We start from the raw sequence: 461,373 nt of genomic DNA on the forward strand, positions 1-461,373 counted from the left end.
ACCGAAGTATGAAGAATCCCCTTATCCGCTGGTGGATGACCTTGAACGCTTCTATCAGCATATGGAGCAGATGATGCTGAACAGCGGTTTTATCCGTGAAGCTAATCCGGGTCAGGTGATGAGTAAACTGCGTCGTTTATACACCCGCGCACGCCCGGAACGTGATGAACTCAACATCCTGCGTGGCATGCTTTCATCGTTTGAAAAGCGTAAAAACGAGAAAAAAGAAGCAGATAATAGTTGAGTAAATTACCAGGTTAAATACCTGACTAATTTACCAGGTTAAATAGTTGACCAAATTACTCGGGAATGGCAGACTTCAGCGCATCTGTTGCTAATCCTCCGATAACCGGACGCTATTGAGGTCACACGCTATGAGACTGACATCCAAAGGACGTTATGCCGTTACTGCAATGCTGGACGTTGCCCTTCACTCCCATGAAGGTCCGGTCCCGCTGGCGGATATTTCCGAGCGTCAGGGCATCTCGCTCTCCTATCTGGAGCAGTTATTCTCCCGACTGCGTAAAAATGGTCTGGTCTCGAGCGTGCGTGGTCCGGGTGGCGGTTATCTGTTAGGTAAAGAATCCAACACCATTTCCGTCGGTGAAGTGATTACCGCCGTGGATGAGTCTGTTGATGCGACCAAATGCCAGGGTAAAGAAGGTTGTCAGGGTGGCGAGCGCTGCCTGACTCACGTACTGTGGCGCGATCTGAGTGTGCGCATCAGTGAATTCCTGAACAATATTACGCTGGCTGAGCTGGTGAATAATCAGGAGATTCTGGATGTGGCCGATCGTCAGAATGCAATTGATAATCGTCGCTTCCAGAGCCCGCGTTCTCAGGGAATTAACGTTAACCAACGCGCCTCCTGATCCCCGCTGTTGCGGCCCTAACTGCTAACGCGGTCAGGGCCGAATCTGCTATAAAGACGTATGATTTTTTATACGGAGCTGTAGCGCAATGAAATTACCGATTTACCTGGATTATGCCGCCACCACGCCGGCCGATCCGCGTGTAGCCAGCAAAATGATGCAGTTTCTGACGCTGGATGGCACGTTCGGTAATCCGGCCTCGCGATCGCACCGATTTGGCTGGCAGTCTGAAGAAGCGGTTGATGTTGCCCGTAATCAGATCGCCGAACTGGTCAACGCCGATCCCCGCGAAATCGTCTTTACCTCTGGCGCCACCGAATCCGATAACCTCGCGATCAAAGGCGCTGCCCATGCCCACCAGGCACGCGGCAAACATATCATCACCAGCCAGACCGAACATAAAGCGGTGCTCGACAGCTGCCAGCAGCTGGAGCGTGAAGGCTTTGATGTCACGTATCTGACGCCAGCAACCAATGGCATTATCTCGCCTGACCAGTTACGTGCAGCGCTGCGCGACGACACGATTCTGGTCACTCTGATGCATGTAAACAATGAAACCGGGGTGATTCTGGATATTGCCGCCTTTGGTGAAATTTGCCGTGAGCGTGAGATTCTGTTCCATGTTGATGCCACCCAGAGCGTTGGCAAATTGCCCATCGATCTCAGCCTGTTACCGGTCGATTTGATGTCGTTTTCTGCCCACAAGCTTTATGGACCGAAAGGCATCGGCGCGCTCTATGTACGGCGTAAACCGCGCGTGCAGATCGTTGCGCAGATCCACGGCGGCGGACATGAACGCGGAATGCGCTCCGGGACCTTGCCGGTGCATCAGATTGTCGGCATGGGTGAAGCCTATCGTATTGCCGCCGAAGAGCGCGAAACTGAAATGGCGCGGATTCAGGCGCTGCGCGATCGCCTGTGGCAGGGCATCAGCGCGCTGCCGGACGTTACCCTTAATGGCGATCTGCAGCAGAGTGCACCGAACATTCTTAACCTCAGTTTCGCTGATGTTGAGGGTGAGTCACTGATCATGGCGCTGAAAGACCTGGCGCTCTCTTCCGGCTCGGCCTGTACCTCCGCCAGCCTGGAGCCTTCCTATGTCCTGCGCGCGCTGGGCCTGAGTGAAGAACTGGCGCACAGTTCGCTTCGCTTCTCGCTGGGACGCTTCACGACGGAAGAAGAGATCGACTACGCCATTGCACTGGTGCAGAAGTCAGTGACCCGTCTGCGGGCCTTAATGAAATCCTGATACCCGGCGATAGTCCGGAAACTGCGCCAATATGGGCACTTCGCTGGCAACGCCCGGCGGAATCTGTTATCAGGTCTCTCTGTGAATTACATTTAACATCTTATTAAAGCCGTTATAACAATCAGGCTGGATGAAACAGATAACGATTACGGAGCTTTTCGATGACCACACAACCGATGAACATTACGCTTAGCAGCCAGCCCGCCGATGCGCGCTGGGGCGAAAAAGCGATTCTCAGCAGCAACGACAGCGGTATGACACTGCACCTGACCGGCGCAGATGCGCTGAATACCATTCAGCGTGCGGCCCATAAAATCGATGGCCAGGGCATCCGCCATGTGGCGCTGACCGGCGAAGGCTGGCACCTTGAGCAGTGCTGGGCATTCTGGCAGGGCTTCCGTGGCCCGAAAGGCCAGCGTCAGGTTGACTGGCCTGAACTGGGCGAACATGAGCAGGCGGAGTTTGATCGCCGTCTGAAAATCATCGACTGGGTGCGCAACGTCATTAACCTGCCCGCAGAAGATCTGGGGCCGGAGCAGCTGGCGCACAATGCCGTCGATCTGATCAGTGAAGTGGGCGGTGACGCCGTCAGCTATCGTATTACCAAAGGCGATGAACTGCGGGTGCAGGGTTATATGGGCCTGCATACTGTGGGACGCGGTTCAAATCGTCCGCCGGTCTATCTGGCGCTCGACTACAACCCGACCGGCGACGAGAATGCGCCGGTTTACGCCTGCCTGGTCGGTAAAGGCATTACCTTTGATACCGGCGGCTACAGCCTGAAGCAGAGCAGCTTTATGGACTCGATGAAGTCTGACATGGGCGGCGCGGCGACGGTGACTGGCGCGCTGGCGATGGCGATTTCTCGCGGTCTTAACAAGCGCGTCAAACTCTACCTCTGCTGCGCCGATAATATGGTCAGCAGCAACGCCTTCAAGCTGGGCGACATTATTCGCTATCGCAACGGCAAATCGGTGGAAGTGATGAACACCGACGCGGAAGGCCGCCTGGTGCTGGCCGACGGTTTGATCGACGCCAGCGAGCAGAACCCGACGATGATCATTGACGCCGCAACGCTGACCGGCGCGGCTAAAACGGCGCTGGGCAACGATTACCATGCGCTGTTCACCTTTGATGAGGTGATGGCGCAGTCGCTGATGGGCAGCGCAGTGAGTGAGAACGAACCTTTCTGGCGTCTGCCGCTGGCCGAATTCCATCGCAGCCATCTGCCGTCTAACTTTGCCGATCTTAATAACATTGCCAGTCCGTCTCATGCGGCCGGTGCCAGCAGCGCGGCAGCGTTCCTGTCACACTTCGTCAGCAACTATCAGCAGGGCTGGCTGCACATCGACTGCTCTGCGACCTATCGCAAAGGCGCCGTTGATCAGTGGGCGGCAGGTGCAACAGGTCTGGGCGTGCGTACCCTCGCCAATCTGTTACTGAAATAAGCCGATCTCAGCGGTGGCTGATGCTGCCGCTGTTCAGAGGGAAACGTTCAGAGGGAAACTATGAACCGTCTTGAAGAGGTGCTGAAGCTGGCGGCGACTGAGCCTGCCCATCGGCCCGAGTTTTTCCAGTTGCTGCTGGAATCTGACGTCTTTGTTCCGGGCGAAAGTACCACGCAACAGTTTGATGCCAGCACGCCCGTTGATCTCCAGCACTGGGAAAAAGAGGATGGCAGCAGCATTATTCCTTTTTTCACGTCAGAAGAGGCGATGAGTGAAGCGGTAAACGGTGAGCAGTCATGGCTGCGTCTGCCGGTACGGACGTTGTTTGAGATGACGCGTGGCGAGACGCTGTTTCTCAATCCTAAACTGCCTTCCGGCAAAGAGTTCACTGCAGCGGAGATCACGCATCTGCTGGCGGAAGAGGGCAGTGCGCTAAGTCAGCAGACTGTGCTGGAAGGCGGGCAGTCACTGCTGCTCTCTGAGGTGGCTGAACCGCCTGCACAGATGATCGACTCGCTGACTCAGTTGTTCACGAAGCATAAGCAGGTGCGTCGGGCATTTATTGCCAGTATTCGTGAACGGTCAGACGAAGCACCTAATTTACTGATTGGCATTGAAGCGGACAGCAACATTGAAGCGATCATCCAGGCGGCGGGCAGTGTGGCAACGGATACGCTGCCAGACGATGCGCCAGTGGATATCTGTGAAGTGATGCCGAACGATCGCGGCATCAGCCACTTCTTTACCGCGCACATCACACCCTTCTATGAACGTCGCTGGGGCAGTTTCCTGCGTGACTTCAAGGGCAGTGAGCGGATTATCTGACGCACTCAATACAAACAGGCGGCTCATGAGCCGCTTGTTTTTTATTTCGCAATAGGCAGGTCGTCCCGGCTGCCCCATTCGCCCCAGGATCCGTCATACAGCGTGGCATCCCGTGCGCCCAGCGCGGTCAGCGCCAGAATCAACACCACCGCCGTTACGCCTGAGCCGCAGCTGGCGACCACTGGCTGGGAAATATCGACACCTGCGTCAGCAAAAATTCTGCGCAGTTCCGCTTCCGGCTTGAGTGTTCCCTGCTCAACCAGCATATTCCACGGCACGTTCAGGCTGTTGGGAATATGGCCGCGATGCAGGCCGGGACGCGGTTCGTCCACTTCAGCGTTAAAACGATTAGCAGCACGGGCATCAACAATCTGCGCGCCGCCTTCATGGCTGATCAGCAGCACATCCGTCAGGCGTTTCACCCGGCTTTCATCCGCGTGGGCTTCAAACTCACCTTCCGGCAGATTCACTTCGCCGCTTGCCAGCGCAAAACCGGCCGCTTTCCAGCCCTGCAATCCCCCGGCCAGAATCGACACCTGAGCCACACCAAAGGTCTTCAGCATCCACCAGGCGCGGGGTGCGGAAAAGAGATTGCCTTCGTCATAAACGACCAGATGTTTATCACTGCTGATGCCCAGCTCGCGCATCGCGACGGCAAAGGTCTCGGCACGCGGCAGCATATGTGGATAAGGGCTGGTGTGATCGGAAAGGGCTTCAATATCAAAGTAAGGGGCGTCAGGTAAATGACCCGCCAGATACTCAGCCTGGATATCGCGAACCGCTTCCATTCCGGGTGGCAACAAACGTGCATCCAGTACCTGAAGGCGTTCATCGTTGTAGTGCTCTTGTAACCAGTCGGCGGACACAAACAGTGGCGTCGTCATAACAACCTCATCTCAGCAATCTGTCATACCAGTGTCAGGGAATGTGCGCACCATCTCAAGAGAAGCGTTGATTAAATGCGAGCATTGATATGAAATTGCGCGGCGTAATCAAACGACACTCCCTGCGTCCCGGTGAAGGAACTACCATGAAGAAACGCAACACCCGGCTGCTGCTCAGCATGCTGATCGGTGGCTCGCTGCTGTCAGCAACTCTATTACCTGTTTTGCCTCTTCAGGCGGCAGAGGCACCCTCAACGGCTCAGGTCAGCAAACCGCTGACCATTATCGATCTCTCAGAACTGCAGATCGACGGTGCCGCTGCGCTGGTCTTAACCTTCAGTCAGCCGCTGGATGATAAACAGGATATCGCGCAAAAAGTCAGGCTGACTGACGATAAACAGGGCCGGGTGGATGGCGGCTGGGAGCTTTCCGCTAACCGCAAAACGTTGCGCTTCCGTCATCCTGAACCCTCACGTCACTTCACCGTCACGGTGGATGCAGGATTGCGCGCGGCCAGCGGTGAAACGCTTGCCGCCGATTACAGCCAGAAAATCGCCACCAGTGATATCCAGCCGATGGTGGGGTTTGCCAGTCGCGGTTCATTGCTGCCGCTGCGTATCACGCAGGGACTGCCGGTGCTGGCGCTAAATGTGAACCAGGTCGATGTCGATTTCTTCCGCATTAAGAATGCCGGCCTGGCAGAATTCCTCTCGCAGTGGAATTACGGCAATAACCTCTCCAGCTGGCAGTCACAGGATCTGCTGAAAAGCAGCCAGCTGGTCTACTCCGGTCGCTTCGAGCTTAATCCGGCGCGCAACACCCGTGAAAAATTGCAGTTGCCGATGAGTGACATTACCGCGCTTCAGCAGCCGGGCGTCTATCTGGCGGTGATGAAGCAGGCCGGAACGTATCGCTACAGCCAGCCCGCTACACTTTTCACCCTGAGCGACATTGGCCTCTCACTGCATCGCTTCCCGACTCAATTTGAACTGTTTGCCCAGAGCCTGGCAAACGGCCAGCCACTTTCCGGCGTCAGCGTCAGGTTGCTGGATGCCAAAGGGCAGGTGCTGCAAAGCGGCACCAGTGACAACACCGGCCATCTGCGCCTCAGGGCGGATGAAAAAGGCAAGATCCTGCTGGCCGTGCAGGGTGAACAGACCTCAATGATTGACCTGTCGCGTCCGGCGCTGGATCTCGCGGAGTTTCCGGTTGCCGGACCGCAGGGTTATGACAAACAGCTGTTTGTCTTTGGGCCGCGCGATATCTATCGCCCAGGCGAAATCGTCATCGTCAATGCGCTGCTGCGTGATGCCGACGGACATCCGTTGCCCGTTCAGCCGATAAAAGCAGAACTGGTGCAGCCCGATGGCCAGGTGATGCGAACCTTTGTCTGGCAGCCTGAGGCGGGCCTCTACCAGCAGCGCCTGGCACTGCCCGAATCTGCCATGACCGGCAACTGGATACTGCGACTCAATACCGGCGATAACCTCAAGCGTGAATGGACGTTCCACGTCGAGGATTTTCTGCCGGAGCGTATGGCGTTAACCCTGAAAAATGACCCTCAGCCGCAGCCTGCTGATGCCCCCGTTGAGTTTGGTATTGAGGGGCGTTATCTCTATGGCGCACCGGCGGCGGGTAACACGTTACAGGGACAACTCTATCTGCGACCGGCACGCGAAGCGGTGGCTGCACTGCCGGGCTACCAGTTTGGTGACATTACCGAAGAGGGGCTAAAGCGCACGCTGGATGAGGTCGATCTCAAACTCGACGCCAGCGGTAAAGCGCAGCTTTCGGTAGAGAGTCAGTGGGATCAGCTGCACTCTCCGCTCAACCTGATCCTGCAGGCCAGCCTGCTGGAGACCGGCGGCCGTCCGGTCACCCGACGCGCTACCCAGGCCATCTGGCCTGCAGAAGCTCTGCCGGGTATCCGGCCGCTGTTCGGTAACAAGGCCGTTTATGACTACCGCAGTGACAGCTATCACGATGAGCCTACCGTGCCGGAAGAGAGCCTGGCCGAATTCGATATTGTCTATGCCAACAGTCAGGGCAAGAAACTGGCGGCAGACAAGCTGGATGTGCGCCTGATTCGTGAACGCCGTGACTACTACTGGAGCTTCTCGGACAGCGAAGGCTGGCAGTCGCAGTATGGCGACAAAGACCTGCAGGAAGATGAACGCGCTATCTCAATCCCGGCTGACGGCAGCACCAAAGTCAGCTTCCCGGTTGAGTGGGGCCACTACCGGCTGGAAGTGCAGGCGGGCGAGAAGATCGTCAGCAGCGTGCGGTTCCAGGCCGGTTATGACTGGCAGGACAACACCAACGGCACGGGCGCACTGCGTCCGGATCAGGTCAGACTGAAGCTGGACAAAGCGGCTTACCAGCCGGGCGACACCGTGCATCTGCAGGTTGACTCCCCGGCAGCCGGTAAAGGTTACCTGATGGTGGAGTCGAGCAGCGGCACGCTCTGGTGGCAACCGCTGACTGTACCTGAGGGCGGCACAACAGTGGATGTCCCTGTTGCTGAGAGCTGGCGGCGTCACGATCTCTACTTCAGCGCTATCGTGGTGCGTGACGGTGATAAGGTCAGTGGCGCAACACCAAAACGCGCGGTGGGGCTATTACACCTGCCGATGGCGACAGAGGCGCGCCGCTTAAACCTGACGCTGGATGCGCCCGATAAAATTCGTCCTGAACAGCTCCTGACGGTCAGGGTTCACGCCAGTCGTGACGGCGGTCCGCTGCCTGAAAAAGTGAATGTATTGTTGTCAGCCGTGGACAGTGGCGTGCTGAGCGTCACAGATTTTAAAACGCCCGATCCGTGGCAGGCTTTCTTTGGCCGTAAACGCTACAACGTCGATCAGTACGACGTCTTTGGTCAGCTGATCGAAGGCGGTGGCCGACTGGCGGCGCTGCGTTTTGGTGGTGATGGTGAAGATGAATCGATGACGCGCGGCGGTAAAAAGCCGGTAACGCATGTGAATATCGTGGCGCAACAGTTGCAGGCGCTAACGCTGGATAAAGAGGGCAACGGGACGATTACGCTACCGATCCCGGCGTTTAACGGCGAACTGCGGCTGATGACTCAGGCCTGGAGCGACGACAGCTTCGGCGCGGCAGAGCGCAAACTGGTGGTCGCCGCGCCGCTGATCAGCGAACTGGCCACGCCGCGCTTCCTTGCCAGCGGCGACTCGGCATCACTGGCGCTCGATCTCACGAACCTGACCGATCTGCCGCAAACTCTGAAAGTGGATGTGGCCAGCAGTGGCTTAGTCGATCTGGCCGGTGCGGCCAGCCAGAGCGTGACGCTGGCCAAAGGCGCTCGTACCACACTGCAGATTCCGGTCACGGCGAAAACCGGCTTTGGTGATGGCGAGATTGCCGTACAGATTTCCGGTCTGAACCTGCCGGGTGAACAGGTTAAGGCCAGCAAACAGCAGTGGAAAATCGGCGTCCGGCCGCCTTATCCTGCCCTGACGCTGAACTTTGATGCCGTTATCAATCCCGATCAGCCCTGGCAGATCGCGGCAGCGGCGCTGACTGGCCTGGATGCACAGACCCTGAGTGGACAGCTGACGCTGAGCAATCGCCCGCCGCTGAACATCGCCAGCTATATCAGTGCGCTTTACGCCTATCCCTACGGCTGTCTGGAACAGACTACCAGCGGGCTCTGGCCTTCGCTCTACACCAGCCATGCTGAGCTGACCACGATGGGCATTAAAACCAGCAGCGATGAAGCGCGTCGGGCCGCCGTCGACACCGGCATTGCTCGTCTGGCGGGCATGCAGCGGGCCAACGGCAGTTTCGGGCTGTGGGATAAACAGAGTGAAGAGGAGTTCTGGCTGACGCCATATGTAACGGACTTCCTGCTGCGCGCCAGTGAGGCGGGCTATGCGCTGCCAGATAATGTGGTTGATCGCGCTAACGCACGGCTGCTGCGCTACTTGCAGGATCCCGCGCAGATCAGCGGCGGCAGCAGTGACGACAACGCCGCGCTGCAGTTCAGCGTGCAGGCTTACGCCGGATTGGTGCTGGCGCGTCAGCAGCGCGCGCCACTGGGGGCGCTGCGTGCATTGTATGAAAAGCGTGAGAAAGCCCGCTCCGGCCTGGCGCTGATGCAGCTGGGTGTCGCGCTGAAGCTGATGGGTGACGGGCAGCGCGCATCGCTTGCGATCATGCAGGGTGCCACGCTGACCCGCTCGGACAAAGCGTGGTACGGCGACTATGGCAGCACGGTGCGCGATGAGGGGATGATGATTGCCCTGTTAGCAGAGAATAAGCTGCAGCCTGATTTGCAGAATAGTCTGCTGCTGTCGCTCTCCAAAGAGGTCAATGGCAAACGCTGGTTCTCGACCCAGGAAAATAACGCACTTTATCTGGCTGCGCATACGTTACAGCAGGCGCAGGGCGGGAGCTGGCAGGCGCAGCTGTCCGGTAACCCAGCTCCGTTACAGGGCGATGCACCGCTGAATAAAGGGCTGGGCGCTGAGCAACTGCTGCAGGGGCTAGCCATCAGTAATCCGGGCAGTGCGCCGCTGTATGGTCGTCTGGACGTCACCGGTTATCCGCTGGCCGCGCCTCAGCCGGAGAGTAATGTGCTCGGGATAAAACGTGAATATTTCACCCTGGATGGCAAAGCTGCCGATCTCAGTAATCTGCGCAGCGGTGAATTGCTGGTGGTTCGTCTGACGGTCTCCTCGAAACGCAGCATCAGCGATGCGCTGGTGGTGGATCTGCTGCCTGCCGGTCTGGAGCTGGAAAACCAGAATCTGGCGGATAGCAGCGCCAGCCTCGGTGACAGTGCGGATACGCTGAAGGAGAGCATGGGTGACATGCAGCAGGCTGATATCAAACACATCGAGTTCCGAGACGATCGATTCGTCGCGGCCCTGGCGGTGGATACCTATCGTCCCGCCACGCTGGTCTATCTGGCCCGGGCGGTCACGCCGGGTCGCTATCTGATGCCACCGCCGCAGGTGGAGTCGATGTATGTGCCGGAGTGGCGCGCCACCGGCAGTACACCGCCGCAGCTGCATATCCAGTAAGTGATGCAGGGCGTGATTAACATCAGCGCCATTAAAAAGCGGTGGCTCGCGCTGCCGTTTTTTTTTCTGGCGTTATGGCTGGCGACGTGGGGACTGGATCGGCTGTTCCCGCTGCCGCTTAAAGAGGTGCAGCCTGCGCGGGTGATTGTGGCCAGCGACGGCACGCCGCTGTGGCGCTTTGCGGACAGCAAGGGCATCTGGCGCTATCCCGTCACACCAGAAGAGGTCGCTCCGGCTTATCTGCAGGCGCTGCTCACCTACGAAGATCGCTGGTTCTGGTATCACCCCGGCATCAATCCGCTGGCGCTGGTGCGTGCGGCCTGGCAGGATTTGCGCCATCAAAGCGTTATTTCCGGTGGCAGCACGCTGACCATGCAGGTAGCACGCCTTATCGACCCGCAACCCCGTACGCTGCGGGGCAAGCTAATCCAGGCGTGGGGGGCGCTGCAGCTTGAATGGCACCTTTCCAAACGTGACATCCTGACGCTCTACCTTAACCGTGCGCCTTTTGGCGGCACGCTGGAAGGGGTGGGCGCGGCAAGCTGGAGCTGGCTGGGGAAATCCCCGTCACAGCTGACACCGGGCGAGGCAGCGCTGCTGGCGGTTTTGCCGCAGGCACCCAGCCGACTTCGCCCCGATCGCTGGCCAGAGCGGGCAGAAGCGGCACGCAATAAAGTGCTGGATCGGCTGGCGGAATACCGCATCTGGTCCGCTGAGCAGGTGGCGGAAATCCGTCAGGAGCCGGTCTGGCTGCCGCCACGGCAGATGCCGCAGATGGCGCCGCTGCTGGCCCGGCGATTACTGTCGATCAGTTCCAGCGACAAGATTGTCTCCACGCTCGATCCTTCACTGCAGCGCGAACTGGAAAGCCTGGCGCTGAACGTTAAAAACCAGCTTCCGCCGCGTACCTCACTGGCGATGCTGGTGGTCGATCACACCACCATGGCGGTTCGGGGCTATGTCGGTTCGGCTGACTTTACCGATGACAGTCGGTTCGGGCATGTGGACATGATCGCCAGCGTGCGTTCGCCTGGCTCGGTGTTAAAACCCTTTGTTTACGGCATGGCGCTGGATGAGGGGCTGATTCATGCCGAATCGCTGCTGCAGGATGTGCCGCGTCGCTTTGGTGATTACCGGCCAGGCAATTTCGACACCGGTTTTCACGGGCCGGTCAGCGCCAGCGATGCGCTGGTACGCTCCCTGAATCTGCCGGCTGTACAGGTGCTGGAGGCGCTGGGACCGAAAAACGTTGCGGCGCGTCTGCGCAATGTGGGTCTGAATTTACGTTTCCCGCCAGGCGCGGAACCCAATCTTTCGTTGATTCTTGGCGGCACCGGCGCCCGTATGGATGAAATTGTGGCGGCTTATAGCGCCTTTGCCCGTCACGGCAATGCCGCTGCACTGCGCTGGACGCCCGATCAACCCTTGCAGCAGCGACCGCTGCTTTCACCCGCATCGGCGTGGATCATCCGGCGCATCCTGGCGGGTGAAGCGCAACCGGCCGGTAATGGCAGCGTACCTGATGTGGTGCCGCTGGCCTGGAAAACCGGCACCAGTTACGGCTATCGCGACGCCTGGTCGGTGGGCATCAATCCCCGTTATCTGATTGGCGTCTGGGTGGGGCGGCCGGATGCGACTCCGGTTGCCGGGCAGTTTGGTTTCGCCTCTGCCGTGCCAGTCATGAATCAGATTAACAGCGTGCTGATGAGCCGTCTCGGCAGGCGTGACGTGCCGGTCGACCCACGTCCGGCCTCGGTAACGGTCGCGACCATATGCTGGCCTGGTGGTCAGCCGTTGCCTGCCGGAGATGAAAACTGCCGCCAGCGTCGGCAAAGCTGGGTCGCTTCTGATACGTTGCCGCCAACACTGCTGGCGCCCGGTCAGGAGAGCCTCAGCGGATTACGCGCCGGCTACTGGCAAAATGTGCAGGGACTGCGCGTCGCAGCAGATTGCCCCGGCGCTACCCGCCACGAACGGCTGGTCTGGCCGCTGCCGCTGGAGGCCTGGCTGCCGCCTCAGGAGCGGCGGGCGCAGCGCTTACCGCCTGTCGATACCCATTGTCCGCCATTACAACAGGGCAGTAGCGCACCACTGATTGTCACCGGCGTTGTTGAGCGGCAAATCGTTAAACCGCTGCCGGGTAATAGCACGCTGACGATCCCGGTCGCGGTGCAGGGAGGGCAGGGCACGCAACGCTGGTGGTTCCTGAATGGTGAGCCATTGATGACGCAAAACGCGGCGAACAGCCTGTCGCTGCATCTTGATCATCCCGGCGAGTATCAGCTGGTGGTAATGGATGAAGAGGGACAACTTGTCTCGGTCACCTTCACTCGGGGCTGACGATTTTTTGCGCTAAATCATAACTATGGCGCGCCTGCCTCGACTCAGATCAAGAATTTTCAACAAATTGGGGATCTCTGATAGGCAATGCCGCACTCAGCCCCTATAATCGGCGCCGTTTCTTAACCGGGGCGGACGCCACCGGTTTCTTCAGAACGTCAAGACAGAGGTCATCATGGCAATCGAACGTACTTTTTCTATCATCAAGCCAAACGCCGTCGCTAAAAATGTGATTGGTGCTATCTATAACCGTTTTGAAAGCGCTGGCTTCAAAATCGTTGGCGCAAAAATGCTGCAGCTGAGCAAAGAGCAGGCTGAAGGCTTTTACGCTGAGCACCAGGGCAAGCCATTCTTCGATGGTCTGGTTGAATTCATGACCTCTGGCCCGGTTGTTGTATCCGTGCTGGAAGGTGAAAATGCGGTTCAGCGTCACCGTGACCTGATGGGTGCAACTAACCCGGCAAACGCACTGGCTGGCACACTGCGTGCTGACTACGCTGACAGCTTCACCGAAAACGCGACCCACGGTTCAGATTCTGCTGAATCCGCTGCCCGCGAAATCGCTTATTTCTTCGGCGAAAACGAAATCTGCCCACGTACCCGTTAATCGCCCGGCGATAAACGTTACAGCGGCTTTACAAAAATCTGCGTAGGGGAGGTCACTCCCGCCTGTTATCAGGCCGCAGATGTTGTACAATATTGCGCCTTCATTGACATCGCTTAATGAAGGCGCAATTTTTTCACCTATCCCTGAACAGCGCCATAACGTGTAACAACGAGGCCAGAGAATATTATGTCCGAACAGATTGAGACGTCCGCGTCCGCTTCCCCCATTGTCGTTTCTCCCAAAAGCCAGAAAATAAACCTGCTGGATCTCAACCGTCAGCAGATGCGGGAATTTTTCCTGTCGCTGGGCGAGAAGCCTTTCCGCGCCGATCAGGTCATGAAGTGGATTTATCACTACTGCTGCGATGACTTCGAGCAGATGACCGACATCAACAAAAAGCTGCGTAACCGGCTGATGGAGCTGACGGAAATCCGCGCGCCAGAAGTGGCGGAAGAGATGCGCTCCACCGACGGCACCATTAAATGGGCTATCCGCGTGGGCGACCAGCTGGTGGAAACGGTCTATATCCCGGAAGGCGATCGCGCCACGCTGTGTGTCTCTTCACAGGTGGGGTGTGCGCTGGAGTGTAAATTCTGTTCGACCGCACAGCAGGGTTTTAACCGTAACCTGCGGGTGTCAGAAATTATTGGTCAGGTGTGGCGTGCGGCGAAAATTGTCGGCGCAGCCAAAATCACCGGCCAGCGTCCTATCACCAACGTGGTGATGATGGGCATGGGCGAGCCACTGCTCAACCTCAATAACGTGGTTCCGGCGATGGAGATCATGCTGGATGACTTCGGTTTTGGTCTGTCGAAGCGTCGCGTAACCCTCTCAACGTCAGGCGTCGTGCCTGCGCTGGATAAACTGGGTGATATGATCGACGTGGCGCTGGCGATCTCGCTGCATGCAGCAAACGACAAGCTGCGTGATGACATCGTGCCGATCAACAAAAAGTACAATATCGAAACCTTCCTGGCCGCGGTGAAGCGTTACATCGCGAAATCCAACGCCAACCAGGGACGCGTGACCATTGAGTACGTCCTGCTGGATCACGTCAATGACAGCACTGATGATGCGCATGAACTTGCCGCATTGCTGAAAGAAACACCGTGTAAAATCAACCTGATTCCGTGGAACCCCTTCCCGGGCGCGCCGTATGGCCGTAGCTCTAACAGCCGTATCGATCGTTTCTCCAAAGTTTTGATGGACTATGGTTTTACCACCATCGTGCGTAAAACCCGTGGTGACGACATTGATGCCGCCTGCGGTCAGTTAGCCGGCGAAGTCATTGACCGTACCAAGCGGACGATGCGCATCAAAATGGCGGGTGAAGCCATATCTGTGAAGCCTCTCTAGAAGGTTGAAATCGCGCGTTTCCTGACGTGATGACCCGTGGCAGGCTGCAGCCTGTCAACGTCAAACGGAGGGAAACGATTATGCGTAATGGATTACCTGCAGTGTTGCTGGCGCTGTTTGTTGTAAGCGGGTGTGTCAGTCAGCCGCGTGAACCTGGCGCAGAAGAGGTGCGTCTGCAGTTAGGGATGCACTATCTGGCCAGTGGCGACGCTGCTGCGGCTGAGCGAAACTTTCTACGGGCACAGGCCGCTGCGCCACAGGATTACCGGGTCTCGCTTGCGCTGGCACGGCTGGCACTGAAGCAGGGTAATCAGACAGCGGCGCAGGCACGGTTTATACTGGCACAGCAGCAGGCGCCGGATAATGGTTTTGTTGCTAACAATTACGGTGCGTTTCTCTGCGCTTTAAGGCAGTATGACGAAGCGCATCAACAGTTTAGTCGGGCAAGCGCAGCACAGCAGTTTGATGCTCGCAATGACGCGCTTGAACTGGCAGGCTTTTGTTATCTGCAGGCTGGCGATGTTGCTGCTGCCCGCAGGGCGTTACGTCAGGCCATTGATGCTGACAGGCGTAAAGCTGACTCGCTGCTGTCGGAAGCTGAAAAGCAGCTGGCAGATAACCATCTGTCGAAGGCCCAGGTTTTGCTTAGTGTTTACCAGCAACAACTGCCTGAAACAGCACGAAGTCTGGCGTTACACTTACGTTTCGCCGCGCTACAGGGAAATGCCGCTGACGTTTCACGTTATGGCGACCGGTTAGCGCGACGTTTTCCGCAATCGATACAGTACCAGCGTTATTTAGCTAATGAATACTGAAGCCACTCAAGAAAACTCTGCATTACAATCAACAGGTGAACGCCTGCGTCTGGCCCGTGAGCAGATGGGGCTGACGCAGCAGAACGTCGCTGAACGCCTGTGCCTGAAACTTTCTACCGTGCGTGACATTGAGGAGGACAAATCACCTGCTGATTTAGCTTCCACGTTCCTGCGCGGCTACATTCGCTCTTACGCGCGTCTGGTGCATATTCCTGAAGAGGAACTGCTGCCGATGATGGCGAAGCAGACACCGATTCGGTCTTCAAAGATTGAGCCGATGCAAAGTTTTTCACTGGGCAAACGCCGCAAGAAACGCGACGGCTGGTTAATGATTTTTACCTGGCTGGTGGTGTTTGTGGTCGTGGGGCTGACGGGCGCCTGGTGGTGGCAGAACCATAAAGCGTCTCAGGACGATCTGGTGCCGATGACCGACCAGAGCAGTAGCAGCGGTGATAATGGTCAGTCGATTCCGCTGGGTGAAAGCAGCGGTGATAGCGCGGCACCTGCCGCAACTGACGAGAGCAACACCACCACGACCAGTAACAGCGGCGCAGCCAGTGCGCCGGCGAGTGCGGCTCCGGCCGCCACCGCCAGCAATAGCGCGACCACCACTCAGCCGGATAACACCAGCAATGCTGTGGTGTCGCCGAGCCAGGCGCCAGTGGACAACTCAGCGGCTGCACCAGCAGCCACGACGCCGACAACCAGCGCGGCACCTCCGATGCCCGTCGGTGCAGCTGCGGTCAATGAGCCGGCAGCTGACCCTAATGCGGTGGTCATGAACTTCAACGCCGACTGCTGGCTGGAAGTCAGTGACGCGACCGGCAAAAAACTGTTCAGCGGCATTCAGCGTAGTGGTGGTAAACTCAGCCTCGCAGGAACGCCTCCGTATCGTCTGAAAATTGGCGCGCCTCGTGCGGTTCAGGTGCAATATCAGAATCAGCCCGTTGATTTAAGTCGTTTTATCCGTAATAACCAGGTTGCTCGCCTGACGTTGGGTGCGCAATAACAGCGTATCGCGTACCGGGCAATTGTGGAGAAGAAATATGCATAACGAAGCACCCATTATCCGCCGTAAATCCAAACGCATTTACGTCGGCAAGGTGCCGGTCGGTGACGGCGCGCCAATCGCTGTTCAGTCGATGACCAACACCCGCACCACTGACGTGGAAGCGACGGTAAATCAGATCAAAGCCCTTGAGCGAGTCGGTGTCGACATCGTTCGTATCTCGGTGCCTACCATGGATGCCGCAGAAGCATTCAGACTGATCAAACAGCAGGTGAATGTACCGCTGGTTGCAGATATTCATTTTGACTACCGCATCGCCCTGAAAGTCGCCGAGTATGGCGTCGACTGCCTGCGCATCAATCCCGGTAATATCGGGAACAACGAGCGCATCCGTATGGTGGTTGACTGCGCACGCGACAACAATATTCCGATTCGAATTGGCGTGAACGCCGGTTCACTGGAAAAAGATCTGCAGGAAAAGTATGGCGAGCCGACGCCGCAGGCGTTGCTGGAATCAGCCATGCGTCATGTCGATCATCTTGACCGTCTTAACTTCGATCAATTCAAAGTCAGCGTAAAAGCCTCTGACGTCTTCCTCGCGGTTGAATCTTATCGCCTGCTGGCGAAACAGATCGAACAGCCTCTGCATCTCGGCATCACCGAAGCGGGTGGCGCACGCGCAGGCGCAGTAAAATCTGCGATTGGACTCGGCCTTTTACTGTCAGAAGGGATCGGCGATACGCTGCGTATCTCGCTGGCGGCCGACCCGGTTGAAGAAGTCAAAGTCGGTTTCGATATCCTGAAGTCACTGCGCATTCGCTCTCGCGGGATCAACTTCATCGCCTGTCCAACCTGTTCACGTCAGGAGTTTGACGTTATCGGCACGGTCAACGCGCTGGAGCAGCGTCTGGAAGATCTGATCACCCCGATGGATGTCTCCATTATCGGCTGTGTCGTCAACGGACCGGGTGAAGCGACCCTCTCTACGCTGGGCGTGACCGGCGGCAGCAAGAAGAGTGGTTTCTACGAAGATGGCGTGCGTCAGCGCGATCGTCTCGACAACAATGACATGATTGATCAGCTGGAAGCGCGCATTCGCGCCAAAGCGTCGATGCTGGATGCCAGCCGCCGTATTGATGTGCAGCATCTGGAAAAATAATGGCGCGCGCGGTCTGCGTGCGTGACTTTTTTGACTGAACCTGTGCGGTTTCATCCTCATAAGGTATGATGCCGGACAGGTTTTTTTGCATTAAGAGATTCTAACGTGGCGAAGAATATTCAGGCGATTCGCGGGATGAACGACTACCTGCCTGCGGATACTGCCCTCTGGCAACGGATTGAAGGCGTTCTCAAGCAGACGCTGGCGAGCTACGGTTACAGCGAAATTCGCTTACCGCTGGTAGAGCAAACCCCACTGTTTAAGCGCGCCATCGGTGAAGTCACCGACGTGGTTGAAAAAGAGATGTATACCTTTGACGATCGCAACGGCGAAAGCCTGACGCTGCGTCCGGAAGGCACGGCAGGCTGTGTGCGAGCCGGTATCGAACACGGTTTACTCTACAACCAGGAACAGCGTCTGTGGTACATGGGTCCCATGTTTCGCTATGAGCGTCCGCAGAAAGGCCGCTATCGTCAGTTCTATCAGATTGGCGTGGAAGTCTTTGGTCTGCAGGGACCAGACATCGATGCTGAACTGATCATGCTGAATGCCCGCTGGTGGAAAGCCCTGGGTATCTCTGAGCACGTTCGCCTTGAACTTAACTCTATCGGTTCGCTGGAAGCGCGTGCTCACTACCGTGATGCGCTGGTCGCCTTCCTTGAACAGCACAAAGACGTGCTGGACGAGGATTGCAAACGCCGCATGTACAGCAATCCGATGCGTGTTCTCGACAGTAAAAATCCCGACGTTCAGCACCTGCTGAATGATGCGCCACAGCTTGGCGACTATCTGGATGATGAATCACGTGAACATTTCAGCGGCCTGTGTGCCTTGCTGGATGATGCTGGGATCAGCTACACCGTCAATCAGCGTCTGGTGCGCGGTCTGGATTACTACAACCGCACCGTGATTGAGTGGGTGACGGATAGCCTGGGTTCACAGGGCACGGTATGCGGCGGCGGTCGCTATGATGGCCTGGTTGAGCAGCTCGGTGGCCGCGCGACACCTGCCGTTGGCTTTGCCATGGGTATGGAGCGTCTGGTATTGCTGGTTCAGGCAGTTAATCCTGAATTTGAACCGACGAGCAATGTGGATGTCTATGTTATCGCTTCAGGTCAGGGCGTGCAGTCTGCTGCGATGCAGCTGGCTGAGAAATTGCGTGATGAAGCGCCTGAACTGAGGCTGATGACCAACTTTGGCGGCGGCAACTTCAAGAAGCAATTTGCCCGTGCTGACAAGTGGGGCGCGCGCGTTGCCCTGGTGTTAGGCGAGGATGAAGTTAAAGCCGGTCAGGTCGTGATTAAAGATCTGCGCCGTGGCGAGCAGCAAACGCTGGATCAGGCAGAGGCTGCTGCTGTATTGCGTACGCTGCTACAGTAAGCGTGACACAGCACCAACCATAGAAAGGAGAAGGATTGCGTGGAAGTGTATAGCAATGAAAACGAGCAGACCGACGCGCTGCGCAACTTTTTTGCCAATAATGGCAAAGCGTTAGCCATTGGCGTAGTGATCGGCATTGCTGCGCTGGGTGGCTGGCGTTACTGGAGCAGTCATCAGGATGATACGGCGAAATCGGTATCCGCACAGTATCAGCAGCTGACCAGCGCCATGCAGGCAGGCAAGCCGGAAACGCTGGAAGCGGTAAACCGTTTTGCCAGTGAAAACAGCAACACTTACGGTGCTCTGGCCGCGATGGATCTGGCGAAGCAGTACGTTGACGCCGGTCAGCTTGATAAAGCGGCATCACTGCTGCAAAACGGTCTGAAAGATACCAAAGATGCCAATCTGCAGGCGGTGATTAACCTGCGCCTGGCACGCATTCAACTGCAACAGAATCAAGCGGATGCGGCGCTTAAAACCCTTGACGGTGTGAAGGGTGATGGCTGGACAGCCATTGTGGCCGATATTCGCGGCGAAGCGCTGCTGACCAAAGGCGACAAGCAGGGCGCGCGCGATGCATGGAGTAAAGGGGTTGAATCTGACGCCTCTCCGGCATTGAAGCAAATGATGCAGATGAAGATGAATAACTTAAGCTAAGCCAGTCAAGAGAGAGCGCATGGAATTACGTAAATACCTGCTGCCGGGACTGATTTCAGTCACTTTGCTCAGCGGTTGTTCGCTGTTTAGCGGCGAAGAAGATGTAGTAAAAATGGCCCCGTTGCCGAAGGTCGAAAATCAGTTCACGCCACAGAAAGTGTGGAGCACCTCGGTTGGTGACGGTGTGGGTGATTTCTACTCAAATCTGCATCCTGCCTGGCAGGATAATACGGTTTACGCTGCCGACCGCTTTGGTATCGTCAAAGCACTGGATGCCGCAGACGGTAAAGAAAAGTGGAAAGTCGATCTCTCTGAGAAAACCGGCTTCTTCTCGAAAAATATTTCAGCCCTGCTATCAGGTGGCCTGACGGCCGATGGCGACCGCATTTATGTTGGCAGCGAACGCGGCCAGGTTTTTGCCCTGAACAGCAGCGATGGTAGCGTGGCCTGGCAGACGAAAGTCGCCGGTGAAGCGCTGTCACGTCCGGTGGTCAGCGATGGTCTGGTGCTGATTCATACCAGCAACGGCATGTTGCAGGGACTGGATCAGAGCAGCGGTGTGGTGAAGTGGAGCGTCAACCTGGATATGCCAGCGCTGTCTCTGCGCGGTGAATCTGCGCCGGCTGTGGCCTTTGGCGGCGCAATTGTCGGTGGCGACAACGGCCGTGTCAGTGCCGTGGCAATGAACCAGGGACAGCTGATCTGGCAGCAGCGTATTTCTCAGGTCAGCGGTGCCACGGAGATTGACCGTCTTAATGACGTCGATACCACACCGGTTATCGTTAACGGCGTCGTTTATGCACTGGCCTACAATGGCAATCTGTCGGCGCTGGATCTGCGTTCAGGTCAGATTTTGTGGAAACGCGAAATCGGCGGTGTGAAGGATCTGATTGTTGATGCCGGCCGTATCTATCTGGTCGATCAGGACGATCGTGTGATCGCTCTTAACACTGACGGTGGTGTTGCCATCTGGCGTCAAAGCGATCTGCTGCATCGCAATCTGACTTCACCGGTGCTCTACAACGGTTATCTGATAGTCGGTGACAGCGAAGGCTATCTGCACTGGCTGAACACCACAGATGGACGTTTTGTGGCACAGCAGGAACTGGATAGCTCAGGCTTCCAGACCGAGCCGGTAGTTGCCAGCGACAAGCTGCTGATCCAGTCCAAAGACGGTGAGGTTTATGCGATTACCCGTTAACGGGTAAACGTCTGGCAGGTGAAATCCTCCGTTCCGACGGCTCCTGATTTAATCAGGGGCCGTTTCGTTTTTAGTCAGGCATGGTATTCTTTGCGCCTTAAGCCTGAACTTAACGGCCAGAGCCGTTATAATCTCGCCATTCGGGCGATTAATTTTTTATTGAGGCATTTTGTTATGGTACCTGTGGTCGCGCTGGTTGGGCGTCCCAATGTGGGAAAATCTACGCTATTCAACCGTTTAACACGCACACGTGATGCGCTGGTAGCGGATTTTCCTGGACTGACTCGCGATCGCAAATATGGTCGCGCCGAAGTGGAAGGGCGCGAATTTATTGTTATTGATACCGGTGGTATCGACGGCACCGAAGAGGGTGTTGAAACGCGGATGGCTGAACAGTCACTGCTGGCGATCGAAGAAGCCGATGTTGTGCTGTTTATGGTGGATGCGCGTGCGGGCATGATGGCCGCCGATCAGCAAATTGCGAAGCATCTCCGTTCCCGTCAGAAAGCGACCTTCCTGGTGGCAAATAAAACTGACGGGATGGATCCGGATCAGGCGATTGTCGACTTCTATTCACTGGGCCTGGGCGAAATCCACGCCATTGCGGCGTCGCATGGTCGTGGTGTGAGCAGCCTGATTGAAGAGGCGCTGCTGCCGTGGATGGAAAAAGTTGAGGCGGTCGAGCTCACTGAAGAAGAAGAGAACCAGGCTTACTGGGCTGCGTTAGAAGCTGACGAGATTGCTGAGCAGGAAGCCGCAGAGGAAGAAGAAAACTTCGACCCGACGGGCCTGCCGATCAAACTGGCTATCGTTGGTCGTCCAAACGTAGGTAAGTCAACGCTTACCAACCGCATTCTCGGTGAAGACCGCGTGGTGGTCTACGATATGCCGGGCACCACCCGCGACAGCATCTACATTCCGATGGAGCGCGATGGACGTGAATACGTTCTGATCGACACCGCCGGTGTCCGTAAGCGTGCCAAAATCTCTGACACTGTAGAGAAATTCTCGGTGATCAAGACGCTGCAGGCGATTGAAGATGCCAACGTGGTGATGCTTGTGATTGATGCGCATGCCGGCATTTCCGATCAGGATCTCTCACTGCTTGGCTTCATTCTCAACAGTGGTCGCTCGCTGGTGATTGTGGTCAACAAATGGGATGGCCTGTCGCAGGAAGTACGTGATGAAGTGAAAGAGACGCTGGACTTCCGTCTGGGCTTTATCGATTTCGCCCGTATCCACTTTATCTCTGCGCTGCACGGCAGCGGCGTGGGTAATCTGTTCGAGTCGATCACTGAAGCTTATGACTGCTCGACCCGACGCGTAAATACCTCGCTGCTGACGCGCATCATGAACATGGCTGCAGACGATCACCAGCCGCCGCTGGTACGCGGTCGCCGCGTTAAGCTGAAATACGCGCATGCCGGTGGTTATAACCCGCCTATCGTAGTGATCCACGGTAATCAGGTGAAGGATCTGCCCGATTCTTACAAACGCTATCTGATGAACTACTTCCGTAAATCACTGAACGTGATGGGAACGCCAATTCGTATTCAGTTCAAAGAGGGTGATAACCCTTATGAAGGCAAACGTAACCTGCTGACGCCAACGCAGCAGCGTAAACGTAAGCGTCTGATGGCGCATATGAAAAAGAATAAGCGTTAACAAAATGAGGGCCATCTGGCCCTCTTTTTTTTGCTCTGAACTCATCAGGCAGGGAGAAGAAAATGATGGTGATGTGTGAAAAATGTCAGCAACCGCTGTCGCTCAGCAACGGTGAAATTATCTGCAGTGCCTGTGGTGCGCATTATCCCGCGAAACCCTGTTGCCCTGAGTGTCACCAGCCGCTTGACGTACTCAAAGCCTGCGGTGCAGTGGACTATTTTTGCCGCAATGGACATGGTCTGATCTCCCGCAGGCGCGTACTGTTCCAGCCGCCAGGTCACTAACGCCGCTTTCAGCTACGCGTAATCTGTCTGAGAATCCACCGCGACGCCCGGCTATTTGTAGCAAAAATGCTATTGCGCCGTAACAAACCGGTTAGATATGTTCACTCTGTAACGTACCAGGTGGTACAATCCTGCCGCGTCGTGGGAGGGGTCAGCCACATCAGTGCTCTTCCGGCCCACAGATTCTCACGGACGCGGGTCTGTTTATATTCGATTTGAAACCGAGCGATGCTCCACGCGCACCTGTTAACGCGCCGGAGTCCGGATGGCCTCTGTCCGGGCGCTCTGTTTATTCAGGAGAGTAAGTGTTATGGCTGAAACATCCTCCCGCGCCGGAAAGGGGCTGGGAATCGCATCCATGCTGCTCGGACTGGTGCTGCTTGCCACCGGTCTGTTTTTTGCAATTGGCGGCGGTAAACTGGTTGCCCTGGGCGGCAGTTGGTACTTTTTAATTGCGGGTATTGTTACTGTCCTCTCCGCAATTCAGTTCTTCCGTCGCAAATCTTCGGCAGTGGTTCTGTTCCTGCTGGTCTTTGCTGGCACCCTGATCTGGTCGCTGTTTGACGCAGGTCTGGATTTCTGGCCACTGGTCTCGCGTTTGATGGTTCCAGCCGGACTGACGCTGCTGGCTTTCCTGATCTGGCCTTCACTGCGTAAGCACGAAGGTAAGCACTCACTGGCGAAACCTTCTTACGCGTTCGCGGCAGTGCTGGCGGCAGGCATGGTGGCAACACTGGTGCAGATGTTCCAGCCTCATCCTACCGTTGCGGCTACGGGCGAAGAGTTACCGTTGATCCCGGTAGACAAAGCGAAACAACAGAAAGACTGGGATAACTACGGCAACACGCCTCAGGGCAGCCGCTTTGTGGCACTCGATCAAATCACCCGCGACAACGTGAAAGATCTGCAGGTCGCGTGGACCTTCCGCACGGGTGATACCCCAGTCAGCCCGACCGGTAACGGCGCAGAAGATCAGCAGACGCCATTACAGATTGGCAATACCCTTTATCTCTGTACGCCGCATAACAACGTTATCGCCGTTGAAGCCAACACGGGTAAGCAGCTCTGGAAACGTGAAATCAACGCCCAGGCTGAAGTCTGGCCGCGCTGCCGTGGTCTGGCTTACTTTGATGCAACCAAACCGCTGCAACAGCCGGACAAGCCGGGTTCTGTACCGGTGACGGCGGCTGTGCTGCCAGCTGGTGACAGCTGTCAGCGCCGTATTCTGATGAATACCATTGATGCGCGTCTGATTGCGATCAACGCCGACAACGGTGAGTTCTGTGAAGATTTTGGTAATCACGGCATCGTAGATCTTAAAGCGGGCCTGGGTCAGGCACCGGACCCACAATATCAGCTGACCTCCGCGCCAACGCTGGCCGGTACCACGGTTGTGGTGGGTGGCCGTGTCGCAGATAACGTACAGACCGATATGCCTGGTGGTGTGTTACGTGGTTTTGACGTGATTACTGGCAAAATGCGCTGGGCGTTTGACCCGGGCAATGTTGACCCGAATGCGATACTGATGCCGGGCAAAGATTATACCCGCAGTACGCCAAACTCATGGGCGCCGATGTCTTATGACCCGGCAATGAACACCGTGTTCATCCCAATGGGGAGTTCGTCAGTTGACCTCTGGGGTGCGAACCGTACCGCGCTGGATCACAAATATGGCGCATCGGTGCTGGCGCTGGATGCCACCACCGGTAAAGAGAAGTGGGTCTATCAGACCGTACATAACGATCTGTGGGACTTCGACCTGCCGATGCAGCCAAGCCTGATCGACTTCCCGCAAAAAGATGGCAGCACCACGCCAGCGGTGGTGATTGGCGGCAAAACCGGCATGATCTTCGTGCTTGACCGTATGACCGGTAAGCCGCTGACCAAAGTCGAAGAACTGCCGATGCCGCAGGGTCATATCCCGAACGAGCAGTACACCAAAACACAGCCGCACTCGACCGGTATGCCGCAGATCGGCAACCAGACGCTGAAAGAGTCTGACATGTGGGGTGCCACACCGTTTGACCAGCTGGCTTGCCGTATTGGTTTCAAATCGATGCGCTATGACGGTCTGTTCACCGTACCAGACACTGACAAGTCTCTGAGCTTCCCGGGTTCACTGGGTGGGATGAACTGGGGCAGCATGTCGATCGATCCGAACAATCACCTGTTGTTCGTCAATGACATGCGTCTGGGCCTGTGGGTTCAGATGATCCCGGCGGATACCAATAAAACGGCGCGTGGCAGCAACGGTGGCGAAGCGATCAATACCGGTATGGGTGCGGTTCCGCTGAAAGGCACGCCTTATGCTGTGAATAAGAACCGCTTTATGTCACCGCTGGGCATCCCTTGTCAGAAACCGCCATTTGGTACGCTGTCGGCGATTGACCTGAAAACACAGAAAATCGTCTGGCAGGTGCCGGTCGGCACGGTGCAGGATACCGGTCCGTTTGGTATTAAAATGCGCGTGAAAATGCCGATTGGTATGCCAACGCTGGGCGGTACGCTGGCAACGCAGGGTGGCCTGGTATTCATCGCCGGTACACAGGATTACTACCTGCGCGCCTTTGATGCATCAACCGGTAAAGAAGTGTGGAAAGCACGTCTGCCGGTGGGCAGTCAGGGCGGCCCAATGAGCTACGTCTCACCGAAAGATGGTAAGCAGTACATCCTGATCTCGGCAGGTGGCGCACGTCAGTCTCCGGACCGTGGTGATTACGTGATTGCGTACGCGCTGCCAGACAGCAAGTAACAACGCTTAACGAGAAGGGCCGACATTGTCGGCCCTTTTTTTATTTGCCGTCGCGCCACAGCGCCTGCAACTCAGGTGGTGCCACCTGTTCCGGAATCAGCAGCACAATGGTGCCCACCTCGCGGCGGGTGGCATACTGAATCTGGATGCGAAAATAGCGCTGATCGCCACTGCCCACCTGCGCAGCTTTTTCCTCGGGTTCGCCCAGCGGCATTGCCTGCTCCAGCGCATGGCAGACGCGCTCTTTTTCCGGTGCCGGCAGCTCACCCAGCATAAAACGACGTTCGGCGCGGAGCCCCGGAATAAAGGCCATGCCGCCTTCACGCGCGACGATGATGGTGGCATCATCGGTGAGTTCGGGCAGGTCACTCATAGCACGCCAACCTCCTTCCACGCCTGTTCAATAGCATTGCTGACCGACGCGTCGAAGCGTTTTTTACCATGCTCAACGGTGAAGCGGGCAAAGGTCTTAAAGTCCGCATTCTGTGGCAGTTCGTCGTCACACACGGTGTCGTACCAGGCATATCCCGCCTGTTCCCATGCATAACCGCCCAGTGCTTTAGCCGCCAGATAAAAGGCCCGGTTAGGAATGCCGGAGTTAATATGAACCCCACCGTTATCTTCACGGGTCTTCACGAAGTGATCCATGTGGGCCGGTTGCGGATCTTTGCCCAGCATCGGATCATCGTAGGCGGTGCCAGGTTCAGACATCGATCGCAAACCACGCCCGTTAATTCCTTTTGCCAGCAGACCTTCACCGATGATCCAGTCGGCCTCGTCGGCGCGCTGTTTTTTACTGAACTGTTTCACCAGCGAGCCAAAGACATCCGACAGCGATTCATTCAGCGCGCCAGACTGCTCAAAGTAGATTAACCCGGCTTCGTTTTCAGTGACGCCATGCGCCAGCTCGTGCGCCACCACGTCAATCGCAATGGTGAAGCGATTGAAGATTTCGCCGTCACCATCACCAAATACCATCTGCTGGCCGTTCCAGAAAGCGTTCTGGTATTTCTCACCGTAGTGCACGGTACCCAGCAATTTCAGCCCCTGATTATCCAGCGAGTTACGCTGATAAGCCTGCCAGAAGAAGTCATAGGTTACGCCAAGATAGTCCCAGGCTTCTTCTGCAGCCACGTCGTCATTGCCGGGCTGACCTTCCTGACGAATCAGTTTACCCGGCAGCGTTTGCTGACTTTGCGCATCATAAATTTCACGATCCACATGACCACCCGCCGCGGTTTTTACGCCGGTCGGCTTTTGCCAGTGTTCCGCCATGAGGTGCTGAACGTGAGTCAGGGTGCGACGCGCCTGCTCCTGCTGGTGGCCGGAACCGTGTGCGATGATTTTGCGAAGGATATAGGGAGGAATAACGCTGTAAGCCATCTGGAACTCCTTGGCATCATGAATGTACCAAAAAGTATAGACCCGCCAGTCTGGTTAAACCTTATTCATCAGACCAGCGGTGAGGGAAAAGTGTGATTTGACAGCAAGCGTCAGCGTCAGGACGCGGTTTTGCGGCGGCGTTTTTTCTCAGGTAACAGCTGGGTCACCTGGCTTTCAACCCAGCCATCATCCAGACGGGTGCGCAGCAGATCGCCGCTCTGGAGCTGTGCCGTTTTCTTTACCACCTGTCCTGTGGTGTCTGTGGTCACACTAAACCCACGCGCCAGCGTCGCCAGCGGGCTGACGCCTTCCAGCTGCGCCACCAACTGACCAAAGTGCTGCCTGTTGCTGTTAAGCTGCTGAGTGATGCTCTGCTGCAGGCGATAGTGCCAGTTTTGAAGCTGCTTTTGCGCCTCGAACAGGCGCTGCTGCGGCTGTTGAGCATTGAGTCGCTGGGACAGGCGATCCTGCTGACGTGTTGCGTGACGCAGACGGGTTTCCATCGCTTCACCCAGACGCTGTTGCAGGCGGAACAGGGCGGTCTGCTGACGAGCCAGACGCAACTGCGGGTGCTGCTGCTGCAGACGATGCTCAAGGCGGGTATAAAGCCGCTGCTGGCGAGCCAGGTAATAATCCATCGCCATCTCCAGCCGCTGTTGCTGAGATTGCAACTGGCGCAGCAGCTCCAGCTGGTTACGGCTGACAATTTCAGCTGCGGCGGAAGGGGTAGGGGCGCGTAAATCGGCAACGAAGTCGGCTATGGTGACGTCGGTTTCATGCCCGACGGCGCTGACGATGGGAATGCGGCTGGCAAAAATAGCGCGCGCCACGCGTTCGTCGTTAAAACTCCACAGATCTTCCAGTGAACCGCCGCCGCGTCCGACGATTAACACGTCGCACTCATTGCGGAGGTTGGCGATTTCAATTGCGCGGACAATCGCCGCGGGCGCATCAACACCCTGAACCACGGTCGGGTAGATCACCACGGGCAGCGAAGGATCGCGGCGATGCAGCACGCGTAACACATCGTGCAGTGCCGCACCGGTGGAAGAGGTGATAACCCCGACCTGGCGTGCCGGTTCCGGCAGTGGTTGCTTATGCTGCGGATCGAACAATCCTTCGGTCGCCAGTTTTGCTTTCAGCAGTTCGAACTGCTGCTGCAACAAGCCTTCACCTGCCGGATGCATGCTCTCGGCAATCAGCTGATAGTCACCGCGGGGCTCATAGAGCGTGATGTTGGCACGCACCAGTACCTGCTGACCGTGCTGCGGACGGAAGGTGACGCGACGATTGCTGTTACGGAACATGGCACAGCGAACCTGAGCGCCATCATCTTTCAGAGTGAAGTACCAGTGACCGGATGCCGGTTGCGTGAAGTTGGAGATCTCGGCGCTGATCCAGACCAGACCCATCTCTTTCTCCAGCAGTTGACGCACTGTCGTATTGAGACGGCTGACGGTAAAAATATTGGCGATGGGTGGCAGCGACATGTGACGAAGATCAAATTCCAAATCAGCAGGTTAATTCATCGATACTACATTGCTGCCTGTGCGGATCAAGAGTTTTTCTTAAATAATGCTGGAGGCAATCGATTACGGCCTGTATAATGCCGCGGCAATATTTTATCTATTCTCAATCACCCGAGGTGGAGTATTGCCATGTTAAGAATCGCTAAAGAAGCACTCACTTTTGACGACGTTCTGCTCGTCCCTGCACACTCCACCGTCCTGCCTAATACGGCCGATCTCAGCACGCAGCTGACCAAAAATATCCGTTTAAACATTCCTATGCTCTCCGCTGCCATGGACACCGTGACCGAATCGGGTCTGGCGATTGCGCTGGCACAGGAAGGCGGCCTTGGCTTCATCCATAAAAATATGTCGATTGAACGCCAGGCGGACGAAGTGCGCAAGGTGAAGAAACATGAAAGCGGCGTGGTCACTGAACCACAGACCGTGCTGCCAACCACGCCTCTGGCTGATGTGAAAGTGCTGACCGAGCGCAACGGCTTTGCAGGCTACCCGGTAGTTAACCGCGACAACGAACTGGTGGGTATCATCACCGGTCGTGATGTGCGCTTTGTAACCGACCTCTCTCAGCCGGTCTCTGCGGTCATGACCCCGAAAGAGCGTCTGGTGACGGTGAAAGAGGGTGAAGCGCGTGATGTGGTCCTGCACAAGATGCACGAAAAGCGCGTTGAGAAAGCGCTGGTCGTGGATGACAGCTTCCATCTGCTGGGCATGATCACTGTTAAAGACTTCCAGAAAGCCGAACGTAAACCTAACGCCTGTAAAGATGCGCAGGGTCGACTGCGTGTCGGTGCAGCGGTGGGCGCGGGTGCCGGTAACGAAGAGCGTATTGATGCGCTGGTCGCAGCAGGCGTTGACGTGCTGCTGATTGACTCTTCACACGGCCACTCTGAAGGTGTGCTGTCACGCATCCGTGAAACCCGCGCTAAATACCCGGATCTGGAAATCGTCGGCGGTAACGTGGCCACTGGCGCAGGCGCTCTGGCGCTGGTCGCGGCAGGCGTCAGCGCCGTTAAAGTCGGTATCGGCCCGGGCTCAATCTGTACTACCCGTATCGTAACCGGCGTGGGCGTTCCGCAGATCACTGCCGTTTCTGACGCGGTTACAGCGCTGGAAGGCACCGGTATTCCGGTGATTGCTGACGGCGGTATCCGTTTCTCTGGTGATATCGCCAAAGCAATCGCGGCGGGTGCGTCCTGTGTGATGGTCGGTTCAATGCTGGCGGGGACCGAAGAGTCGCCGGGCGAGATCGAACTCTATCAGGGCCGTTCATTCAAATCCTATCGCGGTATGGGTTCACTGGGCGCGATGTCCAAAGGCTCGTCTGACCGTTACTTCCAGACTGATAACGCCGCTGACAAGCTGGTGCCGGAAGGTATCGAAGGTCGCGTGGCCTATAAAGGCCGTCTGAAAGAGATAGTGCATCAGCAGATGGGCGGACTGCGCTCGTGCATGGGCCTGACCGGTTGCCCGACCATTGACGACCTGCGCACCAAAGCGGAATTTGTTCGCATCAGCGGCGCGGGCATCAATGAGAGCCACGTGCATGACGTGACCATCACTAAAGAGTCACCGAACTACCGCATGGGTTCATAATCCCGATTTCACGCCCGGCTTCAGCCGGGCGCTTTTATTGATCAAGTCACCGTTCTGGAAACCCCTCAATGACGACGGAAAATATCCATAAGCACCGCATTCTGATTCTCGATTTCGGCTCACAATACACGCAGCTGGTGGCACGTCGCGTGCGCGAGCTCGGCGTTTATTGCGAACTCTGGGCATGGGATGTCACCGAAGAGCAGATTCGCCAGTTCAACCCTAGCGGCATCATCCTTTCTGGTGGCCCGGAAAGCACCACAGAACTGAACAGCCCGCGTGCACCTGAATATGTTTTCAACGCAGGCGTGCCGGTGCTGGGTGTCTGCTACGGTATGCAGACCATGGCAATGCAGCTGGGCGGCACAGTATCTGGCTCTAACGAGCGCGAGTTCGGCTATGCGCAGGTTGAAGTGACGACCCCAAGTGCACTGGTTCGCGACATTGAAGATGCAATCAGCGCCACCGGTAAACCGCTGCTGGATGTCTGGATGAGCCACGGCGACAAAGTCACGGCTATCCCGGCTGACTTCGTGACCGTTGCCAGCACAGAAACCTGTCCATTTGCCATTATGGCCAACGAAGAGAAGCGTTTCTACGGCGTGCAGTTCCACCCGGAAGTGACCCATACCCGTCAGGGCCTGCGGATGCTTGAGCGCTTCATTATCGACATCTGTGAATGTGAAGCACTGTGGACACCGGCCAAAATCATTGAAGATGCCGTTGAACGCCTGCGTGAGCAGGTTGGCAACGACAAGGTCATCCTTGGTCTGTCAGGCGGAGTAGACTCCTCTGTGACGGCAATGCTGCTGCATCGTGCCATCGGCGACCGTCTGACCTGTGTGTTCGTGGATAACGGCCTGCTGCGTCTGAACGAAGCACAACAGGTAATGGATATGTTTGGCGACCACTTCGGCCTGAACATCATCCATGTGCCGGCTGAGATGCGCTTCCTGGATGCGCTGGCGGGTATTGATGAGCCTGAAGCCAAGCGTAAGACCATTGGTCGCGTCTTTGTGGAAGTGTTCGACGAAGAAGCGCTGAAGCTGCAGGATGTGAAGTGGCTGGCACAGGGCACCATCTATCCGGACGTGATTGAGTCGGCGGCGTCAGCTACCGGTAAAGCGCACGTCATCAAGTCACACCACAACGTGGGTGGCCTGCCGAAAGAGATGAAGATGGGCCTGGTTGAGCCGCTGAAAGAGCTGTTCAAAGACGAAGTGCGCAAGATTGGTCTCGAGCTGGGGCTGCCGTACGACATGCTGTATCGCCATCCATTCCCGGGTCCGGGTCTGGGCGTGCGTGTGCTGGGCGAAGTGAAGAAAGAGTATTGCGACCTGCTGCGCCGTGCCGATGCCATCTTCATCGAAGAGCTGCATAAAGCGGATCTCTACAACAAAGTCAGCCAGGCGTTCACTGTCTTCCTGCCGGTTCGTTCGGTTGGTGTGATGGGTGATGGCCGTAAATATGACTGGGTTGTCTCGCTGCGTGCGGTGGAAACCATCGACTTTATGACCGCACACTGGGCGCACCTGCCGTATGATTTCCTGGGCCGCGTCTCAAACCGCATCATCAATGAAGTCGACGGCATCTCCCGCGTGGTGTACGACATCAGCGGCAAGCCACCGGCGACGATTGAGTGGGAATAAACCGGCCCATGCCGATTAAGCGCTGATGCAAAAAAGCCCGCTTCCAGCGGGCTTTTTATTGCCTGAACTCCACTTAGACGGGCCATTTTAACCTTTCAGCACATCTATCCCCATCGCTGGCGGTTTTCTGTTCACTTTACCGGAAATTGCGCTATTCTCCCTGCAGTAGAAGCCTGCACTTAACTTCCTTTGTGTCCTGCTTTTATTCGCCGCTTCGATAATCCGTATCCCAAAGCCGCCACTTACTGTAACCGCCTGCCACTCAGGCGTTTCGTGATTCTTACGTCATCAGGAATGTTGTCATGCTCTCACTGAAAGTGTTCAGCCTGTTTTTTGTTGCCGTACTGCTGCTGTCGCTGGGAGCCAGCATTGCGCAGGCGACGCGTCACGGCGAAACCGCACAGCCCGGTGGCTGGGCCACTGCCCGGCGGGATTCGGCCGGAATCGCGCCCGATCCGCGCGCGTTATATAACCTGGCTATCGTGCAGGTCTATGCGGCGCCGACCTATGGCTGGAAAGGGCGGGTGGCGGTGCATCCCTGGATCATCTTTAAGCGCGCAGGTGAAACGCGTTTCACCCGCTACGAAGTGATTAGCTGGGGCAGCGGCGACAAAATCCGGCGCAACACCAACCTGCCGGATGGTTACTGGTATGGCGCAAAACCCCGGCTGCTGGTGGAGCATCGCGGACCGGAAGCCGAGGCGATGATTCCGCAGATTGAAGCCGCCATTAAATCCTATCCGTGGCCGACAACTTATCGTGCCTGGCCCGGACCGAACAGCAATACCTTCCTGGCGCATATCGGCCGTGAAGTGCCGGCTTTAAAACTGGATCTGCCCGCCAATGCGCTGGGCAAAGATTACCGGTCACTGTGGCATCCCATCGGGCTGCCGCCATCCGGGCGCGGTTTGCAGGTGTCGATTCTGGGCGTGGCGGGCGTGACGCTGGGCGCGGAAGAGGGACTTGAAGTGAACCTGCTGGGGCTTAATATGGGACTCGATTTTACGCCGTTCCGGCTGCGGTTGCCGTTTATCGGTGGTCTGGGCAATGACAACCTTCAGCAGGACAAACCCTGACAGTCTGGCCCCGTCAGGGGCCATTTTGCGTCAGCACACGCCAAAGTCACCCTCTTCATGATAGAGATTGACGCTCTCTGCCTTCACTTCGATCTCTTTCTTTGCCGCATCATCAACGCGCGCACACAACAGGGTGTCGCCGTCGACGCGCAGTACCTGCATTTTAGGTCCGCCGGTTTTCGACTGAACAAAATCCTCTGCTTTAAACATTCCTGCCTCCGTTGTTGAACATGAGTCCGGCCGGATTCTCGCTGGCGCGGTTTATTTTTTGCGTGACGTTTTCCAGTTTATACCCTGACCGTTTTACTGCGAGAAAAAGTCTGCGCATGCTGAGGCGCATTAAGAAATATTCACCTGGTTGTCAGTTGACAACTCAATCATTCAGCGTCAGGATAGGGACACACATGGCAAGGAAGCGACATCCCAGTAAAGAGATTGAAACGGCGTTACGTTACGCCGAAACCCATGGCTGGCTGGTCGTGACGGGAGGTCATCACGCCTGGGGCAAAATGTACTGCCCGAAAAATCTGTTGATGTGCCGATGTGGGGAGTTTTGTCTGACCTGCATCTGGAGCACACCGAAAAATGCACATCAGCATGCCCAGGCGCTGCGGCGCGTGGTAGATAATTGTCACTATCTGAAGTCCTGAAGCAGCACAAGGAGAGGCATATGGAATATTGTTTTACACTGCGGTTTAGCCTGCCGGAAGGGCATGCGCCGGTGGATGAGTTGCTGGAAACACTGGCAGCAGCAGGCTGTGATGATGCACTGATCGGTCTGGGTATGCCAGGGCGCATTGCACTGGAGTTTACCCGGGAGTCTGACTCTGCCACGGAGGTATTGAGACAGGCAGAAGAGGATGTGCTGCGTGCTATACCGGGTGCCACGCTGGTAGAAGCGGCACCTGATTTTGTGGGATTGACGGATGTGGCCGAGATCATCGGCATGACGCGTCAGAATATGCGTAAGTTAATGCTCAGCCACCGCCCGCCGTTTCCACTGCCGGTGCACGACGGTAAAACCGCCATCTGGCACTTAGCGGACGTGCTGGAGTGGCTGAGCCAGCGCGGCAATTACACGTTGCCTGCGGCGACCCGTGAGCTGGCACAGGTGACGCGCCAGCGCAATCTCAACGGGTCGCTGCAACGTTACGGCCTGCACGCCTGATCAGTGGGGCAGCAGGAAGATCGTCGCCAGTCCCAGGAAGATAAAGAAGCCGCCGGTATCGGTCAGGGCGGTGATCAATACGCTGGAGCCTACGGCCGGATCGCGCTTCATTTTGGTCATTACCAGCGGAACCAGTACACCCATTAGCGCGGCCAGCAGCAGATTCAGCGCCATGGCCAGCATCATGACGCCGCCCAGCGCCATATTGTCATACATCAGCCAGGTAATGCCGCCCATAATGCCGCCCCAGAACAGGCCGTTGATCAGCGCTACGCCCAGTTCACGCACAATCAGAAACGAGAAGTTACCCGGTTCAACCTGATGTAAGGCCAGCGCCCGCACAATCATGGTGATGGTCTGGTTACCGGTGTTGCCGCCAATACCCGCAACAATTGGCATCAGGGTGGCAAGCGCCACGATTTGCGAAATCGTCCCTTCAAACAGCCCGATAACCCGCGAAGCAACAAAGGCGGTACAGAGATTAATGGCCAGCCAGGCCCAGCGTTTGCGTACTGATTTACGCACCGGGGCAAACACATCCTCTTCCTGACTGATGCCGCCCATTTTACGAATGTTACTTTCGTTTTCGGCATTCACCAGGTCGACAATGTCTTCGATGGTCACACGGCCAATCAGTTTGCCCTTCGCGTCGGTGACGGCAGCAGAAATCAGGTTATAACGCTCAAAGGCGCTGGCCGCATCTTCGGCCTTGTCGTTGAGCTGGAAGGTGGTCGGGCGCGCGTTCATAACGTCGCTGACCAGAGTTTTAGGTTTGTTAAGCAGGATATCCGTCAGCAGCAGTTCGCCCAGCAGCTGATTGTCTTTGTTAGTAATAAAGAGTTTATCGGTACCGCCTGGCATGCTTTTACGCTTGCGCAGAAAACGCTGCACCGTTGCCAGCGTGACATCGTCGCGCACCGTCAGGATATTAAAATCCATCACCCGGCCTACGCGGTCGCGGTCGAGCTGCACCATATCGAGCATGCGGGCGCGCAGGGCTGGCTCCACGGTCGCCAGCAGGCGCCCGGTCAGGTCACGCGGCAGATATTGTGCCAGCCAGACCTGATCGTCGATGTCCAGCGGCTGGATAGCGCGCAGGATATCACGGTCGCTCATCTCTTCGGTGAGGCTGGCCCAGACCGTTTCTGAGGCTTCAACCAGCACGTGACCACGCCGCTCATTTGGCACCAGCCGCCACAGCGCCTGACGTTCCTCTTCGGGCAGGGCTTCAAGAATGTCGGCGAGGTCAGCGGCATGAAGCTGCTGAATATCCTGTTCCAGCGCATCACGCTGGGCCGCATTTTCACGTTGCTGTTCAGGGTTGAGATCGCCGGATTTCTCCAGCAGGGAATCAACCAGATCGTGCTCATTGAGCAGCAGCGTCAGAATGCGATGACGTATTTCACTTAAACGTTGAGATTGAGAGGCAGACACATTGGATCCCTTAGTCTGTAAGCACCAGCACGCAGTGTAGCGTTTCGCCTGAAAAAGGGATGCAAAAAAGAGTCCAGTTATCTGGATTCCGTTCAGGTTTCAGTGCAATTCAGGCGAAATATCACTATTCGCTAGCGCGTATCATTTGATGTGACGGTGACAGGCTCAGGAATAGCTTTCTGTTGCTGATGATGCTCGAAGGCAGCAGGCAGGATAAAAATCAGGCGACTAAAGAGAATGATAAAACTGATCAGCAGCACAATGCGGGTCATGGTGCCGGTTTTTTGACGTCTTCGGGGAGAAATAGCGCTGTTCACGCGGGGTGGTTCCTGTAATGAGCCCATCAGAGGGCGACTGCAATATTTAGTCACAGTCGCCAGATGAAATCAATCGCTGTTGAAAAAAACAGCAGATAAAGATCAATAACTCGCTTTTTGCGCCAGTAACGTCGCAAAGCGGCAGGTGATGCGGTTACCGTTTTCATCTTTACGATGCAGCTGACCGGGGTGCTCGTTGTACTTCACGATGTGCCAGTTGCGATAATAGTGGCTGAGTTCGCCCGATTTAAACGCAAAAGAGAAATCTGCCGGGCAGGGCATATCGTCCGTGTTCATCGCCGCCACAATCAGGTTGAAACCATCCCTGACCGTACAAGCCTGCATGTCGGCAATCAGCTGCGGAATGGTCTGCGGCTGCAGAAACATCATTACCACGGTCGACAGCACAACGTTGAAGCCGCCATTAAAGCGTGTGTTGTTCAGATCGCGCTGCTCAGTGTGAATACCCTGAAGGTTTTCCTGCGCAATAATCTCCTGCAGGCGCGCCAGGCTCTGCGGATTGTGATCCCACGCTGTGACGTCAAAACCGTGCTGATTCAGAAACAGCGTATTGCGTCCCACGCCACAGCCAAGATCAAGCGCCTTGCCGACGTTAAGCTGGGGCAGAGCCGCAACCACTTCGGAGTGGGGCGGCGTTAAACCATAGGTGTCGGCAAAATAGTTTTCGCCTGAAAGCGGTGCGGTTGGTTGTGTCATAGTCATCAATTCAGTTAAACGGGCGCGGTGCGCCCGGGTTGTCAGATATCTTCTTCGAGGATCAGCTTCCATCCGGTGACGTCGTTCCAGTAAGCCTGCTCGCGTTCAAGATCGAGCTGAACCAGATTGTTCTGCGCAAAGTAGCCCGCCGGGAAAATCAGCGTCCAGTGGCCATCATCGCATTTCAGGGTTAACGCATCCGGACGCGTGGTGGCCTGGCGCTGATTATTCAGCAGGGTGCCCAGGCGCAGCAGAAAAATCAGCGGCACAAACTGCTTTTTCTTGAACAGCGTTACGCGTGGTAACTCATCAAGCTTCACCGCTTTACGATGGAATCTGACCAGTGCCGCCAGCAACATCTGCTGATCCTGATTGAACCCAGGCAGGTTGGTATTTTGCAGAATATAAGCTGAATGGCGTTGCAGGCCGCTGTGATTGATAGTCAGGCCCACTTCATGCAGCATCGCCGCCCATTTAAGCAGTGCAGCCAGTTGCGGATTCGCCAGCTTTGGGTTCTGATCGCGCCATTGCAGATAAAGCTGCTCGGTCGTCTCCAGCACACGTCGAGCCTGATCGCTGTCGATGGCGTAATGGTTAGCCAGACTTTGTGCTGTGCGGCTGCGAATATCCTGATGGCGGAAACGGCCCTCCATCTCATAGAGCACACCTTCACGCAGCGCACCGTCGGAGAGGCGCAGCTCGCGAATCGCCAGCGCATCGAAGACGCCACAGAGAATCGCCAGTCCGGGGACAAACACACCTTTGCGCTCTTCTGAAAGCCCCGGCAGGCTCAGTGCAGAGAAGGATTTATGTTTCATCACTTCGTCATAGAGCTTTTCGAGACGCTCAGGCGTAATCAGCTTCTCTTTTTCATCCATCGCCTGCAGCACTTCGCAGGCAGCTTTGATGGTACCGGATGCGCCCAGCGCATATTGCCAGCCATGCAGACGATATTGCCACGCCAGCGTTTCCAGCTTTTGTGCAGCCGCTAAGCGGGCACGACGGAAGTTTTCACGGCTGATTTCCCCTTTCGGGAAATAGAGCTGGGCGAAACTGACGCAACCCATGCGCCGGCTCTCAACCAGCTGAGGTTCGAAATCTTCACCAATCACCAGCTCAGTGGAGCCGCCGCCGATATCGATTACCAGCTTGCGGCCTTTTTCCGGCTGTGTGTGCTCCACACCCATAAAGATCAGACGCGCTTCTTCATGGCCTGAAATCACCTCGATTGGATAGGGGATCACCTCGGCAGCGCGCTGCAGGAAGGTTTCGGCATTGATCGCCTCGCGCAGCGTATGGGTGCCGACAATCGTCACGTTGCTGGGACTGAAACCCTGCAGGCGTTCGGCGAACAGGGCCAGGCAGGCTAAGCCACGCTCCATCGCCTCTTCGCTGAGGTTGTGTTGAGCATCCAGCCCGTCCGCCAGATGGACGCGCTGTTTAAGGCGGCCCAGTACCTGCATCGCACCATCGACAACCCGCGCAATTACCATATGGAAACTGTTCGAGCCCAGGTCAATCGCCGCAAACTCCTGGGGTTTTTGCGTACTTTTATGAGAAATTGGCATAGGATTTATTCAGGTTGTTCCAGTTTCTTGATGTAATCATAGATGGCCAGCTGCGAGCGCACTTTACGACGATTGCCGCGCTGGACGTAATGGTTACTCAACTCTTTATCGACGATGCGGGCTTTCACCGTATCACTCAACTGAATAGCAATAATGTCGAGTATACGCTGCCGGATGTGGGGATCGAGGATCGCCACAGCCACTTCAATGCGGTAATCGATGTTACGCGTCATCCAGTCAGCGGAGGAGAGGAACACCTTTTTATCGCCGCCATTTTCAAAAATATAGACGCGATCATGTTCCAGATAACGATCAACAATACTGATGACACGAATATTTTCACTGATCCCAGGCAAGTCAGGAATTAATGAGCACATTCCGCGCACCAGAAGATTGACCTTTACCCCTACGCTCGAGGCTGTATAAAGCCGATCAACCAGACCTTTGTCCACCAGATTGTTTATTTTCAGAGTAATGCCGCAGGGCTTATTTTGCTGAGCATTGGCAATTTCGGTGTCGATCAGTTCATACAGCATCCGGCGCGAGTTTTGTGGCGACACCATCAGGTGATCGAACGTCACAGGCCGATAGGGATTCTCAATAAAGTTGAACACCCGACGCACTTCATTGGTGATGCGCGCATCCGCGGTCAGCAATGAGTAATCGGTATAGAGTCGCGCGGTTTTCTCATTAAAGTTGCCGGTACCGATATGCGCGTAGCGCACAATCTCTTCGCCTTCGCGGCGTGAAATCAGGAACAGCTTGGCGTGAATCTTCAGGCCTGGTGCAGAGAAAATGACGTGCACACCCGCTTCAGTCAGGCGTTTCGCCCAGTAAATGTTAGCTTCTTCATCAAAGCGCGCCTGCAGTTCCACCACCACCGTGACTTTTTTACCGTTATAGGCGGCATGGATCATCGCATCCATAATGCGGGAGTGTTTGGCGACGCGGTAGATATTGATTTTGATTGCCAGCACGCTGGGGTCAAACGATGCCTGACGCAGCAGCTCCAGCACATGCTCAAAGGTATGGTATGGATAGTAGAGCAGCACGTCGCGATTACGAATCGCATCAAAGCCGTTGCGGAAGCCATCAAAGCCGATGTGGCGAATCTGCGGCAGCGGGCGGTTAACCAGGTTGTTTTTGCCGACGTTCGGGAAGCCGATAAAGTCTTTGAAGTTGTGGTAGCGGCCGCCCGGCAAAATGGAATCCAGGTTAGAGATGGAAAGCTTATGGCACAGCAGCGACACCATGGTGTCGGGCATATCGCGCTGGTAGACAAAACGTACCGGCTCCGCCGTCAGTCGCTGCTTCAGGCTGGAGGACATCAGCTCCAGCAGGCTCGACTCCATCTCCGTAACCAGGTCGTACTCGGCGTCACGCGTCATTTTCATTGAATAGGCGTTGAGCGCGTCGTAGTCGTAGAAGCCTTTGAAAATATCATCCAGGCAGTAACGCAAAATGTTATCCAGCAGGATCATCGGTTTACGGCGACGCGGTGGCTCTGCCGGTAAATTAATGAAACGCGGCACTTTGTCAGACGGAATTTCCAGCAGTGCATACTGAATATGGTCACCACGGATAATCTCTACTGCCAGATAGGTGTAGTCGTCTTTGAGGAATTCCGTCAGGTCGGTTTCGTGGGTGATCAGGATCGGCGAGATGTGCTGACGCAGTTCATGTTTGAAGTAGTGGCGCAGCCAGGCCTGCTGATTGGATGAGAGCTGACGTTCGTTGATCAGGAAGATCTGATTACGTGCCATCTCCAGCAGCAGATCGTTATAGAGCGCATCAAACTCCTGATCGGACTTCATCACCCGTTGCTGAATTTTCTTAAACAGATGGCGTGGCGTACTGGCGGAACCCTGCTCTTCACCAATCAGAATGCGGCGTTTGAGGTCGGCGAAACGCACTTTATAGAATTCGTCGAGATTATTGGAGTAGATGCCCAGAAAGCGCATCCGCTCAATCAGTGGATTGCTTTTGTCTGCGGCTTCCTGCAAAACCCGTTCATTAAAGGATAACCAGCTTAATTCTTTTTCAATATAAAGCTTTACCTGACCCATTCTCACTCCATTTAGCGGTTGCAGGACTGAAGATCCAGTATCCACCAACATTATGGCGAGAGTATGGCAGCGTTGTCCAACGCCAGGAGTTGTCTTATCAATCGGCTACGGGCAACATAGCGGCTTATTTCAGGCTGCCACCGGAACCGCATGAGCGCAAACCACATTCCTGTCCAATTCAGCGATCGTAAGCGTCGTGCCGTTGACCGTCTGACGCGGCGACTGGTCACCTGCTGTGGCGTAGCGATCCTATTGCTGATGCTGCTGCTATTCTGCTGGTTGATTGGCGTGGTATTACCGCTATTTAATGCGCCGGGCCTGCAAATTGCGGCCAGCCAGCAGCTCTGGGATCGTGCGCCCGCTTTAGCCATAGGCAATCAGGGCAGTGTCGGCTGGCGAATCAGTGCACGCGGTGCGGCCCGTTTTATTCCGCTGGATGGACAGCCTGCGGAACCGGCGCTGACCCTGACTCCCGCTCCCGATGACGCCGTGCAGAGTGCCGATGGGCAAACACTGTTGCTGAATATGCAGGGCGCGCTAACGCTGATGCAGCCGACAGCCGACCAGCAATGGCGTTTTCCACTGGGTGACAAACCGTTCCATCTGCCTGATGGCGCGGTGACGAAGATGGCGCTGGCGACGCGTCATGCGGGCCAGTGGCGCATTGCTGCTCTCACCGAGGCCGGACTCCGGGTGCTGACGCTGGGCACCGATCGTCAGGCATCCATTATCCCGCTTCCGCAACGTCAGCTGGATCTGCTGGCACTCTCGCCATCCGGCGATCTGCTCTACACCACTGAAGGCAATATGCTGCGGGTCTGGCAACTTGATGATGATCGGGCACTGTTGCGCGAAACCCACATGCTGCCGCAGCCTCCGCAAAGTTTGCATCTGCTGGTGGGGGGGAAAAGCCTGCTGATCCAGGATAATCGCGGTGTCACCCAGTGGTTTGCGATTGCCAGCGATCAGGGGCCACGGCTGCAGCAAATCCGGACCTTTGCCGACAGCGACGGCGAGACGATTCTGGTGACGGAATCTCAACGTCGCGTGTTTGCGACCCTCAGTAAGCAGGGGATGCTTCGGCTGTTCGCCAGTAAGCAGGATGGCCCGATACTGCAGCGTCAGCTGGCGCCGGGCATTGTGCAGGCGCAGTTCTCTCCCCACGGCGACAGCCTGCTGATTGAGCGGCCGGGCAGCTGGCAGACACTGCGGCTTGATAATCCGTGGCCGGATGTCACCTGGCGCAATTTCTGGCAAAAAATCTGGTATGAAAACTACCCTGGACCCGACTGGGTCTGGCAATCGACTGCGGCCGGCGATAACTATCAGGCCAAATTCAGCCTGATGCCGATGGTCTCGGGAACGCTGAAAGCGGCCAGTTTAGCACTGCTGTTTGCGACACCGCTGGCGCTGGCGGCGGCGATGTACACCGCATGGTTTATGGCGCCAGGCCTGCGGCGCTGGGTTAAACCGGCCATTGAGATGATGGGTGCGCTGCCGAGCGTGGTGGTGGGGCTGATTGCCGGGATTTGGCTCGCGCCGCATATCGGTCAGGCGCTGGTGGGTGTGCTGCTGCTGCCGCTAACGCTGGCAGGCGCGCTGCTGCTGTGCGGCGTATTCAGCGCGCGTTTACCACCACGCTGGCGTCAGCCGGGCCGTGAGGTCATGGTTCTGCTGCCGCTGTTGCTGCTGGTCACGCTGCTGACGCTGTGGCTGCCCACACTGTTTATACCGGATGCCGGTGACTGGCTCCCGCATTACGAGCAGCGCAATCTGCTGGTGGCTGCGCTGGCGATGGGCTTCGCGCTGGTGCCGCTGATTTTCACCCTCTCGGAAGATGCGCTGTTTAGCGTGCCTGCTGCACTGGGGCAGGGCTCGCTGGCACTGGGGGCGACGCCCTGGCAGACACTGACCCGCGTCGTGCTGCCGGGTGCCTCTGCCGGTATTTTTGCCGCCCTGATGATCGGTCTGGGACGCGCCGTAGGAGAAACCATGATTTTGCTGATGGCGACCGGCAATACGCCGCAAAGTGAAGGTGGCCTGTTCAGCGGGCTGCGCGCGCTCTCTGCAAACATCGCCATTGAGATGCCGGAAGCGGCAGCGGGCAGTGCCCACTATCGCGTGCTGTTTCTCAGCGCACTGATGCTGTTGCTGTTTACGCTGGTGATTAACACGGTTGCCGAGCTGATCCGTCAGCGACTGCGTCAGCGCTACAGCCAGCACGAGGAGCAGGCATGAAAGCGATGCGACAGAATGACCGCTGGCGCTGGTTAACCGCCGGTGCCGTCGCCGTCTGCCTGCTGGCTTTTACGCTGCTGATTGGGCTACTGGCGTGGCAGGGCGTTCGCGCTTTCTGGCCGCAGCGCGTTGACCTTTATACGTTCAGTCAGCCTGAGGGCGGCGAAACACGTCTGCTGGGCGAAACGCTGGAACATCAGCGACGTTTTCCGGCCCCGGCCGATGAGCAGGGTAACAGCGGCGGTCAGGTGAATCGCTATCTGATCAAAACCGGTAACCGTGACTGGGACGCACCCGATTTCCGCGTCGTCTACAGTCGCACGGCAGCGAAGGTCAGCCAGCCAGCAGATATCATGGTGCTGCAACGCCGCAGTCACGGCCAGGCTTATGGCTGGTTTGTTGGCCTGCGTGAAGATAATGAAGAGTTAACTGCGCAGGATCCCGATGCGCTGCTGAATCAGCGGCTCGGACAGGTGCAGATGCTGGTGCGGCAGGCTAACCAGATTCGCCGGGTCGGGATGGCGCGCATCAACAGCCAGCGTGAGGAGCTTGATGAGCAGGCGGCCACAAACCGTGCTGCCGGCCACTTTGATCTGCAGGCCGAATCGGAATATCAGGCCAATCAGGCTGCCTTACAGCGCCGCTTCAATCAACTGAGTGAGACACTGGTCTCTCTGCAACTGCAGAGTCAGCGCGATGTGTTAGTTCTGCGGGATGTGCAGGGTACCGAGCATGCGATCCCGCTGACCGAAATCGTCGACAGCTGGAAACCTAATGCGATGACGCTGACCGGCAAAACCGGACATTTTTTGCATCAGCTATGGCGTTTCGTCAGTGACACACCCGCCGAGGGTGAAAGTGAATCCGGGGCGTTTCCGGCGATATTTGGCACTGTGCTGATGGTGTTGCTGATGTCGGTGGTGGTGATGCCGCTGGGCGTCATCGCCGCCATCTGGCTGCACGAATATGCCGGACGCAATGCGCTGACCAGGCTGGTGCGTATCGCAGTGGTTAATCTGGCGGGCGTCCCTTCAATCGTTTATGGCGTATTTGGTCTGGGCTTCTTTGTCTGGCTGGTGGGCGGCACCCTTGACCAGCTCTTCTTCGCCAGCGCGCTGCCGAATCCCACTTTTGGCACGCCGGGTTTGCTGTGGGCCTCACTGACGCTCGCCTTGCTGACGCTGCCGGTGGTGATTGTGGCGACTGAAGAAGGCTTATCCCGTATTCCCAACAGCCTGCGTCAGGGTTCGCTGGCGCTGGGCGCGACCCAGGCGGAAACGCTGTGGAACGTAGTGTTACCGATGGCGGTGCCGGCCATGTTGACCGGCCTGATTCTGGCGGTAGCGCGTGCTGCTGGTGAAACCGCACCGCTGATGCTGGTGGGGGTAGTAAAAATGGTACCGGAACTGCCGGTCGACGCAGTGTTTCCTTATCTGCATCTGGATCGCAAGTTTATGCATCTGGGCTTCCAGATTTACGATCTGGCGTTTCAGAGTCCGAATATTGAAGCTGACCGGCCGCTGGTGTTTGCCACCGCGCTATTGCTGGTGCTGATTATTCTGTCGCTTAATCTGCTGGCGATGGGCCTGCGCCACCGTCTGCGTGAACGCTATCGTCTTATGACTCAATAACAGGCTATGACTATGACGTCCGACACGGATATCGCGCTGACCGTTAACCATCTGTCGCTGTGGTATGGCGAGCGCCAGGCGCTGCAGGATATTTCTCTGCAGGTGCCGAAAAACAGGATTACTGCGCTGATTGGCCCCTCAGGCTGTGGCAAGTCGACGCTGCTGCGCTGCTTTAATCGTATGAACGACGTGATTGATCACTGCCGGGTAGAGGGCGACGTGCTGCTGGATTCACTGCCGATCCTGCAACCCGGACAGGATCTCTCTGCGCTGCGCCGTCGGGTCGGTATGGTGTTTCAGCGGCCCAATCCTTTTCCAAAGTCGATCTATGAAAATGTGGTCTATGGGCTGCGTTTACAGGGTGTGCGCGATCGGCGGGTATTGAACGAAGCCTGTGAACGGGCACTGCGCGCGGCGGCGCTGTGGAGTGAGGTCAAAGATCAGCTGTCACAGAATGCGCTGACGCTTTCGACCGGACAGCAGCAGCGGCTGGTGATTGCCCGCGCCATTGCGATTGAGCCGGAAGTGCTGCTGCTGGATGAGCCGACCTCCGCGCTGGATCCGATCTCCACGCTGGTGATTGAAGAGTTGATGACCACACTGAAGCAGCATTTCACGCTGGTGCTGGTGACGCACAACATGCAGCAGGCGTCGCGCGTGTCAGATTACACTGCGTTTATGCATCAGGGCGCGTTAGTGGAGTTTGATGAGACCGACCGGATTTTCACCGCGCCGAAACAGCGACGGACTGAAGATTATATTACGGGGCGCTACGGCTGAAGAAGGGGAAAAGCAGGCTTTCGTGAGGTGGGAATGAAGCACCCGCCCCGTCGCTTTGATTTTTTCAGCCGTCTGTGAGAAACCCCTGACGGCTTCCAGTGCATCAGTCGTTAGCATAGCCCTGCGGCGGCAGCGGTTCGCCATCCAGCCAGGCTTTGCCGTCTCGCATTTCCAGCCGACCCTCAACAAACCAGCTGATCACCAGCGGATAGATAGCGTGTTCCTGGTGCTGCACCCGCTCCGTAATCTCCGCTTCACTGTCGCCAGGAAAGACCGGCACTTTGGCTTGCAGGATCACCGGACCACCATCCAGCTCGTCCGTCACGAAATGCACGGACGTGCCATGTTCGCTGTCGCCATTTTCCAGCGCCTGACGATGCGTATTCAGACCTGGATATTTCGGCAGCAGGGAAGGGTGGATATTCAGCAGGCGATTATGAAAATGCGCCACAAAAGCGCTGCTGAGAATGCGCATATATCCGGCCAGCACAATCAGGTCTGGACGGTATGCGTCGATTTCAGCGATGAGCTGACGATCAAAAGCTTCGCGGTCAGCGAAGTCACTGGCGGCAAGCGCATGGGCGGGAATGCCCGCCTCCTGCGCCCGCGTCAGGCCATAAGCGGCGGCACGGTTGCTGAACACGGCAGCGACGCTGCCGTGAATCTGCCCGCTTTCACAGGCGTCAAGGATGGACTGAAGGTTACTTCCGTTGCCGGAAATCAGTACAACCAGCTTTTTCATCCGTTAATAACCACACGCTCTTCAGCATCCGACGCTTTAATCACGCCGAGCTTCCAGGCTTTCTCGCCTGCGGCCTGCATCAGCGCAATCGCCTTGTCCGCCTCTGCCGGGCTCAGGGCAATGATCATGCCGACGCCGCAGTTAAAGGTGCGGTACATCTCGAAACGGCTGACGTTGCCCGCCTGCTGTAACCAGCTGAATACCGCCGGCCATTCCCAGCTCTTCTCGTCGATCACGGCCTGAGTATTGTCAGGCAGTACGCGCGGAATATTCTCCCAGAAGCCGCCGCCGGTCAGGTGCGCAATAGCGTGCACATCGACCTGCTCAATCAGGCTCAGGATATTTTTCACGTAGATGCGGGTCGGTTCCAGCAGATGATCAGCCAGCGGTTTGCCTTCCAGCTGTTCAGCCAGTGGATCCGTGTTGCTGACTTCCAGAATTTTGCGCACCAGCGAATAGCCGTTGGAGTGCGGGCCGCTTGAGCCGAGGGCGATCAGTACGTCACCATCCTGCACCTTGCTGCCATCAATGATTTCTGACTTTTCCACCACGCCGACACAAAAACCCGCCACGTCGTAATCTTCGCCGTGATACATGCCTGGCATCTCAGCGGTTTCACCGCCGACCAGCGCACAACCCGACTGCAGACACCCTTCGGCGATGCCGGTGATCACCGCAGAGGCGGTTTCCACATCCAGTTTGCCGGTGGCGTAGTAGTCGAGGAAGAAGAGCGGCTCAGCGCCCTGTACCACCAGGTCGTTAACGCACATCGCGACCAGGTCAACACCAATGGCATCGTGGCGTTTGAGATCCATCGCCAGGCGCAGCTTGGTGCCGACGCCATCGGTGCCGGAGACCAGCACCGGTTCACGGTATTTTTGCGGCAGCGCGCAAAGCGCACCAAAACCGCCCAGTCCACCCATCACTTCCGGGCGACGCGTCTTTTTCACTACGCCTTTAATACGGTCAACCAGAGCGTTACCAGCATCAATATCAACACCGGCGTCTTTGTAACTGAGAGAGGTTTTGTCGGTCACTGCGAGGTCCCCACGCGAATTGCGGTTGGTGGTTAAAATAAAGCGCGGCAATTCTATCAGTGCAGGCAAACGTTTGCGAGTCCGGGATTGCGCATCGGGCGATTTTCATTAATCCTCTATTTGTTCCGGTAAAAGCCGCGGCTTTGCGCAAGAGCAGGTGGCGCAGGGCGCAAAAGGCGGTATAATCCCGCGATTTTTTTTTAGCTCAACTCATTCCGGGAGAACACCAATGAAGATCGTGGAAGTCAGACACCCGCTGGTCAAACATAAACTGGGCCTGATGCGTGAGCATGATATCAGCACAAAGCGTTTTCGCGAGCTGGCCTCTGAAGTGGGCAGCCTGCTGACCTACGAAGCGACCGCCGATCTGGAAACAGAGCGCGTCACCATTGAGGGCTGGAATGGCCCGGTAGAGATCGACCAGATCAAAGGCAAAAAAATCACGGTGGTCCCGATTCTGCGTGCCGGCCTGGGCATGATGGAAGGGGTGCTGGAGCACGTTCCCAGCGCCCGTATCAGCGTGGTGGGTGTTTACCGTGATGAAGAAACCCTGGAGCCAGTTCCCTACTTCCAGAAGCTGGTCTCTAACATTGAAGAGCGCCTGGCGCTGGTGGTTGACCCGATGCTGGCGACCGGCGGTTCCATGATCGCCACCGTCGATCTGCTGAAGAAAGCGGGCTGCACCAGCATCAAAGTGCTGGTTCTGGTTGCTGCACCAGAAGGGATTGCCGCGCTGGAGAAAGCGCATCCTGACGTCGAGCTTTATACCGCGTCAGTGGACCAGGGACTGAATGAAAAGGGTTACATCATTCCCGGGCTCGGCGATGCCGGGGACAAAATTTTCGGAACCAAATAATACGCACAGCCGACCAGAGAGTCGGCTTTTTTTTGGCAAAAAACACCCCACGGATTCGGCCTGCCGCAAGGCGCACCGGCGTGCCTGCTGCTGTGCCTGAGGCCCGAATCGTCGGGGAAAAAATAAGGGGATAAATGATGACTCGTCGCGCCATTGGCGTCAGTGAACGACCGCCGTTACTGCAAACCATTCCACTCAGCCTGCAACACCTGTTTGCCATGTTTGGTGCCACGGTACTGGTACCCATTCTGTTTCACATCAACCCGGCGACAGTGCTGTTGTTTAACGGGGTCGGCACACTGATTTATCTCTTTATCTGTAAAGGCAAAATTCCCGCCTATCTGGGTTCGAGCTTTGCTTTTATCTCGCCGGTACTGCTATTGCTGCCGCTGGGTTATGAGGTCGCACTGGGCGGGTTTATTCTCTGCGGCGTGCTGTTTTGCATCGTGGCGCTGATTGTCAAACGCGCCGGAACCGGCTGGCTCGATGTGATGTTCCCTCCGGCGGCGATGGGTGCAATTGTCGCTGTCATCGGTCTGGAGCTGGCGGGTGTGGCCGCGAATATGGCGGGCCTGCTGCCAGCTGAAGGCAGTGCGCCCGACAGTAAAACTGTGCTGATCTCGCTGGTCACGCTGGCGGTAACCGTATTCGGTTCGGTGCTGTTCCGTGGCTTCCTGGCTATCATCCCAATTCTGGTCGGGGTCGTGGCGGGTTATCTGCTTTCCGCGTTTATGGGCATCGTGGACTGGAGCGGCGTGGTCAAAGCGCCCTGGTTTGCACTGCCGACCTTTTATACGCCGCGCTTTGAGTGGGTGGCGATGCTGACGATTCTGCCTGCGGCGCTGGTGGTCATTGCCGAGCATATCGGTCATCTGGTAGTCACCGCCAATATCGTGAAGAAAGATCTGATTCGCGACCCCGGCCTGCATCGTTCGATGTTCGCCAACGGTTTATCGACCGTCATCTCCGGCTTCTTTGGTTCCACACCCAACACCACCTACGGTGAAAACATCGGTGTGATGGCGATTACCCGCGTCTACAGCACGTGGGTGATTGGCGGCGCGGCGATTCTGGCGATTCTGCTCTCCTGCGTTGGCAAACTGGCGGCGGTGATCCAGGCGATCCCGGTTCCGGTTATGGGCGGTGTGTCGCTGCTGCTGTATGGGGTCATTGGCGCCTCCGGTATCCGGGTGTTGATCGAATCCAAAGTCGATTACAACAAAGCGCAGAACCTGATCCTCACCTCGGTGATCCTGATCATCGGGGTCAGCGGGGCGAAAGTGCATATCGGCGCAGCGGAGCTGAAAGGCATGGCGCTGGCGACGATAGTCGGTGTCGGACTGGCGTTGATCTTCCGGGTTATCTCGCTGCTCAGACCTGAAGAAGTGGTGCTGGAGGCTGAAGAAACACGCGAGCAGTGATCGCCGCGAGCCTGACAGGATCCGGGGCAGGGACGCCCCATTCATCTCTTTCTGAAAACTGTGTTAGACTTCCCCCGATTTTTTGCTTGTTCTCTTGCTGAGGTGCTTCTGAACACGCCGGCACAATTGTCATTGCCACTCTATTTACCTGACGATGAAACCTTCTCCAGCTTCTGGCCGGGGGAAAACCCGTCGCTGATTGCCGCCCTGAAAGGCGCGCTCAACCAACAACATGGCAGCTATCTCTACTTCTGGTCACGCGAAGGCGGTGGGCGGAGCCATTTGCTGCATGCCGCGTGTGCCGAAATGTCCGCGCGCAGTGAAGCCGTGGGCTATGTTCCGCTGGATAAACGCACCTGGTTTGTTCCGGACGTTCTGGAAGGGATGGAGCAGCTGTCACTGGTCTGTATCGATAACATCGAGTGCATTGCAGGCGAGCCGGAATGGGAAATGGCGATCTTCGATCTCTATAACCGCATTCTGGAAACCGGTAACACGCGTCTGTTTATCACCGGCGATCGTCCGCCACGCCAGCTTAATCTTCAGCTGCCCGATCTCGCCTCGCGGCTCGACTGGGGGCAAATCTATCGCCTGCAGCCGCTTTCTGATGAAGATAAATTACAGGCGTTGCAGTTGCGTGCCGGGTTACGCGGATTTGAGCTGCCGGAAGATGTGGGTCGCTTCCTGCTGAAGCGACTCGATCGTGAAATGCGCACGCTGTTTGATACGCTGGATCGTCTTGATCGCGCCTCGATCAGCGCCCAGCGCAAACTCACCATTCCCTTTGTTAAAGAGACCCTCGGCCTTTAAAGAATGTCGAGCACCGCATCTGGCGGGCGGCCAATCCGCGCCTTATCGCCATTGATCACTATCGGCCTTTCAATCAGCACCGGATTCTCTACCAGCGCATCCAGCAGCGCACTTTCACCTTTGTCGTCAAGCGCCAGCTCGCTGTAGATCGCCTCTTTAGTTCGCATTAACTCGCGTGCGCTCTGCATACCCAGTTTCTGTAACAGGATTTGCAGCGTCTCGCGGTCGGGCGGCGTCTGCAGATAGAGCACCACATCCGGCTCAATTCCGCGGGCAGTCAGCAGCGCCAGCGTCTCACGGCTCTTGCTGCAGCGCGGGTTGTGATAAATCGTCACCATCTCTGACTCTCCTTTCTTCTCTGTTCGCGACGTGCTGGCGGTGTGAGTGCTTAGCCTTTCTGATACTGCTTAAAGCGCTGTTGTAACTGGCGCAGCTGATCGATACGGGCATCGTAACGCGCCTGTTTCAGGCTGCCGAGCGGCACCTGTGCGCTGGCACTGCTCAGGGTGGTGATCGCCTGATCAAGCTGGCCATTCAGCGCAAGGCTCTCTGCCCGCGCCGATAACTCTTCATCATGCAGTCCCTGCTGTGCCGAGGCCTGTGCCAGTAAATCCCAGCCGTTGGGATCGTCTTTATTGGCCCAGGTGTAGCGGTTCAGAATACGGCTGGCATTGGCATACTGTTTCGCTTCAACGTAGGCATTGGCCAGATTGAGCTGCACGACCGGACTGTTTTTGGCACCGGTTGCGGCGGTGAGCAGGGCGATGGCCTGCTGTGGCTGATTCAGGCCGATATCAATGTCCGACATGATATCCAGGAACCAGACATTATTGGGCTGCTTCGCCAGCAACGGGGTGATAATCCGTTTCGCATCGGCGTAACTCTTCGCCTGCAGAAACTGAATGGCTTTGCCATATTGTGACGCCATCTGCTCACGGGAATTGCCGCTGGCGTACTGACTCAGCAGTTCATCGGTCAGCTGATTACGTCCGGTAGAGTACATCCCCAGCGAACGCACCTTTGCCATATAGAAATCTTCCGTGGATTGCACCACCACCGGCCGCATCTGATTAGCACGGTTGCGGGCATCCGCCAGACGACTGTCGGGCAGGGGATGCGTCAGCAGAATTTCAGGTGGCTTCGAAGAGAAGCGGCTCTGATCGGCCAGTTTTTGCAGAAAGTTCGGCATTGCCTGGGGATCGAAGCCAGCGCGCTGCAGCACCTGAATCCCGATGCGGTCTGCTTCCTGCTCATTGCCCTGCGTAAAGCTGATAATTCCCTGCTGCGTTCCCGCCAGAGTACCCGTCAGCGCGGCCATGCCCGCCTGCGGACTGGCCATCGCCAGCAGAATAGAGCCAAGCGCACCGACCCAGGTCAGTGGCGCGTTGCGCTTCTGATCTTCCATGGCACGCGCCAGATGGCGCTGGGTGACGTGCGAGATTTCATGTGCCATCACTGAGGCCAGCTGGCTTTCATTATCAGTGAAGCGGAACAGCGCCGAGTGCAGCACCACGTTGCCACCGAAAAAGGCAAAGGCGTTAAGCTCGTCGTTCTGAATCAGAAAGAAGTGGAACGGCGTTTTCACCGAGTCGGCGTGAGAAACGAGTCGTTGCCCCAGCTGATTAATGTACTGATTGAGCAGCGGATCGTTGATTAGCGGCGCACTGGCGCGCAGCTGGCGCACATAGAAGTCGCCCATCTGCAATTCCTGATTAATTGATAGCGTCGAACCCGCCGTAGTACCAATATCGGGAAGTGAGTCACTGACATCGGCGTTAGCGGGTGTCAGAGTGGAGAAAATGAGCGTCGGAAGGAGCGCGGCGATCAGCGTTTTCTTTAACGAGTTCAACATGCCTGAATCCTGTAGAGAGGCCCTGAGAATGGACAGGTGCGCAGCGGGAATGTTCCGTTTTTCGCAGATAACGACGGTTCGTGACTATCTTAACCAGGGCCTCAAAAGAAAGAAATGTTGTTTTCTGGCAAATCGCCCGCCTGATTTGAGCAAGATCGCCGATTATGAAGAAAAAAATTGAATATCCTGCCAGTTTAAACGGCAGTTAAACGAAAAAAAACTGGCGGGGTATTGCCGGGGTCGTCAGCGGTTATATTACGGCGTTGTTGTTTATTTACATTGCGCTTCGTTGAATCAGAGCAGAATCTGCTGCCAGACAACCGAAGCCAGTAAGCTTATTTTTATAAAGTTATGTAAATTCACTCAAAAAAACTGAACATGGCATGTGTTTTTCCAGGTCTACTCTGAAAAAATAACGCACTCTGCGCCGCTAAATGCCTTTCAACCATTGATAAATCAAATCGTCTGTCCCGCCTTATCCCACGTATTCCAGATTAGCCTGGTTGTTATTTTTATATAATAAATAGCATCGAAAAGGAAAAAGAAGAAATAGTCAGATCCACTTCAGATAAGACTTTTTATTTCTCATCATAAAACTTTTCGATTAATTCCGGCTGTGAATAATTTCAATAGTTATCAGCGCTGCGTTGACCTGAATTTACAGAGGCAAGAATTACACCTGCGCTGTGGTATAGATAGCCGACCTGATTCAATTCTGAATCTGCCAGACATAATATGCCGGAGAAAAGGGTTATGCGTTCAGTTGTTTCATACGCGTTAATCGCCATTATTGGCGGCGTCGTTGGCGCGGCTGTCACACAGAGTGGCGATATTTACGACAAAGTGACACGCCATTTTGCAACCGAGCCACAGGAAGCACCCGGATTCTGGAGCACGCCGGCGATTGAAGGTTACGGAAAAATTCATTACGAGCCTGACGCCGCGTTTAAACCGGTGCCGGGCCTGAGTAACAAAATTGTTTTCCAGATTACCCGAAGCGACGGGGCGATGACCGCGCCCAATCTGGGGCTGGAACGCGTAGCCAGGGTGGTCAATCTCTATATCGCCTCGGGTATTCCGGCTGACCAACTGAAGTTTGTGGTGTCAGTCACCGGAGATGCGACGCCCGCCATGCTGGACAATGCCCATTTCAAACAATTTTATGGCATCGAAAATCCAAACCTGAAGCTGATTAATGAGCTGAATCAGGCGGGAGTGAAAGTCTCGGTCTGCGATCAGTCCGTGGCATTCCATCACTATCCCAATAACTGGATTGATAAATCCGTGGTACATGCGCTTTCCAGTCCAACCACCGTATCAACCCTGCAAAATCAGGGATACGCGTGGCTGGCAATGTAATTCATATTTAAATAATTGGGAGAAACGTAAATGCGTCCAGCAGCTTTAGTGGTGATGGCAGCCGTTGCCGGATTTATTGGGGGCAATGTTTTACAGTTGCCGGAATTATACGATAAGGTCAGTGGGAAAATGGCAGATAATAAATCTGAGCCTGCTGATTTCTGGAGTACGCCAGCAATCGAGGGCTACGGAAAAATACATTATGTCGACACGCCCGCATTTAAACCCGGCACGACAGCGGGCCTGAGTAATAAAATTGTTTTCCAGATTAACCGTAATGAAGGCGATATTCGTAAGCCGAATCTGGGTCTGGAGCGCGTAGCGCGCGTCACCAACCTCTATTATGCGGCGGGTGTGCCACTCGACCAGCTGAAATTTGTGGTGTCGATTAACGGTGATGCAGTGTCATCAGCGCTGAATAATGATCAGTTCAGCAAAGCTTATGGCGTGGATAACCCGAACCTGAAGCTGATCAGCGAGCTGAAAAAAGCGGGCGTTCAGGTCACTATCTGTGATCAGTCTGTCGCGTTTCATCAGCTTGATCGCAACTGGATTGACCCGATGGTCACTCATACCATCTCCAGCGGCACCACCGTTGCCACCCTGGAAAACAGCGGTTACGCCTTCCTGATGCTTTAACTCTCCAGCAGCGGCGTCACTGCCGCTGTCATCTGTCAGTCAACTTCCTGAGATACGCCTGTCATATAACGCCACTAGTTTAGACCGCAATGAGATCGATCTCATTGACGATAAACGAGGCAGACATGACCGATTTAATCAGCGTAGCCAGACTGGCAGGGGTTTCCCGCGCAACCGCTGCGCGCGCCTTCTCTGATCCTCATCTGCTTAAACCGGGTACGCTGCAAAAGGTGCTTGCCGCTTCAGAACAGATAGGTTTTCGGCCGAATTACATTGCCCGTCAGCTCCGTACCCGCCACTCCACCACGCTCGGTGTACTGCTGCCTTCTCTGCTCAATCCGGTTTTTGCCATGCAATTGCAGGCGATGGAGCAGCAGGCGCAGCAGGCAGGCTATGCGTTGCTGGTGGCGACCAGTGATTATCAGGCTGAGCGGGAAGCAGCCATTGTCGAACATATGCTGCACCAGCGTGTTGCCGGTCTGGTACTGACGGTGGCAGACGCCGACCGCAGTGCGCTGCTGCCCACACTGGCGGCAGCGAAGATGCCATTTGTACTGACCCACAGCGTGCCGCAACAGCACGCATGGCCTGCTTTGCACGTCGACAACCGCAAAGCGATGGCCGAAGCGACCACCCATCTCATCTCTCTGGGTCACCGTCACATCGTGATGGCCGCAGGCCCAATGCAGCAATCCGATCGCGCACGTCTTCGCTTTCTTGGCTACTGCCAGGCCATGCAGCAGGCCGGCCTGACGCCGCAGGCGATGATTGAGATGCCCAGCCATATCCACTCCGATTTCAAGCCGCTGCTGCCGCTGATGAATGCACCTTCGCCGCTGACTGCAGTGATTTGCAGTAACGATCTGCTGGCTATCAGCCTGCTGGGGGCGGCTGCACGTGCAGGTGTCAGCGTGCCGCATCAATTGTCAGTGATCGGTTTCGACGGCATTGCGCTGGGCGAACAGCTTTCACCGTCACTGGCGAGCGTGGTTCAGCCGATTGCGCTGATGGGAACGCTCGCCATTGATCTGCTTCTGAATCCGGGCAGTGAAACCCACCTGCTGCCCCATCATTTACGGATCGGGGAGAGTATCGCCCCGGCATTTTATGGCTCTTCTTCAGGGAAACATCATGTCACTCACGTTTAATCTCAGATATATCGCCAGCGCGGCGCTGCTGGCTGGCTGCACGCTGACCAGTTCATGGGTCCAGGCGGCGGAAAATGCTATCTGCTACAACTGCCCGCCTGAGTGGGCCGACTGGGCCACGCAGCTTCAGGCGATTGAAAAAGCGACCGGGATTCATGTGCCACAGGACAATAAAAACTCGGGTCAGGCGCTGGCGCAGCTGGTGGCAGAGAAAAATAATCCGGTTGCCGACGTGGTCTATTACGGCGTCAGCTTCGGCATTCAGGCTGTCAGTGCTGATGTGGTCAGCGCGTATAAGCCGGCTCACTGGGATGAAATCCCGGCCGGTATGAAAGATCCGGCGGGCAAATGGGTAGCGCTGCACTCCGGTACCATGGGCTTTATGGTGAATGTTGATGCGCTGGGTGGCGCGCCGGTGCCGCGATCCTGGGATGATCTTCTGAAGCCGGAATATAAAGGCATGGTGGGTTATCTTGATCCGGCCAGTGCCTTTGTAGGCTATGTGGCCGCAGTCGCGGTGAATCAGGCCAAAGGCGGCAGCCTGCATGACTTCACTCCCGCCATCAACTGGTTCAAAGCGCTGCAGCGCAACCAGCCCATTGTGCCTAAGCAGACCGCCTATGCGCGGCTGATTTCAGGCGAAATACCGATTCTGATCGACTATGACTTCAACGCCTATCGCGCCCGCTACAAAGATCACGCCAATGTCGAGTTTGTGATCCCGAGTGAGGGAACGGTGACGGTGCCGTACGTTATCAGCCTCGTGAAGAACGCGCCGCATCCGGCCAACGGTAAGAAAGTGATCGATTTCGTGCTGTCCGATGCGGGCCAGGCAATCTGGGCCAATGCCTGGCTGCGTCCGGTACGGGCTGGCGCAATGTCACCTGAGGCGAAAAAATATTTTCTGCCTGACAGTGATTATGCGCGCGCCCACACGGTCGATTATCAGCAGATGGCCGATGCACAGAAGGGCTTCTCCGCACGCTATCTGAGTGAGATTCGCTGATGTCACTTTCAGACATTAATTCCTTAACCACGGGTGGGCCGCTTCGCCATCGGCTCCGCCCGCTGGGGGCAAACTGGCCGTGGATGCTGTTGCCTGCGCTGCTCTTCTTTGCCGCCTTCTGGGTGCTGCCGTTTGCCCGCCTGTTGCAGATCGGCATGACGGAGGATCGCACCACGCACCACAGTGGCTACTGGACGGTAATCAGCCAGCCACAATATCTGCAAAGCCTGCTGAATACCGTCCTGCTCTCGGCGGCGGTGACCCTGGTCACGCTGCTGATTGCGGCGGTGGTGGGCTGCTTTCTGGCGCGGCAGCGCTTTCCCGGGCGAGGAACGCTGCTGGCGCTGCTGACCTTTCCGCTGGCTTTTCCGGGCGTGGTGGTGGGATTTCTGATGGTCATGCTGGCGGGGCGTCAGGGTGTGCTGGCGCAACTCAGTCTCAGCCTGTTTCATGAACGCTGGGTCTTCGCCTATTCACTCAGCGGCTTATTTGTTGGCTATCTCTACTTTTCGCTGCCGCGTGCCATCGTAACGCTGGTGGCGGCCAGTGAGAAACTGGATAGATCGCTGGAAGAGGCGGCCCGTTCACTGGGTGCCAGCCAGTGGCGCATCATCATAGACGTCATCATACCCGGACTGAAACCGGCGCTGCTCTCCTGTGGCGCACTCTGTTTCGCCACCAGTATGGGCGCGTTTGGCACCGCCTTTACGCTGGGTACCGAACTCGCTGTGCTGCCGCTGACCATTTACGGTGAGTTCACCAATTACGCTAACTTTGCCACTGCGGCGGCACTCTCAGTCGTGATGGGCGCCGTGGCCTGGCTGGCGCTGATGCTGGCTAATGGCCTTACGCGCCGGAAGGAGCATGAATCTTGAAACGACGGGGTCTCTTCTGGCTGCAGGTTGCGATCACCAGCCTCACCGCACTGTTTATGATCGTGCCGGTCATGCTCTCGATGCTGGCGGGCGTTACACAGAACTACTTCGCGGGCCTGCGCAGTGGCCTGACACTGAAGTGGGTGGAGCAGGTGTGGCAGATGTATGCCGACACCTTCTGGCTGTCACTGCTGATTGCGCTGAGCTGTCTGGCGGTGACGGTCATTGCTGGCGTACCCGCCGCCTGGGGCTTACTCAAGTCACCGTCACGCTGGGCCTCGCGTATTGAGGAGTGTCTGATGCTGCCGGTGGCGTTGCCGGGCCTCGCCACCGCGCTGGGCATCATTCTGCTTTACGGTCAGTTCAGTGCGTTGCGCGACAGCTGGCTCTTTATCCTGATCGGCCATGTGCTGTTTACACTGCCCTTCATGATTCGCCCGGTGCTGTCGGTGATGCAGGCGATTGATCTTCCGCGCCTGGAAGAGGCCGCCGCCAGCCTGGGGGCGAGTTTCTGGCGTCGCTTTTTTACTGTGGTCGTTCCGAACTGCCGTAACGGCATTCTGGCGGGTGCGTTTATGGTCATCACCCTGTCGGTGGGGGAGTTCAACATTACCTGGATGCTCCACACACCGCTGACCAAAACGCTGCCGGTGGGGCTGGCCGACAGCTACACCTCCATGCGGCTGGAAGTCGGTTCTGCCTACACACTGATCTTTATCATGATGATTTTACCGCTGCTGCTGTTGCTTAACGCCTGTAATCACTGGCTGGAACGGCAAACGTCGCGGCAGCAGAGAGAGGAAACCGTATGAATGAGGCCATCAATGTGACGCTGCGCCACTGCTCGCGTCGCTTTAATCAGCAGGTCGCGCTGCATCCGCTCGATCTGCGCGTGCACGCCGGAGAAACGCTGGTTCTGCTGGGACCGTCGGGCTGTGGTAAAACCACGCTACTGCGCATTATCAGTGGCCTGGAAAGCAGCGATCCGCCGGGCGAGATCTGGTTTGATCAACGTAACGTTACCGCGCTGCCGATTGAGAAACGCAATGTCGGCATGGTGTTCCAGAACTACGCGCTGTTCCCGACACTTAACGTGGCGCAGAACGTCGCCTATGGCCTGAAGGTGCAGGGCGTGCCGCGTGCCGAGCGAGAGGCGCGGGTTGCAGAGATGCTGGCGCTGGTTGATCTGACGCCTCTGGCACATCGCGCGATTGATAAGTTGTCCGGCGGGCAGAAACAGCGTGTGGCGCTGGCACGTGCGCTGGCCGCCCGGCCTAAAGTGCTGCTGTTTGATGAGCCGCTGGCGGCGCTTGATGCCAGGCTGCGCGACCGACTGCGTCTGGAGATCGGTGCGCTGCTTAAGCGGCTGGCGATCACCGCCGTTTACGTCACGCATGATCAGCAGGAGGCGATGGCGCTGGGCGATCGCATCGCGGTGATGGAGCAGGGCCGTCTGGTGCAGCTTGATACCCCGCAGGGCATTTATCAGCGTCCTGCCTCCCGCTTTGTGGCCGATTTTGTGGGTGCGATTAACTGCGTTGCGCACGACCCGGAAGGCCATCCTGTGCGTTTTTGCCGCCCGGAAGATGTTCTGCTGGCCGATGATACGCGCTATGCCCAGCGCGGCGTGGTGGTGGGCAGTATGTTTCTCGGCGCTTCACAGCGCTTACTGATTGATATCGGACTGGATAATCCCATTCAGGTCGATCGTCATGCGCGCGAAATCTGGCAGGCGGGGCAGCGTATCAGCTGGTCGCTGACCAGCCACGCCGCGCTGGAATTCAGTTGCTAAGGAGTCTGTTGTGTCTCTTCAACCCACATTGATTGCTCAAATCAGCGATCTGCATATCAAGGCCCATGGCCGCCTCTCATACAAACAGGTCGATACCCATGCGGCGTTACTGCAGGTTATCGATACCCTCAACTCGCTGCAGCCGCGACCTGATGCAGTGGTAATTACCGGCGATCTGGTCGATTTTGGCAGGCCGGATGAGTATCAGACTTTGCGGGAAGCCCTGCAGCGCCTGCAACCGCCGTTTTATCTCATGGCGGGCAATCACGACGACCGCGAGGCGCTGCGGGCTGCCTTCCCTGATCACGGCTATCTGCAATCCGGACCCACACTGAACTGGCAGCTGAGTGTGGGCGGCGTCAGGTTGATTGCCCTGGATTCCAGCGTACCGCAACAGCCGTGGGGTGAGGTAGATGAGGAACAGTTAGAATGGCTGGACCAGGCGCTGGGCATGTCCGCGGATCAGCCCACCCTGGTCATGCTGCACCATCCGCCTTTTGCCTGCGGCATTGCGCATATGGATCGGCAACGGTTACGCCATCCGCAGGCTCTTGAGGCGATCATTGCCCGTCATCCGCAGGTAGAACGGGTCTTGTGTGGACATCTGCATCGCAGCCTGCAGACCCGCTTTGCTGGCACGCTCGCCTGTGTCGCGCCGGGCGTATCGCATCAGGTCGCGCTGGATCTGCATCCGGAGGGGCCCGCGCACTTTATCCTGGAGCCGCCCGGCTATTTACTGCATTGCTGGCAACCCGGAGAGGGAATGGTCACACATCAGTGCGCGATTGGCCATTTTTCAGGACCCTGGCCATTTTACGATAGTCAGGGATTAATCGATTAGTGCCAGCTAAATCTGTATTAAGCGGGGTAAAATTTGTCTTAGTGCTGCTCAAAAATGCCGACACAGTGTAGACTTAAGCCCGGATATCAGGGCCTCTGGCACACTTAAAAAAATAATCAGGCATTCACGACATGACACTCATCTTCGGCGCGGCGACGCCATGCTAAAGCACATCCGGCCCAAGGCCGATTTGCGCAATCTGATCGCCCTGCTGGTGATTGTCAGCATTGTTATCACACTCGCGAACGCGCTCTACGCTACCTGGCGGGTTCAGCGCCAGGTGCTTATTGACACCACGCTTGAGGCTAACCGGGCGTATGCCGCCAAGCTCGCCTCAACCAGTGAAATTTTCTTCCAGCTGGCGCAGTCTCAACTTCATTACAGCGCCAATCAGCTCAGCCGTGACTTTACTAATCAGGGGCTGCTGAACAATGAAGTCAATCGACTGCGTGAGCAGACCACCAGTTTCAACTCCGTCGCGATCGTGGATGCGCAGGGCGTGATCAAAGCAATTTCCCCCGAGTCACTGACGTTACAGGGTATGCACCTCACCAGTGACGCCTCGCGAGAGGCGCTGACCCTGCGACAGCCGATCATCAGTAAACCCTCCCTTTCTGCCGCCAATAATCTGCTGGTTTTTGTCTCATGGCCTGTCTGGAGTCCCGAGGGTGACTACCTGGGCTACATCGGCGGCACGATCTACCTGAAGAAGAAAAGCATACTCAATGCGCTGCTGGGTGAGCAGTTCTATCGCGATGGCACAACGGTTTATGTGCTCGATAGCAACAATGAGGTGTTGTATCACCAGAATCGTCAACTGATTGGCAAAACGCTGCCTGCCATCGTCAATCCGCGTGATGACCAGACCAATGGCTCGCTGATGCTTGCCGGTCCGGGTAATGCCACACAGCTGGCGGGCTTTTCCGTGGTGCCGACGACAGGCTGGACAGTGGTAGCGTTGAAGCCGATTAACGTCACACTGGATCCGCTGTCCGGTCTGTTGATGAAAGTGCTGAAAAATTCTGTGCCGTTCGCGCTGCTGACTCTGCTGGTGGCCTTAGTCATGGCACGTCTGATTGCCCGGCCACTCTTCCAGCTGGCGCGTAAAGCCAGCCGGATGGATGCGCAGGGCGTATCAAAAGAAATTGGCGGCATCACCGCCTGGTATTTTGAAGCGGCCCAGGTAAAGCGTGCGCTGCTCACCGGTATTGGGCTGGTGCAGGATAAAATTGGTCGGCTTAACTCAGAAGCGCAGACCGATCCGCTGACTCAGGTACTCAATCGCCGGGGTCTGAATGCGGTGCTGGAGTACTATCGGACCCTGCGTCAGCCTTTTTCGGTGCTGGCACTGGATATCGATCATTTCAAAAACGTTAATGACAGCTGGGGCCACGACGTGGGCGACCGGGTCATTCAGCAGGTGGCAAGTACGCTGCGTGCCAGCGCCCGTCAGTCTGATGTGGTCTGTCGCAATGGCGGAGAGGAGTTTCTGATGCTATTGCCAGGAACGGCCCTGGATGAGGCGCAGATCATCGCAGAACGCGTACGGGTGGGCATTGCTGAAGCCTGGCTGACTGACGTTGGGCGCATTACCTTGTCTATTGGCGTGGCGGCCTGGAATGGTTCGCAGGATGCGGGACTGGAAAACAGCCTGAAACAGGCGGATGCGGCGCTCTATGAGGCGAAGAGTGCCGGACGTAACTGTGTGATCGTTGCCGACTCCTAGTCGGGTGAAACCGGATGTTTCATTACGGCAGGGTTAACGTGCGGGAAAAAGAGAAGCAGGGGCGCGGCGGTCAGACTAACGCGCCCCTTAACATCAGGCTGATTTGACGTAATCCAGCACCATGTCGTGGTGATTCGACGTCTTAAAGTTATCAAACACTTTTTCGATCTTGCCCTCGGCATCAACCAAAAAGCTGATGCGATGAATACCGTCATAGGTTTTCCCCATAAACGTTTTTTCACCCCAGACGCCAAACGCCTGGCAGACTTCATGATTTTCATCTGACAGCAGCGTAAAGTTCAGCAGCTCTTTTTCGACAAACTTTGACAGTTTTTCCGGTTTGTCGGTGCTGATACCCAGCACTTCCACGCCCGCTTTTTTCAACTCATCCATGTTGTCACGCAGACCGCACGCCTGCACGGTGCAGCCTGGTGTCATCGCTTTCGGGTAGAAGTACACCAGAACGCGCTGTCCCTGGAAGTCGGTCAGATTCACGTGTTCGCCGTCCTGGTCAGGCAGGCTAAATGCGGGTGCAGTATCTCCGGCTTTCAGTGGATTCATCACATCTCTCCATTTTCTTATTCAGGCTGTGGGTAATACACCATCCGGCCAGAAACGGCCAGCAGCAACATTACCATCAGGGGGTATTTCACCACATAGCCGAGCATTCAGGCGTCAGTAATGTGGAGAAATAACTCCGGTTTAAGGACCAAAGCTTAGCGTATCGCGCTGACAGGTTCGCTGCTGTCGGCGTCTGAGACACTGTAGAGACGTAGCGTTCCCTGGGCATTCAGCTCCTGGCACAGGGTATTAAAAGCCTGCTCAAACGACGTGCCACGGGTTCGCGTTGGACTGTGGGCCGTCATTTGAATATAGAGTGTCGGTGGCAATTCGTGTTGCGCAGGTGTGATTCGCGACACCAGTTCGGCCACGTTCATCTGATGCTTATCAATAAGATCGGTGAAACGCTCAATAATATGCGGCGAATCGGCCACTTCAACCTGGATGAATGCGGTGTCGGGCATCGGCGGACGAAGCCGGGCATTGGTTCGCTTCATGACGATCAGCAGCTCCAGCTCTGCGCCTTTCAGCGGCAATGTCGATTCAATCAGTGTGATTGCGTTCCAGCTGCCCGACAGCAGCATAATAAACGTGAACTCATCCCCGAGCATGGCAAGACGGCTATCTTCAATATTACAACCGCAGCTGCTGACGTGTCGGGTAATGGTGTTGACGATACCCGGACGGTCAACACCAAGCGCGGTGATCACCAGATGATGGGGCTGAGATTGCGGCAAAATGGCTTTTCCTCTGCTTTCGCTAATAACCATAAGGTAAACATAAAAAAAACTGCTGACAAGCGCGGGAATGGCGTGGCTTGCTTGCTTTTCCCTAAGTGTAAAACGTACCATGAAGCACTTGTTTGTCGAGGGGATCGCCAATGTTTACGGGAAGTATTGTTGCACTCGTTACGCCAATGGATGACAACGGTAATGTCTGCCGGTCGAGTCTGAAAAAACTGATTGATTATCATGTCGCCAGCGGCACCGCGGCGATCGTTTCCGTCGGCACCACAGGCGAATCTGCAACCCTGAGCCATGAAGAACATGGTGATGTGGTGATGCTGACCCTGGAACTGGCTGATGGCCGTATCCCGGTGATAGCCGGAACCGGTGCAAACGCCACCGCTGAAGGCATCTCTCTGACGAAGCGTTTTGAAAATTCCGGCGTGGTGGGTTGCCTCACCGTGACGCCTTATTACAATCGTCCGACCCAGGAAGGGCTGTTCCAGCACTTCAAAGCGATTGCGAATAGCACCAGCCTGCCACAGATGCTGTATAACGTTCCCTCGCGCACCGGTTGTGACATGCTGCCGGAAACCGTTGCCCGCCTGGCCGAAATCAAAAATATTATCGGAATCAAAGAGGCAACCGGGAACTTATCGCGTGTTAGTCAGATCCAAGAGCTGGTAAATGAAGATTTCATTCTGGTGAGTGGCGATGACGCGACTGCGCTGGACTTTATGCAACTGGGCGGTAAAGGCGTCATTTCGGTGACCGCAAACGTCGCTGCACGCGAAATGGTTCAACTGTGTCAACTTGCACAGCAGGGCAATTTCGTTGAGGCACGCCGCCTGAATCAGCGTCTGATGCACCTGCACCAGACGCTTTTCTGTGAACCCAATCCTATCCCGGTGAAATGGGCTGCGAAACAGCTAGGATTAATCGCTAACGACACGCTGCGTCTGCCAATGACGCCACTGACTGCAGCTGGCCAGCCGAAAGTGGAGCAGGCGCTGGTGAAAGCGGGTTTGCGATAATTTAGGGAGTTTGAATGAATTACTCAGTAAAGCGGTCAACAGTAGCCACAGTGGTGGGGCTTTCTACCCTGATGCTGTTGTCGGCCTGTTCAAGTGATCAGCGTTATAAGCGCCAGGTCAGTGGTGACGAATCTTATCTTGAAGCCAGTCAGTTAAGTGAACTGAAAGCGCCGGCCGGCATGATCCTGCCGGTACAGCGTGGTGATTACGATGTACCGCGCACCAGCAGTCAGGCACCGACCGGCAAGCAGCTCGACATTCGTCCACCTGCCCAGCCGCTGGCCCTGATGAACGGCACCCGTGCGCAGTTCAGCAACAACACGGGCGCACTGATGATTGATAGTAGCCGTGGTTCAGTCTGGCCACGCGTCGTGAGCGTCGTGCAGTCAAACAATTTCGCGATTGCTTCACGTAATGACGCCGGCCAGCAGCTGACGACCGACTGGGTCCAGTGGAATCGTGCTGATGAAGATCAGCAGTATCGTGGTCGCTACCAGATCAGTGTGCAGTCGCAGAGCTATCAGCAGCAGCTCACCGTACGTCTGCTGGAGCTGCAGCAGGCGGGTAAAACCGTTACCTCACCTGTGCAGATCCAGCGCTATACCGCGCAGATGCTGAATGAAATCAGCACCGGTCTGGACAAGATTGATACCGCCAGTGAAAACGCGGCGGCAGGTCGGGTGAGTGGGGCTATTGATGTGCAGAGCGGCGCAGATGATACCGGCCTGCCAATGCTGATCCTGCGCACGCCATATAATGTGGCGTGGCAGCGTCTGCCTGAAGCGATGAAACGCGTTGGGATGGAGGTGACGGATACCACTCGCTCAACGGGTAGCATGAAAGTGACCTACAAGTCACTGAGCAGCAGCGACTGGGATTCCATTGGCGCAAAAAACCCGGAATTACCTGACGGTGATTACAAAGTGCAGGTCGGTGATTTGGACAACCGCACCAGTCTGCAATTTATCGACCCGAAAGGGCATGTGCTGACCCAGTCGCAGAACGATGCGCTGGTGGCCGTGTTCCAGGCGGCGCTGAACAAATAAAGTTGCCTCAGGCCGGAGATTCTCCGGCCTTTTTATTTTGTTTTTGGCATAATAGCGCGCGGCGAAGTAAACGATTGCGTCATGGCAATCGCCGCAGCGGCACTGGCCGCTGAACACCCGTTATTTCAAGTCTGGAGTGAATAAGATGCAAAAGCGAGCTGAGTTGTATCGCGGTAAAGCGAAAACCGTATACAGCACCGATAATCCGGATCTGCTGATACTCGAATTCCGCAACGATACGTCAGCAGGTGATGGCGCCCGAATTGAGCAATTTGATCGCAAAGGAATGGTTAACAACAAGTTTAACCACTTCATCATGACCAAATTGCAGGAAGCGGGTATTCCAACCCAGATGGAAGCGCTGCTGTCTGATACCGAAGCGCTGGTGAAGAAGCTGGAGATGGTGCCGGTAGAGTGCGTGGTCCGTAACCGCGCCGCAGGTTCGCTGGTAAAACGTCTGGGCGTGGAAGAGGGCATTGTGCTCAATCCCCCGCTGTTTGATCTTTTCCTCAAAGATGATGAAAAGCATGACCCGATGGTCAACGAATCCTACTGCGAAACTTTTGGCTGGGTCAGCAAGCAGAACCTGGCGCGGATGCAGGAACTGACCTTTAAAGCCAACGAAGTGCTGAGCAAGCTGTTCGACGATGCGGGTCTGATTCTGGTTGATTTCAAACTTGAGTTTGGTCTGTTTAACGGTGAAGTCACGCTGGGCGATGAGTTTTCGCCAGATGGTGCACGCCTGTGGGACAAAGAGACCCTGGATAAAATGGACAAAGACCGTTTTCGCCAGAGCCTGGGCGGCGTAGTCGAAGCTTATGAAGCAGTGGCACAGAGGCTGGGCGTAAAACTCGACTGAGTCAGCCTGCAGTGCAGTAAGTAAGCAGAATAAAACGGAGAGCCCAGGCTCTCCGTTTTCATTTCAGCCTAAAGCTGGTGATTGCCCGGTCACGCAACTAAAATCATGCCATCTGAAAAAAATGACTGAGGGAAGAGAGCATGCGCTGGCAAGGGCGTCGCGAAAGCGACAATGTAGAGGACCGTCGCGATCAATCGTCCGGTTTAGGTGGCGGAGGCCGTCAGATTCGTCTGCCGCGCGGCAAAGGCGGTATCATCCTGTTGGTGGTGGTGGCTATTGCAGGTTATTACGGTTATGACCTTACCGCGCTGCTGACGGGTGGGGACGTTGCACCAACCAGCCAGCAGCAACAGCGCAGCGTCAGCACCAATGATGACGAGGCTGCAAAATTCACTAAGGTGATTCTTGCGACCACGGAAGATACCTGGGGCAAGCTGTTCAAACAGATGAACAAACAGTATGTTGCACCAAAGCTGGTGATGTATCGCGGGGCAACCCGAACCGGCTGCGGCACAGGCCAATCCGTGATGGGACCCTTCTACTGTCCAGCCGATCAGACTGTCTACATCGATCTCTCTTTCTATGACGAGATGAAAAACAAACTCGGCGCTGACGGCGACTTCGCCCAGGGCTACGTTGTCGCGCATGAAGTGGGCCACCATGTTCAGAAACTGCTGGGTATTGAGCCTAAAGTACGTGAAATGCAGCAGGGCGCGAGCCAGACGCAGGTCAATCAGCTCTCTGTGAAAATGGAATTGCAGGCAGACTGTTTTGCCGGTGTCTGGGGACACTATATGCAGCAAGAGAACATCCTTGAAGCAGGGGATTTGCAGGAAGCGCTGAACGCCGCAGAGGCGATTGGCGATGACCGTCTGCAGCAGAAGGGTCAGGGCCGCGTAGTGCCGGACAGCTTTACCCATGGCACCTCTGAGCAACGCTACACCTGGTTTAAGCGCGGATTTGATGGTGGCAATCCAGGACAGTGCAACACCTTCGCCAGCAACTGATGATCGCAACACAGTCTATGCAGCAGGCCGGTGTGCGTCGCCTGGCCGTGATCAGCGGCGACCCGGACTGGTGCCTGGAGCGTGCTGCAGAGTGGCATGACGCGTTGCCAGGCGACTGGCTGGTGCTAAGCCCGGAGCCGCTCTTCTCTGCTTCCTCTGGTGAGTCACTTATGCACAAACAGCCAGGCGCGGTTCGCACGCTGCTTGGCCGTGAATTTCGTCATGGGATATTCGATGCCCGCCAGGGCTTTCATGCCGAGGCTTTCGCTGCGCTGGCTGGCACGCTCACCGCAGGTAGCTGGCTGTTACTGCTGGTCCCGCCCTGGGAAGGGTGGTCGCAGCAGCCTGACACCGACAGCCTGCGCTGGGCCGATGTCGCTCAGCCCATCCCAACACCCCATTTTGTTCACCATCTGCAACAGCTGATCCTGGCGGATGACCAGGTACTGCTGGAGCGGCAGCATCAGCCATGCCGTTTTCCGGTGCAGCCTGACTGGCCAGAATGGCACTGTCAGGCCCCGCAACAGCAGCAGGCGATACTCGATCAACTGATGAGACTGCCATCGGGGATCGCGGTGCTGACCGCCGCCCGTGGACGGGGTAAATCGGCGCTGGCGGGGATGCTGGCCCGCCAGAATCGCCATTGTCTGGTCACGGCACCCGCGAAAGCTTCAACGGAGGTGCTGGCCACCTTTGCCGCTGAGCATTTTCACTTTATGGCGCCGGATGCACTGCTGGCGCTGGCGCCGCCGCCCGAGGCGGATTGGCTGATTGTGGATGAAGCGGCGGCGATACCGGCCCCGCTACTGCAGGCGCTGGTCAGCCGGTATCCCCGTGTGCTGCTCACCACCACTGTACAGGGCTACGAAGGCAGCGGGCGCGGCTTTATCCTTAAGTTCTGCGCCGGGCTTAGCGGGGTGCACTATTTCACGCTGGACGAGCCGCTGCGCTGGTCGCGTTGTGATCCGCTGGAGCAGTGGCTGAATCAGGCGCTGCTGTTTGACGATGCCAGCGCGACGGCACCCGATTCTCCGGCCACACCGCATCCTGTTGAACGTCACGATTTCAGCACGCTGGAAGCCGCCTATCGCCTGCTCACCAGCGCGCACTATCGCACGTCGCCACTTGATCTGCGCCGCCTGCTGGATGCGCCGGGTATGACGTTGTGGCGGGCGGGCGAGACACCTGCATTACAGGGTGCACTCTGGCTGGTGGAGGAGGGCGGTCTTGAGCCAGCACTGGCGCAGGCGGTCTGGGCGGGCACCCGGCGACCACGCGGGAATCTGGTGGCGCAATCTCTGGCTGCCCACGCCGGTCTTGCCGAAGCGGCAATCCTGCGCTCGCAACGAATCAGCCGTGTTGCCGTGGCAACGGAGAGCCGTCGCCGCGGAATCGGTCAGCAGCTTGTGGCCGCCGCGGCCCGTGCGGCTGCAGAACACGACTACCTCTCTGTCAGCTTCGGCTACACTGAATCACTCTGGGCGTTCTGGCGCGCCTGTGGTTTTACTCTGGTGCGAATAGGCAGCCAGCGCGAAGCCAGCAGCGGCTGCTATGCGGCAATGGCTATTCTGCCCTGTTCTGCTGCGGGCAGGGCATTAGCGCGCCGGGCGGCAGAACAGCTGGCGCGTGACTGGCCACTGTTGCGACAACATATCGCGCTGGACCTGCAGTTTGATCAGATCCCAGATAATGGATTAACAGCCCAGGATATGCATCTGGCCATCGGTTTTGCCTGGGCGCAGCGGCCCCTGGAGGCGAGCCTGCCGGTATTGCAGCGTCTGGCAGAAGCCAGTGTCGCGCCCGCCCCGTTATTGGCCGCAGTCGTTGCCGCCCCCGATGCGCTAAGCGAGCTTGCCCGGCAGGCAGGCGTGAGTGGCCGTAAAGCGCTGGTCGCGGTGTTACGTCAGCAGGCAGCAACAGCGCTCCAGAGCCTGGGCGTTACTGCGGACTGACTGCACCGGCCGTTGAAATAATTCGACCAGCTGGTTCAAATTATCCCCATATCATTTTTTGCTACGCGGCGTAGAGTGAACACAGGAGGTCAACAACATGACACTGAAATATGTAATCGTTCAACAGCCTGCTACCACAGCACAGCTGTTTCTGCTCTACCATGGCGTTGGCGATAACCCGGATTCAATGGGTGAGATTGGTCACTGGTTTGCGAAAACCTTCCCCGACGCGCTGGTGGTGTCCGTTGGCTCGCCTGGCGCGGTTCGTCAGTGGTTTGGCGAAACTGACCTGCACGATCAGACTATCCAGCAGCGGGTTGATGCGGCGATGCCGCAGTTTGTCGAGTCGGTGCGTCACTGGCAAAAAAAGAGCGGCGTGCGGGCGGAAGCGACAGCCTTAGTCGGTTTTTCCCAGGGTGGCAGTATGGTGCTGGAAGGCGTCAAAGCGAATCCTGATCTGGCGGGCCGCGCGGTGGTGTTCAATGGCAGGTTTATCACGCTGCCGGAGAAAGCCAGTACCCGCACCACGATTCATCTGATCCACGGTGATTATGATGAGCAGATCCCGTTGCACCATGCACAGGAGGCGGAGCAGCGGCTGACCGCCCGCGGGGGCGACGTCACTCTGGACATCGTTGACGATCTGGCGCATGCCATCGATCATCGCAGTATGGAACTGGCGCTGAATCATCTGCGTTATACGGTGCCAAAACGCTACTTTGATGAGGCGTTAAGCGGCGCAAAACCCGGTGACGATGACGTTATCGCGTTGATGTAAAAATGCCCCTGCAGAGCAGATTGCTGACAATGCCGAACCGGGGGTAATCCCGCCGCTACGCATAAATTCAACACGCAGGGAGCTCGGTCAGAGGAGGAAAGCGTCCCGCGCCAGGGACGGTGCGGGCCGAGCGGCCATGGATTGGCTTTAGCGACTTTCCGATCTGACCGTGTACCCTGCGCAGGCTCGATCTTAACGCTGATGAGGGCTGACTTTATGAAGAACAATAAAAATGCCCCTGCAGAGCAGGGGCATTTTCGTTTACTTCTTCTTCGGCCAGTTATCGTCGTCATCCCATTTATCGTTGAAATCACGATGCGGCGGCAGGTCTGGTTTGTTATCCATAAACTTCTTGTGATCGATGCGTTTCAGATCTTTATAAACGTTCATCAGCACGCCAACCATCAGCAGGATCACCAGGATCCACCAGTAATCTTTAATAAATTCCATTTGCTGCTCCTTAACATCGCCATCAGGCGATCAGTTGTTCCATGATGCGTTGGTACATCCGGCTCAGCATCTGCAGATCTGAAGCTTTCACACACTCATTGATTTTATGAATGGTGGCATTTACCGGTCCCAGTTCAACCACCTGCGCCCCCATCCGGGCAATAAACCGGCCATCAGAGGTTCCACCCGTAGTCAGCAGCTGCGGCTTAATTTCATTATAGTGCGCGACAGCTTTTACGACGGCATCAACCAGCTTACCGCGCGTGGTCAGGAAGGGTTGACCCGAAAGTTTCCACTCAATGGTGTAACGCAGCTGGTGACGATCCAGCAATGCTTCGACGCGCTGACGAATCAGCTCATCAGTGAGTTCAGTGCTGAAGCGGAAGTTAAACTGCACAAACAGCTCGCCAGGAATCACGTTGTTGCTGCCGGTGCCCGCCTGGACATTGGCAATCTGCATGCTGGTTGCCGGGAAGAACTCATTCCCCTGATCCCACTCCGTGGCGACCAGCTCATTCAGTGCTGGCATTGCCCGGTGGACCGGATTATCCGCAAGGTGCGGATAGGCGACGTGCCCCTGCACACCATGCACCGTCAGGTTGGCAGTAATTGATCCACGACGGCCATTTTTCACCACGTCACCGACCACTTCCGTACTGGACGGCTCACCGACCAGGCAATAGTCGAGCCGTTCCCGGCGCGCCATCAGCCGTTCAACCACTTTAACCGTGCCGTTGGTCCCGCTGGCCTCCTCATCAGAGGTAATCATAAAGGCGAGTCGCCCTCTGTGATGGGGACGTGCTGCAACAAAACGTTCGGCAGCTACCACCATGGCGGCCAGTGAACCTTTCATGTCGGCCGCACCACGACCAAACAGCATGCCATCGCGTATGGTGGGCTCAAAAGGTGGGTTGATCCAGCGACTGGCATCGCCAGGCGGCACCACATCGGTGTGACCGGCAAACGCCAGTGTTTCACCTTCGCCACGGGTGGCCCAGAAATTCAGGGTGTCGTCGATGTTCATCGTTTCAATCTTAAAACCAATAGTTTCAAGACGGGCGATCAGCAGAGCCTGACATCCGGCATCATCGGGGCTGAGGGAAGGGCGACGAATAAGCTGCTGCGTCAGCTCAATGACCGGGCAAAACATATTATGACCTCTCCTGGATAGCATTCTGATAGGTGGCTTCGCTGAAACCGGCGAGCAAACTGCCATCCGGGGTGCGCAACAGCGGGCGCTTAATCATGGCGGGATGCGCCAGCATCAGCGCTTTGGCGCTGCTGGCATCGGTAACCCCTTCACGGTCGGTCTCTGGCAGTTTACGCCAGGTGGTGCCGCGGGTATTAAGCAGGGCTTCGTAGCCCAGCGCATCGATAAATTCCTGCAGCAGGACATCGCTCAGGCCATCGGCACGGTAATCGTGAAAGTGATACTCAACGCCTGCGTCTGTTAAAAAGCGCCGGGCTTTTTTTATGGTGTCGCAATTTTTAATCCCGAACATCACCCACTGCGTGCTCATTGCCCGATCCTTATTGTCCTGTGAGAAGTAAAAGCTAAAAAAGCAGCCAAAGCGCGAGTTTACCATAGTGTGATCCGTTGCGGCAGTTGCCGGGGCGCGGGAATCTGACCCGCGATCGTGTCGTGAAAGCCACCGTTTATCCTCGGGTAACCGCTGTCAATTTCTCAGGTAATCATTACCCTGCTTAGCATTATTTTATTCGGAATTTCGCCATGCAGATAAAATAGTCTACCGCTGGGCTTAAAATAAATTATTTTCAATCGGGTTAAGGAGTTGCTGAAATGTGCGTCAGCTTCCAGAACCGGCAGAATTCATGTTTTTATCAGGCTTGCCGATAAATAAAACAGGTGTAACCGTATTCACCTGATTAAAAAAAGAGCGTAACATCGCCAGCACAATAAGAGAGGGCATCATGATTGACACTGAAATGGGAACCTGGAAAGAATTTATCGAAGCAATGTTACGCAACAAGTAACAGGCTGAGGTAAAGGCGGGGTAAACCTGCTGACTGGAATTCTTACCACACACAGAAATAAGGCGGCCACTGACATCAGTGGCCGCTTTTTATTTGCCTCAGTGATCAGTCGAGTGGCTTCTCTTTAAGCGGGAAGCGACGGCGAACCAGCACAAAGAACAGCGGCACAAAAAAGATCGCCAGCAGCGTGGCGGAGATCATTCCACCCATCACACCGGTTCCTACCGCGTGCTGACTGCCGGAGCCTGCGCCGCTGCTGATTGCCATCGGCAGCACGCCAAAGATAAAGGCCAGCGAGGTCATCAGAATCGGTCGCAGACGCTGACGCGATGCCTCCAGCGTGGACTCCACCAGTTCGCGTCCTTTACTGTTAATCTCATTAGCAAATTCCACAATCAGGATGGCGTTTTTGGCGGATAACCCGACGACTGTCAGCAGGCCCACCTGGAAGTAGACATCATTCTCCAGTCCGCGCAGCCAGGTCGCAATCAACGCGCCGACGACACCCAGTGGGACCACCAGCATCACCGAGAACGGAATTGACCAGCTTTCATACAGTGCGGCCAGGCAGAGGAATACAACCAGCAACGATATCGCATACAGCGCCGGTGCCTGTGAGCCAGAGAGGCGCTCCTGATAAGAAGCACCTGTCCACTGGAACCCGACGCCCAGCGGCAGGGCATTCACCAGCTTTTCCATCTCGTCCATTGCCGTGCCGCTGCTGACGCCATTAGCCGCTTCCCCGACAATCTCCAGTGAAGAATAACCGTTATAGCGTTCAAGACGGGGTGAGCCGGTCTCCCAGCGGCTGGTGGCAAACGCGGAGAAGGGGACCATTTTGCCGCTGCTGTTGCGCACATACCACTTATTGACGTCGTCCGGCAGCATGCGGAATTCGGCGGCGGCCTGTACATAGACCTTTTTCACCCGGCCGCGATCAAGAAAGTCGTTCACATAGGTTGAGCCCCAGGCCGTGGTCATCGTGTCGTTGATGGTATCCAGCGACACGCCCAGCGCCTGCGCTTTACGGGCATCCACATCGATCTGCAGCTGCGGACTGTCATCCAGTCCATTGTGCCGTACCCGTGACAGCGACTTATCGTTGCCGGCCATCTCCAGCAGTTTGTCGCGCATCGCCATCAGTTGGGTATGGCCGATACCGGCGTGATCCTGCAGTTCCATGTCAAAACCAGAGCTGCTGCCCATGCCGGTGATAGCAGGTGGACTGCTGGCAATAACCCGGCCCTCTTTAATCTTCTGAAACGCTTTGGTCGCGCGATCGATAATCGCAAACGAAGTCCGATCGGCGCCGGGCCGCGCTTCCCAGTCTTTCAGACGGACAAACAGACGTGCGACGTTCTGTCCATTGCCGCCCGGCCCGGCACCGATAGTGGAGAAAACCGACAGTACGTTGGCCTTCTCCTCGGTGAGATAATAATTTTCGACTTTGGCAACGACGCTGGCCGTTTGCTCAAGCGTCGCACCTGCCGGAAGCTGAACCTGAGTCAGGAATACGCCGCGATCTTCCAGCGGCAGAAACGACGTCGGCAGACGCAGAAACAGAAACGCCATCAGGCCAATAATCGCGACATAGACCAGCAGCCAGCGACCACCTGTGCGCAGGATGCCCGCAACGCCGCGTTCATAGCGGTCAGCGTTACGATTAAAGTGGCGATTGAACCAGCCGAAGAAGCCGCGACGCTCGTGCACCTCGCCCTGCGTAGCGGGTTTGAGCAGTGTGGCACAGAGCGCTGGCGTCAGGATCATCGCCACCAGCACTGACAGCACCATCGCCGAGACAATGGTGATAGAGAACTGACGATAAATGGCGCCAACGGTACCGCCGAAAAACGCCATTGGCACAAACACCGCAGAGAGCACCAGCGCAATACCCACCAGTGCACCCTGAATCTGTCCCATCGATTTTCGTGTGGCAGCACGCGGCGAAAGTCCCTCTTCATGCATGATGCGTTCAACGTTTTCCACCACCACAATGGCATCATCCACCAGTAGTCCTATCGCCAGCACCATGGCAAACATGGTCAGGGTATTGATGCTGAATCCAAAGGCATAAAGGACGCTAAAGGTGCCAAACAGCACTACCGGCACCGCAATGGTGGGAATTAAGGTGGCGCGGAAGTTCTGCATAAACAGATACATCACGCCAAATACCAGCACGATTGCTTCAAGCAGCGTCTTCACCACATCGGTAATTGATGCTTTGACGAACGGCGAGGTTTCATAGGCAATTTTTGCTTCCAGGCCGTGAGGGAAATAGTGCGAGAGTTCCTCTATACGCGCCCGTACCAGCTTATCGGTGTTCATCTCATTAGCACCGGACGCGAGCTTCACGCCCAGGCCTGACGCAGGCTGGCCGTTATAGCGGCTCAGATAATCATACTTCTCTGCGCCCAGCGCCACGGTGGCAACATCGCCCAGCGTCACCACAGAACCGTCGGGATTGTTCTTCAGGGTAATGGCCCGGAACTGCTCGGGGGTCTGCAGCATCGACTGGGCGTTGACCGTGGCGTTAAGTGCCTGTTTCTCCACCGACGGCAGGCCACCGACCTGACCCACAGCCACCTGGGTATTCTGCGACTGGATTGCATTAACGACATCGTCGGTGGTGAGCGCGTAAGCGATCAGTTTGTTGGGATCGAGCCAGATGCGCATCGCATATTGCGAGCCATAAGCATCAACCTGGCCAACGCCATCAATACGGCTCAGCGGGTCCTGAATATTACTGGCGACATAGTCTGAAATATCCTGCTTATCCATACTGCCGTCGGTCGAGACGAAGGCCACCATCAGAATATTGCTGTCACCGGTTTTGTTGACCGTCACGCCCTGCGACTGCACCGCCTGCGGCAATTTGCGCAGGGCGGACTGCAACTGGTTCTGAACCTGCTGGCGGGCTTCGTCGGGATTGGTCCCGGCAGTAAAGGTGAGGGTGATTTGCGCCTGACCGGTGTTGCTGCTGTTCGAGGACATGTACATCAGATTATCGATGCCGGTCATGTTCTGCTCGATCACCTGAGTCACGGTGTTTTCCAGCGTCTCGGCGGATGCGCCGGGATAGTTAGCGGTGATACGCACATTAGGTGGAGCCAGATCGGGATACTGCTCAACAGGCAGCGAAATAATCGAAAGGGTGCCACACAGGCACAGCAGAATCGCCAGCACCCAGGCAAAAATGGGGCGGTCGATAAAGAAATTCGACATTAAATCGACACTCCTCAGGACTTATTATTATCGGTCAGGCCCACCGGCAACGGGCGCACAGGCAGAAAGGTCGCAGGGTCTTTGCCACGATTCTCCGCCGCCTTTCACTTTACGTGCGGCAGCGAGGGAAATCGTGGAGAAATTGAGGAGAAAATGTAAATTCGTTGGCTATTTGCGGCTTTCAAGCCACATCACCGTGGCGGCAACGCGTGAACGGACATCCAGCTTACGCAGAAGGTTACGGATATGCACTTTCACTGTCTCTTCAGAGATATGCAGAATGGCAGCGATCTCTTTGTTTGACAGGCCACGCGCCACCTCCTGGAGCACGTCGCACTCGCGGTCAGTGAGAAGACGCAGAGGGTCGGCGCTGTGCTGACGGTTATCCAGATAGCTGGCGACGCCCTCACTAAAGACTTTCTCGCCCCGCGATGCCTGCAGAATATGTCCCAGCAGAATCTCTGGCTCGCTGTCCTTGAGCAGATAGCCGTCGGCACCGGCATCCACCATGGCAAAAATATCACTGCGGGCATCGGAGACGGTCAGCACCAGGATGCGCGAGCTGATACCTTCGTGGCGCAGCGCCTTTAGGGTATCCAGCCCGGACATGCCTTTCATATTGAGGTCGAGCAGAATGATGTCAGGTTCCTGACGGCGGGCTTCCGCCAGCGCTTCGGTGCCATTGTTAGCCTCGGCGATCACGTCCAGCCGGGGATCCAGTGCCAGCAGCTGACGAACGCCGCGGCGCATCAGAGGGTGATCATCCACAATCATCAATGTTAATGCGGGCTGTTGCATAATTTCTCCGTTTTATCGTTTCAGACTGCGGCGGGGCAACACGTATCGCGCACCGGTATGCCTGTGTTCAGCCTTTAATAGCCTGCTATCTGTAGCCAGTAGCGTGTTTTAATTATTTGAAGGATAAATTACGTTAGCTGCCGTGCCGGTTGCGGTGGAAAGCGCAGTTCAACCCGTGTCCCTTGATCCTGTGCATGAAGGGTCAGATTACCATTAAGGCGCTGGGCACGTTCAGCCATAATCGTCAGACCGTAATGGCCTGGAGGTTCGTCAGTACTGCCGATGCCCACGCCGTCATCCGTTATCGTAAGTAAGTGCTCACCCTTATTGCTGTGCTGATAGTCCACGTTGATCACCTGCGCACTCGCATGATGGATCGCATTCAGCAACGCCTCCCGGGCGATCTGCAAGACATGCACCTGCTGCTGTGCCTCCAGATTCTGCAGGCCGGTCTGATAGTTGAAATGTATCTCTGCGCCGCTCTTTTCCTGCAACGAGGCGATCATTGCCCGCATCGCCGCCACCAGACCTGCCTGCTCAATGGTCAGGCGGAAGGTGGTCAGCAGTTCGCGCAACTGACGGTAGGCATCAGCCAGCGCCTGATCGAAGTCAGCGATAATCGCATGGGCGGCACTGTCATCCTTGTCCACGGTGCGGCGTAACAGGGTCAGCTGAATACGTAAAAAGGAGAGTGACTGCGCCAGTGAGTCATGTAATTCCCGGGCAATCGTCGTTCGCTCTTCAATCAGCAGCATTTGTTGATACTGCTGCTGTGCCTGCCAGATCCAGATTGCGCGTCCCAGCATCGCCGCAAGACTGCGCATCAGCTCATCCGGTGGGGAAGCGCCACATGTCTGCCAGCGTAATTCGCCAATCTGCTGCTCATCCTGCTGTAATGGCTGACGTTGCCACTCACCAGCAGCCTTTTCGTCACCGGCGCGGAACTGAAACTGGTCGCTCTCGAGCCAGATTGCCGTCAGTTTTTCACGCGTCAGCACCGTGGTCAGCACCGCTTCAAACAACGCCGGATGCAGTGGGCTGGCGGTCAGCATTTGTGAGCTGTCATAGAGTAGCGACAGCGTGCGATTCGCCTGAGTTAAGTCTTCCGTCTTTGCGCGAACCGTACTCTCCAGCAACTGGTAATGCGAATGCAGGCGTGCCGCCATACCGCTAAAGGCATGCGACAGAACCCGCAGCTCATTTTGTTGCTCAACGTGCAACGGCGGAAAAGCAAAGTTGCCATTCTCGACGTAGCGGCTGGCCTTGACCAGCGCATTCAGTGGCCGCACGACATGCAGTCGGGTAAAGCGAATCGTCATGAGCGCCAGCGCCACAATCGCAATAACACCGACCAGGCTGCTGGCGGCCACCAGATGCATTTTTAATTCGGTATAGCGTTGCAGACCCAGAACAAAGCGATCAATTTCCCCGACGTAAATGGGCACCTGCTGCTGCAAGGCCACGCTATCACCCCGTTGCAACGCCTGTTTCAGGAGAGGCCAGGCGGCGCGCAGTCGCTGGTAGCGAACGCCCACTTCGCGTGGTACCCAGGGCCGATCAAGATTGTGCAGCACTGGCGCATCCAGCGTTTGCTGATAGCGCGCGAAATGTTGCGGCAGGTTTTGCGGCTGACGGCTGGCATCCCAGGCCATGCGATAGCTCTGCATGCGCAGTGAACCCGCCAGATTAATCGCCTCGGCGTCGCGCTGACTGCTGAGTAGCGTGACTAAGGCCAGACTGGTGGTGAGCAGCGACAGCAGGACAATGGCGCTGAGGGCCCGAGCGATGCTTTGTGTAACTGAACGTTTAACGATCACATGAATGGCCCTCTTCTGAGTGGGGGAATTATATGAGCGAAGTCACGCAACGCAAATGATCCCTTCCCTGTTTATCGCACAGGACATTACAGGTCGCACATAAAATGACCTCGACTGACACTTCCCAGGATGCGTTACGATTTTACGGTTAAAAAGGGAACAGGTTTACATCGTGCCGATGTTGCTTTTCATTGCAGCGCTAATAATTCACTCAGTCATTAGCAACGCAATCCCGATCACAGATCAAGGAGCATCCAATGAAAAAACTGAGTGCTGTACTGGCGGGTGCTTTACTGGCTACCGCCTCATTTGCCACCTTCGCCGCCGCGCCAGTCGATCGGTCACAGGCGCTGGGTATGCAGAGCATCGGCAGTGTGTCTGTTTCCGGCGTACGCGGTTCACTGGATGATGCGAATCGCCAGTTATCGCAAAAAGCGCAAGAGATGGGCGCCAGCCATTACCGTGTTATCGGTGTCGATAATCCAGGCGATTCCAGCTTGTGGAGCGGCACCGCAGAGATTTATCGCTAACCCAACCCTCCTGTTTCCATCCCTGTAGCTTTTACCGGCCTGAAAATGGCCGGTTTTTTTGTTTTTGTGCATCATGATGGATTCTTACAAATCAGCCTGTGCATCTGCCCGGTATATTTTGCTTCGTTCTTGCAGAACGGGTAGGATTCATCGCCGTAAATTCCCGCGTTGCCCGGCACTCACTCACGGGCAAAGGCACAGAGGAAAATCCCCCATTTTGCAGGACGTTACGTCCGCATTGGGGAGACGACGACTGATAGTCCGGACAAACAGGAATGCTATGAAATCCAAAAAGAAAACCCCAGGTGAGATGCGCGCTGCGAAACGGCGCTGGCTGAATTCTCACGATGCTGGCTACCAGAAAGCGATGGGTAACCGTCACGTTCAGATGATTGCGATCGGCGGTGCTATCGGCACCGGTTTGTTCCTGGGTGCAGGTGGCCGCTTGCAGGCTGCAGGCCCCGCGTTAGCCCTCATCTATCTGGTGTGTGGCATCTTCTCCTTCTTCATTCTGCGTGCGCTGGGCGAACTGGTGTTACACCGCCCGAGCAGTGGCAGCTTTGTCTCTTATGCCCGTGAATTCCTGGGTGAGAAAGCCTCCTACGTTGCAGGCTGGATGTATTTCGTCAACTGGGCGATGACCGGTATCGTCGATATCACCGCCGTTGCGCTTTACATGCACTACTGGGGCGCGTTTGGTGATGTGCCACAATGGGTCTTTGCACTGGGCGCGCTGGCAATTGTCGGCACCATGAACATGATTGGCGTTAAGTGGTTTGCCGAGATGGAGTTCTGGTTTGCGCTGGTGAAAGTGCTGGCGATTGTGATTTTCCTGGTGGTGGGTGTGGTGTTTCTTGGCACCGGCAAGCCGCTGGATGGCAACAGCACCGGTTTCCATCTGATTACTGATAACGGCGGCCTGTTCCCGCACGGCCTGCTGCCCGCGCTGGTGCTGATTCAGGGCGTCGTATTCGCCTTTGCCTCAATTGAGCTGGTCGGTACGGCGGCCGGTGAATGTAAAGACCCGCAAACCATGCTGCCGAAAGCGATCAATAGTGTGATCTGGCGTATTGGTCTGTTCTATGTCGGTTCGGTTGTGTTGCTGGTGCTGCTGCTGCCATGGAATGCCTATCAGGCGGGCCAGAGTCCATTCGTGACATTCTTCTCGAAACTTGGCGTGCCTTACGTTGGCAGCATCATGAACATCGTGGTCCTGAGCGCAGCGCTCTCCAGCCTGAACTCCGGCCTCTATTCAACCGGGCGTATTCTGCGTTCCATGTCGATGGGTGGCTCTGCACCGAAATTCATGTCAAAGATGAACGGTCAGCAGGTCCCTTATGCCGGTATTCTCGTCACCATTGCCGTTTATGTCATTGGTGTAGTGCTTAACTACTATGTGCCTTCTCAGGTATTTGAGATCGTCCTGAACGTTGCCTCACTGGGCATTATCTCCTCCTGGGCCTTTATCGTGGTCTGCCAGCTGCGTCTGCGCAAAGCGATCAAAGAAGGCAAAGCAGATGATGTCAGCTTCAAGCTGCCAGGTGCGCCGTTCACCTCATGGCTGACGCTGCTGTTCCTGTTCAGCGTGCTGGTGCTGATGGCGTTTGACTACCCGAACGGGACGTACACCATTGCCTCTATTCCGCTGATTGCAGTGCTGCTGGTGCTGGGATGGTTTGGTGTGCGTAAGCGTGTTAACGCTATCGCGCAGACCGAACAGGATCATCATGAGGATGAGCCTCAGTCAACCCGACTGGCTGACGATACGTCACGCTGATCAGGTCTGCATCAATCAGGGCCAGCCTTCGGGCTGGCTTTTTTTTGGCCGCTAATCGCCTATCTGGCAATGCGAATTAGGATAGTTTTCCGGCAAGCCTGGCCCTATGATGAATAACTCCCTTTATGCGGTAGCGGAGTCTCCATGTCGTTTAAGATCAACATCATCAAAAATAAGCTCCTGTCTGAAAACTGGTTTGTGCTGCGCAACTACACCTATGACATCACCGATCGCCGTGGCGAGGTTATCCGTCATAAACGCGAAGTCTACGATCGCGGAAACGGGGCGACCATCCTGCTCTATAATCGCGAAAAGAACAGCGTCGTCCTGACGCGCCAGTTCCGCATCGCGACGTACGTCAACGGCAACGACGGCGGCATGTTAATTGAAGCCTGCGCGGGCTTGCTGGACGACGACTCCCCGGAAGATTGCATCCGCAAAGAGGCGATTGAAGAGACCGGATATGCAGTCGGTGAGGTGGAGAAAATTTTTACCTGCTATATGTCGCCGGGCGGCGTCACGGAATTGGTCCACTTTTTTGCGGCAGAATACAACGAATCACTGCGCGACAACCCAGGCGGTGGCGTTGAGGATGAGTCAATTGATGTGCTGGAACTGAGCTTCCCTGATGCGCTGGCGATGGTGGCCGATGGCCGTATTCGCGACGGTAAAACCATTATGCTGCTACAGCATGCGCAGATTGCGGGATGGCTGAGGCCTTAGGAAACCCATCTGTCATACCTGTTGCCGCGCAGCAGCGCTGAACGTGGAAGGATGCAGCTTTATCCACCTTATGTACGCTTTTTAAGCACTTAACTGCGCTTTTTGCACAGGTTCACAGAATGCGAACCCTGCCAGGCCCGTTGATGCGCTATCCTCTCCATTCTGGTTATTCGGGGATCGATTTTCTTAATGTCGTATTGGATGAAATCGCTGTGGCTGTTGCCGTCTTTGTGGGTTGCCTGTGTTCAGGCGGAACCGTTGCAAAAGTCATTCAACGACTGGCAAATTACCTGCAACAATGTCGCCTTTTGCGTGGCGCGCAATATTCCAGGCGACAAAGGGTTGGTGATGACGATTTCGCGTCATGCGGGCGTCAACGATCGCCCCTTGCTGCGTATTGACTATGGCAGCGCCTACAGTGGTGCGCTGCCTGGCGGTCCGCTTCAGGATAACCTGCTGCTCGATCAGCGCCGCCTTAAGCCCGACCTCAAACACTGGACGGTAGAACCTCATCATCTCGCCACCAGCAATACCATCGCGATAGATGAGTTCCTTGATCTGGTGATGGAGGCGAAAACCCTGCAGCTCACCTTTGATCCCAATGCGCTGATCTCGTTGCGCGGCATGAAAGCTGCACTGTTGCTGATGGATGACACCCAGGGTCGGGTAAACAGCCTGAGCGCGTGGATCAAACGTGGCGACCGTGCCAGCTGGGACGTTCCGCCGCCGCCTGCGCTGCCGCCATTGCCGCCTGCTGTCGAGCCGCCCGCAGCACTGACGCGCGATGAGACCAGCGGACTCATTGATTACGGCACCTGGCGGGTCAATACCGATTCCTGTTCACTCGATCCGCTACGCCGGGAAGTCAGCGTGGCTCCCCTTACTGACCAGCGCGCGCTGCTGCTGGTCAGTTGTGAAATGGGGGCCTATAACGTGATCGATTTGGCGTTTGAAGTGACGCGCAGCCAGCCTTACGTGGCGCGGGGTATTACCTTAACGTTGCCGTTTACACCGCCGGGTGCCAGCGATCGTCAGCTGGAGCTGATTAACGCCGAGTATGATGCGGCCAGCGGCCAGCTCTACACCTTTGGTAAAGGACGGGGACTGGGCGATTGTGGCAGTGCGACACGCTGGCAGTTTGATGGCACGCGTTTTGTGTTAGCGGAGTATGCGGAAGAGTCGACCTGTGACGCCTGGCACAGCAGTGATGACTGGCCAACCCTGTGGGTCAGCCAGTCTGACGGTAGCGTACAGCAGCGTTAAGGAATGGCCTGCACCATCATCGGTGAGCCCAGTTGGTTACCCACCAGTTCGGCCAGCATATTGTTCACGCCGTCGCTCATTGGCGTAAAGCGGGTCAGCGGCGAGCGCGTCACCACGACAAACACCCCAACGTTATGCTGCGGCACCATCGCCATATAGGTGATGAAACCGCCACCGCCGCCGGTTTTCTGAATAATGCCCGGGCGACCATTTTTTGGCCCCATATAGACCCAGCCCATACCCAGTGCATCCGCTTTACCTGGCACATCCATGCCTTCAACTTTGTGCAGCTGATCGCGACGGTAAATCAGCGTTTGCAGTCTATCGATCTGCGGCGTGCGATGGTTTACCGAAGAGTTAAGGAACTGCTGCATCCAGCGGCCCATATCATCCGGCGTGGAATAGACGCCGCCGCTGCCGATCGCCGCCAGCGTGTTATTACACGGGCTGGCACCTTTCTCCGCCACCATCAGGCGTCCGCACTGCTCAGGCGACGGCGTAAAGGTGGTGTCTTTCATGCCCAGCGGGCGGGTTATCAGTTGCTGAAACAGCGCCGGATAAGGGGTGCCGGCGGCGCGTGACAGCGCATCGCTCAACAGATCGTAGCCCAGGTTGGAGTAGGCGGCACTGCTGCCGGGTGCCGCTTTAAGGCTGGCGCGCGCCAGCCATGTCCAGCGCTCGCTTTTCGTCGGCCAGACAAACACCGGACGCTGCGCTTTGCCGCCTGGCTGTTCGCGCGGCAGTCCGCTGGTGTGGGTTGAGAGATTAATCAGGCGAATAGGCTGGCCGTTATACGTGGGCACGCGTGCACCTGGAGGCGCATATTTACTCAGGGGATCGTCAAGGCGAATCTGTCCGCGTTCAGCCATCTTCACCATCACTTCACTGGTCATCAGCTTACTCAGCGAGGCGATGCGAATCAGTGAATCTTTCTGTGGACGCACATTGTTGCCGGGACGGGTGTCACCGAAGCTGGCGAACACCCGCTGATTGCCATCTATCGCCACCAGCGCCATGCCGGTTGCACCGCTGCCATAAAAAATATGTTCCGCATAGCGATCAACAATCTGAGAAGCCAGCAGCGGATCGGGCGCGACCTGCGCCATGCTTTTTAAAGGAAGCAGTGAAACCATCAGGGCCAGTAAATAGGGTGTACGCATGTTCAACGGAAGTGGCTTCGCTATAGATATCGGAGAAAATCTGCCTTCACTCATCAGAATGCGGCAGGTCAGACCCGTTTTTATCCCGGCAGGAACAACAGCAGGAAAAGAGGGCCAGCCAGCGTACAGGCAGCATTGAATAGGACGGCTCTATAGTAATCAGTTTGCGCGGGGCGTGAAGAGGGGAATAGAGGTTTTTTTCTGTTTCAGTTTTTAAGATGAAATGGCCCTTCCCGGTGAGCCGGGAAGGGCGCAGGCCTTAAACGGGCTTGAGTAATGCTTCAGCATGGCTGACGATATTCTCAACCGTGAAGCCAAACTCTGCGAACAGCTGGCTGGCAGGGGCGGACTCACCAAAGGTGGTCATCCCGACAATTGCACCATCCAGACCGACATACTTGAACCAGTAGTCAGCAATACCTGCTTCGACTGCCACACGCGCTTTCACGCCGCTCGGCAGAACAGATTCGCGGTAAGCGGCATCCTGCGCATCAAACAGGTCAGTTGAAGGCAGTGAAACCACCCGCACCTTGTGACCGCCCGTGGTGAGCTTTTCTGCTGCACCCAGCGTGATCTCAATCTCAGAACCGGTGGCGATCAGAATCACGTCTGGCGTGCCGTCGCAATCCTTCAGCACGTAGCCGCCGCGTTTGATATTTTCGATCTGCTCCGGCGTACGTTCCGGCTGCAGCAGGTTCTGACGGGAGAGGATCAGCGCGGTTGGACCGTGATGGCGCTCAATAGCCGCTTTCCACGCCACCGCCGTTTCCACCTGGTCACAAGGACGCCATACGCTCATGTTTGGTGTCAGACGCAGGCTGGCGATCTGCTCAACCGGCTGGTGCGTCGGGCCATCTTCACCCAGACCGATGGAGTCATGGGTATAGACCAGAATCTGACGCGCCTTCATTAACGCCGCCATACGCGCGGCGTTTCGCGCATATTCAACAAACATCAGGAAGGTGGCAGTGTAAGGAACGAAACCGCCATGGTGCGCGATACCGTTACCAATCGCCGTCATACCAAATTCACGTACGCCGTAGTGAATGTAGTTACCGGCCGGATCCTCTTTGATCGATTTGGAGCCTGACCAGATAGTGAGGTTACTCGGTGCCAAATCAGCTGAGCCGCCAAGGAATTCCGGCAGCATTTTACCGTACGCTTCCAGCGAATTTTGTGACGCTTTGCGGCTGGCGATTTTCTGCGGATTAGCCTGCAGTTCCTGAATGAAACGGGCTGCTTCAGTTTCCCAGTTGGCCGGCATTTCGCCATTCATGCGGCGTTCATACTCTTTCGCCAGCTCAGGATAGGCCGCTTTGTAAGCGGCAAATTTCGCATCCCAGGCTTTTTCACGTTCAGCACCCGCCGCTTTGGCATCCCACTGCTGGTAGATTTCAGCCGGGATTTCAAACGCCGGGTAGTTCCAGCCCAGCTGCTTACGGGTCAGGGCAACTTCAGCCTCACCCAGCGCTGCGCCGTGCGACTCCTCTTTACCGGCTTTGTTCGGTGACCCGAAACCGATAATGGTGCGGCAGATAATCAGTGAAGGCTTATCGGTAACGCTCTGTGCTTCTTTAATGGCGTCACGAATAGCATCAGCGTCATGTCCGTCGATGTCGCCAATCACATGCCAGTTGTAGGACTCAAAGCGTTTGTGGGTGTCGTCGGTAAACCAGCCTTCGGTCTCACCATCGATTGAAATACCGTTATGGTCGTAGAAGCCGATCAGTTTACCCAGGCCCAGGGTGCCCGCCAGTGAACAGACTTCGTGCGAGATCCCTTCCATCAGACAGCCATCGCCCATAAACACATAGGTGTGGTGATCGACGATGTCATGGTCCGGACGGTTAAACTGCGCGGCCAGCGTGCGTTCTGCAATCGCCAGACCCACGGCATTAGCCAGTCCCTGACCCAGCGGGCCGGTGGTGGTTTCAACGCCTGGGGTGTAACCAATTTCCGGGTGACCTGGCGTTTTAGAGTGCAGCTGGCGGAAATTTTTCAGCTCTTCAATTGGCAGGTCATAGCCGCTGAGGTGCAGCAGGCTATAAAGCAGCATGGAGCCGTGGCCGTTGGAGAGGATAAAGCGGTCGCGATCAAGCCAGGCGGGATTGGTCGGATTGTGCTGGAGGAAGTCGCGCCACAACACTTCGGCGATATCGGCCATACCCATCGGCGCACCGGGGTGGCCTGAATTTGCCTTCTGAACGGCATCCATGCTCAGTGCACGGATCGCGTTTGCCAACTCTCTGCGTGAGGACATACAGTTCTCCCTTGTTATGCATCAGGGCGGGAATGTCCCGCCCGATTAAAATGAGGACTACAGACGTGCGGCGAGCACATCTTCCAGTTTCTGCTGGTCAACCGCGAACTGGCGGATGCCGTCAGAGAGTTTCTCAACGGCCATCGGGTCCTGGTTATGTTCCCAGCGGAACTCCGCTTCGGAGAGCGGCGATGGCTGATGGAAGCCTTCTGTGGAGGGCTCCAGTTTGCGCTCCAGCGGCGCATCACTGTTCTGCATCTCTTCCAGCAGGTTAGGGGAGATCGTCAGGCGATCGCAGCCCGCCAGCGCGATAATCTGCTCCACTTTACGGAAGCTGGCACCCATGATGATGGTGCTGTAACGGTGCTTTTTGTAGTAATCGTAAATGCGACGCACAGACTTCACGCCGGGATCTTCATCCGCCACATAGGGTTCCATCGGCTTGCGTGAGTTGTACCAGTCATAGATGCGGCCAACAAACGGGGAGATCAGGAACACGCCCGCTTCGGCACAGGCACGCGCCTGGGCAAAGGAGAAGAGCAGTGTCAGGTTGCACTTAATGCCGTTTTTCTCCAGCTCTTCTGCTGCACGGATACCTTCCCAGGTCGACGCCAGCTTAATCAGTACGCGAGAGCGGTCGATACCGTGCTCTTCATACATCCGAATCAGTTTTTCTGCTTTGGTGACACACATGCCACGATCGAAGGAGAGGCGCGCATCCACTTCGGTCGAAACACGGCCCGGTATGCTCTTCAGGATTTCCATACCGAGGTTGATCGCCACTTTGTCGCTGGCATTAATAATCTGGGTCTCTTTGCTGCCACCCTGTTTTTTGGCGTACTCAATCGCGTCATCCATCAGGTGTTTATACCCTTCGAGACCGGACGCTTTCAGAATGAGTGAGGGGTTGGTGGTAGCATCTTCCGGATGGTAATTACGAATCGATTCGATATCACCACTGTCCGCCACCACGGTGGTGAACTGTTTTAGGGCTTCTAACTGATTCATCTCTAAACTCCTTGAAAAGAAAAATGAAAGCGAACAGGGAGCACCTCAGGCCTCGCAGCCGGTCTGTGGCATGTTCTGCTACCGGTAACGCGAACCCATAACATTGCAACAGAGACTTTCTGATGGAAATGCGGTTTCTCTGATTGTTGCGCTGCGAGGCGGTGCGAAGGAGCCGTCATGCGGTTTTTACCGTGGGATGCGCCATATTCCATCTGTAAGCATAGCAGTCACGCGGAATGACGCAGGCTGCACTGTAGCAATCCGTGCCCTGTAAAAAAGAATAAACCGATCAGGAGAGAGGTAAGCGCAGCGCGGAGGCAGGCTCGCGCTGCAGCGGCAGAAGAAATCAGACGGGCAGGTTCAGCCAGTTTTTCACCGGCAGGAAATCGCGATAGAGAGCCGCTTCAGGAGAGCCGGCCTCGGGCTGGTAATCATATTCCCAGCGCACCAGCGGTGGCATCGACATCAGGATCGATTCTGTGCGGCCACCGGTCTGCAGGCCAAACAGCGTGCCACGGTCCCACACCAGATTAAACTCCACATAGCGACCACGGCGGTAGAGCTGGAACTGGCGCTCACGATCGCCCCAAGGATGATCTTTACGGCGCGCCACAATGGGCCGATAAGCATCGATAAAGCCGCGGCCTACCGACTGCATAAAGCTGAAGCTCTGCTCAAAGTCGGGCGTATTGAGATCGTCAAAAAACAGACCGCCAATGCCGCGCTGCTCATCACGATGCTTCAGATAAAAATAGTCGTCGCACCATTTTTTGTAGCGTGGATAAACATCTTCACCAAAAGGCTGACAAATATTTGCTGCAGTCTGATGCCAGTGCAGCGCATCTTCTTCGAAGCCATAAAAGGGGGTCAGGTCAAAGCCGCCGCCAAACCACCAGACTGGATCGGCACCCGGTTTCTCGGCGATAAAGAAGCGCACGTTGGCGTGACTGGTGGGCACATAGGGATTGTTCGGGTGGATCACCAGAGAGACCCCCATCGCTTCAAAGCTACGACCCGCCAGCTCTGGCCGGTGCGCGGTCGCTGATGCTGGCATCTGATCGCCATGCACATGCGAAAAGTTGACGCCTGCCTGCTCAAAGACCGCGCCATTGCGCAGGACGCGGCTCTGACCGCCGCCGCCGCCAGGACGCTGCCAGCTATCCTCGGCAAACTGTGCGCCGCCATCTTCAGCTGCCAGCTGGTTACAAATCTCATCCTGCAGTGCGAGCAGGAATGCTTTTACGCGTGAAATATCAGCCATCTTTTCGCTTATCGTTTGTCAAAGTCTGACGCGATTATACGCAAAACCGCGCCGCTTGCATGAGTACGGCGAGTGCCCGGACCTAAACCGGCTATCTGCATCAGGCGTTGCGGCGGTCAAACTCATCAAAGTAATTGACGATGCCGCTGGCAATTGCAGAGGCAATTTTCTGGCGAAACGCCGTCGTGCCGAGTAATTGCTCTTCGTGCGGATTGGTAATAAAGGAAGTCTCAACCAGCACCGAGGGGATCGACGGTGACTTGAGTACCGCAAAGGCCGCCTGCTCGGTGTGCTGGCTATGAAGATGATGCACCGGTCGGATCTGGTCCAGCACGTGCTTGCCCAGTGTCAGGCTGTTCTTGATGGTGTCAGTCTGCACCAGGTCGAACAGGATCTGCTGCAGATAGTGATCCTGCTGCTGCGCTTTCACGCCGCCCAGTTTGTCTGCATCGTTCTCCCGCTGTGACAGGTAACGCGCCATGGAGCTGCTGGCCCCACGATTAGAGAGCGCAAATACGGAGGCGCCACTGGCGTCGGGGCTGGTAAAGCCGTCGGCATGAATCGACATAAAGAGATCGGCGCCGTGCTGATGCGCGATCTCGACGCGCTGATAGAGCGGGATAAAATGGTCGCTGTCGCGGGTCAGGCGCACTTCAATGCGCGGATGGCTCTGGAGCTGGCGCTGCACGTTGCCAGCGATCTCCAGCACGATGTGTTTCTCTTCTGAACCCTCTTCGCCAACAGCACCGGAGTCGATGCCACCGTGGCCAGGATCGATCATGACGATGCGTTTGCCGTTTTTCGCTGGTGGAGCCGGGCGCGTATGAGGATTTGCTCCGGTCAGGGTTTTTTCTTTAGCCTGAACCGCACGCGGCGTTAAAATGGCTAGCGCCAGCCCGGAAAGCAGTAACTGACGACGATGAATCAAACGTTTAAGCAGGTGCATGTGGGGGTCCGGTAACAGGAATCTTGCCGGTGTTATAGCCTAAGCCTCTGCTGCCTGCGATCACAGAACCATTTCAGGGCATTACTTTGTATTGCAGGTCGCGAACAGGAAATTTGCGCTTTTTTATTTGTCCCTCGCCATGGAGGGTTGCGTGCAGCAGAGAATGCGTGATAATCAGCAAATTGTGCTTATTTGCAGGTAAAGAAGATGGAAATCCGCGCCTTCCGCCAGGAAGATTTTGAAGAAGTGATCACCTTATGGGAACGTTGCGATTTGTTACGGCCATGGAACGATCCGGAGCTGGATATCGAACGCAAAATGAATCACGACCCCGATCTCTTTCTGGTCGCTGAAGTGGGCGGTGTCGTCGTTGGCACGCTGATGGGCGGTTACGATGGTCACCGTGGCGCGGCGTATTACCTGGCGGTGCATCCTGACTATCAGGGACGCGGCTTCGCGAATGCGCTGATGAACCGTCTGGAGAAAAAGCTGATCGCGCGAGGCTGTCCGAAACTGCATCTGATGATTCGTGAAGAGAACGATCAGGTGGTGGCGTTTTATGAGAAGCTCGATTATGAGCCGGTTGATGCGCTGCTGTTTGGTAAGCGTCTGATTGAAGATCGTGAATACTAATCCGTTGCCTGGCTATCAGCCGGACGAATACGACGCGAAAGGGCAGCTACGGCTGCCGTTTCTTTTTTGGCTAATCCTGTTGCTTCAGGCCCGAACCTGGCTGCTGCTGGCGATGGCTGGCGCGTCACGTCAACAGGGCAACGGTCTGCTGGCGCTGTTCTATCCGGATCGTCAGGCGTTCTGGATCGGACTGGCACTGGGTTTACCCGCGCTGGCGGGCCTGCTGCTGACCGGTTATCGCACGCGCCTGCCGCGACTCTGGCAGCACTGGCGCAGCGTACTGGCGCTGTCGCTGTTGGTGAATCTCCTCTGGCAGGGCTGGCAGTTTGTGCAGGGTGATCTGCTCAGCTCACCGCTGCCCTTGTTGCTGACGCTGTTCGACCTGCTGGCGTTGATCTGGCTGCAGTTTAATCGCCGCTGCCGCGACTGCTTTCTGCCCGAACACCATCTCAACTAAACTTTTTGTCGCTTTGCGACTCCAATCATTTCCGCCTTTCCGGCATCGTATTTACAGGAGTTCTCATGAAAGCTGTTCGTTCCACGCTACTGATCGCCGCCGTTGCACTGAGCGGCTGTGCCAGTTCGGGTTCCGGCGCTGACAGCAGCCAGCAGGCAAGCTGGTGGAATCCGCTGACGTATCACTGGTCTTCTGCGCTGCCATGGAACTGGTTTGGTTCCACGCTGACCGCGACTGAACAGGGCGTGGGTGGGTTAACCGCCTCGACCGCCATGAAAGAGGACGCGATCAGTGCCGGACTGAACGGTGACTATTCGCTGCGACAGGGCATGCGTAGCGAGAATGGTCAGGTGATTTCATTCTGGCAGGCGCTGAATGATGGAAAAGTTAAGCTGGTGATTTACGGAGAGTCGCAGGTCGATCGTATCGAGGTCATGGACAGCGCGATCGCCAGCAGCGACGGCAGCAAAGTGGGTGATGCCTTCAGTAATAAGTTCAGCAAAGCCTTCGACAACTGCACCTTAGCCAGCGGCCCCGACGCGCGTGACGTGGCGTGCCGTGCGCCAGGCACTCAGCATCTGACTTATGTCTATCATGGCGACTGGCACGGGCCGGAAGGATTGATGCCTTCTGACGATACCCTGAAAAACTGGAAAATCAGCAAGATTGTCTGGCAGCGTTAAGCCTGCCTTATCAGCGCGCCGCCCCCTGGCGGCCGCTGAACAGCTCAGAACCCCTGCCAGCCCACGCTGCACGCGGTTCCCTCTCCCCATCGGCTTTTGCTGATTTGTGCATAAACTCTGCCGCCGTCTTATGCTTTTTTCGACTTTGAAATCATTAAACGATATATAAAACCGTTACTGGTTTTCACTGAGTTATAAATAAACTGATGCATCAGCGGGTGAGATCCGCATCAAACTTTTTCAGGGTGCCAAATGACATTACAAGCGATGAAAAAAATCGTGAGCGGTATCGCGTTGTCGCTGAGCCTTGCTGGCGCAGCCAACGCCACTGAACTTCTTAATAGCTCTTACGATGTGTCGCGGGAGCTGTTTGTTGCCCTGAATGCTCCGTTTGTTAAACAGTGGGATGCCACACATCCAGGCGATCCGCTCACTATCAAGATGTCACATGCCGGTTCATCAAAACAGGCGCTGGCTATCCTGCAGGGACTGCGCGCGGATGTGGTGACCTACAATCAGGTGACGGATGTGCAGGTGCTGCACGATAAAGGCAACCTGATTGCCGCAGACTGGAAAAGCCGTCTGCCGAACAACAGCTCACCTTTCTACTCCACCATGGCGTTTCTGGTGCGCAAAGGAAATCCAAAGCAGATTCACGACTGGTCAGATTTGACCCGCAGCGATGTAAAGCTGATTTTCCCGAATCCGAAAACGTCCGGTAATGGCCGCTACACCTATCTGGCCGCCTGGGGCGCAGCGGACAAAGCCGATGGCGGCGATCAGGCCAAAACGCAGGCCTTTATGACGCAGTTCCTGAAAAACGTGGAAGTGTTTGATACCGGTGGTCGTGGCGCGACGACGACTTTTGCTGAGCGCGGTCTGGGCGACGTCCTGATTAGCTTTGAGTCGGAAGTGAATAACATCCGTAACCAGTACGGCAAAGATGAATATGAAGTCGTGGTGCCGAAAACCAATATTCTGGCGGAGTTTCCGGTGGCGTGGGTGGATAAGAACGTCGCCACCAACAAAACCGCAGATGCGGCCAGCGCATACCTGAACTATCTCTACACCCCAGAAGCGCAGAATATTATTACGCACTACTACTATCGCGTGAATAATCCACAGCTGATGGCAGCGCAGAAAGATCGCTTCCCGCAGACCAGCCTGTTCCGGGTGGAAGATGCCTTTGGTGGCTGGGACAAAGTAATGAAGACGCACTTTGCCAGCGGTGGTGAGCTCGATAAATTGTTAGCGGCGGGGCGCGGATAATGTTTGCAGCCAGCCATAAACGCGTATTGCCCGGCTTTGGTCTCAGCCTTGGCACCAGCCTGCTCTTTACCTGCCTGATTCTGCTGCTGCCGATCAGCGCGGTGATCATGCAGCTGTCGCAGATGACGCTGCAGCAGTACTGGGATGTGGTGACTAACCCGCAGCTGATTGCCGCCTATAAAGTGACGCTGCTCTCTGCCGGTGTTGCGTCACTGTTTAATGCCGTGTTCGGCATGCTGATGGCGTGGATTCTGACCCGTTATCGCTTCCCGGGCCGTGCACTGCTGGACGGTCTGATGGATCTGCCCTTTGCACTGCCTACCGCCGTAGCGGGTCTCACCCTGGCCGGACTCTTTTCGGTCAACGGCTGGTACGGACAGTGGTTCGCCCATTTCGACATCAAAATTTCCTACACATGGATTGGTATCGCCATTGCCATGGCCTTTACCAGCATTCCGTTTGTGGTACGAACCGTACAGCCGGTGCTGGAAGAGTTAGGCCCGGAGTATGAAGAGGCCGCCGAAACCCTGGGTGCCACACCGTGGCAGAGCTTCCGCCGCGTGGTGCTGCCAGAGGTAGCCCCTGCGCTGCTGGCCGGTACGGCACTCTCCTTTACGCGCAGCCTGGGTGAGTTTGGTGCGGTGATTTTCATTGCCGGTAACATCGCCTGGAAAACCGAGGTGACCTCCCTGATGATTTTTGTCCGGCTGCAGGAGTTCGACTATCCGGCGGCCAGCGCCATCGCCTCGGTGATCCTGACGGCCTCGCTGATTCTGTTATTCGCCATTAACACATTACAGAGCCGCTTTGGCCGTCGTCTGGGAGGTCACTAATGGCTGAGGTTTCACAACTTAATCACGCGGCGCGTCAGCCGGTGAACTGGGGCAAGTGGCTGCTGATTGGTACTGGCGTACTGATTTCTGTTCTGCTGCTGGTGGTGCCGATGGCCTCCATCTTCTGGGAGGCGCTCAATCAGGGCCTGATCGTGGCGCTCAGCAATCTGGCCGACCCGGACATGCTGCACGCTATCTGGCTGACTGTCATGGTGGCACTGATTACCGTTCCGGTTAACCTGGTATTCGGCACGCTGCTTGCCTGGCTGGTCACGCGCTTTACCTTTCCGGGACGTCAGCTGCTGCTGACCCTGTTCGATATTCCTTTTGCCGTGTCGCCGGTTGTCGCCGGTCTGATGTACCTGCTGTTCTGGGGCGTGAATGGTCCGGCAGGCGGCTGGCTGGATGCGCATAACATCCAGATTATGTTTGCCTGGCCGGGTATGGTGCTGGCGACGGTGTTTGTGACCTGTCCGTTTGTGGTCCGCGAACTGGTTCCGGTGATGCTGAGTCAGGGCAGTCATGAAGATGAAGCGGCGGTGTTGTTAGGCGCCTCTGGCTGGCAGATGTTCCGTCGTGTGACGCTGCCGAACATACGCTGGGCGCTGCTGTACGGCATCGTGCTGACCAACGCCCGTGCGATTGGTGAATTTGGTGCGGTCTCGGTGGTCTCGGGATCGATTCGCGGTGAGACCTATACGTTACCGCTTCAGGTTGAATTATTGCATCAGGACTACAACACCGTTGGCGCGTTCACCGCAGCCGCACTGTTAACCCTGATGGCAATTGTGACGCTGTTTCTGAAAAGCATTGTGCAGTGGCGTTTAGAGCAACAGCACAAACGCCTGCAACAGGAGGGAAATCATGAGCATTGAGATTAACAAGATCAACAAGTCCTTTGGTCGCACCTCGGTGCTGAACGATATCTCTCTGGATATTGCCTCGGGTGAAATGGTGGCGCTGCTTGGCCCATCAGGCTCGGGTAAAACCACGCTGCTGCGTATTATCGCCGGGCTGGAGCATCAGAACAGCGGTCAGATCCGTTTTCATGGCAACGATGTCAGCCGCCTGCATGCGCGCGACCGTCAGGTCGGTTTTGTGTTTCAGCACTATGCGCTGTTCCGTCATATGACGGTGTTCGACAACATCGCCTTTGGCCTGACCGTCCTGCCGCGTCGTGAACGTCCTTCAACGGCGGAGATCAAACAACGTGTCACCCGTTTGCTGGAGATGGTGCAGCTGGCCCATCTGGCGAATCGCTTCCCGGCACAGCTGTCGGGCGGCCAGAAACAGCGTGTGGCCCTGGCGCGTGCATTAGCGGTTGAACCACAGATTCTGCTGCTGGATGAACCCTTTGGCGCGCTGGATGCTCAGGTACGTAAAGAGCTGCGCCGCTGGCTGCGTCAGCTGCATGAAGAGATTAAATTCACCAGTGTGTTTGTGACCCATGATCAGGAAGAGGCGATGGAAGTCGCCGATCGCGTGGTGGTGATGAGCCAGGGCAACATCGAACAGGTCGGCACGCCAGATGATGTGTGGCGCGATCCGGCAACCCGCTTTGTGCTGGAGTTCCTGGGTGAAGTGAATCGCTTTGATGGCGAAATTCAGGGATCGCAGTTCCACGTGGGCGCGCATCACTGGCCGCTGGGCTATACCTCGGCACATCAGGGCGCCGTGGAGCTGTTCCTGCGTCCGTGGGAAATCGACGTGTCACGCCGCAGCAGTCTGGAAACCCCGTTACCGGTGCAGGTGCTGGAAGTGAGCCCGCGTGGCCACTTCTGGCAGCTGGTGGTGCAGCCTGCTGGCTGGCAGAGCGAGCCGTTCTCGCTGGTGTTTGAAGGTGATCAGACGGCCCCGATTCGTGGCGAGCGTCTCTTCGTAGGCCTGCAGCAGGCGCGCCTCTATAAAGGTGACACACCGTTGCGCCCGGTTGCCTTCGCACAAAGCGCCTGATATTTTCTCATCAACAACGGGCGGGAGTGTGACTCCCGCCTTTTTTTCGCCTCTCGTTTGTAACAGGCCAGGAAGCAGACCGTGACGACTCTTGAAAATACCATCGGCAATACCCCGCTGATTAAGTTGCAGCGCCTGACGCCTGCCAACGGCAGTGAGGTCTGGCTCAAATTGGAAGGTAATAATCCGGCGGGTTCGGTAAAAGATCGCGCAGCCTGGTCGATGATCAATCAGGCAGAGCTGCGCGGTGACATTTCACCCGGCGATCAGCTGATTGAAGCCACCAGCGGCAATACCGGCATTGCACTGGCGATGATCGCAGCGATGAAAGGCTATCGTCTTCGCCTGCTGATGCCAGACAACATGAGTCAGGAGCGGCAGGATGCGATGCGTGCCTACGGCGCGGAGCTGATTCTGGTGCCGCGAGAGCAGGGCATGGAAGGCGCACGCGATCTGGCGCAGGCAATGGCCGCGCGTGGTGAAGGGCGGGTGCTGGATCAGTTCAATAATCCTGATAACCCGCTGGGCCATTATCAGACGACCGGGCCAGAGTTGTGGCAGCAGTCGAATCAGCGCATGACCCATTTTGTCTCCAGCATGGGCACGACCGGCACCATCACCGGCGTAGGGCGTTACCTGAAAGAGAACAACACGGGCGTGAAGGTGATCGGTTTACAGCCGAGTGAAGGCAGCAGCATTCCGGGCATTCGCCGCTGGCCACTGGCCTATCTGCCGGGCATCTACCGTCCCGATCTGGTGGATGATGTGATGGATATGGCGCAGAAAGAAGCGGAAGAAACGATGCGGGCGCTGGCACGCCGTGAAGGTATTTTTTGTGGCGTCAGTTCAGGCGGCGCGGTTGCGGGGGCGCTGCGCATTGCGCAGGCTAATCCGGGCAGCGTGGTGGTGGCGATCGCCTGCGATCGCGGCGATCGCTATCTCTCTACCGGACTCTATCATCAGTAATCTTTGCTGATGCGGGAACCCAGCCTGTGCGCAGCGTTTGCTGCCCACAGGCTTTTTTTTAACAGTATTTCACGCGCCAGATAGACTGAATCTGTAAGGATCGCGTAAATCAGGCTGCACGAACGCCCGGTACAGGACAAAATAGCGCCAATTCTGTCGAGAGATAAACATGAAAATTTTGCTTGTTGATGATGACGTTGAATTAGGCACGATGCTAAGCCAGTACCTGATCGCCGAGGGGTTCGATGCGCAGCTGGTTCTGACCGGCAGCGCCGGCATTCAGGGCGCGCTATCAGGTGAGTTCACCGCCATGATTCTGGACATTATGCTGCCCGACATGAGCGGTATTGATGTACTGCGGCAGGTACGCCAGAACAGCCGGATTCCGGTGATTATGCTGACCGCCAAAGGCGATAACATTGATCGGGTGATCGGTCTGGAGATGGGTGCAGATGACTATATGCCAAAGCCCTGCTATCCCCGGGAACTGGTGGCCCGCCTGCGCGCCGTATTGCGTCGTTTCGAAGAGCAGGTTCCGCAACCTGATGCCAGAGAGCCGCTGCGCTGGGGCGAGCTGACGCTGAATCCGGCTACCCGCATGAGTGAATGGCAGGGGCGAGCCTTCGATCTGACGGCATCGGAATTTAACCTGCTGGATTTACTGCTGCGCGCCCCGGATCGGGTGGTGTCGAAAGATGAGCTCTCTGAGAAGGGGCTGGGTCGTCCGCGTGAAGCCTATGACCGCAGTGTCGATGTGCATATCAGCAATATCCGTCAGAAGCTCAGTGCATTAACTGCTGACAGCATCAACATTGAAACCGTTCGCAGCATCGGTTACCGCATTCGATGAAACAGAGTTACCGTGGACGCATGTTCTGGAAGATTTTTATCGGCTTCTGGATTGTTTTTGTCATCATGAGTCAGCTTATCTGGCTGGGTTTTACGCTCTCCGGTAAACGTCACGAACCGCCTGAAATTGTGGCTATCCGGCGCATTGTCGATCTGCAGATGACTTCTGCTGCATCGGTGCTGGCGCGCAGCGGGCCCGACGCGCTGAATGCGATGCTGTCGGACTGGGATAACAGCGATCGACAGTTTTTCCATGTGACGCAGCAGGCAAAATCGCCACAATCACAAAACAGCGGCAATCTGGATTATGTGGGGCGTCTTCCTGAAGAGGTGGTGCGCTGGGTTCAGGGTGCTGATGGCAAAGAGTATCAGCTGCGTTACGACCTGGATGGCATGCGCAAAGACAGCATGCATAATCTGATGCCACGCAAATTTCTGAATATTCCTGAGCCGATTTTCATCTTTGCCGGTTCGGTGGGATTGCTGTTCAGCCTGTTGCTGGCCTGGAATCTGACGCGGCCTATGCGTCAGCTGTGTGAGGGATTTTCCCGCGTCGCCGAGGGTGATTTACGTGTGCGGCTATTCCCGATCATGCGAAAGCGCCACGACGAGATCTCAAACGTTGCAGAAGCCTTTGATGCCATGGTCGAGCGGCTGGACACCCTGGTGCGCGCCCGTGAAGAGCTACTGCACGATATCTCGCATGAGCTTCGTTCACCGCTGGCACGACTTCAGCTGGCTACCGGACTGGCCAGACAGACGCCAGAGAGCGTAAACAGTTCGCTTGATCGCATTGATGAAGAGGCGCGTCGGCTGGACAAGATGATTGGCGAACTGCTGACGCTGTCGCGGGCCGAGCATGAAAGCATTCCGGATGAGCAATATTTTGACCTGACTGGTTTACTGGAGGCAGTCCTTACTGATGTCCGTTATGAAGCGCAGATTCCCGGTGTGCAGGTTGAGCTGCATGTCGATGCCGAGGCTGATTACACCGTGCGAGGCAATGCCGAGCTGATACGGCGCGGCGTAGAGAACGTGTTACGTAACGCGCTGCGTTTCTCTCTGCCAGGACAGCGGATTGAGGTGCATTTGCGCGCAGAAGCGCAGTGGCTGGCGATTCAGGTGTGCGATCAGGGGCCGGGTGTCGACGAGGATAAACTCTCCAGCATCTTTGACCCGTTTGTGCGGGTAAATTCGCCGCTGATGGGTAAAGGGTATGGTCTGGGTCTGGCTATCGTGCGCAAGGTCGTACTGGCGCATCATGGTGAGGTTGATGCCCGGAACCGGCCAGAAGGTGGACTTGAACTGACGCTGCGTCTGCCACACTGGCAGCCCTGAACAGGTGTATTGCAGAAACGATAACGGCACCCGCAGGTGCCGTTATGATATCAACGCATACTTACTTTCTGATGCGAATCACCGGCGTTTCGCCGACGGTGACCTGGCCAGACAGCTTAATCAATTCCTTGATTTCATCCATGTTGGAGATAACAACCGGTGTCAGGGTTGATTTCGCTTTCTCTTCCAGCAACGGCAGATCGAACTCGATAACCACATCGCCTTTTTTGACCTTCTGGCCTTCTTCAGCGATGCGTTTGAAGCCTTCACCTTTCAGTTCTACCGTATCGATACCGAAGTGGACAAACAGCTCAATGCCGTTGTCTGATTCGATCGAAAAAGCGTGATTGGTTTCAAAAATCTTACCGATAGTGCCATCAACAGGCGCAACCATTTTGTTGCCGCTGGGTTTGATAGCAATACCGTCGCCCACGATTTTCTCTGCAAACACCACATCTGGTACGTCTTCAATATTCACGATTTCGCCTGACAGAGGCGCTACGATGTCAATTGTCCCAGCGCTATCCGTTTTTTCGCCAAAAAGTTTAGAAAACAAACCCATGATCTTCTCCTAAGCAGTAATTTGGGGCCAGCATCATGCAGATTAGCAGAGCGTTTTTTCCTTAATAAACTTGTTTACCAGGTTCATCAGGTCTTCCGCTGTCGGTTGAGCCAGTGCCTGCTCTGCCAATGCCTTCGCATCTTCAAAATTAGTATTACGAATGATTTTCTTGATGCCAGGGATAGAAATGGCACTCATGCTGAACTCGTCCAGCCCCATTCCCAGTAACAGTAGTGTAGCACGTTCATCACCTGCCAGCTCACCACACATGCCGGTCCATTTACCTTCAGCGTGAGATGCATCAATGACTTGCTTGATTAAGTTAAGCACAGACGGCGTCATTGGGTTGTACAGGTGCGAGATCAAATCATTACCACGATCGACCGCCAGAGTATACTGCGTCAGATCGTTTGTCCCAATACTGAAGAAGTCGACTTCTTTCGCCAGATGATGCGCAATCACGGCTGAAGCCGGGGTTTCCACCATGATGCCGACTTCGATGCTTTCATCAAAGGCTTTACCTTCTTCGCGCAACTGCGCTTTCAGCAGTTCCAGTTCCGCTTTCAGACTGCGAACTTCTTCAACCGAAATGATCATCGGGAACATGATGCGCAGTTTACCGAAGGAGGAGGCGCGCAGGATAGCACGCAGCTGCGCATGCAGAATCTCTTTGCGATCCATAGCGATGCGGATAGCACGCCAGCCGAGGAACGGGTTCTCCTCTTTCGGCAGGTTCATGTAAGGCAGATCTTTGTCACCGCCGATGTCCATGGTACGAACGATAACGGCTTGTGAACCCATCGCTTCAGCAACGGCTTTGTACGCCTGGAACTGCTCTTCTTCGCTTGGCAGAGAGTCACGGTCCATGAACAGGAATTCGGTACGATAAAGACCAACGCCTTCAGCGCCATTGCGCTCAGCACCGGCGATATCGCGCACGGTACCGATGTTGGCGCAGACTTCAACCTGGTGACCATCCAGCGTGACGGCTGGCAGATCTTTCAGCTTGGCTAATTCGTGTTTTTCCGACAGATACTGATTCTGTACGGCTTTCAGCTCTTCCTGAATCGCTTCAGAAGGATTGACGTGAATCGCATTGTTAACGCCATCCAGGATCAGGAAATCGCCGTTTTTAACCGTGACGGTCACATTGCCGGTGCCGACAATGGCTGGGATCTCCAGCGAGCGCGCCATGATTGAAGTGTGTGAGGTACGGCCACCCAGATCGGTGATAAAGCCCAGCACCTTTTTCAGGTTCAGCTGTGCGGTTTCTGACGGCGTTAAATCTTTTGCCACCAGAATGGATTCGTCCGGAATAGCGCTCAGGTCAACAATGTGCAGACCGAGGATGTTTTGCAGCAGACGTTTACCGATGTCACGTACGTCAGCCGCACGCTCTTTCAGGTATTCGTCATCTAACTCTTCCAGAGCTTTCGCCTGGCCATCAATAACAGAGTAGGCAGCAGCATCGGCAGAAGCGTGATCTTTTTTAATCAGATCGATGATTTCCTGCTCCAGCTCTTCATCTTCCAGCAACATGATGTGGCCTTCGAAGATGGCTGCTTTCTCTTCACCGAGGGTTTCACCCGCTTTGACGCGAATCGCTTCCAGTTGTAATGCCGCTTTGCTACGGCCATCAAGGAAGCGTTGTACTTCCTGCTCAACCTGATCATCAGAAATTTTCTTGCGGTTGATGACGATCTCGTCTTCTTTCAGCAGCAGTGCTTTGCCGAAAGCGATACCTGGTGATGCTAAAATGCCTGAAATCATAACGCTACCTTTTAATCACGATGGCTGATGGGACTCTATGCGGTGCCATTGTCGCGGGACACGTACTCTACGAAAGCAATAACGCGGACAGGTTGTCCGCGATCAAGATGTTTGCACTCAATGGCGCAGAGGAGTCGATTGGCTGGAGAGCTGAGCGGAGATTACTCCAGTTCAGCCATCAGTTTGACCAGATGCTCAACTGCTTTCTGCTCATCTTCGCCTTCTGCAGAAAGCGTCACAACCGTTCCCTGGGTTAAACCCAATGTCTGCAGCTTGAACAGGCTTTTCGCGCTTGCTGATTTACCGTTAGAGGTCACGGTAATTTCTGACTGGAAAGCTTTGGCTTCTTTTACAAATTGCGCAGCTGGGCGAGTATGCAGACCGTTTGGTGCAGTAATGGTAACTTCTTGCTGGAACATTCTATTTCCCCAACGTTATCAGGATGAGTGTTATGGATCTAAAGTCTAGCCTGGAGCCTTCACTTTAGCCTGTGTAGGTGCGCGGGTATAGCATCATGCTGACCAAAGACGCGCAGGCGTCAAATCTACATTCCGTTGCTTCTCAAAACCGATTCTACACGTCACCGGTTAATTATGCCGTGATTCGCCGTTTCACTGAATCCGTAAATCGATTCAGCTTGATCCACTTCAAAGGCGGATTAATTTCAGGCATCGAAATAATTGGCAGTCTGAATACCAGATCGGCGTCACTGAAATCAATCTGCCGGGTTATGAAAGTGAGATCTGCACCACAAAAAAGCACCCAGGCGGGTGCTTTTTTCTCCATTTTCAGACTATCTGCCGCTGCTACTGCAGCTCTTTTTCTGTGAAGAGATCGGCAAACAAAGCCGTACTCAGATAGCGTTCGCCGGAGGAGGGGAGAATGACCACAATATTTTTATTCGCGAAGGTTTCGTCTTCCTGCAGCTTCAGCGCGGCGGCGACGGCAGCACCGGATGAGATACCGGCCAGAATGCCTTCCTCTTCCATAAGCTTACGCGCTGTGCTGATCGCTTCATCATTGGTGATCGCCACTACGCGGTCCACCAGATTCAGCTCAAGGTTGCCCGGAATAAAGCCTGCGCCGATACCCTGAATTTTGTGTGGACCAGGCTTGATCTCTTCACCCGCCAGCGCCTGAGCAATTACCGGTGAATCCGTTGGCTCAACGGCGACGGTTATCAGGTCTTTCTTACCTTTGGTGTTTTTGATATAGCGGCTCACCCCGGTCAGCGTACCGCCGGTGCCGACACCTGCGATAAAGACATCCACTTCGCCATCCGTGTCTTCCCAGATTTCCGGGCCGGTGGTCTTCTCATGGATTTCCGGGTTAGCCGGGTTGCTGAACTGCTGCAACAGGACATATCGGTCCGGATCGCTGGCGACAATCTCTTCCGCTTTGCTGATGGCGCCTTTCATGCCTTTAGCACCTTCGGTCAGCACCAGCTTAGCACCCAGCGCTTTCAGCAATTTACGACGTTCCACTGACATGGTTTCTGGCATCGTCAGGGTTAATTTGTAGCCGCGCGCTGCGGCAACATAGGCCAGCGCAATACCGGTGTTACCGCTGGTCGGTTCAACCAGTTCAACACCGGGCTTCAGAATACCGCGTTTTTCTGCGTCCCAAATCATATTGGCACCGATACGGCATTTTACGCTGAAGCTCGGGTTACGGGATTCAACTTTCGCAAGGATGCGGCCGTTACCGATGCGGTTCAGTCGAACCAATGGCGTATGACCAATTGTCAAAGAGTTGTCTTCATAGATCTTACTCATAGCCTGTCCTTAACTGTATGAATTATTGGGAACGCTATGAGCATACCTGTTCTGCCTGGGGGCGGAAGGAAAGAAATCGTATATCTATATTTCGCCCGGCAATAAGCCCTGCTAAAAAGAGCATAAGGCGTGCGGGTGTGACTAGCGCACCTCACTGCGGGCCAGTTGCGGCCGGTAACGGTCAACCCACATGGCGGTGGCACCACAAACGGCAACCGGCATAATCACCAGATTAAGAATCGGAATCATGGTGAACAGGCTGGTTAGCGCGCCAAACTGCATGTTGGCCGTTTTGTGCCGGCGCAGGGCGTTTCGCATTTGCTGAAAAGGCACTTTGTGGTTGTCGAACGGGTAGTCGCAATACTGAATGGATAACATCCAGGCACTGAACAGGAACCACAGCACGGGCGCCACCGTCTGACCAAATCCTGGAATAAAGTAGAGCAGCAACAGTCCCAGCGCGCGGGGCAGGTAATAGCCCAGTTTTTGCATCTCGCGCTTCATAATGCGCGGCACATCTTTAATCATTCCCGCCCAGCCGCTGTCGGGCAGGGGCTTACCGGTCAGGCGGCCTTCGAGCTGTTCGGCCAGCAGGCCGCAGAATGGAGCAGCAATCAGGTTTGCCAGCGTTGAGAAGAAATAGCTGAACACCAGTACAATCGCAATCACCGACAGCGGCCACAACAGATAACTCAGCCACTGCAGCCAGTCGGGAATATGGGCCATCAGGCGTGGAATCCAGTCGCCGAGGCGATAGAACAGCCAGACGAATGCGCCGCCCAGCATCATGATGTTGATCAGCAGTGGCATCACCACAAAGCGGCGAATGCCAGGCAGACGGACCAGTTTCCAGCCCTGGCTAAAGTAGTGCATGCCGTTAAAATTTGAGACGGAATTCTCAAGGGCCATAAAGCCAATTCTCCTGAAGGTGTTAAGGCGCGCTCACTATAACCTGGCTTTTTCTCCAGGCCAGGTGCCGTTTGGGTAAAAAAACAGCGAAAAAGCGTGGGTTGCCTATCTTATTTGTCAGAAAATACTGCACAGACTTGCACTTGTGTAGCAGGGCAAATACAGTTAGAGGATAAAGTTTGCCGCGGTGGCAAGGTATTGGAACAACAGAGAATACAATGATGCAGGATTTGCGTCTGATATTAATCGTTGTTGGCGCGATCGCCATTATAGCGCTCCTTCTTCACGGGCTGTGGACCAGCCGTAAAGAGCGTTCGTCAGTGTTCCGTGATCGCCCGCACAAACGTCTAAAACAACGTGATGACCATGATGAGCAGGACCTGATTGACGACGAAGATGACGGCGTCGGCGAGGTTCGTGTTCGTTCTGAGCGCAACGTCCATCAGGAACCGCGTTTCGATGAGATCCGCGAACCACAGCCAGAAGCGCCGCGTAAGCAAGCGCCCGCTGAGCCTGTGCGTCAGCCTGCGCCACGACCCGCACCGCAACCCGAACCTGACAGCGATCCGCTGTTCACTACGGCACCGAAGCCTGCTCCACAGCCGCGCCCTGAACCGGTGCGTCAGCAGCCAGCGCAGACTTTCGTCGCGCCGCCTGTTCAGGCCGACCCGTTGCTGGATCTGGATCCGCTGGAGTCTGTGCAGCCTGCGCCGCAGTACCAGGCTGAACCTGAGCCACAACCGCAGCCTGAGGTGTCAGCGCCTCCTGCGCCTGAACAACCCGCGGCTAAAGCGCCAGCAGAAAAACCGAAAGAAGCCGTACTGGTGCTGCATGTTGCTGCCCATTCGGGCGGCGAACTGAACGGTGAAGCGTTGCTGCAGGGTATTCTGCAGGCGGGCTTCCAGTTTGGTGAAATGAATATTTTCCATCGTCATCTTAGTCCGGCAGGCAGTGGTCCGGTGCTGTTCAGTCTGGCTAACATGGTCAAGCCAGGTTCGTTCAATCCTGACATGATGACCGATTTCAGCACGCCTGGTATCTCCATCTTTATGATGGTGCCCTCTTATGGCGATGCGAATCAGAACTTCAAGCTGATGCTGCAGTCTGCACAGCGTATCGCTGATGATGTTGGTGGCGTTGTGCTCGACGATGAGCGTCGCATGATGACGCCACAGAAGCTGGAAACTTACAAAGCGCGTATCCGCGATGTGGTTGGCGTCTGACACCTGCGCTAAACGCTATCTGAATTGTTAAAACAAACCCCCGCCTGTCGGGGGTTTTTTATCTGATGGGGCTTTATGAAATCCGTCCAGGATCACATCACCGAACTGCGCACCACGCTGCGCCATCACGAATATCTCTACCACGTCATGGATGCGCCGGAAGTGCCGGATGCTGAATACGATCGCCTGATGCGTGAACTGCGTCAGCTGGAAGAGGAACATCCCGATCTCATTACACCGGATTCGCCCACCCAGCGTGTGGGTGCTGCGCCGCTGACGGTATTTGAGCAGGTTCGCCATGAAGTGCCGATGCTGTCGCTGGACAACGCGTTTGATGAAGCCACATTTATGGCTTTCAACAAGCGGGTACAGGATCGGCTGAAAAACAGTGAGGACATTACTTACTGCTGTGAACTCAAGCTCGATGGCGCTGCGGTCAGCCTGATGTATGAAAATGGCCTGCTGGTTCAGGCCGCGACGCGCGGTGACGGCACGACCGGTGAGAACATTACCGCCAACGTCCGGACCATTCGCGCTATCCCGCTGCGGCTGAAGGGCGACAACATCCCGGCCCGGCTGGAAGTGCGCGGCGAGGTGTTTATGACGCAGCGCGGCTTCGAGAAGCTTAATGAAGAAGCGCGTCGGACAGACGGCAAAGTTTTTGCTAACCCGCGTAATGCAGCAGCAGGTTCCCTGCGTCAGCTTGATCCACGCATTACCGCCAAACGTCCGCTGACATTTTTCTGCTACGGTTTTGGCCTGCTGGAAGGCGGTGAGATGCCACACAGCCACATGGCGCGCCTGCAACAGTTTAAAGCCTGGGGCCTGCCGGTCAGCGACCGCATTAAGCGGGTGCATAATGCGGAGGAAGCCCTGGCGTTCTATCGGGAAATTGAGCAACAACGTCCGAACCTGGGTTTTGATATCGATGGTGTCGTAATCAAAGTCGATTCACAGGCGCTGCAGGAGCAGCTGGGCTTTGTGGCGCGAGCGCCGCGCTGGGCGATTGCTTTTAAGTTCCCGGCACAGGAACAGCTGACCTGGGTGCGCGACGTCGAATTTCAGGTTGGCCGCACAGGCGCTATCACGCCAGTAGCTCGCCTGGAGCCGGTGCAGGTCGCAGGCGTTATCGTCAGCAATGCCACACTGCATAATGCAGACGAAATCGAACGGCTGGGTTTACGCATCGGTGATCGAGTTGTGATTCGCCGCGCCGGCGATGTGATTCCGCAGGTCGTCAACGTGGTTATCGCGGAGCGACCTGAAGAGACGCGTGAGGTGGTATTTCCTGCCCATTGTCCGGTCTGCGGTTCTGAGGTTGAACGGGTTGAAGGCGAATCAGTCACGCGCTGCACCGGCGGCTTGATCTGCGGCGCACAGCGCAAAGAGGCACTGAAGCATTTTGTCTCACGTCGGGCGCTGGATGTGGATGGCATGGGCGATAAGATTATCGACCAGCTGGTGGAGAAAGAGTACGTCAGTACGCCAGCCGATCTGTTCCGTCTCACGGCGGGCAAGCTGACCGGACTGGATCGCATGGGGCCGAAATCAGCGCAAAACGTTGTAGATGCGCTGGAGAAAGCGAAGTCGACCACGCTGGCACGCTTCCTCTATGCGCTGGGCATTCGTGAAGTGGGTGAAGCTACCGCCGCTAATCTGGCTAACCATTTTGGTGAGCTGCAGAAGGTGATGGATGCCGATCTTGAGGCGCTCATTGCGGTACCGGATGTGGGCAAAGTTGTTGCCACACACGTTCGCAACTTCATGGAAGAGGAGAGCAACCGTGAAGTTATCCGTCAGCTGACCGAAGAGATCGGCATTCACTGGCCGCAGGTGGTGGTAGTGAAAGCCGAAGAGATCGACAGTCCGTTCGCGGGGAAAACGGTGGTGCTGACCGGCTCGCTGTCGCAGATGAACCGTGATGATGCCAAAGCGCAGCTCGTCGCGCTCGGCGCAAAAGTCAGCGGCAGCGTATCGAAGAAAACCGATCTGCTGATTGCCGGAGAAGCTGCCGGTTCCAAACTGGCGAAAGCCCAGGAACTGGGCATAGAGGTGATTGATGAAGCGGAAATGATTCGCCTGCTGGGGGCCTGAGATGGATGAACACCAGCTGGTGGCGATAGCCAATACGCCGATGCCGTTTGGGAAATATAAAGGGCGGATGCTGATCGATCTGCCTGAGCCTTATCTGCTGTGGTTTGCCCGCAGTGGCGACTTCCCGTCGGGGCTGTTGGGGGATTTGATGCAGTTGACTCTGACAATAAAAATTGAAGGTCTGGAGGGATTAGTTAAACCGCTCCAGACCCGCAAGTAACTGTGCCCGCGCAGGCGGGCACCTGTTCTACTTCTGTGACTCCATCACCGAATCTTTAACCTTCAGCGTCTGCTGTTGCTGTTTCTCATTGGTCTTCTTGTAACGGCCGGCAATAAACGAGCAGACCATCAGCTGAACCTGATGGAAAATCATCAGCGGCAGCACGATAATCCCCACGGTGCTGGCCGGGAACAGAATATTCGCCATGGGCACCCCGTTCGCCAGACTCTTCTTCGAGCCACAAAACAGCACCACAATCTCGTCGGCACGTTTAAAGCGGAACAGGCGCGAGGCCAGCAGGTTGATAATCAGCACGGCGGTCAGCAGGATGATTGAACCTGCCACAATCCACAGCAGCGTAGTCAAGCCAACGCGATGCCAGATGCCATTCACCACGGCTTCACTGAAGGCGGAATAAACGACCAGCAAAATCGAGGTCTGGTCAGTTTTGCCAATCAGGCTACGGTGTTTCTCAACCCAGCCACCGATCCAGCGACGAGAGAGGTGGCCCAGAATGAATGGCACCATGAGTTGCAGCATAATTTTACCGATCTGCTCCAGACCGTCGCTGGGCGCGCTGCTGTGAATATCCATCACCAGGTTCACCAGCAACGGCGAAATAAATACACCCAGCAGGCTTGATGCCGAGGCGCTGCACACCGCTGCTGCAACGTTACCGCCTGCCATAGAGGTAAACGCGATAGCGGACTGAACGGTGGCTGGCAGGATACAGAGGTAGATAAAGCCGGTATAAATTTCCGGACCGACATCAACCGGATGCCACCAGACCAGCAGCAGACCCAGCGCGGGAAACAACACAAAGGTGCTGAACATAATCCACAGATGCAGCTGCCAGTGGCTGCTGCCTGCGATGATTTTTTCACGCGAAAGTTTGGCACCGTGCATAAAGAATAACAGTGCTATCGCTGCCGTCGCGAGGTAGCTGAAGACATCGACGTAGATCCCTTTCGCTGGCAGGAACGACGCCAGCAGCACGGTGATGATGAGTTTGACCATCATCGGATCGAGTTTTAAAAAGCCCATTGTTAAAATCCGGTAAATTTTTCAATAGCGCGATTGTGCGTGAATTGGTTTTAGAAATAAAATTGATTTATTGAATTAATCTATGAGCATAATCGATGAATTATACCCTGCGTCAGCTTCGGACTTTTATTGCAGTGGCACACTACGGTGGTTTCAGTCAGGCGGGGCAGGCGATAGGTCTGAGTCAGTCGGCAGTCAGCCACAGTATTAAAGAGCTGGAAGCGGAAACCGGCGTCCGGCTGCTGGATCGCACCACGCGTGAGGTGATGCTGACCGAGGCAGGCAAGCAGCTGGCGTCACGGATGGAGCGCCTGCTGGAGGAGATTCATACGACGCTGCTGGATATCCGCAGTTTTGGTGAGCAGCGCAGCGGCACCGTCAGAGTGGCAGCCAGCCAGACTATTTCTGCGCATCTGATGCCGCAATGTCTGGCTGCAAGTCAGCAGCACTTTCCCGATATCAAAGTGATACTGCACGATCGCGCTCAGCAGTGGGTGCTGCAAAGTGTGCGTAACGCCGAGGTCGACTTCGGGATTGTGATTGGGCCGCTCAGCGACAGTGATTTTGATAGCATCGCGATTCTGGATGAGCCTTTCCTGCTGTTGTGCCGCGATGATGATCCGCTGGCGCAGGTGGAAAGGGCTGAATGGTCGATGCTGGATGGTCGCACCATGGTGCTGCAGGATTACGCGTCCGGCAGTCGGGTACTGATTGATGCGGCGATGCAGCAGCAGAACATCAGGGCGCAAGTGGTGCAGGAGATAGGCCATCCCGCTACGCTGTTTCCGATGGTAGAAGTGGGGATCGGCATCAGTATTCTGCCCGCACTGGCCTTACCGTTACCGGCCGATCGTGACCTTAGGGTGCGTCGTCTTTATCCGGAAATTAATCGCAGCCTGACGCTGATCAAACGTAAAAACCGCTCGCTGACGCCTGCTGCCGAAGCGATCTGGCAGGAAGTGCGCCAGCAGGCAGCGCTGCTGGCGCAACAACGCGAAGCCAGCCCCGCGTTTTAGATATAGACGTCCACTTTATTGGCGTCGGTAGGGCGGTTAATGCCGTCTGCTTTGTTCTCACTGACAGGCGTGCTGTCACTTTTTGGCTGATCCTGCTCCGCCTGCTTCTGCTCCAGCTGCGCAATCTGTGCCTGCAGCATGGTGAGCTGCGACTGATACATCTGCTGCATTTCAGCTTTCTGTTCGTCAGTCAGCTCTTTGTTGTCGGCCAGCTCTTTGACCTGGGTTAAGACATTCTGAATCTGTTTATTCAGGGCTGCGACCTGAGAAGCAACACTGCCGCCGCTGTCACCGCTACTGACCGCACTGCTTAAAATTCCGGAAATTGAGGACATCATTTTCTCCCTGTAAGTCGTCACATACGTTATCGGCACGCAGTGAAACGACTTTAGCGCGGAGATTGTTAAGGTTTGGAAAAGAAGGGAGCTTATCTACAAGCCAATGTCTAAACAGCAGAAACGAAAAAAGCGCCTTACAGGCCTTCAGATTGTCGACAAAGTCTGGACTGATGGCAGTGAGAGCGAGCCAGCGCAGGAAACAGGGTCAGATCGGAAAGACGCTAAAACCGCCATCCATGGCTCGCTCGGCCCGCGCGATTACTTACCTCATCCCTGAGGTGCGCCCGTTGCCGGGCCAACGCTCTGCGTTGTTCAAAAACGCTCCCGGCGTTTTTGTCCATGGCGCGGGACGCTTTCCTCCTCTGACCCTGTTCCCTGCTAGTTGAGCTATTCATCGCTGCAAGATGCGCCCTGATTTGAGTTTGTCCGTAATCTGAATCGCCAGCGATTCAGTCGAACCTGCAGCAGGTTCTCATCCCGCACGGTCACGTCCATGCCCCGGAAACGAAAAAAGCGCCTAAAGGCGCTTTATTCTGAATTGGTGGGTCGTGCAGGATAGCCTCGGCCCATCGTGGGCCTCGCCCTCCGGGTGATGCTAACGCATCAGCCTGAATCGCCAGCGATTCAGTCGAACCTGCAGCAGGTTCTCATCCCGCACGGTCACGTTCGTGCCCCGGAAACGAAAAAAGCGCCCAAAAGGCGCTTTATTCTGAATTGGTGGGTCGTGCAGGATTCGAACCTGCGACCAATTGATTAAAAGTCAACTGCTCTACCAACTGAGCTAACGACCCGAAGTGGTGGGTGATGACGGGTTCGAACCGCCGACCCCCTCCTTGTAAGGGAGATGCTCTACCAACTGAGCTAATCACCCACTTCGTACTTCAGTACTGCTTTAACAGGTCAGATATGGTGGGTGATGACGGGTTCGAACCGCCGACCCCCTCCTTGTAAGGGAGATGCTCTACCAACTGAGCTAATCACCCATATCTTCATACCTGTTCACTGCGGGCCACGCTGTTAAGAGTGGTGGGTGATGACGGGTTCGAACCGCCGACCCCCTCCTTGTAAGGGAGATGCTCTACCAACTGAGCTAATCACCCCCGCTGTGTGGAGTCGCATTATAGGGATAGTTGATTTTGAGTCAACGCTTTTTAAAACATAAATGTGCGTTCGGTTTATTTTTAAACATCCTGTTGCGCTTTTAGCCAATGTGCTGGTTTTACTGGCAGAAAAGTCCCTTTTCCCGGGACGCAACCGGCGGGCATGCATTGAGGATTCACCGTCAGATGCTAGAATATGCCCACTGTTTTTCGCGTCTAACCTGTTTTTTGTCATCCAGACAAAGAACCCGCGCATCTAAGGCAATACTCAATGAAAATCAAAACACGCTTCGCGCCAAGCCCAACCGGCTATCTGCATGTCGGTGGCGCACGTACCGCACTTTACTCCTGGCTCTTTGCCCGTCACAACCAGGGCGAGTTCGTGCTGCGCATTGAAGATACCGATCTGGAGCGATCCACGCCGGAAGCTATCGAAGCCATCATGGATGGTATGAACTGGCTGAGCCTCGACTGGAATGAAGGCCCTTACTACCAGACTAAACGTTTTGATCGCTATAACGCGGTCATTGATGACATGCTGGAAGCCGGAACCGCTTATAAATGCTACTGCTCTAAAGAACGCCTGGAAGCGCTGCGCGAAGAACAGATGGCGAACAACGAAAAGCCGCGTTATGACGGCCGCTGCCGTGACAGCCATGAACATCATGCTGATGATGAGCCATGCGTGGTGCGTTTCCGCAATCCACAGGAAGGTTCGGTCATCTTTGACGATCAGATTCGTGGACCGATCGAGTTCAGTAACCAGGAACTGGATGATCTGATCATCCGCCGCACCGATGGGTCGCCAACCTATAACTTCTGCGTTGTTGTTGATGACTGGGATATGGGTATCACCCATGTTATTCGTGGTGAAGACCACATCAACAACACACCACGTCAGATCAACATCCTCAAAGCGATTGGCGCGCAGGTTCCGGTCTACGCTCACGTTTCCATGATTCTGGGCGATGATGGCAAAAAACTCTCCAAGCGTCATGGCGCAGTAGGGGTGATGCAGTATCGTGATGACGGCTACCTGCCGGAAGCGCTGCTCAACTACCTGGTTCGTCTGGGCTGGTCACATGGCGATCAGGAAATTTTCAGCGTGGCTGAAATGGCTGAGCTGTTTACGCTGGATGCCGTCAGTAAGTCTGCCAGTGCGTTCAACACTGAGAAACTGCAGTGGCTGAACCACCACTATATCAATACGCTGCCGCCAGAATATGTGGCGACACATCTGCAGTGGCATATTGAAGAGCAGAAAATTGATACCCGCACCGGACCGGAACTGGCGAAGCTGGTGGGTCTGCTGGGCGAGCGTTGCAAAACGCTGAAGGAAATGGCTGCATCCTGCCGCTACTTTTACGAAGACTTCGCAGAGTTCGATGCCGATGCGGCGAAGAAACATCTTCGTCCGGTCGCGCGTCAGCCGCTGGAAGTGGTGCGTGACAAGCTGGCCGCCATCACTGAATGGACGGCGGAAAACGTGCATCAGGCGATTCAGAGCACCGCAGATGAGCTGGAAGTGGGTATGGGTAAAGTCGGCATGCCGCTGCGTGTGGCCGTGACCGGTGCCGGTCAGTCACCGGGTCTGGATGTCACCGTGGAGGCGATTGGCCGCAGCCGCAGCGTGGCCCGTATTGAGCAGGCCCTGGCCTTTATCAGTGAGCGCGAAGCGCAGGCGTAATGAACACAGCCGGAGGCACTACGCTTCCGGTTTTCTTACTCTTCACCAATTCCCAGTCGCTCCAGCACGCCTTTAATCCCTTCACGTAAGATTAATGCAGTGAGTTGATCCTGTTCATCCTGACTCATTTGCTGGATGGAACTTAACAATAACGCAGGTAATGAATTCGTTACTGCGCCATAGGTGGCTGTGGGTTCATTAAGGTTGCGGGTGGATTGAATAAAACTTTTTACGCGTTCATCAATATGAATAAGACGTGCCTTGCCGCCCTGAACTCCGGGCTTCGGCGTGGTTGTCCAGTTCTCCCGCTTGATCCACTTATTCACCGTTTGCCGACTGTAACCCGTTTCTGCAGCCAGCTCTTCGGGGGTAAGCCATTCCTTTTTCACGACACTGTCCCTGTTAAATACATTAGCGGTACATATTACAGCAAAAAGTAACGGTGAAAAGTAACGTAGGCTGAAATTGCCTTTTGTCTGATGACAAAAGGCAAAAGAGAATTACTGAGGATTACTGGCTGGTTCGGCAGCAGGACGGAATGCCAGGAAATAGGCCAGACCAACGAAGACGGCTCCTCCTACGGCATTGCCCAGGAAGACGGCGACAAAGTTAGGGAAGTACTCTGCCCAGCTCATCTGACCGGCAAAAATAGCGGCCGGAATAATAAACATGTTAGCGACAACGTGCTGGAAGCCAATGGCAACAAACGCCATCACCGGGAACCACATGCCGAAGATTTTGCCAACCATATCTTTACTCGCAAATGCCAGCCACACCGCCAGACACACCAGCCAGTTACAGCCAATGCCTGAAATAAAGGAATGCAGGAAATCGGCATGAACTTTGGCAGAGGCGATAGCCACGGTCTTTTTCAGGTAGTCACCTTCGGTCATGCCCAGCATATGGCCAAAGAACCATGCAACAGCCACGCTGCCGATAAAGTTCGCCAGGGTCACCCAGAACCAGTTACGCGCTACGCTCATAAAGCTGATGCGGCGGGCGAACCAGGCCACGGGTAACGTCATCATATTGCCGGTCAGCAGCTCGCCACCCGCCAGCACGGTCATAATGATACCTACAGGGAAGACTGCGGCACCTAACAGGCCACCGAAAGAGCCCCATTCAGCGGGCAGGGAGTTAATGACGTGAAGATCTAACAGGAAGCCGGTCGCAATAAATGCACCCGCCATAAAGCCAAGAATCAGAAGGATGCTGACAGGCGCACGACTTTTAGCCACGCCAGACTGGATCGCCAGTTGTGCGATTTCTTTAGGTGTATGCAGCGACATAGTATCTCAATAGTTTTTTTATGATTAATGGGACGATAACGCCTGGTGGACGCGCGGCGCGCGGGAGAGGGTCCCGGTGGCCACTAAATTAGCGGGCTAAGTTTTGCATGCGAAAAAGACGAAGACAAGAAAATTCCTATAACATATTTAACCGTGAATTAACCTGATGGCAGCGGGTATAACAGTTAAAAAACGGTACTGCATGACCAGACATGATTTTTATCTGTAGCATGCTGCTGAAACTTCGCAGGTTGCCGCCTTTTTCAGCGATCAAACAGAGAATGTCATTTTGCCGTTGACACCCTGGAGGCGGTTTCATATTATGCCGTCCGTCGCTTAACGCGACAGTTTTTCGGTTCGGGGCTATAGCTCAGCTGGGAGAGCGCCTGCATGGCATGCAGGAGGTCAGCGGTTCGATCCCGCTTAGCTCCACCAAACTTTTTCCCAAAAGTTTGGCACTGAAAAACGATTCCAGATGTGGGGGTATAGCTCAGCTGGGAGAGCGCTTGCATGGCATGCAAGAGGTCAGCGGTTCGATCCCGCTTATCTCCACCATTTTCTGACAACGTCGATGTCATTGTTGTCAAAATCCTTTCTGATTTATCTTTCATTCGCCTTTCTGCGAATCTAACGCTATTGCTTTGCAAATCAGCTGCTGCGCACGCTTAACGCGTACATACCCGGCAAGCGCCGCCGCGTTCTGCACGGATAACGCTGTGCTGCGCCTCGTGCGCGCTTTACATGCAGAATCTGAGTGTATTGTATAAGGCAGACGTCGCCTGAAGAGGTATTCAGCGGGAAGAAAAGCAGGGATGGCGAAAAACGAAAAGGGCGAGACAGGCTCGCCCTTAAATGTTCAGCACTGCACTCAGAACGCCAGAACCAGACCGGCGATAGCGGCGGAGAGCACGCTGACCAGCGTAGAGCCGTACAGCAGCTTCAGGCCAAAGCGGGAAACCACGTTGCCCTGTTCTTCGTTCAGGCCTTTAATCGCACCGGCCACGATGCCGATGGAAGAGAAGTTGGCGAACGACACCAGGAACACGGAAAGAATACCTTCTGAAGTGGGTGACAACTGGCCTGCAATTTTCTGCAGATCCATCATGGCGACAAATTCATTCGATACCAGCTTGGTCGCCATAATACTGCCGACCTGCAACGCCTCACCCGACGGCACACCCATCACCCAGGCAAACGGATAGAAGACATAGCCAAGCACGCCCTGGAAACTGATGCCGAAGATCAAATCAAACAGGGCGTTCAGACCTGAAATCAGCGCGATAAAACCAATCAGCATCGCGGCAACGATAATCGCGACCTTAAAACCGGCCAGGATATATTCGCCCAGCATCTCGAAGAAGCTCTGACCTTTATGCAGATCCTGCAACTGCAGATCGTCTTCGTTCTCAACGCGGTAAGGGTTGATCAATGACAGCACGATAAAGGTGCTGAACATGTTGAGCACGAGTGCGGCGACCACATACTTTGGCTGCAGCATGGTCATGTAGGCACCGACAATAGACATCGAAACGGTCGACATCGCCGTCGCAGCCATGGTGTACATGCGGCGCTGTGACATCTTGCCCAGGATATCTTTATAGGCAATGAAGTTTTCTGACTGTCCCAGTATCAGAGAACTCACGGCGTTGAAAGATTCCAGTTTTCCCATGCCATTGACTTTCGACAGCACAGTACCGATACCGCGAATAACCCATGGCAGGATACGGAAATGCTGCAGAATACCGATCAGCGCAGAGATAAAGACGATTGGACACAATACGTTGAGGAAGAAGAACGCCAGGCCTTTGTCATTCATGTTACCGAAGACAAAGTTTGTGCCCTGGGCCGCATACTTCAGCAGATGATCAAAGAAGCCGGCGAAGCCTTTGACGAAACCCAGTCCCGCTTCTGAGTTCAGGAAGAACCAGGCGAGCACAATTTCAATCACCAGTAGCTGTATAATGTAGCGAATGCGAATGCTTTTACGATCGTGACTGACCAGCAAGGAGAGTATCCCGACCACCACCAGTGCTAAAAGAAATTGCAAAATATGGGACATAGTTGCTCCAAATTTGAGGAGGGTTGTATTTTGTTGCGTATTCTATGTAACGCGTTACTTAAAAACGAGATCTGAACCACATTATAAGTATTCGCTATCGCTATATTTTCCAGAAAAGTTCCAGAGATCACGCCCTGTTTAAAAATCGTTCAACCCAGATAACCACATAATTATTGTCTGAATTTTACACAGAGCGTAAAGTGACACCGTTGCTCACATTTTTAGCACTCACTTCCTTTACTGTAATGTATAGCAATGGCTATACTTTATAGCAGCATCTATTACACCGATAACAATAAACGAATTTCACTTGCACATGCTAACCCCTAAGCTGCCGGGGCAGGCAAATGTTCAGACAGGGTACCGGATATGCTTGAGAGTCGTACCGCCGAGCGCGCTGCTCGCGGAGTCAGAAAAGTCAAACTCGCACTGCTGGGGCCCGCCTTTATCGCCGCTATTGGCTATATCGATCCGGGCAACTTTGCGACCAACATTCAGGCAGGCGCTGCTTACGGCTACAAATTGCTGTGGGTGGTGGTGTGGGCCAATATCATGGCCATGCTGATTCAGCTCATGTCTGCCAAGCTGGGTATCGCCACCGGCAAAAATCTTGCCGAACACATCCGCGATCGCTTTCCCCGGCCTGCCGTCTGGTTTTACTGGGTGCAGGCGGAAATTATCGCGATGGCCACCGATCTGGCGGAGTTTATCGGTGCTGCACTGGGGTTCAAACTGCTGCTCGGCATTTCATTGATGCAGGGCGCGGTGCTGACGGGCATCGCCACCTTCCTGATACTGATGTTACAGAGTCGCGGGCAGAAGCCGCTGGAGCTGGTGATTGGTGGACTGCTGTTGTTTGTGGCGGCCGCCTATATTGTCGAACTTTTCTTCTCCCAGCCCAATATTAAAGAGCTGGTGGTCGGCATGGCGCTGCCCGCGTTACCGACGTCGGATGCCGTATTCCTGGCCGCCGGCGTGCTTGGGGCGACCATCATGCCGCACGTAATTTATCTGCACTCTGCGCTGACGCAGGGCAAAAGTGAGGACAGCAAAAGTCAGCGTTACTCCTCAACTAAACTGGATGTGGCGATTGCCATGACCATTGCCGGATTTGTAAACCTGGCGATGATGGCAACTGCGGCAGCGGCGTTTCATTTTAGTGGTCACAGCAAAATTGCAGAGCTCGATCAGGCCTATCTGACGCTGCAACCGCTGTTAGGTCAGGCTGCCGCAACCGTATTTGGTCTGAGCCTGGTGGCCGCGGGACTCTCCTCAACAGTGGTCGGTACGCTGGCGGGGCAGGTGGTAATGCAGGGCTTTATCCGTTTCCACATTCCACTTTGGGTGCGTCGAACTGTCACCATGCTGCCCTCGTTTATTGTCATCTGGGCAGGCTGGGATCCGACACGGGTTCTGGTGATGAGTCAGGTGCTGTTGAGCTTTGGTATCGCGCTGGCGCTGATTCCGCTGCTCTCCTTTACCGGCAACCGCGAGCTGATGGGCGATGATATGGTGAACTCGCGTCTGATGCAGAACACCGGGCGACTGATCGTGCTGCTGGTGATTGCGCTCAATCTTTACCTGCTGGTGGGTGAAGCGCTGGGACTGTAAGGGGTTCTGGAAATAAAAAACGCCCGGCTATGCCGGGCGTTTTTGTTAGTGACGATCGTGGCCATGCGGACCGGGTCCACCGGGTCCGTGGGGCCCAAAACCACGCGGGCCAGGACCTGGACCACGACGGTCATGATGATCCCAGTCGCGATCGCGGCGATACTGATGATCCCAGCGGCGCTCGCGGTCGCGCTCCTGCCAGCGGCGTTCACGCTCCCACTGCTGCTGACGACGCCACTCTTCGTGTCGCCACCAGCGGCGTTCGTTGTAGGTATAGCGGTCATTCCACCAGCGGGGTTCACGCCAGCGACCGCCATCCCAGTAATTACCACGATTATCGCGATCGCCCAGATTCAGGGTGACGCCAGGGGCCAGAGAAATAGAGGCACTGGAGGCCTCGGCTGTGTGATAGGCCAGCGGCGAAAACAGCGCCAGCAGGGCAGCAAAAATTAGAGCTCTTTTCATTATATTCTCCTCATCAACAGGCTGATGCTGTTGCGGCGCAGTGATTATGCCTGCGTATTACTGTTGTTACCGCATCATTGTGTCGGAAAATTGTGAGGAAATTGGGGAGAGAAGGGGGATTGAGACTATTCTGGTGAAAAAAACGCCCGACCTGCGCCGGGCGGTGAATGCTTACATCAGAGCCGCGTCAATAGCCGCTAATTCGGTGTCGCTGAACTGACGACGGGCGAGCATGGCCACCGCGTCATCAATCTGCGCCGTTTTACTGGCCCCAATCAGCACTGACGTGACGCGATCATCGCGCAATACCCACGCCAGCGCCATCTGCGCCAGTTTCTGCTCACGTTGCTGTGCGATGACATTCAGTCTGCGGACTTTTTCCATCTTCTCTTCGGTCAGCTGGCTTTCGCTCAGGAATTTGCTGCCGCTGGCCGCACGCGAATCTTCCGGAATGCCCTGCAGATAGCGATCGGTGAGCACACCGCCTGCCAGGGGAGAGAAAGCGATACAGCCAACGCCCGCATCGCCCAGCGTCTGAATCAATCCCTGCTCAGGGGTACGTTCAAACATCGAATAACGCGGCTGGTGAATCAGGCAGGGGGTGCCGAGATCGCGCAGGATAGCAATCGCCTGGGCAGCCCGTTCAGCCGGATAGTTAGAAAGAGCTACGTAAAGCGCTTTGCCCTGGCGTACCACATGATCGAGCGCGCGCATCGTCTCTTCCAGCGGGGTTTCCGGATCGGGACGGTGGTGATAGAAAATATCGACATATTCCAGCCCCATGCGTTTAAGGCTTTGATCCAGACTGGCAATCAGATATTTACGCGACCCCCAGTCTCCATAAGGCCCCTGCCACATGGTATAGCCCGCTTTGGTGGAGATTATCAGCTCATCACGATGGGCACGAAAATCTTCCCGCAGAATACGACCAAAATTCTCTTCCGCCGAGCCCGGAGGCGGGCCGTAGTTATTCGCTAAGTCGAAGTGGGTGATGCCGAGGTCAAATGCATGACGTAGCAACTCACGGCTGTTATCGACCCGCGTGCTGTCACCAAAGTTGTGCCAAAGTCCCAGCGAAACTGCAGGCAGTCTGATGCCGCTGCGGCCGCTGCGGCGATATTCCATCTGTTGATAGCGATCGGGATGGGGGAAAGAGGACATTTAGCGCTCCTGAGCAAAAACGGGAATATGTGCCAAAAGTCTATCAGTGTATACGGTTACACTTAGTGACAGCGCGCAGCAGTTCGCGATTTTACAGAATATTCCGCCAGCGTAACGTCGTCTTGCCAGGCATTGCGGCTGGTTAAAATAGCTACTCTCCTCGCTAATTTTATCCTCTGTCAGATACTTAACCCGACTCTTCCCTGAAAGGAACGCGCAATGTCCACATTCACTGTCGGAGATTACCTGCTGACCCGTCTGCAGGAGATTGGTATCAAGCATCTGTTTGGTGTGCCGGGCGACTACAACCTGCAATTCCTGGACCGCGTTATCGCCCATCCTGAAATCAGCTGGGTGGGCTGCGCTAATGAACTCAACGCAGCCTATGCGGCGGACGGTTATGCGCGCTGCAACGGCGCGGGGGCACTGTTAACGACGTTTGGTGTTGGCGAGCTCAGCGCGATTAATGGCACTGCGGGCAGTTATGCTGAGTATCTGCCGGTGATTCATATTGTGGGTGCGCCAGCCACGCAGGCGCAGTTGCAGGGTGACTGCGTGCATCACTCGCTGGGCGATGGTGATTTCCAGCATTTTATTCGCATGGCTGCCGAGGTCAGTGTGGCAACCGCACTGCTGACTGCCGACAATGCCACGGCTGAGATTGATCGGGTGATTATCAGTGCGCTGCAGGCCCGTCGTCCCGGCTATCTGTCGCTGGCAGTGGACGTGGCAGCCATGGCTGTACAGCCACCTGCACAGCCGCTGAACACCCATCAGCCCGCATCGGCTGACGCGCGTCGCGCTTTCAGGGCCGCGGCAGAACGTTTACTGGCACCGGCACAGCGTGTTTCACTGCTGGCAGATTTTCTGGCGCTGCGCTGGCAGCGGCAATCTGCGCTGGCCGCGCTGCGCGAACAGAGCGCGATTCCCTGCGCCAGTCTGCTGATGGGCAAAGGCGTACTGGATGAGCAGCAGCCAGGTTATGTCGGTACCTATGCCGGCGCGGCCAGTGCAGGGCAGGTGTGTGAACAGATTGAACAGGTGGATGCAGCAATTTGCGTCGGTGTCCGTTTTACCGACACCATTACGGCAGGTTTTACACAGCAGTTTGCCACCGAGCGACTGATCGATCTGCAGCCCTTCAGTGCCAGCGTGGGTAATGAACGTTTTGCGCCGTTGTCGATGGCGGATGCACTCAGTGAACTGCAACCGCTGTTTGAACGTTATGGTCAGCAGTGGCAGCCTGCCGCTGCAATCCCCGCCGCGCAGCCAGCAGAACCCACGGCGGTGATCAGTCAGCACGCCTTCTGGCAGGCCATGCAGGGATTTCTGCAACCCGGCGACCTGATTCTGGCCGAGCAGGGGACGGCGGCCTTTGGTACCGCCGCATTGCGACTGCCCTCGCGGGCACAGCTGGTGGTTCAGCCATTATGGGGATCAATCGGCTATACTCTTCCGGCAGCGTTTGGCGCGCAGACCGCTAACCCTGATCGACGGGTTATCCTGATCATCGGAGACGGTTCGGCGCAACTGACCATTCAGGAACTGAGTTCAATGTTGCGCGATGGGCAGCGACTGATAATCTTTTTGCTGAATAATGACGGCTATACCGTCGAACGGGCGATTCATGGCGCAACACAACGTTACAATGATATCGCCCCGTGGAACTGGACGGCTCTGCCACACGCCCTTAGCCTTCAGGGCCAGGCGCAGAGCTGGCGCATCAGTGAAACCGTGCAGTTAGACGAGGTGATGACGCGACTGGCCGCGCCTCAATGGCTGTCGCTGGTTGAGGTGGTGATGCAGAAAGAAGATTTGCCGCCACTGCTAAGAAAAGTCACTGCCTGCCTGAATCAACGCAACGGCGGCTAAGATTCAGATAGTTGCCGCTGTGCAGGCTGGACTAACGCGGTTAGGCTGTAGCACAACTGAGTAAGACGCTCACCAATCGCACCGGTGAGCGTTGTTGTTTTATGGGCAGAATTTTATAGTGTCCTCCAACTCTTAAGACCCCAAGCGGAGCAACAGAAGAATGACAACCTATGCCTTGGTCGGCGATGTCGGCGGTACTAACGCGCGCCTCGCCCTGTGTGAGGTGGAAAGCGGCAGCATCACCCAGGCCAAAACATTCTCAACATCAGAATACGACAGCCTCGAAGCCGTCATCCGCCACTATCTTGATGAACAACAGCAGGACGTTAAAGATGGCTGTATTGCTATCGCCTGCCCGATTACCGATGACTGGGTTGAAATGACCAACCATGACTGGGCGTTTTCTACGCGCAAGCTCAAAGAGAACATCGGTTTTGAACACCTGGAAATCATTAACGATTTTACTGCGGTATCCATGGCTATTCCTATGCTGACCGCCGAAAACGTAATTCAGTTTGGCGGCTCAGAGCCGGTCAAAGATAAACCTATCGCCATTTATGGTGCCGGTACCGGCTTAGGCGTCAGCCATCTGGTGCATGTGGACAAGCGCTGGGTGAGCCTGCCAGGTGAGGGTGGTCATGTCGATTTTGCGGCCAACAGCGAAGAAGAAGATCAGATCCTGGAAGTGCTGCGTGAAGAACTGGGCCATGTCTCAGCTGAACGTGTGTTGTCGGGTGCCGGTCTGGTTAATCTCTACCGTGCCATTGTGAAAGTTGACAACCGCGTGCCGGAAAATCTGAAGCCGAAAGATGTCAGTGAACGTGCGCTGGATGACAGCTGTACCGACTGCCGTCGCGCGCTCTCCATGTTCTGCGTCATTATGGGCCGTTTTGGCGGCAATCTGGCGCTGAACCTGGGCACTTTTGGTGGCGTCTACATTGCGGGAGGCATTGTGCCTCGCTTCCTGGAATTCTTTAAGGCGTCCGGTTTCCGTGCGGCTTTTGAAGATAAAGGACGCTTCCGCGACTATGTTGCCAGCATCCCGGTTTACATGATTACGCACGATCAGCCTGGCCTGCTGGGTGCGGGCGCGCATCTGCGTCAGACACTGGGCCGCGAAATCTGATTCTGCTTTACTCCGCGCGCACAGCCTTTGTGCGCGCGATCGCTTTCCCGATCTGGAGGCTTCAGCCGTTCAGGCCCGGGAAATCACCGCCTGGCTTCTCCTGCCTTTTCCTGCTGTTGTCCTGAAAGCCACTTCCCTGCCTGAATCGTTCCCTCACTCTCCTGCATTACAGACGCATCAGCTGTCTGAACTGCTTTACCTTACTGCGGCTGACCGGCACCTGAAATTCCAGATCGCGCAGCTTAAGCAGATAGGTGTTGTTAAACCACGGCTCGATTTCGCGGATCTTGCTCAGGCTGACGCAGTAAGAGCGGTGACAGCGGAAGAACTGCTGCTCCGGCAGGCGTGAACAGAACTCGGTGATGTTCATCGACATGACGTAGGACTCGCGCCGGGTATAGACAAACGTCAGCTTTTCATGCGCCTCAACGTAGTAAATGTCATTCACGTCAGTGACGATAATGCGTTCATCTTTAATCAGGTTAACGGTCTGCGGTGCAGGCGTGGCACTAAGATGACTCACAGCCTGCTGTGCCTGTGCGGTGGCTTCCAGCTTGTTCAGCATGGTGACAATCCGCGACTCCTGATAGGGCTTGAGAATGTAATCAAATGCCTCAAGCTCGAATGCTTTTACCGCATGCTCTTTCCAGGCGGTAATAAAGACGATCAGCGGCTTGTGGGCAAACTGATGGATATTCTGTGCCAGCAACATACCATCCAGCGAGGGGATATTAATGTCGAGGAAAATCACATCGACCCGATGCTGTTGCAGATACTTCAGTACATCAAGACCATCATCAAAACAGGCTTCAATTTCGATTTTGCTGTGATGCTGAATCATCCAGCTCAGCTCCTGCTGGGCCAGAAATTCATCTTCCACAATAATGGCTTTCATAACAGATTCTCCGCCAGGCGCTGGCCATTTTTACTCAGCGTAAAAGCGATCTCGGTGCCCGGTTGATGCCGCACGATGTTCAGTCCCTGACCTGACAGGAGTTTGACGCGATGGTGCACATTGAGCAGACCGATTTTATTGCCGGGCATCTCGTTGCGCGCCACCCGTTCCACGACTTCGTCACTGATGCCCTGACCGGTATCCCGCACGGAGATCCGCACCCGATCGCCCAGATCCCGGACGCTCAGCGTGACCACGCCTTTGCCTTTACAGGGCTGAATACCATGCACAATGGCGTTTTCTACCAGTGGCTGAATCAGCAGACTTGGCAGCAGAAAATGCAGATCTTCATCGACGTCATAAATCATCGTCAGTTTATCGCCGAATCGCGCCTGCTCAATGGCGATATAATCTTTCACCTGCCACAGCTCTTTACGGATGTCGATTAGCTCATCGTCGTTCAGTTCCAGGTTGTAGCGCAGATAGCGTGAAAGGTTAATGACCAGCTGGCGGGCAGTATCGGGATTGAGCCGGATAGAAGAGGAAATAGCATTCAGCGCATTGAACAGGAAATGGGGATTTATTTTACTTTGCAGCGCGCGCAGTTCCGCTTTATTGGCCATCTCACGCAGCTGCTCGGCGCGCGACACTTCAAGCTGGGTTGAGATAATTTGTGACAGGCCAATCGCCATCTCCTTCAGCGAGCCGGTAATACGGTGTGCGCGGCGATAATAGATTTTCAGCGTGCCGGTGACTTTGCCTTTTTCCCACAGCGGGATGACGATCATTGAGTGGATATCTTTAGTGCGGTGCGCTTCATCATTGTTCTTAATAATAATTTTACCGCTGTTGATCGCCTGCGCCGTCGTCGGGCTGATGCCATCATCGCCATGCTTATAATTATGTTCGCCATAGCCGACGTAGGCCAGAATCTGCTTTTTATCCGTCATCGCCACCGCATCGGCTTTGATCTCTCTTCGGATAATGTCACAGATATTGCGCAGCGAGTCGCTGTTCACCTGACGAAACAGCGGCAACGTTTTGTTGGCGATCTCCAGTGCCAGCTTGGCCTGGCGGGCAGCAATAGCCTCTTTCTCTCCCTCAACACTTTGCACCAGCAACACAATGATGCCGATGCTGGACGCGCCGAGGATCATCGGCAGGGCAATCTCCGACACAATCGCCAGCCCGAGTGAGGCAGGGCGCGCCCACAGGACGATCAGCAACATCGTCAGGGCTTCACACAGCATGCCGCCGACGATACCGGCGCGCCAGCGATGCTCTTTCAGTACCCGACGATTAATCCCGCCCGCGACGACACCGGCAATGATGCTGGTAATCAGGCAGGGCACGGAAGTGACGCCATGAATATCGATCAGAAAACGGTGAAGACCCGCAATCACACCGGTGGCGATGCCAACCCAGGGACCAAACAGAATCCCACCCGCCATCACGGCAATGACCCGCACATTCAGCAGCGAACCGTCGACATTGACGCCCGACCAGGTACTGAACAGCGCAAACAGGGAAAAGATGGCAGTGACCGCCACTTTTTCCGCGCGGGTGTGCTCATCTTTTTGCAGCAGCTGACGAAAAGGCCGGGTGCGCGTCAGGAAGAACAGGCAGATCAACATCAGGGCGGCGCGGTCAAAAACTGCCAGTAACATCGTGAAGTGGGAGGACACAGGCGACTCGTGAGCGATGGAAAGTGCCTCTATGATAAAAAATGTGATCGCGAACCGCTAGCACCCCGATCAATCCCGCCACAAGTTAATGTTTCAGATCAATTTTTACGGCAATCCAGTAAAAAGAGGAAAAGTTGAGTGGAATAAAGGGGAACAGTTTTTCACGCTGGTCGCTGTGAAGCCGTTTTGCTATGTTGCGCGGTGACGCGCGCCAGTAACCGCTGGAAAACCGCGCCCATCGGGAGCCACAGATGCAACTTGTCACCGACAGACTAACCCTGAGTAAATTACAACCCGAAGACTGGCAACTGTTTCGTGCCGTCCATGAAGATCCCGACACCATGAAATGGGTAAGCGAAATTCCTGATGAAGCGGATATTCGACAGCGTTTCACCCAGCGTCTGGCACCCTGGCAGCCGGGCAGTTTTCATATGCTCTGCCTGGTGGCAAGACGCCAGGACAGCGGTGAGCCCATTGGCCTGTTTGGCTGCAGCCCGGAATGGGAACCGTATCGTCAGGCGGAGGTGGGCTATATGCTGCTGCATCGCCACTGTGGTCAGGGCTATGGCAGCGAAGCGCTGGCGGCGCTGTGTCAGTTTCTGCTTGAAGCCGATTTTCACAAACTCAAGGCGATGGTGATTGAAGGAAACTGGGCGTCACGTCGTATTCTGGAGAAAAACGGTTTTCAGCTGGAAGGCACGCTGCGGGATAATTATCTGCTGGATGGCCACTGGGTGAACGATTGGCTGCTGGGACGGCTGAATCCGCAAAAATAAAAAAATTTTCCGCCACCCTCGACAAAATGATCCTCGCCACGTTATGTTCGTAACGGGTCACCGCAGTGACCCACGTCGCTCGGACGGTCCGGGCGCTTACGTAATCCAGAGGACATCATGGCTGATAACAGCACACCCCGTCGTTTCTCGCGTATTGAACGTTTACCCCCTTACGTTTTCAACATCACCGCTGAACTGAAGATGGCTGCGCGTCGGCGCGGCGAAGATATCATCGACTTTTCAATGGGCAACCCGGATGGTCCGACTCCGCCTCACATTGTCGAAAAGTTATGCCAGGTGGCGCAGCGTGACGATACCCACGGTTATTCCACCTCGCGCGGCATACCGCGTCTGCGCAGAGCGATTTCGCGCTGGTACGCTGAGCGCTATCAGGTGGAGATCGATCCCGAATCTGAGGCAATTGTCACCATCGGCTCCAAAGAGGGGCTGGCGCATCTGATGCTGGCGACGCTGGATCATGGTGATACCGTACTGGTGCCCAATCCCAGCTATCCGATTCATATCTACGGTGCAGTGATTGCCGGAGCGCAGGTGCGTTCGGTGCCGCTGGTGGCGGGTGTCGACTTCTTCAATGAGCTGGAACGCGCTATCCGTGAAAGCTACCCCAAGCCAAAAATGATGATCCTTGGATTCCCATCCAACCCGACCGCACAGTGTGTGGAACTCGACTTTTTCGAGCGGGTGATTGCGCTGGCGAAGCAGTACAACGTGCTGGTCATCCACGATCTGGCTTATGCCGACATTGTCTACGACGGCTGGAAAGCGCCGTCGATTATGCAAGTGCCGGGCGCGCGTGATGTCGCCGTTGAATTCTTTACCCTGTCGAAAAGCTACAACATGGCGGGCTGGCGTATCGGTTTCATGGTGGGTAATAAAGAGCTGGTCGCCGCGCTGGCGCGTATCAAGAGTTACCATGACTACGGCACCTTTACGCCGCTACAGGTGGCAGCCATTGCCGCGCTGGAAGGGGATCAGCAGTGCGTGCGTGACATTGCTGAGCAGTATAAACGCCGCCGTGATGTGCTGGTCAAAGGCTTGCATGAAGCGGGCTGGATGGTGGATAACCCCAAAGCCTCGATGTACGTCTGGGCAAAAATTCCCGACCATTATGCACATCTGGGTTCGCTGGAATTTGCTAAACATATGCTGCAGGAGGCGAAAGTCTGTGTTTCCCCTGGTATCGGTTTTGGTGACTATGGCGACACGCACGTGCGATTTGCGCTGATTGAAAACAGCGATCGTATTCGTCAGGCAGTGCGGGGAATTAAGGCGATGTTTCGTGCCGATGGCGTATTGCCGGGCAGCATGAAAACAGAAGAAGAGAGCTGACAGCCAGCAGGGGCGACACGATGGTCGCCCCATGGCGGCACTGTCACGCCATTACTTCAGCAGCAGAACAAAGGTTCCGAACCAAAGTAACGCGAAAAAAGATATTCCCATCAAGGCATATTTCACAAAGCAACTCCTCTGAGCGGTTACGATGATGGCGATCCCAAACCAGTGCAACGCGAACAGATGTGGAAAAGAGATCGCCATTTCAGTAATGGTCTGCTCTCTTCCGGGTCGATCTGAATAACTCTCAGAACAGGATCAGGCGCTAATTTACGCGTAATCCCACCCAAATGAAATAGGCCCGTTCTGAGATATTGCTCACAATATTAGGGCGCCTCGATTTCAGGGATCGCCGACATGCCGACACGTAACTGAACCAGATGCGGTTGGTCGCCATCCAGCACAATTTTCACCGGCAGACGTTGAACGACTTTAGTGTAGTTGCCTGTGGCGTTATCGGGAGCGATCGCTGAAAAAGTTGCACCAGTGGCCGGTGCGATGCTGTCCACATGACCGGTAAAGGTCTCGCCTGGCAGGGCATCAACCCGGATTCGGACCCGCTGTCCTGGGCGCACATCGCTTAACTGCGTCTCAAGGTAGTTAGCCGTAATGTAGGTTTGCTGCAGGGGGACCACGGCCAGCAGACGGGTTCCGGCTGAAACGTATGCGCCTGTCCGCACCGCACGCTGACCCACCATGCCGTCAACAGGAGCCGTAATGCGCGTGTAGGAGAGATTCAGCCTGGCCTGATCGACGCTGGCTTTGGCTGCGGCAACATCCGCTTCTGCTGAACGCACCGCCGCCTGTAATACGCCCACCTGTTTTATTGCCGATGCCAGTGCAGCCTGACTCTGATGGACAGCTGCCAGCGCCGAGCGCTGATTTGAGCTGGCCTTTTGCTGATCGTCAGCGGCGACGGTGCCGCTTTTATAGAGGCGGTTATAGCGATCGGCGCTTTGACCCGCATACTGCGCAGAAGCCTGACTTGCCGCGACGCTGGCTTTCTGCTGATCAATCATCGACTGCTGCTGTTCCAGTTGAGCCTGGCTGCTCAGCAGTTTCGCCTGACTCACCTGCAGGTCAGCTTCAGCACTCTCCAGCGCCACCCGATAGTCACGGTCATCCAGCGTTGCCAGCAACTGGCCCGCTTTGACCTGCTGATTATCCTGCACCTCAACATGGCTTATGTAGCCCGAGACTTTCGGTGCTACCAGGGTGTAATCCGCATTGACGTAAGCATCATTGGTGCGGTGATCGTTGCTGGTCATCATCGTCCAGACAACAAAGGCAATGGCCAGTAACACCAGCAGCAGCAGACTCAGCAGCAGGGTTCTTCTCATTTCAAAAGTACGCATATTCAGTTATTCCGGGGAGGGTGTTGAATCAAAGTTTGAGGCGGCCAGACCCGTTTTGGCAGGATGGCGGTAAGCAATAACAGGCAGGCGGCAAAGCCGGTCAGCATCAGCCAGCTGTCGCTCAGGCTCAGGATCGTGGCCTGATGCCGGACCAGGGTGGCGAATCCGCTGAGATTATCGCTGGCGCTGATGCTGCCATCCGGCAATAGCGGCAAACTGCGGCTGGCTTGATCGGCTGTCGGCGCGGTCATCAGCCAGCTGCGGCTGGCGGCCTGATTAATCAGGACACTGGAATGAAATTGCCCACGATGAGAAAGGAAAACCTCAACCAGCGTGGAGGCGGCAATACTGGAAAACCCGCGCACCGTGTTAAACATCGCGGAGGCAAAAGGGCCTTCAGGTGGGGCCACAACGCTGGTGGCACTCATCAATATCGGCAAAATGATCATCGGTTGTCCGAACGCCTGCAGGATTTGCAGCAGCCAGAAATTCTGTCGCGCCCAGTCACTGGTGATCTGCGAGCCCAGCAGACAGGCAGTCACCAGCAGGCCGACGCCCGCCGTCAGCATCCAGCGGCAATCAATCCAGCGGATATTGAGCAGTGCCGCAATCAGTGGCGCGATGAGCAATTGTGGCAGGCCTACGGTCAGTGCCAGCGGGGCAAACTCAAGGGTGCGAAAGCCGCTCACCTGAGCAAAGTAGGCCGAAGGCAGCGCGGAACCTGAAAGCCCCAGGATGAGCACGCAGGCCAGCCCCAGCAGGCCGTGCGCCAGGTTGGGCCGTCTGAGCATCTGTAATTTAAACAGCGGCAGCGGGTGAAACCACTCATTGATCAGGAAAACCAGCAGCAGCGGCAGCGCGGCGAGCAGCATACCGGCGATCAGTGGCGAGTTCAGCCAGTCAAGACGCTCCCCCTGGGTCAGCACCAGCACCAGCAGCGCGACAGCACTGCAACCGGTCACCATGCCGAACAGATCGATCTGCTGAAAACGTTCCGGACGCAGCGGGTCCTGCGGTATCCCCCAGCTAATCAGTACCATCGCAATCAGCATGCCAGGCACCACCTGCCAGAACACCATCATCCAACTGACATGGTCGGTCCATATTGAGGCCAGCGAGGCTGCCATATTGGGGCCAAACGTCGCGGTCAGGGCATAGCCCGCCAGGCCGAACAGCTTAAAAGGCGGTGGCAAAAAGCGCAGAGCAACAGTCATCAGCATCGGCGGCAGTGCGCCGCCAAACAACCCCTGCAGCACGCGCAGGCTGATAAACAGCGTGGGATCCGGCACCAGCGGCAGCAGAATGCCGGTCAGCATAAATCCCGCCGACACGCCGAGTGTAAAACGCCGCAGCGACAGGGTGACGGCAAACCAGGGGGCAATCATCATCGCCGCAACTTCTGCCGCCTGATAGCCGGAGATAATCCAGCTACCCTGATCGAAACCGATGCCGATTGCGGCACGGATATCAGCCAGCGCGATATCACTGACGCGGTCGTTCAGCCCGGAGGTCAGCGCAGCAATAAGCACGCCGATCAGGCCCAGGGCTAGTCGGAGTGTAAAAGGATGAGGAGCCGGCGGCGTGGCGGGCTTAGCGTTCATTACTGGCAATCTCGTTATTATGATGCAGTGTACTGCAATGTGGTACAGGGCGTAATATTACATCCCGGTATGCTGTATTGCAATGTGGTACAGGCTGTAAAAAGTGCGGCATTCGCGCTACAGTAAGGCAGCTCAAACAGGACGACGCTATGGCACATCAACCCTCCAGCCGCGAGGATGAAAAAACGGGCGGTATCCAGGTCATCGCCCGTGCGGCAAAAATTCTTAATGCGCTGGGCGAACAGCCGGGCGGCATGAGCCTTGGCGAGATCGCTCAGGCGGTGGAACTGCCCCGTTCAACGGTGCAGCGCATTGTCGCTGCGCTCGACAGCGCAGAGCTTGTGCGCAGCAGTGGGGCGGGCGGATTGCGTCTGGGACCTGCCCTGTTAAAACTGATCTCCAGCGTGCATACCGACGTGGTTGATCTGGTCAGTCCGCTACTGGAAAAACTCTCTTCCGATACTAATGAAACGGTCTCGCTGGCGCGCGCCAGCGGCAGCCAGCTGGCGATTATTCACCATGTCGTGGCGTCACGTGAACTTCGGGTTGTCCCGCATATGGGACTGAATCTGCCGCTCTTCAGTACCTCCGGCGGACGGGCGTTGCTGGCACTGGAGTGTGAAAAAGATGTCCGGACGATTGTTGGCGACGTCTGGCAGGAGCTGACCGATCAGACGGTGAAAACATTGCCACAATTGCTACAACTTATCAGGGAAGTCCGCGAAACCGGTATCGCCGTGGATCGCGGTGAAACCCTGGAAGGGATCTCTACCATGGCGTTTGCGCTGGATACGCTGTTTGGTCGCTTTTCTGTCTCTTTACTGGTGCCCTCTGCTCGTTTTCTGCGACATGAAGCGCGTTTTCGTGACGAGATGCTGAAGTGTAAAGAGGCGCTGGTGCGTGAAATCGGCAAAGTTGCCGCGATTTAAGGATAAGCATCTGATGAAAACCCTGCTGATGGCCATAGACCACTCTCCGGTTGCCGGGAAAGTGGTTGCCTTGACGATTGAAGAAGCGCTGGCACATAGCGCCGATGTGGTGGTGCTGTGCTGCGTCGATCCTGCCTACTCCTCCTGTAATCAGCCGATGGAAATCGATGCGGGTGAAGACCCGGCCGATTTTGTGGCAGCACAGGATGAGCAAAATACGGCGGAAATGGTGGTGCGTCATGCACTGGCACCGTTACTGCGCGCTGGCATTAATGCGCGTGGCGTGATCCTGGCGGGTGAGGCGGCAGATACCATTGTTGCCCAGTCACAACAGCTTAAGGCAAGCATGATTATCATGGGACGTCGCCACCTCTCTTCGTTTAACAGATTATTAAAAGGCTCGGTCAGCGCAGCGGTGATTGAGCGTGCTCACTGTCCTGTGCTAATCGATGTGCGTAAGGATTAACCCCGCAGCATGAATTCTCTGCTTTTTATTACGCTGGCTGCGTTTGCATTGCTGGCGTTGATCGTTATTGTGCTGATCAAAACCACCCGACTGCGTTTGTGGCAGGGGCTGCTCATTTTTCTGCTGCCCCTGATCATGGCTAATCTGCTCTGGTTCAGCTGGGTCGCGCCGCATCAGTTGCAGGCAAGCCAGCATGAGCAGGCAGTAAATCAACTGGCAAAGATGCCAGGCTATCGCGTGCTGCAAACGCAGGAACCCGCGCTCTGGTTATTGCTGACCCAGGAGCTGACCCGTCGAATCCGTGCAGGCGAGCCCGCTCTGCAGGCAACAGGTGAACTGCGTGGCTGGCTGATTGAGGTGGTCAACCAACGGCTGATGCGCGCAACGGATGCAGCGGTGGTTAACTATATCGGCGTCTCAGTAGAAGAGATGCGGGCGCTGAATCAAATCGATCCGGGTCTCTGCTTCCGTTTTCTCTATCCGCAGGTGAGTGGAGGAATTAATTTACAGACTACGCTACCGTCTTCGCTGAATCGCAAAGAAGCGGATGCCATGGAGCAGTTGCTGCTTAACAGCCCTCCGCCCGAAAAGCCCCTCGATAAGACGCAGGCGCAGGATGATCTGCAAAAGATCGTCGGACGCCTCTTTCTGAAATGGGGCGACAAACTGCAGCAGCTAAATATGCCAGCTGACACGGCAGTGGATCGCTCATCGCTGTGTGGCATGTCCATTGATCTCTACAGTGCCATTCTGGCATTACCTGACAAACGCGCCGCTAACCTGTTACGTAGAATGGTGGCAATGACGGGTCAGTAAGCGACCGCGGAATAGCGGGCAAAAAAAAGCCCGCTAAGCGCGGGCAGGGAAGAGAGAGGAACAGCTTTTTTATTTTTGGCATTTCCTGGTGTGGTGCAGTCTTCGTTTCGTCTTGTCTGAGTACATCCTGTCATTTATGGCACGATAGCGATAGCCGTTTAATCGTATTACATTAATCGGCAAAAGCTTCTAAATTTTTAATTTTCGCGCATAAATCCTATGGATGATCGACATGCTGCGTCATACACTGCGCGGCAACGTGAGGACAACAACTATGAAAAAACTAATTACCGGCGCAGTAGCGCTGATTTTGCTGAGTGGATGTACTGCCAGCAAACCCGGGGCATTCGAACGTGTTGATGAAGATCCGGATTCAAATACCGTTCAGTACCGTTTTGACCCGGCAAAGGTCAATCGTGACGCAATGGATATTGATCTGGCGAATTACTGCAGCAGTAAAGGATTTGATAAGGTCGAAGCGCTGCCTGCCGAGGAGAGTCATATTCCGGGACTGAAGAAAGCGTGGTTCCAGTGTAATTATGCTTTGAAAAGCTAAATAAAACGGGCGGGATAAATATCCCGCCCTTAAAATGTAATGCTTTTATTTTATGCTGTGTGACATCTTTGCCCGTCAGTGGCGATAGTAACCGCCATGATACCCTTCGTGATAACCTCCATAGTAGCCTCCATGATATCCGCCGCCACCACCGCGATGCCAGCCATTGTCGTGTCGTGGGCTGATGATACAACCACTTAATAACGTCATCAGTGCAACGACAGAAGCGACTTTAATTAATCTCTTCATCGGAAGCTTCTCCTCTTTTCCAATGACTACGACACTACGCCGGAAAAGTGGAGTGAAGATGCAGGCTTTGTAGAGTTATTTAAGAAGATATGACGGAATATTTCAAAATGCTGAATTATGCAGCAGAGGGAATTAAAAACATCGGAATGAACTGAATAATAAATACTATCAAAGAGAATAGTCTCAAAATCAAGCGAAAATAATTCTCATTTGAAAGTTTTTACCACTACATTATTAGCATGTCAGTTCAATGGGAGAGAAACATGCCGCATGACGTTAAAAATATTCTGGCTTTACAGGCAGAGCTGGGCGAATGCCCGCTCTGGTCAGTGGAGGAGCAGGTGCTCTACTGTGTCGATATCCTGGCACCGGCCATTCACCGTTTTAATCCAGTCAGCGGCGAGCTGCAAACCTTCCCGCAGGCGGAAGAGGTGGGATGTATTGGGCTGCGTGAGCAGGGCGGGATAATAGCGGCACTGCGCGGCGGTGTCTGGCTGCTGGATGCGCAGGGTAAGCCGGAGAAAAAGGTCGCAGAGAATCCCGGTATCGCTGCGCAAAGTCGCTTTAATGATGGCCGCGTTGATCCCTGGGGTAACTTCTGGTGCGGCAGCCTGTGGGAACCGCAGGACAAAAACGGCGGCCTGCTGTGCCGTGTGACGCCTGACCTGAAGCTGGAGGTGAAGGCGCGCGACATTAAAATTTCCAACGGGCTGGCATTTTCTCCTGACCGACGCTGGATGTATCACAGCGACACGCCAAATGAGGCGCTCTATCGCTATCCGCTGAATGAGCAGGGCGAACCGGGTGAGCGCACGCTGTTCCGCCGTTTCGACGCGAAGGGCGGGCTACCGGATGGCGCTGCTGTGGACAGTGAAGGATTTTACTGGTCTGCACAGTTTGATGGCGGACGCGTGGTACGTATCGATCCGCAGAGTAGCGAAATCGTCGATGAGATCCTGCTGCCGGTGAAGTGGCCAACCATGGTGGCCTTTGGCGGTGCCGATCTTAAAACGCTGTTCATTACCAGTTCACGTGAAGATCGCACGGAAGAGGAGCTGGCACGCTATCCGCAGTCCGGCGATATCTTTGCAGTAGACCTGGCGGTGGCGGGAATGGCAGAGCCGCGATTCCGCGGTTAAACGACTACGGGCCGCTTAATCGCGGCCCGTAATCATTGTCAGTAAGCGTTAATGGCGTTGCAACACCGGTTCTGCTGTGATGGAACTCTGAGGTAAGCGGATAGTGAGTGACAGGAACAGCGAGATGACCAGCAGCGTCATAATCAGGCTGAAGGTGACGGTGAAACCACCAAACAGTGAGGCGACCAGTGAACCCAGCACGCTACCGATACCAAAGCCGAGATAGAGCAGACCGTAATTTTTAGTCAGGTTGTTGAGCCCGAAGAAGTCACTCACCAGCGATGGGAACACTGTGATAGTGCCGCCAAAGCTGAAGGCGACACAGGCGAGTGACAGGAAGAAGGTCATCTCATTCATCCGGGTAAACAGCAGCACGCTCATTCCGATCAGAGACACAATTTGCGCCAGTGAAATGACTCTGATGCGCATCATTTTGTCAGAGAGCACACCCAGTACCAGACGACCGCTCAGGTTGGCAATCGCGATCACTGTTACTGCGCTGGCAGCTGTCTGCGTGGAAAGATGCACCATGCCTTCGCCGATATCCTTGGCAACGCCTATCACATAGAGGCCGCTCATACAGGCGGTCAGGAACATCAGCGCCAGCATCCAGTACTGCGGCAGACGTACCGACTGTGCCAGCGTGTAATCCCGCGTATGTTGCTGACCTTTAGTTGAGGTTCCGATCTGCTGCAGTGGTGCTTCACGCATCAGCAGCGCACCGAGAATAATCATCGACATCGCCAGCACGCCCCAGATCATGAAGGTCTGTTCCAGACCCACCGTCGCCAGCAGCGCCCCGCAAATAAATTTAAATCCCAGGCTGCCCAGACCGTATGCCCCAATCGCACAGGCAGAGATCATTCCTTTGCGCTCAGGGAACCACTTCACGCAGTTAGACAACGTCATCAGGTAACCTGCGCCATCGGCCAGACCGACCAGCAAGCCGGCACTGAAATAGAGCATCATCAGGTTATTTGCGTGAGCGGTGAGCCAGAAACCCAGTGCCATCAGTACACCTGCACCGATAGTGACGCGGCGTACACCAAAACGTTCCTGTAATTTACCGGCCAGCGAAGAGGCGATAGCCAGACCTAAACTCAGCAGGCCGAAAGAAAAAGCGACCTGACTGACGGGGGCATCCAGCTTCTGTGACAGCTGGCCATTAAACAAACTCCATGTGTAGACTGACCCCAGCGCGAACTGAGTGATGACCGTGCCGAACAATGTAAGCCAGCGGGAACGCTGGTAAGAAGCCTGTTGAGTCTGGTTCATGATTTTTCTCTCCCGTCCGGGAATCTGGAAACTGCGGTCAGAATAAAGCCGTGCTTCGCGTGCGTGTGTAATAAAGGCATGAATAGAACGGATCAGGGAATGAAATGCCCTTCAGAGGGTATGAACGGCATCGTCACAGGTGCAGCGACGGGACGTAACGGGAAAAGTAACCAATACGGCATCATGATGTGTAAGCGTAATTAGCCGTAAGATAATGTTTCATTTCGCTGTTTCTGTGAGCGGGTTTCCAGATTGTTTGCCAGACTTACAACTCACTTAACAGGAGGAAATATGAAAGACCGGACATATGAATCCAATAGCAGTGAGGATGACGTTTGCTGCATCATCGGTCAGGCGGTGATTGAACTCAGTACAGAACAGCAGCCTGTGACCAAATCGACCCTGGCATTGAAACTGCTCTCCATGGCCGATCGTGATAGTGACGATGAGCGTGTTCTGCTTTACTGGATTGCGCGTAAAGCGATCAATCAACCACAGAAACTTCTTCAGCAGCAGTCGGCGTAACGCCCATCCGGACGCGGGCCTTAGCCCGCATTCATGTCAGATAATGACCCAGCGACGGCTTGCCGGCCAGCGGGCAAACATCACAACATTGCCCAGCAAAATCATGACAATGCCAGGGATGGCGCTGGCATGCCATTCGTACCCTTCATATCGGGTGGAAAGTGCCAGTGCAACCAGCGGAAACAGGACAGTTGTATATGCAGCACGACTGGCTCCGATGCGACCGACCAGCGTAAAGTAGGCACCAAACCCTATCACCGACCCTACCAGAGCCAGATAAGTTAAGGCTCCCACCCACTGGGTATTCCATGCTGGCTGCAGCGAAATCCCCTGTGCCAGCGAGACAAGGGCCATCGCAACCGCACCGTATAACATGCCGTAACTGTTAGTTGTCAGTACGTCGCGTTTCAGACGCTGATGTCGCTGACTGATCATATTGCCGAATGAAAATCCCAGGGTGCCCAGTGCACTCAATCCAATGCCCCATATCAATTCTGCCGAGGCCTGCGTGCTGCGCAGATCGTGCCAGAACAGGGCAACAATGCCTGCCATCCCCAGCACTACCGCCGGAATCAGACGTGCAGAGGGGCGCTGACGGAAGAATACCCAGCTATTAATGGCGTTATACATCACAGCCATTGAGAAAATCACTGACTCCAGCCCGCTGCTGATATAGCCGGACGCGTAATAGAAACAGACAAAGTTGAAGCCAAAGACACAACAGCCCTGCAGCATACAAAAGAGATGATCCTGCAGTGTCAGTCTGTGCAGCCGTTTTATCAGCCTAAGCAGCAATAGCATGACCAGTGAAGCCAGCAAAAACCGCCAGAACACAGCGACGACCACGGCGTTATCGCCCGCAGACTGTTGCGCGTAAATCGCGATCCAGGTCGTGCCCCAGATAAGTACGACAGAAAGATACAAAAACAGGTTCATGCCAGATTCTCCGATCTAAAGCGTTGATTCTGCATCTGCACTACGTTCTGGTCTTGCAGGGCATTGCGCCGGATTTGCAAAATCTTGCGCATTTTTATCCTCCGTCCCAATGTGACCTGTTCTCTGTCCCTTACAATCCGTAAACTGACCTTCTGTTTTATCTGAACTGATACTTCGATGCGTACCTACCAGACCTTTGAAATGCTGCAACGTCACAAAGCGCAACTGCGTGACCATGTGCATCTTAATAGTGGCATTCAGCTGGCAGCCTGGTTCAACAGCGGCGATCGTGTGACTAATCTCAGCGATCATCACACGCTGAGCCTCTACGTGGCGGGTGGCTACGACACCTGGCATAAAACCCCACACGGCTGGCGTAACGGGGGCGCACCGGATCGCTTCTGTCTGATGCCGGCAGGCACGGAATCAACCTGGGATCTGCGAGCCGATCTCGCCTTTGTGCATCTCTATTGCAGCGAAAACCAGCTGCGGCAGCTGGCCGAACGGGTCTGGGACCGCAGCCCGGCGCAGTTAAATCTGCATGAAAAAATCTTTTCCACTGATGACCGCATTACCCAGCTTTATCGGCACTTTCTTCTGAGCAGTGACTGGCGACAGCCCGCAAACCAGCTGGTGCTGAGCAGCGCATCCACACTGCTTCTGACCCATCTGTTGCAGCACTACAGCGAAGTCAGGTGGCAACTGCCACAGGTGCGTGGCGGACTGGCGCCGGCGGTATTACGACGTGTTCTGGAATTTATTGAAACCCATCTCGACCAGCCTTTAACTCTGGCGGTGCTGGCGCAGGAAGCGGCACTGAGTGAGTTTCACTTTGCCCGTATGTTCCGTCACACCACGGGCGAAGCGCCGCATCAGTTTGTGATGCGCCGTCGTATGGAGCGTGCACGAACGTTGCTTGAGCGACCTGACCTGACGCTGACCGACATTGCTTTTCAGTGTGGATTCCACTCTTCAGCACACTTCAGTCATCGTTTTCGTCAGGTTTATGGCATGACGCCTTCGGCGTGCCGGCGGGGGAGTTGTTAAAATTTCTAAACTTGCCGCTATAGATACTGATTTCAAGCCACACTGAATAACCAGCCCTGGATTACCATTTAGCCAGTCGGCAATGATTCTTCAGAGCATTAAAACTTTTTTGAGTTCTGGCTTAACATATGAGTCTTAATTTTCATTAATGCTTCATGAATGTGTCAAGACTGTCTCATCGGATTAAGAGTTATACTTTAAGAAACATTCTTATGGGCAGATAAAATATGAAGGTGCCAATCTTGATGGACACCTTAAATAAAAAGCTTCGGAACGTGTTAAACCATCCAATGTTCTTGAGATATTACAGTTCTTTGTTACCTTTAATATCCCACCCTGACTGAGTTTCAGCGCCTTTGCCGCCACTCGCAGACTGTTCCCAATACTGTGTTCTGACTTTTGATGCCTGGAACTGATATGAGACTCCGATAAGGTCACGATTTGTAGTGCCATTGAAAACCACATTAGTGATAAGGACGTCTTCAAGCGTAATGCGACAGTACTCAATCTGGCTGCCTCCGGCTTTACATACTGAAAGCTCAACTTTGGCGACATGTTTGCCGTTGGATACGTAGCGCATTATCGCTGGCGTAGCTTTGTCAATAAGTGCCTGAACCGACAGGTCCCGGTACTGAACTTTTCCTGCGCCACCACCGCCTCCAGCAGACATGTTCCCTGGTTGGTTTGCACCCCAGGTGAAAGATTCAATAGCAATCCAGCCTTTATGGTTACTATCCAGTGATTCGCCTGTGATGCCATCGATTTTTAAGAAGATGTCTGTACTCATAGCTGGTCCTTTTGCTTTCCCTGCGCAAGGGAATCTGATTAAATAAACTTAACGATACGTATAATGACATAAAGGCACAGTCATGGACTACTGGAAACCAGACCGATTCAAGGATTACTTTCTGACTATGGCTAATGCTGAAGCTAATCAGCTGCTTAGTACGTCAAATCACTTATCTTTGATTCACTTGTCTGAGGGTTACAACAGGATTCAGTTTCAGGACGAAGTGAAGATTTTCGTTAATGCTCAGATTGATACGATTCGAACAGGTGCCAGCGATGATGAATGCCAGCAATGCATTCAAAACCTGAAAGAAGAACATCGTAATCTCATGAGACAAGATCAACTTCTTCGTACTGGTCAGGCGGCATTGCATGCTTCAGTAAAATTCGTTCAGCAAGGTGATATCTGGGGATATATTATCGATGGTGTGGGGGTAGTACTGAGTGGATTACAGGTGGTGGCTGGGTTTGGAGTTATGGCCGCTTCAGCTGCAACCGGAAATATAATAGGGGTTGGTTTTGGTGCGATGCTCACGCTTCATGGCGTGAATGGCGTTCAGGAAGGTGTAATGAATGTTATTACAGGAAAAAATGACGCCCAGGGATTCTTGAAAGATGGTTACATTGGAGCAGCCAGGTTCTTGGGTTTTGATCAAAAAACAGGTGAAATTGCCTACAGCAGTATGGATCTTGCTCTTTCGGCCTATGGCATGTTCAGGCTGATAAGAAAACCTCAAACATTTCGACTTTTTTACTACGTAAACTCCGACTTCGTTAGGGGTATCAAAGATATGAGCCGCTTTGAATTAGGCGTGGAAATATATAATGACTATTCGGCTCTGAAATCAATTTACGATAATAAAAAATAAATCACTTTTTTCTCGTGTACCGGAATGATTTGTAGCCTAACTTCATGGGTGTGAAAATGTAAAAAATAGGAGCTATGATTAGCATTGTGATTGAGTATGAGGTAACAGCGAGGCTATCCTTGTGCATAAGCGTGTATATCCAGACTATAGCAAGAATGGCTACAAGGACCATTGAAGCAATAAAACGTATGCTAAGCTCTTTAAGTAAAGCCGGATAAGTCGTTCCACTTTTTTCAGCTTGCATTCTTAAAGCAGCAATGTCTTTCGCATTGAAACCGTTTTCAGCAAGTTTTTCTTCAATTTCAAAAATGTTCATATCATCACCAAATTGTAGATTTATATTGATCATAACTCACATTGCTAATAATTTACCAGAAAAAATTATATTGTCATTTAAAAGGAAATGAAAGTGTTAGAGGACTCAAAATTAATTTATCCGCATTTTTCAATTATACACTATTCCCCAACGTGGATTGATGAGAGCAGGACTACTGAATTAGCTTTGGAATGGCAGAGTTCACTAGTGTCTTTTTTTATAACTCAACCTCACCGTAAACAAGAGGCCTTTTTGATCGGAAGCGGTTTTATATATCTATTAGGTGACCATATACCTTGTATTGTTACTGCTTCCCATGTAATTAAAGAGATGCAAAAAAGTGAATTGCCGTTCATATCGATTGACGGAAATAAATTTAAGTTCGAGCATCTGGAAGTATTTTTTAATGATGAACAAGATTACGCTATTATTCCTATGTCTGAAAAAATCATGAAGGCTATACCAAATAGCGTTCTTTTTGATACTAAAGTTAACAACGATTTTTTTGAGAAAACATCTTCATTTGTGATCATGGGATATCCATCAAAAGTTAATAAGTTACATAAAATGCACCCTGAGAAAGGCTTGTCGCCTTTTAATATTAATTTTCACAACTTTTTTTATGAAAGAAAAACCGAAGATATTTATTTCCATTTTATTGCTGGCGGAAAAGAAAAAAACATCTGTTTTGAGGATGCCAGTACTAATAAAACCGTTACTTCGCTTGCAGGTATGAGTGGAAGCGTGATTGCTCAGTTGATAATTAATAAATTGGACGGCGGAGTTTCTTTAAAAGCTATTGGTATATTCAAAGAACATCGACCTAAAAGAGGTAATTTTCTGGTAGGTTCTACCTTGATTGATTTTGCTGATAATCTTAATTCATACTTAAATGATGATGATGCTTAGATAGGGTTTGGGCAAATATAATTCTTATACCTTCTCGCACAGTTAAGTAGAGTTGCAAAAGCTCACTCATTAATTTGTGTAAATTAATAGTGAGTGTTTTTCATCCCTAAAAAAATCCTGATAATGGTGTGAATGATTTGTTTTTTTGATATATTTTCTGGCGCTGCAATTGAATAAAATAGCTTTCCTTCGGGATTTTTCTAAGAATTTCTATTGTAGATTGATGCGTTAGGTTACGGTGACACTTTCCAGTTACCATCGTTTTTAATGAATTTAAATTCAGCTACAGTTTGCTTCTCGCCCATCATGGGTAGTTTTATATCAGTATCCACTTTGCAAAGGTATTTCCCTTTTTCCTCTGACTCCTTACAGGAAACCTTATCAGCTTGGTTTAGAGTCGTGAGCATGTCTTTGCTATTCTCACCGAATCGCTGTCTGGTTTGTGCGCTCAATGTTGTCCTGCATAGCTTTCTGGATTTCGGAAGAGGAGGGTTTGCTGTCGCAGCCGGTAAGCAAAACTGCTAAAGACAGGGCTGCAACTGTTGAAAATCTATTCATTTTTAATTCCTTATATGATTTTGGTGCTCATTATTTTGCTATGGATTTGTTGAGGATCTGGTCGAAAATTTCACATCACTGCTTTAACTGCATTTCCTTATCGCGGATCCCGCGTTCATGGGGATGTCCTCATGTGGCTTATGAAGACATTACTAACATCGCGGCGTGTTTATCAACGGGGAGCAGGTCAAACCTCAGGATAAACACCGAGAGCAAGAATCTTTTGTTTGCTGCCAAAGCGATACTGAAAACGCCAGTATTTGGAACCGTGTGGGGGTAATAAAAAGATGCATACCATTACCGTCTGTCATTTTGACAGGCTTCGCAGCAGCCTTTGAATTCCTTACCTTTAACTCAGTGAGTGGCATAGTAAAAAATCTCCGGCTGATGGTATCTGCATTATCGAACCAAACATACTAACAATTATACCAACATAACACTGTGGATTTTGTGAGCCTGCTGGAGACGCAGGTAGACTATAGAATTGAATTAACTTACTGAACGGAATGGATAAAGTTGACGTTGAGAGACAGGCATATGGTGTCCCCTGCAGGAATCGAACCTGCAACTAGCCCTTAGGAGGGGCTCGTTATATCCATTTAACTAAGAGGACAGCGGCGTGCAGTATAGCGAAACAGTCCTGAAAATTCACCAGGTTGCCGCGCGTTTGCTCATTCCGCCAGCAATCCCGGTTTTCTGCACTGAACGCAGTTAAGCACGGACGCGTGCAGACTGTTCACGCTGAAAAGATTCTCCGCTTCAGCCTGACGGTTTGATCTCAATATCAAAGGTTCAGCCAGCATGCCTGAAAGGCAGACAAAACCGGTAAATCAGCCTTGTCTGCCCTTGCCATTTATTCCGCGTTTTCCTGCTCTTCACGCTGGCGGCGTTTTTCCTGCTTCCGCTTCTCAGCTTTTGCTTTGGCCACAGCGGCTTCACTCATGTCATTGCGAATCTGTGCATGGCTGATCAACGCAAAAATCAGGGTGCCGCCAGTGATGTTGCCGAGCAGCGTCGGCAGGGCAAACGGCCACAGGAATTCATGCCAGCTAATGCTGCCGTTAAACACCAGATAGAGCACTTCTACTGAGCCCACGACAATGTGCGCCAGGTCGCCCAGCGCAACCAGCCAGGTCATCATCACAATCACCAGCAGTTTCGCGCCGCCCGCAGAGGGGAACATCCAGACCATGGTGGCGATAATCCAGCCGGAAATGACCGCATTGGCAAACATCTCGCCTGGCGTGTTTTCCATGACCTTCATGCTGATGTCGGTAAACGCCTGGCGGGTGGCCTCGTCAAAAATCGGCATCTCATTGAAGGCCAGCGCACCCAGCGCTGTACCAATCAGGTTACCCAGCAACACAATGCTCCATAACCGTAACAGCAGGCCCGTGTTACCCCAGGTGGGTTTGTGCATCACCGGTAATACGGCGGTAACGGTATTTTCGGTAAACAGCTGCTGGCGCGCCATAATGACGATAACAAAACCAAAGGTATAACCGAGATTTTCCAGCAGGAAAGCGCCCGGTACGCCATCCAGATGTACCTTAAATATCCCCTTAGCCATCAGCGAGGCGCCCATGGACAAGCCCGCAGCAATAGCAGACCAGAGCAGCGCCATCCCGTCGCGCTCCAGCTCCTTTTCCCCATCCTGGCGAATCTCTTCATGAATCGCAGCCGCGCGGGAGGGTAAAGCCTCCTCATCAACTTCGATGTCAGTGCCCTTGTCCTTCTCTTCGCTCTCTACGTCGTTAGGACCCTGCTCATTACCTGATGAAGGCTTCATATTTTCTCCTGGTGATAGTGCTGTAACGTTATAAGCGTAGCCGTTTTTTATTTGCCGGAAATGTAACGTCCGATGCGAATAAGCGTAACAACGTTTTTCGGAACTGCATTTTTATTCAGACTGCTGATGAAAACGCACGAATAATCCCTTACCAGCGAAACTGAGCGCTGGCTCACACTTCGGCCCACAGCAACATTGTGGTAATATCCCGGCCACTTTTAGCTGGTGCGACTCCCCCTTCAATGCTGGAAATCATTACACTCACTTGTGCATACGACGAACGGTCGCTGTTCCGGCGGCTCTCATTTCGCGTATCCGCAGGTGACATTGTGCAGATTGAAGGCCCCAATGGTGCCGGTAAAACCTCGTTGCTGCGCCTGCTGGCCGGGCTGAGCCGTCCTGAAGAGGGTGAAATACGCTGGCAGCAGCAGTCAATCCTGCGTCAGCGTGAAAGCTGGCATCAGGCGATGCTCTATCTGGGTCATCAGCCCGGCGTCAAAGGCGTGCTCACGCCACTGGAAAATCTGCGCTTTTACCATCCCGATTGCAGTAATGCGCAGATTTTTGCTGCGCTGGAAAGTGTCGATCTCACGGGCGACGAAGAGGTGCCCGTCAGCCGGTTGTCGGCAGGACAGCAGCGTCGGGTAGCGCTGGCACGTCTGTGGCTCAGTCAGGCTCGCCTATGGATTCTTGACGAGCCGCTGACCGCCATCGACAAAGCGGGTATTGAAAAATTAATGGCGCAGTTCGCCCGGCATGCCGATAACGGCGGTGCAGTGATCCTGACCACCCATCAGGATTTGCCTGCAGAGGCAGCGCGGGTGCGTAAAATTCGCCTCGGCGATGTGGAGGCAGAGTGATGCTGTTTCGCCTCATCCAGCGTGAATTACGCATCGCCTTTCGTGGCGGCGCGGATGTCGTCAATCCACTCTGGTTTTTCCTGATCGTCATTACCCTGTTTCCTTTAGGTATCGGACCGGACCCGCAACAGCTGGCTCGCATTGCACCGGGCGTTGCCTGGGTTGCTGCGCTGCTGGCGTCGCTGCTGGCGCTGGAGCGTCTGTTCCGTGATGACTTCAGCGATGGCTCGCTGGAGCAACTGGTGTTGCTGCCGACGCCGCTGCCGGTAACGGTTATCGGCAAAGTGGTGGCGCACTGGCTGGTCACTGGCGTGCCACTGATTATCCTGTCGCCGCTGGCCGCGCTGCTGCTGTCACTGGATTTTAATGGCTGGCGGGCAATGGCCCTGACGCTGTTGCTGGGTACGCCAACCCTGAGTTTTCTCGGTGCGATTGGCGTGGGTCTGACGGTGGGTTTACGGCGCGGCGGCGTGCTGCTGAGCCTGCTGGTATTACCGCTGGCTATTCCGGTTTTAATCTTCGCCAGTGCGGCGATGGAGGCGGCCAGTCAGGGGTTGCCGATTGGCGGCTATCTGGCGATTCTTGGCGCTATGTTGATGGGCAGTGCGACACTCGCGCCGTTTGCTACGGCGGCGGCGCTACGCATCACGTTGCAATAGCCACTTTGCAATAACCGCGCGTACAAGACGCGGCAACACTCTTTTATCGTTAATGTGAGCATTTGATATGTGGAAAGCGTTACATCAGCTGGCCAGACCCGAACGGCTTTATCAGTTTTCGGGGCGACTGGTTCCGTGGTTCGCCATCGCCGGGCTGGCGGCGTTGCTGCTGGGCTGGGTCTGGGGATTTGGATACGCACCCGCTGACTATCAGCAGGGCGACAGCTTCCGCATCATGTACATTCATGTGCCCGCTGCGATGTGGTCGATGGGGGTTTATGCTTCAATGGCCATCGCCGCCTTTATCGGCCTGGTGTGGCAGATGAAAATGGCCGATCTGGTTTCCGCCGCCATGGCTCCGGTGGGTGCGGTTTTTACCTTTATTGCGCTGGTCACCGGCTCGGCATGGGGCAAACCGATGTGGGGCACCTGGTGGATCTGGGATGCCCGCCTCACATCAGAGCTGGTACTGCTGTTCCTCTATATGGGCGTGATTGCGCTGTATCACGCTTTTGATGACCGCCGCACCGCAGGCCGGGCCGCGGGTATTTTGATTCTGGTCGGCGTGGTCAATCTGCCGATCATTCACTTCTCAGTGCAGTGGTGGAATACCCTGCATCAGGGCTCGTCGGGCATTCTCCAGCAGGCGATTGCGCCGGTTATGCGCACGCCGCTGCGCTGGGCAATCCTCGGTTATCTGCTGGTCTTTATTACGCTGACGCTGATGCGACTGCGTAACCTGATTCTGTTAACCGAACGTCATCGTCCCTGGGCGATTGATGTGGCGAAGCGGGGGGAGCAGGCATGACTCCAGCCTTTTCCTCCTGGCACGCCTTCTTTGCGATGGGCGGTTACGCTTTCTACGTCTGGCTGGCAGTGGCCTGCACGTTGCTTTCACTGATCGGCCTGACGCTGCATACCCTGTTACTGCGCCGCCGTTTGCTGGCGGAGATTCGCCAGCGTGACGCACGTGAACGTCGCATCCGGGCAGCAAAATCGAAAAAAGCCGCGACTGAAGCGGCAGGAGAGAAGTTGTGAATATCCGTCGACGCAACCGCCTTTATGCGGCCCTGGCGATCCTGCTCGGTCTTGGCCTGGCCACCGCGCTGGTGATGTATGCGCTGCGCTCAAACATCGATCTCTTCTATACCCCAGGCGAAATCCTCTACGGCAAAGGGGAGGCGCACGAGAAGCCCGAAGCGGGACAGCGGCTGCGCGTCGGTGGCATGGTGATGCCCGGCAGCGTCCGGCGCGATCCGAAAACGCTGGCTGTGTCGTTCAAACTTTATGATGCGCGTGGTGTGGTCAGCGTCAGTTTTGAAGGGATCCTGCCGGACCTGTTCCGTGAAGGGCAGGGCGTTGTCGCGCAGGGCGTGCTGGCGGCGGGCAACCAGGTGATCGCCAAAGAGGTTCTGGCAAAACATGATGAGAAATATACGCCGCCGGAGATTGAAAACGCGATGAAGAGTGATCAAACCGGCCCGCAGTCGCGCTATCAGGTGGGAAATAAATCATCATGATGCCCGAAATCGGAACCTTTCTGCTCTGCCTGGCGCTGGGCCTCTCCCTGTTGCTGAGCAGCTATCCACTGTGGGGCGCGGTGCGCCAGGATGCCCGCCTGATGGCGATGGCGCGTCCGCTGGCCTCGGGTCTGTTTGTCTGTATCGCTGCGGCGTTTGCACTGCTGGTCTGGGCCTTTATCAGCAACGACTTTACCGTTGCCTATGTCGTCACCAACTCTAATAGCCTGCTGCCGGTTTACTATCGCATCGCCGCCACCTGGGGCGCACATGAAGGATCGCTGCTGTTGTGGGTGTTGCTGCTGAGCACCTGGACACTGGCGGTGGCGATATTCAGTCGCGGTATGCCGCAGGATGCGCTGGCACGCGTGCTGGCAGTGATGGGGATGATCAATCTTGGCTTCCTGCTGTTTATCCTGCTGACGTCGAATCCGTTTGGCCGCACGCTGCCGGACTTCCCGATAGACGGCCATGACCTGAATCCCATGCTGCAGGATATCGGCCTGATCTTCCATCCGCCGCTGCTCTATATGGGCTATGTCGGCTTTTCGGTGGCCTTTGCGTTTGCCATCGCCTCACTGATGGCTGGCCGGCTGGATACCGCCTGGGCGCGCTGGTCACGCCCGTGGACGACCGCGGCCTGGGTCTTTCTGACCATTGGCATTGTGCTGGGATCGGCGTGGGCCTATTACGAACTGGGCTGGGGCGGCTGGTGGTTCTGGGATCCGGTTGAAAATGCGTCGTTTATGCCGTGGCTGGCGGGCACCGCTCTGATGCACTCGCTGGCGGTCACTGAAAAGCGTGGCACCTTCAAAGCGTGGACTGTGCTGCTGGCGATTACGGCGTTTTCGCTGAGCCTGCTGGGGACGTTCCTGGTGCGATCCGGGGTGCTGGTGTCGGTGCATTCCTTCGCCTCCGATCCGGCGCGCGGGATGTTTATCCTCGCGTTTCTGGTGATTGTCATCGGCAGCTCGCTGCTGCTTTACGCCATTAAAGGCGGGCAGGTGCGTGGCCGGGTACAGAATGAAACCTGGTCGCGCGAATCATTTTTGCTGGGCAATAATGTGCTGCTGATTGCCGCAATGCTGGTGGTCCTGCTCGGCACGCTGTTGCCACTGGTACATAAGCAACTGGGGCTGGGCAGCATTTCGGTCGGCGAGCCGTTCTTCAACACCATGTTCAGCTGGCTGATGGCGCCGTTTGCGCTACTGATGGGAATCGGACCGCTGGTGCGCTGGCGTCGCGATGAACCGCAAAAGCTGGCAAAACGGCTGGCACTGGCGCTGATCGTGACTCTGGCCTGTTCCATGATCATTCCCTGGTGGTTGCAGGATCGCATTGAGGCGATGACCGTGGTTGGCCTGCTGATGTCGCTCTGGATTATTGTACTGACACTGCTGGAGCTGCACGAACGCGCCACCCATCGTCACCCGTTCTTTGCCGGATTACGTCATCTGTCACGCAGTCACTGGGGCATGGTGCTGGGCCATCTGGGCGTAGGGGTCACGGTGATTGGCATTGCATTCAGCACGCAGTACAGCGTGGAGCGCGATGTGCGGATGAAAGCAGGCGATAGTGTCGATATTCATCACTATCACTTTGTCTTCCGTGGTGTGCAGAATCTGCAGGGGCCGAACTACAGCGGCGGCATGGGTATTATTGATGTCACCCGCAACGGCAAACATGAAGCAACACTGCAGGCGGAAAAACGCTTTTACACCGCTGCCCGCACCATGATGACTGAAGCGGCGATCGATGGCGGTTTCAGCCGCGATCTCTATGCGGCGCTGGGCGAAGAGCTGGATGATGACAGCTGGGCCGTGCGCATTTACTACAAACCCTTTGTTCGCTGGATCTGGTTCGGTGGCGCACTGATGGCGCTGGGTGGCCTATTCTGCCTGTTCGATCCCCGCTACCGTTCGCGCAAAAAAGCGGAAACGGAGGCGCGGACATGAATAAGAAAATCCTGTTCATTCCCCTGATGCTGTTTCTGCTGCTGGCGGCGGCGCTGCTGTGGCAGCTGACCCGCAATGCCGAGGGTGACGATCCGACCCGACTCGAATCTGCGCTGATTGGCAAACCGGTGCCGCTGTTCCGGCTGGAAGCACTGGATCAGCCGGGCAAAATCTACGACCAGCATGTGCTGACGGATGGCAAGCCGATGTTGCTGAATGTCTGGGCGACCTGGTGTCCGACCTGCCGCGCAGAGCATCAGTATCTGAATACGCTGGCGGAGCAGGGCATCCGCGTGGTGGGGCTGAACTACAAAGACGATCGACGCAAGGCCGTTAACTGGCTGAACACGCTGGGCAATCCCTATGCGCTGAGTCTTTATGATGGCAACGGTATGCTGGGACTCGATCTCGGTGTCTATGGCGCGCCGGAAACCTTCCTGATCGACGGCAAAGGGATCATTCGTTATCGCCATGCGGGCGATCTGAATGCGCGTGTCTGGGAGCAGGAAGTGAAACCGTTGTGGATGAAATACAGCGCGGAGGCGGGATCATGAGAACGCTGTTACTGCTCTGCGGCCTGCTGTTCAGCATCAATCTCTGGGCGACCATCGACACGCTGCAATTTGACTCGGTAGCCCAGGAAGAGCAATACCGTGACCTGACTGCGTCGTTGCGTTGTCCGAAATGTCAGAACAACAGCATCGCCGACTCGAATGCCATGATTGCCGCCGACATGCGATTAAAGGTCTACGAGCTGATGAAGCAGGGCCAGAGTCGCCAGCAGATCATCGACTATATGGTGGCGCGTTACGGCAATTTCGTCAGCTATTCGCCACCGGTCACGCCCTCCACCCTGATTCTCTGGGCGGGCCCGGCGCTGTTTGCGCTACTGGGCGGCGCGGTGATCATCCTGCGCAGCCGTCAGCGTAAAACCCGCAGCGAGCTGGATGAAGATGAGCAACAGCGTCTTAATGCGCTACTGAAGTCAGACAGGAAGCCGTAATGAGTGCATTTTGGATCACCCTTTTTCTGTTACTGCTGGCAGCCTGCACGCTGTTTATGGCGGCGGGCTGGCGGCAACGTCAGGCCAGCACAGGCGATCGCGATCGTCTTAATCAGCGCTTCTACCATCAGCGCATAGATGAGCTGGCGCAGGATGAAGCGCAGGGCGTGGTCGCTGAACGTCCGCTGATGGAGCGGGAATTACAGCAGACACTACTGGCGGATATTCCGCCGTCACAGGCAATGCAATCACACACCAGCAGCCGCTGGATTTTGCTGCCAGGCCTGATTGTACTGATTGCGGTCTCGCTGGGCACTTATCTGAAAACCGGCGGCCTGGCACAATTCACTGGCTGGATGCAGGTGCAGCAGGCGTATCCTGAGCTGCGTGCCCGTCTGATGGACCCTGGCGCTAAACCGCTGAGCATGGAAGAGCTGGCGCGTTTAGAGCTCGGATTGCGTACCGCGTTGCAAACAGAACCGGATAATCTGGCCGACTGGACGATGCTGGGGCGGCTCGGCATGGTGCTGAATAATACAGAGATCGCCAGTCAGGCCTTTGAGCATGCTTTACAGCTGGCCCCCAACGATCTGGCGCTCAAACAGGATTATGCAGAGGTTCTGACGCGATCTTCTGACCCGCAGGATAACCGGCAGGCGTCACTGCTGCTGCAATCATTGCTGAAAGCAGATCCGCACAACCTGCGGACGCTGAGCCTGCTGGCGTTTAATGCTTACGGACAGCAGCAATACGATCAGGCTATCGACGCATGGCAGACGCTTTTAGCTCTGTTGCCTGCCGATGACAAGCGGCACGCGATGATCGCCCGCAGCATTGAAAAGGCCAGAAGTGAGGCAGGGCAGCAGAGTCGTCAGCTGGCGCTGACCGTGACGCTGACACCTGAGGCAGAAAAAATGTTACCGCCAGACGGAGTGTTGTATATTTCGGTTTCTGACGGGGATTCACCCGTGCCGGTGGCGGTTAAGCGGATGCCGCTGAGTCATTTCCCGCTGACGCTGACGCTGGATGACAGTAACGCCATGATGCCAGATCGCCTGCTTTCGGCGCAGCATCAGGTCGCAGTAAGGGTGCGCGTTTCACGCGATGGCAGCGCCAATCCGCAGCCGGGTGACTGGCTGGGGCTGAGCGCCGTAACGCCCTGGGATGGGCATCAGTCCATCGCGGTAGAGATCAATAAGCAGCTTCCCTGAACGTAAAAATTGATAATGTTAACAATGATGCGTGCCATTGCCTGCTGCCTCTGGCACAAAGTCAGCTATGCTCATCGGGTAAGCCGATTCGACTCCGGGCTGTGACCTGAACGATGGGTAGACCTTTTTCATCCGCACAGGGAGATTGGAATGAATTATCGCCTGACCAGCCTGGCTGTGGCCAGCGTCCTTCTGGTGGGTTGTGCCAGTTCAAAGCCCGCGAATAGCGATCCTGCCGGGCGCAGCGATCCATTCGAAGGCTTTAACCGCACGATGTTTAACTTTAACTACAATGTGCTGGATCCGTATGTGTTACGTCCGGTCGCTGTCGCCTGGCGCGATTATGTGCCGGTTCCGGCACGTACCGGCCTGAGCAATTTCCTTGGCAACCTGGAAGAACCTGCCAGCATGGTCAACGCCATCCTAGTGGGTGACGGGCGCGATGCGGGTATTCACTTTACCCGTTTCTTCCTGAACAGCGTGCTGGGCCTGGGCGGTTTCATTGACGTTGCCGGTAAAGCGAACCCGGAACTGGCGCGTGAAGAGCCGCACCGTTTCGGTACTACGCTGGGTCATTACGGCGTTGGCTATGGTCCTTACGTTGAACTGCCTGCCTATGGCAGCTTTACGGTTCGTCAGGATGGCGGCGACTACGTTGATACCCTCTATCCGATTCTTGGCTGGCTGACCTGGCCGATGTCGATCGGTAAATGGACGCTTGAAGGGATCGAGACCCGTGCGCAGCTGCTGGATTCCGATGCGATCCTGAAACAGCAGAGCGATCCTTACGCCTTTATTCGTAACGCTTACTTCCAGCGTCACGACTTCCTGGCGCGCGGTGGCAAGCTCAAGCCGGAAGACAACCCTAACGCAGCCGCGATTCAGGATGACCTGAAGGATATCGACGCGCAGTAAATGCAGGATCCCCTGCCTGCGTGTCGCTGTGTTTTTCTGCAGAGCGCACAGCAGCTGAAGTGATGGGAGCATACGCCCGGAACAAAGCATCGCGGGCCATGGATAAAAACGCCGGGAGCGTTTTTAAACAACGCAAAGCGTTGGCCCGGCAGCGGGCGCATCTCAGGGATGAGGTGCGTAATCGCCCACGCTGAGCAGTCAGGTATGGCGGGTTTTGCGTCTTTGCAAAGGGCGCATGCTCCCTGAGCCAGCCAGCGACCCGCCGCCACAAAAAAGGGCGACTCACCAGAGTCGCCCTTTTTGATCGTGCTATTTCATCAGAACTTGTAGTTAAAGTTCGCGCCGTAAAGCCAGGCCTTACCTTCAGAGGTAAAGGTATAAGGACCTTCTTTCACCGTCACTTTCTGTCCGTGCATATAAGAGATGCCTAAATCAACAGAGGCATTATCGTTAAAGGCATAAGAGGTACCGGCACTTAGCCACAAACGATCCTGGTCCGGAATAGAGATAGAACGCTTATCTGCTGGCACCGGGCTGTCATCAAACGCAATACCGGTACGGAAAGTCCAGTTCTTGTCGTAGGAATAGGTCGTGCCCAGCGCAATGCGGTACGCATCGTGGAAGCTTTCATCTTTATAGAACAGCGTCTGGCCGTTTGAACCGGTCGCTTTCAGCTCCTGGAACTGACTCCAGCTGGTGTACGCCAGGCTGTAGTGAACCGCCCACTGCGGTGCCACTTTATGCCAGCCCGACACTTCCCACATCTCCGGCAGATTCAGAGTTAATGCCCCCGGAACGGTCGTGCCGTTGGTGCCATCAGGAACACCGGTCACGGTCGGATCATTAAACGCATTCAGCCGTGATGAGAGGTTGCTCTTATAATCGCCATCGAAATCAATTTTAACTTCTGAACGGTAGGTAAAGCCGAAGCGGTTATTTTCATCCACTTCATACAGGACACCGGCATTCCAGCCGTAGCCCCACTTATCGCCTTTCAGATGGGCCACCTGGGTATCAGCCGGAATACCCAGCCTCGCGCCTGATTCACCTGCATAGCGTTCAATTTTGGCTTTGGCGTAAACCGCATCAAAACCCACACCCACACTAAAATGATCATTCAGACGATAGGCGGTGCTGAGATTGAAATTGCCGGTCATCAGGTCGGTTTTACCCCCGTAACCGCCTGCGGTGTAGCCATTATTAAACTCTGTGGCTAAGCCATAATTTGACGTTGCAGATGCGCCAATCCACCACTGATCGTTAATAGGCTGAACGTAATGAATATTGGGGATCCACTGATTCGGGGCAATATTATTGGCATCCAGGCTGCGTCCGCTGGGACTGCGACCACTGATGTTGACATCTGGCGCAATATAAACCGCACCGAGTGAAAATTCAGGACGATCCATTAATGCCATCGTCGCCGGGTTACGGCTGGCTGACGCCGCCGTATCGCCCATTGCCCCTTCGCCTGAATATGCGCGACCTAAACCAATCGTAGAGAATTCATTTAACTGAAATCCAGCTGCGTAAACGTGTGAAGAGACAAGCGCCACTGCAGCCGCCACGGCTGACTTTGCAAACAGGTTTTTATGGTTCATGACCACAACCTCATGTGAATTATTATTTAACGCTATAACGTCGCGTAACAAAGGACGGCGGATTGTAGGGACTGATGTAAAGCGCACATATCAGACCAGTGCGGAGAGTATAGGTCCGACCTGTGTGCATGTTGCAATATTGTTTTTCAAATATTTCAGAATTGATCGCTTAAAATTCGATCTGCTTAACAAAACAGCCCTAATTCTGCACAGCATACCGATTCCAGTTTGTTCTGGATCAATTTTTATTGTGATATTCGTCACTTAGGGCCATACGCGTGGCGCATTTTTGGGCAAGCAGGTAAAATTTCGGTCATAAAATCGCGCAAACCGCCAGAATGCTGGTCAGGAGAATGAAATGACTGATGCCATTAAAAAATGCAGTGCGACCGAAACCGCAGCCTGTTGCTGTGTTGATGTGGGCACAGTGATGGATAACACCGATTGCACTGCAAGCTGGTCAGAATGGTTTGCTCAGCGTGCCGATGCGGAAGCGAAATTAGCGCAACTTACCCAGCGCGCGCGTGAGGTTGAATCAGAACCCTGTGTGATTGAATCGCGCTTCAGCGAAGTAAATCAGGGCGTACAGCTCGATGTCGATTTCACCTTCAGCTGCCAGGCTGAAACCCTGATTTTTCAGCTCGGTTTGCGTTAAATCTCTAAGCGCCGCGTACATGCGGCGTTTTTCATTTTCGTGTTTCCCTTCGCACTTTTTCCTTTCCGATATTGGCGGCTCACCCGCTTGTGGTTAACACTGATCAGGTCAGACCTCTTCAGGCAATGATGCCACAGTCCCAGCCACAGGTGAGAATAATGAGCAAAGCGCAGCCGCTGCTGACGCGTGATGGTGAACGCATCGCAATAACCCATGGGTTACGCACCCCTTTCCTGCGCCAGGCGACCGGCTTTCATGGCATTCCCGCCATTGAACTGGGACGTATGGTGGTCAGCGAATTAATGGCGCGCAGTGAACTTCCCGCTGAAGTGATAGAGCAACTGGTCTTTGGGCAGGTCGTGCAGATGCCGGAAGCGCCGAACATTGCGCGGGAAATTGTTTTAAGCAGCGGGCTGAATGTACATACCGACGCTTACAGTGTCAGCCGTGCCTGCGCCAGCAGTTTTCAGGCGGTAGCGAATGTGGCAGAAAGTCTGATGGCGGGCACCATCTCTGCGGGCATCGCGGGTGGGGCTGACTCCTCTTCAGTGCTGCCAATCGGTGTCAGTAAAACGCTGGCGCGTGCGCTGGTGGATCTCAATAAAGCCCGCAGCGTCGGGCAGAAACTGCAGATCCTGCGACGTCTGCGCCCACGCGATCTGCTGCCGGTGCCACCCGCAGTGGCGGAGTATTCCACTGGCCTGCGCATGGGCGACACAGCCGAACAGATGGCGAAGAGTCACGGCATTACCCGTGAAGCACAGGATGCGCTGGCATTGCGATCCCATCAGCATGCCGCCCGAGCCTGGCAATCCGGGGTACTGAATCAGGAAGTGATGGCCGCTTTTGTGCCGCCGTGGAAAACCGCTATCGATCAGGACAATAACGTCCGTATGAATGCCAAAGCGGAGGATTACGCCCGACTGCGTCCGGCATTTGATCGCCAGCACGGTAGTGTTACTGCGGCGAACAGTACGCCACTCACCGACGGCGCGGCCGCGGTGATTCTGATGCGCGAGGGCCGCGCCCGCGAGCTAGGTATCAGACCGCTGGGTTATCTGCGCAGCTACGCTTTTTCCGCTATCGGGGTGCAGCAGGATATGCTGCTGGGTCCGGCGTACGCTTCACCACTGGCCCTGGATCGCGCTGGCGTGACCCTGGCCGATCTGACGCTGATCGATATGCATGAAGCGTTTGCCGCCCAGACGCTGAGCAACCTGCAGATGTTTCGCGATGAGCGCTTTGCCCGTGAGGTACTGAATCGTCCGCATGCGCTGGGCGAAGTGAATGAAGAGCGCTTTAACGTGCTGGGCGGTTCAATCGCCTATGGTCATCCTTTCGCCGCCACGGGCGCGCGCATGATTACCCAGACGCTGAACGAATTACGCCGCCGGGGTGGCGGGTTAGGACTGGTCACTGCCTGTGCAGCAGGTGGTCTAGGTGCGGCAATGGTTCTGGAGGCCGAATAATGGAGCAGAATGCGTTTCATCTGAAGATGCGACTGGATCACGTCGGCATCATCACGATTGATGTCCCTGATGAGAAAATGAACACCCTGAAAGCGGAATTTGCCGGTCAGATCATCGCGATTATTGCGGAGGCGCGGCGCGATCCAAAGCTGGCTGGCCTGGTGCTGATTTCCGGCAAGCCGGATAACTTCATTGCGGGTGCGGACATCAGCATGATCGACCGCTGCAAGAGCGCGCAGGAAGCTGAAGCGCTGGCAAAACAGGGCCAGGAAGTGATGGCTGCGCTCGACGCGCTGCCGTTCCCGGTGGTTGCAGCCATCCACGGTGCCTGCCTCGGCGGCGGACTGGAGCTGGCGCTGGCCTGCGATGCACGTATCTGCTCGCTGGATGATAAAACCCGCCTCGGATTACCGGAAGTACAGCTCGGCTTGCTGCCAGGCTCTGGTGGCACTCAGCGGCTGCCACGCTTAATCGGCGTGCAGCAGGCGCTGCCGCTGATTCTGACCGGCAAAACGCTGCGGGCTAAACAGGCACGTAAGCTGGGTGTGGTTGATGATGCGGTGCCGCAGGCGATTCTGCTGGAGACCGCCATCGCCCGGGTGAAAAAGGGCAAGGTCAGCGGACGAACGCTGCCGCTGCGCGACCGTCTGCTGCACGGTCCGATTGGCCGTCAGGCACTGTTTGCGCTGGCGAGCCGTCAGATAGCCGCCAAAACCCAGGGCAATTATCCGGCGGCAAACCGCATTATTGAGGTGGTGCGCATCGGGCTGGAACAGGGCAGCCGGGCAGGACATGATGCTGAAGCGCGTGCCTTTGGTGAACTGGCGATGACGCCAGAATCCGTTGCGCTGCGCGGCATCTTCTTCGCGACCACGGTCATGAAGAAAGAGCGGGGCGGAGACGCGGAGCCTGCCAGGGTGAAAAGCGTCGCTATTCTCGGCGGTGGCCTGATGGGCGGCGGCATCGCCAGCGTCACCGCCATCAACGCGGGCTTGCCGGTGCGCATCAAAGATATCAGCCTGGAAGGGGTAAACCATGCGCTGAAAACCAGCTGGGAGCTGCTGAGTAAAAAGGTTAAACGACGCCAGCTGACGCCGGCACAGCGTCAACAGCAGATGGCTCGTATCACGGGCGGCACCGATTATCAGGGCTTTTCACAGCGTGATGTGGTGATCGAAGCCGTATTCGAAGATTTAGCGCTGAAGCAGCAGATGGTGAGCGAAGTGGAAGCACACTGCCAGCCGCACACGCTGTTTGCCTCAAACACCTCTTCGTTGCCGATCGAAGAGATCGCCGCCAAAGCGCAGCGTCCGGAAAACGTCATCGGGCTGCACTATTTCAGTCCGGTCGAAAAAATGCCGCTGGTGGAAGTGATTCCCCATCTGAACACCTCAACCGCAACGCTGGTGACGATTGTGGCACTGGCACGCAGCCAGGGCAAAACCCCGATTGTGGTGGCGGACAAGCCGGGTTTCTATGTTAACCGCATCCTGACGCCTTATATAAATGAAGCGATGCGCTGCCTGCTGGAGGGCGAACCCATCGACCATATTGATCGGGCGCTGGTGAAGTTTGGTTTTCCGGTCGGCCCGATTCAGCTGCTGGATGAGGTGGGTATCGACGTCGGCAGTAAAATCAGTCCCATCCTGCATCAGGCCTATGGCGAACGCTTTGCCGCGCCGGCCGCGTTTGATGCGGTGTTGAAAGATGGCCGCAAGGGACGTAAAAACAGCAAAGGCTTTTATCGCTATGACCAGGCGCGCTGGCAGCGTAAAAAACCTGACGCCTCACTTTATACTTTGCTGAAGGTCACACCGAAAGCCAGGCAGAGTGAGGCACAGATTGCTGAACGCTGTGTCATGATGATGCTCAATGAGGCGGCCCGCTGTCTTGACGAGCAGGTGATCCGCTGCGCGCGCGATGGCGATATCGGTGCCGTGTTTGGCATCGGCTTTCCGCCATTTTTGGGTGGTCCGTTCCACTACATGGACAAACTGGGCGCGGCGGAAATGGTCAACAGATTAACCCGGCTTACGCAGCAACATGGGGAACGTTTTACACCCTGTGACGCGTTGATTGAGGCGGCTAAAAAATAGACGAAATTTTACATTTCTGCTGAAAATGGAATAACCAATCCGATTCAGCGGCTTAGAAAAACGCCGCCAGAGTGTGCGGCGCAGCATGATTCTGAGAAGTGCTTATTTAATAAACAACCGGTTGACTATACTGAAGCCATTAGGGTAAAACACAGCGTTCATTCGCAGAGTGAAGAGTCAGGCGCTACGCGTCGGGCGATGTCGACAAACAACAGCGGTGCTTTATGCAAGTTTTTATCATGCGTCACGGCGATGCGGCTCTGGAAGCAGCCAGTGATTCAGTCAGGCCATTGACCTTATGTGGCTGCAACGAATCACGTCAAATGGCCAACTGGCTTAACAGCCAGACGCCGGACATTGAGCGAGTAATGGTGAGTCCCTATTTACGCGCGCAGCAAACGCTCGCGACGGTGCGTGAAGCCTTTCCCCTGCCGGAAGGCCAGGACGTTCTGCCGGAGTTAACGCCGGGTGGCGATCCTGAGATGGTAGGGTGCTATCTGCAGGCGCTGGCGAATGAAGGCGTGAAATCGGCGCTGGTGATCTCACATTTACCGTTGGTAGGGTATTTAGTCTCTGAACTGTGCCCACAGGAAGCACCGCCCATGTTTGCCACTTCCGCCATTGCCTGCGTGGAGTTCGATCCCGCGGCAAGCGCAGGTAAATTGCTGTGGCAGGTCAGTCCCAAAAAACTGGCGAAAGCGATCTGACGTCTCTGGGCCGATCCCGTCGGCCCCCTTCATGGCAACTCAGGCGGTTGCCACTCCTCAATCTCAATCAAAACCAGCAGCGCGGCGTCACCGCCAAACATCTTCGGGGCCTGATGAAAAGCCATCACCCACGGATGCTGGGCCAGCCACAGCGGCGTCTGCTGCTTCAGAATATGCTTCCCATGACCGGTCATGACGCTGGCGCAGAACAGATGTTCACGGCGGCAGGCGGCGATGAGTGCCCCCAGCTCCTGCTTAGCCTGCTGCTGCGTTAATCCGTGCAGATCCAGGAAAATCTCCGGCGTATAGTCGCCGCGACGCAATTTTTTCAGCTCAAAGTGACTGACATCGGCGCGAACGTAACGGGTTGCCCCTTCCGTAGAAAGCAGCGGCTGAAACTCATCCGAAAAGTAGTGACTGTTGTCCGCCTGCTCTGAAAGCAGACGTTTCACCGGAATCTGGCGGGTTTTCACCGGCGCTTTGTGGACAAAGGTGTCCTGTTTTAACTGACGTGTTCCGGTCATTAACTGGCGAAACAGCGCTTGATCATCCGGGCTTAGTGGTGTTTTTTTACTCATGGCAGGTCAGTCATATCAGAAAAGGCTGTCACACAGCAGAGCCGCTACCTTACCGTTAAGTGTCATTAAATGTCAGCTTTTTCACCTCGCTGCGCTGAATTCTCCCCGGCTTCATGGCACACTACTGGCCGATTTAGCAAAAGGCCTGCGGAGGGCTACGTGGACAAAATTTTCGTCGATGAGGCAGTGAACGAACTGCACACCATTCAGGACATGCTGCGCTGGGCGGTCAGCCGCTTTTCCGCTGCCGGAATCTGGTACGGACATGGTACAGACAATCCCTGGGACGAAGCCGTTCAACTGGTCCTGCCGTCACTCTGGCTGCCGCTGGATATTCCGGAAGATATGCGTAACGCGCGTCTGACCGCCAGCGAACGTCTGCTGATCGTTGAGCGCGTTATCCGTCGCGTCAACGAGCGCATTCCGGTCGCCTATCTGACCAATAAAGCCTGGTTCTGCGGTCACGAATTCTTTGTGGATGAGCGCGTGCTGGTTCCCCGCTCACCCATTGGCGAACTGATTGAGAACCGCTTTGCCGGTCTGGTCAGCACGCCGCCGCGTCATATTCTGGATATGTGTACTGGCAGCGGCTGCATCGCGATTGCCTGCGCCTATGCCTTCCCGGAAGCGGAAGTGGACGCCGTGGATATCTCCACCGGTGCGCTGGCCGTCGCCGAGCAGAACATTGAAGAGCATGGGCTGATTCATCAGGTGACGCCAATTCGTGCTGACCTGTTCCGCGAGCTGCCACAGCTAAAATACGATCTGATCGTCACGAATCCGCCGTATGTGGATGCGGAAGACATGGATGATCTGCCAAACGAATATCGCCACGAACCTGAGCTGGGTCTGGCGGCAGGCAGCGATGGCCTGAAGCTGGTGCGCCGTATTCTGGCGTGTGCACCTGACTATCTCAGCGAGCAGGGCGTTCTGGTCTGCGAAGTGGGCAACAGCATGGTGCACATGATCGAGCAGTATCCCGATGTGCCTTTTACCTGGCTGGAATTCGACAACGGCGGTGACGGCGTCTTTACGCTGACGCGCCAGCAGATTGTCGACGCACAACACCATTTCTCTTTTTATAAAGACTAAAAGTGGGGCGAAGTATCGCCCGCCAAACCCTGAGAAGGAAACAGCATGGCCGGAAACAGCATCGGGCAATTTTTTCGAGTAACCACCTTCGGCGAGTCCCACGGTCTTGCGCTGGGCTGCATTGTTGACGGCGTGCCGCCAGGCATCCCGCTGACCGAAGCCGATATTCAGCACGATCTCGATCGCCGTCGTCCTGGCACATCGCGCTATACCACGCAGCGCCGCGAGCCGGATCAGGTGAAAATTTTGTCCGGTGTGTTTGAAGGCGTGACGACCGGCACCTCAATTGGCCTGCTGATTGAGAACACCGATCAGCGCTCGCAGGATTACGGCGCGATCAAAGATCTGTTCCGTCCGGGCCATGCGGATTACACCTACGAGCAGAAATATGGTCAGCGCGACTACCGTGGCGGCGGCCGCTCGTCGGCGCGCGAAACCGCGATGCGTGTGGCGGCGGGTGCCATCGCCAAGAAATACCTGCAGATGAAACACGGTGTGGTGGTGCGCGGCTATCTGTCACAGATTGGTGATATCGCCTGCGAGCTGAAAGACTGGAGCATCGTAGAAGAGAACCCGTTCTTCTGCCCGGATGCTGACAAGCTGGAAGCGCTGGACGAACTGATGCGCGGCCTGAAAAAAGAGGGCGACTCCATTGGCGCCAAAGTCACTGTCATGGCTGAGAACGTGCCACCAGGCCTGGGCGAGCCGGTCTTCGACCGACTGGACGCCGATCTGGCGCACGCGCTGATGAGTATCAATGCCGTCAAAGGCGTCGAAATTGGCGACGGCTTTGCGGTGGTAAACCAGCGCGGCAGTCAGCATCGCGACGAGATCCGTCACGATGGTTTCCAGAGCAATCACGCGGGCGGCATTCTGGGCGGCATCAGCAGCGGTCAGATCATCAGCGCCAATGTGGCGATGAAACCGACTTCCAGCATCACCGTGCCGGGTAAAACCATTACCCGTGATGGCGAAGAAGTGGAGATGATCACCAAAGGTCGTCACGATCCCTGCGTGGGGATCCGTGCCGTGCCGATCGCGGAAGCGATGATGGCGATCGTGCTGATGGATCATCTGCTGCGCCAGCGGGCGCAGAACGGTGATGTTAACAGCTCCGTGCCGCGCTGGTGATGGCATGAAAGCGCTCCTGCTTACCCTGAGTGCGCTGCTGATCAGCGCCTCAAGCCTGGCGGCGACGCCGTGGCAAAATATTCAGCATCCAATCAGCGGCGCACCGCAATCTATTGGCGGCTTTGCCAATGGCTGTATTGTTGGTGCGCAGTCGCTGCCGCTGAATTCACTCAACTATCAGGTGATGCGGCAGGATCAGCGGCGTTATTTTGGTCATCCCGATCTGATACAGTTTATTCAGCGGCTCAGCACCCAGGTGCATAACCTGCAACTGGGTAACGTGCTGATTGGCGACATGGGCATGGCAGCAGGCGGGCGCTTCAGCAGCGGTCACGCCAGTCATCAGACCGGACTGGATGTAGATATCTGGCTGCAGCTACCAAAAAGCCGCTGGAGCGCGCAGCAACTGCTGAAGCCGCAGCCGCTGGATCTGGTTGGGCCAGGCGATAAAAATGTCATTGCGCGCCACTGGCAGCCGGAAATCGACAGCCTGATTAAACTGGCGGCCAAAGATGATGATGTCACACGCATCTTCGTCAATCCGGCGATTAAAAAGCAGCTTTGTGCTGATGCCGGTAACGATCGTGACTGGCTGCGTAAAGTGCGTCCGTGGTTTGCTCATCGTGCCCATATGCATGTGCGGCTGCGCTGCCCGGCAGGCAGTATTGGCTGTGAAGATCAGCCTGCACCGCCGCCAGGCGATGGCTGTGGCGCAGAACTGCAGAGCTGGTTCCTGCCTAAGCAACCGGGTTCTGGTGCACCGGTGAAACGTGAGCCACCGCCGCTGCCGCCTGCCTGTCAGGCCCTGCTGGATAAACATTTACTGTAAGGGATTCCATGGATTGGTTTGTGGTCAGCCCGCTGCTGGTCGGGCTGCTGTTTTTAATCGCCATGCTGGCCGGTTTTATTGATTCAATCGCGGGTGGCGGGGGATTACTTACGGTACCTTCGTTGCTGGCGGCGGGCCTCTCTCCTGCCCAGGCGCTGGCGACCAATAAACTGCAATCGGTCGGCGGATCGTTTTCCGCCAGCCTCTACTTTGTCCGGCGCGGTGCAGTGAAGCTGAATGAGCAGTGGCTGAATATCGCCATGACGCTGATGGGGTCCGTGCTGGGTGCGATACTGATTCAGCGTCTGCAGGCGGATTTTCTGCGTCAGATGCTGCCGCTGTTTTTAATCGCCATCGGCCTGTGGTTCCTGCTGATGCCGCGCCTGGGGGAAGTGGATCAGGCGCGCCGCCTGCATGGCCTGGCTTATGCGCTGGTGGGCGGCGGAGCCGTGGGATTCTACGACGGATTTTTCGGACCGGGCGCAGGCTCCTTTTATGCACTGGCTTTCGTCACGCTCTGCGGCTACAACCTGGCCAAAGCGACCGCACACGCCAAGGTCCTTAACTTCACTTCAAACCTGGGCAGCCTGCTGTTCTTTATGTTCGGTGGCAAAGTGGTGTGGGGAACCGGCCTGGTTATGATGCTCGGCGCGTTCTGCGGCGCGCGTCTGGGCGCGCGGCTGGTGCTGAGCCGCGGACAGAAACTGATCCGCCCGATGGTGGTCATTGTCTCTGCCGTCATGAGCATTAAATTACTGTGGGACAGCCACGGCAGCGACGTTCTGGCCTGGCTGGCCACGCTGCATTCGTAACTTTTTACGTGATACCGTCATGAACCCGACTCATCATTATGAACAGCTGATCACGCTGTTTGATCGCTGTTTCAGCGATGAATTTCAGACCCGTCTAATTAAAGGCGACGATGAACCGATCTATCTTCCTGCGGATGCAGAGTCGCCGTGGAACCGCGTGGTCTTTGCCCACGGCTTCTACGCCAGCGCTCTTCACGAGATCTCACACTGGTGCATCGCCGGTGAAGCCCGCCGCAAACTGGTCGATTTTGGCTACTGGTACTGCCCGGATGGCCGCGACGCGCTGACCCAGAGTCAGTTTGAAGCCGTGGAAGTGAAGCCGCAGGCGCTGGAGTGGATGTTTTGTACGGCGGCAGGCTTTCCCTTCAACGTGAGTTGTGACAATCTCGACGGAGATTGTGAGCCGGATCGCATTGCGTTTCAGCGTAAAGTCCATGCTCAGGTCATGAGCTATCTGACGTCGGGCATTCCCGACCGTCCCGCGCGTTTTATTACCGCCCTGGCGGAATTTTATGGCAGGCCGTCATTAACAGCGTCGCAGTTTCCCTGGCCGGACGATCTGTGATGCAGAAAGGCATTATAAATAGAGGAATTGAGATGATCGCAGAATTTGAAGCGCGTATTCTGGCCCTGATTGACGACATGGTCGAGCATGCCAGTGACGATGAGCTGTTCGCCAGCGGTTATCTGCGCGGGCATCTGACACTGGCCGTGGCCGAGGTGGAGCAACTGGGCGAACATACGCCAGAAGCGCTGCAGATTCAGGTCTCCCGCAGCCTGCAAAATGCCATTGCGGCGGGTGAACTCTCGCCGCGCGATCAGGCATTAGTGGTGGGGATGTGGGACAACCTGTTTGTCCAGGCTCGTCAGCTCTCCGCCTGACAGTGCAGGGCGGCATGCCGCCCTTATCATCGCCAGTTAAACCGCTTTTCCCTTCAGTAATTTCCTTACCCAGTAACGATTAGGATTGAGGGCTGCCAGCGTACTGGCATCCAGCGGCTGTGGCTCGCCGGTCAGCTGGGCTGCCAGCACTTCGGCTGCCAGCGGTGCACTGCACAGGCCGCGCGACCCCAGCGCCCCAAACAGGTATAAGCCCGTAAACTCAGGTGCGTCAGCGATGTCATGACCTGCTGCAAGCTGGGTCGGTAAATCAGCATACTGCTTAAGCGTCGCATCATAATCCGGTACGCCGCCCACCATCGGCAGGTGGTCCCGCGTGGCACAACGCACGCCCATTCTTGCTTCACCGCCACTGACATCCACGTTTGTTGCCCAGCGGCTGTCAGGCAGGCAATGCAACAGGCGGCTGCGGTTCTCCTGCTGATCCTCTTCCCGGTAATCTGTGGCGGTTTCGCCACGGTGATAGCTGGCACCGATGCAGTGAGTACCAAACTGTGGGCTGACGGGCGTCAGATAGCCGTCGTAACAGAGCACGGTGTGGAGTGCATTAAGCCCCGGCGTGGAGGGAACATGGCTTACCTGACCGGCCACCGGATAGGCTGGCAGCGGGGCGCTCTGCGCAAAGTCGGCTATCGCATGACCGTTTGCCAGCACCACCGTGGCATGACGGACCGCCGGACGATCGCTGAACGTCAGCGTCCAGTGATCGTCCTCGCGTGAAAGTTCGCTGACGCGATGCAGCCAGTGAATGCGTAATCCCTGGGTTTCGCCATGCGCCAGCATCGCGCTGGTCAGCTCAGCCGGTGAAAGCCAGCCGCCCCGCGGGTAGAAAATACCGCCACAGCCATGGTCGACATTCGCCAGCGTCTCTGCCTCATCCACATTAACGCCACGGGCAATGGATTCAGGCAGGCCCATCGCCAGCATCTGATCGATCTTCTTACAGCTTTTCTCATCCCAGCCCAGTTGCAGCACACCGCTCCAGTGATGTTCATAGGCGACAGTTAACTGATCGTAGAGCCGCCGGGCAAAACTGAATGCTGCCGGGAAAAAGGTGGCAAGCGCCGGGTCGTGCTGGTTGAGCAGCGGATAGAGTGCTCCCTGACGATTGCCGGACGCGCCCAGCGCCGGCGCCTCATCGGCGCAGTAAAGCGTCACCCGCCAGCCGCGACGCAGCAGCGCCAGCGCCAGCGTGGCACTGGCAACGCCGCCGCCAATGAGCGCAACATCACGTTGCGCCGCTGATTGACGATGATACCAGGGCTGCCCGGCAGGCAGCGCAGGCGCGTCCTGTAACGGCCCGCATAGCATTTCGCGCTTGGGACCAAATCCTTTGCGGCGGATGACGTCAAAGCCGGCCTCCTGCAGACCGCGCCGGACAATGCCTGCGGCGGTAAAGGTCGCGAATGTCCCCTGCGGACGCGCCAGTTTTGCCATCATGCTGAACAGTGCTGGCGTCCACATATCCGGGTTCTTCGACGGCGCGAAACCATCCAGGAACCAGGCATCCACCTGACGATTCAGGCTCTCATCCAGCTCTCCCATCAGCTGGTTAATATCGCCCAGCCACAGGTCGAGCGTGATGCGTCCGCCGTCAAACAGCAGTCGCTGGCAGCCGGGCAGGGCGGCGGGCCATTGCGCCTGCAGCGCCGCCGCCCACGGGGCCAGTTCAGGCCAGTGCTGCTGCGCCACAGCCAGGTCATCACGGGTTAACGGAAATTTCTCAAAGCTGATGAAATGCAGACGTTTTAAAGTGGCATCAGGCTGGTCACGCTGAAACGCATCGAACGCCTGCCACAACGTCAGAAAATTGAGGCCGGTGCCAAAACCGCTTTCCGCCACGATCAGCAGATCCCGTGGATGCTCAGCAAAACGCTGGGGAAAACCGTTGCCGCCAAGGAAGACATAGCGTGTCTCTTCCAGACCATTGTCATTAGAGAAATAGACGTCGCCAAACGCTCGGGAAACAGGTGTACCCTGTTCATTCCAGTTTAGCTGCGCATGTTCGACCGGGGTTAATTTCACGGTAAAGACTCATTTTTCAGGCAGTGGCGCGATTTTAGCGACCCACGTGACATGACGCAAATTTACAAAAGGAAATAGCTGATCGGACTTGTTCGGCGTACAAGTGTACGCTAGAGTGCATGCCAATTAAGAAGAAGTGGATGAGGAAGATTGAATGAAACGTGCTGTGATTACTGGCTTAGGGATCGTTTCCAGTATTGGTAATAACCAGCAGGAGGTGCTGTCATCTCTGCGTGAAGGACGCTCTGGCATCACCTTTTCTGAAGAGATGAAAGATTCCGGCATGCGTAGTCACGTCTGGGGTAACGTTAAACTGGATACCACCGGCCTCATCGATCGCAAAGTTGTGCGTTTTATGAGTGATGCGTCAATCTATGCTTATCTTTCCATGGAAGAAGCGATTAAAGATTCCGGCCTCACCACTGAAATGTATCAGAGCAACCCACGTGTGGGTCTGATTGCAGGCTCAGGCGGCGGTTCTCCACGTTTCCAGGTATTTGGTGCTGATGCGATGCGCAGCCCACGTGGCCTGAAAGCGGTTGGCCCTTACGTGGTCACCAAAGCGATGGCTTCTGGCGTCTCTGCCTGCCTCGCCACGCCGTTCAAGATTCATGGCGTAAACTACTCAATCAGCTCCGCCTGTGCCACCTCGGCGCACTGTATCGGTAATGCTGTTGAGCAGATTCAGCTCGGCAAGCAGGATATCGTTTTTGCTGGCGGCGGCGAAGAGCTGTGCTGGGAAATGGCCTGTGAATTCGACGCGATGGGCGCGCTCTCTACCCGTTACAACGACACCCCGGAAAAAGCGTCACGTACCTATGACAACGAGCGCGACGGTTTTGTTATTGCGGGTGGCGGCGGCATGGTCGTTGTTGAAGAGCTGGAGCATGCGCTGGCTCGTGGTGCGCACATCTATGCCGAAATCGTCGGTTACGGTGCGACGTCAGACGGTGCAGACATGGTTGCGCCATCCGGCGAAGGCGCAGTACGCTGCATGAAGATGGCGATGCACGGTGTCGATACACCCATCGACTATCTGAACAGCCACGGAACCTCTACCCCGGTAGGTGATGTGAAAGAGCTGGGTGCGATTCGTGAAGTGTTTGGCGATAACACGCCATACATCTCTGCGACCAAAGCAATGACCGGCCACTCACTGGGTGCCGCTGGCGTGCAGGAAGCGATCTACTCGCTGCTGATGCTGGAGCATGGTTTTATCGCGCCAAGCATCAACATCACCTCGCTGGACGCGGCAGCAACCGGCATGAACATTGTGACTGAGCCAGTGGAAAAAGAGCTGACCACCGTGATGTCTAACAGCTTTGGTTTTGGCGGCACCAACGCCACATTGACCATGCGTAAATATCAGGCGTAATCAGTACTCTGAAGGGCCGGCTTGCCGGCCCTTTTTGTTTTTAAAGCCCATCTCCGTTACCTCATTTACCCCTCGGTATTAACCCTCCCGCTGCAGTAGCCGCAGCAACTTATCGCATCCTGCCACAATCTCGTCAGGCGTCAGCGCGGCAAAACCGAGCATCCAGCCTTGTTGAGATGCGTGTCCGGCATAAAGCGGACTCAGTCGCGGTAGCAGCAATCCCTGTTGTGTTGCCAGCGCGGTTAAGCGTGCTTCATCCTTTTGTACTGTTACCGTCAGCTGTAATCCACCGCCGCTGGCTATTGGCGTGATCCACGGCGAGAGCCGCTGCTCAATCTGCTCAAGCAACCGATCGCGACGGCTGTGATAGAGCTGACGCATCAGGCGCAGATGGCTGGCGAAATGTCCCTGTTGCAGAAAGGCGGCGGTGACAGCCTGCGGCAGCAGGGCGCTGTGCCCATCCAGCACGCTCCGTGCACGGCCTATGGGCGTAACCAGCGCCGGCGGCACGACCATCCAGGCCAGCCGCAGGGAAGGAAACAGCGACTTCGAAAAGGTGCCCAGCGTAATGACCCGCTGATGCCGGTCCAGACCCTGCAATGCAGGAATCGGACGTTCGTTGTAGTGAAACTCGCTGTCGTAATCGTCTTCTATCAGCCAGCTCTGGTTGCGCTGTGCCCAGTCCAGCCATGCCAGACGTCGCGGCAGGCTGAGCGTGACGCTGGTGGGATAGTGATGCGAGGGCGTCAGGTACATGAGCGTTGCACTGCCACTGGTGGGCAGGGCGCCTTCGGCATCAACAACAATCCCACGCACCTGTGCGCCTGCAGCCAGGAAGGCATTGCGGGCACCGGGATAGCCCGGCTCCTCCATCCACACCTCATCACCAGGATCGACCAGCATCATGCTCAGTAACTGCAGCGCCTGTTGGGAACTGGTCAGAATGATGACCTGCTCCGGCTGGCACGCGACGCCCCGGGAGAGTGTCAGATAATCAGCAAGTGCACTGCGTAACGGCAGATAGCCACAGGGATCGCCATATCCCATTGCGGTGCTGCCCAGAGAACGTTGTACGCTGCTGCTCAGGCGTCGCCAGGTGTCGTGAGGAAACGCACGTAACTCCGGTGAACCGGATGCGAACGCGTGAGGAAAAGGGGGATCCTGACAGCCACCGGTTGCCAGCACCTGCTGGCCGCGCGCCGAAAAACGGGCGGGCTGATGCCGTGTCGGCAAAGATGAGGGTGTGCCGGGGATGATGATGGCGACAAAAGTACCGCGACCGGTTTCACGTCGCAGATAGCCTTCACTCTCCAGTTGTCCGTAGGCCGCTTCCACCGTCACGCGTGAAAGGTGCAGATCCAGCGCCAGCTGTCTGCTGGAGGGTAACTGCTGACCCGCACGCAGATGGTGCCGGTTAATCGCCAGCCGAAGGGTCGCGCAGAGACGTTCACGCACGCCGCCACTGGTCTGATGCTGGAAAAGTTGTAACAGCGGTGAAGGCATATCGGTCTTATCCCTGATGAAGAATGGGTATCAGTAAGCAGTCCACTTTGCCGTAAACTGCGAATTCATCACAACAGGAGAATCGCTATGTCATCAGTTTTACGCATTCCGGCCGCCACGCCGCAGCAAAGCCTCGACTATCTGCAGTCAAAACTCGCGTATTACACCGACGCGTGGGATCTGGCGGAAGACCTGGAGCAGCAGCGTCAGGCTATCGTGGTGATTGATGCGCGTGCGCCGGAGGCTTATCGCGCCGGGCACATCTGCGGCGCCATCAACTTTCCGCATCGCGGGATGGATGCCAGCACGACGGCCCGGCTTGATCGCCGCAAAGTGTATGTCACTTATTGTGACGGCATTGGCTGTAACGGCTCGACGAAAGCGGCCCTGAAGCTGGCATCGCTGGGCTTTCAGGTAAAGGAGTTAATTGGCGGGCTGGATTTCTGGAAACGTGATGGTCATCCGCTGACCTGGGGTGATGCGGCGGGTGAATGGCCCGTTACCGCGACCAAAGCATCCTGTGGCTGTTAGCTCAGAGTACCAGCCAGAGTAAAAGGGTGATGACGACCAGTGCAATAAAGAAACCCAACAGCGGACGCCCTGCCAGTGACTGAATCGGCGGCGGCAGCGAGGCGACAAAGGGTGACCAGATCGGCTGCGGTTTAATCTCGCTGGCAGCCAGCGGCTGTTCGTGCAGTTTTTCTGCCCGGTCTGCGCGACGGCTGAACAGAAAATTCAGCAAATCCTGAGTCTGCGTCACCGTGAGCACCGTCTGTGGCGTGGCCTGAAAACGCTGCTGGCTGTAATCCTCCAGCTGCTGCCGCTCCTGCTGATCAAGCGGCTGTTTCAGGGAGGCTTCCAGCAAGTGCAGCGTAGGGGCGCTGTGCTGACTCAGCGTCTGGCGCACCTGGAGATATTGGGTCAGCAGCGGGAAGTGACGTGACGGGATCGGATCGCCGCTGGTCAGGTTCACCAGCTTCAGCGCAGCCGTCCACAGCTTACCGGTAGATTCGCCGGTGGCAGCGGCAAGGCGCACCACCTGCTGATTCAGCGTATGGTGCTCAGCAGGCAGCAGCGTACGGTCGCTGACGCGAATCTGCTGCGGCTGGGGAATCGTCATCTGCCCGTTCTGCAGCATCGTCAGCACCTGGCGCAACTGATCCTGGCTCAGCGCGCTAAGCACAGTCTGGCCAAATTGCTGACGGATAAAATCGCTGACAGCCTGGCGGTTATTGCCCTTGGGCAGCAAGTCGGTGAGCTGTGTCATCAGCAGGCGGGTGGCATGTCCATTTTGCGTCTGTGTTAGGCGGTTATTAAGATACTGCTCCGCTGCCGGAAAATGACGCGACTGCAACTCCGCTTCACTCTTGACGCCCACTTCATGACGGAGCCCCGCCCAGAGTTCAGGCGCTTTAAGATTGCTGAGCGAAGAGATACGCACGATCAGGCGTTCTAACGTCGTGCGCTGCGCAGGCGAAAGAGGCTGTTCACCGGCCACGGAACCGTGACGCGTTACGCCGGTTTGCGGATTGACAGATGAACGATCGACCGGCACACCGGGGCCGCTAAGAGGTTGCATGGCGGATTCCTTGGAAAAACAGAACAGCGTGGGGTGCGCCGGAAAAAGAATAGGCCATGATAGCAAAAGCCCCCGGGAAATCCCACGGGGGCATGCGCGTTTCGGCAGGAGAATTACGCTTCGGTGCGCTTCAGTTGGTGACGACGCCAGCGTTTCCAGATTGGCGGCACCAGCAGAACCGCAATTGCCAGAACCAGCAGGATTTTACAGATCAGACTTTCCCACAGAATGACCATGTTGCCGTTGCTGATCGACAGGGCGCGACGGAGGTTCTGCTCCAGCATCTCACCCAGCACAAATCCCAGAATCAACGGCGACATCGGAAAATCCATTTTACGCAGGATATAACCAAAGATACCCAATCCCACCATCAGCAACAGGTCAAAGGTGGTGCTGTGCACCGCGTAGACGCCCACGGCAGAAATAGCGGCAATGGCTGGCACCAGAAACCACAATGGAATGGTTAGCATGCGGGCGAAGACGTTGATCATCGGGATATTCATGATCAACAGCATTACGTTGCCAATCAGCAGGGCAGCAATCAAGCCCCAGACAATATCTGGCTGCTCAACAAACATCGCCGGTCCTGGTGTGATGTTGTAGAGCGTTAATGCGCCGACCATCACCGCTGTTGTCCCTGAGCCGGGAATACCCAGTGTCAGCATCGGAATAAAGGATCCACAGGCAGAAGCATTGTTTGCCGCTTCCGGTGCTGCCACACCACGAATATCGCCTTTACCGAACTGATCGCTGCCGCTGATCTTTTTCTCAGTCATGTAGGCAATAGCACTAGCGATGGTGGCGCCTGCGCCAGGTAACACACCCACAAAGAAACCGATAAACGAGGAGCGTAGCGTTGCGCCGGTTGCCATAGAGGCTTCTTTCATGTTGAACATCATGCGACCGCTGGCACGAACCGCTTTCTGCCCGGTACTGGTGGACTCCAGCATCAGCAGAATTTCGCTGACTGAGAACAGACCAATCACCACCACCACAAACTGAATGCCATCGGAAAGGTGAACGCTGTCAAAGGTAAAGCGGTACACGCCGGTATTGGCATCCACGCCCACCGTAGCCATGCTGAGCCCTATTAATGCCGCAAGGAACGACTTCAGGGGATTGTGACTCATCATGCTGCCAAGGCAGGCGATAGCGAACACCATCAGCGCAAAATATTCCGCCGGGCCAAATGCCAGCGACCAGCTGGCCAGCAGGGGCGCGAACAGAATAATGCCGAGGATAGCGATGGTTGAACCGATGAATGAACTGACAGCTGAGATGGACAGGGCAACGCCTGCTTTGCCCTGTTGCGCCATCGGATAACCATCCAGCGCGGTCATGATCGCGCCGGCATCACCGGGCACGTTCAGCAGGATGGAGGAGATGCGTCCGCCATATTCACAGCCGATATAGACCGTTGCCAGCAGGATCAGCGCCGATTCCGCCGGTAAGTGCAGGGCAAAGGCCAGCGGCATCAGGATCGCCACGCCGTTGATCGGCCCCAGACCCGGCAGCAGGCCGACGATGGTACCGATAAAACAGCCAATCAGGGCAATCAGCAGGTTCTCTGGCGTCATGGCGACGGCAAAGCCCTGCATTAAAAAGGACCAGGTATCCATGATACTCTCCTTAACTCAGCCAGCTGCCGACCGGAAGGGTCACTTCCAGCAGACGGTCAAAGGCATAAAAAAGTGTGGAGCCCATTACCACGCCGGACAGTGCGGCTGCCCACCAGCGCGCACCAAACAGCAAGCCGATGCCAAACGTCAGCAGCGTTGTGCTGATGGCAAAGCCCAGCATTTCAAACAGCCAGCCATAGAGCATCATCATTGCCGCCAGCGCCACCAGACGTTTCAGTGTGCTGTGGGCTGGCCAGTGAATGGTGTCCGGTTTACGAAACAGCATCAGCACGGCACAGATTGCCATCAGGCCAAGGATCGCCATTGGGAACGGTCGTGGTCCCACCGGTTCGTAGCTGTATTCACTCTGAATTTGCCAGGCTATTACCATGCCGCCGAGGCACAGGGCCAGCCAGAGGCCCGCAAAAATACGATCGCTCATGATTCGCTCCGCTTATTTGGCCAGACCAAATGATTTTGCCTTCTCACGATAATCCGCCACCTGCGTTTTCACGTAGCTATCGAGTTCCTGCCCGAACATGTTGAATTCAAACAGACCACGCATATCGCGTTGTTTTTTAAACTCCGGGGTATCCACCATCTTTTTAAATGCCTGCTCCCACCACTGATAATCAGCATCGCTGACTTTAGGGCCGAGGTAGTAGCCACGAATAACGGGCCAGACGATATTAAAACCCTGTTCTTTGGCGGTAGGGACCTCAGCCAGCTGGCCAGGAAGACGTTGATCGGACATCACCGCCAGTACCCGCATTTTGCCGCCCTGCAGATGTGGCACCATCTCACTCATGTCGCCGGAAACCACCTGAATATGATTGCCGAGCAGCGCCGTTACCGGCTCACCACCGCCTTCAAAGGCGACATAGCGCATTTTGCGGGGATCGATGCCCGCTTCGCGCGCCAGCAACGCCGTTTTCATCCAGTCCTGACTGCCGATTGATGCGCCGGCACCGACCACCACTTTGGTCGGGTCTTCTTTCATTGCCGCCATCAGTTCGCCCAGGGTTTTCCATGGCGCGTCTTCGCGGACGGCGACCATACCGTAGTCCGTTCCCACGGCGGCCAGCCACTTCACATCGTCAACCGAATAGCGACCAAATTTGCCCTGTGACAGGTTCAGCAGCGATCCGCCAGAAAAGGCGACCACCGTGCCCGCTTCAGCCGGACGCTGGGCAATAATGGCGTTATAGGCCACCGCACCCACGCCGCCAGGCATATAGGTCACGCGCATCGGGGTTTCAATTTGTTTGGTTTCCTGCAGCGAGACCTGCAACAGCTTGCAGGTAAGATCAAATCCGCCGCCCGGTTTGGCAGGTGCAATACATTCGGTGCGGCCAGGGCCGTCAGCGGCATTCGCAGCCGGCACCAGCAGAGCCAGCAGGGCAGAGGTAAGGGCGGTATGGATTATTTTTTTCATCGTGCGCTCCATTCATTCTTCCAGAGTGTGATTACAGCCGTAATATTGGCGTTACTGAATTGTTAAAACAGTTACCTTTCATTTACCTTTCAGTGCCCGGATTTAATGACAGGATGTGATATGCGTCTCTTACTGGTAGAAGATACCGTTGAACTGGCACGCTGGCTGCAGAAGGCGCTGACGCAAAAGGGCTTCGCCGTTGACTGGGTTGCAGATGGGGTTGCCGCCGATCACGCGTTGCAATGTGAAGCCTATGCGCTGGTCGTGCTGGATGTTTCTCTGCCGCGTATTGATGGTCTGGAGGTGCTGACGCGGTTACGGCGGCGTGGACAGGGTGTGCCGGTATTGCTGTTAACGGCGCGCAGTGCACTGGATGACCGGGTGCGCGGCCTGAATCTGGGGGCGGATGATTATCTGACCAAGCCGTTTGAACTGGATGAACTGGAAGCGCGATTGCGCGCGCTGTTGCGGCGCAGTCAAAGCCAGTCCGCGCAAAGTCAGTCACTGGGGCAACTGGTGCTGGATGGGGAGGGCTATTTTCTGCTGGCTGAAAAGCCGCTGGCATTAACGCCGCGCGAATCCAGTATTCTTACTACCCTGATGCAGCGCCATGGCCGGCCCGTTTCCCGTCAGCATCTCTATGAACAGACCTTTACTCTGGCTGATGAGGCCAGTCCGGAGAGCATTGAGCTGTATGTGCATCGGGTGCGTAAAAAACTGGCGGGCAGTGATGTAGCGATTGTGACGCTGCGCGGACTCGGCTACAGCCTGGAAACCTTGCCGTGCGGCTGATTCACTCTCTGCGCGGCGAGCTGCTGGCGTGGCTGGGCCTGCCACTGCTGTTGCTGTGGGCCCTGTCAGTCTATACCCATTATCAGAGTGGGCTGGCGGCAGCCAACCAGGCCTATGACCGCTCGCTACTGGCTTCGGCCCGAACCGTGGCAGAACGTCTGGTGGTACGACAGCAGCATCTGGAAGTCGATGTTCCCTGGGTAGTGCTCGACAGCTTTGAACGCAATATGAATGATCAGCTGTTTTATCAGGTCATTTCCCCGCAGGGGAAAACCCTCTCCGGTTACGACGATCTGCCGCCGATTCCGCCAGCCAGTAAAATGTCGACCGCTTATCCGGCGCTGGTGCATTTCTATGATGGTCGCTATCACCAGCATCGCATTCGCGTTGCGGCACTCTGGCAACCGGTCAGTGAGGCGGGTGTTGAAGGCATGGCACTGGTCCTGGTGGCTGAAACCATTAATTCTCGTCAGGAGTTCGCCAGCCGGTTGATGCGCACTGCGCTGATCAGTCAGAGCGGGCTGGTTCTGATGACGCTACTGCTGGCCAGTCTGATGCTGCGTCGGGTGCTGCGACCGCTACGCCGACTGTCACGCATTGTCCTGCAGCGGGATGGGGGAGAGTTAACGCCACTGCCGTCATTACCCTGGTCAGAGCTTCAGCCGCTGATCATCGCGTTTAACCGTTACCTGGAGCGCTTGCGCGGGCTGCTGGCGCGTCAGGATCGCTTCAGCGCCGACGCGGCTCACCAGCTTCGCACCCCGCTGACCATCCTCAAAACTCAGGTCAGCGTGGCACTCAACAGCGATCGTCCTGAGCAGTGGCAGGAGAGCCTGCTTGGGATGCGCCACACGCTGGATGAGACCATTTTACTTACCGACCGGCTGCTACAGCTGGCCCGCATTAAAGCGCGGCATGGTGAAGATAAGCCAATGGCACGTGTCGATCTGGCCGCCATTGTGCGTGAAGCCTGTTTTAGCCGTTATCCGGCGGCGCGAACCCGGCAGCTTGACCTCGGTTATGAGGGTGAAGAGTGTCATAAGGTGGTGGGGGATGGTGTTCTGCTGGGCGAGCTGTGCGCCAACCTGCTTGATAACGCTATTAAATACACCCCGCACAATGGCGTGGTGACGGCGCGCGTGACACCTGGAAAACTGGAAATTGAGGATAGTGGTCCGGGCATTGAGGATGCCAGTCAGGCCAAAGCACTGCAGCCTTTTCAGCGGCTGGATAATGTCGGCATGCAGCCCGGTGCGGGTATTGGTCTTGCGCTGGTCCAGGATATCTGTGCCTGGCATGGTGCCACAATGCAGCTGGACCGCAGCCCGCAGCTTGGCGGGCTGCGGGTAACCGTCTTGTTTACCTCGGTGGCAGGCTGACCGCTTTACGCCGGATTAACGGCGTACGCAGTCGCTGCGCCAGGATGACACCGCCCAGCGTCAGACCGCCGCCAATCCAGTGGTAACTGTGCAGCTGTTCATGCAGGAATATCACCGCAATCATCGCGGTAAATACCGGAATCAGATTCATAAAAATACTGGTGGTGCTGGCCCCCAGACGCTGCACGCCATGGATCCACAGAAACGGCGCGATGATCGACGCAAACAGACCGGCAAATGCCACCAGCGGCAGATTATGCCGGTTAAGCGCCACCTCAGGTGCCAGAAGAAAACCAGGCAACAGCAGCACGACACCACACAAAATCTGCACATACAGGCTTTGCCAGATCGGCAGCGGCAGCGCCCAGCGCCGTGTCAACACGCCATAGAGTGCATAGGCGGCGGAAGCGGCCAGCATCAGCAGTTCGCCTTTTCCCAGGCCATGATTCAGCAGTTGCATTACATTGCCTTCACTGACCAGCCATACCAGACCGATGAATGAGATGATACTGCCGAGCAGGATACCAAGCGTCGGCGCAATGCGGAGGATCACGACGCTCAGCAGCACGGTGAGCAGCGGAATGAGTGCGCCAATAATGCCCATAAAGAGTGCGCTGACACTGTGTGCCGCGTAGTACGCGAGGCTCTGATAGAGCACCATCCCGAGCAGTCCAAGCATAGCCAGCCGCCAGAGATGCGGCTTGATAGCCACACGCGCCCGCCACACGCCCGGCAGCACAAACGGCGTCAGCACCAGTAGCGCCAGCAGCCAGCGATAGAAAGAGATCGCCGCGGGATCGATCGCACTGGCTGAGAGCTTGCTGACAATGGAGTTGATTGACCAGATTATTACCGCAAAGAGCGGATAGAGGAAAAACATGCTGACTCTCTATATGTATAATTAATGAGGCGCATTGTACGCGTGTCCGGATTTATTCAGATCATTAATATCGGAAAAATAAGTGATTGATGGGACAGAGTGATCCTGAAAGTGACCAGTCACTCCCCGCGTCATATGACATCGGGCGGGTCACGACAGCGGCTGCGTTTTCTGCGCGCCATCGTGCTGCCGGAGCAGGGGAACGTGTGCAGCGTCTCGCCCTTGCGCTGGAATACCGTTCCGCCCCGGCGCTGATTGTCATTTTCAGGCAGCCGGCGGAAATCACGCCCGATCGCTATCGCGCACGGTTAGGCTAACGCGTCGCTTTGTGCCAGAATCACTCCCCTCTTGATGCAACTGACAGGAAAGCCGTAGTGAAAATTCTGGTCGATGAAAATATGCCCTACGCCCGTGAGTTATTCAGTCGTACCGGCGATGTTGTCGCGGTGCCGGGACGTCCGCTGCCGGTGGCAGAACTGGCCGATGCCGATGGTCTGATGGTGCGCTCAGTCACCCAGGTGAATGAGTCACTGCTGGCAGGAAAGCCGGTAAAGTTTGTCGGAACCGCCACGGCGGGCACCGATCATATCGACGAGAACTGGCTGCAGCAGGCGGGCATTGCGTTCTCTGCCGCTCCGGGTTGTAACGCCATTGCCGTGGTGGAATATGTTTTCTCTGCGCTGCTGCTGCTGGCGGAGCGTGACGGCTTTGAGCTGCGTGACCGCACGGTCGGCATCGTCGGTGTCGGTAACGTTGGCGGGCGTCTGCAAAAGCGTCTGGAGGCCTGGGGCATCAAAACCCTGCTGTGCGATCCACCACGCGCCGATCGGGGTGACGAGGGCGATTTCCTGTCGCTGGAAGCCGTCACCGCACAGGCTGATATTCTGACTTTCCACACCCCGCTGTTTAAAGACGGTCCCTATAAAAGCTGGCATCTGGCGGATGCGGCGCTGCTGATGGCGCTGAAGCCCAACACCATTCTGATCAATGCCTGTCGTGGTCCGGTGGTGGACAATGGCGCGCTGCTGGAAGTGCTGAAAATGCGGCCGGATCTCAGCGTTGTACTGGATGTCTGGGAGCCGGAGCCGGATCTCTCACTGGCGTTACTGGATAAAGTTGATATCGCCACGCCGCACATCGCGGGCTACACCCTGGAAGGTAAAGCACGCGGCACCACGCAGGTATTTGAAGCCTGGTGCGATTTTATTGGTCAGCCGCAGCAGGTGCCGCTCAGCACTTTACTGCCGGTGCCGGAGTTCAGTGAAATCACCCTGAATGGCCCGCTGGATCAGCCAACGCTGAAACGCCTGGCGCATCTGGTGTATGATGTGCGCCGCGATGATGCCCCCCTGCGTAAAGTGGCGGCCAAACCGGGCGAATTTGATCGCCTGCGCAAGCAGTATCTGGAGCGCCGCGAATGGTCGTCGCTGCAGGTGAACTGTGATGACGCCACAACGGCTGAGAAGCTAAACCAGCTGGGCTTTAACGCAATCATCACCCCGAAATAACGGGCGCTGCAGGTCAGTCGCCCCGGCGCGGTTTCCGCACTGAATCAGTCAGTGTACGGAAACGATGCGTACTGCTGGCATGGCTGCATGACGGTGGTTTCCGGGGGAGATACCCCATGGATTTCGGGTTGCATTGCGGCGGCAAGAGCACGAGTCCCGATGAGCTTACTCAGGTAAGTGATTCGGTTGAGTGAACGCAGCCAGCAAAGATGCAACGTGAAAGACGATGGGGATAAATCTGAATCCCTGGGCGGTGAATATCACCGCCTTCTGTTTTTATGTCATTGTCTGGAGTAAACCAACATGTCTGACGGCTGGAATATTGCGCTACTTGGCGCGACAGGCGCAGTAGGGAACGCTGTACTGGAACTGCTGGCGGAACGCCAGTTCCCGGTTGGTGAATTATATTTGCTGGCCAGCGAAAACAGCGCAGGCGAAATCAAGCGTTACGAGGGCCGCTCGGTGCGGGTCGACAATGCAGAGACATTCGACTGGTCACAGGCGCAGCTGGCCTTTTTCGTGGCGGGACGTGACGCTTCGGCGCGCTTTGCCGATGAAGCGGCTAACGCCGGTTGTCTGGTGATCGACAGCAGCGAGCTGTTTGCGCTGGAACCTGATGTGCCGCTGGTGGTGCCGGATGTGAACCCGCAGGTGCTGGCTGATTATCGTAATCGCAACATCATCAGCGTGGCAGATAATCTGGTGAGCCAGCTGCTGACCGCAATTAAACCGCTGGTGGATGCAGCCGGACTGAGCCGTTTACAGGTGACGAACCTGATCTCGGTCTCCAGTTACGGCAAAGTGGCGGTGGATGCGCTGGCCGGGGAAAGTGCCCGCTTGCTGAATGGTATTCCAGCCGATGAACACCATTTTGGTCGTCAGCTGGCGTTTAACCTGATGCCTCAACAGGCCGATGCAGAAGGCAGCGTGGAAAGTGAACGTCGCCTGATTGATCAGGTACGTAAGGTATTACAGGACGAAGGCTTACCGATTGCGGTCAGCAGCGTACAGGCACCGGTGTTCTACGGTAATGCGCAGATTGTGCATATCGAAAACCTGCGCCCGCTCTCTGCGGAAGAAGCGCGTGCCGAGCTGGCGCTGGCGTCAGATATTCGTCTGAGCGAAGAGGATGAAGTGCCAACGCCGGTTACGGATGCCTCAGGCAACGGCGAACTGAGCATCGGCGCGGTACGCAACGACTACGGTATTCCGGAGTTGCTGCAGTTCTGGTCAGTGGCGGACAATATTCGTTTTGGCGGCGCGCTGATGGCGGTGAAAACTGCCGAGAAACTGGTTCAGGAGTATCTGTAACCATGTCCGATGGTCAGACACAAAAACTGGCGCTCGGCATCGAGTATGACGGCAGTCGTTATTACGGCTGGCAACGTCAGAATGAAGTCCGCAGCGTGCAGGAGAAGGTAGAGCGCGCGCTGTCGAAGGTCGCGGATCACCCGGTCAGCATTTTTTGCGCGGGCCGCACCGATGCCGGCGTGCACGGAACGGGGCAGGTGGTCCATTTCGAGACGACATCACAACGACCTGATGGTGCCTGGACGCTGGGCGTCAACGCTAATCTGCCGCCGGATATTGCGGTGCGCTGGGTGAAAGCGGTGCCGGATGAGTTTCATGCCCGCTTCAGCGCTACGGCCCGACGCTATCGCTACCTGATCTACAATCAGCGTCTGCGTCCGGCGGTGCTGGCGCAGGGCGTCACGCACTTCTACCATCCTCTGGATGCGGAGAAGATGCAGCGCGCCGGGCAATGTTTGTTAGGCGAAAATGATTTCACCTCATTTCGCGCCGTGCAGTGCCAGTCGCGTACCCCGTGGCGCAACGTGATTCATCTTAACGTCACGCGTCAGGGCCCTTACGTGATTGTGGATATCAAAGCCAACGCTTTTGTCCATCACATGGTGCGCAATATCGTGGGCAGTCTGATGGAGATAGGCTGCGGCAATAAGCCTGAGTCATGGATGGCCACGCTGCTGGCAGCGAAAGATCGGACACTGGCGGCAGCCACAGCCCGGGCAGAGGGATTGTATCTGGTGGCGGTGGATTACCCATCCCTCTTTGCGTTACCACAACCGTCGATGGGACCGTTGTTCCTCGCGGATTAATTTACTTTCAGGACTTAAAAGGGCGCGCTATGGAGTTTATCCATTTTCTGGTCGATTTTATTCTGCACATCGATGTGCATCTTGCTGAACTGGTTGCACAGTACGGTATCTGGATTTACGCTATTTTGTTCCTGATTTTGTTCTGCGAAACCGGACTGGTGGTCACGCCATTCCTGCCGGGTGATTCGCTGCTGTTTGTGGCGGGCGCACTGGCCGCGCTGCCAGGTAACGATCTCAATGTGCACATTATGGTGGCATTGTTAGTGGTGGCGGCGGTTCTGGGCGATGCGGTGAACTACACCATTGGCCGCCTGTTTGGCGAACGGTTGTTCAGTAACCCGAACTCGAAGATTTTCCGTCGCAGCCATCTGGATAAAACCCATGCGTTTTATGCCCGTCATGGCGGAAAAACCATTATCCTTGCGCGCTTTGTGCCCATCGTCCGGACGTTCGCGCCGTTTGTTGCGGGTATGGGCCATATGTCCTATCGCCACTTCGCACTGTTCAACGTGACGGGTGCGCTGCTATGGGTGCTGCTGTTCTCCTACGCCGGCTACCTGTTTGGCGATCTGCCGGTGGTGCAGGAAAACCTGAAGCTGCTGATTGTCGGCATTATCCTGGTGTCGATTCTGCCGGGTGTGATTGAAGTCTGGCGTCATCGCCGTCAGGCTAAGCAGCAGAAGCTGCCATAAGGCTTCGCTCAGGGGTAAGACCAGATTTTTATCCACAGTCTGAACAGGTTGTGGTTTAATGAGCGACATTTACCGTCTGCTGAAGCGGTTTTCAGCAGTATCAAGACGACTGGACCAGGTCAGTTTTAAACAGAAAGGTCATCAATGAGCTGGATTGAACGCATTCTTAATAAAAGCACCGGAACGCCTGTGCGCAAAGCCAGTATCCCGGAAGGGGTCTGGACCAAGTGTGACAGCTGTGGTCAGGTTCTCTACCGCGCCGAGCTGGAGCGTAATCTTGAGGTCTGCCCGAAGTGTGACCATCACATGCGTATGCATGCCCGTGAGCGCCTCGGCAGTGTCCTCGATCAGGGCACTATGGTTGAGCTGGGCAGTGAACTTGAACCTAAAGATCTGCTCAAGTTCCGTGACTCCAAAAAGTATAAAGACCGTCTGGTAGCGGCCCAGAAAGACACCGGCGAGAAAGATGCGCTGGTTGTCATGAAAGGTCAGCTGCACAGCATGCCGGTTGTTGCGGCAGCCTTTGAATTTGCCTTTATGGGCGGTTCAATGGGTTCTGTGGTTGGTGCGCGCTTTGTGCGTGCGGTTGAGCAGGCGTTAGAAGATAACTGTCCGCTGATCTGCTTCTCCGCCAGTGGTGGTGCCCGTATGCAGGAAGCGCTGCAGTCGCTGATGCAGATGGCGAAAACCAGTGCGGCACTGGCCAAAATGCGCGAGCGCGGTCTGCCATATATTTCTGTGCTGACTGACCCGACGATGGGTGGCGTTTCGGCCAGTTTTGCGATGCTGGGTGACCTCAATATCGCGGAACCTAAAGCGCTGATCGGCTTTGCCGGTCCACGCGTGATCGAACAGACCGTGCGCGAAAAACTGCCGCCAGGCTTCCAGCGCAGTGAGTTCCTGATTGAGAAGGGCGCGATCGATATGATCATTCGTCGTCCGGAAATGCGTTACAAACTGGCAAGCCTGCTGGCAAAAATGATGAACCTGCCGGCACCGCTGCATGACGGTGAACAGTCCGCTCCTGCGACGACTGAATCGGAAAGCAACGAGGCCTGACAGGAGATAGAGAGGTGCGTCCAAAGCACCTCTTACCAATGCACCGTATACCGCAGCACCAGTCTGCCAGGTATAAATAAGCAAAACGGGACATATGGACAATCTTCACCTTCCTCAAGCCACGTCGCCTTTGGCCACGTGGCTTTATTATCTTGAGCACCTGCATACTCAGGCCATCGAACTGGGTCTGGACCGTATTCGTCAGGTAGCACTTCGTCTCGACCTGCTGAAACCCGCTCCCTTTGTCTTTACCGTAGCCGGCACTAATGGCAAAGGCACGACATGTCGGACCCTGGAAACGCTGCTGATTGCCGCGGGCTACCGCGTTGGCGTCTACAGCTCGCCACATCTGGTGCGCTACACCGAGCGTGTTCGGGTCCAGGGAGAGGAGCTGAGTGAAGCGCAGCACTGCGCCAGCTTTGCGGAGATTGAAGCCGGACGTGCGGATATCTCCCTGACCTATTTCGAATTTGGCACGCTCTCTGCGCTCAATCTGTTCCGCCAGGCGCAGCTGGATGTGGTGATTCTCGAAGTCGGCCTCGGCGGACGGCTGGATGCCACCAACATCGTGGATGCCGATGTCGCCGTAGTCACCAGCATTGCACTGGATCATACTGACTGGCTTGGGCCGGATCGCGAAAGTATCGGGCGTGAGAAAGCGGGTGTGTTCCGGGCGGGGAAACCGGCAGTCGTCGGTGAACCCGATATGCCACACAGCATCGCGGTGGTCGCGCAGGAAAAAGGTGCTGAGCTGTTACAGCGCAACCGTGACTGGTCATGGCAAGCCCAGGCCGAAAGCTGGTCGCTGCGTGATGCGCTGGGGGAGCTGAACGATCTGCCACTGCCCCAGGTGCCGTTACCTAACGCGGCGACGGCACTGGTGGCGCTGCGTGTCTCAGGGCTTGAGGTCAGTGAGGCGCAGATTCGCGCCAGCCTGCCGCTGGCGATGCTGCCAGGGCGTTTTCAGACGATTAGTGAATCACCGCGCGTGATTCTGGATGTCGCCCATAATCCGCATGCAGCGTCGTATCTGGCGTCACAGCTGGCGACGCTGCCGAAACGCGGCAAAGTGCATGCCGTCGTGGGCATGCTGCATGATAAAGATATTGCCGGTACGCTGACGGCGCTGGCACCCATGGTCGATGCCTGGTACTGCGCACCGCTTGACGGTCCGCGCGGCGCCAGTGCTGAGCAACTGCTGGATTGCCTCTCGCAGGGCGAAGCCTTTAGCTCGGTTGAGCTCGCCTGGCAGCAGGCACGCCAGCGGGCAGCGCCGCAGGACACTGTGCTGGTCTGTGGTTCATTCCACACCGTTGCGCAGGTCATGGAATCGATTGAAACGGAGAAAGGACGTGGCAAGTAAGTTTCAAAACCGTTTAGTCGGCACCGTTATTCTGGTCGCCGTTGGCGTGATTGTGCTGCCAGGGCTGCTGGATGGTCAGAAAAAGCATTACAAAGAAGAGTTCGCCGCCATTCCGCTGGTGCCGAAACCTGACGATCAGCAGGACAGTGAAATGGTGCCACCGGTTACCCAGTCGCTGCCATCCCAGCCACCTGAAGGCGCGGGCAATGCGGTCAACAGCAGTAATGGTAATAGCAAAAGCAGCGTCACGGCAGAGCAGGGGCGTGCCGAGCCGGATGATGATACCGAACCGACTGTGGTTTCGCCGCCGCCGGTTCATCAGTCTGTGCCTGCACAGACGGTGACCAAACCGAAAGTGGCAGAGCAGCAGAAAACTAAAGTCACTGAGCAGCCTAAGCAGAAACCGGTCGAACAGCAGAAGCCTAAAGCGGTGGAGCAGACGAAGCCGAAGCCGGAAGAACCGCCTAAAGCGGTCGAACAGCCGAAGCAGGAAGCGGCGCCAAAAGCAGCAGAGACGACCGCACCGGCAGGGCAGGCTTATGTGGTGCAGTTAGGTGCGCTGAAAAACGCCAGCAAAGTGAATGAGATTGTCGCGCAGTTGCGGCTGTCGGGCTATCGCGCCTTTACTGTGCCTTCAACGCCCGTTCAGGGTCAGATTACCCGCATTTACGTCGGGCCGGATGCCTCGAAAGCCAAAATGCAGAGTGCCGTTGGCGAGCTGAAAAGCATCTCAGGGTTGGGCGGTGTTGTGAAACCGTACAGCGCCCGCTAAACCGGCGATTGGCGCTGCCGATAGCAGTAACAGGCAGCGTCTTTTTCCCGGCGTACAGCGTGCTCAGGTCGCGCGGTACGCCTGAAATAGTGAATATTTTCAACGGCCTTTCCGGCTGAGAATCACCCAGGCGATTGCGTTTTTTTTCATCGCCTTTTTTATGGATGCAGAAAAAGAAAACCGCTACGCAAACGTTTTCTTTTTCTGTTAGAATGCGCCCCGAACTGGATGCAGGGGTGCAATTGCACTGGCGCTGGAAGAGTTCATGATCTGGATTGATTACGTCATTATTGCGGTAGTTGGTTTTTCGGCTCTGGTCAGCCTCGTCCGTGGGTTTGTCCGGGAAGCCTTATCTCTTGTTACCTGGGGATGCGCGTTTTTTGTCGCCAGTCATTACTACGCCTACCTTGCAGTCTGGTTTACAGGTTTTGACGACGAACTGGTTCGTAACGGTATCGCCATTGGTGTGCTGTTTGTGGCTACCCTGATTGTAGGGGCCATTGTGAACTATGTTATCGGCACGCTGGTGGAGAAAACCGGCCTGTCGGGAACCGACCGGGTGTTGGGCGTCTGTTTCGGGGCGTTGCGTGGTGTGCTGATCGTAGCCGCTTTGCTGTTCTTCCTTGATACATTCACTGGCTTTTCTAAAAGTCCAGACTGGCAACAGTCTCAACTCATTCCCGAGTTCAGTTATATCATCAGGTGGTTTTTTGATTACCTGAAAAGCACGTCGAGTTTTTTACCCCGGTGATGTGACCGGGAGTGCGGCTAAATGAGGAAATGACAACATGTGCGGTATTGTCGGTATCACCGGTTTCATGCCGGTCAACCAGTCGATCTATGACGCGTTAACGGTGCTCCAGCACCGCGGGCAGGATGCCGCAGGCATTTGTACGATTGATGCGCTGAAATGTTTTCGCCTGCGAAAGGCAAATGGCCTGGTCAGCGACGTTTTCGAAGCACGCCACATGCAGCGTCTGCAGGGCAATATGGGGATTGGCCACGCGCGTTATCCCACTGCGGGAAGCTCCAGTGCCTCTGAAGCGCAGCCATTCTATGTAAACTCCCCATACGGCATCACCCTGGCGCATAACGGTAACCTGACCAACGCCCATGTGCTGCGCAAGCACCTGTTTGAAAAGGGCCGCCGTCACGTTAATACCACCTCAGATTCTGAAATCCTGCTGAATATCTTTGCGCAGGAGTTAGATCGTTTTCAAAATGATCCGCTGGAAGCCGACAACATTTTTGCCGCGGTGGCTGCCGTACATCAGCAGGTGCGTGGCGCCTACGCGGTTGTCTCGATGATTATCGGCCACGGCATGGTTGCTTTCCGTGACCCTAATGGCATCCGTCCGCTGGTGCTGGGCAAGCGCGTTATCGCTGATGGTCGCACCGAATATATGGTCGCCTCCGAGAGCGTCGCGCTGGATACGCTGGGCTTTGAGTTCATCCGTGACGTCGCACCGGGTGAAGCCGTCTATGTCACTGAAGCGGGCCAGCTCTCTACCCGCCAGTGTGCTGAAAACCCGAAAAGCAATCCGTGCCTGTTCGAATATGTCTATTTTGCCCGTCCGGACTCTTTCCTGGATAAAATCTCCGTCTACAGCGCCCGTGTCCGCATGGGCACCAAGCTGGGCGAGAAAATTGCCCGCGAGTGGGAAGATCTGGATATCGACGTGGTGATTCCTATTCCGGAAACCTCTACCGATATTGCGCTGGAAATTGCCCGTATTCTCGACAAGCCTTATCGTCAGGGCTTCGTGAAAAACCGTTACGTTGGCCGTACTTTTATCATGCCGGGCCAGCAGTTACGTCGCAGCGCGGTTCGCCGCAAGCTCAACGCTAACCGTGCCGAATTCCGTGATAAAAATGTCCTGCTGGTGGATGACTCTATCGTGCGCGGCACCACCTCAGAGCAGATCATTGAGATGGCGCGTGAAGCCGGCGCCAGACGCGTTTATCTGGCGTCTGCTGCACCGGAAATTCGTTTCCCGAACGTCTACGGCATTGATATGCCGAGCGCCACGGAACTGATTGCGCATGGCCGCGAAGTGGAAGAGATTCGCCAGCTGATTAAAGCCGATGCGCTGATTTTCCAGGACCTGGACGATTTGATTGAAGCGGTGCGTGAAGAGAACCCGGACATCGCCCAGTTTGAATGCTCGGTGTTCAACGGTATCTACGTGACGAAAGATGTCGATCAGCAGTATCTGGAGTATCTGGAATCGCTGCGCAACGATGACGCCAAAGCGCTTCAACGCCAGAACGAAGTCGAAAACCTCGAGCTGCACAACGAGGGCTGATATGCTCAGCGGGTGGTCAACATAAAGCAGGGCGGGAGCAATCCCGCCCTGTTTGTTTTCAGAAACCTGCTGGCCGCGTATGATAGTGCATTGGCTGACATAAGGTTGGAATATGAAACGACTCATCATTGGCATCTCCGGCGCAAGCGGGGTGATCTATGGCGTGCGCATGCTGCAGGTGTTGCAGCAGGTGGAAGAAGTAGAAACGCATCTGGTCATGAGCCAGGCGGCGCGTCAGACGCTGGGGCTGGAGAGCGACTATTCGCTGCGTGACGTGCAGGCGCTGGCCGATGTGGTGCATGACGTGCGCGATATTGCAGCAAATATCTCGTCGGGGTCGTTTAAAACCCTGGGCATGGCGATTTTACCCTGCTCAATGAAAACGCTTTCAGGCATCGTCCACAGTTACACTGACTCCCTGCTGACCCGTGCGGCTGACGTCATATTAAAAGAGCAGCGTAAGCTGGTATTGTGCGTACGTGAAACGCCATTGCACGTTGGACACCTGCGCATGATGACCACCGCCGCCGAGCTGGGCGCCATAATAATGCCACCAGTGCCGGCTTTTTATCATCGGCCTGAAACCATCGATCAGCTGATTGACCAGACCGTCAACCGGGTTATTGATCAATTCGATATCGAATTACCGGAAGATCTCTTCGCGCGCTGGCAGGGTGCATAAAGTTCCGCTGGCGCACTTATTTAGTGCATAAGCGCGCCTCGGATCACTCTTCGTGCATTTGATGCACCAAAAGTTAACAACGTCGCTTTTTCTCTTTTACTTCACTGCTATATTCCCCCTACAAACACAGCGTTTTCGCCTGTCTGACATCACGCTAACTGCGTGGAAAACTTGCAGAACTGGCATGAAACATGCAAATTAATTTGCGCAAACACATCACAAACCACATAACAAAAAGCACTTCACTTGAGGGTAATCTATGAAAAAGCGTGTTCTGGCTCTTTCCCTGATGCTGGGCTTATCCAGTGCTGCCAGCGTATTCGCGGCAGTGCCGGGTTCAATCCGTATCGGCACAGATCCAACTTACCCACCGTTTGAGTCGAAAGACGCGCAAGGCAAGTTAGTGGGCTTCGATATCGACCTCGCTAACGAAATCTGTAAACGTATTCATACCCAATGCACCTACGTTGAAAGCGACTTCGATGCGCTGATCCCGTCGCTGAAAGCGAAAAAAATTGATGCCATCATCTCCTCACTTTCCATCACAGCAAAACGTCAGGAAGAGATCGCCTTCTCGGATAAGCTTTACGCTGCTAATGCGCGTTTAGTCGCACCGAAAGGATCGAAAATTCAACCGACCATTGAGTCGCTGAAAGGCAAAAATATCGGTCTGCTGCAGGGCACAACCCAGGAAACCTATGCCAATCAGAACTGGCGGCCTAAAGGGGTTAACGTCACCCCTTATGCTAATCAGGATCTGGTTTATCAGGATCTGAATGCCGGTCGTATTGATGCGGCCTTCCAGGATGAAGTGCAGGCCAGCGAAGGTTTTCTGAAGCAGCCAGTCGGTAAAAACTACGCGTTTGCCGGTCCGGCCGTCAAAGATGACAAGATCTTTGGCGTCGGCACCGGTATGGGACTGCGTAAAGATGACAGCGAACTGAAAGCCGCCATCGACAAAGCCTTTGCTGACATGCGTAAAGATGGCACCTACGACAAGATTGCGAAGAAATACTTCGATTTCAATGTGTACGGCGACTAACCATCCTGTCGCTTTACCTTCTGTTTCCGTTCTGCCGGGACTGAGCCGGTTCTGCCCGAGGCAGAAACCGGACCTGGCCCGGTGATGACGGAAAGCGTCTGAAACGGAGAGGTAAAGCTAAACTGCCCGTCTCGCTTGCGGGCAGCGTTTCGTTTACACCCCACGACAGGACCTTTCGATGCTGTATGGCTATTCTGATGTAATTCTTCGGGGCACGCTGGTGACGCTGGAGCTGGCACTCACCTCTGTCGTACTGGCCGTGCTGCTGGGCCTGATTGGCGCAGGCGCGAAACTGTCGCGCAGCCGGCCGCTGGCGATGATTTTTGAAGGCTACACCACGCTGATTCGTGGCGTGCCTGACCTCGTACTGATGCTGCTGATCTTCTACGGTCTGCAGATTGTCCTCAACCAGGTAACCGATGCGCTGGGTATGGCGCAGTTTGATATCGACCCGATGGTGGCCGGTATCATCACGCTCGGCTTTATCTATGGTGCCTACTTCACCGAAACCTTCCGGGGTGCTTTTATGACTGTGCCTCAGGGACAGATAGAGGCGGCTACTGCATTTGGTTTTACCAGCGCGCAGGTGTTCCGCCGCATTCTGTTTCCGGCCATGATGCGCTATGCGTTGCCGGGCATCGGCAACAACTGGCAGGTGATTCTGAAAGCCACCGCGCTGGTCTCGCTGCTGGGGCTGGAAGATGTCGTGAAGGCAACGCAACTGGCGGGGAAAAGTACCTGGCAGCCGTTCTACTTCGCTATTGTAGCGGGTGTGATTTATCTGGTGTTCACCACGCTGTCGAATGGCGTGCTGTGGTGGCTGAACCGTCGCTATACGGTCGGTGTGAAGAGGGCGAGTTATGATTGAGATTATTCAGGAATACTGGAAATCGCTGCTCTGGACCGACGGTTATCGTTTTACCGGTGTGGCTATCACCCTTTGGCTGCTGATCCTTTCGGTGACCGTTGGTGGCTGTCTGGCCATCCTGCTGGCGATAGCGCGGGTTTCGCCTAACCGGTTTATCAGTTTTCCGGTCTGGCTCTTTACCTACGTGTTTCGCGGCACGCCGCTCTATGTACAGCTGCTGGTATTCTACTCCGGCATGTACACGCTGGAGATTGTGAAAGGCACTGAACTGCTGAACGCATTTTTCCGCAGTGGCCTGAACTGTACGTTACTCGCCTTCACCCTGAATACCTGTGCTTACACCACAGAGATCTTTGCCGGTGCCATTCGCTCGGTGCCCCACGGCGAGATTGAGGCGGCGCGGGCGTATGGCTTCTCCACCTTTAAACTCTATCGCTGCATTATCCTGCCCTCGGCGCTGCGGACGGCACTGCCAGCCTACAGTAACGAAGTGATTCTGATGCTGCACTCCACGGCGCTGGCTTTCACCGCCACGGTGCCGGATCTGCTGAAAATCGCGCGGGATATTAACTCGGCGACCTATCAGCCGTTTACCGCCTTTGGCATTGCGGCTGTGTTATACCTGATTATCTCTTACGTGTTGATCAGCCTGTTCCGCCTGGCGGAACGCCGCTGGCTGGCCCACGTGAAACCCTCTTCATCGCATTGAGTAGAACTATGGCTGACAATAAATTAAGCGTCACCGAATTGCATAAGCGTTACGGTGAACATGAAGTGCTGAAAGGGGTCTCGTTAACTGCTAAAGCGGGCGATGTGATCAGCATCATTGGATCGTCCGGTTCAGGGAAAAGTACCTTTTTACGCTGCATCAACTTCCTCGAAAAACCGAGTGAAGGCAGCATCATGGTGAACAACCAGCAGATCACCTTAGTCCGCGACAAAGATGGTCAGCTTAAAGTGGCTGACAAAGAGCAACTGCGCGCGTTGCGCACCAGCCTCACCATGGTGTTCCAGCACTTTAATCTCTGGAGTCACATGACAGTGCTGGAAAACGTGATGGAAGCGCCGATTCAGGTGCTGGGGCTGAGTAAAGCGGAAGCGCGTGAGCGCGCCATCCGCTATCTCGATAAAGTCGGCATTGATGCGCGGGCGCAGGCGAAGTATCCGGTGCATCTCTCGGGTGGTCAGCAGCAGCGTGTGTCGATTGCGCGCGCGCTGGCGATGGAGCCGGAAGTGTTGCTGTTTGATGAGCCGACGTCGGCGCTGGATCCTGAACTGGTGGGCGAAGTGCTGCGCATTATGCAGAAGCTGGCGGAGGAGGGTAAAACCATGGTGGTCGTCACGCATGAGATGGAATTTGCCCGTCACGTCTCCAGCCATGTGATTTTCCTGCACCAGGGCAAAATTGAAGAGCAGGGGCCGCCTGCTGAGGTGTTTGGCAACCCGAAAAGTCCACGTTTACAGCAATTCCTCAAGGGATCGCTGAAGTAAGCCTGAGCCCGCGCCTGGCCGGGCGCGGGCTTCTGGTTAATGCTTCACCACATCCTGCAACGCCTCCTGCAGATCGTACCAGCGGAAGCCAAAACCTGATGCCTCCAGCCGCTTTGGCAGCACATGTTGTCCTCCCAGCACCAGAACCGACGATTCGCCCATCATCAGCTTAATGGCGCTGGCAGGCGTACGCATAAAGGCCGGACGATGCATAACCCGACCCAGCGTGGCGGCAAACTGCTCATTACGCACCGCATAAGGTGCGACCATGTTGAACGGCCCTCGCAGATCATCATGGTCCAGCAGCCAGATAATGGCGTTGAGCATGTCATCAATATGGATCCACGGCATGTACTGTTTACCACTGCCGATTGGCCCGCCGATGCCGAGCTTAAACGGCAGCTTCATTTTGCTGAGTGCGCCGCCCTCGGGCGCCAGTACCACGCCAGTTCGCAGCAGACAAACGCGGGTGCGTTCGCTTTCCGCCGTGAGCGCCAGCTGCTCCCAGCGGGCGCAGAGCTGATGCGTGAACTCATCCTGCCCCTGATCCTCTTCGGTCAGCACCAGATCGCCGGTATTGCCATAAAAGCCGGTTGCCGAACCTGAGATCAATACGGCGGGTGGTGTAGTGCTGGCGTTGATCAGTGAGGCGATCTGCTCGGTTATCTGCCAGCGACTTTCACAGAGCTGCTGCTTGTGTGGCTCCGTCCAGCGTTTGTCAGCGATCGGTTCGCCCGCCAGATTAATCACCGCATCGATGTCATCCAGTGTCGACTGTTGCGCCAGTCCTGACCAGAGTGCGACGTTCTCGCCCAGTTTTTCACGCGCGCTGACCACGTCGCGCGTTACCACGCTGATCTGATGGCCCAACTGCTGCAGACGTGGAATCAGGTGACGGCCAATCAGTCCCGTGCCACCGGTAATAAGAATGTGCATGTTGCGGCTCCCTTGATGTTTTTGTTATTTGCACCTTTCAGCATAGAAGAGTGGAGCCACTCTATAGTGAGTCGCGTCGCGGTTTCTTCTTCTGAAGGAAGAGATCGGATCAGCTCAGCGTTGCCTTCGCAAAAAAAAATCGGTAAACATGATGCAACCCTGACAGCCAATTGAGGTAACCGATGAATTATCCGCCCATCACCCTGTGGTCAGATTCATCATTTTTCAGTCCTTACGCCATGTCGGCCTACGTTGCCCTTAACGAAAAAGGGATTCCGTTCCACCTGAAACGCGTCGATTTGTCGCAGAATCAGCAATACGCAGCGGCATACCGTGAGTTGTCGCTGACCTGCCGGGTTCCGACTCTGCAGATTGATGACTTTCTGTTAAGCGAATCCTCGGCGATAACCGAATATCTTGAAGAGCGTTTTCCGGCACCCGAGTTTGAACGTCTCTATCCTCGCGACCGCGAAAAGCGCGCTCGCGCGCGAGAGATTCAGGCCTGGCTGCGCAGTGACTTCCTGTGGATTCGTCAGGAGCGTCCGACAGAGGTGCTGTTTGCCGGTGAACGCTTTGCGCCGCTGACCGCGTCAGCGCAGCAGGCGGTGGATAAACTCGTTACAGCTGTCGAACGTCTGCTGCCAGACGGACAGCAGAACCTGTTTGGCGAGTGGTCAATTGCAGATACCGATCTGGCGGTGATGCTTAACCGGCTGGTACTGCATGGCGATCCTCTGCCTGCACGCTTACAGCAATATGCTGAGTTTCAGTGGCAACGCGCCTCGGTACAGCTGTGGTTAGCAGAAAGTGGTAAAAATCGGTAACAGCCGGGGCTTGCTCATGCTGGCGTAAGTGATTACCTTACGCCACATAAAAATAACGACGTGGCAAACTGCGTACGCAACTGTACGCCAAACAGGAAAGGGTTACGGATGGTGGATCAAACTGCGGGTGACGGCATTGAGTGGGTCGATATCGTAAACGAAGAGAATGAAGTCGTTGCTCAGGCGACACGCGCGCAGATGCGTGCTCAGTGCCTGCGTCACCGCGCCACTTATATCGTGGTTCATGACGGTATGGGTAAGATTCTGGTACAGCGTCGCACCGAGATAAAAGATTTTATGCCGGGCAAACTGGACGCAACCGCAGGCGGCGTGGTGCAGAGCGGTGAAGATATGCTGGAATCTGCGCGACGTGAAGCGGAAGAGGAGTTAGGGATTGCCGCCGTGCCGTTTGCTGAGCATGGCAAATTCTACTTCGAAGATCAGCATTGCCGTGTCTGGGGCGGTCTGTTCAGTTGTGTGTCACATGGCCCTTTCGCCATGCAGGAATCGGAAGTCGATGAGATTATCTGGATGACGCCCGATGAGATCACCGCACGCTGTGATGAATTTACCGACGATTCGCTGAAAGCGCTCTCTCTGTGGATGAGCCGCAACGGTGATAACCGGGCCTGAAAACGGGCGCATTCATACCAGTGACCGACGCGCATTAACGCGGACTGCCCGGTTACCGGCGAAAAAAAAGGCATGCCTCGTGGCATGCCTTTTTCGTTGTTACCAGACGCTTAACCTTCAGCCTGCTGTGACTGAATAGCCGTCAGGGCGATGGTATAGACGATGTCGTCAACCAGCGCACCGCGCGACAGATCGTTGACCGGCTTACGCATACCCTGCAGCATCGGTCCGATTGAGATCAGATCGGCTGAACGCTGTACCGCTTTGTAGGTGGTGTTACCGGTGTTGAGATCCGGGAAGATAAACACGGTAGCGCGACCTGCAACCTGTGAATTTGGCGCTTTCGATTTCGCCACATCTTCCATGATCGCGGCGTCATACTGCAGCGGACCATCGATGACCAGATCAGGACGTTTCTCCTGCGCAATGCGCGTTGCTTCACGCACTTTCTCAACATCGCTACCTGCACCTGACGTGCCGGTAGAGTAGGAGATCATCGCCACACGCGGATCGATACCAAAGGCGCTGGCAGAATCCGCTGACTGGATAGCAATCTCAGCCAGCTGCTCAGCGGTGGGATCCGGGTTAATGGCGCAGTCACCGTAGACCAGCACCTGCTCAGGCAGCAGCATAAAGAACACGGATGAAACCAGCGAGCTGTTCGGCGCGGTTTTGATCAACTGCAGTGGCGGACGAATGGTGTTGGCGGTGGTGTGAACCGCGCCTGAAACCAGACCATCCACTTCACCGCTCTCCAGCATCATGGTGCCGAGAACCACGTTATCTTCCAGCTGCTCCTGAGCGACCACTTCGGTCATGCCTTTGCTCTTACGCAGCTCAACCAGACGTGGCACGTAGTTTTCACGTACCTGCTCCGGGTCAACAATTTCGACACCTTTGCCCAGTACGACACCCTGAGCCGCAGCGACACGCTGAATCTCATCCGGATTGCCTAACAGGACGCAGGTGGCGATACCGCGCTCAGCACAGATAGAGGCCGCTTTAACCGTACGCGGCTCATCACCCTCTGGCAGCACGACACGTTTACCCGCTTTACGCGCGAGCTCAGTCAGCTGGTAGCGGAAGGCTGGAGGTGACAGGCGACGGCTGCGCTCAGAGGTGGCGGTCAGTGACTCAATCCACTCGGCATTAATGTAGCTGGCCACATATTCCTGCACTTTCTCAATGCGCTGCGTATCGTCAGCAGGCACTTCAAGATTAAAGCTCTGCAGGCTCAGGGAGGTCTGCCAGGTGTTGGTTTTCACCATAAACACCGGCAGGCCGGTCTGGAAAGCCCGGTCGCAGAGACGGGCGATGCGATCGTCAATCTCATAGTTACCGGTCAGCAGAATTGCACCAATCTCAATGCCGTTCATCGCGGCCAGACAGGCGGCGACCAGCACATCAGGGCGGTCTGCGGAAGTCACCAGCAGTGAGCCAGGACGGAAATGCTCCAGCATGTGCGGGATACTGCGCGCACAGAAGGTGACGGATTTGACCCGGCGGGTCTGAATTTCACCTTCATTGATGATACGCGCATCCAGATGGCGGCACATATCGATCGCGCGGGTAGCAATCAGATCAAAGCTCCACGGCACGCAGCCCAGCACCGGCAGCGGGCTGTCTGAGAACAGCTGCTTTGGATCGATGTTGGCGATGCTCGCTTTTGAGGAGTCATCAAAGATCTCTGACAGGTCAGGACGGGTACGCCCCTGATCATCCACCGGCGCGTTGAGTTTGTTGATAATTACGCCCGTGATATTTTTGTTCTTCTGACCGCCGAAGCTGCTTTGAGTCAGTTCAATGCGCTCTTTCAACTGTGCCGGCGAGTCATTGCCCAGCGCCATCACGAAGACGATTTCTGCGTTCAGGGTTTTGGCGATTTCGTAGTTCAGTGCGTTGGCAAACTGATGCTTACGGGTCGGCACAAGCCCTTCAACCAGAACCACTTCCGCATCCTGCGTGTTGGCATGGTAACGGGAGATGATCTCTTCCATCAGCACATCCTGCTGGTTCGATCCCAGCAGAGATTCCACACGTGACATCTGCAGCGGTTCAGCGGCAGGAATCGAGGAGTTCTTACGGATAATCGTGGTGGTTTGATCCGGCGTATCGCCGCCGCTACGCGGCTGAGCAATTGGCTTGAAGACGCTGAGACGGACGCCTTTGCGCTCCATGGCGCGAATAACGCCGAGGCTGACGCTGGTCAGGCCGACGCTGGTGCCGGTCGGAATGAGCATAATTGTACGTGACACGTTTGAACCTCTCAGTAATGGCAGGGTGTCAAAAACAACTCCGTCAGCCTGAGCTGACGGAGAGAAGTGTTTTACGCAGTCAGCCGCGCGGCGTCCTGGGCGATGACCAGTTCTTCGTTGGTCGGAATCACCAGCGCCGGGCGAGTGCCTTCTTTATTGATGTAACCAGATTTGCCGAAACGGGCGGCCAGGTTGCGATCGTGGTCAACTTCAAAGCCCAGCAGCGCCAGTTTTTTCAGTGAGAGTTCACGCACCATCGCGGCGTTTTCGCCGATGCCGCCGGTAAACACGACGGCGTCAAGACGGCCATCCATCAGCGCGGTGTAACTGCCGATATATTTCGCCAGACGATGACAGAAGACATCCATTGCACGCTTCGCATCTTCTTTGGTGCTGTAGTTATCTTCAACGTAGCGGCAGTCGCTGGTGACTTCGGTCAGACCTAACAGGCCAGACTCTTTAGTCAGCAGTTTATTGATGGCATCAACGCTCATACCCAGCGTATCGTGGAGGAAGAAGACTATCGCCGGGTCGATGTCGCCACTGCGCGTACCCATCACCAGGCCTTCCAGCGGGGTCAGACCCATTGAGGTGTCCACGCACTCGCCGTTGCGAATCGCAGAGACCGAACCGCCGTTGCCGAGGTGACAGGTGATGATGTTCAGTGACGCCAGTGGCTTGTTAAGCATTTTGGCCGCTTCGTGAGTCACGTAGAAGTGGCTGGTACCATGTGCGCCATAGCGACGAACGCCATGCTCTTTGTACAATTTGTACGGCAGCGCATAGAGATAAGACTCTTCCGGCATTGTCTGATGGAAAGCAGTGTCAAATACCGCGACATTCTTGTCTGACAGGTGAGGGAAATTTTTCATCGCTTCATCAATACCGATCAGATGAGCCGGATTGTGCAGCGGTGCGAAAGAGGAGGCGTCTTTGATGCCCTGGACGACTTCTTCAGTAATGATGACTGACTGCGTCAGTTTTTCGCCGCCATGAACGATACGATGGCCGATTGCAGCAATTTGTGCCGAAAGCTCAGGTTTTTGTGCCAGAATGGATTTAACGATAAAGTTCAGCGCTTCGCTGTGCGCTGCGCCAGCACCCAGAGGCGCTTCCTGTTTTTCGCCTTCCAGCTTCCATTTGATACGGGCTTCAGGAAGATGGAAACATTCCGCCAGGCCTGACAGGAACTCTTCACCGCTGGCAGGGTTAAGAATGGCAAACTTAAGGGAAGAGCTGCCACAGTTCAGAACCAGAACTAACTTACTCGACATGGAAGTACCTATTTTTTGAGAGTGGCTAAATTAAACGCAATCAGACTATCAGCGTAGCCCATGAAAGCTGGTAGATTAATGACAAACATCATGCGGTAGACAGAAATCTGCGATTCCGCAAAAAATTTCGGTAATCTTACGCGAAAATTTTAAGATTGCCTTGTCGAAACTTGGCTCAGGCCTCTTCCCAAAGGCGCATTCCGCTTCCGGAGAGGTGTTAAAACGGCGTCAGAATAGCTGGAGTCATCTTTAAAGACAAAAATAATTGAAGGTTGTTACGTAAAGTTGTGTCTTTATAACTATTTTTTAATCTTTGCAGTATTAGTTGAGGTGAGCCATGGCGAATGAATCTGGCAGTACCAATTGGTTTCGGATGTTTCAGCGCGGCCAATACTATATGAAGACCTGGCCTGCTGATAAGCGCCTGGCCCCCGTGTTCCCGGAAAACCGGGTTTCATCGGCAACCCGTTTTGCCATTCGTTTTATGCCACCTCTGGCGATTTTTACGCTGACCTGGCAGATTGCGATGGGCGGTCAGTTAGGCCCGGCCGTGGCGACTGCGCTGTTTGCCTGCAGCCTGCCGATGCAGGGACTGTGGTGGCTGGGCAAGCGTTCAGTGACGCCACTGCCGCCAACGCTGCTTAACTGGTTTCATGAGGTGCGTACCCGACTGGAAGAAGCCGGGCAGGCGATAGCACCGGTTGAAGGCAAGCCGACTTATCAGGCACTGGCCGATCTGCTTAAGCGGGCGTTTAAACAGCTCGACCGCACCTTCCTCGACGATCTCTAGGCAAACCCAGGCTGGCGGTAAAATAATTACCGCTAACCTGCGGCCAAATCAAAAAAAGGCGAGACGGCGGTTTCCGTGTCGTTAACGCTGTGCAATCATTTCTCCATTGTCGATTAACTGAGCGGTCTCTGACCGGGAGTCAATGATGGAAATGACCCATGCACAGCGTTTGATTCTCACTAACCAGTATAAAATCATGGCGATGCTTGAGCCTGAAAATGCTGAACGCTTCCGCCGTTACCAGACCATCATCGAACGCGGCTATGCGCTGCAGATGCGTGAGCTGGACAAAGAGTTTGGCGAACTCAGCGAAGCGATCTGCCGGACGGTGATCGATATTATGGAGATGCATCATGCCCTCCATGTTTCCTGGTCGAACCTTAAAGATAAAGGTCAGCTTGAAGCGCGCCGTCTCGCCTTTTTGGGCTTTGATGCGGCAACTGAAGCGCGGCTGCTGGGCTACGTCCGTTTTATGGTGAATACAGAAGGGCGGTATACCCACTTCGATTCCGGTACTCACGGTTTCAATGCCCAGACCCCAATGTGGGAAAAGTATCAACGCATGTTAGCTTTGTGGCAGACTTGTCCGCGCCAGTACCATTTAAGTGCAAATGAAATCGCACAAGTGATCAATGCCTGAAGAGGAGGAGCGCGTGACCTACAGAGGTTTTCTATTTGATTTAGACGGCACGCTGGTGGATTCGCTGCCAGCGGTTGAACGAGCCTGGAGCCAGTGGGGTGCCCGTCATGGTATCGCCGCTGATGAGATCCTGGATTTTATCCATGGCAAACAGGCGATCACCTCTTTGCGTCATTTTATGGCAGGTCAGTCGGAAGAGGCTATACAGGCGGAGTTTACCGCGCTGGAGCAGGCTGAAGCGGCGGACACCGACGGTGTGCAGGCGCTGCCCGGTGCCGTCGCGTTGCTGAACCGGCTGAACGAACTGAATATTCCCTGGGCAATTGTTACCTCAGGCTCGGTGCCGGTCGCTCATGCCCGTCACAAAGCCGCGGGGTTACCAAAGCCTGCTGTGTTCATTACGGCTGAGCAGGTGGCGAAAGGTAAACCTGAACCCGATCCTTACCTGCTGGGTGCGGAGAAACTGGGGTTAGCGGCGACAGCGTGCGTAGTGGCAGAAGATGCTCCCGCCGGAATTTTATCCGGCCTGAATGCGGGCTGCACGGTGATTGCTATTAATCCTGCGGCGGAGACACCCCGGCTGGATGACGTGGCGCTTAAGCTCGAATCGCTGGCATCGCTGGTAGTTTCCCGCGAGTCTGATGGCAGTTTTACCTTTAGTCAGCAGGCTTAAGGGTTCGCCCGGCGGCCAGTTCGCCGGGCTTAAAGAGGCGTATCCTGCGAGATTTCATCCAGTGACAGGCTGAAGCTCGGAATGAACACGTCAACGAAGTAATCCATCTCCGGCGAACGACGCTGCGCCAGGGTCTTTTCCAGCCGTGCTTTCGCCAGTAAAAATTCATTATTCCCGGCAGACAACTCTTCAAGACACTTAACATAGGCACAGAGCGCATCCGCCTGTTTCACAACGGCCTGCTCCTCTTCGCTATGCAGATGCTCATCGATCAGCGGGCGATAGATTTCCTGAAACTCTTCCGGCAGCATCTCAATCAGCTTTTGCTGAGCAATCTTTTCGATTTTCTTATATTCGTGGGCGATCTGCGCGTTGTAATACTTCACCGGTGTCGGTAAATCGCCGGTAAGCACTTCACTGGCATCGTGATAAAGCGCCAGCATGGCAATACGATCGGCATTAAGCGACCCGCTGAACTTGAGATTTTTGATCACCGCCAGGGCGTGCGCCACCATAGCGACCTGCAGACTGTGTTCCGAGACATTTTCGGTGCGCACATTGCGCATCAGCGGCCAGCGATTAATCAGCTTAAGACGGGAGAGGTGAGCAAAGAAGTGGCTTTGTGTCATGCGCGTTCCTGTTGGCAGGCAGGGGAGAGACCGGCTCTCCCCAAATAACGTCAGTATACGCGGGCGTGATTACTGACGATAGCCTTGCAGGAAACGCCCAAATTTATTAATCGCCATCTCCAGATCATCGACGCGTGGCAGCGTAACGATGCGAAGATGATCGGGCCACGGCCAGTTGAACGCACTGCCCTGAACCAGCAACACTTTTTCCTGTAACAGAAAATCCAGCACCATCTTCTGATCGTCGAAGATATTGAATTTTTTGGCATCGATTTTCGGGAACATGTAGAGCGCGCCCTGCGGCTTCACACAGCTGACGCCAGGAATATCATTGATCAACTCCCATGCACGCTGGCGCTGCTCGTAGAGACGACCACCAGGCATGATAAATTCGCTGATGCTCTGATAGCCGCCCAGTGCCGTCTGAATCGCATGCTGCGCCGGTACGTTGGCACACAGACGCATTGAGGCGAGCATTTCCAGCCCTTCAATATAGCCTTTCGCATGTTTCTTCGGCCCGTTCAGTACCATCCAGCCCTGACGGAAACCGGCCACGCGATAGGTTTTGGAGAGGCCATTGAACGTCACGGTCAGCAGATCGGGCGCCAGGGCCGCAATGCAGTGATGCTGGGCGTCGTCGTAAAGGATCTTGTCGTAGATTTCGTCGGCGAAAATGATCAGATTATGCTGACGCGCAATTTCAACCACCTCTAACAGCAGTTCTTTACTGTAGACCGCGCCGGTAGGGTTATTCGGGTTGATGATCACGATGCCACGGGTACGAGGCGTTATCTTGCTACGGATATCATCCAGATCAGGGAACCAGCCGGCAGACTCATCACACAGATAGTGCACCGCTTTACCGCTGGAGAGAGAAACCGCGGCTGTCCATAAGGGATAGTCGGGCGCGGGCACCAGCATTTCGTCGCCGCTATTCAGTAACGCCTGCATCGCCTGCACGATGAGTTCTGATACCCCGTTACCGATATAAATATCTTCTACCGTGACATCGCGCATGTCGCGTGCCTGATAGTGCTGCATGATTGCTTTACGGGCGGAGTAGAGGCCCTTGGAGTCGCAATAACCCTGAGCGCTGGGAAGGTTACGAATGACATCAACCAGGATCTCATCCGGTGCTTCGAAACCAAACGGCGCCGGATTGCCAATGTTCAGCTTGAGAACTTTATTACCTTCTTCTTCAAGGCGCTTAGCCTCTTTCAGTACCGGTCCACGGATGTCATAGCAGACGTTATCGAGTTTTCCGGATTTATCAATTTGAAAAGTCATTGTTACCGCCTTGATGGGCAGAATCCTTGTGGCTGCCACAGAAATCGAACCAGCACAATGTACTCTCCTCACGGTCACAAAAGAAGGGTGCCGCCCCGTTTTGGCGGGTTCAACAACTTTTTGCAGAATGCGTAGCGTAAAAAGTAACAGCTCTCGCTGAGGGTAGTTAATAAAACTCTGTATAAAGAAATTTTTAGAATTTTAATCCACCCAAACCGTAGCGAGCCAACATCTGCCTCTGGAATTTAAAAAGGTTTGTGGACTCAATACGGAGAGATATTTTCTTTACCGCTGAAATATACACTTTGAGGAATAGTTAAAATTTATTTTATTAATGTTCGTTTTATGGCCAGTTTTATAACATGAGAACTATTTACGCCTTAACACTGCTTAAGAGTGTGCTGTTTAAGGCCTTGTGATCGCCGGAAAAGTACCAAAAAAGGCGTTTCATTCGGCACCTTAAATACAGGATAGTGAGCACTACTTAACACTTCCTCACTAACTTTCAGAACGTTGAAGGCTTAAAAAGTGATCAATAATGTGGCATAAGGGTCACGAAATGCCTTTGTCACAAAATTTACAGCGCTTTTCACAAAATCATTTCCATTTTGAAGTCAAAAATGATTAAGTATAATTTATTATTTAGTGCACTTAGCCGCTTCGCCTTGATAGTCCGCTAAGTGTGGTTTTTATCCCGCCCGATTCATTCCGGTGGGAATAAGACAACTACACAGCTTCCTGCATTTGCGCACCCCAGCGCCATCGGTACAGAAGAAGTTGTCTCTGTCTTAAAGCATCGTGCTCCCTTCGGGTGAGTCAACGGTGCAGGTTCCACATAAAATTTTTTCATGTCAGTCTTCACACAGGACTGTCATTAAGCACCATTACCGCTTATCACTTTGATAAGCTTGTAATAACACCAGGGTAGTAGTTCGTAAAAATCTTATAAGTGAAGAAAAAACATGACTAATGCAAATCGTCCGATACTGAATCTCGACCTCGATCTGCTGAGAACTTTCGTTGCCGTTGCGGATTTGAATACCTTTGCAGCCGCCGCTGCAGCGGTCTGCAGAACCCAGTCAGCAGTCAGTCAGCAGATGCAGCGTCTGGAGCAATTGGTAGGTAAAGAGCTGTTTGCCAGACATGGACGTAATAAGCTTTTAACAGAGCATGGGATCCAGCTTTTAGGCTATGCCAGAAAAATTCTTCGTTTTAACGACGAAGCCTGCACATCTCTGATGTACAGCAACATTCAGGGCGTACTGACTATTGGTGCCTCTGATGACACCTCTGACACTATTCTGCCGTTCCTGTTAAACCGGGTGACCTCGGTTTATCCGAAACTGGCCATTGATGTGCGGGTTAAACGTAATCCATTCATGATGGAAATGCTCAATCAGGGTGAAGTGGACCTGGTGGTGACAACGTCCAGCCCAGGCAACTTTACCTATCAGGTACTGCGTACTTCACCCACCTTGTGGTACTGCGCAGCGGACTATATCTTCCAGCGCGGCGAAGCGATTCCATTGGTGCTGCTGGATGAGCCAAGTCCTTACCGTGATATGGCCATTGATCATCTCAATGAAGCCGGTATCCCATGGCGTATCTCTTACGTCGCTTCTACTCTGGCTGCCGTACGAGCTGCAGTGAAAGCGGGTCTTGGCGTAACAGCGCGCCCGGTCGAGATGATGAGCCCGGAACTGCGTGTTATGGGTGCGGCTGAAGGTCTGCCGGTTCTCCCGGATACGCAGTATCTGCTGTGCCGTAATCCTGACAGTGATAATGAGCTGGCGCTGGCTATCTTTAATGCCATGCAGTCTACTAATGATCCGTACAATCTGAGCAACAATCCAGATGGTGCGTTGCTGTTGGATGACGAAGAGTAATAGCGCTAACGTGTTGTACTCAACATCAGCGCCATTGCCTTAACAAACGCTTATAAATAAGCCTCTCATTCTTTGAACAGAACGAGGGGCTTTTTTACTATCTGACCCTTGTCAGACTCGCCCCGACGACAACCTCCCTGATGTAAACCCCTCACTGTATTTCACTCCATTACAAACTGAAATCTGCAATCCATAAAAACGAACCTTTTGTTCCGTATCAAGGCTTCAGGTGGAGGAAATTAACGCAAAAAGGGCAAAAGTGTGTTCTGGATCAAGAAAATACCCCTGCTAAGGGGAAGGAAAAAAGAGTCATACCTGTCAAAATATGTTTGTTAAACGCACGATCCATGCGTGTGATTACCCGCTACACTAAAATTAACCCTACAGACTGAAGCGATTTAGCTGGAAAGCGGGGCATCATTTGTTAATAATATGATGCAGGTGTGAAATAATGTTTGGATACTTTTGTCAAAGTTGACAAAAGGTTATAGAAAGGAGTAAAAAACCCCATTAAATTGCTGTTTATTCCGTAATAACAGTGACATTTAAAAGGTTTTTACCCTTCCCTTGAATCGATGTGGTCAGTTTGCTGCGGGAAACGCGTGCAGGATGCCAGCGCCACTTTTGATGAGTAAGCAATGAGTATGTCAACTACCACCGAAATCATCGCTCAGCACTGGGCGTTTATCGTATTTATCGTTATTGCCTTTGGCTTGTGTGCTTTCATGCTGACCGGAGGATGGTTGCTTGGCGGCAGAGCGCGCGCCCGCTATAAAGACACGCCATTCGAATCGGGCATTGAATCCGTTGGTGACACCCATATCCGCCTGTCGGCGAAATTTTATCTGGTTGCGATGTTTTTCGTCATTTTTGACGTCGAAGCCCTCTTTTTATACGCATGGGCGACTTCAATCCGCGAAAGCGGTTGGGTCGGCTTTGTGGAAGCCGCAATTTTCATTTTGGTGCTCCTTGCGGGTCTGGTCTATCTGGTACGCATTGGCGCACTGGACTGGGCTCCAGCTCGCCGTCGCGTAGTGGTGAAAACTACTACGGTCAGCCACACCAATCCTCATAAGCAGTAAAAGAGAGGCAATAAGATGGACTATACGCTCACCCGCATAGACCCGAACGGTGGTGAGAACGACCGTTATCCTCTGCAAAAGCAGGAAATCGTCAGCGATCCGCTGGAGCAGCACGTTCATCGCAGCGTTTATATGGGCAAACTCGAAAATGCCCTGCATGACATGGTGAACTGGGGACGTAAAAACTCACTCTGGCCTTATAACTTTGGCCTGTCCTGTTGTTACGTTGAGATGACCACATCGTTTACCGCGGTCCATGACGTGGCACGTTTTGGTGCTGAAGTTATGCGCGCCTCGCCACGCCAGGCGGATTTCATGGTTATTGCCGGCACGCCGTTTACCAAAATGGCTCCGGTTATTCAGCGTTTATACGATCAGATGCTGGAGCCAAAATGGGTGATCTCAATGGGTGCCTGCGCAAATTCGGGCGGCATGTATGACATCTATTCGGTGGTGCAGGGCGTCGATAAATTCCTGCCAGTAGATGTCTATATTCCTGGCTGCCCGCCACGTCCTGAAGCCTACATGCAGGCACTGCTGCTGTTGCAGGAGTCGATCGGCAAAGAGCGCCGTCCGCTTTCATGGGTTGTCGGCGACCAGGGCGTTTACCGCGCTAACATGCCTTCAGAGCGTGAAAGAAAACGCGGCGAGCGCATCGCAGTCACAAACCTGCGCAGCCCGGACGAAGTTTAAAACCGTATGGATGGAAAAGAGCGCCTGCAGCAGAACATCACAATTTAATGCATGGCCCCATCCTGACGCCTTCATTTGAGTGCCTGAGACCAGGCCGGAATGGTGAGTAACGTATGACAGATTTGACCACGCAAGATCTCGCTCAGCCTTCATGGCAAACCCGTGATCACCTTGATGACCCGGTGATCGGCGAGTTGCGTAACCGTTTTGGGCCGGATGCCTTCACTGTACAGCCAACCCGCACCGGCATTCCGGTGGTCTGGGTTAAGCGTGAACAGATACTGGAAATTACCGAGTTCCTGCGTAAATTACCGAAGCCTTACGTCATGCTGTATGACCTGCATGGCGTGGATGAGCGTTTACGTACCCACCGTGCAGGCCTGCCTGCGGCGGATTTTTCCGTTTTCTACCACCTGCTGTCGATTGAACGCAACCGCGACATCATGCTCAAGGTGGCACTCTCTGAAAACGACATGCATCTGCCGACCATCACCCGTCTTTTCCCGAATGCCAACTGGTATGAGCGTGAAACCTGGGAGATGTTTGGTATTACCTTTGATGGTCACCCGCACCTGACGCGCATCATGATGCCGTCGACCTGGGAAGGCCATCCGCTGCGTAAAGATTACCCGGCGCGCGCCACCGAATTCGATCCTTTCACGCTGACTAAGCAGAAAGAAGATTTAGAGATGGAGGCGCTGACCTTTAAGCCTGAAGACTGGGGCATGAAGCGCAGCACCACCAACGAAGACTTCATGTTCCTGAACCTCGGGCCTAACCACCCGTCGGCGCACGGTGCGTTCCGCATCATCCTGCAGCTGGACGGTGAAGAGATTGTCGACTGCGTACCTGACATCGGTTATCACCATCGTGGTGCCGAAAAGATGGGTGAGCGTCAGTCCTGGCACAGCTACATTCCTTACACTGACCGTATCGAGTACCTCGGCGGCTGCGTGAACGAAATGCCTTACGTGCTGGCGGTAGAAAAACTGGCCGGTATCGTGGTGCCCGATCGCGTAAACGTGATCCGCGTGATGCTCTCTGAGCTGTTCCGCATTAACAGCCATCTGCTTTATATCTCGACCTTTATTCAGGACGTCGGCGCGATGACGCCGGTGTTCTTTGCCTTTACCGATCGCCAGAAAATCTATGACGTGGTTGAAGCCATTACCGGTTTCCGTATGCACCCGGCCTGGTTCCGTATCGGTGGTGTAGCACACGACCTGCCGCGAGGCTGGGAACGTCTGCTGCGTGACTTCCTGGACTGGATGCCGAAGCGTCTGAAGGAATATGACAAAGCGGCACTGCGTAACACCGTGCTGATTGGTCGTTCAAAAGGCGTTGCTGCTTACAATATGGAAGAGGCGCTGGCGTGGGGCACGACCGGTGCCGGCCTGCGTGCCACGGGTCTCGACTTTGACGTGCGCAAATGGCGTCCATACTCAGGCTACGAAAACTTCGATTTCGAAATCCCGGTCGGCGACGGCGTCAGCGATGCTTACAGCCGTGTTCAGCTGAAGATGGAAGAGATGTGGCAGTCCCTGCGTATCCTTGAGCAGTGTCTCAACAATATGCCAGAGGGGCCGTTTAAAGCGGATCATCCGCTGACCACGCCACCACCGAAAGAGCGTACGCTGCAGCACATCGAAACGCTGATCACCCACTTCCTGCAGGTTTCGTGGGGACCGGTGATGCCAGCCAATGAATCGTTCCAGATGATTGAAGCGACGAAAGGGATCAACAGCTACTACCTGACCAGCGATGGCAGCACCATGAGCTACCGCACCCGCGTGCGTACGCCGAGCTTCCCGCATCTGCAGCAGATTCCTTCAGTAATCCGTGGCAGCCTGGTATCCGACCTGATCGTATATCTGGGTAGTATCGATTTTGTTATGTCAGACGTGGACCGCTAATTATGCACGATCAACACATTGCCATTAAAACGATCGACCCTAACGAGGTCTTCGTGCTGAGCGCGGAAGAGCATCACGCTATTGAGCACGAAAAACACCACTACGAAGATGCGCGTGCAGCCTCCATTGAAGCGCTGAAGATCGTGCAGAAACAGCGCGGCTGGGTGCCGGACGGCGCAATCAACGCGATTGCCGACGTACTGGGTATCCCGGCGAGTGATGTTGAAGGGGTGGCGACGTTTTATAGCCAGATCTTTCGTCAGCCGGTTGGCCGTCATGTGATCCGTTATTGTGACAGCGTGGTCTGTCACATCACCGGTTATCAGGGCATCCAGTCCGCACTGGAGCAGCAGCTGAATATCAAACCGGGTCAAACCACTGCTGATGGCCGCTTTACGCTGCTGCCAACCTGCTGCCTGGGTAACTGTGACAAGGGCCCAACGATGATGGTGGATGAAGACACGCATGTTCATCTGACGCCAGAAGGCATTCCCTCTTTGCTGGAGCAGTATCAATGACAATCAAACAGATCATTCGTACTGCTGAAACCCATCCGCTCACCTGGCGGATGCGTGACGACAAGCAACCTGTCTGGCTTGATGAATATCGCAGCAAAAACGGCTATGCCGGTGCGGAAAAAGCGCTGAAAAGCATGTCACAGGATGAAATTGTCGCGGCAGTCAAAGACTCCGGCCTGAAAGGGCGCGGCGGTGCAGGCTTCTCTACCGGTCTGAAGTGGAGCCTGATGCCGAAAGATGAGTCGATGAACATCCGTTACCTGCTGTGTAACGCCGATGAAATGGAGCCAGGAACCTATAAAGACCGCCTGCTGATGGAGCAGATGCCTCACCAGCTGGTGGAAGGCATGCTGATCAGCGCCTTTGCGCTAAAGGCCTACCGTGGCTACATCTTCTTACGTGGCGAATACATTGAAGCGGCGGTGCATCTGCGCCGTGCGATTGCTGAAGCCACGGAAGCGGGCTATCTCGGTAAAAATATTCTCGGTACCGGCTTCGACTTTGAGTTGATCGTCCATACCGGCGCAGGGCGTTATATCTGCGGCGAAGAGACGGCACTGATTAACTCACTGGAAGGCCGTCGTGCTAACCCGCGTTCCAAGCCGCCATTCCCGGCGAGTGCGGGCGCGTGGGGCAAACCAACCTGCGTGAACAACGTAGAGACCCTCTCGAACGTGCCGGCGATTCTGGCCAACGGTGTGGAGTGGTACAAAAACATCTCTAAAAGTGAAGATGCCGGTACCAAAATGATGGGCTTCTCCGGACGGGTTAAAAATCCCGGCGTCTGGGAGTTGCCATTCGGTATCACCGCACGTGAGATCCTGGAAGATTATGCGGGCGGCATGCGTGACGGACTGAAGTTCAAGGCCTGGCAGCCCGGCGGCGCAGGGACTGACTTCCTGACCGACCAGCACCTGGATCTGCCGATGGAATTTGCCAGCATTGGCAAAGCGGGCAGCCGTCTGGGTACGGCGCTGGCAATGGCCGTCGATCACGAGATCAACATGGTTTCCCTGGTGCGTAACCTGGAAGAGTTCTTTGCCCGTGAGTCGTGCGGCTGGTGTACTCCGTGTCGTGACGGTCTGCCGTGGAGCGTGAAAATTCTGCGTGCGCTGGAGCAGAAACAGGGCCAGCCAGGAGATATTGAAACCTTACTGCAACTCTGCCGTCAGCTTGGCCCGGGTAAAACCTTCTGTGCGCATGCGCCGGGTGCGGTTGAGCCGCTGCAGAGTGCGATTAAATATTTCCGTGAAGAGTTTGAAGCCGGTATGGCGCCGCAGGTGTTTGGTAATACCCGAGCCATTGGCGGGATCCAGCCAAACCTGCTGAAAGCGCGCTGGTAATTCACCAAAAAACGGAACAGGCCTGGTGCCGCCGCCCCGACAATGTCGTGCGTCGGGGCAAGAATATGATTAACGCTCGTCTCTGACGAGCCTTACGGAAGCATGTCACTATGGCTACAATTCATGTAGACGGTAAAGAGTATGATGTGAACGGAGCGGACAACCTGCTACAGGCATGTCTCTCTCTGGGCCTTGATATTCCTTACTTTTGCTGGCATCCGGCGCTGGGAAGCGTTGGTGCCTGCCGCCAGTGTGCGGTAAAGCAATTCCAGAATGCCGAAGATACCCGTGGCCGTCTTGTCATGTCCTGCATGACACCGGCCTCTGACGGCACATTCATCTCCATCGATGATGGCGAAGCGAAAGAGTTCCGCGAAAGCGTGGTGGAGTGGCTGATGACCAACCACCCGCACGACTGTCCGGTGTGTGAAGAGGGCGGTAACTGTCACCTGCAGGATATGACAGTGATGACCGGCCACAGCTTCCGCCGCTATCGCTTCACCAAACGTACTCACCGTAATCAGGATCTCGGTCCGTTCATCTCCCACGAGATGAACCGCTGTATCGCCTGTTACCGCTGTGTGCGTTACTACAAAGATTATGCCGATGGCAAAGATCTGGGTGTCTACGGCGCGCATGACAACGTCTACTTTGGTCGCCCGGAAGATGGCACGCTGGAAAGCGAGTTCTCTGGCAACCTGGTTGAAATCTGCCCGACCGGCGTCTTCACGGATAAAACCCACTCAGAACGCTATAACCGTAAATGGGATATGCAGTTTGCGCCGAGCATCTGCCAGCAGTGCAGTGTCGGCTGTAACACCAGCCCGGGTGAGCGTTATGGTGAGTTGCGTCGTATCGAAAACCGCTATAACGGCACCGTAAACCACTACTTCCTGTGTGACCGTGGCCGCTTTGGCTATGGCTACGTGAACCGCAAAGATCGTCCGCGTCAGCCGATGCTGCTGCGCGGCAATGACTGGGTCACGCTGAACGCAGAGCAGGCGGTCAATGCCGGTGCAGATTTGCTGCGTCAGGCGAAGAAAGTGATCGGTATCGGCTCGCCGCGCGCCAGCGTTGAAAGTAACTTTGCACTGCGTGAACTGGTGGGCGCAGAGAACTTCTCAACCGGTATGCCAGCGGACGAGCAGGCCCGTCTTGAACTGATGCTCAAAGTCCTGCGCGAAAGCGGTGTCTATACGCCATCGCTGCGTGAAATTGAAAGCTATGATGCGGTGCTGGTGCTGGGTGAAGACCTTACACAGGTTGGCGCGCGCGTGGCACTCTCTGTCCGTCAGGCGGTGAAAGGCAAAGCGCGTGATATGGCCGCTGCGCAGAAAGTCGCAGACTGGCAGATCGCCGCCATTATGAACATCGGTCAGAACGCGAAACATCCGCTGTTTGTTACCCATGTTGATGAAACCCGTCTGGATGATATCGCGGCATGGAGCTATCGTGCGCCGGTTGAAGATCAGGCGCGCCTTGGCTTCGCTATCGCCAGTGCGCTGGATGAATCTGCTCCGGCAGTCACCGATTTCGACAGCAAGCTCAACGGGAAAATGGATGTTGTCGTTCAGGCGCTGGCCGGCGCGAAAAAGCCATTAATCATCTCCGGTACTCACTCAGGCAGCAGCGCAGTCATTGAAGCCGCAGCGAACGTGGCGAAAGCCCTGAAGGCACGCGGCGCAGATGTCGGCATTACTCTGCTGGCGGGTCACGCCAACAGCATCGGTCTGGGCATGATCGGCGGTAATCCGCTGGAGCATGCGCTGGAGCAACTGAGCAACGGCGAAGCCGATGCGCTGGTGGTGCTGGAAAATGACCTCTATCGTCACGCACCAAAAGCCGTGGTGGATGCAGCCCTGGCGCAGACCACGAACGTGATTGTTGTTGATCATCAGCGTACAGCCACGCTGGAGAAAGCGGGTCTGGTGTTATCGACCGCCAGCTTCGCTGAAAGTGATGGCACCTCGATTAACCATGAAGGTCGCGCACAGCGTTTCTTCCAGGTTTACGATCCTGCCTATTACGACAGCAACGTTGTGATGCTGGAAAGCTGGCGCTGGCTGCACTCGCTGCACAGCACGCTGGAAAGCCGTCACGTGGACTGGACGCAGCTCGATCACGTGATCGATGCCGTGGTGACCCGTCTGCCACAGCTCGCGGGTATTAAAGAAGCGGCACCTGACGCCAGCTTCCGCATCCGTGGTCAGAAACTGGCGCGTTCTCCAATACGTAACAGTGGACGTACTGCGATGCGCGCGAATATCAGCGTTCATGAACCGCGTCAGCCGCAGGACCAGGACACCATGTTCGCCTTCTCTATGGAAGGGAACAACCAGCCATCAGCTCCGCGTTCGCAGATTCCGTTTGCCTGGGCTCCAGGCTGGAACTCACCGCAGGCGTGGAACAAGTTCCAGGCTGAAGTGGGCGGCAAACTGCGTCATGGCGATCCGGGCGTACGCCTGTTTGAAGCCAGCAACAGTGAGCTGCCATGGTTCACAACCGTTCCTGCCGCGTTTGTCAGTGATGCGAAGTGGCGTGTGGCGCCTCTCCACCGGTTGTTCGGTAGCGAAGAGATGTCACAGCGTTCACCGGTCTTCCAGCAGCGCATGACAGAGCCTGCATTGGTGATTAACCCGGAGGATGCAGCGAAGCTGGGCGTCAACAATGGCGCGGCGGTTGAATTCAGCTGTGCCGGCGAGACAGTGCGTCTGCCGGTCCGTTTCTCGGCGTCACTGCAGGCGGGTCAGATTGGTCTGCCGCTGGGTATGCCGGGCGTTCCGCCATTCCTGGCGAACGGTAAAATCGACACTCTGCAGGAGGCGGCGCAATGAGCTGGTTAACACCGGACGTTATCGACATTCTGCTGGCCATTGTTAAAGCCATTGTGATTCTGCTGGTGGTTGTGGCCTGCGGCGCGTTCATGAGCTTCGCCGAGCGTCGTCTGCTCGGCCTGTTCCAGAACCGTTACGGACCTAACCGCGTCGGCTGGGGCGGCTCGCTCCAGCTGGTTGCGGACATGATCAAAATGTTCTTTAAAGAGGACTGGGTTCCGCCATTTACCGACCGCTTTATCTTTACCCTTGCGCCGGTTATTGCCTTTGTTTCTCTGCTGCTGGCCTTTGCTATCGTGCCAGTGTCGCCAACCTGGATGGTGACAGACCTGAATATCGGTCTGCTGTTCTTCCTGATGATGGCGGGCCTTGCGGTCTACGCCGTGCTGTTTGCTGGCTGGTCGAGTAACAACAAATACTCGCTGCTGGGTGCGATGCGCGCCTCGGCGCAGACGCTGAGCTACGAAGTGTTCCTGGGTCTGTCGCTGATGGGTGTGGTGGCGCAGGCGGGCTCGTTCAACATGAACGATATCGTCAACAGCCAGACGCACCTGTGGAACATCATTCCGCAGTTCTTTGGTTTCGTAACCTTCTGTATTGCTGGCGTGGCAGTGTGTCACCGTCATCCCTTTGACCAGCCAGAAGCGGAGCAGGAACTGGCAGATGGTTATCACATTGAATATGCCGGCATGAAGTTTGGCCTGTTCTTTGTCGGCGAATATGTGGCGATTACCACCGTTTCAGCGCTGATCGTAACGCTGTTCTTTGGTGGCTGGCACGGACCTTTCCTGCCGCCGTTCATCTGGTTCGCCCTGAAAACGGCGTTCTTTATGATGATGTTCATCCTGATTCGTGCTGCGCTTCCGCGTCCACGCTACGACCAGGTGCTGTCATTCGGCTGGAAAGTGTGTCTGCCGTTGACGCTGTTGAACCTGCTGGCGACTGCCGCAGTGATTCTCTACACAGCGCCGTAAGGGGTTAACAAATGACTTTGAAAGATATTGTCGTAGGCTTTGGCACGACAGTTCGCAGTATCTGGCTGATAGGGCTGCACGCCTTTGCCAAACGTGAAACGCAGATGTACCCGGAAGAGCCGGTTTATCTGCCGCCACGCTATCGTGGCCGTATCGTGTTAACCCGCGATCCGGATGGTCAGGAGCGTTGCGTCGCCTGTAACCTGTGTGCGGTTGCCTGTCCGGTTGGCTGTATTTCACTACAGAAAGCCGAGACCAAAGATGGCCGCTGGTACCCGGAGTTCTTCCGCATTAACTTCTCACGCTGTATTTTCTGCGGCATGTGTGAAGAAGCCTGTCCGACCACCGCGATTCAGCTTACCCCGGATTTCGAACTGGGTGAGTTTAAGCGTCAGGATCTGGTGTATGAAAAGGACGATCTGCTGATTTCGGGACCGGGTAAATATCCGGAGTACAACTTCTACCGCATGGCAGGTATGGCGATTGACGGTAAAGATAAGGGCGAAGCGGAAAACGAAGCCAAGCCTATCGACGTCAAAGGCTTATTACCTTAAGGAGCAAGGCATGGAATTTGCGTTTTATCTTTGCGGACTGGTGGCGGTGCTGACGACGTTGCGCGTCATTACCCACACCAATCCGGTACATGCGTTGCTGTACCTGATCGTTTCGCTGTTATCGATCGCGGGCGTTTTCTTCTCTATGGGTGCCTATTTTGCCGGTGCGCTGGAGATCATCGTCTACGCTGGCGCCATCATGGTGCTGTTCGTCTTCGTCGTTATGATGCTGAACCTGGGCAAGCAGACGGAGAAGCAGGAGCGTGAGTGGCTCAGCCCGTCATTGTGGATTGGTCCCGGCATCGTCTCGTTGCTGCTGCTGGTGGTGATGATTTACGCCATCCTGACGGCGAATGACCAGGGCATTGATGGCACCATCATCGACGCCAAAGCGGTCGGCATCAGCCTGTTTGGTCCTTATGTACTGGCGGTTGAACTGGCCTCTATGCTGCTGCTGGCAGGTCTGGTCGTGGCGTTCCATATCGGTCGTGAAGAGCGTCAGGGCGAAGTCCTGAGTAACCGTAATGCTGACGCCGCTCAGGTGAAAAAGGAGAACGCATGATCCCGTTACAACATGGATTGATTCTTGCTGCCGTGCTGTTTGTCCTTGGACTGACGTCGCTGGTGATACGCCGCAATCTGCTGTTTATGCTGATCGGCCTTGAAATCATGATCAACGCCGCCGCCTTAGCTCTGGTGGTTGCCGGGAGCTACTGGGGTCAGGCCGATGGACAGGTGATGTATATCCTGGCGATCAGCCTGGCGGCAGCGGAAGCCAGTATTGGTCTGGCGCTGCTGCTTCAGCTCTATCGTCGTCGTCAGACGCTGAACATTGATACTGTGAGCGAGATGCGCGGATGAATCTTCTCTATTTAACTGTCTTGTTTCCGCTGATCGGCTTTCTGCTGTTAGCGTTTTCCCGCGGTCGCTGGTCTGAGAACCTGTCGGCCACGGTAGGTATGGGATCGGTGGGTCTGGCAGCATTGACTACAGTGATGCTCGGATTCGAGTTCTTCGCCAGTGGTCAGCAAGCCTACACCCAGTCACTCTGGACCTGGATGCATGTCGGCAACTTCGACATGAAAGTGAACCTGACGCTGGATGGCCTGTCTCTGACCATGCTGTCAGTCGTTACCGGTGTTGGCTTCTTCATTCATATGTTCGCCTCCTGGTACATGCGTGGAGAAGAGGGCTACTCCCGCTTCTTCGCCTATACCAACCTGTTTATCGCCAGCATGGTTGTTCTGGTGCTGGCCGATAACCTGATGCTGATGTATCTGGGCTGGGAAGGGGTAGGGCTCTGCTCTTATCTGCTGATCGGCTTCTACTACAGCAATCCGGAAAACGGCAAAGCGGCGATGAAAGCCTTTATCATCACCCGCGTGGGCGACGTCTTCCTGGCATTCGGCCTGTTCATTCTCTACAACGAGCTGGGCACGCTGAACTTCCGCGAGATGATGGAACTGGCGCCGGCGCACTTTGCCGCAGACAACCATATGCTGCAGTGGGCAACGCTGATGCTGCTGGGTGGCGCGGTCGGTAAATCGGCACAGTTGCCGTTGCAGACCTGGCTGGCTGATGCGATGGCCGGTCCGACACCGGTTTCAGCACTGATCCACGCCGCGACCATGGTGACAGCGGGTGTTTACCTGATTGCCCGCAGCCACGGTCTCTTCCTGCTGACGCCGGAAGTGCTGCATCTGGTCGGCATCGTCGGGGCAATTACCCTGGTGCTGGCGGGCTTTGCCGCGCTGGTACAGACCGACATCAAACGTGTTCTCGCTTACTCCACCATGAGCCAGATTGGTTACATGTTCCTGGCGTTGGGTGTTCAGGCGTGGGATGCGGCGATTTTCCATCTGATGACGCACGCCTTCTTTAAAGCGTTACTGTTCCTCTCTTCGGGTTCAGTGATTCTGGCCTGCCATCACGAGCAGAACATCTTCAAAATGGGTGGCCTGCGCAAGAGCATTCCGCTGGTCTACACCTGCTTCCTGGTTGGCGGCGCGGCGCTGGCGGCACTGCCGCTGATTACGGCGGGCTTCTACAGTAAAGATGAGATTCTGTTCGGCGCACTGGCTAACGGTCACATCAACCTGATGGTTGCGGGTCTGGTAGGGGCGTTCCTGACCTCTATCTACACCTTCCGCATGATCTTCATCGTGTTCCACGGCGAAGAGAAAATTCATGCGCACGCCGGTAAAGGCATTACCCATCATCTGCCGCTGATTGTACTGCTGCTGCTCTCTACCTTCATTGGTGCGCTGATTACGCCACCGCTGGCGGGTGTATTGCCAGCCAGTGAGTTTGGTGAAGCGGGCAAAGTGGGACTGGAAATCACCTCGGGCGTCGTAGCGATTGTCGGCATTCTGATCGCTGCTGCGCTGTGGCTGGGCAAACGTGAGCTGGTTACCCGTATCGCAAACAGTGCGCCAGGCCGCTTCTTCGGCACCTGGTGGTTTGCGGCCTGGGGCTTCGACTGGCTCTACGATAAAGTGTTCGTTAAACCCTACCTGGGCATTGCGTGGCTGCTGAAGCGCGACCCACTGAATGGTCTGATGAACCTGCCTGCGCTGCTGTCACGCATTGCCAACAAAGGCCTGGTTGTCAGTGAGAACGGCTACCTGCGCTGGTACGTTGCGTCAATGAGCCTGGGTGCCGTACTGGTGCTGGCTCTGCTGCTGGTGATTTAAAGATTGATGAGCGGGGCAGGTTAGTTAATCTGCCCATTGAGAATGTCAAAAATTGTCCTGAGCAAGGGCGTTATCGTCGCAGCCAGTCTGGTTACCGCCAGCGCGCAGCAACCGGAGCATACCGAGGTATGTGAGGATTGCGAGCACTGCCGGGAATCAAACTGGCAAGTAAGATAGCCCGAACTAAGACAAAGAAAAGGGAAGTGTGCCGTGTTATTACCTTGGCTAATTATCATACCCTTCGTCGGCGGTCTGATCTGCTGGCTCACTGAGCGCCTTGGCGCGAAGGTGCCACGCTGGATCGCGCTGATCACCATGGGGCTGACGTTGGCGCTTTCGCTGCAACTCTGGTTGCAGGGAGGCTATTCACTGACGCAGGCAGCGGGCATTCCGCAGTGGCAGTCAAGTTTCTCCGTTCCGTGGATCCCACGTTTCGGCATCAGCTTCCATTTAGCCATTGATGGCCTGTCGCTGCTGATGGTAGTGCTGACAGGCCTGCTCGGTCTGATGGCGGTGCTCTGTTCATGGAATGAGATTTCAAAGTATCAGGGCTTCTTCCATCTGAACCTGATGTGGATCCTGGGCGGCGTAATCGGTGTGTTCCTCTCCATCGACATGTTCCTGTTCTTCTTCTTCTGGGAAATGATGCTGGTGCCGATGTACTTCCTCATCGCGCTCTGGGGTCACAAAGCGTCTGACGGCAAAACCCGCATCTCCGCTGCGACCAAGTTCTTCATCTACACCCAGGCTTCCGGTCTGGTGATGCTGATTGCGATTCTGGGCCTGGTGTTTGTCCACTACAACGCGACCGGTGTCTGGACGTTCAACTATGAACAGCTTCTGAAGACGCCAATGTCGAGCGGTGTTGAATATCTGCTGATGCTGGGCTTCTTTATCGCCTTTGCGGTGAAGATGCCGGTAGTGCCGTTACATGGCTGGCTGCCGGATGCGCACAGTCAGGCGCCGACTGCGGGTTCTGTTGACCTGGCAGGTATCCTGCTGAAAACCGCGGCTTATGGCTTACTGCGTTTCAGTCTGCCGCTGTTCCCGAACGCGTCAGCAGAGTTTGCGCCAATCGCTATGTGGTTAGGCATCATTGGGATCTTCTACGGTGCCTGGATGGCCTTCTCGCAGACCGATATCAAACGTCTGATCGCGTATACCTCGATTTCGCACATGGGCTTTGTGCTGATTGCTATCTACACCGGCAGCCAGCTGGCGCTGCAGGGTGCGGTGATTCAGATGATTGCACACGGTCTGTCCGCAGCGGCACTCTTCATTCTGTGTGGTCAGCTGTATGAGCGTCTGCATACCCGTGATATGCGTCAGATGGGTGGTCTGTGGTCGCGCATCAAATGGATTCCGGGTCTGTCGCTCTTCTTTGCTGTCGCCAACCTCGGTATGCCGGGTACGGGTAACTTCGTCGGCGAATTTATGATTCTGACCGGCAGCTTCCAGGTGGTGCCGATGATTATCATCATCGCGACCTTTGGTCTGGTGTTCGCCTCGATTTACTCGCTGGTGATGATGCAGCGCGCTTACTATGGCGAAGCGAAATCGAAAGATCCGCTGCCAGGCATGTCGCCGCGCGAGTTCATGACCATCGGTGTTCTGGTGGTGCTGCTGGTGCTGCTGGGCGTCTATCCACAGCCGATTCTGGATACTTCGCACGCTGCCATGAGCAATATTCAGCAGTGGTTTACCGCTTCAATTTCAACTACAAGGCCGTAATTCGCCATGACAATAACTCCTCACCAATTGATTGCGTTACTACCGCTGTTAATCGTCGGATTGACGGTGGTGGTTGTGATGCTGTCCATTGCCTGGCGACGCAACCACTTCGTTAACGCCACGCTAACGGTAGTTGGCCTGAACCTGGCGCTGCTCTCGCTCTACTTTGTCGGTCAGGTCGGGGCGATGGATGTCACGCCGCTGCTGCGCGTCGATGGCTATTCGATGTTCTATACCGCGCTGGTGATGCTGGCGAGTCTGGCGACCTGTACCTTTGCCTATCCATGGCTGGCGGGTTACCCGGACAACAAAGATGAGTTCTATCTGCTGGTGCTGATTGCGGCCCTCGGTGGCATCGTGCTGGCCAGTGCTAACCATCTGGCCTCGCTGTTCATCGGCATTGAGCTGTTGTCGCTGCCGCTGTTTGGTCTGATTGGCTACGCTTTCCGCCAGAAACGTTCGCTGGAAGCCGCACTGAAATACACCATTCTGTCTGCGGCGGCCTCATCGTTCCTGCTGTTTGGTATTGCGCTGATCTACGCCGATTCCGGTAACCTGAGCTTTGTTGCGCTGGGTCAGAGCCTGACTGACAGCATGATCCATGAGCCATTGCTGCTGGTGGGTCTGGGCATGATGATCATCGGCCTGGGCTTCAAACTTTCACTGGTTCCGTTCCATCTCTGGACGCCCGATGTGTATCAGGGTGCGCCTGCGCCGGTTTCAACCTTCCTGGCGACGGCCAGCAAGATTGCGATCTTCGGTGTCATCATGCGTCTGTTTATGTACGCGCCGGTGACCGACAGCGAAGCGGTGCGCACCGTGCTGGCCATGATCGCCTTTGTGTCGATTCTGTTCGGTAACCTGATGGCGATTTCGCAGAGCAACATCAAGCGTCTGCTGGGTTACTCCTCTATCGCCCACCTCGGTTATCTGCTGGTCGCGCTGATTGCAGTGAAAGATCATCAGCTGTCGCTGGAAACTTCCGGTGTTTACCTGGCCGGTTATCTGTTCAGCAGCCTGGGTGCCTTTGGTGTGGTGAGCCTGATGTCCAGCCCGTATCGTGGCCCGGATGCAGATTCACTCTACTCTTATCGTGGTCTGTTCTGGCATCGTCCTATCCTGTCAGCGGTCATGACAGTGATGATGCTGTCACTGGCCGGTATCCCGATGACGCTGGGCTTTATCGGTAAATTCTACGTGATTGCTTCAGGCGTCAGTGCGCATCTCTGGTGGCTGACCGGTGCGGTGGTAGCGGGCAGTGCGATTGGCCTTTACTACTATCTGCGCGTAACGGTAAGTCTCTACCTCAGCCCGCCGGAACTGCACACCCGTGATACCCCGGCTAACTGGGCATTCACCGCCGGTGGTGTCGTGGTCCTGATATCTGCCATTCTGGTACTGCTGTTAGGGGTTTACCCGCAGCCGCTCATCAGACTGGTGCAGATGGCTCAGCCACTGATGTAAGCTGATAACTGCGAATAATGAATCAGGCCTCCGGGCCTGATTTTTTTTGTCTGTCAGATGAGGTGACCAGCTGGTGCTGACGACCTCGCGCTGATGTAGAGTGTCTGGTTTAGTAAGGAGAGACCATGAACATTGACTGGCAGGATAAACACCATAGCGAACTTACCGCCCCGGAACTCTATGCGCTGCTGGCGTTGCGCAGTGCGGTGTTTGTGGTGGAGCAACAGTGTGCTTACCTTGATGTGGATGGCAAAGATTTACAGGCCGAAAACAGGCATCTGCTGGGCACGGTGGATGATCAGCTGGTGGCTTATGCGCGACTTCTTTCCCCGGAAGATGAAACCAGCCCGGTGAAAATTGGACGGGTCATTGTTTCAGATCGGGTGCGCGGTGCGCGTCTGGGCAATCGTCTGATGGAACAGGCGATCAGCAGTTGTCAGCAGCACTGGCCGGGCCGTGACATATTTCTCTCTGCGCAGGCGCATCTTGAAAACTTCTATGGGCAGCACGGCTTTGTGGCGGTGGGGGAGAACTATCTGGAAGATGGCATTCCGCACGTCGATATGCTGAAGAATGCGCCATAAAAAAAAGCGAGGCCTGAGCCTCGCCTTTTTCTATCAACCCACCGTCATCTGACGGTCATCGACATATTTGCGCTGATCCGGCGCAGGCGGGAAATACTGATAAAGCCAGGTTTCACTCAGCGTCTCATCCTTGCTGCGCAGGAACAGACGCATCTCTACCGGCTGGGTGGAATCGCTGTTCGGATACCAGTCAAACAGGATACGGTATCCTTTGAGCGGATCGACATACAGAATTTCAACCTGCTTCACGCTGCCGGATGAAACGGTAATCACCGGCTCAATGCCTTTCGGCGCAGCAGCCTGCAAATCCCCACCAATAAAATCGATGGCGAAGCGGCGGCACCAGGTTTCCGGGAAGTGTTCGCCAGGCGCCCAGCCTTCCGGGAAACCACCGATACCGGTACGGGTCGCATCCACACGTGCCAGACCGCTACGTACTGGCGGCAGACCACTCCAGTAGAGCTTGTAAGAGAAGTTCAGCTCGCTGCCCGCTTTGACCGGCTCAGCCGGTTGCCAGAAGCAGACTACGTTATCCAGCGTTTCACCGGTGGTCGGGATCTCCATCAGGTTAATTGCGCCTTTGCCCCACTTGCCGACCGGCTCCACCCACAGGCTCGGACGTTTGTCATACCAGCCAATCACATCCTGATAATCTTTGAAGTCGTGATTTAACTGCAGCAGGCCAAAGCCTCGCGGATTCTCATCTTCATAGGCATTGAACTGCAGACGCTGCGGATTATTCAGTGGGCGGGCGATCCATTCGCCTTTACCGGTCCACATCGCCAGACGATCGGAGTCGTGGATCTGCGGATGGTAGGTGTTGCACATGCGGCGCTCGTTGGTGCCGCAGCTGAACATACTGGTCATTGGCGAGATGCCAATCTGACGGATCTCTTTACGGGCGAACAGGTGGTTTTCCACCTCCATCACCACGCGTTTCTCTTCGCAGTGGATGATGAACTTATAGGCACCGGTGACACTCGCGCCATCCAGCAGGGCATAGCAGGTAAAGGTGGTATCTTCCGCTTTCGGCGTTTCAAACCAGAAGGCGGTGAAATCGGGGAACTCTTCCTGGCCATTGCTGAAGGTGTTGATCGCGACACCTCGGGCCGAGAGGCCGTACTGGTAAGTATCGTCTACCGCACGGAAGTAACTTGCGCCAAGGAAGGATACGATGTCGCGACGGGCCAGTTCCGGTTTTTTAAATGCGCGGAAACCGGCGAAGCCGAGGTCAGTTTTGCCCTCCAGCTGCTTAGTATCAACCTTCGCGTCGTTATAGTTGAACAGCTCAGGGCGGAAGTGAATTTCGCGTGCCTGACGGCTCTCGCCGTCAACAGAGAACATGCGGATGCGCCGCTTGAAGCCCATGCCGACGTGGAAGAACTGCACGTCCAGCTGACGATCGGGCAGGTTATTCCAGAGTGAGTGGTTGGCGTCATACTGAATTTCGTTGTACGCCTGTGGGGTCAATGTGGCCAGCGTCTCCGGCAGTGCACCTGGTGCACCGCCCCAGGGTTTCTTCGCCAGCGCAGCCGCGTTTTTCTTCAATACGTCGAAATCGAAGCGTACGGCGGTTCCGTCAGCAATGCCATCTTCTGCCCATGCGGATTGCGCAAACAGCGTTGACAGGCCGGTCATGCCGCTGACGGCAGAGAAGGCCATTGACGCTTTCATAAACATTCTTCGATTCATGCCAGAGATCATTCCTTAGCTGTTCGAGGGTGTCGTGACTGTTGTGCAACATGCACTTTCATGGCCCGATAATCACAGGCAACAGAGGGGTACGACAGTAGGGTTACTGGAAAATTCAGTCACGACAAAATTTATCAGATTAATCAAAGAAGCGAAGCGAAATTCGGCGGTTGCCGCTGCGTCTTACACTTCTTTGCGCAGCGAAGCGGCGCACCGCCTGCACTGAGTAAGATTAACAGATGAAAAATCAGGTGATTCCTGGAGCAGGAAATCAGCAGAGCGCCAGATTATGGCTATAGTTAATGAACTGCTTTGCAATTCACACGGAGGAAATGATGGTAAATCAGACAAATCAATTCGAATCGGGCCTCGATGACGATATTGCGTTACTGACCGAAACCCTGGAAGAAGTGCTTAAGGCATCAGGCGATCCGGCCGATCAGAAATACATTGAGCTTAAAAGCAAAGCTGAACAGGCGCTGAACGATGTTAAATCCCGTGTCAGCCAGGCGTCCGACAGTTACTACTATCGCGCTAAACAAGCGGCATACCGTGCAGACGATTACGTGCACGAAAAACCGTGGCAGGGCGTAGGTATTGGTGCAACCGCCGGCCTGGTTCTCGGCCTGCTGCTGGCGCGTCGCTAATTGCTATTCGCTGATGTAGCGCGGTAACAGACGACAGCAGTAAACCTGCGGCGGGTAAATCCCGCCGTTTTTTTATTGTTTTCTCAACCCCTCATTGATTCACCTCTGTTGAGCCTGCCTCGCCCTCATTCACTTTTATGCGCAACGTGCTGCTCTAGATAAACCAGTAACAAACCCGGGTCACACAGATTGTGTTTCGCAGGTGGACTTCATACAGTTAAATAAACGTGAAAAGGAGAACCGGACGTGATTAGAATTGAGATGCTGTCTACCGGGGATGAGGTGCTGCATGGCCAAATCGTCGATACCAATGCCGCCTGGCTGGCTGATATTTTATTCCAGCAAGGTTTGCCCATGACCAGCCGAACCACGGTAGGGGATTCACTGGAATCGCTCATCGACACCCTGCAGGCACGAAGCCATGAGGCCGACGTGTTGATTGTGAATGGCGGCCTGGGTCCCACCAGTGACGATCTCAGCGCGCTGGCAGCCGCTCGCGCCTGTGGGGTTGAACTGGAGATGCAGCAGGACTGGCTGGCACAAATGGAAGCCTGGTTCGCCAGCCGTGGCCGGGTGATGGCCGCCAGCAATCGCAAGCAGGCTGAAATTCCGGCCAATGCGGAGCTGATTGATAATCCGGTTGGAACCGCCTGTGGCTTTGCCCTGCAACTCAACCGCTGCTGGATATTCTTCACGCCTGGCGTGCCATCTGAATTTAAGGTGATGGTGGAGCAGCAGATCATTCCCCGTCTTAAAGCAAAATTCTCGCCGCCCGAACCGCCGATTTGTCTGCGACTGACCACCTTTGGTCGCGGTGAAAGTGATATTGCCGCTGAGCTGGAGCCGCTGGCGCTGCCGGAAGGTGTGGTGATGGGCTATCGCTCGTCGATGCCGATCATTGAGATCAAACTGACCGGCCCGGCCAGTCAGCGTGTCGCGATGGAGCAGGTGTGGCAGCAGGTGCGTCTGCTACTGGCGGAGTGCACTATCTTTGAAGGCACGGAAGGCTTACCGGCGCTGCTGGTAGGCGAGCTGACGCAGCGTGGTGAGCAACTGGCGGTCAGCGAGCAATACACCGCCGGGCTGCTTTACTGGCAACTGGCTGCTGCCAGCGTGCCGTTGCGGGGCGCTGACATTTTGCCATCAACGCAGGAGACGCTGGAGCAGCAGGTGACGCGCACGCGCGAACTTGCCGCACAGCAGCAGGCAGCGCTGGCGCTTTCTGTTGGCAGCCTGGAACAGGAAACGATTTCGGTAGCGTTACATACGCCGGATGGCGGCTTTGGTCAGCGCGTGAAGTTCAGCACCGGTCGTCATAACCTGGAGACGCGCCAGAAGGTGGTGGCGATGATGGCGATGAATATGCTGCGCCGCTGGTTACACGGCAGCGAAGTGAGCACCGGTCACGGCTGGATTGATGTGGTTGAAACTGTCAGACAGTAATTTCAGTGAAAACAAAACGGGCGCCAGAGGCGCCCGTTTTGTATGTGACTGTGAATGACCCTTTGCAGTAGCATTCTCACGGCAATAAATAAGCTGACTCGATCTAACAGCAAATCAAGCCAGACTTGTTCAGCCTCAGCTATAACTCAAGCTCGATCTCGCCTTTAGCTTTGCAGCAGCAGGGCAGGATCTCATCCTGCTGCACAAAGGCCAGCGGCCGCTGTGGGTAATGCACTTCGCCTTTCAGCAGCCGCATCCGGCAGGAGCCGCAGTAACCTTCGCGGCACTGAAACTCCACGCAGAGATTATTGGCTTCCAGCAGGGAGAGCAGATTGGGGTGATCTTCTGCGCATTCCAGCCGGGCGCCGGAACTGCGCAGAATAACAACGTCGCGACTCATGATTAAAGCTGGAAGTCGTCGAAGTCGTTAGCGCCTACTTCAGAATCGATCTGACCCACCAGATAGGAGCTCACTTCCACTTCCTGTGGCGCAACCTGCACGTTGTCAGACACCAGCCAGGAGTTAATCCATGGGATCGGGTTAGAGCGCGTCTGGAAGGGCAGATCAAGGCCAACTGCCTGCATACGGATATTGGTGATGTACTCAATGTACTGGCAGAGAATGTCTTTGTTCAGGCCGATCATTGAACCGCCGCTGAACAGATATTCCGCCCACTCTTTCTCCTGCAGCGCTGCCTTCTTAAACAGCTCGAAGCACTCTTCACGGCACTCTGCCGCAATCTCTTTCATTTCCGGATCGTCTTCGCCGCTGCGCAGCAGGTTCAGCATATGCTGGGTGCCGGTCAGGTGCAGCGCTTCATCGCGGGCGATCAGTTTGATGATTTTGGCATTGCCTTCCATCAGTTCACGCTCGGCGAAAGCGAATGAACAGGCGAAGCTGACATAGAAACGGATCGCTTCCAGCGCATTGACGCTCATCAGGCAGATATAGAGCTGCTTCTTCAGAGCGCGCAGGCTGACCACAACCTGTTTGTCGTTGACCTTATGAGTGCCTTCGCCCAGCTGATGCCAGTAGTTGGTCATCTCAATCAGATCGTCGTAATAGCGTGAGATATCCTGGGCACGCGCCAGAATCTGCTCATTGGTGACGATATCGTCGAATACCACCGCCGGATCGTTAACGATATTACGGATGATATGGGTGTAAGAACGCGAGTGGATCGTCTCGGAGAATGCCCAGGTTTCAATCCAGGTTTCCAGCTCAGGAATCGAGATCAGCGGAAGCAGGGCGACGTTGGGGCTGCGACCCTGAATGGAATCCAGCAGTGTCTGATACTTCAGGTTGCTGATAAAGATATGCTTCTCGTGGTCCGGCAGCGCCTGGTAGTCAATTCGGTCGCGTGAGACATCAACCTCTTCCGGACGCCAGAAGAAGGAGAGCTGCTTTTCGATCAGCTTTTCAAAGATGTCATATTTTTGCTGATCGAAGCGCGCCACGTTTACGGACTGACCGAAAAACATCGGCTCTTTCAGCTGATCATTTTTGTTCTGTGAGAAAGTGGAGTAAGCCATAAAAGTTGTCCAAAAGTAGACGAAGCCAGGCCTCGTGAAATGAATGAGGCGGGAGAATCTCCCGCCTGACCATTAGATTTTACAGGCGCCGCTTTCGCAGCCATCATCCTGGATAGAAGGTGCCAGGTCATCCTGCGCATCTTCCGCACCGTCACGGGTGTTCTGATAGTAGAGCGTTTTCACGCCAAACTTGTACGCGGTCAGCAGATCTTTCAGCAGCTGTTTCATCGGCACTTTACCGTTAGTAAAGCGTGATGGATCGTAGTTGGTGTTAGACGAAATCGCCTGGTCGATGAATTTCTGCATCAGGCCCACCAGTTGCAGGTAACCGTCGTTGTTCGGCATTTCCCACAGCAGTTCGTACTGATCTTTCAGACGCTCATACTCCGGCACCACCTGACGCAGGATGCCATCTTTCGATGCTTTGATGCTGATGTGACCGCGTGGTGGCTCGATGCCGTTGGTGGCATTGGAGATCTGCGACGAGGTCTCAGACGGCATCAGCGCAGACAGGGTCGAGTTACGCAGGCCGTGCGTTTTGATCTCTTCACGCAGGCTCTCCCAGTCGAGATGCAGCGGTTCGTTGCTGATCGCGTCCAGATCTTTCTTGTAGGTGTCGATGGGCATGATGCCCTGCGCATAGGTGGTTTCATTGAACCACGGGCAGGCCCCTTGCTCTTTCGCCAGCTCATTGGACGCTTTCAGCAGGTAATACTGAATGGCTTCAAAGGTTTTGTGCGTCAGGCCATTGGCGCTGCCATCGGAGTAACGCACACCGTGCTTCGCCAGATAGTAAGCGTAGTTGATCACGCCAATACCCAGGGTACGACGACCCATTGCGCCACGCTGGGCAGCCGGAATCGGGTAATCCTGATAATCGAGCAGCGCATCCAGCGCACGAACGGCCAGGGTAGCCAGCTCTTCCAGATCGTCGAGGCTTTCGATGGCGCCGAGGTTGAACGCAGAAAGCGTACACAGGGCAATCTCACCGTTTTCGTCGTTAACATCTTCCAGCGGTTTGGTCGGCAGGGCGATTTCCAGGCAGAGGTTAGACTGGCGAACCGGTGCGATGCGCGGATCAAACGGGCTGTGGGTGTTGCAGTGGTCGACGTTCTGAATGTAGATACGGCCGGTTGAAGCACGCTCCTGCATCATCAGTGAGAAGAGATCGACCGCTTTAACACGCTGCTTACGGATGCTCTGATCCTGCTCATATTTGGTGTAGAGACGTTCGAACTCATCCTGATCGGCGAAGAACGCATCATACAGGCCTGGCACGTCAGACGGGCTGAACAGGGTGATATCTTCGCCTTTCAGCAGGCGCTGATACATCAGCTTGTTGAGCTGTACACCGTAGTCCATGTGACGCACGCGGTTGCCTTCAACACCACGGTTGTTTTTCAGCACCAGCAGGCTTTCGATTTCCAGATGCCACATCGGGTAGAACAGCGTCGCTGCACCGCCACGCACGCCGCCCTGAGAACAGGACTTCACCGCAGTCTGGAAATGCTTGTAGAACGGGATACAGCCGGTGTGGAACGCTTCACCGCCGCGAATCGGGCTGCCCAGCGCACGGATACGACCGGCGTTGATGCCGATACCAGCACGCTGAGAAACATATTTCACAATCGCGCTTGAGGTGGCGTTGATGGAGTCCAGGCTGTCGCCGCACTCGATCAGCACACAGGAGCTGAACTGACGCGTCGGGGTTCGCACGCCTGACATGATTGGCGTCGGCAGCGAGATTTTAAACGTTGAGATCGCATCATAGAAACGCTTGATGTAATCCATACGCGTATCGCGCGGGTAGCCAGAGAAGAGGCAGGCCGCGACCAGAATGTAGAGGAACTGCGCACTCTCGTAGATTTCACCCGAGACGCGGTTCTGCACCAGATATTTGCCTTCCAGCTGCTTCACGGCGGCATAGGAGAAGTTCATGTCTCGCCAGTGGTCGAGGAACTCGTCCATCTGCGCGAATTCTTCCTGGCTGTAATCTTCCAGCAGGTGGCGATCATATTTGCCCATGTCGACCATCTTAACGACCTGATCATAAAGCTTCGGCGGCTCAAACTGACCATACGCTTTTTTGCGCAGGTGGAAGATCGCCAGGCGGGCAGCCAGGTACTGATAGTCAGGGGCATCGCGAGAGATGAGGTCTGCTGCGGCCTTGATGATAGTCTCATGAATGTCAGACGTTCTGATTCCATCATAGAACTGAATGTGAGAGCGCAGTTCCACCTGTGACACTGAGACGTTGTTCAGCCCTTCAGCTGCCCAGTCCAGCACACGGTGAATTTTATCGAGATCAATGCGCTCCTGGCGGCCATCGCGTTTAGTAACGAGCAGACTCTGGTTCATGTCGCGTATTTACCTTTGCGTGAGTATCCAAAAATTAAAAGAAATCCCGGTTTATACACAGCCTATTCATTGTGAATAATGTGTGGATAAACACTACATCTAGGGGGTGAAGAGAAAAGTCATAACTACATGGGGGCATATTTTAGTATTTTACGGCCGCTTAACAAGAGCAAAAAATGATGGCTGGAGGGGTTGTAATTCTTGCGAAATTTCTTAGCCCACGCCTTGTAAGGCCTGGCAACATGTCAACCGGATCACACTTTTTTTTCTTATTATGATCGGGCGCGTGTTTCTTATTCAATCCTCAGGATTCAGCCAGAAAAGGGATGAAAAATGGATAAAAGCCGCTAGCAGGGGGCCGCGACGTTGAGCGGATGCGGGCATGGCTGACGTAACCTATTGGCAGCCATCGGAATGCCTGCCACCAGGCGAGGGCACTGACCGCTCTGACAGGAAGAGCAGGCAGAAGAAAAAGTGCCCGCCCGGATTCAGGCGGGCAGATGACTTAACCCGCGTGGTGAGTGTGCACCATATAATTCACATCAGTGCCGGGCGCCAGTTTGAAGCGGTTGGTCACCGGGTTGTAATGCAGGCCAATAATGTGGCGTTCACGCAGGGGCGTTTCATCGACCCAGCCCAGCAGTTCGGATGGGCGGATGAATTTCTTCACATCATGGGTGCCGCGCGGCAACATGCGCAGCACATATTCCGCGCCGAAAATCGCCAGCAGCCAGGCCTTTGGATTGCGGTTCAGCGTTGAGAAAAAGACTTCGCCGCCGGGCTTGACCAGCTTCGCACAGGCGTGAATCACCGAGCGCGGATCCGGCACGTGCTCCAGCATCTCCATACATGTCACCACATCATACTTTCCGGCGTTCTGATCGGCATGCTCTTCAACGGTCTGTTGCACATAGTCCAGCGTCACGCCGCTCTCCAGAGCATGCAGGCGCGCCACGGCCAGCGGTTCCGCACCCATATCCAGACCGGTCACGACGGCGCCTTCACGCGCCATGCTTTCGGATAAAATGCCGCCGCCGCATCCGACGTCGAGCACGGTTTTACCGAACAGACCGTTGCTGTGCTGCGCGATGTAGCCCAGGCGTAGCGGGTTGATACGGTGCAACGGTTTAAATTCACCCTCCAGATCCCACCAGCGCGAGGCAACGGCCTCAAACTTGGCAATTTCCTGCGCATCGACGTTATGCTGATGATTCTGCGGTTGTGCATTCATTGAATCGTAACTCCTGACAAAATGTGCCCACAGTATAAACGCTTAACCGCAGTTGGCACACCTTTCAGGGACAATGAAAAGCGGGGGAAATCGGTGGTTAACGTTCACCAGAGCATTGCAGTGTGATATACTTTCGCACCTTTAAAATCCGGGATTAAGTAGAGGGATAGCGGCTCCATGAGCGACCTTGCGAGAGAAATTACACCGGTCAATATCGAAGAAGAATTAAAAAATTCTTACCTCGGTTACGCCATGTCGGTCATCGTTGGCCGAGCTTTACCCGATGTGCGTGATGGCCTGAAGCCGGTTCACCGTCGCGTTCTTTTTGCGATGAGTGTACTGGGTAACGACTGGAACAAACCCTATAAAAAATCTGCCCGCGTCGTCGGTGACGTTATCGGTAAATATCACCCGCATGGTGATTCCGCCGTTTACGACACCATTGTACGTATGGCCCAGCCTTTCTCCCTGCGTTACATGCTGGTGGACGGACAAGGCAACTTCGGTTCCATCGACGGCGACTCCGCCGCGGCGATGCGTTATACCGAAATTCGCATGTCGAAAATTGCCCACGACCTGTTAGCTGACCTGGAAAAAGAGACCGTCGATTTCGTCCCGAACTATGACGGCACTGAGCAGATCCCTGAAGTTCTGCCAACCAAAATCCCTAACCTGCTGGTGAACGGTTCTTCCGGTATCGCCGTGGGTATGGCAACCAACATTCCACCGCATAACCTGCGTGAAGTGATTAACGGCTGCCTGGCATATATTGAAAATGAAGACATCAGCATCGAAGAGCTGATGGAGCACATTCCGGGGCCAGATTTCCCGACAGCCGCCATCATCAATGGTCGCCGTGGTATTGAAGAAGCGTACCGCACCGGTCGCGGTAAAATTTATATCCGTGCGCGTGGCGAAGTGGAAGCCGATGCGAAAACGGGCCGCGAGACCATCATCATTCATGAGCTTCCGTATCAGGTTAACAAAGCACGCCTGATTGAGAAGATTGCGGAGCTGGTGAAAGAGAAGCGCGTTGAAGGCATCAGCGCACTGCGCGATGAGTCTGATAAAGACGGCATGCGTATCGTGATTGAGATCAAGCGCGATGCCGTCGGCGAAGTGGTTCTGAATAATCTCTATTCACTGACCCAGCTGCAGACCTCTTTTGGTATCAATATGGTGGCGCTGCATCAGGGCCAGCCAAAGATTATGGCACTGAAGGAGATTCTGGACGCCTTCGTTCGCCATCGTCGTGAAGTCGTGACGCGTCGTACCATTTTCGAACTGCGTAAAGCCCGTGACCGTGCGCATATTCTGGAAGGTCTGGCGATTGCGCTGGCGAATATCGATCCGATTATTGAGCTTATTCGTCGTGCACCTAACCCGGCAGAAGCGAAAGCGGGTCTGATTGCGCAGGCGTGGGATCTGGGTAATGTGTCAGCGATGCTGGAACGTGCGGGCGACGATGCCGCTCGTCCGGAGTGGCTGGATCCGCAGTACGGCATCCGTGACGGTCAATACTATCTGACCGAGCAGCAGGCTCAGGCGATTCTGGATCTGCGTCTGCAGAAACTGACCGGTCTTGAGCACGAGAAGCTGCTGGATGAGTATAAAGGTCTGCTGGAGCAGATCGCAGAGCTGTTGCGCATTCTGTCTGACGCCGATCGTCTGATGGAAGTGATTCGCGAAGAGCTGGAGCTGATGCGTGATCAGTTCGGCGATGAGCGCCGCACAGAGATTACTGCCAATACCGCTGATATTAATATCGAAGACCTGATCAATCAGGAAGATGTTGTGGTGACATTGTCGCATCAGGGCTACGTGAAGTATCAGCCGCTGACCGACTATGAAGCGCAGCGTCGTGGTGGTAAAGGCAAGTCAGCCGCACGTATTAAAGAAGAGGACTTCATTGATCGTCTGCTGGTGGCCAATACCCATGACACGATTCTCTGCTTCTCAAGCCGTGGTCGTCTCTACTGGATGAAGGTTTATCAGTTGCCGGAAGCGAGTCGTGGTGCGCGGGGACGTCCTATCGTGAACCTGCTGCCGCTGGAAGCCAACGAGCGTATTACAGCGATTCTGCCGGTACGTGAGTATACCGAAGGCTTCAATATCTTTATGGCGACCGCGCTGGGAACCGTGAAGAAGACCGCGCTGAAAGAGTTCAGCCGTCCGCGCAGCGCCGGTATTATTGCCGTGAACCTGCGTGACGATGATGAGCTGATCGGTGTGGCGCTGACCAATGGTAATGACGAAGCGATGCTGTTCTCAGCGGCCGGTAAAGTGGTGCGCTTTGCAGAAACCGCAGTCCGTGCGATGGGTCGTACTGCCTCTGGCGTTCGCGGCATCAGGCTGGCTGAAGGCGATCGTGTGGTCTCGCTAATTGTACCGCGTGAAGAGGGTGCAATTATGACCGTGACCCAGAATGGTTACGGTAAGCGTACTGCCAACAGCGAATACCCGACCAAGTCGCGTGCGACGCAGGGTGTTATTTCCATCAAAGTGACCGAACGTAATGGTCCGGTGATTGGCGCGGTTCAGGTTGTCGATGGCGATCAGATTATGATGATCACCGATGCTGGTACGCTGGTGCGTACCCGCGTGTCAGAAGTGAGCGTCGTGGGTCGTAATACCCAGGGTGTGATTCTGATTCGTACCGCAGAGGATGAGAACGTGGTCGGTCTGCAGCGTGTTGCCGAGCCGGTTGAAGAAGAAGAGCTGGATTCAATCGACGGTAGCGTAGCGGAAGGCGAGGATGATATCGCGCCAGAAGCAGAGATCGACGATGAAGAGATTGCACCGGAAGCGGATGCAGAAGACGAAGACGACGCGGCTGAAGACGAAGAATAATTTGTCTGATGTGAGCTGAGGTTCGTTGCAGAAACGGCAGGTCAGGGGAAACCCGGCCTGCCGTTTTTTTATGGGATTTGGAAGCAAGTGGCTGTCAGTCAGGAGCCGTCGAAAGGCCTGCACTGCCCGATCGCAACGGTATCTGCAAGTCGGGAGCCGCCGAAAGACCCGCACTGCCCGATCGCAAAGGATTCCCGCATTCCTGCGGATCGGCCACGCCATCCCTGGCGTGGACGCTTTGCTCTTCGGGCAGTGCAGGCCTTTCTTGTTGGGGTTGTGGTGTCGCTTTGTGTGGGTTGCAGGACAGAGGTGGCAGAGGGGCGGGAGCTGGTGGCTGTGAGAGGGGAGCCGTCGAAAGGCCCGCACTGCCCGATCGCAAAGGATTCCCGCATCCCTGCGGATCGGCCACGCCATCCCTGGCGTGGACACTTTGCTCTTCGGGCAGTGCAGGCCTTTCTTGTTTAGTCAGCGGCGTCGCTTTTCAATGTTGTGAGCGTCTGTTTGTTTGAGTGCGCAGAAGCGGCCACTGGATGCTGGAGTTAACGTGTCGCTTTCACTGTCTTAAAAGATTCCCAAACTTTCCGCTAAACCTGCGGCTGGCTGGCTTTTTTCGCCCGATAAAGCTAGTGTATGGGCATTAAAAATCGATGATGCGACTAACCTTGCCAACTGCGAGTCACCTTTGAAATATCCTGTCTCTTTCCGCACTACGCTTCGCATCTCGCGCTACCTTTTCCGCGCGCTGGCGCTGCTAATCTGGACGCTGGGCGCCGTTCTGACGGCGTTTTATATTATCAGCGTACTGCACAATAAAGAGACGCAGGTTCGGCAGGAGTTTGCCAGCAACTACGGCACGATTCAGTGGTATGTGCGCCATTCGGCGGACATGGTGCGTGAACTGAAATATATCACCGAGAACCGCTTAACCAATGCCAGCAGTGGCCTGGATGTACTGACCGGCATGATGCCAGGCAAAACAACCCAGCCGCAGTTTACGCCACTCTTTTCGGATGGCGACTGTACCTCAATGAGCAATACCTGGCGCAACTCGCTCGATTCTCTCAGCTACTACATCAATTACTGGAAAAGTAACTTCGCCTCGTCGTATGAACTGAATCGGGTGTTCTTTATCGGTGGAGAAAGTCAGTGTCTGGCCGACTTTACGATTGGCAGCAGCAACGCTGATCGGGAACGCAGCCTGAAATCGCTGCGTGAGAATGTGCTGCGTTATCGCAACAGCAGTGAAGAAGAGCGCCGAAATCCGATGTACTGGATCAACAGCAGTGCTCAGCCCGGCGTCGGTACTTTCTATATGGTGGTGCCGGTTTACGTCGCGAACAAGTTACAGGCACTGCTGGGTGTTGAGCAAAATATCCGACTGGATGAGTTTATTCAGCCGGGCAGTCTGCCGATCATTGCGTCGATTACCGATGAGAACTATCGTCCACTGCTTAACTCGCGGCGCGGCGGCCTGGGCTTCTCGCTCGACAATCTGCCTGATGATAAAACCTGGTTCGGTTACCTGAATGGGTATCGTCAGCTGGTGCTGAAAAAGCCACTTCCGCCCTCCGATCTGAATGTGGTGTGGTCAGTACCTACCGATGTCATGGTGGATCAGCTCAAGCTGATGATCATCAATGCGCTGCTGCTCAATATTTTCAGTGCCGTTATCCTGTTTACTCTCGCCTGGGTATTCGAGCGCCGGATGTTCCTGCCGGCAGAGGAGAATGCACATCGTCTGGAAGAGCATGAGCAGTTTAACCGTAAGATTGTCGCCTCGGCGCCGGTGGGGATCTGTATCTTACGCACCAGCGACGGTACCAATATTCTGAGTAATGAGCTGGCACATAATTATCTGACGTTGCTGACGCAGGAGGACCGGCTTCGGCTGAATGAAATCATTGGCGGGCAGCAGGTTAACTTTGTTGATGTGCTGACCGGCAGCAATACCAACCTGCAAATCAGCTTTGTGCATTCGCGCTATCGTAATGAGAACGTCGCGATTTGTGTGCTGGTTGATGTCTCGGCGCGCGTAAGGATGGAGCAGTCTCTGCAGGAGATGGCCCACGCGGCAGAGCAGGCGAGTCAGTCAAAATCGATGTTCCTTGCCACCGTCAGTCATGAACTGCGCACGCCGCTCTATGGCATTATCGGTAACCTCGATCTGTTGCAGACCAAAGAGCTACCCAGCGGTATCGACTCGCTGGTGACGGCCATGAATAACTCCTCCAGCCTGCTGCTGAAGATCATCAGTGATATTCTCGACTTCTCGAAAATCGAGTCAGAGCAGTTGAAAATTGAGCCACGTCCGTTTGCCCCTCGCGAAATTGTCACGCACATTGTCGGCAACTATCTGTCGCTGGTGGTGAAGAAGCGGCTGACGCTTTACTGCTTTATCGAACATGACGTTCCGCAGGTGCTGGACGGCGATCCGTTGCGCCTGCAGCAGGTGATCTCGAACCTGCTTAACAATGCGATTAAGTTTACGCATACCGGCTGTATTATTCTTCACGCCTACGTTGCACAGGGCTATCTGGCTTTCCGCGTTCGTGACACCGGTGTCGGCATTCCGGCGAAAGAGCTTCCGCGCCTGTTTGATCCTTTTTTCCAGGTGGGAAATGGCGTGCAGCGCAATTTCCAGGGGACCGGGCTGGGACTGGCGATCTGTGAAAAGCTGATCAATATGATGGATGGCGACATTGAGGTCGACTCAGAGCCAGGCATGGGCAGCCAGTTTATTGTGCGTATTCCGATCTACCAGGGACAGAAGCCATCACTGATGCTGCTGGAGGACTTACAGGATAAGAAAATCTGGCTGGCGATGCGCAATGAGTATCTTGCGGCGTTTATCACGCGTCAGATTCAGCAGCAGGGTATTCAGGTTGCGGAGTATAACGGTAAGCCAGGCCCGGATGATGTGGTCATGACGGATTACGAACTGGAGACTGATGCACCGCTTCGCGCACTGGTCACGTTTGACGGATCCCATGTCGATATGCCGCGTGAACGTCAGCCGGGACGCTGGATCCACTCCACCGCCACACTGCACGAGGTGCCGGCGCTGCTGGCACGCATCTACCGGATTGCACTGGGCAATGACGCCGCCGATGCGCTGCTGCTGGCCACCCCGGTAGAAGAGAAAGTTCATAACGATGACATCATGGTGCTGATCGTCGATGACCATCCTATTAACCGCATGCTGCTGTCTGAACAGCTTGGCACGCTGGGCTATCAGGTGAAAACGGCCCAGGATGGCGTTGATGCCCTGAATGTCCTGAGTCGTAATGAGATTGATATCGTGCTCACCGACGTGAATATGCCGAACATGGATGGTTATCGCCTGACGCAGCGATTACGTCAGCTGGGCCATCTGTTCCCGGTTGTGGGCGTAACGGCGAATGCGCTGGCAGAAGAGAAACAGCGTTGTATGGATGCAGGTATGGATAACTGTCTGTCGAAGCCGGTGACGTTAGACGTGCTGAAAGTGACGCTGGCAATCTATGCTGAACGGGTTCGTAAAACGCGGCGGGGATAGGGCAGGAAAGGGCAGAGGCGAAGCGGTGCAGCTGCACCGCTTCAGGAGGAACTTAGTCTCTTTCGACCTGACTCTGACTGACAGAGGACAGGTAGTTCAGCAGTGCGATATCGTTATCCACGCCCAGTTTCATCATCGCTGATTTCTTCTGGCTACTGATGGTTTTGATACTGCGGTTCAGTTTCTTGGCGATTTCGGTTACCAGGAAACCTTCTGCAAACAGACGCAGCACTTCACTCTCTTTCGGTGACAGGCGCTTGTCGCCATAACCACCCGCGCTGATCTTCTCCAGCAGTTTCGCAACGCTTTCTGGCGTGTATTTCTTGCCTTTCTGCAGTGCAGCCAATGCTTTTGGTAAATCGGTAGGCGCGCCCTGTTTCAGGACAATCCCTTCGATATCGAGATCAAGGACTGAACTCAGAATCGCCGGGTTATTGTTCATGGTCAGAACAATAATCGAGAGATCCGGGTAGTGGCGTTTAATATATTTAATCAGCGTAATACCATCGCCATACTTCTCACCTGGCATAGAGAGGTCGGTGATCAGGACGTTGGCATCAAGCTTGGACAGATTATTGATCAGTGCTGTTGAGTCTTCGAACTCACCTACAACGTTGACCCATTCAATTTGTTCCAGAGACTTTCGGATACCGAAAAGGACAATTGGATGGTCATCGGCAATAATTACGTTTAAGTTATTCATCTTATTGGTTACCTTGCTGCAGCAGTTGATTGACGTAAGCGTCAATATCACTGGTGGTATTTGTAATGTTTGAATCGTCACACGCTTTAATGTGGTGTTCTAACTCTTCACAAAGCTGTTTGCCGGGAGTCAGATTGAGCATGGCAAACACGCCCTTTAGGCGATGCGCTGTCTGAGCAAGCGAGGCGTAGTCCTTTTCCGCCGACTCAGTATACAGTCTCTTCACATCAACCGGTACTGTCTCCGTAAACAGCTGGAAATAGCCGCCGCTCATTAATGGCGTGGCCGCGTCGTCTTCCATGTCGTTATCCATCACATCATGCGACAGTTGTTTCTCAATCAGGGCCAGCAATGCATCCAGCATCGCATTACTGAGATTGAAATTGACCCGATACTGCTGGTCGTTCAGTGCATGATGACCCAATTCATCTTCCGCCAGCAGCAGTGCCCAGCCGCTAAGCTTCGAGGGATCGTCGGTCACCATGACATCGTGATCCTGACCGGAAATGCGCTCATCAGGTGTCAGACAACGCGCTCCCCAGTTCTCCAGATGACGGCAGACGATTTTATGTACGTCCTCCACGGTGATCTCCACCAGCGCGGTCACGCCATCCAGAATTTTTTCCTCTTCTTCCTCACGCTTCTCTTCCAGCACCAGCGGCAGTTGCATGTTATAGCGCGTGCCGATATCCGCTTTTGCCACGATATCGAGACTGCCACCCATCTGCTTGCAGAGCTGCTTACACAGGAAGAACGCCATGCCGGAGGCCTGTCCGTAACGATCCTGGCTGGTATCCCCCAGGAACGGGAAGTCGACATTCGCCAGTTCATCCACCGTCAGGCCCGCACCGGTATCCACCAGTTCGATGATCACTCTGTCGGCCTGCTTCTCCGCAGCCTTAACTTCCAGGGTAATTTTCCCCCAGCGGGTCGTGGTCAGGGCATAGTACATCAACGTAGTCAGGACTTTGCGCAGGGCGCGACGGTCGCCAAAGCGCGTCTCGTCATTCGCCAGATGATTATTCACCACCAGCGACAGCCCTTTGCGGCGCATCAACGGCAGGCTTTCCAGCGAAATCTCATCCAGCAGTTCCTGCAGGTTGAAGACGGTCGCATCCGGTGACCAGTCGTGTGCTTCAAGCCGGTTCAGCAGCACGATATCATCTACCAGTCGCGCCAGTCCCTGGCTCTCGTCGAGCAGGTCCAGTACGGTTTCATCGGCATCACGCTGGCTGAGCTGCACCAGCTGCGCCACCATTTTTTCCAGTGGCTGATTCAGCGCATGGCCCAGATTATGCAGCAGCTGCTGGCGCATCTGATGATTGCGATCCAGCACCTGCTGCGCTTTCTGCAATTTCTTGTTCACCAGCAGTTCGCGATCCTGATCACGCATCATAAACAGCTGCGTATGCGGCGACAGCACGCTGCGGGCGTGACGGATCTCATACACTTCGTTGTTGATGGTGGCCTGCAGCACGCCCTGATGCTGGTCGGACATATTAATGATCTTCTGCAGATTGAGGTGAGGCAAAAGATGTTCAGCAATCTTATTGCTCAGCAGAGTACGGTTGCTGGCAAAGTCATACACCAGCAGACCGACCGGAAGGCTGGCCACAATCTCTTCATTCAGCACCCGCAGTGAATCGAGTTCAGCGCTCTGGTTTTCGCTGGGACGCAGTGACTGCTGACGCAGCAGCACGATCCCCGCCAGCGAGAGCAGGAACAGCAGCAGGTTGATCAGGAGCGGCCAGAGCAGATTATGCAGGCTGTCGATAATCAGGCGAGTAATCGGCACCTGATAAACCAGCTGCAACGGCGTACTTGGCAGGGTGGCCGCAATCTCAATATTGGGATTAACCAGTGAGACACGGGTATTTTCCACATCCTGCTGTTCACTGCTGCTGGCAGGCATTGAGGTGTCCTGACGCAGCTGGAAGTTTTCCAGCGGCATGTTCTGCGGAACAATATCGTTAACCGGCAGATCAAAGGCGACAACAGTGGCCAGATGGCCCGGCTGGTTAAAAGTGGTGCGCAGCGTGAAATAGTGATCGTTCTGGAAGGCGAGGTGGCGCAGTGGCGAGAAGCTCTCGCGTTCATCCAGCGCATTGGCCTGCTGCAGCATCTCAGCGCGACGGCTATCCACCATTGAACTGATGGCGCTCTCTTTATAGCGCGTTGCCATATCTTTCAGTGGCAGGGTCGAAATCATAATCAGGCTGTTGTCCTGACCATTTAAAAAGTACATCGACCACGTGGGATTTTCCGCGCCCCACAGCGTGTCGAGATAGTTCGACATCCGCATGGTCATATCCAGCGTACTGCTGTCATGTGAGCCGAAAATCAGTGCTTCCGTTTTACGCCGGGTTTTTTCCAGATAATAGACATCAGGACGCAGCCGCGTCTCCTGCAGGTTACTGCCAGGTGGCGCACCGGCTGCGCTGGTTGAGAGGTTTTCATATATCTGCCAGGTGGCAAAGCGATAGGCATCAATACGTTTCTGTACGTCACGCGCCAGATCGTCCATGGCATAGCGTTTCCCGGTCAGCCAGGCATTGACCGAGTTATGCACCATAAAGCCCAGCGCCAGCAGCAGCACCAGATTGAAAACCACAAAAAAGCGGGTGACATTGCCGGAGGTCAGTGGAAACTTATACAACATAGCGTGTCAGGTACCTGAATTATCGCGCAACTTTTCGCGCACTGGCGGCTACCGCTAACAGCAACAGGGCGATCAGTAAAAATGCGCCGCTGAGGCTGATCCATTGCGAAATGAATCCGATTAAAGCCGGACCTGAGAGAATACCCGCATATCCCAGCGTTGTCATGGCAGAAATCGCCAGGTTCGCAGGCATATCCTGTTGATTCCCGGCAGCATTGAACAACATCGGCACCGTATTGGATAAACCAAAGCCGACCAGCAGGAAAGCCAGCAGAGCGATCTCCGGCCACGGCAGCCAGACGGCCAGACACATACCCGCTGCGGCGGTCAGGGCGCCGGAGAGCATCACAGGATAGCGGCCAAAACGCTGGATGATCTTGTCGCCACTAAAACGGCCCAGCGTCATCGCGAAGGAAAAGACGGCATAGCCGAGTCCGGCATAGGCGGGTGACATCGCCGGGTTCTGCAGCAGCAGCAGCGCGCCCCAGTCCAGTACGGCCCCTTCCGCCAGGAAAAGGATAAAGCAGAGCAGGCCAAGGAACGCAACCCAGCCACGTGGGATCACCAGCCAGGGCTGATCGGGCTGATGCAGACGCGCATTCATCAGGACCGGCAATCGCCACAGCAGCAGCAAGAGCATTATTGCCATTACCACCAGCGTAGCGGTCAGTGGAGTGAAATCCCGGCTCAGCAACAGGCTGACGGTTCCTGCGCCCAGAATACCACCAAGACTGAAGAAACCATGAAAGCCCGACATCATCGGTTTATCTGCAGCCTGCTCAACCTGAACCGCCTGATAATTCATCGCCACATCCAGCATGCCCAGCCCGGCACCAAAAAGCATTAGCGCAGCCGCCATCACCAGATGAGAGTCTGCTGTCGCCAGCAGCGGCATCATCATCAGTACTAACAGGGTGGAGACGCACATCACGCGACGGCAGCCAAAACGCGCCACCAGCGTGCCGGTCACCGGCATCGCCGCCAGCGAACCAATACCCAGACAGAGCAGCAAGGCGCCCAGGGACGCGCCACTGAGCTGCAGACGATCCCGGGCAAACGGCACCAGCGGAGCCCAGGCTGACATCCCTAAGCCATTAATTAAAAAGATAGTGCGTGTACCCCAGTTAAGGCGGCTTTGATGTTTATGTTGTTGTGAAGCGTCCAGTGCGGTCATAGGTCGGATTCATCAATGTTAAAGCGGAAAAGTGTAGCACTGGCCGCGAGTCAGTGGCCGTTGCGCCTCTTGTCAAAAGTGGTGCAGTCACATCGCATAAATGGCAAAACCGGCAGTTTACCGACTTTTGTTGCATCGCAAATTTTTTCCAGAACTTTCCTGGTATGACCACCGCTCACCCGGGAGTACTTAACTCAAATTTCCCTGCCTTTTTTCAAGGGCTTGCTGTTAAAAACGCAGAACAGGACCACCTATAAATGCTGACTGAATCACACAATTAAAAAAATTCCTGTCATTGCCCTCACGTTAATGACGCAGTGGTTTTAAGCCTCAGCGCATCATTTATGGAAACAGTCAGCAATAAATTGACATGAAAAAACAAAGACAAAGCGCATTACCTGACAACAAATTTTCGATTATGTCTAATGTAATAACGATTTAATCATAACCAAATCTGTACATTGAAATTGATTTTTAACATGGTTACGCTAAAAGTTAATCAGTCACAACCTTTACGTTGTGTAAAAGTCTGTACAGCTTAAAACACTCAAAAACTAATAATAATACCGCTGCGTGCCTATTTTATGTGCGTTAGTGACGCGGCTTAGTTTCGCCATTTTTACCTGCGCCAGGTTAAGACACCTTCTTCATCTCAGAAGGTGAAATGATGCGTGAAGACGTTAAGCATAAAATAAATTTATGTTTAAGGATTCAGTATATTAGCTAATCTGGTGTAACAGAGGTTATAAATGGCAGAACTCACACAGAGCCGTGTAGATATCATCTCGCGCGAAAACGGTACACTCCTCTCACAGACCACTGGCGGTTCATCACAGTCCATTAACCTCACCGAACCCAGCGTTGTACGTATCAGCGGCACGCGAGACATGGTGACGCAGTTTGAGCGCCAGGGTAACGATCTGGTGCTGAAAATGCGTGACGGCAGCACAGTACGCTACCAAAAATTCTTTCTTGATGACGCCGATGGTCAGCACAGCGAACTGGTGTTCGATGATGGCGTCAATCCACCGGAACATGCACTTTTCCCGCAGACCGCAGAAGGGGCTGAACTCGCTTCCCGTTCGATCACACCGACCTATGAATCACTCGACAGCGTAGAGCCGCTGCTGCTGGCGGATAACGCCAATACGTCAATGGGCGTCATCACCGCAGGCGGTCTGGGTGTGCTCGGTTTAGCCGGACTGGCAGTGGGCATCGGCGGCGGTGGCGGAGGGGGTGGAGGTAACGGCGGCGGCAACGCCGGTGGCACCGATCCGGGAACACCGGTCACACCCGGGACACCTGCCATCACCCTGAATGCCTTCGCTGGCGATAATGTGCTGGATAATGCGGAAAAAACGACCGATCAGGTGCTGAGCGGCACGACCAGCAATGTCGAAGCCGGTCAGATTGTCACGGTTACGCTGGGCGGACAGACCTACAACACCACAGTCGGCACGGATGGCAGCTGGAGCGTTACGATCCCTGCCGCCGCGCTGGCGGGACTTCCCGCAGGCACCACCACCATCGACGTCAGCGTCAGTAACGCGGTGGGCACAGGCGCTACGGGCAGCCTGCCGGTTACCGTCGCTGCCGCCGATCCCGGTACACCCGCGACACCGGTTATCAGTCTGAATCCCTTTGCCGGCGACAACCTGCTGGATAACAGCGAAAAAACAACGCCACAAACGCTGTCCGGCAGCACCAGTAACGTTGAAGCCGGGCAGGTGGTCACCGTGACACTGGGCGGCCAGAGCTACAGCAGTAGCGTAGCCGCGGACGGAAGCTGGAGTATTACTGTGCCTGTGGATGCGCTGAGCGCGCTGGCCACCGGCAACGCCACCCTCACAGCAACCGTCACTAACCAGGCAGGCACCGCCGCCAGTGGCAGCCTGACCTTTAACGTCGAGCCGCCCCTGACCGAGCCGGGAACGCCGGTTATCACCATCAATCAGTTTGCCGGTGATGATGTCCTCAGCAACAGCGAGAAAGCCACCGATCAGCTGCTGAGCGGCTCCACCAGCAATGTGGAAGCGGGTCAGGTTGTCACCATCACGCTGGGCAATCAGACCTTCAGCGCAGTCGTGGATGCGCAGGGCAACTGGAACGTCACGCTCTCACCTGCGGCGCTGAATGCGCTCAATGCCGGTTCACTTGCGATTTCTGCGGTCGTCACTAATCAGGCTGGCATTGAAGCCAGTGAAAACCGCGCGATCAGCGTCGATACGCCTGTCGTTACGGGTCCGCCTGCGGTCACGGTGGATGAATTTACCGGTGACAACCAGCTGAGCAACGCAGAGAAAACCACCGATCAGACGGTGACCGGCAGCACCAGCAATATCGAACCGGGTCAGGTTGTGACGGTCACGCTGGGCGGTCAGACGTACAGCGGCAGCGTAGATGCGCAGGGCAACTGGAGCATCACGCTACCCTCAGCGGCCCTGAGCGCACTGGCGGCAGGTGAAACGACACTGACGGTTTCGGTCAGCAATACGGCCGGTAACACCGTGACCAGCAGCCTGCCCATCAGCGTGGAAGCGCCGGTGACGCAACCGGGCGAACCGACCGTTACCATCAATGAATTTGCCGGGGATGACATCCTCAGCAACGACGAAAAAGGGACCGCCCAGACGCTTTCTGGCACCACCACCAACGTCGAAGCGGGCCAGACGGTCACGATCACCTTTGGTGGCCAGACTTACGCTGGCATCGTGGATGGCAGTGGTAACTGGAGCGTGACTGTTCCGGCTGGTGCGCTGGGCAACCTGCCTGCGGGATCCAATGTCATCAGCGCCACCGTCAGCAACGTCGATGGTGTGAGCGCAGGCGAAACCCGCGATATCTCGGTTGAGGCACCGGTGACTGAGCCTGGCGTGCCGGCGCTGACCCTGAATGAATTTGCCGGCGATAACGACCTGAGCAACGCCGAGAAAGCGTCCGATCAGCCTGTCAGCGGCACGGTCACCAACGTTGAAGCCGGACAGATCGTCACCGTGACCCTCGGTGGTCAGACCTACAGCGCCAGCGTGCAGGGTGACGGCAGCTGGAGCGTCACCGTGCCATCCGCCGCGCTGAACGCACTGGCAGCAGGCACCACTACCCTGACCGCCTCGGTCAGCAATGCGGCGGGCGACACCGCGACAACTTCGGAGTCGATCACCGTCGAAGCCCCGGCGACGCAGCCGGGTGAAGCCACCGTAACCATCAACGCCTTTGCCGGTGACGATATCCTCAGCAACAGCGAGAAAGCCACCGATCAGCTGCTGAGCGGCACCACCACCAATATTGCTGAGGGCCAGCAGGTCACTATCACCCTGAATGGTGAGACCTTTACCGCCACGGTTGGCGCGGATGGCAACTGGAGCGTCTCGATCCCGGCCAGTTCGCTGGCGGCGCTGGCCGCCGGTAGCACGACCCTGAACGCTACAGTCACCGATACGCTCGGCGCAGCCGTCAGTGAAACCCGTGACTTCCTGGTGGCGTCAGCGGGCACTTCACCGAATGCCCCAACGTTAACCGTCAATGCCTTCGCTGAAGACAACATCCTGAGCAACGATGAGAAGCTGGAGGCTCAGGCGGTCTCAGGCAGCACCACCAACATCGAAGCGGGCCAGATTGTGACCGTAACCCTGGGCGGAGAGCGCTACAGCGGCACGGTCAATCCTGACGGCAGCTGGAATATCGCGATTCCGGCCGATGCACTCGGTGCGCAGGCCGCAGGATCTGCCTCGCTGGTGGTGACGGTCAGCAACGCAGCGGGCACCAGCGTTAGCGACACGCTGGCGATCACCGTCGAGCCACCGGTGACTGAGCCGGGCCAGCCCACCCTCATCATCAATCAGTTCGCCGGTGATGACGTCCTGAGCAACGATGAGAAAACCAGCGACCAGTTGCTGAGCGGCAGCAGTACCAATGTCGAGCCGGGTCAAATCGTCACAGTCACGCTGGGCGACCAGACTTACAGCGCCACGGTCGGCGCGGATGGCAGCTGGAGCCTGAATGTCCCAGCCAGCGCACTGGCAGCACTGGCGGCGGGGAGTGCAACTATCGCGGCCACGGTTTCCAGTCAGGCGGGCATAATCGCCAGCGAAGATCGGGCGATTGTGGTGGATACCCCGGCGCAACCGGAAACGCCGACAGTGGCTATTGCCCTGTTCGCCGGTGACGATCTGGTGGATAACAGCGAAAAAGCCCTGGATCAGACGCTCTCCGGCACCACCAGCAATGTGGAGGCGGGCCAGACGGTCACCATCACCCTGGGCGGTCAGAATTACAGTGCCACGGTCAATCCTGATGGCAGCTGGAGTACACAGATCCCGTCTGCAGCGCTCAGCGCACTGGCAGCGGGCAGCACCGCCATTGCGGTTAGCGTCACGACGGTAGCCGGTGCTGTGGCCACTGACACCCGTGACATTAACGTCGCGCCAGCAGCAGGCGAACCTGGCATCGTCTCAATCAATGAACCGGTCAGCGCGGATGGCTTCCTCAATTTGCAGGAGCTGAGCAGCGATCTGATCATCAGCGGTTCGGCGGTGGGTGTTAATCCAGGCCAGACGGTGCAGCTTAATTTTAACGGCGGTAATTACAGCGCAGTGGTGAGCAGCAATGGCGTCTGGAGCGTCACCGTTCCGGCAAGTGCACTCACCGATATCACCGACGGTGTTAAACAGATTTCAGTGACGACCGTCGATGCCAGCAATACGCTGCTGACCGCCTCCGCTCCGCTGAATGTGGTCGCCTCTACGCTGCCGCAAATCACGCTGAACGAGAGTGCGATCACCGATGGTATTCTCAACCGGACGGAAGCGGGTAGCGATCTGCTGATCGGCGGCAGCACCGGCAAGGCCGTCGCGGGCCAGCAGGTGGAAGTGGAACTTAACGGCAAAACTTACAGTACCACTGTCAATGCCGACGGCAGCTGGAGCCTGCCAGTGCCTGCCAGCGATCTCGCTTTACTGGCGCAGGGCGCTAACAGCCTGATCATTACCGCCATTGACGAGGCGGGCAACCGCGCGGACCAGACGGTGAATTTCAGCGTCGACACGCTGCCACCGACGCTGATTGTGGCTGAGGTCGCAGGTGGCGATGGCATTCTCAACAGCAGTGAAGTGACGGCGGGTGTGCCGGTCAGTGGTTCAGGTGCACTGCCGGGCGAGCGGGTTTCTGTTTCGCTGAACAACCAGAGTTACAGCGCCACAGTCGATGAGCAGGGCAACTGGACGGTTGATTTGCCGCCAGCAGCATTGCAGGCATTGTCTGATGGCAGCAGCTATACGCTGACCGTCACGCTGACCGACGCCAGCGGGAACATCGCCACCCAGACGCAACCGCTGTTAGTCAACACACAACTTCCGGTTGCGGCCGTGACCGCACCGGGCGGTGATGGGGTTCTGACCAACAACGAACTGACTCAGCCGCTGCTGATCAGCGGCACCGGCACCACGGGCGACACCGTAACGGTGGGGTTAAACGGCAAGACCTATAACGCCGTTGTTGATGAAAACGGAACCTGGAGTGCTTCCGTTCCGGTTGCCGATCTGGGCCCGCTGACCAATCAGACTTATCCGGTAACGGTTACGGTGACCGATCCGGCCGGTAACAGCAGCTCGCAGGATACGTCTTTGCGGGTCGCCACGTCCGTACCGGCTCTGACGATCAACGATCTCACTAATGATGGCGCGATCAACAACAGCGATGCGCAGCAGCCATTGATCGTCAGCGGCACTGGCGACGAAGGCGACATCATTCGCGTCACGCTGAATAACGTGACTTACAGCGCCGTGGTGGCGCAGGGTGGCAACTGGAGCGTCAATATTCCTGCCTCTGATCTGGCGAATGTGCCGAATGGCACCCAGACCGTAACGGTGGTGGCGACGGACGCCGATGGCAACACCACACAAACCGGCAGTCCCTTGATTTTCGCCACCACGCCGCCGCTGCTGGAAGTCTCCACGCCGGGCAGCGATGGTTATATCAATATCGCTGAGCACACCCAGGATCTCACTCTCGACGGGCGTGGCGGTGCGCAGGGCGATACGGTCACGGTAACGTTCAATAATGAAACCTACACCGCCACCGTGGATACCAACGGCGCGTGGAGCGTAACGGTTCCCGCCGCGATTGTCAGCCAGCTGGGCGATGAGATCTATCCGATCAACGTTGCCATCAGCGATGCGTATGGCAACACCACCACGCAGTTGACCAGCGTTACCGTGCTGGCGGCCACGTCACCCGCACTGACCATTGATTCCGTGACCAGCGACAACCAGGTCGATAGCGCGGAACAGCTCAGCGACATTCTGGTCACCGGCAATGTCACCGGCGTACCGGCCGGCTCGCCGGTATTATTGACCATTAACGGGCAGTCTTACGACGGTGAGGTACTGGCGAACGGTCGCTGGAGTGTGACGCTGCCCGCCGGATCGCTGGGCGGTTTAGGTGAAAAAACCTTTACCGTAGCGATTACTGATCAGGCCGGTAACCCGGCGCTGCCTGCTGAAGGGCAATTCAGCGTGGTTATCTTACCCGAACCGTCGCTGTCGGTGACCCCGATCAGTGGTGACAATGCGCTGAATGGGCTGGAAGCACAGAGCGATCTCACTGTAAGTGGCGGTTCGGCAAACCTGCCGGCTAACAGTCCGATCAGCGTGACGCTGGAACCCAACGGCACGGTTTACACCACCACAACCGATATAAACGGCAGCTGGACCCTGACGGTGCCCGCTGCTGACCTGGCAAATCTGCCGCAGGGTAACACCACGGTTACCGTCTCTTCGGGTGATGTGCAGATCAATCAGCCGCTGCTGGTGGCGACTACGCCGCTGGCAGACCCGGAAATCAATACGCCTCTCACTGACGGCATTCTCAACACGGATGAAGCCAGCGTGGCGCAGACGCTGACCGGCTCAGTCCAGCCAGGCCAGGCCGTCAGCGTGACCCTGGGCGGCATAAGTTATCCGGCAACGGTCGCAGCAAATGGTGAATGGCGCGTCACGCTGCCGCCAGATGCGCTACAGGCACTGCCGCAGGGCAGTAATCCGCTTACCGTGACGGTAAGCGATGTGGCAGGTAACAGCACCAGCATCAGTGAACCGCTGATTGTTGATACCGGCTTACCCGCGCTGACCGTTAATCCGATTGCCATCGATGGCATTATCAATGCAACTGAAACGACCACGGATTTGAACCTGAGCGGCACCGTTGCGCCCGGCGGCAGCGTCAGCCTTGTACTGAATAACCAGACCTATGAGGCAGTAGTTGCCGCCGACGGCAGCTGGACGGCTACCGTGCCTGCTGCCAGTCTGCAACTGCTGCCAGAGGGTCGTTACGATCTTAACGTGACTGTCACGACTCTGAGCGGCAACGTCGCCACCACGCCATTCCCGGTTACCGTGGATACCACGCCACCCGACTTCAGCTTTGATACGCCTGCTGGCGATGGCGTGCTGAACATTGCAGAACAGGCCAACGGCTTCAGTTTCAGCGGTGCAGGCACTGAAGGCGACAGCGTGAGTGTCACGCTGAATGGCGTCACCTACACAGGCACCGTTGAGGCGGGCGGAAACTGGACGCTGGCTGTGCCGCCAGCGGCACTGGCCGGTCTGACTAACGGCATCAGCTATCCCGTGGTGATCACCGTCACCGACGAGGCGGGGAACAGCAACAGCCAGAACAGTGCGCTGACAGTTGCCACAACGCCGCCTCCGCTGGTGGTCGCACCGATCAGCGGCGACAATGCGCTGAACACAGGTGAACTGGCGGAGCCGCTGGTCGTCAGTGGCAGCGGTCAGAATGGCGATATTGTCACGGTCCAGCTTAATGACCAGATTTACAGCACCACGGTTGGCGTAAATGGACAGTGGACGCTGCAGATCGCCTCTGAAGCGCTAGCAGCACTGCCGTCAGGCAGTAATCTGGTAACGGTGACGGAAACCAGTGCGAACGGTAATCAGAGCAGCCAGGTGATTGATCTGAATGTGGCTACCTCGCCGGAGATACAGCCTGCGCTGACCATAGATAGCAGCACCTTTGCCGGTGATGGCATCGTGACGGCGGCAGAGCAGCTACAGCCGATTACGGTCCGCGGCAGCAGCAGCAATGTTGAAGCGGGCCAGCAGGTCATCATCTCTCTGAATGGCACCGAATACAGTGGCGTGGTCGCGGCCAGTGGCAACTGGAGTATCATTCTGCCTGCAGGTGCACTGGCTGAATTGGGGGAGGGTAATCAGACACTGAACGTCAGTGTGATTAACGTCGTGGGTAATACGGCCAGCAGCCCGCTTAACTTCAGCGTGGACAACACCCTGCCGTCGATTGCGCTGGCACCGATTAGCGACGACAACTACCTCAATGCACAGGAAGTGAATGGCGCCATCGTCGTGAGCGGCAGCACCAGTGGTCTGCCGGACGGCAGCATTGTCACCGTCGTGGCTAATGGGACGCCGGTCAGTGTCACCGTGGCGGCAGAGGGAAGCTGGAGCCTCACCTTACCGGCTGGCACCTTTACCGGCACTGCAGATGGCCCGCAAATCATCACGGTCACCGCCAGCGACGCTAACGGAACAGAGCTTGCGACCAGTGACGCCACGCTGACGGTTGTCGCCAGCGCATTGCCAGTGGCCACTCCCGGTGTGGCATTTAATGATGGCATTCTCAACGGTGAGGAAGCCTCGGCAGGTGGCGTGATCATCGGCAGCACCGGCGTAACCGGTGACGGCCAGACGGTCGTTGTGACGCTGGGCGGCAGTAACTACAGCGGTACGGTGGATGCCACGGGCAACTGGCAGGTCGCGGTTCCGGCCGATATTCTGGCTGCGCTGCCACAGGGCAATGCGCCTTACACCGTGGTTGTCAGTGATGTAGCAGGCAACACCAGCCAGGCGAATGGCAACATTGTGGTGGATACCGTGCCTCCGGTGCTGAACTTCATCACGCCATCCGATGGCATTATCAATGCTGCCGAAAGTCAGCAGCCGCTCACGCTGACCGGCAGCAGCGAAGCAAACGCGCTGATTGTGGCCAGCTTCAACGGCACCACGCTGAGCACCACCGCTGACGTTAATGGCAGCTGGTCGCTGGCATTGCCTGCCACGGTTTACACCGGGCTGGGCAACGGTAGCTATCCACTGACCGTGACCGCCAGCGATGCGGCAGGCAATGCCACCACCACCAGCCGTGACCTGGCGCTGAAAGTGGAACCCGGCACACTGCCAACCCTGACGCTGGATGCGTTTGCCGGTAACAACGTGGTTGATGGCGCGGAACGCCTCACCGATCAGCGTCTCTCGGGCACCACCACCAATGTTGAAGCGGGCCAGCTGGTCACTGTGAACATTGAGGGGACGGTTTACAGCGCCACCGTGCAGGCGAGCGGCGCGTGGAGCCTGACCGTGCCAGCCGGTGCGCTGGCGGCCATTAATGACGGTAGCGCCAGTTTCACTGTGGCGGTCAGCGATGTGGCAGGCAATACCACTAGCCGTGATCTCAACTTTGACGTGAACAGCAACGCCTCTGGCCTGGCGATGGACGCCATCAGCCAGGACAACTACCTGAATGCACAGGAGCTGGGTCAGTCGCTGATCGTGACCGGCACCTCGGTGAATGTGCCTGAGGGCAGTACGGTGACGCTGCTGTTTAACAACATCAGCTATACCGCGCAGGTCTCGGCCACTGGCCGCTGGAGTGCGATCGTGCCGGCTGAGGCACTCACGGCGCTCGCCGATGGGCCTTACACCGTGACCGTCACCGCGACAGACAGCGGCGGGTCGACCCTGAGCAGTGAGGCGACGCTTACGGTACTGGCGACCACTCTGCCGGCACCACAAATCCTCTCTGCCTTTGGCGATGGAGTGCTCAACAGCAGCGAGATCGCCACAGCACAAACCCTGAGCGGCACCACAGGTGTAACAGGTGACGGACAGCGCGTCAGCGTGCAGCTGAATGGCGTCACGTATAACGGTACGGTCGACAGCAACGGCAACTGGCAGATCAACGTGCCTGCTACGGCGCTGGCTGACCTGCCAGAAGATGTTATTAGCTATACCGTCACGGTGCAGGATGCGGCGGGTAACACCGGCAGCACACCGGGCAGCGTAACGGTGGATCTGACGCCACCGACGCTGACCCTGAACGCCGTTGCGGGCGATAACAGCGTTAATATCGCCGAAAGCCTCGCTCCGATTGTCCTCAGCGGCAGCAGCAATGCTGAAGCCGGGCAGCAGGTCACGATTACCCTGAACAATCAGCTCTGGACGACTACCGTTACCCAGGAGGGCGACTGGAGCCTGACACTGCCTGCCGGTTCGCTGGCCGGTATTCAGGCCGGCGCCTACATCCTGACTGTGACAGTCAGTGATGCGGCGGGTAACCCGGTCACGGAAACGCGTGAAATCACCGTGGCAACCGGGGCATTGTCGGTCAGCATAAACACCCCGTTTGGTGATGGTTATCTGAATCTGGCGGAACAGGGTGTCGGCCAGACACTGACCGGCAGCACCGGTGTGCCGGGCGACGGCCAGACCGTCACCGTGACGCTAGGCGGGAATGATTACCCGGCCACGGTGGATGCGCAGGGCAACTGGACGCTGAATTTAACACCTGCGCAGGTGCAGACGCTGGACGAGGGGATCAATACCCTGGTGGTCAATGCCAGCGATGCGGCCGGTAACAGCGGTCTGCTGACCAGCGCCGTCACCGTTGATCTCACACCGCCGGTATTGAGCGTCAACCCCATCGGCGGCGATAACATCATCAATTCCCTGGAGGTACTGGAAGCGGTCGCCATCAGTGGGTCGGCAACGGTGGCGGATGCCGGGCAGACAGTGACGGTCAGTTTCCAGAATGTCGATTACACCACTCTGGTGCTCTCTGACGGCACCTGGCAGGTGACGCTGCCTGCCAGCGTTGTGCAGGGGCTGGCGGACAACACCTACCCGGTTGTTGTCTCAATGACCGATGCAGCGGGCAACCCGGCGGTTGCGGTTCAGACCACACTGACGCGCGATGCTGACAGTCTGAATCTGCCGACCCTGACCCTCGGGACGCTCAGTGAGGATAATTTCCTTAACCAGGCCGAGTCGCAGCAGGATCTGAGCATCGGCGGCACCAGCACCAATCTGGCTGAGGGCCAGCTGGTGGCGGTGACGCTGAACGGCCTGCAGTACAGCGGCACGGTGACCGCGAATGGCAGCTGGGCGGTAACCGTTCCGGCCGCCGCGCTGGGTAATCTGCCGGATGGCGATCAACTGGTGCAGGTGGTGGCAACCGATGCCTCTGGTAACCCGGCCAGTGCCAGTGGCAGTCTGGTTGTGCTGGCCAGCGCGCAGGTTCAGCCGACGCTGACCATGAACGTGGTCGCCGGCGATGATGTGATCAATGCCACCGAGTTCACTGCAGAGGTTGCGGTCAGCGGCAGCAGCACGCTGCTGGCAGCGGGTACTGTCGTAACGGTGTCACTGAGCGGCACGGATTACACGACGACGACTCTGCTTGATGCAAACGGCAACTGGACGGTGAATGTGCCGTCCGCGGCCTTTGCCGATGTGGCGCCAGGCAGCAGCCAGACCTTTACCGTCAGCGCAACGGATGTCGCGGGTAATCCGGCAATCGCCACGAAGGAGGTTGATTTTATTACCACACGTCCTGTGCTGACGGATATCACGGTCAGCGCGGGCGACACCCTTAACCTGTCGGAGTCGCTGCAGAATCTCACCATTAGCGGCACCACCACGGGCGCAATACCTGTGACGGTAACGCTGAATAATGTCAGCTACACCGCCACGGCAGATGCCGACGGAAACTGGACAATTACTGTTCCGACGGCCGACGTGCAACAACTGGCGGATGGCCCCAATGCGGTCACCGTTTCTGTCACTGACGCGGCGGGCAATATCACCACGGACACCACCACCTCACTGGATGTGGCGTTTAACACCCTGCCAGCGCTGACCCTGAACAGACCGTTTGGCGATTCGCTGCTCAGTCTGGCAGAAACCGAAGGCCCGATAACGCTGAGTGGTGACAGTACCAACCTGCCGGAAGGCAGTGTAGTAAACATCGCTGTCGGCGGGCTGACGTTCAGCACCACCACGGATGCCAGCGGCAGCTGGACGCTGAACCTGGCATCGGGTGCGCTCACAGGCCTTGACGATGGACTGACACAGGTGGTGGTCACTGCTGTTGATGCTGCCGGAAATCCGGCGCAGGCCACTGCAGGCGTTGAGATCCTGCAAACCCCACCGGTTTCCGCTGACTTTGCTGTTACGCAGTTCGGCGACAACGTCATTAATATCAGTGAAGCCGCCTCGGTTCAGCAGGTTACCGGCACCTCCACCGTCGTGGCGGGTCAGACGCTGAGCGTCACGGCAGGTGATGACGCTATCCCGTTATCCGTCACGGTCGATGCCAGTGGCAACTGGACGGCCAGCCTGACGCCAGAGGTGATCGCCAGCCTGGGGAGCGGGGAACATACCCTGACCCTCACAACCACGGATCGGGCAGGAAACACGACCGAGGCGACCAAAACATTTATCTCTGCGATTACACCGATTGCTGACCCCTCGCTGGATACACCCTTTATTGATGGGCGGATTAACGCCGCAGAGGCGGCCGCAGGGGGATCGCTTACCGGTGCGGTGAATGTTGATAACGCAGCGGGGGTCACCGTCACGCTCAATGGGACTGTTTATTCCGCAACGCTCAGTCAGGATGGTTCCCGCTGGTCACTGGACCTGCCACCTGCTGTATTGCAGTCACTGCCGGATGGCAACTGGCCGGTGACGGTGACCGTCACCGATGTGAACGGCAACACCGGAAGCTTCGGCGGTACGGTGCTGGTGGCGATTAACTCGCTGCCGGATGTCAGCCTGAATCTGCCGTTTGGTGACGGTGCGCTGAACGCTGCCGAGGCGGGAACGGAACAGATCCTGACGGGTACCACCGGCATTAGCGGTGCCGGTCAGACTGTATCGGTCCTGATCTCCGGCTTCAATAATGATCAGCCGCTGGCTGCAACGGTGCAGACCGACGGCAGCTGGTCTCTGGCCCTGTCGCCAGCGCAGCTGGCCACGTTCACCAGCGGCACTCACACTATTACCGTGACCGCAACCGACATCGCGGGTAACAGCGATAACACGGCGCTGAATGTGGTCACCGAAGTGGCCGTGCCGGTACCCGGCTTTAACCCTGGTGCATTTGGCGGAGATAATCTGCTGAACATCAGTGAAGCGGCGGCAGGCGTGACCCTGACCGGCACCACCGGCAGTGTGGGGGCGAATCAGGCGGTCAGCATCACCGTCGATATTAACGGCAGTCGCTATTCTGGCTCAGTGGATGGCGACGGTAACTGGACCGTGGATATTCCGCCGGATGCCCTGAGTTCACTGGGTAGCGGGCCGCAGACGCTGACGGTCAACGTGGTGGATGCAGCGGGCAATAGCGCATCAGCGCAACTGCCATTCACCGCTGATCTCACCGCGCCACAGCCTGCAGTCAATCCGGAATTCCTCGGCAGCTATGTAAACAGTAGCGATGTTGCCGCGGGCATTACCCTGAGCGGCACCACCGGTGAGGTGGGCGCGAATCAGACGGTGGGGCTCACGCTTGACGGCACGACCTATACCGCAACAGTGGATGCGAATGGCAACTGGACGGTGCCCCTGACTCAGGCGCAGCTTTCAGCACTGCCGGATGCCACCTATCCGGTCAGCGTGACAGCAACCGATGCAGCGGGCAACAGCACCACCATTACCAGTTCGCTGGTGCTCGACAAAACCCCGCCGGTGCTTAGCTTTACCGACTTCACTGGCGACAACGTCGTTAACTACGCCGAGAGCATTCAGCCGCAGATACTCAGCGGCACCACGACCGGCGCAGAAACCGGTTCTGTCGTCACGGTTTCGCTGAATACCACCATCCTTGGCACCGCAATTGTTGACGGTAACGGCAACTGGAGCGTGACGCTGACGCCAGAGCAGATGGCCACCTTTACGCCATCGACCACGCTGACGCTGGCAGTGACCGATCTGGCTGGCAATACCGCAACCGTGCCTGTCTCGCTGACCGTCGATCTGACGCCACCACCAGGCCCGCTGGTAACGCTGGACACAGTCTCGGGCGACAACATTATCAGCACCCAGGATGTGGCGGGTGGGGTAGCGGTAAGTGGTACTTCGGCTAACCTCGGCGCGAACGGGTCAGTGGAGGTGGTGATCAATGGTGTTCCCTACACCACCACGCTGGATGCGTCGGGCAACTGGTCGACCGGGGCCTTGCCCGTCACCGCCTTTGGCAATGCGGACGGCAGCGTCGGCATCACCGTGACGGCCACAGATGGCACAACACCGGTGACGACCAGCGGTAACGTGCTGATCGATCTGACTGCACCAACCCTGTCGATCAATACCTTTGCGGGTGATAACCAGGTTAATGGCAATGAAAGCACCTTAAGCCAGGCGATTACCGGCACCGCCGATATCGCTGAGGCTGGCCGCACGGTCCTTGTGACCTTCAATGGCCAGACCTACAACGCGGTGGTGCAAACCAACGGCACCTGGTCTGCTACCGTTCCTGCCAGCGCAATGCAGGCACTTACCGATGGCACCACGCCAATCACCGCGCAGCTGACGGATGCCGCCGGCAACGTGGGGACGGCTACCCAGACAGTGACGGTCGATACCGCCGCGCCACTGGTACTGGTGGACGCATTCCTCGGCGACAACGTGGTCAACGCCGCAGACCTGGTGCTCGGTCAGGTGCTGACCGGTAGCGCGCAGGGAGCCGAAGGCCAGACCATCAGCCTCTACCTGGGTGATGCCTCGCCGATCGCCACCGCGACGGTGGGGGCTGACGGACGCTGGAGCATCGATCTTGCGCCGAACGTCCTGTCGAGCCTCAATGACGGCGCGCTGGTGTTTGGCGTGCGGGTCAATGACCTTGCAGGCAACCAGACCGACGCCACGCTAACGGTCAATAAAGTGGTCAACAGTGCGCTGACGCTGGTGGTTGATTCGGTGTTCGGCGACGGCACGCTCAGTGCGCTGGATACCACCGTCGCGCAGACGATCTCCGGGACCGCACTCTCCGCGGGCGTCGGTGCCACAGTTTCCGTGGTGCTGGGCGGGACCACGCTCTCTGCCTCAGTGGGTCAGGATGGTAAATGGGCTATCGTGGTGCCACCGTCGGTACTGGGTCTGCTCACGGATGGTCAGCTGGATATTGACGTCACCCTGACGGATGCCGCAGGCAACACCCGCACGGTGGGTGAAACCGCTACGGCGATTGTCGATGCGGTGCCGGTCGTTGGTCCGCTCACCGGCTTGTTTGGCGGCGATAACCTGCTGAACATTGCAGAAGCCGCAGCCGGACAGCTGGTCGGTGGCGTCATCAGCAACGCAGCTGCAGGTTCACAGGTGACTGTGACCTTTGGCAGCAAGACGTACAGTACAACGGTGCAGGCGGGCGGAAGGTGGAGCGTTAACCTGCCGGGCAGCGATCTGACTTCACTGCTGGATGGCAATCTGACGCTGGGCGTCAGTGTCAGGGATGCCGTGGGTAACGTTGCCTCTAACAGCGCCTCAATTGGTATCTTTACCCAGACACCGTCCATTTCGCTGACGTCACTGTTTGGTGATGGGGTACTGAATCTGGCCGATATCGCCACCGGACAGGTGATCAGCGGCGTGGTAAATAACGTTGCGCAGGGCAGTGTGGTCACACTCTCGGTGGGCAACAGCCAGCTCAGCGCTACCGTGGGTGCGGGCGGCGCCTTCAGCACCACGGTAACGCCGGATATTCTGGGCACGCTGGCACAGGGCAACGTGACGGTAGGGGCTTCGGTCACGGATGCAGCGGGCAATACCGCCAGCACCAGCGCCGGTGTCCGCGTCGATACGCTGCTGCCGACCATCACGGTGAATCCGCTGTTCGGCGACGGTCTGCTGAACGTGGCAGATGCGCTGTCGACGCAGATCATCAGCGGCGTCGTGGGCGGTGCGGAAACCGGGTCGCGTGTGGTGGTGTCGGTGGGCGCACAGCAGTTTGTGACGGCAACGGATGCGAATGGCAACTTTACCGTCTCGCTGACGCCTGCGCTGCTGCAGGGGATTGCCGATGGTAACCTGACGGTCGGATTCAGTGTCACCGACAGCGCCGGTAACACCACCAGCACCACTGCCGGGGCGCTGGTGGGTATTCACAATCTGCCGAAAGTGACGCTCAATCCGCTGTTTGGTGACGGCGTGCTTAACCTGGCGGAATCGCTGGTCACGCAGACTATCAGCGGCACCGTCTCCGGGCTGGCGGCGGGCAGCAGCGTCAGGCTGGCGATTGGCAGTACCAACGTCACCGCGCAGGTCAACGCCGACGGTACGTTCTCTACTGCCATCTCGCCAGCGGTGCTCTCGACGCTGCTTAACGGTAACTTCACCGTCAGTGCGTCGGTCACCGACACGGTCGGTAACGTCAGCAGCACCAGCGCGGGCGTCTCCCTGGGACTGGTCCAGCCAACCCTGACAGTGAATACGGTGTTTGGCGACGGTGTGCTGAGCGCCCTGGATCTGGCTTCCAGCCAGACCCTGAGCGGGACCTCCAGCCTTTCAGCGGGTTCTGTCGTCAGCGCCACACTGAATGGCCAGACCTATACCACCAAAGTAGTGAGTGGCGGCAACTGGAGCATCAGCGTGCCAAAAGCGGACCTTGCCTTGATCACTGACGGCATTAAAACCGTGACGGTCACTGGCACCGATGCCTACGGAAATGTGGTGAACAGCAGTGGAACGCTGAACGCCATCAGCCAGTCGACGCCAGTGGTCGCCATTACCTCACTGTTTGGAGACGGTGCGTTGAGCGCGGTGGATGTAAAAACCGCACAGACTATCTCAGGTACCGCCAGCAATGCTGAGGGATCGGTGGTGCGGGTGACGCTGGGTGGGCAGACATACAGCACTACCGTGAGCAGCAATGGCAACTGGAGTCTCTCTGTTCCGGCAGCTAACCTCGCCGCCATTGCAGATGGACTACAGACTGTCACCGCCAGCGTCATCAACGGTGCAGGTACCAGTGGTTCCACTTCGGCGTCGCTGGGTGTGGTGAGTCACACCACGCCGACGGTCAGCGTGAACAGCTTCTTTGGTGGCGATGGCTACCTCAACATCTCAGAGGCCAATGCCCCTGAGACCATCAGAGGAACCAGCACTAACGCGGCGGGTGGCACGGTAACGGTGAACGTGGCGGGCAACATCCTCACCACCACCATCGGTGCGAACGGCGCATGGAGCATCAGCGTGCCATCAGCGACGCTGAAAGGCATTCCGGACGGCAGCCATCCGCTGACCGTGACGGTGGCGGATATTGGTGGCAACACCGCGACCAGTACCAGCAGCTTTACCGCGTTGTCGCATAATCAGCCGCTGGTGGGTGTTGATCCTGTACTCAGCATTGTGGGTTCTCTGCTCAGCGGTCTGGTGGTGCAGGGCGGATCGCTGAATGCCGCGCAGGGCTCAAAAGTCAGCGTAACTTTGCTTCTGGCCAACGGCAACAACGGTCCGACGCTGAACACCACAACCGATGCGCTGGGGCGTTATGCGGTTAACTTCTCACCGTCACTGCTGTCAGTGGGTGGCCTGCTGCTGTCGCTGAGTACGCTGGCAAAAGTTTCGATTACCGACGCAGCCGGTAACAGTTACACCACCACAAACACGCTGTTGCTGGGTGCTGTGCTGCCGGTCACGCTGGCGGCATCCGAGTCGCTTGCGCTGTTCTCAATAGCGGATGACAGCGCCACGGTCGCCAGTGCCAGCACGGAAACGCAGCACAATACGAGCACCAGCAGCGACGATAACAGCGCCCATGTCGCAGTGACCTCGACGCTGATTACCGAAGCGGATACCGTAACGCCGGTCAGCAGTGAAACCGCCACAGCGAGTGACACCGCGGTGGCAGCGGCACCGGCAGAGGAGGCGGGCTATACCATCGGCGGCGTAGTGATTACGCTGGCTGATGGCACGACGGCAGAAGGGGCGTCGGTTACCGGCAGCAGCGGCGCGGATACCGTGACGGTCAGTGACCTTAACTTTACCCATATTGATGGCGGCGCAGGCACGGATACACTTGTGCTTAACGGTGAGTACCTCAGTCTGGACCTCACCGCGCTGGGCCTGAAAGTTGAACACATTGAAGTGCTCGATTTGGGTAAAACCGGCACCAACTCCGTGAAACTCGATCTCAATGAGGCACTCAATATTACGGACAAACAGAGTGACGATTTGATCATCAAAGGCGCGGATGGCAGTCAGGTCACCCTGGCGAACAGCAACGGCGGTATCTGGGAAGTGACTGGCGAGCGCACGGTAGAGGGCAGAGTCTTTGAGATCTACCACAACTCGGCGCTGACCAGTGAGAACACCCTGGGTGATGTGCTGGTGCAGCAGAATCTGCAGGTTCATGTGGTGTAGCAATAATAACGTCGGTCAGGCTGATCGGAGAAGCGGGTGCGAAAGCACCCGCTTTTTTATTTAGTCACGTGATAATTTATTTTCCAGATAATCGCCAATATTCATTAGCAGAATGAAAGATTAGGGTAGGTGCAACAAACGGCGTCACGCCGTGAATCATTATTCTGTCTCCCTTTGTCGCTTTATCAGCGTCCTCTTTCTCCATCCCTGTTACCTGCGGGTAACCAGTTCCGACCAGCGGAAACGGGCAGCATCAGCTGACCCACCACCTGTCGACAGCCTTAACGTCCGGTTTATCCGGGCGTTTTAGTCTGCGTTTCTGTTCTGAACTGAGGTTACCTATGTCAACACGTGATACGTTTCGTTCTGTCCGGCTTGAATCCATTTTCCAGACGGCAGTCAGCGACTTTGCCGTTACCGACAGCACGCTGCCAGCCATCGTGCCACTTCCCCTGCAAAGCCTGAGCCTTCCGGTGGCTACGCAAAGCCTGAACCTGCCAATCAGCACTTTCTCCACGGAATCGCTGCATAGCAGCCCGGTTAATGACAATACGCTGTCCACGGTGAAAAGTTCATCTCCCCCGGCACTACGGCCTTACGAACCCATCGCCATGGACGGCGTTATCGCCAGCTGGGAAGCGCATAAGCCAGTACATCTGCGGGGGCGTGCTGAAGGTGAAGCGGGTTCAACAGTGACACTGACTTTTAACGACCAGAGCTGGCACAGTACGGTCAATAAGTGGGGCTACTGGAACGCCTCTATGCCCGCTGAGGCGCTAAAAGGGGTGCCGGATGGCAATCACAGCCTGCAACTGATCCTCACCAATAAAGCGGGCCACAGTACCACTACCGACGTCGATTTTGGTCTCTATGCTGATCGCACCATCAAACCGACACTGACTATGGATACGGTTAGTGGTGACAACGCGGTGAGTATTGCCGAGAGCATTTATGGTGTTGAGATTAGCGGCAGCGCAACACACCTGCCGGTGGGGTCGGTGCTGAAACTAACGCTGGGCACGCAAACCACCACCGCGCACATGGAAAGTGACGGCAAATGGTACGGTTCTTTTGCTGAAAGTGATTTAACCGCGCTGCCGGATGGCGTTTACAGCCTCAACGTCACGGCGACCGATCCCAACGGAAAAACGGCAACTGACTCTCACGATTTGACGCTGATCACTCATCAGAGCAGCCTGCCACAGATAACCTTCGATAAGATTACTGCGGACGATGTGATTAACCTTGCGGAAAGCCAGCAGGATCTGCTGCTGAGCGGCATGCTGACCACCGTCATGCCGGGCCATCAGCTGGTTATCAGCGGCGCCAACGGAAAAGATTATAACGCCACCCTGGGCCAGGAAGGACACTGGCAGGTGATCATCCCGGCAGCGGAGGTGAACGCCTTTATCAGCGCCGTGGAAATCCGTGCCTGGTCCATTGATGGGGCAAAAAACTACACCGACGTCACCCATGAACTGAATATCCATACGGATTTACAGCAGGTCTACACCGAAATGGATATCGGTGGTGACATGATCCTCAACTATCAGGAAGCGCAGCACGATCTGAGCTTCTATATTGAGGGCTGCAGAACACTGGAAATCAATGGGATAACCTACCAGCCTGACGCAAAAGGCATGGTCACGATGACCTCCGGCGAGCTTATGGCGCTGCCGGATGGTCCGGTCACCGCCACTTTCCATCGCCAGGATGACTATGGCAACAGCGATACCCAAAGCTGGGACACGCTATTTACCGTTGCCGTACATCAGCGGCCAACCCTGACGCTGTACATCGCCTTTGGCGACAACAAAATCGATGCTGCCGATGTGAACAGCTGGCATCTGATTCAGGGCAGTTCCAGCAATCTGCAACCGGGGAGCCAGGTGGAATTAACGCTGGGCGATCAGCATTACAGCGCCAGTGTCAAAGCGGATGGTGGCTGGTCCCTGACCATTCTGGCCGGACAACTGGCTCCACTGGATGAGGGGGAATATCCGATGACGGTCAGCGCCAAAGACAGCGCCGGTAATATCGCGACGGCCAGCCAGACGGTGCAGGTGGCATCGCATACCGAAACGGCGAGCCTGACAGAGGGGCAGACGCTGGATCAGCTGCTGGAAACCGTTAGTCAGACTCAGCAGGCAGAGACCGGGCATGTGGCACAGGCATCTGTTGCTGTCCTCCCTCAGGAGAGCCATCTCTTCTCAGATGTGCCTTATACGCTTGCCGATCACCTGTTGCAGCATCCGGCAGCACAGCCGATAGTGTGACGCTAAATCATTAGTAAAAGTACTGACTTCCGGGCAGGTCTGTTAAGCCTGTCTGGAGTGCTCAGGCGTGGCTGGGTGGTTAATTTTCATTCATTCAGGCGGAATATTAAAGATTTCATCACTATTTAACAGGAATAAGTACAGAATATGATCTAATAATGTTAATAGTTATTTAGTGTCTCTGATGTTAATCATAAATAAAATAATGCAATAACTCTGTCAGGATCTGATCGTCATCCCTTTTGCTCGCTTTGTTCACCAGGAAAAACATCATGATGATAAAACCCCCTGTTGGTATGGATAATGAACAAAGCGCAGTTAACTTTTTTATTGTGCGCCCTGAGCGGCGTGTCAGTGAATGCGGTCTTTTCCGCACCCTTACCCAAAGCAGAATTTAACTGGCGCGCCGCGCCGACCGAAGAACAGATTGCCAGCTTAACGCTGCGCGACGCCATTCTCCGGGCCTTCGCCCGTAATCCGAAAATCTCGGAAGCGGCGGCACAGATCCACGTTGGCGAGGGCGATCTTGATGCCGCCCGCAGCGCCTGGTATCCGCAGATTTCACTACAGGGTGCGGCGGGCCGCTCCCATCAGACTGACTCCGCCGGGAGCCTCAACAACAATGGCTCCGGCGGTATCACGCTTAGCCAGCTGCTCTACGACTTTGGGCGTACCGGCAGCGCCATCGATGAACAGCATGCACTGTCAGAGGCTTATCGCTTCGGCCTGTTCGACTCCATGACCACCGTGGCGGAAGATACGCTGCAGGCCTACCTCGAAGTCAAACGCTACCAGGCGCTGGCAGACATCGCGCACACTAATATCGCTTCACTGCAGCGGGTGCGGGATATCGCGAAACTGCGCGCCGATGCGGGGCTCAACTCACAGTCAGACGTGCTGCAGGCGGAAACCCGCATCGCCGCAATGCAAGCCACGCTTGAGCAGTATCGCGCCCAGCTGCGCTCCGCTACCGCCCAACTCACTGTACTGACCGGCGTGGTGCCCGCCACACTGCCAGAACTGCCCCAGGCACTCCTGAAACAGCAGATCACCCTCGACAAAATTGCCTATGAAAGCAGCGCGGCGGTGCGCAGCGCACAGTCTAAACAGGAGGCCGCCCGTGAGCGGGTACGCCAGGCACAGTCCGGTCACTGGCCAACCATCAAAGTGCAGGCGGGCCGGACCCGCTATGAAAACGATCGCCAGTCTTACTGGGATGATGAAGTGCAGCTGCAGGTGGAAGCGCCGCTCTATCAGGGTGGCATGGTCAATGCCAAAACTGAATCAGCGGAGGGCGACCGTGAGGCAGCGCAGGCTGCAGTGCAGCAAGCCAAACTCGCCATTAATCAGAACGCCTCAACCGCCTATGCCGACATGATTGGCGCGCAGCAACGGCAGGCTGCCGGGGAAGTGCAGCTGGCCAGCGCCGACCATACCCGCAATGTCTATGCCGATGAATATCGTCTGAGCAAGCGCAGCCTGAACGATCTGCTGAGTGTAGAACAGGATGTGTTTCAGGCTGACAGCTCACGTATCACCGCGCTCTACGATGGCTGGGACGCCACCGTACGCTATGCCGCCGCAGTAGACAATCTGCTCGATATCATGGGTATCGATCGCCAGCAAAGCAGCGGCGATCTCCTTCCTTCGCTGCAATAGCGATAAGGCAAAAATCATGAGTACGTTAACCCTGAATACCGATAACTGGATTGCCGCCATGCTGCGCGTCGCCGCGCGATTCGGTAAGCCTGCCGATGGCAAAACCCTGCGTCAGCAGATGCGCTGGTTTGAACATCTGCCGGTGTCACAGCAGCTGGAACGGCTTTCCGGCCTGCTGGGACTGCATCTGACCATGGTGCCGCAGAACAAACTGCGCTGGCGTCAGGAGATCACGCCGGTGGTGCTGGTGCTGGAAAATGCCAGCGTAGCGGTGCTGGAGAATATCGATGCGGACGGCAGCGCGCGTTACTGGCTCAGTGAAGGCGGCGATGTGGTGCGTGAAAGCGCCTTATCGGAGCTGCTGACACGTGCTCAGGGCGATGTTGGCGTGATTGGGGTGGCGGCGCGTGGCCGTGATGCGCGCATCGACGAATTCATTCAGCCTTATGAGCCACACTGGTTCTGGAAAAACTTTCGCGGCATGGGGCGTCGTATCACCGAGATCTCACTGGCGTCGGTGATCGGTAATGTGCTGGCACTGGCCGGAATTCTCTTTTCGATGCAGGTCTACGATCGGGTGATTCCGGCGCAGTCACAGTCCACGCTGTGGGTGCTGTTTGTCGGGGTACTGATTGCTGCGGCTATTGAATATCTTATCCGGCTGATGCGAACCCAGGTCTCAGATTTAATGGGTAAACGCATCGACCTGAAAGTTTCCGCCATGCTGTTTGCCCGGGCGATGAGCATCCGTAATGAGGCGCGGCCGAAATCGACCGGCTCATTTATCTCGCAACTGCGTGAGATCGACCAGGTGCGCGAGTTGCTGACCTCGACCACGGTTGGTGCCGCGGCCGATCTGCCGTTTGTTATCCTGTTCCTGTTCATCATGTCGTTTATAGGCGGCTGGCTGGTGCTGATTCCGCTGGCGGCGATCCCGCTGATCGTCATTCCGGGTCTGCTGGTTCAGATTCCCATGGCGCGACTGGCTAAAGAGGGGCTGCGTGAGGGCGCGCTGCGTAATGCCGTGCTGGTGGAGACCATTGAAGGCATTGAGGATATCAAGGCGCTTCAGGCCGAACCCTATTTCCAGCGTCAGTGGGAGCAGACGCATGAAGTCAGCGCCGCGATCAGCAATCAGCAGCGATTGTGGGGCGCGCGCCTTACCGGCTGGGCATCGACGGTGCAGCAGCTCGCCTATGCAGGGATGCTGGTGTTTGGGGTTTACCTGGTGCTCGATTCACACATCACCACCGGTACGCTGGTCGCCTGTAGCCTGCTCTCATCCCGCACTATCGCTCCACTGATGCAGCTGACCATGGTCTTCTCACGCTGGCAGCACGCCAAAATGGCGATGAAAGGGCTGGATGAGTTGCTGAAAAAGCCGCTCGATCAACCTGAAGCCGCCACGCTGGCGCACTGTCCGACGCTCACCGGCCAGTATGATCTGCGCAATGTGCATTACAGCTATGACGAAGAGAATGAAAAAAATGTGCTCAACGTGCAGCAGCTGCAGATCAAGCCCGGCGAGAAGATTGCCATTCTGGGTAAGGTCGGGGCAGGGAAGTCGACCTTGCTGAAGATTCTTGCCGGTCAGGCACAGGCCAGTCAGGGCAAGGTGATTGTTGATGGTGTCGATATTGAGCGTATCGATCCCACTGATTTACGCCGTCAGCTCGGGTGGCTGTCGCATGACTCCCGCCTCTTCTTTGGCACGCTGCGGCAGAACCTGATGCTGGGCAATCCCCATGCCAGCGAACAGGAGATGCTGCAGGCACTGCGTATCAGCGGCGCACTGGCGCTGATCCAGCAGGACGCCGCCAGCCTGGATCGTATTATCAATGAAGGCGGTCGCGGGCTCTCTGGCGGGCAACGTCAGATGGTGATGCTGAGCCGATTGATCCTGCGTCAGCCGCAGGTGGTGCTGCTGGATGAACCCACTGCGGCAATGGATGAACAGCTGGAGGAGCATGTGATTCGTCAGCTGCAGGGCTGGATCAGCGGCCGGACGCTGGTGCTGGTGACGCACCGTCCGGCACTGCTGAAAATGGTCGATCGTATTGTGGTGATGGATAACGGGCGCATTGTCGCTGATGGTCCGCGCGACGAGATCCTGCGCCGCGCGACTGCACCTGCTACGGCAGGTAAAGGAGATGTGGCATGAGTCTGGTGATTGTTGATAAAGATCTTGCCCGTCATGAGCGCCGGACATCAGCGATTATCTGGCTCTGCACCGCCGCGCTGGCGATATTTCTGATCTGGGCGCACTTTGCCATTCTGGATGAGGTCACAGTGGGCACCGGTAAAGTGACGCCCTCCAGCCGCGCGCAGGTGATCGACAGCCTGGATGGCGGCATCGTCAAACAGCTTAATGTGCATGAAGGTGACATTGTTGAGAAAGGGCAGGTGCTGGCGACCCTCGATCCAACGCGCTTTCAGTCAAATTTCGGTGAAGCGCAGGCTAAAGTGCGCACGCTGCGTGCCTCGTCCGAGCGGCTGGAAGCGGAGCTGTCGGGCACGCCGCTGAAGTTCAGTGCCGAAACGCTGAAGGAGCCGAATCTGGTTACGCGCGAGCGGCAGCTCTATGAGTCGCGACGTCGTAATCTCACTGAAACCATCAGTAACCTGCAGCAGTCGCTGAAACTGGTGCAGGATGAGCTGCGGCTCACCGAACCGCTGGTGGCGAAAGGCGCGGCAGGGCAGGTTGAGGTGATCCGTCTGCGTCGTCAGGTCAGCGATCTACGTGGCAAAATCGACGAAGCGCGCAATGACTATCTGGTGCGCGCTCACGAAGAGCAGGTGAAAAACAATGCGGAACTGGATGCGCAGTTGCAGGTTGCCGCAGGCAAAGAGGATCAGCTGACGCGCGCGACGCTCTACTCGCCGGTGCGCGGCATCGTCAAAGATATTCAGGTCACCACGGTGGGTGGTGTACTGGAACCGGGCGGTAAACTGATGGAAATTGTGCCGCTGGAGGATCAACTGCTGATTGAGACGCGTATCAATCCACGCGATATCGCCTGGATTCGGCCCGGACTGGCCGCCACCGTGAAAGTCACCGCCTATGACTCCTCTATTTATGGCGATCTGCACGGCGAAGTGGAAACGGTGTCGCCAGACACGCTGCAGGATGAGGTGAAACGTGATCAATATTATTATCGTGTCTACGTTCGTACCCAGAAAGCCGAGCTGACCAACCGCGCTGGCCGAAAATTCCCGATTGTGCCCGGAATGGTGGCCAATGTGGAGATTAAAACCGGTCAGAAATCCGTCATGGATTACCTGATTAAACCACTGAATAAAGTCAAAGAATCGCTGCGCGAGCGCTGAAATGCGGTCCAGCTGAGAGGCTTATTTGCTTAATTACGGTGATAAATTAACATGGCGGATATTCAGACTATCCGGGCACAAAGTGTGCGCAATTTAACAAACTGTGCGGAAGCAGAGTGAAGTTAATTTAACCAGATTAAAAATGTTTACGAGGATATAGTACGACGGCAAATGACAGGCAAAAAAATGCCGGACAGATTGTCCGGCGGGAAATAATAAGTTGTACATCTCATTCGGGGAGAATGAAGGTAATAATGGAATAAATGATGATAGCGGGGTCTATTCTATTACCAGATGTCGTATAAGTTTTATCATTCAGTGCTTCAGAATGCTCTGATGTAAGCTGTTGATAACAAAGATATCGGAAGGGGTGTATCAATTTGTGCGGTTTTTTTTACCGATCTGTGCTGGTTATTAGTTCCCCGCTATTTACATTATGAAATAACTGTTTCGATGGATGAAACAGTTTTGGAAATTTAGTAGCATTTTCCTGGTGGATTATTACCCGCTATAAAACAACAATGACCTGCCGGCTGAATTTTTAATCATTCAGTTAGCAGTGGCAAATTATAAAGGCATATAACAGAGGGTAATAAAATGAAACGTCGCGTTCTCTCCCTGATGATTCCTGCACTGCTGGTTGCAGCAGGATCAGCAAACGCAGCTGAAATCTATAATAAAGACGGCAACAAATTAGATCTCTTCGGTAAAGTTGACGGCCTGCACTACTTCTCTGACAACAGCAGTTCCGACGGCGACCAGTCATACGTTCGCTTCGGCTTCAAAGGCGAAACAGAAATCAGCAATCAGCTGACCGGTTACGGCCAGTGGGAATACCAGGCAGCACTAAACAACTCTGAAGACCAGGGGACAGCAGACAGCTTTACCCGTGTTGGGTTCGCCGGTGTGAAATTTGGTGATGCGGGATCCTTCGACTATGGTCGTAACTACGGCGTAGCCTATGACATCGGCGCATGGACTGACGTGCTGCCTGAGTTCGGCGGCGATACCTATGGCGCGGATAACTTCATGTATCAGCGCGGTAACGGCATGGCGACCTACCGTAACAACAATTTCTTCGGTCTGGTGGATGGCTGGAACTTCGCAGTCCAGTATCAGGGTAAGAATGGCAACAGCAGCGAGTCACCGAATGGCCGTGACGTGCTGGGCCAGAACGGCGACGGCTGGGGTCTGAGCACGACCTATGATCTGGGTTCAGGCTTCGGCATTGGTGCGGCAACCTTCCAGTCTGACCGTACCAACGACCAGAACAGCGAAACATCAGGTATCCTCGGCCATGGCGATAAAGCGTCAGTGTATACTGGCGGTCTGAAATATGACGCGAACAACGTCTATCTGGCAGCGATGTACTCACGCTCCTTCAACGCAACCCGCTTCGGCAGCACCGACTCTTCAGCGTTTGGTTATGCGGATAAAGCGGATAACTGGGAACTGGTTGCGCAGTATCAATTCGACTTTGGTCTGCGCCCATCTCTGGCCTACGTGACCTCACGTGGCACCGATGTTCAGAACTGGGGCACACAGAATCTGAAAAAATATATCGATGTTGGCGCGACGTATTACTTCAACAAAAACATGTCTACCTATGTTGATTACCAGATCAACCTGCTGGACGACAACGCCTTCACCGACGCGGCCGGTATCAATACCGACGACGTGGTGGGTGTAGGCCTGGTTTACCAGTTCTAAGTGATAAGGGAGCGCAGTTACGGCTGCGCTCCTGCGTTATCTTCCGGGCTAAACGCATCAGCCTTTGGCCACTTCGTTGCTTCCGGCGCCGTTGTTTCTGATGACATAACGCTGCCAAACCGCGCGCCTTCAAATGCCACGCCTGCCAGAGTAAAAGCAGAAAAGCTCAACCAGTGATGCCATGCTGACTGCCACTTCTGTGAATTTTTCATTCTGCACCTCTCAGAGATAAACACTGTTTCAACAGTGCAGAATTCATGCCAGCTTTACCGCTCTCACAGCCACAGGCGTTACGCCCGTTTTGATACACTTGCCGCGCACGTCAGGGAGCGATTGCCCCAATCAGGTGCAGTTAAGCCCGTTACTGGCGCGGCCGGGAAGGGGTCATGTGACGATGACGACGCTGTTCGACAACTTTATAACTGCCGTAAACAAACAGACCCAGGGCAACGACCAGAATCGCATAGATCATCTGTAGCTCCTTACTTTGATTAATGTTAATCCCCTGTCGCGAGGCGGGATCAGGATAGATGACCGGGGAATGCTCTCGTGATTCAGTGAAATATTCAACTCTATTTAAGCGAATTTACCCAAACTTTATGCTTTTTAGTGGCTATTCATAAAGTGTTACAGGCGAGGAATGATGAGTTATAAGATTAATCTGCTGTTTATGTCGATTTTAATTCTGACGGCGGCGGGCTGTGATCAATCAGCACCGACAACAGCGATGGTGCTGGAAGGAAAAACCATGGGCACCGTCTGGCGGGTGAGCCTGGCGGGTGTTGAGAGTAAGCGTAAAGCGGCCTTACAGCAGCGGATTCAGCAGCAGCTGGACGCGGATGATGCTGAGCTCTCCACCTGGAAGCCGGACTCTGCGTTATCGCGCTTTAACCAGAGCCGTGACCTGTCACCGCAGCCGGTGAGTGAAAACATGGCGGACATTGTCACGACCTCGCTGCGGATTGGCCGTAAAACCGGCGGGGCGATGGACATTACCGTCGGTCCACTGGTTAATTTATGGGGCTTTGGCCCGACGAAACAGCCCATCCATACACCGGATGTAGCCCAAATTGCCGCCGCCCGTGCGCAGACCGGATTGCAGCATCTGAGAGTGCTGCAGGGTGCGGATGGACAATGGTTGCAGAAAGATTTGCCAGAGCTCTATGTCGATCTCTCGACGGTGGGTGAGGGCTTTGCCACCGATCATCTGGCACGGCTGATGGAGCAGCTCGGTATCAACAACTATCTGGTGTCAGTCGGCGGTGCCGTGCTGAGCCGGGGTCTTAATGCGCAACAGCAGCCGTGGCGGGTGGCGATCCAGAAACCCACCGATCAGGAGAATGCGGTTCAGGCACGCGTGAGTCTGCAGGGACACGGTATCAGTACATCCGGCAGTTATCGCAACTATTATGAACTGGACGGCAAGCGCATTTCTCATGTGATCGATCCCGTTACCGGACGACCCATTGAGCATAAACTGGTTTCTGCCACGGTGATTGCCACCACGGCGCTGGAAGCCGATGGCTGGGACACCGGACTGATGGTGCTCGGCACCGAGAAAGCCAAAGCGCTGGCAATTGAACAGCATCTGGCGGTCTATCTGATCAGCAAGCAGGGCGATAAATTTGTCAGCTGGATGTCGCCGCAGTTTGCTGCTTTTCTGATTCCCGCTGAATCCGGAGAACCCTGATGTTAGATCTTTTTAGTGAAGAGCAACCCTGGCAGGAGCCGCTGGCGGAGGGGGCCGTGATCCTGCGGCGCCGCGCACGTGATGACGCAGAGGCGCTGTATCAGCAGATACTGGCGATTGCGGATCAGAACCCCTTTGCCCATCGCATTACGCCGGGCGGCCATCGCATGTCGGTGGCGATGACCAACTGCGGCGATTTTGGCTGGTCGGTGGATTCACGCGGCTACAATTATCAGCAGCAGGATAACCTCAATGGCCGCAAATGGCCGCCCATGCCACCGCTGTTTCGCGAGCTGGCGCAGCAGGCCGCGGCGGAGGCGGGCTTTCCTGGCTTTAATCCGGATGCCTGTCTGCTTAATCGCTATGAACCGGGTGCGAAGCTGACGCTGCATCAGGATAAAGATGAGAAAGACCTGCACCAGCCCATCGTTTCGGTGTCGCTGGGTCTGCCGGCCGTGTTTCAGTTCGGTGGCTTCGAACGGGGCGACAGCACCCAGCGTGTGCTGCTTGAGCATGGTGATATTGTGGTGTGGGGCGGGCCGTCGCGCCTGCGTTACCACGGCATTTTGCCGCTTAAGCCAGGCGTGCATCCGCTGGCCGGCGCCTGGCGTTATAACCTGACATTTCGTCGCGCCTTTTAACCCACTACGGCAGTCACGGCGTGGTGAGAATAACTATTGCTATCATTTGGCATCCCATTAAACTGCAGGCTGTTTTTTAGCTGATGGATTGCCTGCATGACGTTGTTAAGCGTTGTTTTTCGCCAGTTTCGCTGGCCTTTTATCGGGGTCATTGCCCTGACGTTGTTAAGCGCCGTGCTGGGTATCGGCATGATCGCCTTTATCAACCGCGAAATGATTGTCGCCATCAACACCTCATTCGCGGTGCTGCCGCAGTTCCTGTTGCAGCTGGTGGTGCTGATGGCGGTGACGCTGGCTTCGCAGCTGGCACTGACGATGCTCGGGCATCAGTTTGTCTGGCGACTGCGTGGCGAGTTCATCAAGCGAATCCTTGATAGCCGGGTTGAACGCATCGAGCAACTCGGCAGTGCACAACTGCTGGCGGGACTGACCAGCGACGTGCGAGCAATTACGCTGGCTTTTGTGCGTCTGCCGGAGCTGTTTCAGGGCGTAATCATTACCCTCGGCTCAGCCATCTATCTCGCGTGGCTGTCACCAAAAATGCTGCTGGTGACCAGTCTCTGGCTGGGTGTGACGCTGGTGGGCGGCTGGATGCTGGTCTCGCGGGTTTACCAGCACATGGCAAAGTTGCGCGAAATCGAAGACAACCTCTATCGTGATTACCAGACGGTGATTGAGGGGCGTAAAGAGTTACAGCTTAACCGCTCACGTGCGCAACAGGTCTATGACACGGTTTATCAGGAAGATGCCCGCGCCTGGCGTCACCATATTGTGCGTGCCGATACTTATCATCTGAGTGCGGTCAACTGGTCAAATATCATGACCCTGGGCGCTATCGGCATGGTCTTTTTCATGGCTAACAGCCTGGGCTGGGCCAATACTGCTGTGGCCGCGACTTTCTCCCTGACGCTGCTGTTCTTACGCACGCCGCTGCTTTCTGCAGTGGGCGCGTTACCCACGTTGCTTAGCGCCCAGGTCGCATTCCGTAAGCTCAACGCCTTTGACCTCGCGCCTTATCAGGCAGGGTTTCACGCGCCCTCGGCGTCGTCAGACTGGCAAACTCTGGAGCTGCGCGACGTCTCTTTTCACTATGGTGACAACGGCTTCCAGGTCGGGCCGATTAACCTGACGCTGCGCCGGGGCGAACTGGTGTTTCTGATTGGTGGCAACGGCAGCGGAAAATCGACGCTGGCGATGCTGCTGACCGGGCTGTATCAACCGCAGTCCGGCACGCTGCTGCTGGATGGTAAAGCGATCACGGCAGACGAGCTGGATGTCTGGCGCAGTCAGTTCTCCGCGGTCTTTACCGACCTGCATCTGTTTGACCGGTTAATCGGGCGGGAAGGCGTTGCCGCCAATCCGGCGCTGGTGCAGCAGTGGCTGGAAAGGCTGAAGATGCAGGACAAGCTGAAGATTGAAGGCAATAAAGTGCTCAATCTGCGGCTCTCAAAAGGACAGAGTAAGCGACTGGCGCTGTTGCTGGCGGTGGCAGAAGAACGCGATGTGCTGCTACTGGATGAGTGGGCGGCAGATCAGGACCCACATTTCCGACGCATCTTCTATCGTGAGCTGCTGCCGTGGTTGCAGCAGGCGGGTAAAACGGTGTTTGCTATCAGCCATGACGATCACTACTTCATTCATGCCGACCGGCTGCTGGAGATGCGCGAAGGCCAGTTGACGGAGCTGACCGGTAATGAACGCGACCTCGCCACGCTCGACTCGGTTAAACGCACCGATACCGGGCTTTGACGGCAGATGGCACACTCAGCAGCTAGCGCGTTAAGTTCCGTGCAGGTCGCTGAACACGGTGTTAACACTTCTGTAAGCGTCAGCAGCAGGCAGCCGTGCTGACTGAACAATCCGTTGCCAGGTGTGCCTCATACGCAGTACATCACAGATAACAGCCCTGTACGGCAGGTCATCTGCAGTGAAGTCGATCCGTTAAAGTTTGCCTCCTGCCAGCGCAGGAGGCCGCGGATTAGTGGGCGAAATGTTGATCAAGCGGTGCGCTGAACCAGCGATTGTTCAGCACGTTTTTGATAACACTCTTTTTGTCTGCCGCTGACAGGGCGTTGTCCTGTTCAATGCGGGTGAGAATATCGTTATAGCTATAAGTCTTATTGCTCATGTAGATAATGGCTTTCTGCTTGTTAGCATCCATCACCAGCAGCGATTCCCCCGCTGCGGCATTTTCCGGTGTCCATTTCTTCCATTCCGGAAGGGTCTGATCGTTGGGTGACCCTGTTGCCAGGAAGTTTTTAATGTAGGAATTAAAAGATTCACCTAATGCCTGAGAGCCTTTTAGCTTCAGCGCATCCTGCGTAAATTCAGCATACTTATTTTTATCCCAAAAAGGCATAAACACGCCGTGGAAAGAACCGATGGCCGATAGTTTATCACCTGTGACAAACGCATCCGTGCCATAACGGAACTCCATCCCATACAGCGGCGCGTTATAATTTTTATACATGCGCTCAGCAGACTGGTTAACATTAAACAGGCTATATAGCAGCCCGCCATAATAATTTGCAAAGGTGTATTTATTCAGCAGCGCGGTATCATTTTTAAGCGAACCGTCTTTCACCTGTGTTGCAAACAGTGGGTCGTTACGGGCGAAGAAAGAAAACTCCTGTTGTCCTGTGGCCATGATGGCGGGGACGGCATTATAATTTTTGGTCTCAAATCCATCCTTCGGGATCACCACACCATCGCGGTAGAGATGCGGGAATTGATTCATGCGAATTCCCGCATCGCCAAAAAGCATTGCCAGATCTGCTGCCGGAAGCTGATAGAGAAAATGACGAACCTCTGGTGAGCCCGACAGGAGCCAGCTTTTCGCTGCGCCGGCATCCGGTTTAATGCCCTGTTTAACGACCAGAGGCGCTATTCTTTGCGCGAAGATGCTTTCCGCTTCATGTTTGTCAGAGGTGGTCATGCCACCACTGAAAACGATGGCTTTGTTGAACGTATTTTTAAAAAGGGGCGATATAAGCATCGCCATCACGTCTCTGCCACCCGCTGAAAATCCGGAAACGGTAATATTATTTCTGTCACCACCAAAAGCCGAAATATTGTCTTTGATCCACGCCAGCGATTGTTTGATGTCGAGTAAGCTGTAATTCCCGGAGTCATCCAGCGGGTTGCCATCGTTCAGCGCTTTCAATGGATTAAAGCCGAGTGCGCCAAGACGGTAGTTTACGGTGACAATCACGGCATTGTATTTTTCAGCGATAAACGCCGGCGCGAACTCAGTGGAACTGCCCAGCTGATTATTGCCACCATGAATATAGACCAGCACCGGAAGCAGTGTGCTGCTCTCTGTCGGGCGATAGATATTGAGATTCAGGCAATCCTCATCACCTTTGGCTCCGTCCGGGGAAACCTGGATACAGTCTGTAGCGGGCCGGGTCGCATCGAAAACGGTTTGCCAAGCGTCAGGGGAAATCGGTTTTTTCCAGCGCAGTTCCCCGACCGGTGCTTTTGCATAAGGAATACCGGTCCAGGACAGCGTGTTTTGATGCTCTGCGCCTTTGACTTTGCCTGACTGCGTCGTAATTTCAGGGGAGATCGTTTGTGCAGTGGCTGATGAGGCAAGCAAAAAGAGTAAAAAAGTCGGGGACAATCTGAACAGAGAATTTTTCATGCGTACCTTGTTCCAGGGAAATATTTCTTATACCTGAAGTGTCGCAATACCCACTCATGTCTGGCTCACAAAACAGCACAAATCCAGCCATTATCGCGTGTTACTCTTTTTTGGTGGTGAAATATACCTGTGGCTGGCGGAACGCATCGACCCTGTTGTGCCTCTGCTTATTGTGAATTCTGATTTAGTGGTGGTCGCAAATCACAAGGTGACAGGCCAGGAAAAAACATACTGGCGTTCTGTTTAGAACGCTTTTAAAGCCGATGCATAATCAGCGTGATCACCTGATTATCGCGCCACATAAACTCCGCCTCCAGTAACGTCCCCATCGCAAAACAGCCACCGAAGTCCTGAGCCAGTTGCAGCGTCGCGCGCTGCTGCGCGAAATCTACCGACGCCAGTGCAGCATCCAGAAAATCCATCGGCTGATGCAGTTGTGGCCACAGCGCTTTATAAAGGCTCTCTTTGAGAGAGAAGAGCAGCGTCGCGGCAGTGCTGAAGGAGACGGGCAGCGTCTGCAACAGTTGCTGTTCCTGCGCATTCATCAACAACTCTGCCGTTTCCTGCGCCGTCGTCTCTGACATCAACTGCTCAACATCGACGCCAACCGCACAGGGTTGCCGGGTTGCCGCTACCACGACCACACCGGCACTGTGCGACAGCGACGCCTGAACGCCAGCAGGCCAGCAGGGGGAGCGATCGGGTGCGTTGGTCAGGATGAAATCGGCAATGCCCAGCTCTGTCATTACCGACCGGACCAGTAAACGGCTGGCGAGGTATTCAGCACGCCGTTTAGTGACAGCCTGCTGCAGTCGGGCGGGTAAGGGAATACCCCATTCGACAGCCAGCACGTCATGATACTTTTGCGGGTCAAAGCGACTCACCGCCAGCAAATAATCGCTGTGGTTCAGGTGGCTGGAAAGAATAAAGCCGCCTGGAACAGGCGGCAGCGGCAGGTCGGGATAGTGCATGCGAAACCATTTAAGCCAAAAAGGCATTAAATCAGGCACGATGCATCAGGGCAAGCAGCCCGCCGTAATCAGTCGTTGGGAGGAATGGCAAAACTCTTCAGAGAAACAACAAAATGGTGGTGACCCCTGCTGATGCGTGCACCCCGGTCGCACCAGTGGCTCGCCAGACGAAAGAAGTCGTCGCTACCAATGTCATACGCCAGTTCCACTTTGCTAATGCCTGAATGCAGTAAAGCTTCCGCATCTTTCAGGCTTTTCGCTTTGATCGCCATAAAAATTATCCGTCAATTTCTGGGGAGTTTAGAGTAGGCAATTTCTGTGACATTTTTGTTTCAGTTTGATGAAAAGACGCGACTGATGGCCGATTTTGTGAGGCAGATCAGTTTCGGGCGCCCGCGTTAACCTGCTGATTGTAAGAGAAATGTTAACTGCTTCAGCGGACAATTCTGAATGTTAAGCCGGAGAGTGGGCAGAGAGAACAGAAACAGAAAGGCCGCGTCATACGCGGCCCTGTGGGTTACTTCTGGTCTGGCGGGGAAGGTTGCTTATCGCCGGACTCGGGTGCTTCGGATGGATCATCTTTTTCGATTAATGTCATGAACTCTCCTCTTGTTACCCACACGCTATTAAGTATAGAACGCTTTGCAGGAGATGTGATGAAAGTTATGTTTTGATGACAGAAACGAAAAAAGCAGCCTTTTGGGCTGCTTTTCAGGGAATTTGGTCGGCACGAGAGGATTTGAACCTCCGACCCCGGACACCCCATGACCGTGCGCTACCAGGCTGCGCTACGTGCCGAACACTGGAGGATTAGTCTACTGGTTATCGTCATGAATGCAAGATACCTGCCGACTATTTGCCTGAAAATTAATCAGTTAGCGATAAACCGCTTCTCCTCGGTCAGGACCTGCAACAGCAGCGCCAGCTCTGGCTTGTGATCTTTCAGCGCGTTGCCCTGTGCATCATAAGCGCGATAGCTGCCGTTGTTGTTGAGCACCAGCGTCACCTGCGGCGTGGTAATCACCAGCTTATTCTCTTCACTGCTCGCCACCCAGTCATGACGGCGACGTGCAGCAAACAAATCTTCACCCTGTGAATAGTTCACCGGATTGGTCCGCACATGCAGCAGTCGCTGCATCAGCGTTGCCATTACATCCTGATGATCAGAGAGCCGATCAACAGTTTGCGCCGGTGTATCAGGCCAGTGAATCACCAGTGGCACCTGCAGCGTCTGACGGTTTCCGGCGCTGTCAGGATCGCCATCCAGTGCCAGACCACGCTGCGCCGTAATCACTACGACGGTGTTCTTCAGCAAATCACGCGCCTGCAGGCTGCTTAGCACGGCGCTAATCTGTTCATCAACAGCAGGTGCCTGACGGAGATAACTGCGCTGACGCGCTTTGCTGTTGTCGCCGGTGACATCAGGCCCGTTCAGAGCAATCCATGAGAACCACGGCGCCTGCGAAGCTTTCTGTTTCTCCAGCCAGTTCTGCCATTGCGCCACGGTGCTGGCGTTGGGCTGGCTGGTTGTCGCAGGCAGTGAATAGTCGGTCAGCAGCGCCTGACGGTAGAGCGGCGGATTAAAGCCTTCCGAGGAGAACAGGCCAAACTGATAACCCTGAGTACTCAGTGCCCCCAGCAGTGCCGACGGTGTTCGTGATGCCAGAATACCGTTCATGTAACTGGAGGAGATGCCATAGAACAGGCCAAACAACCCTTTCTCAGGTGTATCACCGGCGCTGTAGTGCTGGGTAAAACGCACGTTTTCGCTGGCGAACTGATTAAGCTGCGGCAGCGCTTTGGCAAGCGTAGCATTGTTCAGACCATCAACAGTCAGCACCAGCAGGTTGTTACGGGTGCCAGCATCGCGGAAGGTGATATCGCTCAGCGGATACTCTACCGCCACCGCTTCCGGATCGCCCTGCTGAATCAACCGGCGCTGATACTCCTGCGCATCCAGCAGACCGTGACGTTCAAGGAAGCGACGGGCCGTCATCGGATAGGAGAGCGGCAGATTGGCGCGCTGCATGGTAATCGGGCGATAGAAGTTGGCATCGGCCCAGATATACATCAGGTGGCTGGCAAAGAAGGCGCTGATAAACAGAGCGGCAACAGGTTTACCAAACGAGCGGCGATTCAGGCTGCGCAGCTTCTGCCAGCTCCAGGTCGCAAACAGCATCTCGACCAGGAATATCAGCGGCACGCTGATAAACATCAGCTGCCAGTCGCGCGCCATCTCGCTCTGGTCAGGGTTAATGACCAGCTCCCACACCACAGGATTAAGGTGCAGGTGGAAACGGCTGAACACTGCACTGTCGACCATTATCAGCGTCAGTCCGGCAGTGGCGACCACCGCGGATAACACCCGCATCAGCCGTTGCGACATCACCACAAAGGTCAGCGGGAAGATAATCAGCAGATAGGCAGCGAAAACGACAAAACTAAAGTGGCCAACCCAGCTGGTATAGGCGTAGATGCGCCCCGCCAGCGAAGAAGGCCAGTCGGCGACCAACAGGTAGCGACTGCCTAAAATCAGCGCGAATAAGATGTTAAACAGAGCAAACCAGTGCCCCCAACTGATCATCTGGGAGACTTTTTCGCGGTAGCGCTGCCGGTTGGTTACCATATTATGAAATCAAATCAGCCAATTAATGGGCGTTATCGTCACGCACTGATGCCTGAAGGGCATCGGCGAAAGAACGTGCCAGTGAACGACGTTGCGCCGGAGCGACATCGCTGTTAATTAAGTTGGTCACCATATTTCCCAGAACCATCAGGGAGAGATCGGTGGGGGCCTTGTCCTTGTGCAGGATTTGGGCCATTTCCGCGAGGAGTTGTTCCACGCGTTCGTCACTGTAACGGGATGATTGTGCCATATCGTCGTCTAAGCTCATTTCAAAAGGCGATATATTACCGGAATAGCGCACTTTTTACCGCAATTTTATCGAAAGCAGTACGTTCGCTTCACGCATAGAGTTGAAAGCCGATGCTGGCGGTGTTTGAATACGCGCCTGTGCTAAAAGGAGAGTCTACCATGAGTCTGGATATCGACCAGATTGCCCTGCATCAGTTAATCAAACGCGATGAAAACCAGCTTGAACTGGCGCTGCGCGATTCACTGCTGCCTGCCACCAACACGGTTAACGCGATGGTGGAGGAGTTACACCGGGTTTACAGCGCAAAAAGCAAAGCCTATGGCCTGTTCAATGCAGAAAGTGAACTGGCAGAAGCGCTGCGTAATTGTCGTAAGGGCAACGATGATTTTCTCGCTTTTAGCCGCGCTGCAACAGGTCGTCTGCGCGACGAGCTGGCCAAATATCCGTTCGCTGAAGGCGGCGTGGTGCTGTTTATTCACTATCGCTATCTGGCGGTGGAATATCTGCTGATTGCGGTGCTGAACAGCCAGTCCAGTATGCGCGTCAATGAGCAGATGGATATCAGCAGCACCCACTATCTCGACATCAATCATGCGGATATCGTGGCGCGAATTGATTTAACCGAATGGGAAACCAACCCGGAATCGACCCGTTACCTGACCTTCCTGCGCGGTCGCGTCGGACGTAAAGTGGCTGACTTCTTTATGGACTTCCTTGGTGCCGAAGTGGGATTAGACACGAAGGCGCAGAATCGCGGTCTGTTGCAGGCCGTTGATGACTACTGCAACGAATCCGAACTGGATAAGCAGGAACGGCAGAACTATCGCCAGCAGGTTTACAGCTACTGCAACGAACAGTTGCAGGCGGGCGAGGAAATTGCACTGGAAGATCTGTCGAGCGAGCTGCCACCACTGGGCGAGAAAACCTTCCAGGCCTTTACCCAGGAGCAGGGCTACGAGCTGGAAGAGAGCTTCCCGGCGGATCGCAGTACGCTGCGTCAGCTGACGAAGTTTGCCGGCAGCGGCGGGGGACTGACCCTGAATTTTGATGCGATGTTACTGGGCGAGCGCATTTTCTGGGATCCGGCCACGGACACCCTGACGATTAAGGGCACACCACCCAATCTGCGGGACCAGCTTCAGCGCCGTACCAGCAGCAAATAAAAAAAGCCGGGCTTAGCCCGGCTTCTGTTCTCTGACACGTCGATTATCTCTGTGTATCAGGGACAAAATAAAAGGGCCGGTTTCTCAACCGGCCCTTTTACATTTCAACGTAATTCGCGATTAAGCGCGAACGAAGTCGATGTGGAACAGTTTTGGCTTGAACGGGTGACGCTGAACAGCCTGAACTTTCACTTTAGTTTCTTTGCCGTCAACTGACAGGGTCAGAACTTCGTCGTAGAAACCTGGCTTAGATTGCAGGTTCATTACTGAGTCGTGATCCAGATCGATGGCAACAGCCGCTTCAGAACCACCGTAGATGATGGCCGGGAAACGGTTTGCTGTACGCAGGCGGCGGCTCGCACCCTTACCCTGCTCTTTACGTTCTACTGCATTGATAGTGAGCATTAATATATCTCTTTATTTAAATCCTGCTACAGGCGACCCAGTAACAGGCAGGTTATTCAATACCGCTGATGCACATGCAAAAGCGGGCGGCAGTATAGCCGTTATGCCGGGTGGTAGCAAACGATATACCCGCTCGCCGGGTTCAGCATCCGGTCAGCCCTCGCTGGCATCACCTGTTAACGCAGCTCATTGGCGCGGCGATAGCGGCCCTGATAATCGAACATTTTCTCGCGGATCTGCCAGAACTGGCCTTTGGCCCGTGCGACGACAAAATCGGGATGACGCAGCAGCGGCTGGAGTGCCAGCACGTCAGCGGCGGTCTGCCAGCCCAGCGGCACGCCGGGGGCGCGCTGATGCGGACGCATAAAGAGCTGTTCAAACGCCTTACGCTGGGCCGGCGTCTGCAGACGAAAGCGTTCGCTGACGCTGGTGCCTTCCTCATCAAAATAGGTCGCCTTCAGCCATTCCCCTTTGGCGTCATGGCCCTGTTCCAGCGTCATGCCGCCACAGCGCAGCACCAGTGCGTCTTTCAGTTTCAGCGCCGCTTTCAGCATATCGTCCGGATCGACCAGAATTTTGTCGCACTGGTGACAACGTCGGGCGGCAATATCATTCTCTGCGCCGCAGTCGGGACAACTTTTAAACCGGAAGCGGAAATCACACTGTTCGCGCTCACCTTCGTCATCTTCCAGTACGCCCTGACAGCGTCGGCCAAAATGCTCGATCACCATGCCATCTTCGGTCGCCTTGCCCCAGAAGGTGTTGGCGAAACCGCAGGCGGGACAGAAAACCTGAACCGGCTGATTGTCGCTGGCCCCTTTGGGGGCGCCAACTTCGGGCGTAAAGAGATCGTGCGGATTACCCGCGTAATCAAGGATCAGGCAGTCGGTTTTACCCGGTGAGAGCCGCAGGCCGCGTCCGACGATCTGCTGATAGAGGCTGACCGACTCGGTCGGACGCAGGATTGCGATCAGGTCAACGTGCGGCGCATCAAACCCGGTGGTCAGCACCGCCACATTCACCAGGAATTTCAGTTGCTGCGCCTTAAACGCCAGAATCAGGGCATCGCGCTCTCTGGCTGGCGTTTCGGCCGAGACGAGCGCGCTGTTTTCTGGCAGCAGTCGCAGGATTTCACGCGCATGCTCCACCGTCGAGGCGAAAATCATCACGCCCAGCCGATCTTCAGCGAACTCCACGATCTGGCGAATGATATGGGGCGTCACGCGCTGCTGCTGCTTCAGTTCACGGTTCAGATCGGCTTCGCTGAACAGGCCGTTGGACTGTGCCGTGAGACGGCTGAAGTCATACTGCACCACCGGCATATCCAGTCGTTCCGGCGGCACCAGAAACTGATGCTTGATCATGTAGCGCAGGGGCAGTTCATAGATACAGTCGCGAAACAGCGATTTTTCATCGCCACGCACCATGCCGTGATAATGGAACTGATAAATCCAGCCTTTACCCAGACGGAACGGCGTAGCGGTCAGTCCCAGTAAACGCAGTTGCGGATTGTGCTGACGCAGATGATTAAAGATCTGCTGATACTGACTCTCTTTATCATCGCCAATGCGGTGACACTCATCGACAATCACCAGCGAGAAGGCGCTGTCGAACTGGTCGAGGTTACGCGCCACTGACTGCACGCTGCCAAACACCACTTTGCGCTGACTCTCTTTGCGCTGAAGTCCGGCAGCAAAGATATCCGCCTCCAGCCCGTAGGCCTGATATTTACTGTGGTTCTGCGCCACCAGCTCTTTGACGTGCGCCAGCACCAGCACCCGGCCACGGGCCAGCCGGGCCAGCTCGGCAATCACCAGGCTCTTTCCGGCACCGGTTGGCAGCACAATGACGGCAGGTTCCTGATGGCGACGGAAATGCGCCACGGTGGCATTCACCGCATCCTGTTGATAGGGGCGTAAGGTAAAAGACATGTTGCTCACTTTTGTATAACTGGCGGCAATTATGCCATGAAAGTGCGGTAAACGCGCTGTCAGGCTGGCGCGGATCACGTTATACTTCCCGCACATTTTCAACGGTTAACCAGGCCGTTTCAGATTCCCTCCGCAGTAACAGGCAAAACGAATTCATGCGACTCGACAAATTCATCTCTCAGCAACTGGAAATCAGCCGCGCCATCGCTCATCGCGAGATCCGTGGCCAGCGTGTCACCGTTAACGGGGAAGTTGTCCGCGATACCGCGTTCAAACTGCTGCCCGACCATGAAGTCGTCTATGACGGCAACGTACTGCAGATGCAGACCGGTCCCCGCTACTTTATGCTGAACAAACCGCAGGGTTATGTCTGCTCAACCGACGATCCCGATCATCCCACCATCATCTATTTCATCGAAGAGCCGATGTCATTCAAACTGCATGCGGCAGGGCGTCTGGATATCGACACCACCGGACTGGTTCTGCTGACAGATGATGGCCAGTGGTCACACCGCATTACCTCGCCACGTCATCACTGCGAGAAAACCTATCGGGTGACACTGGAATCGCCAGTCAGTGACGATACGGCCGCACAGTTTACAGCGGGCGTGCAGCTGCACAATGAGAAGAGCCTGACGAAACCGGCACAGCTGGAGGTGATTACCCCCACAGATGTGCGGCTGACACTGAGCGAAGGTCGTTACCACCAGGTGAAACGGATGTTTGCAGCCGTCGGCAATCGGGTCATTGAGCTGCATCGTGAACGCATCGGTGACATCGTGCTGGACGAGGATCTGGAACCGGGCGAATACCGTGCGCTGACAGAAGACGAGATCGCCAGTATTGGTCTGCCGAAAGAGCTGCAGACAAAATAACCGGGCGGGCCAGGCGGCCCGACCCAGACTCATTTGTGCAGGAGAAGGTGTGCGTAAGGAAAAGAACTCGCCAACAGGACTGGTCGTCATCCTCGGTCTGTTAGCCATGCTGATGCCGTTGTCGATTGACATGTATCTGCCTGCCATGCCGCAGATTGCGCGTGAGTTCGGGGTGTCAGCCGGTAGCGTGCAGATGTCGCTTAACCTCTACATCCTTGGCTTCGCGATTGGCCAGCTTATCTATGGTCCGCTGGCAGACAGCTATGGGCGTAAGCCGGTAATTGCACTCGGCACGCTGATCTTTGCCTGCGCCGCTGCGGCCTGTGCACTGTCACAGACCATCGATCAGCTGATTCTGATGCGCTTCCTGCACGGACTTTCTGCCGCCGCAGCCAGTGTGGTGATCAACGCGCTGATGCGTGACAGTTACTCGAAAGAGGACTTCTCGCGCATGATGTCCTTTGTGATGCTGATTACCACCATCGCGCCGCTGCTGGCGCCGATCATCGGTGGCTGGCTGCTGGTGCTCTGGAGCTGGCACGCAATTTTCTGGGCGCTCGCGGGTGCGGCATTAGTGACCACTGTGCTGGTAACCACACAAATCCGCGAAACCCTGAAGCCGGAGCAGCGACAGCGTTTTCATTTGCGCACCACGCTCGGCAACTTCGTGACGCTGTTTCGCCACAAACGGGCGTTCAGTTACATGCTGTCGAGCGGCTTCTCCTTTGCCGGGCTCTTTACTTTTCTCAATGCCGGCCCCTTTGTTTACATTGAGCTGAATCACGTCTCACCGCAAAACTTTGGCTACTACTTTGGTCTCAACGTGGTGTTTCTGTTTGTCCTGACGCTGATTAACAGCCGTGCCGTGCGCCGCTTTGGCCCGGTGGCGATGTTCCGGCTGGGGCTGCTGATACAGTTCTGCATGGGCATCTGGTTGCTGGTTGTCAGCGCCTTCAGCCTCGGCTTTTTGCCGCTGGTGATGGGAATCGCGATGTTTATCGGCTGCGTGTCGATGGTCTCATCGAATGCGATGGCGGTGATCCTGGATGAGTTTCCGCATATGGCCGGAACGGCATCCTCTCTGGCGGGCACGCTGCGTTTTGGCGTGGGTGCTTTTGTCGGTGCACTGCTGTCGCTGGTGAGTTTCAACAGCGCCTGGCCGATGGTCGGCACAATTGCCCTGTGCGCGACAATTTCTCTGCTGCTCTTCTTCTACGCTTCACGTCCCCGCACTGCGACCCGTTAACCGGGCGCAGTGGTTTCTTCCCCGATTGTCCGCAGTGATGCACATCCCGACGGTTTTGTTTCTTTATTGTGAAAATTTTTAGTTAAAAAAGTAATCACAATGCGTCTAAAATGATTGTTAACGGTGAGTGAACGCGGTACATATAGGCTGAAGTGCGATGTAAGTCGCAAAAATGCGCTTCTGCAATCCGCACGGATGGGCCTCCCTGTCCGGACTCTGCGGTGAATGACCCGCTGGCTGCGGGCAGGTCGGTGTTGCGACATAAACTCATCCGGGGAAAGTAAACTATGCTGCAACTTTCAATTGTGCATCGTCTGCCACAGCATTTTCGCTGGGCCAGCGATCACCACAGCGCCATTGATTCTGATGATGCAACGCTGGATGAGCAGGATTTCGTGGCGCTGCGATTGATCAGCCATGACGGCATTCCGGCGTGGGAGATTCTGCAGCAGTTAAAAGAGGTTCTGGCGGATATTCAGGTTGATTGCAAAGTTGCTGAGTGCGAAGGGCAGCCCTGCCTGTTCATTCAGCGTCGTGACGAAAGTGCCACTAACTGCTGTTTGAAAAATCAGGGCGTGGCGATAGCAGAAACCTTTATTGGAGGTTAAGCTGCGCCGACTGCAGTAGCTCGCGGGTATAATCTGCCACGGGTGAAGCAAACAGCCTTTCACACTCGCCCTGTTCCACGACCTCTCCCTGGCACAGCACGATAAGCTGGTGGCACAGCGCGCGAACCACATCCAGGTCGTGACTGATAAACAGATAACTGAGCTGCCGCTGCTGCTGCAAACGGCGTAACAGCGTCAGAATTTGCTTCTGCACCGTGCGATCCAGCGATGAAGTCGGTTCATCCAGCACCAGCAACTCCGGCTCCAGAATCAATGCCCGCGCAATAGCAATACGCTGTCGCTGACCGCCAGAAAATTCGGCCGGATAACGATGGCGACTTTCTGCTTCAAGCCCCACTTCCTCCATGACGGCGATAACCCGCTGCGTCTGCTGCACACTGTCGAGTTCAGGCTGATGTACCGCCAGACCCTCAGCAATAATCTGCTGCACCGTCATGCGCGGATTGAGTGAGGAGTTAGGGTCCTGAAACACCACCTGAATACGCTGACGCAGCGGCAACAGTTGCTGACGCGACAGTTGATGCAGCGGCTGACCGTCAAACCAGATCTCGCCGCGTGAGGCAATCAGCCGCAGCAGTGCCAGCCCGGTGGTGCTTTTACCCGAGCCGGACTCACCCACCAGGCCCAGACTTTCGCCACGCCGCAGGCTAAAACTCAATCCGGAAAGCACCCGCTTTTCACTGTTCTGGCGACGGAACAGCCCGCGCCGCTGTGTAAAGCTCACCTGAAGCTGCTCGACACGAAGAAGAATGGGCGACGCTGCGGGCAGCGGAACGGCTTTTCCCTCCGGTTCCGCAGCCAGCAACTGCTGGCTGTAAGGATGCTGCGGCTGGTTCATCAGGGTCTGGCAGCGATTCTGCTCCACGATGTGACCGTTGCGCATCACGCTGACATTATCTGCCAGCTGACGCACAATATTCAGGTTATGCGTGATGAACAGCATGCCCATGTTCAGCTCACGTTGCAGTTCGCGCAGCAGCGTCAGGATCTGGGCCTGAACCGTCACATCCAGTGCCGTGGTCGGCTCATCGGCAATCAGCAGCTGCGGCTCGGTCAGCAGCGCCATGGCAATCATCACCCGCTGGCGTTCACCGCCGGAAAGCTGGTGGGGAAAATCATTGAGCCGGGTGGCGGGCTGCCGGATACCGACCCGATCGAGCACGCTGAGAATCTCACCGCGTGCGGCCGGACGACGCATCCCGCGATGCAGTGACAGCACTTCATACAGCTGCTTCTCCACGGTGTGCAGCGGATTCAGTGACACCATGGGCTCCTGAAAAATCATCGCGATCTGGTTGCCGCGAATACCCCGCAGACGCTGCTCGCGGGCGCGCAGCAGATCTTCACCGTTAAACAGAATCTCGCCGCTGGGATAAATCACTGAAGCCTCATGCAGCAGTCGCATTACCGACAGCGCGGTGACGCTCTTGCCGGAACCAGACTCACCCACCAGCGCCAGCGTTTCACCTGCGTCAATGCGCAGCGACACGTCATTCACGACCTGTCGAAGCTGCTTGCCCTGACGAAAGGCGACTGAGAGATGATTGATAGCAAGCAATGGCGTCGTCATTCAGGCTCCTTTGCCCGGATCAAAGGCGTCGCGCACCGCTTCGCCGATAAAAATCAGCAGCGAAAGCAGGATCGCCAGCGTGAAAAAGCCCGCCAGACCTAACCAGGGAGCCTGCAGGTTGTTCTTGCCCTGCAGCAGTAACTCGCCCAGCGAGGGCGAACCCAGCGGCAGGCCGAAGCCCAGAAAGTCGAGTGAGGTCAGCGTGGTAATCGATCCGCACAAAATAAACGGCAGAAAGGTCAGTGTGGCCACCATCGCGTTAGGCAGCATATGGCGCAACATAATCCGGCCATCGCTCACGCCCAGCGCCTGCGCGGCACGAATGTAATCAAAATTTCGGGTACGGAGAAACTCTGCCCTGACAACACTTACCAGACTCATCCAGCCAAACGCCACGGTGACCAGCAACAGCCACCAGAAGCCAGGCTGAATCACGCTGGAGAGAAGAATCAGCAGAAACAGCGCGGGCATGCCAGACCAGACTTCAATCATCCGCTGCCCAATCAGGTCAATTCTGCCGCCGAAATAGCCCTGCACCGCGCCGACCACAATCCCGATGACGCTGGAGAGAAGCGTCAGCAGCAGACCGAACAGCAGAGAGATACGTGTGCCATAGAGCAGCCGAGCCAGTACGTCGCCGCCGTTGGCGTCCGTGCCGAGCCAGTTCTGCGCAGAGGGCGGAGAAGGGAAGGGCACCTGAGTAGCAAAATTAATGGTTCCGTCGCTGAAACGAATCGGTGCCCACAGCGCCCAGCCATTCTGCCTGATGCGCTGCCGCAGCCAGGGATCCTGATAATCCGCCGCTGTCGCCAGTACACCGCCATAGTCGGTTTCGCTGTAGTCAAACAGCAGCGGCACCGTCCAGCGCTGCTGGTAATGCACCAGCAACGGCTTGTCATTCGCGATCAGTTCAGCACCCAGCGACAGCAGAAAAATGATCAGAAAGATCCAGAGCGACCAGTAGCCGCGTCGGTTGTGACGAAAGCGCTGCCAGCGCTGCTGATTCAGCGGTGAGAGCGTCATGAGCGGCTCCCGAAGTCGATGCGGGGATCGACCAGCGTATAAGTCAGATCGCTGAGGATATTCATCAGCAGACCGATCAGCGTGAAAATATAGAGCGTGCCAAACATCACCGGGTAGTCGCGTTGCAATGTCGCGTCATAGCCGAGCAGCCCAAGCCCGTTGAGCGAGAACATCACTTCGATGAGTACCGAACTGGTAAAGAACATGCTGATAAACGTGGCCGGGAAGCTGGCGATCACCAGCAGCATCGCATTGCGAAACACATGATGATAGAGAATGCGTCGCTCTGGCACCCCTTTGGCGCGCGCGGTCACCACATAGAGTTTGCGGATCTCGTCCAGAAAGGCGTTTTTGGTCAGCATGGTCAGCGTGGCGAAGCCGCCGATCACTGTCGCCAGCACCGGCAGAGCGATATGCCAGAAGTAGTCCAGCACTTTGCCATACCAGGGCAGTGTATCGTGCTGCGCAGAGGTGAGCCCACGCAGCGGAAACCAGTCGAGATAGCTGCCACCGGCAAACAGCACAATCAGCATGATGCCGAACAGAAAGGCCGGAATAGAGTAGCCGATGATAATAAAGGCGCTGCTCCAGACATCAAAGGCGCTGCCATTGCGCACCGCTTTGCGGATCCCCAGTGGAATCGACACCAGATAAATAATCAGGGTGCTCCAGAGTCCCAGGCTGATCGAGACTGGCAGGCTCTCTTTGATCAGCCCGATCACCGAGGCGCTGCGAAACAGGCTGTCGCCAAAATCCAGACGCAGGTAATTCCACAGCATCTCGCCGTAGCGCTGCCAGAGAGGTTTATCGAAGCCGTAACGCTTTTTAATCTCAGCAATCACTTCAGGATCCAGCCCGCGTGCGCCACGATACTGATTATCGCCAGGATTAATGTGACTGAAGCTGGCGCGTGAACTGGCGCTCTCCGCCCCGCTGCCGGGCAGGCCGGTTGTCTGACCAAACTCAATATTTGCCAGCGCCTGATCGACCGGGCCGCCGGGCGCGATTTGCACGATAAAAAAATTAAGCGTGATGATCGCCCACAAGGTCGGGATAATCAGCAGCAGTCTGCGCAGAAAGTAAGCGGCCAACGGTGATCTCCTTAGCGTTTACTGGCCGGCAGGCGTCCGGCTTTGTTTGTGTCGTACCACCAGTTTTCCAGCCCTGTACTGTAGGCGGGCTTGCGTGCAGGGTGAGAAAACTTATCCCAGTATGCCAGCCGCTGTTCAGCGTTGTACCACATTGGGATCATATAGGCATTCCACAGCAGCACCCGATCCAGCGCCTGTGCCAGCGGGCGAAGTTCAGCAGGATCGTCCTGATGCGCCACAATCTGTTTCACAAAGTGATCCACTATCGGATCTTTAACCCGCGCACTGTTCCACGACGAGTTGATGTAGTCGGAGTGCCAGAGGATCTGCAGGCTGGACGTCGGGATGGGCATCGCTGAATAGGCGGTGGCAATCATATCGTAGTCACCTTCCCGTTTGCGCCGCAGATACTGCGAGCTGTCGATCTGCCGCAGATTCAGCGTAATGCCAAGCCGCGAAAGATTGTGCTGCAGCGGGAGTGCCCAGTCGATGTCAGAACCGCTGCGTAACAGCAACTCTGCGGTGAACGGCTGACCGGTTTTATCATTGACCAGGCGGCGATTTTTAATCTGCCAGCCCGCCTGTTTTAACAGGTCAAATGCGGTTAACAGACTGGCGCGGTCATAGCCGCTGCCATCCGTTTTGTGTGGCTGATAGGGCTGGCTGAACAGCTCTGGCGGCAGTTGTGCGCGCCAGGGTTCAAGCAGCGCCCGTTGCTGTGCATCCGGCACACCACTGGCAGCATACTCCGTGTTCTGGAAATAGCTGCTGGCGCGATGCCAGGCTCCGTAGTAAAGCGCTTTGTTCATCCACTCGAAATCGAACATCAGTGAGATAGCCTGACGCACGCGTCGATCATGAAACAGCGGTTTTTCATTGTTAAATGCCAGCCAGCGGGTATCAATAGCAGCGTCATTGGGCGTGGTCTCTTTGACGATGCTGCCATCGTCGAAATGGCGGCCGCGATACTGGGTGGCCCATTTCTTCGCCGAAGTCTCTTCACGCCAGTCGAAAGCGCCAGCCTTAAAGGCCTCAAACGCCACATTGTCATCCAGATAGTAGTCATAGCGCATGCGATCAAAATTAAAACGTCCGCGGTTTACCGGCAGATCGGCGGCCCAGTAATCTTTTACCCGACTGAACTCAATAAACTGACCCAGTTTCCAGCGGGTGATGCGATAGGGTCCGCTCGACAACGGCGGTGCGCTTAACGGTTCATTAAACTTTTTATCGTGCCAGAATGACTCGGCGATCACCGGCAGCGTCAGTAATCCAAGCAGCAGGTCTTTATCCGGCTTCTGTGCTTCTATACGCACTTTGAGGTCGTTCAGCGCTTTTACGCTAACGCCACGGTAGGCGACGCGGAACTGGGGCACGCCCTCAGTCATGAATTTTTCAAAGGTGAACGCCACGTCGCGGGCGGTGATCGGTGTGCCATCCTGGAAGCGGGCGCGGGGATTCATCTGGATCTCGATCCACGAAAAATCGCTGGCATAGCGCGCCGACTCGGCAATCAGCGGATAATAGCTGCCGGGTTCATCGTCTGAACTGGTGTAAAGCCCGTCATAAAGCGTGCCGGTGTTAATGCCTGGATTGCCGCGTGAGGCATAGCGATTGAAGTTGTCATAGGTACCGATCACCGCCAGGGTGATGCTGCCTCCTTTGGGCGCGCTGGGGTTGGCATAGTCGTAATGGCTGAAACCGGGCGGATATTTTGCTTCACCAGCCTGGGTGAATGCATAGCTTTGCTGGACAGAGGCAGCCAGCAGCGGGGCGCTGAGCAGGCCACACAGCAGTATGAGTCCAAAGCGAAACAGCATGATTCCTCCAGTCAGATGTCCGGGGCGTTTCAGGCCAGGTCATGTCAGGCCTTATGACGACGGAAATAGTCTATCAGCGTTTCTGGCCGTAACGGACGGCTAAAGATATAACCCTGCAAATGCGTTACACCACGATTAATTAACCAGGTGGCCTGCTCACCGGTCTCAACGCCTTCGGCCACACTCTTTAAGTTGAGTTTCTTCGCCAGTTGCAACACGGAATCCAGAACCGGTGAGGTCAGGGTGTCTGTACCGATGCTCTGAACAAAACCGCGATCGATTTTGAGGTAATCAAAGTCATAACGTTCCAGATAGATTAACGCGCTATGCCCGGTACCAAAATCATCAATAGCAATATGAATCTGCTGCTGATGCAGCCAGTCAAACAGTTCTCCGACGTTTTCATCACGCACCATGGCTCGCTCAGTAATCTCAAACACATAGTTAAAGTGTCCCGCAGGCATGGTATCAAGCCAGTGCAGCACATCCTGACGGAAACCACTGTCAGCCAGATGCAGGGGCGAAATGTTGAGACTCAGGCTGGCATGACGGGGAATGGTATGACACAGCAGATGTGCATCACGGGAAACCAGCTGAAACAGATGCCGCGTCAGCGGAATAATCAGATTCTGTGATTCTGCAAAATGAATAAAGACATCGGGCGGAACCGGGCCTTTCGTCGGGTGAGTCCAGCGTAATAATGCTTCCATACCATAAGGCTGGCCATCATGAGACGTCACCAGCGGCTGATACTCAACGTGAAACTCGCCGCGTTTCATGGCCCGAATCAGCTCTCTGCCGGGACGCTGATACACCGACAACAGTAGCCACCATCCCCCTGTAAACAGCAGCGACAGCAACAGGCCACTTAGCAGGATAGTTTGATAGTCGCTGACTGACAGAGTGGAGCCGTACACGACAAACTGGAGCGGATATCCTGTCAGCGCCTGCTGGTGCAGGGGCGTCGGCAGGTTTTTATTCTCAATGAGGCCGGGCTGCCAGCTGGTTAAGGCGCTGCGCTGTGCCACGAGTGCCATGCCGGTGATTTCCGGTCGCCGGGACGCCAGCAGCTGATAAGGCGCGAGAGTGATATTGAGCGTCGCGAAAACGCCTGACTGCAGGCTGCCTGGATTTTTGATCCACAAGGCCAGCACCGGTTTATTCGGCTGCAACGGCGTGCCTGGCATCAGTTGCAGGTCGGTATCGCGAGAAATGTCACTGTGCGGCGCAATCACATTAAGTGGCAGACTAAAACTGCCGGTCGCTGACGAGCAAAAGGCTGTACCGTTATCAACCAGCAGAATGGCGCGAAGGTTTCCGGCAAAGGCGGCGCGTGAGGTCAGTTCACGATCTATGTTATGGCAGGCAGTGTGGGTAAACGGAAGCAGGGGAGTGAGAGTGCTGTTAATCAACGTGGAGAGCGTTTGCTGCAATGCCGTGCGACTGTTCTCCAGCAGTTGCTGATGCTGCCGTTCGCGCTTCTGCCAGGTCTGGTGAAAAGAGAGTACGGCGAACAAAAGAAAGAATAAGCCGCCAGCCATCGCGCTACTGCATGCGATACGGCGAGGAGTAGTGTCACGGCGCCGTAGTGCCCCCGACAATGGCATGAGGTGCTCCTGATAAATTATTATTATGTTATTGCGCACGACTGCTTCGGTTTAAGCGACCGAGAATATAACGAGAGAGTCTGAAATGTCTCGTTATTTATCTGAAATACAATGCTTTTATCTGATAAAAATCTGCCTGCCATCTTCAGGCACGAAAAAAAACGCTGCACAGGCAGCGTTTCTTGTTCTCTGGCGAGAGAAAATCGAAGGTGATAATCAGGTCGGGTTACGACTTAATACACGACGCCCTTCACGGTAACGCTTTTTCCAGTAGTCATCATTGAGACTGGAGATCATCACGCCACTGCTGGTAGATGCATGAACAAAGTTATCGTTACCCAGGTAAATGCCCACGTGGCGGCCCGTTGAACCGGCACGGAACATCACCAGATCGCCAGGGCGTAATTTACTGCGGGTGATCTCTTTGCCTGTGTCTTGTTGCTCAGAGGTAGAACGAGGTAATTCTAAGCCAAACTGATCGCGGAAGGTGCGTTGTACAAAGGCGGAACAATCGATCCCGCGTTTGGTATCGCCACCGAGGCGATAGCGCACACCTTTCCAGACGGCGTATTGTTCCATGATGCGCGACTTAACATCGACGTTACGCACCATTTCTTCAAACTCATCCTGAGACGCCTGAAGTAAAAAACCATTGTGGTTGTTAACTTCATGATTCTCGTTATTCGCGTTTTGACTGCTATGGGTACTGCTACAAGCTGAGAGGAGTGTGGCTAGCGCCAATGCGGGCACGATCCGCATTATATATCTCAGTATTGGTTGAGACTTGACCATTATTCGGGTTTTCCTTCGATTTCCTTACGACAAAATTGTCGCCAGCCAGATGACAAAACAGGGAGATTAATAAGCGAAACAGGCTAAGACAAATCCTTAATTACTAAAATGTGTTAATGGACACACTTTAACGGTAAAAAATCTGAATTTTCTGCCGCTGTAGTCTCACTGCGACTGAGGTTAACTGATTACAGACGCCGTGGCGAGTGCTTTTAATCAATTTCATATAGGTTTTTTTGATGAGAATCAAACTGTAACACACTGACTATTTTAGAGACAATTGTGGGGAAATAATGGTGAGAACAAGGGATGAAAGGGAGGTCAATTCGGGGCATAGCCTGCTGTTTCAGTGTTTTCTTAATTGACAGCCTGGTGTGAAGACCCGTTAACGCGTAAGCCGGGTCATAACCTTTTCTTTTCGTGAATTTAATTAGCAGCCTAATAGTGAGGAGCTGTTTTTTATAAGCGCGGGCGGTTATGAACCTGGCGGGTAAACCGACCGCGCTTAACATTTACATCACGGGCTTATATTTACCCGGTAATTTGCGATAAAACCAGTTAACCAATACGTCACTCGCTGGTGTTAATAGCCACCAGCTCAGTCCGACTAAAACGACCGACAGTGAACCGACGGCAATATCGGTAAACCAGTGCGCGCCCGCCATGACGCGCGGCAGTGAAAATATCACCACAATAGCGGCGGCAACGATAAAACGGCTGAAACCAAAATAACGCCAGATAAAGCAGGCGAAGATGATCAGCATCATACCGTGGTCCCCAGGGAAACTGTCTTTTGAGGCATCTTTAGCGGGAATACCGGTTAATTCACTGACGCGATAAACGTGATCAAAGAATCGCGTCGGACTCGAGTGTTTCACGGGCAATAAATGGCCCAGCTGATTAAGCACCACGGCGGTTAACAACATGGTGATACCAATGGCCAGCATCCGACGCCTGGCCTCTGGCGTTTCCTGCCGCCAGATCGACAGATAAAGCAGACCCATCGCCAGCAGGGATACCGCATCAAAACCACGAAAATTGGTGATAGCGACGATCAGCGCGAAGAGCGGATGAGTGCCCATCTGATTATTGAAGCCAAAGAAAACAGATTTATCGATGCCAAACCAGAAACCGTGTTCAGGCGGCAAATACCAGGAAAGAAACAGCACTATGCCCAGTGCATTGAGCAGCAGGATAGTAATAAGGCGGGTTACGCGCATAATTAAAACTCATTAAAAAAATAACCGCCGACAATACCTGTCTTAGCGTAAACGGCACTTCAACAATGCCGATTGTAGCTGATTCCAGTCGACCTGCTGAGAATGGATGATCTCAATACGGCTATCGGGCGGCAGTGAGGTGAATGTCTCACTTTGCAACTCTTTTGCCTGGCAGTTAATACGCATTGTGCCTTCTGGCGTGCGCATTACCCCTTTAATGCGATCGACCGCTGCCAGCCGGACCCACTCCAGCAGCGCATCGCGGCTAAACAGCGTGTCAGCATCAAACAGCCAGCCGCAGGCGCTATAGCCCTGGCCGTGGTTCAGCGCCCGACGCCATCGCGCCTCGCCATCCAGTCGTAATGCCGCCAGACCGCTGGTCGGGGGCGACGAATGATGGTGATGCGGCGCAGGGAGGTCGCGCGGCAGATAAGGGGCATCAAGCAGGGAAAGGGGGATTTGACCGAATTCGGTCTGTATCAGAGGACGAGCAGGCTGCATCTGCTGCTGCCAGTCAGCCAGGCGCTGACGGTCCTCTTCGCTCCAGCAGTCGCGCTTATTAGCAATAATAATGTCGGCGGCAGCGAGTTGATCGCGAAAGTTTTCATTGGCAACAATACGCGGCTCAGCCAGTTGACGAGCATCCAGCAGCGTCAGAGTGGCGTTCAGTTGCAGCCACGCCTGATACACCGGCGCACTTAACATCTGCAACACCTGACGCGGATGGCCCAGACCCGTTGGCTCAATCAGCAGTCGGTCGGGCTTGCTCTTCAGCAGCATATTCAGCCCAACCTGCATCGGCAGACCGTTAACGCAGCACAGGCAGCCGCCGGGAATCTCCTTCAGCGTGGCACCGCGATCGGCCAGCAGGGCACCGTCGATCCCAATCTCGCCAAATTCATTGACCAGCACCGCCCACTTTTCTCCTGCGGGCCGCGCTGCCAGCAGATGGCAGAGCAGCGTGGTTTTGCCGCTGCCCAAAAAACCGGTAATCAGATTAACGCGTGTCATGGGACGCCCCCGCCAGAAAATAACGCAATAGTGTAATACTATAACATTATCGCGATCAGCAGCAGGCTGGCGGTTTAGTCAGCGCGGCCCATGTAACGGCGTTCAGCGATATGGATGCGGATGCGGTCACCGTTGCTCAAATATTCCGGAACCTGAATAGAGAGGCCTGTGCTCATTCCGGCTGGTTTGGTACGGGCGCTGGCGGAAGCCCCTTTAATGCCTGGTGAAGTATCCACGATCTCCATATCCACAGTTTGTGGCAGTTCCAGCGCCAGTACCTGACCTTCCATCGTCAGCACGTGAATGCCAGGGATGCCGCCTTCAGGGATAAACAGCAGCTCTTCTTCGATCTGCTCCTGCTTAAAGGAGTAAGGAGTGTAATCCTCGTCATCCATGAAAATATATTCATCACCATCTATATAAGAGAAGGTGACGCTGCGACGGCTGAGCGAAATCGCATCAATAATCTCGTCGCCTTTGAACCGCTCTTCAACTTTTAAACCGGTGCGGACATCGGTAAAGCGCATTTTATACAGGGTGGCAGCACCGCGTGCGCTGGGGCTCTGGACATCAATGTCTTTAACCAGCAGCAGTTTACCGTTGTGCGTGACGGCCATCCCTTTTTTGATTTCATTGGCTTTTGGCATTGCTGTTCTCGCTATCTTGAGAGTGAAGTGCGCGCAACGTTACGCGTGCCGGTGAAAACTGGCAATATGGTGGTGGCGAAATTTTATGTCAGGCCGCGGCTTTCATGGCAATTTCTGCCCCGGACTGCTATTGTCGCCGCGACTTTCTCTGCCGGAGCACAGCATGCAATGCCGTAGCCAGTGCGGTGCCTGTTGTACAGCGCCCTCGATCTCTTCACCCATTCCTGGCATGCCTGACGGCAAGCCCGCGAACACGCCCTGCGTTCAGCTCGATGACTTACTGCGCTGCAAACTGTTTGGTTCGCCATTGCGTCCTGCCGTCTGCGCAGGCCTGCAGCCTGCATACAGCATGTGTGGCAACTCACGCCAGGAGGCGATGACATACTTACTTCAGCTCGAAGCCGATACTGCCCCCTGAAGCGCTGACGCTGCTGACATTTTCGGTCCACAGATCTCTGCATTACAGCAACCGCGTCAGCCTGTTCACTTTTTATTCCCCATAATCCCCCTGAAATGTGCGTAACGTCAAAAATCTGTTACGCCGTTTGCGCATTCTCTTGCCTCCGTAAAATTGCTGTACCACAATCCCTGAAACGTTTCAGCGGTGACTGCGCCACCTGTTTTCAACAGCATGGCGTAAAAAAATCCCCACTGGCTGAAACGATTCAATCTCAGCAAGCGAGGAGAATTATGTTCCAGCTCGAATTGCAGGCCATCCATACCGGAGCCAGCGCCCAGAATAAAGAAGAGGCCATTCGTCAGGTTGCTGCCGCGTTAACCGCTGCGGGTAATGTGACGGAAGGCTACGTCAATGGCATGCTGGCCCGCGAACAGCAAACCTCAACGTTCCTCGGCAACGGCATCGCAATTCCCCATGGCACCACCGATACCCGCGACATGGTCCTGAAAACCGGTGTTCAGGTGTTTCAGTTCCCGCAGGGCATTGCCTGGGGTGACGATCAGACTGCTTATGTCGCCATCGGGATTGCCGCTAAGTCGGATGAGCATCTGGCGCTGCTGCGTCAGCTGACCCATGTTCTGAGCGATGACACCATTGCTGAACAGCTTAAAACTGCCTCTGCTGAAGATCTCCGTGCGTTGCTGATGGGCGAAAAACAGGCCGCCGAGTTCAGCTTCGACACCTCATTAATTACGCTCAACGTCGCTGCCAGCGATCTGATCACTCTGCAGGCAATGAATGCTGGCCGGCTGCAGTCCGCGGGTGTGGTGGATGCGAGCTACGTCGCAGACGTGGTCTCGACGGCTCCGCTGAATCTGGGTCAGGGCATCTGGCTCAGCGACAGCAGCCTCGGCAACCTGCGCAGCGGTGTTGCCATCAGCCGCGCTGAACATGCATTCGACCATCAGGGCGAATCCGCGGCGATGTTAATCAGCGTTTCAGCGACCGATGAACGTCCACTGGAAGTGCTGGGTTACCTCAGCGCATTACTGCAGCAGAACAAAGCAGATCGCCTGCTTAAAGCGGATGCAGCAGGCGTTTACGCACTGCTGACCAGCGAAGTTGATGAGCAGGCTGAGGTGCTGACCGCAGAATTCACTATTCGCAACGAGCATGGTCTCCATGCCCGTCCAGGCACCGCGCTGGTTAGCGTAATCAAGCAGTTCAACAGCGACATCACTGTAACCAATCTCGACGGCAGCGGTAAACCTGCTAACGGCCGTAGCCTGATGAAAGTGGTTGCGCTGGGCGTGAAGAAAGGCCATCGCCTGCGCTTCACCGCCAGCGGTGACGATGCACAGCAGGCGCTGACCGCCATTGAAGAGGCGATCAACAGCGGTCTGGGCGAGGGGGCAGCATGAGCAGACGCGTCGCCACCATCACGCTGAATCCGGCGTATGACCTGGTGGGATATACCCCTGAAATTGAACGCGGCGAAGTCAACCTGGTGAAAACCACCGGGCTGCACGCGGCGGGCAAGGGCATCAACGTTGCTAAAGTCCTGAAAGACCTGGGTATCGATGTCACCGTGGGTGGATTCCTGGGTAAAGAGAATCAGGACGGCTTCCAGCAGCTGTTCAGCGAGCTGGGCATTGCCAACCGTTTCCAGGTGGTGCCGGGCCGTACCCGTATTAACGTTAAACTCACTGAACAGACCGGCGACGTTACCGATCTGAACTTCTCCGGTTTCCAGGTCACGGGTCAGGACTGGGATCGTTTTACGGCTGATTCTCTGACCTGGCTGGGCCAGTTCGACATGGTCTGCGTCAGCGGCAGCCTGCCAGAAGGCGTTGATCACGATGCCTTTACCCGCTGGATGACCGAACTGCGTACTCACTGCCCCTGCATTATCTTCGACAGCAGCCGCGAGGCGCTGGTGGCAGGACTGAAAGCCGCACCATGGCTGGTGAAACCTAACCGCCGTGAGCTGGAGATCTGGGCCGGTCGCAAACTGCCTGGTCTGCAGGATGTGATTGGCGCTGCGCACGAACTGCGCGAGCAGGGCATCGCCCATGTGGTGATTTCATTGGGCGCGGAAGGCGCACTGTGGGTCAACGCGTCAGGCGAATGGATTGCTAAACCGCCGGTGTGTGAAGTCGTCAGCACCGTGGGTGCCGGTGATTCGATGGTGGGCGGCCTGATTTATGGCCTGCTGATGCGTGAATCCAGCGAACACACGCTGCGTCTTGCGACTGCCGTGGCGGCGATGGCCGTCAGCCAGAGCAACGTTGGCGTTTCCGATCGTACGCAGTTGGCCGCAATGATGGCGCGTGTCGACTTACAACCCGTTAACTGACAGCAGGAGAGCGATAATGAAAACGCTGCTGATTAAAGACCCTACACTGGGACTGGCTTCCGCATATATGGCGCAACAACGTCTGGCTGCCGCCGCAGCTGCTGCGGGCCTGACCCTGACTGAGAACCCTGCCGACGCTGAACTGGCGATTGTGCTGGGTAAAAACGTGCCGGATGATGCGGCGCTGAATGGCAAAGCGGTCTGGCTGGGTGATATCCAGCTGGCGGTCCGCGAGCCGGAAACCTTCCTTAACCGCGCCAAAGCTGAAGCCAAAACCTGGCAGGCTCCTGCGGCTGTGGCAACACCTGCAGGTGCATCAGCTGCAGCACCGGCTCAGGCTGGCGCGCAGAAACGCGTTGTGGCCGTTACCGCCTGTCCGACCGGCGTGGCACACACCTTTATGGCTGCCGAAGCTATTCAGGCTGAAGCGACCCGTCGCGGCTGGTGGGTGAAAGTTGAAACTCGCGGTTCAGTGGGTGCGGGTAACGCCATCACCCCGGAAGAAGTTGCTGCCGCCGATCTGGTGATCGTCGCAGCTGACATCGAAGTGGATCTGGCGAAATTTGACGGGAAGCCGATGTACCGCACCTCAACCGGTCTGGCGCTGAAGAAAACCGCGCAGGAACTGGATAAAGCGGTTGCAGAAGCGAAGCCGTATAAAGCGGTGGCTGGTGGACAGAGCAATAGCAGTGAAGAAGAGAAAAAAGGCGGGGCAGGGGCTTATCGTCACCTGCTGACCGGTGTTTCTTACATGCTGCCGATGGTGGTCGCGGGTGGTCTGAGCATCGCCCTGTCGTTTGCTTTTGGTATCACAGCGTTTAAAGAACAGGGCACTCTGGCCGCTGCGCTGATGCAAATCGGTGGGGGCAGCGCTTTTGCTCTGATGGTACCAGTGCTGGCGGGCTTTATCGCCTTCTCCATCGCTGACCGTCCGGGTCTGACGCCAGGTCTGATTGGCGGTATGATCGCCACCAGCATCAATGCAGGCTTCTTAGGCGGTATTATCGCGGGCTTTATTGCCGGTTATGCAGCGAAGCTGATCAGCGGCAAAGTCAAACTGCCGCAGAGTATGGAAGCGCTGAAACCGATATTGATTATCCCGCTGTTCGCGAGTCTGATCACCGGCCTGCTGATGATCTACGTGGTGGGCAAACCGGTTGCGGGCATCATGAGTGGCCTGACACACTGGCTGGCTAACATGGGCACGGCGAATGCGGTCCTGCTGGGCGCAATCCTGGGCGGCATGATGTGTACCGATATGGGCGGTCCGGTGAACAAAGTGGCTTACGCATTTGGCGTCGGCTTACTGAGTTCGCAGACGTATGCACCGATGGCCGCCATCATGGCAGCCGGTATGGTGCCACCTCTGGCGATGGGTCTGGCTACGCTGGTTGCCCGTCGTAAATTCAACAAAGGTCAGCAGGAAGGTGGTAAAGCGGCACTGGTTCTGGGTCTCTGCTTTATCTCTGAAGGTGCGATTCCATTCGCAGCCCGTGACCCGATGCGTGTTCTGCCTTGCTGTATCGTGGGCGGCGCAATCACCGGCGCGATCTCCATGGCGATTGGCGCGAAACTGATGGCACCGCACGGTGGACTGTTTGTACTGCTGATCCCTGGCGCCATTACCCCGGTTGTCGGTTATCTGATGTCGATTGTCATCGGTACTGCGGTTGCGGGTCTGGGCTATGCGATACTGAAACGTCCGGAAGAGCAGCTGGCGAAAGCCTGATGTGCAGAAATGCATAATCTGCTGAAGTGATAATAACAGGGAGCCGGTGGCTCCCTGTTTGCTTTTACATCTTTCCGATCTGACCTTGTTCCCTGTGCAGGCTCAGTCTTACAGCAACCAGGCCTGACTTTGTCAAAAATCTCGGAGCCAGCTGGCTCTCTTTTTCTATCCCTGCTGTTCGGCTTTCAGCCAGGCAATCTCATCTTTCCAGATGTCGGGATTAATAGTCTCAAGAATTAACGGAATACCATCAAACCGCGGATCTTTCATCAGCCAGCTAAACGCCGTTTTGCCGATATTCCCTTCACCCAGGCTGTGATGGCGGTCAACGCGACTGTCGAAGGCGCTTTTGGCATCGTTAAGGTGCATACCGTGCAGATAATCAAAGCCGACAATGCGCTCAAACTCAGCAAAGGTTGCCTCGCAGTCCGCTTCGGTACGCAGGTCATACCCGCCAGCAAACGCATGACAGGTATCAATGCAGACGCCGACGCGCGACTTATCTTCGACATGTTCAATAATGGTGGCGAGGTGCTCGAAGCGGAATCCGAGGTTACTGCCCTGACCGGCGGTATTCTCAATGACGGCGGTCACATTCTGGCTCTGGTCGAGGGCGATGTTGATCGACTCCGCAATCCGCTTCAGGCAGGCCTCTTCTTCAATCTGATGCAGATGGCTGCCGGGATGGAAGTTCAGCAGCGTCAGGCCGAGCTGGTCACAACGTTTTAATTCATCAATAAAGGCCGCGCGGGATTTCTCCAGCGCCTCTTCAACCGGATGACCGAGGTTAATCAGAAAACTGTCGTGCGGCAGAATTTGCTGCGGACTGAATTTGTACGTCTCGCAGGCGGCGCGAAAAGCATCAATCACCTCAGTGGAGAGCGGGGCGGCCTTCCACTGACGCTGATTTTTAGTAAAGAGGGCAAAGGCGGTGGCTTCTATTTCATGGGCGCGAATCACTGCCTGATCCACACCACCTGCCGCACTCACGTGTGCGCCGATATATTTCATGCCTTTCTCCTGGGGCTATGCACGGATGAAACGGCATGATACCCGATGCTGTTAGCCCATGAAATGTTGCACCAGCAGATTGATGGTGCCGCCACCCGCGATTAACCAGCCAAATACCAGTGCGCCCAGCAGCAGCGGTTTAACGCCCGCCTCACGTAATGCGCTAAAACGGGTGGTTAATCCCAGAGCCGCCATCGCCATCGCCAGCAGCAGACCCGCCAGCTCGTTCAGCGTGGCCACTACCGTGGCAGGCAGCAGCTGCAGCGAGTTAAACAGCGCGACTGCGATAAACAGCAGGGCGAACCAGGGAAACGTCACCGGCTGACGCGCGTTGCTCGCTTTGCGTTTGCCGCGTAGCACTGCACTCAGGCAGAGCAGGAACGGGGCCAGCATCATCACCCGCAGCATTTTGGCAATCACCGCGCTGTTCTCGGCATCGGGGCTGATGCTGTGTCCGGCAGCCACGACCTGTGCCACTTCATGGATGGTCGAACCGGTAAATACCCCAAACTGCGATGCACTCAGGCCTGGAAAAAGATGGTGCGCCAGCGGCCACAGCATTGGATAGATAAAGATTGCCAGCGTGCCGAACAGCACCACGGTTGCAATAGCCACCGCCACTTTCGAGGAGGCGGCTTTTACCACTGGCTCGGTCGCCAGTACGGCCGCTGCCCCACAGATGCTGCTGCCCGCGCCAATCAGCCAGACGGTATCGCGATCCAGCTTCAGCAGCCGGATGCCCAGCAGGCAGGTAATAAAGAAGGTGCTGCTCAGCGTCAGCGCATCAATCAGGATGCCGCTAAAACCAACGTCGGCAATCTGTTGTAAAGTGATGCGAAATCCAAACAGGATGATCCCCAGCCGCAGCAGCTTCTGCTTAGCCAGTATCACGCCGCTGTCGCAGCGCGACGCCAGAGGCGTATAGACGCTATTGCCGACCAGGATGCCCAGCATGATTGCCAGGGTCAGTGAACCCAGCCCCGCTGCTGCCACCACCGGTTGCTGTGCGAGCCAGCTGGCAGCCGCGGCAATCGCGGCAGTCAGCAGCAGACCGGGGAACCAGAGCGTAACAGGATGATGGGGTTTAGCGATGCTCAGTTCGGTCATGGTGGTCACTCCTCATGGTTGAGTCATGATCATGACGGCGACTGGCTTAAAAGTGAAATTGATAATATATTTATAATTGACCAGAATAAACGATAAGGCCGCAATCATGATAGTTTCGCGTCTGCGCCGCTGGGCGACGCTGATCAAAAGAGATGCCCGGGTGCTGTGGTTTGCCTTTCGCGATCCGCGCACGCCCTGGTGGAACAAAGTGGCGATGCTGGGGCTGGTCGCGTATGGCGTCAGCCCGATCGATCTCATCCCGGATGTGATCCCGTTTGTTGGTCTGCTGGATGACGCGGTGATTATCCCGACGGGCGTCATGGTGCTGATGCGGTTGCTGCCGAAAGACGTGCGTATCAGCAGCATCGCGAAAGCGCAGTCTCAGCGTGCGCGCGGTAAAAAAATGGCAGGCTGGCTGGGCATCGCCGGGCTGCTCTGGCTGGCATTAATGATTTATCTTGTCAGGCATTCATTGAGTTAAGAGGCAACAATGCACATTACGCTGCGGCAAATCGAAGTGTTCACCGAAGTGCTCAAAAGCGGTTCAACGACGCAGGCTTCGCAGTTGCTGGCGCTGTCGCAGTCCGCAGTCAGCGCGGCGCTGGCCGATCTGGAGAGTCAACTTGGGGTGCAGCTGTTTGATCGGGTCGGCAAACGGCTGGTGCTAAATGAGCACGGGCGGCTGCTCTATCCGCGTGCGGTAGGACTGCTGGAGCAGGCAGGTGAAATTGAGCAATTGTTCAAAGAGGATAACGGCGCAATTCGCATCTTCGCCAGCAGCACCATCGGTAACTATCTGCTGCCGGGCATGATGGCCGCGTATCGCCGTGATTTTCCGGGGTTGCCGCTGGAGCTGAGCGTCGGAAACAGTCAGGATGTGATTCAGGCGGTTTCCGATTTTCGCGTAGACGTCGGGTTGATTGAAGGGCCGTGTCACATGACCGAGCTGGTCAGTGAACCCTGGCTGGAAGATGAACTGGTGGTGTTTGCCGCACCTGACGCCGCGATCCTGCAACAGCCGGTGACGCTGAAAACGCTGGCCGAAGCGCCCTGGATCCTGCGCGAGCGCGGCTCGGGCACCCGTGAAATCGTCGACTATCTGCTGTTGTCACACCTGCCAAGTTTTCAGCTGGGCATGGAGCTGGGCAACTCCGAAGCGATCAAGCATGCAGTGCGGCATGGCATGGGGATCAGCTGTCTTTCGCGCCGGGTGATTGCCGATCTGCTGGAGGCGGGCACGCTGACAGAACTCACGATTCCGTTGCCGCGTCTGACCCGAACGCTCTACCGCATTCATCATCGGCAGAAGCATATTTCAAAAGCGCTGACGCGCTTTTTGTCCTATTGCCGTGAGTGACCGCTAATAATTCGGGCGCGATCATGAACATAACTTATAACAGCATGGCATCAGCTATACAGAGGCGGTCTGGCTGCTACAATCGCGCCTCATTTTTACCCAGCGTAGCGTTAACACATGCATAATGACCCAAATACAACACAACAACCTGCATTACGACGTGCGTTAAAAGCCCGTCATCTGACGATGATCGCCATCGGCGGCTCAATCGGTACTGGCCTGTTTGTCGCCTCTGGCGCAACCATCGCACAGGCTGGCCCCGGTGGAGCACTTCTCTCCTATATGCTCATCGGCCTGATGGTCTACTTCCTGATGACCAGTCTCGGTGAGCTGGCCGCCTTTATGCCCGTATCGGGTTCTTTCGCCACCTACGGCGCGAAATATGTTGAAGAGGGCTTTGGCTTCGCCCTCGGCTGGAACTACTGGTACAACTGGGCGGTGACCATCGCGGTTGACCTGGTGGCGTCCCAGCTGGTGATGACCTACTGGTTCCCTGACACGCCAGGCTGGATCTGGAGCGCGTTGTTCCTGGGTCTGATATTTCTGCTTAACTACATCTCGGTGAAAGGCTTTGGCGAGGCGGAATACTGGTTCTCGCTGATTAAAGTGGCCACCGTGATTATCTTTATCATTGTTGGCGTGCTGATGATTACCGGCATTATGCGCGGTGCGGAGCATGCGGGCTGGCATAACTGGCAGGTTGGCGATGCGCCGTTTGCGGGTGGCTTTGCGGCAATGATTGGCGTGGCGATGATTGTGGGATTCTCCTTCCAGGGCACCGAGCTGATCGGTATCGCGGCGGGCGAATCTGAAGATCCGGCCAAAAATATCCCGCGCGCGGTGCGGCAGATTTTCTGGCGTATCCTGCTGTTCTATGTGTTCGCCATCCTGATTATCAGTCTGATCCTGCCGTACACCGATCCGCAGTTGCTGCATAACGACATAGACGATATCAGCGTCAGCCCGTTCACCCTGGTGTTCCAGAACGCCGGTCTGCTCTCTGCGGCAGCGGTGATGAATGCGGTGATCCTGACGGCGGTGCTGTCAGCCGGTAACTCCGGTATGTACGCCTCAACGCGTATGCTTTACAACCTGGCGAGTGAAGGCAAAGCGCCGCGCATTTTCGCGAAACTCTCTAAAGGCGGCGTTCCGCGCAATGCCTTATGGGCGACGACCGTTGTGGCCGGGCTGTGCTTCCTGACCTCTAAGTTTGGTAATCAGGAAGTCTATCTGTGGCTGCTGAATACCTCAGGCATGACCGGTTTTATCGCCTGGCTGGGTATTGCCATCAGTCACTATCGTTTCCGCCGCGGCTATGTCGCTCAGGGACATGACCTGAACGATCTGCCTTACCGTTCCGGCTTCTTCCCGCTGGGGCCGATCTTCGCCTTTGTGCTTTGCCTGATCATTACGCTGGGTCAGAACTATCAGGCATTCCTTAACGACAGCATTGACTGGTACAGCGTAGCGGCCACCTACATTGGCCTTCCGCTGTTCCTGATTATCTGGTTCGGCTACAGGCTGACGCGCGGCAGCCGTTTCGTGAAGTACAGCGAGATGGAGTTCCCGGTTCATAAAGATTAGAACTGTGCGCTGGCGCTGTTAAGTCAGGTACCTGACACAGCGCCCTGAGCATCTTCCCCATCTTTAACGTCAAGGCGCTATATCTGCCATTATCGTTCCCCTAACAACACCATTTTTTACTGCTTTTTCTCGCCTCGCTTATGCGAACGAATTGATAATTATTATCACCTGCACTATTGTGACTGCGTTTTCTGACGTGATAGCCACACAGGGTTCAAAAATGACTACCGAAACTTCGCTGCTGGCGGGGGAAGAGACGCTTCACCACACCATGCAAAACTATCATCAGGTGCTGCGCCGCCGCCTGATCTGGATTGGCGTATTACTGGTGGCAATTATTGCCTCATTAATCCTCGACTTTACGCTCGGTCCGGCCGGGCTCTCACTGGACACGCTGTGGAATACGCTGCTCAGCCCCGACAGTGTCGATGCCGGTACCCGTGTTATCGTCTGGGATATTCGTCTGCCTTATGCACTGATGGCGCTGGTGGTCGGGCTGTCGCTGGGCCTGGCCGGCGCAGAAATGCAGACTATCCTGAATAACCCGCTGGCCAGCCCGTTTACGCTCGGTGTCTCATCGGCGGCGGCATTTGGTGCCGCGCTGGCGATCATTCTCGGCGTCGGTATTCCTGGCATTCCTGATCAGTGGTTAATCTCAGCCAACGCCTTTGTCTTTGCACTGTTTGCCGCGCTGATGCTGGATGCCGTGACCCGCTGGACGCAGGTCTCCTCTGCGGGCGTCGTTTTGTTCGGTATCGCACTGGTCTTTACCTTTAACGCACTGGTCTCAATGATGCAGTTCATTGCCAGCGAAGATACGCTGCAGGGTCTGGTGTTCTGGACCATGGGCAGCCTGGCGCGCGCCTCCTGGGAGAAGCTGGGCGTGCTGACCGTGGCGCTGGCCATCCTGGTGCCGTTCTCAATGATGAGCAGCTGGAAGCTGACGGCGCTGCGTCTGGGTGAAGACCGCGCCGTGAGCTTTGGTATCGACGTGCGTCGGCTGCGCCTGACCACCTTGCTGCGCATCAGTATCCTTTCGGCGCTGGCGGTGGCGTTTGTGGGACCCATTGGCTTCATCGGCCTGGTTGCACCCCACATTGCCCGCATGATGTTTGGTGAAGATCACCGTTTTTATCTGCCTGCCAGTGCGCTGGTTGGCGCGCTGGTGCTCTCCCTGGCGTCAGTCGCGTCGAAAAACCTGCTGCCGGGTGTCATTATTCCCGTGGGTATTGTGACGTCACTGATTGGTGTGCCGTTCTTCCTGAGTATTATTCTGCGCCATCGGGGGACGGTATAATGGAAACGGGTCTGACATTACGCGGCTTCAGTGCCGGTTATCCCAAACATAAAGTGATTGAAAACCTCAACGTGGCTCCGTTGCCACGGGGTGAGATTACCGTTCTGCTGGGACCGAATGGTTGCGGTAAATCGACGCTGTTGCGTGCACTGGCTGGTCTGAATAAAGGTCAGGGCGAGATGTGGCTTAACGGTGAAGATCTCATGACTCAGCCGTTTGCCCGCCGTGCGAAAAACGTAGTCTATCTGCCACAGTCGCTGCCTGCGGGCGTGCATCTGCATGTGCTGGAATCGATTATCGTGGCACAGCGTGCCTCCGGTGGCCTGCACAGTGCCAGCAGTGAAGCGGAAATCATGCATCTGCTGGAACAACTGGGCATTGCCCATCTGGCGATGCGCTACCTTGATCAGCTTTCGGGCGGACAGAAGCAGCTGGTCGGGCTGGCGCAATCTTTAATCCGTCGCCCTAAACTGCTGCTGCTGGATGAACCGCTGAGCGCGCTGGATCTCAATTACCAGTTCCACGTCATGGACCTGGTGCGCCGCGAAACGGCCCAGCGCAACATCGTGACGGTGGTGGTGGTGCATGACATCAACATCGCGCTGCGTCATGCGCAACATGCCCTGATGCTTAAGCAGGGCGCGCTGGTCGCAGAAGGGCAGCCGGATAAGGTGATTACGCCGGCTACGCTGGCAAAAGTGTATGGCGTCAACGGGCGTATCGAACACTGCTCACGCGGCATTCCGCAGGTGATGATCGATGGGCTGACCGGTCCGGCCTTAGTCTGATCGTCAGGTTAAGGTTGCGGCGGCTGAAGTATCCGCCTCTTTCGGAAAGGAGAGTGCAGGGCTGGCAGGGCGCTGACGTTGCAACCATGTTCCCGCCTCTACAGCATGCAAAAAAAGAGGGCCGCAATAGCGGCCCTGATTATTTACGCCAGCAGATGCTGGGCATGGAAGCGAAGATGATCTTCCACAAAACTGGCAATAAAGAAGTAGCTATGGTCATAACCCGGCTGAATACGCAGCGTCAGCGGGAAACCCACCTCGCGGGCGATCTCCTCTAACCGCTCTGGCTGCAGCTGATCGGCCAGGAACTGATCGCTGTCACCCTGATCGATCAGCATTGGCAACCGATGGGAGACTTCCGCCATCAGCTGGCAGCTGTCATATTCCCGCCACGCCGCACGATCGTCGCCCAGATAGGCCTGAAACGCTTTCTGGCCCCAAGGCACCTGCATTGGATTCACAATCGGTGCAAAGGCTGAAGCCGAGGCAAAGCGGTTACCCAGACGCAGCGCCAGCATCAGCGCGCCGTGTCCGCCCATAGAATGACCCATGATTGACTGGCGTTCACTGACCTTGAAGTTATCCGCAATCAGGGCAGGTAACTCGCTGCTCAGATAGTCGAACATGCGGAAATGACTCGCCCAGGGTTGCTGGGTGGCATTGAGATAAAATCCCGCACCCTGACCCAGATCGTATCCCTCATCGTTCGCCACGCCGTCACCGCGCGGGCTGGTGTCCGGCATAATCAGCACCAGACCCAGTTCCGCCGCAACGCGCTGCGCGCCCGCTTTGGTGGTGAAATTCTCGTCGTTACAGGTCAGGCCGGCTAAAAACCAGACCACCGGCGGCGGTGCATCACCGTGCGGGGTGGGCAGATAGATGCTAAAGGTCATCGGGCAGTTCAGCACGGCTGACTGATGACGCCAGCGCTGCTGCCAGCCGCCAAAAATACGGTGTTCTTCCAGTAGCTCCAGAGTGGATGCCATAACGCCTCCTGATTACTTGTTAAAGTGCACGACCGAGCGAATCGATTTTCCTTCGTGCATCAAATCAAAGGCGTCGTTGATCTCTTCCAGCGGCATGGTGTGAGTGATGAAGTCGTTAAGGGCAAATTTACCGTCGAGGTAATCCTGCACAATGCCTGGCAGCTGTGAACGGCCTTTTACGCCACCAAACGCGGAACCGCGCCAGACGCGACCGGTTACCAGCTGGAACGGACGGGTAGAGATCTCTTCACCGGCACCGGCAACACCGATAATCACAGACTCGCCCCAGCCTTTGTGGCAGCACTCCAGTGCGGAACGCATTACGTTGACGTTACCGATACACTCAAACGAGAAGTCCACGCCGCCGTCGGTCAGCTCGACAATCACATCCTGAATCGGTTTGTCGTAATCTTTCGGGTTAATCAGATCGGTGGCACCCAGTTTACGTGCCAGATCGAATTTGCTGGTGTTGAGGTCGATGGCAATGATACGGCCTGCTTTCGCCATTTTCGCGCCAATCACCGCAGAAAGACCGATGCCGCCGAGACCGAAGATCGCCACGGTGTCGCCTTCTTTCACTTTGGCGGTGTTCATTACCGCGCCCATGCCGGTCGTGACGCCACAGCCCAGCAGACAAACCTCTTCCAGCGGTGCTTCTTTACTGATTTTTGCCAGTGAGATCTCCGGGATGACGGTGTATTCAGAGAAGGTCGAGGTGCCCATGTAATGGAAAATCGGTTTGCCATCTTTGAAGAAGCGGGTGGTGCCGTCCGGCATCAGGCCCTTACCCTGGGTGGCGCGAATCGCCTGGCAGAGGTTAGTTTTGCCCGACAGACAGTACTTACATTTGCCGCACTCCGGGGTGTAAAGCGGGATGACATGGTCTCCCACTTCCACGCTGGTTACGCCTTCGCCCACCGCTTCCACGATGCCGCCGCCTTCATGGCCAAGGATCGCCGGGAAAACACCTTCCGGGTCAGTGCCGGAAAGGGTGTAGGCGTCGGTATGACAGACACCGGTCGCGACAATACGCACCAGCACTTCACCTTTTTGCGGTGGCATTAAATCCACTTCTTCGATTTTCAGTGGTTCGCCAGCAGCCCAGGCAACCGCGGCACGGGTTTTGATCATGTTCATGCAATCCCTCTTCCAGTCAGATTGTGACGCGTAATAGCGCCTTTTTTCGTGAGTTAAACATAGCGTGGAACGCTTATTCCGTCGCCTGCAATGGGTGGATCAGCTCATCGTTGAGCGGACGATCGTCAAACTGTTCAATAATCAGGTATTTCAGCGCTTCTACATTCGGGGTAAAGGCGTCACGCCGCCACATCAGCCAGGTGGCGGTGTCGCGATAAGCTGCGGGCAGGGTATGCGCCTGCACCCGCGACCGATCCGCCATCTGCTTCAGCACCGAAGCCGGAATCATCGCGACCCCTGCACCGCCCGCTACGCAGGCCAGCATGGCGTGATAGGACTGAATCTCCATCACACTGTTGGGTGCGGTCTGGCTGTCGCGATACCAGCTCTCCAGCTTCACCCGGTAAGAGCAGCTGTTGCGGAACGCAAACAGAGTATCGTCCTGCACGTCGCGCGCCGTGGTGATTGGCCCATGATCCAGCCCGGTGATCAGCACCATCTCCTCGCGAAAAGCGATGCAGCCATTCAGGTCATCATGAGAAACCGGGCCATCCACCAGCGCAGCGGCCAGGGTGCCTTCACGGACCCGATCGATAATTTCGCCTGAGGTGCCGGTAATCAGCGACAGCGCCACTTTAGGAAAGCGCTGATGATAGGCGGCGAGCAGGCCAGGCAGGCGGGTCGCTGCGGTGCTCTCCATGGAGCCCAGTGCAAAGTTTCCCGCCGGTTCGCCGGTTCGGGTCATGCTCATCGCTTCTTCACTTAACGCCAGAATGCGTTGCGCATAATTCAGGAAATTATGGCCCATCGGCGACAGGCGAATGCGCTGCTTCTCACGAATAAAGAGATCAACACCTAATTCCTCTTCCAGCTGACGCAGCCGCGTGGTGAGATTAGAGGGGACGCGATGCAGATGTTCTGCTGCGCGCGCCAGTGAACCCGTTTCGGCGACGGAACAGAACATACGCAGCTGAACTAAATCCATATCTTCTCTTCCTGTAAACAAGTTGGTTAATATTATTCACTTTCCGTGAGTTTAGTCATCCTGCATGCTATTAGCAAGTCAGAAGAGATCTCAGGGCAGAACAACAGGAGTTCAGCAATGGCGTTACGCGTCGCGCTCAGTGCATTTTTAACTTTATTTGTGGCGATGGGCATAGGGCGATTTGCCTTTACGCCGCAGGTGCCACTGATGATTCAGGCTCACCAGCTGACGCTTACCAGTGCCAGCCTGGTCGCAGCCCTCAACTATTTAGGCTACCTGTGTGGCTCCTTTGATGCGATGCGGGCGCATCAAAGGGTCGAACTGCGGCTGCAGGCGGGTGTATGGGGCGCGGTAATCCTGACGCTGCTCTCGGCACTGGCAACCGGCCCGTGGCTGCATGGCGCTATTCGTTTTCTGATTGGCTGGGCCAGCGGCTGGGCGATGGTGCTGGTGGCGGCCTGGAGCAACGAACAGCTGCATCGGCATGGGCGGGCAGGGTTGTCGGCGGCCGTGTTTGCCGGACCGGGTTGCGGCATTTTTGTCAGTGGTTTGCTGGGGGTAGCGCTGCACACATTCCAGGTCTCCGCCGGTCTTGCCTGGGCTGCTTACGGGGCGCTGGCGCTGCTGCTGATTGCGTTAATCACCCGTAACTTACCGCGTCGCGGCGAACTGCATCGTCCGGATCAGGCACCCGAGCCGCTGGTGCTGAACCGCAATCTTAAACGTCTGGTGCTGAGTTACAGTCTGGCAGGGTTTGGCTACATCCTGCCCGCGACTTTTCTGTCGCAGATGGCCGCCACACGTTTTCCTGACGGCATCTTCGCGCAGTTTGTCTGGCCGATATTTGGCGGGGCGGCAATGATCGGCATCCTGCTGGGTATTCTGACGCGGCGCTGGGGGCACAGCCATGTCCGCCTGGCGCTGGTGCTCTGGGCACAGGCGCTGGGTGTGTTTGCTGCGGCGCTGCTGCCCGGCTTTAGTGGCCTGCTGGCCGGTGCGTTGCTGGTCGGAGGCGGCTTCCTGAGTGTGGTGCAGTTGTCTATGCTCTGCGCCCGCGAACTGGCGCCCAACCATCTGCGATTCATGGCTGGCCTGCTGACGACCGGCTATGCGATTGGACAACTTGTCGGCCCGCTGCTCTCTTTTCTCTCAACGGCCTTGTTACATCGGCTTGAGCCTGCGCTCTGGGTGGCAGGGGTGAGTCTGGTCTGGGCAGGCCTGCTGGTCTGGCGAAGAATTGAGTGAAAAGCTTTCATCACCAATCTGATTGATTGCTGGATTCCCCGCAAAGAAAGTTTCACAATACGCGCCTGATTACAGGGCCCGCAGGCAAAAGCTTGCGGGCGCAACACCAGCCGGAGAAGAGTAGATGAGCACCTTAAGTCAGGAAGCTGCCCTGGTTCACGAAGCGCTGCTGGCGCGTGGACTGGAAACGCCGTTACGTGCACCGACGCGCGACATTGATGACGAAACGCGTAAGAGCCTGATTGCCGGGCACATGACCGAGATTATGCAGCTGCTGAATCTGGATCTTGAAGATGACAGCCTGATGGAAACGCCACATCGCATCGCCAAAATGTATGTGGATGAAATCTTTTCCGGCCTCGACTACGCAAACTTCCCGAAAATCACCGTCATTGAGAACAAAATGAAGGTCGATGAGATGGTGACCGTGCGTGATATCACCCTGACCAGCACCTGTGAACACCACTTTGTGATCATCGATGGCAAGGCTACCGTCGCCTATATTCCCAAAGAAAAGGTGATTGGCCTGTCGAAAATTAACCGCATCGTGCAGTTCTTTGCTCAGCGTCCGCAGGTGCAGGAGCGGCTGACGCAGCAGGTTCTGGTTGCATTGCAGACGCTGCTGGGCACTAACAATGTGGCTGTTTCTATTGATGCGGTGCACTACTGTGTCAAAGCGCGTGGCGTAAAAGATGCCACCAGCGCCACTACCACGACGTCGCTGGGTGGCCTGTTCAAGTCAAGTCAGAACACCCGTCAGGAATTTTTGCGCGCGGTGCGCCATAGTTGAGTTTATGGCGGGCGCATAACGTTGCCCGCCTCAATGTGCAGGTGCCGCATGCAACGCTATCACGCGCTGGATTTCATTCGTGGATGTGCCATTCTCGGCATTCTGCTGCTCAATATTGTCGGCTTCGGTCTGCCTTCAGCCGCCTACCTTAATCCAGCCTGGCAGGGTAGCGTCACGCTTTCCGATGCCTGGACATGGGCACTCTCTGACGTTTTTGCTCAGCTCAAATTCCTCACGCTGTTTGCGCTGCTGTTTGGCGCGGGTCTGCAAATGCAGCTGCCGCGCGGCAGTCGCTGGCTCACAGCCCGGCTTTCCCTTCTGGTCCTGATCGGTTTTGTTCACGGGGTTTTTCTCTGGGAAGGGGACATCCTGCTGGACTACGGCATTATCGGGCTGGTGGTGTGGCGGGTGCTGCGTGATGTTCCCTCCACCCGCAGCCTGATGAATACCGGCATTCTGCTCTACCTGGTCGGCTGTGGGGTGCTGCTGGTGTTTGGGTCGATCTCCTCTCCTGAACCGACTCATTCCTGGCTGCCGGGCGCAGCGGAACTGCAATATGAACAGTTCTGGAAACTCGCTGGCGGCTGGGACGCGATACAGAACCGGCTGGACCATCTTTCGTCAGGGCTGATGGCGCTTGCAGCGCAGTATGGCTGGCAGCTGGCAGGTCTGATGATGATCGGTGGCGCACTGCTGCGCAGCGGCTGGCTGATTGGCGAATTCCCTGCACGGCATTATCGTCAGGCGGCGGCGCTGCTGTTAATCATTGGGTTCGCCATTGCGGTGGCCGGTGTGGCAGCGCAATGGCTGTTACATTGGGAGTTTCGCTGGACCGCATTTTACCTGCAGGCGCCGCGCGACCTTGCCAGCCCGCTGATCAGTCTGGGCTACACCGCTCTCTGCCTGGCTTACTGGCCGCAGATCGCGCGCTGGCGCATCAGCTATGCTATCCAGTGCGTGGGCCGGATGGCGCTGACCAACTACCTGCTTCAGACCGTGATCTGCACTACGTTGTTCTATCGCTTTGGCTTCTATATGCACTTTACCCGGCTGGAACTGCTGCTGATAGTGCCTGCGGTATGGCTCTTCAATATCCTGTTTTCACTCATCTGGTTACATTTCTTTGCACAGGGTCCGCTGGAATGGCTTTGGCGGCGGTTTACGCTGCTCTCAGCCGGCAGATCCCGTATCACTGACAACGCAGGATAATGACCGCCATCACAAAGGTTACAGAATTGTATGTAACCGTTTTCATTGATGTGACGCAATTCACGCTGTACGCCTCCTGCCCCTGACAAAATAGCGCCGGTGTTCAACCCGGCGTGATGCCTAATTTTCCTTTCTGGAACTGCTGCATGATAACTATTCGTGATGTTGCCCGTCAGGCTGGCGTGTCAGTGGCGACCGTGTCGCGCGTCCTTAATCAGAGCAACGCCGTGACCTCAGATACCCGTGACACCGTGTTACAGGCGGTTGAAGCGCTGGGCTATCGCCCTAACGCCAACGCCCAGGCGCTGGCGACGCAGGTCAGCGACACGATTGGGGTGGTGGTGATGGATGTCTCCGATCCCTTCTTCGGGGCGCTGGTTAAAGCAGTCGATACCGTAGCGCAGCGCGTGCACAAACATGTGTTAATCAGCAACTCCTGGCATCAGGAAGAGAAAGAGCGTCATGCCATTGAAGTGCTGATCCGTCAGCGCTGCAGCGCGCTGGTGGTGCATGCAAAAACACTGCCGGATGCGGAACTGGCGGACTTTATGCAGCACGTACCCGGCATGGTAGTCATTAACCGTATCGTTCCCGGTTTTGAACACCGCAGCGTCAGTCTGGATAACGTAACTGGCGCATTGATGGCTTCAAGAACCCTGTTACAACAGGGACATAGCCGCATCGGCTATCTCTGCTCCAGTCATCCGATCGAAGATGTGGCCCAGCGTCGTGAAGGATGGATGCAGGCAATGGCAGAGCAGGGCATTCGGCCCCAGGAGAGCTGGATAGCCAGTGCAGAGCCCGACATGCAGGGCGGTGAAGCAGCGATGGTGGAGTTGCTGGGGCGCAATCTCAACCTTACGGCGGTGTTTGCCTATAACGACGGCATGGCTGCTGGCGCGCTCACTGCGTTGAAAGACAACGGCATTCAGGTTCCACAGCATTTTTCTGTCATTGGCTTCGATGATATTCCCATTTCCCGTTACACCGACCCACAGTTAACGACTGTTCGCTATCCCATTGTATCTATGGCGAAAATCGCCACAGAACTGGCATTGCAGGGCGCAGCAGGCCTGCTTGATGACACCGCAACACATATCTTTATGCCGACGCTGGTGCGGCGTCATTCGGTGGCGCAGCGGCAAAATGTGGAGTCCGTCACTAATTCAGGCGATTCAGGCATGTAACCGTTTTCAATCTGTGATTACATTCACAGTTAATTAACATTGCTCTCACTATGATGGCAGCGTCTTACCGGACTGAAACATTATGTAACGCCAGTGTAACGGCATCAGTTGTGGTCTCAGTAGCCGGTTATAGGGTTCACCCCCTCTTCATGGAAGCATTCAGGCACAAGGATGTCAGGTTTTAGACGGTATTCAACGGCTCACCATCCCCATTACGTTAGCCGACGTGCCGATCTGTTTTACCGATTGCTCTCCCGCATGTTGCGCGGTAGCGCTAAAAAGACCCTGCATAATAAAACCGGAGATACCATGAATAAGAAGGTTTTCACGCTTACAGCACTGGTTGCCAGCATGATGTTTGGTGCAACCGCTCACGCAGCTGACACCCGTATCGGCGTGACCATTTACAAATACGATGACAACTTCATGTCAATGGTGCGTAAAGACATCGAGAAAGAAGCGAAAGCGATCGGTGGCGTACAGTTGCTGATGAATGACTCACAGAACGACCAGTCCAAACAGAACGATCAGGTTGACGTGCTGATGGCAAAAGGCGTGAAAGCGCTGGCGATTAACCTGGTTGACCCGGCTGCCGCTGCGGTGATCGTAGACAAAGCGCGTGCTAACGATGTGCCGGTTGTCTTCTTCAACAAAGAACCGAACGCCAAAGTGCTGGCGGGTTATGACAAAGCCTACTACGTCGGTACCGACTCTAAAGAGTCCGGCATCATTCAGGGTCAGCTGATCGAGAAACACTGGAAAGCGACACCAGCCTGGGATTTGAACAAAGATGGCACCATTCAGTTCGTGCTGCTGAAAGGCGAGCCGGGTCATCCTGATGCAGAAGCCCGTACCAAATATGTGATCGACACCCTGAACAAAGATGGTCTGAAAACCCAGCAGTTAGCAATGGATACGGCCATGTGGGATACCGCTCAGGCTAAAGATAAGATGGATGCATGGTTGTCAGGCCCGAACGCCAAAAAAATCGAAGTGGTGATTGCCAACAACGATGCGATGGCAATGGGTGCGGTTGAAGCGCTGAAAGCGCACAACATGACGTCAATCCCTGTGTTCGGCGTCGATGCCCTGCCAGAAGCGCTGGCGCTGGTTAAATCCGGTGCGCTGGCCGGTACCGTGCTGAACGATGCGGAAAACCAGGCGAAAGCGACGCTGGATATTGCCAATAACCTGGCGAACGGCAAAGCGGCAACTGACGGCACTAACTTCAAGATGGTTGATAAGATCGTCCGCGTTCCTTACGTGCCGGTTGATAAAGAAAATCTGTCTCAGTTCGTGAAATAAGATCGATTACGGGCGCGACCGCGGTCGCGCCTTTTTTATGTCACCACCGTTTTTTAGCCAGGTAAAATATGGCCAGTGATAACACGACCGCGCAGCGAGAATATTTGCTGGAAATGACGAATGTTTCAAAATCATTTCCCGGCGTTAAAGCGTTAGATAATGTTAATTTGAAAGTGCGGCCTCACTCTGTTCATGCATTAATGGGCGAGAACGGTGCCGGGAAATCCACATTATTAAAATGCCTGTTTGGTATCTATAAAAAAGATACCGGCAGTATCCTGTTTCAGGGTAACGAGATCGATTATAAAAGCTCCAAAGAGGCGCTGGAAAATGGCGTGTCGATGGTGCATCAGGAATTAAACCTGGTACTGCAACGTACCGTGATGGACAACATGTGGCTTGGGCGCTATCCGCGCAAAGGCTTTTTTGTCGATCAGGATAAAATGTATCAGGATACAAAAGCGATTTTTGACGAGCTGGATATCGATATCGATCCGCGCGACAAAGTTGCCAATCTTTCTGTATCTCAGATGCAGATGATTGAAATTGCCAAAGCGTTCTCTTACGACGCGAAAATTGTGATTATGGATGAACCGACTTCCTCGCTGACTGAGAAAGAGGTTAATCACCTGTTCACGATTATTCGCAAACTGAAAGATCGCGGCTGCGGCATTGTTTATATTTCGCACAAGATGGAAGAGATTTTCCAGCTGTGCGATGAGATCACCATTCTGCGTGATGGTCAGTGGATTACCTCTCAGCCGCTGGAAGGGCTGGATATGGATAAGATCATCGCTATGATGGTCGGCCGTTCACTGAACCAGCGTTTCCCTGACCGTACCAACGTGCCAGGCGAGACCATTCTTGAGGTGCGCAATCTGACGTCGCTGCGTCAGCCATCGATTCGTGACATCTCATTTGATCTGCGTAAAGGGGAGATACTCGGCATTGCCGGGCTGGTTGGCGCCAAACGTACCGATATCGTCGAAACGCTGTTTGGCATTCGCGAAAAATCGGGTGGCACCATTAAACTGCATGGTAAACCGATTAATAATCACAGTGCCAACGAAGCCATTAACCACGGTTTCGCGCTGGTGACGGAAGAGCGTCGCTCAACCGGTATTTATGCTTATCTGGATATTGGTTTTAACTCGCTTATTTCCAATATTAAAAAATATAAAAACAGTATGGGGCTGCTGGATAATAAACGCATGAAGAGTGATACCCAGTGGGTGATCGATTCTATGCGCGTTAAGACACCAGGCCACCATACTCAAATTGGTTCGCTTTCGGGCGGTAACCAGCAAAAAGTGATTATTGGCCGCTGGTTATTGACCCAGCCTGAAATCCTGATGCTTGATGAACCAACTCGCGGTATTGATGTTGGTGCAAAATTCGAAATTTACCAGTTGATTGCTGAGCTGGCGAAGAAAGAAAAGGGCATCATTATTATCTCTTCTGAAATGCCGGAGCTGTTAGGCATTACCGATCGTATTCTGGTAATGAGTAATGGACTGGTAGCAGGCATAGTTGATACCAAAACGACCACGCAGAACGAAATATTGCGTTTAGCGTCATTACACCTTTAATGAAGCAAGGGCTGTTAACATGAAAGCGACCACAAAAAAGAATGCGCTAACCTGGTTAAAAGAGGGCGGCATTTACGTCGTTCTGCTGGTATTGCTGGCTATTATTATCTTCCAGGATCCATCGTTCTTAAGTTTAATGAACCTGAGTAATATTCTGACCCAATCTTCAGTGCGCATTATTATTGCACTGGGTGTGGCGGGTCTGATTGTGACCCAGGGTACTGACCTGTCAGCCGGACGTCAGGTTGGTCTGGCTGCGGTTGTCGCCGCGACGTTGCTGCAGGCGATGGATAACGCGAACAAAGTCTTCCCGACGCTGGATACCGTGCCGATTCCACTGGTTATTCTGACCGTGTGCATCATCGGCGGTGTGATTGGTCTGGTCAACGGTGTGATTATTGCTTACCTGAAGGTAACGCCATTTATCACCACGCTGGGCACCATGATTATCGTTTACGGTATCAACTCACTCTATTATGACTTTGTTGGCGCATCACCGATTGCCGGTTTTGACGCAGGCTTCTCGAAATTCACCCAGGGCTTCTTGCGCTTTGGTGATTTCAAACTGTCGTTCATCACGTTCTACGCTGTGATTGCCATTATTTTCGTCTGGGTGCTGTGGAACAAAACCCGCTTCGGCAAAAACATTTTTGCTATCGGCGGTAACCCGGAAGCGGCGAAAGTCTCTGGCGTGAACGTCCCGATGAACCTGATCATGATCTATGCCCTGTCAGGTGTGTTTTACGCCTTCGGCGGGATGCTGGAAGCGGGTCGTATCGGTTCTGCCACCAACAACCTCGGCTTTATGTATGAGCTGGATGCGATTGCGGCCTGTGTGGTCGGCGGCGTCTCCTTCGCCGGTGGTGTGGGTAGCGTAGCGGGCGTCGTGACCGGTGTACTGATCTTCACCGTTATCAACTACGGTCTGACCTATATCGGCGTCAACCCTTACTGGCAGTACATCATTAAAGGCGGCATCATTATCTTCGCCGTTGCGCTGGATTCACTGAAATACTCTCGTAAGAAGTAAGTCTGATTCAACGCTAAGAAAGCGACCTTTGGGTCGCTTTTTTTATGGGCAGATGTTGTGAGGAATTGCTGTGAGATCGAGTCAGCGAAGGGAACAGGGTCAGATCGGAAAGACGCAAAACCTGTCATCCATGACACGCTCGGCTCGTGTTATTCCTCTGCAGAACGCTTTTTATGAGGGAGAGTGTTGGAGGCATTGCTGTGAGATCGAGTCTGCGAAGGGAACAGGGTCAGATCGGAAAGTCGCAAAGGCCGTCATCCATGACACGCTCGGCCCGCGCCATCCATGGCGCGGGACGCTTTCCTCTTCTGACCCTGTTCCCTGCGCGTTGAGCTTAGTCGTTGCTGTCAGAATTCCCTGAACCTTGTACCTTGCTGCCAGACCGCAGCAAACTGCTAACAATGCGATTTCAGCAAAGCTAAAAGAAGCCGCTGAGCGCCAGCTATTTCCGCAGTTTTTGTTCCAGCTCCAGCAGCTGCTCCGGCGTCACCGCAGGGTAACTCTGCGCATCTTCAGGGACATCGCGTACGGCGGGAATAGGTACCAGCGGACCTAAGAAGCGAGGTTCACGCTTGAGCAGAAAGAGGTCCGCCAGCGCGCCCAGTCGGGCACCGACTTCACGGAAGCGCACGCTGAGCATGTTTTTAGGTGAGGGCACCGCATAGCACTGCGCCTGAATACCCAGCTGTAAGGCGATAAACAGCGCACGCTCACAGTGAAAACGCTGCGTGATAATAATGAAATCGTTGGTATCAAACACTTTACGTGTGCGAACGATGGAGTCCAGCGTACGGAACCCGGCATAATCGAGCACGATATCAGCCGGATCGACACCAGCTTTGATGAGGTCGCGTCGCATGGTCATCGGCTCATTATAACTTTGCAGCGCGTTATCACCACTCAGCAGCAGGTAATTGACCTTGCCGCTGTTGTAGGCGTTCAGCGCGCCCTGAATGCGATAGAGGTAATACTGATTGATGACGCCGGTACGATAATATTTAGCCGTACCCAGCACCACGCCAACCTGACGATGGGGTAAAGAGGCGACATTTTCGTAGATAAAAGGCGCAGTTTTCCAGCTGATCCAACGATCAAGGCCGAGCGCCGTTGCCATCATCAGTAAGATGATGAAAAGCAGACCAATGGAAACGCGTTTCAGCATGCGCCTGGAGACTCGATGTCAGAATGTTGAGATGGGACAAGGCTACTTGAGCTGTCGCAGTGAAGCAAGTTACTGCCGGCTGGCTGTGCTATTTTTGAACACTGCCGGATCGCTTGCGATCCGGCAGTCTGAAGGTTAAATCGAGGTACGACGATAATGACGATACTGCGGCAGCCAGAAGTTGCTGGCGATAGCCTGTGACAACACATCCTCTGAGGTCACTACGGCGACACCCGCCAGCTGAGCCGCTTTACCCACTTCCATCGCAATGATTTTCGACACACCCTGAATATCTTTAATCTCAGGCAGCACCGGGCCTTCGCCTTCATTCACCAGCGGTGAACAGTCGGCGAGCGCACGGCTGGCGGTCATCAGCATGGTATCGGTAACGCGGCTGGCGCCTGACGCAATCACACCCAGCCCAATACCCGGGAAGATATAGGAGTTGTTGCACTGCGCAATCGGATAGGTTTTACCATTCCAGCTCACCGGTGAGAACGGGCTGCCCGTGGCGACCAGCGCGGCACCGTCAGTCCAGGCAATGATATCCGCAGGTGTGGCTTCCACGCGTGATGTCGGGTTCGACAACGGCATCACGATAGGGCGCTTACAGTGCTTGTGCATCTCGCGAATGATCTCTTCGGTGAACAGACCCGGCTGGCCGGAGACACCAATCAGAATATCGGGTTTCGCATTGCGTACGACATCCAGCAGCGAAATGGAATCATTGGTGATATCCCAGGTCTGCAGGTTTTCGCTTTTCTGCACCAGCTTGCTCTGGAAGTCGAGCAGGTTAGGGAGCTTATCAGTCAACAGACCAAAGCGATCCACCATCATTACCCGGCCACGCGCTTCATCATCACTCAGACCTTCTGATTTCATCTGCGCAATGATCTGTTCAGCGATTCCGCAACCCGCAGAACCGGCACCCAGGAACACCACTTTCTGCTCGCACAGGCGGCTACCGGCTGCGCGGCTGGCCGCAATCAGCGTGCCAACGGTCACGGCGGCGGTGCCCTGAATATCGTCGTTAAAGCAGCAGACTTCATCGCGATAGCGGTTCAGCAGTGGCATGGCATTCTTCTGGGCGAAATCTTCAAACTGCAACAGCACTTTCGGCCAGCGGCGCTTAACGGCCTGAATAAACTCATTCACGAACGTATCATACTCTTCGCCAGTGATACGCGGATGACGCCAGCCCATGTAGAGCGGATCGTTCAGCAACTGCTGATTGTTGGTGCCGACATCCAGCACAACCGGCAGCGTGTACGCCGGGCTGATGCCGCCACAGGCGGTATACAGCGAAAGCTTACCAATCGGGATACCCATGCCACCGATGCCCTGATCGCCGAGGCCCAGAATACGTTCGCCATCAGTCACCACAATGACCTTCACATTCTGCTTGGTGGCGTTTTGCAGCATATCTTCGATGCGATCGCGGTTTGGGTAGGAGATGAACACGCCACGCGCACGGCGGTAGATTTCAGAGAAGTGTTCACACGCTGCGCCAACGGTCGGGGTGTAGATAATCGGCATCATCTCTTCGAGATGGTTATCCAGCAGGCGGTAAAACAGCGTTTCGTTGGTGTCCTGGATGTTGCGCAGGTAGACATGCTTATCGTTATTGTTTTTGAAGTCCTGGAACTGACGCCAGGCACGCTGCGCCTGTTCTTCAATCGATTCTACGGCTTCTGGCAGCAGACCATTGAGGTTGAATTCGTTACGTTCTTCGATACTGAAGGCGCTGCCTTTGTTTAACAGGGGAAATTCCAGCAAAATCGGGCCAGCATAAGGGATATACAGCGGGCGTTTACTTTCGTAGTCGAGTTCCATGCAGTGATGCTCCGGTTGCAGTGTTGTCTGGCGTCACGCCGGAAAGGTAGCGCCAGTTTTCTTACCCGTTATAGCTCAGACTGCAGGCCCGGCAGCGGCAGGGTAACCGCTCCAGAAAGATTCACGACCGCGGTGCCATCCTGCAACCTGAATTATTCAGAGTAATTTGTGATCACGTGAATTCTGGCGCCAGATCCTATGAAATTTCCCGCAGAAGTACAGCGTTTGTTCATAAAAGCTCACAAAACTGTGGCCTCTCTGACAGCGGGTTATGCTTTGTACAGCGTCACCTGCAGCAGCTCACCGCAACCAAATGTCTCAAGTGTTGCCTGTGTGGCGGCGAACTGGCTTAACGTGGCATTTTCTACTTCAGCTAAAACCGCTTTTTTTATCTGATGAACATCGCCGCCCTGCATGTTCAGCAAGACCAGCGCCGCCTGAAGTGGCGGGAAGCTTGGGTTGAACGCGGCATTTTCCGCATAGCGACCCGCGACAATCGCGCCATCCTGGGTCAGCAGGGCAACACCAGCGTGTGACTGACTGTAAGGCGCATGGCTGGCATTGGCGGCGGCCACGGCGGCCTGTACCAGTTCATCGCCCACGGCCACGTAACCATGATCAACCTCGTCCATCAGGAAGGTTGTGATGTCGAGATCGCGTGGGCCAAAGGCATCGGGCAAATAGTCGGCCAGGGTGCTGATCGCGCGCTTTGGCAGGCTGATACGAATGCTGGTGCCGCTGTTCAGCTCGTTCATAAACTGACGGCAGTGCCCGCACGGCGTGTAGTTAACGGTTATCGTCTCAAGCTGGCGCTCGCCACGCAGCCACGCATGGGTAATGGCGCTCTGCTCGGCGTGAACCGTCTGCTGCATCGCCGTGCCGACAAATTCCATGTTGGCCCCGAAGTACCAGTTGCCGCTGACGCCACGGGCAATCGCCCCGACGTTAAAATGCGACACGGTAGCCACGGCGCAGGACGCCGCCAGAGGCAGCAGCGCCAGCGCCAGTGCATCGGCATCCATCTGGGTCTGTTGTTGCAGCGAGGCGACCTGGTCGGCGCTGAGCACGGCGTTGAAGTCAGCCTCGTTCAGCAGGGGAGCCAGTGCAGTTTGCAGCGTTGACGGCAATGCCTCAAAAGCGGAGAGGAAACGGGATTGCATGTGAGCCTCATTAAATTCAGCAGGGCGATGTGCCAGTCACCGGTTTATATGTGATCCACATCGCTCTGACAATGTAACCTGTGTTGCATGTTTCAACTTTGCGAGATCTATCGCAAAGTTTCAGCCAAACCAGTGCAGCAGGAGCGGAAAAATAAAGGGCGCCAGCAGTGAGGTGATGATGCCGCAGATCACCAGCGCCAGTGAACTGAAGGCGCCCTCCTGATAGTCGAGCTCGGCCGCGCGTGCTGTGCCCAGGGCATGTGACGCATTGCCAATTGCCAGTCCGCGCGCGGCTTTAGACTTCACGCCCAGCAGATTCAGTACCGTGTGCCCGAACACCGCACCCAGCACCCCGGCAATAAGTACACAAATAGCGCTGATAGCGGGGATACCATGCAGCGAGCCGGAGACAGCCATCGCGATGGGTGTGGTCACGGATTTGGGCATGATCGTGGCGGCAATTTCGGGCGTGGCACCCATCCACAGAGCAATAGCAGTACCTGAACTCATGGCGGTCACACTGCCAATAAAGCAGACGCCGATAATGGACTTCCAGCGGGCACGAATCTGGTGCATCTGCTCATACAGCGGCAATGCCAGCGCAACCACGGCCGGTTGCAACAGCTGATTGAGAATCTCACTGCCTGCGAAATAGCGCGAGTAGGGCAGCTGTAACAGCAGCAGTATCGGGATAATGATCGCCATCGCCACCAGCAGCGGATTTAGCAGCGAAATCTTCAGTTTTATCGCCAGCTTGCGTGCCAGAAAAAAGGCGGCCAGCGTCAATGGCAGCGACCACCATATCTCACTCATCAGCAGACTCCCCGGCCGGACGGCGGCTGTGAAGCTTGTGGGCACTTACGCCAACAATGGAGAGGACCAGCAGGGTGCTGACGACGCAGGAGACAACGATAGGGCCGAACTGCGCGGTAAGAATATCGGTGTAGCTCATTACCCCGACGCTAATCGGCACAAACAGCAGCGCCATATAGCGAATCAGCAGATGGCATCCCGGCTTCACCCAGCTCACTGGCAAAATCTGTGACGCAAGCAGGGCAAACAGAATTAACATCCCCAGAATGCTGCCGGGCATTTTGATAGGCAGCAGCGAGGCGATACCGATACCGGCGTATAAGCAGAGATAAATGATGATAAAAGCGCGAAGATAACGTCCGCAGACAGACAGCACGGTGAGCATGGCAGGCTCCTGTTTTCACTGATCTTCATCATACGCATTAACCGCTTAGCGTGCTAGCGATCACACTTATGGGTACAGGGCAGTGCCGGGTGAAGCGTGCCGGGAAAGAAAAGGAGAGGTTGGGTAGTCGTGGGAACAGAGAAGAGAAAACCCTTCGCGCCAGAGCTAAGGCACGAAGGGTTTCAGAACGGCAGTGTGCTTTGCAGCTTAAACCGCAGAGGGCAGACCTTTACTTAACCGGCATGCCCGGTACAGCACCGCTATCAACGGACAACACGAACAGATCTTTCCCGCCCGGACCCGCTGACAGCACCATACCTTCGGAGATGCCGAAGCGCATTTTACGCGGCGCCAGGTTGGCCACGATGATGGTCATTTTACCGACCAGCACAGAGGGATCAGGATAAGCGGCGCGGATGCCCGAGAAAATCTGACGCTTTTCACCGCCCAGGTCGAGTTGCAGACGCAGCAGCTTGTCTGAACCTTCAACCCGTTCCGCCTGCTCGATTAGCGCAACGCGCATATCCACTTTGGCGAAATCGTCGATGGTGATGGTGTCACCAATCGGCGCATCTGCCAGCGGACCGGTTGCGGCTGGTGCACTTGCTGCGGCAGCATCCTCTTTTGAGGCGTCAATCAGTCCCTCAACCTTCGCCATTTCAATGCGGCTGTAGAGTGCTTTGAATGGCGCAACCTGATGATCCAGCAGCGGCTGCGCAATGGCATCCCAGCTCAATTCACAGTTCAGGAAGCCCTCTGCACGGGCGCTCAGTGACGGCAGCACCGGCTTCAGCCAGGTCATCAGAATGCGGAACAGGTTAATGCCCATTGAGCAGATGGCCTGCAGATCGGCATCACGGCCTTCCTGCTTCGCGACCACCCACGGAGCCTGCTCATCGACATAACGGTTCGCCAGGTCGGCCAGCGCCATAATTTCACGGATAGCACGGCTGTATTCGCGCGCAGCCCAGGCATCACCAATCTTCTCTGACGCATCAACGAAGGTCTGATAGAGCGCCGGATCGGCCAGTTCTGCCGCCAGTTTGCCGTCAAAGCGTTTGGTAATGAAGCCTGCGTTACGTGACGCCAGGTTAACCACTTTGTTGACGATGTCGGCATTTACGCGCTGGACGAAATCTTCCAGATTCAGGTCGATGTCGTCGATACGTGAAGAGAGTTTCGCCGCGTAGTAGTAACGCAGGCTGTCGGCATCCAGATGTTGCAGCCAGGTGCTGGCTTTGATAAAGGTGCCGCGCGACTTCGACATCTTGGCACCGTTAACGGTGACATAGCCGTGTACAAACAGATTGTTCGGCTTGCGGAAGTTGCTGCCTTCCAGCATCGCTGGCCAGAACAGGCTATGGAAATAGACGATATCTTTACCGATGAAATGATACAGCTCGGTGGTGGAGTCTTTACGCCAGAATTCGTCGAAGTCGATGTCGCCGCGCTTGTCGCACAGGTTCTTGAACGAGCCCATGTAGCCGATAGGCGCATCCAGCCAGACGTAGAAGTATTTGCCTGGCGCATCCGGAATTTCGAAGCCGAAGTAAGGCGCATCGCGTGAGATATCCCACTGCTGCAGGCCTGACTCAAACCACTCCTGCATTTTGTTCGCCACCTGATCCTGCAGCGCACCGGAGCGGGTCCACGCCTGCAGCATGGCGCTGAAGGACGGCAGATCAAAGAAGAAGTGCTCAGAGTCGCGCAGAACTGGCGTCGCACCAGAAACCACAGACTTCGGATCGATCAGCTCGGTCGGGCTGTAGGTCGCGCTGCAGACTTCACAGTTGTCGCCGTATTGATCAGGTGACTTACATTTCGGGCAGGTGCCTTTCACAAAACGGTCCGGCAGGAACATCCCTTTTTCCGGATCGTAAAGCTGGGAAATGGTGCGGTTTTTAATAAAACCGTTCTCTTTCAGGCGGCCGTAAATCAGCGCAGACAGCTCGCGGTTTTCATCGCCGTGAGTGGAGTGATAATTGTCATAGCTGACGTTGAAACCGGCAAAGTCGGCTTCATGCTCGCTTTTCATTTCTGCAATCATCTGCTCCGGCGCAATGCCCAGCTGCTGAGCTTTCAGCATGATAGGCGTGCCGTGCGCATCATCGGCGCAAATGAAATAAACCTGATTGCCACGCATTCGTTGGTAACGCACCCAAATATCTGCCTGGATATGCTCGAGCATGTGGCCGAGATGGATTGATCCGTTCGCGTAAGGCAGTGCGCACGTTACCAGAATTTTTTTAGCGACTTGAGTCATAGTTTGCGTAGCTTTCTGTTGATTGAAAAAACGGGCTTAGATGGTAACTGATGGCTTCTCCTGCGTAAACATAAGGGATTCACCCCGCCAGTCGCCGCAGATCCACGAGCATCTGATATCATTGACAATACATCGCTGAAACACAGCGTAAGCACAGCAGAAATAAGGAGCAGGGGATGACAGTACAATCCCGGGAACCGCATACGCCAGAGGGCCTGCGCGCCATCGTAGCGGGCGTATTGAGAAGCTTTGAGCATCCGACCCTTAAACAGAATCTCACCTCGCTGAAAGCGCTGCACCACGTGGCGCAGCTGGATGGAACGCTGCATGTTGAACTGCTGATGCCGTTTGCGTGGGCCAGCGGGTTCGATGCCCTGAAAGAGCAGGTCAGCGCCGACCTGCTGCGTCAGACCGGCGCACGCGCCATCGACTGGCGGCTCAGCCACGATATCGCCACCCTGAAGCGGGTGAAAAACCAGCCGGGCGTTAACGGGGTTAAAAACATTATTGCGGTCAGCTCCGGCAAAGGCGGCGTGGGTAAATCCAGCACCGCCGTAAATATGGCACTGGCGCTGGCAGCTGAGGGCGCGCGCGTCGGCATTCTTGACGCGGATATCTACGGCCCGTCTGTGCCGAACATGCTTGGGACTCAGGACCAGCGGCCAACCTCGCCGGATGGGACCCATATGGCGCCGATCATGGCACATGGGCTGGCCACCAACTCCATTGGTTATCTGGTCACGGATGACAATGCGATGGTGTGGCGCGGACCCATGGCCAGTAAAGCGCTTATGCAGTTGCTGAATGAGACTCTGTGGCCTGAGCTGGATTATCTGGTGCTGGATATGCCGCCCGGCACGGGCGACATTCAGCTGACGCTGGCGCAGAACGTGCCGGTAACCGGTGCGCTGGTGGTCACGACGCCGCAGGATATCGCCCTGATTGATGCCCGCAAAGGACTGGTCATGTTTGAAAAGGTCAATGTGCCGGTGCTGGGCGTGGTAGAGAATATGAGCCTGCATGTCTGCAGCCAGTGTGGCTTCCACGAGCCGATTTTCGGCACCGGCGGCGCGCAGAAACTGGTGGAGGATTACCAGACGCAACTGCTGGCCCAGTTGCCACTGCACATTGACCTGCGCGAAGATCTTGATGAAGGTGAACCGACAGTGATTCGCCGGCCCGATAGCGAGTTTACCACGCTGTATCGCCAGTTGGCCGGACGCGTCGCGGCCCAGCTTTACTGGCAGGGCGAGGTCATCCCTGGCGATATCGCATTCCGCGCGCTTTAAGCCCGACCCGACCCGCTGGCGTATTGTGAGGCCAGCGGGTAGTGCATCAGCACATAACCGCCGTGCTCGCCTTCGCCCTTTGAAATCATCTTCCAGCCATGCTTCAGATAAAATGCCTGCGCCGCTTTGTTCTTCTGCAGGCACTTAAGCGCGCCGGTTGAGGTAAAACGCGCCTCTACCGCCTCCAGCAACGCGCTGCCCACGCCGCGCCCCTGCCAGTCAGGATCGACATAGAGACTGTGCAGGAAGTTGTCGTTCTCCAGCAGACCTGCAAAGCCGACCCGATGGCCATCAGCCTCCGCAACCAGGACGGTCTCCCCCAGAATAACGCCATCAAAATCTTCCAGTTGCCACTCGCTGCCCTCCAGCCAGCGCCAGTTATGTCGTCGCGCTGCCAGAAACAGCGTACGCAGGAAAGGACGGTCGGCTTCAGTAAACGGACGAATCTCCACGGGTCAGCTCCTTATCATCTGGTATTACAAAACTAGCAGTGATTAGCCGAGACGTGCCTAAAAGATCGCGTAAAAGATAAAGCGGGTTAAATGTCACGTAAATCGCTGTACACTGCCTGCCGGGCCAGAGAGCATCAGGCTCTCAGCGTTTGATAGCTTTCGTTTATCAGATTGATAACGTCCGCATATTAGATGTTGGCCCGAAAATTATGTAACCTGCATCACATATTTTAACGGAGGCCACCAGATGTCTATTATCAATACCAAAATTAAGCCGTTCAAAAACGCAGCATTCAAAAACGGCGAATTCATCGACGTAACCGAGAAAGACGTTGAAGGTAAATGGAGTGTGTTCTTCTTCTATCCAGCTGACTTCACCTTCGTCTGCCCGACCGAACTGGGCGACGTGGCTGACCATTACGAAGAGTTCCAGAAACTGGGCGTAGACATCTACTCCGTTTCTACCGACACCCACTTTACCCACAAAGCCTGGCACGGTTCTTCAGACACCATCGCGAAGATCAAATACACAATGATCGGTGACCCGACTGGCGCGCTGACCCGTAACTTCGAAATCATGCGTGAAGACGAAGGTCTGGCTGACCGTGGGACGTTCATCGTTGACCCGCAAGGCGTAATCCAGGCAATCGAAATCACCGCTGAAGGCATTGGCCGTGACGCCTCTGACCTGCTGCGTAAAGTGAAAGCGGCTCAGTACGTGGCTTCTCACCCAGGTGAAGTGTGCCCGGCTAAATGGAAAGAAGGTGATGCAACACTGGCTCCGTCTCTGGACCTGGTTGGCAAAATCTAATCCCGCTTTGCTCTTTCGATCATTCTCCAATCGGGTGCTGCGGCACCCGATTTTTTGACCAGGATATCACTATGCTCGACACAAATTTGAAAACCCAGCTCAAGGCCTACCTTGAGAAATTAACCAGACCTGTTGAGTTGATTGCCACCCTGGATGAGGGTGCAAAATCAACCGAGATCCGTGAACTGTTGGTTGATATCGCCGGCTTGTCTGACAAAGTCAGCTTCCGCGAAGAGAATGATCGTCAGGTGCGTAAGCCCTCATTTCTGATCACCAACCCAGGTTCGAACAGCGGCCCGCGTTTTGCCGGTTCACCTCTGGGTCACGAATTTACCTCACTGGTGCTGGCACTGTTACAGACCGGTGGGCATCCGTCTAAAGAAGCACAGAGCCTGCTGGACCAGATCGCCGCGCTGGACAGTGACTTCCATTTCGAAACCTATTATTCACTCTCATGCCATAACTGCCCGGACGTCGTCCAGGCGCTAAACCTGATGGCGGTGATTAACCCGCGCATCAGCCACACTGCTATCGACGGTGGCCTGTTCCAGAACGAGATTCAGGAACGCAACGTGATGGGCGTGCCAGCGGTTTACCTGAATGGTAAGGAGTTTGGTCAGGGCCGCATGAGCCTGGCGGAAATCGTCAGCAAAGTAGATACCAACGCGGATAAACGTGCAGCGGAAGAGCTGAACAAGCGTGACGCCTATGAAGTCCTGATTATCGGCAGTGGCCCGGCGGGTGCAGCGGCAGCCATCTACTCAGCGCGTAAGGGTATCCGTACTGGCCTGATGGGCGAACGTTTTGGCGGCCAGGTACTGGATACGGTGGATATCGAAAACTATATTTCCGTACCGAAAACCGAAGGCGCGAAACTGGCAGGTTCACTGCGCGCACACGTTGATGATTACAATGTGGATGTCATTGAAAGCCAGAGCGCCATCAAATTGATCCCGGCGGCGAAACAGGGCGGACTGCATGCAATCGAAACCGCCTCCGGCGCAGTATTGAAGTCTCGCAGTATCATTCTGGCGACCGGCGCACGCTGGCGCAACATGGGTGTGCCGGGTGAGGAAGAGTATCGCACCAAAGGCGTCACCTACTGCCCACACTGCGATGGCCCGCTGTTTAAAGGCAAGCGTACGGCAGTGATCGGCGGCGGTAACTCCGGCGTTGAAGCAGCCATTGACCTGGCGGGTATCGTTGAACATGTTACGCTGCTGGAGTTTGCCGGTGAGATGCGTGCCGACCAGGTATTGCAGGATAAGCTGCGTAGCCTGAAGAACGTTGATGTCATCCTGAACGCGCAGACCACCGAAGTGAAAGGCGACGGCACTAAAGTGACCGGCCTGCACTATCTTGACCGTACGACGCAGACCACCCATGAGCTGCCGCTCTCTGGTATCTTCGTTCAGATCGGTCTGCTGCCAAATACCCCGTGGCTGGAAGGCGCGGTTGAGCGCAATAAAATGGGTGAGATCATCATCGATGGTAAATGCGAAACCAGCCTGAAAGGCGTGTTCGCGGCGGGCGACTGCACCACCGTGCCGTACAAGCAGATTATTATTGCCAGCGGCGAAGGCGCAAAAGCTTCACTGAGCGCTTTTGACTATCTGATTCGCACTAAATCGGCTTAATAACGTTTAGTCAGGCAGACAATAGCCCTTCAGCATTCGTGCTGAAGGGCTTTTTTTTAGTCTGTTAATAGCCCGCCAGCGTCATCAGCATCATCCATATCGGCGTCGTTACCGCGGCAAACACCGTAGAAAAGAGCATACTGGCCGCCGCCGGACCCGTAATGACATTAAACTTCTGCGACATCAGATAAACGTTTACTCCCACCGCCATTGATCCCAGCAGGACTACCACTTTACTCTCCAGCGGCGGCAGACCGGTCAGCCACGCGATAGCCCATACCGTCATCGGTTGCAGCACCAGCTTCAGCAGGCAAATGGTGTAGCTCTCTTTTAAGCCGTCCCGCACCCGATAGTGCGCCAGGCTCATGCCCAGCGTGACCAGCGACAGCGGCGCGGCCAGCGAGGCCAGCATCTTTAATGGTTCAGCGGCCAGCAGTGGCAACGGGCGTTGCAGAAAACTCCAGGCTGTACCGCTGAGAATGCCAATGATGAGCGGATTCTTCAGCACACCGATCAATGTGCGCCAAAGGCCATTCAGCGAGAAGCTGCCCTGTTTCGCCCACTCGACTGAAACGGTCAGTAAAGTCCACAGGATCAGGCTGTTAAACACCAATACCAGTGCCACCGGTGGCAGCGCTTCCGGCCCGAGTAACACGGTGGCCACCGGGATCCCCAGCATCACGTTATTAGAGAAGATACCGCCCAGGGCAAAGACTGAAGCCGCCACGCCATCCAGATCGAACAGCCTTGTTGCCAGCAGTCGCCCCACGATAAACACCAGCAGGCAACTGCCGAAGAAGGCCAGTAACAGGCGCGCATCCACCGGCGGGCTTTGTGAGAAGGTACTCATTACCCGAAACAGCATGCAGGGCAGTGCAACGTTAAACACAAAGCGGTTCATCCCTTCGCTGATGCTGGCAGGCCATTTTCCGAGGCGTGTCAGGCAGTATCCCAGTAAGATCAGGATAAATAGCGGGGCAGAAAGATAAATTTGATGGCTTAAGCTTTCAAACAGCAGTGGCATAGAGGGCGTCTGATCAGGCGATGATTAGTTACCAGACTAACAAATTGCTAACTAACTGTTAACTGGAACGGTGTCTGAACCCTCCGCCGTGAGGGCGACTAATCTAACCAGCGACGCGCCTGTTCATCGGTGATATCACGATAATAGACGCGATGGATTATTTCGTTACAGCCTGAGCAGCGTGCGGAAATATAGGTTGAAAAATAATATCTGCCACTGGGTGCGACGGCACCCTGACGTTCAATAATAATATCCTGCCATCGATGACGGTGTGGAATAAGCGCTAAAAATCGCATCATACATCCTGCATAGTATGAAGTTCCGCTTCAGGAGGTAACTAACCTCATGAAATAAAATATTTTTTACGATGATGCTGCAAGCAGGTTAATTATTATTATGCAGTCAGAGACACTGCAGGAAATATTGCCCACCAGAGTGATTAACAGGGATAACCATAAAGAGGTATCCTTTTAGCCCGCAGCATTAAGCCTTTTTTTGTGACCTCAGGCGTTGATCGGGATCATATGAATTGTTTCAGCACGGATTATTTCCCCGACAGGTGTCGCTTGCTTTCACCGTATAGCTCTCCTATGCTGCAAGCCGTAACACGACTCGGGGTGCCGCTTTCCACACGGAAAGGGCTGAGAAAAACCCGCTGACCTGAACTGGATAATGCCAGCGTAGGGAAGTCTGATGCCTGACCGCATTCGCCTTCTTGTTCGCCGGTTGGGAGCTACGATGACACATCAATCTCAACACCTTTCTGCCGCGCACTTCGCGCCCATCCTGCACACTTTCCGCCGTCAGTCACCGCTGGTGCACTGCATGACCAATGACGTGGTTCAGAACTTCACCGCCAATGTACTGCTGGCACTTAATGCCTCACCGGCGATGGTGATCGATCCGGAAGAAGCCGCAGAGTTCAGTGAATTGGCCGATGCGCTGCTGATTAATGTGGGCACGTTAACCCGCGAACGGCAGCAGGCGATGCAGGCTGCCATCACTGCCGCTAATCTGGCGGGCACACCCTGGACACTCGATCCGGTTGCGGTCGGCGCGCTGACGCTGCGCAGTGACTTCTGTCAGCAGTTATTGAGTCAGCAACCGGCGGTGATCCGCGGCAATGCATCAGAGATTCTGGCGCTGGCACAGCAGGCCAGTGGCGGGCGGGGCGTTGATACACTGCATCAGGCGGATGCGGCAATTGATGCAGCACAGCAACTCGCTGAGACCTGGAAAACGCTGGTGATCGTCACCGGTGAAGTGGACTACGCCACGGATGGTCAGCGGATCCTCGCCATAAGCGGTGGAAGCCCGTTAATGACACGGGTGGTGGGCACCGGCTGTGCACTCTCCGCCGTGGTAGCGGGCTTCAGCAGTCTGCCTGGTGATCGTCTAATGAATGTCGCGGCCGCCTGTCAGTTCATGGCCCTGGCGGGGGAAAAGGCAGCGGCGCAGGCTGCCGGGCCGGGCAGTTTTGTCACCGCGTTTATTGATGCCCTCTGGACGCTGGAGGTGGGCAATGAAGCGCATTAATGCCCTGACGATTGCCGGTACCGATCCCAGCGGCGGGGCAGGCATTCAGGCCGATCTGAAAACCTTCTCGGCTCTGGGCGCCTATGGCACCAGCGTCATAACCGCGCTGGTGGCACAAAACACGCAAGGCGTGCAGTCTGTTTACCGGATTGCACCTGAGTTTGTTGCCGCCCAGCTCGATTCGGTGCTGAGTGATGTGCGCATCGACAGCGCAAAAATTGGCATGCTGTCAGAAACGGCTATCGTAGAGCAGGTTGCTGCCCGGCTGAGAAAGGCAGCTATCCCGTTTGTGGTACTGGATACCGTGATGGTCGCAAAAAGTGGCGATGCGCTGCTCTCGCCAGACGCCGTGGCCAGCGTACGTGAGCTGTTATTGCCGCAGGTCTCGTTGATCACACCGAATCTGCCGGAAGCGGCGGCGTTGCTCAACTGTGCTGTCGCCAGCGATGAGGCGGAGATGCGCGAGCAGGGACGGGCATTGCTGGCGCTGGGCTGTCAGGCTGTGCTGATGAAAGGCGGACATCTTACGGCGGCAGAGAGCCCGGACTGGCTGATCACGCATTCCACTGAGCAGCGATTCAGCACGTCTCGCGTCAACACCCGTCACACCCATGGCACCGGCTGCACGCTGTCGGCCGCCTTAGCCGCGTTGCGTCCGCGTCATGCTGACTGGGCAGAGACGATTGGGGAAGCCAAAAACTGGTTACAACAGGCGTTGTTAATGGCAGATACGCTGGAGGTCGGGAAGGGCATCGGGCCGGTTCACCATTTTCATCAATGGTGGTGACGGCGAAGACCCGCACCGGCCTGACATTCAGGCGGTGCGGGTGATGAGCGATTAGGGTGCTTCAAACCAGGCGCTGTTACGCTCGGCAATGGGAGTGATTGAGAAGATCATCTCCTGCAGGTGGCGACGCATCGCCGCTTCGGCGGCATTGTCGTCATGGCCCTTGAGCGCGGCAAAAATCTCTTCATGCTGCTCAATCAGCTTTTCTGGCGGCGAGACTTCACTCAGCGTCAGAAAGCGCACGCGGTCCATTGCCGCTTTGATGTTCTCCACCGTCTCCCAGGCCAGCTTGCAGTCGATACTTTCAGCGATCAGGCGATGAAACTCATCGTCCAGCGTAAGAAAAGCCTGGCTGTCATGGCGCTCAGCAGCCATGCGCTGCAGCTGCAGGTTATGTTCCAGCGCCATCAGCGACGAATCGTCTATCTCCAGCGCCGCACGACGAACCACCGACACTTCCACCGCTTCACGGATAAAGCGGCCATCCGCTACCCGCTTAGCGGAGATTTTGCGCACAAAGGTGCCGCGCTGCGGCAATACCTGTACCAGTCCGGCTTCAGCCAGCTTGATGAACGCTTCGCGCACCGGCTGGCGTGAGACGTTGAAGCGCGCGGACACTTCCTTTTCAGAAAGCAGCGAGCCTGGCTGAATTGCGCAGGTGACAATATCTTTGCGCAGATACCGGTAAATCTGCTGATTTACCGGTTCGCTGGTCGTAATGGTATAGGCGATCGACATGCAGCAATATCCATATTACGGCTGGCAAAAGCCAGCGCGATGGGAAAGTGCCAGTCTAATCAGCGCGCTGCGTCTGCGCCAGCCCTTTTAGCTGCGGTTGAGAGACTGATGCACCGTCGTGCGCGCGCCCTGAGCGGTCAGTTTGTTATACCAGGCGGTCAGTCGGCCGACCACATCGGCATTCTGCGCCAGATCGTCGCCAAACACTTCGCGCATGGAGAGTAACGCCCGAACACGCGCTTCACCCTCTTCGCTGCTGGCGACGCATTCTGCCAGTTGCGCTTTCATCGGATCACGAATCTCAATCGGCTGACCCTTCTCATCAATGCCGCCGACATAGCGCATCCAGCCCGCCACGCCCAGCAGCAGCAGGTCGCAGTCGCTGCCGCGCTGCAGGTGCCAGCGCAGGCTATCAAGCATACGTTGTGGCAGCTTCTGGGTGCCGTCAGTGGCAATCTGTCCGGTGCGATGTTTAATCGCACGGTTTTCATAACGGGCAATCAGCGAATCGGCGTATGCATTGAGATCCACGCCCTGAGTGCGCAGCGTCGGGGCTTGCTCATCCACCATCAGTGAACGGGCGGCGGCGCGGAAATGAGGATCGGCCATGCAGTCGCTGATGTACTCATAACCGGCCAGGAAGCCAAGATAGGCCAGGAAAGAGTGGCTGCCATTCAACATCCGCAGTTTCATCTCTTCATAGGGCAGGACATCGCTGACCAGCTCTGCGCCTGCTTTTTCCCACGCCGGACGACCATTAACGAAGTTATCTTCGATCACCCACTGGAAGAAGGGTTCCGCTTCAACCGCAACGGGATCGCTGCAACCCAGGCGCGCGTTCAGCGCGGCAAATGCCGCATCGGTCATGGCCGGAACAATGCGATCCACCATGGTGGAGGGGAAGGTGATGTGCTGCTGAATGTAGTCTGCCAGCGCCGGATCCTGATACTGTGCCAGCTGCACAATCACATTACGGATGACGTGACCATTTTCCGGCATGTTGTCGCAGGACATTACGCTGAACGCAGGCAGATCCTGCTTCTGCCGGCGGCGAATCGCGGCCAGAATCAGACCCGGCAGCGAGCGAGGCGAGTCTGGATTCTGCAGATCGTGCACGATGTCAGGATGATCGGGGTTTAAATTTCCACTGGCGGGCTGATGGCAATAGCCTTTCTCGGTGACAGTCATAGAGACAATGGCCACCTCTGGCTGACTCATTGCGTTGATCACCGCCTCAATCCCATCACTTTTGCCGTGCAGCGCCTGAGTAATCACGCCAATGACCCGGGTTTGCAGTGAGTCATCGGCCATCTCTGTCAGGGTATAGAGCAGATTTTGCTCACGCAGAGCCTGAATCAGATCGCCGCTGTTGAGGTTAACTTCGCAGTAGCCCCAGTCACTGCCCTGTTCAGCCAGCTTATCGCTGCAGAGTGCCTGATGCGCGCGGTGAAACGCACCAAAACCAATATGTACCATGCGAGTCTTTAAATTGCTGCGGTCGTAAGTGGGGCGCTGGACCTCAGCGGGCAGGCGATCAATCTGTAACATAGTCCGTCCTTATGGCAAACGGGGCGCATGGCGCCCCGAAATCATCGTTCTGTTAGCGGAACAACACTCAGACCGAAACCGGTTTATCCTGGGATTTCGGACTGCGAATCACGAACAGCACCAGGAAAGCCCCCAGCGCGGCGACACAACCCGCCAGTACAAAGGCGCTATCGAATTTACCGGTGTGCTGGACAATAAAGCCGGTGACGATCGGCCCGATGATGCCGGAGAGGCTACCCACCAGATGGATAAAGCCGCTGATGCTGCCGATACGACTCTTGTGTACCACATCCTGAATAATCGCCCAGTAGATCGCGCCGGTGATATAGAGAAAGAAAATCGACACCGACATCATCATAACGGCGGGAACCACTTCTTTTATCGTACCCGCCAGTGCCACACAAATTGCGGCTGCCAGCAGTGAGACCACCAGCACAATTTTACGGGACAACAACAGTTTGCCGGTGATATTGAAGATTTTATCGGAGATCCAGCCACCCAGCGCCAGACCAACGAATCCGACTATCCACGGGATCATGGTGGTGATGCTCATGGATTTGATATCCAGGCCGTGCGCCTGCACCAGATAGGCCGGGAACCAGCTCAGGAAGAAGAACAGGATGTAGTTGTAGCAGAAGAAGGCAAACGCCGTGACCAGGATAATCGGCTGGCGCAGGTAGTAGCCAAACGGATGCGGCGTTTCAGCCAGGTCAACCTCATCATTCGGATTGGTGGCTTTCAGGCGATCAATCAGCAGACGCTCTTTTTCGGTGACAATTTTGCTTTTTGCCGGGTTATCAGCGGCAAAGAAGAGCCAGAACGCCATCCAGACCAGACCGATACAGCAGACGATCACAAACGCCGGACGCCAGCCATAGGCCAGAGCAAGATAGCCAATGATCGGGCCGGCGACGGCGCCACCCAAAGGTGAGCCGGCACTCAGTAAGCCCATCGCTGTTGCGGCCTGTTTTTTCGGGAACCAGCCGTTAATGGCTTTGTTGGCTGAGGAGCAGATTGGGCCTTCCGCCATGCCGAATAGCACACGCAGAATCAGCAGCGACCAGAAGCCGGTCGCCAGTGCGGTCATGCCGCAGAAAATGGACCAGGCACCCACCGCCACGGCCAGCACGATTTTCGGGCCAAAGCGGTCAGTGGCGAGGCCGCCGACAAAGTTAAACAGGGCATAGCCGAAAAAGAAGCTGCCGAAAATCATGCCGAACTGCTCAGCATTGATCGCCAGATCTTTCTCCACCAGCGGCACCGTCAGTGACAGGGCAACACGATCGAGGTAGTTGATCATGTAAACCAGGAAGAGCAGCAAAACGAGGGTCCAGCGCAGATTCTTGAACATACAAACTCCGTGATCTGTTTTCTTTTTTAATCAGGCCGGCGGGTACGCACCGGCGAAGGAGACCTGGTGTTCAGCGGGAATTAACCCATTTGCAGGATCACTTTGCAGCAGGTGCGCGGATCTTTTTCGAACAGGGTCATCGCGCGTTCAATCTCCTGCAGCGGGAAGTAGTGCGTCACGAGTTTCTCTGGCTGGATCAAGCCTTGTTCCATCCACGCGATCACCTGTGGAAAGCGGTTGCTGTTGAGACGCGAGGTAAACAGCGACAGCTCTTTGCTGGTCAGGCTCTGCTGAGTAATGCTGCACGGTTCGCCGGAGAAGCCCAGCAGACCGATACGCGCGGCCGGTGAGGCGAGCGCGGCGGCTTCTGCCAGAATAGCGGGATGGCAGGCAGCGTCGATAATCAGCGTGGGCTGGACGCCCTCAAGCTGTGCTGCCAGTGGGATTTCGCTGTTATCGAACAGCTGATCGGCACCACTCTCTTCAGCCAGCGCCAGGCGTTCCGGCAGACGATCCACCACCATCACTTTTTTCACTTTATAGACGTTTTTCAGCACCTGAATCGCGGTAAGCCCCATTGGTCCGGCGCCATAAATCAGGGCGACATCGTCTGGCTGCGGCTTAAGAAACGCCGTGATGTTGGCTGCGATGGTAAAGGGCTCAACCAGGCTGGCAAGCTTGTCGGGGATGGCGTCCGGCAACTCCCAGGCGTTTTTTGCCGGGGCCAGCGCATAGTCGCTGAAGCCGCCGTCGCGATGCACGCCAATCACCTGCAGTGTGGTACAGACATTGGGGCGGCCTACTGAGCAGGGATAGCAGCTGCCGCAGCTCACCACCGGATCGACCGCCACGCGCTGACCCAGTCGGGCCGCATCGACTCCCGCACCTACCGCATCAATCACACCAAAAAATTCATGGCCAATCACGCGCGGATATTTTGCGAACGGGTTATGGCCGTGCCAGATATGCACATCCGAACCGCAGATACTGGCATAGGCCACTTTGACCCGGACTTCGCCTGCCGCCGGTTGTGGCAGTGGACGTTCAGCTATCACCAGTTCGCCTGGCTGTTCAATAACAACACTTTTCATGAGCTTCTCCTTACCAGTTCCACAGGGTGCCATCTTCAAGACGGGCGACCGGCAGATAGGCAGGTTCATAGGGATATTTCGCAGCCAGTTTCTCGTTGAACTCTATGCCAAGGCCCGGTTTGTCGCCGGGATGCATATAGCCCTGATCAAAGGTCCAGTTTGCGTCAAATAGCTCCATCATCTGTTCAGAGAAGCCCATGTACTCCTGCACGCCGAAGTTCGGCACCCAGAGGTCAAAGTGCAGTGCCGCCGCCATGCAAATCGGGGAGAGATCTGAAGGACCGTGAGAGCCGGTGCGCACCTGATAGAGCGAGGCAAAATCAGCGATACGTCGCATACCGGTAATGCCGCCCGCATGTGTGATGGTGGTGCGGATGTAGTCGATCAGCTGCTCTTCAATCAGCTGCTTACAATCCCAGATGCTGTTAAACACTTCGCCCACCGCAATCGGCGTGACGGTGTGCTGGCGGATCAGACGGAAGCATTCCTGGTTTTCGGCGGGTGTCGGATCTTCCATCCAGAACAGGCGATAATCTTCCACACTTTTACCAAAACGCGCTGCTTCAATTGGCGTCAGGCGATGGTGCATGTCATGCAGCAGATGCTCATCGAAACCAAATTTGTCGCGGATAGCCGCAAAGAGTTTCGGTGTGAAATCGAGGTATTTCTCGGTTGACCAGAACTGCTCTTCCGGCCAGTGACCTTTGGTTGCTGGCTCGTAAGCCAGGCCTTTGCCTTTTGCCATCCCGTAAGTGGTTTTCATGCCCGGCACGCCGCACTGGGCGCGAATCGCTTTGAAGCCCAGCTCTTTATGTTTCGCGTAGTCATCCATCACTTCATCAATGGAATGGCCGGTGGTGTGGCAATAGACCATAACGCCAGTGCGTGAGGCACCACCCAGCAACTGGTAAAGCGGCATATTGGCAGCTTTACCTTTGATATCCCACAGTGCCATATCGACCGCAGAGATAGCGGACATGGTCACCGGACCGCGACGCCAGTAAGCGCCTTTGTAGAAGTATTGCCAGATATCTTCGATCTGATGGGCATCGCGGCCAATCAGCTGCGGACAGATGTGATCTTTCAGGTAGGAGGCGACCGGTAATTCACGGCCATTCAGCGTGGCGTCGCCAATGCCGGTCAGTCCCTGATCGGTGGTGATTTTTAGGGTGACAAAGTTTCTGCCTGCGCAGGTTACAAATACTTCCGCCTTAACAATTTTCATCCTGGTTGCCTTTCAGTCAGCGTTCAATGATGAAAAAGTACGCACTTTAATACTACCATACAAGTTGGTCTGGCAGAGTTGTGAACCCAGTCACAGAGTGTTTCAGGGGTACCCAGGCGCGGCAAACAGGGGAATGAAAGAGGCGCTTTTTACAAACAGAGATTCAGACCGGCATTAAAAGGGGGCTTTCGCCCCCTGAATCAGGCTCAGGAAAGGAGTTCACACTGTGGTGGCAGGCGACAGCTTAATGCGCCCGCCATCACCTCAATCACGAATTCCCGTCCTGAAAGCGGCTCGCCATCAAGGTTAAAGGTCATTTCATGCGGAGAACGGATGGTCAGTGACTCAAGCTGTGCGGTGACGATGCCCGGATTGTCATCGTCGCCCGTCAGTGAGTGCAACAGGGTCGGCAGCAGCTCCTGTGCGGTGACAATGCTGACGTCCAGCCGGCCATCGTTAATCAGGGCCGAAGGGCAGAGTCGCTGACCACCGCCCGCCTGACGTCCATTACCAATGCCAATGACCAGCGCATCACCCTGCCAGTTGAAATCGGGACCGCTGATCTCGCAGGTATCAGGTTTCAGCGTATCCATGCGCATCAGGCCGTGAATAAAATAGGAAACACCGCCCAGTGCCGACTTTAGCTTTTCCGGGGTTTCCGTGGTGATACGGGTGCCAAATCCACCCGTCGCCATGTTAATGAAGTAGTGATCCTGGTTCACTCTGGCCAGGTCGATGGTGCTGGCTTTGCCCTGGATCGCCAGGCGCAATGCCGGTTCCATCTCTTCCGGGATGCCCACGCTGGTGGCAAAATCGTTGGCCGTTCCCAGCGGCAGGATGCCCAGCACCGGGCGATGATCGGCATTCGATGCCGCCAGCGCCGTCGCGATTTCGTTGATGGTGCCATCGCCACCACCTGCGACCACCGTCTCCGCCTGCAGCGCAATCGCCTCTTTGACGTACCTGTCGCCATCACCTTTTTCAAAAGTGACACGCACCGCAATATCGAAGCCTTCTTCACGAAGGGCAGTAATGGCTTCGCGCAGATCATCATTGCCCGCGCCTTTCCCATTCAGAATGAGTAGCGTTAGCGGTTTATTATCCATTTTGCGTTCCTTGGAGATCTACAGAGTAAGAAGGGGAATTTATAACATAGCTGCCAGCAGTAAATAATTGGCGAAAGAGAGAAAAAAGAAAACCCGCACGGGGGAGCCGGGCGGGTAAATGAGGTGGTTCCAGGTAAATCTGCCGTTTGTTGTTACTCATTATCAGCAGGCAGGACTATAAAGCAGCGCTGAACAGGGGTCTGTGATCCTGTTCTGATTTCCTCAAAATGTTTCCGTTGGTAAACGATTATGTGGATCCCGGGTATCTTCACCATGATCGAAGTTGCGCAGCAGCAGTGCAAAACGCAGATCGACTTCCTGCGGCACCCGCAACCAGATGCGATGGCCATCGCCCGGCGCAACCTCTGTGGGTTCGCCGCGCGCGTTCTGCAGCGCATCAAGCTGACAATTCAGGTTTCCTTCAGGCGTCATGATCTCCACGCTGTCGTGCAGCATAAACTTGTTCTTCACCGCCACTTCAGCCCACTCACCCCGACGCTCGCCGGTAAATTCGCCGACGAATTGCTGGCGATCGGACACGGAAAAACCCTGCTGATAATTCTGATAACTGTCATGCGTGTGGCGGCGCAGGAAGCCTTCGGTATAGCCGCGATGGGCCAGACCTTCCAGCGTTAACAGCAGTGACGGATCAAACGGCTTCCCGGCAGCGGCATCATCAATCGCCCGGCGATACACCTGGGCGGTGCGGGCGCAGTAGTAGTAAGACTTGGTGCGCCCCTCGATTTTCAGCGAATGAACGCCCATCTCGCTGAGCCGCTCAACATGCGCGACCGCGCGCAGATCCCGCGAGTTCATGATATAGGTGCCATGCTCATCTTCGAATGCGCTCATCACGTCGCCAGGTTTCATCTTCTCTTCCAGCAGAAACACCTTGTCGGTAGGCTGACCGATGCCCAGCACCGGCGTGACATCCTGCACTGCGACAGGCGTGTGAATACCGACGATATTCCCCACCTCATCCTGCTGACCTTCCTGCACTTTATATTCCCAGCGGCAGGCATTGGTGCAGGTGCCCTGATTCGGGTCGCGCTTGTTCATATAGCCTGACAGCAGGCAGCGACCGGAATAGGCCATACAGAGCGCGCCATGAACGAAGACTTCCAGCTCCATCTCCGGCACCTGCTGGCGGATCTCGCCAATCTCCTCCAGCGATAACTCGCGTGACAGGATTACCCGGCTCAGCCCCATCTGCTGCCAGAATTTTACCGTGGCCCAGTTGACCGCATTGGCCTGCACCGACAGGTGAATCGGCATCGTCGGAAAAGCCTCGCGCACCAGCATGATAAGACCGGGATCGGACATGATCAGCGCGTCAGGCTGCATCTCCACCACCGGCGTCAGGTCGCGAATAAAGGTTTTTAGCTTGGCGTTATGCGGCGCAATGTTCACCACCACATAGAATTTTTTGCCCAGCGCGTGCGCTTCATTGATGCCCAGCGCAAGATTTTCGTGGGTAAATTCATTATTGCGCACCCGCAGGCTATAGCGCGGCTGGCCGGCATAGACGGCATCGGCCCCATAAGCAAAGGCGTAACGCATGTTTTTTAGCGTGCCAGCAGGGGAAAGCAGTTCGGGTTTCATGATCTTCTCACTGATGTCAGGTCAGTATGTCGCTTCAGGCGACAGGTGCAGGACCATTAAGCCCTGCAAAGGGTGCGGAATTGTAGGCAGTGAGAAAAGGGAAGTAAATTGATCGGGATCAAACTAGATCAAATGACAGGCATCGGCTTCCCAGCGATAGCCCATCCCGTAAACGGCGCGGATAAAAGGTTGCTCACTGTCGAGGTTCTCCAGCTTCCGCCGCAGATTCTTGATATGGCTGTCGATGGTGCGATCCGTGACCACGCGGTAATCATCATAAAGATGGTTGAGCAGCTGTTCACGTGAAAAGACCTTGCCCGGTTCCAGCGACAACGTTTTCAGCAGGCGGAATTCCGCCGGAGTAAGATCCAGTGGCTTTTCGCGCCAGCTGGCGAAGAAGCGGCTTTCGTCCACCCGCAGCAACGAGGCGCTTTGCGGCTCTTCCGCTGAACGCCTGACCCGGCGCAGAATCGTTTTGACCCGTGCCACCACTTCACGCGGACTGAAGGGTTTGCAGATGTAGTCATCCGCGCCCAGCTCTAATCCCAGCAGCCGATCGATCTCCTCGGTACGCGCGGTAACCATAATAATCGGCAGCTCGGAATGACGGCGGATTTCACGGCAAAGCGTTAAGCCATCGGTGCCAGGCAGCATTAAATCCAGCAGCATCAGATCGGGTGGCGTCTGACGCACATACTCCAGCACCGCGTTGCCGTCGGCGATGTGATGGGTACGGTAATTTGAGGCGTGCAGATAATCGATCATCAGCTGCGCCAGTTTCGGCTCATCTTCGACCACCAGAATCAGCGGGTCGTGGTTTTCCTGGCTCATAAGCGTTTACACAAGGGGAACATAGCGCAAGTGTAGCGCGATTTTCAGTCCACCTAAATCAGAGTGCGACGCATGAATATCGCCACCATGTGCATCAGCGATATTTTTACAGATGGCCAGTCCCAGACCCGAGCCGCCGCTGGCGCGGTTGCGCGAGCCTTCGGTGCGGAAGAAACGCTCAAAAATCTGCACCTGATGTTCTTTATCCACGCCAGGTGCGCTGTCATCAAAATCGATGCACCAGTGGGGCGCTTCATACTTCAGCGTCACTTCTACGCGGCCACCGCTGTCGGTGTAGCGCAGGCTGTTCTCAAGAAGGTTGGTGAATAACTGCATCAGCCGGTCGGGATCGCCAAAGAACGGGGCGTTTTCGGGCAGATTCAGTTTCAGCGTCAGGCCGTGTGCGCGATAGCGCTCGGCAAAGCTGCCCGCCGTCACCTCCAGCAACTGAACCAGATCGGTGGCCTGTTTGCGGTAGGCAAGGGCACCCTCATCCGACAGCGACAGCTGGTGCAGATCGTCCACCAGCTTGGTCAGCACCACCACCTCGCTCTGCAGCGAGGCGATCGCTTCCGGCGTCAGTTTGCGCACCCCATCCTGCATCGCTTCCAGTTCACCACGCAGGATCGCCAGCGGCGTGCGCAGCTCATGGGAGATGTCGGCCATAAAAGCGCGCCGCATGCTCTCGTTTTTCTCCAGCGAGCTGGCAAGCAGGTTAAAGTCACCGGCCAGCTGGCCCAGCTCATCCCGGCTGCTGACCTCCACGCGGGTAGCAAAATTACCGGCCGCCAGATGATGGGTGCCGTCGACCAGTCGCTTGACCGGCGCCAGCAGACCGCGCGCCATCAGCCAGGTCGCCAGTGCCGCCAGCAGCGTTGAAAGCCCCACGATAATCCAGCTGGTGCGCCGCTGCTGTTGATCAAAGTTAATGTCCGTGCTGCGCGTCAGCCGCTCCGGCGGCGAGCCGATCACCCAGCCGACCACTTTATTGTTGCTGGTGGTGATGTTGCGTCGTGTGCCTTCGGGTGGCACCGGCGATTTTGGTCCGGCCAGCACTTTATACTGCTGGTCAAGAATCCAGAACTGGGTCCGCCAGCCGTGCGGCGGTAGCTGGCTGTTGCTGTCGGGATTCTGCTCCAGCGAGCGCAGCATGGTAAAGACCAGCCGATCGTTATGGCGCAAGAAATCCCAGTTGCCGTGCTGCTCATACTGATCGGCGAGGGCATCGCTGAGCAGGTTTAACCGCTGCTCGTTGCCGCGTTTAATGTAGTCGACAAAGCCGTGCTCGAAACTCATCCGAACGCCCCAGTGCATGGTGATCAGGACCAGCATGCAGGTAGCGAAAATCGCCATAAACAGTTTGGCACCGATGCCCAGTCGCAGGTTAACTCTCATTTTTCTCTCCGGCGTCGCAAATCAACGTTGGCATTCGTCTGTGGCGGAACGCGCCAGAACACCAGCGCGGGCAGAAGAATAATCAGCGACATGCAAAGGTAGGTATAAATAAACATTGAGTGATTCGCGGTGCTGTTCGCCATGTTTTCATGAGCAAATGCGCCCAGCAACAGCCCGGCGACGGTGACGCCAATACTCATCGACAGCTGCATAATCATCGACAACAGGCTGTTGCCGCTGGATGCCAGCTCATCGGGCAGCTCCTTCAGCGTCAGGGTATTCATTGAAGAGAAGCGAATGGCATTGACCATGCCCTGCAGAAACAGCACCAGCGGCAGTAGCCAGAGCCAACCCATGAGCGCCACCAGGGGGAACAGCAGGACCACCAGCGCCAGCGCCACCGTCGACATCACCAGCACGTTGCGGTAGCCGTAAAGATTGACGATGCGCACCACTATGCGCTTCATCCCCATATTCCCCAGCACCATTGAAATCATCATCAGACCGGCGTGAAACGGGCTGTAGCCCATGCCAATCTGCAGAAAAATAGGGGTCATAAAGGGCAGCATGCCGCTGCCGATGCGGCCGGTAAAACTGCCCAGCAGACCAATGGCATAAACGCGGTTATCAAACAGTTTCAGGCTGAACAGCGCATTATCATTGCCGCGTGCATGTATCAGGTAGAAGAGCAGAGAGAACAGGCCAACGAGAATCATGGCACCCAGTAACAGCGGTGAGCCACCACTGCTGCGCTGGCCATCCAGCGCCAGTGTCAGGGTTGCCATGCCAGCGGCCAGCAGGATAAACCCGGCGAAATCAAAGCGCCGCGTCTGCATGCTGTAGTTGGGCATCAGCATCAGAGTGGCGATAGCGCCGGCGATGCCGACCGGAATATTGATGAGAAAGATCCAGTGCCAGCTGGCGTACTCTACCAGCACACCGCCCAGAGCCGGACCCAGCAGCGGGCCAATCTGGCCGGGCAGAGTGACAAAGGTCATGGCGGACATATATTGCTCGCGCGGCACGATTTTCATCACCGTCAGGCGACCCACGGGGACCATCATGGCGCCGCCAATCCCCTGAACCACGCGCGACAGCACCAGCTGATCCAGCGTGCCGGACATGGCGCACAGCAGCGAGCCGATACTGAACAGCAGAATCGCGCAGAAGAAAACGTTGCGCACGCCAAAACGATCCGCCAGCCAGCCACTGACCGGCAGCATCACCGCCACCGTCAGCACGTAATAGACGATCACCGAGTGCATGTGCAGCGGACTGACTCCCAGATCGTGCGCCATCGATGGGATCGCGGTATTGACGATGGTGGTATCCAGCGTCTGCATAAAGAAGCCGATGGCAACGATCCACAGTTGCCAGCGGACGTTAGTGCTTTGCGTAGTCATCGATCCCCCCGATAAAAGCATCACGCGCCGTGCCTGCCGACACACTCATTACGGCTATTGCGCGGCGGCGGTCAGCGGACGCTTTTTGCGCCGCAATTTATCCATCATCAGATAGACCACCGGCGTGGTGTAGAGTGTCAGCAGCTGGCTCATCACCAGCCCGCCTGCAATGGTAATTCCCAGCGGTTGACGTAGTTCGGCACCGTCGCCGCTGCTCAGCACCAGTGGCAGCGCGCCAAACAATGCCGCCAGCGTGGTCATCATAATTGGCCGGAAGCGCAGCAGGCACGCCTGGAAAATCGCCTCTCGCGCACTCAGCTGGCCGTTACGCTCGGCCTCCAGCGCAAAATCGACCATCATGATGGCGTTCTTTTTCACGATGCCAATCAGCAGCAGAATACCGATCAGCGCAATCAGGCTAAAGGGCGTATCGAACAGTTCCAGCGCCAGCAACGCCCCGACACCCGCCGAGGGCAGGGTAGAGAGAATCGTCAGCGGATGCACATAGCTTTCGTAGAGGATGCCCAGCACGATATAGACCGCCGCAATGGCTGCCAGCATCAGCCAGAGCTGGCTGCTTTGCGACTGCTGAAACACCTGCGCCGTACCGGCAAAACTGCCGCGCACGCTGGAGGGCACACCAATCGCGGTCATGGTCCGTTCAATTGCTTCCGATGCCTGTGACAGCGACACACCCTCTGGCAGGTTAAAAGAGATCGTCGAGGCGGCTGACAACCCTTCATGGTTCACCGACAGCGGCGCATTCGCCGGCTGCCAGTGGGCGAACCACGACAGCGGGATGGCTTTACCGTCGCTATTTATCACAAACATCTGTGAAAGGGCGCTGATATCCTGGGTGTAGCGCGGATCGACCTCCATCACCACTTTGTACTGATTAAGCGGCTGATAGATAGTGGAAATCTGACGCTGACCAAAAGCGTTATTCAGCAGGGCATTGGCCTGAGAGACATCAATGCCAAGCCGGGCCATGCTTTCACGATCGTAGGTCAGCGCCATTTCGCTGCCTTTATCCTGCTGATCGGAGTTCACGTCCGCCAGCTGCGGCAGCGCGGAGAACGCCTCGCGGATTTTCGGCTCCCACGTCCGCAGTGCGCCGAGATCGTCCGACAGCAATGAATATTGATAAGCAGCATTCGATTCCCGCCCCCCTGCGCGCAGATCCTGCACCGCATTCAGATAGAGATTGGCCCCCGGCTCTTTCGCCAGCTTAGTGCGCAGCCGGGCGATTATTTGAAGGGCACTCTCTTTACGCTCCGACAGCGGCTTCAGCGAGATAAACATCGAGCCGCTGTTGGTCCGCATCCCACCGGTAAAGCCCACCACGCTGTCCACCGCCGGATCGGCCCCGACAATCTCCATAAAATCCTGCAGCTTGCTGCGCATCGCCTGAAAGGAAATGCTCTGGTCGGCAGAGATAAAGCCGGAGAGTCGCCCGGTATCCTGTTCCGGCATAAAGGTTTTCGGGATATGAACGAATAGCCAGCCTGTCAGGGCGATGGTGGCGAAAAACAGCAGCAGCACCCAGCGTGCATGGTTCAGCACCACGTTAAGCGACCGACCGTAGCCTTGCTGAATCGCCATCAGTAGCCGGCCCACCCCGCGCTGACGTGGCTGGCTGCGCGGCGCGTGCGGCTTCAGCAGATAAGCGCACATCACCGGCGTCAGCGTGACCGAGATAAACAGCGAGATAAGAATCGACACCGACAGCGTAATGGAAAACTCAGAGAAGAAGCGGCCAATCAGCCCGCCAATCATCAGGAGCGGCAGGAACACCGCAATCAGCGACAGGCTCATCGACAGCACGGTAAAGCCGACTTCCCGCACCCCTTTTAGCGCGGCAGCCAGCGGCTTCATGCCGGCTTCCACGTGACGGGCAATGTTCTCCAGCACCACAATCGCATCGTCCACCACAAAACCGGTAGCAATGGTCAGCGCCATCAGTGACAGATTATTCAGGCTGAAGCCGCACAGGTACATCGCGGCAAACGTGCCGATTAGCGAAACCGGCACGGCAACGGCCGGGATCAGCGTGGCGCGGCCCGAGCGCAGGAAAACAAACACCACCAGAATCACCAGCGCCACGGCGATAATCAGCGACTGCTCCACTTCATGCAGCGAGGCGCGAATAGTGGGCGAGCGATCCTGAGCAATCTCAAGATCGATGGCAGCAGGGATCACTTCATGCAGCAGCGGCATTTCAGCGCGAATCCGATCGACCGTATCAATGACGTTCGCTTCAGGCGTTTTGCGGATCAGCAGCAGAACCGCAGGTTTACCGCGTGACATCCCGGCGTTGCGCACGTCCTGAACCGAATCCTCTACCGTCGCCACATCCGACAGCCTGACCGCCGCGCCGTTGTTATAATGCACCACCAGCGGCTGATATTCCCGGGCAGTCTGTAGCGCGTCATTGGTTCGCAGTTGCCAGCGCTGCTGACCGTCATCCAGTGCGCCCTGCGGTCGTCGCTGATTGGCATTGGAGATAGCGGTGCGCACCGCATCCAGCGATACGCCCTGGTTAAACAGTGCCTGGGGATTCAGCGCCACGCGCACCGCAGGCAGCGAACTGCCGCCCACGGTGACATCGCCCACGCCTTCAATCTGTGACAGCTTCTGCGCCAGCTGGGTGGAGGCGTAGTCATAAAGCTGACCCGGATTGTAGGTATCTGAGGTCAGCGTCATGATCATGATCGGCGCATCAGAAGGGTTAACTTTCCGGTAGGTGGGACGCGACGGCATGCCGGTGGGCAGCAGGCTTTGCGCGGCGTTAATGGCGGCCTGCACGTCGCGCGCCGCGCCGTTAATGTCGCGATCAAAATCAAACACCAGAATGATGCGGGTGCTGCCCAGCGAACTGGTGGAGGTCATTTCACTGACCCCCGCGATGCGTCCCAGCGAGCGTTCCAGCGGTGTCGCCACCGACGATGCCATGATTTCCGGTGAGGCGCCCGGCAGCGAGGCCGAGATGACGATGACCGGAAAATCGACCTGCGGCAGCGGTGCCACCGGCAGCAGACGGAAGCCCAGCATCCCGGCCAGGGCGATGGCCAGTGTCAGCAGGGTCGTGGCGACGGGCCGATGGATGAAGAGGGCAAAAAACTTCACTCTGCGGCCTCCGTACGGCCAAAGCGTCGGCGGGTAGCATGCGCCAGGCGGTCAAACAGCAGATAGATCACCGGTGTGGTGAACAGCGTCAGTACCTGACTCAGAATCAGGCCACCGACCATGGCGATTCCCAGCGGATGACGCAATTCGGCACCGACGCCGGTGCTGAGCATCAGCGGCAGCGCACCGAGAAGGGCTGCCAGTGTGGTCATCAGAATCGGACGGAAGCGCAACAGACAGGCCTGATAGATGGCATCTACCGGCTTCATGCCCTGTTCACGTTCGGCTGCCAGCGCAAAGTCGATCATCATGATGGCGTTCTTTTTCACGATGCCGATCAACAGGATGATGCCGATAATTGCCACGATATCCAGCTCATTGCCGCTGAGCATCAGCGCCAGCAGCGCGCCGACACCGGCAGTGGGCAGTGTTGAGAGAATCGTAATCGGGTGAATAAAGCTTTCATAGAGCACGCCCAGCACGATGTACATCGCCACGATGGCTGCCACAATCAGCCAGACGGTGCTGCTCAGCGCCGCCTCAAACGCCAGCGTACTGCCCTGGAACTGGGTCATCAGCTCCGCGGGCATGCCCAGCTGCGCTTCCGCCTGCGACACCGCCTTCACCGCATCTTCCAGCGAATAGCCATCAGCCACGTTGAAGGAGAAGGTCGCCGACGGGAACTGGTCCAGATGGTTAATGCTGAGCGGCGTGTGACGCTGTTCAATACGGGCGATGGCGCTCAGCGGAACGCTGCCGCCATCACTGCTGTTAAGGCGAATTGCCTCCAGGCTCTCCAGCCCCGGTGTGGCGTTATTATCCTGCTCCAGCACCACACGATACTGATTTGCCTGGGTATAGATGGTGGAGATGAGTCGCTGCCCAAACGCGTTGTACAGCGCGTTATCGACATCGGCCATGCTGATACCGAGGCGGCTGGCGCTGTCGCGGTCAACGTTGACATAAGCTTCCAGCCCCTGGTCCTGCCAGTCACTGCTGACGTCACGCAGCTGTGGCAGGGTACTGAGCCGGGTCAGCAGAGCCGGCACCCAGGTGCTGAGCGACGACAGGGAGCCAGACTGCAGCGTGAACTGGTACGGCGTGCGGCTCGCCTGGGTATCGATGGTGAGATCCTGCACCGCCTGCAGCCAGAGCTGCACGCCCGGCAACTGACTGACCTGTTGTTGCAGGCGTTGCTGAATAGCCGGAATGCGGTCGTCGCGTTGATCCAGAGGTTTAAGGTTAATCTGCAGTCGCGCGCTGTTCAGCGAGGCATTGGTGCCATCGACGCCGACAAACGAGGTCATGCTCTCAACCGCCGGATCTTTCATGATGATGGACGCAACGTCGCGGGTGCGCTCTGCCATGCTGGCGTAGGAGACCGACTGCGGTGCCTGCAGCGTACCCTGAATAATGCTGTTGTCCTGCTGCGGGAAAAAGCCTTTCGGGATCACCATCCACAGCAGCAGCGTCAGCACAAGGGTGCCAAGCGCGACCGACAATGTCAGCCAGGGGTGATTCAGCACCCGTTTCAGGCCACGGCCATAGGCGGCCACGATACGATCAAACATCGCCTCGCTGGCCCGTGAAAAGCGGTTCTGTTTACGCAGCGACTCTGCGCTCAGCATCCGGGCGCACATCATCGGCGTCAGGGTGAGTGACACTACTGCGGAAATCAGAATCGCTACGGCCAGTGTTACGGCAAATTCGCGGAACAGACGGCCAATTACGTCGCCCATAAACAGCAGTGGAATCAGTACCGCAATCAGCGAGAAGGTCAGGGAGATAATGGTAAAGCCGATCTCACCGGCACCTTTCAGCGCGGCGGTAAGCGGCTTTTCCCCTTTTTCGATATAGCGCGAGATGTTCTCAATCACCACAATGGCATCATCGACCACAAAACCCGTGGCAATGGTCAGCGCCATCAGCGTCAGGTTATTAATGGAAAAACCGAGGAAGTACATCGCCGCAAAGGTGCCGATCAGCGACAGCGGCACCGCCACCGCCGGAATCAGCGTGGCGGGCACGTTACGCAGGAACAGATAGATAATCATCACCACCAGCGCCATCGCCAGTATCAGCTCAAACTGCGTGTCGTTTACCGACGCGCGAATATTGGTGGTGCGGTCGGCGAGCAGTTTCACCTCTACCGATTTTGGCAGCGTTTCCGTCAGGGCGGGCAACATGGCACGGATATTATCTGCAGTGGCGATAATATTAGCGCCAGGCTGACGCTGGACATTAAGCACAATCGCCGCATCGCGATTGGCCCAGGCGCCAAGCCAGCTGTTTTCTGCTCCCTGTTCAATGGTCGCCACGTCACCAAGACGCACCGGCGCGCCATTTTTGTAGCTGATAATCAGCTGGCGATAATCTTCCGCGGATTTCATCTGGTCATTGGCTGACAGGGTAATAGAACGCGTCGGACCATCCAGGCTGCCTTTGGCGGAGTTAACGTTGGCATTGCTGATGGCGGTTCGCACCGTTTCACTGGTCAGACCCAGCGCCGCCAGCGCCTGCGCATTCATTTTTACCCGCACTGCCGGGCGCTGACCGCCTGACAACGTCACCAGGCCGACACCGCTGACCTGCGAAATTTTCTGCGCGACCCGCGTTTCCACCATGTCCTGCACCTGCGTCAGTGGCATGCTGCGCGTCGTGACGGCCAGCGTCATGATGGGCGGATCGGCAGGGTTTACTTTGCTGTAGACCGGTGGATTGGGCAGGTCGTTGGGCAACAGATTAGTGGCGGAGTTAATGGCCGCCTGCACCTCCTGCTCTGCCACATCCAGCGGCAGCGTCAGCTGAAACTGCAGTGTTACCACCGAGGCACCGCCGGAGCTTTGCGATGCCATCTGTTTCAGCCCCGACATCTGACCAAACTGACGCTCTAGTGGGGCGGTAATGGAGGAGGTGACCACATCCGGGCTGGCACCAGGATAAAGCGTAACCACCTGGATGGTCGGATAATCGACTTCCGGCAGTGCCGAGACCGGCAGGAACCGGTAGCCCAGCACTCCGGCCAGCAAAATCGCAATCATCAACAGCGTGGTGGCGACCGGACGCAGAATAAACTGGCGTGACGGCCCGCCACTGTGATCGGGAGGCATGACCTGCATTACTCACGCTCTCCTTTTGACGGCAGGGCGGCGCGGGTGGCGCGCGGTGCGTTGCTCTGCGGCGCGACCACCTCGACTTTCGCGCCTTCGGTCAGACGATCCAGACCATCGGTCACGACCCGTTCACCGGCTTCCAGACCGGCGCTGACCACCACTTTCTGGCTATCCTGCAGGCCGGCAATCACGCTTTTCTTGCTCACCTTGTTGTCACTGTTGACCACCCAGACAAAGTGGCCTTCGTTGCCCATCTGTAATGCGGCAGGCGGAATCACAACGGCATTCTGCAAGGTGTTGACCTTGAGCCGAACATTGACGAACTGATTAGGGAAGAGGGCGTCGTCCTGATTATCAAACCGCGCTTTGATTTTTATGGTGCCGGTCGTCACATCAATCTGGTTATCGAGGCTCAGCAGTTTGCCGCTGGCGATTAAATTCTCATTACTGCGATCCCAGGCCTCCACCAGCAGCGGCTGGCCGCTTTTCTGTGCCTTGAGAATGGAACTGATGCTGTTCTCCGCCAGGGTAAAGACCACATCAATCGGGTGCGTCTGGGTGATCACGACGATACCGGTGGTGTCGCCACTGGTGACGTAGTTGCCGACATCCACCTGTTTCAGGCCGACACGGCCGGCAATCGGTGCAGTGATTTTGCTGTAGGTCAGATTGAGCTGCGCACTGGCGACGCCACCCTCATCCGCTTTCAGGGTGCCCAGCGTTTCATTCACCAGTGAGCGCTGGGTATCCAGCTCCTGCTGCGATACCAGCGACGTTTTTGCCAGCTTCTCGAAGCGCGCCAGGTCGCGACGGGCATTGGCCAGCGTCGCCTGATCTTTCGCCAGCTGGCCCTGAGCCTGGGTTAACGCCACCTGGTAAGGACGTGGGTCGACTTCTGCCAGCAGATCGCCCGCGTTGACCTGCTGGCCTTCGGTAAAGTGAATCGCCAGCAGATCGCCATTGACCCGGCTGCGCACCATGGCCGTGTTAGCCGCCGTGACGGTACCCAATCCGCTAAGGTATTGCGGCACGCTCTGGCTGGTAGCCGTCGCTGCCTGAACAGGGGCGAGTGGCCGACGAGCGCCGTCACCGCTGCCCTTGCCACCTCGAGGCCCGGGCGAGTCCGTCTGGCTGCTGCTCTGTGGCTGGGCAGTGCGCTGCCAGGCATAGTAGCCGCCAGCGGCCACAGCAATCAGGGCCAGTGCGATCAGTGTTTTCTTCATAACAGGGTGTCGGGTGCTCATGATTGTTGATGCTCTCCAGCAGTGACGTAGTCCCAGGCGCAGGCATCAAATGGGTAGCCTGCAAACGACAGAGTGTAGTCGCCTCTGACAGGCAAAATTTGAAGGAAATAAGGATATCTGTCAGGGCCGGGTAATTATGCCTGTTATTACATTAATCGCAGCACAATCGTCATAAAGGCGTGAAAACACTTTGCTATGCTGAGAAACAGGCAGTTTGTCAGGCAAATTAAGGAGCAGATAATGAGTCAGAATCAAACCCGGCAGTTGGGTGACAGTGGGATTACGGTGCCGTTACTGACGTTTGGCGGCAATGTGTTTGGCTGGACGGTGGATCAACCCACCTCGTTTTCTCTGCTGGATGGGCTGGTTGAACGAGGGCTGTGGTTCATCGATACCGCCGATGTCTACTCCCGCTGGGCGCCAGGCAATAAAGGCGGTGAATCCGAAACCATTATTGGAGAGTGGCTGAAGAAAAGCGGAAAACGTGACCAGATCGTGCTGGCAACCAAAGTTGGCATGGAAATGTCGCCTGAGAAGACCGGGCTGAAGCCGCAATATATCCGTCAGGCAGTCGAAGATTCACTTCGCCGCTTACAGACTGACTATATCGATCTCTATCAGGCACACCGCGACGATCAGGATACGCCGCTGACGGAAACGCTGAGCACCTTTGACAGCCTGATCCGTGAAGGTAAAGTGCGCGCCATTGGTGCCTCCAATTACAGCGCAGCGCGTCTGCAGGAGGCGTTGAAGGTGAGTGAATCGCAGGGGCTGGCGCGTTATGAAACGCTGCAACCGCAATATAACCTGTTTGACCGCCAGCCTTATGAGTCGGAACTGGAGCCCGTTGTCATGGCGCAGGGTTTAGGCGTGATCAACTACTACTCGCTGGCCAGCGGTTTTCTCAGTGGCAAATATCGTGATGCAGCAGATGCCGGTAAAAGCGCACGCGGGCAGGGCGTGGTGGAGAAATACCTTAACCCGCGCGGTCTGCGGATCCTGGATGCGCTGGATGCCATCAGTGAAGCCCATCAGGCGACGCCAGCTCAGGTGGCACTGGCATGGCTGATTGCCCGTCCTGGCATCACCGCCCCGATCGTCAGTGCGACGTCGATTAAACAACTCGACGATCTGGCTGGTGCGATGCAACTGACGCTGACCCCCGCGCAGATCGCGCAACTGAACCAGGCGAGCCGTTAACTTCAGGGGCGCCAGCGCCCCTTTTTTACGGTATGCCTGTGCAGGAAGTAAGCCCGCCCAAAGAATAATCAATCAGAGATCCCGATCACACTTGCATTAATAAACGGATGTTACGGAAAATTATGCGCACGTATTTATAAAAAACAACGTTTACCCAGCACTATCCTCTGCGCGTCACTTCCCGTAACTCACATAAGAATAAACAAGATGAAAAACAGAAAAGCACCCACCTTTTCCGCTGCCAGTATGGCAACGGGCACCCTGATCCTGGCCATTTTTTCTTCACAAGCCATGGCTGCTGACGCGCTGAGTCCGGACTCCGAATGGATGTTTGGTGACTGGGGCGGCTACCGAACGCAATTGCAGGATGACGGCATCAAGTTTGACGTCAACTACACCATGGAGAGCGCCGCAAATTTAGGGGGTGGCGCAAATACCAACACCACCATGCGCTACAGCGACCAGTGGACGTTCGGCACCAATTTCGACCTGCAAAAGCTGCTGGACTGGCAGGATGCCGAATTTCAGATGACCGTGACGAATCGTAACGGTCAGAATGTTTCTGAGCAGGTCGCGGATCAACGCACCGGGATGCTCTCCTCCGTGCAGGAGGTGTATGGTCGCGGCCAGACCTGGCGTCTGACACAGTTCTGGTTACGCAAAGGATTGTTTAACGATGTGGTCGATCTGAAAGCCGGACGCGTGACGGTGGGTGAAGACTTCGATAATTTCGATGGCAACCTGTTCCAGAACCTGGCACTGGGCAGCGGACAGGCAGGTAACTGGCGCGGCGACCGCTGGTTCAACTGGCCGGTATCGCAGTGGGGCGGTCGGATTAAGTTCAATATCACCCCGGAGGTCTTCTTCCAGGTTGGTTTCTACAATCAGAACCGAGCTAACTATGATCGCGGAGATGGCTTCCGTCTGGATACCAGCAATTCCGAGGGCAATCTGGTGCCGGTGGAACTGGGCTGGAAACCGACGTTCGGACCGGAGAAATTACCGGGTAACTACCGCATCGGTTATTACTATTCGTCGGTGGATGGCGATGTTTATGGCAGCTGGCGCAATGGCGGCTATCAGGATCAGGCGCATGCCTATGGCGGCTATCTGCTGTTACAGCAACAGCTGACCGCGCAGGATGGCGATGTGAATCGTGGTCTGGGCGTGCGGGTTCAGGCGGTGATGAATGATCACAAGACCTCGAAGACCGATAACTACCAGTCTATCGCGTTTACCTGGACAGGACCGTTTGATGCCCGTCCTCAGGATGAGATTGGCGTAGGTGCGTCGCGTATTCATGTGAACAGCGACTACACCCGCGCTCTGCGTCAGCAGAATCAGGCGAATGGCGAGAGCCGCTTTGACAGCCCGACCTATCTGCCGATTCAGGAAGGTTCAGAGTACAACTATGAGGTTTATTACAACGCCAAAGTGACGAACTGGATGTCACTGCGACCAAACCTGCAGTATGTGGTGGCGCCAGGCGCGGTAAGCGAAGTGAAAGATGCGTTTATCGGCGGTATCAGCGCCAATATTGCCTTCTGATTTACAGCCCAAAAGGGCTCAGATGTATCAGGCAGACTGCTCCCAAACGTAAAGCGATGGGAGCGTGCTCGTCGTTGTCTGCAAACAAAAACGATAAGCAGTTGCCGTTTGAGATTGATGACGAAGTTTGGCTCGGTTAGCTGTGAGATCGAGCCAGTGCAGTAAACACGGTCAGATCGGAAAGTCGCTTACACCAATCCCTGGCACGCTCGGCCCGCGCCGTCCATGGCGCGGGACGCTTTCCTCCTCTGACCGTGTTCCCTGCTTGTTGAGTTATTCCGTCGCTGCCAGTTGCACCCTGATTTGAATTTTTCAGCAGTCTGAAAGGGCACTTAAAGGTGCCATTTTTTTACATAGCAGGGCTGCCAAAGATTAACGGAACATCACTTCTGCCCAGCGGGCCAGCCCGGCGGTGACGGAGGCGAAATCATCGCCGCCCGCAATCGGCGTATCCGGCAGCGTCTGCTGCAGTGCCGCGCGCAGTAACGGTGAACGCGCACTGCCGCCGGTCAGGTAGATGACATCCGGTTTAATCTGGCTGGTGGCTAATGCCAGCTGCACCTGCTCCAGAATTTTCTCCAGCGGCTGACTGATGGCGTCCTGCAGCTGCTCCACACCAATTTCTGTCTCTAATGCCGCGGCAATAAAGTCGAGAGAGGCGGTATGTGCCGGATTAGCTGACAGCGCAATCTTGCTCTCTTCCGCTGCCCGCACCAGGCGATAACTCAGCTTCTGCTGCCAGACTTTCAGCAGTCGAGCCACCACATCACCCTGTTCAGCATCCCGCACTAAATCCCGCAGCCACTTTCCGCAGGCCGGACTGTAGAAGTCGCTCTGTGCCGGCACATCATTTATCGCGATGGCGTTCCACCACGGCAGGGCTGGCAAGGCGGTGCCTTTCTGGGTATTACCACCCAGGCCAAGTAGCGGCATCAGGGTCTTAAACGTCAGCATGATATCCAGGTCGTTACCGCCAACGCGGCAACCGCTATGGCCCAACAGGCTTTCGCGGCGGTCGGCCTTATCACGCCACTTTGGCCCCATCAGCAACATCGAGCAGTCGGTGGTTCCGCCGCCGATATCCACAACCAGCACGGTTGTTTCCTGTTTGAGTGTGGCTTCGAAATCGAGTCCGGCTGCCACCGGTTCAAACTGAAATTCCACGTCGCGGAAACCGGCACGGTGTGCTGCGCGAAGCAGAATGCCTTCAGCCTGCTGGTTAGACTCTTCACTGCCTAAGCCCTGGAAGTTGACCGGACGCCCGATCACAGCCTGATCGATAGCGTGATCAAGCTGGCTTTCGCCCTTTTGGCGGATGTGCAGCATCATAGCGCAGACCAGATCTTCAAACAGAGCAATCTGCTGCGGCTTCAGGCCAGTGGCACCGAGAAAGGATTTGGGGGATTTAACGAACCAGACATCTTCGGGATCGACCATATAGTGCTGCAGCGCGGTAAGGCCAAACTGCACACTGTTGGGCTGAACCTCAATATCTTCTTCGCGGTTATAACGCAGGGCGCGCTGCAACAACGCGGTGGTTTCGCTATCAGGTGTTGCCACCTGATGATGGCGATAGAGCCATTCGCTGATCGACTCGCGGGTAGGCGCACAGATCATCGACGGCAGCAGGCGCTGATCATTTTCCAGCGTTAACAGACGTGGCGTGCCATTTTCGCTGACTGCAATTGAGCAGTTAGCCGTACCGTAATCGAATCCTATGAACATTTTCGCCCCCATGCCGGAAAAAAGGGGGCGACTTTAGCGCAGCTTCATCAGTGTAGCAAGCAGGTCGCGCTGGAATTAACGGATAGCGAAGATTCGATCTTCGGCCAGTGCGCGTAATGGCTGCCGCTCGGCCACGGCACTGCCCCAGACGCCATCCACATCAAGGGTAGCCAGCGTGCTGAGCACAGCAGGGACCGAAACCGGACCGGCCAGCACCGCGATGTTACGCTGCGTTGCCTGGCCCTGAATAATGGTCAGCAGCATCTCATCCATCAGATTATTGTGAACGTTAGCAACCAGTTCAGGTGCCAGTACCAGGTAATCAACTACCTCGTTACTCAGCAGAGTAAACGCGTCCAGATTTCGGCCAAAATGTTGCAATACGATACGGCAGCCACACTGCCGCAGTTGCAGCAGTGCGGAATAGAGCTGATCGCCTTTGCTCAACACGCTGGCCGCAGGGAAAGCGAAACCACAGTGGCTTTCAGAGAGACCGGCCGCGACAAAGCGCTGACAGAGTTGCTCCACAAAGGCGGCATCACTGAGTATCCCGGCATCAAGCGGCAAAATCACCGGAATGCCTTTCTGATTGAGCTTTTCCACGTCGTGGCGGAAAAAAACCGCAAGAATATTGTTATCGAGACGACGTCGCAGCGTCTCATCGTGCAGGTTATTGCGCAGCAACGTCTCATCCAGCAGTAATCCATCTGCGGTTAACAGCTGTACATCAAGCAGCCAGATAAAGGCGGCCTGCGGGGTTTTGGGTGGCGCAACAGGCCAGGCGGGCAGTTCAATCTGCAGCGCATCAATCATCGCGGCATCCATTCCCTGATGGTTACCCGGCAGCGGTAAGCTATGCTGCTCATAAATCATCAGTCGTCCACGCCCACTGCGTTTGGCGTTGTAACAGGCGATATCCGCCTGAGAAAGGACGTCGCTGCTCTGACAGTTTTCTGCTGAAATTTGTGTCACTCCCGCACTGGCGCCCACATGATAGAGGCGACCCAGCCACTGGAAGCGGTAATCGTTGACCGCAGCGACGATGCGCTGCACCACGTCATGTGCCTGACCCACATCGCAATCAGGCATCAGAAGCGCAAACTCATCGCCGCCCAGTCGGGCCAGGAAGTCGCTGCTGCGCAGATGGTGCTGCATCAGATCGGAGAGCTCGCGCAGCAATGCATCGCCTGCGGCATGCCCTGCGGTGTCATTGACCGCTTTAAACTTATCCAGGTCGATAAACACCAGCACATGCTGATGCTGATGTTCAGCGGCATCAAACAGCAGACGTTTAAGCTGAAGCTCAAAGCTGGCGCGGTTAGGCAGGCGGGTCAGGGTGTCGTGGAGGGCGCTGTAACTCAGGCGCTTCATCAGTTTACGTGATTCACTCACATCCTGAATAACCATGACGGCACCCTGTTCCACGCCCGCTTCTGAACGCAGTGGCGTGATGCTGTAATGAATATCGATGTGGCCGCCATCCGGGGTGTGGAGCACCAGATCTTCAGCCAGACTGGGGGTGATTTTTTCCGGTGGCAACTGGCACAACAGCAGATTCTCCACTTTCGGGCCGTTACGTCCCTGAGTTATGTGCAGCAGCTCACTGAGCGGCTGCCCGGCAGCCTGCTCCTGTGACAAGCCACTCATCTTCTCCGCCACCGGATTCATAAAGGCGACACGCATCTCTTTGTCCGTGCTGATAACCGCTTCACCGATTGAGTCCAGGGTTATCGCCATGCGCTCTTTCTCCTGAAACAGCGCTTCGTTCAGATTACGAAGCGGGGTGATGTCCTGGCAGATCCCCAGCATGCGCTCAATGCGGCCCTCTTTACTCAGTAAACGGTTTGCCTGGGTGCGCACCCAGCGCTGGCCCTCGGCATTAACCACGCGATACTCCATGTGAAAAGCACTGCGCAGCTCAATCGCCTGTTGCACCGTCAGCGCAGCATACTCCCGATCTGCGGTATGCAGCAGATGGATCCAGAGGTCATAGCTGGGCGACTCATGAGAGGCGAGACCAAACAGGGCATACATGCGCTTGTCCCATAACATTTCACCGGTCAGCAGGTTCCACTCCCACACGCCAATGCCACCGGCTTCGTTGGCCAGCGTGATGCGCTCCATCAGCCGGCGATTCACCTGCTCACTCTGCTTCAGCTCAGAGATATCAATAATTTGCGCGATAAAATAGAGCGGTTCCTGGCTGCCATCGCGCACCAGCGATACCGTGAGGCGTGCCCAGACAATCTCACCATCTTTACGAAAATAGCGCTTCTCAAACGTGTACGTATCAATCTCACCTTCCAGCAATCGGCTGGCATGTTGCAGATCAAGGCTCAGATCATCAGGATGCGTAATTTGCTGGAATGTCAGGCGTTTGAGCTCTTCGGCCGGATAGCCAAGGATATCGCACAGCGAGCGGTTAACCTGCAGCCATTTACCCTGAGGCGCCACCAGCGCCATACCGATTGCAGAGTATTCCATGGCGTGACGGAAGCGGGTTTCGCTGTCGGTGATGTGGAGTTTTTCACGCCGGAACGCATCCATCACCAGCGACATAATGTGGCTGGGGATCAACACCAGAAGGAAAGGTAACCAGCTGGAGACCGGGCCCAGCGCGCTGTTGTTGTTTACTACGCTGACCGCATCCAAAGCCAGCAGCATCGAGATAAAACTGGCGTTGATGAAGAACAGCACAAACGCCTGCAGCTTGGGCAGGCGCACCGCGCACCAGAACAGGATTACGACAATAAAGGTAAAGGGCCAGGGCAGAAAACGCAGCGACAGATAACTGGCACCCAGGGTCAGGAGCAGCGTCATCAACGTTTCAGGCAACTGCCTGCCCAGCTCGCTGAACTGGGCCCGTCGCAGCGGCCAGGGCAGCAGCAGCAGCATCGGGCCTAACACCAGCATGCCGATGATTTCTGAGATCACCCATGTATAAAAGAAGGGAAACGAAGCGTGGCCGCTGACCTGCAGCGTCCAGAGCGCCAGCAGGCCGCCCAGAACCGGTGTCACGATACCCACCGATAACACCATCCGGGCCCAGTCATGCAGAGAGTTCAGTGGCGCGCGCCGATCCAGCAGCGCGCGCAGCAGCATGCCACCCACACTGGCCTGAATAAGGTTTAACAGCGCGAATTTAATGTTTGAAAAGGCGGGCCCGATGATGATGGCGTTGGCCGCGGCGGTGCCCAGCACACAGGCAGTCAGCAGCAGGGGTAGCTGTCGTGACGGACAGCGGAAAACCACCACAGTCATTAATGTCGTCGGGAACCAGAGCGGGGAGATTTTCCCGCTGACCACGATCAGTTCAAGACAGAACAGTGTCAGGACAAACACTATACAGCCAAGGAACAGCGCCGAAAGCCAGCAGTTTGGCGTGCTCTTTTGCGGGGACAGGATCTCTATCGTCATGCGGACTTCCGTCAGGGTGCAACACTCCGCTACGGCGAATCAGGCACCAGTCATTCTCTGACTGCATGCTAGCACATTCGGCAAAGAAAAAAGGGGTGAAATCAATATTGCCCGTTATTCGGTGAATTGACGGGCACAGAGAAATTGATGACCAGCGTATTGATTACTGGCGGAAAAGATCGGCGCGGGTATAGGGCTTCTCCAGCCCCGCGAGGCTGGCAGAGAAGCGTTCCAGAAACTGTTGCGTCGTGGCGACACGGCCATGACCCATTAATAGAAACGGCACTAACAGTGCAGCACCGATCTGTGGCCAGCTAAAGCCTTTGAGCGCGGTGCGGCGCTGAGAGATCAGAAACGCGGTACTCAACGTGAAGCCCAGCAGCAAACCGGTGGCAACCTCACTTTTCGAGTGAGCGTGGATGACCAGACGCGAGAACCCAACCATCAGAGGAATCAGGTAACCCACGCCAATCGCGGCAATGCGCCATTTTGCTGACCAGCGTCCGGAAATCAGCCACAGCATCACTGGCCACAGGGTAGCGGACATCGCGCTGTGACCGCTGAAGCCGGTAAAATTAAAACGGGCACTGCCGATGCCAAACCCGAGAAACAGAATCTTTGAGATGCTGACTGTCAGGCCAGCCAGGCCAAAGGCCACAATCCAGTAAAAGACCGTAAGGCGGTTATCACTTTTCCACGGCAAAATCAGCGCAATAATTACCGCTGTCGGAATCAACAGCATGCTGTCGCCAAAATAGGTCAAAGTCTTCCAGTGCATACCACTCCTGATGCATCATTCGGTCATCATGTCAGCGACACGCGTTCAGACAACCGCGCGCCGCACAGGCCATTTTTTTATAATATGGTGTGCTGCTAGTTTATCGGTGAAATGAGTGGCGTCCAAAGGAGAAAGTCTGAAAAGACGCCGGTGCCATTTTTCTGGCATCAAAAGGCCGAAATCCCTATACTTAGCGCGAACACACCCTCTCCATTTCGGCCCGTCCGCTGCCCGCGTAATGTGTGACCAGTGGCAGGCTCCAGTTATCAGGTCTTAAAAAAGTATGACTGACAAGTCTCATCAGTGCGTGATTGTAGGCATTGCCGGCGCTTCCGCATCCGGTAAAAGTTTAATTGCCAGCACGCTCTATCGTGAAATCCGTGATCAGGTAGGTGACGAGCATATCGGGGTTATCCCGGAAGATGCTTATTACAAAGATCAAAGTCACCTCACCATGGAAGAGAGGGTTAAAACCAATTATGACCATCCGAGTGCGATGGATCATGATTTGCTGTTGCAGCATCTGCAGGCGGTAAAAGCCGGGCAGGACATTGAGCTGCCGGTCTACAGCTACGTTGAGCACACCCGCACTCAGCAAACGCAGCACCTGAAAGCGAAAAAGGTCATTATTCTTGAAGGCATTCTGCTGTTAACCGATGCCCGTCTGCGCCAGGAACTTAACTTTTCTATCTTCGTCGACACGCCGCTTGATATCTGTCTGATGCGCCGTATGAAACGTGACGTCAATGAGCGCGGCCGCTCAATGGATTCGGTAATGAGTCAGTATCAGAAGACCGTGCGTCCGATGTTTCTGCAGTTTATCGAGCCATCAAAACAGTACGCCGATATCATTGTGCCGCGCGGCGGAAAAAACCGTATCGCCATTGATATCCTGAAGGCGAAAATTAACCAGTTTTTTGAATAACCCACGTCCATCCGGACGGGGTGCAGACCGGTGGCAGGCACGCTGTCACCGGTTCGCTACACTTATGCCATGGAGTTACCGCAATGAGATTATGCGATCGCGATATTGAAGCCTGGCTGGACAATGGCAAACTGGCCATTGAGCCACGCCCGCCTGTCGAGCGCATTAATGGGGCAACCGTCGATGTGCGCCTGGGGAATCAGTTCCGCACCTTCAGCGGCCATACCGCGGCCTTTATCGATCTGAGTGGCCCGAAACAGGAAGTAAGCGCGGCACTGGATCGGGTCATGAGCGATGAGATCGTGTTGCCTGATGGTGAAGCCTTTTTCCTCCATCCGGGTGAGCTGGCGCTGGCGGTAACGCTGGAGTCCGTGACGCTGCCTGACGACCTGGTCGGCTGGCTGGATGGCCGTTCATCGCTGGCGCGCCTCGGGCTGATGGTGCATGTGACAGCGCACCGCATTGATCCAGGCTGGCAGGGTCGTATCGTGCTGGAATTCTACAATTCAGGTAAACTGCCGCTGGCTCTGCGTCCGGGTATGTTAATCGGCGCGCTGAGTTTTGAACCGCTTTCAGGCCCGGCTGCGCGTCCTTATAACCGACGTGAAGATGCTAAATATCGGGGTCAGCAGGGCGCTGATGCCAGCCGTATCGATAAAGACTGATCTGAGGATGTAATGAAAAGAGTGATAACCACGCTGGCCATCCTGTTAGTGGTGGTCGTAACGGGATTGAGCGCACTGGTGCTGCTGGTCAATCCCAACGACTTCCGTACCTATATGGTGCAACAGGTTGAACAACGCAGTGGTTATCGCCTTGAGGTCAGTAACGATTTGCGCTGGCACGTCTGGCCTCAGCTCAGCATCCTGGCTGGGCGGATGAGCCTCACCGCGCCGGGGGCGACTCAGCCGCTGGTCTCAGCGGAGAACATGCGTCTCGATGTTGATCTCTGGCCTCTTTTATCCCATCAGCTCAGCGTCAGTCAGGTGTTGCTGAAAAATGCGATAGTGCGGGTAACGCCCGACAGTAGCGCGCAGCCTGCCAGAAATGCCCCTCAGGGTCCCCGTGATGCGGAGCCTGCCTCGACATCCACCGGCTGGTCATTTGATATCGCTAAACTGCGGGTAGCCGACAGTCTGCTGATCTGGCAACAGCCAGGCGGCGACGAATATAATTTCCGCGACCTCAACATTACGATGGATCAGGACGCGAACAAGCTGGCGACACTCTCTCTGAGCACGACGCTGATGCGCAACCAGCGCAACGCCGCGCTGAATCTCAAAGGCCAGCTGGATGCTGCGCAATATCCGCACCGTCTTACCGGCCAGCTGCAGCAGCTCGATTACACCTTATCGGGCGCCGACATTCCGTCTCAGGGGATTAAAGGGTCGTTAAGCCTGCAGGGCGAATGGAATGGTGACCGGCAGCAGTTCTCCTTTAGTGGTCTGCAGCTCACCGCAAATGACAGTACCCTGACCGGGCAGGGCAGTGGTCATGTGGTGCCGCCACAGCAGCTGGCGCTGGATCTGAAAGCCAGCAACCTGAATCTCGATAATTTACTCACCAGTGCGCCCGTTTCTGAAGCGCCTGGCGCGCAGCACGCCACCGTGGCCCGTTCGCCGGTGATTGCTGCGCCGCGTGAACGCACCAATGCGGACTCTCCTCTCAACGACATGGATCTGGCGCTAAAACTTCAGGCGAATAATGCGGTATGGCGCGGCCTCTCGCTGACTGATTTTACGTTAAATGCCCGCAATCAGCAGGGACTCATGACGCTGAACACCCTCAGCGGCAAGCTGGGTAATGGCAGCTTCTCGATTCCCGGCAGCATCGACATTCGTCATCCAGAGACACGGGTCAGCCTGAAACCGCAACTCCGGTTTATTCAAATCCAGCCGTTGCTGAAAGCGTTTGCACTACCGGAAAGTCTGCAGGGCAACCTGAGTCTTGACGGGGAGCTGTCCGGCGATACGCTGACAGTCGAGGCGGCAAAGCGCAGCTGGCAGGGCAGGGCGACGATCAGTGCCAGCAACCTGAAGCTGGCACAGCTTAATCTCCAGCAAATGGTGCAGCGTGCTGTGGCTCGGGTCAGCGATAAGGTCAGCAGCCAGGATGCCGTAGAAGAGGGTATTGAGTCGATCAGCGGGCAGGTGGCGCTGAATAAAGGTGTACTCAGCTTCAGTGATCTCAATGGCAACGGTCAGAATCTGGGATTACAGGGCGCGGGCAAAGTCGACATGGTGCAGCAACAGCTGGATGTGACGCTGGGCCTGAAAATCAGCGGCTGGCGTGGCGATGATGCGCTGGTGAAGGCACTTTCCAGTCAGCCTATCCCACTGCGTATGTATGGCGGCTGGAACAGCCTGCAATATTCCCTGCCAGTGGATGACGTTCTTCGTAACCGTCTGCAGAGTGAGGCAAGGTCACGTCTGAATCAGTGGATTGATCGCCAGAAAGAGGGCGAGAACAAACAGAATCTGAAGAAAATCATGCGTCCCTAGCGGGCGCATTCCCTGCGCCCCTGGCAGTGGCTATACCTCGTAATCAGCGTCAGGCTGCCGCAGGATTTCTACCTTCTGAATCCGATGATTTTCAACCTGCAGCGTTCGCAGCAGATAGTCACCCAGTTGCAACACTTCGCCTTCCTGAGGAATGTGTTGCAGCTTATCCATCAGTAAGCCAGCCAGCGTATGGTAGTCACGCTGTTCATCCAGCGGCAATTTCACATAGAGCGCCAGATCGTCCAGTGGCATATGGCCGTTGGCAATCCAGTGACCTTCACCCTGAATCTGAATATCGTAACGGGCATCAATTTCACCCGCTTCATTCGGCAGATTGCCGGCGATGGTCTCCATCACATCACTCAGCGTCACCACGCCTTCCATTGAACCGAACTCATCTACCACAAAGGCAAAATGTGTATGAGCCTGACGAAACTGTTCCAGCGCCTGCAGCAGGGTCAGTCGCTCAGGAAACACCAGCGGTTGTCGGATAAGGGCGCGTAAATCGAGTGAATTGTTGTGCAGCGACTGGTGCAGCAGATCGATAACATGCACCACACCCAGTGGTTCACTGGAGTGCTCGGTTATCAGAATGCGCGTGTGCTGATTGCGGTCAAGGCGCGACATGATCTCAGCCGGATCATCACTGAGATCAATATGGTCGACGTCGTGGCGCGAGGTCATAATGCTGTTAACGTGACGCTGACCCATGCCCAGCACGCGGGCAATCATTGCGCGTTCCTGGCGGTTAAAGAGCATACTCTCATCGCTGTCAGCAATCAGCGATGAGGTTTTGGCATCCAGCTCCGCCGGTTCTGCCGCACCGCGCAACAGCCTTAATACCGCTTCCGCCGTGCGCTGGCGCAGTGGGCGACCAGCCGACAGCACGCGGCGGCGATTAAAGTGTGCCAGCTGGTTAAGCGCTTCGATGACAACTGAGAAGCCGATGGCCGCGTAGAGATACCCTTTAGGAATGACAAAGCCAAAGCCTTCCGCCACCAGGCTGAAACCGATCATCAGCAAAAAGCTTAAGCAGAGGATGACAATTGTCGGATGGTTGTTCACAAAGCGGGTTAACGGCTTGCTGGCGAGCAGCATCAGCAAAATGGCAATGGTGACAGCAACCATCATGACGGGCAGATCATTCACCATGCCCACGGCGGTAATGACCGCATCCAGTGAGAATATGGCATCCAGCACCACGATTTGCGCCACCACCGGCCAGAATTTAGCGCCGCCTTTTTGTTGACCGGACGCCTCATCGTGTCCTTCCAGACGCGCATTCAACTCTGTAGTGGCTTTAAATAGCAGGAAAATCCCACCTGACAGCAGCAACAGATCGCGCGCACTAAAGGGGTGTCCGCCCAGCGTGATCCAGGGTTCTTTCAGGGTAACCAGCCAGGAAAGCGATGCCAGTAACAATAATCGGCAGAATAACGCCAGCAGCAGTCCTATCACACGTGCGCGGTCGCGAAGCGGTCCAGGCAGCTTCTCAACCAGGATGGCAATAAAGATAAGATTGTCGATGCCTAAAACCAGTTCCAGAACGATTAGCGTTACTAATCCCGCCCATATCGAGGGATCTGCAATTACCTCCAGCATGTCATGTTCACCTGAATATTTTAAATTGAGTTTTCTCTGATGATAGAGGAGTGCGAAGCCACGTACAAATGGCAGGGCAGGGGGGCGATGACCCAATCAAGGCGATATATCGTGCAAAATATGAACATATGAGTGTGACGTTTTGATTAAATTCATAGTATGCAGCAGAGAGTATTCTGACTCCTTTTTAACCCTGGATGAGATATTCACCTGTCGGGCTTATGCGATTTATCTCATCACGAGTATGGCATTAATCCTAATTTTGAAGAAAGCATTGCACTGCCTGTCAGGCCTCAATACTAATCGCTGGTAGTCTTTTTCCTAAAATAGTCCAGGGATAGCGGGACCTGCTTGTAAACAAGCCAGTAATAACTAGTATAGCAACAAGTTTGCAAACTCTGCCCCAGAGTCGTAATTCGCGAGCCTATTCGACATTAATCGCAATGTGACGAATGAGTCATTCGCCGGTGAACGTCTGCACGATGCAATGCGGTAACGTTACTGCATTACGGGGATCAATATGAATGACGACAGCGATATTGGCAGCGACAGCCAAGGGCGGTAGCGTGCCCGAATCGTGTTTTTGTTGATAAAGTGAGCAGCGCTGGCGGTGGTTAAGTCAGAGTAATCTGTTGGTATTCATCACAATATTACTGGTTTATGGTTAAGATCATTGGCGTAAACGCCGCAGGAGCTCCCCTTAGAAACGGCTCAGTCTGGAGAGGTTTCGTCGCTTAATGATTTAACAGGCGATAGCCGTTGCGGGTTTAAGGAAATAAAATAAAGAGTTAAATATGCGCGATACAGAATTTACGTTTAAAAGTCTTATTACCAAATTAATGCTGGCATGTTCAGACTTAATTTGTTTCAACGCAGCATTATTTGTGGCGATGATGCTAATTAATCTTCACTCAGGTTCGCCGCTGGCAGATATTTCTGAAAAAGAAATGAATTTAAAAATTGCCACACACATTTGTCTGTCGGTAATTTGTATTGGCTGGTTCTGGGTAAGGCTTCGGCACTATACCTACCGGAAACCTTTCTGGTTCGAATTAAAAGAAGTTTTTCGTACCATTCTTATATTTTCTGTCATCGATCTGTCGATCACCGCACTGTCGCAGTGGCAGATGTCGCGTTTCGTCTGGTTACTGACCTGGGTTCTGGCGCTGATTTTAATTCCAACCTGTCGTGCGCTCTCAAAACGTCTGCTGAATAAAAAAGGCTTGTGGAAGAAACAAACCATTATTATCGGCAGCAGCAAAAATGCGCACGAAGCCTGGCAGGCACTGCAAAGCGAAGAGGTCATGGGTTTTGACGTTATCGCTTTCTACGACGTTGATGGAACCTGTCCGCAGGAGATCATGAATGGCGTGCCAGTGCTGCGTGATGAGCAGGAGCTCTGGAGCCTGACTAACAGCGAAACCCAGTTTATCGTGGCAGTCGAGTATGAGCAGAGTCAGTATCGTGATATCTGGCTAAAATCGCTGGCGATGCATAACTGCCGTTCAGTTTCAGTGATTCCGACCCTGCGTGGTGTTCCGCTTTACGGTACAGACATGGCTTATATCTTTAGCCATGAGGTGATGATTCTGCGTGTTCAGAATAACCTGGCTAAACGCACCTCGCGTTTCCTGAAGCGGGCATTCGATATCGTGGGTGCACTCTCAATTATCCTGATGCTGATGCCAGCGCTGCTGGTGCTGGGCTTCCTGGTGGGCCGTGATGGTGGACCGCCGATTTATGGTCACGAACGTGTGGGAATGAATGGCCGTAAATTCAAATGCCTGAAATTCCGTTCAATGGTCATCAATTCCAAAGAAGTGCTGGAAGAGGTATTACGCACCGATCCGATTGCGCGTGCGGAATGGGATAAAGATTTCAAACTCAAAAATGATCCACGTATTACTAAAGTGGGCCACTTCATCCGTAAAACAAGCCTCGATGAGCTGCCTCAGCTCTGGAACGTGGTGCGCGGTGATATGAGTCTGGTTGGACCTCGTCCGGTCATTGAAGATGAACTCTGTCGTTATGCTGGTGATGTTGATTATTACCTGATGGCTAAGCCGGGCATGACGGGATTGTGGCAGGTCAGCGGTCGTAATGACGTTGACTATGAAACCCGCGTCTATTTCGATTCGTGGTACGTAAAAAACTGGTCACTGTGGAATGACATTGCCATTCTGTTCAAAACAGTGGGTGTGGTGTTAAAACGCGACGGTGCCTATTAACCGTGAGTCGAAATGAGCGTGCTAACGCGCGCTCAGAGGTGTTGTGCCGTTGTCAGGCGTGTCGTTAATAGCGGCCATCACCAGGGATATCGCAGTGCATCCATAGTCCGCTATGATGCAAGGCGTTTCAGGTACACCCTGGTTGATGGCCACTACTTATAACAAGTGGAGCAAGGATAATGAACGACAGGTTCAGTGCTTAAGGCTTTAGTCAGCCAGGATTTACTTTTTGTTGGACGCTTACACAGCGGCGGTTTCGCCTCTATCAATAAATAACTGATAGCGAAGATCTAAATGATTACAATCAAAATGAAATTGATACCCTTGCTGGTATCCGCCACATTCCTTGTCGGGTGTACAATCGAACCCGGTTCTCGTCTTACTACATCAGGAAAAGATGTTATCGAGCAGCAGGATAGCAACTTTGACATCGATAAATACGTCAACGTCTTTCCGTTAACGCCTTCACTGGTTGAAAAGATGCGTCCTAAGCCTCTGGTGGCTCAGACGAACCCGGCACTGCAGAACGAAATTCAGAACTATGAATACCGTATCGGCGTGGGCGATGTCCTGACCGTGACAGTCTGGGATCACCCGGAACTGACCACGCCAGCGGGTCAATACCGTAGCGCTAGCGACACCGGTAACTGGGTGCATTCTGACGGCACCATCTTCTATCCTTACATTGGTCGCGTCCGTGTCGCGGGCCGTACCGTCGGCGAAGTGCGTGACGAAGTTTCGCGTCGTCTGGCTCAGTATATTGAAAGTCCACAGGTTGATGTCAGCATCGCCTCGTTCAAATCGCAGAAAACCTATGTTACGGGTTCTGTGACCACCTCAGGTCAGCAGGCGATCACCAACGTACCGTTGACGGTTCTGGATGCGATCAACGCCGCTGGCGGCCTGGCACCTGATGCTGACTGGCGTAACGTCGTGCTGACGCACAACGGTCGTGAACAGCGCGTCTCTCTGCAGGCACTGATGCAGAACGGCGACCTGAGCCAGAACCACCTGCTCTATCCAGGCGATATTCTTTACGTTCCGCGTAACGATGATCTGAAAATCTTCGTGATGGGTGAAGTGAAGCAGCAAACCACGCTGAAAATGGACCGTAGCGGCATGACGCTGGCGGAAGCGCTGGGCAATGCGGCGGGGATGGATCAAACCACCTCTGACGCTACTGGTGTCTTCGTTATCCGTCCACTGCACGGCACCGATCGCAGCAAGATTGCCAACATCTATCAGTTGAACACCAAAGATGCGGCATCCATGGTGATGGGAACCGATTTCCAGCTCCAGCCTTATGACATCGTCTATGTCACCTCTACACCGCTGACGCGCTGGAACCGTGTGATTTCGCAACTGATACCAACCATTGCTGGTATCAACGATGCGACTCAGGCCGCACAGCGTATCCGCAACTGGTCGAACTAAGGTCTGACCATGATTACGTCCGTGTTAGTCGTTTGCATTGGCAACATCTGCCGCTCTCCTACCGGAGAGCGCCTGTTTAAACGTGCATTGCCCGATTTGGATGTTCGCTCTGCTGGCCTGGGAGCGCTGGTAGGCCATGCGGCCGACAGAATGGCATCCGAGGTCGCGGCAGCACAGGGTCTGTCGCTGGAAGGACATCAGGCACAGCAACTGACGGCCGAAATGTGCCGTCAGGCTGACCTGATTCTGGTCATGGAAAAGCGACATATTGAACAGGTCAATCGCATCGACCCGGCTGCACGTGGCAAAACCATGTTGCTTGGGCACTGGCTCAATCAGAAAGAAATTGCGGATCCGTACAGAAAAAGCCGTGAGGCCTTTGAAGAGATTTACGGGTTACTGGAAAACGCTACCCAGAAATGGGTCAACGTATTAAGCCGATAGTTGGGATTATCCATGAATATAAAAAATAAGGTCAGAACTGCGCCGGGAGAGGATTCGAATGGATGGGATCTGGCGCATCTTGTGGGACAGCTAATTGATCATCGCTGGATCATTGTTGCCGTTACCGCATTTTTCATGCTGGCGGGAACACTCTACACACTGTTTGCAACACCGATTTACAGCGCAGATGCGTTAGTTCAGGTTGAGCAGAAGAATGCCAGTACCGTCCTGAACGAAATTGACAGCATTCTGCCACAAACGCCAGCCTCCGATACGGAGATCGAGATTCTGGAATCCCGTATGGTCATCGGCAAAACCGTTGACGATCTGGGTCTGGATACTGTGGTTGAGCAGAACTACTTCCCGGTTATCGGCAAGGGCCTGTCGCGCCTGATGGGCAACAAACCTGCTGATATCGCGATTTCGCGTCTGGAAATCCCACGCACTGTCGAAAAACGTAATGTCGAGCTGGAAGTTACCGGTCCGGATAGCTACACCGTCTCTAAAGATGGCGATGAGTTGTTTAAAGGTAAAGTCGGCCAGCTGGAGTCGCACGGCGACATCAGCATGCTAGTGAGCGAGATTCATGCCGATGAAGGCACCAGCTTCACCGTGACTAAGCTGAATGACCTGCAGGCGATCCGTTCCGTACTGGCTAACCTGACCGTTGCAGACAAAGGTAAAGATACCGGCGTACTGGGTCTGGAGTATCTGGGTGAAGATCCCGAGCAGATCAGCAAAGTCCTGAACCAGATTGTGAACAACTATCTGTTACAGAACGTTGAGCGCAAGTCAGAGCAGGCAGAGAAAAGCCTGGAGTTCTTACGCACTCAGTTGCCTGCCGTTCGCGCCAAGCTGGATGAAGCAGAAAACAAACTGAATACGTTCCGTCGTCAGAACGAATCGGTTGACCTGTCACTGGAAGCGAAATCCGCCCTGGACTCTTCTGTCAGCGTGCAGAGCCAGTTGAACGAACTGACCTTCCGTGAAGCTGAAGTGTCTCAGCTGTTTACCAAAGATCACCCAACGTATCGCGCGCTGCTTGAAAAACGCAAAACGCTGGAAGGTGAACAGGCTCAGCTGAACAAGAAAATTTCTGGCATGCCACAGACTCAGCAGGAAATCCTGCGTCTGACCCGTGACGTTCAGTCAGGTCAGGAGATCTACATGCAGTTGCTGAACCGTCAGCAGGAGCTGAGCATCAGCAAAGCCAGCACCGTGGGTGATGTCCGCATCATCGACAATGCGCAGACCGCTAACGCGCCGGTTGCACCGAAGAAGCTGCTGATTATCGCTGCAAGCCTGATTCTGGGCCTGTTCGTGTCAGTGGGTCTGGTTCTGCTGAAAGCCCTGCTGCATCACGGTATCGAGAACCCTGAACAGCTGGAAGAGCTGGGCATGAATGTCTACGCCAGCGTTCCACTCTCTGAGTGGCAGCGTAAGAAAGATACCGAAGCGCTGGCGCGTCGTGGCAGCAAGGTGAAAACCGACCCGCACGAAACACTGCTGGCGCTGGGTAATCCGACTGACCTCTCCATCGAAGCGATTCGTAGCCTGCGCACCAGCCTGCACTTCGCCATGATGGAAGCGAAAAACAACATCCTGATGATCACCGGCGCCAGCCCGGGTATTGGTAAAACCTTTATCTGTGCCAACCTGGCGACACTGGTCGCGAAAGCGGGTCAGCGTGTTCTGTTTATCGATGGCGACATGCGTCGTGGTTACACCCACGAGCTGCTGGGCGCGGATAACAAATCAGGCCTGTCAAACGTGCTCTCCGGTAAAACGGAATTCAGCCCGGCGCTGATTCAGCAGGGCGTCTACGGTTTCGACTTCCTGCCACGTGGTCAGGTTCCACCGAACCCGTCTGAGCTGCTGATGCATCGTCGTATGGGTGAGCTGCTGGATTGGGCGAGCAAGAACTACGACCTGGTGTTAATCGATACGCCGCCAATCCTGGCCGTCACCGATGCGTCAATTATCGGTAAAATGGCCGGTACTTCACTGATGGTGGCGCGTTTCGAAGCCAATACCACCAAAGAAGTGGACGTCAGCTTCAAACGCTTTGCCCAGAACGGTATTGAGATTAAAGGTGTGATCCTCAATGCCGTGGTGCGTAAAGCCGCCAATGCTTACGGACATGGCTATGACTACTACGCCTATGACTACAGCAAGCCCAGCAAAAGCTGATCATTGAGTAATAACCAGGGGGCGGTCTGACCGCCCCTTTTTATCGTCCTTTTGAATGACGACACGCATCAATTTACACAGGTTATTCTGTCCAAACCCACAAAAGCGATACCTCTATAAATCGCATGGCGAGCGTCAATCAACAGAATTCATCACCAGCATGGCATTGCCTGCACGCAATGTGTGACCGTACTGTCAGGTTTACTGAAAAGCCCGTCGGGAAGGCGAAGCGTGATTATTGCTGGCATGAGAACTTGTGGAATTAAGGAATCACACCATGGCTCCATATTGGTATGTATCAGGATTTTTACTGCTGATTTCGCTGTTTGAATTAGCCCTGAAAAAAGACGAACGCACAAATCATATTCTGACCTGGCTGCTCTGTTTTGCTGCCATTCTATTGATTGTTTTTGGGGGAATACGCGGCCTTGGCACCGGCATGGATGACTTCCAGTACCGGAGCTTCTTTGAAGACTTTGTTCGACGTATAGAGATTAACGGCTTCTTTAAAACCGTTGCTTTTTTCCGTTACGAACCGCTGATTTTTGCCACGGCCTGGATCACCAGTCTGTTTTCGCATAATGCCAGCATCTTTCTGTTTGTTTTCTGCGCCCTTGCCGTATCCATCAATGCTTACTTTTTCAAAAAGATGTCACCGTATCCGGTGCTGGCGCTGGTGCTCTATTCAGCGCACATCTTTATTAACAAAGATATAAACCAGATTCGCTTTGGCCTGAGTTCTGCGCTGTTCCTTGGTGTCCTGTGGTCAATCTATCTCAAGCGTTACTGGTGGGCTTTTGCCTTCTTTATTCTGTCGTTTACAAGCCATAACACTGCCGTAATGGTGGTAACACTTGTGCCGTTCCTGTTTATTCGCGACTGGCGCTGGTGGCCTGTGGTCATTATCGTTGCCAGTCTGCCGCTGTCCGTAGTGGGCGGATCCAGCTTTGTTGCCCTGATTGCGGGTCATCTTGGATCGCTGGGGGAAAGGGCATCGGGCTATAACAATGACCCGTCCTACGCAATGGGTGGCAGCATCCTGGCCGTATCGAACCTGAAAAACATCATGCTGGTGTTTGTCTTCTTCTATTTCATGCTTACTGACCAGTTGAAGCGCGAAAATTATGCTCAGTATCGTCTTAACTATCTGCTGATCATGAGTTTTGCTATTGGCGGTGCTGTCAGGATCTTCCTGTACAACTTCCCTTCAGGTTCGCGCCTGTCCAACTATTTGCAACAGGTCGAGCCGATCATCCTGACCTCACTGATTTATCAGGCCAGGCGATCGTGGAAGCCAGCGCTGTACGCGATGCTGGTGTTCTTCCTGCTCTATTACCTCTACTACAACACCATTTCAACCAAGCAGGCCGTTACTGGCTATGAAGTGGCGCGGGAGTTTTGGCTGGTCCACTGATTGACCCGACGGGCGCCCCTTCGTGATAAGTGTCACGCGGGGGCGCTCGCGTGTGAGAATTCAGATTTTTAATCGACCGTTGTCGACTGAACTGTTTATTTTTTTGAACTTTTTAATGAGGTGCTGGCAATGAAGGACATTCGTTTCTCCATCGTAATTCCGGCTTATAACGCGTCAGAATCGATTGTCACGACGCTGGATTGCGTTAAAGCACAAACGTATCGTAATTTCGAAGTCATCATCGTGGATGATAAGTCTGCAGATGCCGCCGCGCTGGCGGAGGTCGTTCGCAGCGAACGCTATCAGGATCTCGACATCAATCTGGTGCTTTCTGAGGTCAAACTCAACGGGGCCGGTGCACGTAACAAAGGCATTGAGCTGGCGACCGGTGATTATGTCAGTTTTCTTGACGCCGATGATGAGTGGGCGGCGGACAAACTGCAGCAGGTAACTGAAAAAATTGCTCAACTGGACGCACAGGGCAAAAAGAATGTCGTTATTTTCAGCCAGGTAAATATCTATCAGGACGGCACATTCCTGAAAGTGATGCCAATGCAGCCACCAGGCAAAAATGAAACCGTCGCTGAGTATCTGTTCGGCTGTTATGGCTTTATCCAGACCAGCACGATTGTGCTGAAACGGGAAGATGCGGCGAAAATTCAGTTCGATACCCGCTACATCCGTCATCAGGATTATGATTTCTGCATTCGTGCCGACCGCATGGGCTATGACTTTGTGATGATCGCCGCACCGCTGGCGAACTACCACCTGGTCACAAAATTTGGCTCAAAACATAAAGGCGAATCGGTGAACTATTCGATGTTCTGGCTTGATAGCATGAAGCCGCATCTTACCCCGCGTGATATCCACACCTACAAAGCTTTTAAGCTGCCGCTGCGCTACAAGATGGACGGTAAGTCGCTGATGGCGAGCCTGAGCTTTGCTCGCTACTTCTTCCTCACCAATAAAGACAACCGTGCTTATTTTATGAACCGGGTTAAAGACAAGGTCAAAGCACGTTTTGGCGGTGAGAAAGCGATCTCCTGACGCGCACTGCGCCTCGCTCTGCTCCTGATACCAGGAGCACCTCTCTTTTCGTTTACATTCAGGGTTGAAGATGAATACTTCTGTTGGAACCGTTGGCATTGTTATGCCTATGTACAATGCCCGTCAGACCGTGTTACGCGCTGTGCAATCGGTTATCAATCAGCACTATACCGACTGGCACCTCTATCTGGTCAACGATAAATCCACTGATGACTCGCTGGCATTTGTGCGGGAGCATTGTCAGGATCCGCGCATTACCATTCTGGATAACGCGGTCAACATGGGCGCAGCAGAGACCCGCAACGTCGGACTGCGCGCGGCCACTGAAGAGATTATTGCCTTTCTTGACAGCGATGATGAGTGGCATGCGGATAAGCTGACCCAGCAGGTAGCTGCTATCGCCGCCGGTGATGATTTTGTGATTACCGAATATCACTATAAAACCCGCAAGGCTGAGCACGACATTACCTACGGAAAGCCTTACCTGCAGCAGGACAACTTTGTGAAAAAGCAGTATCGCGTCTGCTTCTCCTCTGTCTGTTTCCGTCGTCCGCCACAGGGACTTTTCTTCCAGCGCAAAGGTCATGAAGATTTCCTGTTTTTGTATGAATTATTCACCCGCTATAAGCAGGCACGGGTAATTCAGACGATTCTTGTCAACTATTACGAATTAGGCGATTCCCTTTCTCGCAATAAGAACAAAGCAGCCCAGTGGCACCTTGAATTATTAAGAATTATCTATAAAAACAATCCGTTAAAAATCTATTACTATTACGCCTGGTATATGGTGAATGGTGTGCTGTTTACCCTTAAGCATCGTTGAGCCTGTCGGCAGGATTGTCTTTATTATTTGAGGTGGATAGCGTTTCATGAAAAAAATTGTCCTGGTGATCAAAGATGCTTATTCGTATGCGGGCACCGAGAACATCTGTAACTTCATGTCAGAGTGTCTTGGCGAAACACATGACGTCACCATCTACTCGCTGGAAGGCAGTGGTAAGACTTTTTATCCGTTTGAACATGTCAGACAGATTGTCAGCTTCGAAGGGCAGAGCAACCCCATTAAAAGCGCGGTAGCCCGGATCCACGAAGAGGGTTTCGATACCGTCTTCCTGATCAGCATGGGGCGTCTGAGCGTCATGTTTGCCTTCTGGAATCTGCTGGCAATGAAGAAGAAACGGGGCAAAGCCTACGCCTGCGAGCACATTGCCATTAACTCCTTCAGCAAGCCGATCAAGTTCCTCAAGTTTCTGTTGCTGCGCTACTACGACCGCGTGATTGTTCTGACCGACAAAGATCATCAGGTGTTCAGCCGCTGGCACATTCCCAGCAAGCAAATTCCTAACCCCGTCGTCTACAAAGGTTTTCAGCGTCAGACTCGTCATCGTCAGGCGCTGGCGGTGGGCCGTCTGGATAACCAGAAAGGGTTTGATCTGATGCTGGATATCTGGCGCGACTTCGCACGCAGCCATCCGGACTGGACGCTGGTGATTGCCGGTGATGGTGAACTGCGTCAGCAGCTGCACGATCAGGCCGCCGTACTGGGCATCACTGACAGCGTGAAGTTTGTCGGTAAGGTCAGCAATATCAATGACTACTACCGTGACAGCGATATGGCGCTGATGACCTCGCGTTATGAAGGATTGCCACTGGTGCTGCTGGAAGCAAAATCCTGGTCACTGCCCGTTGTAGCGTATGACTGTCCGACCGGACCGCAGGAGATCATCAATCACGGTGAAGACGGTTTCCTGGTTCCGATGAATGATAAAGCCACGTTTCTGGCACGAATGGAGCAGCTCGCTACCGATGACGCCCTGTTCTATGCCATGAGCGAAAAAACCAAACAAACCGCGCTGAAATTCGACGGTAACCAGATTAAGCAAAGCTGGCTGTCATTGGTTTAACCGGAGCTGGAAACGCTCACTTGCGACGTGCCTCAGGGACACCGCCATGGCCAATGGCCTTATTGACTACGGGAATTGATGCATGAAAAGAAGAGAAGTTTTACAGACCGCCGCCTCCGCTCTGGTGGGGGCTCTCTCCGTGAGCACCTTTTCCAGCTACGCTGCAAAAAGTAACGGTATTGCCCTGAAGCCGGTTGATGCCACTAATATCCCGAAAGGCGACGTGCCGATCCTGACGCCAGAAAATGTCTACGCGATGCCACCGCAATTCTGGCAGAGCTTTGAAGGAAAACTCTGGATCGGTAAAGCGGGTGCGGATGCCAGTAAGCCTGGCAACCAGATTCCGGTCTTCCTGCGTGACGCCAGCGGTAAGGTGTCTGAGATTGCGCAGCCCATCGCGCTGAATAAAGGCAATTTTACCCAGTTTATTCAGGACAATGCCGCATTGATTGCCGATCCTTCGCATTCGATGACGGTGGAAGACAGCAACGGTCAGACGCTGTTCAACATTGCGGATGTCAGTCGTCCGGGCGCTGCAGATTTCAGTCAGCGTCTGGCGCAGCCAGCGGGTTATCAGCTGATTGGTGAGATTGCGTCTGTGGCGGAGTTACGTAAAACCCGTCCACTGTTTGAAGGGGCCAAGGTTAAGCTGAAAAGCTGGCATGAAGGACGGGAAGTTGGCGGCGGCGAGTTTGTCGGGAGCTTCCAGCCTGCCCAGAATGATGGCGGTGTGAATTTTGCCGGTGAGGGGTTCTCCTGGCGTCGTGTGGTAGACGATTTTAACCGCCTGACGCTGTTTGATTTCGGTGCGATTGCCGATGGCAAAACCGATACGGCACCCGCCATTATGGCGATGTTCCAGTGGTCGCAGCAGGCTAACCAGCAGATCTGCGTCCAGTTCCCGGCCGGTACCTTTATGGTCTCAGCCTGTAACCTTGGCGATAAGTATCTCAACTTCTTCCGCATGTCCGGTGCGATGGTGAACTTCGGCTATTTTCCAGCGACCACAATTGTCTCGGATGGTAAGTCAGCGTTCGTCTTTGAGATGAACGCCCGTCGCGTTGAACTTTCCAACCTGATTTTTAATGGCAACAGCGATAAGAGTGCAAATCAGCAGGGCTTTTTCCATAACAACTGTCCTGGCGGACAATATTTCCGGGGTGCCTGCCTGCGCTTTAACGCCGTTGGCGGCACGGCCATCAGCCTGCAGGATACCCTCGATTGTAAAATTGACCAGTGGTACGCCTCTCGTTGCAGCGGCGACGTAATTAAATCGGGCTGGTCAGGGCAGAAGCAGGGCAAATGGGACCACAGCACCGCAATTGAGCTGTCAAACTTCAATGCGCAGCACTGTCGTGGCGGTAAAGTCCTTAACCTGCCGCGCTGCGGTCAGTCAATTATCCATAACGGCTGGATTGAGCACTGCGATAACCCAGGCGATCTCTCCAACGGCCAGTGGATCGTTGATGCGCTGAGCATTGAGGATTGTAAGAATCCGCTTATCGCCCATAACACTCGCCTGAATATGCGTCAGACCAGTCTCCAGTCGGGCAGCTGGATTGATAACTCCATGCAGGGCGATCGTCTGCTTAGCATCTGGGAAATGGGCTCTACCCGCGTTGAGTCCTATGGCGTCGCACTGGATGGCAGCCTGAAGTACAACTACATCACCTCGCGCTGGCGCTTAGAGAACAACACGAATCAGGAAACCTGGTTTGATCTCGGCAGCCTCTACTCACCGACGGTGGGGGATTCATGGGAGATCGAGATTTTCGGTCAGTCGCAATTCAGTAACGGCAGTGGTGATAAGCCGCTGATGAACCTGATCGGCGACAAGACCACCGGCGGCCGCGCGGTAATCCACGTGCAGCGTAAGAAAGACCGCTCGGAAGCGAGCTGGTCAGCCGAAGGCAGCTGCCCGATTGTGGATGTGCGCTATGTGGCTGAGCATGACACCGATGTGCATCTCTACGTCAAACTGGCGGGCTGGACGCCGTCGGCTGCCGTGCTGGTGAAAACCACCGGTAAAGATCGCTTTGTGACCGGGCGCTGTGCGCGGGTCAATGCGGTAATGGAGAAGGGTAATCCACCGTCAGGTGACGCGACGAAACGCGCGCCACAGCGCTTCAGCCTGCACAACGGCAAAGCGGGTATCGGTGCCAACGAGCAGGGCGATCTGTTAATGGCTTCCCGTCCGATCGCTGCCGATCAGGTTGATACCAGTAAGCCAGAAGGGTTTGTTTCCGTGGTAATCAACGGGAAACAGGTTGCACTGCCTTACTTCGCGATTAAGTCGTAACAGCGTCTATAACGGCCGCCAGAATGGAGGCGGCCGGTTTCAACAGGAGCACTACCTTTGGGTGCGTTATCCCGTAAAGCATTACTTTTAATCAGAGTTCATTTTGCCCATTGCGGATCTGGGCGGCTTTCAGAATTAAAAAAAATTCATTCGGAGTTTTTATGAAAATTTTATTGGTGGGTAACCACACGTGTGGGAACCGCGGGGATGGCGCGATTCTTCGTGGACTGATTGATTCAATGCGGTCTGCACGGAGTGATTTAGAGATTGACGTTATAAGCCGTTATCCAACCAGCTCCGGTTATCTGCTCCAGCAGGATATACAGCAGGATGCGCTGTATCTGCACAACAGCAAGTCTGGTAAAGGTCTGGTCGGTTCGTTTAAACGTAAAGTCGCGAACCGCCTGATGCCCGATATCATGATGGCGCATCTGGGCAAGGGCGGTATCTTTAAGTCCTTCTCAGTACCACCGCACCTGAAAGCGTTTACGGAAAGTCTGGAAAAATATGATGCGATTATTCAGGTGGGCGGATCGTTCTTCGTTGACCTCTATGGCGTAACCCAGTTCGACCATGCGCTCTGTGCACTGATGGCCAAAAAGCCGATCTACCTGATTGGTCACTCGGTGGGGCCTTTCCAGAACCCGCGCGTTAATGCGCTGGCGAATTTTGTCTTTGATCGGGTCGACAGCCTGGTGCTGCGCGAATCGGTCAGCCTTGATCTGATGAAGCGCGATGGTGTGACCAGCTCTAAAGTGGCGTCTGGTGTGGATACCGCTTTCCTGGTACGTGCGCGTGAAGTCGAAAACCCAAGCCATAACCTGCTCTACTGGCAGGGCATTATCGATGGTCGTAAAACCATCGCGATCACCGTGCGTGAACTGGCGCCGTTTGATAAACGTCTGGGTGTCACACAGAAAGAGTATGAAGCAGCATTTGGCCGGGTCATCAACGCCATGATTGCGGAAGGCTATCAGGTTGTGGCGTTCTCAACCTGTACCGGCATCGACAGCTATGCCAAAGATGATCGCATGGTCGCACTGACACTGCGTGACCACGTGACGCAGCCTGAACATTACCATGTCATCATGGATGAGTTTAATGACCTGGAGCTGGGCATCCTGCTGAGTCATTGTCATCTGACCATTGGTACCCGCCTGCACTCGGCGATTATCTCCATGAACTTTGGCACCCCGGCTGTGGCAATCAACTACGAGCACAAGTCGATGGGTGTGATGAACCAGCTTGGTCTGCCGCAGATGGCAACCGACGTAAAAAGCCTGATGGATGGCTCGCTGATCGATAAGGTAAAAACGGTCCTTGCCGATTACGACAACATCAAGCTGAAGGTCAACACGGCCGTTGCGAATGAAAGGGAAATTGGCAACCGGATCACTGAAGAGATTCTCAAAGTATTAGGGTAATGTGATGAAACTGACTTTTTTCACCATGCGTTTCCCGGTTGCCTCTGAGACATTCGTACTAAATCAGGTAACCCATTTTATTGATGCCGGTTACGAGGTGGAGATCATTTCAGTCTTTCCCGGCGATTTAGTGAACCGGCATGCCGCGTTTGATGAGTATGGTCTGGCGGCGAAGACGCACTATCTGCTGCCGGAAGAGAAAATCTCAATTGTCGATAAGCTGAACCAGCGTATCAAACTGGTGCTGCCAAAAGTGACCAAACCGTCGCTACTGCGTTCGCTGAATGTGCGCCGTTATGGCGCGCAGTCCAGCAAACTGCTGCTGCCGTCGATTGTGGCGAATGCAAAGCAGACCTTCACTGCAGATGTGTTCCTGGTGCATTTCGGCTATGCCGGTGCGCTGGCGAACAAGCTGCGTGAACTGGGCGTGCTCAAGGGTAAACAGGCGACCGTGTTTCATGGCGCCGATATTTCCCGTCGTCACATTCTGGAAGAGCACAAACTCGATTACGTCAATCTGTTCCGCCAGAGTGAGCTGATGCTGCCTATCAGCCATCTGTGGGAGAACAAGCTGATCGAGATGGGCTGTCCGCCGGAAAAAATTCACGTGACGCGTATGGGCATTGAACCAGAGAAGTTTAACTTCCAGCCGCGGCAGGCGTTCCAGACGCCGCTGCGTATCGTTTCGGTGGCGCGTCTGACCGAGAAGAAAGGGCTGGATGTGGCGGTCAAAGCCAGCGCCATCCTGAAGCAGCGTGGCGGTCAGTTTCAGTACACCATCATCGGCAATGGCGATCAGGATGAGATGATGCGTGATTTCATCGCCCGCGAGGGGATGGAGGATTGCGTCAGCATGCCGGGCTTCAAACCGCAGGAGGAGATTCGTCGTGCGCTGAGCGAAGCCGATATCTTCCTGCTGCCGTCTAAAACCGCCGCAGATGGTGACATGGAAGGTATTCCGGTTGCACTGATGGAGGCGATGGCGGTGGGCCTGCCGGTGGTCTCAACCTTCCACAGTGGTATTCCGGAACTGATTGAGAACAACGTGTCTGGCTGGCTGGTGGAAGAGGACGATCCTGAGGCGCTGGCGGAAACGCTGCTGAAGCTCTCTCAGGGCGAAGTGGATGTGGCGCCCGTCGTCGCAGCTGCACGTCACAAAGTTGAGACTGAATTTAATCAGCATATCGCCTATGGCGAACTGGCACAGATTCTGGAGCGACTGGTGTGAGTGGATTTAAGTCACAGGCGATTTGGCTGTTCGGCAGCACCTGCTTTTCCGCAGTGTTGCAGGTTGCACAGCTGAGCTTTCTCGCCCGCAAACTGGAAACCCACGAGCTGGGCCTGTTAGCCATCATCAACGCCATCCTGGCGGTGGCGGGTGTGCTGCAGGATATGGGGATGAGCAGTTATCTGGTGCATCGCCAGAATATTACTCGTCGTGAGCAGAGCACTATCTACTGGGTGAACGTCTCACTCAGCTTGTGCACCGGTCTGATCATGTTACTGATCGCCTTCCCGGTTTCCTGGTTCTATCATCTGCCAGAGCTGACCGGGCTGATCATGCTGACCAGCCTGAACTTCCTGGTGCTGGGGCATCTGTCCCAATATCAGGCGCACTACATCAAAACCAAGCGGATGGTCTCGCTGGCGAAGATTGAGATGGGCACCAAGCTGTTTGCCTTCCTCTGTGTCGTGGCGATGCTGGAGTTCACCTCGCTCACGGTGGCAGCCGCGATTCTGGGTCTGTTTATCAACGCCTTTACCCGCATCCTTTGCATGATTGCGCTGGGCGAAAAGTCATGGCGTCCGACGTGGGAGTTCGACAAAGCGACCTTTATCGGCGCCATTCGCTACGGCAGCTATCAGCTCGGCTCGCAGACTATTAATCAGCTGCGTACCCAGGCGGATGCGCTGGTGGTGGGTAAAGTGATGGGTGCCGAGATGCTGGGTGTCTACTCGCTGGCGAAAGAGCTGGTACTGCAACCGCTGAAGCTGGTCACGCCGGTGATCAACCGTCTGGCACTGCCACGTTTTGCTGAAAAGCAGCACGATGCCGAGCAGCTGAAAAAGCTGTTCCTGAAGGGCACGCTGGGGATCATGTTGTTCAGCAGCGCGATGTACCTGGTGATTGGTATCTTCTCGCCGGTCATCGTCCGTGTACTTTATGGTGCGTCGCATGAGCAGGTTTATCATCTGATCCCGCTAATGCTGCTGTTTGGCATGCTGCGACCGATGGGCGGCCTGACCGGGGCGATTTCACAGGCCAACGGGCGGACCAACGTAGAGTTTTACTGGAACATCGTGGCGAGTATTGTGGTGCTGGCCGTACTGGCGACCACCTTTATCTGGCCTAACGTGCTCTACGTGGCGCTGACGCTCTCTATCTCGCAGATCCTGATCTCCGCACTGGCGCATCCGTTCTTTATCAAGCCGGTGATTGGCATTCGGTTTATTCCTTATGCCCGTCAGTGGGTGGCGGTGTCGGTGGTATTTGTCGGTGTGATGTTGCTGGTAAATCACTTTAATCTGTTTGTGATGCCAGAGTGGTTTGAAGGCTGGCTCTGATTACTGCACAGATATATCAACGGGCGACCTTAGGGTCGCCCGTTTTCATTTATGGCTGGTCTCAGGCATCCAACGGATAGTGCTGCAGATCACAGTCGTCATATTTGATTACTGATTGTCTTTATTCAGTTTATGCCGTATCTGGCAATGGGCAAAATGCCGAATTTCCAAGATATGACAGAGAGTTACTGTCCGCTTTTCAGATAAAGATTATACTTGGACTTCCGGCCGATCCTGCATAATCGACCCACATCTTCATTTTATTAAACGGAATAAATATGACCAAGCTTAAAGCAGTAATCCCCGTTGCGGGCCTCGGTATGCATATGCTCCCTGCGACTAAAGCCATTCCGAAAGAGATGCTGCCTGTCGTCGACAAACCGATGATCCAGTACATCATTGACGAGTGCGTTGCCGCGGGTATTAAAGAGATTGTGCTGGTCACGCATGCATCTAAAAATGCAGTAGAAAACCACTTCGACACCACTTACGAGCTGGAAGCACTGCTCGAAGCACGCGTGAAGCGTCAGCTACTGAGCGAAGTGCAGTCTATCTGCCCGCCAGGCGTAACGATCATGAACGTGCGTCAGGCACAGCCACTGGGCCTGGGTCACTCCATTCTCTGTGCCCGTCCAATGATCGGTGATAACCCGTTCGTGGTGGTGCTGCCAGACGTCCTGCTGGATGATTCTACCGCGGACCACATGCGTTATAACCTGGCTGCAATGGTTGCCCGTTTCGAAGAGACCGGCCACAGCCAGGTTCTGGCACAGCATATGCCAGCGTCCGATCTGACTGAGTACTCAGTGATCACCACTGCAGAGCCGATTGAACACCCAGGTGACATCAGCACCATCACCGATTTCGTTGAGAAGCCAGAAGATACTGCAGGACTGAGCTCTGACCTGGCAGCGGTAGGTCGCTATGTTCTTTCTGCTGATATCTGGGCGGAACTGGAGCGCACTGAGCCAGGCGCATGGGGTCGTATTCAGCTGACCGATGCGATTGCCAGCCTGAGCAAAAACAAAACCGTTGATGTTTCGCTGCTGACCGGTCACAGTTTCGACTGCGGTCGTAAACTTGGATACATGCAGGCGTTTGTCTCTTACGGACTGCGCAGTAACACGCAGGGTCGTGAGTTCCGCGAAGCTATCCAGACCATCCTCGCAAAACAAAAGTAATAAATTCGCCGCGTTCTGCGCGGCAGATTGAAAGGAGCTCACATGGCAATTTTAGTAACGGGCGGAGCAGGGTATATCGGCTCCCATACCGTACTGGCGCTGTTGCAGCGCGGTGATGATGTTGTGGTTCTGGATAACCTCTGCAATGCCTCACGCGAAGCGATTAATCGCGTTGAGAAACTGGCGGGTAAAAAAGCGACCTTCGTTGAAGGCGATATCCGTGACCGTGCCTGCCTGCGTGATTTATTCGCGTCAAATAGCATTTCAGCCGTCATCCACTTCGCAGCCCTGAAAGCAGTGGGTGAATCAACCCGCATGCCGCTGGAATACTACGAGAACAACGTAGCAGGCACCGTGGTACTGCTGGAAGAGATGCGCAACGCCGGCGTCTGGAACTTCATCTTCAGCTCATCAGCGACCGTTTACGGCGCAGATGCACCGGTTCCATACGTTGAGACCACCCCGATTGGCGGTACCACCAGTCCTTACGGCACCTCTAAACTGATGACCGAGTTCGTGATGCGCGACTTCGCTAAAGCAGAGCCGAAGTTCAAGGCCATTGCCCTGCGTTACTTCAACCCGGTTGGCGCGCATGAGTCTGGCGAAATTGGTGAAGACCCGACGGGTATCCCGAACAACCTGCTGCCATACATTGCGCAGGTTGCGATTGGGCGTCTGGAGAAGCTGGGCGTGTTTGGCGGTGATTACGATACGCCAGACGGTACCTGCCTGCGTGACTATATCCACGTGGTAGACCTGGCGGAAGGGCACCTGAAAGCACTGGACCACCTCAATAAAGTTGAGGGCTACACGGCCTTTAACCTGGGCGGCGGCAAAGGCTTCTCTGTACTGGAGATGATCAAGGCGTTTGAGAAGGCGTCTGGTAAAGCGATTCCGTTTGAAATTAAGCCACGCCGTGATGGCGATTTGCCTGCATTCTGGGCCGATGCGTCACTGGCGAACAGTACGCTCGACTGGCGCGTGACGCGCGGCATCGATGAGATGATGCGCGATACGTGGAACTGGCAGAGTAAGAACCCGGATGGGTTTAAGTAGCTGAAAACAGAAGGCGAACATAGGTTCGCCTTTCTTATATTTGGTTTGAATTATCTTATAAGACCTTTCTCAATATTCTGATTGCATCGTCCTGGCGCATCAGCAACCATCATCTGTGCCTGCAAAGCGCTCATAAGTTGAACTAACACCCTCGGCATAATCGCATTTTATTCGTAATAGCTATACCTGAGTGATAGAATTTACGATGGTTGAATGATAAACCCACTTAACTAATTTCATTAATAAAGTGATATCAATCAATTGAATGCTGAACACCTGGCGAGTTCATGTTTCAGCATACTTATTCGGTCAAAGATAATCAGCATCGTGGGAGCTGTAACCCAGGGGCGGTAGCGTGCTCTGAAAACACCTATGATTGTCTGCTTCTTATTCAGGCGCCCATGCCTCAGATAGCTTGTCAGGAATAAATACGTTATGAAGATTCTTATCACTGGTGGTGCAGGTTTTATCGGTTCAGCGGTTGTGCGTCATGTTATCAACAATACGAACGATGAAGTCATAAACGTTGATAAACTTACTTACGCAGGCAATCTTGAATCGTTGAAAGAGATTAGCAGTAATCCACGCTACACCTTTAAGCAGATCGATATCTGCGACGGTCAGGCTATCACTGAAGCGTTAAATGAATTTCAGCCAGATGCCATCATGCACCTTGCCGCAGAAAGCCATGTAGACCGTTCAATCACCGGTCCGGCGGAATTCGTACAGACCAACGTGGTTGGCACCTATGCACTGCTAGAGGCAAGCCGTCAGTACTGGAGCGCTCTGCCTGAAGAGCGTAAATCAGCTTTCCGTTTTCACCATATTTCAACGGATGAAGTCTATGGTGACTTACCTCATCCGGACGAGATGGACGGTGAACTACCGCTGTTTACCGAAGAAACCCCTTATGCGCCAAGCAGCCCTTACTCGTCAACGAAGGCAGCCAGCGATCATCTGGTACGCGCCTGGGGCCGAACCTACAAGTTGCCGGTGATTGTGACAAACTGTTCAAACAACTACGGTCCTTACCATTTCCCGGAAAAACTGATCCCGTTGATTATCAGTAATGCGCTGGAAGGCAAACCGTTACCTATCTATGGCAAAGGCGACCAGATTCGTGACTGGCTCTATGTTGAAGACCACGCGCGCGCGCTCTATACCGTGGTGAAAAATGCAGAGACCGGCACTACCTATAACATCGGTGGTCATAACGAAAAGAAAAACATCGATGTTGTGCTGAAAGTCTGCGAACTGCTGGATGAGCTGCGACCAAAGGCAACCCCGTACAGCGATCAGATTACCTACGTTCAGGATCGTCCGGGTCACGATCGCCGCTACGCGATCGACGCCGCTAAGATCGAAAAAGATCTTGGCTGGAAACCGGAAGAGACCTTTGAAACGGGCCTGAAAAAAACCGTTGAATGGTATCTCAACAATTCGCAGTGGGTTGAGCATGTCAAGAGTGGTGCTTATCAGAACTGGATCGAAGAAAATTACGAGAAGCGTAGCTAATGAATATTTTGCTTTTTGGTAAAAACGGTCAGGTGGGTTGGGAGTTACAACGGGCGCTGGCTCCGCTTGGGAAATTGACGGTTGTTGACCGTCAATCAACTGATTACTGTGGTGATTTTGAAAATCCTGCTGGCATCGCCGAGACAGTTCGAAAGCTCAATCCGAACGTGATCGTGAATGCCACTGCTTACACTGCTGTTGATAAAGCCGAAACTGAGCAAGATAAAGCGCACGTGGTCAATGCAACGTCTATTGAAGCATTGGCACAGGCAGCCGAGGAAATCGGCGCGTGGCTGGTTCACTACTCAACGGATTATGTTTTTGACGGTTCAGGTGATAGACCCTGGCGCGAAGATGATGCAACCGCTCCGCTGAATGTTTATGGACAGAGTAAGCTGGAAGGTGAGCAAGCCATTGTCCGCCACATGAGCCGCTATCTTATTTTCCGTACAAGCTGGGTCTACGCAGCTAAAGGTAATAACTTTGCCAAAACGATGCTGAAACTGGCAAAAGATCGCGATTCATTATCAGTAATCAATGACCAGTTTGGTGCACCAACCGGCGCTGAGTTGATTGCTGACTGCACTGCTCATGCAATCAGAGTAGCTCTGAATGACAGGACCGTTACTGGTCTGTATCACCTGATTGCAGGGGGAGAGACAACCTGGCATGCCTATGCCACTAAAGTGATAGAGTTTGCAAAAGCGCAAGGCATCGAACTGCAGGTACAGGCAATTAAAGCTGTGCCAACGAGTGCGTTCCCTACACCGGCTAAACGACCGGCAAACTCAAGACTCAATACAGAAAAGTTTCAACAGGCCTTTGGTCTGAACCTGCCCGACTGGACAGTTGGCGTTGAACGTATGTTGCTTGAAACTCTTATTTAATAGAAGCAGGCCGCAATAGCGGCCTGGCCAATTAAGGTGAAATTGTGAAAAAGAATAAAGGCATTATTCTCGCTGGTGGCTCAGGAACGCGCCTCTATCCGGTAACGATGGCAGTCAGCAAGCAATTGCTGCCGGTTTACGACAAACCAATGATTTACTATCCGCTCAGTACGCTGATGCTGGCAGGAATTAATGACATTCTGATCATCAGTACCCCGCAGGACACGCCGCGCTTTGAAAGTCTGCTGGGAGATGGCTCACAGTGGGGAATTTCGATTCAGTATAAAGTTCAGCCTAGCCCTGATGGTCTTGCTCAGGCATTTATCATTGGTGAAGAGTTTATTGGTGACGACTCCGTCGCATTGATCCTTGGCGACAATATTTTCTATGGTCACGATCTTTACAAGCAACTTGAAGCTGCATCGATGAAAGATGATGGGGCAACTGTCTTTGCCTATCACGTCACTGACCCTGAGCGTTATGGCGTTGTTGAATTTGATAAAGATGGCAAAGCCATTTCTCTGGTCGAAAAACCTGAACATCCTCGCAGCAACTATGCAGTGACCGGTCTCTATTTCTATGACAACAGTGTTGTGGAGATGGCGAAAAACCTTGCGCCATCACCCCGCGGTGAACTGGAGATTACGGATATCAACCGTATCTACATGGAGCAGGGGAAGCTTTCTGTATCAATTATGGGCCGCGGACACGCCTGGTTAGATACAGGCACACATCAAAGTCTGATGGAAGCGAACAATTTTATCCAGACTATAGAATCACGTCAGGGTCTAAAAGTTGCCTGCCCGGAAGAAATCGCATTCAGAATGGATTTCATTAATAAAGAGCAATTACAGGAACTGGCTAAACCATATCTTAAAAATGAATATGGCAAATACCTGATGGCGCTGGTTGAAGGACGTTTATAATGAATATTATTGATACTAAAATTCCTGATGTAAAAATCATTGAGCCTAAAGTGTTTGGTGACGAACGTGGTTTCTTTCTGGAAACATTCCAGAGTGAAAAATATAAACACGCGCTCAATATCGAAGGTGAATTCGTACAGGATAATCACTCACGTTCAGCAAAAAATGTATTAAGAGGTTTACACTTCCAGCGCAATAATCCTCAAGGGAAGTTGGTTCGTGTTGTAAGAGGCGAAGTATTTGATGTCGCAGTCGACATCAGACCCGAATCACCAACGTTTAAACAATGGGTAGGGGTCTATCTCTCAGAAGAAAATAAAACCCAATTCTGGGTTCCGCCGGGCTTGGCTCATGGCTTTGTGGTCATTTCAGATTATGCAGACTTTGAGTATAAATGTACCAATTATTATGATCCGTCAAGCGAAGGTTGTCTTTCATGGAATGACCCAGAATTAGGGATTGACTGGCCTGTTTCAGACCCTATTCTATCTGAAAAAGATAAATCCGGATTGCTGCTTTCTGAGTTAAAATAATTACATCAGAAATTGATAATAAGGGTGAGCCAAAGAAAAGCCCATCCTTAAATTGTTTGAAACGTGTAACTTATTAAATCTTACTAAGCAATATATAAATATTAATCAGGAAAAATTAAGTTTACGTCAGGTTTTATGAATATCAACGGGTGTAACTAAATAGATTTCAAAAATCAATCAACATTGGTTCGATCATCATCACCTTTGGGACTGTGTTAGCTTAAGATTAAAAAATATTTCGTCACAGCAGTAAATACTCCAGCCCCAGCTTTTAAGAGATTACTAATGAATCCGCATAGTTCGAGATCTACCTCGCTCTTTTCTCTGATTCGTCAGACATGGGCAAATCGAAATCTTATTTTTCAAATGACTAAACGAGAGATTGTTGGTCGTTATCGCGGTTCAACAATGGGTATCCTGTGGTCATTTATTAACCCCATTTTTATGCTCATGGTTTACACCTTCGTATTTTCAGTCGTTTTTAAAGCTCGATGGGGAACAGCTGGAGCGCTTAACGAATCTAAGACTGATTTTGCCGTTATTCTATTTGTCGGCTTGATTATCCATAGTCTTTTTGCCGAAACACTTAGCCGTGCTCCTTCTCTGATACTTGGCAATGTAAACTATGTCAAAAAAGTGGTTTTTCCTTTAGAGATATTGCCGGTTGTGAGTTTTCTAAGTGTGCTCTTCCATAGTTTTATTAGCATGATCGTTTTGATAACCGCTTTTTTCATATTTAATGGTTACATTCACTGGACAATAATCTTCATACCGGTTGTTGTTTTTCCATTGGCATTATTAACTTTAGGCTTGACCTGGTTTCTATCATCGTTGGGCGTCTATCTGCGAGATGTGGGGCAGACAATAACTATAATAATGACTGTGATGATGTTCTTGTCTCCTGTGTTCTATCCGATATCCTCTCTTCCTGAAAACTTGCGTCCGTTGATAATGCTTAATCCGTTAACATTTATTATTGAGCAGGCCAGAGCGGTTCTTATCTGGGGCAAGTTACCTGATTTTACTGGTGTTGGAATCTATACAGTTATCTCATTATTGGTAATGTGGCTGTGTTACGTCTGGTTCCAAAAAACGCGAAAAGGTTTTGCTGATGTCCTTTAAAGAAAATGCGATTGTAATAGATGGCGTAAGTAAATGTTTTCAAGTTTATGACAATCCAGTACGAAGACTAAAGCAGTTTATTGTTCCAAAAGTTGACCGGGTAGTAGGACGTGAAAGCCGGGCTTATCATGAAGATTTTTGGGCTTTGAGAGATGTTTCTTTTGTTTTACCAAAAGGTGAGACAATGGGAATAGTGGGACGAAATGGTTCGGGCAAATCTACTTTACTTCAGATTATTGCCGGTACATTAACGCCAACATCCGGCAGTGTAACTGTCAATGGACGAGTTGCGGCTCTGTTGGAACTGGGTGCTGGTTTCAACAGCGATTTTAGTGGACTTGAAAATGTTTACCTCAACGCATCGCTCATGGGTTTAACGCGAGAGGAAACGGAGTCAAGGCTGGATGATATTCTTTCGTTCGCGGATATCGGGCACTTTATAAATTCTCCTGTACGGTCTTACTCAAGTGGAATGCTGGTTCGCCTTGCATTTGCAGTGCAGGCTCAGATCGAACCGGAAATTCTAATCGTTGATGAAGCGCTTGCTGTGGGGGATGCAAAGTTTCAGGCGAAATGTTTTGCCCGATTAAAAAAGCTAAAACAAAATGGCACTTCAATTCTCTTTGTTTCACATGCAACTGAACAGATAGTCACTCATTGCGATCGAGCATTGTTACTGGATGGTGGAACTACTCAGCTGTCTGGTGCACCACGTGATGTCATTAACCGCTACCTGGATATATTGTTTGGTAAGAAAAACACTTCAGACAATACACGTGATGAAGTCGATAAGCAGATTTCTATCGCTGCTGAAGGTGAGAGAGAGCGCCTGGGGCGTGAAACGGATGCAGAAGAAGCTGCTAAGAGTAAAACTGATACGCAACGTAAGTTAGACAGCACTTATCACGAACGCGCGCATTATAATCCTTCTGAATATAGATGGGGTGATAAAGCTGCTGAAATTTATGACTATTATTTTGAGCAGGATGGTAAAGGTTTTCCTGGTATATTCGAACCTAAAAAGAAAATAAAGTTTCTATTTAAGATAATTAGCCATGAGCTAATTTTCAGGCCTATTTTTGGTTTCGCTATTAAAACTAAAGATGGAGTTACCATTTATAATACCAATAGTGAATGGCAATCAGTTTCTATTGTTGAAGAAGCAAAGCCTGGTGAGACCTTTTTTTTATCAGTTGAAGTGCCTAATCTTCTTTTTGAAGGTGACTATTTTATCTCTGTAGGTATTGCAAGTAGTAATGCCCAGGGTGAAATAATTCCTCATGACCGTCGCTATGATTCAATTCATTTACCTGTAGGCCCAGTTGGTACTTTTACGGGTTTGGCCGATTTAAACGCGAGAATAAAACTTGAAAATGGCTAATTTAGAAAATATTTTGTTAAAGGCTGGCTTTCGTAAAAATGAAGAAACTGCGCTCTGGTCTCCTGCTACCATGAGAGACTTCGCTTACAGTGATGGAGACGATTCTGAAAATTACATTTTTGACACTATACGTAATGCCTCGGATGTGACTGTTGATTCTAAAGAGTTAGGAAAGTTTATTGTTGACTGGCCCTCAACCTATCATCTTAGCTCTGTCCGGGCTAATTTATTACGTCCATTCCAGAGTTGGATGAAAGATAAACGCATTTTGGAAATTGGCTGTGGATGCGGGGCCATTAGTCGGTATCTTGGAGAAAATGCAGCAGAAGTTGTCTCTGTAGAGGGGAGTTATCGTCGTGCAAATATTGCACGTTCTCGTTGCCGGGATCTGGATAATGTCACTGTTATTTGCGCACCCTCAGATACACTACCAGACTTGGGCAAGTTTGACGCAGTTTTACTCATTGGTGTTCTTGAATATGCCCGTGTTTTTATTGGCGAGAAAGGAGAGCAGCATCTTTTAAAAGCCTGTAAAGAGCGTTTGAAAGATGATGGTAAAATCTTTGTAGCCATTGAAAATAAAATTGGCATCAAATATTTTGCAGGCGCGCGTGAAGACCATGTCAACATACCGATGTTTGGTATTAACAACAGTTATGACAAACAAAGCGTAGTTACCTTCGGAAGAAAAGAATTAATAAGTGAGCTTAATGAAGCTGGTTTCACTGATACGCTGGAGTATCTTCCTTTACCTGACTATAAATTACCCTGTGCTGTAGTTACTCCACTGGGATGGCAAAATTACTCTAAAGAGTTAAGTCAATTAGCTGTTGAAAGCGCCCATAAAGAAAAACAGGTTGTACCTCAATATTTGTTTTCTCTTGAACAGGGCATTAAAAATATCTGGAATAATGAAATTGCGGCTGATCTATCAAGTTCCTTTTTGATGGTATCAAGTATGAATAAACAAGAGTCTGTTCATAAGAATGTTGCTGCTATCTATTATTCTGATGATAGAAATACCGAGAATAAAAAGAACGTTGAATTTATTAAAACAAATGAAGGTTTGTCTGTTTCTTCCGGTTCAAGCCAGGATGGTGAAGTGTTATGTGAAGAACTGGAAAGGTTTATCTACGGACAATCATTATGGTCAGATCTTTTAAGGATTGTTAACCGCCCTGATTGGTTGGTAGAAGAATTAGCCGCATGGGCGAAAGGCTGGCTTGATCAGCTTCAGCTGAAAGCTTGCGTTTCACTGGATATCGACAAAGATATTTTATTGCCTGATTCTTATCTGGATGCGTTACCATTTAACGTGATTAAAAAGGATACTGGCGAGTTTGTTTTCTTCGATCAGGAATGGCACGCATCAGAAAGTATAACTTTGGGGTACGTTGCTTATCGCGGTATATATCACTCCTTATTGCGAGTAACTTCTGCAGGTAACAGTAAGTTTTGTAATAGTAACAACATAGCCGATTTGACTGTTGCCACATTAAATGTCATTGGTTTCTCTTGTTCTGCTGCGGACTCAAGAAATTATTTAAGACAGGAAGCTAATTTCCTGGCACAAGTTCAGCATAAAAATGCTGAAGAAATTTATAGTATGCTTAAAGAATTTTCTTTAAGTATGCGAGCTGAATACTGGCTTGACTCTAATGACTACAATTCACTAAAAGGGCATGCAGAAAATCGTCAGCGTCACTATCTAAGCCGTATTGAAGATCTTGAAAAATCTCTTCAGGGTGAACATGAGAATAGTGTCAGACTTCAGCATGAGCTAAATCAACTACATGCAATATATGCTCAACAAGGCCATCTTCTGGATCAGTACCGGCATGACATCGAGAAAATTTTAAACTCTGCAAGCTGGAAAATCTCTGCTCCATTTCGTGTTGCAGGCCGTCGTCTACCTGAAAGATTTAGGGCGCCGGCAAAAAGAACAATTTTCAAAATGTTTTATCTTGGTCAGAAAGTAAAAGTAAAAACAGGAAGTTTATTAGTGAGAGTTAATGCACCTGACAGCAATCTGAAACGAAGCTTACGCGATTTTTTACGGAATCTTTATCTTCAGTTGCCTGAACGATACAAAGATAAAGCTCTTAAATTAGCTATGAAGGTCCGGCCGAGTTGGTTCAGGCATCATCCAGCCTTTAACCAGGCTCAATATGAGCAGGGAATTATTAACAACAACAAAGATGTTCATCCGACCTTTCTTTCTCGCCGCAATGATGGCACTTATTCATTTGCTGAACGCCCTGATGAGTATGTCTATATCCCGGCTAAAAAACCAAATTTCTTCGAAGACAAGCTCAATGAACTTGAAGTACAGCCTCTTTTTTCGATTATTGTTCCTATCTATAACACGCCATTAGATTTGTTAGAATTGATGGTTAAATCGGTTGAGAATCAGTGGTATTCTAATTGGGAACTGGTTCTCGCTAATGATTGCAGTCCGGATAAGGAGATCGTACCAGCACTGAACGCCTTCAAAGATCCCCGGATTAAAGTAATCCATATGGATAAAAATCAGGGGATCGCAGGAGCAACCAATATTGCTATTGATAATGCAAGTGGTGATTATATAGTCTTCCTGGATCATGATGACGAGTTAACTGAAGATTGTTTATTTGAATTTGCTAAATGTATAAATGAAGAAGACCCGGACTTTATTTATAGTGATGAGGACAAGTTCACACCTGAAGGCAACTATTCTCAACCCCACTTTAAACCAGACTGGTCTCCGGACACGATGATGGGAACAATGTACACCTGTCATGCTGCGTGTGTTCGATTGAGCGTTGCCCAGAAATTAGGTGGATTACGTACGGAATTCAATGGTTGTCAGGATTGGGATTTCATTTTAAGACTCTGTGAACTGACTCAGAAAATTTCCCATATTCCTAAAGTTCTTTATCACTGGCGTATTATCCCAGCTTCTGTTGCTTCTGATATTACTGCTAAGCCCTATGTCCTGGCTGCCTCAAAGGCTGTACGTGAAGATGCCCTTAAACGTCGTGGTATTGATGGAATCGTTGAAGAGTTACCTGGCTATCACGGGTATTTCCGCGTTAACTATAATCTTCGCGCTGAAACCCTGGTATCAATTATTATTCCGACACGTGATAACCATGATGTACTTTCTCGCTGTATCAGCTCAATCACAGATAAGACTGCATGGAAACATTATGAAATTGTGATTGTCGATAACGGCTCTCAAAAGAGAGAAACGCTTGATTATCTTGATAAAGTCGCTCTTAATGACAATATCTCAGTCATCAGGCACGACAAACCATTCAACTTTTCAGAACTTAATAATGTTGGGGTTGGGCATGCGAAGGGGAGTCTGTTACTTTTCCTCAATGATGACACTGAAGTGCTGCAGGAAGATTGGCTTCAACGATTAGGCGGTTATGCTCAGCAGAAACATGTTGGTGCAGTTGGTGCTAAACTTGTTTATGCTGATGGACATACTATCCAGCATACAGGCGTTCTTAATTTGCAGACCGGGCCAGTTCATGCTTACATTGGCCACGATAAAAACAATCCTGGGTACTTTTTACGCAATCAGATTGAGTATAACTGGCTTGCTGTCACCGGTGCATGTTTGATGATAGATCGTCAAAAATATGAATCAATCAACGGTTTTGATGAGTCTTTCCCGATTGCTTATAATGATGTCGATATTTGTATGCGTCTTGTTGAAAAAGGCTATTACAATGTTATGTGTCAGGCTGTAACATTGATTCATCATGAATCAGTGTCTCGAGGACTTGACCACATGGATGAGGTAAAAGTTAAGCGTCTACAAAATGAATTAGGTCGCCTTAATAGCAAGCATCCTCAATACTATCAGCATGACCCATTCTATAATGTGAATTTTGCTTTCAATGGACATAATTTCGAGATTATGAAATGATTATTTACGATAACACTGTTAATCCTGCTTATACGAAAGAAGAGATGGATCTGATTTCACTTCGTCATTTAGCTAAAGACGCCAGAGTTATCTCCTTTGATTTTTTCGATACCCTCTTTGTTCGACCTCTGGATGATCCGGAAGACGCCTTTGATCTTCTGGCAAATAAGTTTCTAATTCCTGACTTCAGACAATTACGCCGTAAAGCACAAAAGGATGCTTTTGTGCAGATGGTCAAAGAAGGCCGGAAAGAAATAACATTAAGAAATATTTATAACAATTTCCATGATAGCCGGGCAGATAGTGAAAGCATCATGGAAGCTGAATATCAGCTTGAATTAGCACTTGTTGAACCTAATCCATTTTTTAAGGATTTCTTCAATGAACTGATTGCTGCTGGTAAAACAGTGGTTATTACTTCTGACATGTATCTTGATGAAGGTTTCTTTCGGGAAGCATTGAGTAAATACAATATGGCTGAAGTCCCTCTGTTCATTTCGGCCGATCGTAATGCAACCAAGCGCGATACCGGAGAAATATTCGACTTTTTAATTGCTGAATGCGAAGTTGAACCTCATGAGGTTTTACATATCGGTGACAATGAGTTAGCTGATTATATTAAGCCACGTGAAAAAAATATCCGTGCGTGGCACTACGAGCCAATTCATCTGGCGAATAAAGGAAAGAAACAGTCCCTGGCTTCCTCCTTGATTAACGGAATGCTCCGGACCTTGCAGTCTGAAAATATTAATGCAGACTCTTTTCAGAAATTAGGCTACAAGTATCAGGCGCCTGCAACATGGGGATTTCTGGAGTGGATTCGTAAGCAAAGCATTGCCGATAGCATTGACAAATTATTATTTGTTTCGCGTGATGGTTATTCACTCGAAAGGATAGCATCGCATCATTTTCAGGGTAAGTTGCCAGAGTTTTCCTATTTTATGGGATCCCGTATTGCCTTTAACCTGGCTTTAATGGATGAAGCTAATTTTAATGAGAATCTCAGTTTTCTGATGTCAGGATCTGATGGTTTATCACCTGGTGAATTACTGGAGCGTATTGGTGTAGAGCCTCCAGCAGATGAAGTAATGTTGTCTGTAGGTATTGCTCCTGACATGATCATAGCGCCAGATAACTATGACTTAGTGCATAAGTTCCTTATTGCATTACGTGCAGAGATTCTCAAAGTATGCCAGCGTAATCGACGTGGACTATTTATGTATCTTCATTCTTTAGGTATTAATGAGGGGGATACGGTAGCTATGGTTGATGTTGGCTGGAGTGGAACCACGCAAGAAGCATTCATTCATACTGTAAAAAAATTTATGAACATAAATGTTATTGGCTACTATTTCTGCATTGCCAATACGTATGAAAGAAAACGACGTTCGCCGCATCAGATCATGAAAGCTTTCATTAACAATGACTCTACCAGTCCAGCTTTAGTGGATAAGATTTATGAAAACCGGGTAGCAATTGAGTTGTTTTTCTCTGCACCACATAATACGGTTATAGGTTATAAGCCTATTAAAAATACAGTACTTCCTGTAACGGATCCCGGACGTATAAAGTCTAAGGACCATAATTTAATCAATGCGCAACTAACTGAAGGTGTCGATAGGTTTAGTGAGGATTTCCTGCATATGATAGGGAGATTGCAGGTCAAACTGACCCCTATGCAGCTTGCTCAGCCCTTAATTTCGTTGACGACTAATGATGACTGGCGCAAAAATAAATTATTTATGCAGATAGAAAACTTTGATTCATGGGGCAGTACACGTAACAAAGTTATCAAGTTTCAGGATTATTTTCAGAACACCTCTCAATGCTGAATAAGCCGCTAAAGGGACATGTTGCTATTCTGATGGGCACCTACAATGGTGCCCCATACATAGAAAAGCAACTTAATTCAATTAAACACCAGAAATGGAAAAACTGGTCTTTATGGGTTTCAGACGATGGCTCCAGTGATGATACGCGTTCAATTATAGAAAGTTCTTTTTCAAAAAATCAGAATGATTGCACTTTATTGCAAGGGCCAGAACAAGGTTTTTGCGAAAATTTTAAATCTATGATCGGCAACGAAAACATTATTTCGGATTATTATGCGTTTGCTGACCAGGATGATATATGGCTTCCTGATAAACTGTCACTTGCAGTGAGTTACCTTAGTTCATTTTCTAAAGAGACGCCGGTAATATATTGTTCACGAACTCAGTTAATTGATAAGGATGATAATGTTATTGGTTACTCATCTCTCAACCATAAAAAACCTGGGTTTTCTAATGCACTAATACAAAATATCGCAAGCGGCAATACTATGGTTTTCAATCATGCCGCACGTCAACTTTTTCATAAAACGCTCTCATTTCCGATGATTGCACATGATTGGACTCTATATCTGATAGTTACTGCATGTGGTGGTTCTGTTTTCTATGACCCATTGCCCACGGTACTATACAGGCAACATACAGCTAATTTAATCGGAAATGGAATGAAATTGAGTACACGATTTGGCAATCTCTTTGATGCCTATCGTGGTCGTAACAGGCGCTGGAATGATCTTCATTTCCAAATTTTAGACTTTATTTACCTCCACATGACGTTCGAAAATCGTGCCAGGTATAATGCTTTTCGGCAGATACGAAACAGTAATATTTTCAGTCGCTTGAAATTATACAAAGCCTCGAAAGTTTATCATCAGAACCGAGTGGGTCAGATAACGAACTTTTCATACGTTCTATTTAACAAGTTTTAAATTTGGTAATCTCGTGAAAATAATCGCATCGCTTGTACTCTATCGTCATGCTTATAAGGATATTTCACGCACATTGGATTCATTGTTATCTGAAGAAAGTATTGATAAAGTCTGTATCGTTGATAACGGTGGGCATTGCGACTGGCTAAACGATTACAAACATTCTAAGGTTTCCGTTTTGTTGCTTCAGGATAATAAGGGTTTTGGTGCGGGCCATAATAAAGCTTTTGAAAAATACCGAGCCGAATCGGAATATTTTCTTATTTGCAATCCCGATATCACATTTAATTCTGGCGAGGTTGATGCTCTTTTTAATTTTGCTACAAAAAATCATCTTGCATTAACTATACCTAAAGTCATTTATCCTGACGGAAGTCTTCAATATAGTTGTAAACTTCTGCCTACGCCCTATCAGTTATTTATGCGGCGTTTTTTCTCACCACATGTTATCGATTCAAATCGTGAATATGAACTTCACGATGCTGATTATCAACGCCCATTTTATGCCCCATCTTTTTCAGGGTGTTTTATGCTGATTAGTCAGCAGGCTCTCATCCAGACCGGTGGCTTTGATGAACGCTTCTTTCTTTATCTTGAAGATGTAGATTTATCCAGACGGGTTTCAGGTTTAGGCCTGAATGTCCAGTACTGTCCTGATTCAATGGTTGTTCATGAATCGCAAAGACGTTCATATCAGGATTTTAAGTTTCTTATTTTTCACATCGTCTCAGCGGTTCGCTATTTTAATAAATGGGGCTGGCTTATTGATCCGGAGAGAGACAGATTAAACGCTTTGTGCCTTTCCCAGTTGAACTGTAAGAATTCGTGATTAAAGACTTTTCAGAATTTACGTATTAGTGTAACTCTTCTTATAACTAATTCTATTGATCTAAACGCAGTCATGTTACTGATAACATTGTTTATGAAATGATGTATAATAGATGTTACGTTTATATTGACTGAGTTTGTCATTCGCTATTGGGATAGAGCTGAACGGCTCTGTATATATAGATCAGGAGTAAATAATGTCCAAGCAACAGATCGGCGTTGTAGGTATGGCAGTGATGGGCCGCAACCTGGCTCTTAACATTGAGAGCCGCGGTTACACTGTTTCTATCTTCAACCGTTCACGCGAAAAGACTGATGAAGTCATCGCTGAGAACCAGGGCAAGAAGCTTGCTCCTTTTTACACCGTTGAAGAGTTTGTCGAATCGCTGGAAAAACCTCGTCGTATCCTGCTGATGGTTCAGGCAGGTGAAGCGACTGATAAGACTATCGCCTCACTGACTCCACACTTGGATAAAGGTGACATCCTGATCGATGGCGGTAACACCTTCTATAAAGACACCATCCGTCGCAACAAAGAGCTTTCTGATCAGGGCTTCAACTTCATCGGTACCGGCGTTTCCGGCGGTGAAGAGGGCGCACTGAAAGGCCCATCAATCATGCCTGGCGGTCAGAAAGAAGCGTACGAGCTGGTTGCGCCGATTCTGGATAAGATCGCGGCACGTGCGGAAGATGGCGAAGCCTGTGTGGCTTACATCGGTCCGGACGGCGCGGGTCACTATGTGAAGATGGTTCACAACGGCATCGAGTATGGCGACATGCAGCTGATCGCTGAAGCTTATGCTCTGCTGAAAGGCGCTCTGGGCCTGAACAACGAAGAGCTGGCTGAAACCTTCACCGAGTGGAATAACGGCGAGCTGAGCAGCTACCTGATCGACATCACCAAAGATATCTTCACCAAGAAAGACGAAGAAGGTAAATATCTGGTTGATGTGATTCTGGATGAAGCAGCAAACAAAGGTACCGGTAAATGGACCAGCCAGAGCTCACTGGATCTTGGCGAGCCTCTGTCACTGATCACCGAGTCTGTTTTTGCCCGTTACCTCTCGTCACTGAAAACGCAGCGCGTTGCGGCCTCTAAAGTACTGAGCGGTCCACAGGCTAAAGCTTTCACCGGCGACAAAGCAGAGTTCATCGAGAAAGTTCGTCGTGCATTGTACCTGGGTAAAATTGTCTCTTATGCGCAGGGCTTCTCACAGCTGCGTGCTGCGTCAGAAGAGAACAACTGGGATCTGCATTACGGTGAAATCGCTAAGATCTTCCGCGCGGGTTGCATCATCCGTGCTCAGTTCCTGCAGAAAATCACTGATGCTTATGAAGCAGATGCAGGCATCGCTAACCTGTTGCTGGCGCCATACTTCAAAGATATCGCGGATCAGTATCAGCAGGCGCTGCGTGATGTGGTTTCTTACGCGATTCAGAACGGCATCCCGACGCCAACCTTCTCTGCGGCGATTGCTTACTACGACAGCTACCGTTCAGAAGTGCTGCCTGCCAACCTGATTCAGGCGCAGCGTGACTACTTTGGTGCGCATACCTATAAGCGCATTGACAAAGATGGTGTGTTCCACACCGAGTGGTTAGATTAATCACTAAAAAGGGCTTCCCTCGGGAAGCCCTTTTTTTATCCTACCAGCAAATCCCCGCTCCGAATCTCCTTCTCACCCGCCAGCCGTACCACTAGCATGCCTGCCGTCGCAAATCTTACCCAGTGTCTCGCATAGAGGATACCGCCATGTTCTGCCACCAGTGGTGTGATATGGTCAGTAATCGGATCGACAATCTCAGCGACCACTTCTCCTGGCCGAATCTGTGCGCCCAGCGGTTTACGATGCAGAATCAGACCTGACACCGGCGAATGAATATATTCGCAACCTGCTAACGGCGTAGGGGGATTTTTCAGGGCAGGTGAGGCCGCCGCTGATCCCTCGCTGTGACGCTCTTTAATCACACCTGTCTCTCCCGGCGCTTCAGCAACGTCAGGCACGTTTAAACCAATCGGTCCGTCATTGATTGCCACGATATCGTCACCGCCCGCGCTTGCCGGAACCAGTTCATCGCCACCGATTACAGGTGCAGCCACTTCCACGGAAATTGAGGGCTCGCTGTAGCCGATATAACCGCCTTCCTGCAGTGCCGAAATAATCGCATCTGCATCTTTCTCCGCCTGTTCAGGCGACACATCACGCACGCCACGCAACTCCAGCGTCACCGGCAGCAATCCACGTGGCATGGGGTAATCTTTGCCAAAGCGTTCTGCCAGCGTCAGCCAGGGTTCGCAGCAGGCTTCATCAAACGGTTCACCGCCAGAGATCTGCGCCAGCAGCTGCACTTCACTGCCTAACCATCGCGCCAGCGGCTCAATGTCCGGCCAGGCATGCGGCGTGGTGTAGAGATGCGGCACGGCTTCCCAGTCACAGTGCAGGTCAATCATTAGATCCGCCTGGCTGGCCATTCGCATCAGCGTATAACGCTGCGCATCCAGCTCCGTTTTTGGCACGGTATCGCGATAGTGACGATCGATCGCGTCGCGAATCAGGCTTCGGTTCTGCGATTCACTCTGCGTCAGACTATCCGCCAGCCCGGCCGCCAGCGTGGTACCCAGTGACGGGAAACGGCGATTAAAGTCCTGACCAGAGAGCGTATGGAAACGACCCAGATGGGTGCCGTGCCAGTGCTGTCCCAGCGCCAAGGGATTAGCAACCGGCACCAGGGTAAACGCGGCTTTAAGCTGTCCGGCGGACTCCAGCGACTGCAGTCTTTGTTTCAGAAACCATGCCACCGCCATACCGGGCAGTTCGTCACCATGCAGTGCAGCCTGGATATAGACCTGACGCTCATGGTCCGGAGCAAAATGAAAACTGATGATTTCACGCTGGGTGCCTAAAGAGGCGCTTAACAGTGGATGATGTTGTTGATGCATACCGTGTTAATGTCCTTTAATCGGCAAAGGACGACAGCGCGCCGTCCTGAAAAAGTTAAAGTATAGTGCCGGATCGCGGTGAGGACGAAAAAGGGCGACCGCGAGGTTACTGCTGGATAGAGATATCCGTAGCGAAATAGCGCTTCTGGATCTGGTCAAACGTGCCGTTCTTTTTGATTTCGGCAAAGGCATTATCCAGCGCCGTTTTCAGCTCCGCATCGCCTTTGCGCAGGCCGATTGCCGTGCCGGGGCCGATAATCGGATCCTGAATAATCGGGCCAGCCAGCTCAAAGTCTTTACCCTGCGGATGCTTCAGGAAGCCAATGGCCGCCTGTGCCGCATCAGTGAAGACCGCATCCAGCCGGCCTGATACCAGATCGCTTTCAACCTGGGCCTGATCGCCATAAGGCACTACGGTCACACCATGCGGCTGCCATTTCGCCAGCGCATAGCGCTCCTGTACCGTTCCCTGTTCCACGCCGACTGTTTTCCCTTTCAGGGATTCAACCGTTGGCAGTATGCCAGAACCCTTACGGGCGATTAGCTGGGTGTGGGTGTCATAGAGCGGCACGGTGAAATCGATCTGTTTAAGGCGCTCTTCGGTAATGCCCATGTCAGAGAGAATGGCATCGAATTTACGCGCTTTCAGCGCCGGGATCATGCCGTCAAACTGGCTTTCAACCCAGACGCATTTCGCCTGCATCTGGGTACAGAGCGCATTGCCCAGATCGATATCAAAGCCGACCAGCTTGCCCTGTGGTGTTTTCGATTCAAACGGTGGATAGGTCGGGTCGACCGCGAAACGCACCTGTTCGATTTTCGCCTGCGCGCCAAACGCACAACCAGCCATAACCGCCACTGCCAGCGTCTGACGCAGGCGTTGAGTGAAAATGTTCATGATTTTGCTCTTATTCTGTCGTGATGAATGTTTATGCAGAGTATCGCCGGGCTGCCGGGATGGCAATTACTGCGTTATCTTCACCACGTCAGCCGCGCACAGCGACCGGTAATCTTCGGTGTTCAGGATCACTGAGCGCTCCAGCAGACCGGCGTTAAACGCGATCTCCGGATAACGTTCAAACAGCGTGGGGTCAACGACCAGTCTGAGGTCAGGATGAAAGCTGAACGGCGGGATAGCCCCGAATACACAACCGGTCAGCAGTTCGGTCTCTGTCGGGCTGGCGAGTGAGGCGCGCCGTCCACCGACCGCCGCTGCGACTTTACTCAGGTCGGCCTGCTGATCAGCCGGTAACACCGCCAGCACGTGCTGTTTCACGCCATTGCCTTTCACATGACAGACCAGCGCTTTCGCGCCCTGGCCAATTTCGGTGCCGCGTATCGCCGCAACCGCTTCACATTTACCGGTCGCCTCATGCTCCATCAGGCGATAGCGTGCCTGGTGCTTGTCGAGCAGGGCGATTAATTTTTCATGGGTCGTCACGGTTCTCTCCCCGAGGTTTGAGTCGCCATTATTGTGCGGGATGGGGGTGAGGATTGAGAAGGATTCTGCTCAGAATCCCCATAAAAGTGAAATTCTGAGCAGCATATTGCACAATTATTTATGGCGGGCGCGCAGGTTGTTGATCACAGCACTGAAGTCCAGATCCTGATCCTGTAACAACACCATCAGGTGATAGACCAGGTCGGACGCTTCATTAGTGAGTTCATCCCGATCGTTGACGGTGGCCGCCAGCGCGGTCTCAACCCCTTCTTCGCCCACTTTCTGCGCAATGCGCTTGGTGCCGCTGGCGTAAAGCCGGGCAGTGTAGGAGCTTTCAGGATCGGCCGTTTTGCGAGACGCCAGCAGTTCTTCCAGCTGATAGAGGAAAGTCCACTCAGGCACAGCCGGCGAGAAGCAGCTGGTGGTGCCCAGATGGCAGGTCGGGCCAATCGGGTTTGCCAGCACCAGCAGCGTGTCGTTATCGCAGTCAGGCGTAATGCTTACGACCTGCAGAAAATGGCCGGAGGTCTCGCCTTTGGTCCACAACCGGTTTTTGGTGCGGGAGAAAAAGGTGACATTACCTTCTGCCAGCGTTTTTTCCAGCGCCTCTGGGTTCATATAGCCGTGCATCAGCACTTCGCCTGAGACGTTATGCTGAACGATGACCGGCATCATGCCCTGTGTTTTGTCCCAGTCGAGCTGGGACAGTTGTTGTTCGGTTAGCACGCGCGAATCTCCACTCCGTTGTCGATCAGGAAGCTTTTCAGCTCACCAATATTAATAATCTGCTTATGGAATACCGAGGCCGCTAAAGCACCATCCACATTCGCCTCAGTAAACGCGTCGAGGAAGTGCTGCATCGTGCCGGCACCGCCAGAGGCAATCAGGGGCACGTTGCAGACTTCACGCATTTTCTTCAGCTGCACCAGGTCATAGCCGTTACGCACGCCATCCTGGTTCATCATGTTCAGCACGATTTCGCCTGCACCCAGTTTCTGGACTTCCTGCACCCACTCCAGTGTTTCCCACTGTGTCACGCGGGTACGCGCCTCGTCACCGGTGTACTGATTCACCTGATACTTACCGCTGGCTTCATCAAACCAGGTATCAATGCCGACCACAATACACTGAACACCGAAACGGTCAGCGAGGCGGGTGATCAGCGAAGGATCGGCCAGCGCTGGTGAGTTAATCGAAATCTTATCCGCACCAAACTCCAGAATGCGCGCCGCGTCTTCCGGGGTTTTAATCCCGCCTGCTACGCAGAACGGAATATCAATCACCTCAGCCACGCGCGACACCCAGCTTTTGTCGACGACGCGGCCATCAGATGAGGCGGTTATGTCATAGAACACCAGTTCATCGGCACCTTCAGCGGCATAGCGCTGCGCCAGCGGCACGATGTCGCCGATGATCTCGTGATTGCGAAACTGTACGCCTTTGACCACCTGGCCGTCACGTACGTCCAGGCAGGGAATTATCCGTTTTGCCAGCATGCAATCGCCTCCGAAACAGTGAATTTATCTTCCAGCAGCGCACGTCCGACAATTACGCCCTGAACACCGCTACCGCGCAGGGCGGCGATATCATTGAGGCCACCAATGCCACCCGAAGACTGGAAAGCAATCGTCGGGAAGCGCGCCGTGACTTCCTGATAGAGCGCAACGTTGGAGCCGCTCAGGGTACCGTCGCGGGAGATATCGGTGCACAGCACGTGCTTCAGACCCACCTGCTGAAAATCGGTAATGACCTCCTCCAGCGTCACGCCTGCCGCTTCCTGCCAGCCACTGATTGCGACTTCTTTGCGGTTACTGGCATCAATGCGCACGTCTAACGCGAGCACAATCGCCTCTGCGCCAAACTCCGCAAACCAGCGCTTTACCTCTTCAGGCTGTTTCACCGCGGTGGAACCAACCACCACACGACTGGCTCCGGCTTCCAGCAGCGCGTGAACATCGTCCCGGCTGCGAATGCCGCCACCGACCTGCACCGTGACATCAACGCCGTTAAGCAGAGTTTTCAGCAGCGCAATCTGGCGTTTCGCCGGATCTTTCGCGCCGGTTAAGTCCACCAGATGCAGCACGGTCGCGCCCTGGCTTACGTAATCCTGCAGACGGGGCAGCGGATCGCTGCCGTAATCGCGCTGTTGACCATAATCGCCCTGATGCAGACGAACCACTTTTCCGTCAATTAAATCTAACGCGGGGATAATCATTACATCTCCAGGAAGTTTTTCAGCAGCTGCGCGCCCGCTTTGCCCGAGCGTTCCGGATGGAACTGGACGCCGAAGAAGTTATCTTTCTGCACCGCGGCAGTGAAGGCTTCACCGTAGTGACACTGGGCGATGGTGCTGGCGTTAACGGGCATGGCGTAGCTGTGGACGAAGTAGAAGTAGCATCCTTCGTCGATGCCACGGAACAGATGATTTCCCGCCTGCGCGGTAATCTGGTTCCAGCCCATGTGCGGTAACGGCAGGCCGTGGGTGTCCATCAAAGACACTGGCTCATCGATAATGCCCAGGGTCGGCACGCCGCCATTTTCATCGCTGCCGCGTCCCAGCAGCTGCATACCCAGGCAGATCCCCAGCACCGGCTGGGTACAGGCTTTCACCAGATCGATCAGGTCACGCTCCTGCAGCTGATTCATTGCTGCCTGTGCGGTGCCGACGCCGGGCAGAAAGAGTTTGTCGGCGCGCAGCACCACATCGGGATCGCGGCTCACGTCCGGGGTGTAACCCAGACGTTCAATCGCCCATTTTACCGATGAGAGGTTGGCGCAACCGGTATCCATGATCACCACGTTCATCACAGCACTCCCTTCGAGCTTGGCAGCGTATTGCCCTCAACGCGGATCGCCTGGCGCAACGTACGACCAAAGGCTTTAAACAGGCTCTCGACCCGGTGATGGTCGTTCTTGCCTTTGGTTTTCAGATGCAGCGTGCTCATCATGGCGTAGGAGAGCGAGCTGAAGAAATGCTCGACCATCTCGGTGCTGAGATCGCCCACGCGTTGATAGTTGAACTCTGCTTTGAACTCGATGTGCGGTCGGCCGGAGATATCCAGCGCACAGCGCGCCAGACATTCATCCATCGGCAGCACAAAGCCAAACCGGCCAATGCCGCGTTTATCTCCCAGCGCTTTCAGCAGCGCTTCGCCGAGTGCCAGACCGGTATCTTCCACCGTGTGGTGATCGTCAATGTAGAGATCGCCTTTTACTTCGATGTGCATGCGGAACCCGCCGTGCACCGCAATCTGGTCCAGCATATGGTCGAAGAAACCCACGCCAGTATTGATTTTGCTGCCGCCTTCGCGGTCCAGCCACAGTTCAACACGCACCTGCGTCTCTTTGGTGTTGCGCTGCACCAGCGCATGGCGATCTCGCTGGGTCAGACGCTGCTGGATGGTCTGCCAGTTCTCGCCGTCAGCGCCGTAGCGGATAGGCTGAATGCCCATGTTCTCCGCCAGTTGAACGTCGGTCAGGCGATCGCCAATCACGTAACTGTTGGCGGTATCCAGTGCGCCCTCTGCCAGCCAGGCTTCAACCATTTTGGTTTTGGGCTTGCGGCAGTCGCAGTGGTCGTCCGGCATGTGCGGACAGATCAGTACATCGTCAAACGCAATGCCCTGCGAGGTCAGAACCTGCATCATCAGATTGTGCGGACCATCGAAATCGGCTTGCGGAAAACGGGCGGTGCCCAGACCATCCTGATTGGTGATCATCACCAGGCGATAACCGGCGGCCTGCAGCGCCAGCAGCGCCGGGATAACGTCTGGCTCAAACGCCAGCTTATCCAGTCGGTCCACCTGATAATCTTCAGGCGGCTCAGAGATTAATGTACCGTCGCGGTCAATAAAAAGGGTCTTCTGGCTCATGCTTGCTCCACAGAAAAGGCTTGCAGCGCGGCGATCACTCGTGCGCACTCTTCACGCGTGCCGATGGAGATGCGCAGACATCCCGACAGGCCCGGATTTTTGTTCTGATCACGCAGGATAATGCCCTGATCCCATAAGGTTTTGAAGACTTTTGGTGAATCGGTAAAGCGCGCCAGAACATAGTTAGTCTCGCTGGGGAAAACCTGCTCAACGCAGGCCAGCTGAGGCAGTTCGGCCAGAAGCCAGCTGCGGTTTGCATTCAGCTCCGCAACATGTTCACGCATCAGCGCAATACCCTGTTCACTTAATGCCTGACCGGCCACATCGGCCACCGGGGTCGCCAGCGGGTAGGGCGCAATCACTTTCATCAGCAGGTCGATAACGGGCTTATTGGCCAGCGCAAAGCCGCAACGCAGGCCCGCCAGCGCAAAGGCTTTCGAGAGGGTACGCAGGACCACCAGGTGCGGATAATCCTTCAGCCAGCCAGTCAGCGTCGCCTGAGGACAAAATTCAATATAGGCTTCATCGGCCACCACCAGCGCTTTACCGGCAGTCATCGTCAGCAATTGACGGATATCCTCCTGATTAATCAGGTTGCCGGTCGGGTTGTTCGGGCTGCAAAGATAAACGACTTTCACGCCGTCCAGCTGTTCCGCGATAGCAGGCAGATTCAGCTGCCAGTCGCTGAGCGCCGGCGCGGTACGGTATTCAATGCCGATGGTTTCGGCGCTGACGCTGTACATGCCATAAGTCGGTGGACAGAACAGAATCGCATCCTGCCCCGGCTCACAAAAAGCGCGCATGATCAGTTCAATCGCTTCATCCGCCCCACGGCTCACCAGCACCTGCTCCGGCGTTAAACCTGCGTAGGCCGCATAGCGCTCAATCACGATTTTCGGCTGACACTCCGGATAGCGGTTCAGTGTCTGCTGTGACAGTTCAAACGGCACCGGCAACGGAAACTCGTTGGCGTTAAGCCAGACATCGCCATTGCCACCCAGACGACGCGCCGACATATAAGGCGTGAGAGCGCGTACATTGGCGCGCGCCAGCTGCTCAATATCCTGACTCATGCTTGCTCCTTTAGTGCGGCAACGCGCAGGGTGACGGCATTTTTGTGGGCATCCAGCTGCTCGGCGGCGGCCAGGGTTTCAATGGTCGCGGCCAGATTCAGGAAGCCCTGTGGCGTCAGCTCCTGCACCGTCATGCGTTTCTGAAAATCAGCCAGACCCAGGCTGGAACAGGTCGAAGTATAACCGTAGGTCGGTAACACGTGATTGGTGCCTGAGGCGTAATCGCCTGCGGACTCCGGTGACCAGTCGCCTAAAAATACCGAACCGGCGCTGGTGATGGACTCCACCAGATCGCGTGGCTGGCGGGTCTGCAGAATCAGGTGCTCCGGGCCGTAAAGATTGGAAATCTCAACGCATTGCTCAAGGTCGCGCGCCACGATCAGGCGGCTGCTTTCCAGCGCCTGACGCGCCGTGGCCGCACGCGGCAACTGCGCCAGCTGCTGCTCAACGGCGACCGCGACCGCTTCGGCCAGCTTAAGTGACGGCGTCAGCAGAATCACCTGCGAGTCAGGACCATGTTCGGCCTGTGAGAGCAGATCAGACGCAACAAACGCGGGGGTGGCACCTTCATCAGCAATCACCAGCACTTCTGAAGGCCCGGCTGGCATATCAATCGCGGCGCCATCAAGACGCTGACTCACCTGACGTTTTGCTTCTGTGACCCAGGCATTGCCCGGACCAAAAATCTTGTCGACGCGCGGCACGGTTTCCGTACCGAAGGCCAGCGCGGCGATAGCCTGCGCGCCACCCACCTGGAACACCTCTTCTACGCCACACAACTGCGCGGCATAAAGAATCTCATCGGCAATCGGCGGCGGCGAACAGAGCACTACGCGGCCACAACCAGCGATACGGGCAGGTGTCGCCAGCATCAGCACGGTAGAGAAGAGCGGGGCGGAACCACCAGGAATATAGAGTCCGACCGATTTCACCGGGCGAGTGATCTGCTGGCAGCGCACGCCAGGCTGTGTTTCAACATCCACCGGCGGCAGAATCTGCGCGTTGTGGAAGGTTTCGATATTCCCCACCGCGACGGCCATCGCCTGCTTCAGTTCGTCACTTAAACGGGCGCTGGCTTCTGCTATCTGCTGCGGCGTCACGCGCAGGTTTTCCACCTGCGCTTTGTCGAAGCGGGCACTGAACTCGCGCAGAGCGTCATCGCCGTTCAGCTTTACCTGTTCCAGCACGTTGCGCACCGTCAGCGTGACGTTTTCAGAGGCGGCGATAGCGGGACGTAACAGCAGCGCCTGCTGCTGTTCGGGGGTGCACTGCTGCCACTCAATCGGGGTAGAAAAGGCCATGGCTTACTCCATCATCTTCTCAATAGGCAGCACCAGAATGGAACTGGCACCCAGTGCTTTCAGTTTTTCCATCGTTTCCCAGAACAGGGTTTCGCTGCTGACCATGTGCATCGCTACGCGGCTGACATCACCTGCCAGTGGCAGAACGGTCGGGCGCTCTGCGCCAGGCAGCAGGCTAATGACTTCTTCCAGACGCTCACTCGGCGCGTGCAGCATGATGTACTTCGATTCACGCGCTTTAATCACGCCCTGAATACGGGTCATCATTTTGTCGATCAACTCCTGCTTGGCGGCAGGCATCTCGCCGTCACGCTGAATTAATACGGCTTTGGAACGATAGATGACTTCAACTTCGCGCAGGCCGTTGGCTTCCAGGGTTGCACCGGTGGAGACCAGATCGCAGATGGCATCCGCCAGACCCGCACGGGTCGCCACTTCCACGGAACCGTTCAGTAAACAGGTTTTGAAGCTGACACCTTTTTTGTCGAGGTATTGTTTGAGCAGGTGAGGATAAGAGGTGGCGATACGGGACTTATCAAGGCATTCCGGACCGGTGTACTCGGCGTCAGTCGCCATCGCCAGTGACAGGCGGCAGCCGCCGAAATCCAGGCGGCGCAGCGTGAAATAGCGCGGATCTTCACCCTGAGCACGACGTGAGAGGAGTTCTTCTTCCAGCACGTTCTCACCGATGATGCCTAAATCGACCACGCCATCCATCACCAGGCCAGGGATATCGTCATCGCGCACACGCAGGATGTCGATCGGCATGTTTTCCGCAAACGCAATCAGGCGCTGTTGCTGAAGGTTGATTTTAACGCCGCAGCGCGCCAGCAGTTCGCGTGAATCATCACTTAAACGGCCAGATTTCTGCATAGCTATGCGTAAACGGGTGTTATCTAACATGGTTCCTGTCCTTTTCCTGTCCTGAATGTGTGGTTACGTCAGCCCATAAAAAAACCCCCGGAAGACGATCTTCCGGGGGTTCTCTTGCGTTCACACCACTGGAAGATCTTGAAAGTCTTCCAGCACCAATTGCCTGAAAGACTAGTCAGGATGATGGTGATGATGATGGTTGAACTGAACGCGTGTCATAATAATCTCGTCGATGAATGAGTATTCATTTGTGGGGTTTAACCTAACGAAGATGGCTGCGCTTGGCAACACTTTTTTAAACAGGTGATTCGGAAAGCACTGAAACAGGTTGTTCTGGTTTGCAATCCGGGGGCAAACTACGGTGAAGTCGGGGTTGATGTTTCACGTCAGGAGTCAAAATGAAGAAGGTCGCGATTGTGGGACTGGGCTGGTTGGGCATGCCGCTGGCCACGGCGTTAACCGCGCGAGGCTGGCAGGTTACCGGCAGCAAAACCACGCCAGACGGTGTTGAAGCCGCACGTCGCTGCGGGATTGAGGCGTTCCAGCTGGAACTGACGCCGGAACTGCTCTGTGATGCCGCCGATATTGAGCCGCTGTTCAACGTTGATGCGCTGATCGTTACGCTGCCCGCCAGCCGCACCGCAGAAGGTGGCGAGGCCTATCTGCAGGCGGTGCAGAATGTGGTCGACACCGCGCTGGTTTACAAAGTGCCGCGCATCATCTTTACCAGCTCAACGTCAGTTTATGGCGGCAGCTCCGGTGTTAAGCGGGAAAACAGTCCGCTGGCTGCAGAAACGGTAGCCGGAAAGACGCTGGTGAAACTGGAAAGCTGGCTGCACGATCTGCCTGGGACCAGCGTGGATATTCTGCGGCTGTCCGGTCTGGTCGGGCCAAAACGCCATCCCGGACGCTTCCTGGCGGGTAAGCAGGATGTGGCAAATGGCTCGCAGGGCGTGAATCTGGTGCATCTGGATGATGTGGTCGAGGCGATTGCGCTGCTGCTGCAGTCGCCGAAAGGCGGCCGGGTGTATAATCTGAGTGCATCAAAACATCCGTCGCGTGACACATTCTATCCAGCGGTTACGCGTCAGCTGGGTCTGCAGCCGCCGCAGTTCGCGCCAGAAGCCGTCAAAGACAGTGGCAAGCTGATTGATGGTTCGCGAATCTGTAGCGAACTCGGTTTTGAGTATCGCTATGACGATCCGGTGAAGATGCCGCTGGAGTGATGGGTGCCTCATGAAGGTGGAGAGGTGGATACCTTAAGCCCATGGGGTATTACCTTAATTATTGCGTTAGTCGGGATGATAAAAATCCCGCCGCAAAATATAATGAAATTGTATATCCAGACGTCTCAGCGATAATTTTAATATTTGATGAATATCCTTTCTGCACTTGCAGTGCCTGGATATGGAAGTTTAGTAATCATTCACGCGAAAGCCGATGGCAGTAATGTGGTTTTTTCCAGTTGAAAGGGGCTTTTTTACGAGTAAGAACGGTTTTGGATACATCGTTTTGTGTATTAGCCACAGAGTTAAAAAAGGTATAAATCTGTAAATAGAAAGCTGCGTTAGGGCTGAGGAATCTCCAATAATCGGTGGGTAAAAAAAGACAGGCGTAGAGTTATGTGATCTCCTGATTGTTGCACCAATTTAATAAGATCACCTCCATGCCTTCTCGTACATGATGTCAGAATTTTTTTACACTGCTTTAACCCCGTTTCACCAGTACCGGCAAAACAGCTTCCCGATGCCACCGTCGCGTTAAACTGCCTCTGAGGACAGAAGTAAGAGCCTTTTACTTCCGCCTGAAAATTGATTTAACCCAATTTGTAGTTGTGTAAGAGTTAAGTAAAAAATTTTCTGTAAAATTTGACTTTACCAAGTGACAGGCTAAAAAAAACTGAAATAAATGCAACCGATAAAAACAGTGCTAGCTGGTTGGCGATGTGGGGTTTCAAGGCTAAATAAAAGAAATAGTGAAAAAAGTAAATGCCTGATGCAGTACTAGCTATGTTAAAGTTAATTTTAAAATCAGAACCTAGCGCTGTCATGAAGATAAAAGCAGCTACTAACGGTGCAAATAATAACAAATCATTATCATAAATCCCCAGCTTTAGCCTGATGCATCCTTCAGCACAAAGCATACCAGTGAAAAATAAGAGGAGTGACACCCTTGGGTAAACGGTCATAGATGGAAGTCTGTATTGCTTTAAAGCCGCACCCAGCACAATTTGAGGGAATCCAAATGTTAAAAAGTTTCTATAAAACAGGATGGAATATTCACCATGTTCAATCCTTAACTGCAAGATGAATCCAATCAAATATAGTGAAAGTGCAATAAGATAAAGTCGTTTATGTGCATGCAGGAAATAGTAAATAACCATACCGATAATTAGCGCAGGCATAAACCAGAGGTGTCGCCATCCTTTCACCAGAATATATAAAGATTCCAAGGCATACCCGCTAGCTGATAGGGGCTTCATGGCTATGTCTGATATTTCAAAAGGCAAATAAAATATACACCATGCGATATATAAACAGGTGAGTCGAAAAAAATTCTTCTTAATATCACTTGACATGGGGTTTGAAGGAGAATAATAACCGGCAGCAATAAAGAAAAATGGCACTGCAATCCTTGCCATGCTCTGGGTAAGAAGATAGTTAATAGTACCGTCAGGAGAAATTGTATGAATTGATATAACAAAGATGGCCATCAAAATCTTTACCAAATCGACAGCATTGTTTCTTCCCTAGATTGCCATAAAAAGAACCTGATCAGCAGTGACTAATGTCGTTTATTATGCACTAATCATGAGAGCCATTAAACGAAAAACGCCCGGCGGCGTGGCAATGATTCAACCGTGCCTCTCTAAGTAGGCTGCGGGTCTGATTTGAGAATAATCACTAATCGCAGCCTCGGCGAGTATCCACAAGTGGGAAAATTTTTCAGAAGAGGGACTATTACTTTGTTTAGCAAGACGCTCGACGGAGAGAGCATGGACGGTATTATCGTGCTGGGGAAAGCAACGGCTGAGGTAGTGTCCGTACATGAGCAAAGTTGGCTGACAATTTAGAATGTAATGAAAAAAAGCCCCAGATGGGGCTTTTAGTCACTTATTCAAAACGCTTAGAGTGGGGCCTATTTTGACTATAATGACGCCGTTATACATAGAAACAGCCCCCCTATCTGGCCATGCTGGCATATCGTTTGCCTTCTTAATCGAGTCGCTAGCCTGCTGAGCATTTGGGTGGACAAAATTTGCGATGCTTGCATTTGACAGATAGGCGTATATTCTCCTGTTGTTTCCACCATCCCACTCGAAGAAAGAAGATCCAAAGACATCAGCAGTTGGAATTCTCCATGAGTTAAATGGAATGTGAGAACCATAGAAAAAAACGGGTGTGCGCGAAATATCAAATTCGGGGTATTTTCTATAAATTGTTGAAACTATTTCTTTTCCCATTTGCTCGTCAGCCTTTCTCGCCATGTAGTCGCTATAGAAAAGACTGTTTGATGATGCAGAGCCCACACCAAGGAAGACTAAAGATATCAATAAAGGGGCATGCTTAGTCCTGCTAACAACCATTGCCACTATAAAAAGCCCAGCAAACACAACTGGAATCTGGGCCATAGCTCTTGGGGGAAGCCATGCACCAAGCACTAAGTTCAAGGAAAATGCAGAAAGGAAGGTAATAATGCAGCAGAAAACTATAGTTGATAATTTTAACCTAAAGATAATCGATGAAGCAATGATAAATGCAATCCAAATAACAGTGAAAGGAAAAGAGTTCAAGCCTGTGTAGTTGGTAAAAGTGTTATATTGCTTAATAAAAAGATAAAGAGTAGTAATTACATCAATTGTTTCTTTGTTTCCCCACCCAATCATGCCCTCAAGGTAGCTTGACGACGGCGCATGGAATACTGATGCAAGCCCGTTTGAGATGGCAGAGTTGATCATCAAAGCCAGAAGTGTTGCCAGACTATAAAAAGAGATTTTTTTTAATATGCCACTAATGGAAGTTACACCTCTAACAGAGTCAAGGGTCATCCGCACACAAAGAAGTGATGCTGCATAAAGAAATATTGACTGATAGATAGAAAGGGACATTACCGTCAATATTACGAAGGCCGACCAGCCCTTGATTCCGCCATTCCTCATGGCTATAAGTGATGCAGATGAAAGCATCAAAGATATAGCAACTGTATCGGACTGATTTGAGAATTCCATTTGATATGCCAACTGGGGCAAGGCTGCCAGCATCACAACGAAAGCAATTGATTGCATCCTTTCTAGTTTAAGAAAAATAGCAGAAAAAAGAGCAGCTAAAGATAAGAATACGATCGATAGCATTGTGGTGAAAAACGGAACGTAAGGCTCCGGCAGGATGTACTCTCTCAAGAGCGCGTGACCCCACCGGCCAAGCATTAGAGTTTGTAGGAAATTGTTTTTGAACTCCTCATCAATTGACAGAGTAAAATGAGTAAGCTCAAAGCCATAAACAATACAATAACTGCAAAGGGCCGCCAAAAAACAGTATTTGTATTCAATGATTTTATGGAAAATAACATCATAATCACGGGCTAATTGCATCGCCAATCACCTTCTTTCTTTGTTCTCACGCCCAATGGGGCAGGTATGGGGAAAAAATTGCTGCAATCCCTCTCCATCTTAGCTATTAAATCAGCAACGATTGCGGCAATTCTTTACCTTAGCTTGATATACCAAGAAGTAACCCGTACTTCTTCCATTGGCATTTTCTATTAGTTATATCAGGAAAACCTTCTGCAATGTTTGGTATTAAAAGAACGTAGATTGCAACCGTTGCCCTGTAAACTAAAGGAGCAAGTCTAATGCAACTTGAAAGAATTAGTGTAATAGAATAATCTCTAATTAAAATGCCTATTATGTTAGCGACAAGAGCCGCTTTGCTTAATCCAAAAAGCAGGAAAATACTGTATGTCAGGCGATATATGGTCTGAAAAAAACCATTTTCAGACATGATAAACGTTATAATTATATCGTTATTATATGCATTGTGTAACCACAATCTGCCATCTTCAGCCCAAGGTTGCGCGTTTGTGATAACGTCTGGTCTTATCATTATTATAAGGAAAGCCATAATTAAGAAAAGTATAATGCCAAGGCTATACTTCTTGTTTTTTATATTTTCTAATTCCATGAATTCCGCCTAAGTATTTAAAAAAACTATAAGGTAAGTTTATTGAGATTATTTATCATTCTTGATGATGTACCTGGGTCTTTGTTTGGTCTCGATATAAATCCTGCCAATGTACTCTCCCAGCACACCAATGCCAATTAGCTGAATTCCTCCAAGGAATAAAATCGAAACTAGAATTGACGGATAACCAGCGACTGGATTTCCCCAAATTAGTTTGTCTGCAATCATCCATACGCCGTATAAGAAAGATAGACCGGCTACAAAAAAACCGATATAAGTCCACATGCGTAAAGGAAACGTAGAGAATGACGTTATACCCTCCAGTGCCAGGTTCCATAGTTTCCACCCATTAAATTTTGTCGAACCAGCAACGCGCTCAGCTCGAGTGTATTCAACCACCTCTGTTCTTCCACCCACCCATGAAAGAATGCCTTTCATGAACAGATTTCGCTCAGGCAAAAGCTTAATGTTATCGACAACATGGCGGGACATTAGCCTGAAATCGCCCACATTTTCTTCAATTTGCGGTTTGCTAATCATGTTATGCAACTTATAGAACCATTCAGCGCTTTTGCGCTTGAGGTGGCTATCGGATGAGCGGTCAACGCGCTTCGCCAGCACAACATCTGCACCTTCTTTCCATTTCGAGAGCAGAAGAGGAATAACGTCGATTGGGTCCTGCAGGTCAACATCGATAGGAATAACAACATCTCCAGTCGATGCCTCAAGACCTGCAAAAAGAGCAGGTTCTTTGCCAAAGTTTCGTGTGAAGCAGACATATTTTACTAAAGCATCATTTTGCATGATCGCCTGAATCAGAGATTCTGTGTTGTCACTGCTACCATCATTGACGAAAACAATCTCAATCTCATCATTTGCAAGCGGCATGTAATTTCTTACGGTCTGATAGAAAACAGGAAGTGCTTCCTGTTCGTTCAAAACGGGAACAACAAGCGATATCTTCATTTCTTATCTCTGAAAATAATGTAATTTGAATAGATAAAACCGCACACCAGACTTATTGCTGAGAAGACGATGAGGGTAACTACCGGATTTATCTTCATTCGATCAGCATATGAGCCAACCATGACCGCCACCATGCCCATGAAAAATACGTACATGATATATCGGATAGTTGTGGCTTCAGAACCGAACGTCCATTTTGCGTTTGCAAAGAAAGAGAAGGTGACCGCAACACAGAATGCAATAAAGTTAGAAAGTGATTGCTGCGCCCCCTTCTCTACGCAGATGGCGAAGGTGACCCAATGGATTAGCGTGTTGATCACACCAACTGACATGTATCTTGCAAAAAGTTTCAGCATGGTAACGTTCTGTAAAAAGTGAGGTGCAAATCCTGACACCTGCCAGCGATAGGATCAAGAAATTGTTAAGCTGTTGAGTTGGTTTACCAGCAAAGCAGCTATGTTCGTCTGCGACAAAATTTTCTCATATCCTGAACCGAGCCTTTCCAACCACGCGATAAAACAGATAGATAAAAATACTTACCGCCCGTAAAAACCTCTATTTGCGACTTCAAGGTTACACAGGTAGCACCCGAGGAGCAGAAAATTCCACAAAGTCTTAACGACAGGCGTTAGTAGCATCTAACACATCGTGGTAAGCGGCTGTGATTTTGGGAGGCAACTTACTCTGAGTCGTCAACACCCTCTCGTTTCAGGTGGTTGACAACGTCAACTGTAGCAATGGCAAGACAGTGTAGTAAATTCGTTCAAAGGTGAGGCAAAATTGTCATACTCCCAATCGGTCCCTCAGCGCGTACCACACCGCGCCCATCGCCGTCAGCGGCACTTTAAACCGCCGTCCGCCAGGAAAGGGCAGGTGAGGCAGACGCGCAAAAGCATCGAACCGTTCGGCGTCGCCGCGTAACACTTCGCTGATTAGCTTGCCGGAGAGATGCGTGCTGGTCACACCATGGCCGCTGTCGCCCTGCATGAAATAGACATTGTTCTCCAGCCGGCCAAACTGCGGCATGCGCGACAGCGTCAGCAGGAAATTGCCGCTCCAGCTGAAGTCCAGCTTCACACTCTGCAACTGCGGGAACGTGCGCGCCAGTTTGGGTCGTATTAACGCTTCGATATCCGCCGGTTCACGTGCGCCATAGACCACACCGCCGCCATAAAGTAGCCGGTTATCTGCGGTCAGTCGGAAGTAATCCAGCAGATAGTTACAATCTTCCACACAGTAGTTGTTCGGCATCAGCGATAACGCCTGGTCGGGTGTCAGCGGCTCGGTCGCGACAATCTGCGATCCACACGGCATGCTTTTCCTGCTCAGGCGCGGCTCCAGTTGCGGTGACAGATAGGCGTTACCGGCGAAGATCACAAACGTTGCGCTCACCTCGCCCTGAGCCGTTTTCACCCGATTAGGTGTGCCATAAACCACATTGGTTGCCGCAGACTGTTCATAGATGCGACCGCCATGTCGCCGGATGGCTTCTGCTTCACCCAGTGCCAGGTTCAGCGGATGCAGATGACCGCCACGCCGATCCAGCAGTCCACCGACGTAGCGTTCGGTGGCGACTTCGCGGCGAATGGCGCGTTCGTCCAGCAGCTCCAGATCGTGATTGCCATACTGCTGCCATAACGCTTTCTGTTTCTGCAGATGCGCCATCTGGCGCGTATTCAGGGCCGCAAAGATGCCGCCAGGACGGTAGTCACACTCAATTGCATACCGCTTGATGCGGTCGCGGATAATCTCAGCGCCTTCAAACATCATGCCGCCCAGCATGCGGGCGCTCTCTTTGCCGTAACGCTGTTCAATCACATCCACGTCGCGGCTGTAGGAGTTCACCACCTGACCGCCGTTACGGCCGCTGGCACCAAAGCCGACGCGTGCTGCTTCCAGCACGACCACGTCGTAACCCACCTCGGTCAGATGCAGTGCCGCCGAAAGACCGGTGAAACCACCGCCAATAATGCAGACGTCACACTGAATACTCTCCTGCAGCGTCGGCCAGGGCGCATGCGTATTGGCGGTCGCAGCGTAATAACTCTCCACATAATTCATAACAACCTCCGGAATGCGCCTAGAAATTTGCTGGTGTGTGGGCACTGACAATGCGGCACGGGAAGTCTGCACTGTTGGTAAAGCTGTGCGGTAAGCCGGTATCAATCACGTAGCTCTCTCCGGCGGAGAGATGAAACGCTTGTCCGTTAATCACCAGCGTAATTTCGCCTTCCAGCAGCGTACCGGTTTCCTCGCCCGGATGACGCAGTTTCTCGCCGGTACTGGCGCCGGGTTGATACGTTTCCAGCAGCATGCCCAGCGAGCGCTGCGCACCACCGTTGTCGATGAGCTTCAGCGAAACACCCTGGCTGCCAATCTCCACCAGGTCGCCGGGACGGACAATCACTTTGGGTTCTGCGTCCGGTTTGGGTTCCGAAAAGAATTCTGACAGCGATAGCCCATAAACCTTCAGCAGCTTCTGCAGCGTGCTGACTGCCGGGCTGACTTTATCCTGCTCAATGGTACTGATGGCGCTGTGAGTCAGTCCGGCCTGTTCGGCAACCCGACGTTGCGACAGCCCCAGCGTCTGGCGAATCTGCGCCAGCCGTCGTCCCGGTGCCAGCGTGGCATCACTCATCTGCTTTTCCCCTGTGATAGCGAATGGCGGCCTGAATAAAGCCGCTGAACAGCGCCTGCGATCCCGCCGTGCTTTCTGGCTGCCACTCGGGATGCCACTGTACCGCCAGGGCGAAGGGATGATGACGCAGACTGACGGCCTCAATCAGGCCATCCGGCGCGCGCGCTTCAACGCGCAGTTGCGGGCCCGGTTCGCGTACGCCCTGATGATGCAGTGAATTGACCCTCAGTGAGCTATCACTGTCGAGTAATGTTGCCAGCACGCCATCCGGTTCGATAGTGACCTGATGCGCCGGTGCATACTGTTGATCCAGTGGCAGCGTCTCATCTTCATGATGACGCTGAAACGGCGGCTGCCCGCTCACTTCTCTCCACAGCGCGCCGCCATTCGCCACCACCAGCTCCTGCATGCCACGGCAGATGCCGAATATCGGCATTTTATGGCTGGTGGCCCAGGTAATCAGCTGAAAGGCAAGATGGTCCCTACCCGGATCGGCATGGGGCTCTTCGCCCGGCTCGCCATAATGCCAGGGTTCGATATTACTTGGGCTGCCGGTTAGCAGCAGGCCATCCAGAACAGCCATAGCGTTTTCTAATAGATGAGGGGCATTCATCAGACTGTGGGGAAGTGCCAGCGGCACACCGCCTGCAAGAACAATCGCGTCGATATATTTGTTTTGAACCGTCTGGGTCAGATGGCCGCCCAAATCTTTCTGACACATCACTACGCCAATCAACGGCTTGTCAAAAATAATGCCCATCTCCCGTCCTCGCATCGCTGTTCGAAATATCTACCGAAAAGGCACGTCTGGTGACTAAGTGTGCAATATTTTTTCAATCTAACAACCTGCTGTTTGTTCTTCAAACAGAATTGTTACATTTGCACACTTTTTATGTTGGCGCTATGTTAGTGGTGTGGCTGTTATTTTGAGCATTACGCAAACCTAATAGGGGCGGGTGAGATCATGACTAACCTGGTAGAAGTGGAAGACTTCATGCTTCACAGTGAAGAGAAACGAACCAGCGCGTTCCAGCTTGAGGTGAAAACCTGGCTGGAGCGCCATCCTGAAACGCAGTATGTCGACATCCTGTTAAATGATCTAAATGGTGTGTTCCGCGGCAAGCGCATTCCGGTCTCTGCGCTGTCTAAACTGGAAAAAGGGTGTTATTTCCCCGCCTCGGTGTTTGCCATGGATATCCTCGGCAACACGGTGGAAGAAGCGGGACTCGGCCAGTCACTGGGCGAACCTGATAACCTCTGTCTGCCCGTCACCGGTACGTTAGTTCCCTCCGCGTCTGACCCTCAACACATTGCGCAGCTGTTGTTAACCATGTGCAACCAAGATGGCACTCCCTTTGACGTTGAACCCCGAAATGTCCTTAACCGGCTGTGGCAACAGCTGCGTAACCGAGGGCTGTTTCCGGTGGTAGCGGTAGAGCTGGAGTTCTATCTGGTGGACAAAAAGCGTGATGCAGAAGGCTTTATCCAGCCGCCGTGTTCGCCTGGTAGTGATGAACGCAATATGCAGAGCCAGGTCTACTCGGTAGATAACCTCGATCACTTCGCCGATGTGCTTCGAGACATTGACGATCTGGCGCGTCAGCAGGGCATACCGGCCGATGGCGCGCTGGCGGAGGCCTCGCCCGGACAGTTTGAAATTAACCTTCACCACACGCGCGACGTGCTGCGCGCCTGCGACCATGCGGTGCAGCTCAAGCGTCTGATTCGTCAGGTGGCGGAAAATCACGGTATGACCGCAACATTTATGGCCAAGCCGTATGAGGAATATGCGGGCAGCGGCATGCATGTGCATATCAGCATGCTGGATGCGGCCGATCACAATGCTTTCGCCTGCGATGACGGCAGTGATTCGCCACTGATGAAACGCGCGCTGGCCGGCATGATCGATCTGATGCCCGCGTCAATGGCGCTGCTGGCACCTAACGTGAATGCCTATCGCCGCTTTGTTCCGGATGCCTATGTGCCGTTACAGGCCTCATGGGGCCATAACAACCGGACGGTTGCGCTGCGCGTTCCCTGTGGCGATATTGATAACCATCGTATCGAGTATCGCGTGGCCGGTGCCGATGCTAACCCTTATCTGGTGGTGTCGGCTATCCTGGCCGGGATGCTCCATGGACTCGATACTCAGTTGCCGTTGCCGCATCCGGTCACTGGCAACGGTCATCATGCCGAGGGGCTGGCACTGCCGATTCGTCAGAGCGATGCACTGTATGAATTTGACAACAGTTATCCGTTGCAGAAGTTACTGGGCGAACGTTTTGCCAGTGTCTGGCACAGCTGCAAAAATTATGAACTGATGCAGTTTGAACGGCTGATTACCTCTACGGAAATTGACTGGATGCTGAAAAACGCCTGAAACGCCGGTTTACCAGCAATTCCGTGCGTTATTTTTGCATATGATGCCCCGATGGCTTGTATTTCTGCCACGGGTTGGGGCAGAATACGCGGCCTGCAAAATCAGATGATAACCGACGCTTCACGCGCCGGTTATTTTTTTTGCATCAGGTTTTAATAGAGCGTTTTTGCTGACTTAACCGAGGCCGGGCACGCACCCGGATAGATAAACACTGAAAACACGCGTAAGCGTGAGATTGAGGATTACAAAGATGGGGATGTTTTACACTCTGCCAGCTAACGCTGGTACGCGTTTTCGTGATGACTACGGCGCCGCGTCAACCGCTAACCTTTCTCCCTGTCGCTTAATGCGCAGTTGCCCTGTGACCCAGCCCAGCCAGGTTGTTGCACATGGGGGACTGAAGCATGTCGCTTAATACCTCCGCCGCACCGCAGCGTGCGCAACTCAAAAAAACACTCACGTTACTTCCGGTCGTCATGATGGGCTTAGCCTACATGCAGCCTATGACCCTGTTCGATACCTTTGGCATCGTTTCCGGGCTGACCGACGGTCACGTCGCCACCGCTTATGCTTTCGCGCTGGTTGCGATTCTGTTTACTGCTGTGAGTTACGGTAAGCTGGTACGCCGCTTCCCCTCTGCGGGCTCCGCTTATACCTATGCTCAGAAGGCAATCAGTCCGCACGTCGGCTTTATGGTCGGCTGGTCATCTCTGCTGGACTACCTGTTCATGCCGATGATCAACATCCTGCTGGCTAAAAACTATTTCGAATCGCTGGTGCCGGGCATTCCGTCGTGGATTTTTGTTGTGCTGCTGGTTGGGTTTATGACGCTCTCTAACCTCAAGGGCATCAAAACTGTTGCGAACTTCAACAGCGTGATTGTGGTGCTGCAGGTGGTTGTCATGGTCGGGATCACTGCGATGGTGATCTACGGTGTGGCCAGCGGCGTCGGTTCCGGTACGCTGGTAAGCAGCCGTCCGTTCTGGTCTGAGAATGCCCATGTGGTGCCGATGATTACCGGTGCGACCATACTCTGCTTCTCGTTCCTCGGCTTTGATGGCATCAGTTCGCTGTCGGAAGAGACCAAAGATGCAGAACGCACGATTCCTCGCGCTATTTTCCTGACTGCGCTGATTGGTGGTGTGATCTTTATCGCTGCGTCTTACTTCCTGCAGCTTTACTTCCCGGACATCACCCGCTTCCAGCACCCGGACTCCTCACAGCCTGAAATCATGCTGTTTGTCGCCGGTAAAGCGTTGCAGGTTGGCATCCTGATCTTCTCGGTGGTCACGGTGCTGGCATCCGGTATGGCAGCGCACGCTGGCGTATCGCGTCTGATGTATGTGATGGGCCGCGATGGCGTGTTCCCGGAGCGTTTCTTCGGTTACATCCATCCAAAATGGCGTACCCCATCGCTCAACGTGCTGCTGGTCGGTGCGATTGCGCTGATGGCGATTAACTTTGATCTGGTTACGGCTACCGCGCTGATTAACTTTGGTGCGCTGGTGGCGTTTACCTTCGTTAACCTGTCGGTGATCGCGCAGTTCTGGGTCCGTGAGAAGCGTAACCGCACGCTGAAAGATCACGTTCAGTATCTGCTGCTGCCGCTGCTGGGTGCACTGACGGTGGGTGCGCTGTGGGTAAACCTGGAAGAGAGTTCTATGGAGCTGGGCCTGATCTGGGCCGCCATCGGGATTATCTACCTGGCCTTTGTGACCCGCAGCTTCCGTAATCCGGTGCCGCAGTTCAGCGAAGAAGTCTAATCGCGCTAACGTTGCCGCCTTTCCGATCTTGTGGGAAGGCGGCAACGGTTTAACTGGCCAGCACCAGCTCCCAGTTACCCGTACTTAACAACTCCCGCCCTGCATCACTCAGTTTTTTATCGGTTATAACCACATCAAACCTCTCCAGCGGTAACGCCAGAAACGTCGCAATCCTGTTGTACTTTGAACTGTCACTCAGCAGCACCCGCTTACTGCTCACCTCACTCACCGCCTGTTTCACCATCACTTTATCTTCATCCGGCGTAAACAAGCCGCGCGGCCCCCAGCAGGAGGCGGAAATAAAGGCAATATCGATAGCCAGATGACGCAGGCTTCGTGCCGCCGACTCGCCGATACAGGAGCGGTTCTCCCGGCATACGGTGCCGCCAGTATGAATAACCCGGCACTGACTCGCTTCCATCAGCAGATTCGCCACCATAAAATCATTGGTCACCACCAGCACATCATCCCGATCCACCAGCTCTCGTGCCAGCGCTAGTGTCGTGGTGCCGGCATCCAGATAGATGCAGCTGTTACGCGGAATGTGCCGGGCCGCGGTGCGGCCGATAGCGCACTTTTCATCGTTGTAGAGGGCGCTTTTCGTCAGATGTGAGGGTTCAGCCGCCAGCCGATCGGCCGATCGCACGCCGCCAGAAACGGACAGCACCGCACCTTGTTCCTCCAGTTTCTGCACATCACGACGTATGGTCATGTGTGACACACCCAGCCGCTCAGTAAGTTCTGCAATACTGACCACGCCACGATCGGCGACCAGCGCCAGAATCTGTTGATGACGTTCAACCGGAATCATATCTGCTCCCTGATAATTATCATTTTTTCACACTATAAAGTATCTGCCGCTTATCCAGAACAAAAAATAACAGCATGCACCCCATGATACCGTGCTTAAACGCCGTTTAATGGCCTGATTGCGGACAAGTATGCCATGTTAAAAATTGTTCCTGTTCACAAGTGTGATGTTTTTTTGTGAGGGGCGACACATTTTTACCGGGAGTAAGCTGGCAGGATTAACAGTAACAAACAAATAATCACTTAATTTAACAGTGGAGGCGTAACGTGCCAGCTGAAAATATCTGTGTTATCGGGTTAGGTTCTATGGGCATGGGTGCCGCGAAATCCTGTCTGCGTGCCGGTTTAAACACCTGGGGTGTCGATTTAAACCCCGCTGCGCTGGAGAGTTTACGTCAGGCCGGCGCACGTGATGCGCAGCCATCCGCCTCTGCCTTTGCAGACCAACTTGATGCCGTATTGCTGCTGGTGGTGAACGCGCAGCAGGTAAACGCCATTCTGTTCGGTGAAGCGGGCCTGGCTGCAAAACTGCGTCCCGGCACCGCAGTCATGGTTTCATCCACGCTCTCCGCGCACGATGCGCAGCAGATTGAACAGCGGCTGGCCGAACACCAGTTGCTGATGCTGGATGCCCCGGTTTCCGGCGGTGCCGCCAAAGCGGCCAGCGGTGAAATGACCGTAATGGCCTCAGGCAGCGACGCAGCCTTTGCGTACCTGCAGCCGGTGCTGGATGCTGTCGCGGCCAAAGTGTACCGCGTGGGCAGTGAAATCGGCCTTGGGTCTACCGTCAAAATTATCCATCAGCTGCTAGCGGGTGTTCATATCGCAGTGGGTGCAGAAGCGATGGCGCTGGCGGCGCGGGCCGGTATCCCGCTGGACACCATGTATGAAGTCGTCACCAATGCGGCGGGCAATTCGTGGATGTTCGAGAACCGTATGAAGCATGTAGTAGACGGGGATTACAGCCCGAAATCAGCCGTCGATATCTTTGTGAAAGATCTTAACCTGGTCGCCGATACTGCCAAATCGCTGCACTTCCCGCTGCCGCTGGCCTCAACCGCCCTCAACATGTTCACCGAAGCCAGCAACGCGGGATATGGCCGCGAAGATGACAGCGCGGTAATTAAAATCTTCAGCGGCATCACGCTGCCACAGGCCGTGGAGAAAAACTGATGCGTCTTGGGGTCATAGCGGACGATTTCACCGGTGCAACGGACATCGCCAGTTTTCTGGTGCAGAACGGCCTGAGCACTATTCAGTTCAACGGCATTCCCGCCAGCGAAGAAATCACCGGGGCGCAGGCGATAGTGGTCAGCCTGAAAAGCCGCTCTTGTCCGGCAGAGCAGGCGGTTGCCCAGTCGCTGGCGGCGCTGGCCTGGCTGCAGCAACAGGGCTGCGAGCGCTTCTACTTCAAATATTGCTCTACTTTCGACAGCACAGCGCAGGGCAATATCGGTCCGGTGACCGATGCGCTGCTGAACGCACTGGGTGAAACGCAGACGGTCATCTGTCCGGCGCTGCCGGTAAATGGCCGCACTGTCTACCAGGGCTATCTGTTTGTCGGTGATCAGCTGCTGTCAGATTCCGGGATGCGTCATCATCCGGTCACACCGATGCACGACAGCAACCTGCTGCGTCTGATGACGTCGCAGGCGTCGGGAAAAGCCGGGCTGATCGCAGCGGCGCAGGTCGGGCAGGGCGCAGAGTCAGTGCGTCAGGCGCTGGGCCAGCTGGCGGCGCAGGGGATCAACTATGTCGTGACCGATGCTCTGCATCAGGATCATCTGGTGACGCTGGGCGCAGCGCTAAGCGATATGCGGCTGGTCACCGGCGGTTCGGGTCTGGCTATCGGTCTGGCACGGCAGTGGGCGACGGCTGGGACCGACGCTGAGGCGGAGCAGGCAGGACGTCCGCAGGGCGATCGCGCCGTGGTGCTTTCCGGCTCCTGCTCGCAGATGACCAACCGGCAGGTTGCCGCGTATCGCCAGCTGGCACCGGCCTGCGAAGTTGAGATTGAACACTGCCTGGAAGATGCCGAAGGGTATGCCCGACAGCTGTGCGACTGGGTAGAAGCACATCGCCATCAGGCGCTGGCACCGCTGCTGTTTGCCACTGCGGACGCGCAACAGTTGCAGGTCATTCAGCAGCGCTATGGTGCGCAGCGCAGCAGTGAAGCCGTTGAGCAGCTGTTCGCCGCCGTCACCCGTGAGCTGAAACAGCGCGGCTGGCAGCGCTTTATCGTGGCGGGCGGTGAAACCTCCGGTGTGGTTGCGCAGAGCCTGGGCGTAACGGCCTTTCACATCGGCCCGACCATTTCACCTGGCGTACCCTGGGTTCGCGATATCCATCAGCCGCTCTCACTGGCCCTGAAATCAGGCAATTTTGGCGATGAAGACTTTTTCCGCCGCGCGCAAACGGAGTTTACTTATGTCTGAATCTTTCTCTTTCGCGGAGCAGCAGGCGCGTGACGAGATGGTGCGTCTTGGCGCGTCGTTCTTTCAGCGTGGCTATGCCACCGGCTCCGCAGGTAACCTCTCTATGTTGCTGGCCGATGGCAATCTGCTGGCGACACCCACCGGTTCCTGCCTCGGGGAATTACAGGGCGATCGGCTGTCAAAAGTCACGCCTGAGGGGGAATGGCTCTCCGGTGATAAACCCTCCAAGGAAATCGCGTTTCATCGCGCGCTCTACCTGAATAATCCCGACTGCAGGGCAGTGGTGCATCTGCATAGCCACTACCTCACAGCGCTGTCGTGTTTACAGGGTCTGGACAAGAAAAACTGCATTCGCCCGTTTACGCCTTATGTCGTGATGCGCGTAGGTGATGTGCCGGTCGTGCCTTACTACAAGCCGGGCGATGAACGACTGGCCGAGGATCTGGCAACGCTGGCACCGCGCTACCGTGCCTTTCTGCTGGCGAATCACGGTCCGGTGGTGGTAGGTAAATCATTACAGGAAGCGGCAGATAACACCGAAGAGCTGGAAGAGACTGCCCGGCTGATCTTTACCCTGGGCGACCGCCCGATTCGTTATCTCAATGATGGCGAAGTGGCGGAATTAAGGAGACGATAATGCCGAAGTTTGCTGCTAACCTCTCGACGCAGTTTACAGAATACCCCTTTGCTGAACGCTTCGCGGCAGCAGCTGAAGCCGGTTTTACTGCGGTGGAATTTCTGTTTCCTTATGACTATCCCGCCGCGCAGATAAAACAGTGGCTTGATGATAATCATCTGGAGCTGGTGCTGTTCAACACGGCTCCCGGCAACATTGCGGCGGGTGAGTGGGGCGTCTCTGCCATTCCCGGACGGGAAGCGGAAGCTAAGGCGGATATCGATCGCGCCCTGAGTTATGCGATTGCGCTGAACTGCCCGCAGGTTCATATCATGGCCGCGACGGTGCCGCCTGGTGCCGACCGCCAGCGCTACGTCGAGACTTTTATCAGCAACATGCGTTATGCGGCTGAGTGCTTTGCGCCGCACGGCATCACCCTGCTGATAGAAGCACTTAACCCGACAACCAAACCCAACTATCTCTACGCCAGCCAGTATCAGACGCTGGAGATGGCTGAACAGATCGACCGGCCTAATGTGTTTACTCAGCTTGACCTGTTCCATGCGCAGCGCGTTGACGGCAACCTCAGCCATCTGATTCGCCACTATGCCGGACGCTATCGTCACGTACAGATTGCGTCGGCACCGGATCGCCATGAGCCGGATGAGGGTGAAATTAATTATCCGTACCTCTTCGCGCTGCTGGATGAGGTTGGCTATACCGGCTGGATCGGCTGCGAGTATATCCCGCGCGGAAAAACGACTGAGGGGCTTGGCTGGTTTAAAACCTGGAAGATAAGAACCTGATTTAACGTGCTTTAAAACCGGTGTTTCGGCACCGGTAGGGAGAGGCTTGCCTTTTTTCTGGCCCTGCACCTGCTATTTCTGTACGCCGATAACCCAAAAAATATAACAATTTCTGAGGTTTACTATGTCCACCGCACTGCTGTTAGCCATAGCGACCGCCAGCATCGTGATCCTGCTGCTGCTGGTCATCAAAGCCAAAGTTCATCCGTTTGTCGCCCTGTTAATTGTCAGTCTGCTGGTGGCTATCGCGACCGGCATTCCGGCTGAAAAAATCATGGAGACGATTATCACCGGGATGGGTGGACTGCTCGGTCATATCACCATCATTATCGTTTTGGGTGCCATGCTTGGGGCGATTATTGAAGCCTCGGGCGGTGCTGAATCGCTGGCGCAACGCTTCAGTAAAACGCTGGGGCTAAAGCGAACCGTCGCGGCCCTGACCATGGCGGCCTTTATCCTGGGCATTCCGGTGTTTTTCGAAGTGGGCTTTATTATCGTCATCCCGCTGATTTATGGCTTCACTAAGGTGGCACGCGTCTCACCTTTGAAATTTGGTCTGCCGATGGCGGGTGTGATGCTGACAGTGCACGTGGCGCTGCCGACCCATCCGGGAGCAGCCGCTGCGGCGGGCATCCTGCACACCGATATGGGTTGGCTGATGATGCTGGGTATTGCGATTTCAGTGCCGGTCGGCATCATCGGCTACTACGTGGCGAAGGTCATGAACCGTCGCCATTACCATCTGTCGGTGGAGGTGCTGGAACAGTTGCAGATGGCGAAGCCGGAGGGACAGGAAAAGAAAAATGAGCCAGCTCCACCCGGCGCGCTGACCATCAGCGGTCTGATTGTGGTTCCGATTGTGTTAATTGTGCTGGGAACGCTGTCCCACACACTCCTGACAGAAGGGAGCCTGCTGCGAAATGTGATGACCGTGATTGGCACGCCGCCGATTGCCCTGCTGATTGCTTTAGGTCTGGCGGCGTGGCTGCTGGGCGTGCGACGGGGCTGGAGCAAAGACAAGCTGGAAGATCTGACCGGTCGGGCCATTCCCACCTCAGCCAGCGTGATTCTGGTGGCCGGTGCGGGTGGGGCATTCGGTAAAGTGCTGGTGGAGTCGGGCGTGGGTAAAGCGCTTGCGGTCACGCTTGAAACGCTGCATCTGCCGCTGGTCCCGGCTGCGTTTATCCTGTCGCTGGCACTGCGTGCATCACAGGGTTCAGCCACGGTGGCCATCCTGACCACCAGCGGTTTGCTGACGCAGGCGGTAACTGGCGTGACGGATATGCAGCGGGTAATGGTCACCCTCGCAGCCTGTTTTGGCGGCCTGGGACTGTCGCATGTCAACGATGCGGGATTCTGGGTGGTGACACGTTATCTTGGATTATCCGTCGCCGATGGTTTACGCACCTGGACCGTGCTGACGACAATAATGGGATTAAGCGGTTTTGCACTGACCTGGCTGGCGTGGACCGTACTCTGATTCAGCAATATCAGACACTCAGACCCGGCAGGTGATGCCGGGTCTGAGTGTCTCAGTACGTCAGGAAACCAGCTCCTGCGCATAGAGATAGAGCGCTTTCAGCTGCCCAACCTTTTCTGCATCCGCTTCATGCAGATTGGCCAGTCCCTCCAGCTCCTGCATAAACGCCGACACGCGCTCAGCATTCAGCACTTCACGGCGATGCTGCAACCAGCGTTGCTGCTCGGCATCATCCAGCGTGCCGGGGAAGTTACGCGCCCGGTAGCGGAACAGCAGTTTTGCCACCCGTGCACTTTCAAAGCTCAGGTCGAGCGCGGGCAGATTCGCGGGCGCGGTCTGACGAATGATATTCATCCCGGCGCGGTCGGCATCACTGAAGAAGCCATCATAAAGTTGCGTGTCTACATCGTCTGACGGCGTAAACGGCTCCGCTTCCGCAAACAGCGTGACCAGCTTTTCCCGCACGTCGGGCTGCTGACGCAGCAGTGCCAGATTCGCCAGACAGTGCTGACGGTCAATGCCCAGACGGGCCGCATCTTCCGGACGCAGCGTACTGGCAGGGGCGAGCACCGGACATTTGTTAATATGCACCAGTTTTACCGGCACCGGCGGCAGATCGCCAAGGTCGTTTTTCGGCGTAAAAAGACGCTCACGAAGCGTGTCAACATCCAGTTGCAACAACGGCGACATGTCACCCGCCAGATCCACGACGATCAGCGCATTGCGGTTATCGGGATGCCAGGCCAGCGGCACGATCCAGCTGGTGTTACCGCGCGCGGCGCCAAACATGCCGGAGACATGGACCAGCGGCTTCATCTGCGGGATGTCGATCAGGTTCATCAGCTTGTTTTTGTTTCGATGAGTAAACAAAAACTCAAACAGTTTTGGCTGCTTCTCTTTTACCAGCTTCGCCATCGCCAGCGTGGCGTACACATCAGACATCGCATCATGGGCATTTTCATGGGCTACGCCATTGGCTTTGGTCAGATGCTCCAGCCGGAAGCTGGGGAAGCCTTCTTCATTCTCCGGCCAGATGATCCCGTCAGGGCGCAATGCGTAACAGGCACGCATCACGTCCAGGAGGTCCCAGCGTGAGTTGCCATTTTGCCAGGCCCAGCCATAAGGGTCATAGAAGTTGCGATAGAAGATATTGCGTGTCACTTCATCATCGAAACGCACGTTGTTGTAGCCCACCACACAGGTTTGTTCGGTAGTGAACAGCGTATGAATGCGTTCGGCAAACTCTGCTTCGATCACGCCGCGACTCATCGCAATCTGTGGGGTAATGCCGGTAATCATCACGGCTTCGGGCTGTGGCAGGTAATCATCAGGCGGACGGCAGTAGAACACGTCGGGCTCACCAACCGGATTAAACTCGCTGTCGGTGCGCAGGCCGGCAAACTGGGCGGGCCGGTCGCGAGAGGGGCTGGTGCCAAAGGTTTCATAATCGTGGAAGAGGAAAGTAGGCTGTACGCGGTCGTTATTCAAATTTCATATCCGTTCATTGCGTTCACTGACTTTATAAACAGAAAGCGAGAAAACGGCTCTCTGTTCGCTCTGAATTTGTCTGCGCACAGCAGGCTGAATGATGTTCGTTGTGTCTGATGTGCGCTGATTGTGGTCCAGCCGTGTCGTGCCATTATAGTGGGCCAATACAGCCGATGGGGCTTTACCTGTATGGTAAACCATAATCCGGCACGCCAGAAGTTAAGGGTTTAACCCGCTACATTGATTTTTAGCGGCACCGCAGCAAGAACCGCAGCGTCAGACGAATAAGACCCTGTTGGTGTCGTTGGTCACGCTCCCAGACCGGACGCTGTTTCGCCTGTTCTTACTGCGTCATGCCCGGCGCTCGCGGTGCAGGTCGCCCTATGAAATCTGCTCTTTACCTGTGGGATGACGCGGATCACTGGCGGTAATCCGGCACCTGGCAGGTCAAACCCCGTCATCAGTTCATACTTTTTTTCAATTTATTCAAACCTTCACAACGCTTTTAACGTAAAACGTGCGGCTGTTTCCGTTTCGTTTTAGAAATTTTCTCTCCCGTGTAATTAAGGATGAAGTGTTGAAAAGGCGTCTGCTGTTCACCGTTACCGCTACTCTATTTTGGGCCTCGCTGGCACAGGCTGATGCGATCCCCTTTCCTGTGACGCCTCCGGCAATTGATGCCGCTTCCTGGGTGCTGATGGATGCCACCACCGGGCAGGTCCTGACGGCGGGTAATCCCGATGAACGCCGCAATCCCGCCAGCCTGACCAAGCTGATGACCGGTTACGTGGTGGATCGCGCCATCGACCAGAAAAAAATCAGCCGCGACGATATGGTCACGGTGGGTAAAGATGCCTGGGGAGCGGGTAATCCGGTGTTTAAAGGCTCATCGCTGATGTTCCTGAAGCCAGGCGATAAACTGAGCGTCCGGGACTTAAGCCGTGGCGTCATCATCGATTCCGGTAACGACGCCTGCGTTGCGCTGGCGGATTACGTGGCGGGCAGCGAAGCAAACTTTGTCGGCATGATGAACCACTATGTCGAAAAACTGGGTCTGCAGAATACCCATTTTGAAACAGTGCATGGACTGGATGCACCCGGTCAGTTCTCCAGTGCGCTTGATATGGCAAAACTGTCACGCGCTATTATTGATGGTGAGCCGGACTTTTATGCCATGTACAGTGAGAAAACCCTGACCTGGAACGGCATCACTCAGAACAACCGTAATGGCCTGCTGTGGGACAATAATCTTCACGTTGATGGACTGAAAACCGGTCACACTGAGACGGCAGGCTTTAACATTATTGCCTCGAATGTGGTGGGCAAGCATCGCCTCATCGCCGTTGTGATGGGGGGTAAAAGTTCAAAAGGCCGTGAAGAGCAGGCGCGTAAATTGCTGGTCTGGGGCCAGAACACCTTTGATACTGTTCAGCTGTTCCACGCCGGTAAGAAGATTGGCACTGAAAATGTCTGGTACGGTAATCCTCATCAGGTCGATGTCGGAACCGCAGATGATGTGTATCTGTCGCTGCCGCGCAGTGAAGTGCAGAACGTGAAGGCGAAGTACGTCATTAATCGCAAAGATCTGGAAGCCCCGCTGAAAGCCAATGAAGTGGTGGGTGAAATTCAGGTGATCGATAAAGATCAGCAGATTGCTCACTATCCGCTGGTGGCGCTCAGTGCGGTTGAACCGGCCGGTGTCATTACCCGCGTGACGGATTATCTGAAGCAGAAGTTCTGATTAGCCGATTGTCAGCACTCAAACGGGTAGCCTGCGGGCTGCCCGTTTTCACATTGATGCCCTGTGACTGTGTGTCGATAAAAGTTACAGAGCCGTAGCCAGTTGTTTTTAACTTCCGGGCAGGTATGTGAGACGGATGTTGATAATTGTAAGCGAACGTCAAAACTGTTTGAAATATCCCGCCTGCGCTAAGCCTGAGCCGCGTTCAGGGTTAAGATAGCCACATTATGTTCCCGCAACCGGAAAGCCACCTTGCGTCCTGATAAGCCCATATCAAAACTGGAGTTCTGGTTTTATCGCCATTACCGCTCCGTTCACGGCGTGCGCATTGCCATCGCCTTTTTGCTCTGCTTCATCTTTGTCCGGGCAACCGGGATACCTGAAGGCACCTGGCCGCTGATTACGCTGGTGGTGGTGATGGGACCGATCTCCACCTGGGGAAATGTCTTTCCGCGCGCGCTGCAGCGTATCAGCGGCACGGTGGCGGGCTCCATCTCCGGTCTGATTGCTCTGAAGCTGGAACTGATCTCGATGCCGGTGATGCTGGCCTGGTGCGGTGTCATCATGGTGATCAGCGGCTATCTGACGCTGGGCAAACATCCCTACATGGCGCTGTTGATCGGAATTACGCTGAGTGTGGTGGTGGGTGCGCCAACCGGCGATTTCACCATGGCATTGTGGCGGGGCGGTGATGTGATTCTGGGATCGCTGATGGCGCTGCTGTTTACCGCGATCTGGGCGCAGCGGGCCTACATCCACTGGCGTATTCAGCTCTCTGACGCGCTGGCGGAAATGGCGAAGATCTATCACGCCGGTTTTTCGCCCAACCTGGTTGAAAAGCCGCGTCTCAACAAGCCGCTGAGCAAATTGCTGAGCAGCGTCATTAAGATGCGAGCGCTGCTGGAGCCGTCGAGCAAAGAGACGCGCATCCCGAAGTCGGTGCTTGAAGCCATTCAGACCATTAACCGTAATATGGTTAACACCATTGAGATGCAGATTAATGCCTGGTGGGCATCGCGTGAAAGCCATCTGATTATGCTTAACGCACCCGCACTTCGCCGCACCCAGCAGATGACCGAGAACACGCTGCGGGCGCTGTCGGTGATGGCGATTGAGGGGGAAACGGAAGAGGTGATTGCCAACAGCCATGAGCTGACTGAAATCAGCGGCGAACTGCGACGGCTGATCGCCGACGCGGGCAGCGATGGTCTGGAAGAGACGCCCATCTACGGCTACGTCTGGCTGACGCTGGAACTGGCGAAACAGCTGGAGCGGATGACCGATCTGATGCGAATGGCGCTGCGCAAATAATCACCTCAGACAATGACTTAATGTGAAACCGGGTTTCTTTGCGCTAAGATAAGAGCCAGTCTGAATTTAGCTGTGAAAATTGCTTACCTGGCGGGCTAGCCGCTAAGCTGATCGTTTTGACTCTCTCCCTGCGTCAGCAGGCTCAAAGAAAGGTGCCATCATGGAAAATGCCAAGCAGTCATTTCAGGACGTACTGGAGTTCGTGCGTATGTTCCGCCGCAAAAACAAACTGCAGCGTGAAATCGTCGACAACGAGAAGAAAATTCGCGACAACCAGAAGCGCGTTCTGCTGCTCGACAACCTGAGCGAATATATCAAACCGGGCATGAGCGTTGAGGCTATTCAGGAAATCATCGCCAGCATGCGTGTGGATTATGAAGATCGCGTCGATGAGTACATCATCAAAAACGCCGACCTGTCGAAAGAGCGTCGCGAGCTGTCTAAAAAGATCAAAGCGATGGGCGTGGGCGAACACCCAAAAGCGTAAGGGCCTATAGCTGAGCGCTAATGCGACTGAGCTCCCATGCGAACCCGCTTCCACTCTGGTGGAGCGGGTTTTTTATTGCCCGCATAACCGCAGATTTATTTACCCGCCAGCCTTCGCGCAATCCCCTGTAGCTGCTGTGACAGCGCCACTAAATCGACCTGCTTATCTGCGGGCGGGGCGGTGGTCTCGCGGATCACCAGTGTAGTTTCCAGCGCGATGTGTGAAGCTTCTTCACCCTGAAGCCGCGCCAGCATCCGCTCGACGCTCTGTGCGCCAAGAAAGTGTAAATCCTGCCGCACCGTGGTCAGCGGCGGCTGATACCATGCGCTCTCGGCGGTATCATCATAACCAATCACTGATATCTCACCGGGAATCGCCACGCCATACTGATGCAGCGCCCGCATCGCACCCAGCGCCATCTGATCGTTTGCGACCAGCAGCGCCTGTGGCAGATCGTCGGGCAACTGCGCCAGCAGCGCCTGGTAGCCGGACTGTGCGCTCCAGTCGCCCCGCAGGGAACAGTGCGGCGTTAACTGATGATCGGCCAGCGCCTGACGCCATGCGTTTTCACGCTGACGGGCGGACACCGAGCGCAGCGGTCCATTTAGCAGGCCAATCTGACGGTGACCCAGCGCCACGAGATGTTCAACGGCAGCGCGCGCGCCAGACTCATTCGGGTACTGACACTGCGCCACCGCGGCCCTGGGTTCAACATCCAGAAACAGCACCGGTTTACTGCCACACAGCAACTGGATCTGCTGCGCCTCGTCCGCCTCCAGCGGCAGATTGATCAGCAGCCCATCGACCCGCTGTGCCAGCAGTTCATTCACGGTGGCGGCCGCATCGTTACCGCTGTCCATCGCGATCACCAGATGATATCCCGCCCTCGCAGCACGCTGCTGAATCGCCGAGGCGATCTGCGCCGGTGCCATCAGCGCCAGATCGCTGGTAGCCAGACCGAGCGTGCGCGTCGCTTTGCCCGCCAGTTGCTGCGCCACGCGATTAGGCACATAATTGAGCTGCTGCATTGCCGCCTCAACCCTTTGCCGTGTGCGGGCTGACACCTGTTCAGAACGATTTAAAACACGTGAAACGGTTTGATATGAGACGCCAGCCAGTTGAGCGACATCATCGAGGGTCACGGAGCGGGAAGTCATTGAACTCTCCAAAAGATGAAGCGATGAGTGTAGCAAATTTTCCTGCTGCGCTGCTGCTGCCGACCACACTTTCACCGCCACACTGCCGGGGCCATTCCCGCACCCGGTCAGCGCAGTCGGCCCTGGTTAACGCTGTTGCAGATAGACCTGCAGATTCACATCCACTGCGTTCAACAGCGGCGTCGCGAGGCCATTTCGTTTCGCCCGCAGCAGCAGATCGCCTATCACCTGATCCGCTTCGATATCAGAGCCCTGGGTGAGATCGCGATACATAGAGGAGGTCATGGGCGTCGCCGGATTGTTCAGCAGCTCAAAAATGCGGGCGGTGACCGCCGGGCGCGGCTGATAGCCTTCGGCAGTGATGACGGACAGAATCTCAGTGAAAACCCCCTGTAACAGCGCTTCACCGCCGCGCGAGGTGAGAATTTGCTGAGTATTGCCGCGTGCCAGGCAGCAGACCGCGCCCAGCGTGCTCAGCAGCAGCCACTTTTCCCACAGTTCATCCATGATGTTGTCACTGAACAGGGTATCAACCTGACAGTCGCGCAGTGCGGCATCAACCCGCTGCAGCCGCGCGTCGTTGTTACCGTTCAGCGCACCGTATAAGAGCTGATGCAGCGGCGTCATCTGGATCACTTCACCCTGGTCACCCAGCGTGGCATTGATTTTACACAGGCCGCCAATCACCTTATCTTCGCCGAAACGCTGTTGTAGTGTTGCGATGTGCCGCATTCCGTTGAGAATCGGCATGATCAGGGTTGCCGGGCCGACCGCAGGCGCAATGTCATCCATGACCTGATCAAGGGCAAAGCTCTTCACCGTCACGATAATCAGGTCATAGTGGCTTTTCAGCGTGCTGGCCTGGGTCAGCTGCGGCTGAAACTTTTCAGTGCCCTGCGGCGTCTGTAATACCAGACCGTGGGTCTGAAGCTGCTGATAACGCCGTTCACGTACCAGAAACGTGACATCCTGACCTGCCTGAATCAGTCGTGCGCCAAAATACCCACCGGTCGCCCCGGCACCTGCCATCAGAATACGCATCCCACTCTCCCTTTCTGAAAACCTCTACCTTAGAACGCCGCAGCCGGGCTTACCAGTCTTAGCAAGGTCAGAGCGCATTGAGGAGCATAAAATGCCAGGTCGGGAAAGCGTCGGCAGGGAGGCGGCAACGCAGAGTCTCCCTCTGTTCCGGTTAAACGATTAAGCCAGCATGGTGCGTTACAGCCGGGTGACGCCCAGCGCGGCGGCCTGCTGCTCCCATGCCAGCACGACCTGATAATTGTCCCGATGCACCGGGCTGAATCCGCCGATCAGATTATCGTCGCAGATGGCGCGAAACGCAGGGTCGCTCACCAGCTGAAGCAGTATTGTGCGTAACGTCTCCAGCCGGGCCGCTGACGTTGAGGCTGCCGTGATCAGCGGTAATCCGGGTGCGGCTGGTGACTCTCCGATGATATGCAGGCCGCGCAGTTCCTCAGGCGCATGGCGCGCCAGCAGCGCCCAGCTGACGCAGTCGATCGCCGCGATATCCGCCTGTGAATCACGCAGTGCTGCCAGCGACTGACGGTGCCCGCCGCTCAGCAACAGCTGCGAAAACGTTATGCCCTGAAGCGCTGCTAACCGCCGCAGCGTGTTATAGCCGGAGTGCGAGTCCAGGCTGTTTGCCACGGCCCGCTGACCGTTGAAATCGGCGAGCGTTGCCTTTTTATCCCGCGCCACCAGCCAGCTGCGATATGCGTAACCGTTGCAGCCCGGTGCCCGATAGTGAAATGCACCGACCAGTTGTACTGCAGGCAACTGACTGACCAGCGGATAGCCGCAGGTCTGGCTCAGCAGCAACCGATCATTCTGCCAGTGTGTCAGCAAATCCTCAGGCCAGACCGGTTGCGCGGCCATACCCTGCTGCGCCAGCAGGGTAACCATCGCCTGCATCAGCGCCTGCGTAGCAGGCGGATGAATCGCATACATCGGCAAAGCGAGCAGGGTATTCATGTGTGTTCTCCGCTGTGTTTTCCGGTGGCGCGTAATGCACTCAAGGGTAGTTCAGATTCAGCAGCAACCGGCGCCCCGGCAATCTATTGGGTGCGCCAGTGCCTGACAGCAGAAACCCGCAGAAACCCGAAGAGTGAAAGCCAGGTTGGTCAAAAGTAACGTGGATACGCTGCAGGCTATGTCGAAAATCCTGAATATAGCGCTGAAAGATATTGACTATCAGTGGCGGCGCGGAGGGCGTAACCTTTCCCTATCGAATATCGCCTTATGCTCACAGGCGTTTAACGCCTGTCAGGAGAACTACAGATGAAAAATATTGGCTTCTTATCTTTTGGTCACTGGACGCCTTCGTCTCAGTCTGCCACCCGTACCGCGCAGGATGTCTTATTGCAGTCGATCGACCTGGCGGTCGCCGCCGAAGAACTGGGCGCAGATGGCGCTTACTTCCGGGTCCACCATTTTGCCCGCCAGCTGAGCTCGCCGTTTCCGCTGCTGGCTGCCGTGGCCGCGCGCACCAAAAAGATTGAGATTGGCACCGGCGTCATCGACATGCGCTATGAAAACCCACTCTACATGGTGGAAGACGCCAGTTCAGCAGACCTGATCTCCAATGGTCGTCTGCAACTGGGTCTGAGCCGCGGTTCACCGGAGCAGGTGATTGATGGCTGGCGCTACTTTGGCTTTGAACCCAAAGCGGGTGAAAGCGATGCGGATATGGGACGTCGTCACACCGAAGAGTTCCTGGAGGTGCTGCGCGGCGAAGGGTTTGCGAAGCCGAATCCGCAGCCGATGTTCCCGAATCCGCCTGGCCTGCTGCGCCCTGAGCCGCTTTCTGAAGGGCTGCGCGACCGCATCTGGTGGGGCTCCGGATCCAATGCCACCGCAGAGTGGGCAGCAAAAATGGGCATGAACCTGCAAAGCTCAACCCTGAAAGATGATGAAACGGGTGAGCCGTTCCACATTCAGCAGGCGAAACAGATTCGCGCCTATCGTGAGGCCTGGAAAGCAGCCGGGCATCAGCATGCGCCACGCGTCTCTGTCAGCCGCAGTATCTTTGCGCTGGTGAATGATATGGACCGCGCCTATTTTGGCCGCAGCGGTAACGACCAGGATTCGGTCGGTTTTCTGGATGAGAAAACCCGAGCCATCTTTGGCCGCAGCTACGCCGCAGAGCCTGAAGTGCTCATTAAGCAGCTGGCACAGGATGAAGCCATTGCCGAAGCGGATACGCTGCTGCTCACCGTGCCTAACCAGCTCGGTGTCGCCTATAACGCCCATGTTATTGAGGCGATCCTGAAGTATGTCGCCCCGGAACTCGGCTGGCGTTAAGTGACCCAGCGCCCTGGATAAGCAGGGCGCTATCTGGTTTACCTTGTCCGCAAATGATGCGCGTTCGTTGTAATGTCTCTGCAGCCTGTGCGTATCATCACCTTCTGATTCTTTAGCTTTTCCCCTCTGCGTTTATCGCTGGCAGGTTATTCCCGACCTGACAGGGTATTTCTCGCTCACTCACTCACTCACTCACTCTTTCTTAGTTAAAACCTGCGATTTCTGGAGTGGTGACTTTCCTCTATTTTAGTCACGCCTGCGCCCGGAAGGGAGTCACATCCACTTAGTCAGCATTTCAGTAAATTCTCTGCTTAAGCCCGTTCTTCTCGTTGTTCTTTGAAGATTGATTCAACGGATAATGCCTTTCCGTAATTAGTGACCATTGACAATATTGGTCACACGATAACAAAATGGCGGCACTCTCCTGCTTACTGTTGAAGGTCATCTATGCTCAGGTTTATTCCCGCCACCCTGGTTGTTTGTCTGCTGCCACTGGCGCTGGTGGGCTGCCGGGATAACGCGTCCAAAGCGGATCCGCGCACCCAGCCGCCGCTGGTCAGGGTCACGAAAGTTCTCAGCGCTGCGGATGACAGTCGCGCATTCAGCGGCATCGTGGTTGCCCGGGTTCAGAGCGACCTCGGTTTTCGGATATCGGGCAAAATCCTCGAAAGGCTGGTGGACAGCGGCCAGCGTGTGAAGCGTGGTCAGCCGCTGATGCGGCTTGACCCGGTCGATCTGCGACTGCAGGCCCAGGCCGCACAGCAGAGTGTTGCCGCTGCGCAGGCACGCGTCAGACAGACCCGTGCCGATGAAGCGCGTTACCGCACACTGATGGCAACCGGCGCGGTTTCCGTGTCGGCCTATGACCAGATTCGGGCCGCTGCGGCTACCGCGCTGGCCGATCTGAAAGCCGCGCAGGCGCAGGCCAGCGTGGCGACTAATGCCAGTGGATATGCGCTGTTACTGGCGGATGACGACGGTGTGGTGATGGCAACACTGGCGGAGCCGGGCCAGGTGGTGAGCGCCGGTGAGGCGGTTGTCAGACTGGCCAGAGCCGGGCAGCGTGAGGCGAGCGTTCAGTTGCCGGAGACGCTTCGTCCCGCAGTGGGCAGCGAGGCGCAGGCAACGCTCTATGGTGCGGGTAGTGCGCCCGTGTCAGCCCGGCTTCGGCAACTGGCGGATGCAGCCGATCCGATGACGCGCACCTATGAGGCGAGATATGTGCTGGAGGGCGCACTGGCCAGCGCGCCACTGGGTGCTACCGTCACAATTTCGTTAATCAATAAACCCGTGCAACCGCAGCTGAAGGTGCCGCTGGCTGCGATCTATGATGCCGGTAAAGGGCCAGGCGTCTGGGATATTACGGGGCTGCCTGCCACTGTTGCCTGGCGGCCGGTAACAGTGATCGCGATCGGTGACGAGGCGGCGACCGTGACGGGGCAGCTGAATGCAGGCGATCGGATCGTGGCTCTCGGGGCACATCTGTTGCAGCAGGGCGAGCGCGTGCGACCCGATGACGCTGCGGTTGCAGGGAGCCAGCCATGAGCCACGGACGCTTTAATCTGTCAGCACTGGCCGTGCGCGAACGCGCCATCACGCTGTTTCTGATCATCCTGATTACGGTGGCGGGCATCCTGTCCTTTTTCGAACTGGGCCGGGCAGAAGATCCGCCGTTCACCGTAAAACAGATGACGATTATCTCCGCGTGGCCAGGTGCGACGGCGCAGGAGATGCAGGATCAGGTGGCCGAACCGCTGGAGAAGCGGCTTCAGGAGCTGCGGTGGTATGACCGCAGCGAAACTTATACGCGGCCTGGCCTGGCGTTCACCATGCTCTCCCTGCAGGACAAAACGCCGCCCTCCCAGGTTCAGGAGGAGTTTTACCAGGCTCGTAAGAAGCTGGGCGATGAGAGCAGAAATCTGCCCGCCGGGGTCATCGGGCCGATGATCAACGACGAGTTCTCTGACGTGACCTTTGCGCTGCTGGCGCTGAAGGCAAAAGGAGAGCCGCAGCGCCTGCTGGTGCGTGAGGCGGAATCACTGCGTCAGCAATTGCTGCATCTGCCGGGTGTGAAAAAGGTCAATATCATCGGCGAGCAGAGTGAGCGCATCTATGTTTCGTTTTCACACGATCGGCTGGCGACGCTCGGTATTACCCCACAGGAAATTTTTGCGGCACTGAACGACCAGAATGTCCTGACGCCTGCGGGCTCGATCGATACTCAGGGACCGCAGGTGTTTATCCGGCTGGAGGGCGCTTTTGATAAGCTGGAAAAAATTCGAGAGACACCGATTGTGGCGCAGGGGAGAAGCCTCAAGCTGGCAGACGTGGCTACCGTGACGCGGGGATATGAAGATCCCGCCACGTTTAAGGTTCGTCATCAGGGTGAACCCGCATTGCTGCTCGGTATTGTGATGCGTGATGGCTGGAACGGTCTGGCGTTGGGCAAGGCTCTGGCTGCTGAAACCGTCAGCATAAATCAGGCGATGCCGTTAGGGATGTCACTGACTCAGGTCACGGATCAGTCCGTGAATATCCGCTCAGCGGTCGATGAATTTATGATTAAGTTCGTCGTGGCATTACTGGTGGTGATGGTGGTCTGCTTCGTCAGCATGGGCTGGCGTGTCGGAGTAGTGGTGGCGGCGGCCGTTCCGCTCACCCTGGCGGTAGTATTTGTGGTGATGGAAGCCTCCGGCAAAAACTTTGACCGCATCACGCTGGGATCGTTGATTCTGGCGCTGGGCCTGCTGGTGGATGATGCCATTATCGCCATTGAGATGATGGTCGTGAAGATGGAGGAGGGCTACGACCGCATCAAGGCGTCTGCCTATGCCTGGAGTCATACGGCGGCACCGATGCTGGCCGGAACCCTGGTCACCGCCGTGGGCTTTATGCCCAATGGTTTTGCGCAGTCCACGGCGGGTGAATACACAAGCAATATGTTCTGGATAGTGGGCATCGCCCTGATCGCCTCCTGGATTGTGGCCGTGGTATTTACCCCTTACCTCGGGGTAAAGCTGCTGCCTGACATCAAAACGGTGGAAGGCGGTCACGCAGCCATCTACAACACCCGTAACTACAATCGCTTTCGCCAGCTACTGACCGGCGTGATTGCGCGTAAAGGCTGGGTAGCAGGCGTGGTCATTGTCCTGTTTATCACCGCTGTGCTCGGAATGACGCTGGTGAAAAAACAGTTTTTCCCGACCTCAGATCGGCCTGAAGTGCTGGTTGAAGTTCAGCTTCCCTACGGCAGCGCCATTGAACAGACAGCGGCTGCGGCTGAAAAGATTGAGACCTGGCTTAAACAGCAGCGTGAGGCAAAAATCGTCACCACCTACATTGGTCAGGGACCGCCGCGTTTTTACCTGGCGATGGCGCCCGAACTGCCCGATCCCGCCTTTGCCAAGCTGGTCATACTGACCGACAGTCAGGATGCACGCGAGGCGTTAAAAGTGCAGTTGCGCACTGCGATCGCTCGCGGCCTGGTGCCTGAAGCGCAGGTTCGCGTGACACAACTGGTATTTGGCCCTTATTCACCTTATCCGGTGGCGTGGCGCGTGATGGGGCCGGACCCGGTACGCCTGCATGTTATCGCTAATCAGGTGGAAGCCGTACTGCGTGCCAGCCCGATGATGAGGACGGTGAACACCGACTGGGGCGCACCCGTGCCGACACTGCATTTCTCGCTGGATCAAAACCGACTGCAGGCTGTGGGCCTGACCTCCAGTGAAGTCGCCCGGCAGTTGCAGTTTCTGTTGACGGGCGTGCCGGTCACCACCGTGCGGGAAAATATCCGCGCGGTCCAGGTCGTGGGCCGTGCCGCCGGAGATATCCGGCTCGATCCGGCTAAGATTGCTGACTTCACGCTGGCAGGTGCGGCGGGGCAACGTATCCCACTGTCGCAGATTGGTGAGGTGCAGGTGAAAATGGAAGATCCCCTGCTGAGGCGGCGCGACCGTACACCGACCATTACTGTTCGCGGAGATATTGCTGACTCCCTGCAGCCGCCGGATGTCTCCACGGCGCTGAATAAAACTCTGCAACCGATCATCGCAACGCTGCCTGCGGGCTATCGCATTGAACTGGCCGGTGCAATAGAGGAGTCCGGTAAAGCGACACAGGCGATGGCGCCGCTGTTCCCAATCATGATTGCGATCACACTTTTAATCATCATTTTGCAGGTGCGTTCTCTGTCGGCGATGGTGATGGTATTTCTCACCGCACCTCTCGGGCTGATAGGTGTTGTGCCGACGCTGCTGCTGTTCGGTCAGCCGTTTGGTATCAATGCGCTGGTCGGGCTGATTGCCCTGTCGGGTATCCTGATGCGTAACACGCTGATCCTGATAGGTCAGATCCACCATAACGAACAGCAGGGGCTGGCACCTTTTGCTGCGGTGGTAGAAGCGACCGTACAGCGTGCGCGTCCTGTGTTACTGACGGCGATGGCAGCAGTGCTGGCGTTTATTCCACTCACCCACTCGGTGTTCTGGGGAACGCTGGCCTACACGCTGATTGGCGGCACGCTGGGCGGTACCCTAATCACGCTGGTTTTCCTGCCCGCGATGTATGCGATCTGGTTCCGTATTCGTCTGCCACAGAGTAAAACGGCAGTTGTGAAACCGGCGCTGTCGGAATAGTCTCAGGGTGGCGGTTGCCGCTTCGCTGCTTTTTTTAAGCACAGCGGCGGCCGTCGGTTCATTGCCTTAAGCTTTTGAAGAAGGTGCATAAAAAGGTAAAAGCTATCAAACATATAGGATGAGACAGGTGTGCGATCCTGAAAATCCTCTATAGAGTAGCGATGAAAATACAAAAAAGAGGTGTGACCATGAGCAATTCCGTTGATGAAGATGCAAAAGATGCAAAGCCTATTGTCGAAGCCGATCGCGAAGCGCCTGAGGGCAAATGTCCTTTTCACGCGGGCAAACCACCTCAGTCAAATCAGGCGCCGGGTGGCGGAACAACTAACCGTGACTGGTGGCCGAATCAACTCCGGGTTGACCTGCTGAACCAGCACTCATCCCGTTCGAACCCGCTTGATGAATCCTTCGATTACCGTAAAGAATTTGCCAAATTAGATTACTCTGCGCTGAAAGCTGACATCAAAGGGTTGCTCACCGAATCACAATCCTGGTGGCCCGCTGACTGGGGCAGCTATATCGGTCTGTTTATTCGCATGGCCTGGCACAGCGCCGGAACCTATCGCTCCGTGGACGGACGCGGTGGTTCGGGCCGTGGTCAGCAACGTTTCGCCCCGTTAAACTCCTGGCCTGATAACGTCAGCCTGGATAAAGCGCGCCGTTTACTGTGGCCAATCAAACAGAAATATGGTCAGAAAATCTCCTGGGCCGACCTCTATATTCTGGCGGGTAACGTTGCGCTGGAAAACTCCGGGTTCCGCACCTTTGGTTTTGGTGCCGGCCGTGACGATGTCTGGGAACCGGATATGGATGTGAACTGGGGCGAAGAAGCGGCCTGGCTGGAACACCGTCATCCGGAATCTCTGGCGCAGTCACCACTGGGTGCCACTGAAATGGGTCTGATCTACGTGAACCCGGAAGGTCCGGAACACAGCGGCGATCCTGCTTCTGCGGCCCCGGCTATTCGTGCCACCTTCGGCAATATGGGGATGAATGACGAAGAGATCGTCGCGCTGATTGCAGGTGGTCATACGCTGGGTAAAACCCACGGTGCCGCACCCGCCAGCCATGTCGGTGTCGATCCCGAAACCGCGCCAATTGAGGCGCAGGGCCTGGGCTGGGTTAACAGCCACGGCACGGGTGTCGGTGCAGATGCGATTACCTCTGGCCTGGAAGTCATCTGGTCTCAGACGCCTACCCAGTGGAGCAACTACTTCTTCGAGAACCTGTTCAAATATGAGTGGGTCCAGACGCGCAGTCCGGCGGGCGCTATTCAGTTTGAAGCGGCTGATGCACCGGAAATCATCCCGGACGCCTTTGATTCCACGAAGAAACACAAACCGACCATGCTGGTCACTGACCTGACGCTGCGCTTTGACCCGGAATTTGAAAAAATTTCGCGTCGATTCCACAACGATCCGCAGGCGTTTAACGAAGCCTTTGCCCGTGCCTGGTTTAAGCTGACGCACCGTGATATGGGGCCAAAAGCGCGTTACATCGGTCCGGAAGTGCCACAGGAAGATCTGATCTGGCAGGATCCGCTGCCTGCACCGGTTTATCATCCAACCGTGGCAGATATCGCCCAGCTGAAAGAGAAGATTGCAGCATCCGGTCTCAGCGTCAGCGAGCTGGTGTCAGTTGCGTGGGCCTCGGCATCCACCTTCCGTGGTGGCGACAAGCGTGGTGGTGCCAACGGTGCCCGACTGGCGCTGCTGCCGCAACGTGAATGGCAGGTCAATGCCATCGCGGCACGCGTGTTGCCGACGCTGGAAGCGATCCAGCGCGAAGCACACAAGGCTTCACTGGCGGATGTGATCGTGCTGGCGGGTGTTGTGGGCGTTGAGCAGGCGGCGAAAGCGGCTGGCGTCGCGATTGAGGTTCCGTTCACGCCGGGCCGCGTTGATGCGCGTCAGGATCAGACCGACATCGAGTCGTTCGATCTGCTGAAACCGCGTGCTGATGGTTTCCGCAACTACGGCACTGGCTTTGGCAAAACCACTACTGAAAGTCTGCTGATCGATAAAGCGCAACAGCTGACGCTGACTGTGCCGGAGTTAACGGTGCTGGTGGGCGGGATGCGTGCACTGGGTGCTAACTTTGATGGCAGCCAGCACGGTATCTTCACGCACCAGGTGGGATCGCTGAACACAGATTTCTTCGTAAACCTGCTGGATATGCGTACCGAATGGAAAGCGACTGATAGCAGCAACGAGCATTTTACCGGACGTGATCGTGTTAATGGGGAAACCCGTTTCACCGCCACCCGCGCCGACCTGGTATTCGGTTCTAACGCGGTGTTACGTGCCTCGGCGGAAGTCTATGCCAGCAGTGATGCCCGTGAAAAATTCGTCAAAGACTTTGTGGCCGCCTGGACCAAAGTGATGAATCTGGATCGGTTTGATATCTGATTGGTAGTAACACGATAAAACGCTGACAAGTGACTGCACCCCAAAAGTTGGTAATCCAACTGAGTAGGGTGCAGTTTTTTTTGCGCGCTATGCTTCTGATGGCAGGTCTGAGGCGATCCTTTTTACTCAGACCTGGTGTGGCAGATAATTACTCGTCCAGTTTCAGCGGCGGCAACTGCGCAAAAATGCTCAGCAGCCCTTCGCCCCAGCCCTTGCGGATCATGTCGAAATAGGGGTGCGTTTCGGTAATTCGATGCTGCTGCGCGGCACTAAAGCTGTCTTTGGGGTAGGTCATCACATCCAGCGGCAGGCCCACGGAAAGATTACTGCGCAGTGTGGAGTCCATCGAAATCAGTGCACATTGCATCGCCTGATCCAGAGCGGTGTCGTAGTTCAGCACGCGATCAATAATCGGCTTACCATACTTACTCTCACCTACCTGGAAATAGGGCGTGTCGTGCGTGGCTTCAATGAAGTTCCCCTGCGGATAGATGTGGAACAGCCGCAGACCTTCCCCTTTAATCTGTCCGCCGAGCAACAGGTTGCAGCTGAAATCTGTATTACCGCCCTGATTTGCGCCGCTGTCCCGGGCAATGACTTCACGCACCGTTTCACCCAGCAAACTGGCGGCATCATACAGGGACGTTACGTTCAGCAGGTTTTCCCGCTCATCGTCTGCGCAGCGACGATGCAGCAGACTGATAATGCTCTGTGTGGTCGCCAGATTTCCGGCACTCTGAATCACCAGCACGCGCTCATCGCTTTGATGAAAAACATGCAGTTTACGGAAGGTGGAAATATGGTCCACTCCGGCATTGGTGCGTGAATCTGAAACAAACACCAGGCCAGAGGACAAGCGCATGGCCACACAGTAAGTCATAAAATGGCTTCCTCAGGTATTCAGGATCATTGCGGAACGTCGAGCATGGCAACGGCGGCAACAGTGCGCATGTCTTCGCTTCCTCCACCTAACCGGATACCGCGGACCGGGCATGCATCAAGATAATCTATGCCGATAGCCAGTTTCAAATGCTGATTCGGTTGGCAGGTGTTATTGGTGACATCAAAGCTCTGCCACCGGTCATCCAGCCAGGCTTCCGCCCACGCATGCATGGCCACATGTGCGGAGTCTTCCGAGTATAGATAGCCGCTGACGTAACGCGCCGGGATACCCAGGCTGCGGCAGCAGGCCAGGAAAACATGCGTGTGGTCCTGACATACGCCGGTTTGTGCGGAAAAGGCCTGGGAAGCGCTGTCTTTTACCGTGGTGCTGCCGGGGTTATAGGGCATTTTCAGCAGCAGTTCGCCCATCAGATTGCACAGACTCTCATGCTGTGCCTGCGGCCGGTAGTAACGACTGGCGAAATCGCGGATCGCGCCATCGGCCAGCGTCAGCGGGCTGGTGCGCAGAAACACCAGTGGTGAGAGATGCCCGCAATTATCGTCTTCCGTATTATCTTCGATCTCCACCACGCCGTTGGCGACAATGGTAATGGCCTGATGGGGCTGGTCGAGTGTCAGAACATGCAGGATATTGCCGTATGCATCCAGCGTGCGGGTGGCATATTCCGGCAAGGTCAGATCCCACGACAATATCTTCTGATGACTGGAATCCTGCGGCGTAAGGCGAAGATATTGCGTGCTGTGTTTAACCTGTTGCGCATAGCTGTAATGCGTCTGATGCGTGACATTCAGTTTCATTATTGAGCCTCCAGATAGGTTTGATGAATGCACTCAGCGATGGCATTGGTCTGATCCAGAAACTGCATCAGCCAGGGACTGAGACCCATCTCAACAATTTCGTCCATTTCGGTGAAGCGCAGCTGAGCATAAAGGGTATGAACGCGACGACGGGGCTGATTACCCGCGCTGCCACCGATCTCATCCAGCTCCTGGGCCATAAGTTCGATGCAGGAAAGCAGAGAACGCGGTAGCTCGCGGCGCAGTATCAACAGCTCGGCAATACCTCTCTGGCTGATTTGTTGCTTATAAAGCGTATGGAACGCTTCGCGGGCGCTGACTGCACGCAATAGCGTGTCCATCCGGTAGTATTCACGCACCGGATCCTCATCGGCGTTCAACAGCTGATTTTTAGCATCCAGCAGGCGCGCGGTGCTGTCTGCGCGTTCCAGCAGGGTACCGAGGCGGATGAAGTTTTGTGCATCACTGCGCAGCAAGGTGCCAAACATCGCCCCACGGAACAGATGTGAACGCTCTTTGACCCAGTCAAAGAACGCATCTGCACCGGCAGAACCGACGCCCTGACGGCGGATCAGCTTCATCTCTATCCACGTGGCATTGATGCTTTCCCAGACTTCAGAGGAAAGGCTGCCACGCACCGCATGCGCATTGTTCCAGGCCATTTGCAGACAACTGAAAATGCTGCTGTGGTTGAAACTGTCCAGCGCGAAGAAATTAAGCAGATTTCCCATCGACGCCTGCGGATAGTGCTCGTCGAACAGATCCCGCGTGCCGGTCATGGTCAGCGGGACCAGTAAATCATTGTTTTCATCGCGTGCGTGGACATCACGGATCGACATCATCGACAGCTTATTGGTCACGTCCAGCAGGCGTGCAATTGTCTCGGCGCGTTCCAGATAACGTGCCATCCAGTACAGTTCGCTGGCTGTTCTGCTTAGCATGCATCATCCTCCGTCGCATTTTCTTCCAGTACCCAGGTATCTTTGGTTCCGCCGCCCTGAGAGGAATTCACCACCAGTGAGCCTTCTTCCAGTGCTACGCGGGTTAATCCACCTGGTACCAGACGAATTTCGGCGCCAGTCAGCGCAAAGGGCCGCAGGTCGATGTGACGCGGTGCGAGCCCGTTATCGACAAAGGTCGGGCAGGTGGAAAGCGCCAGTGTTTCCTGCGCGATGTAATTTTCCGGGCGGGCGCGCAACAATTCGCGAAAGCGTTCGATTTCCGCCTTGCTGGCCTTGGGGCCAATCAGCATGCCGTAACCGCCAGCACCATGAACCTCTTTCACCACCATTTTTTCCAGGTTTGCCAGTACGAAAGAGAGATCGCTCTCTTTGCGGCATTGCCACGTCGGCACGTTGTTGAGAATGGGATCTTCAGCAAGGTAGTAGCGGATCATCTCCGGAACATACGGATAGATCGATTTATCATCTGCCACGCCGGTGCCTATCGCATTCGCCAGCACCACACCACCGGATCGGTAGACTGACAGCAGGCCGGGAACGCCGAGCATGGAATCGGCGCGAAACGCCAGCGGGTCGAGGAAGGCGTCGTCGATACGTCGATAGATCACATCAATCCTGCAGGGGCCTGCGGTAGTGCGCATAAACACCGCGCCGTCTTTCACGAACAGATCGACACTTTCAACCAGTTCAACGCCCATTTGTTGAGCGAGGAAGCTGTGCTCGAAATAGGCGCTGTTAAAGCGGCCAGGTGTCAGTACCACAACGGTGGGATCGTTGACGGTCGTGCTTTCGCGCAGGGTTTGCAGTAAGTGAGAAGGGTAGCGGGAAACCGGCGCGATACGCTGCCCGGCAAACAGTTCGGGATATAACCGCATCATCATTTTGCGGTTTTCCAGCATGTAAGAGACACCAGAGGGCGTGCGAAGGTTATCTTCCAGCACGTAATATTCGCCATCGCCTCCCCGCACCATGTCGGTTCCGGCAATGTGGGCGTAAGTATCACGGTGAAGGTCGATACCCTGCATGCAGGGCTGATACTGCTCGTTGGCCAGCACCTGTTCAGCGGGCACGATCCCTGCCTTGAGGATCTTCTGGTCATGATAAATATCATGCAGAAACGCATTGAGTGCCTGAACCCGCTGACGAATCCCGCGATCAAGCATCTGCCATTCGCTGGCCGGAATAATACGTGGCACGCTGTCGAACGGGATCAGCCGTTCCGCGCCATCGTCTTCACCATAAACATTAAAGGTAATCCCCACCCGGTGAAACAACAGCGCAGCTTCCTCTTTTTTGCGCTGGACGGCCTGCTGATCGGCTTTCTGCAACCACTGCCAGTAGTCCTGATAATGGCTGCGGTGTTTACCTTCAGCCATCAACATTTCATCAAAAAAGGGTGAATCGGAAAGGTCAATCTTGATCATCATCACCTCACAAACAGGACAGGCTGCAATTGAATCGTTCAATAACACTGACGATCAGGCATAAAGTGTGCCAGGGTGCAAAATGGGCTGAAAATCAGGGAAAAAGGGGCGGTTCTGCCCTGTTCGGGTGCGGCTCGCTTTCAGGTTGTGTGAAAAGAGGGCAAAAACAAGTTGCTTACTTTAAATATGGTCGCTGATGAGGCAATTGCCAGTAATGCCAGGAAACGACGCACTTACCGCAGAGTCCGCTTATCGGCTCCATGTGGATCAATTCAAGCTGCCTTAAGCAACATCTGCTTATGGAGCGCAGCAGAAAAACTCCAGGAATGAGAGATCTGTTGAGCGCGAGCAGCGGACAGTGAGTGAGACTGAAGCGGTAAGATAATTCAGACATTCAGGGCGATTCAGGCTGCAATTTATGTTTATATAAATTTTGAGAATCAGTAGCTAAGAATTTTTAAGAGGGGGAATGTGCGTATTCGACCATCATCACGGCTGATCATTCTTTCGCCTGAAAATCATGTCCTGCTCTTCAGGTTCTGTCATGAAGACGATGCTCTGAGGGGAAAAACATACTGGGCAACGCCGGGAGGAGGGCTTGAAAATAATGAATCTTTCGAGCAGGCCGCTCTACGCGAATTATTTGAAGAGACGGGTTTGACAGGAACATTAACTGGACCAGAAATAGCGTCCCGAACTTTCACAATGATGTTACCCAGTGGAGAGACAGTACTTGCTGATGAGCGGTTCTTTATGGTTAATGCAAATACCGTCGATCTCGATCGCTCAGGATGGAGTAGCAATGAAAAGGAAGTCATTCGCGATTATCATTGGTGGACAATAGAAGAGCTGATACACACCAATGAGACAATTTTTCCACGCGACTTAATCATTAACATACTTCAAAGCAAGCCGGACGGATCGTCGACGTTAACGGCGTCATGATATTCTGAACCTCTTCACTGACGCAAAACTGTCCACGGTTGTAACCCGTCTTTCTTCAATGTCATGACTTTGCTGCTATCAGCCCGTCACATAACAGCAACTGCCGCTCTCAAATATTTATTAGGGTGAAAATCCTTTCAGAGCCAGGGTTGCCTGAAGAGAAGGGTTATTCAGACTCAAACGCCAAAAAGCAAAAAGCCCGCTTAGTTTCCTAAGCAGGCTTTTCTAATTTGGCTCCTCTGACTGGACTCGAACCAGTGACATACGGATTAACAGTCCGCCGTTCTACCGACTGAACTACAGAGGAATCGTTTGAACGGGGCGCATAGTAACGGCCACGCCGGAGCATGTCAAAGCTCTTTTTCATAAATTCGCGCGACTGCTGAAATAGTCGCCACTATCGCGTGTTATGCCGTGACAGAACGCGCTGCAAGGAGCATTCATGCGGAAAAAGAGGCACGCAAAACTGAGGTGTTTATGAGGTGTTCCGATGGTGCAAAGCGCTTGTCAGACTGCTGTGCGCATGATTTAAGCGGATAGTTTTTTACGGCCGTCACAAAGTCTCTATTCTCGCTTTGTCAGCAACAGAAACGAAACGTAGATTTCATTTCAATCCTGAACAGAATATACGGAGTTGACATGAACAAAGTCAGAATCGGCATGATCGGCAGCGGCTATATCGGGCGCTGCCACGCAATTGCCTACGCCCAGGCACCCACCGTCTTCGCGCTGAAAGGCGAAATCGTGCGGGAGATGCTGGCCGAAGTGAATCCTGAACTGGCGGCCCGACAGGCAGCAACCTTTGGTTTTGCGCGTTCAACCGGTGACTGGCGCGCGCTGGTCAGCGATCCGGCGATTGATGTGGTGGATATCTGCGCGCCTAACTTCCTGCACAAAGAGATGGCGCTGGAGGCGATTCGCCACGGCAAACATGTCTATTCAGAAAAGCCGCTGTCGCTGAGCGTTTCGGACGCGCAGGAGATGGTCGCGGCGGCTGAAGCCGCAGGGGTAAAAACGCTGGTCGGCTTCAACTATATGAAAAACCCCACCAGCCAGCTGGCAAAAGAGATCATTGCCAATGGCGAAATTGGTGATGTGGTGCATTTCTACGGCACCCACAACGAAGATTACCTCGCCAGACCGGAAACCCCGCTCGACTGGCACTGTCAGAAAGCGCTGGCCGGTCTGGGTGCGCTGGGCGATCTGGCGGCGCACATCGTCAATATGGCGCACTACCTGGTCGGTGACATTGCAGAGGTCAGCGGCGACATGATGACGGTAATTACCTCACGGCCCGACCCGAAAGCACCTGAACGGCAGTTACCGGTTGAAAACGAGGATCAGGCCAGCGCGCTGCTGCGCTTCTCGAATGGCGCACATGGCGTGATTGAAACCTCACGCATCGCCTGTGGCGCAAAAATGGGGCTGACCTACGTCGTCACCGGCACCAAAGGCACACTGCGGTATACCCAGGAGCGTATGGCCGAGCTTGAACTTTATCTGCATGACGATCCCGCCGGGCGTCAGGGATTTAAAACCATCCTCACCGGGCCAGCCCATCCTGATTACGCGAACTTCTGTGTTTCAGCCGGGCACGGCATCGGATTTAACGATCAAAAAACGGTGGAGATCCGCGATCTGATCAACGGTATCGCGGCGGGTGATCGCATGTGGCCCGATTTCGCAGAGGGATTGCAGGTGCAGAAAGTCCTGGAAGCGATTGCGCACTCCGCAGAGCAGCGCCGCTGGATCGCGGTGTAATGCAGCGTCACAGATGAGAGGAAATTGCCGCTGCGGTAATGAATGCCGTCGGGCAGGGCGGGAACCTAAAGTTCCCGCCCTTAAGTAATCAGATCAAGCCGCTTTTTTCCCACCACAGCTTGTCCAGCGCATAGAACCGATCACGCTGGCTCTCCGGCTGATTGAGATCGCGTTTCCACGGCTTCGCCAGAATATAGTGCAGGTTCTTCACCTCATCATCCTGCCAGAGGCCACGGTGCTGGAAGGGCAGCGTTTTTAACGCATTGTAGATATAAGAGAGCGGTTTCCAGCGTTCCGCGAACACTTCATTCAGCAGATCCTGCTCGGAGAACGGATAAGCGCTGAGATCATCAATGGCGGCAATACGTTTTTCCAGTGCGTCGAACATTGCGTTGTCAGGCTTCAGCACCAGAAAACCGCCGTTGAGATAATAGTCGACGCTCTCCGGCGCCTGCTCACCGCGTGCCTGCCAGGTGTAATGACACTGCTCTGGCTGCCATTCTGGCGGATAAGAGGCAATCTGGTTGGGATTACAGCGGCAGGCGTGACAGGCAGCCAGCGGGTTTTCACCCAGATCCAGCGTAAACAGCTCATCCATGTTTTTAAGCACCAGCATATCCGCATCCAGGAACACCACCCGCTGATAATCAGTGAGCTGCCATGCGCGCAGCTTGGTCCAGACCTCACCAAACTGCGCCGAGGCGTAATGCTGGTCAAGATCGTCACGCGGATAGAGCGGATCGACCGGTTTAATCACACAGCCTTCATTTTGCAGAATCTGACAGTCAGCGTCTGAAATCGCCGATGTCGTCATCACCACCAGCGGCCACTGGCTCTGGCTCTCTTTCAGCGAACGGTGCAGCGCTTTCACGCCCACCAGATAATCGGGTTGTGTTAACAGCGTTACCCAGGCAAACATAGCTTTCCTCAATCAGTCAAAAAGTGGCGTGATGTAGTCGTTACCCAGTCGGCCCTGCGGGTCGAGCTGGCTGCGCAGGGCGCGGAAGGCGTCCCACTTCGGATAGATCTCACGCCAGTTGTAGCGTTCTTCGTCGTAATACTTGCCCCAGTGCGGGCGTCCACCCTCCTCGGCGAGCAATTTTTCCACTTCAGTCAGGAAGTGCAGCCCTTCCTGAGATAGCGAGCCATCATCGGCGTAATAGACGACAAAGCCGAAAAAGCAGGTGGGTTGGTCAGTTGCCGGGCTGAGCCAGGCTGACGATGCGCCGGTGCAGCGCAGGATAATCGGGTAGTGCATATGCGGACGGTTTTCGGCATACCATTGCTTGATCCGGCGAATAATGGCCGGCGTTTTTGCCAGCGGTACGCCGATTTCCACATTGATCTGGGGGACTGCAATGCCACGGCAGAAGAGCTGGTAGATGTCACCGGTAACATCGGTGAAATCACGAAAACGGGTAACGGTGCGGAACTGTTTTCCCCCTTTGCCCTCAATCTGAGTATCGCGATGCATATGCGCCAGCGTCTGGTCGATAGTGTCGTTAAGACTCTCATCAACCTCACCCTCATGTTCCACCACCTGACGACCCTGTGCTTCATAGTGCTCACGCTCTTCGGCACTCGCTTCATGGGCGTTCCAGACGTGCATCAGGTTGTCGTCAACAAACCACCACGCTTTACTCAGCGGATAGTCGTTGTTCCAGCGCAACAGATCCTCTTCAAGCGTATCAGCGGACACGGCATTCTTGTGGCAGGTGAAAATGCGAAACGGCTGCGTACGAAGTTTTACCGCAGTAACAATGCCCAGCGCCCCGAGAGAAACCTGCGCGGCCGGGAAGTCAGCTTCACCACGAACAAATTCGCGCACGCTGCCATCGGCCAGCACCATCCGGATTGCCAGCGCCTCATCGGCAATCGAACTCTGCTGCAAACCCTGGCCGTGCGTGCCGGTCGCCATCGCACCGGCCAGCGTCTGAATCGCTATCACACCTGGTGAAGATGCCAGCATGCGGTTCATTTCGGTCAGGCTGCGATAAACCTGCTCAAGCGGGGTCGCGCCACCAAAGGTCACGCTCTCTTCATCGCTGGCGAGCTGGCCACTCAGTGCGCTGAGATCAAGCAGCACATCATCATCAGCGACGTGCAGCATGCGGCCTGGCGACAGCTTGCTGCCAATCACCCGAATCTGACCGCGTGACTCCCGAAGAAGTTTCTGTAATTCCGCTTCACTGGCGGGACGATGAACCTGCTGACGACGGCCGATCTGCGCGTTCTGCGCCCAGTTCCACAGTGCATCATCATCGGGTTTAATATGGGTCTGACGAAGCGGATAGAGGCGTGCGTCTCTGGTCACAACAGCATTCCTTATTATTGCATTTAAAAGACAAGTATCACTAAGCGTAGACTATTGCCAAATGCAGTCAGGAATGCCGGTAATTATTTACGGATGTAACGTAACGTTGCGGTGACAGCCAGCTGACGATTACGGCGAATACTCTCCGCTTCGCTATTATCAGGGCTAAACAGGGCGTTGAAAGTATAACGGTTCGAAACGTGGTGAACGCAGATGCTACTGATCAGGCGATGAACATCAATGGTCTGCACGCCGGATGTAAACACGCCCTGTTGCTGACCCCGTGCCAGGATATCATCCAGCAGATCCAGCGCACTGCGGTTGAGTGCTTTTATCTGCGCCGACTGGGAAATATAGCGACCGCGCAGCAGGTTCTCACTGCAGACCAGCCGGATAAAATCGGGATGCTCGACATGGTAATCAAAACTGGCTTCCACCAGCCGTGTCATAGCCAGCTCTGGCTCCATCGCCGCAAGGTTAAGGCCCGTTTCATGCTGACGTATCTGCTGATAAACCTGTTCCAGCACGTCGATATAAAGCTGTTCTTTACTGCCAAAGTGATAGACCACCATGCGTTTCGTGGTCTGCGCATGCTCAGCAATCTGCTCCAGCCGCGCACCCTGCATACCAAATTCTGCAAACGTCTTAAGTGCGCCGGCAATGATGCGTTTTTTCAGCCCTTCAGGGTCATTTTTACGTTTTGTTAGTTCTGACATGGTGCTCAATAAAGTGATTCTGACCGGGGAATGTTAGCACAGTGTTGAGTGGCTGCCTGCAACCGCAGGCGCAGCAGATGCGGCAACCTGGCACACGCCGGACGATTGCAGGTATAATCCCGGATAGAATTTCACAGCTTCAGAGACGACTCAGAGACCACAATGACAAAACTCACCTTGCAAGAGCAGATGCTGAAAGCGGGATTGGTATCCAGCAAAAAAATGGACAAGGTTCAGCGCACAGCCAAAAAATCCCGGGTTCAGGCGCGCGAAGCCAGAGCCGCGGTGGAAGACAACAAAAAGGCGCAGCTTGAGCGGGATAAGCAGCTGAACGAACAGCAGAAGCTGGCTGTGCTGTCGAAAGAGTACAAAGCCCAGGTCAAGCAGTTGATTGAGATGAACAAAATTGATGTGGCAAAAGGCAACATCACCTTCAACTTTACCGACAATAACCTGATTAAAAAGATCATGGTGGATAAGCCTACGCAGACGCAGCTGATTAATGGTCGTCTCGCCATTGCCCGCCTGGCTGCCGACGCCAGTGGTGAGAGCCAGTACGCTATCATCCCGGCCAGCGTAGCGGATAAAATTGCGCAGCGTGATGCCAGCGCCATCGTGTTAAACAGCGCATTAAGCGAAGAAGCACAGGACGAAGATGATCCTTATGCTGATTTCAAAGTCCCTGATGATTTGATGTGGTAATTGTATTCTGACCCATTCAGAACGGGCTGGCGGCAGAGAGTTGCATTACCTCGCCGCTGACAGGATGAACAAACGTCAGCCCACTGGCGTGCAGCATCAGCCTTTCTGCCTGTTGGGCGCCCGGCATCAACAGCCCACCGTAAAGATCACAGCCCAGAATCGGGTGCCCCCGCTGCTGACAGTGAATACGAAGCTGGTGGGTGCGTCCGGTTTCGGGCGTCAGCTCAACCCGCGTGACCGGCAACGCGTCTCCCTCACTTCCCTGATAATAACCGCGTTCAGTGACCCGGTAGCGTGACCGCGCGGGTTTGCCCCTGATGGCGCATATCGTCATCCGGGGAAACAACGCCGGATCTTTCGCGATGGCAGCATCAATGACTCCCTCATCATCGGACAGATGGCCGCACAGCAGGGCCTGGTAGGTTTTGCTCACGCTACGCTGGCTGAACTGCTGGCAGAGGGCGGCGTTAATCGCCTTGTTTCGTGCAACAACCATCAGGCCGGATGTGCCGAAGTCGAGCCGATGCACCAGCGTGCAGCCAGGGAAAAGGCTGACCAGCCGGTGATGCACCGAATCAAGATTTTGAGGATTTTTACCTGACAGGCTCAGCAATCCGCCGGGTTTGTTGATCACCAGCAGATGTGCATCCTGAAAGAGAAATGTGATCTCATCAAAGCAGGGTGGGGCGATAAACGTATCGATAATGGCAGACATGGTGCAACCGGCAGACAAAGGGCCGGAGATCATAACCTATTGCCCGGTCACTGACGACGACGGCAGACTTCACCGGGTCTTTATTCTCCCGTAATGGTTTCACCGCTTTGTGTGGCGAGCGACTGGCTGGCCTGATGCGTTCCGAACCCCGCCTGAGCAACAAATACTGAGCATACCGTCGCGGCTAACAACGTGAGAAGAACAGAAAGTTTCATGGCTGCATCCAGTGCTGATAAGGGCAGTCAGTCTGGCAGGAACGGTGACAGAGACAAACAGAACAATCCGGAAAAAAACTTTTAGTACATTTGAACAGCAACTTGCACGATTTTTAGTGATTTATTCGGGCAAGTCTCGCTTTAACGACTACAGTCTCTGGTGAGGTTGTCATCAATTCGTACCAAATGGAGGATTTTCTGTGTTAATTCAAAACGACGAGAAAGGCCACGTCATTATTGGCGAAGCGGCACTAAGCCTTGCCCTGGGTGAGAAAGAAATCAGTATCGCATCACTCTTTACTCAGCTGGGTTTGATGGCGAAATCTGAAAGCAACGCTGATCGACTGGAGAAAATCGACAAAGCCAGAAACTGGCTGAGTAGTTTTACTTCACCAGCGGTTGCCCAGCAGCAGGTGCCGTACCTGCGAACGCTTGCAGGCCTGAACGAAGAGCTGAACTAGCCCCGATAGAACTGACGCCAGTGGACGTAGTCCGGCTCCGGCCGGAAAACGACGAAGCGGACGACCTCAACGGTTGCGCGAGAGCGTATACCGGCCGGAGATAATGTCAGGGACGACACTTCTCCTGCACTCAAAAACTGCACCTGTGATCGCGACATTATCCCTTTCTACTACAACCTCCCAGATCCCTTTCTGCCTGCAAACCGCCAGCCTGATACAAATCAGGCGAGAGACACATCGCACCCGCCGTCCAGCCAGATTGTATCGCTGCCATCATATTCAACATCTTCACGTCGTGCCTGCGGCGGCCGTTGCTGTAGGCTTTCTGTTTATCGACAGTCTTGTTGTCTGAAGATAATGACTATTTCAGCCAGCCTCGTTGTGACAAGGCTGGCTGAATTAACGTGCAGAACAGATTGACGCGTTGCTACGGGTTAAAAACTCTCCCAGCTGGCGTCTGCGGATGCCGCCACAGGCACAGCAGGTACTAAACGTGGCGTCAGAACCGGAGTCCGGGTTTGCACGGCAGAGAGACGGAACACAGCCACTGTTTTTTCCAGTTCATCTGCCTGCGACTCCAGAGAGCTGGCTGCAGCGGAAGACTCTTCAACCAGCGCGGCGTTCTGTTGCGTGGTGGTATCCATTTCGGCCATGGCCGTGGCAATCTGAGAAATGCCGCGGTTTTGCTCGTCAGATGCGGCAGCAATCTCACCCATAATGTCTTTAACCTGACTGACTGAGCGAACGATGTCATTCATCGTGGTGCCGGCGCGTTCAACAAACGCAGAGCCATCCTGCACCCGGTCAAGTGACTCGCGAATCAGCGTTTCAATCTCTTTAGCGGCCAGCGAGCTGCGCTGGGCCAGATTTCTCACTTCACCTGCAACCACCGCAAACCCGCGCCCCTGTTCACCGGCGCGTGCCGCTTCCACGGCAGCGTTGAGTGCCAGGATGTTAGTCTGGAAAGAGATGCTGTTGATGACGTGAATGATTTCGCCAATTTTCCCTGAACTCTGGCTGATGCTGTCCATGGTGACGATAACATCACGAATAATCTCACCACCGCGTCCGGCATTCACCGACGCATCGGTCGCCAGCTGACTTGCATGGTGGGCGTTCTCCGCATTCTGTTTCACCGTCGAGGAGAGCTCTTCCATACTGGCAGCCGTCTGAACCACGGCGGCAGACTGCTGTTCAGTGCGCGATGACAGGTCGGTGTTGCCTGCGGCAATTTCTGCCGAAGCGCGCGCCACGCTGCTGACGCCATCGCGCACGTTGGTGATGATGTTCTGCAGGCTGATGTTCATTGCATCTACCGCCTGCATCAACTGACCCAACTCATCGCCACGCGTGGTTTTCAGCGAGGTTGTTAAATCACCGCTGGCGATACGCTGCGCGGCATTCAGTGTCTCTTTCAGGGGCTGCGTAATGCTGCGGGTGATCCGCCAGGCAATCAGCAGGCTCAGAATGGCACAAATCAGCGCGGCAAACGCAATACGCCACTCCGCCTGTTTAATGAACTCTGCAGAAAGCTGAGACTGGAACGCAAAGGTGTCAGAGACTGCCGCATTGAGCCGTTCAGCAGCAGCAGTCAGGCTCGCAGATTCGCCTTTTTCTTTCTCTGAAGCATCGATATAGCGCGTTAAAGCCTGGCGCTGCTGCGCAAGCGTGTTAAGTAAGTTTCGCGTGCCATCACTAATGGTGGGCTGAGCAAAAATGTCCAGCTGCTCACTCAGCGTATTAATCGCAGTGTATTCTTCCAGGACCGCATCTCTGCTGGTCTCTGTGGGTTTATCCAGAAACGCTTTTTCAACATTGGCGGCATCAAACAGTGCGGCAGCCAGATGCATGACGGGAAGGGCCGCATCCGGTGACTGAGCCATATCGAGCGATTCAAACTGATGTGCAAAACCGATCAGGGCACCGGGTTTAATCGCATTGAGAGCGGCGGAGGTCGTTTCCGCGGATGCCACAAATTTCTCACGCTGGTTCTTATAGTCGTTGAGCAGCTGTCCCATCAGGGTGACTTTCTGCTGACCAATCTCATCCCATTTGAATCCATCCAGCCGTCTATAAAGCGCTTCTAGATCCTTCAGGGCCTGAACGTTCTGTGACGCAAATTTGGGATCTTTGGTGTACTGGTAGAGGGTACGGTTAAGACGTGCTTTGCCTAAGGTGTTAACCATTTCCACGGTAATTGAGCGCCGGGCAGAGTTGTCTTTGATACTGCGAAAACAGTCAAAAGCCATAAAGGTAATGGCAAGGGAGGCAGCGATAAGGACGATAAAGCCGGCACCCAGTTTTTTTCCGATTTTAATATCAGAGATACGTTGAGAAAGACCCATGAGGTTCACCTTTAATGAGGTTCAGAAGCAGAAGAAAAGGAAAAAAAGTTAAATAATGCCAAAGATGATCTTTATATCGTCAGGGTGAAAATAACCTTTAATTTTATTTATAATTGCATGAGGGGCTAATGAGTTGGCTTTTTATTGTTAATGTTGAAATTATTTGCCTTCTAATAATTTCAGGCATGATTGCAACTTTCTGATTAATAAAATAAAAATTTATAATTATATGGAGTTGAATTGTATTTATTTGATCCTGATCAAAATTATTTTATGAAAGTATGGATCAAAAGCGATAACGGTTTACAAAGGGAAACTGCAGGATTTTTCTAATGTTTTGATTAAGCAGTCAGATATAAACAGCTTTATTCATGAGCAATGCTATTTACCACGCGCACTATCCTATAAAGTAGAAATCCCACTCTCAATAGTGAGCACAACTGATGCCAGATTACTGTTTCTACACGCAGGGAAAACAGACCATTGCCCTGGCAAGGTCAGACATGAACCGCGCCAGCGAGTTGCTTGCTCAGGGGTTTATAAAAGAGGCTGAAGAAGTGCGTGCTCCTGATGAAAAGCAGGCCGCTGCGCGCTTTGCAGATATCAGAAAAGAGAATGCCATTGATCGGCATAACTTTCTGGCCGGCGCGGGAACAATGCCGTTGATTGGCGTGCTCACAGCGTTGGCTGCCTTTCTTTTCTGGCGTAAAAAATAATCCTGATTTCCCGCAGTTCTTCAAAAAACAGTCGACCGATTCCCTGACGCTATCGGGCACCGCATCATCACAGAAAGCGGTGCCCGATGTTAACCCGCCAGCGTCTCTTAATATGATGGGGTTGTCTCACTGGCGCAAAGAATGTACACCCACGTCCGGCAAGAATCTTTATTATCTGTCAGGCTATCATCTTCATCCTGAATGATTCCGTATTTACGCAGATTCCCCTTTCCAACCACTCTGCTAAACATTCTTACAGATATTATTCATGCCTTCAGATTGATGTGACAGTGATTAGTTTGTTTAAAATTTAAATCACATTAAGGTTAGTCAGGTGTCACCGAAAAATTACGCTGATTTTTATCTCAGACCGTATTCAGTTATCGACTAATAAAATTAGTGATCTCACTAAAAATTCAGTATGGTCTGAACGTTATCCTACATTCCCCCTCCATTCTTTAGTTCCATCCCTAATCGGCTCAGGCATGCAGAAATAAAATTTTCAGTATTTAATACGTTAGTTATTCCATGGAATAAAAAGCGAATTGAAAATCCGACACCAATAGCGCTCAACTTCAGCGTAACGCTGAATAGGTTATTTCTCATTAGTGCCATCCTGTCAAAAAGTAATAGAGTTGCCTGGCAGAACAACTGCCGGTAACTTTTATTTAAGGGCACACACAGGCAATCGCCGCCCCGCCTCTGTTTCTGTCACCAGAAGTGGGGAGGATTATTATTATTTAATAATTAATAACAGAGGGTCTTTATCTAATATCAGATTGTCGCGTTCCGCCCAGCCTCTGAGCTTGCCGGGGTTAAGTAATCCTTCAGGATCAAGACACTTCTTAACAGAAACGACGTCAGGTTTAATTTCTCCCTGTTTACCATCCTCAATATGATAAACATGTGGGTTATTTATTTTTACGTCATTGTCACGGAAGGTTGTCATTATTTCATTCAGTCTTTCTTCAGTTGAATAATGCACAAGTTGCAAACCGCTTGCGGTAATGTTGCCATCATTGTCACGCAGGAATTCAATATGCGAAATAACCTCATCACCGAACAACGCTGCCATATCGATAATCTGCTGACGATAACAGGTGTGATTAAACGCTGTCTGTAAATATGTCAGAGAGCTGTCAACTTTAAGTGCGTGCAGCGTGGTGTGGTTCCAGCAATACTCCATCAGCGACGCGTTAGCCTCACGCGCTTCGTCGGCCGGCTGGCGCAGGGCGCTCTGACCGCGGTATTTTTCCAGCAGATGCGCGCAAAATCCTTCGCTTTCCTGCGCGATCACACTGATTACCGCATGCTGGCTGGCCTGATAGCGTCCGTTCAGGTGACTGAAATAAGAGGGGATTGGCGCGGCGAACAGCGCGAGCTGGCGTTTTGCCAGCCCCGGCGAACGGGCAAAGGCATTGGCATAATCCAGCGCGTCGGTGAAATCATCAAACACGTCCAGCCTCTCAATCCACTGATGGACCGGTGCCAGTGCCAGCGCCACCTCAAGCACAATACCGTTGCTGCCATAGGCATGATGCAGCAGCAATGCCTGTGGCGCGGGCACCTGCAGAATGCGTGGTTCGGCTTCCATCGTCATGACTTTTACGCTGAGCACATTGCCGGGCGCGCCGAGTGGGCCGTAGTTAATGGAGCCGATACCGCCAAATCCGCCGCCGTAAAGGCCGCCCAGACTGGCGAGCCGGTAGGTGGAAGGCATGCAGCGCAGTTCCCATCCTGTTGGCCGGGTCAGGGTTTCAATCTCCGCCAGCCGGATCCCAGCCTGCGCCCGTACCACGCCGTTGCCCAGTTCACATACCTGATTGAATCCGGTCATATCGACCAGAATGCCGCCCTCCAGTGGCACCAGCTGGCCGTAGTTGCCGGTCGCGCCGCCGCGCAGGATCAGCGGCAACTGATGCTGAACACAGGCTTTCACCAGTAATCTCAGCTCTTCTTCGCTGCGCGGCCTGACCACGGCATCGGCCTGTTTGTCTTCCAGTTGCCGCTTAAGCACCGGGCTGAACCAGTGAAAATCACGGGAAAGGCGTTTGACCTTCGGCGCCTGTAAAGTCCAGTCCAGATCAGGCAGCGCCTGCAGAATCAGGGCGAGCGCCTGTTGACGTTGTTCACTGTCCATAATCTTCCTGCCTAAAGATGAATGAGGTTAATGAGATTGCACGGCTTCGCTTTCATGCCAGGCACTCAGCACGCGTCGGGAAATCCAGGACATCGCGCCAAAGAGTGCAATGCCGGTGAGTGAAATAAGCAGCAGAGCGGCAAACATCAGCGGGATGTCCAGCTGATAGCCCGCCTGCAATATCTGGTAGGCCAGGCCGGTATTATTGCCGCCGGTGCCGGCCACAAACTCAGCCACCACCGCACCAATCAGGGACAGACCGCTGGAAATGCGCAGTGCGCCGAAGAAATAGGGCAGAGCGGAGGGAATGCGCAGGCGAATGAGGATTTGCAGACGGCTGGCGTGATTCAGCTGAAAATAGCTCAGCAGCCCCGGCGATACGCTGCGAAGCCCCTGTGTGGTATTGGAAATAATCGGGAACACCGCCATCAGCGTTGAACACACCACCAGCGACAATGTCGTGTCTTTGACCCAGATGATGATCAACGGCGCGATGGCGACGATCGGCGTCACCTGCAGGAACACGATGTAGGGAAACAGCGCGGTTTCAATAAAGCGGTTCTGTACCAGTACGAACGCCACGACTGCACCGATGACAATCGACAGTAAAAATGAAATCAGGGTGATTTTCAGGGTGAACAGCAGCGACGTCATCAGCGAACCGCAATGTGTCCACAGGCTTTGCAGCATCACCACCGGTGACGGCACAAGAAACTGAGGGATGTTGAAATAGCTCACCCAGCCTTGCCATAGCAAAATGACCACCACGGCGACTACCGCCGGATAGAGCACTTTGCGAGACGTGGGGTTGTTGATCCACGGAGAAGCATTTTGCGTTTTCATACCGTTACTCCATACCCGATTGGCTGGCTTGCAGCAGGCTGTCCTGCAACTGCTTCGCATAGCGTGAAAATGCCGGACTGACGCGGAAATCTTCGCTGCGCGGAAAAGGTTCGTTGATGGCGATATCTTCCACCACGCGCCCCGGACGCGCGGCCATCATGATCACCCGCTGCGACAGGAACACCGCTTCGTGGATCGAGTGAGTGACGAACACGACCGTCAGTCCCTGTTCCCGCCACAGGCGCAGCAGGTCGCTGTCGAGTTTGTTGCGGGTGATTTCGTCGAGCGCGCCGAACGGTTCATCCATCAGCAGCAGCTTCGGGCGCGTGACCAGGCCGCGGGCAATCGACACGCGCATCTGCATGCCGCCTGACAGTTCGCGAGGCAGGACGTTGGCAAATTTGCCAAGCCCCACCAGTTCCAGCGCTTCACTGACGCGGGTATTGGCTTCAGCGCGGGGTACGCCTGCCAGATCCAGCGGCAAACGCACGTTATTCTGCACATTACTCCACGGCATCAGCGTGGCTTCCTGAAACACGAAAGAGAGCGGAACCTGCGCTTTTTCACGACTTTCGCGGCGCCACAGCATCAGCTTGCCGTCGCTGGGTTCCACCAGACCGGCAACCATTTTTAACAGCGTACTTTTGCCGCAGCCCGACGGGCCGAGCAGCGTGACAAATTCACCCTGATTAATGGTCAGATTGACCGGCAGAAGCGCGCGGGTGCCGTTGCTGTAAATTTTCTCCGCCGACAACACCTCGATAGCCGGAACGGTTGGAGAAATAACTGAGCGGACATCGCTCATCACGGTGAGTTTCGGGGCTGAATTCATGGCATAACCTTCGCGTCTTTAATCATGTCGAGGGTATAGGTCTGCGCAAACGGCACTTTATCCGCGTCGATGAGTTTATTTTTGACCAACATCTCCCAGGTCTTTTTCAGACGAGGTTCAGTGATGATGCCGATACCGCCGGTTTGCGCGTCGCCACCCGTCACCAGCGCATACTTCTTCATCTGCGCAATGCCAAAGGCAATCTGGTCGGCGCCCATACGCGGGTTAGCCTGGGTAATGAGCGCGTTGCCCGCGGCGGGGTCCTGCAGATATTCCTTCCAGCCCTGCATGGAGGCTTTCACGAACGCCGCCACGGCTGCCGGGCGTTTTTTGACAGTGTCGGCCATGCAGATAATGGAGTTGCCGTAAGGCGGATATCCCCAGTCGCTAAGCATGTAGACATAGAACGGTTTGCCACCTTTCTCGATTGAGAACGGCTCGGAAGTTACATAACCCTGCTGTACCAGATTATTGTCCGCAAGAAACGGCTGCACGCTGAAGGTGTAGGGCCGGACTTTGGCGTTACCCAGCCCCAGTTCACTTTTCGCCCAGGGCCAGAATGAGGTATACGCCTCGGTCGCCAGCAAAAAGGTTTTGTCTTTCAGTTGCTCGCCGGCCCCGACTTTATCGTGGCTGATAAACACCGTCGGCGAATGCTGGAACACCGTCGCCACGGTCACCGCATGCACGCCAGCCTGCCAGGTTTCCAGCGCCTGGCCATTGTCGCCGAGCGTACAGTCCGCCTGACCAGCGGCCATCAGTTGCATCACGTTAACCTGCGGGCCGCCCATTT

Annotated in this window: 384 protein-coding genes, 9 tRNA genes, 1 other RNA gene, 2 pseudogenes, 1 riboswitch and 1 other annotated feature (2 of these 398 cut by a window edge); of the genes and pseudogenes, 227 read left to right on the forward strand and 169 right to left on the reverse strand. The window is 54.8% G+C overall.

Features of this window, described 5'->3' with window-relative positions; all coding sequences use genetic code 11:
* The 5 genes from trmJ to sseB form a co-directional block, all read left to right on the forward strand.
* On the forward strand, nt 1-244 hold the 3' portion of the coding sequence (gene trmJ, locus LQK91_RS00560) for a tRNA (cytosine(32)/uridine(32)-2'-O)-methyltransferase TrmJ (protein WP_003848663.1). Its footprint begins 509 nt before the window's first position; 244 of the gene's 753 nt are visible here — the last part of the coding sequence; its start codon lies beyond the left edge, outside the window; its stop codon occupies nt 242-244.
* A 130-nt stretch (nt 245-374) separates the two neighbouring features.
* Nucleotides 375-872 carry a Fe-S cluster assembly transcriptional regulator IscR gene (iscR, locus tag LQK91_RS00565; protein WP_003848664.1) on the forward strand — a complete coding sequence of 166 codons (498 nt, stop codon included), beginning with the start codon at nt 375-377 and terminating at the stop codon, nt 870-872.
* 88 nt (nt 873-960) lie between these two features.
* Complete coding sequence (locus tag LQK91_RS00570) at nt 961-2,121, forward strand: IscS subfamily cysteine desulfurase (protein WP_105098910.1); 1,161 nt, start codon at nt 961-963, stop codon at nt 2,119-2,121.
* A gap of 161 nt (nt 2,122-2,282) precedes the next feature.
* A complete protein-coding gene (gene pepB, locus LQK91_RS00575) occupies nt 2,283-3,569 on the forward strand; it encodes an aminopeptidase PepB (protein ID WP_003848667.1) in 1,287 nt (428 codons plus the stop codon).
* Between the two features lie 60 nt (nt 3,570-3,629).
* Nucleotides 3,630-4,394: an enhanced serine sensitivity protein SseB gene (gene sseB, locus LQK91_RS00580; RefSeq protein ID WP_105098911.1), complete on the forward strand. Its 765-nt coding sequence runs from the start codon at nt 3,630-3,632 to the stop codon at nt 4,392-4,394.
* Nucleotides 4,395-4,435: 41 nt separating this feature from the next.
* Here sseB and sseA read toward each other — a convergent pair whose 3' ends face one another.
* Nucleotides 4,436-5,278 (reverse strand): 3-mercaptopyruvate sulfurtransferase, encoded by an 843-nt coding sequence (gene sseA, locus LQK91_RS00585; protein ID WP_003848671.1) that lies wholly within the window; start codon nt 5,276-5,278, stop codon nt 4,436-4,438.
* Between the two features lie 146 nt (nt 5,279-5,424).
* Here sseA and LQK91_RS00590 point away from each other — a divergent pair, with 146 nt between their 5' ends.
* The 13 genes from LQK91_RS00590 (at nt 5,425) to LQK91_RS00650 (ending at nt 25,545) form a co-directional block, all read left to right on the forward strand.
* Complete coding sequence (locus LQK91_RS00590) at nt 5,425-10,320, forward strand: alpha-2-macroglobulin family protein (protein ID WP_105098912.1); 4,896 nt, start codon at nt 5,425-5,427, stop codon at nt 10,318-10,320.
* Nucleotides 10,321-10,323: 3 nt separating this feature from the next.
* A complete protein-coding gene (pbpC, locus tag LQK91_RS00595) occupies nt 10,324-12,660 on the forward strand; it encodes a peptidoglycan glycosyltransferase PbpC (protein ID WP_105098913.1) in 2,337 nt (778 codons plus the stop codon).
* Nucleotides 12,661-12,835: 175 nt separating this feature from the next.
* Nucleotides 12,836-13,267, forward strand: coding sequence for a nucleoside-diphosphate kinase (ndk, locus tag LQK91_RS00600; protein WP_003848684.1), 432 nt, complete (start codon nt 12,836-12,838; stop codon nt 13,265-13,267).
* Nucleotides 13,268-13,453: 186 nt separating this feature from the next.
* Complete coding sequence (locus LQK91_RS00605) at nt 13,454-14,623, forward strand: bifunctional tRNA (adenosine(37)-C2)-methyltransferase TrmG/ribosomal RNA large subunit methyltransferase RlmN (protein ID WP_003848686.1); 1,170 nt, start codon at nt 13,454-13,456, stop codon at nt 14,621-14,623.
* An 80-nt stretch (nt 14,624-14,703) separates the two neighbouring features.
* Nucleotides 14,704-15,438 carry a type IV pilus biogenesis/stability protein PilW gene (gene pilW / locus LQK91_RS00610; protein ID WP_105098914.1) on the forward strand — a complete coding sequence of 245 codons (735 nt, stop codon included), beginning with the start codon at nt 14,704-14,706 and terminating at the stop codon, nt 15,436-15,438.
* Nucleotides 15,428-16,447, forward strand: coding sequence for a cytoskeleton protein RodZ (gene rodZ, locus LQK91_RS00615; protein ID WP_003848690.1), 1,020 nt, complete (start codon nt 15,428-15,430; stop codon nt 16,445-16,447). The genes pilW and rodZ overlap by 11 nt, the downstream gene beginning before the upstream one ends.
* A 37-nt stretch (nt 16,448-16,484) precedes the next feature.
* A complete protein-coding gene (gene ispG / locus LQK91_RS00620) occupies nt 16,485-17,606 on the forward strand; it encodes a flavodoxin-dependent (E)-4-hydroxy-3-methylbut-2-enyl-diphosphate synthase (RefSeq protein ID WP_003848692.1) in 1,122 nt (373 codons plus the stop codon).
* 105 nt (nt 17,607-17,711) lie between these two features.
* A complete protein-coding gene (gene hisS, locus LQK91_RS00625; protein ID WP_105098915.1) occupies nt 17,712-18,986 on the forward strand; it encodes a histidine--tRNA ligase in 1,275 nt (424 codons plus the stop codon).
* A gap of 39 nt (nt 18,987-19,025) precedes the next feature.
* Nucleotides 19,026-19,643 (forward strand): YfgM family protein, encoded by a 618-nt coding sequence (locus LQK91_RS00630; protein ID WP_008926704.1) that lies wholly within the window; start codon nt 19,026-19,028, stop codon nt 19,641-19,643.
* 19 nt (nt 19,644-19,662) lie between these two features.
* The gene (bamB, locus tag LQK91_RS00635; protein WP_003848699.1) at nt 19,663-20,844 is read left to right on the forward strand and encodes an outer membrane protein assembly factor BamB; all 1,182 of its coding nucleotides are present in this window, start codon (nt 19,663-19,665) and stop codon (nt 20,842-20,844) included.
* A gap of 174 nt (nt 20,845-21,018) precedes the next feature.
* Nucleotides 21,019-22,509 (forward strand): ribosome biogenesis GTPase Der, encoded by a 1,491-nt coding sequence (gene der, locus LQK91_RS00640; protein WP_008926703.1) that lies wholly within the window; start codon nt 21,019-21,021, stop codon nt 22,507-22,509.
* Between the two features lie 62 nt (nt 22,510-22,571).
* A complete protein-coding gene (locus LQK91_RS00645) occupies nt 22,572-22,793 on the forward strand; it encodes a zinc ribbon domain-containing protein (RefSeq protein ID WP_003848704.1) in 222 nt (73 codons plus the stop codon).
* Nucleotides 22,794-23,103: 310 nt separating this feature from the next.
* Nucleotides 23,104-25,545 carry a glucose/quinate/shikimate family membrane-bound PQQ-dependent dehydrogenase gene (locus tag LQK91_RS00650; protein ID WP_105098916.1) on the forward strand — a complete coding sequence of 814 codons (2,442 nt, stop codon included), beginning with the start codon at nt 23,104-23,106 and terminating at the stop codon, nt 25,543-25,545.
* Between the two features lie 40 nt (nt 25,546-25,585).
* Here LQK91_RS00650 and LQK91_RS00655 read toward each other — a convergent pair whose 3' ends face one another.
* From LQK91_RS00655 to xseA, 3 genes are all read right to left on the reverse strand, one after another.
* Nucleotides 25,586-25,918, reverse strand: a complete 333-nt coding sequence (locus tag LQK91_RS00655) for a protealysin inhibitor emfourin (RefSeq protein WP_008926700.1) — start codon at nt 25,916-25,918, stop codon at nt 25,586-25,588.
* Nucleotides 25,915-26,928, reverse strand: a complete 1,014-nt coding sequence (locus LQK91_RS00660; protein WP_008926699.1) for a M4 family metallopeptidase — start codon at nt 26,926-26,928, stop codon at nt 25,915-25,917. The genes LQK91_RS00655 and LQK91_RS00660 overlap by 4 nt, the downstream gene beginning before the upstream one ends.
* Nucleotides 26,929-27,044: 116 nt before the next feature.
* Nucleotides 27,045-28,418, reverse strand: coding sequence for an exodeoxyribonuclease VII large subunit (gene xseA, locus LQK91_RS00665; RefSeq protein ID WP_008926698.1), 1,374 nt, complete (start codon nt 28,416-28,418; stop codon nt 27,045-27,047).
* Between the two features lie 168 nt (nt 28,419-28,586).
* On the opposite strand from xseA, the gene guaB reads away from it, so the two are divergent.
* The 3 genes from guaB to LQK91_RS00680 all read left to right on the forward strand — a co-directional run bounded on the left by guaB (nt 28,587) and on the right by LQK91_RS00680 (nt 32,778).
* Nucleotides 28,587-30,053 carry an IMP dehydrogenase gene (gene guaB, locus LQK91_RS00670; RefSeq protein ID WP_003848714.1) on the forward strand — a complete coding sequence of 489 codons (1,467 nt, stop codon included), beginning with the start codon at nt 28,587-28,589 and terminating at the stop codon, nt 30,051-30,053.
* A gap of 68 nt (nt 30,054-30,121) precedes the next feature.
* On the forward strand, nt 30,122-31,702 hold the full coding sequence (guaA, locus tag LQK91_RS00675) for a glutamine-hydrolyzing GMP synthase (protein WP_003848716.1): 1,581 nt from the start codon (nt 30,122-30,124) through the stop codon (nt 31,700-31,702).
* 302 nt (nt 31,703-32,004) lie between these two features.
* Nucleotides 32,005-32,778 (forward strand): DUF3750 domain-containing protein, encoded by a 774-nt coding sequence (locus LQK91_RS00680; protein ID WP_105098917.1) that lies wholly within the window; start codon nt 32,005-32,007, stop codon nt 32,776-32,778.
* Between the two features lie 30 nt (nt 32,779-32,808).
* Here the strand turns inward: LQK91_RS00680 and LQK91_RS00685 are convergent, their stop codons facing one another.
* Nucleotides 32,809-32,988 (reverse strand): DUF2158 domain-containing protein, encoded by a 180-nt coding sequence (locus tag LQK91_RS00685; RefSeq protein WP_105098918.1) that lies wholly within the window; start codon nt 32,986-32,988, stop codon nt 32,809-32,811.
* 194 nt (nt 32,989-33,182) lie between these two features.
* On the opposite strand from LQK91_RS00685, the gene LQK91_RS00690 reads away from it, so the two are divergent.
* Both LQK91_RS00690 and LQK91_RS00695 read left to right on the forward strand, forming a co-directional pair.
* On the forward strand, nt 33,183-33,428 hold the full coding sequence (locus LQK91_RS00690; RefSeq protein ID WP_003848722.1) for a hypothetical protein: 246 nt from the start codon (nt 33,183-33,185) through the stop codon (nt 33,426-33,428).
* Nucleotides 33,429-33,448: 20 nt separating this feature from the next.
* A complete protein-coding gene (locus tag LQK91_RS00695; RefSeq protein ID WP_003848724.1) occupies nt 33,449-33,946 on the forward strand; it encodes a helix-turn-helix transcriptional regulator in 498 nt (165 codons plus the stop codon).
* Here LQK91_RS00695 and mgtE read toward each other — a convergent pair whose 3' ends face one another.
* The 5 genes from mgtE to ppk1 form a co-directional block, all read right to left on the reverse strand.
* Nucleotides 33,947-35,380, reverse strand: coding sequence for a magnesium transporter (mgtE, locus tag LQK91_RS00700; RefSeq protein WP_008926560.1), 1,434 nt, complete (start codon nt 35,378-35,380; stop codon nt 33,947-33,949).
* Between the two features lie 131 nt (nt 35,381-35,511).
* A complete protein-coding gene (locus LQK91_RS00705; protein WP_003848728.1) occupies nt 35,512-35,697 on the reverse strand; it encodes a YfgG family protein in 186 nt (61 codons plus the stop codon).
* A 102-nt stretch (nt 35,698-35,799) separates the two neighbouring features.
* Nucleotides 35,800-36,414, reverse strand: a complete 615-nt coding sequence (gene tehB, locus LQK91_RS00710) for a tellurite resistance methyltransferase TehB (protein ID WP_003848730.1) — start codon at nt 36,412-36,414, stop codon at nt 35,800-35,802.
* A 41-nt stretch (nt 36,415-36,455) separates the two neighbouring features.
* Complete coding sequence (gene ppx, locus LQK91_RS00715; protein ID WP_105098919.1) at nt 36,456-37,982, reverse strand: exopolyphosphatase; 1,527 nt, start codon at nt 37,980-37,982, stop codon at nt 36,456-36,458.
* 5 nt (nt 37,983-37,987) lie between these two features.
* Complete coding sequence (gene ppk1 / locus LQK91_RS00720) at nt 37,988-40,048, reverse strand: polyphosphate kinase 1 (RefSeq protein ID WP_003848735.1); 2,061 nt, start codon at nt 40,046-40,048, stop codon at nt 37,988-37,990.
* A 150-nt stretch (nt 40,049-40,198) separates the two neighbouring features.
* Between ppk1 and LQK91_RS00725 the strand changes: the two genes are divergently transcribed.
* From LQK91_RS00725 to pstB, 3 genes are read left to right on the forward strand one after another with little or no spacing between them, the layout of a single operon-like run.
* The gene (locus LQK91_RS00725; protein WP_105098920.1) at nt 40,199-42,286 is read left to right on the forward strand and encodes an ABC transporter permease subunit; all 2,088 of its coding nucleotides are present in this window, start codon (nt 40,199-40,201) and stop codon (nt 42,284-42,286) included.
* Nucleotides 42,283-43,917 (forward strand): phosphate ABC transporter permease PstA, encoded by a 1,635-nt coding sequence (gene pstA / locus LQK91_RS00730; protein WP_105098921.1) that lies wholly within the window; start codon nt 42,283-42,285, stop codon nt 43,915-43,917. The genes LQK91_RS00725 and pstA overlap by 4 nt, the downstream gene beginning before the upstream one ends.
* Nucleotides 43,918-43,929: 12 nt before the next feature.
* Nucleotides 43,930-44,697 (forward strand): phosphate ABC transporter ATP-binding protein PstB, encoded by a 768-nt coding sequence (gene pstB / locus LQK91_RS00735; RefSeq protein ID WP_003848740.1) that lies wholly within the window; start codon nt 43,930-43,932, stop codon nt 44,695-44,697.
* A gap of 103 nt (nt 44,698-44,800) precedes the next feature.
* Here pstB and purN read toward each other — a convergent pair whose 3' ends face one another.
* A complete protein-coding gene (gene purN, locus LQK91_RS00740) occupies nt 44,801-45,439 on the reverse strand; it encodes a phosphoribosylglycinamide formyltransferase (RefSeq protein WP_078804660.1) in 639 nt (212 codons plus the stop codon).
* Nucleotides 45,436-46,476 carry a phosphoribosylformylglycinamidine cyclo-ligase gene (gene purM, locus LQK91_RS00745; RefSeq protein ID WP_003848745.1) on the reverse strand — a complete coding sequence of 347 codons (1,041 nt, stop codon included), beginning with the start codon at nt 46,474-46,476 and terminating at the stop codon, nt 45,436-45,438. Before purM ends, purN begins: the two co-directional genes overlap by 4 nt.
* 229 nt (nt 46,477-46,705) lie before the next feature.
* On the opposite strand from purM, the gene upp reads away from it, so the two are divergent.
* The 3 genes from upp (at nt 46,706) to hda (ending at nt 49,563) form a co-directional block, all read left to right on the forward strand.
* The gene (upp, locus tag LQK91_RS00750; RefSeq protein WP_003848753.1) at nt 46,706-47,332 is read left to right on the forward strand and encodes a uracil phosphoribosyltransferase; all 627 of its coding nucleotides are present in this window, start codon (nt 46,706-46,708) and stop codon (nt 47,330-47,332) included.
* Nucleotides 47,333-47,469: 137 nt separating this feature from the next.
* On the forward strand, nt 47,470-48,753 hold the full coding sequence (uraA, locus tag LQK91_RS00755) for a uracil permease (protein ID WP_105098922.1): 1,284 nt from the start codon (nt 47,470-47,472) through the stop codon (nt 48,751-48,753).
* Nucleotides 48,754-48,855: 102 nt separating this feature from the next.
* Complete coding sequence (gene hda, locus LQK91_RS00760) at nt 48,856-49,563, forward strand: DnaA inactivator Hda (RefSeq protein ID WP_033743385.1); 708 nt, start codon at nt 48,856-48,858, stop codon at nt 49,561-49,563.
* Here the strand turns inward: hda and arsC are convergent.
* Both arsC and LQK91_RS00770 read right to left on the reverse strand, forming a co-directional pair.
* Nucleotides 49,560-49,901, reverse strand: coding sequence for an arsenate reductase (glutaredoxin) (arsC, locus tag LQK91_RS00765; protein WP_008926552.1), 342 nt, complete (start codon nt 49,899-49,901; stop codon nt 49,560-49,562). The genes hda and arsC overlap by 4 nt on opposite strands.
* A gap of 50 nt (nt 49,902-49,951) precedes the next feature.
* Nucleotides 49,952-51,415, reverse strand: a complete 1,464-nt coding sequence (locus tag LQK91_RS00770) for a beta-barrel assembly-enhancing protease (protein WP_078804657.1) — start codon at nt 51,413-51,415, stop codon at nt 49,952-49,954.
* A gap of 753 nt (nt 51,416-52,168) precedes the next feature.
* Here LQK91_RS00770 and LQK91_RS00775 point away from each other — a divergent pair.
* From LQK91_RS00775 to LQK91_RS00815, 9 genes are all read left to right on the forward strand, one after another.
* Nucleotides 52,169-52,774 carry a DsrE family protein gene (locus tag LQK91_RS00775; protein WP_003848761.1) on the forward strand — a complete coding sequence of 202 codons (606 nt, stop codon included), beginning with the start codon at nt 52,169-52,171 and terminating at the stop codon, nt 52,772-52,774.
* Between the two features lie 30 nt (nt 52,775-52,804).
* On the forward strand, nt 52,805-53,413 hold the full coding sequence (locus tag LQK91_RS00780) for a DsrE family protein (RefSeq protein ID WP_003848763.1): 609 nt from the start codon (nt 52,805-52,807) through the stop codon (nt 53,411-53,413).
* Nucleotides 53,414-53,538: 125 nt separating this feature from the next.
* The gene (locus LQK91_RS00785; RefSeq protein ID WP_105098923.1) at nt 53,539-54,561 is read left to right on the forward strand and encodes a LacI family DNA-binding transcriptional regulator; all 1,023 of its coding nucleotides are present in this window, start codon (nt 53,539-53,541) and stop codon (nt 54,559-54,561) included.
* Nucleotides 54,545-55,567 (forward strand): ABC transporter substrate-binding protein, encoded by a 1,023-nt coding sequence (locus LQK91_RS00790; RefSeq protein WP_003848768.1) that lies wholly within the window; start codon nt 54,545-54,547, stop codon nt 55,565-55,567. Before LQK91_RS00785 ends, LQK91_RS00790 begins: the two co-directional genes overlap by 17 nt.
* Complete coding sequence (locus tag LQK91_RS00795; RefSeq protein WP_033761480.1) at nt 55,567-56,442, forward strand: ABC transporter permease; 876 nt, start codon at nt 55,567-55,569, stop codon at nt 56,440-56,442. The genes LQK91_RS00790 and LQK91_RS00795 overlap by 1 nt, the downstream gene beginning before the upstream one ends.
* Nucleotides 56,439-57,254 carry an ABC transporter permease gene (locus tag LQK91_RS00800; protein WP_003848771.1) on the forward strand — a complete coding sequence of 272 codons (816 nt, stop codon included), beginning with the start codon at nt 56,439-56,441 and terminating at the stop codon, nt 57,252-57,254. The genes LQK91_RS00795 and LQK91_RS00800 overlap by 4 nt, the downstream gene beginning before the upstream one ends.
* Nucleotides 57,251-58,234, forward strand: a complete 984-nt coding sequence (locus LQK91_RS00805; RefSeq protein ID WP_003848773.1) for an ABC transporter ATP-binding protein — start codon at nt 57,251-57,253, stop codon at nt 58,232-58,234. The genes LQK91_RS00800 and LQK91_RS00805 overlap by 4 nt, the downstream gene beginning before the upstream one ends.
* A gap of 10 nt (nt 58,235-58,244) precedes the next feature.
* Nucleotides 58,245-59,075, forward strand: coding sequence for a phosphodiesterase (locus tag LQK91_RS00810; RefSeq protein ID WP_003848775.1), 831 nt, complete (start codon nt 58,245-58,247; stop codon nt 59,073-59,075).
* 160 nt (nt 59,076-59,235) lie between these two features.
* The gene (locus LQK91_RS00815) at nt 59,236-60,801 is read left to right on the forward strand and encodes a sensor domain-containing diguanylate cyclase (protein WP_105098924.1); all 1,566 of its coding nucleotides are present in this window, start codon (nt 59,236-59,238) and stop codon (nt 60,799-60,801) included.
* A 93-nt stretch (nt 60,802-60,894) separates the two neighbouring features.
* Here the strand turns inward: LQK91_RS00815 and bcp are convergent, their stop codons facing one another.
* Nucleotides 60,895-61,362, reverse strand: coding sequence for a thioredoxin-dependent thiol peroxidase (gene bcp / locus LQK91_RS00820; protein WP_003848783.1), 468 nt, complete (start codon nt 61,360-61,362; stop codon nt 60,895-60,897).
* A 155-nt stretch (nt 61,363-61,517) separates the two neighbouring features.
* Nucleotides 61,518-62,099, reverse strand: a complete 582-nt coding sequence (locus tag LQK91_RS00825; protein WP_003848785.1) for a glycine cleavage system transcriptional repressor — start codon at nt 62,097-62,099, stop codon at nt 61,518-61,520.
* A gap of 143 nt (nt 62,100-62,242) precedes the next feature.
* On the opposite strand from LQK91_RS00825, the gene dapA reads away from it, so the two are divergent.
* The 6 genes from dapA (at nt 62,243) to ypfH (ending at nt 68,763) form a co-directional block, all read left to right on the forward strand.
* The gene (gene dapA, locus LQK91_RS00830) at nt 62,243-63,121 is read left to right on the forward strand and encodes a 4-hydroxy-tetrahydrodipicolinate synthase (protein WP_003848787.1); all 879 of its coding nucleotides are present in this window, start codon (nt 62,243-62,245) and stop codon (nt 63,119-63,121) included.
* Between the two features lie 14 nt (nt 63,122-63,135).
* Nucleotides 63,136-64,167, forward strand: coding sequence for an outer membrane protein assembly factor BamC (bamC, locus tag LQK91_RS00835; protein ID WP_105098925.1), 1,032 nt, complete (start codon nt 63,136-63,138; stop codon nt 64,165-64,167).
* 145 nt (nt 64,168-64,312) lie between these two features.
* Nucleotides 64,313-65,026, forward strand: a complete 714-nt coding sequence (gene purC, locus LQK91_RS00840; RefSeq protein WP_003848791.1) for a phosphoribosylaminoimidazolesuccinocarboxamide synthase — start codon at nt 64,313-64,315, stop codon at nt 65,024-65,026.
* Nucleotides 65,027-65,166: 140 nt separating this feature from the next.
* Entirely contained in the window at nt 65,167-66,033 is an 867-nt protein-coding gene (ypfJ, locus tag LQK91_RS00845; RefSeq protein WP_003848793.1) for a KPN_02809 family neutral zinc metallopeptidase, read from the forward strand.
* The gene (locus LQK91_RS00850) at nt 66,033-67,985 is read left to right on the forward strand and encodes a tRNA(Met) cytidine acetyltransferase TmcA (protein WP_105098926.1); all 1,953 of its coding nucleotides are present in this window, start codon (nt 66,033-66,035) and stop codon (nt 67,983-67,985) included. The genes ypfJ and LQK91_RS00850 overlap by 1 nt, the downstream gene beginning before the upstream one ends.
* Before the next feature lie 97 nt (nt 67,986-68,082).
* The gene (gene ypfH, locus LQK91_RS00855; RefSeq protein WP_003848796.1) at nt 68,083-68,763 is read left to right on the forward strand and encodes an esterase; all 681 of its coding nucleotides are present in this window, start codon (nt 68,083-68,085) and stop codon (nt 68,761-68,763) included.
* Between the two features lie 261 nt (nt 68,764-69,024).
* Here ypfH and LQK91_RS00860 read toward each other — a convergent pair whose 3' ends face one another.
* The 6 genes from LQK91_RS00860 to narQ form a co-directional block, all read right to left on the reverse strand.
* Entirely contained in the window at nt 69,025-69,213 is a 189-nt protein-coding gene (locus tag LQK91_RS00860) for a YpfN family protein (RefSeq protein WP_003848800.1), read from the reverse strand.
* A 22-nt stretch (nt 69,214-69,235) separates the two neighbouring features.
* Nucleotides 69,236-70,363, reverse strand: coding sequence for a succinyl-diaminopimelate desuccinylase (dapE, locus tag LQK91_RS00865; protein WP_105098927.1), 1,128 nt, complete (start codon nt 70,361-70,363; stop codon nt 69,236-69,238).
* Nucleotide 70,364: 1 nt separating this feature from the next.
* The gene (locus LQK91_RS00870; protein ID WP_008926544.1) at nt 70,365-70,733 is read right to left on the reverse strand and encodes an ArsC family reductase; all 369 of its coding nucleotides are present in this window, start codon (nt 70,731-70,733) and stop codon (nt 70,365-70,367) included.
* A 580-nt stretch (nt 70,734-71,313) separates the two neighbouring features.
* Complete coding sequence (acrD, locus tag LQK91_RS00875; protein ID WP_003848807.1) at nt 71,314-74,430, reverse strand: multidrug efflux RND transporter permease AcrD; 3,117 nt, start codon at nt 74,428-74,430, stop codon at nt 71,314-71,316.
* A gap of 168 nt (nt 74,431-74,598) precedes the next feature.
* Nucleotides 74,599-75,228, reverse strand: coding sequence for a response regulator (locus LQK91_RS00880; RefSeq protein ID WP_008926542.1), 630 nt, complete (start codon nt 75,226-75,228; stop codon nt 74,599-74,601).
* Between the two features lie 128 nt (nt 75,229-75,356).
* Nucleotides 75,357-77,045 (reverse strand): nitrate/nitrite two-component system sensor histidine kinase NarQ, encoded by a 1,689-nt coding sequence (gene narQ, locus LQK91_RS00885; RefSeq protein WP_105098928.1) that lies wholly within the window; start codon nt 77,043-77,045, stop codon nt 75,357-75,359.
* Between the two features lie 257 nt (nt 77,046-77,302).
* On the opposite strand from narQ, the gene LQK91_RS00890 reads away from it, so the two are divergent.
* The 4 genes from LQK91_RS00890 (at nt 77,303) to LQK91_RS00905 (ending at nt 81,338) form a co-directional block, all read left to right on the forward strand.
* A complete protein-coding gene (locus tag LQK91_RS00890; protein WP_008926540.1) occupies nt 77,303-77,575 on the forward strand; it encodes a DUF1471 domain-containing protein in 273 nt (90 codons plus the stop codon).
* Between the two features lie 280 nt (nt 77,576-77,855).
* Nucleotides 77,856-79,352, forward strand: a complete 1,497-nt coding sequence (gene ansP / locus LQK91_RS00895; RefSeq protein ID WP_008926539.1) for an L-asparagine permease — start codon at nt 77,856-77,858, stop codon at nt 79,350-79,352.
* Nucleotides 79,353-79,496: 144 nt separating this feature from the next.
* Entirely contained in the window at nt 79,497-80,075 is a 579-nt protein-coding gene (gene nudK, locus LQK91_RS00900) for a GDP-mannose pyrophosphatase NudK (RefSeq protein WP_003848817.1), read from the forward strand.
* 189 nt (nt 80,076-80,264) lie between these two features.
* Nucleotides 80,265-81,338 (forward strand): DUF1176 domain-containing protein, encoded by a 1,074-nt coding sequence (locus LQK91_RS00905; RefSeq protein ID WP_039659577.1) that lies wholly within the window; start codon nt 80,265-80,267, stop codon nt 81,336-81,338.
* Here the strand turns inward: LQK91_RS00905 and ampH are convergent.
* From ampH to amiA, 5 genes are all read right to left on the reverse strand, one after another.
* Complete coding sequence (gene ampH, locus LQK91_RS00910; protein WP_003848822.1) at nt 81,335-82,498, reverse strand: D-alanyl-D-alanine-carboxypeptidase/endopeptidase AmpH; 1,164 nt, start codon at nt 82,496-82,498, stop codon at nt 81,335-81,337. The genes LQK91_RS00905 and ampH overlap by 4 nt on opposite strands.
* Before the next feature lie 259 nt (nt 82,499-82,757).
* A complete protein-coding gene (gene tkt, locus LQK91_RS00915) occupies nt 82,758-84,758 on the reverse strand; it encodes a transketolase (protein ID WP_008926536.1) in 2,001 nt (666 codons plus the stop codon).
* 57 nt (nt 84,759-84,815) lie between these two features.
* Nucleotides 84,816-85,766, reverse strand: coding sequence for a transaldolase (gene tal / locus LQK91_RS00920; protein WP_003848827.1), 951 nt, complete (start codon nt 85,764-85,766; stop codon nt 84,816-84,818).
* A 346-nt stretch (nt 85,767-86,112) separates the two neighbouring features.
* The gene (gene hemF / locus LQK91_RS00925) at nt 86,113-87,027 is read right to left on the reverse strand and encodes an oxygen-dependent coproporphyrinogen oxidase (RefSeq protein WP_105098929.1); all 915 of its coding nucleotides are present in this window, start codon (nt 87,025-87,027) and stop codon (nt 86,113-86,115) included.
* Nucleotides 87,028-87,127: 100 nt separating this feature from the next.
* Complete coding sequence (amiA, locus tag LQK91_RS00930) at nt 87,128-87,973, reverse strand: N-acetylmuramoyl-L-alanine amidase AmiA (protein ID WP_105098930.1); 846 nt, start codon at nt 87,971-87,973, stop codon at nt 87,128-87,130.
* A 207-nt stretch (nt 87,974-88,180) separates the two neighbouring features.
* On the opposite strand from amiA, the gene LQK91_RS00935 reads away from it, so the two are divergent.
* The 10 genes from LQK91_RS00935 to LQK91_RS00980 all read left to right on the forward strand — a co-directional run bounded on the left by LQK91_RS00935 (nt 88,181) and on the right by LQK91_RS00980 (nt 96,954).
* Nucleotides 88,181-88,606, forward strand: a complete 426-nt coding sequence (locus LQK91_RS00935) for a GNAT family acetyltransferase (protein WP_003848834.1) — start codon at nt 88,181-88,183, stop codon at nt 88,604-88,606.
* Nucleotides 88,596-89,063: a DUF2919 family protein gene (locus LQK91_RS00940; protein WP_008926533.1), complete on the forward strand. Its 468-nt coding sequence runs from the start codon at nt 88,596-88,598 to the stop codon at nt 89,061-89,063. Before LQK91_RS00935 ends, LQK91_RS00940 begins: the two co-directional genes overlap by 11 nt.
* 65 nt (nt 89,064-89,128) lie before the next feature.
* A complete protein-coding gene (locus tag LQK91_RS00945) occupies nt 89,129-89,746 on the forward strand; it encodes an RpoE-regulated lipoprotein (RefSeq protein ID WP_003848838.1) in 618 nt (205 codons plus the stop codon).
* A 252-nt stretch (nt 89,747-89,998) separates the two neighbouring features.
* Complete coding sequence (locus LQK91_RS00950) at nt 89,999-91,015, forward strand: sulfate ABC transporter substrate-binding protein (RefSeq protein WP_003848840.1); 1,017 nt, start codon at nt 89,999-90,001, stop codon at nt 91,013-91,015.
* Nucleotides 91,015-91,848 (forward strand): sulfate/thiosulfate ABC transporter permease CysT, encoded by an 834-nt coding sequence (gene cysT / locus LQK91_RS00955; RefSeq protein WP_003848842.1) that lies wholly within the window; start codon nt 91,015-91,017, stop codon nt 91,846-91,848. The genes LQK91_RS00950 and cysT overlap by 1 nt, the downstream gene beginning before the upstream one ends.
* Nucleotides 91,848-92,723: a sulfate/thiosulfate ABC transporter permease CysW gene (gene cysW / locus LQK91_RS00960; RefSeq protein WP_008926532.1), complete on the forward strand. Its 876-nt coding sequence runs from the start codon at nt 91,848-91,850 to the stop codon at nt 92,721-92,723. Before cysT ends, cysW begins: the two co-directional genes overlap by 1 nt.
* Entirely contained in the window at nt 92,713-93,801 is a 1,089-nt protein-coding gene (gene cysA, locus LQK91_RS00965; protein ID WP_003848847.1) for a sulfate/thiosulfate ABC transporter ATP-binding protein CysA, read from the forward strand. The genes cysW and cysA overlap by 11 nt, the downstream gene beginning before the upstream one ends.
* A gap of 81 nt (nt 93,802-93,882) precedes the next feature.
* Entirely contained in the window at nt 93,883-94,767 is an 885-nt protein-coding gene (gene cysM / locus LQK91_RS00970) for a cysteine synthase CysM (RefSeq protein ID WP_003848848.1), read from the forward strand.
* A 169-nt stretch (nt 94,768-94,936) separates the two neighbouring features.
* The gene (locus LQK91_RS00975; RefSeq protein ID WP_003848852.1) at nt 94,937-95,617 is read left to right on the forward strand and encodes a response regulator transcription factor; all 681 of its coding nucleotides are present in this window, start codon (nt 94,937-94,939) and stop codon (nt 95,615-95,617) included.
* Nucleotides 95,614-96,954, forward strand: coding sequence for an ATP-binding protein (locus LQK91_RS00980; RefSeq protein ID WP_003848854.1), 1,341 nt, complete (start codon nt 95,614-95,616; stop codon nt 96,952-96,954). The genes LQK91_RS00975 and LQK91_RS00980 overlap by 4 nt, the downstream gene beginning before the upstream one ends.
* A 61-nt stretch (nt 96,955-97,015) precedes the next feature.
* Here the strand turns inward: LQK91_RS00980 and crr are convergent, their stop codons facing one another.
* The 3 genes from crr to ptsH all read right to left on the reverse strand — a co-directional run bounded on the left by crr (nt 97,016) and on the right by ptsH (nt 99,705).
* Nucleotides 97,016-97,516: a PTS glucose transporter subunit IIA gene (gene crr, locus LQK91_RS00985; RefSeq protein WP_008926530.1), complete on the reverse strand. Its 501-nt coding sequence runs from the start codon at nt 97,514-97,516 to the stop codon at nt 97,016-97,018.
* Between the two features lie 42 nt (nt 97,517-97,558).
* Nucleotides 97,559-99,286, reverse strand: coding sequence for a phosphoenolpyruvate-protein phosphotransferase PtsI (gene ptsI / locus LQK91_RS00990; protein ID WP_003848857.1), 1,728 nt, complete (start codon nt 99,284-99,286; stop codon nt 97,559-97,561).
* A gap of 161 nt (nt 99,287-99,447) precedes the next feature.
* Nucleotides 99,448-99,705, reverse strand: a complete 258-nt coding sequence (ptsH, locus tag LQK91_RS00995) for a phosphocarrier protein Hpr (protein ID WP_003848868.1) — start codon at nt 99,703-99,705, stop codon at nt 99,448-99,450.
* Nucleotides 99,706-99,800: 95 nt separating this feature from the next.
* On the opposite strand from ptsH, the gene LQK91_RS01000 reads away from it, so the two are divergent.
* The gene (locus tag LQK91_RS01000; protein ID WP_153574537.1) at nt 99,801-100,115 is read left to right on the forward strand and encodes a hypothetical protein; all 315 of its coding nucleotides are present in this window, start codon (nt 99,801-99,803) and stop codon (nt 100,113-100,115) included.
* On the opposite strand, the gene cysK is transcribed toward LQK91_RS01000, so the two are convergent.
* Entirely contained in the window at nt 100,093-101,061 is a 969-nt protein-coding gene (gene cysK / locus LQK91_RS01005) for a cysteine synthase A (protein WP_003848872.1), read from the reverse strand. The genes LQK91_RS01000 and cysK overlap by 23 nt on opposite strands.
* A gap of 141 nt (nt 101,062-101,202) precedes the next feature.
* Nucleotides 101,203-101,970, reverse strand: coding sequence for a sulfate transporter CysZ (gene cysZ / locus LQK91_RS01010; RefSeq protein WP_105098931.1), 768 nt, complete (start codon nt 101,968-101,970; stop codon nt 101,203-101,205).
* Nucleotides 101,971-102,188: 218 nt separating this feature from the next.
* Here cysZ and zipA point away from each other — a divergent pair, with 218 nt between their 5' ends.
* The 3 genes from zipA to LQK91_RS01025 all read left to right on the forward strand — a co-directional run bounded on the left by zipA (nt 102,189) and on the right by LQK91_RS01025 (nt 105,507).
* Entirely contained in the window at nt 102,189-103,193 is a 1,005-nt protein-coding gene (gene zipA / locus LQK91_RS01015) for a cell division protein ZipA (protein WP_008926527.1), read from the forward strand.
* Between the two features lie 75 nt (nt 103,194-103,268).
* Complete coding sequence (gene ligA / locus LQK91_RS01020) at nt 103,269-105,287, forward strand: NAD-dependent DNA ligase LigA (RefSeq protein WP_003848876.1); 2,019 nt, start codon at nt 103,269-103,271, stop codon at nt 105,285-105,287.
* A gap of 1 nt (nt 105,288) precedes the next feature.
* A complete protein-coding gene (locus tag LQK91_RS01025) occupies nt 105,289-105,507 on the forward strand; it encodes a DUF3820 family protein (protein ID WP_003848878.1) in 219 nt (72 codons plus the stop codon).
* 27 nt (nt 105,508-105,534) lie between these two features.
* Here LQK91_RS01025 and LQK91_RS01030 read toward each other — a convergent pair whose 3' ends face one another.
* Nucleotides 105,535-106,551, reverse strand: coding sequence for a bile acid:sodium symporter family protein (locus LQK91_RS01030; protein WP_003848880.1), 1,017 nt, complete (start codon nt 106,549-106,551; stop codon nt 105,535-105,537).
* 95 nt (nt 106,552-106,646) lie between these two features.
* Here LQK91_RS01030 and LQK91_RS01035 point away from each other — a divergent pair, with 95 nt between their 5' ends.
* On the forward strand, nt 106,647-107,567 hold the full coding sequence (locus tag LQK91_RS01035) for a LysR family transcriptional regulator (protein ID WP_003848882.1): 921 nt from the start codon (nt 106,647-106,649) through the stop codon (nt 107,565-107,567).
* Here the strand turns inward: LQK91_RS01035 and LQK91_RS01040 are convergent.
* The 6 genes from LQK91_RS01040 to LQK91_RS01065 all read right to left on the reverse strand — a co-directional run bounded on the left by LQK91_RS01040 (nt 107,564) and on the right by LQK91_RS01065 (nt 109,005).
* Nucleotides 107,564-107,902, reverse strand: coding sequence for a FlxA-like family protein (locus tag LQK91_RS01040; protein WP_033761500.1), 339 nt, complete (start codon nt 107,900-107,902; stop codon nt 107,564-107,566). The two genes, LQK91_RS01035 and LQK91_RS01040, sit on opposite strands and share 4 nt — an antisense overlap.
* 542 nt (nt 107,903-108,444) lie before the next feature.
* Nucleotides 108,445-108,577, reverse strand: a non-coding RNA gene (locus LQK91_RS01045) — RtT sRNA.
* A 43-nt stretch (nt 108,578-108,620) separates the two neighbouring features.
* Nucleotides 108,621-108,696 (reverse strand) — tRNA-Lys (locus LQK91_RS01050).
* 4 nt (nt 108,697-108,700) lie between these two features.
* A tRNA-Val gene (locus LQK91_RS01055) sits at nt 108,701-108,776 on the reverse strand.
* A 36-nt stretch (nt 108,777-108,812) separates the two neighbouring features.
* A tRNA-Val gene (locus LQK91_RS01060) sits at nt 108,813-108,888 on the reverse strand.
* Nucleotides 108,889-108,929: 41 nt separating this feature from the next.
* Nucleotides 108,930-109,005, reverse strand: a tRNA-Val gene (locus LQK91_RS01065).
* 271 nt (nt 109,006-109,276) lie between these two features.
* Here LQK91_RS01065 and gltX point away from each other — a divergent pair.
* Nucleotides 109,277-110,692, forward strand: a complete 1,416-nt coding sequence (gene gltX, locus LQK91_RS01070; RefSeq protein WP_039659597.1) for a glutamate--tRNA ligase — start codon at nt 109,277-109,279, stop codon at nt 110,690-110,692.
* Between the two features lie 35 nt (nt 110,693-110,727).
* Here the strand turns inward: gltX and LQK91_RS01075 are convergent, their stop codons facing one another.
* Together LQK91_RS01075 and LQK91_RS01080 are read right to left on the reverse strand one after the other, a co-directional pair.
* A complete protein-coding gene (locus LQK91_RS01075) occupies nt 110,728-111,081 on the reverse strand; it encodes a YfeC-like transcriptional regulator (protein WP_003848889.1) in 354 nt (117 codons plus the stop codon).
* Between the two features lie 111 nt (nt 111,082-111,192).
* Nucleotides 111,193-111,981, reverse strand: coding sequence for a formate/nitrite transporter family protein (locus LQK91_RS01080; RefSeq protein WP_003848892.1), 789 nt, complete (start codon nt 111,979-111,981; stop codon nt 111,193-111,195).
* 359 nt (nt 111,982-112,340) lie between these two features.
* Here LQK91_RS01080 and LQK91_RS01085 point away from each other — a divergent pair.
* A tRNA-Ala gene (locus tag LQK91_RS01085) sits at nt 112,341-112,416 on the forward strand.
* A 44-nt stretch (nt 112,417-112,460) separates the two neighbouring features.
* Nucleotides 112,461-112,536, forward strand: a tRNA-Ala gene (locus tag LQK91_RS01090).
* Nucleotides 112,537-112,849: 313 nt separating this feature from the next.
* Here LQK91_RS01090 and LQK91_RS01095 read toward each other — a convergent pair.
* A complete protein-coding gene (locus LQK91_RS01095; protein ID WP_003848895.1) occupies nt 112,850-114,040 on the reverse strand; it encodes a NupC/NupG family nucleoside CNT transporter in 1,191 nt (396 codons plus the stop codon).
* Between the two features lie 369 nt (nt 114,041-114,409).
* Here LQK91_RS01095 and LQK91_RS01100 point away from each other — a divergent pair, with 369 nt between their 5' ends.
* Nucleotides 114,410-115,651, forward strand: coding sequence for an Nramp family divalent metal transporter (locus LQK91_RS01100; protein ID WP_008926522.1), 1,242 nt, complete (start codon nt 114,410-114,412; stop codon nt 115,649-115,651).
* Between the two features lie 45 nt (nt 115,652-115,696).
* Here LQK91_RS01100 and LQK91_RS01105 read toward each other — a convergent pair whose 3' ends face one another.
* On the reverse strand, nt 115,697-116,116 hold the full coding sequence (locus LQK91_RS01105) for a DUF2502 domain-containing protein (protein ID WP_105098932.1): 420 nt from the start codon (nt 116,114-116,116) through the stop codon (nt 115,697-115,699).
* A 171-nt stretch (nt 116,117-116,287) separates the two neighbouring features.
* Nucleotides 116,288-117,277, reverse strand: a complete 990-nt coding sequence (gene mgrA / locus LQK91_RS01110) for an L-glyceraldehyde 3-phosphate reductase (RefSeq protein ID WP_105098933.1) — start codon at nt 117,275-117,277, stop codon at nt 116,288-116,290.
* A gap of 219 nt (nt 117,278-117,496) precedes the next feature.
* On the opposite strand from mgrA, the gene ipdC reads away from it, so the two are divergent.
* On the forward strand, nt 117,497-119,149 hold the full coding sequence (gene ipdC, locus LQK91_RS01115; protein ID WP_105098934.1) for an indolepyruvate decarboxylase: 1,653 nt from the start codon (nt 117,497-117,499) through the stop codon (nt 119,147-119,149).
* A gap of 160 nt (nt 119,150-119,309) precedes the next feature.
* On the forward strand, nt 119,310-120,275 hold the full coding sequence (gene glk / locus LQK91_RS01120) for a glucokinase (RefSeq protein ID WP_003848907.1): 966 nt from the start codon (nt 119,310-119,312) through the stop codon (nt 120,273-120,275).
* 166 nt (nt 120,276-120,441) lie between these two features.
* On the opposite strand, the gene LQK91_RS01125 is transcribed toward glk, so the two are convergent.
* Nucleotides 120,442-121,170, reverse strand: a complete 729-nt coding sequence (locus tag LQK91_RS01125; RefSeq protein WP_105098935.1) for a LytR/AlgR family response regulator transcription factor — start codon at nt 121,168-121,170, stop codon at nt 120,442-120,444.
* Nucleotides 121,167-122,837, reverse strand: coding sequence for a sensor histidine kinase (locus tag LQK91_RS01130; protein WP_003848911.1), 1,671 nt, complete (start codon nt 122,835-122,837; stop codon nt 121,167-121,169). The genes LQK91_RS01125 and LQK91_RS01130 overlap by 4 nt, the downstream gene beginning before the upstream one ends.
* A 269-nt stretch (nt 122,838-123,106) precedes the next feature.
* Here LQK91_RS01130 and LQK91_RS01135 point away from each other — a divergent pair, with 269 nt between their 5' ends.
* A complete protein-coding gene (locus LQK91_RS01135) occupies nt 123,107-123,631 on the forward strand; it encodes a GNAT family N-acetyltransferase (protein WP_003848913.1) in 525 nt (174 codons plus the stop codon).
* 117 nt (nt 123,632-123,748) lie between these two features.
* Nucleotides 123,749-124,981, forward strand: coding sequence for an alanine transaminase (gene alaC / locus LQK91_RS01140; RefSeq protein WP_008926517.1), 1,233 nt, complete (start codon nt 123,749-123,751; stop codon nt 124,979-124,981).
* A gap of 51 nt (nt 124,982-125,032) precedes the next feature.
* Here the strand turns inward: alaC and ypdK are convergent, their stop codons facing one another.
* From ypdK to LQK91_RS01155, 3 genes are all read right to left on the reverse strand, one after another.
* The gene (gene ypdK, locus LQK91_RS22045; RefSeq protein ID WP_099257831.1) at nt 125,033-125,107 is read right to left on the reverse strand and encodes a membrane protein YpdK; all 75 of its coding nucleotides are present in this window, start codon (nt 125,105-125,107) and stop codon (nt 125,033-125,035) included.
* A 203-nt stretch (nt 125,108-125,310) separates the two neighbouring features.
* Nucleotides 125,311-126,339: an HlyD family secretion protein gene (locus tag LQK91_RS01150; RefSeq protein ID WP_105098936.1), complete on the reverse strand. Its 1,029-nt coding sequence runs from the start codon at nt 126,337-126,339 to the stop codon at nt 125,311-125,313.
* Between the two features lie 2 nt (nt 126,340-126,341).
* Entirely contained in the window at nt 126,342-127,940 is a 1,599-nt protein-coding gene (locus tag LQK91_RS01155) for an MFS transporter (protein ID WP_105098937.1), read from the reverse strand.
* 149 nt (nt 127,941-128,089) lie between these two features.
* Here LQK91_RS01155 and LQK91_RS01160 point away from each other — a divergent pair, with 149 nt between their 5' ends.
* From LQK91_RS01160 to LQK91_RS01175, 4 genes are all read left to right on the forward strand, one after another.
* Nucleotides 128,090-128,869, forward strand: a complete 780-nt coding sequence (locus tag LQK91_RS01160) for an IclR family transcriptional regulator (RefSeq protein ID WP_105098938.1) — start codon at nt 128,090-128,092, stop codon at nt 128,867-128,869.
* A gap of 13 nt (nt 128,870-128,882) precedes the next feature.
* On the forward strand, nt 128,883-129,335 hold the full coding sequence (locus tag LQK91_RS01165; protein ID WP_105098939.1) for a universal stress protein: 453 nt from the start codon (nt 128,883-128,885) through the stop codon (nt 129,333-129,335).
* 9 nt (nt 129,336-129,344) lie between these two features.
* Nucleotides 129,345-130,151 carry a hypothetical protein gene (locus LQK91_RS01170; protein ID WP_039659612.1) on the forward strand — a complete coding sequence of 269 codons (807 nt, stop codon included), beginning with the start codon at nt 129,345-129,347 and terminating at the stop codon, nt 130,149-130,151.
* 274 nt (nt 130,152-130,425) lie between these two features.
* The gene (locus tag LQK91_RS01175) at nt 130,426-130,707 is read left to right on the forward strand and encodes a lipoprotein (RefSeq protein WP_003848928.1); all 282 of its coding nucleotides are present in this window, start codon (nt 130,426-130,428) and stop codon (nt 130,705-130,707) included.
* Between the two features lie 75 nt (nt 130,708-130,782).
* Here LQK91_RS01175 and LQK91_RS01180 read toward each other — a convergent pair whose 3' ends face one another.
* Nucleotides 130,783-130,956 carry a hypothetical protein gene (locus LQK91_RS01180; protein ID WP_008926513.1) on the reverse strand — a complete coding sequence of 58 codons (174 nt, stop codon included), beginning with the start codon at nt 130,954-130,956 and terminating at the stop codon, nt 130,783-130,785.
* Nucleotides 130,957-131,219: 263 nt separating this feature from the next.
* Between LQK91_RS01180 and LQK91_RS01185 the strand changes: the two genes are divergently transcribed.
* Nucleotides 131,220-132,095 carry an SMP-30/gluconolactonase/LRE family protein gene (locus LQK91_RS01185; protein ID WP_008926512.1) on the forward strand — a complete coding sequence of 292 codons (876 nt, stop codon included), beginning with the start codon at nt 131,220-131,222 and terminating at the stop codon, nt 132,093-132,095.
* A 48-nt stretch (nt 132,096-132,143) separates the two neighbouring features.
* On the opposite strand, the gene LQK91_RS01190 is transcribed toward LQK91_RS01185, so the two are convergent.
* Nucleotides 132,144-133,370, reverse strand: a complete 1,227-nt coding sequence (locus LQK91_RS01190; RefSeq protein WP_008926511.1) for an L-lactate MFS transporter — start codon at nt 133,368-133,370, stop codon at nt 132,144-132,146.
* Between the two features lie 291 nt (nt 133,371-133,661).
* Between LQK91_RS01190 and LQK91_RS01195 the strand changes: the two genes are divergently transcribed.
* Nucleotides 133,662-133,895, forward strand: coding sequence for a hypothetical protein (locus LQK91_RS01195; RefSeq protein WP_003848934.1), 234 nt, complete (start codon nt 133,662-133,664; stop codon nt 133,893-133,895).
* Between the two features lie 36 nt (nt 133,896-133,931).
* Here LQK91_RS01195 and LQK91_RS01200 read toward each other — a convergent pair whose 3' ends face one another.
* Entirely contained in the window at nt 133,932-134,831 is a 900-nt protein-coding gene (locus tag LQK91_RS01200; protein WP_105098940.1) for a DMT family transporter, read from the reverse strand.
* A 177-nt stretch (nt 134,832-135,008) separates the two neighbouring features.
* Here LQK91_RS01200 and LQK91_RS01205 point away from each other — a divergent pair, with 177 nt between their 5' ends.
* Nucleotides 135,009-135,878, forward strand: a complete 870-nt coding sequence (locus LQK91_RS01205; RefSeq protein WP_105098941.1) for a helix-turn-helix domain-containing protein — start codon at nt 135,009-135,011, stop codon at nt 135,876-135,878.
* 304 nt (nt 135,879-136,182) lie between these two features.
* Here the strand turns inward: LQK91_RS01205 and LQK91_RS01210 are convergent, their stop codons facing one another.
* Nucleotides 136,183-136,665 (reverse strand): Hcp family type VI secretion system effector, encoded by a 483-nt coding sequence (locus tag LQK91_RS01210; RefSeq protein ID WP_008926507.1) that lies wholly within the window; start codon nt 136,663-136,665, stop codon nt 136,183-136,185.
* An 82-nt stretch (nt 136,666-136,747) separates the two neighbouring features.
* Between LQK91_RS01210 and LQK91_RS01215 the strand changes: the two genes are divergently transcribed.
* Nucleotides 136,748-137,536: a DUF4225 domain-containing protein gene (locus LQK91_RS01215; RefSeq protein WP_008926506.1), complete on the forward strand. Its 789-nt coding sequence runs from the start codon at nt 136,748-136,750 to the stop codon at nt 137,534-137,536.
* Between the two features lies 1 nt (nt 137,537).
* On the opposite strand, the gene LQK91_RS01220 is transcribed toward LQK91_RS01215, so the two are convergent.
* The gene (locus LQK91_RS01220; RefSeq protein WP_105098942.1) at nt 137,538-137,885 is read right to left on the reverse strand and encodes a hypothetical protein; all 348 of its coding nucleotides are present in this window, start codon (nt 137,883-137,885) and stop codon (nt 137,538-137,540) included.
* A gap of 60 nt (nt 137,886-137,945) precedes the next feature.
* Here LQK91_RS01220 and LQK91_RS01225 point away from each other — a divergent pair, with 60 nt between their 5' ends.
* On the forward strand, nt 137,946-138,761 hold the full coding sequence (locus LQK91_RS01225) for a serine protease (protein ID WP_146257612.1): 816 nt from the start codon (nt 137,946-137,948) through the stop codon (nt 138,759-138,761).
* 233 nt (nt 138,762-138,994) lie between these two features.
* Here the strand turns inward: LQK91_RS01225 and LQK91_RS01230 are convergent, their stop codons facing one another.
* The 4 genes and pseudogenes from LQK91_RS01230 to LQK91_RS01245 form a co-directional block, all read right to left on the reverse strand.
* Complete coding sequence (locus LQK91_RS01230; RefSeq protein WP_050540853.1) at nt 138,995-139,213, reverse strand: hypothetical protein; 219 nt, start codon at nt 139,211-139,213, stop codon at nt 138,995-138,997.
* 296 nt (nt 139,214-139,509) lie between these two features.
* A pseudogene (locus LQK91_RS01235) lies at nt 139,510-139,687 on the reverse strand (Arm DNA-binding domain-containing protein); the annotation flags it as partial.
* A gap of 170 nt (nt 139,688-139,857) precedes the next feature.
* Nucleotides 139,858-139,932 (reverse strand) — tRNA-Arg (locus LQK91_RS01240).
* A gap of 240 nt (nt 139,933-140,172) precedes the next feature.
* A complete protein-coding gene (locus LQK91_RS01245) occupies nt 140,173-141,108 on the reverse strand; it encodes a formate/nitrite transporter family protein (RefSeq protein ID WP_105098944.1) in 936 nt (311 codons plus the stop codon).
* 242 nt (nt 141,109-141,350) lie between these two features.
* Here LQK91_RS01245 and ccmA point away from each other — a divergent pair, with 242 nt between their 5' ends.
* The 10 genes from ccmA to mlaA all read left to right on the forward strand — a co-directional run bounded on the left by ccmA (nt 141,351) and on the right by mlaA (nt 149,231).
* Nucleotides 141,351-141,968, forward strand: a complete 618-nt coding sequence (gene ccmA, locus LQK91_RS01250) for a cytochrome c biogenesis heme-transporting ATPase CcmA (protein WP_008926501.1) — start codon at nt 141,351-141,353, stop codon at nt 141,966-141,968.
* Nucleotides 141,968-142,627, forward strand: coding sequence for a heme exporter protein CcmB (gene ccmB / locus LQK91_RS01255; RefSeq protein ID WP_008926500.1), 660 nt, complete (start codon nt 141,968-141,970; stop codon nt 142,625-142,627). Before ccmA ends, ccmB begins: the two co-directional genes overlap by 1 nt.
* Before the next feature lie 67 nt (nt 142,628-142,694).
* Nucleotides 142,695-143,435 carry a heme ABC transporter permease gene (locus LQK91_RS01260; RefSeq protein ID WP_008926499.1) on the forward strand — a complete coding sequence of 247 codons (741 nt, stop codon included), beginning with the start codon at nt 142,695-142,697 and terminating at the stop codon, nt 143,433-143,435.
* On the forward strand, nt 143,432-143,665 hold the full coding sequence (gene ccmD / locus LQK91_RS01265; protein ID WP_039659712.1) for a heme exporter protein CcmD: 234 nt from the start codon (nt 143,432-143,434) through the stop codon (nt 143,663-143,665). The genes LQK91_RS01260 and ccmD overlap by 4 nt, the downstream gene beginning before the upstream one ends.
* On the forward strand, nt 143,662-144,147 hold the full coding sequence (ccmE, locus tag LQK91_RS01270) for a cytochrome c maturation protein CcmE (protein ID WP_008926498.1): 486 nt from the start codon (nt 143,662-143,664) through the stop codon (nt 144,145-144,147). Before ccmD ends, ccmE begins: the two co-directional genes overlap by 4 nt.
* On the forward strand, nt 144,144-146,102 hold the full coding sequence (locus LQK91_RS01275) for a heme lyase CcmF/NrfE family subunit (protein ID WP_008926497.1): 1,959 nt from the start codon (nt 144,144-144,146) through the stop codon (nt 146,100-146,102). The genes ccmE and LQK91_RS01275 overlap by 4 nt, the downstream gene beginning before the upstream one ends.
* A complete protein-coding gene (locus LQK91_RS01280) occupies nt 146,099-146,656 on the forward strand; it encodes a DsbE family thiol:disulfide interchange protein (RefSeq protein ID WP_003853089.1) in 558 nt (185 codons plus the stop codon). The genes LQK91_RS01275 and LQK91_RS01280 overlap by 4 nt, the downstream gene beginning before the upstream one ends.
* Nucleotides 146,653-147,105 carry a cytochrome c-type biogenesis protein gene (locus LQK91_RS01285; RefSeq protein WP_003853088.1) on the forward strand — a complete coding sequence of 151 codons (453 nt, stop codon included), beginning with the start codon at nt 146,653-146,655 and terminating at the stop codon, nt 147,103-147,105. The genes LQK91_RS01280 and LQK91_RS01285 overlap by 4 nt, the downstream gene beginning before the upstream one ends.
* Complete coding sequence (gene ccmI, locus LQK91_RS01290; protein WP_003853087.1) at nt 147,105-148,316, forward strand: c-type cytochrome biogenesis protein CcmI; 1,212 nt, start codon at nt 147,105-147,107, stop codon at nt 148,314-148,316. Before LQK91_RS01285 ends, ccmI begins: the two co-directional genes overlap by 1 nt.
* Before the next feature lie 150 nt (nt 148,317-148,466).
* A complete protein-coding gene (gene mlaA, locus LQK91_RS01295; RefSeq protein WP_003853085.1) occupies nt 148,467-149,231 on the forward strand; it encodes a phospholipid-binding lipoprotein MlaA in 765 nt (254 codons plus the stop codon).
* A 317-nt stretch (nt 149,232-149,548) separates the two neighbouring features.
* Here mlaA and fadL read toward each other — a convergent pair whose 3' ends face one another.
* Nucleotides 149,549-150,832: a long-chain fatty acid transporter FadL gene (gene fadL / locus LQK91_RS01300; RefSeq protein ID WP_008926495.1), complete on the reverse strand. Its 1,284-nt coding sequence runs from the start codon at nt 150,830-150,832 to the stop codon at nt 149,549-149,551.
* Nucleotides 150,833-151,190: 358 nt separating this feature from the next.
* On the opposite strand from fadL, the gene LQK91_RS01305 reads away from it, so the two are divergent.
* The 4 genes from LQK91_RS01305 to sixA all read left to right on the forward strand — a co-directional run bounded on the left by LQK91_RS01305 (nt 151,191) and on the right by sixA (nt 155,759).
* On the forward strand, nt 151,191-151,487 hold the full coding sequence (locus LQK91_RS01305; protein WP_003854289.1) for a YfcZ/YiiS family protein: 297 nt from the start codon (nt 151,191-151,193) through the stop codon (nt 151,485-151,487).
* 158 nt (nt 151,488-151,645) lie between these two features.
* A complete protein-coding gene (fadI, locus tag LQK91_RS01310) occupies nt 151,646-152,956 on the forward strand; it encodes an acetyl-CoA C-acyltransferase FadI (protein WP_105098945.1) in 1,311 nt (436 codons plus the stop codon).
* Entirely contained in the window at nt 152,956-155,052 is a 2,097-nt protein-coding gene (fadJ, locus tag LQK91_RS01315) for a fatty acid oxidation complex subunit alpha FadJ (protein ID WP_105098946.1), read from the forward strand. The genes fadI and fadJ overlap by 1 nt, the downstream gene beginning before the upstream one ends.
* 224 nt (nt 155,053-155,276) lie before the next feature.
* On the forward strand, nt 155,277-155,759 hold the full coding sequence (sixA, locus tag LQK91_RS01320) for a phosphohistidine phosphatase SixA (RefSeq protein ID WP_033763107.1): 483 nt from the start codon (nt 155,277-155,279) through the stop codon (nt 155,757-155,759).
* Between the two features lie 29 nt (nt 155,760-155,788).
* Here the strand turns inward: sixA and smrB are convergent, their stop codons facing one another.
* On the reverse strand, nt 155,789-156,337 hold the full coding sequence (gene smrB, locus LQK91_RS01325; RefSeq protein ID WP_031590577.1) for an endonuclease SmrB: 549 nt from the start codon (nt 156,335-156,337) through the stop codon (nt 155,789-155,791).
* Nucleotides 156,338-156,496: 159 nt separating this feature from the next.
* Between smrB and prmB the strand changes: the two genes are divergently transcribed.
* Genes prmB through LQK91_RS01355 form a run of 6 tightly spaced genes read left to right on the forward strand, consistent with a single transcriptional unit; the run spans nt 156,497 to nt 161,083 of the window.
* Nucleotides 156,497-157,429, forward strand: coding sequence for a 50S ribosomal protein L3 N(5)-glutamine methyltransferase (gene prmB, locus LQK91_RS01330; protein WP_008926490.1), 933 nt, complete (start codon nt 156,497-156,499; stop codon nt 157,427-157,429).
* Between the two features lie 45 nt (nt 157,430-157,474).
* The gene (gene aroC / locus LQK91_RS01335; protein WP_078804626.1) at nt 157,475-158,560 is read left to right on the forward strand and encodes a chorismate synthase; all 1,086 of its coding nucleotides are present in this window, start codon (nt 157,475-157,477) and stop codon (nt 158,558-158,560) included.
* A 4-nt stretch (nt 158,561-158,564) separates the two neighbouring features.
* Nucleotides 158,565-159,389 carry a penicillin-insensitive murein endopeptidase gene (gene mepA, locus LQK91_RS01340; protein WP_105098947.1) on the forward strand — a complete coding sequence of 275 codons (825 nt, stop codon included), beginning with the start codon at nt 158,565-158,567 and terminating at the stop codon, nt 159,387-159,389.
* An 8-nt stretch (nt 159,390-159,397) separates the two neighbouring features.
* The gene (locus LQK91_RS01345; protein WP_003854285.1) at nt 159,398-160,201 is read left to right on the forward strand and encodes a sulfite exporter TauE/SafE family protein; all 804 of its coding nucleotides are present in this window, start codon (nt 159,398-159,400) and stop codon (nt 160,199-160,201) included.
* A gap of 19 nt (nt 160,202-160,220) precedes the next feature.
* On the forward strand, nt 160,221-160,766 hold the full coding sequence (locus LQK91_RS01350; protein WP_003854284.1) for an elongation factor P hydroxylase: 546 nt from the start codon (nt 160,221-160,223) through the stop codon (nt 160,764-160,766).
* Nucleotides 160,767-160,798: 32 nt separating this feature from the next.
* A complete protein-coding gene (locus LQK91_RS01355) occupies nt 160,799-161,083 on the forward strand; it encodes a YfcL family protein (protein ID WP_003854283.1) in 285 nt (94 codons plus the stop codon).
* A gap of 36 nt (nt 161,084-161,119) precedes the next feature.
* Here LQK91_RS01355 and mnmC read toward each other — a convergent pair whose 3' ends face one another.
* The gene (gene mnmC / locus LQK91_RS01360; protein ID WP_105098948.1) at nt 161,120-163,126 is read right to left on the reverse strand and encodes a bifunctional tRNA (5-methylaminomethyl-2-thiouridine)(34)-methyltransferase MnmD/FAD-dependent 5-carboxymethylaminomethyl-2-thiouridine(34) oxidoreductase MnmC; all 2,007 of its coding nucleotides are present in this window, start codon (nt 163,124-163,126) and stop codon (nt 161,120-161,122) included.
* Nucleotides 163,127-163,280: 154 nt separating this feature from the next.
* On the opposite strand from mnmC, the gene fabB reads away from it, so the two are divergent.
* A complete protein-coding gene (gene fabB, locus LQK91_RS01365) occupies nt 163,281-164,501 on the forward strand; it encodes a beta-ketoacyl-ACP synthase I (RefSeq protein ID WP_003854282.1) in 1,221 nt (406 codons plus the stop codon).
* 78 nt (nt 164,502-164,579) lie between these two features.
* On the opposite strand, the gene LQK91_RS01370 is transcribed toward fabB, so the two are convergent.
* Entirely contained in the window at nt 164,580-166,004 is a 1,425-nt protein-coding gene (locus LQK91_RS01370) for a PLP-dependent aminotransferase family protein (protein ID WP_008926488.1), read from the reverse strand.
* 87 nt (nt 166,005-166,091) lie between these two features.
* Here LQK91_RS01370 and LQK91_RS01375 point away from each other — a divergent pair, with 87 nt between their 5' ends.
* Nucleotides 166,092-166,535, forward strand: coding sequence for a rhodanese-like domain-containing protein (locus LQK91_RS01375; protein WP_003854280.1), 444 nt, complete (start codon nt 166,092-166,094; stop codon nt 166,533-166,535).
* A gap of 1 nt (nt 166,536) precedes the next feature.
* On the opposite strand, the gene flk is transcribed toward LQK91_RS01375, so the two are convergent.
* The 4 genes from flk to LQK91_RS01395 all read right to left on the reverse strand — a co-directional run bounded on the left by flk (nt 166,537) and on the right by LQK91_RS01395 (nt 170,637).
* On the reverse strand, nt 166,537-167,583 hold the full coding sequence (gene flk / locus LQK91_RS01380; RefSeq protein ID WP_003854279.1) for a flagella biosynthesis regulator Flk: 1,047 nt from the start codon (nt 167,581-167,583) through the stop codon (nt 166,537-166,539).
* A gap of 113 nt (nt 167,584-167,696) precedes the next feature.
* A complete protein-coding gene (locus LQK91_RS01385) occupies nt 167,697-169,202 on the reverse strand; it encodes a tripartite tricarboxylate transporter permease (RefSeq protein WP_105098949.1) in 1,506 nt (501 codons plus the stop codon).
* Between the two features lie 10 nt (nt 169,203-169,212).
* Nucleotides 169,213-169,644 (reverse strand): tripartite tricarboxylate transporter TctB family protein, encoded by a 432-nt coding sequence (locus LQK91_RS01390; RefSeq protein ID WP_008926487.1) that lies wholly within the window; start codon nt 169,642-169,644, stop codon nt 169,213-169,215.
* Between the two features lie 12 nt (nt 169,645-169,656).
* Complete coding sequence (locus LQK91_RS01395) at nt 169,657-170,637, reverse strand: tripartite tricarboxylate transporter substrate binding protein (protein ID WP_008926486.1); 981 nt, start codon at nt 170,635-170,637, stop codon at nt 169,657-169,659.
* Nucleotides 170,638-170,757: 120 nt separating this feature from the next.
* Here LQK91_RS01395 and tctD point away from each other — a divergent pair, with 120 nt between their 5' ends.
* Both tctD and LQK91_RS01405 read left to right on the forward strand, forming a co-directional pair.
* Complete coding sequence (tctD, locus tag LQK91_RS01400) at nt 170,758-171,429, forward strand: transcriptional regulator TctD (RefSeq protein ID WP_003854275.1); 672 nt, start codon at nt 170,758-170,760, stop codon at nt 171,427-171,429.
* Complete coding sequence (locus LQK91_RS01405) at nt 171,420-172,808, forward strand: sensor histidine kinase (protein WP_003854274.1); 1,389 nt, start codon at nt 171,420-171,422, stop codon at nt 172,806-172,808. Before tctD ends, LQK91_RS01405 begins: the two co-directional genes overlap by 10 nt.
* On the opposite strand, the gene LQK91_RS01410 is transcribed toward LQK91_RS01405, so the two are convergent.
* Nucleotides 172,789-173,688, reverse strand: coding sequence for a DMT family transporter (locus LQK91_RS01410; protein WP_105098950.1), 900 nt, complete (start codon nt 173,686-173,688; stop codon nt 172,789-172,791). The genes LQK91_RS01405 and LQK91_RS01410 overlap by 20 nt on opposite strands.
* An 89-nt stretch (nt 173,689-173,777) precedes the next feature.
* On the opposite strand from LQK91_RS01410, the gene LQK91_RS01415 reads away from it, so the two are divergent.
* The 15 genes from LQK91_RS01415 (at nt 173,778) to hisP (ending at nt 187,588) form a co-directional block, all read left to right on the forward strand.
* Nucleotides 173,778-174,005 carry a hypothetical protein gene (locus tag LQK91_RS01415; RefSeq protein WP_003854272.1) on the forward strand — a complete coding sequence of 76 codons (228 nt, stop codon included), beginning with the start codon at nt 173,778-173,780 and terminating at the stop codon, nt 174,003-174,005.
* Nucleotides 174,006-174,062: 57 nt separating this feature from the next.
* Nucleotides 174,063-175,196, forward strand: a complete 1,134-nt coding sequence (gene pdxB / locus LQK91_RS01420; protein ID WP_105098951.1) for a 4-phosphoerythronate dehydrogenase PdxB — start codon at nt 174,063-174,065, stop codon at nt 175,194-175,196.
* Nucleotides 175,197-175,499: 303 nt separating this feature from the next.
* Nucleotides 175,500-176,507: an aspartate-semialdehyde dehydrogenase gene (locus tag LQK91_RS01425; protein WP_003854270.1), complete on the forward strand. Its 1,008-nt coding sequence runs from the start codon at nt 175,500-175,502 to the stop codon at nt 176,505-176,507.
* 2 nt (nt 176,508-176,509) lie between these two features.
* Nucleotides 176,510-177,313, forward strand: a complete 804-nt coding sequence (gene truA, locus LQK91_RS01430; protein ID WP_105098952.1) for a tRNA pseudouridine(38-40) synthase TruA — start codon at nt 176,510-176,512, stop codon at nt 177,311-177,313.
* A 29-nt stretch (nt 177,314-177,342) separates the two neighbouring features.
* On the forward strand, nt 177,343-178,005 hold the full coding sequence (locus LQK91_RS01435) for a DedA family protein (protein ID WP_008926480.1): 663 nt from the start codon (nt 177,343-177,345) through the stop codon (nt 178,003-178,005).
* 144 nt (nt 178,006-178,149) lie between these two features.
* On the forward strand, nt 178,150-179,064 hold the full coding sequence (accD, locus tag LQK91_RS01440; protein WP_008926479.1) for an acetyl-CoA carboxylase, carboxyltransferase subunit beta: 915 nt from the start codon (nt 178,150-178,152) through the stop codon (nt 179,062-179,064).
* Nucleotides 179,065-179,158: 94 nt separating this feature from the next.
* A complete protein-coding gene (gene folC, locus LQK91_RS01445) occupies nt 179,159-180,427 on the forward strand; it encodes a bifunctional tetrahydrofolate synthase/dihydrofolate synthase (RefSeq protein ID WP_008926478.1) in 1,269 nt (422 codons plus the stop codon).
* Nucleotides 180,417-181,199 (forward strand): cell division protein DedD, encoded by a 783-nt coding sequence (dedD, locus tag LQK91_RS01450; protein ID WP_003854266.1) that lies wholly within the window; start codon nt 180,417-180,419, stop codon nt 181,197-181,199. The genes folC and dedD overlap by 11 nt, the downstream gene beginning before the upstream one ends.
* Before the next feature lie 265 nt (nt 181,200-181,464).
* The gene (gene cvpA, locus LQK91_RS01455; protein WP_003854265.1) at nt 181,465-181,950 is read left to right on the forward strand and encodes a colicin V production protein; all 486 of its coding nucleotides are present in this window, start codon (nt 181,465-181,467) and stop codon (nt 181,948-181,950) included.
* 37 nt (nt 181,951-181,987) lie between these two features.
* Entirely contained in the window at nt 181,988-183,505 is a 1,518-nt protein-coding gene (gene purF / locus LQK91_RS01460; protein ID WP_078804617.1) for an amidophosphoribosyltransferase, read from the forward strand.
* A 112-nt stretch (nt 183,506-183,617) separates the two neighbouring features.
* Complete coding sequence (locus tag LQK91_RS01465) at nt 183,618-184,187, forward strand: UbiX family flavin prenyltransferase (protein WP_008926477.1); 570 nt, start codon at nt 183,618-183,620, stop codon at nt 184,185-184,187.
* A 259-nt stretch (nt 184,188-184,446) separates the two neighbouring features.
* Nucleotides 184,447-185,229, forward strand: a complete 783-nt coding sequence (gene argT, locus LQK91_RS01470) for a lysine/arginine/ornithine ABC transporter substrate-binding protein ArgT (protein WP_003854262.1) — start codon at nt 184,447-184,449, stop codon at nt 185,227-185,229.
* Between the two features lie 178 nt (nt 185,230-185,407).
* Nucleotides 185,408-186,097, forward strand: a complete 690-nt coding sequence (locus LQK91_RS01475; protein ID WP_105098953.1) for a histidine ABC transporter permease HisQ — start codon at nt 185,408-185,410, stop codon at nt 186,095-186,097.
* Nucleotides 186,090-186,806 (forward strand): ABC transporter permease, encoded by a 717-nt coding sequence (locus LQK91_RS01480; protein ID WP_003854259.1) that lies wholly within the window; start codon nt 186,090-186,092, stop codon nt 186,804-186,806. The genes LQK91_RS01475 and LQK91_RS01480 overlap by 8 nt, the downstream gene beginning before the upstream one ends.
* Before the next feature lie 8 nt (nt 186,807-186,814).
* Entirely contained in the window at nt 186,815-187,588 is a 774-nt protein-coding gene (hisP, locus tag LQK91_RS01485; RefSeq protein WP_003854258.1) for a histidine ABC transporter ATP-binding protein HisP, read from the forward strand.
* 36 nt (nt 187,589-187,624) lie between these two features.
* On the opposite strand, the gene LQK91_RS01490 is transcribed toward hisP, so the two are convergent.
* The gene (locus tag LQK91_RS01490; protein ID WP_003854257.1) at nt 187,625-188,524 is read right to left on the reverse strand and encodes a TIGR01777 family oxidoreductase; all 900 of its coding nucleotides are present in this window, start codon (nt 188,522-188,524) and stop codon (nt 187,625-187,627) included.
* A 182-nt stretch (nt 188,525-188,706) separates the two neighbouring features.
* Here LQK91_RS01490 and yfcF point away from each other — a divergent pair, with 182 nt between their 5' ends.
* Nucleotides 188,707-189,348: a glutathione transferase gene (yfcF, locus tag LQK91_RS01495; protein ID WP_008926475.1), complete on the forward strand. Its 642-nt coding sequence runs from the start codon at nt 188,707-188,709 to the stop codon at nt 189,346-189,348.
* 108 nt (nt 189,349-189,456) lie between these two features.
* Nucleotides 189,457-189,981 carry an NUDIX hydrolase YfcD gene (gene yfcD, locus LQK91_RS01500; RefSeq protein WP_003854255.1) on the forward strand — a complete coding sequence of 175 codons (525 nt, stop codon included), beginning with the start codon at nt 189,457-189,459 and terminating at the stop codon, nt 189,979-189,981.
* Between the two features lie 110 nt (nt 189,982-190,091).
* Here the strand turns inward: yfcD and pta are convergent, their stop codons facing one another.
* Both pta and ackA read right to left on the reverse strand, forming a co-directional pair.
* Entirely contained in the window at nt 190,092-192,221 is a 2,130-nt protein-coding gene (pta, locus tag LQK91_RS01505; RefSeq protein ID WP_033743374.1) for a phosphate acetyltransferase, read from the reverse strand.
* Nucleotides 192,222-192,307: 86 nt separating this feature from the next.
* Nucleotides 192,308-193,510 carry an acetate kinase gene (gene ackA / locus LQK91_RS01510; protein WP_039659730.1) on the reverse strand — a complete coding sequence of 401 codons (1,203 nt, stop codon included), beginning with the start codon at nt 193,508-193,510 and terminating at the stop codon, nt 192,308-192,310.
* Nucleotides 193,511-193,847: 337 nt separating this feature from the next.
* On the opposite strand from ackA, the gene yfbV reads away from it, so the two are divergent.
* The 3 genes from yfbV (at nt 193,848) to LQK91_RS01525 (ending at nt 195,613) form a co-directional block, all read left to right on the forward strand.
* Entirely contained in the window at nt 193,848-194,300 is a 453-nt protein-coding gene (yfbV, locus tag LQK91_RS01515; RefSeq protein ID WP_105098954.1) for a terminus macrodomain insulation protein YfbV, read from the forward strand.
* A gap of 145 nt (nt 194,301-194,445) precedes the next feature.
* Nucleotides 194,446-194,940 carry a YfbU family protein gene (locus LQK91_RS01520; RefSeq protein WP_003854251.1) on the forward strand — a complete coding sequence of 165 codons (495 nt, stop codon included), beginning with the start codon at nt 194,446-194,448 and terminating at the stop codon, nt 194,938-194,940.
* A 13-nt stretch (nt 194,941-194,953) separates the two neighbouring features.
* Nucleotides 194,954-195,613, forward strand: a complete 660-nt coding sequence (locus LQK91_RS01525; RefSeq protein WP_003854250.1) for a sugar phosphatase — start codon at nt 194,954-194,956, stop codon at nt 195,611-195,613.
* Between the two features lie 29 nt (nt 195,614-195,642).
* Here LQK91_RS01525 and yfbR read toward each other — a convergent pair whose 3' ends face one another.
* Both yfbR and LQK91_RS01535 read right to left on the reverse strand, forming a co-directional pair.
* On the reverse strand, nt 195,643-196,242 hold the full coding sequence (gene yfbR / locus LQK91_RS01530) for a 5'-deoxynucleotidase (RefSeq protein WP_039659732.1): 600 nt from the start codon (nt 196,240-196,242) through the stop codon (nt 195,643-195,645).
* A 69-nt stretch (nt 196,243-196,311) separates the two neighbouring features.
* Nucleotides 196,312-197,529 carry a pyridoxal phosphate-dependent aminotransferase gene (locus tag LQK91_RS01535; protein WP_003854248.1) on the reverse strand — a complete coding sequence of 406 codons (1,218 nt, stop codon included), beginning with the start codon at nt 197,527-197,529 and terminating at the stop codon, nt 196,312-196,314.
* A gap of 962 nt (nt 197,530-198,491) precedes the next feature.
* Here LQK91_RS01535 and lrhA point away from each other — a divergent pair.
* The 15 genes from lrhA to LQK91_RS01610 all read left to right on the forward strand — a co-directional run bounded on the left by lrhA (nt 198,492) and on the right by LQK91_RS01610 (nt 215,798).
* Nucleotides 198,492-199,415 carry a transcriptional regulator LrhA gene (lrhA, locus tag LQK91_RS01540; RefSeq protein WP_003854247.1) on the forward strand — a complete coding sequence of 308 codons (924 nt, stop codon included), beginning with the start codon at nt 198,492-198,494 and terminating at the stop codon, nt 199,413-199,415.
* 638 nt (nt 199,416-200,053) lie between these two features.
* Nucleotides 200,054-200,497 carry an NADH-quinone oxidoreductase subunit A gene (locus LQK91_RS01545; protein WP_003854246.1) on the forward strand — a complete coding sequence of 148 codons (444 nt, stop codon included), beginning with the start codon at nt 200,054-200,056 and terminating at the stop codon, nt 200,495-200,497.
* Nucleotides 200,498-200,512: 15 nt separating this feature from the next.
* Entirely contained in the window at nt 200,513-201,190 is a 678-nt protein-coding gene (locus LQK91_RS01550; protein WP_003854245.1) for a NuoB/complex I 20 kDa subunit family protein, read from the forward strand.
* Between the two features lie 113 nt (nt 201,191-201,303).
* Nucleotides 201,304-203,103: an NADH-quinone oxidoreductase subunit C/D gene (nuoC, locus tag LQK91_RS01555; RefSeq protein ID WP_008926471.1), complete on the forward strand. Its 1,800-nt coding sequence runs from the start codon at nt 201,304-201,306 to the stop codon at nt 203,101-203,103.
* A gap of 2 nt (nt 203,104-203,105) precedes the next feature.
* Nucleotides 203,106-203,621: an NADH-quinone oxidoreductase subunit NuoE gene (nuoE, locus tag LQK91_RS01560; protein ID WP_003854243.1), complete on the forward strand. Its 516-nt coding sequence runs from the start codon at nt 203,106-203,108 to the stop codon at nt 203,619-203,621.
* Between the two features lie 2 nt (nt 203,622-203,623).
* Nucleotides 203,624-204,964: an NADH-quinone oxidoreductase subunit NuoF gene (nuoF, locus tag LQK91_RS01565; protein ID WP_175501446.1), complete on the forward strand. Its 1,341-nt coding sequence runs from the start codon at nt 203,624-203,626 to the stop codon at nt 204,962-204,964.
* A 110-nt stretch (nt 204,965-205,074) separates the two neighbouring features.
* Nucleotides 205,075-207,798, forward strand: a complete 2,724-nt coding sequence (gene nuoG, locus LQK91_RS01570; protein ID WP_105098955.1) for an NADH-quinone oxidoreductase subunit NuoG — start codon at nt 205,075-205,077, stop codon at nt 207,796-207,798.
* Nucleotides 207,795-208,772, forward strand: coding sequence for an NADH-quinone oxidoreductase subunit NuoH (gene nuoH, locus LQK91_RS01575; RefSeq protein ID WP_003854240.1), 978 nt, complete (start codon nt 207,795-207,797; stop codon nt 208,770-208,772). Before nuoG ends, nuoH begins: the two co-directional genes overlap by 4 nt.
* A gap of 11 nt (nt 208,773-208,783) precedes the next feature.
* Entirely contained in the window at nt 208,784-209,326 is a 543-nt protein-coding gene (gene nuoI / locus LQK91_RS01580; RefSeq protein ID WP_003854239.1) for an NADH-quinone oxidoreductase subunit NuoI, read from the forward strand.
* A gap of 10 nt (nt 209,327-209,336) precedes the next feature.
* Nucleotides 209,337-209,888 carry an NADH-quinone oxidoreductase subunit J gene (gene nuoJ / locus LQK91_RS01585; protein ID WP_003854237.1) on the forward strand — a complete coding sequence of 184 codons (552 nt, stop codon included), beginning with the start codon at nt 209,337-209,339 and terminating at the stop codon, nt 209,886-209,888.
* A complete protein-coding gene (nuoK, locus tag LQK91_RS01590) occupies nt 209,885-210,187 on the forward strand; it encodes an NADH-quinone oxidoreductase subunit NuoK (protein WP_003854236.1) in 303 nt (100 codons plus the stop codon). The genes nuoJ and nuoK overlap by 4 nt, the downstream gene beginning before the upstream one ends.
* Entirely contained in the window at nt 210,184-212,019 is a 1,836-nt protein-coding gene (gene nuoL, locus LQK91_RS01595) for an NADH-quinone oxidoreductase subunit L (RefSeq protein WP_003854234.1), read from the forward strand. The genes nuoK and nuoL overlap by 4 nt, the downstream gene beginning before the upstream one ends.
* Nucleotides 212,020-212,229: 210 nt before the next feature.
* A complete protein-coding gene (nuoM, locus tag LQK91_RS01600) occupies nt 212,230-213,750 on the forward strand; it encodes an NADH-quinone oxidoreductase subunit M (protein WP_003854232.1) in 1,521 nt (506 codons plus the stop codon).
* A gap of 6 nt (nt 213,751-213,756) precedes the next feature.
* Complete coding sequence (gene nuoN, locus LQK91_RS01605; protein ID WP_003854230.1) at nt 213,757-215,214, forward strand: NADH-quinone oxidoreductase subunit NuoN; 1,458 nt, start codon at nt 213,757-213,759, stop codon at nt 215,212-215,214.
* A gap of 125 nt (nt 215,215-215,339) precedes the next feature.
* Nucleotides 215,340-215,798, forward strand: a complete 459-nt coding sequence (locus LQK91_RS01610) for a GNAT family N-acetyltransferase (protein WP_105098956.1) — start codon at nt 215,340-215,342, stop codon at nt 215,796-215,798.
* A 33-nt stretch (nt 215,799-215,831) separates the two neighbouring features.
* Here the strand turns inward: LQK91_RS01610 and LQK91_RS01615 are convergent, their stop codons facing one another.
* Nucleotides 215,832-217,490: a glucan biosynthesis protein D gene (locus LQK91_RS01615; RefSeq protein ID WP_008926468.1), complete on the reverse strand. Its 1,659-nt coding sequence runs from the start codon at nt 217,488-217,490 to the stop codon at nt 215,832-215,834.
* 335 nt (nt 217,491-217,825) lie between these two features.
* Between LQK91_RS01615 and elaB the strand changes: the two genes are divergently transcribed.
* Together elaB and LQK91_RS01625 are read left to right on the forward strand one after the other, a co-directional pair.
* On the forward strand, nt 217,826-218,137 hold the full coding sequence (gene elaB, locus LQK91_RS01620; protein ID WP_003854223.1) for a stress response protein ElaB: 312 nt from the start codon (nt 217,826-217,828) through the stop codon (nt 218,135-218,137).
* 246 nt (nt 218,138-218,383) lie between these two features.
* A complete protein-coding gene (locus LQK91_RS01625; protein ID WP_105098957.1) occupies nt 218,384-219,580 on the forward strand; it encodes a nicotinamide mononucleotide deamidase-related protein YfaY in 1,197 nt (398 codons plus the stop codon).
* Between the two features lie 139 nt (nt 219,581-219,719).
* Here the strand turns inward: LQK91_RS01625 and yfaE are convergent, their stop codons facing one another.
* The 4 genes from yfaE to ubiG all read right to left on the reverse strand — a co-directional run bounded on the left by yfaE (nt 219,720) and on the right by ubiG (nt 224,702).
* Nucleotides 219,720-219,980: a class I ribonucleotide reductase maintenance protein YfaE gene (yfaE, locus tag LQK91_RS01630; protein WP_003854219.1), complete on the reverse strand. Its 261-nt coding sequence runs from the start codon at nt 219,978-219,980 to the stop codon at nt 219,720-219,722.
* A 2-nt stretch (nt 219,981-219,982) separates the two neighbouring features.
* The gene (nrdB, locus tag LQK91_RS01635; RefSeq protein WP_003854217.1) at nt 219,983-221,113 is read right to left on the reverse strand and encodes a class Ia ribonucleoside-diphosphate reductase subunit beta; all 1,131 of its coding nucleotides are present in this window, start codon (nt 221,111-221,113) and stop codon (nt 219,983-219,985) included.
* 72 nt (nt 221,114-221,185) lie between these two features.
* Nucleotides 221,186-223,471 carry a class 1a ribonucleoside-diphosphate reductase subunit alpha gene (nrdA, locus tag LQK91_RS01640; protein WP_003854215.1) on the reverse strand — a complete coding sequence of 762 codons (2,286 nt, stop codon included), beginning with the start codon at nt 223,469-223,471 and terminating at the stop codon, nt 221,186-221,188.
* A 505-nt stretch (nt 223,472-223,976) separates the two neighbouring features.
* The gene (ubiG, locus tag LQK91_RS01645) at nt 223,977-224,702 is read right to left on the reverse strand and encodes a bifunctional 2-polyprenyl-6-hydroxyphenol methylase/3-demethylubiquinol 3-O-methyltransferase UbiG (RefSeq protein WP_003854209.1); all 726 of its coding nucleotides are present in this window, start codon (nt 224,700-224,702) and stop codon (nt 223,977-223,979) included.
* 177 nt (nt 224,703-224,879) lie between these two features.
* Between ubiG and gyrA the strand changes: the two genes are divergently transcribed.
* Nucleotides 224,880-227,552 carry a DNA topoisomerase (ATP-hydrolyzing) subunit A gene (gyrA, locus tag LQK91_RS01650; protein WP_003854208.1) on the forward strand — a complete coding sequence of 891 codons (2,673 nt, stop codon included), beginning with the start codon at nt 224,880-224,882 and terminating at the stop codon, nt 227,550-227,552.
* A 682-nt stretch (nt 227,553-228,234) separates the two neighbouring features.
* Nucleotides 228,235-231,087: a two-component system sensor histidine kinase RcsC gene (rcsC, locus tag LQK91_RS01655; RefSeq protein ID WP_008926132.1), complete on the forward strand. Its 2,853-nt coding sequence runs from the start codon at nt 228,235-228,237 to the stop codon at nt 231,085-231,087.
* Between the two features lie 52 nt (nt 231,088-231,139).
* Here rcsC and rcsB read toward each other — a convergent pair whose 3' ends face one another.
* From rcsB to LQK91_RS01670, 3 genes are read right to left on the reverse strand one after another with little or no spacing between them, the layout of a single operon-like run.
* Nucleotides 231,140-231,790, reverse strand: coding sequence for a response regulator transcription factor RcsB (gene rcsB / locus LQK91_RS01660; RefSeq protein ID WP_003854204.1), 651 nt, complete (start codon nt 231,788-231,790; stop codon nt 231,140-231,142).
* A 1-nt stretch (nt 231,791) separates the two neighbouring features.
* Nucleotides 231,792-234,449 carry a phosphotransferase RcsD gene (gene rcsD / locus LQK91_RS01665; RefSeq protein ID WP_105098958.1) on the reverse strand — a complete coding sequence of 886 codons (2,658 nt, stop codon included), beginning with the start codon at nt 234,447-234,449 and terminating at the stop codon, nt 231,792-231,794.
* Between the two features lie 19 nt (nt 234,450-234,468).
* Nucleotides 234,469-235,623: an MFS transporter gene (locus tag LQK91_RS01670; protein WP_105098959.1), complete on the reverse strand. Its 1,155-nt coding sequence runs from the start codon at nt 235,621-235,623 to the stop codon at nt 234,469-234,471.
* Nucleotides 235,624-236,372: 749 nt separating this feature from the next.
* Between LQK91_RS01670 and LQK91_RS01675 the strand changes: the two genes are divergently transcribed.
* The 6 genes from LQK91_RS01675 to ompC all read left to right on the forward strand — a co-directional run bounded on the left by LQK91_RS01675 (nt 236,373) and on the right by ompC (nt 263,044).
* A complete protein-coding gene (locus tag LQK91_RS01675; RefSeq protein ID WP_105098960.1) occupies nt 236,373-254,072 on the forward strand; it encodes an Ig-like domain-containing protein in 17,700 nt (5,899 codons plus the stop codon).
* Between the two features lie 341 nt (nt 254,073-254,413).
* Nucleotides 254,414-256,348, forward strand: coding sequence for an Ig-like domain-containing protein (locus LQK91_RS01680; RefSeq protein WP_105098961.1), 1,935 nt, complete (start codon nt 254,414-254,416; stop codon nt 256,346-256,348).
* Nucleotides 256,349-256,651: 303 nt separating this feature from the next.
* On the forward strand, nt 256,652-258,007 hold the full coding sequence (locus LQK91_RS01685; RefSeq protein ID WP_003854194.1) for a TolC family outer membrane protein: 1,356 nt from the start codon (nt 256,652-256,654) through the stop codon (nt 258,005-258,007).
* 16 nt (nt 258,008-258,023) lie between these two features.
* A complete protein-coding gene (locus LQK91_RS01690) occupies nt 258,024-260,168 on the forward strand; it encodes a type I secretion system permease/ATPase (RefSeq protein WP_105098962.1) in 2,145 nt (714 codons plus the stop codon).
* Nucleotides 260,165-261,334, forward strand: coding sequence for an HlyD family efflux transporter periplasmic adaptor subunit (locus LQK91_RS01695; RefSeq protein WP_008926127.1), 1,170 nt, complete (start codon nt 260,165-260,167; stop codon nt 261,332-261,334). Before LQK91_RS01690 ends, LQK91_RS01695 begins: the two co-directional genes overlap by 4 nt.
* Nucleotides 261,335-261,931: 597 nt before the next feature.
* Entirely contained in the window at nt 261,932-263,044 is a 1,113-nt protein-coding gene (ompC, locus tag LQK91_RS01700; protein ID WP_039659746.1) for a porin OmpC, read from the forward strand.
* A gap of 361 nt (nt 263,045-263,405) precedes the next feature.
* Here the strand turns inward: ompC and LQK91_RS01705 are convergent, their stop codons facing one another.
* On the reverse strand, nt 263,406-263,516 hold the full coding sequence (locus tag LQK91_RS01705; RefSeq protein ID WP_008926126.1) for a hypothetical protein: 111 nt from the start codon (nt 263,514-263,516) through the stop codon (nt 263,406-263,408).
* A 168-nt stretch (nt 263,517-263,684) separates the two neighbouring features.
* Here LQK91_RS01705 and apbE point away from each other — a divergent pair, with 168 nt between their 5' ends.
* The 3 genes from apbE (at nt 263,685) to LQK91_RS01720 (ending at nt 267,124) form a co-directional block, all read left to right on the forward strand.
* The gene (gene apbE, locus LQK91_RS01710) at nt 263,685-264,734 is read left to right on the forward strand and encodes an FAD:protein FMN transferase ApbE (RefSeq protein ID WP_003854184.1); all 1,050 of its coding nucleotides are present in this window, start codon (nt 263,685-263,687) and stop codon (nt 264,732-264,734) included.
* Nucleotides 264,734-265,375, forward strand: coding sequence for a DNA oxidative demethylase AlkB (gene alkB / locus LQK91_RS01715; RefSeq protein ID WP_003854182.1), 642 nt, complete (start codon nt 264,734-264,736; stop codon nt 265,373-265,375). The genes apbE and alkB overlap by 1 nt, the downstream gene beginning before the upstream one ends.
* Before the next feature lie 96 nt (nt 265,376-265,471).
* On the forward strand, nt 265,472-267,124 hold the full coding sequence (locus LQK91_RS01720; RefSeq protein ID WP_003854180.1) for a multidrug ABC transporter permease/ATP-binding protein: 1,653 nt from the start codon (nt 265,472-265,474) through the stop codon (nt 267,122-267,124).
* 229 nt (nt 267,125-267,353) lie between these two features.
* On the opposite strand, the gene LQK91_RS01725 is transcribed toward LQK91_RS01720, so the two are convergent.
* The 6 genes from LQK91_RS01725 to LQK91_RS01755 form a co-directional block, all read right to left on the reverse strand.
* Nucleotides 267,354-269,018 (reverse strand): carboxylesterase family protein, encoded by a 1,665-nt coding sequence (locus LQK91_RS01725; protein WP_105098963.1) that lies wholly within the window; start codon nt 269,016-269,018, stop codon nt 267,354-267,356.
* 254 nt (nt 269,019-269,272) lie between these two features.
* Entirely contained in the window at nt 269,273-269,989 is a 717-nt protein-coding gene (locus tag LQK91_RS01730) for a 4'-phosphopantetheinyl transferase family protein (protein ID WP_105098964.1), read from the reverse strand.
* Between the two features lie 68 nt (nt 269,990-270,057).
* The gene (locus LQK91_RS01735) at nt 270,058-270,261 is read right to left on the reverse strand and encodes a hypothetical protein (RefSeq protein WP_003854174.1); all 204 of its coding nucleotides are present in this window, start codon (nt 270,259-270,261) and stop codon (nt 270,058-270,060) included.
* A gap of 449 nt (nt 270,262-270,710) precedes the next feature.
* Nucleotides 270,711-270,787 (reverse strand) — tRNA-Pro (locus LQK91_RS01745).
* 73 nt (nt 270,788-270,860) lie between these two features.
* On the reverse strand, nt 270,861-272,615 hold the full coding sequence (gene yejM / locus LQK91_RS01750; RefSeq protein ID WP_003854173.1) for an LPS biosynthesis-modulating metalloenzyme YejM: 1,755 nt from the start codon (nt 272,613-272,615) through the stop codon (nt 270,861-270,863).
* Nucleotides 272,616-272,637: 22 nt separating this feature from the next.
* On the reverse strand, nt 272,638-272,865 hold the full coding sequence (locus LQK91_RS01755; RefSeq protein ID WP_010248348.1) for a YejL family protein: 228 nt from the start codon (nt 272,863-272,865) through the stop codon (nt 272,638-272,640).
* Nucleotides 272,866-273,023: 158 nt separating this feature from the next.
* Here LQK91_RS01755 and yejK point away from each other — a divergent pair, with 158 nt between their 5' ends.
* The gene (gene yejK, locus LQK91_RS01760) at nt 273,024-274,028 is read left to right on the forward strand and encodes a nucleoid-associated protein YejK (protein ID WP_033743236.1); all 1,005 of its coding nucleotides are present in this window, start codon (nt 273,024-273,026) and stop codon (nt 274,026-274,028) included.
* 120 nt (nt 274,029-274,148) lie between these two features.
* Here yejK and rplY read toward each other — a convergent pair whose 3' ends face one another.
* Together rplY and LQK91_RS01770 are read right to left on the reverse strand one after the other, a co-directional pair.
* Nucleotides 274,149-274,433: a 50S ribosomal protein L25 gene (gene rplY / locus LQK91_RS01765; RefSeq protein WP_003854168.1), complete on the reverse strand. Its 285-nt coding sequence runs from the start codon at nt 274,431-274,433 to the stop codon at nt 274,149-274,151.
* 176 nt (nt 274,434-274,609) lie between these two features.
* Nucleotides 274,610-276,364, reverse strand: a complete 1,755-nt coding sequence (locus LQK91_RS01770; protein ID WP_008926122.1) for a DEAD/DEAH box helicase — start codon at nt 276,362-276,364, stop codon at nt 274,610-274,612.
* Nucleotides 276,365-276,519: 155 nt separating this feature from the next.
* On the opposite strand from LQK91_RS01770, the gene rsuA reads away from it, so the two are divergent.
* From rsuA to LQK91_RS01785, 3 genes are all read left to right on the forward strand, one after another.
* On the forward strand, nt 276,520-277,239 hold the full coding sequence (gene rsuA, locus LQK91_RS01775; protein ID WP_105098965.1) for a 16S rRNA pseudouridine(516) synthase RsuA: 720 nt from the start codon (nt 276,520-276,522) through the stop codon (nt 277,237-277,239).
* 49 nt (nt 277,240-277,288) lie between these two features.
* Nucleotides 277,289-278,485 (forward strand): Bcr/CflA family multidrug efflux MFS transporter, encoded by a 1,197-nt coding sequence (locus LQK91_RS01780; protein ID WP_008926121.1) that lies wholly within the window; start codon nt 277,289-277,291, stop codon nt 278,483-278,485.
* Nucleotides 278,486-278,772: 287 nt separating this feature from the next.
* Nucleotides 278,773-279,093, forward strand: a complete 321-nt coding sequence (locus tag LQK91_RS01785; RefSeq protein WP_003854157.1) for a hypothetical protein — start codon at nt 278,773-278,775, stop codon at nt 279,091-279,093.
* Here the strand turns inward: LQK91_RS01785 and yejF are convergent.
* The 9 genes from yejF to yeiP form a co-directional block, all read right to left on the reverse strand.
* Nucleotides 279,080-280,684 carry a microcin C ABC transporter ATP-binding protein YejF gene (gene yejF, locus LQK91_RS01790; protein WP_105098966.1) on the reverse strand — a complete coding sequence of 535 codons (1,605 nt, stop codon included), beginning with the start codon at nt 280,682-280,684 and terminating at the stop codon, nt 279,080-279,082. The genes LQK91_RS01785 and yejF overlap by 14 nt on opposite strands.
* Nucleotides 280,685-281,707, reverse strand: coding sequence for an ABC transporter permease (locus LQK91_RS01795; protein WP_008926119.1), 1,023 nt, complete (start codon nt 281,705-281,707; stop codon nt 280,685-280,687).
* Nucleotides 281,704-282,798 carry a microcin C ABC transporter permease YejB gene (locus tag LQK91_RS01800; protein WP_003854153.1) on the reverse strand — a complete coding sequence of 365 codons (1,095 nt, stop codon included), beginning with the start codon at nt 282,796-282,798 and terminating at the stop codon, nt 281,704-281,706. The genes LQK91_RS01795 and LQK91_RS01800 overlap by 4 nt, the downstream gene beginning before the upstream one ends.
* 11 nt (nt 282,799-282,809) lie before the next feature.
* Nucleotides 282,810-284,618, reverse strand: coding sequence for an extracellular solute-binding protein (locus LQK91_RS01805; protein WP_105098967.1), 1,809 nt, complete (start codon nt 284,616-284,618; stop codon nt 282,810-282,812).
* Between the two features lie 44 nt (nt 284,619-284,662).
* Nucleotides 284,663-286,225 (reverse strand): cyclic di-GMP phosphodiesterase, encoded by a 1,563-nt coding sequence (locus LQK91_RS01810; RefSeq protein WP_231001588.1) that lies wholly within the window; start codon nt 286,223-286,225, stop codon nt 284,663-284,665.
* A gap of 216 nt (nt 286,226-286,441) precedes the next feature.
* Nucleotides 286,442-287,017, reverse strand: coding sequence for a bifunctional murein DD-endopeptidase/murein LD-carboxypeptidase (mepS, locus tag LQK91_RS01815; RefSeq protein ID WP_071591717.1), 576 nt, complete (start codon nt 287,015-287,017; stop codon nt 286,442-286,444).
* Nucleotides 287,018-287,529: 512 nt separating this feature from the next.
* Nucleotides 287,530-288,237: a phosphatase PAP2 family protein gene (locus tag LQK91_RS01820; RefSeq protein WP_003854148.1), complete on the reverse strand. Its 708-nt coding sequence runs from the start codon at nt 288,235-288,237 to the stop codon at nt 287,530-287,532.
* 42 nt (nt 288,238-288,279) lie between these two features.
* On the reverse strand, nt 288,280-289,248 hold the full coding sequence (locus LQK91_RS01825; protein WP_003854147.1) for a CobW family GTP-binding protein: 969 nt from the start codon (nt 289,246-289,248) through the stop codon (nt 288,280-288,282).
* Nucleotides 289,249-289,322: 74 nt separating this feature from the next.
* A complete protein-coding gene (yeiP, locus tag LQK91_RS01830) occupies nt 289,323-289,895 on the reverse strand; it encodes an elongation factor P-like protein YeiP (RefSeq protein WP_003854146.1) in 573 nt (190 codons plus the stop codon).
* A 163-nt stretch (nt 289,896-290,058) separates the two neighbouring features.
* Between yeiP and LQK91_RS01835 the strand changes: the two genes are divergently transcribed.
* The 4 genes from LQK91_RS01835 to fruA all read left to right on the forward strand — a co-directional run bounded on the left by LQK91_RS01835 (nt 290,059) and on the right by fruA (nt 294,380).
* Nucleotides 290,059-290,313: a YkgJ family cysteine cluster protein gene (locus tag LQK91_RS01835; RefSeq protein WP_003854141.1), complete on the forward strand. Its 255-nt coding sequence runs from the start codon at nt 290,059-290,061 to the stop codon at nt 290,311-290,313.
* A 272-nt stretch (nt 290,314-290,585) separates the two neighbouring features.
* Nucleotides 290,586-291,716, forward strand: a complete 1,131-nt coding sequence (fruB, locus tag LQK91_RS01840; protein WP_105098969.1) for a fused PTS fructose transporter subunit IIA/HPr protein — start codon at nt 290,586-290,588, stop codon at nt 291,714-291,716.
* Nucleotides 291,713-292,651, forward strand: a complete 939-nt coding sequence (gene fruK, locus LQK91_RS01845; protein WP_003854138.1) for a 1-phosphofructokinase — start codon at nt 291,713-291,715, stop codon at nt 292,649-292,651. The genes fruB and fruK overlap by 4 nt, the downstream gene beginning before the upstream one ends.
* Nucleotides 292,652-292,667: 16 nt before the next feature.
* A complete protein-coding gene (gene fruA / locus LQK91_RS01850; RefSeq protein WP_003854137.1) occupies nt 292,668-294,380 on the forward strand; it encodes a PTS fructose transporter subunit IIBC in 1,713 nt (570 codons plus the stop codon).
* Between the two features lie 165 nt (nt 294,381-294,545).
* Here the strand turns inward: fruA and nfo are convergent, their stop codons facing one another.
* Nucleotides 294,546-295,391, reverse strand: a complete 846-nt coding sequence (gene nfo, locus LQK91_RS01855; RefSeq protein ID WP_105098970.1) for a deoxyribonuclease IV — start codon at nt 295,389-295,391, stop codon at nt 294,546-294,548.
* 51 nt (nt 295,392-295,442) lie between these two features.
* The gene (locus tag LQK91_RS01860; protein WP_003854135.1) at nt 295,443-296,498 is read right to left on the reverse strand and encodes a YeiH family putative sulfate export transporter; all 1,056 of its coding nucleotides are present in this window, start codon (nt 296,496-296,498) and stop codon (nt 295,443-295,445) included.
* A 106-nt stretch (nt 296,499-296,604) separates the two neighbouring features.
* On the opposite strand from LQK91_RS01860, the gene LQK91_RS01865 reads away from it, so the two are divergent.
* The 5 genes from LQK91_RS01865 to LQK91_RS01885 all read left to right on the forward strand — a co-directional run bounded on the left by LQK91_RS01865 (nt 296,605) and on the right by LQK91_RS01885 (nt 301,524).
* A complete protein-coding gene (locus LQK91_RS01865) occupies nt 296,605-296,979 on the forward strand; it encodes a YkvA family protein (protein WP_003854134.1) in 375 nt (124 codons plus the stop codon).
* Between the two features lie 9 nt (nt 296,980-296,988).
* Entirely contained in the window at nt 296,989-297,855 is an 867-nt protein-coding gene (yieE, locus tag LQK91_RS01870) for a DNA-binding transcriptional regulator YeiE (RefSeq protein WP_003854133.1), read from the forward strand.
* Between the two features lie 117 nt (nt 297,856-297,972).
* A complete protein-coding gene (locus LQK91_RS01875) occupies nt 297,973-299,439 on the forward strand; it encodes an amino acid permease (RefSeq protein ID WP_003854132.1) in 1,467 nt (488 codons plus the stop codon).
* Nucleotides 299,440-299,659: 220 nt separating this feature from the next.
* Nucleotides 299,660-300,736 (forward strand): FecCD family ABC transporter permease, encoded by a 1,077-nt coding sequence (locus LQK91_RS01880; RefSeq protein WP_105098971.1) that lies wholly within the window; start codon nt 299,660-299,662, stop codon nt 300,734-300,736.
* Nucleotides 300,736-301,524 carry an ABC transporter ATP-binding protein gene (locus LQK91_RS01885; protein ID WP_003854130.1) on the forward strand — a complete coding sequence of 263 codons (789 nt, stop codon included), beginning with the start codon at nt 300,736-300,738 and terminating at the stop codon, nt 301,522-301,524. Before LQK91_RS01880 ends, LQK91_RS01885 begins: the two co-directional genes overlap by 1 nt.
* A 143-nt stretch (nt 301,525-301,667) precedes the next feature.
* Here the strand turns inward: LQK91_RS01885 and fghA are convergent, their stop codons facing one another.
* The 3 genes from fghA to ptrR form a co-directional block, all read right to left on the reverse strand.
* A complete protein-coding gene (gene fghA / locus LQK91_RS01890) occupies nt 301,668-302,510 on the reverse strand; it encodes an S-formylglutathione hydrolase (RefSeq protein ID WP_008926109.1) in 843 nt (280 codons plus the stop codon).
* A gap of 12 nt (nt 302,511-302,522) precedes the next feature.
* The gene (locus tag LQK91_RS01895) at nt 302,523-303,647 is read right to left on the reverse strand and encodes an S-(hydroxymethyl)glutathione dehydrogenase/class III alcohol dehydrogenase (RefSeq protein ID WP_003854127.1); all 1,125 of its coding nucleotides are present in this window, start codon (nt 303,645-303,647) and stop codon (nt 302,523-302,525) included.
* Between the two features lie 73 nt (nt 303,648-303,720).
* On the reverse strand, nt 303,721-304,632 hold the full coding sequence (gene ptrR, locus LQK91_RS01900; RefSeq protein WP_003854125.1) for a putrescine utilization regulator PtrR: 912 nt from the start codon (nt 304,630-304,632) through the stop codon (nt 303,721-303,723).
* Between the two features lie 117 nt (nt 304,633-304,749).
* On the opposite strand from ptrR, the gene LQK91_RS01905 reads away from it, so the two are divergent.
* The 7 genes from LQK91_RS01905 to mglC all read left to right on the forward strand — a co-directional run bounded on the left by LQK91_RS01905 (nt 304,750) and on the right by mglC (nt 312,987).
* Nucleotides 304,750-305,877, forward strand: a complete 1,128-nt coding sequence (locus LQK91_RS01905) for a YbfB/YjiJ family MFS transporter (RefSeq protein ID WP_008926108.1) — start codon at nt 304,750-304,752, stop codon at nt 305,875-305,877.
* A 124-nt stretch (nt 305,878-306,001) separates the two neighbouring features.
* A complete protein-coding gene (gene folE / locus LQK91_RS01910) occupies nt 306,002-306,667 on the forward strand; it encodes a GTP cyclohydrolase I FolE (RefSeq protein ID WP_008926107.1) in 666 nt (221 codons plus the stop codon).
* A 48-nt stretch (nt 306,668-306,715) separates the two neighbouring features.
* The gene (gene yeiB, locus LQK91_RS01915) at nt 306,716-307,876 is read left to right on the forward strand and encodes a DUF418 domain-containing protein YeiB (RefSeq protein ID WP_105098972.1); all 1,161 of its coding nucleotides are present in this window, start codon (nt 306,716-306,718) and stop codon (nt 307,874-307,876) included.
* Nucleotides 307,877-308,022: 146 nt separating this feature from the next.
* Entirely contained in the window at nt 308,023-309,063 is a 1,041-nt protein-coding gene (gene galS, locus LQK91_RS01920) for an HTH-type transcriptional regulator GalS (protein WP_003854118.1), read from the forward strand.
* A gap of 309 nt (nt 309,064-309,372) precedes the next feature.
* Nucleotides 309,373-310,368, forward strand: a complete 996-nt coding sequence (mglB, locus tag LQK91_RS01925; protein WP_003854116.1) for a galactose/glucose ABC transporter substrate-binding protein MglB — start codon at nt 309,373-309,375, stop codon at nt 310,366-310,368.
* 68 nt (nt 310,369-310,436) lie between these two features.
* Nucleotides 310,437-311,957, forward strand: coding sequence for a galactose/methyl galactoside ABC transporter ATP-binding protein MglA (mglA, locus tag LQK91_RS01930; RefSeq protein ID WP_003854115.1), 1,521 nt, complete (start codon nt 310,437-310,439; stop codon nt 311,955-311,957).
* A 19-nt stretch (nt 311,958-311,976) separates the two neighbouring features.
* Entirely contained in the window at nt 311,977-312,987 is a 1,011-nt protein-coding gene (mglC, locus tag LQK91_RS01935) for a galactose/methyl galactoside ABC transporter permease MglC (protein ID WP_003854114.1), read from the forward strand.
* A 442-nt stretch (nt 312,988-313,429) separates the two neighbouring features.
* Here the strand turns inward: mglC and sanA are convergent, their stop codons facing one another.
* The 6 genes from sanA to metG form a co-directional block, all read right to left on the reverse strand.
* Complete coding sequence (gene sanA / locus LQK91_RS01940; RefSeq protein ID WP_004571246.1) at nt 313,430-314,149, reverse strand: outer membrane permeability protein SanA; 720 nt, start codon at nt 314,147-314,149, stop codon at nt 313,430-313,432.
* 135 nt (nt 314,150-314,284) lie between these two features.
* A complete protein-coding gene (locus tag LQK91_RS01945) occupies nt 314,285-315,982 on the reverse strand; it encodes an NAD-dependent malic enzyme (protein WP_105098973.1) in 1,698 nt (565 codons plus the stop codon).
* A gap of 269 nt (nt 315,983-316,251) precedes the next feature.
* A complete protein-coding gene (gene cdd / locus LQK91_RS01950) occupies nt 316,252-317,142 on the reverse strand; it encodes a cytidine deaminase (protein WP_004571248.1) in 891 nt (296 codons plus the stop codon).
* A gap of 120 nt (nt 317,143-317,262) precedes the next feature.
* A complete protein-coding gene (locus LQK91_RS01955) occupies nt 317,263-317,955 on the reverse strand; it encodes a CidB/LrgB family autolysis modulator (protein ID WP_004571249.1) in 693 nt (230 codons plus the stop codon).
* Nucleotides 317,948-318,340 carry a CidA/LrgA family protein gene (locus tag LQK91_RS01960; protein ID WP_004571250.1) on the reverse strand — a complete coding sequence of 131 codons (393 nt, stop codon included), beginning with the start codon at nt 318,338-318,340 and terminating at the stop codon, nt 317,948-317,950. Before LQK91_RS01960 ends, LQK91_RS01955 begins: the two co-directional genes overlap by 8 nt.
* 229 nt (nt 318,341-318,569) lie before the next feature.
* Nucleotides 318,570-320,603 (reverse strand): methionine--tRNA ligase, encoded by a 2,034-nt coding sequence (gene metG, locus LQK91_RS01965; protein WP_008926104.1) that lies wholly within the window; start codon nt 320,601-320,603, stop codon nt 318,570-318,572.
* Nucleotides 320,604-320,779: 176 nt separating this feature from the next.
* Between metG and apbC the strand changes: the two genes are divergently transcribed.
* Nucleotides 320,780-321,892, forward strand: coding sequence for an iron-sulfur cluster carrier protein ApbC (apbC, locus tag LQK91_RS01970; RefSeq protein WP_004571253.1), 1,113 nt, complete (start codon nt 320,780-320,782; stop codon nt 321,890-321,892).
* On the opposite strand, the gene LQK91_RS01975 is transcribed toward apbC, so the two are convergent.
* Nucleotides 321,889-322,344: a GNAT family N-acetyltransferase gene (locus tag LQK91_RS01975; protein WP_105098974.1), complete on the reverse strand. Its 456-nt coding sequence runs from the start codon at nt 322,342-322,344 to the stop codon at nt 321,889-321,891. The two genes, apbC and LQK91_RS01975, sit on opposite strands and share 4 nt — an antisense overlap.
* A 247-nt stretch (nt 322,345-322,591) precedes the next feature.
* Between LQK91_RS01975 and ahpC the strand changes: the two genes are divergently transcribed.
* Together ahpC and ahpF are read left to right on the forward strand one after the other, a co-directional pair.
* Complete coding sequence (gene ahpC / locus LQK91_RS01980; protein ID WP_004571255.1) at nt 322,592-323,155, forward strand: alkyl hydroperoxide reductase subunit C; 564 nt, start codon at nt 322,592-322,594, stop codon at nt 323,153-323,155.
* A gap of 71 nt (nt 323,156-323,226) precedes the next feature.
* A complete protein-coding gene (ahpF, locus tag LQK91_RS01985) occupies nt 323,227-324,792 on the forward strand; it encodes an alkyl hydroperoxide reductase subunit F (RefSeq protein ID WP_105098975.1) in 1,566 nt (521 codons plus the stop codon).
* A gap of 64 nt (nt 324,793-324,856) precedes the next feature.
* Here ahpF and LQK91_RS01990 read toward each other — a convergent pair whose 3' ends face one another.
* Nucleotides 324,857-325,816 carry an AEC family transporter gene (locus LQK91_RS01990; protein ID WP_004571257.1) on the reverse strand — a complete coding sequence of 320 codons (960 nt, stop codon included), beginning with the start codon at nt 325,814-325,816 and terminating at the stop codon, nt 324,857-324,859.
* Between the two features lie 98 nt (nt 325,817-325,914).
* The gene (locus LQK91_RS22050; protein WP_004571258.1) at nt 325,915-326,112 is read right to left on the reverse strand and encodes a hypothetical protein; all 198 of its coding nucleotides are present in this window, start codon (nt 326,110-326,112) and stop codon (nt 325,915-325,917) included.
* Nucleotides 326,113-326,419: 307 nt separating this feature from the next.
* Nucleotides 326,420-326,520: riboswitch (TPP riboswitch) on the forward strand.
* A 34-nt stretch (nt 326,521-326,554) separates the two neighbouring features.
* On the opposite strand from LQK91_RS22050, the gene thiM reads away from it, so the two are divergent.
* On the forward strand, nt 326,555-327,352 hold the full coding sequence (gene thiM / locus LQK91_RS01995) for a hydroxyethylthiazole kinase (protein ID WP_105098976.1): 798 nt from the start codon (nt 326,555-326,557) through the stop codon (nt 327,350-327,352).
* Nucleotides 327,339-328,139, forward strand: a complete 801-nt coding sequence (thiD, locus tag LQK91_RS02000; RefSeq protein WP_105098977.1) for a bifunctional hydroxymethylpyrimidine kinase/phosphomethylpyrimidine kinase — start codon at nt 327,339-327,341, stop codon at nt 328,137-328,139. The genes thiM and thiD overlap by 14 nt, the downstream gene beginning before the upstream one ends.
* Nucleotides 328,140-328,190: 51 nt before the next feature.
* On the opposite strand, the gene LQK91_RS02005 is transcribed toward thiD, so the two are convergent.
* From LQK91_RS02005 to LQK91_RS02065, 13 genes are all read right to left on the reverse strand, one after another.
* Nucleotides 328,191-328,877 carry a GntR family transcriptional regulator gene (locus tag LQK91_RS02005; RefSeq protein WP_004571261.1) on the reverse strand — a complete coding sequence of 229 codons (687 nt, stop codon included), beginning with the start codon at nt 328,875-328,877 and terminating at the stop codon, nt 328,191-328,193.
* 87 nt (nt 328,878-328,964) lie between these two features.
* Complete coding sequence (locus LQK91_RS02010) at nt 328,965-330,425, reverse strand: mannitol dehydrogenase family protein (RefSeq protein ID WP_105098978.1); 1,461 nt, start codon at nt 330,423-330,425, stop codon at nt 328,965-328,967.
* A gap of 67 nt (nt 330,426-330,492) precedes the next feature.
* A complete protein-coding gene (locus tag LQK91_RS02015; protein WP_004571263.1) occupies nt 330,493-331,776 on the reverse strand; it encodes an MFS transporter in 1,284 nt (427 codons plus the stop codon).
* Between the two features lie 80 nt (nt 331,777-331,856).
* Nucleotides 331,857-332,867, reverse strand: coding sequence for a Zn-dependent oxidoreductase (locus LQK91_RS02020; protein WP_105098979.1), 1,011 nt, complete (start codon nt 332,865-332,867; stop codon nt 331,857-331,859).
* Nucleotides 332,868-332,877: 10 nt separating this feature from the next.
* The gene (gene manD / locus LQK91_RS02025) at nt 332,878-334,092 is read right to left on the reverse strand and encodes a D-mannonate dehydratase ManD (protein ID WP_105098980.1); all 1,215 of its coding nucleotides are present in this window, start codon (nt 334,090-334,092) and stop codon (nt 332,878-332,880) included.
* Between the two features lie 206 nt (nt 334,093-334,298).
* Entirely contained in the window at nt 334,299-335,198 is a 900-nt protein-coding gene (gene yegS, locus LQK91_RS02030; RefSeq protein WP_004571266.1) for a lipid kinase YegS, read from the reverse strand.
* Nucleotides 335,199-335,420: 222 nt separating this feature from the next.
* A complete protein-coding gene (gene yegQ, locus LQK91_RS02035; RefSeq protein ID WP_105098981.1) occupies nt 335,421-336,803 on the reverse strand; it encodes a tRNA 5-hydroxyuridine modification protein YegQ in 1,383 nt (460 codons plus the stop codon).
* 120 nt (nt 336,804-336,923) lie between these two features.
* Nucleotides 336,924-337,631: a two-component system response regulator BaeR gene (baeR, locus tag LQK91_RS02040; RefSeq protein ID WP_004571268.1), complete on the reverse strand. Its 708-nt coding sequence runs from the start codon at nt 337,629-337,631 to the stop codon at nt 336,924-336,926.
* Nucleotides 337,632-337,637: 6 nt separating this feature from the next.
* Complete coding sequence (baeS, locus tag LQK91_RS02045) at nt 337,638-339,026, reverse strand: two-component system sensor histidine kinase BaeS (RefSeq protein ID WP_004571269.1); 1,389 nt, start codon at nt 339,024-339,026, stop codon at nt 337,638-337,640.
* Entirely contained in the window at nt 339,023-340,429 is a 1,407-nt protein-coding gene (gene mdtD, locus LQK91_RS02050; protein ID WP_105098982.1) for a multidrug transporter subunit MdtD, read from the reverse strand. Before mdtD ends, baeS begins: the two co-directional genes overlap by 4 nt.
* 54 nt (nt 340,430-340,483) lie before the next feature.
* Nucleotides 340,484-343,555 carry a multidrug efflux RND transporter permease subunit MdtC gene (mdtC, locus tag LQK91_RS02055; protein WP_105098983.1) on the reverse strand — a complete coding sequence of 1,024 codons (3,072 nt, stop codon included), beginning with the start codon at nt 343,553-343,555 and terminating at the stop codon, nt 340,484-340,486.
* On the reverse strand, nt 343,552-346,674 hold the full coding sequence (locus LQK91_RS02060; RefSeq protein ID WP_105098984.1) for an MdtB/MuxB family multidrug efflux RND transporter permease subunit: 3,123 nt from the start codon (nt 346,672-346,674) through the stop codon (nt 343,552-343,554). Before LQK91_RS02060 ends, mdtC begins: the two co-directional genes overlap by 4 nt.
* Nucleotides 346,674-347,912, reverse strand: coding sequence for an MdtA/MuxA family multidrug efflux RND transporter periplasmic adaptor subunit (locus LQK91_RS02065; RefSeq protein ID WP_078804577.1), 1,239 nt, complete (start codon nt 347,910-347,912; stop codon nt 346,674-346,676). Before LQK91_RS02065 ends, LQK91_RS02060 begins: the two co-directional genes overlap by 1 nt.
* Before the next feature lie 240 nt (nt 347,913-348,152).
* Between LQK91_RS02065 and LQK91_RS02070 the strand changes: the two genes are divergently transcribed.
* Both LQK91_RS02070 and LQK91_RS02075 read left to right on the forward strand, forming a co-directional pair.
* A complete protein-coding gene (locus LQK91_RS02070; RefSeq protein ID WP_004571274.1) occupies nt 348,153-349,112 on the forward strand; it encodes an aldo/keto reductase in 960 nt (319 codons plus the stop codon).
* 207 nt (nt 349,113-349,319) lie between these two features.
* Nucleotides 349,320-350,660: a carbohydrate porin gene (locus tag LQK91_RS02075; protein ID WP_004571275.1), complete on the forward strand. Its 1,341-nt coding sequence runs from the start codon at nt 349,320-349,322 to the stop codon at nt 350,658-350,660.
* 372 nt (nt 350,661-351,032) lie between these two features.
* Here the strand turns inward: LQK91_RS02075 and yegD are convergent, their stop codons facing one another.
* From yegD to LQK91_RS02090, 3 genes are all read right to left on the reverse strand, one after another.
* Nucleotides 351,033-352,385: a molecular chaperone gene (gene yegD / locus LQK91_RS02080; RefSeq protein ID WP_008926093.1), complete on the reverse strand. Its 1,353-nt coding sequence runs from the start codon at nt 352,383-352,385 to the stop codon at nt 351,033-351,035.
* A 75-nt stretch (nt 352,386-352,460) separates the two neighbouring features.
* A complete protein-coding gene (locus LQK91_RS02085) occupies nt 352,461-355,802 on the reverse strand; it encodes a diguanylate cyclase (RefSeq protein ID WP_039659793.1) in 3,342 nt (1,113 codons plus the stop codon).
* A 163-nt stretch (nt 355,803-355,965) separates the two neighbouring features.
* Nucleotides 355,966-356,580, reverse strand: coding sequence for a phosphatase PAP2 family protein (locus LQK91_RS02090; RefSeq protein ID WP_004571278.1), 615 nt, complete (start codon nt 356,578-356,580; stop codon nt 355,966-355,968).
* Nucleotides 356,581-356,863: 283 nt separating this feature from the next.
* On the opposite strand from LQK91_RS02090, the gene udk reads away from it, so the two are divergent.
* From udk to asmA, 3 genes are all read left to right on the forward strand, one after another.
* Entirely contained in the window at nt 356,864-357,505 is a 642-nt protein-coding gene (gene udk / locus LQK91_RS02095) for a uridine kinase (protein WP_004571279.1), read from the forward strand.
* An 83-nt stretch (nt 357,506-357,588) separates the two neighbouring features.
* Nucleotides 357,589-358,170, forward strand: a complete 582-nt coding sequence (gene dcd, locus LQK91_RS02100) for a dCTP deaminase (protein ID WP_004571280.1) — start codon at nt 357,589-357,591, stop codon at nt 358,168-358,170.
* Between the two features lie 12 nt (nt 358,171-358,182).
* Nucleotides 358,183-360,006 (forward strand): outer membrane assembly protein AsmA, encoded by a 1,824-nt coding sequence (asmA, locus tag LQK91_RS02105; RefSeq protein WP_039659794.1) that lies wholly within the window; start codon nt 358,183-358,185, stop codon nt 360,004-360,006.
* Nucleotides 360,007-360,036: 30 nt separating this feature from the next.
* Here asmA and LQK91_RS02110 read toward each other — a convergent pair whose 3' ends face one another.
* Nucleotides 360,037-361,608 carry a TerC family protein gene (locus tag LQK91_RS02110; RefSeq protein WP_039659796.1) on the reverse strand — a complete coding sequence of 524 codons (1,572 nt, stop codon included), beginning with the start codon at nt 361,606-361,608 and terminating at the stop codon, nt 360,037-360,039.
* Between the two features lie 794 nt (nt 361,609-362,402).
* On the opposite strand from LQK91_RS02110, the gene wbaP reads away from it, so the two are divergent.
* From wbaP to gndA, 25 genes are all read left to right on the forward strand, one after another.
* On the forward strand, nt 362,403-363,836 hold the full coding sequence (wbaP, locus tag LQK91_RS02115) for an undecaprenyl-phosphate galactose phosphotransferase WbaP (RefSeq protein ID WP_004571283.1): 1,434 nt from the start codon (nt 362,403-362,405) through the stop codon (nt 363,834-363,836).
* 294 nt (nt 363,837-364,130) lie between these two features.
* Nucleotides 364,131-365,270 (forward strand): polysaccharide export protein, encoded by a 1,140-nt coding sequence (locus tag LQK91_RS02120; RefSeq protein ID WP_033762024.1) that lies wholly within the window; start codon nt 364,131-364,133, stop codon nt 365,268-365,270.
* Nucleotides 365,271-365,279: 9 nt separating this feature from the next.
* Nucleotides 365,280-365,714 (forward strand): protein-tyrosine-phosphatase, encoded by a 435-nt coding sequence (locus tag LQK91_RS02125; protein ID WP_008926086.1) that lies wholly within the window; start codon nt 365,280-365,282, stop codon nt 365,712-365,714.
* Between the two features lie 12 nt (nt 365,715-365,726).
* Nucleotides 365,727-367,904, forward strand: a complete 2,178-nt coding sequence (gene wzc, locus LQK91_RS02130) for a tyrosine-protein kinase Wzc (protein ID WP_039659797.1) — start codon at nt 365,727-365,729, stop codon at nt 367,902-367,904.
* A gap of 277 nt (nt 367,905-368,181) precedes the next feature.
* On the forward strand, nt 368,182-369,318 hold the full coding sequence (locus tag LQK91_RS02135; protein WP_039659798.1) for an EpsG family protein: 1,137 nt from the start codon (nt 368,182-368,184) through the stop codon (nt 369,316-369,318).
* A gap of 129 nt (nt 369,319-369,447) precedes the next feature.
* Nucleotides 369,448-370,365: a glycosyltransferase family 2 protein gene (locus LQK91_RS02140; RefSeq protein ID WP_004571286.1), complete on the forward strand. Its 918-nt coding sequence runs from the start codon at nt 369,448-369,450 to the stop codon at nt 370,363-370,365.
* A gap of 70 nt (nt 370,366-370,435) precedes the next feature.
* The gene (locus LQK91_RS02145; protein WP_039659802.1) at nt 370,436-371,188 is read left to right on the forward strand and encodes a glycosyltransferase family 2 protein; all 753 of its coding nucleotides are present in this window, start codon (nt 370,436-370,438) and stop codon (nt 371,186-371,188) included.
* 46 nt (nt 371,189-371,234) lie between these two features.
* Nucleotides 371,235-372,269 (forward strand): glycosyltransferase, encoded by a 1,035-nt coding sequence (locus LQK91_RS02150; RefSeq protein ID WP_004571288.1) that lies wholly within the window; start codon nt 371,235-371,237, stop codon nt 372,267-372,269.
* Between the two features lie 82 nt (nt 372,270-372,351).
* A complete protein-coding gene (locus LQK91_RS02155; RefSeq protein ID WP_004571289.1) occupies nt 372,352-374,568 on the forward strand; it encodes a phage tailspike protein in 2,217 nt (738 codons plus the stop codon).
* Nucleotides 374,569-374,729: 161 nt separating this feature from the next.
* Entirely contained in the window at nt 374,730-375,992 is a 1,263-nt protein-coding gene (wcaK, locus tag LQK91_RS02160) for a colanic acid biosynthesis pyruvyl transferase WcaK (protein ID WP_008926077.1), read from the forward strand.
* Between the two features lie 4 nt (nt 375,993-375,996).
* Nucleotides 375,997-377,220 (forward strand): glycosyltransferase, encoded by a 1,224-nt coding sequence (locus LQK91_RS02165; protein WP_004571291.1) that lies wholly within the window; start codon nt 375,997-375,999, stop codon nt 377,218-377,220.
* Nucleotides 377,217-378,557 carry a lipopolysaccharide biosynthesis protein gene (locus LQK91_RS02170; protein WP_004571292.1) on the forward strand — a complete coding sequence of 447 codons (1,341 nt, stop codon included), beginning with the start codon at nt 377,217-377,219 and terminating at the stop codon, nt 378,555-378,557. Before LQK91_RS02165 ends, LQK91_RS02170 begins: the two co-directional genes overlap by 4 nt.
* Before the next feature lie 278 nt (nt 378,558-378,835).
* Nucleotides 378,836-379,738, forward strand: a complete 903-nt coding sequence (gene galF / locus LQK91_RS02175; RefSeq protein WP_004571293.1) for a UTP--glucose-1-phosphate uridylyltransferase GalF — start codon at nt 378,836-378,838, stop codon at nt 379,736-379,738.
* A 42-nt stretch (nt 379,739-379,780) separates the two neighbouring features.
* Nucleotides 379,781-380,794 (forward strand): UDP-glucose 4-epimerase GalE, encoded by a 1,014-nt coding sequence (galE, locus tag LQK91_RS02180; RefSeq protein WP_039659805.1) that lies wholly within the window; start codon nt 379,781-379,783, stop codon nt 380,792-380,794.
* A gap of 435 nt (nt 380,795-381,229) precedes the next feature.
* A complete protein-coding gene (gene rfbB, locus LQK91_RS02185) occupies nt 381,230-382,309 on the forward strand; it encodes a dTDP-glucose 4,6-dehydratase (protein ID WP_004571295.1) in 1,080 nt (359 codons plus the stop codon).
* The gene (rfbD, locus tag LQK91_RS02190) at nt 382,309-383,196 is read left to right on the forward strand and encodes a dTDP-4-dehydrorhamnose reductase (protein WP_039659807.1); all 888 of its coding nucleotides are present in this window, start codon (nt 382,309-382,311) and stop codon (nt 383,194-383,196) included. The genes rfbB and rfbD overlap by 1 nt, the downstream gene beginning before the upstream one ends.
* A gap of 44 nt (nt 383,197-383,240) precedes the next feature.
* Entirely contained in the window at nt 383,241-384,122 is an 882-nt protein-coding gene (rfbA, locus tag LQK91_RS02195) for a glucose-1-phosphate thymidylyltransferase RfbA (protein WP_039659808.1), read from the forward strand.
* Nucleotides 384,122-384,655 carry a dTDP-4-dehydrorhamnose 3,5-epimerase gene (gene rfbC, locus LQK91_RS02200; protein ID WP_039659809.1) on the forward strand — a complete coding sequence of 178 codons (534 nt, stop codon included), beginning with the start codon at nt 384,122-384,124 and terminating at the stop codon, nt 384,653-384,655. Before rfbA ends, rfbC begins: the two co-directional genes overlap by 1 nt.
* A gap of 285 nt (nt 384,656-384,940) precedes the next feature.
* A complete protein-coding gene (locus LQK91_RS02205; protein WP_039659810.1) occupies nt 384,941-385,777 on the forward strand; it encodes an ABC transporter permease in 837 nt (278 codons plus the stop codon).
* Nucleotides 385,767-387,158: an ABC transporter ATP-binding protein gene (locus LQK91_RS02210; protein ID WP_004571300.1), complete on the forward strand. Its 1,392-nt coding sequence runs from the start codon at nt 385,767-385,769 to the stop codon at nt 387,156-387,158. The genes LQK91_RS02205 and LQK91_RS02210 overlap by 11 nt, the downstream gene beginning before the upstream one ends.
* Nucleotides 387,151-391,077 (forward strand): glycosyltransferase, encoded by a 3,927-nt coding sequence (locus LQK91_RS02215; RefSeq protein ID WP_052250638.1) that lies wholly within the window; start codon nt 387,151-387,153, stop codon nt 391,075-391,077. The genes LQK91_RS02210 and LQK91_RS02215 overlap by 8 nt, the downstream gene beginning before the upstream one ends.
* Nucleotides 391,074-392,909 (forward strand): HAD family hydrolase, encoded by a 1,836-nt coding sequence (locus LQK91_RS02220; RefSeq protein WP_052250639.1) that lies wholly within the window; start codon nt 391,074-391,076, stop codon nt 392,907-392,909. Before LQK91_RS02215 ends, LQK91_RS02220 begins: the two co-directional genes overlap by 4 nt.
* Nucleotides 392,903-393,835 (forward strand): glycosyltransferase family 2 protein, encoded by a 933-nt coding sequence (locus tag LQK91_RS02225; protein WP_039659812.1) that lies wholly within the window; start codon nt 392,903-392,905, stop codon nt 393,833-393,835. The genes LQK91_RS02220 and LQK91_RS02225 overlap by 7 nt, the downstream gene beginning before the upstream one ends.
* 13 nt (nt 393,836-393,848) lie before the next feature.
* A complete protein-coding gene (locus LQK91_RS02230; protein ID WP_039659814.1) occupies nt 393,849-394,664 on the forward strand; it encodes a glycosyltransferase family 2 protein in 816 nt (271 codons plus the stop codon).
* 196 nt (nt 394,665-394,860) lie between these two features.
* On the forward strand, nt 394,861-396,270 hold the full coding sequence (gndA, locus tag LQK91_RS02235) for an NADP-dependent phosphogluconate dehydrogenase (protein WP_039659816.1): 1,410 nt from the start codon (nt 394,861-394,863) through the stop codon (nt 396,268-396,270).
* Between the two features lie 35 nt (nt 396,271-396,305).
* Here gndA and LQK91_RS02240 read toward each other — a convergent pair whose 3' ends face one another.
* The 12 genes from LQK91_RS02240 to hisL form a co-directional block, all read right to left on the reverse strand.
* Complete coding sequence (locus LQK91_RS02240; protein ID WP_039659817.1) at nt 396,306-397,604, reverse strand: succinylglutamate desuccinylase/aspartoacylase family protein; 1,299 nt, start codon at nt 397,602-397,604, stop codon at nt 396,306-396,308.
* A 106-nt stretch (nt 397,605-397,710) separates the two neighbouring features.
* On the reverse strand, nt 397,711-398,502 hold the full coding sequence (locus tag LQK91_RS02245; RefSeq protein WP_078804562.1) for an ABC transporter substrate-binding protein: 792 nt from the start codon (nt 398,500-398,502) through the stop codon (nt 397,711-397,713).
* 66 nt (nt 398,503-398,568) lie between these two features.
* Nucleotides 398,569-399,045, reverse strand: a complete 477-nt coding sequence (locus LQK91_RS02250) for a YbaK/prolyl-tRNA synthetase associated domain-containing protein (RefSeq protein ID WP_105098985.1) — start codon at nt 399,043-399,045, stop codon at nt 398,569-398,571.
* A 114-nt stretch (nt 399,046-399,159) separates the two neighbouring features.
* On the reverse strand, nt 399,160-399,771 hold the full coding sequence (gene hisIE, locus LQK91_RS02255) for a bifunctional phosphoribosyl-AMP cyclohydrolase/phosphoribosyl-ATP diphosphatase HisIE (RefSeq protein WP_004571309.1): 612 nt from the start codon (nt 399,769-399,771) through the stop codon (nt 399,160-399,162).
* A complete protein-coding gene (gene hisF, locus LQK91_RS02260; RefSeq protein WP_004571310.1) occupies nt 399,765-400,541 on the reverse strand; it encodes an imidazole glycerol phosphate synthase subunit HisF in 777 nt (258 codons plus the stop codon). The genes hisIE and hisF overlap by 7 nt, the downstream gene beginning before the upstream one ends.
* On the reverse strand, nt 400,523-401,260 hold the full coding sequence (gene hisA / locus LQK91_RS02265) for a 1-(5-phosphoribosyl)-5-[(5-phosphoribosylamino)methylideneamino]imidazole-4-carboxamide isomerase (protein WP_105098986.1): 738 nt from the start codon (nt 401,258-401,260) through the stop codon (nt 400,523-400,525). Before hisA ends, hisF begins: the two co-directional genes overlap by 19 nt.
* The gene (gene hisH / locus LQK91_RS02270) at nt 401,260-401,850 is read right to left on the reverse strand and encodes an imidazole glycerol phosphate synthase subunit HisH (RefSeq protein WP_004571312.1); all 591 of its coding nucleotides are present in this window, start codon (nt 401,848-401,850) and stop codon (nt 401,260-401,262) included. Before hisH ends, hisA begins: the two co-directional genes overlap by 1 nt.
* Complete coding sequence (gene hisB, locus LQK91_RS02275; protein WP_004571313.1) at nt 401,850-402,917, reverse strand: bifunctional histidinol-phosphatase/imidazoleglycerol-phosphate dehydratase HisB; 1,068 nt, start codon at nt 402,915-402,917, stop codon at nt 401,850-401,852. Before hisB ends, hisH begins: the two co-directional genes overlap by 1 nt.
* Complete coding sequence (gene hisC / locus LQK91_RS02280; RefSeq protein ID WP_105098987.1) at nt 402,914-403,990, reverse strand: histidinol-phosphate transaminase; 1,077 nt, start codon at nt 403,988-403,990, stop codon at nt 402,914-402,916. Before hisC ends, hisB begins: the two co-directional genes overlap by 4 nt.
* Entirely contained in the window at nt 403,987-405,291 is a 1,305-nt protein-coding gene (gene hisD, locus LQK91_RS02285) for a histidinol dehydrogenase (RefSeq protein ID WP_105098988.1), read from the reverse strand. The genes hisC and hisD overlap by 4 nt, the downstream gene beginning before the upstream one ends.
* A 3-nt stretch (nt 405,292-405,294) precedes the next feature.
* The gene (hisG, locus tag LQK91_RS02290; protein WP_004571317.1) at nt 405,295-406,194 is read right to left on the reverse strand and encodes an ATP phosphoribosyltransferase; all 900 of its coding nucleotides are present in this window, start codon (nt 406,192-406,194) and stop codon (nt 405,295-405,297) included.
* Nucleotides 406,195-406,239: 45 nt separating this feature from the next.
* Nucleotides 406,240-406,360 (reverse strand) — a sequence feature (His leader region).
* Entirely contained in the window at nt 406,336-406,383 is a 48-nt protein-coding gene (hisL, locus tag LQK91_RS02295) for a his operon leader peptide (protein ID WP_100396937.1), read from the reverse strand. It overlaps the preceding feature by 25 nt.
* Before the next feature lie 179 nt (nt 406,384-406,562).
* Between hisL and LQK91_RS02300 the strand changes: the two genes are divergently transcribed.
* Nucleotides 406,563-407,390: an SDR family oxidoreductase gene (locus LQK91_RS02300; protein ID WP_039659830.1), complete on the forward strand. Its 828-nt coding sequence runs from the start codon at nt 406,563-406,565 to the stop codon at nt 407,388-407,390.
* Nucleotides 407,391-408,007: 617 nt separating this feature from the next.
* On the opposite strand, the pseudogene LQK91_RS02305 reads toward LQK91_RS02300, so the two are convergent.
* The 8 genes and pseudogenes from LQK91_RS02305 to puuD all read right to left on the reverse strand — a co-directional run.
* A pseudogene (locus LQK91_RS02305) lies at nt 408,008-408,895 on the reverse strand (acyltransferase family protein); the annotation flags it as partial.
* Between the two features lie 378 nt (nt 408,896-409,273).
* The gene (locus LQK91_RS02310) at nt 409,274-410,755 is read right to left on the reverse strand and encodes a glucosyltransferase domain-containing protein (protein WP_105098990.1); all 1,482 of its coding nucleotides are present in this window, start codon (nt 410,753-410,755) and stop codon (nt 409,274-409,276) included.
* A 118-nt stretch (nt 410,756-410,873) separates the two neighbouring features.
* Nucleotides 410,874-411,344, reverse strand: coding sequence for a hypothetical protein (locus tag LQK91_RS02315; protein ID WP_105098991.1), 471 nt, complete (start codon nt 411,342-411,344; stop codon nt 410,874-410,876).
* Between the two features lie 48 nt (nt 411,345-411,392).
* Nucleotides 411,393-412,310: a glycosyltransferase family 2 protein gene (locus LQK91_RS02320; protein WP_105098992.1), complete on the reverse strand. Its 918-nt coding sequence runs from the start codon at nt 412,308-412,310 to the stop codon at nt 411,393-411,395.
* A complete protein-coding gene (locus tag LQK91_RS02325; RefSeq protein WP_105098993.1) occupies nt 412,307-412,666 on the reverse strand; it encodes a GtrA family protein in 360 nt (119 codons plus the stop codon). The genes LQK91_RS02320 and LQK91_RS02325 overlap by 4 nt, the downstream gene beginning before the upstream one ends.
* A gap of 427 nt (nt 412,667-413,093) precedes the next feature.
* Nucleotides 413,094-414,371 (reverse strand): NAD(P)/FAD-dependent oxidoreductase, encoded by a 1,278-nt coding sequence (locus LQK91_RS02330; RefSeq protein WP_105098994.1) that lies wholly within the window; start codon nt 414,369-414,371, stop codon nt 413,094-413,096.
* A gap of 19 nt (nt 414,372-414,390) precedes the next feature.
* Complete coding sequence (puuR, locus tag LQK91_RS02335) at nt 414,391-414,948, reverse strand: HTH-type transcriptional regulator PuuR (RefSeq protein WP_008926054.1); 558 nt, start codon at nt 414,946-414,948, stop codon at nt 414,391-414,393.
* Nucleotides 414,941-415,708 carry a gamma-glutamyl-gamma-aminobutyrate hydrolase gene (gene puuD, locus LQK91_RS02340; RefSeq protein WP_105098995.1) on the reverse strand — a complete coding sequence of 256 codons (768 nt, stop codon included), beginning with the start codon at nt 415,706-415,708 and terminating at the stop codon, nt 414,941-414,943. The genes puuR and puuD overlap by 8 nt, the downstream gene beginning before the upstream one ends.
* Nucleotides 415,709-415,912: 204 nt before the next feature.
* Here puuD and LQK91_RS02345 point away from each other — a divergent pair, with 204 nt between their 5' ends.
* Nucleotides 415,913-417,328 carry a glutamine synthetase family protein gene (locus LQK91_RS02345; protein WP_004571329.1) on the forward strand — a complete coding sequence of 472 codons (1,416 nt, stop codon included), beginning with the start codon at nt 415,913-415,915 and terminating at the stop codon, nt 417,326-417,328.
* A 404-nt stretch (nt 417,329-417,732) separates the two neighbouring features.
* Entirely contained in the window at nt 417,733-419,091 is a 1,359-nt protein-coding gene (locus LQK91_RS02350) for an APC family permease (RefSeq protein ID WP_008926051.1), read from the forward strand.
* 49 nt (nt 419,092-419,140) lie between these two features.
* Here the strand turns inward: LQK91_RS02350 and ygbI are convergent, their stop codons facing one another.
* The gene (gene ygbI / locus LQK91_RS02355) at nt 419,141-419,902 is read right to left on the reverse strand and encodes a DNA-binding transcriptional repressor YgbI (protein WP_105098996.1); all 762 of its coding nucleotides are present in this window, start codon (nt 419,900-419,902) and stop codon (nt 419,141-419,143) included.
* Nucleotides 419,903-420,168: 266 nt separating this feature from the next.
* On the opposite strand from ygbI, the gene ltnD reads away from it, so the two are divergent.
* The 5 genes from ltnD to LQK91_RS02380 all read left to right on the forward strand — a co-directional run bounded on the left by ltnD (nt 420,169) and on the right by LQK91_RS02380 (nt 425,238).
* Nucleotides 420,169-421,074, forward strand: coding sequence for an L-threonate dehydrogenase (gene ltnD / locus LQK91_RS02360; RefSeq protein ID WP_105098997.1), 906 nt, complete (start codon nt 420,169-420,171; stop codon nt 421,072-421,074).
* Nucleotides 421,074-422,336, forward strand: a complete 1,263-nt coding sequence (gene otnK / locus LQK91_RS02365; RefSeq protein ID WP_105098998.1) for a 3-oxo-tetronate kinase — start codon at nt 421,074-421,076, stop codon at nt 422,334-422,336. The genes ltnD and otnK overlap by 1 nt, the downstream gene beginning before the upstream one ends.
* A complete protein-coding gene (locus LQK91_RS02370; protein ID WP_105098999.1) occupies nt 422,329-422,973 on the forward strand; it encodes an aldolase in 645 nt (214 codons plus the stop codon). Before otnK ends, LQK91_RS02370 begins: the two co-directional genes overlap by 8 nt.
* On the forward strand, nt 422,973-423,758 hold the full coding sequence (locus tag LQK91_RS02375) for an HPr family phosphocarrier protein (RefSeq protein ID WP_004571335.1): 786 nt from the start codon (nt 422,973-422,975) through the stop codon (nt 423,756-423,758). Before LQK91_RS02370 ends, LQK91_RS02375 begins: the two co-directional genes overlap by 1 nt.
* A 124-nt stretch (nt 423,759-423,882) precedes the next feature.
* The gene (locus LQK91_RS02380) at nt 423,883-425,238 is read left to right on the forward strand and encodes a GntP family transporter (protein WP_078804549.1); all 1,356 of its coding nucleotides are present in this window, start codon (nt 423,883-423,885) and stop codon (nt 425,236-425,238) included.
* 60 nt (nt 425,239-425,298) lie between these two features.
* Here LQK91_RS02380 and sbcB read toward each other — a convergent pair whose 3' ends face one another.
* A complete protein-coding gene (gene sbcB, locus LQK91_RS02385) occupies nt 425,299-426,726 on the reverse strand; it encodes an exodeoxyribonuclease I (RefSeq protein ID WP_078804548.1) in 1,428 nt (475 codons plus the stop codon).
* Nucleotides 426,727-427,303: 577 nt separating this feature from the next.
* Here sbcB and dacD point away from each other — a divergent pair.
* The 3 genes from dacD (at nt 427,304) to tmaR (ending at nt 430,265) form a co-directional block, all read left to right on the forward strand.
* Nucleotides 427,304-428,467, forward strand: coding sequence for a serine-type D-Ala-D-Ala carboxypeptidase DacD (dacD, locus tag LQK91_RS02390; RefSeq protein WP_181162198.1), 1,164 nt, complete (start codon nt 427,304-427,306; stop codon nt 428,465-428,467).
* Nucleotides 428,468-428,719: 252 nt separating this feature from the next.
* Entirely contained in the window at nt 428,720-429,778 is a 1,059-nt protein-coding gene (locus LQK91_RS02395; RefSeq protein ID WP_004571339.1) for an FUSC family protein, read from the forward strand.
* Between the two features lie 160 nt (nt 429,779-429,938).
* On the forward strand, nt 429,939-430,265 hold the full coding sequence (gene tmaR, locus LQK91_RS02400) for a PTS system regulator TmaR (protein WP_004571340.1): 327 nt from the start codon (nt 429,939-429,941) through the stop codon (nt 430,263-430,265).
* A gap of 95 nt (nt 430,266-430,360) precedes the next feature.
* Here tmaR and LQK91_RS02405 read toward each other — a convergent pair whose 3' ends face one another.
* The 3 genes from LQK91_RS02405 to LQK91_RS02415 form a co-directional block, all read right to left on the reverse strand.
* A complete protein-coding gene (locus tag LQK91_RS02405) occupies nt 430,361-431,422 on the reverse strand; it encodes a LacI family DNA-binding transcriptional regulator (protein ID WP_078804546.1) in 1,062 nt (353 codons plus the stop codon).
* A gap of 126 nt (nt 431,423-431,548) precedes the next feature.
* Nucleotides 431,549-432,463, reverse strand: coding sequence for a ketopantoate reductase family protein (locus tag LQK91_RS02410; RefSeq protein WP_105099000.1), 915 nt, complete (start codon nt 432,461-432,463; stop codon nt 431,549-431,551).
* Between the two features lie 177 nt (nt 432,464-432,640).
* A complete protein-coding gene (locus LQK91_RS02415) occupies nt 432,641-433,414 on the reverse strand; it encodes a phosphate/phosphite/phosphonate ABC transporter substrate-binding protein (protein ID WP_078804544.1) in 774 nt (257 codons plus the stop codon).
* Between the two features lie 306 nt (nt 433,415-433,720).
* Here LQK91_RS02415 and LQK91_RS02420 point away from each other — a divergent pair, with 306 nt between their 5' ends.
* From LQK91_RS02420 to katG, 4 genes are all read left to right on the forward strand, one after another.
* Nucleotides 433,721-434,743, forward strand: coding sequence for an LLM class flavin-dependent oxidoreductase (locus LQK91_RS02420; RefSeq protein ID WP_004571347.1), 1,023 nt, complete (start codon nt 433,721-433,723; stop codon nt 434,741-434,743).
* 447 nt (nt 434,744-435,190) lie between these two features.
* Nucleotides 435,191-436,288 (forward strand): efflux RND transporter periplasmic adaptor subunit, encoded by a 1,098-nt coding sequence (locus LQK91_RS02425; protein WP_105099001.1) that lies wholly within the window; start codon nt 435,191-435,193, stop codon nt 436,286-436,288.
* Nucleotides 436,285-439,380, forward strand: a complete 3,096-nt coding sequence (locus LQK91_RS02430) for an efflux RND transporter permease subunit (RefSeq protein ID WP_105099002.1) — start codon at nt 436,285-436,287, stop codon at nt 439,378-439,380. Before LQK91_RS02425 ends, LQK91_RS02430 begins: the two co-directional genes overlap by 4 nt.
* A 188-nt stretch (nt 439,381-439,568) precedes the next feature.
* The gene (gene katG / locus LQK91_RS02435; RefSeq protein ID WP_222942776.1) at nt 439,569-441,788 is read left to right on the forward strand and encodes a catalase/peroxidase HPI; all 2,220 of its coding nucleotides are present in this window, start codon (nt 439,569-439,571) and stop codon (nt 441,786-441,788) included.
* Nucleotides 441,789-441,936: 148 nt separating this feature from the next.
* Here katG and LQK91_RS02440 read toward each other — a convergent pair whose 3' ends face one another.
* Genes LQK91_RS02440 through LQK91_RS02455 form a run of 4 tightly spaced genes read right to left on the reverse strand, consistent with a single transcriptional unit; the run spans nt 441,937 to nt 445,875 of the window.
* Nucleotides 441,937-442,668, reverse strand: a complete 732-nt coding sequence (locus tag LQK91_RS02440; RefSeq protein ID WP_105099003.1) for a proteasome-type protease — start codon at nt 442,666-442,668, stop codon at nt 441,937-441,939.
* A gap of 26 nt (nt 442,669-442,694) precedes the next feature.
* Nucleotides 442,695-443,489 carry a transglutaminase family protein gene (locus tag LQK91_RS02445; RefSeq protein ID WP_004571352.1) on the reverse strand — a complete coding sequence of 265 codons (795 nt, stop codon included), beginning with the start codon at nt 443,487-443,489 and terminating at the stop codon, nt 442,695-442,697.
* Nucleotides 443,489-444,430: an alpha-E domain-containing protein gene (locus LQK91_RS02450; protein WP_004571353.1), complete on the reverse strand. Its 942-nt coding sequence runs from the start codon at nt 444,428-444,430 to the stop codon at nt 443,489-443,491. The genes LQK91_RS02445 and LQK91_RS02450 overlap by 1 nt, the downstream gene beginning before the upstream one ends.
* Nucleotides 444,424-445,875 (reverse strand): circularly permuted type 2 ATP-grasp protein, encoded by a 1,452-nt coding sequence (locus LQK91_RS02455; protein ID WP_004571354.1) that lies wholly within the window; start codon nt 445,873-445,875, stop codon nt 444,424-444,426. Before LQK91_RS02455 ends, LQK91_RS02450 begins: the two co-directional genes overlap by 7 nt.
* A gap of 471 nt (nt 445,876-446,346) precedes the next feature.
* Between LQK91_RS02455 and LQK91_RS02460 the strand changes: the two genes are divergently transcribed.
* Nucleotides 446,347-446,820, forward strand: a complete 474-nt coding sequence (locus LQK91_RS02460) for an NUDIX hydrolase (RefSeq protein ID WP_033762056.1) — start codon at nt 446,347-446,349, stop codon at nt 446,818-446,820.
* Nucleotides 446,821-447,051: 231 nt separating this feature from the next.
* Here the strand turns inward: LQK91_RS02460 and LQK91_RS02465 are convergent.
* Nucleotides 447,052-447,127, reverse strand: a tRNA-Asn gene (locus LQK91_RS02465).
* A 332-nt stretch (nt 447,128-447,459) separates the two neighbouring features.
* Between LQK91_RS02465 and LQK91_RS02470 the strand changes: the two genes are divergently transcribed.
* Nucleotides 447,460-448,581 carry a Gfo/Idh/MocA family protein gene (locus tag LQK91_RS02470; protein ID WP_105099004.1) on the forward strand — a complete coding sequence of 374 codons (1,122 nt, stop codon included), beginning with the start codon at nt 447,460-447,462 and terminating at the stop codon, nt 448,579-448,581.
* An 88-nt stretch (nt 448,582-448,669) separates the two neighbouring features.
* Here LQK91_RS02470 and LQK91_RS02475 read toward each other — a convergent pair whose 3' ends face one another.
* The 3 genes from LQK91_RS02475 to LQK91_RS02485 form a co-directional block, all read right to left on the reverse strand.
* Nucleotides 448,670-449,500: a glycosyltransferase family 8 protein gene (locus LQK91_RS02475; RefSeq protein WP_004571356.1), complete on the reverse strand. Its 831-nt coding sequence runs from the start codon at nt 449,498-449,500 to the stop codon at nt 448,670-448,672.
* Between the two features lie 12 nt (nt 449,501-449,512).
* Nucleotides 449,513-450,895, reverse strand: a complete 1,383-nt coding sequence (locus tag LQK91_RS02480; protein ID WP_105099005.1) for a D-arabinono-1,4-lactone oxidase — start codon at nt 450,893-450,895, stop codon at nt 449,513-449,515.
* Between the two features lie 83 nt (nt 450,896-450,978).
* On the reverse strand, nt 450,979-451,611 hold the full coding sequence (locus LQK91_RS02485) for a TetR family transcriptional regulator (RefSeq protein WP_008926027.1): 633 nt from the start codon (nt 451,609-451,611) through the stop codon (nt 450,979-450,981).
* Between the two features lie 162 nt (nt 451,612-451,773).
* Between LQK91_RS02485 and LQK91_RS02490 the strand changes: the two genes are divergently transcribed.
* Nucleotides 451,774-452,313: a DUF2058 domain-containing protein gene (locus LQK91_RS02490; RefSeq protein ID WP_078804538.1), complete on the forward strand. Its 540-nt coding sequence runs from the start codon at nt 451,774-451,776 to the stop codon at nt 452,311-452,313.
* Between the two features lie 16 nt (nt 452,314-452,329).
* Here the strand turns inward: LQK91_RS02490 and LQK91_RS02495 are convergent, their stop codons facing one another.
* Both LQK91_RS02495 and LQK91_RS21985 read right to left on the reverse strand, forming a co-directional pair.
* Entirely contained in the window at nt 452,330-453,028 is a 699-nt protein-coding gene (locus tag LQK91_RS02495; RefSeq protein WP_033762058.1) for an RluA family pseudouridine synthase, read from the reverse strand.
* 80 nt (nt 453,029-453,108) lie between these two features.
* Nucleotides 453,109-453,243, reverse strand: coding sequence for a hypothetical protein (locus LQK91_RS21985; protein ID WP_255348850.1), 135 nt, complete (start codon nt 453,241-453,243; stop codon nt 453,109-453,111).
* Between the two features lie 200 nt (nt 453,244-453,443).
* On the opposite strand from LQK91_RS21985, the gene LQK91_RS02500 reads away from it, so the two are divergent.
* A complete protein-coding gene (locus LQK91_RS02500) occupies nt 453,444-453,704 on the forward strand; it encodes a hypothetical protein (protein ID WP_004571361.1) in 261 nt (86 codons plus the stop codon).
* Between the two features lie 434 nt (nt 453,705-454,138).
* On the opposite strand, the gene LQK91_RS02505 is transcribed toward LQK91_RS02500, so the two are convergent.
* Nucleotides 454,139-456,049 carry a methyl-accepting chemotaxis protein gene (locus LQK91_RS02505; RefSeq protein ID WP_105099006.1) on the reverse strand — a complete coding sequence of 637 codons (1,911 nt, stop codon included), beginning with the start codon at nt 456,047-456,049 and terminating at the stop codon, nt 454,139-454,141.
* Nucleotides 456,050-456,552: 503 nt separating this feature from the next.
* Here LQK91_RS02505 and LQK91_RS02510 point away from each other — a divergent pair.
* Nucleotides 456,553-456,765, forward strand: coding sequence for a hypothetical protein (locus LQK91_RS02510; RefSeq protein ID WP_370640789.1), 213 nt, complete (start codon nt 456,553-456,555; stop codon nt 456,763-456,765).
* A 736-nt stretch (nt 456,766-457,501) separates the two neighbouring features.
* Here the strand turns inward: LQK91_RS02510 and LQK91_RS02515 are convergent.
* The 4 genes in view from LQK91_RS02515 to LQK91_RS02530 are tightly spaced (at most 27 nt apart) and all read right to left on the reverse strand, a layout consistent with a single transcriptional unit that may run on beyond the window.
* On the reverse strand, nt 457,502-458,905 hold the full coding sequence (locus LQK91_RS02515; RefSeq protein WP_105099007.1) for an FAD-binding oxidoreductase: 1,404 nt from the start codon (nt 458,903-458,905) through the stop codon (nt 457,502-457,504).
* Between the two features lie 27 nt (nt 458,906-458,932).
* Nucleotides 458,933-459,748 (reverse strand): ABC transporter permease, encoded by an 816-nt coding sequence (locus LQK91_RS02520; RefSeq protein WP_105099008.1) that lies wholly within the window; start codon nt 459,746-459,748, stop codon nt 458,933-458,935.
* 4 nt (nt 459,749-459,752) lie between these two features.
* Complete coding sequence (locus LQK91_RS02525; protein ID WP_004571366.1) at nt 459,753-460,580, reverse strand: ABC transporter ATP-binding protein; 828 nt, start codon at nt 460,578-460,580, stop codon at nt 459,753-459,755.
* A protein-coding gene (locus tag LQK91_RS02530; RefSeq protein ID WP_039659879.1) for an ABC transporter substrate-binding protein crosses the window boundary here: on the reverse strand, nt 460,577-461,373 show its 3' portion. Its footprint extends 187 nt past the window's final position; only the last 797 of its 984 coding nucleotides appear in the window; its start codon lies beyond the right edge, outside the window; its stop codon occupies nt 460,577-460,579. Before LQK91_RS02530 ends, LQK91_RS02525 begins: the two co-directional genes overlap by 4 nt.

It is taken from the genome of Pantoea sp. MHSD4 (genome assembly GCF_021043305.1).
Lineage (GTDB): Bacteria > Pseudomonadota > Gammaproteobacteria > Enterobacterales > Enterobacteriaceae > Pantoea > Pantoea eucalypti.

Coding starts and splice junctions, on each gene's coding strand:
- iscR (WP_003848664.1), top strand. CDS start 375: ATGAGACTGACATCCAAAGGACGTTATGCCGTTACTGCAATGCTGGAC.
- LQK91_RS00570 (WP_105098910.1), top strand. CDS start 961: ATGAAATTACCGATTTACCTGGATTATGCCGCCACCACGCCGGCCGAT.
- pepB (WP_003848667.1), top strand. CDS start 2,283: ATGACCACACAACCGATGAACATTACGCTTAGCAGCCAGCCCGCCGAT.
- sseB (WP_105098911.1), top strand. CDS start 3,630: ATGAACCGTCTTGAAGAGGTGCTGAAGCTGGCGGCGACTGAGCCTGCC.
- sseA (WP_003848671.1), bottom strand. CDS start 5,278: ATGACGACGCCACTGTTTGTGTCCGCCGACTGGTTACAAGAGCACTAC.
- LQK91_RS00590 (WP_105098912.1), top strand. CDS start 5,425: ATGAAGAAACGCAACACCCGGCTGCTGCTCAGCATGCTGATCGGTGGC.
- pbpC (WP_105098913.1), top strand. CDS start 10,324: ATGCAGGGCGTGATTAACATCAGCGCCATTAAAAAGCGGTGGCTCGCG.
- ndk (WP_003848684.1), top strand. CDS start 12,836: ATGGCAATCGAACGTACTTTTTCTATCATCAAGCCAAACGCCGTCGCT.
- LQK91_RS00605 (WP_003848686.1), top strand. CDS start 13,454: ATGTCCGAACAGATTGAGACGTCCGCGTCCGCTTCCCCCATTGTCGTT.
- pilW (WP_105098914.1), top strand. CDS start 14,704: ATGCGTAATGGATTACCTGCAGTGTTGCTGGCGCTGTTTGTTGTAAGC.
- rodZ (WP_003848690.1), top strand. CDS start 15,428: ATGAATACTGAAGCCACTCAAGAAAACTCTGCATTACAATCAACAGGT.
- ispG (WP_003848692.1), top strand. CDS start 16,485: ATGCATAACGAAGCACCCATTATCCGCCGTAAATCCAAACGCATTTAC.
- bamB (WP_003848699.1), top strand. CDS start 19,663: ATGGAATTACGTAAATACCTGCTGCCGGGACTGATTTCAGTCACTTTG.
- der (WP_008926703.1), top strand. CDS start 21,019: ATGGTACCTGTGGTCGCGCTGGTTGGGCGTCCCAATGTGGGAAAATCT.
- LQK91_RS00645 (WP_003848704.1), top strand. CDS start 22,572: ATGATGGTGATGTGTGAAAAATGTCAGCAACCGCTGTCGCTCAGCAAC.
- LQK91_RS00650 (WP_105098916.1), top strand. CDS start 23,104: ATGGCTGAAACATCCTCCCGCGCCGGAAAGGGGCTGGGAATCGCATCC.
- LQK91_RS00655 (WP_008926700.1), bottom strand. CDS start 25,918: ATGAGTGACCTGCCCGAACTCACCGATGATGCCACCATCATCGTCGCG.
- LQK91_RS00660 (WP_008926699.1), bottom strand. CDS start 26,928: ATGGCTTACAGCGTTATTCCTCCCTATATCCTTCGCAAAATCATCGCA.
- xseA (WP_008926698.1), bottom strand. CDS start 28,418: ATGTCGCTGCCACCCATCGCCAATATTTTTACCGTCAGCCGTCTCAAT.
- guaB (WP_003848714.1), top strand. CDS start 28,587: ATGTTAAGAATCGCTAAAGAAGCACTCACTTTTGACGACGTTCTGCTC.
- guaA (WP_003848716.1), top strand. CDS start 30,122: ATGACGACGGAAAATATCCATAAGCACCGCATTCTGATTCTCGATTTC.
- LQK91_RS00680 (WP_105098917.1), top strand. CDS start 32,005: ATGCTCTCACTGAAAGTGTTCAGCCTGTTTTTTGTTGCCGTACTGCTG.
- LQK91_RS00685 (WP_105098918.1), bottom strand. CDS start 32,988: ATGTTTAAAGCAGAGGATTTTGTTCAGTCGAAAACCGGCGGACCTAAA.
- LQK91_RS00690 (WP_003848722.1), top strand. CDS start 33,183: ATGGCAAGGAAGCGACATCCCAGTAAAGAGATTGAAACGGCGTTACGT.
- LQK91_RS00695 (WP_003848724.1), top strand. CDS start 33,449: ATGGAATATTGTTTTACACTGCGGTTTAGCCTGCCGGAAGGGCATGCG.
- tehB (WP_003848730.1), bottom strand. CDS start 36,414: ATGACACAACCAACCGCACCGCTTTCAGGCGAAAACTATTTTGCCGAC.
- ppx (WP_105098919.1), bottom strand. CDS start 37,982: ATGCCAATTTCTCATAAAAGTACGCAAAAACCCCAGGAGTTTGCGGCG.
- ppk1 (WP_003848735.1), bottom strand. CDS start 40,048: ATGGGTCAGGTAAAGCTTTATATTGAAAAAGAATTAAGCTGGTTATCC.
- LQK91_RS00725 (WP_105098920.1), top strand. CDS start 40,199: ATGAGCGCAAACCACATTCCTGTCCAATTCAGCGATCGTAAGCGTCGT.
- pstA (WP_105098921.1), top strand. CDS start 42,283: ATGAAAGCGATGCGACAGAATGACCGCTGGCGCTGGTTAACCGCCGGT.
- pstB (WP_003848740.1), top strand. CDS start 43,930: ATGACGTCCGACACGGATATCGCGCTGACCGTTAACCATCTGTCGCTG.
- purN (WP_078804660.1), bottom strand. CDS start 45,439: ATGAAAAAGCTGGTTGTACTGATTTCCGGCAACGGAAGTAACCTTCAG.
- upp (WP_003848753.1), top strand. CDS start 46,706: ATGAAGATCGTGGAAGTCAGACACCCGCTGGTCAAACATAAACTGGGC.
- uraA (WP_105098922.1), top strand. CDS start 47,470: ATGACTCGTCGCGCCATTGGCGTCAGTGAACGACCGCCGTTACTGCAA.
- arsC (WP_008926552.1), bottom strand. CDS start 49,901: ATGGTGACGATTTATCACAACCCGCGCTGCAGCAAGAGCCGTGAGACG.
- LQK91_RS00770 (WP_078804657.1), bottom strand. CDS start 51,415: ATGTTGAACTCGTTAAAGAAAACGCTGATCGCCGCGCTCCTTCCGACG.
- LQK91_RS00775 (WP_003848761.1), top strand. CDS start 52,169: ATGCGTTCAGTTGTTTCATACGCGTTAATCGCCATTATTGGCGGCGTC.
- LQK91_RS00780 (WP_003848763.1), top strand. CDS start 52,805: ATGCGTCCAGCAGCTTTAGTGGTGATGGCAGCCGTTGCCGGATTTATT.
- LQK91_RS00785 (WP_105098923.1), top strand. CDS start 53,539: ATGACCGATTTAATCAGCGTAGCCAGACTGGCAGGGGTTTCCCGCGCA.
- LQK91_RS00790 (WP_003848768.1), top strand. CDS start 54,545: ATGTCACTCACGTTTAATCTCAGATATATCGCCAGCGCGGCGCTGCTG.
- LQK91_RS00795 (WP_033761480.1), top strand. CDS start 55,567: ATGTCACTTTCAGACATTAATTCCTTAACCACGGGTGGGCCGCTTCGC.
- LQK91_RS00805 (WP_003848773.1), top strand. CDS start 57,251: ATGAATGAGGCCATCAATGTGACGCTGCGCCACTGCTCGCGTCGCTTT.
- LQK91_RS00815 (WP_105098924.1), top strand. CDS start 59,236: ATGCTAAAGCACATCCGGCCCAAGGCCGATTTGCGCAATCTGATCGCC.
- bcp (WP_003848783.1), bottom strand. CDS start 61,362: ATGAATCCACTGAAAGCCGGAGATACTGCACCCGCATTTAGCCTGCCT.
- dapA (WP_003848787.1), top strand. CDS start 62,243: ATGTTTACGGGAAGTATTGTTGCACTCGTTACGCCAATGGATGACAAC.
- bamC (WP_105098925.1), top strand. CDS start 63,136: ATGAATTACTCAGTAAAGCGGTCAACAGTAGCCACAGTGGTGGGGCTT.
- purC (WP_003848791.1), top strand. CDS start 64,313: ATGCAAAAGCGAGCTGAGTTGTATCGCGGTAAAGCGAAAACCGTATAC.
- ypfJ (WP_003848793.1), top strand. CDS start 65,167: ATGCGCTGGCAAGGGCGTCGCGAAAGCGACAATGTAGAGGACCGTCGC.
- LQK91_RS00850 (WP_105098926.1), top strand. CDS start 66,033: ATGATCGCAACACAGTCTATGCAGCAGGCCGGTGTGCGTCGCCTGGCC.
- ypfH (WP_003848796.1), top strand. CDS start 68,083: ATGACACTGAAATATGTAATCGTTCAACAGCCTGCTACCACAGCACAG.
- LQK91_RS00860 (WP_003848800.1), bottom strand. CDS start 69,213: ATGGAATTTATTAAAGATTACTGGTGGATCCTGGTGATCCTGCTGATG.
- dapE (WP_105098927.1), bottom strand. CDS start 70,363: ATGTTTTGCCCGGTCATTGAGCTGACGCAGCAGCTTATTCGTCGCCCT.
- LQK91_RS00870 (WP_008926544.1), bottom strand. CDS start 70,733: ATGAGCACGCAGTGGGTGATGTTCGGGATTAAAAATTGCGACACCATA.
- acrD (WP_003848807.1), bottom strand. CDS start 74,430: ATGTCGAATTTCTTTATCGACCGCCCCATTTTTGCCTGGGTGCTGGCG.
- LQK91_RS00880 (WP_008926542.1), bottom strand. CDS start 75,228: ATGCAACAGCCCGCATTAACATTGATGATTGTGGATGATCACCCTCTG.
- LQK91_RS00890 (WP_008926540.1), top strand. CDS start 77,303: ATGAAAAAACTGAGTGCTGTACTGGCGGGTGCTTTACTGGCTACCGCC.
- ansP (WP_008926539.1), top strand. CDS start 77,856: ATGAAATCCAAAAAGAAAACCCCAGGTGAGATGCGCGCTGCGAAACGG.
- nudK (WP_003848817.1), top strand. CDS start 79,497: ATGTCGTTTAAGATCAACATCATCAAAAATAAGCTCCTGTCTGAAAAC.
- LQK91_RS00905 (WP_039659577.1), top strand. CDS start 80,265: ATGTCGTATTGGATGAAATCGCTGTGGCTGTTGCCGTCTTTGTGGGTT.
- ampH (WP_003848822.1), bottom strand. CDS start 82,498: ATGCGTACACCCTATTTACTGGCCCTGATGGTTTCACTGCTTCCTTTA.
- tkt (WP_008926536.1), bottom strand. CDS start 84,758: ATGTCCTCACGCAGAGAGTTGGCAAACGCGATCCGTGCACTGAGCATG.
- tal (WP_003848827.1), bottom strand. CDS start 85,766: ATGAATCAGTTAGAAGCCCTAAAACAGTTCACCACCGTGGTGGCGGAC.
- hemF (WP_105098929.1), bottom strand. CDS start 87,027: ATGGCTGATATTTCACGCGTAAAAGCATTCCTGCTCGCACTGCAGGAT.
- amiA (WP_105098930.1), bottom strand. CDS start 87,973: ATGCACCTGCTTAAACGTTTGATTCATCGTCGTCAGTTACTGCTTTCC.
- LQK91_RS00935 (WP_003848834.1), top strand. CDS start 88,181: ATGGAAATCCGCGCCTTCCGCCAGGAAGATTTTGAAGAAGTGATCACC.
- LQK91_RS00945 (WP_003848838.1), top strand. CDS start 89,129: ATGAAAGCTGTTCGTTCCACGCTACTGATCGCCGCCGTTGCACTGAGC.
- LQK91_RS00950 (WP_003848840.1), top strand. CDS start 89,999: ATGACATTACAAGCGATGAAAAAAATCGTGAGCGGTATCGCGTTGTCG.
- cysT (WP_003848842.1), top strand. CDS start 91,015: ATGTTTGCAGCCAGCCATAAACGCGTATTGCCCGGCTTTGGTCTCAGC.
- cysW (WP_008926532.1), top strand. CDS start 91,848: ATGGCTGAGGTTTCACAACTTAATCACGCGGCGCGTCAGCCGGTGAAC.
- cysA (WP_003848847.1), top strand. CDS start 92,713: ATGAGCATTGAGATTAACAAGATCAACAAGTCCTTTGGTCGCACCTCG.
- LQK91_RS00975 (WP_003848852.1), top strand. CDS start 94,937: ATGAAAATTTTGCTTGTTGATGATGACGTTGAATTAGGCACGATGCTA.
- LQK91_RS00980 (WP_003848854.1), top strand. CDS start 95,614: ATGAAACAGAGTTACCGTGGACGCATGTTCTGGAAGATTTTTATCGGC.
- crr (WP_008926530.1), bottom strand. CDS start 97,516: ATGGGTTTGTTTTCTAAACTTTTTGGCGAAAAAACGGATAGCGCTGGG.
- ptsI (WP_003848857.1), bottom strand. CDS start 99,286: ATGATTTCAGGCATTTTAGCATCACCAGGTATCGCTTTCGGCAAAGCA.
- ptsH (WP_003848868.1), bottom strand. CDS start 99,705: ATGTTCCAGCAAGAAGTTACCATTACTGCACCAAACGGTCTGCATACT.
- LQK91_RS01000 (WP_153574537.1), top strand. CDS start 99,801: ATGCTGACCAAAGACGCGCAGGCGTCAAATCTACATTCCGTTGCTTCT.
- cysK (WP_003848872.1), bottom strand. CDS start 101,061: ATGAGTAAGATCTATGAAGACAACTCTTTGACAATTGGTCATACGCCA.
- cysZ (WP_105098931.1), bottom strand. CDS start 101,970: ATGGCCCTTGAGAATTCCGTCTCAAATTTTAACGGCATGCACTACTTT.
- zipA (WP_008926527.1), top strand. CDS start 102,189: ATGATGCAGGATTTGCGTCTGATATTAATCGTTGTTGGCGCGATCGCC.
- ligA (WP_003848876.1), top strand. CDS start 103,269: ATGAAATCCGTCCAGGATCACATCACCGAACTGCGCACCACGCTGCGC.
- LQK91_RS01025 (WP_003848878.1), top strand. CDS start 105,289: ATGGATGAACACCAGCTGGTGGCGATAGCCAATACGCCGATGCCGTTT.
- LQK91_RS01030 (WP_003848880.1), bottom strand. CDS start 106,551: ATGGGCTTTTTAAAACTCGATCCGATGATGGTCAAACTCATCATCACC.
- LQK91_RS01035 (WP_003848882.1), top strand. CDS start 106,647: ATGAATTATACCCTGCGTCAGCTTCGGACTTTTATTGCAGTGGCACAC.
- LQK91_RS01040 (WP_033761500.1), bottom strand. CDS start 107,902: ATGTCCTCAATTTCCGGAATTTTAAGCAGTGCGGTCAGTAGCGGTGAC.
- gltX (WP_039659597.1), top strand. CDS start 109,277: ATGAAAATCAAAACACGCTTCGCGCCAAGCCCAACCGGCTATCTGCAT.
- LQK91_RS01080 (WP_003848892.1), bottom strand. CDS start 111,981: ATGTCGCTGCATACACCTAAAGAAATCGCACAACTGGCGATCCAGTCT.
- LQK91_RS01095 (WP_003848895.1), bottom strand. CDS start 114,040: ATGTCCCATATTTTGCAATTTCTTTTAGCACTGGTGGTGGTCGGGATA.
- LQK91_RS01100 (WP_008926522.1), top strand. CDS start 114,410: ATGCTTGAGAGTCGTACCGCCGAGCGCGCTGCTCGCGGAGTCAGAAAA.
- LQK91_RS01105 (WP_105098932.1), bottom strand. CDS start 116,116: ATGAAAAGAGCTCTAATTTTTGCTGCCCTGCTGGCGCTGTTTTCGCCG.
- mgrA (WP_105098933.1), bottom strand. CDS start 117,277: ATGTCCTCTTTCCCCCATCCCGATCGCTATCAACAGATGGAATATCGC.
- ipdC (WP_105098934.1), top strand. CDS start 117,497: ATGTCCACATTCACTGTCGGAGATTACCTGCTGACCCGTCTGCAGGAG.
- glk (WP_003848907.1), top strand. CDS start 119,310: ATGACAACCTATGCCTTGGTCGGCGATGTCGGCGGTACTAACGCGCGC.
- LQK91_RS01125 (WP_105098935.1), bottom strand. CDS start 121,170: ATGAAAGCCATTATTGTGGAAGATGAATTTCTGGCCCAGCAGGAGCTG.
- LQK91_RS01130 (WP_003848911.1), bottom strand. CDS start 122,837: ATGTTACTGGCAGTTTTTGACCGCGCCGCCCTGATGTTGATCTGCCTG.
- LQK91_RS01135 (WP_003848913.1), top strand. CDS start 123,107: ATGCAACTTGTCACCGACAGACTAACCCTGAGTAAATTACAACCCGAA.
- alaC (WP_008926517.1), top strand. CDS start 123,749: ATGGCTGATAACAGCACACCCCGTCGTTTCTCGCGTATTGAACGTTTA.
- LQK91_RS01150 (WP_105098936.1), bottom strand. CDS start 126,339: ATGCGTACTTTTGAAATGAGAAGAACCCTGCTGCTGAGTCTGCTGCTG.
- LQK91_RS01155 (WP_105098937.1), bottom strand. CDS start 127,940: ATGAACGCTAAGCCCGCCACGCCGCCGGCTCCTCATCCTTTTACACTC.
- LQK91_RS01160 (WP_105098938.1), top strand. CDS start 128,090: ATGGCACATCAACCCTCCAGCCGCGAGGATGAAAAAACGGGCGGTATC.
- LQK91_RS01165 (WP_105098939.1), top strand. CDS start 128,883: ATGAAAACCCTGCTGATGGCCATAGACCACTCTCCGGTTGCCGGGAAA.
- LQK91_RS01170 (WP_039659612.1), top strand. CDS start 129,345: ATGAATTCTCTGCTTTTTATTACGCTGGCTGCGTTTGCATTGCTGGCG.
- LQK91_RS01175 (WP_003848928.1), top strand. CDS start 130,426: ATGAAAAAACTAATTACCGGCGCAGTAGCGCTGATTTTGCTGAGTGGA.
- LQK91_RS01180 (WP_008926513.1), bottom strand. CDS start 130,956: ATGAAGAGATTAATTAAAGTCGCTTCTGTCGTTGCACTGATGACGTTA.
- LQK91_RS01185 (WP_008926512.1), top strand. CDS start 131,220: ATGCCGCATGACGTTAAAAATATTCTGGCTTTACAGGCAGAGCTGGGC.
- LQK91_RS01190 (WP_008926511.1), bottom strand. CDS start 133,370: ATGAACCAGACTCAACAGGCTTCTTACCAGCGTTCCCGCTGGCTTACA.
- LQK91_RS01195 (WP_003848934.1), top strand. CDS start 133,662: ATGAAAGACCGGACATATGAATCCAATAGCAGTGAGGATGACGTTTGC.
- LQK91_RS01200 (WP_105098940.1), bottom strand. CDS start 134,831: ATGAACCTGTTTTTGTATCTTTCTGTCGTACTTATCTGGGGCACGACC.
- LQK91_RS01205 (WP_105098941.1), top strand. CDS start 135,009: ATGCGTACCTACCAGACCTTTGAAATGCTGCAACGTCACAAAGCGCAA.
- LQK91_RS01210 (WP_008926507.1), bottom strand. CDS start 136,665: ATGAGTACAGACATCTTCTTAAAAATCGATGGCATCACAGGCGAATCA.
- LQK91_RS01215 (WP_008926506.1), top strand. CDS start 136,748: ATGGACTACTGGAAACCAGACCGATTCAAGGATTACTTTCTGACTATG.
- LQK91_RS01220 (WP_105098942.1), bottom strand. CDS start 137,885: ATGATCAATATAAATCTACAATTTGGTGATGATATGAACATTTTTGAA.
- LQK91_RS01245 (WP_105098944.1), bottom strand. CDS start 141,108: ATGAAGCCTTCATCAGGTAATGAGCAGGGTCCTAACGACGTAGAGAGC.
- ccmA (WP_008926501.1), top strand. CDS start 141,351: ATGCTGGAAATCATTACACTCACTTGTGCATACGACGAACGGTCGCTG.
- ccmB (WP_008926500.1), top strand. CDS start 141,968: ATGCTGTTTCGCCTCATCCAGCGTGAATTACGCATCGCCTTTCGTGGC.
- LQK91_RS01260 (WP_008926499.1), top strand. CDS start 142,695: ATGTGGAAAGCGTTACATCAGCTGGCCAGACCCGAACGGCTTTATCAG.
- ccmD (WP_039659712.1), top strand. CDS start 143,432: ATGACTCCAGCCTTTTCCTCCTGGCACGCCTTCTTTGCGATGGGCGGT.
- LQK91_RS01275 (WP_008926497.1), top strand. CDS start 144,144: ATGATGCCCGAAATCGGAACCTTTCTGCTCTGCCTGGCGCTGGGCCTC.
- LQK91_RS01280 (WP_003853089.1), top strand. CDS start 146,099: ATGAATAAGAAAATCCTGTTCATTCCCCTGATGCTGTTTCTGCTGCTG.
- LQK91_RS01285 (WP_003853088.1), top strand. CDS start 146,653: ATGAGAACGCTGTTACTGCTCTGCGGCCTGCTGTTCAGCATCAATCTC.
- ccmI (WP_003853087.1), top strand. CDS start 147,105: ATGAGTGCATTTTGGATCACCCTTTTTCTGTTACTGCTGGCAGCCTGC.
- mlaA (WP_003853085.1), top strand. CDS start 148,467: ATGAATTATCGCCTGACCAGCCTGGCTGTGGCCAGCGTCCTTCTGGTG.
- fadL (WP_008926495.1), bottom strand. CDS start 150,832: ATGAACCATAAAAACCTGTTTGCAAAGTCAGCCGTGGCGGCTGCAGTG.
- LQK91_RS01305 (WP_003854289.1), top strand. CDS start 151,191: ATGACTGATGCCATTAAAAAATGCAGTGCGACCGAAACCGCAGCCTGT.
- fadI (WP_105098945.1), top strand. CDS start 151,646: ATGAGCAAAGCGCAGCCGCTGCTGACGCGTGATGGTGAACGCATCGCA.
- fadJ (WP_105098946.1), top strand. CDS start 152,956: ATGGAGCAGAATGCGTTTCATCTGAAGATGCGACTGGATCACGTCGGC.
- sixA (WP_033763107.1), top strand. CDS start 155,277: ATGCAAGTTTTTATCATGCGTCACGGCGATGCGGCTCTGGAAGCAGCC.
- smrB (WP_031590577.1), bottom strand. CDS start 156,337: ATGAGTAAAAAAACACCACTAAGCCCGGATGATCAAGCGCTGTTTCGC.
- aroC (WP_078804626.1), top strand. CDS start 157,475: ATGGCCGGAAACAGCATCGGGCAATTTTTTCGAGTAACCACCTTCGGC.
- mepA (WP_105098947.1), top strand. CDS start 158,565: ATGAAAGCGCTCCTGCTTACCCTGAGTGCGCTGCTGATCAGCGCCTCA.
- LQK91_RS01345 (WP_003854285.1), top strand. CDS start 159,398: ATGGATTGGTTTGTGGTCAGCCCGCTGCTGGTCGGGCTGCTGTTTTTA.
- LQK91_RS01350 (WP_003854284.1), top strand. CDS start 160,221: ATGAACCCGACTCATCATTATGAACAGCTGATCACGCTGTTTGATCGC.
- LQK91_RS01355 (WP_003854283.1), top strand. CDS start 160,799: ATGATCGCAGAATTTGAAGCGCGTATTCTGGCCCTGATTGACGACATG.
- fabB (WP_003854282.1), top strand. CDS start 163,281: ATGAAACGTGCTGTGATTACTGGCTTAGGGATCGTTTCCAGTATTGGT.
- LQK91_RS01370 (WP_008926488.1), bottom strand. CDS start 166,004: ATGCCTTCACCGCTGTTACAACTTTTCCAGCATCAGACCAGTGGCGGC.
- LQK91_RS01375 (WP_003854280.1), top strand. CDS start 166,092: ATGTCATCAGTTTTACGCATTCCGGCCGCCACGCCGCAGCAAAGCCTC.
- flk (WP_003854279.1), bottom strand. CDS start 167,583: ATGCAACCTCTTAGCGGCCCCGGTGTGCCGGTCGATCGTTCATCTGTC.
- LQK91_RS01385 (WP_105098949.1), bottom strand. CDS start 169,202: ATGGATACCTGGTCCTTTTTAATGCAGGGCTTTGCCGTCGCCATGACG.
- LQK91_RS01390 (WP_008926487.1), bottom strand. CDS start 169,644: ATGAGCGATCGTATTTTTGCGGGCCTCTGGCTGGCCCTGTGCCTCGGC.
- LQK91_RS01395 (WP_008926486.1), bottom strand. CDS start 170,637: ATGAAAAAAATAATCCATACCGCCCTTACCTCTGCCCTGCTGGCTCTG.
- tctD (WP_003854275.1), top strand. CDS start 170,758: ATGCGTCTCTTACTGGTAGAAGATACCGTTGAACTGGCACGCTGGCTG.
- LQK91_RS01410 (WP_105098950.1), bottom strand. CDS start 173,688: ATGTTTTTCCTCTATCCGCTCTTTGCGGTAATAATCTGGTCAATCAAC.
- LQK91_RS01415 (WP_003854272.1), top strand. CDS start 173,778: ATGGGACAGAGTGATCCTGAAAGTGACCAGTCACTCCCCGCGTCATAT.
- LQK91_RS01425 (WP_003854270.1), top strand. CDS start 175,500: ATGTCTGACGGCTGGAATATTGCGCTACTTGGCGCGACAGGCGCAGTA.
- truA (WP_105098952.1), top strand. CDS start 176,510: ATGTCCGATGGTCAGACACAAAAACTGGCGCTCGGCATCGAGTATGAC.
- LQK91_RS01435 (WP_008926480.1), top strand. CDS start 177,343: ATGGAGTTTATCCATTTTCTGGTCGATTTTATTCTGCACATCGATGTG.
- accD (WP_008926479.1), top strand. CDS start 178,150: ATGAGCTGGATTGAACGCATTCTTAATAAAAGCACCGGAACGCCTGTG.
- folC (WP_008926478.1), top strand. CDS start 179,159: ATGGACAATCTTCACCTTCCTCAAGCCACGTCGCCTTTGGCCACGTGG.
- cvpA (WP_003854265.1), top strand. CDS start 181,465: ATGATCTGGATTGATTACGTCATTATTGCGGTAGTTGGTTTTTCGGCT.
- purF (WP_078804617.1), top strand. CDS start 181,988: ATGTGCGGTATTGTCGGTATCACCGGTTTCATGCCGGTCAACCAGTCG.
- LQK91_RS01465 (WP_008926477.1), top strand. CDS start 183,618: ATGAAACGACTCATCATTGGCATCTCCGGCGCAAGCGGGGTGATCTAT.
- argT (WP_003854262.1), top strand. CDS start 184,447: ATGAAAAAGCGTGTTCTGGCTCTTTCCCTGATGCTGGGCTTATCCAGT.
- LQK91_RS01475 (WP_105098953.1), top strand. CDS start 185,408: ATGCTGTATGGCTATTCTGATGTAATTCTTCGGGGCACGCTGGTGACG.
- LQK91_RS01480 (WP_003854259.1), top strand. CDS start 186,090: ATGATTGAGATTATTCAGGAATACTGGAAATCGCTGCTCTGGACCGAC.
- hisP (WP_003854258.1), top strand. CDS start 186,815: ATGGCTGACAATAAATTAAGCGTCACCGAATTGCATAAGCGTTACGGT.
- LQK91_RS01490 (WP_003854257.1), bottom strand. CDS start 188,524: ATGCACATTCTTATTACCGGTGGCACGGGACTGATTGGCCGTCACCTG.
- yfcF (WP_008926475.1), top strand. CDS start 188,707: ATGAATTATCCGCCCATCACCCTGTGGTCAGATTCATCATTTTTCAGT.
- yfcD (WP_003854255.1), top strand. CDS start 189,457: ATGGTGGATCAAACTGCGGGTGACGGCATTGAGTGGGTCGATATCGTA.
- pta (WP_033743374.1), bottom strand. CDS start 192,221: ATGCTCATTCCGACCGGCACCAGCGTCGGCCTGACCAGCGTCAGCCTC.
- ackA (WP_039659730.1), bottom strand. CDS start 193,510: ATGTCGAGTAAGTTAGTTCTGGTTCTGAACTGTGGCAGCTCTTCCCTT.
- yfbV (WP_105098954.1), top strand. CDS start 193,848: ATGGCGAATGAATCTGGCAGTACCAATTGGTTTCGGATGTTTCAGCGC.
- LQK91_RS01520 (WP_003854251.1), top strand. CDS start 194,446: ATGGAAATGACCCATGCACAGCGTTTGATTCTCACTAACCAGTATAAA.
- yfbR (WP_039659732.1), bottom strand. CDS start 196,242: ATGACACAAAGCCACTTCTTTGCTCACCTCTCCCGTCTTAAGCTGATT.
- LQK91_RS01535 (WP_003854248.1), bottom strand. CDS start 197,529: ATGACTTTTCAAATTGATAAATCCGGAAAACTCGATAACGTCTGCTAT.
- lrhA (WP_003854247.1), top strand. CDS start 198,492: ATGACTAATGCAAATCGTCCGATACTGAATCTCGACCTCGATCTGCTG.
- LQK91_RS01545 (WP_003854246.1), top strand. CDS start 200,054: ATGAGTATGTCAACTACCACCGAAATCATCGCTCAGCACTGGGCGTTT.
- LQK91_RS01550 (WP_003854245.1), top strand. CDS start 200,513: ATGGACTATACGCTCACCCGCATAGACCCGAACGGTGGTGAGAACGAC.
- nuoC (WP_008926471.1), top strand. CDS start 201,304: ATGACAGATTTGACCACGCAAGATCTCGCTCAGCCTTCATGGCAAACC.
- nuoE (WP_003854243.1), top strand. CDS start 203,106: ATGCACGATCAACACATTGCCATTAAAACGATCGACCCTAACGAGGTC.
- nuoG (WP_105098955.1), top strand. CDS start 205,075: ATGGCTACAATTCATGTAGACGGTAAAGAGTATGATGTGAACGGAGCG.
- nuoH (WP_003854240.1), top strand. CDS start 207,795: ATGAGCTGGTTAACACCGGACGTTATCGACATTCTGCTGGCCATTGTT.
- nuoI (WP_003854239.1), top strand. CDS start 208,784: ATGACTTTGAAAGATATTGTCGTAGGCTTTGGCACGACAGTTCGCAGT.
- nuoJ (WP_003854237.1), top strand. CDS start 209,337: ATGGAATTTGCGTTTTATCTTTGCGGACTGGTGGCGGTGCTGACGACG.
- nuoK (WP_003854236.1), top strand. CDS start 209,885: ATGATCCCGTTACAACATGGATTGATTCTTGCTGCCGTGCTGTTTGTC.
- nuoL (WP_003854234.1), top strand. CDS start 210,184: ATGAATCTTCTCTATTTAACTGTCTTGTTTCCGCTGATCGGCTTTCTG.
- nuoN (WP_003854230.1), top strand. CDS start 213,757: ATGACAATAACTCCTCACCAATTGATTGCGTTACTACCGCTGTTAATC.
- LQK91_RS01610 (WP_105098956.1), top strand. CDS start 215,340: ATGAACATTGACTGGCAGGATAAACACCATAGCGAACTTACCGCCCCG.
- LQK91_RS01615 (WP_008926468.1), bottom strand. CDS start 217,490: ATGAATCGAAGAATGTTTATGAAAGCGTCAATGGCCTTCTCTGCCGTC.
- elaB (WP_003854223.1), top strand. CDS start 217,826: ATGGTAAATCAGACAAATCAATTCGAATCGGGCCTCGATGACGATATT.
- yfaE (WP_003854219.1), bottom strand. CDS start 219,980: ATGAGTCGCGACGTTGTTATTCTGCGCAGTTCCGGCGCCCGGCTGGAA.
- nrdB (WP_003854217.1), bottom strand. CDS start 221,113: ATGGCTTACTCCACTTTCTCACAGAACAAAAATGATCAGCTGAAAGAG.
- nrdA (WP_003854215.1), bottom strand. CDS start 223,471: ATGAACCAGAGTCTGCTCGTTACTAAACGCGATGGCCGCCAGGAGCGC.
- ubiG (WP_003854209.1), bottom strand. CDS start 224,702: ATGAATGCACAACCGCAGAATCATCAGCATAACGTCGATGCGCAGGAA.
- gyrA (WP_003854208.1), top strand. CDS start 224,880: ATGAGCGACCTTGCGAGAGAAATTACACCGGTCAATATCGAAGAAGAA.
- rcsB (WP_003854204.1), bottom strand. CDS start 231,790: ATGAATAACTTAAACGTAATTATTGCCGATGACCATCCAATTGTCCTT.
- rcsD (WP_105098958.1), bottom strand. CDS start 234,449: ATGTTGTATAAGTTTCCACTGACCTCCGGCAATGTCACCCGCTTTTTT.
- LQK91_RS01670 (WP_105098959.1), bottom strand. CDS start 235,623: ATGACCGCACTGGACGCTTCACAACAACATAAACATCAAAGCCGCCTT.
- LQK91_RS01675 (WP_105098960.1), top strand. CDS start 236,373: ATGGCAGAACTCACACAGAGCCGTGTAGATATCATCTCGCGCGAAAAC.
- LQK91_RS01680 (WP_105098961.1), top strand. CDS start 254,414: ATGTCAACACGTGATACGTTTCGTTCTGTCCGGCTTGAATCCATTTTC.
- LQK91_RS01685 (WP_003854194.1), top strand. CDS start 256,652: ATGAACAAAGCGCAGTTAACTTTTTTATTGTGCGCCCTGAGCGGCGTG.
- LQK91_RS01690 (WP_105098962.1), top strand. CDS start 258,024: ATGAGTACGTTAACCCTGAATACCGATAACTGGATTGCCGCCATGCTG.
- LQK91_RS01695 (WP_008926127.1), top strand. CDS start 260,165: ATGAGTCTGGTGATTGTTGATAAAGATCTTGCCCGTCATGAGCGCCGG.
- ompC (WP_039659746.1), top strand. CDS start 261,932: ATGAAACGTCGCGTTCTCTCCCTGATGATTCCTGCACTGCTGGTTGCA.
- LQK91_RS01705 (WP_008926126.1), bottom strand. CDS start 263,516: ATGATCTATGCGATTCTGGTCGTTGCCCTGGGTCTGTTTGTTTACGGC.
- apbE (WP_003854184.1), top strand. CDS start 263,685: ATGATGAGTTATAAGATTAATCTGCTGTTTATGTCGATTTTAATTCTG.
- alkB (WP_003854182.1), top strand. CDS start 264,734: ATGTTAGATCTTTTTAGTGAAGAGCAACCCTGGCAGGAGCCGCTGGCG.
- LQK91_RS01720 (WP_003854180.1), top strand. CDS start 265,472: ATGACGTTGTTAAGCGTTGTTTTTCGCCAGTTTCGCTGGCCTTTTATC.
- LQK91_RS01725 (WP_105098963.1), bottom strand. CDS start 269,018: ATGAAAAATTCTCTGTTCAGATTGTCCCCGACTTTTTTACTCTTTTTG.
- LQK91_RS01730 (WP_105098964.1), bottom strand. CDS start 269,989: ATGCACTATCCCGACCTGCCGCTGCCGCCTGTTCCAGGCGGCTTTATT.
- LQK91_RS01735 (WP_003854174.1), bottom strand. CDS start 270,261: ATGGCGATCAAAGCGAAAAGCCTGAAAGATGCGGAAGCTTTACTGCAT.
- yejM (WP_003854173.1), bottom strand. CDS start 272,615: ATGGTAACCAACCGGCAGCGCTACCGCGAAAAAGTCTCCCAGATGATC.
- LQK91_RS01755 (WP_010248348.1), bottom strand. CDS start 272,865: ATGGCACAATCATCCCGTTACAGTGACGAACGCGTGGAACAACTCCTC.
- yejK (WP_033743236.1), top strand. CDS start 273,024: ATGAGTCTGGATATCGACCAGATTGCCCTGCATCAGTTAATCAAACGC.
- rplY (WP_003854168.1), bottom strand. CDS start 274,433: ATGCTCACTATCAATGCAGTAGAACGTAAAGAGCAGGGTAAGGGTGCG.
- LQK91_RS01770 (WP_008926122.1), bottom strand. CDS start 276,364: ATGTCTTTTACCTTACGCCCCTATCAACAGGATGCGGTGAATGCCACC.
- rsuA (WP_105098965.1), top strand. CDS start 276,520: ATGCGACTCGACAAATTCATCTCTCAGCAACTGGAAATCAGCCGCGCC.
- LQK91_RS01785 (WP_003854157.1), top strand. CDS start 278,773: ATGCTGCAACTTTCAATTGTGCATCGTCTGCCACAGCATTTTCGCTGG.
- yejF (WP_105098966.1), bottom strand. CDS start 280,684: ATGACGACGCCATTGCTTGCTATCAATCATCTCTCAGTCGCCTTTCGT.
- LQK91_RS01795 (WP_008926119.1), bottom strand. CDS start 281,707: ATGACGCTCTCACCGCTGAATCAGCAGCGCTGGCAGCGCTTTCGTCAC.
- LQK91_RS01805 (WP_105098967.1), bottom strand. CDS start 284,618: ATGCTGTTTCGCTTTGGACTCATACTGCTGTGTGGCCTGCTCAGCGCC.
- LQK91_RS01810 (WP_231001588.1), bottom strand. CDS start 286,225: ATGCCATTGTCGGGGGCACTACGGCGCCGTGACACTACTCCTCGCCGT.
- mepS (WP_071591717.1), bottom strand. CDS start 287,017: ATGGTCAAGTCTCAACCAATACTGAGATATATAATGCGGATCGTGCCC.
- LQK91_RS01820 (WP_003854148.1), bottom strand. CDS start 288,237: ATGCGCGTAACCCGCCTTATTACTATCCTGCTGCTCAATGCACTGGGC.
- LQK91_RS01825 (WP_003854147.1), bottom strand. CDS start 289,248: ATGACACGCGTTAATCTGATTACCGGTTTTTTGGGCAGCGGCAAAACC.
- yeiP (WP_003854146.1), bottom strand. CDS start 289,895: ATGCCAAAAGCCAATGAAATCAAAAAAGGGATGGCCGTCACGCACAAC.
- LQK91_RS01835 (WP_003854141.1), top strand. CDS start 290,059: ATGCAATGCCGTAGCCAGTGCGGTGCCTGTTGTACAGCGCCCTCGATC.
- fruB (WP_105098969.1), top strand. CDS start 290,586: ATGTTCCAGCTCGAATTGCAGGCCATCCATACCGGAGCCAGCGCCCAG.
- fruK (WP_003854138.1), top strand. CDS start 291,713: ATGAGCAGACGCGTCGCCACCATCACGCTGAATCCGGCGTATGACCTG.
- fruA (WP_003854137.1), top strand. CDS start 292,668: ATGAAAACGCTGCTGATTAAAGACCCTACACTGGGACTGGCTTCCGCA.
- nfo (WP_105098970.1), bottom strand. CDS start 295,391: ATGAAATATATCGGCGCACACGTGAGTGCGGCAGGTGGTGTGGATCAG.
- LQK91_RS01860 (WP_003854135.1), bottom strand. CDS start 296,498: ATGACCGAACTGAGCATCGCTAAACCCCATCATCCTGTTACGCTCTGG.
- LQK91_RS01865 (WP_003854134.1), top strand. CDS start 296,605: ATGATAGTTTCGCGTCTGCGCCGCTGGGCGACGCTGATCAAAAGAGAT.
- yieE (WP_003854133.1), top strand. CDS start 296,989: ATGCACATTACGCTGCGGCAAATCGAAGTGTTCACCGAAGTGCTCAAA.
- LQK91_RS01875 (WP_003854132.1), top strand. CDS start 297,973: ATGCATAATGACCCAAATACAACACAACAACCTGCATTACGACGTGCG.
- LQK91_RS01880 (WP_105098971.1), top strand. CDS start 299,660: ATGACTACCGAAACTTCGCTGCTGGCGGGGGAAGAGACGCTTCACCAC.
- LQK91_RS01885 (WP_003854130.1), top strand. CDS start 300,736: ATGGAAACGGGTCTGACATTACGCGGCTTCAGTGCCGGTTATCCCAAA.
- fghA (WP_008926109.1), bottom strand. CDS start 302,510: ATGGCATCCACTCTGGAGCTACTGGAAGAACACCGTATTTTTGGCGGC.
- LQK91_RS01895 (WP_003854127.1), bottom strand. CDS start 303,647: ATGAACATGATCAAAACCCGTGCCGCGGTTGCCTGGGCTGCTGGCGAA.
- ptrR (WP_003854125.1), bottom strand. CDS start 304,632: ATGGATTTAGTTCAGCTGCGTATGTTCTGTTCCGTCGCCGAAACGGGT.
- LQK91_RS01905 (WP_008926108.1), top strand. CDS start 304,750: ATGGCGTTACGCGTCGCGCTCAGTGCATTTTTAACTTTATTTGTGGCG.
- folE (WP_008926107.1), top strand. CDS start 306,002: ATGAGCACCTTAAGTCAGGAAGCTGCCCTGGTTCACGAAGCGCTGCTG.
- yeiB (WP_105098972.1), top strand. CDS start 306,716: ATGCAACGCTATCACGCGCTGGATTTCATTCGTGGATGTGCCATTCTC.
- galS (WP_003854118.1), top strand. CDS start 308,023: ATGATAACTATTCGTGATGTTGCCCGTCAGGCTGGCGTGTCAGTGGCG.
- mglB (WP_003854116.1), top strand. CDS start 309,373: ATGAATAAGAAGGTTTTCACGCTTACAGCACTGGTTGCCAGCATGATG.
- mglA (WP_003854115.1), top strand. CDS start 310,437: ATGGCCAGTGATAACACGACCGCGCAGCGAGAATATTTGCTGGAAATG.
- mglC (WP_003854114.1), top strand. CDS start 311,977: ATGAAAGCGACCACAAAAAAGAATGCGCTAACCTGGTTAAAAGAGGGC.
- sanA (WP_004571246.1), bottom strand. CDS start 314,149: ATGCTGAAACGCGTTTCCATTGGTCTGCTTTTCATCATCTTACTGATG.
- LQK91_RS01945 (WP_105098973.1), bottom strand. CDS start 315,982: ATGGAACTCGACTACGAAAGTAAACGCCCGCTGTATATCCCTTATGCT.
- cdd (WP_004571248.1), bottom strand. CDS start 317,142: ATGCAATCCCGTTTCCTCTCCGCTTTTGAGGCATTGCCGTCAACGCTG.
- LQK91_RS01955 (WP_004571249.1), bottom strand. CDS start 317,955: ATGAGTGAGATATGGTGGTCGCTGCCATTGACGCTGGCCGCCTTTTTT.
- LQK91_RS01960 (WP_004571250.1), bottom strand. CDS start 318,340: ATGCTCACCGTGCTGTCTGTCTGCGGACGTTATCTTCGCGCTTTTATC.
- metG (WP_008926104.1), bottom strand. CDS start 320,603: ATGACTCAAGTCGCTAAAAAAATTCTGGTAACGTGCGCACTGCCTTAC.
- apbC (WP_004571253.1), top strand. CDS start 320,780: ATGACAGTACAATCCCGGGAACCGCATACGCCAGAGGGCCTGCGCGCC.
- ahpC (WP_004571255.1), top strand. CDS start 322,592: ATGTCTATTATCAATACCAAAATTAAGCCGTTCAAAAACGCAGCATTC.
- ahpF (WP_105098975.1), top strand. CDS start 323,227: ATGCTCGACACAAATTTGAAAACCCAGCTCAAGGCCTACCTTGAGAAA.
- LQK91_RS01990 (WP_004571257.1), bottom strand. CDS start 325,816: ATGCCACTGCTGTTTGAAAGCTTAAGCCATCAAATTTATCTTTCTGCC.
- LQK91_RS22050 (WP_004571258.1), bottom strand. CDS start 326,112: ATGCGATTTTTAGCGCTTATTCCACACCGTCATCGATGGCAGGATATT.
- thiM (WP_105098976.1), top strand. CDS start 326,555: ATGACACATCAATCTCAACACCTTTCTGCCGCGCACTTCGCGCCCATC.
- thiD (WP_105098977.1), top strand. CDS start 327,339: ATGAAGCGCATTAATGCCCTGACGATTGCCGGTACCGATCCCAGCGGC.
- LQK91_RS02005 (WP_004571261.1), bottom strand. CDS start 328,877: ATGTCGATCGCCTATACCATTACGACCAGCGAACCGGTAAATCAGCAG.
- LQK91_RS02010 (WP_105098978.1), bottom strand. CDS start 330,425: ATGTTACAGATTGATCGCCTGCCCGCTGAGGTCCAGCGCCCCACTTAC.
- LQK91_RS02015 (WP_004571263.1), bottom strand. CDS start 331,776: ATGTTCAAGAATCTGCGCTGGACCCTCGTTTTGCTGCTCTTCCTGGTT.
- LQK91_RS02020 (WP_105098979.1), bottom strand. CDS start 332,867: ATGAAAAGTGTTGTTATTGAACAGCCAGGCGAACTGGTGATAGCTGAA.
- manD (WP_105098980.1), bottom strand. CDS start 334,092: ATGAAAATTGTTAAGGCGGAAGTATTTGTAACCTGCGCAGGCAGAAAC.
- yegS (WP_004571266.1), bottom strand. CDS start 335,198: ATGGATAATAAACCGCTAACGCTACTCATTCTGAATGGGAAAGGCGCG.
- baeR (WP_004571268.1), bottom strand. CDS start 337,631: ATGAGCCAGGAAAACCACGACCCGCTGATTCTGGTGGTCGAAGATGAG.
- baeS (WP_004571269.1), bottom strand. CDS start 339,026: ATGAGAGTTAACCTGCGACTGGGCATCGGTGCCAAACTGTTTATGGCG.
- mdtD (WP_105098982.1), bottom strand. CDS start 340,429: ATGACTACGCAAAGCACTAACGTCCGCTGGCAACTGTGGATCGTTGCC.
- LQK91_RS02060 (WP_105098984.1), bottom strand. CDS start 346,674: ATGCAGGTCATGCCTCCCGATCACAGTGGCGGGCCGTCACGCCAGTTT.
- LQK91_RS02065 (WP_078804577.1), bottom strand. CDS start 347,912: ATGAGCACCCGACACCCTGTTATGAAGAAAACACTGATCGCACTGGCC.
- LQK91_RS02070 (WP_004571274.1), top strand. CDS start 348,153: ATGAGTCAGAATCAAACCCGGCAGTTGGGTGACAGTGGGATTACGGTG.
- LQK91_RS02075 (WP_004571275.1), top strand. CDS start 349,320: ATGAAAAACAGAAAAGCACCCACCTTTTCCGCTGCCAGTATGGCAACG.
- yegD (WP_008926093.1), bottom strand. CDS start 352,385: ATGTTCATAGGATTCGATTACGGTACGGCTAACTGCTCAATTGCAGTC.
- LQK91_RS02085 (WP_039659793.1), bottom strand. CDS start 355,802: ATGACGATAGAGATCCTGTCCCCGCAAAAGAGCACGCCAAACTGCTGG.
- LQK91_RS02090 (WP_004571278.1), bottom strand. CDS start 356,580: ATGCACTGGAAGACTTTGACCTATTTTGGCGACAGCATGCTGTTGATT.
- udk (WP_004571279.1), top strand. CDS start 356,864: ATGACTGACAAGTCTCATCAGTGCGTGATTGTAGGCATTGCCGGCGCT.
- dcd (WP_004571280.1), top strand. CDS start 357,589: ATGAGATTATGCGATCGCGATATTGAAGCCTGGCTGGACAATGGCAAA.
- asmA (WP_039659794.1), top strand. CDS start 358,183: ATGAAAAGAGTGATAACCACGCTGGCCATCCTGTTAGTGGTGGTCGTA.
- LQK91_RS02110 (WP_039659796.1), bottom strand. CDS start 361,608: ATGCTGGAGGTAATTGCAGATCCCTCGATATGGGCGGGATTAGTAACG.
- wbaP (WP_004571283.1), top strand. CDS start 362,403: ATGCGCGATACAGAATTTACGTTTAAAAGTCTTATTACCAAATTAATG.
- LQK91_RS02120 (WP_033762024.1), top strand. CDS start 364,131: ATGATTACAATCAAAATGAAATTGATACCCTTGCTGGTATCCGCCACA.
- LQK91_RS02125 (WP_008926086.1), top strand. CDS start 365,280: ATGATTACGTCCGTGTTAGTCGTTTGCATTGGCAACATCTGCCGCTCT.
- wzc (WP_039659797.1), top strand. CDS start 365,727: ATGAATATAAAAAATAAGGTCAGAACTGCGCCGGGAGAGGATTCGAAT.
- LQK91_RS02135 (WP_039659798.1), top strand. CDS start 368,182: ATGGCTCCATATTGGTATGTATCAGGATTTTTACTGCTGATTTCGCTG.
- LQK91_RS02140 (WP_004571286.1), top strand. CDS start 369,448: ATGAAGGACATTCGTTTCTCCATCGTAATTCCGGCTTATAACGCGTCA.
- LQK91_RS02145 (WP_039659802.1), top strand. CDS start 370,436: ATGAATACTTCTGTTGGAACCGTTGGCATTGTTATGCCTATGTACAAT.
- LQK91_RS02150 (WP_004571288.1), top strand. CDS start 371,235: ATGAAAAAAATTGTCCTGGTGATCAAAGATGCTTATTCGTATGCGGGC.
- LQK91_RS02155 (WP_004571289.1), top strand. CDS start 372,352: ATGAAAAGAAGAGAAGTTTTACAGACCGCCGCCTCCGCTCTGGTGGGG.
- wcaK (WP_008926077.1), top strand. CDS start 374,730: ATGAAAATTTTATTGGTGGGTAACCACACGTGTGGGAACCGCGGGGAT.
- LQK91_RS02165 (WP_004571291.1), top strand. CDS start 375,997: ATGAAACTGACTTTTTTCACCATGCGTTTCCCGGTTGCCTCTGAGACA.
- galF (WP_004571293.1), top strand. CDS start 378,836: ATGACCAAGCTTAAAGCAGTAATCCCCGTTGCGGGCCTCGGTATGCAT.
- galE (WP_039659805.1), top strand. CDS start 379,781: ATGGCAATTTTAGTAACGGGCGGAGCAGGGTATATCGGCTCCCATACC.
- rfbB (WP_004571295.1), top strand. CDS start 381,230: ATGAAGATTCTTATCACTGGTGGTGCAGGTTTTATCGGTTCAGCGGTT.
- rfbD (WP_039659807.1), top strand. CDS start 382,309: ATGAATATTTTGCTTTTTGGTAAAAACGGTCAGGTGGGTTGGGAGTTA.
- rfbC (WP_039659809.1), top strand. CDS start 384,122: ATGAATATTATTGATACTAAAATTCCTGATGTAAAAATCATTGAGCCT.
- LQK91_RS02205 (WP_039659810.1), top strand. CDS start 384,941: ATGAATCCGCATAGTTCGAGATCTACCTCGCTCTTTTCTCTGATTCGT.
- LQK91_RS02210 (WP_004571300.1), top strand. CDS start 385,767: ATGTCCTTTAAAGAAAATGCGATTGTAATAGATGGCGTAAGTAAATGT.
- LQK91_RS02215 (WP_052250638.1), top strand. CDS start 387,151: ATGGCTAATTTAGAAAATATTTTGTTAAAGGCTGGCTTTCGTAAAAAT.
- LQK91_RS02220 (WP_052250639.1), top strand. CDS start 391,074: ATGATTATTTACGATAACACTGTTAATCCTGCTTATACGAAAGAAGAG.
- LQK91_RS02225 (WP_039659812.1), top strand. CDS start 392,903: ATGCTGAATAAGCCGCTAAAGGGACATGTTGCTATTCTGATGGGCACC.
- gndA (WP_039659816.1), top strand. CDS start 394,861: ATGTCCAAGCAACAGATCGGCGTTGTAGGTATGGCAGTGATGGGCCGC.
- LQK91_RS02240 (WP_039659817.1), bottom strand. CDS start 397,604: ATGCATCAACAACATCATCCACTGTTAAGCGCCTCTTTAGGCACCCAG.
- LQK91_RS02245 (WP_078804562.1), bottom strand. CDS start 398,502: ATGAACATTTTCACTCAACGCCTGCGTCAGACGCTGGCAGTGGCGGTT.
- hisF (WP_004571310.1), bottom strand. CDS start 400,541: ATGCTGGCAAAACGGATAATTCCCTGCCTGGACGTACGTGACGGCCAG.
- hisA (WP_105098986.1), bottom strand. CDS start 401,260: ATGATTATCCCCGCGTTAGATTTAATTGACGGAAAAGTGGTTCGTCTG.
- hisH (WP_004571312.1), bottom strand. CDS start 401,850: ATGAACGTGGTGATCATGGATACCGGTTGCGCCAACCTCTCATCGGTA.
- hisB (WP_004571313.1), bottom strand. CDS start 402,917: ATGAGCCAGAAGACCCTTTTTATTGACCGCGACGGTACATTAATCTCT.
- hisC (WP_105098987.1), bottom strand. CDS start 403,990: ATGAGTCAGGATATTGAGCAGCTGGCGCGCGCCAATGTACGCGCTCTC.
- hisD (WP_105098988.1), bottom strand. CDS start 405,291: ATGGCCTTTTCTACCCCGATTGAGTGGCAGCAGTGCACCCCCGAACAG.
- hisG (WP_004571317.1), bottom strand. CDS start 406,194: ATGTTAGATAACACCCGTTTACGCATAGCTATGCAGAAATCTGGCCGT.
- LQK91_RS02300 (WP_039659830.1), top strand. CDS start 406,563: ATGAAGAAGGTCGCGATTGTGGGACTGGGCTGGTTGGGCATGCCGCTG.
- LQK91_RS02310 (WP_105098990.1), bottom strand. CDS start 410,755: ATGCAATTAGCCCGTGATTATGATGTTATTTTCCATAAAATCATTGAA.
- LQK91_RS02315 (WP_105098991.1), bottom strand. CDS start 411,344: ATGGAATTAGAAAATATAAAAAACAAGAAGTATAGCCTTGGCATTATA.
- LQK91_RS02320 (WP_105098992.1), bottom strand. CDS start 412,310: ATGAAGATATCGCTTGTTGTTCCCGTTTTGAACGAACAGGAAGCACTT.
- LQK91_RS02325 (WP_105098993.1), bottom strand. CDS start 412,666: ATGCTGAAACTTTTTGCAAGATACATGTCAGTTGGTGTGATCAACACG.
- LQK91_RS02330 (WP_105098994.1), bottom strand. CDS start 414,371: ATGAATTATGTGGAGAGTTATTACGCTGCGACCGCCAATACGCATGCG.
- puuR (WP_008926054.1), bottom strand. CDS start 414,948: ATGAGTGATGCCACGCTGGCACCGGGACGACGGCTGGCGCAGATTCGC.
- puuD (WP_105098995.1), bottom strand. CDS start 415,708: ATGGGCATTATTTTTGACAAGCCGTTGATTGGCGTAGTGATGTGTCAG.
- LQK91_RS02345 (WP_004571329.1), top strand. CDS start 415,913: ATGACTAACCTGGTAGAAGTGGAAGACTTCATGCTTCACAGTGAAGAG.
- LQK91_RS02350 (WP_008926051.1), top strand. CDS start 417,733: ATGTCGCTTAATACCTCCGCCGCACCGCAGCGTGCGCAACTCAAAAAA.
- ygbI (WP_105098996.1), bottom strand. CDS start 419,902: ATGATTCCGGTTGAACGTCATCAACAGATTCTGGCGCTGGTCGCCGAT.
- otnK (WP_105098998.1), top strand. CDS start 421,074: ATGCGTCTTGGGGTCATAGCGGACGATTTCACCGGTGCAACGGACATC.
- LQK91_RS02370 (WP_105098999.1), top strand. CDS start 422,329: ATGTCTGAATCTTTCTCTTTCGCGGAGCAGCAGGCGCGTGACGAGATG.
- LQK91_RS02375 (WP_004571335.1), top strand. CDS start 422,973: ATGCCGAAGTTTGCTGCTAACCTCTCGACGCAGTTTACAGAATACCCC.
- LQK91_RS02380 (WP_078804549.1), top strand. CDS start 423,883: ATGTCCACCGCACTGCTGTTAGCCATAGCGACCGCCAGCATCGTGATC.
- tmaR (WP_004571340.1), top strand. CDS start 429,939: ATGGAAAATGCCAAGCAGTCATTTCAGGACGTACTGGAGTTCGTGCGT.
- LQK91_RS02405 (WP_078804546.1), bottom strand. CDS start 431,422: ATGACTTCCCGCTCCGTGACCCTCGATGATGTCGCTCAACTGGCTGGC.
- LQK91_RS02410 (WP_105099000.1), bottom strand. CDS start 432,463: ATGCGTATTCTGATGGCAGGTGCCGGGGCGACCGGTGGGTATTTTGGC.
- LQK91_RS02415 (WP_078804544.1), bottom strand. CDS start 433,414: ATGAATACCCTGCTCGCTTTGCCGATGTATGCGATTCATCCGCCTGCT.
- LQK91_RS02420 (WP_004571347.1), top strand. CDS start 433,721: ATGAAAAATATTGGCTTCTTATCTTTTGGTCACTGGACGCCTTCGTCT.
- LQK91_RS02425 (WP_105099001.1), top strand. CDS start 435,191: ATGCTCAGGTTTATTCCCGCCACCCTGGTTGTTTGTCTGCTGCCACTG.
- LQK91_RS02430 (WP_105099002.1), top strand. CDS start 436,285: ATGAGCCACGGACGCTTTAATCTGTCAGCACTGGCCGTGCGCGAACGC.
- katG (WP_222942776.1), top strand. CDS start 439,569: ATGAGCAATTCCGTTGATGAAGATGCAAAAGATGCAAAGCCTATTGTC.
- LQK91_RS02440 (WP_105099003.1), bottom strand. CDS start 442,668: ATGACTTACTGTGTGGCCATGCGCTTGTCCTCTGGCCTGGTGTTTGTT.
- LQK91_RS02445 (WP_004571352.1), bottom strand. CDS start 443,489: ATGAAACTGAATGTCACGCATCAGACGCATTACAGCTATGCGCAACAG.
- LQK91_RS02450 (WP_004571353.1), bottom strand. CDS start 444,430: ATGCTAAGCAGAACAGCCAGCGAACTGTACTGGATGGCACGTTATCTG.
- LQK91_RS02455 (WP_004571354.1), bottom strand. CDS start 445,875: ATGATCAAGATTGACCTTTCCGATTCACCCTTTTTTGATGAAATGTTG.
- LQK91_RS02470 (WP_105099004.1), top strand. CDS start 447,460: ATGAACAAAGTCAGAATCGGCATGATCGGCAGCGGCTATATCGGGCGC.
- LQK91_RS02475 (WP_004571356.1), bottom strand. CDS start 449,500: ATGTTTGCCTGGGTAACGCTGTTAACACAACCCGATTATCTGGTGGGC.
- LQK91_RS02485 (WP_008926027.1), bottom strand. CDS start 451,611: ATGTCAGAACTAACAAAACGTAAAAATGACCCTGAAGGGCTGAAAAAA.
- LQK91_RS02490 (WP_078804538.1), top strand. CDS start 451,774: ATGACAAAACTCACCTTGCAAGAGCAGATGCTGAAAGCGGGATTGGTA.
- LQK91_RS02495 (WP_033762058.1), bottom strand. CDS start 453,028: ATGTCTGCCATTATCGATACGTTTATCGCCCCACCCTGCTTTGATGAG.
- LQK91_RS21985 (WP_255348850.1), bottom strand. CDS start 453,243: ATGAAACTTTCTGTTCTTCTCACGTTGTTAGCCGCGACGGTATGCTCA.
- LQK91_RS02505 (WP_105099006.1), bottom strand. CDS start 456,049: ATGGGTCTTTCTCAACGTATCTCTGATATTAAAATCGGAAAAAAACTG.
- LQK91_RS02510 (WP_370640789.1), top strand. CDS start 456,553: ATGAACCGCGCCAGCGAGTTGCTTGCTCAGGGGTTTATAAAAGAGGCT.
- LQK91_RS02515 (WP_105099007.1), bottom strand. CDS start 458,905: ATGGACAGTGAACAACGTCAACAGGCGCTCGCCCTGATTCTGCAGGCG.
- LQK91_RS02520 (WP_105099008.1), bottom strand. CDS start 459,748: ATGAAAACGCAAAATGCTTCTCCGTGGATCAACAACCCCACGTCTCGC.
- LQK91_RS02525 (WP_004571366.1), bottom strand. CDS start 460,580: ATGAATTCAGCCCCGAAACTCACCGTGATGAGCGATGTCCGCTCAGTT.